The sequence below is a fragment of the Kitasatospora sp. NPDC038210 genome (genome assembly GCF_055600605.1).
The window spans coordinates 338,502-799,874 of record NZ_JBVJYK010000001.1 but is presented as its reverse complement, the minus strand read 5'-3'; the positions used below and the strand labels follow the sequence as shown (position 1 = coordinate 799,874).

The following is a 461,373-nucleotide window of genomic DNA, read 5'->3' as shown; positions in this document are numbered from 1 at the left end:
ACGCGTCGTCGGACTCGTACTGCTTCCGGTGAGCGCTCAACGCTGTAGCGCCTGGTCGTAGCGGACCCGGCCCAGCGGCAGTCCGGCGGCCACCAGCCGGCGGCGGACGGAGTCGACCATGCCGACCGGTCCGCTGACGCAGGCCAGGTGGTCGCGCCAGTCGCCCGCCGCCGCGACGGCGTCGGCGAGGCGGCCGGCGGTCACCGGGGTGAGGGTCAACCACGGCTTGCGCAGGCCGAGTTCGGCGAGCGCCTGCCAGTCGTAGAGGTCGGCGCGGTTACGGGCGCCGACGAACAGGTGGACCCGGCGGCCGGGGGGCCGGTGGGCGGCCTGCTGCTCGACGATCGCCTTCATCGGCGCGAGGCCGGTGCCTCCCGCGACGAGCAGCAGGTCGCGGGCGTCGCCGTCGGGCAGCAGGCTGCCGCGCGGCGGGCCGAGGCGCAGCCGGTCGCCGACGGCGGTGTGCTCGACCAGGGCGGCGCTGACCCCGTCGGGGCCGGTGCGGCGGACGTGGAACTCCAACTCGTTGTCGGCGCGCGGGGCGCAGCCCATCGAGTACTGCCGCCAGGTGTGCGCCAGCGCCGGGTGTTCGACGGTGCCGTACTGTCCGGCGCGGTACGGGTACGGTTCGCCGGTGCGCACCCGCAGCACGGCGAGGTCGGGGCGGCGGCGCTCGTGGCCGGTCACCACGGCGTGCCAGTACGGGGGTTCGGTGAGCGCGGAGTCGGCGCCGGCGACCATCGCGCCGACGGCGAAGCGGAGCATCCGTACCCAGGCGGCTTCCAGCTCCTCCGTCCGGTAGTCGCCGGCGCGGTGGCGGATCGCCGCGCACAGGGCTTCCTCGAAGGCCTCGTAGTGGACCGGCCGGACACCCAACTTCCGGTGGTCGCGTCCGAGTTGGCGGAGCGTGTGGCCGAGTTCGGCGGGCTGGTGGAGGTGCTCGATCAGGTGGTGGAAGATCCGTTCCAGGTGGGTCTGCTGGAACTCCATCGAGTCGGGGAAGAGCGGGCGCAGGTAGGGGCGGCGGCGGAACATGACCGCGTAGAGGTGGTCGATCAGCTCGGAGAGCGGGGCGACCAGGTGGAGGTCACGCCGGATCAGGTGCTGGTCGGCGGCGCCGTCGTACCCGCCGCTCCCGCCGTCAACGCCGTACCCGTCGTCACCGGACCCGTGGTCGGCGTAGCCGAAGTCGCCGCCGGAGGAGGCGGACGGCGCGAGGAGTCGGCGGCGTAGGCGCATCGCGTGGTGACGGGCGATCAGCCGGTCGTACTCGGCGGTGGCGGTGCCGCTGGCAAGGTGCGTGCTGCTGCTGTTGTCCATGTCCTGTCCAGTCAACTGCGCGGCCGCCGAACGCGAGAAGGGCCGATCGCCCCGGACGGACCCGGGACCATCGACCCCTTGCCAAGCGCCTCCCGGGTGGCCACGCAGTAGCCGATCCCCCCACCTCCCGATCCCCCACCTCCCGGCGCCCCCGCCGGGCCGGTGCCGCTACCGGGACGCCTCGGTGGCGGAGTCGGCCGTGTCCGACGCCGTCCCGGCCTGGAACTCGGTCGCCGCCCAACTCGCCAGCAGCCGCAGCGACTCGGCCGAGGCCGAGCCGGGTTCGGCGTGGTAGGCGACCAGCACCTGGTCGGCGTCACCGGTCGGGCGCAGGGTCTCGTACTGCAGGCTGAGGGCGCCGACCACCGCGTGGTGCAGCCGCTTGGTGCCGTGGCCCTTGTCCCGGATGTCGTAGGTGGCCCACAGGCGCCGGAAGTCCTCGCTCTTGACGGAGAGTTCGCCGATCAGCGAGGCGAGGTGGGGGTCGTCCGGGTCGCGCCCGGCGTCCAGCCGCAGCATGCCCACGATGTCGCTGGCCTTGCCCTCCCAGTCCACGTACAGGCGGCGGGCGTCCGGGTCGAGGAAGACCTGCCAGGCCATGTTGCGCTGCTCCGGCGGCAGCACGGCGAAGTCGCCCAGCAGGGCGCTGCCGAGCCGGTTCCAGGCGATGACGTCCAGGCGGCGGCCCAGCACGTACGCGGGCACGCCCTCCATCGCGTCCAGCAGTTGCTGCAACGCGGGACGCACCCGCTGCACCCGGGCGGCGGCCCGGCCGGAGCGGCGCCGGGCGGGCTTGGTGAGCCGGCCGAGGTGGTCGCGTTCGGCCGGGCTGAGCCGCAGCACCCGGGCGATGGCGTCCAGCACGGCGACCGAGACGTTCTCACCGTGGCCCTGTTCGAGCCGGGTGTAGTAGGCGGTGCTCACTCCGGCGAGCTGGGCCAGCTCCTCGCGGCGCAGCCCGGGCACCCGGCGACGGGTGGTGGTGTGCGGCAGCCCCACGTCCTCGGGCCGCAGCCGGGCGCGGCGGGATCGGAGGAACTCGCTGAGTTCGGTGCGCTGGTCCATGTCTGCAGTATGCGGGCGATCCGGCGCCCCGGGGCGGGCGAGGGTGACACTGCCGTGCGTACCCTCCGCAGACGTAGGCCCGGCCGACCTAGGCACGGCCCGCGTAGGTCCGGCCCGCCTACGTTCGGCCCGCCTACGTCCCGGCTTCGTACGAAGACCTCGGGTCTGGTTGGCCCGATCGCGGCGCCGCAGTCTGTGGGCATGACGAACGAGACGACGAAGACCACCACGAACACCCCCGGCACCACCCGCACCGTCGCCGCCTACGCGGCGCAGCAGCCCGACGCCCCGCTGGCGAAGACCACCGTCACCCGCCGGGCCGTCGGCGAGCACGACATCGTGATCGACATCCGGTTCTCCGGCATCTGCCACTCCGACATCCACCAGGTCGGCGAGGACTGGGGCACCGGCATCTTCCCGATGGTCCCGGGCCACGAGATCGCCGGCGTGGTCGCCGAGGTCGGCCCCGGCGTGACCCGCTGGAAGGTCGGCGACCGGGTCGGCGTCGGCTGCTTCGTCGACTCCTGCCGCGAGTGCGACAACTGCCGGGCCGGTCTCCAGCAGTACTGCACCGGGGAGGGCGGCGCCGTCTTCACCTACAACGGCACGGGCAAGGACGGCCTGCCGACCTACGGCGGCTACTCCGCGGAGCTGGTGGTGGACGAGGCGTACGCGCTGAGCATCCCCGACAACCTGCCGCTGGACGCCGCGGCGCCGCTGCTGTGCGCGGGCATCACGCTGTACTCGCCGCTCGCCCACTGGGGTGCGGGCCCGGGCAAGAAGGTCGCGATCGTCGGCCTCGGCGGCCTCGGCCACATGGGCGTGAAGCTCGCCCACGCGATGGGCGCGGAGGTCACCGTGCTCAGCCAGTCGCTGCGCAAGCGCGAGGACGGTCTCAAGCTCGGCGCCGACCACTACCGGGCCACCTCCGACCCGGCGACCTTCGGCGAGCTGGCGGGCAGCTTCGACCTGATCGTCAACACCGTCTCCGCCGACCTCGACCTCAGCGCCTACCTGGGCCTGCTGCGCACCGGCGGCACGATGGTGCAGGTCGGCGCGCCGGAGAAGCCGGTGTCGGTCAACGCCCACGCGCTGCTCGGCGGGCGCCGCTCGCTGGCCGGGTCGATGATCGGCGGCCTGCCGGAGACCCAGGAGATGCTGGACTTCTGCGGTGAGCACGGCATCACCGCCGAGATCGAGCTGATCCGGGCCGAGCAGATCAACGAGGCCTACCGGCGGGTGCTGGCCGGCGACGTCCGGTTCCGCTTCGTGATCGACGCCTCGACCATCTGATCCGGGGTCCGGGGGCCGGGGTCCGGGGCCGTCCGGTCCGCGGCCACCTCCCCACGCGAAGGCGCCTGCGCGAAGGCGGCCTGCGCGAAGGTGCCCCGCGCCCCCGGTGCTCTCCCGTCACCGGGGCGCGGGGCCCCCGCGTCAGACCGAGGCGGTCTTGGCCGCGTGCCGTTCCTCGCGGCGGTCCAGCCGCCGCTGCCGGCCCCGGCGCAGCGGTTGGTCGGGCAGCCAGCCGAAGGTGAGGCAGGCGCCGACCACCCCGAGCAGCATCCCGATCAGGAAGCCGCCCAGGTTGGACGTGACCCAGCTGCCCAGCGAGGCCAGCACGGCGAGGATGGAGTAGAACAGCCGCTGCGCCGGGTTGAAGAGGATCAGCAAGCCGCACAGCACCATCACCGCCGGCACCAGGTACCCGGCCAGTCCCTGCATCCCGATGTGCAGGACGACGGGCAGCGGGGCCCGCAGGGTGAACAGGATCTCGGCACCGCCGAGCAGCACCAGCAGCCCGCCCCAGAACGGCCGCCTGCCCCGCCAGTCGCGCTTGGCCGGGCGGGCGGGGGGCCCGGCGGCGGGAGCGGCGGCGGCGGTGCCGGGCGCGGCGGCCGTCCCCTCGGCCACCGCCTCCTCGGCCCGCGCCGCGGTGCCCTCGCCGGTCCCGGCCGGCTCCGGTACGGACTCCGTCATGCTCAGCAGCCCTGGGAGCCGAAGCTCAGCCGCAGGTTCGGCAGTTTGAACCCGACGGCGGTGCTCGCGTAGTTGTGCTGCTTGAGGTTGGTCAGCTGGACGGTGTCGGCCTGCTGGCCGAAGACGCCCGGGTTGCCCTTGCCGACCGGGCCGGCCTTGGTGAAGGTGCTGGCGTCGCCGCCGATCTCGATGTTGGTGAACTCCGCGTCGCCGGACAGCAGATCGGAGTCGGTGGTGAGGTTGGTGGCGGAGACGGGGGTGCCGCCGTCGCCCGCGTGGATCACCAGGTTGACGCCGCCGAGGTCGACGCTCTGGCACAGGTTGGTGATCTGCGCGGTCTTGATCGCCGACACCGCGACCAGGACCTGGCCGCCGGTGGAGCCCGCGTTGGGGCTGTCGGGGATCATCGAGTCCAGCGAGCCGAACTGGGCGAAGCCCTGTCCGTCGAGCTTGTCGGCGGTGATGGTGAACGGCATTCCGGAGATGGAGAATTGGGCGGCGAGCACGCCCTGGGCGGTGAGCGCCATCAGGACGCCCCCGGCCGCGATGGCCGGCACGGCCATCAGAGCGGTGCGCTTGAGCCGGACCCGGCCTCTTCTCGGGCCGGCCGGCTGGGGGGTCTCGGCCGCGGCGGCGGCGTCCTCGGACATGGCCATGTGTGCTCCCTCTGGGTGGATTGGGTGTGCAGGCACTGGCACGTTGCCCTGGCGCGGACAGCGTTGCGCGGCCCGACCGGGCCACCCGCCCCTCGGCAGCGGGGCGGGTCCGGTTCGGAGCGCGGTAAGTAACTGGGAAGCTACTGCCCGGTATTGGCCGGGTCAATACGGGTGCACGAAGGATCTTCACCAATCCCGGCCCCGAGCCGTTCGGCCGTCTCCGCCGGGACCGTTCGTACCGGCGCCTCCGCCGCCCCGGGCCGTGCGGCCGCCTCCGCCGGGCCCAGCCGTACGGCCGCCTCCGCCGGGCCGAGGAACGGCGCCAGGCAGAACATGCTCAACACCGGCAACAGCTCCGGCAGTCGATCGGTCCGGCCGGAGGCGATCCCGCGGTAGAGCGCGCTGTAGACACCGCCCACCACGGCGTCCACCATCTCGTCCACCCCTACACCGCCCGGCAGTTGGGGCACCTCGGCGAAGAACGCTCGGAACCTGGTGAGGAGTTGTTCGCGCTCACGCCGCCCCTCCGCGCCGACCGCCTCGATCTCGATCACCGCGATCGTCGCGAACGCCGGTGTCCCGGCGAGCAGTTGGAGCATCGCGCCGAGCGCCTGCCGGATCCCGTGGCACCAGTCGGATTCGGCCGCGAAGGCTCCCGCCATCCGCCGCAGCACCACCCCGGTGCCGTACCGGTGCGCCGCCAGGAAGGCGTCCTCCTTGCCGCTGAACAGCTCGTAGAAGACCGGCCTGGTCACACCCGCCGCGCGGCAGATGTCGCTCACCGTCGCGTGCTGGTAGCCGCGTTCGGCGACGGTCTGGACCAGCCCGTCCAGCAGCCGCTCGCGCTGCGTCGCGGCGACCACGCCGGCGGGCTGCCGGCGCGGGCCCGGCTTGATCGACCGGGCGGGATCGCGGCCGGTCCGCGCACCGGGCAGCAGGACCACGTCGGCACTCCGGAGGTAGTTCCGATCCATCACCAACTCCTGTGTCCTGTATTGACATTGACGCAACAGCGGGTTTACAACACTGACAGGTTTCCAACCGGTGGGCGAGCAGGCCCCCACCGGCCGACCTCCAGGGGCTCCCACGATCCGGGCGAACCTCCCGGACCACGGGACCACGGCGGGCGCAGGCCCGCGGCGGTGGCAGCCGCCGACGTGCACCCCCACAGCACCGCACGTCCGCAACGAATCGACGCAGTACCACTGCGCAGCGCCTCTGCCCAGTGCCGCTCCGACATGACGCTCCGCCGTGGCGCTTCGCGGAGCGGATGCGCAGAGCCACTTCGCAGGGCCACCTCGCAGGACCACTTCGCCGAGCCGCGTCGCAGGGCTGCTCCTCAGCACCGCTGTGTCGTGCACCGCCGTCCGGACACACCTCCGCACCGCACGAGCGGGCCCGTGGCGCCGGGCCCGCCCGCACCGCGGCCCCGCCGGAGCCCCCGGTACGCCATGCACCTCCCCCGTCGTGCACACCACCACACCCGCACGCCGGGAATCCCCCCACCCGTCCCCGGGACGGAGAGAGGTACCCTCATGCGCATCCGCCGCACCCTCGCCACCGCCGCCCTCGCCGCACTCGCCCTCACCGGCGCGGCCGTGGCACCCGCCGAGGCCGCCACCGCCGTACTCACCACCGGAAGCCCGGCCGGCCCGGCCGTCGCCGTCGGCGACGTCCTGAGCGCCAACCTGGTCTCCGGCAGCTTCGCCACCTTCTACAACAGCGCCACCGGGACGAGCGGCATCAAGTGCGCCGCCTCCTCCTTCTCGGCGACCGTCACCTCCAACCCGGCCGCCCCGGGCAGTGCCGTCGAGCAGCTCAACACCCAGACCTTCGGCTCCTGCACCTCCAACGTCCTCGGCGTCACGGGCGTCAAGAGCATCACCGTCACCAACCTGCCGTTCACCAACACGGTCAGCGACGCCCCCGGCAACCCGGTCAAGCTCACCCCCGGCGCAGCCGGCCCGATGGGCACCACCGTGGTGCTCAGCACCATCCTGGGCAGCATCAGCTGCAACTACCAGAACGCCACCGGGATCAACGGCACCACCTCGAACACCGGCAACACCATCGGCTTCTCCGCCCAGCCGTTCACCCTGGTCTCCGGCCCCGGCCTGTGCTTCTCGACGGGCTACTTCAGCGCCACCTACGGCCCGGTCACCGACACCTCCGTCGCCGGCAGCCCGGTCATCTTCGTCAACTGACGCAGCGGGCCCACCGGTTCGACCCGCGGCGTACGGCCCCGGCAGGCCGTACGCCGCTCCGCCACGCGTTCGCTCACGCACGTCCCCCTCCTCCGCACCCCGGACCTGCGCCCACCACGCGGGCCCCCGGCCCCGCGACAAGGAAGTGACCGGCCGGTAGGGTGGCGCCGCACGGAGACGGCGAACCGGAACGGGGCAGGCGGATGACCAGCGGCAGCAGCGGGAACGGCGACGGCACGGGCTTCTTCACCTCGGTCGCGGACGCCGCCGAACAGCTCGCCGCCACCGGCTACCTCGCCTCCACCCCCGTCGCCACCACCGTCTTCCTCGCCGACCGGCTCGGCAAGCCACTGCTCGTCGAGGGCCCCGCCGGGGTCGGCAAGACCGAACTCGCCAAGGCCGTCGCCGCGATCGGCCGGGCCAGGCTGGTCCGGCTCCAGTGCTACGAGGGCATCGACGAGGCCCGCGCGCTCTACGAGTGGAACCACGCCAAGCAGCTGCTGCGGATCACCGCCGGCCGCGACGAGGGCTGGGACGAGGCCCGCGGCGACATCTTCGGCGAGGAGTTCCTGCTCACCCGCCCGCTGCTCACCGCCATCCGCGGCGAGGAGCCGACGGTGCTGCTGATCGACGAGATGGACAAGGCCGACGTGGAGGTCGAGGCGCTGCTGCTGGAGGTGCTCAGCGACTTCCAGGTCACCGTCCCCGAGCTCGGCACCATCACCGCGAGCCGCCGCCCCTTCGTCCTGCTCACCTCCAACGCCACCCGCGAGCTCTCCGAGGCCCTGCGCCGCCGCTGCCTCTTCCTCCACCTCGACTACCCGGACGCCGAGCTGGAGCGCCGGATCGTCCGCCTCAAGGTGCCCGGACTGGACGACACGCTGGCCGAATCGCTGGTCCGGATCGTCGGCGCGCTGCGGGCGATGGAGCTGCGCAAGGCGCCGTCCGTCGCCGAGACCATCGACTGGGCCCGCACCCTGCTCGCACTCGGCGCGGACACCCTCGACGAGGCGGCCGTCCGCGACACCCTCGGGGTGATCCTCAAGCACCAGGACGACATCCGGAAGGCCACCCGGAAGCTCACCCCGGCATGACCGGCGCACCGCAGCCCGCCGAAGCAGGCACCACGGCAGCAGGTGCGACGGCGCCAGGCACGGCGGCCGCGACCGGAGCAGCCGGCCCCGCCGACACCGCCGCCCGCCTGACCGGCCTGGTCCGCGCCCTGCGCGGCCACGGACTGCGGACCGGCCCCGCCGAGACCGTCGACGCCGCCGCCGTCCTCGACGTCCTCGGCTTCGCCGACCGTGAGCAGATGCGGGCCGGTCTGGCCGCCGCCCTGCTGCGCTCCGACGGCCAGCGGACCGTCTTCGACGCCACCTTCGACCTCTTCTTCCCCCTCGGCGTCGGCACCCCCGAAGCCTTCCGCGCCGACCCGCCGCCGGTGCCCGAGGACCCCGAGCCGCCGCGCTACGGCCGCCCCGACCCGCTCCGCGACGACCTGCGCGAACGCCTCGCCGCCGCCCTGGCCGCCGACGACCGAGCCGCCCAGGCCCGGCTCGCCGGCGAGGTCGTGGAGGCCTTCGGCCGGTACGGAGCCGGCGGCGTGCCCGGCTCCGACGGCTGGTCCGCCCAGCAGGCGCTCGGCCGGATCAACCCGGACACCCTGCTCGCCCGGATCCTCGCCGCCCTGCGCAGCGGGCCCGGCTCGCCGGACCTCTCCGACCTCGTCCTCACCGACGAGGTCCGCCGCCGGATCCGCGACTTCCGCGCCCTGGTCGCCGGCGAGGCCCGCCGGCGGGTCGCCGAGCTGCGCGGCCCCGAGCGGATCGCCGAGCGCGCCGTCGCCCCCACCGCCGACCGGATCGACTTCCTCTACGCCGGCCGCGACCAGCTCGCCGAACTACGCCGCACCGTCCACCCGTTGGCCCGCAAGCTCGCCACCCGCCTGGCCGCCCGGCGCCGCCGCGCCGCCCGCGGCCACATCGACCTGCGCCGCACCCTGCGCCGCTCCCTCGGCACCGGCGGCGTGCCGCTGCGCCTCGCCCACCGGCTGCGCCGCCCGGCCCGGCCGGAGCTGGTGCTGCTGTGCGACGTCTCCGGCTCGGTGGCGGGCTTCGCCGACTTCACCATGCTGCTGGTGCAGGCGATGAGCGAACAGTTCAGCAAGGTCCGGGTGTTCGCCTTCGTCAACCGCACCGCCGAGGTCACCGACCTGCTCCGGGACGGCGACGACCCGGCCCGTCTGGCCGCCCGGATCCTCGGCCAGGCCCAGGTCACCGGCTACCACGGCAACAGCGACTACGGCTCCGCCCTCGGCGGCTTCGCGGACCACCACCTCGACGCCGTCGGCCCGCGCACCTGCGTCCTGGTCCTCGGCGACGCCCGCACCAACCACCGCGACCCCAACCTCGACGCCCTGCGCCGGATCGCCGGCCGGGCGCGGCGGGTCATCTGGCTCAACCCCGAGCAGGCCTCCCTGTGGTCCACCGGCGACTCCGCCGCCCACGCCTACGCGGACGTCGTCGACATGCACCCGTGCCGCAACGCCCGCCGCCTCGGCGAACTCATCGCCCGCCTCCTGCCGGTCTGAGCCGCGCCCCGGCTCCCGGCCCTCCGGACGTCCGTGCCCGGGGGCCATCTCCTCGCTGGGGGAACCGACCGGGCCCGGGGAACCGACCGGGCCCGGGCGACCGCGCTCCGGCCGCCCGGGAGCGGGCCGTCAGTCCAGCGAGCCGAGGAAGTCCAGCAGCGCCTCGTTGACCTCGGCCGGGCGCTCCTGCTGCGTCCAGTGCCCGGTGTCCGGGAGCCGGAGGTGCCGGTGCAGCCGCGGCGTCACCTGCTGCAGCAGGTACGCCATCACCTCGCGCGGGACCATCGCGTTGACCAGGTCCTGCTCACCGGTCACGTACAGCGCGGGCGCCTCGATCCGGCGGCCGGTGAACGCCGCCATCAGCTCGTTGTTCCGGTCGATGTTGCGGTACCAGTTGAGCCCCCCGGTGAAGGCGCGCTCGCCGTGCCGGGCGTAGTCGGCCGCGAAGGCGTCGATGTCCGCCTCGGTGAGCCAGCCCGGCAGCCGCGCCGGCTCCGGGACGGTGTCCAGCAGCTTCATGCCCTCGGGGACGACCCACGCCCTCGGTACCCCGTCGGGGGAGATCCCGCCGAGGATGCGGCGGAAGGAGGACTTGGGGTCGGCCGCCAGCTCGGCGTCGGCGCGGCCAGGCTCCTGGAAGTAGATCTGGTAGAAGCCCTCGCCGAAGCGCTCCCGGGACAGCGCCAGCGGCGTCGGCCCGGACGGCAGGGGCGGCACGCTGAGCCCGGCGACGCCGCGCACCAGGTCGGGCCGCAGGGCCGCGGTGGCCCAGGCGACGGGGGCGCCCCAGTCGTGCCCGACCACCACCGCCCGTTCCTCCCCGAGCGCGCCGATCAGCGCCGTCACGTCGCCGACCAGGTGCAGCAGGGTGTACGCGTCGACACTCGCGGGCTGCTCGCTGCGGGCGTAGCCGCGCTGGTCGGGCGCCACCACCCGGTAGCCGGCCTCGGCGAGCGGCGCGAACTGGTGACGCCAGGAGTACCAGCTCTCCGGGAAGCCGTGCAGCAGCAGGACCAGCGGCCCCTCCCCCTGCTCGGCCAGGTGCAGCCGCACCCCGTTCACCTCGACGTCGCTGTGCTTGACGGCCTCGTACGACACGTGGTTCCCCATTCCTCAAGAACGTCCGTCCGTTCCCGAACCTGCCCAGCCGCCCGGCCCCGGAACCCCGCGTCCGTCCTCCGGCCGGAAGCAGCCGAGGCCGCCCCGGGAATCCGGGACGGCCTCGGCCTTCGGTTTCGTGACGGAGCGTCAGTTCACCGTGTAGCTGTACGGAATCGCCGCGAGCACCGCACCGGTGGTGTTCAGGACGTTGTTGGTGGTGGCCACCCCGGTCGGGCCGGACACCAGGTACAGCACACCCTTGACCGTGCTGCCCTTCGGGCCGGCCGGGGTCAGCGTCACCTGCAGCGAGCCGGTGGCGCCGGGGGCGACGGTCACCGGGTTGGCGGCCTGGGCCGAGGCGTTCACCGAGGCGGCGTACGGGTCACCGGTGCTGGAGGCCAGCGCCGGGTCGAAGGCCTGGGTGTGCGCGGTGGCCGTGATGGTGGACGTGCCGGTCGGCGCGCCGCCGGTGCCGAACGGGCCGATCTGCTGGACGAAGGTGCTCCAGTTGCCCGGGACGACCGGCTGCTCGGCGGTGCCGTTGTCGGTCACGACCGAGATGGTGGAGCCGTTCTGGGCCTTCTTCAGGTCGCCGAACAGGTCCGGCGAGCCGGTGGTGGCGCTCAGCTCGATCTGCGCCGGCGTCGAGGACGCCGCCACGGCCTTGAGCTGGTCGGTGCCCGGCGGCACCAGGAAGGACGGCACCGTGGAGCTGAGGCTCAGCGGCAGGTTGACGTTCGCCGAGGCGCCCTGCGGCACCAGCGGCACGTCCACCCGGCGGTCCAGGCGACCGTCGGCCGCGATCTTCTGGGTGGCGACGGTGTTGTTGGTGTAGTTCACCTGGACGGTGACCGGCTTGCCGGCCGCCAGCTTGGTGTGCGCGTCGTTCGGCAGACCGGCCGCGGTGGCCTGGTCCTGGTCGAACGCGACGGTGCCGGTGAAGTCCTGGGCGAGCTGCTGGCCGCTGACCGGGCCGAGCACGTTCAGGACGAACCGCCAGCGGCCGGCGGCCGGGTTGACGGTGGTGGCCGAGACGCCGGCCGCGGTGCCGGTCAGGTTGCCCTGGGCGTCGAACAGGCCGTTGCCCTCGATGTCGATCGGGGTGCCGTTCGGGCTGATCAGCGCACCCTGCATGAGCAGGTTGGAGTCCTTGCCGACGGTGACGCCGACCCGCAGGTCCTTCTGGCCCTTCGGGACGTCGAAGCCGTAGGTGAAGCCCTGCGTCGGCGAGGCGCTGCGGCCGTTGCCACCGGTGATGGTGCCGGTGAAGGTGCCCTTGCCCTGGTTGACCGGGACGAGGCTGCGCAGCGTGACCGGCACGCTGGTGGTGTTGCCGTTGGAGCTGGAGACGGTGATCGCCTCGCTGGAGTCACCGCTGGTCGCCGGGGTGGTCAGCTGGACCTTGAGGGTCTTGGTCTGACCGGGCTTCAGCTCGGCGGTGCTCGGGCTCACCGCGCCGGCCGGGACGGCCCGCTGGGTGGCGGTGCCGAACTGGACCGGACCGGTGAAGCCGGCCTTGCCCGCCGGGGTGTAGAGGATCGCGGTCCACTCGCCGGCGACCGGGTGCGGGACGTCCACCAGGCCGAAGTTCGCCGGGGTGGCGCCGCCCTGCGGACGGGTGTTGGTCTCGAAGCGGCCCGACGGGTCGAGCAGCGTCATGCGGACCACCGGGCCGTTGGTGACCGGGTTGGGCGCGCCGTGCCAGGCGATCGACGCCGCGAGGCGGTCGGCACCGGCCGGGACGGTGAACTTGACCTGCTTCTGCACCCAGTCCGCACCGTTGGTGGCGTACTTGAAGGTGTCCGTCGAGGCCGAGTCCAGCTGGACGGTCTGCTGGTTGCTCGCCTGCGGGGCGAAGCTGCGGGTCGCGGCGCTCACCGTCTGGGGCTCGTCACTGGTGTTGGTGACGGACACGTCGGCGGTGTGGGCCGAGCCGGGGGTGCCGGCGATGTCGACCTGGCCGGTGTTGACCACGACGGTGTTGGCGCCGTCGGTGCCGTCCCCGTCGTCGTAGCCGCGGGCGGCCTCGACGGCGGCGCGGACGTTCAGCAGGCCGGCGCCCTGCTCCTCGGCCGGGACGCCGAGGTCGGTGGCGGTGCCGGTGAGGAACTTCTTCACCAGCGCCGGGGCCGGCGAGTCGCCGCCGTGGGTGTCGCGGTAGGCCTGGATGACCAGGGCCGCGGCGCCGGTGACGAACGGAGCGGCCTGGCTGGTGCCGCCGAAGGGCTGGATCGGCGAGGGCTTGCCGTTGAAGCCCGTGCAGTCCTCGTACTTGGCGGTGTCCGGGGTGCACAGCGCCCAGTCCGACTCGCCCGGGGCGACCAGGTCGACGGTGCGGCCGGCCTGGGTGAAGCCGCCCGAGGAGAGCGCGGAGATGCGGCTGTTGCTCCAGGTCTTGTTGGAGAACTGGGCGGCCGCGTAGCCGGTCTGCTGGTAGTTCTGGTTGTCGGTGGAGGCGCCGACCGAGATCACGGACGGGTCGGTCGACGGCGTGCCGACGGTGCCGCTGATGCCGGCGTCACCGGAGGAGACGGCGACGGTGACACCGGCCTTGACGGCCTGCTCGTTGAAGAGCGAGATGGTGTCGTGCGCGCCGCTGTCCGGGGTGACGTTGCCGCCGAAGGACTCGTTCAGCACGTCGACGTGGGCGACCCGCACCGCGTAGTCGATCGACTGCAGGATCGACGAGTTGGACATCAGCTCGCCGCCGGCCTTCAGGGCGACCAGGTCGGCGTCCGGGGCGAGGCCGCGGATGCGGATGTTGCAGCCCGCCGGGAGCGGGTGCGAGGGGTTGACGAACTGCGAGACGTCGTAGACCTGGCGGCCCTGGGCGATGACCGCCGAGGCGTCGCCGAAGGCCTCGGCGGCACCGGTCGGCGCGTCCCAGCCGTCGCCCGCGAAGTCCTTGTAGTCGACGACGGCGTGCGAGCCGTCGGCCCGGATGAAGTCCGGGTTGTTCGGGTCGAGGCCGTCCGCGATGTAGGCGACCTTGACGCCCTTGCCGGTGGCCAGGTTCTCCACGCCGGGCTTGCCGTTGCCGGTGTAGGCCCGGACCGAGTACAGGCCCTCGGGCTCCAGCAGGGGCTTGCTCGGGTCGGAGGGGCACGCCGTGTTGGTCGCGTTCTCCTCCGCGCCCTGGCCGTTGCTGCCCGAGACGGCCTGCGGAGCGGCGGCGGCCTTGGGCGCCTTCGCGCCGGCGGCGTTCGCGGGGTCGGCGGCGTCCTTGGCCTGCTTCGCCTTGCCGGCGGACGCCGGGGCGACCTGGACCTGGGCGTCGGCCACCACGGCGGCGACGGCCGGGTCGGCCTGCAGTTGGGCGCGCAGAGCGGGGCTGACGGTCGCCGAGAAGGCGTTGCCGACCACGAAGGTCTTGATGTCGGTGCCGCCGCCCGCCTTGACCTTGTTCAGCAGCGGCGCCTGCGCGGAGGCGGTCTTCTGCTGACGGGCGCCGATGTGGCCGTGGTCGGCCGGGGCGTCCGCGATCTGGTCCTTCAGGATCACGATCACCGGTGCCGGGGCCCCGTCCGCGGACGCCGCCCGGGCGTTCTGCGGATCCGGGTTCGGCGCTGCGTCGGCGATGGTCCCGAGGCTCAGGACCATGGACGCGGCGGTGACCGTGACGGCAGCTGTTAGCTGGGCTTTCCGCCAGCCGATCATGGACATCCTTTCGTCTGATGAATGGCTGACGCAATCCAACTCAGCTGAGCGCGATCACGACAAGGGGGTAAATACCCATCAGAAAGTAAAGTTGACCATCACTCAGTAAAATTCGCGGCGGAAATCGGGCCGAATCCGCATCTTTCAGCCGATCGGCCCTGCGCGGAACGGGATGCCGCGGCGCCGGGGATTCCCGTGGCGAACTCCGGACACTGGCGAAACCCCGCCACCGGGTTGACCATTTGTCGACACCACGACGTTCCCTTCCCGCTACGCCCCGGCCGAAACCCGGGCCGACCGCGGCGGCCTCCGGGGACGGCCCGGGGAGCCGCCGCGCCGCCCGGGCCCGCCCGCTCCGGATCAGTACCCGGCCAGCCGCTCCTGAGCGTCCGCCAGGTCCTCGGCGGTGGGCGCGTCGTCCTGGGTCAGCCGGTGGCGCCAGTACCCGGTGAAGTCGACCGAGGCCTTGGGCACGCCGCGCTCCTCGACCAGGTGCCGGCGCAGCGCCCGCACCGCCCCGGCCTCCCCCGCCAGCCAGGCGAACGGCGTGCCGGCCGGCAGTTCGGCGGCCCGGACCGCCGCGGCCAGCACCGCGCCCGGGGCGGCGGCGCCCCGGTGCAGCCAGTGCACGGCGAGGTCGGCGCGGCTCTCCAGCGGCTGCTGCTCGGCCGCGTCCGCGACCTCGACGTACGCGAGCGCCCGCACCCCGGCCGGCAGCGCCTCGACCAGCGTCGCGAGCGCCGGCAGCGCCGTTTCGTCCCCGGCCAGCAGCACCCAGTCGGCCGCCGCGGCGGCCTCGGCGTACGGGACCGGCGGGGCGTACTCCGCCGAGGGGCCGACCATCCCGAGTCGCGCCCCCGGCTCGGCCCGCAGCGCCCAGGCGGCGGCCGGGCCGGTGTCGCCGTGCAGCACGAAGTCGATCTCGACCAGCCGGGTGCCGGGCCGGCGGCGACGCAGGGTGAAGCTGCGCATCAGGGGGCGCTCGGCCTCGGGGATCGCCAGGTAGGCCCGGTACCAGCCCATCGGGTCGTCCTGCCGCGCGGGCAGCACGGGCTCGGTCTGCCCCGGGCGCGGGAAGCAGAGCTTGAGCTGCTGGTCCGGGGCGGTGCCGACGGTGTCGGCGAGTTCCTCGGCGGCGAAGGTGATCCGGGCGGTGCGCGGCGTGGTCCGGCGGACCTCGACGACCTCGACGAACGTGACGGGCAGTGTCATCGGGAAACCCCTTCGATTGGTAACCTTACGGCATAAAGAGTTGCCACGGGAGCGATACTTTACGCCATAAGGAGATGTCGGGATGACCGTCTACGCCGGGCAGGGCGACGCCCACCGGTCGCTCGCCCTGCTGTGGGGAGCGCCCGCGGAAACGCGCACCGGGCGCAGCGGCCCCAAACCGGGCCTCAGTGTGGACGCGATCGTGTCCGCCGGAATCGCGGTGGCCGACGCCGAGGGCATGGCCGCGCTGTCGATGCGCGCCGTGGGCGAACGACTCGGCCGCACCGCGATGGCGCTCTACACGTACGTCCCGGGAAAGGCCGAACTGCTCGACCTGATGCACGACCGGGCGCTCGCCGAACTCCCGGCCGGTCCGCCGCCCACGGACGATTGGCGGGAGGCCGTCACCGCCTGGGCCGGGGACCTGTACGACTGCTACCTGCGCCACCCCTGGGTGCTCCAGGTCTCGCAGGCCCGACCGGTGCTCGGCCCGGCCGAACTCGCCGCGATGGAGAGCCTGTTGCGCGCCCTGCGACCGGCCGACCTGCCCCCGCGGACGCTGCGCGGAGCCGTCGCCGCCCTCTGGCAGTTCGTCCGCGGCCTCGCCGCCGCCACCGCCGACGCCCGCGCCGCCGCGGCCGCCACCGGTGTCGCCGACGAGGACTGGTGGACCGAGCGTTCCACCCAACTGGCCGTACTGGCACCGGACTTCGCTGAGCGTTTCCCGCTGCTCACCGGCCTGCAGAGCACTGCCGGCGGCCCGCCGGAGGAGAGCCACCGGGAGGCCTTCCACAGCGGGCTCACCGTCCTGCTCGTCGGCATCGCCTCCTCGGGGCCGCCCGCCGACGCGACGGCCGCCGCGGGCTAGGGCCCTAGACGGCCCGCTCGTCGGACGAGCGCCCCGGCGCCGCGCGTCGCGCGCGGATGCGGTGCGCGGTGCGCAGCCCCTGTTTGGCGGCGGTGGCCACCAGGCCGCCGAGGCTGGTTCTGGCGAGGTCGTGGGCGACGAGGCGTTCCAGCACCGGCAGGGCACGGTCGTCGGCCGTGGCGCCGAGGGCGCGGGCGACCAGCGCCCGCAGGTCCGGGTCGGGGTCGGCGGTGAGGGTGATCAGGTCGTCCACCACCGCCGGGCCGAAGGCGGCCACCGCCGAGGCGAGATGACCGGCCTTCGGGTTCCGGCGCTCCGTCATGACGCGCCAGAGCGCGGCGAGTGCCCGGTCCCCGCCGAGCTCGCCGAGGGCCCGGGCGGCGCTGCTTCGCACCCAGTGGATCTCGTCGTCCAGCCGGGCCGCCAGGGAGGGTACGGCGGCTCGGTCCCCGAGGAGGCCGAGTGCCTCGCAGGCGCCCTCGCGGACCATCGGGTCCGGGTGCTCCAGCAGGGCCGTCACCAGGGGAACGGCCCGGTGGAAGCCGAGTTCGGCACAGGCGAGCGCCGACCACCGCACCCCGGCGTGCCCGGTGTCGGCGAGCGCGCGCAGCAGGCCGGGTTCCAGGCTCTCGTCACCGAACAGGTCGATCCGGTTGAGTGCCTTGGTCCAGACCGTGACGTCCTGGGTCCGGTGGTCGGCGGCGACCTCGGACAGAGCCGTCAGCGCCCGCGGATGGCCCAGTTGGGCCCACTCCAGCAGCGCGTCGATCGCCCGCAGCCTCGTCGCGCGGGCCCCGCGCAGCTCGGCGGCGAGGACCGTGACCAGGGACGCCGGCCCGTCCGGCGGGTGGCCCAGCGCCCTCCCGAGCGGTCCGGCGAGGCCGGGCTCGGACGCGGCCAGCCGCAGGGCCAGCGGGCCGATCCGGGTGCCGACGTCCGCGTCGTAGCGGCCGTCGCCGCGCAGGTTGGCGGCCAGCTTGGCGACCGTGCGGAACAGGAGCCGCGCATCGCCTGACGGGTCGTCGGCGATGGCGTCGAGGCGGCCGGACATCGCCGCCGCGACGGCGGCCGGTGGACGGCCGGTGGCCCCCAGCACCGCCTCCGCCCACGCCGGCGGAGTGTCCTGGCGCTCGTACAGTTGGCGGCCCCAGAGGCGGAGGACGGCGTCACGGTGGTCAGTCATCCCGGGATCGTCCCAGCAGGGATGCCGACGGCCAACGAGTTTTCCGTCCGGCCCGGGTTCCGCACCCCACGACATCAAAACGTAACGTTTCCGTGAAAAGTCGTCAGGCGTAAAGTCTTCCCCAAGTCCTTCCCCATCTGGCATGTTTCCTTCAAATCCCGTGCGATCCCCTCACACCCACGGGTCGAATCGGAGGACACGTGTCACCCCTGATATCCCGGCGGCTCGGCCGCCCGGCCGCCGCCCTCGCCGTTCTCTCGGCCATGGCGCTCGCCACCCCCACGGCACTCGCGACCGCCGCCCCCGCGAACACCGCGCCCGTCGCCCCGGTGGCGGCGCAGGCCCAGGCCGCAGCCCCCGCCGCAGCCACGGCCAGCGCCGCCGGCTGGGCCGCCGGCACCCGGGCCTACCTGGTGATCAGCGCGCCCGCCGACATCGCCGCCGCCAAGGCCGCCGTCGCCGCGAAGGGCGGTACGGTCTTCGCGAGTTACGACGCGATCGGCGTCATCGTCGCGCACTCCACCTCCACCGGCTTCGCCGCCGCGCTGCGGACCGTCAGCGGCATCCAGCAGGTCGGCGCGACCCGCACCTCCGACGTGCCGGCCGACGCCTACAACCCGGCCCTGCCCGCCAACCCCGCCCAGTCGGCCACCACGCTCACCGAGTCCAACCGCTGGGACATGACCCAGATCAAGGCCGACCAGGCCTGGAACGTCACCACCGGCTCCCCGTCCGTCAAGGTGGGCGTGCTCGACACCGGTGTGGACGACCAGCACCAGGACCTCGCGCCGAACTTCGACGCCGCCGACTCGGCCTCGTGCGCGTACGGCAAGGCCGACACCCGCACCGGCGCCTGGCGCGACGTCGACACCCACGGCACCCACGTCGCCGGCACCATCGCCGCCGCGAAGAACGGCAAGGGCGTCGTCGGCGTCGCACCGGGCGTGAAGATCGCCTCCGTCCGGATCGCCGAGCCCACCAGCACCCTGTTCTACGCCGAGAACACGGTCTGCGGCTTCGTCTGGGCCGGCGACCACGGCTTCAAGGTGACCAACAACAGCTACTACACCGACCCGTGGCAGTTCAACTGCCCGGACGACCTCGACCAGGCGGCCATCATCGAGGGCGTCAAGCGCGCCCAGGAGTACGCCGAGGGCAAGGGATCGCTGCAGGTCGCGGCCGCCGGCAACGCGAACTACGACCTGGCGAACAAGACCACCGACACCGAGAGCCCGAACGACTCCACGAAGGTCACCCGGACCATCAGCAACGCCTGCCTCGACATCCCCACCGAACTCCCCGGTGTGGTGACCGTCGCTGCCACGGGCAGCGGCAGCGGCAAGGCCTCCTACTCCAACTTCGGCCGGGGCGTCATCGACGTCGCGGCGCCCGGCGGCGACGGCGCGACCGGCGTCTACTCGACTCTGCCCGGCGGCAAGTACGGCACCAAGAGCGGCACTTCGATGGCCTCCCCGCACGTCACCGGGGTGGCCGCGCTGATCGCGAGCACCGACCCGACGCTCACCCCGGCCGACATCCGGGCGCGGCTGGCGAGCCAGGCCAACGACCTGGCCTGCCCCGCGTCGGACAGCCGCTGCACCGGCACCACCGCCGTCAACTCCTTCTTCGGCGAGGGCCAGGTCGACGCGCTGAAGGCGGTCAGCGGCACCACCCCGCCCACCGGCACGTACTTCGAGAACACCACCGACGTGGCGATCCCGGACAACACCACGGTGGAGAGCCCGGTCACCGTCACCGGCGTCACCGGCAACGCCCCCGCGACGCTCAAGGTCGGCGTGGACATCAAGCACACCTACCGCGGTGACCTCGTCCTCTCCCTCGTCGCCCCCAACGGCACGGTCTACCTGCTGGAGGACTTCCCGAACAACGACAGCACCGACGACGTCGCCAAGACCTACACCGTCAACGCCGCCGCGAGCGCGGCGAACGGCACCTGGAAGCTCCGGGTGAAGGACGGCGCGGCCGGCGACACCGGCACGATCGACGCCTGGAACCTCACCTTCTGATCCGGCGCACGGGGGCGGTCCGCTGCGGGACCGCCCCCTCGATCGTGTGCGGCCGACGCCGATGGCTGCGGCGGTGGACGACGGAACGTCAACCCCCGTGGCGGGAGGGTCGGCGCGTGGCCCTAACCTGTGGTGCTTTCCGGGAACCATGGAAGGCGGACGCGGTGCGGAGCGGCACGATCGTGGCGGGGCGGTACCTGATGGACCGCCCGATGGGCGCGGGCGGCATGGGCGAGGTCTGGGCGGCCCAGGACCAGCTGCTCGACCGACGGGTCGCGGTGAAGCTGCTGCACGAGACCCACCGGGACTCCCGGGACCGCTTCCTGCGGGAGGCACGGGCCGCGGCCGGACTGCAGCACCCGGGGATCGTCGTGGTCCACGACTTCGGCGAGTTCGAGAACGCGCCCTTCCTGGTCATGGAGCTGCTGGAGGGCCGCTCGCTGGAGGCCCACCAGGACGACGGCCCGGTCGCGGTGGGCTGGGTGGCCGAGGTGGGCGCCCGGGTGGCCGAGGCGCTGGCGACGGCCCACGCGTCCGGGCTCGTCCACCGGGACGTCAAGCCGAGCAACCTCTTCCTCACCGCGGACGGCGGCGTCAAGCTGCTGGACTTCGGCCTTGTCCACGAGCGCCCGCAGGCCGCCCCGGACGGTCCGCAGCAGGGCGACCGCACCATCGCCGCCGGCACCCTCGGCTACATGGCCCCCGAACAGTTCCTCGGCCGGAGCGTCGACGCCCGGGCCGACCTGTACGCACTCGGCGGCACCCTGTACGCCCTGCTGGTCGGGCACCCGCCGGTCCGCGGCCGGGCGGACCGGGAGCAACCCGTCCCCCTCCCGCAGCTCCGGGACGAGCGACCGGACGTGCCCAAGGACCTCGAACGGCTGATCCACTCCCTGCTGGAGCGGGAGCCGGCGCGCCGCCCCGCAGGAGCCGCACCGGTCGCCGCGCAGTTGTGGAAGCTGGCCGAGCGCCACGGCCGCCGCAAGCCCCCGCAGACCACGGGGCCGCTCCCCCGGCAGAAGAAGCGGGCCAGGAACGCCGTGCTGATCAGCGCGGGCGTACTGGTGGTCGCGATGCTCGCCATGCGGCTGATCTCCGACCCGCCCTTCGGCTGGTCCGACGACTCCGCGGCCCCGGCATGGACCCCGAACCACCCGACGGCCTCGGCGCGCCCGGCGCAGCTGCAACCCGGCGACTGCGTCGACTACACCGCGCCGGTCGGCCCGGCGGAGGTGAGCCTGGACACCCCGGTCGGCTGGCAGGCGGTCGACTGCGGGAAGCCGCACCAGGCGCAGGTCGGCAAGGTCCTCACGATGACGGCGCCGACCAGCGGGTCGCAGTGGAACACCGCCCTGGCCGTGCTCGGCGCCGCCTGCACCAGCGTCTCCCTGGACGCCGAGTCCGCCCACCCCGGGCAGCCCCTCGCACGGGCGGTGCTCGGCCCGTCCAAGGGCGACTGGCTCTCGGGGGCTGAACGCTTCGCCTACTGCACGCTGCACCCTCGGGACGGCGGCCCGCTCACCGTGGACGTCCGGCCCAAGGCGGGGAGCTGACAGCCCGGGGGCTTCAGCCGCGGCGCGCCGCGGGGATCGCCAGCAGGACGCCGAGCGCCAGCAGGACGGCGTACCCGGCGGTCTCGTGGCCGTGCGGCACCAGGAGGCGGACGAAGCCGAACAGCCGGAAACCCCCGAGCCAACCGGACAGCAGGCCGGAGGCGCCGCCGAGGATCAGCACGAAACCGAGGTAGCCGAGCAGGGTCTTCATACCCCCGAGCCTAGGAATCCGCCACCGCCCGGTCATCCGACTTTCGGCGCGGACCGGCCCCACCAAAGTCGCACACGGCGGGCACCGGGTGAGGGCACCGGGTGAAGGCACCGGACGGAGCAGCGGGCACGGCGGCCGGACGGCGGCCCGGGTACGTTCGCGGTGTGCAGCCCAAGTGTGTGCAGCAGAAGCCCCCGTACGTCACCCGGGCCGCGGCCGGCGCCGCCGCCACGGTGCTGGTGCTCGCCGTCGGCACGCCGATGGCCCTCGCGGCCCTCATACGCGGCGGCGGCGGCACCGGCGTCGTCGGCGTCGTCGGCGGGGAGCGGCTCGGCAGCCCGGACGTCCAGGTCGCACCGCTCGCCGGAGCGCCCGCGCTGCCGTCCGAGCTGAGCGGCCGGTCCTGGCTGGTCGCCGACGCCGGGACGGGCGAGGTGCTCGCCGCCCGCAACGCCCATCTGCAACTGCCCCCGGCCAGCACGCTCAAGATGCTGTTCGCGGACACCGTGATGCCCAAGCTCGACCGCGCGCTGGAGCACCGGGTCACCCCGGCCGAACTGGCCGACGTCGGCGCCGGCAGCAGCCTGGTCGGCGTCAAGGAGAACCTGTCGTACCGGGTCGAGGACCTCTGGCGAGGCGTCTTCCTCGCCTCCGGCAACGACGCCGTGCACGTCCTCGCCCACATGAACGGCGGCGTCAAGCAGACCGTCGCCGAGATGCAGGCCCGCGCCGGGACACTGCAGGCCGGGGACACCAAGGTGGTCTCCCCCGACGGCTACGACATGGACGGCCAGGTCTCCTCCGCCTACGACCTCACCCTCTTCGCCCGCGCCGGGCTGCGCAACGCCGACTTCCGCTCCTACTGCGCCACCCGCACCGCGCGCTTCCCCGGCGGGCTGGACACGCTCACCGGCCAGCGCACCAGCTTCGACATCGCCAACACCGACAAGCTGCTCGGCAAGTACCCGGGCCTGATCGGCGTCAAGAACGGCTACACCACCAACGCGGGCGCCACCTTCACCGGCGCCGCCGAACGGGGCGGCCGCACCCTGCTGGTGACGGTGATGCACCCCGAGGCGAACGGCAAGGTCTACGACGAGGCCGCCGCCCTGCTCGACTGGGGGTTCGGGGCGCTCGGGAAGGTCCAGCCGGTCGGGCAGCTCGTCGAGGACACCGGCGCACCGGCCGCGGCGGCGGGCCCGTCGGCAGGAGCCTCGGCGGGTCCGTCGGAGGCCCCCGGGGCCCCGGAGGCCGCAGCCGCCTCCCAGCTGCCGCCCTGGGCCCAGCCGCCCGTCATCGGCGGCGACGGTCCCGGTGCCGCGCCCGCCGTCTGGACGGCCGCCGTCCTCGGCACCGCCCTCGCCGTCTGGACCGGCGTCCGCACCGCCGCGCTCCGCCGCACCGCACCCGGCCACGCCCCGGCCGGCGCCGGCGCGGCGTACCGCGGCGGCGGCGCGACCGCCGTGGGCGGCGCCACCGGCGTCGGCGGCCGCGGCCACCGGCGGCTGACCCGCCGCGCCCGGACACTGCTGCACACCGGCCGCACCCGCCGGACACACAGGACGCGCTGAGGACGCTGACCTGCGGCCCGATCGACGTCCGGCCCCCTCTAGACTTCCGGCCATGACCACGCCCGACCCCTCCGCCCCGGACCGGCTCGCCCGGATCGTCCAGCTCTCCTCCGGGAGCTACCTGCTCGTCACCACGTACAAGAAGGACGGCACGACCGTGCCGACCCCGGTGTGGGTGGTCCGTGACGGGGAGGCGCTCGGCATCTGGACCGTCGCGGACTCCTGGAAGGTCAAGCGGATCCGCAACCGCGCCGACGTGCTGGTCGGCCCGTGCGACGTCAAGGGCCGGCCGACCGGTGACCAGTACCCGGCGACCGCCGAGATCCTCGGCCCCGAGCGCACCGCCGCCTACCGCACCCTGCTGCGTCAGAAGTACGGCCTGCTCGGCGTGCTCACCCTGCTCGGCAGCCGGCTGCGCCGCGGCGAGCGCGGCACCGTGGGCATCCGGATCACCCTGGCCTGACGACACCGGCCTCGTCACCGCGGCCCGACCGCTCCCCCGTCGCACCGATCCGACCGACCCGGCGGATCGGTGCTCTGCCATGCCCGCGGGCGGATCGTCGCCGACAGGGTCTCCTGCGGCGTGGATCGCCGCCACGGTGCGGGTTCGGCCGGGGGCGGTGCGGGGTGGCAGGCTTGGCGGCCATGGGACACGAGAGCAGGCCGACGCTGCTGGTGGTGGACGGCGCGAACGTGGTCGGGTCGGTGCCCGACGGCTGGTGGCGGGACCGGCGGGGCGCCGCCGAACGGCTGCGGGACGCGCTGGTCGCCGTCGCCGAGCGGGGCCTGCCGGACCGGCCGGGCCCGTTGGAGGTGGTGCTGGTCGTGGAGGGCGCGGCCCGGGGTGTCGCCGGGCTGCCCGCGGTGCGGGTGGTCGAGGCGAGCGGCAGCGGGGACGACCGGATCGTGGAGCTGGTCCGGACGGCCCGCGCCGAGCACCCCGAGCGGGACTGCCTGGTGGCCACCGCCGACCGCGAGCTGCGCGCCCGCGTCGGCGCGCTGGGCGCCGCGGTGACCGGGCCGCGCAGCGTACGGCCCTGATCCGCCCCGGGGCCGGACGATCCGCCCCGGGGCCGGGCGGTCAGTCCCAGGGCCAGGCGGCGCTGTCGCCGCGCTCCAGCAGGGGGATCAGCGCGAAGGACGCGTCGCTGAGGCCGCCGAAGGTGTAGCGATGCGGGCCCGGGGCGCTGTGGCCGGCGGCGTAGCCCGCCAGGTTCCAGGTGTAGACCGGGACGTCCTCGGGGACCGGGGCGAAGACGTTCTGCGACGGCCAGTGGGTCTGCTCGTCGGTCACCACGACCACCCGGTCGTGGTCCCGGTAGTGGGCCCGGACCGCGGCGGCCGTGGAGGTGCCGCCCAGGTTGCGGAAGCGCCGCAGGGTCTCCAGCACCGACGCCTCCGGCTGGACGACCCCGCTGCCGGTGCCGAACTGCACCAGGTCGGCCCGCTCGGCCCGCACGGCCAGCGCGGTGCCGAAGACGGCGGCGGTGTCGGCCCGGTTGAGTCGGCTCCGGGCCGACGGCTGGTCGAACATCGAGCCCGAGCGGTCCACCAGCACCAGGGTGCGGCCCGGCAGCGCGGGCACTCCGGCCAGCGAGTGGCCGAGGGCGGTCTCCAGCGCTTCCGACCAACGCGAGGCGTTCGAGGGGCGCGTGGCCCGGTGGGCGGCCAGGAAGCGGAACGGGAACTGCCGGGAGCGCCGCACCTCCTCCGGGTCGGCGATCCGGCGGGCCACCGCCGCGGCCACCTCGTCGGCCACACCCGCCTGGTCGAAGTTGCGCAGGTTGCGGACCAGCGCCATCGGCCTCATCGAGGGGATGACGGCCTCCCAGGCGGCGGCGTCCAGCGGGCCCTGCAGCCAGCCGGCCAGCGCCTCCCAGGTCATCCCGGCCTCCGCCAGGCGCTCCACCCCACCGGGTTCGGTGACCAGCGCCCGGCGGTCGGCCGGCGGGACGGCGAGCAGGGCGTGGTGGGCGGTCAGCAGGCGCTCGTCGGCGGGGGGCAGGGCGTGCTCCGGGCGGTGGCGGCGGTCCAGCGCGTACCGGAAGAGTGCGCCCTGCCAGGGCTTCGCCGGGTCGGGCGCGGGGTGGGTGAGCTCCAGGACGTCGCCGAAGCGGAAGGCGTGCGAGGGGGTGTCGTACTTCAGCAGCGCGCGACCGGTGTAGAGCCGGCGGACGGCGTCGCCGATGCCTCGGCGCAGCGGCTGGGGCAGCCGGCGGCCGTACCGACCGGTCCAGTACGCGAGCAGTTCGCCGGGTTCGTCGGGCCGTTGGAGCACGGCGTCGACGGCCTGCCGGGAGTGTCCGGCGGCGCCGGCCGCGGCCCGGGCGTGGACGAACTCGGCCGCCCCGACCACCGCGGCGGTCCGGATCCGGGCCTCGGCGCGCAGCCAGCGCAGCAGGCCGAGGGTCCACTGCGGGTCGCTCACGGCGTGCTCGCGGATCAGCCGGACGTAGCGTTCGTCGCGCTCGGCGGCCGCCTCGTAGAAGCTCCCCTGGCCGAACAGGTGGGCGACGGCGAGGAGGAACAGCTCGGACTTCGGCTCGCGGACGTACCCGGTTCCGCCCTGGTGGTTGGTGACCGCCGTGCCCGGAGCCCTGCTCGGGGCGGCCGGCTTGCGGGAGAGGAAGGGCGGCGGCGCCGACCGCAGGTGCGCGACCTCGGGGACCGGCCACAGGCCGTCGGTGGCGAGCGGGGAGGAGACCCCGCGCCTGGTGAGTCCCGGTAGTTCTCGCCGGATCTCGGCCCTGGTGTCGGCCTTGGTCCGTTCGCGGCTGAACCGGGTCATGCAGATGTCCCCCTGGTGGGTGGTCAGGCTGGGGAAGGGAGGGTGCGGGCGCACGCCGAGGCGGGCGCCTCCCGGGATCGAAGTGGCACCGGGGGCACTTGTTTTTGTCAGATGAAGTAACCGGGGCCGAGCGCATCGGGAGGCGCCGTCCCGGACGCTACTCCGTCGGGCCCGGCCCGTCATCCGATTATTTCCGACGCCTGCGCGCGGGATTCTCGGAGCGTACGGGAACCGATCGCGGGGTGCGTCCGACTGCTGTGGGGTGAGTGCGAAATCGCCGGGTGTCCGGCCGTCGAGTGTGCTGGCGGGGTTCGCCCTGCTGCTGGTGGTGGTGTTCGTGGTGGCCTACGGGGTGGGCCGGCAGGTGGGGCCGGTGGCGCCCGGGCTGCGGCCGGGCAGCGGCGGTGCGTCGCCGGGGACGGGCGGGCACGGCATGGACGGGCACGGCATGGGCGGGACGCGGTGAGCGCGGTCGCGGGCGCCGACGCCCTGGTGTCCACCGACCTCGCGGTGGGCGGGATGACCTGCGCGGCGTGCGTGGGCCGGGTGGAGAAGCGGCTGGGCCGGATCGACGGGGTGACGGCCGGTGTGAACCTGGCGACCGGGCGGGCCCGGGTGCTGCACCCGGCCGGGGTGCCGGTCGAGGATCTCGTGGCGGCGGTCGAACGGGCCGGCTACACCGCCGAGTTGGCGCCGATGGGAGCGCCGGCCGGGGGGCCGGCGGAGGAGCCGGACGAGCGGTGGCGGCTGCTGGTCACCGCCCTGGCGGCCGTCCCGGTCCTGGTGCTGTCGATGGTGCCCCTGCTGCAGTTCACCGCCTGGCAGTGGGTGTGCTTCGCACTCGCCGTCCCGGTGGTGACCTGGGGCTCGGCCCCGTTCCACCGGCGGGCGTGGCAGGGGCTGCGGCACGCGGCGGCGACCATGGACACCCTGGTCAGCCTCGGCGTGGTGGCCTCCTTCGGCTGGTCGGCGTACGCGCTGGTGTTCGGCGGGGCAGGGGATCCGGGCATGCGGATGCCGTTCTCGCTGACCGCCGACGGCGGCGGCGCGGCGCACGTGTACCTGGAGGCGGCGGTCGGGGTGCCGCTGTTCGTCCTCGCCGGGCGGCTGCTGGAGGGCCGGGTGCGCCGGCGCAGCGGTTCCGCGCTGCGGGCGCTGGCCGAACTGGGCACCAAGCAGGTGTGCCTGCGCGGCGCGGACGGCGAGGAGCGCGCGGTACCGATCGAACTGCTGCTGCCCGGGCAGGAGTTCGTGGTGCGTCCGGGTGAGCGGGTGGCCACCGACGGGGTGGTGGTCGAGGGCGGTTCGGCCCTCGACCTGAGCCTGCTGACCGGGGAGAGCGTGCCGGTGGAGGTCGGCCCCGGTGACCGGGTGGCGGGCGCGACGGTGAACGTCGGCGGCGCGCTGGTGGTCCGGGCCACCGCCGTCGGCGCGGACACCCAACTGGCCCGGATCACCACCCTGGTGGCGGACGCCCAGGCCGGCAAGGCGCGGGCGCAGCGGCTGGCCGACGCGGTGGCCGGGGTGTTCGTGCCCTGCGTGCTGACGATCGCGGCCGCCGTACCGGGCTTCTGGCTGGGCGCGGGCGCCGCCCCGCAGGCGGCGGTGACGGCGGCCGTCGCGGTGCTGGTGGTGGCCTGCCCGTGCGCGCTCGGGCTGGCGACGCCGACGGCGCTGCTGGCGGCGACCGGGCGGGGCGCGGAGCTGGGTGTGCTGGTGCGCGGCCCGGAGGTGCTGGAGAGCCTGCGCCGGGTGGACACCGTGGTGCTGGACAAGACCGGGACGCTGACCACCGGCCGGATGGAGCTGGCCGCCGTGACCGCCGCCGACGGCGTCGCACCGCAGGAGGCGCTGCGGCTCGCGGGCGCGGTCGAGCACCGCTCCGAGCACCCGATCGGCCGGGCCGTCGCGGCCGCCGCCCGGGAGCGGTGCGGCGAGCTGCCCGCCGTGGACGGCTTCGCGGCCGCCGCCGGGCTCGGGGTGTCCGGCACGGTCGAGGGCCGGGCCGTCCGGGTGGTGCGCCCGGACGACACCGCGCTGCCCCCGGAGCTGGCCGGGGCGGTGGCGCAGGCCGGGGAGGCCGGCCGGACGGCCGTCGCGGTCGAGCTGGACGGGCGGCCCGCGGCCGTCCTGGCGGTCGGCGACACGCTGCGCTCGGGCAGCTGGCGGGCGCTGCACCGGCTGCGCGGGATGGGCCTGGAGGCCGTCCTGCTCACCGGGGACGGCGCCGGAGCCGCCCGCGCGGTGGCGCAGGAACTGGGCATCGAGCGGGTGGCGGCCTCGGCCTCGCCCGAGCGCAAGGCCGAGGTGGTGGCCGAACTGCGCGCCGCCGGACGGACGGTGGCGGTGGTCGGCGACGGCGTCAACGACGCGGTCGCGCTGGCCTCGGCCGACCTGGGGGTGGCGCTGGCCTCGGGCAGCGACGCCGCGATCGGCGCGGCCGGACTGACCCTGGTGCGCGGCGACATCGAGGCGGTGGTGGACGCCGTACGGCTGGCGCGACGGACCCTCGCCACGATCCGGGCCAACCTGCTGTGGGCCTTCGGCTACAACCTGGTGCTGATCCCGCTGGCCTCGGTCGGGCTGCTCAACCCGATGCTGGCGGCGGTGGCGATGTCGCTCAGCTCGCTGCTCGTGGTGGGCAACAGCCTGCGGCTGCGGACCTGGGAGCCGGGGCGGGGCGGACCGGCGCGCGGAGGGCGCCAGCGCGGCCGGACGGGGGGCCTCCGGTGAGCGCGCGGGAGACGGCCGGGCGGCGCGGCGGAGGTCTGTCGGTGCGCACGCGGAAGGCCGCCGGGCGGCGCGGCGGAAGTCTGTCGGTGCGCACGCGGCAGCGGCTGGCGGCCGTGGGACCGCCGGTCGGCGCGGCCGCGCTGGCGCTGGTGCTGCTCACCGGGTGGACCGCGGTCGGCGGGGCGGGCCGCACCCGTCCGCTGGAGGCCGGGCCGGGCTGGGTGCTGCTCCCGGCGGCGGGCGCGGCCTCGGCCGCGACGGCAGCCTTCTTCACGGTCCGCAACCCGGGTGACGTTCCGGACGAACTGACCGGCGCCCGCTGGGAGTTCGGCGGTAGGATCACGCCGAAGCGGCACCTCCACCAGGGCGCGGCGGGCCGCTGGGAGCCCGCGCCGTCCCTGGCCGTCCCGGGCGGCGGCGAGCTGGCGATGTCCCCGGAGGACGCCGACCTGATGATCGCCGACCCGCCACCGCTGCGGGCCGGCCAGTGGGTGGAGTTCACCCTGACCTTCCGCCGCAGCCCCGAACTGCGGCTCAGGGCACAGGTGCTGGCGCCGTCCGACCGGCCGCGCGCCGACCGGCAGCGTTCCGAGCAGCCGCATTCCGAGCAGCCGGGTACCGAGTAGCCGCGCACCGAGCGGCCCGCCGGACCGCTCAGGTCCCCGCCGGCCCGTCCAGCGTCTCCGTGACCGGGCGGCGGGGCGTGGCCGCACCCGGCGGGCCGTAGCCGACCCGCAGCACCAACTGGACGTGCCCCGGCCCCTCCGCCGGATCGCGCAACGCCCAGCGGGTGTCCGGCCACTCGACGGCCTGGTGCCAGACCGTCAGCCGGACGCCGTGCACGGTGGCCAGCAGCCAGACCCGTTCCAGGGCCTGGCCGGTGCGCAGCCAGTCCGGCGGGCCGTCGCCGGGGGTGGTGAGGGTGCACAGCTGCGGCAGCGCCTCGAAGCGGTGGGACGGCGGCGCGGGTGCGAGCGGCGGGCGGCCGGCGAACTCGCGCATCGGCACCCTGGCGTCGTGGTCCTGCGAGCCGAGCGCGGACCACGGGATGCCGTCCCCGGCCGCGGCACCGTCCGTCCGCAGCCAGGCGCGGGACTCGGCGGTGCGGGCCGGGTCGGCGGCGTTGCGGTCCTCGGCCTCAGCGGTCAGGGCCAGCACCCGTCGCACGCCGTCCTCCTCCAGGACGGCCAGCGCCACGCCTTCCTCGCGGGCGGCGGTGATCAGCTCGCCGAGCACCGCCTCGGGGACGTCGCGCTGGGTGAACGGCTCGCGGCTGGAGTGCCGGGCGGCGATGGCGGGGTGGAGGTCGCGGCCGAAGGGCGTCCGCTCCCGGGCCGGACCGGAGAGGTCGAGCACGGCGAGCAGACCGGGGTCGGCGGCGTCCGGGAGGAGCCGGACCACCGGCTCGCGGCCGAGCCGCCCGGCGGCCACCCGCAGGTTGAACACGGCCGCGCCGACCGCGATGTGCACCGCGGCGCCGACCGGATCGGCCAGCGGCACCGAGCGGCCGGGGTCGGCGTGCACGGCGAGGCCGTGGCCGTCGGGGGTCGGTGCGAAGCGCCAGGGCTGGCTGTTGTGCAGCGACGGCGCCGCTCCGCCGGCGGCGGCGAGCAGCCGCAGGTCGGCCGGGCCGAGCGCCGCGAGCGGGGCCGGGGTCCGGGCCGGGGTCGGCGCCGCGGGCGGGTTCGGGTTCGGGTTCGGGTTCGGCACCGGGGTCGGTGCTTGGGCGCGCGTCATGACGATCCACTCCTTCGGCCGGAGAGCGGTCCACTGGCGCGACCGCGTGGTCCTCACTGCTACCGAGCCTGCACTCCCGGCCCGGCCGACGACAGAGCCGTACGGCCCCCCGTCCGCCGGGCCCAAGGGCCCGTCCTCGGCGACGCGGCCGGGCCCACCGACGCGGCGGGGCCCGGCGGACGCCACCCGCCAGCCGTCAGGCGTCAGGCGTGCGGGACGACCGCCACCGGGGCCTCGGCGTGGTGCAGGACCGCGTGCGCGACCCGGCCGAGCCGGGGGCCGAAGTCGACCGGGCGGTTGCGCCGGCCGACGACGACCAGCGAGGCCCCGGCCGAGGCCTCGACCAGCGCGCGGGCGTCGCCCAGCCGGACGTCCTCGACCACCTCGACGCCCGGGTACTGCTCGCGCGGGCCGGCCAGGGCGAGCGAGAGCAGCTTCGCCTCCAGCGCCTCCAGCTGCTCGATCTCGCCCGCCGGGACGGCCCCGCCCGCGTAGCCGAACACCGGCGGCAGGTCCCAGCCGTGCACCGCCCTCAGCCTGGCGCCGCGCAGCACGGCCGCACGGAAGGCGAAGTCGAGCACCTCCTCCTCCGTGCCGTGCGCGTCGACGCCGACCACCACCTCGCCCGTGTCCTGCGCCCCCTCGTGGGCGTCGCGCACCACGACCACCGGCACGCCGCTGCGGCCGGCCACCGCCATGCTGACCGAGCCGAGCAGCAGCCCGGTGAAGCCGCCGCGGCCGCGCGAACCGAGCACCAGCAGGTCGGCGTCCGCAGCGGCGGCCACCAGGCCGTCGACCGGCGCGTCCAGCACCGCGTCGGTCTGCACGGCCAGCTCCGGGTGGCGCCCGCGGACGTCCTCGGCCGCCTCGGCCAGGGTCCGCTGGACGACGTCGGGCAGGTCGTCGGGCTCGGCGAACGAGGACACGCCGTCGGTCAGCCACGGCCACGCGTGCACCAACCGCAGCGACGCGCCCCGGCGCACCGCCTCCTCGGCGGCCCAGTGCACGGCGGCGGTGCTCTGCGGCGAGCCGTCGACCCCGGCCAGTACGGTTGACGTCAACTCGTTCCGCTCGTTCATGAGCGTCCTCCACGGTGTCGCGTTCGGCGGTTCCGGCGCAGGATACGGCGCGTGCTGACGCCCCGTCCGCTCCGTCCCCACCCTGTCAGCCGCGCCGTACCGGCGGCAGGGGCCGCAGGGCCCCCGGGCTCGGGACCAAAGACCCGCTCCGGCGGAGCCCGGATCCGACCCCGCCGTACCGCTCACCGCCCCGCGGGCACTACCGTGAACGGGGAGATCCCGCTGGTCGGACGGCACCCGAGCCGGGCCGGGGGCGGACTCGGCCGGTCAGGGCGGAACACGAGGAGGACAGCGGTGGGCGGAGCGGACGGCAGCGCGGCGGGTGGCGGCGCGCGGATGCCCCGGCTGCGCCTGGACGAGCTGCTGGAAGAGCTCCAGTGGCGGATCGACGCGGCGCGCGGGACGCAGAACCGGGTGCACAGCCTGCTGGAGGCGGTGCTCGCGGTCGGCCGTGAGCTGGATCTGGCGCAGGCGCTGCACCGGATCGTCGAGGCGGCGGCGGACCTGGTGGACGCCCGCTACGGCGCACTGGGGGTGATCGGTCCGGACGGGCACTCGCTGTCGCAGTTCCTGACGGTCGGTCTGACCGACGAGGAGATGGCCGCGATCGGCCCGCCGCCGTCCGGTCGGGGCATCCTCGGCGAGCTGATCCGCGAGCCGCAGCCGCTGCGCTGCCCGGTGCTGTCCGACCACCCGGCCTCGGTCGGCTTCCCCGCCGACCACCCGCCGATGCACACCTTCCTGGGGGTGCCGGTCCGGGTGCACGGCGAGGTGTTCGGCAACCTCTACCTGACCGACAAGCGCGGCGGGCTGGACTTCGACGAGGACGACGAGGCGGTGATCTCCACCCTGGCGGTCGCGGCCGGGGTGGCGATCGACAACGCCCGGCTGTACGAGGAGGCGCAGCTGCGCCAGCGCTGGCTGCGGGCCAGCACCGAGATCACCCGCAGCCTGCTGTCGGGCGCGCCGCGCCTGGAGGTGGTCGAGCTGATCGCCCGGCGGGCCCGGGAGATATCCGGCGCCGACCTGGCGGACGTGTCGGTGGCGCTGGCCGGTCCGGAGGAGCGGGCCGAGGAACTGGCCGTGGAGGTGGCCCTGGGCGGCGTGCCGTCGGGGCGGCTGGGGGTGACGGTGCCGGTGGACGGCACGCTGTCCGGCGCCGCGTACGCCTCCGGTTCGCCGGTGACCAGTGACGACCTGGCCTGCGACGCCCGGTTCCCGGCCGGCCCGGCGGGCCGGTTCGACGGGCTGGGCGCGGCGGTGGCGGTGCCGCTGGGCACCGGCTCCGGGTACGGGCGGGGCGTGCTGCTGCTGGCCCGGGCGCAGGGGCAGCCGGCGTTCGGGCCGGAGGAGACCGGCCCGCTGCTGGGCTTCGCCGACCAGGCCGCGCTCGCCCTGGAGCTGGCCGAACGGCGGCGTGACGCCGAGCAGTTGAACCTGCTGGAGGACCGTGACCGGATCGCCCGGGACCTGCACGACCTGGCGATCCAGCGGCTGTTCGCGACCGGGATGACGCTGCAGAGCGCGGGCCGGCTGATCGAGAGCCCGGCCGCCGCGGACCGGGTGGCCCGGGCGGTGGCGGACCTGGACGAGACCATCAAGATCATCCGCTCGACCATCTTCGGCCTGCGCGCCCACAGCGAACCCGACCGGGGCCTGCGCGCCCGGGCGACCCGGGTGGTCACCGACGCGCAGGGGCCGCTCGGCCTTGCGCCCCGGCTGAGCATGGAGGGCCTGCTGGACACCGACGTGCCGCAGGAGCTGGCCGAGCACGTGGTGGCCGTCCTCGGCGAGGCGCTCAGCAACGCCGCCCGGCACGCGCAGGCCTCCCGGGTCGAGGTGACGCTGCGCGCCCTCGCCGGGCGGGTGGTGCTGACCGTCACGGACGACGGTGTCGGCGTCCCCGAGGGCGGGCGGCGCAGTGGGCTGCGCAACCTCGCCGAGCGTGCGGAGCGGGTCGGCGGGTCCTTCACCGTCGGACCGGCGGAGGGCGGCGGCACCCGGCTGGCCTGGGAGGCCCCGATCGGGTCCTGAGGCCCGCACCGCCGGGGCCGGTCGCCCTCCGCCGACCGCCGGGCCGCCCGGCCACCCGAGGGTGACCGGGCTGCTACGGGCGGCGGGCTTCCGCCCCTCCGGGCCGGTCCCGGTCGGGCCGGTCCCGGTCGGCGACAGACCCGATCGGCTTCGGTCCCGGTCGGCGTCAGACCCGGTCGGCTTCGGTCCCGGTGGCGTCGGGGCCGTGGTCGGGGATCCAGGAGCCGTGGATGCCGGCCGTGACCCGGCGCGGCAGGTGCACGGTGGCCACCCGGTCGAGGCCGGAGGCGTCCAGCACGAGCAGCTGGGAGGCGTCCTGCTTGAGGTCGGAGACGACGGTGAGCAGGTAGCCGTCGTCCTCGGCGGTCGCACCCGCGGCGGGCACGAAGACGGCCTCGCTGGGCAGCCGGGCGTCACCGATCCGGCGGATCCGGCGAGCGCCGGTGACCCGGTCGTACTTGACGATGCCGTACTCCCCGTAGCCCTCGTCGTCGGGGAAGGACACGGCGTACTGGTAGCGGTGCTCGGCGCCGAGGTACTCCTCGTTGAGGGTGGGGAACTCCACCGGCAGGTCGTCGATGATCTGCTCGTCGACCGTGCCGGCGGCCGGGTCGACCACCCAGCGGCGGTTGAACGAGCGCGAGAGCGGCTCGCTGCCGCGCCCGGGCGCGCCGACCCACCAGTTCCAGGAGCGGCGGAAGCCCTCCGCGTCCACGGTGGGGCCCTCCAGGACGACGCGGCCCAGGCCGTCCTCGTAGGCGTTGCCGACGTGCAGCAGGTTGCCCGGCTCGATGGAGAACCAGCGGATCCGCCCGGCGCCGTCCCCGGCGCGCGGCATGAGGCCGATCCGGGCGGGCTGCTCGTCCCGCCAGCCGTACGGGATGCCGGAGTGCTCGGCGGGGTCGAAGGTCACGTTGCCCTCGATGAAGACCACGTGGTGGCGGGTCAGGCCGAAGTCGTGCTTCAGGGCGGCGCTCGCCCCGGGGACTTCGACGCTGCGGATGATCTCGCCCTCGGCGTCGGCGACGTGGTACGTCAGGAACGGCGGGACGGGCGAGGACCCGAAGAAGTGCAGCTCGCCGGTGACCGGGTCGACCTTGGGGTGCGCGGTCATCGCCGTGCGCAGCCTGCCGCCGAAGTCGTGGGCGCCGACGGTCTCCAGTTCGGGGGTCAGCTCGAAGGGCAGGTTGGCCTCGCACAGCGCCAGCAGCCGCCCGGCGTGCTCGATGACGTGGGTGCCGGCGACGCTGGCCGTCAGGTCCGGGCCGTGCTCGGTCAGGTACGGCGCGCCGTCCAGGGCGGGGGTGTGCACCCAGCGGTTGCGGTACCACTCGGCACGCCCGTCGCGCAGCCGGATGCCGTGGACCATGCCGCTGCCCTTGAACCAGTGGGTGGGGGTGACGCCGGGCTTGGGGTTGTGGCCGTTGCGGATCAGCCGGCCGCTGAGCTCCGGGGGCAGGGTGCCCTCGACGGTCAGGCCGGTGGCGGTGATCTCGTCGGCGACGGGGGTGTAGTGGCCGGTCAGGTACGGCTTGGCGGTCATGCCGAGAGCCCTTTCGATGGGTGTGACGGTCGGTCGGGTGGTTGGTCGGTAAGTCGGTAAGTCGGTCGGTAAGTCGGTCGGTAAGTCGGTCGGTGGCCCGGTGTCAGCCGGGCAGTTCGGCACGGGCCCGGCCGTGCTCGGGCTCGGGCCCGGGTGCCGGGGGCTCGGGCGCCGTGGGCCCGGCCGTCACGGCCCCCCGCCGGTGCGGCGCACGAGGAGCACGGCCAGCAGCGCAGTGACGGCCGGCACGCCGGCGGAGAGCGCGAAGGCGGCGCGGAAGCCGGCGGCCAGGGCCTCCCGGTGGGGCTGGTGGGCGGCCGCGTGGGCGGTGACGGACCCGGCGAGGGTGGTCAGGACCGCGAGACCGATCGCACCGCCGACCTGGCGGGTGGTGTTGACCAGTCCCCCGGCCAGCCCGGAGTCCCGGGGCGGCACCCCGTCCACCGCGAGCGCGGTGAGCCCGACGAAGGCGGTGCCGAGGCCCAGTCCGACCAGCAGGCTCGGGCCGAGGACGTCGGTGGCGTAGCTGCCGTCGGCGCTGATCCGCGCCAGCCACAGCAGGCCGGCGGCCTCGGTGAGCAGCGCGGCGACCAGCGTCGTGGTCGCCCCGACGCGCCGGGCCAGCCGCGGAGCCAGCGCGGCGCCGAGCATGTTGGCGGCGGCGAGCGGGAGTTGGGCCGCCCCGGTGGCGAGCGGCCCCGATCCCAGGACCTGCTGCAGGTGGAGCGGCAGGAAGAAGAACAGCGCGATCCACACCGAACCCAGCAGCGCCATCAGGAGGTTGCCCACGGCCACCCGTCCGGTGGTGAGCAGCCGCGGCGGGATCAGCGGGTTCGGCCGGCGGCGCTCGATCACGGTGAAGGCCGCGAGCAGGACGACGGCGGCGCCCAGGGATCCGACCACCCGCCGGTCGCCCCAGCCGGCTCCGCGTGCGGTGGTCAGGCCCCAGACCAGGCCGGTCAGGGCGAGGGTGACGACGACGGTGCCGGCCAGGTCGAACCGCCCGGCCCCGCGCCCGGCCGCCCGGGGCGGCTCCGCCGGTACGAGCGCCACCACGGCGGCCAGCACCGGGACCGACCCGAGCGCGACCGCGTGGAAGACCCAGGGCCAGCCCCACGCCTCGGTGAGGACACCGCCCAGCAGGACGCCGCCCGCCCCGCCCGCGCCCGAGACCGCGCCCCAGACCCCCAGAGCCCGGCCGCGCCCGGGGCCGGAGGGGAACTGTTCCACCGCGAGGGCGAGCGCGGCCGGGGCGATCGCCGCCGCGGCCAGGCCCTGGACGGCCCGGGCGGCGATCAGCGGGCCTGCGGAGTCGGCCAGTCCCGCGGCGAGCGATCCGGCCGCGAACAGCGCGAGCCCGGCGGTCAGCAGCCGGCGGCGGCCGAGCAGATCGGCCGCCCGCCCACCGGCCGGCAGCAGCGCGCCGAACGCCAGGCCGTACGCGTTGACCACCCAGGTGACGCCGCCGTCCGAGAGGCCGGTGCCGGCGCGGATCTGCGGCAGCGCGACGTTCACGATCGAGGTGGCGACCATGACCGTGAACTGGGCCGCGGCGAGCGCCCCGAGCGCCGCCCCCGGTCGGGCGGACCGGCGCGGTCCGTCGTGTCCGTACGCAACGTTCATGCCGCACAGACTCGGACCGGGCGCTGTCCACCTGCCAGGCCCGGGCCGGGCGAGGACTGTCCACCGCTGTCCGCACCTGTCCACCCGCTCCCGCCGGCCGTGCCCGCGGGCTCAGCAGGAACAGGGACGGCGGCCTCGCGTGGCCCGGGGCCGCCGGCTCAGCGCGGCCCGAACAGCTCCTGCTGCCACAGCGCCTCGCAGAGCAGGTCCAGGCCCTGGCGCAGGTGGCGCCGGTAGGTGCCGTACGGCAGGCCCAGGCGGCGGGCCGCGGCCTCCTGGGTGGGCGCTCCGGAGAAGTAGCCCGCCGTCAGGGCCTCCCGGGCCCGCGCACCGCGCGGATCGCGGGCGAGCTCGTCCACCTCCCTGCGCAGCAGGGCGCGCAGCTGCTCGACCGGATCGTCGAGGTCCGCCGCCAGCCGGGCCCGCAGCAGCGCGCAGGCAGCGAAGGCACCGGCGTCGCGCCAGTGCGCCAGGGCCTCCCGCACGGCCTGGTCGAACGCGTTGCGCGAGACCCCGGACGGGCCCGCCTGGGCGGGCACGGCCGTGGCCGCTATGAAGTGGCGCAGCCAGGCCTCCACGGGCACCTGGCGCCAGTCGACCCCGAACACGCCGTAGGTGTGCTCGCCGACCCGGGGCCGTGCACCGGTGTCGGTGAGGCTGCCCTGGACGCGCGCGGACCACGCCTCGGCGTCCCGCCAGACGGCGAAGCCGTAGGCGCGGGCGCGGGCCCGGGCGGACTCCGCCTGGGCGCGGGAGCTGCTCAGGTCGATGACGCGCGAGGGCACCTGGTACCGCTCGGGGTAGACGGTGAAGCGGCTGATGCCGATGTGCTCGCCCGGGCGCACCGGTGCGGTGGCCTCGGTGTACGCCCACGCCGCGGCCACGACGGGGTCGGTGGCCACGTCCTGCGGGTCGGCCGGGGCGGGCAGCGCGAGGCGGGCCGTGAACGCCACGACGCGGCCGGTGCTCACCAGGCGGTAGACGCTGAAGGCCTGCGGCTGGCGCTGCGCCCAGTAGCGGACCAGCTCCGCCGAGGCCGGGCCCTCGGTCTGCTCGGCCATCCGCAGCACGACGTCGAGGTCGTCCGGGTGCAGCGGCCGGTCGTGCACCTCCTCCTCCCGGGACCAGGTGCGCGTCCGGGCCACGATCTCGCCGTCCCGGAAGAGGTAGAACAGCTCGTCGGTGACGGTCCAGACCCGCTCCTCCGGGGCCTCGCGCAGCAGGCGCAGGTACTCCTCGGCGAGGCGTCCGCGCATCGTCACGAAGGCGTTGGGGGCGCGCCAGCGCAGGTCGGCGGCGAGCGTCTCGCGGGCGGCGTCGTGCGGGTGGAGACCGCGGTGGGTGGACTCCATGAAGGGCAGGCCCCGGAGCCAGGCGAACAGCACGTGGGCGTCCTCGCCGGGCAGCACCGAGGCGAGGAGTTCCTCGGAGGTGGAGTGGGCCTGCGCGGCGACTTCCAGGGCGCGGCGGTGCGCCGCGCTCGGCACCTCGCCGATCAGGCCCGAGAGCAGGGTGCGCAGCACGTCGGCCGAGGGCGCCCAGACGTCCTCGCGGCTCCAGTCCGACACCCGGGCGGCGGCGGCCAGCGACAGCGCCAGCGGGTTGCCCCCGGCGAACCGCAGGACGCGCTCGCGCAGTTCGGGCAGCACCTGCGCCGTGGTCAGCAGGCTCCGGGCCTGCTCCTCGGAGAACGGCCGCAGTTCACGGACGTGCAGGAGGCCGGCCCAGGCGGGATCGGCGGTCCACTGCGGCTGGGGCGTCTGCCGGCCCGCCAGGACCACCAGGGTGTCGTCGGCGGCGCGGGGCAGGAAGCGCTGCCACAGCCAGCTCTCCAGCCACTGGCAGTGCTCGAAGGAGTCGACGAACAGGACCGTGCCGGGGACGTCCAGGAACGGCGCGGCGACCCGCTCGAAGTCCGCCGGGTCCCGGCTGACGAAGCGGCCGTCCAGTTCCAGGAGCAGCCGTCCGGTCGCCCGGGCGCGGTCCGCCAGGCGGCGCAGCAGCGTGGACTTGCCGATGCCGCCCGGACCGACCACGGAGAACACGAACGGGGACTGCGGATCCCCGGCCAGGGCCCGCGCGAAGCACGCGACCTCCTCCTCCCGGCCGATGAACGCCCGGCCCCGTGCGGTGCTCAGTCTCTCCTTGACGGACGCCATGAGGCTCCTCTCCCTCGTGTCGGTGACGGACCTGCGGTCCCCGCCGGTTACACGCGACGGGACCCGCGTGCGGTTGTCGCGACCCGGACACCGGTGGGCGGTGACGGACTCCGGTGGGCGGTGACGGACAACAAGGGCGGGCAGGTACTGCCCCGCCGGTGCTGATGTGACGTCAGAGTCGTTCGCCGGCACCGTCCTTACCCGAACGGCCGTACCGCCCGGGGGTGGTTCACAGTTCTGCCACGACCCCTTGGAAGAACACCCTCAACATCCATTGTCGCCACGCATGTTCGAAGGTAGAGTCGCCGTTCGCCGAGCACGGATGAGCACTTCTCAGCGCCATTTGGGGCGGGCATGTCAATTAATCGTGGTTCCCTCCGGGTCGTCCCCGACCTGCTCGACGTGTTCAGCGAAATCGCACGTCGAAATCCCCGTCGTCCGGCGATCGTCCACAACGGACACGCCCTGAGTTACGGCCGGCTCCTGGAGTCGGCGAACGCCCTGGCCACCCGCCTGGGCCCGGATCCCGGCACGGTCGCCGTGCCGGCGCTCCACACGCCGGAAGCGGTGGTCGCACTTCTCGGCGTGCTGACCGCCGGGGGCACCTATTGCCCCGTCGATCCGGCATTCCCGACGGCCCGCCGGCACGCCATGGCGGCGGCCGCCCGGTGCCGTACGGCGGTGTCCGGCAGCACCGGCGACATCCTCCGACTCGACCTCCCACCAAGGGGGTTACCCGAACCGACGGAAATCCCCGGGGACCCCCCGGAAACCCTCCCGGCGAACCCCGCCGGGAGCGGTCCGGAACACGACCCGGACCGACCGGCCTACATTCTCTTCACGTCGGGTTCGACCGGGCAGCCGAAACCCGTCGTGACACCGCGCCGCGCGGTCGCGGCGACCGCCCTCGCGCTGGGCGGACTGTTCGACCTCACCCCCGAGGACCGGGTGCTCCAGTTCGCCTCGCTCAACTGGGACACCTGCTTCGAGGAGATCCTCCCGACGCTCACCGCGGGCGCGACCCTGGTCATGGACCGGGACGCGCACAGCGGCTCGTTCCCCCGGTTCCTGCGGGCGGTCGAGCGCGAGCGGATCACCGTGCTGGACCTGCCGACCGCCTTCTGGCACGAACTGGTCCACCACCTGGTCGAGTCGGGCGAGCGACTGCCCTCCTGCCTGCGCCTGCTGGTGATCGGCGGGGAGGCGGCCGGTCCGGCCCGGCTGGCCGACTGGGCCCGGCTGCCCACCGCGGCGATCCGGCTGCTGAACACCTACGGCTGCACCGAGACCACCCAGATCACCCACGCCGTGGACCTCGCCGGCCCGCGCGCACCCGGGCGGACCTGGGCCGGCACCACCCGCGCGCCGATCGGCCACGCCCTGCCGCACGTCGTCGAACGGCTCGACGAGCAGGGCGAGTTGCTGATCGGCGGCCCCGCCGTCGCGCTCGGCTACCTCGGCCTGCCGGAGGCGACCGCGGCACGGTTCACCACCCTGGACGGCGAGCGGTTCTTCCGCACCGGCGACCGGATGAGCCGCGATCCGGACGGACTGCTCACCCACCAGGGCCGCCTGGACGGCGAGTTCAAGGTCCGCGGCATCCGGGTGGACCCGGCCGAGGTCGAGGCGCACCTCACCGGGCATCCCGACGTCACCGCCGCCGCCGTCACCGGCGCCACCGCGGCCGGCCGCACCACCCTGGTCGCGTACGTGGTGGCGCGCCCGCAACCCCCGGCCCGACGGCTGGACCGCGACCTGCTGTCCTACCTGCGGGACCGGGTGCCCGGCCACCTCGTGCCGGGCCGGATCACCGTCGTGCCCCACCTGGTGCACACCCCGAGCGGAAAGATCGACCGGGCCGGCTGCCACCTGCGCTACGCGGCTGCCCCCGACAGGTCGAAGGAGACCTCCCTTGAGCACTGACCTCAGCACGCCCGCCACCGCGGAGGCCCTGGTGGCCGTCTTCCGGCGCGTCCTGGAACGCGAGGACGTCACCGCCGACTCCGACTTCTTCGACCTCGGCGGCGACTCGCTGGTCGCCACCCGGGTGTTGAGCGCCGTCGCCCGCGCCCACGGCGTCGAGCTGGGCTTCGACGACTTCCTGCTCGCCCCCACCCCGACCCGCCTCGCGCGGCGCATCACGGCCGCCGCATGAGCGAGGACCGCAGACGCGACGGCCACGGAGCCGACGGCCGGCGAAGATCGGCGGTCGTGGTCGGTGCCGGACTGGCGGGCCTCACCGCCGCCGACGGGCTGGCGGCCCACGGGCTCGACGTCACCGTCCTGGAGGCCCGGGACCGGGTCGGCGGACGCACCCACGGCATCGAGGCCTCCCCCGGCACCCGGGTGGACGCCGGCGCAGCCTACCTCGGCGACAAGCACACCGAACTGCACGCCTTGATAACGGAGTTGGGGCTGAAGACCGTCCCCACCACGATGCTCGGCGCCAGCCGCTTCGCGCTCGGCCCCGCCGGCGACGACGCCCCGGCCGCCGCTGCGTCGAAGGGCACCACGGCGGCCACCCGGGACGGCCGCTTCCCCCCGCTCGACGCCGTCGCCCTCGGCGACCTGTTCGAGCGGCTGGCCGAACTCACCTCCGCCGTACGGCCGGAAGCCCCCTGGCTCACCCCGGACGCCGAACGGCTGGACGCCCTGACCGCCGCCGACTGGGCCGAGCAGCACCTCACCCATCCGGACGCCAGACTGTTCTTCCCGCTCTTCCTGGGCGAGATGTGCGCCGCCGATCCGGCCGACATCTCCGTCCTGCACCTCGCCTTCTACCTGCGCTCCGGCGGCGGCCTGCGCTACCTCAACGCCTTCGCCGGCGGCGCCCAGCAGGACCGGATCGACGGTGGCGCCCACCAGTTGTGCGAGCGGCTGGCCGAGCGCCTCGGTGACCGGGTCCGGCTGGGCGAGGCCGTCCGGGCGGTCCACCAGGACGACCACGCGGTGACGGTGCACACCGGGCACGGCGCGTACCGGGCGGACGTCGCGGTGCTGGCGCTGCCGCCACTGCTCGCCGACGCGATCGCCCACGAGCCGGCCCCGCCGGCGCCCCGGGCCGGGGAGCGGACCGCCCGCGGCTGCGCCGTCAAGGTCCACCTGGTCTACCCGGCGCCGCTCTGGCGCGACCACGGCCTCTCCGGCTGGTCGGTCAACGCCCGGGGGCCGCTGCTCTCCACCGTGGACGACTCCCCCGGCAGCGGGATCGGCGTCCTGACCGGCTTCGTCACCGGCACCGAGGCCCACCGCTTCGGCGCGCTCACCCCGGATCAGCAGCGCGCCGAAGCCCTCGCCCAGGCGGCGCGGCTGTTCCCGATGCTCCCCGAGCCGATCGGCTTCCACGTCACCGACTGGCTCAACGATCCGTACAGCCAGGGGTGTTACGCCGCCCTGCTGGGGCCGGGCGACTGGGTGCGGCTCGGCCCGACGCTGACCGCGCCGCACCGGCGGGTGCACTGGGCCGGCACCGAGACCAGCACCGCGTTCTTCGGGCTGATGGAGGGCGCGATCCGCTCCGGCCGGCGGGTGGTCGCCGAGATCCTCGACCGCGCCTGACCCCGCCACCGGCCCGGTCCGCGCCACCCGCCACCTGTCACCCGTCCCGCCCCTGCCCCTGCCCCGCGTCACCACCGTGCCGCCGTCCCCGCTCTTCCCCACTGCCCGCACGCCCCGACGGGCCCGCCGGCCACCCCCTCACCCCCTCCCAGGCGCCGTTCCACGAGAACCCGCGCCCGGCACCCCACGCCCGGAGACCGCCATGAGCGACCAGAGTCCCATCGCGCCCCTCGCCGCCCGCGAGCGACTGATGACCGAACCCGACCTCGGGGCGGGCAACTTCCTCGACCACGCGGTCGCGGCGAACCCCCACCGGTCCGTCCCGTTCGTCTTCACCCACCGCACCGACCACCGCGGGGAGGTCGTGCTGCGCGGCCACAGCCTGCTCGACCTGGTCGCCCTGCGCGACCGCTACGCCGCCTGGTACCACGCCAACGGGGTGCGCCCCGGCGAGCCGGTCGCCGTCGTCATCGGCGAGGGCCTGGAGCCGCTGCTGCACTTCCTCGCGCTCACCTCGCTGGGCGCCGTCCCCGCGCTCGTCAACGACGCGATGCGGCACGACGTGATGGTCCGCTACCTGGACCACGTCGGGGTGGTCGGCGTCGTCGCCGACGACACCACCCGGCTGGCCGCCGCCTACCGCGAGGACCCGCAGCGCCGCCCGCGCTTCCTGGCCCTCGCCGCGGAGGTGCGGGCCTTCGACGCCTCCGCCGTCGCCCTGCCCGCCGCCCACCCGTACCGGCACGCCGCCGAGGACGTGGTGGCGCTGATCCACTCCTCCGGCACCACCGGCACGCCCAAGTCCACCATGCTGGCGCACCGCGCCTTCTGGGACGGCAAGCAGCCGCGCATGGTGCGCTTCCCCGCCGAGCCGTACGACCGGCTGATGTCGCTGATGCCGCACACCCACGCCGGCGGCCTCAGCTACTTCCTCACCGCCGTCCTGCTCGGCCTGCCGACCGTGGTGATGTCCGACTGGCGGCGCGCCCTCGTCGAGCCGGTGATGGAGGCCTTCCGGCCGACCATGGTGGCCTCCTTCCCGCGCACCTTCGTCGAACTCGCCACCGGTGAGCTGCCGGTGCGCGGCGCGGCCCGGGTGCACTCCTGGTTCAACACCGGCGACAGCGCGCACCACGGGCACATCCGCCGCCTGGTCACCCTCGGGGAGCGGCCCGCCGGGCTGATCCGCCCCTGGCTGCTGCCGCACGAGAAGGCCGAGCAACCCGCCCTGCCCGGTTCGCAGTTCATCGACGGCCTGGGCTCCTCCGAGATGGGCATGGCACTGTTCGGCCAGGTCACCACCCCGGAGAGCGACCGCGACGACCGCTGCGTCGGCAAGCCGCTGGAGGTCGTCCGCAAGGCCGCCGTCCTGGACCACGACGGCACCGAAGTCCCGGACGGCACCGTCGGGTTGCTCGCCGTGGACGCCCCCTCCCTGACACCGGGGTACTGGAACGACGAGCGGCTGACCGCGAGCTTCGAACTGTCCGGCTACTGGCTCACCGGCGACGTCGCCCGCCGCGACGCCGACGGCCGCTACTACCACCTCGACCGCACGGTGGACGTCATCGACACCGCCACCGGCCCCGTCTACAGCCTGCCGATCGAGGAGGTGCTGCTGGCCGACTGCGCGAACCTGGTCCAGGACTGCTCGGTGGTCGGCGTCCCCGCGGGCTCCGCACCCGGGCAACAGCCCGTCGCCGTGGTCCGGATGCAGGCCGACGCGGCCGGGGCCACGGCCGAGGAGGTCCGCGCCGCGGCCAACGCGGCGCTGGCCGACGCCGGGCTGGCCGCCCTCGCCGCCGTCCGGATCGCCCGCACGGCCGAGGACTTCCCGCTCGGGCCGACCGGCAAGGTGCTCAAACGCGAACTGCGCACCCGTCACGCCGCCCTCCTCACCGACCAGTAGCACGCCGTGGACCACCCCGTGGACCACCCCGTGATCCGCCAGCCGTACCGGTACGTGCGGACGGCGCTGGTCGAACCGGACTGGCGCCGGCTGCCCGGCTGGCGGCAGGTCACCGCGGCGCAGTGGCGCGACGCCCAGTGGCAGCGCGCCCACTCCGTCCGCAACGCCCGCCAGCTGCGGGCCGTCGCCGGCGACCTGCTCACCGACCGCTTCTACGACGAACTCGCCTCCGACCAGGCCGACGTCGCCACCATGCCGATCCTGCTGCCGCCGCAGGTGCTGAACACCATGGCGCCCGGCGCGCCCACCACCCCGGAGGCCTTCACCGAGGCTTTCCTGGCCGACCCGGTGCGCCGCTACATGCTGCCGGTGCGCAGCGACCGCCACCCGCGCTGGCCCAGCCACCCGCTGGCCGAGCGGGACTCCCTGCACGAGACGGACATGTGGGCGGTGGAGGGCCTGACCCACCGCTACCCGACGAAGGTGCTGGCCGAACTGACCGCCACCTGCCCGCAGTACTGCGGGCAGTGCACCCGGATGGACCTGGTCGGGACCTCCACGCCGCAGGTGACCAAGGCCCGACTGCGGCTGCGGCCCGCCGACCGGCAGGAGCAGATGCTCGACTACCTCAAGCGCACGCCCGCGGTGCGCGACGTGGTGGTCTCCGGCGGCGACCTCGCCAACGTGCCCTGGCCGCGCCTGGAGACCTTCCTGCTGCGGCTGCTGGACCTCGGCTCGGTGCGCGACATCCGGCTGGCCAGCAAGGCCGTGGTCGGCCTGCCGCAGCACTGGCTGCAGCCCGGGGTGCTGGAGGGCGTGGCGAGGGTCGCCGCCGTCGCCGCCCGCCGCGCCGTCAACCTCGCGGTGCACACCCACGCCAACCACGTCCGCTCGGTCACCCCGCTGGTCGCCGAGGCGGCCCGGGCGTTGCTGGACGCGGGCGTGCGGGACGTCCGCAACCAGGGCGTGCTGATGCGCGGCGTCAACGACACCCCGGAGGACCTGCTGGACCTCTGCTTCGCACTGCAGGGCGAGGCGAACGTCCTGCCGTACTACTTCTACCTCTGCGACCTCGTCCCGGGCGCGGAGCACTGGCGGACCCCGCTCCACCGGGCGCAGCACCTGCAGGAGGCGATCATGGGCTACCTGCCCGGGTACGCCACCCCGCGGCTGGTCTGCGACGTCCCGCACGTCGGCAAGCGCTGGGTGCACCAGGCGGTGGAGTACGACCGCGAGCGCGGCATCTCGTACTGGACCAAGAACTACCGCACCAGCCTTGAGGCCGGCGGCGGCCCGCAGGCCGCGCTCGACCGGCGCCACCCCTACTACGACCCGGTGGACACCCTCCCCGAGGCCGGCCGCCGCTGGTGGGCCGGGCCCTCCGCCCCGCCCGGAGCGGCACGGACACCCCGCGCCGTACCGGCGCCGCGCGCAGCACACACACCCCCCGCGGCACCGACACCCCCCGCAGCGCTGGAACTCCCCGCGGCACAGGAACCCGCCGCGGCGCAGGCGCCCCGAGCAGCCCGAGGAGCACGATGAGCAGCAGTCCCCCGGCCGACGGCCTGCGCCGGATGTGCTGGATCTTCCCCGACCGGGAGTCCTCCCGGATGGCGGAGATGTGGCACGGCTTCTTCTGGGACCTCTACGCCGAGAGCGCCGCCGCCCTCGGGCTGCGCTGGAGCCGGCACGCCCCGGACGCGGTCACCGTGGACGCCACCGCGCCCGGCCGGCCCCGGGTGTACGTGGACGACGAGCCCGTCACCCCCGAGGACACCCTGTTCATCACCGCGCTCTACTCGCTGCCGTACCAGTCGATGGACGTCTTCAACCAGTACGCGCTGTACGCGGTGCTCGAACAGGCCGGCTTCTACCTGCCGTTCCCGCCGCAGGTGTCGCTGATCGGCAACGACAAGCTGGCCACCCTGCTGTTCCTGGCCGGCTCCCCGGTGCCGGCCATCCCGACCGTGCGGATCGGGACGGGCCGGGACACCGCCAAGCACGGCTACGAGGTCGCGCTCGGGAACATGACCTACCCGGCCATCGTCAAGCCCGCCGGCTGGTGCGGCGGCGGGGGGATCAACCTGGCCCGCAGCCCGGAGGACGTCCGGGGCCTGGCCAGCCTCGCCCAGGGCGGCGACACCACCCTGGTGATCCAGCCGTACCTGGGCGACGGCACCGTCGACTACCGGGTCTACGTGGTCGACGGCCGGCCGTACGCGGTGATGAAGCGCACCCCCGAACCCGGCTCCCCGGTCGCCAACGCCAGCCGCGGCGGTGCCATGGAGTTCCCGCCGGTTCCGCCCGAACTCGCCGCCGCCACGGCCTGGTTCGCCGAACGGCTGCCGATCCCGTTCTTCTGCGTCGACTTCCTGCACGACGGCGAGCGGTACTGGTTCTCCGAGCTGGAGCCGGACGGCGTGATCGCCCCGGACCTCACCGACCCGGACCGCACCCTCCAGCGGGACGTCACCCGGGCCCGGTTCGCCGCCTACCGGGACGGCCACGCCAAGTGGCTGGCCGACGGCGCCCGCCCGCTCACCCTCGACCTCTCCGGCGCCACCGGCGTCCACGCACCCGCCCCCGCCTCGCCCGTCACCTCCACCGACCACCGGACGGACCCCCGATGACCGCCTTCTCGCTCTCCCCCGAGGCCGCCGGGCCCCGGCTGCACGTGGCCCGGCACACCCTGGAGCGGCTGCGGAGCGTCCCCGACCTGGCCGCGCGCTACCCGGACCGCCTCGGTGCCGACACCCTGGACCGGCTCGCCGAACTCCCGCCGCTGGCCAAGGACGACCTCAACACCGCCCTCGCCCACCTGGAGCCGGCCGCCGAGCAGTCCGCCACCTGGCTGTTCCAGAGCGGCGGCAGCACCGGCGCCCCCAAGGTCGGCTACGCCCCCACCGGCTTCTACATGGCCGGCGTGCACGCCCACTGGCAGCCCCTCGACCGCACCGACGTCTTCGTCAACGCCTGGGGCGCCGGGCGGATGTGGGGCGCGCACTTCCTCGCCGCCGCACTCGCCGACCTCTCCGGCTGCCGGATCATCGCGCTCGGCTCGGTCGCCGCGGAGGAGTACGGCGACTGGCTGGACTTCCTGGCCTCCCGCCGGGTGACGGCCATCGGCGGCACGCCCAGCGTGCTGCGGCTCTGGTTCGCCCACGCCCGCGCCGCCGGCCTCGAACTGCCGTCGCTGCGCAAGGTGCTGTGGCTCGGCGAGGCCTGGCAGGACCAGCTGGCGGAGGACCTGTCCGTGGTGGCCCCGCAGGCGCGGCGCTGGGGCATGTTCGGCAGCACCGAGACCTGGGTGGTGGGCACCAACACCCCGGACTGCCCGGCGGACGTCTTCCACCCGCTGCCGACCCAGCTGGTGCACGCCGACGCCGACGGCCTGCTGGACTTCACCTCCCTCGACCCGGCGGTCCTCAACCCGGTCCTGCGCTACCGCACCGGCGACGCAGGCGAGTTGACCGCCTGCCCGTGCGGCCGTCCGGAGCCGGCGATGCGCGTCCTGGGCCGGCGCGACAGCGTCGTCCAGGTCCGCGGCCTCGGGCTGGACGTGGACGAGCTGATCGCCCGGGCGGAGCGCGAACCGGGCGTGGCCCGGGCCCAGGTGGTGCTCACCGAGCGGGGCGGCCGGGCGACGGCCGTGGAGTTGCTGCTACTGGCCACCGACCCGACGGCTGCCCCGGACGTCGAGCGGCTGCGCAAGGAGCTGTTCGCCGCCACCTTCACCCTCAGCACGGCCTTCCAGCACGACCCGGGGTGCTTCCGGGTGCGCCCGGTGGCGGAGCTGGTCAGCAACGGCCGCACCGGCAAGACCGCCGCCCTGGTCGTCCGGGAGGAGTCGTGACGGCGGACGCCGCCCGTGCCGCCACCGCGGACCCGGCCCGCCCGGCGCCGCTCGGCCGGAGCTTCTCGCTCTTCTGGGCCGGGCAGACCGTCAGCCTGGTCGGCGACAAGGTCACGGTCTTCGTCGTCCCCACCCTGATGATCTTCGTGCTGCACGCCTCCGCCCTCCAGGTCGGCGTGGTGGCGATGGCCCAGTACCTCGGCATCCCGCTGCTCGGGCCGATCGCCGGAGTGCTGGTCGACCGCTGGGACAAGCGCCGCACGATGCTCGCCTGCGACCTGGTCCGGCTGGTCGCGGTGGCGGCGATCCCGCTCGCGTACGCCCTGGACGCGCTCTCCACCCCGCTGCTGTTCGGCTGCGTGGCGGTGATCAGCGGCGCGACGATCTTCTTCAACGTCGGTTACCTCGTCGCCGTCCCCGCCGTGGTGCCGGAGGACGGCATGGTCCGCGCCTACTCCCGGCTGGAGGGCAGCGGCTCGGTCTCCGAGGTCGCCGGGCCATCCGTCGCCGCCGCGCTCTACAGCGCGCTCGGCGTGGCCGCCCTGCTGGTCGACGCGGCCAGCTACCTGGTCTCGGCGGTCTGCTTCCGCGCCATGCGCCCGTGGGGCGAACGGACGGTGGAGCAGGGCTCGATCCGGGAGCGGCTGGCCCGCGGCTTCCGGCTCAACCGGGCCGACCCGGTGCTGCGCCGGGTGGTCCTGGCCGCCGTCACCCTCAACTGCGGCGGGCCGGTCTTCGTCACCGTGCTGCCCGTCCTCGCCTACCGCGGCCTGGGCGTGCAGGTCGGCGTCTTCGGTGCGGCCATGTCGGTCGCCGCGATCGGCGCGCTGGCCGGGGCCGTGGTCGCGCCCCGGCTCTCCCGGCGGTTCGGCCTGGGGCGGACGATGGCCTGGTCGCTGCTGCTGCACTGCCTGGTCGGCCTCGGCGTGCTCGCCGCGCCCGCCCTGCCCGCCGGACCGGTGATCGCGGTGACCATGGGCTGTTACGGCTTCTTCATGTCCTGCATCAACGTGTGCAGCGCCCCGTGCCGGCAGTCCCGGATGTCCGCCCACAACCAGGGCGTCATGCACGCCGCCTTCCGGACCGTCACCTGGGGGGTGATCCCGCTCGCCGCACTGGTCGGCGGCCTGGCCGTCTCGCTGCTCACCGGCCCGCTCGGAATCCTGGACGCCGCCCGGGTGGTGATGGCCGGCGGCACCCTGCTCGCCGCCTGCTCCTTCCTCCCGGCCCTCGGCCTCCAGCCGCTGCTGGACGCCGCCGAACCGCGGACGGAGGGCGGCACCGCATGAACGAGCCCGAGGAGAACACGAGCGAGCCCGTGGAGAGCATGGACGTGCCCGAGGGGGAGGACCTCGCCGACCCGGCCGGAAGGGTCCTGCTGATCACCGGCACCTCCTCCGGCATCGGCCTGGCCACCGCCGTCGCCGCGGCCCGCGCGGGGTACACCACGGTCGCGACGATGCGCGAGCCCGACCGGGCAGCGGCGCTGCGCAGCGCGGCCGCGGCCGCCGGGGTCACCGTGGACGTCCGCCGACTGGACGTCACCGACCCCGGCTCGGTCACCGCCTGCCTGGACGCCGTGCACCGCTCGTACGGGCGGCTCGACGCCGTCGTCAACAACGCGGGCGTGTCCAACTCCGACCCCACCCTGGAGATGTCCACCGACGCGGCGCTGCGCGCCAACCTGGAGGTCAACTTCTTCGGCGTCGCCGCGGTCAGCCGGGCCGCGATGCCGCTGCTGCGCGCCGCCGGCGGGCGGCTGGTCACCGTCGGCAGCGTGCACGGAGTGGTCGGCCAGCCGTTCAACGAGGCCTACTGCGCGGCCAAGTTCGCCGTGGAGGGGTTCATGGAGGCGCTCGCCCCGGTCGCGGCGGCGCACGGCGTCCGGGTCTCGGTGGTGGTGCCCGGCTTCGTCCCGGACACCGCGTTCGGCGTCTTCCCCGACATCGACCGGACCACCATCCACGCCGCCTCCGGCCCGTACGCGCCCACCTTCGCCGGCTACCTGGACTGGGTCGGCGGCCAGGGCTGGGAGTCGGCCGGCCGGCCCGCCCGGGAGGTCGCCGACGTCGTGGTCCGCACCCTGCGTGAGCGGCGGCCGCCGTTCCGGGTGCCCACCGACCCGTGGGCCGCCGGGTACCTGGCCGCCAAGCTCGCCGACCCCGACGGCTCCGCCGTCCAGGCCCTCGCCCGGACCTGGCTCGGGCGGCCCGCACCCGCCACCTCCTGACCCGCCTGCTGCCCCGCGACCTGCCTGCGTCTGCCCGCCCGTCCGCCTGCCTGCCTGCCCGCCTGCCTGCCCGCCTGCCTGCCCGCCTGCCTGCCTGCCTGCCTGCCCATCGTCGACCCGCCTTCCGCCCCACGGAGCCCCCATGCCCGCGAAGCCCCTGGCCGAGCTGATCCGGTTCGCCCGCGCCGACTCCCCGTTCTACGCCGAGCTCTACCGCGACCTGCCCGCGGACGCCGACCGGATCGAGCTGCTCCCGGTGATCGACCAGGCCGCGTTCTGGGCCGCCAACACCTGGCCCGACAACCGGGTGCTGACCGGCCCGCTCACCGACGCCGGCGTCTACAAGACCGGCGGCACCACCGGCGTCCCCAAGTTCTCGCCGTGGACCCGCGCCGAACACGCCGACTCGGTGACCGCCTTCGGCGCCGGGCTCGTCCGGGCCGGCCTGCGGCCCGGACACCGGGTGGCCAACCTCTTCACCGCCGGCGAGCTCTACGGCGGCTTCCTCTACATCGAGAACGCCCTGCACCACGCGCCGGTGGACAACGTCCGGCTCGGCGTGGGCGGCGCCGCCCCGAACCCGTACATCGCCGACCTGATCGCCGGCTTCGACGTGCAGGTGCTGGCCGGCGAACCGATGAAGCTCAGCGCCGTCGCCGAGTGCCTGATCGAGCGCGGGCAGCGCGCCGACGGGGTGGAACTCCTGCTGTTCGGCGGCGACCTGCTCTTCGCCGACCTCCGCCCGCTGCTGTCCCGGGCCTTCCCCAAGGCGGCCGTCGCCTCGGTCGGCTACGCCTCCAACGACGCCGGGCTGGTGGGCGCCCCCGTCCCCGGGGACGACGTCCGGGTCCACGAGGCCTTCGCCGACCGCACGGTGGTGGAACTGCTCGACGAGGCCACCGGCGAGGCGATCACCGCCCCCGGCAGGCCCGGCCGGGTCGTCGTCACCAACCTGTTCCGCACCCTGATGCCGATCCTGCGCTACCCCACCGGCGACCGCGCCGAGTGGACGGACGGCGGGTGCCGCCGCTTCCGGCTGCTCGGCCGCTCCGCCGAGGGAGCCAGGGTCGGCACCGTCACCCTGCCCACCGAGGAGGTCCGGGCCGTCCTGATCGCCGCCGACCCGGACCGGCACATCGCCGGGATGCAGCTGGTGCAGCGGCGCTGGGACGGCCGGGACGGCCTGATCCTGCGGCTCGGCCACCTCGGCCTGCCGCCCGCCGACCTCGCCGACCGGCTGGTCGAGGCCGTCTACGCGGCCCTGCCGCTCTACCCCTCGGAGGTCGCCCTCGGCAGCCTGCACGACCTCGCGGTGGAGTGGGTGCCGCGCTCGCAGCTGGTCACCAACCCGCGGACCGGCAAGCTCCAGCAGGTCCTGGACGAGCGCCCGAAGGACTGAGGCCCCGACTCAGGCCGCAGGCTGCGGCCGGCCCCCGATCGTCACGCTCTGTCCCCGGAACTCGGCGATCACCTTGCCGTCCACCCGGCGCACCGTCACGTCGTAGATCCCGCTGCGCCCGGCCCGCGACCGCTCCACCGCCTCGGCGACCAGCTCGTCCCCGACGCCCGCCGGGGCCAGGAAGGCCACCTGCGCGGCCTGGGCGACGGTCACCGGGCCGTGGCTGTTGCAGGCGTACGAGAACGCCGCGTCGGCCAGCAGGAACAGGAAGCCGCCGTGCGCCGTACCGTGCCCGTTGACCATCGTCGCGGCCACCGTCATCCGCATCACCGCCCGCCCGGCGGACACCTCCTCCAGGGCGATGCCCAGCGACCGGCTGGTCTCGTCCCGCTCGTACAGTGCGGCGATCACGGGGTCGAACACGGCGTCGCGGTCCCTCCGTCGGCGATGTCCGGCCCAGCCCGGGGCCGGCGCCCTCGGACGCTACGCCAGGCAGCGGCCGATGACCAGCTCCGGGCGGATGCGGATCCGCAGGGCGCCGGGGGCGGTCGTGGTGGCGCGGCGGACGTGGGCGTGGCCGAGGACGGTGACGAACCAGCCGGAGCCGTCCCGGCCGTCCACCTCCTCGGCCTCGAAGGCGACCACGGCGCCGTCGACCGCCCGGGCCGGTTCGGAGTCGGCGGGCGCGGAGACCAGCACGCCGGCGGGCACCAGCCGGAAGGGCACCGGCAGGAAGGGCACCGGCAGGACGGCCGGGAGGGCTCCGACGGTGTGGACCACCCGGCCGACGGCGGCCCGGGCCAGCAGCTCCAGGGCCCGCTCCGGGTCGGGTTCACGGAGCCCGGGCAGGCTGGGCCGGTCGTACGACGAGGGCCGGGGGGCCGGAACGTGGTCGCGGTTCGTACCGGCGGTGCTCGCCCGGCCCGGGGCCCGCTCACGAGGGCCGATGGTCCCGATGACGCCCGCCGGGGCTCCTCCGCCCCCGCCCGTCAGGCCTGACCGTCAGCCCCTGAGCCCCGGCCCCTCCGCCCCGGCCCGTCGGCCCGGGCCCCCTCCGTCAGCCCCGGTCCGTCAGCCCCGGCCGCCGCGCAGCGGGGACGGCTGAGCAGTGGCCGACGCCTGGCGCAGCTCGGTGGCGATCAGCGCGGCCTGCACCCGTCGCTCCACGCCGAGCTTGGCGAGCAGCCGCGAGACGTGGTTCTTCACCGTCTTCTCGGCGAGGTAGAGCCGCTCGCCGATCTGCCGGTTGGTCAGGCCCTCGCCGATCAGCGCCAGCACCTCCTGCTCGCGCACGGTCAGCCCGGGGCCGGTGGTGACCGGCTGGGCGGGTTCGGCGTCGCTGCGCAGCCGGTTGAGCAGGCGGGTCGCCGCACCGGGGTCGAGCATCGAGCGGCCGGAGGCGACGGTGCGGACGGCGGCGACCAGGTCGGTGCCGCTGATCTGCTTCAGCACGTACCCGGCGGCGCCCGCCATCACGGCGTCCAGCAGTGCTTCCTCGTCGTCGAAGGAGGTGAGCATCAGGCAGGCGAGGTCGGGCATCCGGGAGCGCAGTTCGCGGCAGACCGTGACGCCGTCGCCGTCGCCCAGGCGGACGTCCAGCACCGCGACGTCGGGCCGCAGGGCGGGCACCCGGACCAGCGCCTGCTCGGCGGTCGCCGCCTCGCCGACCACCTCAAGGTCGGGCTCGCCGTCCAGCAGGTCGTGCACCCCGCGGCGCACCACCTCGTGGTCGTCCAGCAGGAACACCCGGACCGGTGCCGGGGCCCCGGCGCCCTCCGTCTTGGTCGCCATCACTCGGCTCCACCTTCGTCACCCCCGCACACTCCCAGCGGGGCCCAGGGCATCATCGCCCACCGTGCGGCCGTCCCCCAGGGCCGAACGGCCCCATTCGCGCCGGCGGCGTGGCGCGCGTCCTCCGTCCTCGCGTTCAGCGGCCCTGTCGCCGCACGTTCCCCAGCCCGACCAGCAGGAACCCCAGGGCGACGGCCGCGCCGCCGACCCCCGCCGGCACCACGCGCGGGCCGATCCCGCCGTCGCCCGACAGCAGGATCGCCACCGCGCCCAGCGAGCCGACGGCGGCGCCGACCACCAGCCAGCCCGCGAGGGCGACGGCGAGCGGCCGGCCGGTGCGCGGGGCTGGGCCGGTGTCCAGCGCGGCCCACCGCGCCGCCGTCTCCCGCACCTCCTGCCGACGGTCCCACTGCGCGCGCACCCGCAGCGTCGCACCGCCGACCAGGCCGGCCAGCGCGATCTGCGCGGCGGGTTGCCAGTCCGGTAGGACGAGCAGCAGTCCGCCCGCCAGCGCGAGCGCCGCCCACCACAGCACGCACGCCGCCGCGGCGGTGCGGGTGGAGCGGGGGCGGTCGGCGCCGGCCTGGAGGTCGGCGATGGCGGGCAGGTACCAGACACAGCCGCTCGCGGTGAGGGCAGCGGTGCCGATGGCGAGAACGGTGTGGTTCACGACCCGGCCTTCCTGGTCACGAAGGGGTGAGAGGGGTGAGGGGAGGGAGCTGACGGGCCGTCCCCGCCCGCCCGGGGGCAGCGACGCGGGCGGGGACGGCGTTCCGGGGGCGGCCTCAGCCGCCGGGGGTGGGCGAACCGGTGGGCGAGTCGGCGGCCGAACCTCCGGCAGGGGCCGGGACGGGGGCGGCCGACGCCACCCGGGCGCGGTCCGCCCGGCTCAGCGGCCGGTCGTACTTGGCCGGTTCCACGTCGCCCAGGTGCGTGGCGGGCTTGCCGCTGTTCTCCAGCACGTCCCGGGCGGCGATGTCCGGGTGGTGCAGGTCGAAGGCCGGGGACTCGGAGCGGATCCGCGGCAGCTTGACGAAGTTGTGCCGCGGCGGCGGGCAGGAGGTGGCCCACTCCAGGGAGCGGCCCCAGCCCCACGGGTCGTCCTCGGTGACCTTCTCGCCGTACTTGGCGGTCTTCCAGACGTTGTAGAGGAACGGCAGGATCGACAGGCCGAGCAGGAACGAGCCGATGGTGGAGACGGTGTTGAGGGTGGTGAAGCCGTCGGACGCCAGGTAGTCGGCGTAGCGGCGGGGCATGCCCTCCGCGCCGAGCCAGTGCTGCACCAGGAACGTCGCGTGGAAGCCGACGGTCAGCGTCCAGAAGGTGATCCGGCCGAGGCGCTCGTCGAGCTTCTTGCCGGTCATCTTGGGCCACCAGAAGTGGAAACCGGCGAACATCGCGTACACCACGGTGCCGAACAGCGTGTAGTGGAAGTGGGCGACGACGAAGTACGAGTCCGAGACGTGGAAGTCGATGGGCGGCGCCGCGAGCAGCACGCCGGTCAGACCGCCGAACAGGAAGGTGACCAGGAAGCCGACCGTCCAGAGCATCGGGGTCTCGAAGCTCAGCGAGCCCTTCCACATGGTGCCGACCCAGTTGAAGAACTTCACGCCCGTCGGCACCGCGATGAGGAAGGTCATGAAGGAGAAGAACGGCAGCAGCACCTGCCCGGTGACGTACATGTGGTGCGCCCAGACCGTCACCGACAGGCCCGCGATGGCGACCGTGGCGGCGATCAGGCCGGCGTAGCCGAACATCGGCTTGCGGCTGAACACCGGGATGATCTCGGAGACGATGCCGAAGAACGGCAGGGCCAGGATGTACACCTCGGGATGGCCGAAGAACCAGAACAGGTGTTGCCAGAGCATCGCCCCGCCGTTGGCGGGGTCGAAGACGTGGGCGCCGAACTTGCGGTCGGCCTCCAGGGCGAGCAGCGCGGCGGCCAGCACGGGGAAGACCAGCAGCACCAGCACCGAGGTGAGCAGCACGTTCCAGCAGAAGATGGACATCCGGAACATGGTCAGTCCGGGGGCGCGCATGCAGATGATGGTGGTGATGAAGTTGACGGCGCCGAAGATGCTGCCGAAGCCGGAGAGCGTCACGCCCATGATCCACATGTCGGAGCCGACACCGGGCGAGTGGACCGCGTCGGACAGCGGCGCGTAGAGGAACCAGCCGAAGTCGGCGGCGCCCTGCGGGGTGGCGAAGCCGGCGGCGGCGATCAGCGAGCCGAACATGAACAGCCAGTAGGACAGCATGTTCAGGCGCGGGAAGGCGACGTCCGGCGCGCCGATCTGCAGCGGCATGATCCAGTTCGCGAAGCCGGTGAACAGCGGCATCGCGAACAGCAGCAGCATCACCGAACCGTGCATGGTGAAGGCCTGGTTGAACTGCTCGTTGGAGAGGATCTGCGTCCCCGGCCGGGCGAGTTCGGCGCGCATGACCAGGGCGAGGATGCCGCCGATCAGGAAGAACGCGAACGACGACACCAGGTACATGGTGCCGATCGTCTTGTGGTCGGTGGTGGTCAGCAGCCTGACCAGGGCCGAACCGGGCCGCCTGGCCCGAACCGCCGTGGCCGGTACGGCCGTCGGCGGTCGTACGGGGTCGCCCTGTGCCTGGGTGGCGCTCAAGGACCCGCTCCTTAGGAACGTCGTGCGAATGATTGGCGCTCCATGATCCGAACAGGCCGGCTCCCCGCCCCAGGGCCCTTGGGCCCGCCCGGCCGGGGCCGCTGGGCCCGAGTTCCCGGGCCCCGACCGGGACCTCCCGACCGGCGGACCGGGACCTCCCGGCCACCCCCGTCCCGCTCGGGCCGCGCTCACCCGGCCGCGGAGGCCCGGTCGAGAACCGCCGGAACGGCGCGTTCCCCACGCCCCCGGGCGGGCGGGCGGCGGGCGACGGCGGGCCGCCCCCGCGCCGGGTGCCGGTCCTGCCGCACAGCCCCTCCGACCTGCCGGAACGCCATCCGTACACAGGTGCGAATCCACCCGCCGATCCCACCCCGGGACGCCCGGATTGTGAGGGCGGCGTGCGCGAACCCGCCCGATCCCGTGCCCTTCAGCGCCGATCGACCGTCAAGTAGCCTGCGCCCAGCGACGACCGCGATCGAACGTCCCGCACCGCCGCCGCACCACCCGGCACCACGCCCGCACGCTTCCGCACCGCCGGCACCGCCCCGGAACCGCCGCAGAACCACCGCAGAACCGCTCTCGCCCCGGAGGTACGCCGATGCCCCTGGCCCAGCCCGCCGCCCCCACCCTGCTGCGCTTCTCCGTCCTCGGCCCGCTCGACGGCGCCGCCGACGGCCGCCCGCTGGCCCTCGGCCCGCTGAAGCAGCGGCTGGTGCTGGCCGTCCTCCTGAGCCGCGCCAACACCGCCGTCCCGGTCGACCTGCTCACCGACGCGGTCTGGCCCGAGGAGCCGCCGCGCACCGCCCGCAAGAACCTCCAGGTCTACATCTGCACCCTGCGCACCCTGCTGGGCCGCGAGTACGGGCCCGACCGGCTGGTCCACTCGGCCGGCGGCTACCTGCTCCGGGCGGCCGAACCCGAGCTGGACCTCCTGCAGTTCCGCGCCCTCGCCCGGGCCGGCCGGGCCGCCGCCGACGGCGGCGCGCTCGCCCCGGCCGCCCGGCTGCTGCGCCAGGCCCTCGACCTGTGGCAGGGCCCGCCGCTCGCCGACCTGCGCTCCTCCCCCGCCGTCGCGGCCGAGGCCCAGCGGCTGGAGACCCGCTGCCTGGGCGTCCACGAGGACTGGGCGGAGACGGAGTTGGAGCTGGGCAACGCCGTCGCCGTCGCCGAGGAGCTGGCCGAGCCCGCCGAGCGCCACCCGCTGCGCGAGCGCCTCCAGGCGGCCCGGATGAACGCCCTGCACCTGTGCGGCCGGCAGGCCGAAGCGCTCGCCGTCTACGACACCCACCGCCAGCTGCTCGCCCGCGAGTTGGGCCTGGAGCCGAGCCCCGCCCTGACCGCCCGCTACCGCGAACTGCTCGCCCGCGGCCGCTCCGGGCCCGCCTCGGCCCGCCCCGAGCGCGGCGCGGCCCCGCACGGTGTCCTGCTGCCCGCCGACACCGCCGACTTCACCGGACGCAGCGCCGAACTGCGCGAGCTGGTGGACGAGTCGGGCACGGGCGGCGGTGTCACGGTGCTCTCCGGCCCGGCCGGCAGCGGCAAGACCGCGCTCGCCGTGCACGCCGGCCACCTGCTCGCCGACCGGTTCCCGGACGGCCGGCTGCTCGTCCGGCTGCGCACCGCCGACGGCGCCCCGCGCCCGCTGCCCGAGGTGCTGTCCGAACTCGCCGCCCTCACCGGCCGACCGGGCATCGCCCCGGCCGACCCCGGCCAGGCCGCCGCCCTGTGGCGGGCCTCCCTCGCCGGACGCCGGATGCTGCTGGTCCTGGACGACGCGCCGGACGAGTCGGTGGTCCGCGAGCTGCTGCCGGGCCACGGCCCGAGCGCCGTCCTGGTCACCTCGCGCAGCCAGCTCGCCGGCCTGGCCTCGGTGCACCGGATCACCGTCCCGCCGCTGACGCCCGCCGAGGCCCTGGAACTGCTCGGCCGCATCGTGGGCACCGGCCGGATCGGCACCGACCGCGCGGCCGCCTCCCGGATCGTGGCCGCCTGCGGGCTGCTGCCGCTCGCCGTCCGGGTCGCCGGCACCCGGCTCGCCGTGCTGCGCCACCTCCCGCTCGCCGAGTACGCGGCCCGGCTGGAGGACCCGGCGGGCGCCCTGGACGAGCTGGTCGCCGGGGACGTCACCGTCCGCGCCCGCCTCGACTCCGGCTGGCGGGACCTCACCGCCCAGGGCCGCCTGGCCCTCGCCCGGCTCGCCGCCCTGCCGCTGTCGCTGCTCTTCACCCTCCCCGAGGCCGCCGCCGCCCTCGGCCGCCCCGAACGCCTGGCCCTGCGCACCCTGGAGGCGTTGACCGACACGGGGGCCGTCACCTCGCCCACCGGCGAGGTCACCGCCCACGCCGCGCTCTACGCGCTCCCCCGGCTGACCCACCTGCACGCCCGCGAACGCGCCGCGGATCCGCTCACCGCCGCCTCCTGACGCCGCGCCGGGCCCCTCCGCCGGGGGCCCTGCGGCCGCCGGACGGGGCCTCACCCCAGGGTCAGCAGGTCCAGCACGTCCCCGCGCTCCTCCTCCAGCCCCCACAGCCCCAGCAGCACGCCCGCCGCCCCGGTGTGCAGGTCCGCCGAGAACCGCCGCAGCCGCATCCCGGGGACGAGCAACCCCTCGGGCCGCGCCACCAGGTGCCACTGCAGTCGCGCCACCTGCCCGGCCACGGCCTCCGGTGCCCCGCCCAGCCGGTCCAGCGCCAGCGTCAGGCCGGCCCGCCCGCGGAACAGCCCCGGCTCCCGGATGAACCCGGGCGCGCAGACCTTCCGCACGTCCGCCAGGAACGCCTCCCCGCCGGGCAGTTCGGCCGTCTCCAGGTACTCCCGCAGCACCAGCGCGATCCCGCTGCTCCCGCGGTCCAGGTACGCCAGCCGCCGTCCGGCCTCCAGCACCTGCAGCGAGCCGTCCGGCACCCGGACGCACTGCGCCGTCGCCCGCTCCAGCGCCAGCCGCGCCGAGTCCAGGAGCCACGGCTCGCCGGTCCGGCGGTACAGCCGCAGCTGCAGCAGCGCGATGCCTGCCAGGCCGTACAGCAGCCCGGCCGCCGCGGGCGCGTCGAGGCCGTCCACCGGCTCGCCGCGGACCACCGCCGCCAGCTCGCAGGCGTCGGCCAGCGCGGCCGCCTCCTCCCGCCGGCCGCCCAGCGCCTCCGCCAGCCGCAGCCGGGCGAGCGCGGCGCCGGCCCGCCCGCCGAACAGGCCGGCCTGACGCGCCGGGCGGGCCGCGCGGGCCCCGGCCAGCAGCTCCTCGGCCGCCTCCGGCCGCCCCAGCCGGGCCAGCACCACGGCGACGCCGAGCGGGCCGTCGTACAGCCCGCCCGTGCCCGGCCGGGCTCCGCGCCGGCGGAGCGCCGCGACCAGCCAGTCCGTGTACTCCTGCGGCCGGTCGGCGCCCGCCCGGTGCAGCGCGTACAGCACCCCGGCCGCGCCGTGCGCGACGCCCGTACCGCCGTCGGCGAACCCGGCGACGTCCCCGGGGAAGAGCCGGTCCGACCGGTCGGGGGTGGCACCCGCGTGGATGCCCGCGACCAGCTCGCGCCGCGCCGCAGCCCAGGACGGGCCCGCCAGCAGCTCCCGGCCCCACCGCTCGCTCACCGAGTCCGTCCGCGCCGTCAACACGCCTGGGCGCACCGGCCCCTCCTCCGGCCCGAGTCCGAACCACTCCCGTGCCCGCCGCTCCAGCGCCGCGAGCTTGCCCGGGTCGCGGTCGGCCAGTTCCAGCACCGGCATCAGCAGCATCAGCCAGGTCGCCCACAGCATGAACCGGTCGGTGTCGGCGCCGTCGAGGCCCGGCGGGATCCGCAGCCCGGCCGGGCCGGCCGTCGGCACCCGCCGGTCGTCCAGCTCCGCCGCGTACTCGAAGTCCACCAGCACCACGGAGCCGTCCGGCCGGAGCACCACGTTGGCCGGGTGGAGGTCGCCGAACCGCACGCCCCGCTCGTGCAGCGCGCCGAGCGCCTTCTCCAGCGCCGCGACCACGCCGGCGACCCACTGCGCGTACTCGGCGCGCTGCTCGGCGGTGCAGTCCTGGTGCACCAGCGGGTAGCGCCGGATCGCCTCGGCGAACAACTGGACGCCCTCGATGTGCTCCTGCACCAGGAAGGTGTGCTCCCACACCGTGCGCACCTCGTGCAGCCGGGGCACGCACTCCAGCCCGGCCAGCCGCTCCAGCGCCCACTGCTCGCGCCGCAGCCGGGTGGTCGCGTCCGCCCCGGCGGAGTCCAGCCCGGCGTACGGGCGGGCCTCGCGCAACACCACCCGCTCCCCGGTGTCCGCCCGCTCGGCCCGGTAGATCCCGCCGGCGCCGGAGAACTGCAGCACCTCGGTGATCCGGTACGGCAGGTGGCCGGCGGCCGCCTCCCGCGCGGCCAGGTGCGGGCGCAGCGCCGCGGGCGGCTCGACCCACTCCGGCAGCCGGAACACCGGCTCGCGCGAGTCCGGGACCAGCGTTCCGGAGGGATCGCGCAGCGCGGGCACCGGCCGGCCGGCCCCGTCCTCGCACCACAGCTCGACGAACGCGCCGTAGCGCGCGTACACCGGGGCGTTGCCGATCCGCAGGTCGGTCAGCACGTACGGCCCGGGGCGCCCGTCCAGCGCGGCCGCCAACTCCTCGGCCAGCTCGACGAACTGCTCCGGCGAGACGGGGTACACGGTGACGAACTTGCCGCTGCTCCCGCGGCCGGTGAACTTGCCGTTCGCCACCCGTAGCGCCGCCGCGCTGCGCTGGAACTTGAACGCCACCCGGCGCGCCGTGCAGATCCCTGCGACGACGGCCAGCGTCTCCTCGGCGCCGTCCTCCACCGCCGACACGTGCAGCTTCCAGCCCTGTTCCGGCAGCACGACGCCGTCGGGCCGCAGGACGGTCCACAGGCCCCGCTGCTCGCGCCGCCAGCCGTCGGGCGGCTCGCCGAGCCCCGGCGCGTAGCGGCTCGCCCGGTCGCGCAGCCGCCCGGGGGTGTCGTAGTACAGCGGGTCGGCGAGGCAGTACAGCTGGGTCTCGTGGGCGCCGGCCATGGCGCGCCTCCTCTTCCGGTCACTCCGGGGCGAGCGGTGCGGGGTGGGTCAGCCGGCGGGCACCGGCGCCGGTCCGCGCCGCACCGGCGGCGCCCAGGTGACCACGGCCGCGCAGAGCGCGATGGCGAGCGCCAGCAGGCCGAAGGTCCGGGTGCCGCCGACCGAGCCGAGCAGGGTGCCGCCCACGAGGGGGCCGAACGGCTGGATCAGGGTGGACAGGAAACCGGCGGCGCTCTGCACCCGGCCGATCCGGTCCGGCGGGGCGGCCAGCAGCATGCCGGAGACGAAGCCGATGCTGGCGATGGTGGACAGGCACATGCAGGCGGCGCAGAGCAGCCCGATCACCATTGGCGCCCTGGTCACCGTCAGCACCCCGGCCGTCAGCGCGGAGGCCCAGCAGGCCAGCGCCACCAGGCTGCCGTCTCGTGCCTTGGCGCCCAGTCTCGGCGCCAACAGCGCACCCGCCAGGGCGCCGGCCGCGGTGCAGGAGACCACCGTGCCGCCGCCGATCCCGGAGTGCCCGCCGTCGGAGGCGACGGCCAGGGTGGCGAACATCAGTGCGCTGAAGGCGAAGTTCATCCCGAGCCCGAAGATCAGCAGCAGGGTCCGCAGGTAGGGCTGCTGCCAGATGAAGGCCAGCCCGGCGGTCAACTCCTGTCTGCTGAACACCGATCCGCTCTTCTCGGCGGGCGTCGAGCGGGTCCGCATCAGGGCCACGCAGACCGTCGACAGCAGCAGTCCGACGCCCTCGGCGAGGAACGGCAGCACCGGGTGCCAGGCGAACAGCGCGCCGCCCCCGAGCGGTCCGACCAGCCGGGCCGCGGCGCCGCGCGCCTGCATCCGGGAGGAGGCCTCCCGGGCCTGCTCCCGCGGCACCACCGCACGCAGCAGGGCGCCGGCGGCGGGTCCGTAGACGCTGGAGATCAGCGCACCGGCGGCGGCCACCAGCAGGACCAGCGGCAGCGGGGTGTGCCCGCGCAGCACGGCGACGACCAGGGCGCTGACCGCCAGCAGGCTGCCGACGTCGCAGATCCGCATCAGCCGGCGGCGCTCGATCCGGTCGGCGAGCACGCCGCCGGGCAGCATGGTGAGCAGCAGCGCACCGACCGAGACGGTGCCGATGGCGCCCGCCCGGGCGGCCGATCCGGTCTCCCGCAGGACCAGCAACGGCAGCGCGATCGAGGCGAGTTGGGAGCCGAGCGAGGCCAGCAGGCCGCCGACCCAGAGCAGCCGGAAGTCCCGGTTGCGGGCGAGCGGGGTGGGCTCCATGGCCGTCCTCCGTGGTGGGTGGTGGCATCGGGCCGGGGCGGCCCCGTCTCGACGGGACCGCCCCGGAAGCCTTGCGCTACGGCCGGCGGCCGGGAACGGTGGTGCGCCCGCCCCCGCGCTCGGCCTGATGACCGGTCCGGAGGCCGGCCCGGTGACAGCCGGTGTCAGGCGGAGGTCTCGGCGCCGGCGACGTAGCTGATCAGGCTGAAGCAGTTGCCGTCCGAGGCCTCGGAGAGCACCTTCATCGACTGCAGGTCCAGGACGTTGGCCGCGTGCGCCTCGACCTCCGGGGTCTCCTCGCCGCTCTCGCCGAGGTTCTGGTCCATGTTCTCAGCCATGGTCGAACTCCCTTCCACAGGTGGGTTGTCGCGGTGGTGACGGCGGCGTCGTGACCGACTGCCGGCCGCCGTGCCGACCATGGTGGGCACGGCCGGCTGCACCCGGCTTCGGAGGCGGTTGGCCACCGGTATGGCCGCAGGCCGGGGCGCCGCGGACACCTCCGGCCGGGCCGGCGGGGCGCCGCGCGACGCCCCCGCACCCGGCCCCACCTGCGGCCATACCGGCCGCCAGGCGTTCCCGAACCGGGCCCGAAGCCACCCCCGCGACCCTGACCCGGAACGCCCGAACGCCCACGCACGCGGCACCGGCCTCGCCCGAGCACCCGCAGCGCCCGCGCCCCGTACGCCCCGCACAGCGGAGGACGACCGAAGGACGGCCCCATGCCCTGCCCACTCTGCGCCCAACTCGTCGCCACGAACGACCAGTTCTGCCCTTCCTGCGGCACCCCGCGGGCCGCCGCCCTCGACCTGGCCGCCGAGGAGCGCAAGCTGGTCACGGTGGTGTTCTGCGACCTGGTCGACTCCACCGCCCTGTCCGGCGCGCTCGACCCGGAGACGCTGCGCGAGGTGATCCTGCGCTACTTCGAGCGGATGCACCGACAGATCGAGGCGCACGGCGGCACCCTGGAGAAGTTCATCGGGGACGCCGTGATGGCCGTCTTCGGCGTCCCGGTGATCCGCGAGGACGACGCCCACCGGGCGCTGGCCGCCGCGCTCGCCATGCTGGATGACCTGGAGGACCTCAACACCGAGCTGGACGCCACCCTCGGGGTCCGTCTGGACGTCCGGATCGGCGTCAACACCGGCCAGGTGGTGGCGGGTTCGGACGCCTCAGCACGCCAGGCGCTGATCTCCGGCGAGACCGTGAACATCGCCGCCCGGCTGCAGACCCGGGCCGCCCCCGGCCAGGTGCTGATCGGCCCGCAGACGCTGCGGGCGGCGGGCCCGGCCGCCCAGGTGGACGAGGTCGGCCCGCTGCAGCTCAAGGGCAAGGCCGAACCGGTCACCGCCTACCGGCTGGTCGGCCTGGACGAGGACGACCCGGAGCTGCTGCGCCGCTTCGACGTCCCGCTGGTCGGCCGCGAGCGCGAACTGGCCGAGCTGGACGCCGCGTTGGCCCGGGTGGCGGGCGGCTCGGGCGCCGAGCTGCTGCTGGTGGCCGGCGAGCCCGGGATCGGCAAGACCCGGCTGGTGCGCGAGTGGCGCGAGCGGGTGGGCCGGCGCACCGCGCGCTGCGGCACCGCCCGCTGCCGCAGCTTCGGCGAGCAGGGCGTGCTGGCGCCGCTCGCGGAGGCCGTCCGCACCCTGCTGGACGAGCCCGAGGGCGCCGCCCCGGCCGAGGCGCTGGCCCGGCTGGACGAGGCGACCGCGCCGGGCGTCGGCGCCGGGCAGTCGCTGGAGCTGCTGGCCGCGATCCTGCGCGGGCGCACCGTGGAGCGCCCCGCCGTCCTCGTCCTGGACGACTGCCAGTGGGCCGGCCCTGCCCTACTGGACGCCGCCGAGCGGCTGACCGAAGCGCTCGGCACGGCCCCCGTGCTGCTGCTCTGCCTGGCCCGCCCCGAGCTCCCGGCCGCCCGCCCGGAGCTTCCGGCGCTCCCGGTCGGCGGCCTGTCCTGGGACGAGTCCGCCCTGCTCGCCGCCCAGTTGACCGAGCTGAGCGCCCACCAGGACACGGTGCCGTCCCGGCTGCTGGAGCGCGCCGAGGGCAACCCGCTGCACCTGGAGGAGCTGCTGGCCGCCCTCACCGAGGCCGAGGGCCCCGCGCACGACGAACTCCCGCCCACCGGCCGGGCGCTGCTCAGCGCCCAGATCGACGGGCTGGAGCGCGACGAGCGCGCCACGCTGGACCTCGCCGCCGTGCTCGGCCGCGCCTTCACCGCCGCCGAGCTGGCCGAACTCGCCCACGGCGGCAGCGATCAGGACACCTTCGCGGACCCGGAGGACGACGTCTTCACCGGCCCGATCGACGGCCTGCCGGCCGGCCCGGCCGCCGACGGCGAAGACACCCCGCCGCGGCTGCACGCCGCGCTGGCCCGGCTGGCCGAGCGCCGCCTGGTCGAACCCACCGGCCCCGGCTACCGGTTCAGCAGCGGCCTGGTCCAGGAGTCGGTCTACCAGTCCATGTCCAAGCGGGCCCGCGCCGAGCGCCACGAACGCGCCGCCGACCTGCCCGCCGTCCGCTCCGCCGGGGACGGCGCCGTCGGCGGCCACCTGGAGCGCGCCCACCGCTACCGGCTGGAACTCGGCCTGCTGGACGCCCGTACCGACACCCTGCGCACCCGCGCGGCCGCCGCCCTCGGCGCCGCCGGGGCCGGCGCCCTGGCCCGCGCCGACCTGCCCGCCGCCGTCGACCTGCTGGAGCGCGCCGTCCGGCTGCACTACCCCAACGAGCGTGCCGCCGGCCCCGTCCTGCGCCGCCTCGGCGAGGCCCGGCTCGCCGTCGGGCGCGCCGACGAGGCCCTGCCCGTCCTCGCCCAGGTGCGGGACGCGGCCGCCGACCCGCTGGACGCCGCGCACGCCCGGCTCGCCCTGGCCTCCCGCGGCCTGCCGCCCGGCCAGGACCAGCCCGCCGCCACTGCCCGCGCCGTCCTGCCCCTGTTCACCGACACCGGGGACGACCTCGGCCAGGCCCGCGCCCGGCTGCGCCTCGCCGAGGAGCGCCTGCTGGCGGGCCGACACACCGAGGCCGAGCAGCTGCTGGAGCAGGCGCTCGACCACGTCTCCCGCACCGACGCCGAGCTGGACCGGGCCGCCGTGCTGGCCGCGCTGGCCGCCTCGCTGCTGGCCGGCCCCGAGCCCGTGCCGAACGCCACCTTCCGGCTGCGGGCCCTGCTTGCCGAGCACGGTGCCGGCCGCCGGACCGTGCGGGTCGCGCTGAACGGCCCGCTGGCCGTCCTGCTGGCCCTGCGGGACCGTCCCGAGGAGGCCGAGCTGCTGCTCGCCGAGGCCAACGGGCTGGCCGGCGAACTGTCCCTGGCGGAGGCGATGGTCGCGCTGCCCGCTCTGACCGCCCAGGCCGCTGCCGCCACCGGCCAGTCCGGCCAGGCACTGGACCTTCTGGCCGATGCCGCCGAGATCGCGCGCCACCAGGGCACCGCCGCCCCGCTGCCGCGCCTCGCCCTCACCACCGCCCGGGTCCTGCTGGACACCGACCGCCCGGCCCAGGCCGCCCGGCACCTGGACGGCGCGGACGCGGTCGCCTCGCTGCCGCCGGTGCTCGCCGTCGAGCTGGACGCGCTGCGCGGCCGGCTCGCCGCCGCCCGGGGCGAGGCCCTGCCGGCGCTGGACCTCACCGCGGCCGCCCTGGACGCGGCCGAGGCCACCGAGTCGCTGCTGCTCCGGGCGCTCACCGCGCTCGACCGCGCGCACGCCCTGCTGCTGCTCGACCGCCCCGCCGAGGCCGCCGTGGCCGCCGCCCTCGCCCGGGACCACTTCGCCGCCAAGGGCCACCTGCCGGGTGTCCGGCGGGCCGAGCGGCTCGGGGGCACCCGGTGAGCGGCCCGGCCGGCCTCACCTGGAGCCTGCGTGACCGCGGCCCCGCCGACCTCCCGGTCCTGGCCGACCGCCTCGCCGACGGCGGCGACGGCACCGGCAAGGGCGTGCGGGTCTGCGTGGTCGACTCCGGGGTCGAGCCGGACCACCCGCTGGTCGGCCCGCTGCAGGGCTCCTGGGCAGTGGTCAAGGACCCGGTCACCCGGGAACTGACCGTCCGCCCCGACACCGCCGGCGACACCTGCGGCCACGGCACCGCCTGCGCCGGCATCATCCGCCGCACCGCCCCGGACTGCGAGCTCTACAGCGTCCGGGTGCTCGGGGAGCGCTTCACCGGCACCGGCGACATGCTGATCGAAGGCCTGCGCTGGGCCGTCCGGCAGGGCTTCGACGTCGTCAACCTCAGCCTCTCCACCACCCGGACCCGCTTCCTGGAGGAGCTGCACGCGATCGCCGACGACGCCTTCTTCGCCCGCACCGCGATCGTCGCCTCCGCCCACAACACCCCGGTGGAGAGCTTCCCGTGGCGGTTCTCCTCGGTCATCTCGGTGGGCAGCCACCAGGAGGACGACCCGGCGCTGCACCTGTACAACCCGGCCCCGCCGGTCGAGTTCTTCGCCCCCGGCCAGAACGTCCGGGTGCCCTGGCTCGGCGGGGCGACCATCCGCACCACCGGGAACAGCTTCGCCACCCCGTACGTGGCCGGGCTCTGCGCCCGCATCCTGTCCCGGCGGCCGAGGCTGACCACCTTCCAGCTGAAGAGCGCGCTCTACCTCACCGCGGCCAACGTCCAGGTCCCGACCACCCCCACCCCGGAGGCGCCCGATGACCCTCAGCACTGACCCCGCCGTCGATCCGCTGGCCCGCGAGCTGCTGCAGTCCGTGGTGGACGTCGCCCGGGCGATCTTCGGCGCCCAGGCCGGCTCGGTCTGCCTGCTCGACGAGACGGCCGGGGAGCTGGTGTTCCAGGCGGTCTCCGGGCGCGGCGAGGAGTCCCTGGTCGGCCGCCGCTTCCCGGCCGGCCGGGGCATCGCCGGCTGGGTCGCCGCCTCGGGCGAGCCGATGGTGGTCGACGACCTGGGCGCGAACCGCACCTTCGACCGGGACTTCGCCGAGTCCACCGCGTACGTCCCCGACGCCCTGATGGCCGCGCCGCTCACTCACGGCAGCCGGGTCCTCGGCGTCCTGGAGGTCCTGGACCCGGCCCCGCAGGCCCGCGCGAGCCTGCCCGAGCTGGACCTGCTGGCCATGTTCGCCCGCCAGGCCGCCGCCGCCCTGCGGGTGATCGCCGACCGCACCCCGGCCCCGGAGCCCGCCCCGGACCGCGCCGCCGCCCTCGGCCTCCTCGCCGACCTGGAGGAGCTGCTGCGGCGTCAGCCCTGACCCGGTGCCAGGCGGGCGATCTGACCGCGTTCCAGCGCCGCGTACACCGTGCCGTCCGGGGCCACCGCGATGCCGTGCGGTTCGGCGCCCTCACCCGGGACGGGGTGCCCGTCGAGCCGCCCGTCCGGGGTGAGCACCCCGATCCGGCCGGCGCCCCACTCGGTGAACCAGAGCCGGCCGTCCGGCCCCGCCGCGATGGCGTGCGGCTTGGCGGCCGGGTCGGCCAGCACGTGCTCCGTCACCTCGCCGTCCACGGTGACCCGCCCGACCAGCCCGGCGCCGATGCCGACGTACCAGAGCGCGCCGTCGGCCCCGGCGGTGATCCCGACCGGCGCGGTGCCGGCGGTGGGCAGCCGGTGGACGGTCACCTCGCCCGCCACGGTGATCCGGGCGACGGCGTCCGCCTGGTTGAGCGTGCACCACAGGGCGCCGTCCGGCCCGGCGGTGATCAGTGACGGGAACGCCCCGGGGACCGGCAGCGGATGCTCCGTCACGTCTCCGTCCACGGTGATCCGCCCGATCCGGTTCGCGGTCATCTCGGTGAACCACACCGCCCCGTCCGGCCCGGCGGCGATCCCGTACGGCCCGGCGCCCTCGCCCGGCAGCGCGAAGGAGCCCGCCGTGCCGTCCGCGTCGATCCGCCCGATCCGGTGATCGCGCATCCGGCTGAACCACATCGCCCCGTCGGGCCCGGCCGCGATCACGGCGGGCCCGCACTCCGGCGCCCCGAGCCCGTACCGCTCCACGGTGCCGTCCGCCGCCAGCCGCCCGACCTCCCCGGCGTGCACCAGGGTGAACCACACCCCGCCGCCGGGGCCCACGGCCACCCCGTACGGCCCGGCTCCCCCGTCGGCCACGTCGAACAGTTCCATCCGCACCCCTCCTGACACTATCGCGACTTGCGTCGCATTAGCGATGGTGCCACGCACCGCCCGCCCACGACAAGCCGGTTACCCACCCCGCTCGGGGAAGCCGCGCAGCACCGAGACGACGCCGGTGACCGCCGCGCAGACCGGGACGGCGAGCAGGGCGCCGATGATGCCCGCGATGCCCGCGCCGGCCACCACGGCGACCATGATGGTGGCCGGGTGCAGTTCGACCGTCCGGCTCTGGATGACCGGCTGCAGCACGTTGCCCTCGATCATCTGGACGGCGAGGACCACCCCGAGCGCCCAGAGCGCCGTGCCCAGGCCGCCGTCGGCGAGGGCCACCAGCACCGCCACCGTGCCGGACAGGAAGGCGCCGACGAAGGGGATGTACGCGCCCATGAAGACCAGCGCACCGAGGCCGGCCGCACCGGGCACGCCGAGCGCGAGCAGGCCGATGGTGATGAAGGTCGCGTCGATCAGGGCGATCAGGGTGGTGCCGCGCATGAAGCCGGCCATCGCGTCGAAGGCCCGTTCGGCGCAGGCGATGACGGTCTCGGCGCTGCGCCCGGGCAGGTAGGAGCGGATGGCGTCGCCGGTGCGGTGGCCGTCGCGGAGGAAGAAGAAGACCAGGGCGAGCGCCAGCACCGCGCCGGTGATCAGCTGGGTGAGCAGGCCGAGCCCGGACAGGACACTGTTCGTCAGGGTCGAGACCAGCGAGTTGGTCTCGCCCTTGGCGTTGTTCAGGGCGTGCTGGATCTTGTGCCCGAGCGGGCCCAGCCAGTCCTCCAGCCGCCGCCCGGCCGCGGGCAGCGCCTCGGCGATCTGCGGGGCGCTGTGCACCAGGGAGTTCACCAGCAGCGCGATCACCCCGCCGCCCGCCACGACCAGGACCGTGCAGGTCAGCCCGGCGGCCAGGCCCCGCCCGACGCCCCGTCGCACCAGCCAGGGCACCACCGGGTAGAGCAGCGAGGCACCGAGCAGCGCCACCACGAAGGGCACGGTCGCGGCCCGCAGCTCGACCAGCGCGAAGACCGCCAGTGAGGCGACGGCGATCAGCAGGATCACCGCGGCCGACCAGGCCGCCGCGTGCCGCAGTGCGGGCGGCAGCATCAGGTACGGCCTGCGGTGGTCGGGCCGCTGCTGGTCGCCGGGCGCGCGCTCCACGGTCACGGGCCACCTCCGCCGGGGGTCGTCGACGAGTCCGGACCGACCCAGCTCAGCAGAGAATCCGACGCTCCGCCCGTCGTGCGCCCCCGCCCCGGCTAACCCACCGCCTCGATGCGGACCGTGCCGCCCCCTTCGCCGCCGGCCGCGAAGTCCAGCACCCGCTGCGCCTCGGCCTCCGCCGCCTGCCGGTCGGCCCGCCGCAGTGCCACGAACGGTTGCACGACGACCTCCTGCTCGGCCGTCAGCCGCCAGGCCCCGGCGACCAGCCCGTCCACCAGCAGCGTGCCGAGCACGATCCCGTTCTGCGTCATGACCCGCCCCCGGTACTCCTCGGGCAGCACCCGGGTGCGGTCCGCGTGCGAGAGCAGCAGGTTGTCGAACGGCGCGACCAGCCGCACCGGCGCCGGGGTGTCCCCGTCCGGCCGGGGCGCCTCCGGCAGGTCGTACAGCAGCCGGCCCTGCTCGTCCCGGAAGGTCAGCAGCCGCGGCGCGAGCCTGCGCAGCACCGGGGTGAGCCCGCTGAGGCCGCACCACTTCTTCACGTCGGCCGCGGTGGCCGGACCGAAGGCGGCGAGGTAGCGCAGGACCAGGTCGTCGAGGGAGGGCGCCGGGTCGAGCGGGCGGCCGAGCCAGGCCTCGGCGGTGGTGTGCGCGGCCGGGCCGCCGCGCCCCCACAGGCCGCGCGGCGGCACCTGCACCAGCGGCAGCAGGCAACGGGCCGCCTGGGCGAGCGCGGCCGGGTCGCGGTCCGGGCGGGTCCCGGCGAGCAGCGCGCCCAGCTGCTGGAAGGTCCGCGGCCGTTCCTCGACCAGCTCCCGGGCCTCGGCGGCGAGCGCGGCCGGGTCGAGCCCGGCGAGCCGCTTGCCGTAGGTGGTGCGCAGCTGCTGGTCCAGGAGGGGCTGGAGCAGGGGGCGCAGCGTCAGGCAGTCCTGGGCGGTGACGAGGTGGATGGTGCCGCGCTGGAGGGCGATCCGGACCGCCGCCCGTTCCTCCAGCAGGCGGCTGAGCTCTTCGGGCGTGAAGCCGTCGAGCCGGGCGAGCAGCCCGAGGTAGGGCGGCTGGGGTGCCGCCTGGGCCTGGAGGCCGCCGAGGTGGTGGACCATCGCGGCGGGCGTCAGGTCGGTGCGGGCGAGCAGGTGCTGACGGGCCAGCAGGGCCCGGCCGAGCGCCCGGGTGCCGAGCACCGGCTGCGGCTCCGTCACCGGGGGCCGTCCAGCACCGAGCGCAGCACGTCGATCCGGTTGGTGGTGATGGAGGCGACCCCGGTGTCCCGCAGGCGGAGCATGGTGCGGCGCCGGTCGGCGGTCCAGGTGGAGACGGCGAGCCCGGCGTCCGCGGCGGCGGCGGTGAAGGCGGGGGTGACCAGGCCGAACGGCGGGTTGAGGTAGCGCGGACGCAGGTCGTCCAGCAGGGCGCGGACGGGCATCCGCGGCTGCTTCCAGGTGAGCGCGATCTCGGCGTCCGGGGTCTGTTCGCGCACGGCGAGCATGGCGGTGACGGGGCCGCAGAAGGCGACCAGCCGTTCGGCGCCGAGCCCGGTGACCACGGACCAGGTGGCGGCGGCCGGGCCGGGCTCGTCCAGGTCGATGAGCAGCCGGCGGCCGTCGGAGCCGCTCACCGCCTTGATCGCCTCGACGAGCGTGGGGACGGCGAGCGGGCCCTGCCGCAGCTCGTCCAGCTGCTCGGTGGTGACCCGGTCGATCGACCGGGGATCTCCCCAGAGCCGTTCGAGGGTGCGGTCGTGCAGCAGGACGGGCACCCGGTCGCGGGTGAGCTGGACGTCCACCTCGACGGCGTCGGCGCCGGCGGCCAGCGCGGACTCGACGGAGGGCAGGGTGTTCTCGCGGTACCGGTAGGGGTCGCCGCGGTGGGCGACGGCCAGCACCCGGGGGCGGCGGTCGGTGCTCGCGCTCGGGGTGGTCGGCAGGTGTGGCATCCGGGCCTCTCGTTGCGGTTCCGGGACTCGTCGGTGCGGCATCGGCGCCGTTCGGTGCGGCGTCAGGCCGTTCGGTCCGGCGTCAGCGCCGTTCGATCATCACGTTGGTGGACTTGATGACCGCCGTGGCGGGTGCGCCGGGGACCAGGTTCAGCTCTTCCGCCGACTCCCGGCTGATCAGCGACACCACCCGGAACGGCCCGGCCTGGATCTCCACCTGGGCGGCCACGTCACCGAGCAGCACGTCGGTGACGATCCCCGGGAAGCGGTTGCGGGCCGAGGACGGGCGGCCCTCGGCCTCGGCGTTCTCCGGCCGGGCCAGCTCGCGGGCGAAGGCGGCGAGCTCGGCGCCGGGGATGATCCGGTGCCCGTGCTCGTCGCGCGCGGCGGCGAGCCGCCCGGCGTCCACCCAGCGCCGCATGGTGTCGGCGCTGACGCCGAGCAGCGCCGCGGCCTCTCCGATGCGGTACGGGTTCGCCGGCACCTCGGGCTGGCCCATGAGCGACTCCTGACGGTGGTTCGAGGGACTTCGGGGGACGGGGGTCCTCGGCGCTGCGCGCCCCCGCGGCCATCCTGCCGTACCGGGTGCGGCATCGGGAAAGCCAGGGCTGCCGGGTCGGGCGCCGGGGCCCTACGGCTCGCCGAAGAGGTCCCGCCGCACCGCGTCCCCGGCGGTCAGCACCGCCCCGGCGAGCACCGCGCCGCCGCCCGCCGTGCCGGCCCGGACCTCGGTGCTGAGCGGCGAGAGCCGGGCGAGCCGCCGCTCCACCCGGCCGGCTAGTTCGGCGCCGCCGGCCCGGCCGATCTCCCCGCCGAGCACCACGCAGCCGGGGTCGAGCACCACGCAGACGCTCGCCGCGCCGATGGCGATCCGTTCGGCCAGCTCGTCCAGGAAGCGCCCGTCGGCCTCGCCGGCCCCGGGCGCGACCGCCGCCCGGACGACGGCCTCGGCCGCGGCGGCGTCCCCGGCCGGGGCGGCGGGCAGCCCGTGCGCGCGGGCGAGGTCGCAGATCGCCGCGCTGCCGACCAGGTCGTGGAAGCCGCCCTCGCAGCTGTCGGCGCTGGGCAGCCCGACGGTCCCGGGGACGGGCAGGAAGCAGATCTCGCCGGTGCCGCCGGAGAAGCCGCGGCGCAGCCGCCCGTCCAGGATGACGGCGGCGCCGACGCTGTGGCCGAGCCACATCAGCACGAAGGTGTCGCGGTCGCGCGCGGCGCCGACCCGGTACTCGGCCCGCCCGGCCAGGTTGACCTCGTTCTCCAGGATCACGTCGGTGCCGGGCAGTTGCTCCAGTGCGGCGAGGAGTTCGGCGTGCCAGGCGGGGAGGTTGCCGGTGCTCTGCAGCCGCCCGGTGGCGGGGTCGACAAGCCCGGGGGCGCCGACCGCGACGGTGTGCAGCCGCTCGACTCCGGCGCCGCGCGCGGTCTCCAGCAGGGTCGTGGTGATCACCGCGGCGGTGCCGGGCCCGCCCGCGCCCTCGACCGGGATCTCGGCGGTGGCGAGGGCCTGCCCGGCGAGGTCGGCGACGACCAGGCTGACGCCGCCGGCGCGGACGTCGAAGGCGGCGATGTGCGCGCGGGAGGCGACGAGTGCGTAGACCCGGGCGTTGGGGCCGCGCCGCTGTTCGCCGCGTTCGCCGACGACGGCCACCAGGCCGGTGCGTTGGAGGCGGTCGAGCAGGTCGGCGACGGTCGGCCGGGACAGGCCGGTGAGGTCGCGCAGCTCGGTCGCGGTCAGGGGGCCCTGTTCGAGCAGGAGGTTGAGCGCCAGCCGGTCGTTGATCGCCCGGGCGGTGCTCGGCGTGGCCGTACGCGCGGTGGTCATGGCCGCTCATCCTTCCAGAGTGTTTCTATCAGGGTCCCTTCCTGATAGTTTATCGAACCGTCGCCGGCCGGTCGCGCCTCCGCCGCGCGGCCCGTCCTGCGCGCACCTGCGCTTGACTACCGACAAGGCCACCCACAGGGCACCGTCGCGCCCCGCACCGCGCGACCGGGAGGGAACGCCGATGAACCGCACCACCGCGCCACCGCCGCAACCGCTGACCGCCCCGCGCCGGGCCCGGGCGAGCATCGCCCTGGTCTTCGGCGTGCACGGCGCCGTCAGCGGCAGCTTCGTCACCCGCATCCCGTGGCTCCAGGACCGCCTGGACCTGTCCACCGGACAGCTCGGCCTGGCCCTGGTCATGCCCGCCATCGGCTCCTCCCTCGCCATGCCACTGGCCGGCCGCTTCGTCCACCGGTACGGCGGCCGGGCCGCGGTGCGCGGCCTGCTCTCGCTCTGGTGCCTGGCCCTCGCCCTGCCCGCGCTCGCCCCCTCCCTGCCACTGCTGTGCGTGGCGCTGCTGGCGTACGGGGCCACCGCCGGGATGGCGGACGTCGCGATGAACGCGCAGGGCGTGGAGATCGAGGAGCGCCTCGGCCGCTCGATCATGTCCGGCCTGCACGGCATGTGGAGCGCCGGCGGCCTGCTGGCCTCCGGCTTCGGCATCCTCGCCGCCCACCTCGCCCTCGACGCCCGGCTGCAGCTGGCCGTCACCGCACTGGTCCTGCTCGCGCTCGCCCAGCCGGTCTGCCGCGGCCTGCCCGACCTGCGGGCGCACGAGGACGCCCAGGAGCCCCCGCGGTTCGCGCTGCCGCCGCGCAGCTCGCTGGTGATCGGGCTGGTGGGCTTCTGCGCGGTCTTCGCCGAGGGCGCCTCGATGGACTGGAGCGGCGTCTACCTGCGGGACGTCACCGGCGCCTCGGCCACCGTCGCCGCCGCCTCGTACACCGCCTTCTCGCTCACCATGGCCGTCAGCCGCCTCGCCGGGGACGCCGCGATCCGCCGCCTCGGCGCCGTCCGGACCACCCGGATCGGCGGCGCCGTCGCCACCGTCGGCGGCCTGCTGGTGGTCGCCGCCGACCGCCCCGCCCTCGCCATCCCCGGCTTCGCACTGATCGGCATCGGCATCGCCGTCATCGTCCCGCTCGCCTTCGCCGCCGCCGGCCGGATCGGCAGCAACCCCAGCCAGGCCATCGCGGGAGTCGCCACCGTCACCTACACCTCCGGCCTGATCGCCCCCGCGGTCATCGGCACCCTCGCCCAGGCCACCTCGCTGACCGCCTCCTTCGGCCTGGTCACCGCCCTCGCCCTCGCCCTGCTCCTGAGCGCCGGGGCGCTGCGCCGGGCCGAGCGGAATCCCGCCGACGAAAACGTGACCGCACCGGAATCGGAAGGGCCTTCCAGAAAAGATCTCTCCACGATATGATGGCAAATTCCGGAAGGAATTCCCCGCTAGCATCACCGACCGTCGGGCGCAGCCGCGCCCGGCGGTTTTTCGCGATCCGCGAGAGGGATTCCCGTGTGCTACGACCCGGACGCCGCCCCGCCCGCCTTCTCCCCCGTCACCCGGCCCCCGGCCGAAGCCGCACCGCTCACCCTGACCTCCGCGGACGGCACCGAGTTCGGTGCCTTCCTGGCCCGCCCGGAGGTCACCACCGGGGTCGGCGTGCTCGTCCTCCCGGACAACAAGGGCCTTTCCGGCTTCTACCGGAAGACCGCCGAACGGCTCGCCGAACAGGGGCACCCGGCGCTCGTCCTCGACTATTACGGCCGAACCGCCGGGGCCTTTCCGGAAAACCGCCCGACGGAATTCGGCGAACTGCCGAACCTGCTCCCCCACCTGCTCGCGCTCACCCCCGAGGGCCTGGACGCCGACCTCACCGCCGCCCTGGAGCGACTGCGCACGGATGGCCCGGCCGAAGTGGTCGCGCTAGGCTTCTGCTTCGGCGGCCGCCAGGCCTTCCGCGCCGCCGCACCGCGCTTCGGACTGACCGGCGCGGTCGGGTACTACGGCTACCCCGACACGATCAACGGGGCCCCGGGGCCCACCCAGCTCGCCGCCGACCTCACCGCCCCGATCCTGGCCTTCTGGGGCGGCGCCGACGAGCACATCCCGTCCGCCGCGGTCGAGGCCTTCGACGCGGCCCTCACCCGAGCGGGCCACCCGCACGAGTTCGTCACCTATCCGGGTGCCCCGCACAACTTCTTCGAAATGTCGGCAGTCGAACACTTCGGCGCTGCCCGGGACTCCTGGCACCGTCTGCTGGAGTTCCTCGCCCGGTCGCGCTGAACCGCACCACCGGAGGTCGACCGATGTTCCGTCGTACGCGGCTCGTCGCCGCAGCCACCGTCCTCGCCACCACCGCCCTCGCCGCCCCCGCGGTGGCCCACGCCGCCCCGGCGGCCCCCGCAGCCGCGGACGACTTCGGCCCCGCCGAGATCCGGCCCCTGGCCGGGCCGCCGAACCTCTGCCTGGAGGTCGCCGACGGGAGCACCGACGACGGCGCCCCGGTCCGGATCGGGACCTGCACCGGCGGCGACTACCAGAAGTGGACCCAGACCGCCGACGGCTGGATCAACCTGCACAGCGGCAAGTGCCTGGAGATCCCCGACGGCAGCACCGCCTGGGGCACCCAGGCCGACCAGCGGACCTGCAACGGCGGCAGCAACCAGAAGTGGAGCGACCCGCCCGTCGGCCACCCCGGCACCCCGCGCGGCATCGTCAACGCCCACAGCGGCCTCGTCCTCGACGTCTACGGCGGCGCCCTGACCCCCGGCACCCCGGTGATCCAGTGGGGGTACCAGGGCACCCCCAACCAGTTCTGGCACTACAACCCCGAGAAGGACCCGTACAGCTGATCCCGTGATCCCGTGATCCGCTGATCCCGTGGTCCCGTGGTCCCGCGTTCCGTCGGCGGCCGGTCGGCCCGGCCGCCGACGGCCTCGCGGCCCGGCGGCAGCACGGCCCGGTGCCCCGGCAGCCGGTCGGCCCGGTTAGGCTCAGGCGGATGTCCGAGCACGGTTCCACCCCCGAGCCCCCGGCCGCCCCGCGTTCCGCCTGGTGGCGGCTGGCGCTGCTGATCACGCTGCTCGGCGCGGCGGCCGGCTCGCTGCTGCTGTGGAACCCCACGGAGCTGCTCTCCGGCGGGCTGGCGGACCGGATGCCCGGGTACTGGTTCGCGCCGCTGTTCGCCCTGGTGTACGCGGTGGGCACGCTCGCCTTCGTGCCCCGGCCGGCGCTGAACGCGGCGGCCGGGCTGCTGCTCGGCATCCAGCAGGGCCTCGCGATGGCGGTGCTCGGCACCACTCTGGGCGCCGCCATGGCCTTCGGGCTCGGCCGGGGCCTCGGCCGGGAGGCGCTGCGCCCCCACCTGCGCGGCAAGGTGCTCGCCGCCCTGGACCGGCGGTTCACCGAACAGGGCTTCCGCAGCGTGCTGGTGCTGCGGCTGCTGCCCGGCGTACCGTTCCAGGCGATCAACTTCGGCGCCGCCTTCTCCGGGACCGGCGCGCTGCCCTTCGTCCTCGCCACCGCGATCGGCGCGGTGCCGACCACCGCCGTGTACGTGACGGCGGCCGCCAGCGCGGGCGAGCCCGGTTCGGCGGCGTTCCTGGTGTCGGCGGGCCTGATCGCCCTGCTGGGCCTCGGCAGCGTGGCGGGGCTCTGGCGGGCGGCCAGGGCCCGCCGCCGGGCGACGGCCGCCTGAGCAGTCGGCGGGCCGGCGGAACAAATCGTTCGCGCCCCTGCCGCGCCGGGCACCAGGATGGCCCGCATGACCGACATCGATCCGCGGGTGGACCCGCCGATGGCCGCCGGCGAGGCCGCCACCCTCACCGCCTTCCTCGACTACCACCGCCACACCCTCGCGCTCAAGTGCGAGGGGCTGACCGACGACCAGCTGCGCCTGCGCGCCGTCCCGCCGTCCGCCCTCTCGCTGCTCGGGCTGGTCCGGCACATGGCCGAGGTCGAGCGGTACTGGTTCCAGGGCATCCTGCTCGGCGAGGAGATCACCGCCGGCCACTACTGGACCAAGGACGATCCGGACGGCGACTTCGACCACGTCGACACCGCCGACGTCGCGGCCGACTTCGCCACCTGGCGCGCCGAGGTCGACGCCTCCCGCCGCGCGGCGGACGGCCTGCCGCTGGACACGGTGGGCAAGCGGCCGCGCCGCGACCGGGAAGTGACGCTCCGCTGGATCCTCGCCCACATGGTCGAGGAGTACGCGCGGCACAACGGACACGCCGATCTTCTGCGCGAATCCGTGGACGGTTCGACCGGCGAGTGATCCGCCGCGTGAAATCGTTTCCGCATTGTTGACAGAAGGTCAATTAAGCGGTGACCGCGACCGATATGGTCTACGCGCGCAACCGTACGGCGCTGCGCCGCGTCCGCTCTATTTGCCCGGGTCCGCCCGGGTTTCCGGCGCGGCACGACTCGTACGGGGGTCGCGAGCGGGCACGGGACCGGTGAACAGTGCGATACTCGGACAGTTCCGACGAGTGGATGACGTGTCAAGGAACGGCACGCAACCCCGGGGGACCAGACGGGACGGGACAGGGAGGCGCGGCATGGGAGCACTTCGCGACGAGCACCACAACGGGTGGCTGATGCCCTCGGGGAACTACCCGGCCGCGGTGTACGACGACGAGTGGGTGGACCAGGAGACGGTGCCGTCCGTCGCCGCGCCCGCGAAGATCGTCTCCCTGCGGCCGACGGGCTTCGAGGCGGCCCGCACGGTCGGTGAGCACATCCGGGCGAGCACCCCGGTGGTCATGGACCTCACCGAGATGGCGGAGGCCGAGGCCAAGCGCATGGTCGACTTCGCCTCCGGTCTGATCTTCGGCACCCGGGGCGGCATCGAGCGGATCGCCCGCCGGGTCTTCCTGCTCACCCCGGCCGACGTCGAGGTGATGGTGATCGACCGCCCGCTCGACGAGACCGGCTTCTACAACCAGAGCTGAGTCGACCAGAGCTGAGCCGCGGCGCCCCGGCGCGGCGGCACCCCCGACCGGGGACGGCACCAGCCGTCCCCGGTTTTTGCTGCCCGGAGCCCGTGCGCCGGCGGGTCGGTCGAGGGTCATCCGAGGCTCGCTTGAGACGCTCCAAACAATTCTGAGACATCCATGTCTCACATGAACTACACTCGACTCATGGCCACCGACCGCGACACCGTCCTCGAAGCCGCCGTCGGCGTGCTCTCCCGCCGCCCGACCGCCCACCTGGACGAGATCGCGCGCGCCGCCGGCATCAGCCGCGCCACGCTGCACCGGATCTTCCCCGGGCGCGAGGCGCTGATCCGCGAGGTCGGCCTGCTCGGCCTGCGCCGGTTCGCCGCCGCGCTGGACACCGCCGGGGTCGAGGAGGGCGACGCCGGGGCCGCGCTGCGCCGCCTGGTGGACGCCTCCGTCCCGGACGCGATGCTCTGCGCCTTCCTGGCCGGCGAGAACCAGCTCTACGACAACGACGAGATCAACGACCTCTGGGAGCTCCAGATCGCCCGGCTGCACGCGCTCTTCCTGCGCGGCCAGCAGCAGGGCGTGTTCCGCATCGAGCTGAGCGCCGCCTGGCTGAGCGAGGCCTTCTTCGACCTCGTCGCCGGCGTCGGCTGGTCCATCCAGGACGGCCGGCTCGCCCCGCGCGACGCCGCCTTCTCGCTCGCCGAGCTCTTCCTCGGGGGCGCACTGCGCAGACCGGACGCCCCCTCCCCCGCTCACACCACCACCGACGCCCCACCGCGCAGCACCTGAAACCGCAGCCCCCCGCACCACAGCTCCTCACTCCGCAGCACCCCACACCCCAGCACCACGGACCGCAGCACCTCCGACTGCAGACCGGACACCGATACGCCATGAGTTCCCTGACCGCCCGCCAGCGCTGGACCGGCCTCGCCGTCCTCGTCCTGGCCGTGACCGTGGTCGCGCTGGACGCGACCGTCCTGTCCCTCGCCATCCCGTCGATCAGCGAGACGCTGCGCCCCAGCGGCACCCAGCTGCTCTGGATCGGCGACTCCTACTCCTTCGTGCTGGCCGGCCTGCTGGTGAGCATGGGCGCGCTGAGCGACCGGATCGGCCGCAAGAAGCTGCTGCTGGCCGGTGCCGCCGCCTTCGGCGCGGCCTCGCTGCTGGCCGCCTACGCACCCGGCCCGGGCTGGCTGATCCTGGCCCGCGCGCTGCTCGGCGTCGCCGGGGCGACGATCATGCCGTCCACCCTGTCGCTGATCCGCAGCCTCTTCCCGGACGACCGGGAGCGGGCCACCGCGATCGGCATCTGGGGTGCGGCCGCCACCGCCGGAGCCGCGCTCGGGCCGGTGGTCGGCGGGGTGCTGCTGGAGCACTTCTGGTGGGGCTCGGTGTTCCTGATGAACATCCCGGTGCTGCTCCTGCTGCTGGGCCTCGGCGCCTGGCTGCTGCCGGAGTCCAAGGACCCGAAGCCGGGCCGCTGGGACGTGCTGAGCGTCGTGCTGTCGATGGCCGGCGTGGTCGGCGTGGTGTACGCGATCAAGGAGGCCGCCGCACACGGCGTGGCCCGCTGGGACGTGCCGGTCGCCTTCGTGCTGGGCGCCGCCGCGCTGACCGGCTTCGTCCGCCGCCAGCTGCGACTGGAGACCCCGCTGCTCGACGTCCGGCTGTTCCGCGACCGCCGGTTCACCGCGGCGGTCTCGGCCTCGCTGATCTCCCTGGTCGGCCTCTCCGGCGTGATCTTCGTGGTCTCGCAGTACCTGCAGCTGGTCCGCGGCTACCAGCCGCTCCAGGCGGGCCTGGCGGAGCTGCCGGCCTTCGCCGGCTCGGTGGTCGGCGGTCTGCTGACCGCCCGGGTGGCCCGCCGCTTCGGCGCCCGCACGGCACTGACGGCCTGTCTGCTGACGATGGGTCTGGGCGTCGGCGCCCTCGGCTGGCTGGAGCAGGACACCACCTACCTGCTGCTGGCCGCCTCCTTCCTGCTGGTCGGGACGGCCGAGGGCGTGGTCTACACGCTCGGCGCCGACCTGGTGCTGCGCGCCGCGCCCGCCGACAAGGCCGGCGCCGCCTCGGCGGTCTCGGAGACGGCGTACGAGCTGGGCACCGCGCTCGGCATCGCCCTGGTCGGCTCGGTGGTCGGCTCGGTCTTCGCGAACGGTCTGGTCGTCCCGGCCGGGACGGACCCGGCGGCCGCCGCCCGGGCGGGCGAGTCGCTCGGCTCGGCGGTCGAGGTCGCGCAGGGCCTGCCGGCGGAGGTGGCGCAGCCGCTGCTGGCGAGTGCGAAGCAGGTCTTCGTCGGCGGCATGAACGGTGCCGGGCTGCTGGCCGCCGCGCTGCTGGTCGGCGCGGCCGTGATGGCCTGGCGCCTGCTGCGCGGGCTCTCCGGGCCGGACGGCGCGGCGGGCCGCCCGGCAGAGACGGCCGACGCGGCCGGAGTGGCCACCGAGGCGGCCGACGCGCCTGCCGCTGCGGTGGAGAAGGTCCACGCCTGACCCGCCCTCCCGAGGACCGGAGCGGGACATCCCCTCCGCAGCTCAGCAGAACGGCCGTTCCCCCCGAGGGGAGCGGCCGTTCCCGCGCGCTCGGGCGCCGCTACTTCGCCCCGAAGGGCAGCTCCAGCTCCGCCCAGACGACCTTGCCGTCCCGGGTGAGCCGGCTGCCCCAGCGCTGGGCGAGCTCGCTGACCAGGAACATCCCGCGCCCGCCCTCGTCCTGCTCGGCGAACGGGCGCAGCTGCGGGGTCTGGCCGCCGGCGTCGGAGACCTCGACGGTGAGCACCCGGTCGCGGAACAGCCGCAGCCGGCGCGGCGCGTCGGCGTGCAGCAGGGCGTTCGTCACCAGCTCGCTGACGAGCAGTTCGGCGTAGTCGGTGAGCGCGGACAGGCCCCAGGACTCCAGGGTGGCGCGGGTGAAGCGGCGGGCCTTGCCGGGCAGCCGGCCGCCGCCGCTGAGCGGGAGGGTGGCGATCCGGTCGGCGGGCAGCGGCAGCACCCGGGCCATGATCATCGCGATGTCGTCCTCGGTGCCGTCGGTGACGAGGGCGGCGAGGACGGCGTCGCAGCTCTCCTCCAGGGTCCGGCCGGGCCCGGAGAGCGTGCGGGCGAACAGGTCGATCCCGTCGTCCAGGTCCTGGCCGCGCCGCTCGACCAGGCCGTCGGTGTAGAGCGCGACCATGCCGCCCTCGGGGATGGTGAACTCGATCGACTCGAAGGCGACGCCGCCCACGCCCAGCGGTACGCCCGGCGGCACCTCGACCCGCTCGGCGGTGCCGTCGGGGGCGACCCGCACCGGTGGCAGGTGCCCGGCCGAGGCGACCTGGACGGTGCGCTCCAGCGGGTCGTACACCGCGCAGATGCAGGTGGCGAACTGGCCCTCGCCGATTCCGGAGGCGGTCTCGTCCAGCCGGGTGAGGACCTGCTCGGGCGGCATGTCCAGGGTGGCGAGGGTCCGGGCGACGGTGCGCAGCTGGCCCATCGTGGCGGCGGCCCGGATGCCGTGGCCCATCACGTCGCCGACCACCAGGGCGACCCGCCCGCAGGACAGCGGGACGACGTCGAACCAGTCGCCGCCGACCTCGCTGACCACGCTGCTGGGCAGGTAGCGGTAGGCGATCTCCAGGCCGAGGGTGCGGTGCACCTCCTGCGGCAGCAGACTGCGCTGCAGGGTGAGGGCGGTCTCCCGTTCGCGCCGGTAGAGCCGGGCGTTGTCGAGCGCCAGCGCGGTGCGAGCGACCAGCTCCTCGGCGAGTGCGACGTCGGCGGCCGTGAAGGGCTCGGGGTTGCGCATCCGGATGAACTCGGATCCGCCGAGCACCATGCCCCGGGCGGTGATCGGCACCATCAGGTACGAGTGGATGCCCGCCGCCATCCCGGGGGCCACCCGGTCCTCGCTGGAGACCAGCCCGCGCAGCACCTCCTCGTCCACCTGGGCCCGCAGCAGCGGCTTCCCGCTGCGCAGACACTGGGTGTAGCTGCGGTCGGGGGCGTACTCGGAGGTCTCGCCGACGACGTCGACGGCGTGCGCGAGCCCGGTCTCGTAGTTCTCCCCGACGGCGACGGCGCGCAGGGTGACGGTCCGGTCGGTGGGGATCGGGGTGGGCTCGGCGCCGCGCAGCACCGGCTCCAGCAGGTCGACGGTGGCGAAGTCGGCGAACCGGGGGACGACGGCCTCGATCAGTTCCTCGGCGGTGCGCTGGAGGTCGAGGGTGGTGCCGATCCGCGCGGTGGCCTCGGCGATGGTGCTGAGCCGTTCCTGGGCCCGGGAGGCGCGGGCCTCGGCCTGGAAGCGCTCGGTGACGTCGATGATCGAGGAGCAGACGCCGAAGACCCGGCCGGTGGAGTCTTCGAGGCGGAAGTAGGAGGCGGACCAGGCGCGGTCCCGCTTCGGGTCGCCGGGGACGCGGCCGTGCGAGCGGGCGTCCACGACGGGCTTGCCGGTCCGCAGCACCTGGCGCATGATCTGCTCGATCTCGGCGGTGTTGATGCCGGGGAGCACCGCGGATATCCGCCGGCCGAGGTGCGCGGCGACCGGTACGCCGTTCATCCGGGCGAGCGCCTCGTTGATCCGGGCGTAGCGCAGGTCGGTGTCGTAGACGGCCATCCCTATCGGGGAGCGACCGAAGATGCCGTCCAGCACCGCGAGGTCGGCCTCGACGGCGTGCAGGGCGCGGGTGTCGGAGGCGGTGGCGAGGAGCAGCAGGGTGCCGGCCGGGCCGGCGATGGGGTAGGTGCGGAACTCCAGGTCGACCTTGTGGCCGTCGCGGTGGCGGACCGGGAAGACGCCGGACCAGCCGCTGCCGGTCATGATCCGTTCGAAGAGGTCCAGCACCTCGGCGCGGTCGCCGCCGTCGGTGAGCAGTTGGGCGGCGTAGCTGCCGACGGCTTCCTCGCTGGTGTAGCCGAGCAGGGCCTCGGCGTCCTCGCTCCAGTGCAGGATCAGGCCGTCGTCCTGGAGCAGGGCCGTCGCGAGCGGGACGAGCCGGTGGCCTTCGGGGAGTGCGCCTTCGGGGAGTCCGCCTTCGGGGCGCTCACTCCCGTGGTGATCACCCCCGCGGTGCTCACCTCCGGGGTGTTCGCCCTCGTGGCGTTCGCCCTCGTGGCCGTCGCCCTCGGGACGTGCCGGAGTGCCGCCCGGTGCCGTGCGCGCGGCGTCGGTCGCGTCCCACTCGTGTCCGTGCATGATCAGGCAGCACCCCGGTTCGGCTCGTGCCCGGCCGGGTGGGCCTCGCGGTCCGTGTCGGCCGGGGTTCTTCTCCAGACTGCACGGACATCAGCCGCCCGGCGACCCCTTGGTCAGGGGTTGTCCGGCCGCTCCGGATGTACGGGCGTCATGGGCGTACCGGGCGCAGCGTACTCTCAAGAACGCCCGCCCACTGCCGGATCACCCCGGAACGTCGGAGGCTGTCGTCGGTGAGCAGGTTGGCCAGGCCCAGCCCGCGGGCGAGGTCCAGGGTGGCCTGCACCGATTCGCGCACGCCGGGGCGGCCCTCGTCGGCGTCCAGGAACTCCACGGCGGCCCGGTGGGCCTCTCTTCCCACGTGCCCCTCCAGGGCGATGATCCGCTCGCGCAGCGCCTCCTCGGTGGCGGCGGCGGTCCACAGGTGCAGGGCGGCGCGGAACAGCGGGCCGGTGTAGAGGCGGACGATCATGTCGACCACGGCGCGGGTGCGGTCGGGGCCGGCGGCGGGCAGCTCGTCCGCGTGCGCGCGGACGGCCGCCAGCCGCTCGGCGGTGACGTGCTCGACGGCCGCGGTGAAGAGGTCCTCGCGGGTCGGGAAGTGGTGCTGGGCGGCGCCCCGGGAGACGCCGGCGCGCTCGGCGACGACGGTGACGGTGGAGCCGTTCCAGCCGAGTTCGGCCAGGCAGTCCACGGCCGCCGCGAGCAGCCGGGCCCTGGTCGCGCGGCTGCGGTCCTGCTGGGGCGTGCGGGCGGCGGCGTGGCTGGCCATGGCTGCGGGCGGCTCCTGTTCCGGTGGGGACGCGGTGGGTCGATCCTCACAGACGGGCACCGGTCTTCGTCCGCGGGGGCCCGCCCGCTCAGTTGACGGCGGCGCGCTCGGCCTCGCGGGCGCGCAGTTCGCGGCGGAGGATCTTGCCGGCCGCGGACTTGGGGACGGCGTCCACGAACTCCACCGCGCGGACCTTCTTGTACGGGGCGACCAGCCCGGCGACGTATCCGGTGACCTCCTCGGCGGTCAGGGCGCTGCCCGGGGTGCGGACCACGAAGGCCTTGGGGCACTCGGTGCCGTCGGCGTCCGGCACGCCGATCACGGCGGCGTCGGCGATCTCGGGGTGGCCGAGCAGCACGGCCTCCAGTTCGGCGGGGGCGACCTGGTAGCCCTTGTACTTGATCAGTTCCTTGACCCGGTCGACGATGTACAGGTAGCCGAGCTCGTCCACGTAGCCGACGTCGCCGGTGTGCAGCCAGCCGTCGGCGTCGATCACGGCGGCGGTCGCGGAGGGGCGGCCGAGGTAGCCCTTCATCACCTGGGGGCCGCGGATCAGCAGTTCTCCGCGCTCCCCCGCGCCGAGGTCCCCGGCGGAGCCGTCCAGGGCGGTGACCCGCAGTTCGGTGGAGGGGACGATCCGGCCGACCGAGCCGCGCGGGGGGTCGCCCTCCCGGGGGGAGACCACGTGGGTGACCGGGGAGAGCTCGGTCATGCCGTAGCCCTGGAGCAGGTGCGGCAGGCCGAGGCGCCGGGCGCAGGCGTCGGCGAGTTCGCGGTCGAGCGGGGCGGCGGCGCACAGCAGGTACTCGACGGAGGAGAGGTCGTACCGGTCCACGGCCGGGTGCTTGGCCAGCGCCAGGGCGATCGGCGGCGCCACCACCAGGGCCTGTACCCGGTGCTCCTCGACGGCCCGGCAGAACTGCTCCAGGTCGAAGCGGGGCAGCACGACCACGGTGGCGCCGCAGCGCAGCGGCTGGTTGAGCAGCGCCGCGAGGCCGTAGATGTGGAAGAAGGGGAGGACGGCGAGCACCCGCTCGCCCTCGGCGGGGCGGTAGAGGGCGTCGCACTGGGCGAGGTTGGTGGCGATCGAGCGGTGGGTGAGCATGACGCCCTTGGGCAGGCCGGTGGTACCGCTGCTGTAGGGGAGCACGGCGACGTCCTCGCCCGGGTCGATGGCGACCTCGGGGGCGGGGCCGGGCGCGGCGAGCAGGTCGGCGAGCGAGCGGTGGCCGTCGGCGCCGTCCAGGACGACGATCTCGGTCAGCGGGCGGCCCTGCCCGGCCGCCAGTTCGGCGGCCGCACGGGCGGTGGGCAGGAACGGGGACACGGTGACCAGCCAGCGGGCGCCGCTGTCGCACAGCTGGCCGGCCAGTTCGGCGGGCGTGGCCAGGGAGGACACCGTGGTGACGGTGGCGCCGGCCCGGGTGGCGCCGTAGTAGGCCATCGGGTAGACGGTCGAGTTGGGGCTGAACAGGGCGAGGACGTCGCCCCGGCGCACGCCCAGCTCGGCCAGGCCGGCGGCGACCCGATCGACGGCGGCGGCGAGCTGCGCGTAGCTGACGTGCTCCCCGGTGAGGCCGTCGATCAGGGCCGGCCGGTCGCCGTACCGGGCCGCGGCGCCGAGGACCGCGTCATGGACCGGCAGGTCGACGACGGGGACGTCCGGGAACTCGCTTCGGAACACCAAGGCATGCCTCCAGTAAGGAAGTTGACGCGGCAACTAAACCTGCGTGCGGTGCGCGTTCAGGAGCATACGGACAGTCAGGGGGCAGGCTGGGCCATTGTGGGGAACCGGGGACGGAACTCGCGTGGCACGTGTGTTCCCGGGGGCGCCCGCCCGGACGCCGCCGCACCACGCCCGCCCGCCCCCTGGCGCGGTCCCGGCCCCGGAGCGCCCCCGTCCCTCCCCCGCCGCCGGCCCGGCGAGACCACTCCGGTGGCCGTCACCCACACCGGGCCGTCACCCGCCGCGGGCCGGCCGTCCCGCACCGGCCCGGGCGCCGCGTACGGGCGGCAGCGCGGTGTTCGCACGGCCGTCCCCGGCCGGTGACTCAGTACGACTTGGGCAGGCCGAGGGTGTGCTGGGCGACGTAGTTGAGCACCATCTCGCGGCTGACCGGGGCGACCCGGCCGACCCGGGTGGCGGCCAGCAGGGCGCCCAGCCCGTACTCCTGAGTGAGGCCGTTGCCGCCGAGGGTCTGCACCGCCTGGTCGACGGTCCGGGCGGCGGCCTCGCCGGCGGCGTACTTGGCCATGTTCGCGGCCTCCCCGGCGGCGAGGTCCTCGCCCTCGTCGTAGAGCAGCCCGGCCTTCTGGGTCATCAGCCGGGCCAGCTCGATCTCCACCGCGCACTGCGCGAGCGGGTGTGCCAGGCCCTGGTGGGCGCCGATCGGGGTGGACCAGACGGTGCGCGTCTTCGCGTACTCGACGGCCTTGCCGAGAGCCTGGCGGGCCAGGCCGAGCGAGAACGCGGCGGTGAGGACGCGCTCCGGGTTCAGACCCGCGAACAGCTGCAGCAGGCCGGCGTTCTCGTCGCCGACCAGGGCGTCGGCGGGCAGCCGGACGTCGTCCAGGAAGACCTGGAACTGCTTCTCGGGGGCGACGAGTTCCATCGGTATCGCCCGGTACTCGAACCCCGTGGTCTCGCGCGGGACGACGAACAGGCACGGCTTGAGCTTGCCGGTCCGCGCGTCCTCGGTGCGGGCCACGAACAGGACGGCGTCGCAGTGGTCGATGCCGGAGACGAACACCTTGCGGCCGGTGAGCAGCCAGTCCTCGCCGTCGCGGCGGGCGACGGTGGAGATCCGGTGCGAGTTGGAGCCCGCGTCGGGCTCGGTGATGCCGAAGGCCATCCGGCGGCTGCCGTCGGCGAGGCCGGGCAGCCAGCGCCGCTTCTGCTCCTCGGTGCCGTAGCGGGCGATCACCGTGCCGCAGATCGCCGGGGAGACGATGAGCAGCAGCAACGGGCAGCCGGCGGTGCCGAGTTCCTCCAGGACGATGGCGAGGTCGGTGATGCCGCCGCCTCCGCCGCCGTACTCGGCGGGCAGGTTGACGCCGAGGTAGCCGGCCTTGCCGGCCTCCGCCCACAGCTCGTCGGCGGGCTCGCCGGCGCGGGCCTTGGCGAGGTAGTAGGCGGAGCCGTAGCGGCGGCCGAGGTCGCCGACGGCCTGGCGCAGGGCGCGGCGTTCGGGGGTTTCGAGGAGCTGACTGCCGATGGCGGACATGCGGGGGTCCTTCCTCAGACCTCTTGGGTGGACTTGACGACGGCCAGCAGGGTGCCGAGTTCGACCTGTCGGCCGGGGGTTGCGCGGAGTTCCACGAGGACGCCGTCGGCCGGGGCGGTGACGCGGTGCTCCATCTTCATCGCCTCCAGCACGAGCAGCGGCTGGCCGGCGGTGACGGCGTCCCCGACCTCGGCGGTGACACGGACGACGGTGCCGGGCATCGGGGCGAGCAGGGCGCCGGGGTCGGTCTCGACGGTGGGCTCGGGGAAGCGCGGGAGCGCGGTGAGCGCGGTGCCGCCGGCCGGGGTGTCGACGTACACCCGGTCGCCGTGGCGGGCGACGCGGTAGGTGCGGCGCAGCCCGCCCTCGCGCAGCACGACCCGGTCGGGGCCGGCCTCGACCAGCTCGACGTCCGGCTGGTCCTCGGCCTGCAGGCCGGTGCGGGTGAGGCGGTAGCGGACCTCGCACTCGGCGCCGTCGTCCGCCCGGTAGCGCTTGAGCTGCGGCTGGGAGGGCAGGTTGCGCCAGCCGGACGGGAGCGCGGTGCGCCGGGCGGCGGCGTCGGCGAGGGCGGCGGCCAGGGCCGCGCGTTCGACGCCCCCGGTGTCCGGCGCGGTGAGTTCGGCGCCGTGCTCGGCGAGGAAGCCGGTGTGCAGGCGCCCGTCCAGGAAGGCCGGGTGCCGCAGCGCGCGGACCAGCAGCTCCCGGTTGGTGGCGGGCCCGTGGATCCGGGCGCGGGCCAGGGCGTCGGCCAGCCGGCGGGCGGCGGCCGCGCGGGTCGGCGCCCAGGCGATCACCTTGGCGAGCATCGCGTCGTAGTGCGGGGTGATCTCGCTGCCGGCCTCGACGCCGCAGTCCAGTCGCAGACCGGCGTCCGGTCCGGCCCCGGCGTCCGTTCGAGCCCCGGCGTCCGTTCGGGGCCCGGCGTCCGTTCGGCCCCCTGATCCGGTGAACTCCTGGTGCGGCACGGTGAGTTCGAGGCAGTGCAGGGTGCCGGTGGCGGGCTGCCAGTCCTTGGCCGGGTCCTCCGCGTACAGGCGGGCCTCGATCGCGTGACCGCGCAGCGCCGGGGGCTCCGGCGGCAGCTGCCGCCCTTCGGCGACGGCGAGTTGGAGGGCCACCAGGTCCAGCCCGGTGACCGCCTCGGTGACCGGGTGCTCGACCTGGAGGCGGGTGTTCATCTCCAGGAACCAGAACCGGCCGTCCTCGGCGAGCAGGAACTCGGCGGTGCCGGCGCCGACGTAGCCGATCGCCCGGGCGGCGCTCACCGCGGCCGCGTGCAGCTCGGCGCGGACGTCTGCCGGGAGGCCGGGGGCCGGGGCCTCCTCGATCACCTTCTGGTGCCGTCGCTGCAGCGAGCAGTCGCGGTCGCCGACCGCCCAGGCCGTGCCGTGCGCGTCGGCCAGCAGCTGGACCTCGACGTGCCGCCCGGCGGGCAGGTAGCGCTCGCAGAACACCTCGTCCGAGCCGAAGGCCTTGGCCGCCTCGGTCCGGGCGGCCGCCAGCTCGCCGGGCAGGTCCGCGAGGCTCCGGACGACCCGCATGCCGCGGCCGCCACCGCCCGCCGCGGCCTTCACCAGGAGCGGCAGGTCGGCCTCGCCGGGCGAGGTGAGCGCGCCCAGGACGGGCACCCCGGCCTCGGCCATCAGCCGTTTGGCGGCCGTCTTGGAGCCCATCGCGGCGATCGCGGCCGGCGGCGGGCCGACCCAGAGCAGGCCGGCGTCCAGCACCGCCTGCGCGAACCCGGCGTCCTCGGAGAGGAACCCGTAGCCGGGGTGAACGGCGTCGGCCCCGGCGGCGAGCGCGGCGCGGACGATCGCCTCGGCCCGCAGATAGGTGTCGGCGGGCGCCGCACCGGGCAGGCGGACGGCCGCGTCGGCCTCGCGCACGTGCGGCGCGTCGGCGTCCGGGTCGGAGTGGACGGCGGTGGTCGCGATGCCGAGTTCCCGGCAGGTGCGGAAGACCCGGCGGGCGATCTCGCCCCGGTTGGCGACCAGCAGGTTGCCGATCAGTGTCGTGGAAGTCATGGGTGGCTCCGTCACAGGGTCTGGCTCACAGGGGTCCGGCTCACATGCGGAAGACGCCGTAGCCACGCGCGCCCTCGACCGGCGCGTTGTGGATCGCGGACAGGCACAGGCCCAGCACCGTACGGGTGTCGCGCGGGTCGATCACACCGTCGTCGTAGAGGCGGCCGGACAGGAACACCGGCAGCGACTCGGCCTCGATCTGCTGCTCGACCATCGCCCGGATCGCCGCGTCCGCGTCCTCGTCGTACGGCTGGCCCTTCGCCGCGGCCGACTGCCGGGCGACGATCGACAGCACCCCGGCGAGCTGCTGCGGGCCCATCACGGCGGACTTGGCGCTCGGCCACGAGAACAGGAAGCGCGGCTCGTACGCCCGGCCGCACATGCCGTAGTGGCCGGCGCCGTAGGAGGCGCCCATCAGGACGGACAGGTGGGGCACCGTGGAGTTGGAGACGGCGTTGATCATCATCGCGCCGTGCTTGATGATGCCGCCCTGCTCGTAGTCCTTGCCGACCATGTACCCGGTGGTGTTGTGCAGGAACAGCAGCGGGGTGTTCCGCTGGTTGGCCAACTGGATGAACTGGGCGGCCTTCTGCGACTCGGCGCTGAACAGCACGCCCTGCGCGTTGGCCAGGACGCCGACCGGGTAGCCGTGCAGCCGGGCCCAGCCGGTGGCCAGGCTGGTGCCGTAGAGCGGCTTGAACTCGTCGAAGTCCGAGCCGTCGACCAGCCGGGCGATCACCTCGCGCGGGTCGAAGGGCACCTTGAGGTCGCCGGGGACGATGCCCAGCAGCTCCTCCTCGGCGTACTTCGGCGGCTCGGCGAGCGGGGCGGGGCCCGGGCCGGGCTTGCGGTGGTCGAGCCGGGCGACGATCCGGCGGGCCAGCCGCAGCGCGTCCGCCTCGTCCGCCGCGAAGTGGTCCGCGAGGCCGGAGGTGCGGGCGTGCATCTCGGCGCCGCCGAGCGACTCGTCGTCGGCCTCCTCGCCGGTGGCCATCTTGACCAGCGGCGGTCCGCCGAGGAACACCTTGGCCCGCTCCTTCACCAGCACGGTGTGGTCGGACATCCCGGGGACGTACGCGCCGCCGGCCGTGGAGTTGCCGAACACCACGGCCACGGTGGGGATTCCGGCGGCGGACAGCCGGGTGAGGTCCCGGAACAGGGCGCCCCCGGGGATGAAGATCTCCTTCTGGCTGGGCAGGTCCGCGCCACCGGACTCGACCAGGTTCACCAGCGGCAGGCGGTTCTGCAGCGCGATCTCGTTGGCCCGCAGGGCCTTGCGCAGCGTCCAGGGGTTGCTGGCGCCGCCGCGCACGGTGGGGTCGTTGGCGGTGATCACGCACTCGACGCCCTCGATCACGCCGATGCCGGTGACCAGCGCGGCGCCGACCGGGTGGTCGCTGCCCCAGGCTGCCAGCGGGGACAGCTCCAGGAACGGCGAGTCCGGGTCGATCAGCAGCTCGATCCGCTCGCGGGCCAGCAGCTTGCCGCGCTTGCGGTGGCGTTCCACGTACTTGGGGCCGCCGCCGGCCAGGGCCTTGGCGTGCTCGGCGTCCAGCTCGGCGAGCTTGGCGAGCATCGCGGCACGGTGGTCGGCGTACTCGGGCCCGGCCGGGTCGACGCGGGTGGGCAGGACGGTCACAGCGGCGTCTCCGGGCTGTCGGCGAGCGGTTCCGGGGTCGGGGGCGTGGTCGTGGTAGCGGCCAGGAGCGTGGTCGCGGTCGGCAGCGTGGTCACGGTCGGGAGCGTGGTCGCGGTCGGGAGCGGACCGGGGAGCTCGGTCGGGCTCAGGAGCGAGGTCGGGATGTCCAGGTGACGGGAGCGCAGCCACTCGCCCAGCGCCTTGGCCTGGGGATCGAAGCGGTGGCGGGCGGCGACGCCCTGGCCGAGCAGACCGGTGAGGGTGAAGTTGACCGCGCGCAGGTTCGGCAGCACATGCCGGGTGATGTCCGACTCGGCGGTCTCGGGCAGGAGTTCGCGCAGCCGCGACACGGTGAGGGTGTGCACGAGCCAGCGCCAGCCGTCCTCGGTACGGGCCCAGACGCCCAGGTTGGCATCACCGCCCTTGTCACCGCTGCGGGCGCCGGCCACCAGGCCGAGGGGAGCCCGCCGGGTGGGCCCGTCGGGCAGCGGCTCGGGCAACTCCGGCTCGGGCAGCGGAAGTCCGGCCGACACCGGATGGCCGGTGACCGGCGCGGGCGGGACGGCGATCCGGCGACCGTCCGGCAGTACGGCGGTGTGCTCGACGGCCTTGGCGTCGACGTACGCGGCGGTGAACACCCCGTACGGCGCGCCCGGTCCCGGCGGGGCGGTGAGGTGGAAGCCGGGGTACCCGGCCAGTCCCAACTCCACCGCGGCCTTGCCGAGTTCACGGCCCACCTTGGCCGGGTCGGGGTCTCGGGCGGTCAGCCGCAGCAGGGCCGAGGCGGTCTCCTCGGTCGGGGCGTCGGGGTGGTCGGTGCGGGCCAGCGTCCAGCGCAGTTCGGCGGGGCGGGCCGCGGGCGGCAGCGCCTCGGCGAACTGCCGTTGCACCAGTGCCGCCTTGGCCTCGATGTCCAGGCCGGTGAGGACGAACACCACCTCGTTGTGGTGGCCGCCGAGGGCGTTGAGGCCCACCTTGAGCGTGGCCGGCGGCGCCTCGCCCCGGACCGGGTCGATCCGGACCCGGTCCGGGCCCTGCCCGGTGAGCCGGACGGTGTCCAGCCGGGCGGTGACGTCCGGGCCGAGGTAGTGGGATCCGCCGGTCTCGTACAGGAGTTGGGCGGTGACGGTGCCGGTGGTGACGGCGCCGCCGGTGCCCGGGTGCTTGGTGATCACACTGGAGCCGTCGGCGTGCAGTTCGGCGATCGGGAAGCCGGGGTGGGTCACGTCGTGCTCGCGGAAGAACGCGTAGTTGCCGCCGGTCGCCTGGGCGCCGCACTCCAGGACGTGTCCGGCGACCACCGCCCCGGCGAGGGCGTCGAGGTCGTCCGGGGTCCAGCCGAACTGGGCGATGCCGGGGCCGACGACCAGCGCGGCGTCGGTGACCCGGCCGGTGACCACCACGTCCGCGCCCTCCCGCAGGCAGGCCGCGATGCCGAAGCCGCCGAGGTAGGCATGGGCGGCCAACAGTCCTTCCGGCAGGCCGAGTTCCTCCCGGCGCGGCAGCAGGTCGTCGCCCTCGACGTGCGCGACGGCCGCCTCGACACCCAGGCGCCGCGCCAGTGCGCGCAGGTCGTCGGCGAGCCGCGCCGGGTTGAGGCCACCCGCGTTCACCACGATCCGCACGCCGCGCTCGCGGGCCAGCCCGAGGCACTCCTCCATCTGCCGCAGGAAGGTCCGGGCGTAGCCGCGCGCCGGGTCCTTCAACCGGTCGCGCGCCAGGATGAGCATGGTCAGCTCGGCCAGGTAGTCCCCGGTGAGCACGTCCAGCGGCCCGCCGGTGAGCATCTCCCGGACCGCGTCGAAGCGGTCCCCGTAGAACCCCGAGGCGTTGCCGATCCGCAGTACCGTGCGTTCGCGCACCAAGGCGCCTCCCCTGACGGTGAGTTGGCGCCGACCCCGGACGGGCGCCGCCGGCAGCAGCGTGGCACCGCCCGGAGAAAAAAGCAATCATGCCTGCTTGTTTTCAGGCACCCGATTCCGCCGGCCGCCGCGCTCGGGACGGGCGGTTCACCGCGCGAGCAGGTTCTGCACCAGGCCGGTCATCTTGGCCGAGGGCGCGACGTTGAGTTCCCGCTGCAGGAACGAGCGGTAGTGCTGGTAGGCGCGCAGCGCACTCGCCATGTTGCCCTCGGCGAGGTGCACCTCCATCACGATCCGGTGCGCCGTCTCCCGGATCGGGTCGATGGCGATGGCGGCCAATGCCGCCTGGAGGGCCGCGAGGTAGCGCTCGGCGCCGCAGAGTTGGCGGGCCAGGCCCTCCAGCGCGTACAGCCTCAGCTGGCCCCACCGTTCGCGCGGCAGCGCCAGCCACTCGTCCTCCCAGTCGGGCAGCAGGTCGGCGGCGAGGTCGTCCACGAGTCGGTCGATGTCGGCGGGCAACTGGGCTCCTCCCGCCGCGACTTGCCGGGCGCTGCCCCAGGCGCGCCACAGGTCGATCCGGACGTCCTCGCAGAGCATCAGTCGGCGGCCGTCGCTCTCGACGACCAGGGTCAGGCCGAACCGCCGCACCTGGTACAGGGCCGACCGCAGGTTGGCGGCCGCCCGGCAACGGGTGCAGTCCGGCCAGAGCTGCTCGGCGACCGTGCCGCGCGAAGCGCCCTCGCTGTGCAGGGCCAGGAACGCCAACAGGCGCTGTGCGCCCACCGGGAGGGGAACGCGCTCTCCCGCGCTGGTGGCTTCGAAGCCCCGTAGTAGTTTGATGCCCGGAGCAATCCATGACACACCACCACTGTGCAGTCCCCGGCGGATTCTCGCACCCCGTCAGGAGCACCGCCCGTCCGACCGTCGGCGCCGCACTGCCCCGTCGCGGCGCGATCACCGCCTCGTCGCGACCCGATCCCGACACCGTCCCCCGTCCGTCCACGCAGGTGTCGGCGGACGTCGCCCGGCCGTTGCGCCGGCGTCACCCGAACATCGCACCGGTGTGGCACGGCCGACCCCGCCCTGCCCCGCCCGCACGCCGGGCGACCAGCTCGCCCCGGCCGTCCGAGCGTTGGGCCCGGGAGCGGACCGTCACCCCGGACGACCACCGCGCCACGGCCGCGCGACGCCCCGGGGACGCCCGGACCCACGCACCCGCGACGGACCGCCGTACACCCGCCCGACGGGCGGTGCGGACGCTGGCTTCACCCGGTGCGGGCCACCGCACCGGAGCGACCGGCCGGCACGCGCCGAAGGCGGCGTCGCCGTACGGAAGCGGCACGGAGCACCCCTCGGCGGGGCGCACCCCGACGCACCGGACGCCCTCGACGCACCCGAAGCGCCCGAAGCGCCCGAAGCGCCCCGACCCGACCCGAACCACCGAGAAGGCGGTGCCGCATGGAGGCCAGATCGGTCCTGCGGGGCCTGCAGCCGCCGACGGGCGCCGACCCGCCCGGCGGGCTCCTGCCGGGCGACGACCTGCTGGGCGACAGCGAGGTGTGCATCGCCGTCCTGGACGGTCCGGTCGACCTCGCCCATCCCTGCTTCGCGGGTGCGGACCTGACCCGGCTGGACACCCTGGTCGGGGAGCCGGCCGGGCCCGGCCCGATGTCGCTGCACGGCACCCACGTCGCGAGCCTCCTGTTCGGCCAGCCCGGCAGCGGAGTGGTCGGGATCGTTCCGCGCTGCCGGGGCCTGATCCTCCCGGTCTTCACGGACGAGGGGGCCGGCCGGGTCCCGCAGTTGGATCTGGCCCGGGCCGTCGAACGGGCGGTGCAGGAGGGTGCGCACATCGTCAACATCAGCGGTGGCGAACGCAGCCAGGACGCCCAGGCGGACGGCATGCTGGAGCGCGCGTTGCGGCTGTGCGACGAGAGCGGGGTCCTGGTCGTCGCGGCCGTCGGCAACGACGGCTGCGACTGCCAACAGGTGCCGGCCGCCGTGGCGTCGGTGCTCGCCGTGGGCGCCGCCGCGGCCGACGGTTCGCCGCTGGAGATCAACAACTGGAGCTCCGCCTACGCCGCCACCGGCGTCCTCGCCCCGGGCCAGGACATCGAGGGGGCCGCTCCGGGCGGTGGGCGGATCGCCCTCACGGGCAGCAGCTTCGCCACGCCCCTGGTGTCCGGGGTCGCCGCCCTGCTGGTCGGTGCGCAGCTGCGCACCGGGCACGGCGCCGATCCGCAGGCCGCCGGCCGGGCCGTGCTGCACGGTGCGGACGCCGTCCCCTGCGAACCCGTCGACGCCCCCGACTGCCGGCGCCGGCTGGCCGGGCGGCTCGACGCCGCCCGGGCGTACCGGCTCGTCGTCCGGGGTGATGTGACCGGTCATCAGGAGCCGGTCACGGCCGGCGTCGAGGCCGCCGCGCCCGTCGTCCGGCCCTCCCCCGGGTCCGAGGCCCGCGCTGCCGACGCAGCCCCGGCCGGAGCCCTCCCCTCCGGCTCGTCCGACCAGTACGAGGAAGTCACCACCATGGATACCGAGAGCGCCTCCGTCGTCACCGCACAGCAGCGGGCCTCCGTCCCGGCCGCCGCGCCCGTCCCCGCGGGTGCGGGCGGCCCGGTCGGCGAACCGGCCGGCTCCGTCCTCCCCACGCCGCCGGTACCGGAACCGGCCGGACTCGCGCCCGCCGGTGCGACCGCGGTCGGTGCCACTCCGCCGGCGCCCCCGGCCCCCGGTGCCTGCCGCTGTCAGGGCGGCGGCCCCGAGTCGGCCGGGCCGGGCACCGGCGCCCCCGCCTCCGCCCCGGCCGCCCAGTCGGCCGCCCAGCCGCTCCCGCCGCCGGTCCAGGCCTCCGCCCCGCCCCTCGCGGAACCCGCCCGGCCGGCGCCCGCGGTCGGCGGCGGCGTGCGCCCCTCGTGCGCGTCCACCAACGACCGCCCGCTCGTCTACGCGATCGGACAGGTCGGCGTCGACTTCCTCACCGAAGCCCGCCGGGACAGCTTCCGCCAACTGATGAGCCCGGTCGCCGGCGCGCCCACCCCGGACGGCCGTCCGACCGAGGCGCCCGCCAACCCCTACGACGCCCGGCAGCTGTACGGCTACCTGGTCCAGAACCCCTGGGCGTCCGACAAGGTCACCTGGACGCTGACCATGGACGGCACCCCGCTCTACGCGCTGGAGGCGGAGCCCGCTGCGGGGATGGACTGGAGCGCGCCGATCCTCGACCCGTCCTTCGACTCCGCCCGGCTGCAGCAGCTGGCCGGCCGACCCGACGAGCTCGTCCAGGTCCTGCTCCGGATCGCCTCCCCGCCGGTCTCCACGGTGTACCGCACGCTCCGGGACGCCCTGCTCGGCCAGGCCCAGGGCACGAGCGACCCGACGTACGTCTCCAGGGTCTCGATACCCGGTCGGCTGACCGACCGCAGCGTCCGGCTGTTCTCGGGCCAGGTCGTGCCGGTCGTCGAGGTCAAGAGCCGCGGTCTCTACACCTGGACGGAGGCGCTGCTGACCCAGGAGGTGCTGAAGGCCGTGGAGGACGACACCAAGGCACGCAAGATCACGGTCGACGAGACGGCGATCCGCACGACCGTCCGCGCGTTCCTCGACAAGATCTACTACCAGTTCCGCAACCTCGGCCAGAGCTCCGCCGACCGGGCCCTCAACTACGCCGGAACCAACGCGTTCCTGTTCGGCAGCCAGATCAGCGCGGGCATGCTCGCCGCCAAGCACGTGCCCGGACCGGGCGACCGGCTGTACACGCTCGAATCCATCAGCGTCACGAAGAGCCCGTACTGCCGGATGGGATCGGACTGCCAGGACGTCACGGTCCGGTTCTTCGACCCGGAGAACGACCGCAGGGCCCGGGTGACCTGGCTCTTCACCATCGACGTCAGCGACGAGATGCCGGTCAGCCTGGCGCCGACCCACCAGTTCCTCGACTGAGCCGGACACGGTCGCGTCCGCGACGCGGGCCCCGAACGGGGTCCGGGACGACCGCACGGCAGCCCCCCACGAGGAGGAGGACCACGATGAACGCCCCCGACGGGCTCCCCAAGCCCGCCCCCGCGCTCCCCGCCCAGGCCCGGCCCGTCCGCCGGGACGACCCCGGGGAGCCCGCCCACCAACGGACCGGCCCGGGGGTCCGAGCGGCCCTCTCCCCGTGCGCCGGCATGCCGGGCCTGGCCCGGCAGATGTGCTACGCGGCGCAGTACGGCACCTGACCGGTCCGACACCTGAGGAAGGAGACCGTGATGACCGACCAGCCCCTGGCAGCCCCCACGGCGTTCCAGCCGCCGGCTCCACGGATCCCCCGGCTGGCCCCGCCCGTCCTGCGGGCCGGGCACGGGCCGGGCGGCGCCGCCGGTGGCGGCGTGGCGCCGAGCATCGGGGCACTGGAGTACCTCGGCAAGACGCTCGACCCCTACGTCGGCCTGCCCGACCTGCCCTACGACCAGATCGGCGACACGATCAGCAGCATCGGCAGCACCATCGCGGGCTGGTTCAGCTGACGCCCGCGCTCCCGGCGGCCGCCGCCTCCTGCACGTGAACGGCGGTGGGAGGCGGCGGGAACCACCCGGAAGGAGAAGGATGATGATCAACGAAGGCATGCACGAAGCGACCGGGCTGCCCACGCCCGGGCCGCAGCTCCCGCGGCTGGCCCCGCCGGTCGACCGCACCGGCACCGGCGGCGGAGCGCTCGGCGCCGCCCCCGGCGTCGAGGCCGACTTCAGCCTGGGCGACCTCGTCAGCGGGCTGGGCAAGGTGGCCAAGACCGTGGTCCCGGGCCTCGGAGGCATCCTCGGAGGCATCTTCTGAACGGCGTTCCCCACACCGGCGGCAGGGCCCGGAGCCCTGTCGCCGACCGGAACGCGGATGAATCCAGAGAGGCGGAACCATGCGTCACGACCCGCCACAACTACCGCCGATCGACCGCAGGATCCCCTACCAGCCCGACCTCAAGCCGTTCGGCGACCGGACCCCCGCCGAGGGGGACGCCATCGTCGCCGTGCAGCACGGGCCGGCGAAGCCCCTGCCGGCCGCCCTCGGCGGCCCGGGCGGCTCCACGGCGGGGACGACGGCGCTCCCCGTCCTGCTGGACGGCCCCGGCGGACTGTTCGGTGCCCCACCCGGCGATCCGGCCCCGTGGACGTGCGGTGGACGGCCCACCCCGGGCTGCCTGCCGCCCCCACCGCCGGTGATCGGCGGGCGCCGCTGATCCCTCGCCACCCGGCACCCCGCCCGGGCCCCCGGCTCCTGCCCGGGGGCCCGGGCAGGAGCCCGTGCCGCGACCGGGCGATCGGACCGATCAGTTTCGGAGAAGCACCCGGCGCGGGCCCGCGCCTAGCGTTGCGGTCATGAGCGACATCACCATTCACTGGACCTTCCTCCCGCACACCGACCCCGAGGCCTCCCTCGCGTTCTACCGCGACCTGCTCGGCTTCGAGGTCCGCAAGGACGTCGGCGGCGGTGCGATGCGCTGGATCACCGTCGGCCCCGCGGACCAGCCCGGCGTCTCCCTCGTCCTGGAGCCGCCGGCGATCGACCCGGGCGTCACCGAGGACGAGCGCAGGACCATCACCGAGATGATGGCGAAGGGCACCTACGCCCGGCTCGTCCTCGGCACCGCCGACCTGGACGGCGTCTTCGACCGGCTGAAGTCCGGCGGCGCCGAGCTGGTGCAGGAGCCGGCCGAGCAGCAGTGGGGGGCGCGCGACTGCGCCTTCCGCGACCCGGCGGGCAACCTGATCCGGTTCAACGAGGTGCGCTGAGCCACCGCCGGCGAACCGCCGCACCGCACGGCCGCCGCACCGCCGACCCGCACGGCCGCCGCACCGCCGACCCGCCGGCTCGCCGGCCCGCCGGGTCGGCACCCGCCACAGCCCGCCGGGCCCGCTCCCGCGCCATCGGCCGGACCGGACCCCCTCGACTCTGGTTGGATCGAGGGGACCGCCGACCGTGGCCGCGGGGACGGGCCCGCCCGATCGACAGGGAGAGACGACACGATGCCCAAGAGGACGGACGCGCACCCCGCGCCGCACGCCGCCGACAGCCATGACCTGATCCGCGTCCACGGCGCACGCGAGAACAACCTCAAGGACGTCAGCGTCGACATCCCCAAGCGCCGGCTGACGGTGTTCACCGGCGTGTCCGGCTCGGGCAAGAGCTCGCTGGTGTTCGACACCATCGCCGCCGAGTCCCAGCGGCTGATCAACGAGACCTACAGCGCCTTCGTCCAGGGCTTCATGCCCTCCCTGGCCCGCCCCGAGGTGGACGTCCTGGAGGGCCTGACCACCGCGATCATCGTCGACCAGCAGCGGATGGGCGCCGACCCGCGCTCCACCGTGGGCACCGCCACCGACGCCAACGCGATGCTGCGCATCCTCTTCAGCCGACTCGGCACGCCGCACATCGGCTCGCCCAAGGCCTTCTCCTTCAACGTCCCCTCGATCAGCGGGGCGGGCGCCGTCACCGTCGAGCGCGCCGGCAAGACCGTCAAGGAGCGCCGCAGCTTCAGCATCACCGGCGGCATGTGCCCGCGCTGCGACGGCCGGGGCAGCGTCTCCGACATCGACCTGACGCAGCTGTACGACGACAGCAAGTCGATCGCCGAGGGCGCGATCACCATCCCCGGCTGGAAGACCGACAGCTGGTGGACGGTCGGCGTGTACGCCAACTCCGGCTTCCTCGACCCGGACAAGCCGATCCGCGAGTACACCGGTAAGGAACTGGAGGACTTCCTCCACCGGGAGCCGACCAAGGTCAAGGTCAAGGGCGTCAACCTCACCTACGAGGGCCTGATCCCCAAGATCCAGAAGTCGATGCTGTCCAAGGACAAGGACGCCCTGCAGCCGCACATCCGGGCCTTCGTGGAGCGAGCCGTCACCTTCACCGCCTGCCCCGACTGCGGGGGCACCCGGCTCAGCGAGGCCGCCCGCTCCTCCAGGATCGCGGGCATCAGCATCGCCGACGCCTGCGCGATGCAGATCACCGACCTCGCCGACTGGGTGCGCAAACTCGACGAGCCCTCGGTGACGCCGCTGCTCACCACCCTGCGGCAGACCCTCGACTCCTTCGTGGAGATCGGCCTCGGCTACCTCTCGCTGGACCGCCCGGCGGGCACGCTCTCCGGCGGCGAGGCGCAGCGGGTCAAGATGATCCGCCACCTCGGCTCCTCGCTCACCGACACCACGTACGTCTTCGACGAGCCCACCACCGGCCTGCACCCGCACGACATCGACCGGATGAACAAGCTGCTGCTGCGCCTGCGCGACAAGGGCAACACGGTGCTGGTGGTCGAGCACAAGCCGCAGACCATCGCGATCGCCGACCACGTGGTCGACCTCGGCCCCGGTGCCGGGACGGCCGGCGGCTCGGTCTGTTACGAGGGCGGCGTCGAGGGGCTGCGGACCAGCGGCACCGTCACCGGCCGCCACCTGGCCGACCGGGCGCCGCTGCGGGAGAACGTGCGCAGGCCCACCGGGAAGCTGGAGATCCGGGGCGCGGACACCCACAACCTGCGGGACGTGGACGTGGACGTCCCGCTCGGGGTGCTCACCGTGGTGACGGGAGTGGCCGGCTCCGGCAAGAGCTCGCTGATCCACGGCTCGCTGGGTCGACGGTCGGGGGCGGCCGGCGAGGGCGTGGTCTCGGTCGACCAGGGCGCGATCAAGGGGTCGCGGCGAAGCAACCCGGCCACCTACACCGGGCTGCTGGAGCCGATCCGGAAGGCCTTCGCCAAGTCCAACGGCGTCAAGCCGGCCCTGTTCAGCGCCAACTCCGAGGGTGCCTGCCCGACCTGCAACGGCGCCGGGGTGGTCTTCACCGACCTGGCGATGATGGCCGGGGTGGCCAGCACCTGCGAGGACTGCGAGGGCAAGCGGTACCAGCCGGCCGTGCTGGAGTACCGGCTGGGCGGCCGGGACATCGCCGAGGTGCTGGCGATGTCGGTGACCGAGGCCGAGGAGTTCTTCGGTTCGGGCGAGGCCGCGCTCCCGGCCGCCCACCGGATCCTGGAGCGGCTGGCGGACGTCGGGCTGGGCTACGTCAGCCTCGGCCAGCCGCTCACCACGCTCTCCGGCGGTGAGCGACAGCGGCTCAAGCTGGCCACCCACATGGCGGACAAGGGCGGCGTCTACGTCCTGGACGAGCCGACCACCGGCCTGCACCTGGCCGACGTCGAGCAGCTGCTCGGGCTGCTGGACCGGCTGGTCGAGTCCGGCAAGTCGGTGATCGTGATCGAGCACCACCCGGCGGTCATGGCGCACGCCGACTGGATCATCGACCTCGGCCCAGGCGCCGGGCACGACGGCGGGCGGGTGGTCTTCGAGGGCACCCCGGCCGACCTGGTCGCCGCCCGCTCCACGCCGACCGGCGAGGCCCTGGCGGCGTACGTCGGTTAGCCGGCGGCGTACGTCGGTCAGCCGACGGCGTACGTCGGTCAGCCGACGGCGTACGTCGGTCAGGGCGTGTCGGACGGCTCCAGCGGCAGGGCCATCTCCAGGATCCGCGCCGACGTGTCCAGCACGTAGGGCGTCTCGCCGCCGGTGTACGCGAACCCGCGCCGCAGGTAGAAGGCCGCGGCGCGGGGGTTCGCCTCGTGCACGCCGAGCAGCACGACGTCGGCGCCCCGGCCGCGCGCCCAGGCGAGGACCGCGTCCAGCATGGCGTCGGCGACGCCGCGCTCGCGGCCGCGGTGCGCCGGGTCCACCCAGACGCCGATCAGGTCGACGGCGTCGGCCCGGTCCTTGCTGGCGGTCGACAGCATGGTGCCGACCCACTCCCCCTCCGGGTCGACCGCGACCAGGCCGACCTTGTCGGGCTCGTTGACCCAGTCCGTCCGGGCCCGCCAGTTGCCCTCGCCCTGGTAGCTCGCGTACTCGTGGGTCTCGCCGAACGCCATGGGAGTGTCGAGGAGTTGGGCGAGGCGTACCTTCCGCAGCTGCTGCCAGTCCTCGCGGCCGATCCGCTCGATCCGGTACTGCACGTTCTCCCCCGTCAGCCCGACGCGTCACACGACGCTGCCTCCGCCACCGGTGGTCACCGGTGGCGGAGGCAGGATAGCCGTCTCGCGGACTACGGCTTGATGCGGACCACCTGCGGGTCGTGGTCGCTCGCCTGCTGGGCGAACTCGGAGTTGATGTGCACCACGTCGTACTTGGCGTAGCCGACCTCGGGGCTGACCAGGATGTGGTCCAGCACCTGCGAGTTGCCCTGGTAGACGTAGGAGTACTGCTCGGTCTCCGGCAGCTCGTTCACCAGGTCGCGCAGCACGCCGCCCTTGGTGAGCGCGGCCAGCGCGGGCGAGAACTGGTAGTCGTTGAAGTCGCCGAGGGAGACGACCTTGGCCTCCTTGTCGGCGGCCAGCAGCTGGGCGACGAAGGCCTGCTCGACGGTGGCCTGCTTGAGCCGCTGCACCTCGGAGCTGCGGGTCGGCTGCTGGAACCGGCTGTCGATGCCCTGGTCGCCGCCCTTGCTGTTGAAGTGGTTGGCGATCACGAAGACCTTCTGGCCGCGGAAGACGAACTGGCCGACCAGCGGCTTGCGGCTGTTGGCCCACGCGTCGTCGTTCGGCTCGATGCGGCCGGGGGAGGCGGTCAGCGCGGTGGCGTCGCCGGTGCCGGTGACGCCGACGGCGGTGGTGGTGCCGCCGCCCGCGATGTCGGTGAAGGAGACCCGCTGCGGGTTGAACAGGAAGACCTGGCGGATGTTGCCGCCGGGCTCGCCGCCGTCCTTGCCGTCCTGCGGGTCGATCGAGCGCCAGTCGTAGGCCGGGCCGCCGGCCGCCTTGATCGCGGCGATGAACTTGGCGACGGTCTGGCTCGCGTCGACGGTGCCGTCGTTCTTGGAGCCGTTGTCGTCCTGGATCTCCTCCAGGGCGACGACGTCGGGCGAGCGCAGGTTGGTGACGATGCCCTGGGCCAGCTCGGCGAACTTGGAGTCCGGGTTGTTCGGGGCAAGGTTCTCCACGTTGTACGTGGCGAGGGTGAGTTCGCGGTCGCTCGCCTGGGCGGTGACCTCGCGCTGGAGGTGGTTGTCCTTCAGGGTGCCCATGGTGCCGGCGACGAGGGTGTAGCCGCCGAAGTTGTTGTAGTCCAGCGGGCCGGTGGTGGTGCCGGTCAGCTCGTCGCCGACGTTGGCCACCGGGAAGGGCTGCTGGGAGACCGGGGCGAGCTGCTGGATCATCAGGCGGCCGACGTTGGGCTCGCGGTAGGACTCGTACAGGACGCCGCCGCGCTTGCTGCGCTGGTCCTGGCGGTCGGCGGCGACCCACAGCTCGTTGTACTTGTCGGTCGCCTGGATCACCCGGACGTCCTTGACCTGGACGAGCATGCCCTCCAGGGACTCGTAGAAGTCCAGGGTGTACTTCTCCGGGTCGAGCTTGCCGCCCTCGATGGTGCCGTCGGCGCCGGCCGCCGGGGAGTACGTGCCGGGGATGTTGCGGGTGTCGACGACGACCGGGGCGGGCAGCGGGTTGCCGGAGGAGACGACGGTGATGCCGGGGGCGGAGATCTCGGTGACGGACTGCGAGCCGCCGGAGAGGCTCGGGTAGTACTCGGTGATCTTGCCGCTCACCAGCACCGAGTCGCCGACCTTGACGGTCGGGTTGCCGCCGGTGAAGACGAAGATGCCCTCGCTGGTGGCCGGGTCGGCGTCCGGGTTCGGGTCCTGGATCCAGAAGCCCTTGGAACTGCCGTACGCGCGCACGCCGGTGACGGTGCCGGGCACGCCGGTGACGGGCTTGCCGGCCTGCGGGGATATCCGGGTGGTGCCCTGGATGTCGTGGATCCGCAGCGGGCCGGCCTCGGTCGGGGCGGGGGTGGCCGCGCCGGCGGCGTTGGCCACCGGGAGCGGGACGAGCACCAGCGACGCGGCCAGCGAGGCCGGGACGAGCGCGGCGCGCAGCAGGGTCCGACGCGGGCGGGGTGCGGGGGCAGTGGTCACCTGGGCAGGGCTCCTAGCTCCGCCGTGCGGCACGGTCGGTGGCACGGCGGTCCGGGCGGAGGCGCGCTCGAAGCGCGCGCTACTCGCGTAGAGACAGAGCAGGGGACGGACGGCCGCCCCCCGCGGCGCCCCTCAAGATACGCGCGTAGAAAATGCCCCGACAAGACCTCGTCGGTGAACTGTCGGTTCTGCCCGGGTGACTTGACCGCCGGTCAGTCCAGCGTGCTCACAGCCCGCTCCCAGCGGACTCCCAGGAAGACTCGATGCGCTCGACGACCAGCTCGCACAGCTCGTGGGTGCGCAGCGCGTCGTGGGCGTCGAGGGTCCTGCCGGTGCGGACGGCGTCGAGGAACGCGAGCACGCACTGCTCGATGCCGCGCTGCCGGGCGACCGGCACCCAGTCCCCGCGGCGGCGGACGGTGGGCTGGCCGCGGTGGTCGATCACCTCGGCGAGGTTGTGCACCTCGCGCTTGGAGTCGCCGCCGGAGACCTCCAGCACCTCCTCGGTCGAGCCGGAGAGCCGGTTCATGATCCCCAGCGCGGTGAAGCCCTGCCCGGCGAGGGTGAGCACCACGTGCTCCACCAGGCCGTCCCGCACCCGCGAGCGGACGTCCACGTGCTCGATCTCGCCGGGGGCGAGGAAGCGGAGCACGTCCACCACGTGGATGAAGTCGTCGTAGACGAGGGTGCGGGCCTCCTCGGGCAGGCCCTCCCGGTTCTTCTGCAGCACGATGAGGTCGCGCGGGCGCTCCTTGGCCTGGACGTAGCCGGGCGCGTGGCGCCGGTTGAAGCCGACCATCAGCGAGCGGCCCGTACGGTCGGCGAGGTCGACCAGCCGGCGCGAGCCGTCCACGGTGTAGTCCAGCGGCTTGTCCACGTACACGTCCACACCGGCCGTCAGCAACTGCTCCACGATCGGCACGTGCTGGCTGGTCGCGGCATGGACGAACGCCGCCCGGATCCCGCTCCCGATCAGCTCCCCCAGATCGGTGAAGCGCTTCTCCGGGGCGATCCGGTGCGCGTCCCCGATCCGGTCCAGCTTCGCCGCGTCCCGGGTCATCAGGCGCAGGTCCAGCCCCGGCAGGGCGGTCAGGACCGGAAGGTAGGCCTTCTGCGCGATGTCACCGAGCCCGATGACCCCCACCGGAAGCAGGCCGTCAGGAACAGAGGTCGTACTCATCGGATTCTCCACACACGCGCGCCGACACCGTCACCCACCACCCTATGCACCCGCTCCCGTGCTCCACCAACCCGTCAGCGGGGCGGGATGATGCCGGTCAGCCAGGTGAAGGTCGGGACGACCAGCGGCTTCCAGGTCGAGGTCAGGTGCGCCCCGGTGGTCTCGAAGGGGGTGACGGTGGTCGGGCTCTTCGCCGCGTGCTGGAGGGCGGTCGCGTCCTCCAGCCCGTCGCCCCGCTTGCCGGTCACGTAGAGCGCGACGTTCGGCGGGGTCGCGGCGTGGGTGAGGATGTTGAGCGGGTTGGCGCTCTCGCGCAGCTTCGGGTCCTTGGCGGTCAGCGAATTCGGCTCGGCCGCCGGGTCGTTGTAGCCGGACATGCTGATCGCGGCGCGGTAGCGGTTGGGGTGGGAGAGCGCGAGGCGCAGGGCGCAGTGGGCACCGGCCGAGTAGCCGGACAGGGCCCAGCGGTCCGCGGTGGTGTCGGCCCGGAAGTTGTCGACGATCATCTGCGGGACGTCCCGCGAGAGCCAGGTGTCGGCGTTGACCTTGCCCGGGACGTCGGCGCACCCGGTGTCGGCCTTGCCGAGCGTGACGCGCGGCGCGACCAGGATGAACGGCGTCACCTGACCGGACTTCATCAGCGGTTCGAGCTGCTTCGTCGCCTCCATGGCGTCGCCGAACCAGGCGCTGGAGGACCCGGGGAACCCGACGAGCAGTTCGACCACCGGGAAGGTCTTGTCCTTGAAGGCCGGGTCGTCGTACTGCGGCGGCGTCCAGACCAGCACCTCGCCGTCGACTCCGGAGAGCCTGCCCTTGAGGTCGGCCTGCTTCACGTTCCTGGGCACCGCGTCCGAGTCGGGCGCGTGGAAGGCCTGCGGCACCTTCGCCGCGGGGCTGCCGGACGGGCCACCGGGGGCGCCGGCCAGGCCCTCGTCCTTCGGGGGCACCGGCACGGACCGGACGTGGCTGGAGGTGCCCAGCAGGTCGCCCCAGCTGTCGTAGAGCTGGTTCTCGTCGTTGACGACCATGAAGACCAAGGCCACGGCGGTGAACTGACAGAGCAGCACCGTGCCGAGGTACGAGAGCGCGCGCAGCGGCGTGCGCCGCCCCTCCACCGTTCGGGCCGGCCCGAAGATGCGTCCTCTGCCCAGCCACTGTGCCATGGCCAGCGCCAGGGAGGCGCCGAACAAGGCGATGGTGAGGACGAGGACGGGAGTGCCAGTCAGGTTCATTGCGTACGTGCCCGGTTTCTGTGCCGTCCGGGCCCGTGTGCCCGGTCGCACGGGAGACGGCTCGGAACGGCTGTTCGGTTGCCCCTTCCTGGAAGGTTCCTGGGAGCAGCCGTCCGTCACGGTCGGCCCCGGGGTCGAGGCCGCGGCCGAACCCGGGGGCGAGCGCGGTCGCCGCGACGGCTCAGGCGGCCAGCAGGGACTCCGCGATGCCGCGGGCGCGCCAGGCGGCGTCCGGGGTGCCCTCACGCAGGGCGGTGACGATGGCGCCGTCCATCAGCAGCGCGAACTCCCGGGCGCGGGAGGCCGGTTCGGGGATGTCGGCGTTCCGCATGAGCTGCTCCACCAGTTCGACGACGCGCCGCTTGTGCAGCGCCGCCATCTCGCGGGCCGGGCTGGCGGGGTCGGCGATCTCGGTCATCGTGTTGATCGCGACGCAGCCGCGGTAGTCCTGCGCCGCGAACCGTTCGGCGAGCGCGTCGAAGACGTGCAGCGGGTGGCCGCCGTGGGCCGCGACCCGCTCGGCGAGCCAGGCCCGGAACCGTTCGTCACGGCCCTCCAGGACCGCCGTCACCAGGGCCTCCTTGCCGGCGAAGTGCCGGTAGAAGGACGCCCGGCCGACACCGGACTCGGACAGGATGCGCTCCACCCCGACCGCGTGGATCCCGTTGGCGTAGAAGAGGGACTCTGCCGTGTTCAGCAGGCGCGCCCGTGCATTGACTGCCATGCCACCGATCCTAACCAGCCTTGACGCCAAACGGCACCGATCGGTACCGTTTTCGGCGTCAGAACGGAACCGATCGGTACCGTTTCACCGGGACAGTCGTACAGCGGGGGGACGCATGAACGAGGACTGGGCCGAGGCCGGTGTCGAACTGGTCGACGGCTACACGGTGATGAACGGCGACGGCCGGGTGGTCTCCTCGGTGCCCCGGGCGCTGGTGTCGTTCCAGGGCGGGTTCGTCAAGCTGCGGATCCCCGGCACCGGGACGGTGCAGGTGGTCTCCGCCCCCGCCGTCCGGCTGATCACCCTCACCACCTGGTGACCCCGGCGGTCGGACACCCGACCGCCCCCACGGACCGGCGGCTGCACGGCCGCCCGCGCCGGGACGCCACGCCACCTGCACACGGCGCGGCCGCCCGACCCGGGACGCCGAGCAGCCGCACAGGCCTTTCCCGACCCCCGCGTCGTCCCACCAGCCCGCGGGCCCGGCGCTACGCGCCCGCGGCGGCCGCCTCGGCGAGGGCGTCGAGGACCGGGCGGATCAGCGGGTGCCCGTCGGCGCCGGCCCGGACGGCGGCGAAGACCCTGCGGGTGGCGAGCTCGCTGTCCACCGGGCGGACCGCCACCCGGGAGAGGTCCACCCCGCGCAGCGCCGAGCGCGGGACGAGGGCGACCCCGGCGCCCGCCGAGGCCAGCGCCACCACGGCACGGAAGTCGTCGGAGGAGTGCAGCAGCCGGGGCTGGAACCCGGCGTTCTCGCAGGCCAGCAGGACCACGTCGTGGCAGGGGTTGCCCGGGTAGGGGCCGATCCAGGGCTCGTCGGCGAGCTCGGCGACGACGAGCGGGCCGGACTCGCCGGCCAGCCGGTGGCCGAGCGGCAGGACGGCCTCGAAGGGCTCGGCGTACAGCGGCACCCGGGTCAGCCGGGCGTCGTCGGCGCGCGGTGCGCCGCGGTACTCGACGGCCACCGCGAGGTCGGCCCGGCCGTCCAGGACCATCGGCAGGCTGGCGTCGCCCTCCGCGTCCAGCACCTTGAGCCGCACGCCCGGCGCGCGCTCGCCGAGCAGCCCGATGGCGGGGGCGAGCACCAGCCCGATGCCGGTGGCGAAGGAGGCGACGGTGACCTCCCCGGAGACGCCCGCGCTGTAGGCGGCGAGGTCGGCCTCGGCCCGCTCCAGCTGGGCGAGCACGACGTCGGCGTGGCCGAGCAGGATCTCCCCGGCGGCGGTCAGCCGCACGCCGCGGCCCTCGCGGGCGAGCAGGTGGTGCCCGGTCTCCTGCTCCAGGGCGGCCAGCTGCTGGGAGACCGCGGAGGGGGTCAGGTAGAGGGCGGCCGCCGCGGCGGTCACGGTGCGGTGGTCCGCCACGGCCCGCAGGGTCCGCAGCCGTCGTGCGTCGATCACAGGCCAATTCTGCCAGCGCGGCGGAGTGGACCGGGCGCCCCGGACCGAACCCGGCACATCGGACCGACCCGGGCGCAGCGGCCGCGCGCAGCGAGCAGCCTCCCCGAACCACCGCAGCGGACCGGCACCGCCCAGCGCAGCGGACCGGCACCGCCCGCACGGCCCGCTTCCGGCCGGAGGTACAGCCGGTGGCGTATTTCCGGACGAGATCGCTTCCGTTCGTTGACCACCGGCGCCGCCCGGCGCTTGGCTCGTGCCGGACCGGGCCGCGGGGGTCGAGCGGGCCCGGCGCCGACATCTGGGGAGGATGATCGATGACCACCGCACGCACCCGTCTCCGACTGGCCCGCACCGCCTGTGTCCTGGCCGTCGTGACCGCGGTCGGCGCCGCGATGCCCGCCGCCGAGGCCCGGCCGCCCAAGGGCGACACCGCCCGGGTCAGCGAGGGGCCCGAGGGCGAGGGGCTCGACCGCGAGTCCCTCGCGCTCGGTCTGAGCGGCGACGGCCGTCTCGCCCTGTTCTCGTCCTCGGCGAGCAACCTGCTGCCCGGCGGCGCGGGCGCCGGCGGCGACGTCTACGTCCGCGACCTGCGCAACGGGCACCTCCAGCGGGTCAGCGTCACCGACGACGGCGCCTCGCTGGACGCGGGCACCGGCGAGGCGGCGATCAGCGGCGACGGCCGGTACGTGGCGTTCGCCACCGCCGCGACCAACCTGCTGCCCGGGCTGCCGAAGCACGCCGGCGACGTCTACCTCCGGGACCTGTGGACCGGCCGCACCGAGCTGGTCACCGCCGCCGACGGCACCTCCGGCACCGGCGACGACCAGAGCACCCGCAGCGCCCACGACCCGGCGGTCAGCTGGGACGGGCGCTACGTGACCTACTCCTCCGACCGCACCGACCTCGCCCCCGGCGTGCGCCGCGGCAAGTCCAACGTCTTCGTCACCGACCGCTGGACCCACACCACCGAGGTGGTCTCCACCGGCGCCGACGGCAGCCCGGCCGACAACAGCTCCTACAGCCCGACGATCAGCGCCGACGGCAGCCGGATCGCGTTCAACTCCCGGGCGGGCAACCTGCTCCCGTCGGCCGAGACGCCACCGGCCGCCGACGCCACGACCGCCGACGCCGCGGCGGCCGGCACCCCCGAGGAACCCGACGCCACCCGCACGCCCGCCCGCACAGCCACCGCAGGCGCGAGCCCCCGGCTCGCCGGGCTGCGCGCCTACCCGGACTACGTGTGGGACGCCCGCACCGGCAGGATCACCGGCGCCAGCCTCGACGAGAGCGGGGCCTTGCAGGGCGGCGGCGCGGACGGGCAGATCAGCCCCTCCGGCCGGTACGTCGTCTACAACCTCTTCCAGCCGGGCGGCCGCCCCGGCTCGCACGGCCGGCACTCGGACGTCTTCCTGCACGAGCTGGCCACCGGCAAGGTCACCAAGGTCAGCACCCCGCCGCCCGGCACCACCGACCTCAGGGACTCCTTCAACGCCACGATGACCCTCGACGACCGGGTCTTCTTCGCCTCCGACGCCGATGGCCTGGTGCCGGGCGACACCAACGAGCAGACCGACATCTTCCGCTACGACCCGCGGACCGGGCGCACCGACCGCGTCTCCCTCACCCGGGACGACACGCAGAGCACCGCCTCGTCCTACTTCCCGAGGGTCGACGCCTTCGGCACGACGCTGCTGTTCACCGCCGACGACGGCAACCTCGTCCCGGGCGACGACAACCAGAACGCGGACGTCTTCCGGCGCCTGCTCTGAGATGGCCTGATCCGTTGCCCCCGATGGCCTGACTGCCGTGCGGTTTACGTCCGTTGACGTACTTTTCCGCCGAGATCACCCGGGGGCGTTGACCGCCGTTCCCTCCCGGCGATTGGCTCTCCCCGAGCCCGTCGCCGGGAGGGAGCCCGGCGCAGCGCCGCATCCCAGGGGAGGGCAACGCCCATGTCCGGCACCACCCGCACCACCCGCACCGCCTCCGGCACCCGCACCACCCGCACCCGCCGGTCGGCCGGCGCCGCCGGCCTCCTGGCGGCCGCCGCCGTGCTGGCCGCGACCGCCGCCCCGGCCCAGGCCGCGCCCGCGCCGCTCGGCACCGTCCAGGTCAGCGTCGGGGTGAACGGCGCGGCGCCGGACAACCAGTCCCAGAGCAAGGGGATCAGCGCCGACGGCCGCTACGCCCTGTTCACCTCGTGGGCCACGAACCTGGTGGAGCAGCCCGCGAAGAGCGCCCGCGACGCCTACGTCCGCGACCTGCGTACCGGCCGCACCGAGCGGGTCAACCTGGCCGACGACGGCTCGGCACTGAACGGCTTCACCGACTACGCCGCGATCAACGCCGACGGCCGCTACGTCGCCTTCGAGAGCGACGCCGAGAACGTGCTGCCGGGCATGCAGGTCCAGGGGCGCACCGAGGTGTACGTCCGTGACCGCAGGACCGGCCGCACCGAGCTGGTCAGCGGCGGGCTCACCAGCGGCGACACCGACCGGTTCCACGCCTCGTACGCGCCCTCGATCAGTGCGGACGGCCGCTACGTCGCCTTCGTGTCCGCCCGGACCGACCTCGTCCCCGGCCTCGTTCCCGACCGCGTCCCCGACCGCGTCCCCGGCCTGGGGGCCGACGCCCCCTCGCTCGCCCGGCCGTACACCTGGGACCACAACATCTACGTCACCGACCGCTGGACGGGCAGGACCCGCCTGGTCTCCCTCGGCGTGGACGGCAAGCCGGGCGACAGCATGTCCCTCAACCCGACGATCAGCGCGGACGGCCGCACCGTCGGCTTCACCTCCTTCGCGTCCAACCTGGTTCCCGCCGGACAGTCCCCCGCGGCCCGGGCCGCCACCGCACCGGCGGCCACCGCCGACGTCGGGCCGGCCCCGGGCACCGCCCCGGCCCTGCCCCGCAGCGCCCGCGAGGGCCTGACCGCCCCGAACCTGGCCCTGCCGACCACCGGCGCCTACTACGCGTACGACGTGGACTCCGGCCGCATCTCCGCCGCCAGCCTCGACCTCGACGGCAAGCTCGGCTTCGCGAGCTTCGACGCGACGATCAGCCCGGACGGGCGGCGCGCGGTCTACGCCCTGCCCGAGCCCGGCGGGTCGACCAACGGCCACCGGTACCACCTGGTGCTGTACGTCCGGGACCTCCGGAAGGGCACCGTGACGAAGGTCAGCGGCGGCCTGCCCGGCACCACCTCGGTCGGCACCTCCGACCACGGCAGCATCACCGCCGACAACCGCTGGATCTACTTCTCCTCCGCCGCCGACAACCTGGTGGCCGGCCCGCAGCACCCGGGCCGGGAGGTCTACCGCCAGGACCTGCGCACCGGCCGCACCGAGCGGGTCGCCACCGCTCCGGACGGCTCGTTCGGCAACGGCTCCTCGACGGACCCCTTCGTGGACGCCGCGGGCGACGCCGTGGTCTTCGGCTCGACCAGCGGCAACCTGGTCACCGGCACCGCCGGCCCGGCGACCGCGGACGCTCAGGTCTTCGCCCGCACCTCCGGCCACCACGGCGACGACGACGACCGGGGGCAGGACCGGGGCCAGGGCCAGGACGACGACTGACCCCCGCGGAGCACGGAGCCTCCCGGGCCGGGCCCGGGAACCGCGAACGGGGGCGGGACGGCGGCCTGGCCGGCGTCCCGCCCCCGTCACGGGAGGGTGGGGCAGGTGGTTGGGGGCCGTGCGGCGGAGAGGCATCGACGCGCCTCCGCCGCACGGCTGTCATGAGCCCGCGGGCCGGTCCGGTTCCGAGCGGACCGGCCCGCGGGCAGTCTGTGCGGGCCCCTGCCGGGCCCACAGGGGTGCGGCTCCCGGGGTGCCGCACGCACCCGGGCACCGCCCCGGGGTGCTACTCGCCCATCGCGGCGCGCGCGTCCACGAAGGCCGCGACGGCGCGCTCGACGTCCTCGGTGGAGTGCGCCGCGGACAGCTGGACCCGGATCCGGGCCTGGCCGTGCGGGACGACCGGGTAGGAGAACCCGATCACGTACACGCCGCGCTCCAGCAGCAGCTCGGCGAGCTTGCCGGCCTTTGCCGCGTCGCCGATCATCACCGGGGCGATCGGGTGGTCGCCGGGCAGGATCTCGAAGCCGGCCTCGGTCATCTTCGTGCGGAACAGCGCGGTGTTGGCCGCCAGCCGCTCGCGCAGCTCGTTGGACTGCTCGACGAGGTCGAGCACCTTCAGCGAGGCGGCCGCGATCACCGGGGCGAGCGAGTTGGAGAACAGGTACGGGCGGGAGCGCTGGCGCAGCAGGGCGACGATCTCCCGGCGGGCGGCGACGTAGCCGCCGGACGCGCCGCCGAGGGCCTTGCCGAGGGTGCCGGTGATGATGTCCACGCGGTCCATCACGCCGTGCAGTTCGGGGGTGCCGCGGCCGCCCGCGCCGACGAAACCGACGGCGTGCGAGTCGTCCACCATGACCATGGCGCCGTAGCGGTCGGCCAGGTCGCAGATCTCCCGCAGCGGAGCGACGTAGCCGTCCATCGAGAAGACGCCGTCGGTGACGATCAGGCGGCGGCGGGCGTCCTGGGTGTCCTGGAGCTGCTTCTCCAGGTCGGCCATGTCGCGGTTGGCGTAGCGGTGGCGGCGGGCCTTGCTGAGCCGGATGCCGTCGATGATGCTCGCGTGGTTCAGCGCGTCGGAGATGACGGCGTCGTTCGCGTCGAGCAGGGTCTCGAAGACACCGCCGTTGGCGTCGAAGCACGAGGAGTAGAGGATCGTGTCCTCCTGGCCGAGGAACGCCGAGAGGCGGTCCTCCAGCTCCTTGTGGACGTCCTGGGTGCCGCAGATGAAGCGGACCGAGGCCATGCCGTAGCCCCAGCGGTCCAGGGCGTCCTTGGCGGCGGCCAGCACCTCGGGGTGGTCGGCCAGGCCGAGGTAGTTGTTGGCGCAGAAGTTCAGCACCTCGCCCGGCTTGCCGCCGCCGGTGACGGTGACCGCGGCGCTCTGCGGGGTGCCGATCACCCGCTCGGGCTTGAACAGGCCGGCCTCGCGGATCTCGTCGAGGGTGGCGGCGACGTCGGCGCGCACGTTGTCGAACACAACAGGCTCCTTTTGCGTGGGCGGGGTGGCTCAGGCGGTCCAGTCGAGGATGATCTTGCCGCAGTTGCCGCTCGCGGCGTCGTCGAACGCGGCCTCGAAGTCGGTGGCGGCGTAACGACCGGTGATCACCGGGCTGAGGTCCAGGCCGCCCTCCAGCAGCACGGACATCGCGTACCAGGTCTCGAACATCTCGCGGCCGTAGATGCCCTTGATGGTGATCATCGAGGTGACGACCGAGGCCCAGTCCACCGGGAACTGCTCGGCGGGCAGGCCGAGCATGGCGATCTTCCCGCCGTGGGTCATGTTGGCGATCATCGACTGCATCGCCTCGGGGCGGCCGGACATCTCCAGGCCGACGTCGAAGCCCTCGCGCAGGCCGAGCTTCTGCTGGCCCTCCTCGATGGTGTGCTCGGCGACGTTGAGCGCCAGCGTCACACCGACCTCGCGGGCCAGGTCGAGGCGGTACGGGGAGACGTCGGTGATCATCACGTTGCGGGCGCCGGCGTGCTTGGCGACGGCGGCGGCCATGATGCCGATCGGGCCGGCGCCGGTGACCAGCACGTCCTCGCCGACCAGCGGGAAGGACAGCGCGGTGTGCACGGCGTTGCCGAACGGGTCGAAGATCGCGGCCACGTCCAGGTCGACCGGCACCCGGTGCACCCAGACGTTGGAGGCTGGCAGCGCCACGTACTCGGCGAAGGCGCCGTCGCGGTTGACGCCCAGGCCGACGGTGTTGCGGCACAGGTGACGACGGCCGGCCAGGCAGTTGCGGCACTTGCCGCAGACCAGGTGGCCCTCGCCGCTGACCAGGTCGCCGATCGCGATGTCCGCGACGCCGGCGCCGAGCTCGGCGACCTCGCCGACGAACTCGTGGCCGAGCACCAGGGGGGTCCGGATGGTCTGCTGCGCCCAGCCGTCCCACTTGCGGATGTGCAGGTCGGTGCCGCAGATGCCGGTCCGCAGCACCTTGATCAGCACCTCGCCGGGGCCGATCTCGGGCTTCGGGACATCGATCATCCAGAGGCCGGGCTCGGCCTGCTGCTTGACGAGTGCCTTCACGGGCGGCGGCTCCTGACGTGCGGGGGGACGGCCTTCGGGGGTCGGGCAGGCCGGGGCGGCCCGGTTCGGCCGGTCCTGACGGACGCACTCCGGGCAGGCAGAAATCTGCCTGGTGGGAGGGGGTGCGGTCCATCGAGGAATTCTTAACGGCGGCCACAGCTGGGCTGAACGATCGTGCCCGAGCAGCGGCCGACGGCGGGTGCGGCGTGCCGGTGCTCACCCTTCCGGCCGAGCGCGGAGCTCCCCGCACGACACCAACCGACGCGTGGGTCGCGGTACTTGACAGCGCCTGAGCGCCGGCGAAACCACCGCCCCGCCACTCGGGTGGGGTTTGGTCCGTTCGGGCCAGCCCGGCCGCAGCCGACGCGCGGGCGTTCGAGTGCGGTGCTTACGGTGGCGACGCTTCCCCGCGGCCCCGTGGAGCAGCGCTCCGGGCCCGGGCCCCGTCGCCGCGGAGGACCGCCCGGAGGACCACCCAGAGAATCGCCCCAGAGAGGCGCGTCGACACATGACCGAGACCCGACGGCCGCGCCCGGCCGCTCCCCGCTCCGCCGGCCGCGCGACCGCCGCCCTGGCCCTCGCCGGGCTGCTGGCCGTCTCCGCCTGCTCCGGGGACCCCGGGCCCGCCCGGCAGGCCGGCGATCCCGCCGTCACCGCCGAACCGGCCGCGCTCAGCCCGACCGCGACCGGCACCGGCGGAGCGCGCGGCACCGCCGCCGCGACCGCCTCCGGAGGCGTGGTGCCGATCACCCCCGCCGTCGCCGCCCAGCTCGACGCCGCGATCAAACAGGTGATGAACGAGGTCAACATCCCTGGGGTGATCGTCGGCTACACCACCCCCGACGACAGCTACCTGCGCTCGTTCGGCACCGCCGACAAGGTCGCCGACACCCCGATGTCGCCGGACCTGTACATGCGGATCGGCAGCGTCACCAAGACCTTCACGACCACGGGCGTCCTGCGGCTGGTGGACCAGGGCAAGGTGGGCCTGGACGACCCGATCTCCAAGTACATCCCGGGCGTGCCCGGCGGCGACGGCATCACCATCCGCGAGCTCGGCGACATGCGCAGCGGCCTGTACAACTACACGCTGGACCCGGACTTCCAGCAGGCGTTCTTCAACAACCCGGACCGCCCCTTCACCCCGGAGGAGCTGCTCGCGTACTCGTTCAAGCACCCGGCGAACTTCGCGCCGAACGCCAAGTTCGAGTACTCCAACACCAACCTGATCCTGCTCGGTCTGGTCGTCGAGAAGGTCGGCGGGCAGCCGCTCCAGGACTTCCTGGAGCAGCAGGTGTTCACCCCGGCCGGGCTCGACCGGACGAGCCTGCCGACCGACGCGGCCTTCCCGACCCCGCACGCCCACGGCTACACCAACCAGACGCTCAGCGGCGCGGTCGAGGACTCCACCGACTGGAACCCGTCCTGGGCCTGGGCGGCCGGCGCCGTGATCTCCAACCTCCCCGACCTGCAGACCTGGTCGAAGGTGCTGGCCACCGGCGTGCCGCTGATCAGCGCCGCCACCCAGGCGGAGCGGCTGAAGACCGTGAGCGTCGGCACCCCCGACCTCGGCTACGGCTTCGGGGTGTTCACCACGCACGGGTGGGTCGGCCACAACGGCTCGCTGCCCGGGTACGAGAGCGTGGTGATCTACCTGCCGCCCGCGCAGGCCAGCCTGGTCCTCCTGCTCAACACCGACATCCTGCACGACGGTTCGGAGCCGTCGACGTTCCTCGCGCGGGCGATCACGCAGATCGTCTCGCCGAACAACGTCTACACCCTGCCCACCCCGCCCTCGTCGGGATCGCCGTCGGCGTCCGCCCCGACCACCGGCAGCGCGGGCTCCCCCACCTCGCCCGCCGGTACGACGCCGGCCACGCCCGGCAGCGGCGCCACGCTGCACATCTCCTGAGCCGAGCCGGAACACCTGCCGCAGGTCCGACCCGAACGACCGGGTCGGACCTGCGGCGTTCCGGCCGGGATCGGTCAGATCCCCAGCACCTGGCCGAGGTCGTACGACACCGGCTCCTCCAGCTGCGCGTAGGTGCAGCTCTCCGGGGTGCGGTCCGGCCGCCAGCGGCGGAACTGCGCGGTGTGCCGGAACCGCGTGCCCTCCATGTGGTCGTACGCGACCTCGACCACCCGCTCCGGGCGCAGCGCGATCCAGGACAGGTCCTTGCCGCCGGTCCAGCGGCTGACGGCGCCGGGCAGCCGGCCCTCGGCGTGCGCGGCCTCCTCCGCCCAGGCGCCCCACGGGTGCCGGGAGAGGTCGTCCATCCGCAACGGGGCCAGTTCATCGGCGAGTTCGCGGCGGCGGGCCATCGAGAAGGCGGCGCAGACGCCGACGTGCTGGAGCTTGCGGTCGGCGTCGAAGATGCCGAGCAGGAGGGAGCCGACCACCGGGCCGCTCTTGTGCTCGCGGTAGCCGGCGACCACGCAGTCGGCGGTGCGCTCGTGCTTGATCTTGTACATGGTCCGCTCCCCCGGCCGGTACGGCTGGTCCAGCGGCTTGGCGACCACCCCGTCCAGCCCGGCGCCCTCGTACTCGGCGAACCAGGTCCGCGCGAGGTCCCGGTCGGTGGCGGCGGGGGCGGTGAACACCGGGTCGGCGGCGTCGGCGAGCGCCGCCTCCAGGGCCGGGCGGCGCACCGACAGCGGCTCGTCCAGCAGGGAGTCGTCCCCGAGGGCGAGCAGGTCGAAGGCGACGAAGGAGGCCGGGGTCCGCTCCGCGAGGAGCTTCACCCGGCTCGCGGCGGGGTGGATGCGCTCCAGCAGCTCCTCGAAGCGCAGCCGGCCGTCGCGGGCGATGACCACCTCGCCGTCCAGCACGCAGCGCGGCGGCAGCTCACGCCGCAGGGCCTCGACCAGTTCGGGGAAGTACCTGGTCAGCGGCTTGCCGGTGCGGCTGCCGAGCTCCACCTCCGCGCCGTCGCGGAACACGATGGTGCGGAAGCCGTCCCACTTGGCCTCGTACTGCATCCCGGGCGGGATCTCGGCCACCGACTTGGCGAGCATCGGCGACACCGGCGGCATCACGGGCAGGTCCATGCGTCCGATCCTCGCCCCGATGGTCTCGGGGCGCGCGCCGGGCCCCGCACGCTTAGCGTGAGGGGCATGGGCTCAGCCGTGGAACTGGAAGTCGCCGGGCGCACCGTCCGGCTGTCGAACCCGGACAAGGTGTACTACCCGGAGCGCGGCTTCACCAAGCTGGACGTCGCGCAGTACTACCTCGCCGTCGCCGACGGGGTGCTGCGCGGCCTGCGCGACCGCCCGACCACCCTGCAGCGCTTCCCGGACGGCGTCGACGGCGAGTTCTTCTACCAGAAGCGCGCCCCCAAGGGCCTGCCGGACTGGCTGCCCACCGCCCGGATCGAGTTCCCCAGCGGCCGCTCCGCCGACGAGATCTGCCCCACCGAGCCCGCCGCCGTCCTGTGGGCCGCCAACCTGGGCTGCCTCACCTTCCACCCCTGGCCGGTCCGGCGCTCCGACACCGACCACGTCGACGAACTTCGCATCGACCTCGACCCGCAGCCCGGCACCGACTTCCACGACGCCGTCCGCGTCGCCCACGAGCTGCGCGCCCTGCTGGAGGAGCACGGGCTGCGCGGCTGGCCCAAGTCCTCCGGCGGGCGCGGCCTGCACGTGTACGTGCCGCTGGTGCCGGAGTGGACCTTCACCGACGGACGGCACGCGGTGATCGCCCTCGGCCGGGTCCTGGAGCAGCGGATGCCGGGGCAGGTCACCACCGCGTGGTGGAAGGAGGAGCGCGGCGAGCGGATCTTCGTCGACTACAACCAGATGGCCCGCGACCGCACCATCGCCTCCGCCTACTCGCTGCGCGCCCGCCCCCGCGCCACCGCCTCCACCCCGCTGCGCTGGGACGAGGTCGACGACGCCTCGCCCGAGGACTTCGACCTGCGCACCGTCCCCGCCCGCTTCGCCGAACTCGGCGACCTCAACGCGGAGATGGAGGGCCAGGCGTTCCGCCTGGAGGGCCTGCTGGAGCTCTACGACAAGCAGCTGCACGACGAGGGCCTCGGCGAACTCCCCTACCCGCCCGACCACCCCAAGGCCGCGGGCGAGCCCACCCGCGTCCAGCCGAGCCGGGCCCGCAAGAAGTAGGGACGGCGTACGCTGACGGTCTTCGAGGGGTTGGGGGCACCGGTGGGTGTGCGGGGACTGGCGGAGATCCTGACGGACGCGGCGGGCGGGGTGTTCCCGCCGCCGGACGGATCGGTCACGGTGCTGCCGCAGCCGTCGCCGCGCGAGGCCGGGGTGATCGCCTTCGCCGCGCACACGGTCGTCTTCACGGACGAGGACCCGGCCTGGGTGCGCGCCGCGGTCGCCGCCGCCCCGGGCGACCCGCTGTCCGCGCCGCTCTGCCCGCCCTTCCTGACCGCCTTCGCCGGGCGCACCGGGCGCACCGTCAACAACATCGACCTGCTGACGGCCGCCGACCGTCTGCCGGGCGAGCCGCCGCTGCCGCTGGCGGAGGTGCGCGACCGCGAGCACCCCCGGGTGGTGCGGGCCCTGCGCTACCGCGAGGACGTCCGGGTGTTCACGGCCGACGGCGGCGTCCTGATCCTCGGCCGCGGCGTGGCCGGCCGCTGGGAGTGCGCCGTCGAGGTCGACCCGCACACCCGGGGCCGCGGCCTCGGCCGCGCCCTCGCCACCGCCGCCCGCCACCTCGTCCCCGGGGGCGGCACCGTCTGGGCCCAGCAGGCCCCCGGCAACGCCCCCAGCGTCCGCGCCTTCCAGGCCGCCGGCTACCGCCCGGTCGGCGCGGAGGCCCTGCTGGTGACGGGACTGCCGTAGGGCCCGTTCACCCGGCCACCGCCGCCCACAGCACGCGGACGCAGTCGGCAGCCGGGCGACGCCGTCCCACAGCAGATCCGGCATGCCGCTGTCCTGCCCGTCGGCGGGCACCCCGCCGAACGGCTATTCGCGCCGGGCGCCCGCCGGTGCCAGGTCTGCGATGATCCGGACCGCCTCGGCGATCTGCCCGTCGGTCAGGTCACCGCGGGCGGTCAGGCGCAGGCGGGAGATGCCGTCCGGGACGGACGGGGGGCGGAAGCAGCCGACGGCAAGGCCTGCGCGGCGGCAGTCGGCGGCCCAGGCGACGGCGGCCTCGGGGCCCGGGGCGCGGACCGAGACCACGGCGGCGTCCGGCTCGCAGGCGTGCAGGCCGGCGGCGGTGAGCTGCCGGGCGAGGGTGCGGGCCACCTCGCGGGCGCGCTCGGCCCGGGCGGGTTCGGCGCGCAGCAGCCGCAGGGCGGCGAGGGCGGCGCCGGCGGCGGCCGGGGCGAGGCCGGTGTCGAAGATGAAGGTGCGGGCGGTCTCGGTGAGGTGGCGGATCACCCGGCGCGGCCCGAGGACGGCGCCGCCCTGGGAGCCGAGGGACTTGGAGAGCGTCACGGTGGCGACGGTGTCCGGCCGCCCGGCGAGCCCGGCGGCGGCGAGGGCGCCGGTGCCACCGGGGCCGAGCACGCCCAGCCCGTGCGCGTCGTCCACCAGCAGGGCGGCCCCGTGTGCGCGGACGGCCTCGGACAGCGCGGCCAGCGGGGCGGCGTCGCCGTCCACCGAGAACACCGAGTCGGTGACCACCAGCGCCCTGCGCTGCGCCCGCGCGGCGAGCACCTCGGCCACGGCGGCCGGGTCACTGTGCGGGGCGCGGTGGACGTCGGAGCGGGAGAGGCGGCAGCCGTCGATCAGCGAGGCGTGGTTGTAGGCGTCGGACACGATCAGGGTGTCCGGGTCGGTGAGCGCGGTGAGCGCGGCCAGGTTGGCGGTGTAGCCGGAGGAGAACACCAGCGCCGCCTCGGCCCCGTAGAACTCGGCCAGCTCCTCCTCCAGTTCGGTGTGCAGCGCGGTCGTCCCGGTCACCAGCCGCGAGCCCGTCGACCCGCCGCCCCAGCGCAGCGCCGCCTCCGCGGCCGTCTGCGTCACCACCGGGTGCCTGGTCAGCCCGAGGTAGTCGTTCCCCGCGAGGTCCAGCACCGGGTCCTCCGCCGGCCGGCTGCGCAGCGTCCGGGTCAGCCCGGCGTCGGCCCGCAGCGCGGCGGCCTCGTCGAGCCAGTCGAAGACGGCCTCGGGGGCGAGAACGGAGGAACGCGGTTCGGAGGCGAGGGGCTGGCTCATGCCCGGCACTGTCGCACGCCGTCCGAAGCGGGATCAATGTGCCGCTCGGCACATGATCGGCACGTGTTCGGCTCGCCGGGCCGGGCGGTCGCCGCGCGAGGGGGCCGCCCCCGGGCGGGCGGGCTTTGCCCGGGGTGGCGGCGAGCAGGCAAGATAGCCGGGTGACCCTCCTTGATCTGATGCCGAAGCCCGCCACGCCCGACGCGCTGTACGAGACGTTCGCCGCCTGGGCGGAGGAGCGCGGGATCACGCTGTACCCGGCGCAGGAGGAGGCGCTGATCGAGCTGGTCTCGGGGAACAACGTGATCCTGGCGACGCCGACCGGGTCGGGCAAGAGCCTGGTGGCGGCCGGGGCGCACTTCGCGGCGCTGGCGGAGGGGCAGCGGACCTTCTACACCGCGCCGATCAAGGCGTTGGTCTCGGAGAAGTTCTTCGACCTGGTGAAGATGTTCGGCACCGAGCAGGTCGGCATGATGACCGGCGACGCGAGCGTGAACCCGACCGCGCCGATCATCTGCTGCACCGCCGAGGTGCTCGCCCAGATCGCGCTGCGTGACGGCGCCCGGGCGGACATCGGCCAGGTGGTCATGGACGAGTTCCACTTCTACGCCGAGCCGGACCGCGGCTGGGCCTGGCAGATCCCGCTGCTGGAGCTGCCGCAGGCGCAGTTCCTGCTGATGTCGGCGACGCTGGGCGACGTCCGCCGCTTCGAGGAGGACCTGACCCGCCGGACCGGCCGCCCGACGACGGTGGTCCGCAACGCGACCCGCCCGGTCCCGCTGTTCTACGAATACCGCCGCACCAGCATGCACGACACGCTGGAGGAGCTGCTGCAGACCGGCCAGGCGCCGGTCTACGTCGTGCACTTCACGCAGAAGGAGGCGGTGGAGCGGGCGCAGTCGCTGATGAGCATCAACATGTGCTCGAAGGCGGAGAAGGAGGCCATCGCCGACCTGATCGGCAACTTCCGCTTCACCACCAAGTTCGGCCGCAACCTGTCCCGGTTCGTGCGCCACGGCATCGGCGTGCACCACGCGGGCATGCTGCCGAAGTACCGCCGGCTGGTCGAACGCCTCGCCCAGGCGGGCCTGTTGAAGGTGATCTGCGGGACGGACACGCTCGGCGTCGGCGTCAACGTGCCGATCCGCACGGTGCTGTTCACGGCCCTGTCCAAGTACGACGGACAGCGCGTGCGCATCCTGCGCGCCCGTGAGTTCCACCAGATCGCCGGGCGCGCGGGCCGGGCCGGCTTCGACACCGTCGGCCAGGTGGTGGCGCAGGCGCCGGAGCACGTGATCGAGAACGACAAGGCGATCGCGAAGGCCGGGGACGACCCGAAGAAGAAGCGCAAGGTGGTGCGCAAGAAGGCGCCGGAGGGCTTCGTCGGCTGGACCGAGGAGACCTTCGAGAAGCTGATCGGCGCCGACCCGGAGCCGCTGGTCTCCCGGTTCAAGGTGAGCCACGCGATGCTGCTGTCGGTGATCGGCCGCCCCGGCAACGCCTTCGAGGCGATGCGCAAGCTGCTCACCGACAACCACGAGGACAAGGCCGCGCAGCGCCGGCACATCCGCACCGCGATCGCCATCTACCGTTCGCTGCTGGAGGGCGGCGTGGTGGAGCGGCTGCCGGAGCCGGACGCCGAGGGCCGGATCGTCCGCCTCACGCTGGACCTCCAGGAGAACTTCGCGCTCAACCAGCCGCTGTCCACCTTCGCGCTGGCCGCCTTCGAGCTCCTCGACCCGACCTCGCCCTCGTACGCGATGGACGTGATCTCGGTCGTCGAGGCGACCCTCGACGACCCGCGCCAGATCCTCGCCGCGCAGCAGAACAAGGCGCGCGGCGAGGCCGTCGGCGAGATGAAGCGGGACGGCATCGAGTACGAGGAGCGGATGGAGCGGCTCCAGGAGATCACCTACCCGAAGCCGCTGGAGGAGCTGCTCACCCACGCCTACGAGGTGTACCGCCGGGCGCACCCGTGGATCGGCGACCACCAGCTGCAGCCGAAGTCCGTGGTCCGCGACCTGTACGAGCGGGCGATGACCTTCTCGGACTACGTCGGCTTCTACGAGCTGGCCCGCACCGAGGGCATCGTGCTGCGCTACCTGGCGGGCGCCTTCAAGGCTCTGGAGCAGACCGTCCCCGAGGACGTGAAGACCGACGACCTGAAGGACGTCATCGCCTGGCTCGGCGAGCTGGTCCGCCAGGTCGACTCCAGCCTGCTGGACGAGTGGGAGCAGCTGGCCAACCCGACGGAGCCGCAGGCCGCCGAGGTGCGGCTGGACGACAAGCCGGCGCCGGTCACGGCCAACGCGCGGGCCTTCCGGGTGCTGGTGCGCAACGAGATGTTCCGCCGGGTCGAGCTGTGTGCGCTGGAGCACTACGAGGAGCTCGCCGAGCTGGACGGCGAGTACGGCTGGGACGCGGACCGCTGGGCGGACGCCATGGACGGGTACTGGGAGGAGTACGACGACCTCGGTACCGGCCCGGACGCGCGCGGCCCGAAGATGCTCATCATCGAGGAGGAGGACTCCGCCTGGCGGGTCCGGCAGATCTTCGACGACCCCGAGGGCGATCACGACTGGGGCATCAGCGCCGAGGTGGACCTGTACGGCTCGGACGAGGAGGGCCGGGCGGTGGTGCGGGTGACCGCGGTGGACCGGCTCGGCGGCTGACGGATCGTCAGGCAGCCTGAAGGGGCCCGGCATTGCCGGGCCCCTTCAGGCTGTCACGCTCGGGCATTCACCGTCGGGCTTTCACCTTGGGGCCCTGTCACATCCACATGAACGGCGAGCCCGCCGCGTACGAGATCGCGCGGGTGGCCTCGTCCAGGGTCTGCTCGGTGCTGGGCGTCGGCGACCCGGTCGACGTCGGGGCTCCGCCGGTGGGCGCGCCCGCCGGTGGTACGGGCGCGCTCGGGGTGCCCGTACCGCTCGTGGCGCCGGTGCTGCTCGGGGTGGCCGCCGGGCGGCCGTCCCCGGTCCGCGAGCTGGTGACCGTCACGTAGTGCCCGACGGTCTCGACCCGCGGCTCGCCGCCCGTCTTGGCGCCGGCGGGCTGCGCCGGGGCGTTGTTGGCGTCGGGGAGGATGAAGGCGACCGATCCGGGCTTGGCCCGCAGGGCGTCGGCGGCCTTGGCGGCGGAGGCCTGGTCGGGGAAGCGCAGCAGGGTGACGCTGCTGAGCACCGGGCGGTCCTGGCCGCTGAAGCTGACGATCAGGTAGGACTGGCAGCCGCTGTCCTTCAGCGGGTCCTGGGCGCGGTCCTGGAGCACCTCGGCGCAGTTCTCGCCCTGCCGGGCGCCGTTGCGCCGCGCCTTGTAGGCGCCGACCTCGATCGGTCGCTGGGCGGGGAAGTAGTTGTCGACGCTGAGGCTCTCGGAGTCGGTGCGCGGCGGCGGGGCGCCGACCACCGGAGGGGTCTTGGAGGAGTCCTTGGTGGACGGGCCGAGTCCGGGTATGTAGTCGCCGGGCATCGGGCGGGTGATGATCCACCCGCCGGCCACGACCACGCCGGCCACGACGACCCAGCCCGCCGCCCGACGGCCGCTCAGCCGCCGGCCCCGCCTGCGGTCGGCGCCCTGGCCGATGCCGTCGTCGGCGCCCCCGCCGGTCCGCTGTCCTGCCCGGCCGTCCTGGCCCTCTCCCGGAGTCGGGGTGCGCTCCCCCTGCGTGGTCATGGCGCAGATTCTAAGCACCCCGGGGGTGGCCTGGATCACGGGGTCGGGGGTTGTGGATCATCGTCCGCGCGGGGGAGCTCGCACCACGGGCACCGCCAGCGACCTACCCGCCAGTAACCTTCACCTCGGGTTCACGTCAAGCTCGTGACCAGCGGCGGAGCCGTGAGCTTCGACACTGTGGCAATCGGCACATCCTCACACCGATCTTCTGGCGGGTTTGCTCTGGCGCCGCTCGATCACGAACAGGCAGGATCGCCCCATGGATCTGCTCGATACCCTCACCGCCAAGGGCCTGCGCGGCGAAGTCCCGACCCGCGAGGAGGCCCTGGCCGTCCTCGCCACCACCGACGACGAGCTGCTCGACGTGGTCGCCGCGGCCGGCAAGGTGCGCCGCCGCTGGTTCGGCCGCCGGGTCAAGCTCAACTACCTGGTGAACCTCAAGAGCGGGCTCTGCCCGGAGGACTGCTCGTACTGCTCGCAGCGGCTCGGGTCCAAGGCCGAGATCCTCAAGTACACCTGGCTCAAGCCGGACCAGGCCGCCGACGCCGCCCGGGCCGGCGTGGCCGGCGGCGCCAAGCGGGTCTGCCTGGTCGCCAGCGGCCGCGGCCCGACGGACCGCGACATCGACCGGGTCACCGACACCATGGCCGCCATCAAGGAGGCCGACCCCGCGGTCGAGATCTGCGTCTGCCTCGGCCTGCTCTCCGACAACCAGGCCGAGCGCCTCAAGGCGGCCGGCGCCGACGCCTACAACCACAACCTCAACACCTCCGAGAGCACCTACGGGGCCATCACCAAGACCCACACCTACGCGGACCGGGTCGACACCGTGCAGAAGGCGCACGGCGCGGGCCTGTCCGCCTGCTCCGGCCTGATCGCGGGCATGGGCGAGACCGACGAGGACCTGGTCGACGTGGTGTTCGCGCTGCGCGAGCTCGGCTCGGACTCCGTCCCGGTCAACTTCCTGATCCCCTTCGAGGGCACCCCGCTCGCCAAGGAGTGGAACCTCACCCCGCAGCGCTGCCTGCGCATCCTCGCGATGGTCCGCTTCGTCAACCCGGACACCGAGGTGCGGATCGCCGGCGGCCGCGAGGTGCACCTGCGCACCATGCAGCCGCTCGGCCTGCACATCGCCAACTCCATCTTCCTCGGCGACTACCTGACCAGTGAGGGCCAGGCCGGCCAGGCCGACCTCGACATGATCAAGGACGCCGGCTTCGAGGTCGAGGGCGCCGGCGAGGCCACCCTGCCGCGCCACCGCGCCGACATCGCCGAGGCCGCCCAGGCCGGCGGCGGCTGCGGCACCGCGGCCTCGGCCTGCGGCAGCGGCGGCGGCTGCGGCCCGTGCGGCGGGCACTCCCACGCCCCGGCGCAGGCCTCCACGGACGCCCCGGACGCCGAGGGAGCGGACGACGAGCTCCGCAGCGACCTCGTCAAGGTCCGCCGCCGCGGCGCCGGCACCGAACTCGCGCCCAACGCCTGACCCTCCGGAGACCCCTCATGCCCCCGCTGTCCGCGGACACGCTGCTCACCCTCGACCGCGCCCACGTCTGGCACCCGTACGGGCCCATGCCCGGCACCGTCACCCCGTACGTGGTCGAGTCCGCGTCGGGCGTACGGCTGCGCCTGGCCGAACCCGTCGCGGGCGGCCGGCGCGAGCTGGTCGACGGGATGTCGTCCTGGTGGGCGGCGATCCACGGCTACCGGCACCCGGTGCTGGACGAGGCCGTGCGCGAGCAGCTGGGGCGGATGAGTCACGTGATGTTCGGCGGGCTCACCCACGAGCCCGCCGTCCGGCTGGCAGCCAGGCTGGTCGAGATCACCCCGGAGCCGCTGCAGCACGTCTTCCTCGCCGACTCGGGCTCGGTCTCGGTCGAGGTCGCGATGAAGATGTGCCTGCAGTACTGGCAGTCCGTCGGGCGGCCGGGCAAGCGCCGGCTGCTCACCTGGCGCGGCGGCTACCACGGCGACACCTTCCACCCGATGTCGGTCTGCGACCCGGACGGCGGGATGCACCACCTGTGGGGCGGGGTGCTGCCCGGGCAGCTCTTCGCACCGCAGCCGCCGGCCGGCTTCGACGCCCCGCTCGACGCCGGATACGCCGCGCAGTTCGAGGAGTTGCTGGCGACTCACGCCGACGAGCTGGCTGCCGTCATCGTCGAGCCGGTCGTCCAGGGCGCGGGCGGCATGCAGTTCCACTCCCCCGCGTACCTGCGGATGCTGCGCGAACTCTGCGACCGGTACGGGGTGTTGCTCGTCTTCGACGAGATCGCCACCGGATTCGGCCGCAGCGGCGCCCTGTTCGCCGCCGACCACGCGGGCGTCTCGCCGGACGTGATGTGCCTCGGCAAGGCGCTCACCGGTGGGTACCTGACGCTCGCCGCCGCGCTGTGCACCGGCGAGATCGCGGACGGGATCAGCCGCGGCGAGATGCCGGTGCTCGCCCACGGCCCGACCTTCATGGGCAACCCGCTGGCCTGCGCGGCCGCCAACGCCTCGCTCGACCTGCTGCTCGGGCAGGACTGGGCGCTGGAGGTCAAGCGGATCGAGGACGGGCTGCGGGACGGCCTCGCGGCCGCCGCGGACGTGCCCGGCGTGCACGACGTACGGGTCCGAGGCGCCATCGGCGTCGTGCAGTTGGACCACCCGGTGGACGTCGCCGCGGCGACCGAGGCGGCCGCGCGGGAAGGCGTCTGGCTGCGCCCCTTCCGGGACCTGATCTACACGATGCCCCCCTATGTGACGGAGGACGAGGACGTGGCACGCATCGCGGCCGCCGTGACCGCCGCGGCGGTGGCGGGATGAGCGCGCAGGACGGCGGCACGGGAACGCAGGACGGCGGGACGGGAACGCAGGACCGCGGGGCGAGCACGCGCGTCCTCTTCGTGACCGGCACGAACACGGACGTCGGCAAGACCGTCGCCACCGCGGCCGTCGCCTCGGCGGCGCTGCAGGCCGGCCTGAAGGTCGCCGTGCTCAAGCCCGGCCAGACCGGCGTGACCGGCGACGAGCCGGGCGACGCCGCCGAAGTCCGTCGCCTGGCAGGCGAACTGACGTACCGTGAGCTCGTCCGCTACCCCGAGCCGCTGGCCCCCGACACCGCCGCCCGGCGGGCCGGGATGCCCTACCTCTCCCCCGCCGAAGTGGTGGCCGAGGTTGCCGACCTCGCCGCCACCCACGACCTGGTGCTGGTCGAGGGCGCGGGCGGCCTGCTGGTCCGCTACGACGACGAGGGCCGGACCCTCGCCGACCAGGCCCGCGCCGTCCTCGACGCCGGACTGCCGGCCGAGGTGCTGCTGGTGGCCTCCGCCGGCCTCGGCACGCTCAACATCGTCTCTCTCACGGCGGAGGCCCTGGCGGCGCGCGAACTCCCGCTCGCGGGCGTGCTCATCGGCTCCTGGCCCGCGGACGCCGGCCTCGCCGAACGCTGCAACCTCGCCGACCTGCCGCGCTCGGCCGGTGCCCCGCTGCTCGGCGCCCTGCCCGAACGCGCGGGCACCGCCGACGACTTCACAGGCCTCGCGCTCGCCTCCCTGGCCCCTGAGCTGGGCGGAACCTGGGACGCGGAGCACTTCGCGGACGCCCATCGCGCGGAACGGGCCCGGCTTCGCTCGAAGGTGTGATCTCCGCGCCCGAACCATGGGAACGGGCGCTACGGGCTGCATACCGTTCCTTCCATGACAGACGGGCTCACCGTAGACGAGGCCCTGCGGGCCTTGGCCGCCCTGGAGGCGGCGTGGAAGGACGACGAGGAGGCGCTGTCCGCCCTGGCGGCGGGCAGCGCCGGTGAACAGCCGCTCCCGGCGCTGGTCGCCGCGTACGGCGAGCACGCGATGGACACGCTCATGGCGTTGGCCTTCGGCCTGCGCTCGACCATGAGCGACGAGGAGCTCGCCGAGATCTCGGACGCGGTCAGCTCCAACATCGGCGCCCGGATGAGCGCGCTGCTCACGCAGACGCTCAAGGCCTGGGGCACCCTCGCCGCACCCGACGACCTCTCCGCCACCAAGATCATCGCCCACACCGTGATCGACGCGATGAGGGCCGTCACCGAGGACCCCACCAAGACCGAAGTCCTGCCGCTGCTGGCCACTTTCCGCACCTACGCCCTCAGCGACACCTGAGGACCGTAGGATTCGGCGCGGGCTCCGAGCCACTGCTCGGAGCCCGCGCCCTCTCCGCGCCGGTCCGGCCGGTCTAGCCGGTCCGCTCGGGCCCGCCGCTTCGGCCGAGGAGGCGTTCGACCCGGTCCGCGACGATCCCCGGCTGCTCGGCCTGGATGAGGTGGCCGGAATCCACGGTCTCGAACCGGCCGTCCGGCAGGGACTCCGCCCAACGCCGCCGGTGCTCGGACAGGGCCGCGTGGTGCCGGCCCCGGCCCTTCTGCGGCCGGGCGGCCGAGAGGAGGACCGTCGGGCAGGCCGGCGGGGCCGGCGGCTCGGCGCGGAAGCGCGGGACGGCCTCGGCCACGGCCGCGACCTCCTTCCGCGTCTGCGCGATGCCCGCCGGGACGAAGTCCTCGGCGAGCATCGCCGCATAGGTGTCCGCCGGGTAGAGACGCCGGAGGTCCCCGGTGGCCAGGCGGGCCAGCAGGCGGGACCGGAAGAGTGCCTGCGTCACGCTCAGGGACCGGTCGACCATCGCCGCGGTCCGGTCGAAGGTGTCGTAGACGGGCGCGCCCTCCGCCGCCGGGTCGAGCAGCAGCAGCCCCCGCAGCCGCGGCCCCAGCGCCGCCACGGCGCGGCGGGCGACCAGCCCGCCCATGCTGTGCGCGACGAGCACGAAGCCGCCGGGGACGACCGCCTCGACCAGCGCGACGAGGTCTGCGGCCAGGTCGTCGATGCCCTGCCGGGCCGCCGTCCGCCCGCTGCGACCGGAGCCGGCACGGTCGTAGGTGACCAATCGCGTCCGGTCCGCCAACAGGGCGACCACCGGGTCCCAGCAGGTGCGCCCCATTCCCCCTCCCGCTTCGAAGACCACCTGGTCCGGTCCGCTGCCGGACTCCTCCACATGGACGGTCCGACCGTTCACCTGCACCGCCCGCCCCGCTGCCTGACGCATGCCCCCTCCAAGGCTCACCGTTTCCACTTTCGATAATAGTATCGAGTATGGAATTGTGAAGCCCATGGACACCACCGACGTTCTCCTCCACTCGGTGCGCCTGCGCGTGGTGCACGCGCTCGCCGGCGGCCGGGAGCTGACCACCACACAGTTGTGCGAGCGCATGCCCGACGTGGCGAAGGTGACCATGTACCGGCACGTCGCCCTGCTGGCCGAGGCGGGCTTCCTGGAGGTGGCCGGCGAGCAGCGGGTGCGCGGCGCCGTCGAGCGGCACTACCGGCTGCGCCAGGACCGTCCGGTCGTCGACGCCGACGACGCCGCCGCGATGACGCCGGACGACCACCGCCGGGGCTTCGCGGCCGCCATGGCCGTGCTCATCGCGGAGTTCAACGCCTACCTCGACCGCGACGGCGCCGACCCGGTCGCCGACGCGGTGTCCTACCGCCAGGGAACGCTCTGGCTCAGCCCGGACGAACTCACCGAGCTGACCGCCCAGTTGCTCGCGGTGCTGGGCCCCCGACTGGCCAACCGGCCGGCCCCGGGCCGCACCCCCTACCTGCTCAGCCCCATCCGCTTCCCGATCGGCCCGCCGGCCCCCGACGAGGCCCGCCCGTGAGGCAACGGCATCGTCCCTGCTCCGCACCGCGATGCCCGTCCACGGCCCCGTCCGGTTCCCGCGGCCGACGAGGCGGTAGTCTCCGCCGGTGACCAACCGGACGTGCAGATGCGCGCGGTCCGGCACCACCGCCCGACGCTCTTCGCCGCCGTCCGCCCCCACCTGGGCCGCCACGACTCCGGAGTGGGCGACGCGGCCCTGGTCGCGGCCATTCCTCTCGTGGAACACCCGGAACTCACCGCCCACCGGGGCGAACTGACGGACCACGCCCGCCGGTTGCTGGACACCAGCACCGACCGCCACCACCGGGACCGCGCGAACGCTACGCCCGACTCAGGGCCGCGCGCGAGTCCTGGGCGGGCGGGTACTCCGAGGAACCACCGTTCTGATGCCCGGCACCGGCCTCCGGCCGCCCGCCGCGCCGCCTCAGCTCGCCGGCCCGATCCCCTCCGGGAGGGCGGCCACCACGAGGGCGACGGCTTCCTCCGGCATCTCGGTGCGCGCGACCAACTCGCCGTGGTGCCACACCCCGTACAGGCCCTCGTCGTTCGGGCAGATGGAGTAGCCGACGCTCCCGCCCCGCTCGACGCTGGTGGAGAACCAGAGGTCGAAGTGGCTGTTGACCGGCATCAGCCGACGGAGCACCGGCTGGGCGTACGCCGCCGCCAGCAGCGCGTGGGCACGCGGGTGCCGGCTGTACGGCGGTGTGTGGACGCGGTCCAGCTTGAGGCACCAGGCCAACTCGACGGCACCGAGCGGCTCCCGCTCGTGGACGAGGGCCCACGGGCTGAACCGGACGAACGAGGCGCGCGCCCTGGTGCCTTCGAGCCCCGCACCGCCCGTCCACGCCGCCACCGCTCCGGCCACCTTGGCCGGGTCCGAGGTCCGGCCCCAGGCCAGGCGGGTGCCGTCGTCCTTGAGGTCCACCTGGAAGGTCCGCCGCCCCCTGTCGGGCGGGTACACCACCGCGCGCCGGGCGCCTTCCGCGTCGACGTACTCCGCCAGGCGGCGCCACTTGCCGTCCGTCTCGGGCAGGTCGAGCCCGAGTTCCCCGGCCGCGTGCCTCAGGACGGCCCGCAGGGCCCCGTCCTCGTCCCAACCGCCTTCGCCAAGCCCCGCCCCGGAGTTCATGAGCCCAGTGTGCCGCTGTCCGGCCCGTCGGTACACGGCCGGGGCACGTGGGAAAGGGCCCCGGCCGACAGACCGGGCCTGGGTGCTCACGCGCGCGGCGCCGTCACGGCGACCGGCGCGCGGCCCCAGAATGAGCGGTAGAGCAGCATGCCCGCCGTGCCGACCACGCCGACCGGCAGCCCCAGCGCCCACGGGATCAGCACGGCCTTCCACCCCACCTGTGCCGGGAAGGCCACCGTGGCGGGCTTCTGCGGGTTGACGAGCACGGTCCGCACCGCGCCCGTGGCGAGCCCGGTCGGCACGCCGCCGGCCAGGTCGTGGTCGGGCGTGACCTCCCGGCCGTCGGCCAGCGCGAGCACGATCCTGCCCGGCCGCTCCCCCATCGGGCCGTGGTACTCCGCCGTCACCACCGTGGCCTGCACCCGTTCGGCATCGGCGTAGCGGTAGTGGTAGCGCGCCTGGGCCCCGATCGCCGCCAGGCTCAGCAGGATGAAGCCGCCGAAGACGACGAGCCCGATGACCAACGCCGTTCTGTTGTAGAGCGGCATTCCGGACGCTTTCCGCGCCATGATCCCCCCAGTTGCTCGGCCAGAGCATAGACCTCCCGTCCGGCAGGTCGTCCAGGGGTGGGCTCACATCCACCCGGCGACGAACGCGAATCCGCCGGTCGAGGCGGCGAGGAAGGCGAGGGCGAACACCAGGCCGCGCGCCGGTGCGGGGACGTCCTCCGGGATCAGCAGGAGAGCGAAGCCGGCGATCACGAGGGGGCCGACGGTGATGAGACCGGCGGCGACTACGGGCGCATACCTCTGCGGAGGACGACGACCAGCTGCTCGATGACGTCCGGCCGGGCGGCCCCGAGGTCGATCAGGATGACGCCGGTGGCCTTGGCCGAGCGCCAGTCGATGCCGAGGGACGGGAGTTTGACGGCGGCGGCGCTCAGGACGGCCTGGAGGTCGTCGAGAATGTCGGCCGCGGCGCGACGGTCCTCGGCCGTGATCTTGTCGATCATGCTGCTCATGGGGCATCTCACTGTTCGGTGTTCGTGATCCAACGCGCTTCGGTGTCCCACTCGGTGCCGCCGCCGAGGGGACGGAGGAAGGCGAGGCCGTGCTGCCAGCCCATGAAGGCGGCCCACCGGCCGGAGCGGACGTCGAAGACCCGCTCGCCGACGGAGGAGGGGCGGTAGGGGGAGGAGGGCGGCGCCACCCGTCGAACGGGCGGCGCCGCCGGGGCGATGGAGCTGGAGGACATGCGGGCCTCGGGGACGGAATCGCCGCACTGCGAGCAGAGGCAGGGCGGGAAGTTCCGCCGAAGAATCAGGCTTTCGCCAGATTGAGTGTTCGTCATATCCACCGACCAGTTCCTCTCTGTTGCCAACTCCTCACCAAGAGTGGCTGCCTGTGGCTAGCATCGGAAGAGCTTTTCTTTGACAGCGCATGTTGTGGAATCGAGTGATCACCATGCCCGAGCTGGAACTTGACTCAAGCGCTTCCCCGAACAAGGCCATCGGCGTCCAGCTGCGCCGCTTCCGCAAGGCGAGGGGGCTCACCCAGGTCGAACTCGGGGAGCTCATCAACTACAGCGACTCCCTGATCTCCCTGATCGAGACCGGTGCGCGTCCCGCTCCGCTGAACCTCCTCCGGAGAGCCGACAAGGTACTCGACACCTGCGGAGCGCTTGAACTCCTGTACTGGAGCACGAAGAGCAGCACTCTGATCGGTGGATTCCTCGCCTACATCGAGCACGAGACCAAGGCGAGTGCCCTCAAGATCTACGAACTGAGCGTCATTCCCGGGCTGCTCCAGACCCGGAGCTATGCCTCGGCACTCATCAACGCTGCAGCCCGAAGAGGCGAGATCCCCAAGGACAGGGCCATCGAACGCCTAAATGTCCGCATGGCGCGGCAGGCCCTGCTGTACCGCGAACCATCACCCTCCGTCCACATCGTCATGGACGAAAGCTGTCTGCGGCCCGTTGGCGGCCCGTTCGTCATGGCTGAGCAGCTTCGCCGGCTGGAGAGCGTGGCCGACCTTCCACATGTCACGCTGCAGATCGCGCCGTTCAGCCTCGGCGAACACGTCCCGACAACCATGCAGTTCACACTGCTGACCAGCCCGGACGAGAAGTGGATGGCCTATCTCGAAACCATCCAACGAGGCTACGTCGAACGCGACGACGAGGAGCAGATCCGCTCCCTCGCAAGGACATACGATTGGTTGCAGGCTCAAGCCCTGTCCTGTGAGGACTCGTTGTCCCTCATCCGTAGCCGTCTCAAGGAGTTCGACGCCATGTTCCCCATCGCGGCCGCCAAGCCCACCTCCTGGCTCAAGTCCTCCTACAGCAACGGCGGTGGACAGTGCGTCGAGGTCGCGCCCGGCTTCCCAGGTGTTCTCCCGGTCCGCGACAGCAAGGACCCGCACGGCCCGCAGCTCGCCTTCGGCACGGACGCCTGGCAGTCGTTCATCGCCGGTGTCAAGGCGGGCGACTTCGGCACCGTCTGATCCGCTCACCTGTCCCTCGGGGGGAATGCCTTGCCGTTAGTCGGTGATCCGAATCCGCTCAGCTTCGCGCTGCTCGGGCCGCTGCGGGTGCAGCGGGCCGCCACGGCCCTCGAACCGGGTGCGCCCCGGCAGCGGTCCGTCCTGGTCGCCCTCCTCCTCCGGCCCGACTCCGTCGTCACCGTCGACGAACTGGTCCACGACCTGTGGGGCGACCATCCGCCCGGTTCACCCGTCGTCGCCCTGCGCTCCTACGTCTCCCAGCTGCGGAAGCTCCTGGAGCCGTCCCGCGGCACCCCCACCGTCCTCCTTTCCCAGGCAGGCGGATACCGGCTGGCGATCGACGCGGACCAGATCGACCTCTGGCGGGCCAAACACCTCCACGAGCTGGCCGGCCGGTGCTCCCCAGACCAGCCCGACCGCGCCCGCGCCCACCTCGCCGAGGCTCTCTCGCTCTGGCGCGGCGACCCGCTCGCCGGCCTGCCGGGCCCCTTCATCGACCGCGAGCGGGATCGTCTCGCCGAGCTCCGCCTCACCCTCCTGGAAGAGCGCCTCGCCTTCGACGTCACCCTGGCCGCCGACCCCTCCGACTATCTCCCGGAGTTGGAGGCGCTGGCCGCCGACCACCCGTTCCGCGAGCGCCTGCAGGGGCTCCTCATACGAGCGCTGCACCGCCGGGGCCGTACGCCGGAGGCCCGCGCCGTCTACGACGCCCTGCACGCGCGACTCGTCGAACACCTGGGGATCGAGCCGGGCCCCGAGCTCGCCTCCCTGCGCGGCGAACTGACCGACCCGGACCAACTCCCCCCGGCCCTCCCGCACTTCACCGGCCGACGGCACCACGTCACCGACATCACCCGAGCGCTCACCGACCACTCCGGCCCCGGCCTGCGCCTGGTGACGGTCACCGGCATGGCCGGCGTCGGGAAGACGGCCCTCGCCGTCCGTGCCGCCCACGCCCTCCGCCCCGGCTTCCCCGACGGCCGCCTCCACGCGGACCTGCGGGGCGCCGACCTGGTGCCCGCCAGCGCGTCCGACATCCTGGCCGACTTCCTGACGACCCTGGGTGTCCGGCCCGCCGCCGTCCCCAAGGACCTTCCCGGCAGGTCGGCGCTCTTCCGCACGGCCAGCGCCGGCAAGCGCCTGCTCATCCTCCTCGACAACGCCCGCGATGACGCCCAGATCCAGCCGCTCCTGCCCGGTTCGCCCGACTGTGCGGTGATCGTCACCAGCCGCACGGTGCTCTACAGCGTGCCGTCGGTCCTGCACGTCGCACTGGACGTGTTCAGCGAGGACGAGGCGATCGGGCTGCTGGACTCCGTCATCGGCACGGCCCGCCGGTCCGCCCAGCGCGCCGACGCCGGGCTGCTGGTCGAGGCCTGCGGCCGCCTCCCGCTCGCCGTACGGATCGCGGCCGCCCGGCTCGCCGCGACCCCGGACCAGCCGATCGCCGATCTCGTCGCCCGCCTGGCCGACGACCGCGAGGGCATCACCGCGCTCCGCACCCGCGACGTCGCCATCGAGCAGGTCTTCGAGCTCAGCTACCGGCTGCTCGAACCACCGCTCGCGACGGCGTTCCGGATGCTGTCCTGGATCGAGCCGGACATCGGACTGGCGTCGGCCGCCGCCGTCCTGGGCCTCACCGAGGACCGGGCGGAGCACCTCGCGGAAGCGCTGGTGGACCAGGCGCTGCTGGAGTCGATCGGCGCCGGACGCTACCGGTACCACGACCTGGTGCGCGCCTTCGCCCGCCGGACGTCCCTGCGCCTCGACACTGCCGAACGACCCACCGCGCACCGGCGGCTGCTGGCCCTGCTGCTCGGTGCAGCCCGTACGGCCTTCGCGCTCGCCGTCCCCGGCGACCCGGTGGCCGACGTCTTCGGCGAGCCGCTACCGCTGCCCGCCGCACCGGGCCCAGTCTTCGCCGACCTGGCGCACGCCCGCCGGTGGGCGCGCGCCGAGACTCCGAGCGCGGTGGCACTCGCCGCGGCCGTCGCGACGGGCGACCCCGCAGCCGCCGACAAGCTCCGCTCCGCCTCCGAACTCCGCTTCGCCATCGACCTGTTGATCGCCCTCAGCCCGCTCGGCCTCGGTGCCTTCGGCGGACGGGCGGAGGAGGCGGCCCGGCTCCTCGTCAGCGCCGCCGTGGACTGCGGCGACCGTGCCGCGGAGGGCCGTTCCCGCTTCCTGCTCGGCACGATCCTGCTGGCCCGGGCCCGGCTCGACGAGGCCGGCGTCGAGGCCCGGCTGGCGGCCCGGGCCTGCCACGACGCGGCCGATCCGGCGGTGCTCCGGCAGGCCCTGAACGACCTGGGCCTCATCGCGCAGGCCGAGGGCCGGCACGACGAGGCGATCACCGCCTTCGACGAGGCGGCGGCACTCGCCCGGCGCCTCGGGCACCGCTCCGGCGAGGTGGCGAGCACCGCGAACGCGGCGCTGTCCCGGATCCGCAGCGGTCACGCGGCCGCGGCGGTGGAGACCTGCCACCGGCTCCTCGCCGAGCCGGCCGACGGGGCCGCCGATGCGGCGATGGCCGCCTACGTGCACTACGTCCTCGGGCTGGCCCAGCAGGTGCTGGGCCGGCTGGACGACGCCGCCGCGCAGCTGCGGTGCTGCATCGACCGTGCGAACCCCGCCGGGGATCTGGACCGCGAGTCGGCGGCCCGCAGCCGGCTGGCCGACGTCCTGCGCCTGCTCGGACGGGTCGACGAGGCCGTGCACGAGGCGCAGCGGGCGCTGGGCCTCGCAACGCAGGGTGGGCGACAGCGCGAACGCGCTCTCGCCCACCTGGTGCTGGCCCATGCGATGACGGCCCGCGGCGACCACCTCGACGCGCGGACTCACGAGGAGCAGGCGCACCTGCTGCTCAGCCGGCTGAGCGCGCCGGAGTCCGCCGACGCCACGTCGCTGCTGACCGGGCTGGCCACCGCCGACGGCGCCCTCACGGCTTCGGAGTGACGGTCGGGGCGACGGTCGGGGCGACGGTCGGAGTGACGGTCGGGGCGACGACGAGACCGGTCCCGTTCCAGGCGACCTTGCTCGCCAGGCACTGCACGTCGTCGTCCGGCCCGCCGCAGAGCTGCGCGGCCGGGGCGGTCGACCCGGCCGGTGAACCGTGCCGAACCGGACCTCCCGCACCGACGGCGAGGGCACCCACGACCGACACCAGGACCGCCGCACCGGCAACGGCCGCGCGGACGACAATCTTTCCAGGCACTGCTGACGCTCCCTACTCGCGTGTGATCAAGCGTCCACACACTCGCAGGGTCCGGTAGACAGCCGATCAACGCAGCGGCCCCCGCCCGGCCTCAGCCGGCCCCCGCGACCCGGAACGGGCCGGAGTTCCAGTGGAGGCTGGCCGGGCCGCCGGTGGGCCAGTCGTGGTCCAGGTGGCGGCGGTCGCGGCCGAGCGCGCCGAGGTCGAGGGGGCGCAGCGTGCCGGCGGTCAGGCCGGTGGCCTCGGCGGCGGTCAGCGGCATGACCGTCACGTGCCGGGAGTCGTCTCCGCCCATCCAGTCGACGGACTCGGTGAAGATCCAGACGAACCGCTGCGAGCAGCCGCGGCAGCGCCGGACGTCCACGGCGAAGCGTGAGCCGTCCACCACGTCGGTCTCGTGCTCGAACCCCTCCCGCTGCCCGCGCCACACCGCCTGCGCGTCCCCGCCGTAGCACTTCACGCAGCCGAACTCCACCATCGGCCTTCTCATCGGTCGACTCCTGTTCCGCTGTTCCGCCCGTTCCACGAGGTCCCGTCGCGGCCCATGATGCCCGCCCCGGCGGCGGGCGGCAGGGGTATCCGGGCAACGCCCGGCACCGGTCGCCGGGTTCCGACGGGGGCCGATCGGGGCGGGTCGGCCCTCGGTGACGGCCGGGGAGCTGCGCGGCGAACGGCGGCGTTCACGGCCCGTACGCAGGGCCGATGCCCCCGTCGGGCCCGCCGGGCGGCTCCACCGGCGCGGTCACCGCCCACGGCCGCGCACCCGCCGTCGACCGGCTCGACGGGGCCGCCCGAACGACAGCCCTGGGGGGGAACAATTCACGGGCCGTTTCCACACCGTTCGTACACCCGGGCGGAGAGTGGGACGCCTCGGTTGACGCGCCGCCCCTCTGACACTCGGGCGCTCAGCTCTGACACTCGGGCGCTCGGCCCTGACACTCGGGCACTCGGCCCTGGCATCCGGGCACTCAGCGCGCCATGCTCCGGAGCAGCTCCGGCACCCGCTCGCGCAGCCGCGGGTCGGACACCTCCTCGCCCCAGGCGGTGCCCGCGCGGTCGGCCAGGGCCAGGACCGCCACCACGAATCCCTCGGAGAGGGCGCGCAGCACGGGGTGCTGCAGCCTCTGGTACCAGGCCGACAGGGCCTTGACGAAGGCGCCGAACGCGACCGCGTCGAGCTCGGCCTCGTCCCCGGTCATCGGCCCGATGCCCGAGGGCAGGCCCAGCTCGGCCTCGAAGTCGGCCACTTGGCGCAGGAACAGCCGGGACACCCCGGTGGCCGGGTTCCACAGCGTCTCGCCGTCCATCTCGTAGTACTGGCTCATGCGGTCCCCCGCTCTCCCCGCCACTCGAATCGGCCCGCGTCGACACCCTCACAGGTGGACGGGCCGTCGCCCACGCGCCCCGGTCGGGGCGGGATCGTCACATCGCCGCCCGGGCGAGGCGGAGCAGACCGGTGCGCATCCGCCGTTCGCCGATCTCCGGCAGGAGCGCCGCGACGTGATCGGCCGCCAGGGGGGCGAGCAGGGCGTGGGCGGTGTGGTCGGGGTCCGGCGTGGCGGCGAGCAGGATCTCCACATGGCGATGCCAGAACCGGTAGGCCCCGATCCGGTACCGGGCCCCCGGAGTGGCGGTCTCGGACATGCGGACGAGCGCCAGGTGTTCCAGCAGGTAGTCGAGATAGGCGTCGAGGAACGCCGCCAGCCGCTCGTCGGCCGGGGCCCCCGGGCCGAGTGGGGGCGGCCCGGACAGGACCGCCTCCTGCAGCACCCGCTCCCGGGCGTCCAACAGGGCGGCGGCCAACCCCGACTTGTCACCGAACCGGCGGAACAGCGTGCCCTTGCCGACGCCCGCGGCTGCGGCCACCTGATCCATGGACACGGCCTCGACACCGTGCTCGGCGAAGAGCCGGGCGGCCGCCTCCAGCACCGCGGCCCGGTTCCGGGCCGCGTCCGCGCGCTCCTTGGGCGGCGGCGTCCGCAGCAGCTCCAGGGGCATTGCCGAAGCGGACTGCAGTCCGCTACTGTCTTGAGTCATAACAGGACTGTAGTCCGATTCCCTGGAAGGACGTGGCATGACCGCACTCATCACCCGCGACGAACTGGCGACGGCGATCGAGGCCGGCACCGTGACCGTCGTCGACACGCTCGGCGGCGAGTACTACGCCCGGCAGCACCTGCCCGGCGCTCTGGCGCTGACCCCGGCCGACGTCGACGTCCGGGCGGCCGCCCTGCTCCCCGACCGCGACACCGCGATCGTCACCTACTGCTCCAACCCGGCGTGCCCCAACAGCGGACAGGTCGCCGACCGACTCACCCACCTCGGCTACACCAACGTCCGCAAGTACCGGGAGGGCATCCAGGACTGGGTCGAGGCCGGCCTCCCCACCGAAACCGCCTGACCTACCGGCACAGGGCGAGGACTCCCCACGGAGCCCTCGCCCTGCCGCACCGACGGACCACCGCATCGGCCACCGACACGAACGCAGCACCGCACGGCCGCCGCCGAGCCGCGCCGCCACGGCTCATGCGCCGGGTGCCGGGGGCGCCGGGTTGTCGAGCAGGAGGTCGTGGCCGACGTCGGTGAGGGTGTGGCGGACCTGCTTGCCCTCGCGCCGGGTGACGATCAGGCCGGCTCCGCGCAGGGCGGTGGCGTGGGCGGAGGCGGAGGGCGGGGTGACGCCGAGCAGGCGGGCGAGTTCGGTGGTCGAGCAGGGGCTGCCCGCGATGGCGCGCAGCACGCGGGCCCGGGCGGGGCCGAGGACGGCGGCGAGGCCGTCGGCGGCCGGCGGCCGGGCCGGGGGCCCGGCCGGCGGGGAGCCGACCGGGTGGAGCAGCAGGCTCGGTCGGTCCTGTCCGGCGAGCAGCCCGAGGCCTTGCTGGAGGAAGTAGTTGGGCCGCAGCTCCAGACCCCGGCCGTCCAGGTCGAAGGTGCCCTCCAGGTCGGCGAGGGTGCACTCCAGGACGCCCTCGTCCCGCCAGACCGCGTTCGGGTGCAGCGAGCCGAGCACCGCGCCGATGCCGGAGCGGGCGGCGGTGCGGGCACGGGCGGCGATGTCGGCCTCCAGGACGCGGCGGATCTCGGGCCAGTCCGGCGCCAGGCAGGAGCGGAACAGCGCCCAGGCGCCGTCGCTGACCTCACGCATTCCTCGGGAGCCGTCGTCGCGCAACCGGGCCAGGGCGGAGGGGAGTTCGGTCTCGCCGGCGAACACCGCAAGGTCGTCGTCGACGGCCTGTTGCGGCAGGGCGAGGATCGCGTCGAGCTCGTCGGTCAGCTGCCGACGCACGGCGTCGAGGTCCGCCGCCATGAAGCTGGGGACGCCGACCGCGCTCGCGTTGACGAGGTCGAGGAAGCGCCCGGACCGGTGCGGCACATGGCGGCGGACGTCACGCCACCAGCGCTCGCTGCGCGGCCCGACGCACTGGCGCACGCCCAACTGAGCGGTGCCCGCCATCAGGTGGTCGAGCGGCGAGATGACGAACCGGGTCCGCGCGAGGTCCGCGACCCCGAACCGCAGTGTGATCACGAACCGCCCCCCGGCTCCCCGCCACCGCCGTGACCTGGCGCTTTCCCGACCAGCTCGACCGTCTTGACCATTAGGCCCAGAGGCTAATGCATGGCGACGGCCCGGCCGCGCTTGGCATGCTCTCCCGGGTCGGCGCGGCACGGGCTCGCTCCGGCCCCCACCACGAGGGGAGTGGGGGCCGGAGCGCCATCCGGGGGTTCGGTAAACCGAACGGTCGGGACCGCCCGGCGAACCGGCTCCGCAGCTCCGCCAGTGCTCGCCGGCTCGGCCAGTGGCCGTCAGTTCTGTCGGTGTCGCCGGCCCCGTCAGTGGTCGTCGCCCAGCGAGCATCCCAGCGCCGGTCGTGCGACGGCCGGCAGTGCCGAGTCACCCGCCGGACCGCCCACCGGCTCACCCACCGGCTCCTCGGCGTCGGCAAGGTGCAGCCGCTGCTCCGCGCGGTACTGCAGCAGGAGCACCGAGCGCACCGGCTCGCCGCCCACCGCGGTGTAGGAGTGCGGCAGCGAGGCGTCGAAGCCGACGTAGTCGCCGGGGCCGAGCTCGACCTCCCGGCGGCCCGCCCGCACCCGCAGCCGGCCGGCCTGGACGATGGTGTGCTCGGTGCCGATGTGGCCGCCGGAGATCTGGGTGCCGTCGGTGCGCACCTGCTGGTCGTAGACCTCGAACACCACGTCCCCGGACTCGATCCGGCGCAGCGGGCGCAGGTCGACGCCCCGGCCGCTCAGCACCTCGACGTCGGCCGCCCGCACCACCGTCACCTCGTCGGCGGGCCGCGCCTCCACCAGGTCGGAGATCGGCACGCCGAGCACCCGGGAGAGTCCGAGCACGGTCTCCAGGGTCGGGTTGCCGGCGCCGGCCTCCAGCTGGGAGAGCGTCGCCTTGCCGATCCCGGCCCGCCGGGACAGCTCGGACAGCGAGAGCCCGTGCTGCGCCCGCACCCGCTTCAGGTTGGCGGCGAGCACGCCCCGGACGGACTCCCCGGCGGCCTCCCCGCCGTGGACGGACCGCCCGCCCCGGACGGATTCCCCGGCGTCGTTCACGCTCGACCTCTTCTCTCCCGGCACCGTTCGATATACCGTACGGGACGCATGCCGACGGACGGGGCAGCGTAGCGGAGCACACCGCATCCACCACCCTCACCAGGAGACCGTAGTGACCGAGCCCGCCGACACCATCAAGTACCGGAAGAACGGCCTGACCCGTGGCGTCACGGACGAACTCGCCGAGAACATGAAGCAGGGCTGGGCCGACACCGAGCGCACCGCGCTGGAGCCGGTCCCGCAGGCCGCGCACACCGCCCGCCGCCGCGCCGAGCTGTCCGCCGCCTTCCCCGGCGAGCTGCTGGTGGTCCCGTCCGGCAACCCCAAGGTGCGGGCCAACGACACCGACTACCCGTTCCGCCCGTCCTCCGACTACGCCTACCTGACCGGCGACCAGTCCCAGGACGCCGTGCTGGTGCTGGAGCCGGCCGGCGCGAGCGGGCACACCGCCGTGCTGTACCTGCGCGACCGCTCGGAGATCGACAACGGCGAGTTCTGGCTGGACACCCACGGCGAGCTGTGGGACGGCCGGCGCAACAGCCTGACCGAGAGCGAGCGGCTGCTCGGCCTGCCCTGCCGGGACGTCCGCACCGTGCACGCCGACCTGCACGCGGCCACCGGCCCGGTGCGGGTGCTGCGCCGCCACGACGCGGGCGTGGAGGCGGCGCTGGACGGCCGGGCGGTCGCCGAGCGGGACGAGGAGTTCGAGACCTTCCTGTCCGGACTGCGCCTGGTGAAGGACGAGTTCGAGATCGCCGAGCTGCGCTTCGCCTGCGCGGCCACCGCCCGCGGCTTCGAGGACGTGGTGCGCGTGCTCGGCACCGACACCGCGACGGCGGAGCGGCTGATCGAGGGCACCTTCTTCGTCCGGGCCCGGGTCGAGGGCAACGACGTCGGGTACGGCACCATCGCCGCGGCCGGGCCGCACGCCACCACCATGCACTGGGTGCGCAACGACGGCCACGCCAGGCCCGGCGACCTCCTGCTGCTCGACGCGGGCGTGGAGACCAACCACCTCTACACCGCCGACATCACCCGCACCCTGCCGGTCAGCGGTCGCTTCACCGACCTGCAGCGCAAGGTCTACGACGCCGTGTTCGCGGCGCAGGAGGCCGGCATCGCCGCGGTGAGGCCGGGCGCGGACTTCCGCGACTTCCACCGCGCCGCCCAGCGCGAGCTCGCCGAACACCTCACCTCCTGGGGCCTGTTCGGCGACCTGACCGCCGACAAGGTGTACGAGCTGGGCCTGCACCGCCGCTTCACGCTGGCCGGCACCGGCCACATGCTTGGCATCGACGTCCACGACTGCGCCCACTCCCTCACCGGGATCCACGTGGACGGCCCGCTGAAGCCGGGCATGGTGCTCACCGTCGAGCCGGGCATCTACTTCCAGCTGAACGACCTGACCGTGCCCGAGGAGTACCGCGGCATCGGCGTGCGGATCGAGGACGACATCCTGGTCACCGAGGACGGCAACGAGAACCTCTCCGCCGCCCTCCCCCGCCGTTCCGACGAGGTCGAGGCCTGGCTGGCGGCCCTGCGCGGCTGACGCCGCCGGCCGGCGTCCCGGCGCGGCCGGGTCCCGGGTCCGGGCCCCGGGGCTGGTGCCCGAGTCCGGGCCCGGCCGCGCCGGGTCGGCGTCAGCCCGCCAGCGGCTTGACCCAGCGGCTCCACTGCGGCTCCGGCCGGTAGCCGGCGGCCTGCCAGGTGCGGTGGCCGAGGGGGTTGTCGTCCAGCACCATGGCGTCGACGCGGCGGCCGCCGAGCTCGGCGAAGCGCTCCTCGGCGGCGGCGATCAGCGCGGCACCGATGCCCCGGCGGCGGTGTTCGGGGTCGACGGCGAGGCGGTAGAGGTGGCAGCGCCAGCCGTCCCAGCCGGCGATCACGGTGCCCAGGAGGGTCGCCGGGTCGTCGGCCGGGGTGGCGACGATCAGGCACTCGGGGTCCCGGGCGAGCAGCGCGGCCACGCCCGCCGCGTCGTCCGTGATGCTGGTGCCCTTGGCCGCCCGGGCCCAGAGGGCGAGCAGGGCGGGGATCTCGTCGGGGCTGGCGGGGCGCAGGGTTATCCGATCGGTCATGGGGGTCTGTCTAGCAGTCACTCCCGTCCCGTCACCGGGATTTCCACTCCCCGGACGGCCCATGCCCCCATGCCCCATGTCCCCACCGTCCCCCGACGGCCCGTGTCCCCGCGGCGGAACGACGGCGCCGCCCGCCCCGGCCCGACGAGCGGGCGGGGCGGGCGGCGTCGACCGGCGAGCGTGCCTCAGAAGTGGTGCGTGGTCTCGCGGTCGGCCTTCTCGATCTGGTCGATCCGGCGCTGCAGCGCATCGGCCTGGGCGCGGGCCTTGCGGGCCGCGGCGTGCTCGCCCTCGTGGTCCAGGCGGTTGGCCTTCGCGCGCAGGTCGGCGACCTGCTGGCGCATCTTGTTGAGGTCAACGGTGATCGAGGCGGCGGCCGCGGGCTGCGCGGTGGCGACCTGGGCGACCGTCGCCAGAGCGCCGCCGGCCAGGGCTGCGGTCAGGACGAGGGCGGAGATGCGTCGACGCATGGTGACTCCTTACGGTGGTGCGGTTTCGCTGGCTGGACATCATCGGACTACCAGCCGGTAACCATGGTCGCATGACTGTTCGTCACCGATCGCACCGGAGGCCCTCGGACACCACACCCGCACCGCACCCGCACCGGAACCCCATCGCTCCGACGCGGGTTGAACGCCCGTCAGCCGAGCCGCCACACCGTGGTGGTCTTGACCGCGGTGTCCTCCAGGTCCGCCACGACCGGCACCTGGTACGCGGCCACCGCCGTGAACCGCTCCCGCGGCAGGTAGGCCCGGCCGGGGTCGCCGACGACGACGGTGGCGCCGCGCGCGGCGGCCCGTTCCAGGAACGGCAGGAAGCGGGCGGCCATGGCCCGTTCGTAGAAGACGTCGCCCGCGAGCACCACCTCGGCCGGGGCGCCGTCCCCGTCCACCAGGTCCACCAGGGCGCCCTCCACCCGCACCCCGTTGGCCTCGGCGTTCAGGCCGATCGCGGCCACCGCGTAGGCGTCGATCTCGGCGGCGCGCACGGAGGTCGCGCCGCGCAGCGCGGCGGCCACCCCGACCAGCCCGGATCCGGCCGCGACGTCCAGCACCGTACGGCCCGCCACCAGTTCGGGGTGGTCCAGCACGTAGCGGCTGACGGCCACGCCGCCGGCCCAGGCGAAGGCCCAGAACGGCGGCGGCAGCCCGGCCTCCCCGCGCGCCCGCTCGGTGGTCTCCCACAGGGCGATGGCGTCATCGGCCATGTGCAGACTGATCTCGGGCACGAAGGGGACGGGCTTCAGCTCGGTCTCGCGCCGGATGAAGGCGAGGTCCTCGGCCGGCTGAAGAGTACGCAGCTCATTCGGCATGTGCGCAGCATAGAGCCCCCGGGCAGGCACCCACGCCCCCCACGGACGCCCACCACGGACGCCCCGCACACACGCCCGCGCAGGCGCCCACGCCCACCACGGACGCCCGCGCGCAGGCGCCCGTGCCAACCACGGGCGCCCGCGCGCGGGTGACCGGGCCCGCCGTGGGGCCCGGGTGCGGATGCTCAGGCCCGACCGGCGGCCTTCTGGGTGCGACGGGCCAGGGAGTCGACCACGACGGCCGCCAGCAGCACCAGGCCGGTGATCATGAACTGGATGGCGTTGCTCAGGCCCTCGATGTTCATCCCGGACTGGATCGAGCCGATCACCAGCGCACCGAGCAGCGCCGACCAGGTCTTGCCGCGCCCGCCGAAGAGGCTGGTGCCGCCGATTACGGCCGCCGCGATGGCGTTCATCAGCAGGTTGCCGCCGCCGGAGGTCTGGCTGGCCGACTGGATCTGCGCGGCCAGGAAGAGGCCGCCGACGGCCGCCATCGTGGAACAGATGGTGAAGACGCTGATCCGGATCCAGGCCACGTTGATGCCCGCGCGCCGGGCGCCCTCGATGTTGCCGCCGAGCGCGAACACCTGGCGGCCGTAGGAGGTGCGGCGCAGCACGAAGTCCAGCACCACGATGAAGATCAGGAAGATCAGCAGCGCGAGGGGCAGCCCCTTGTACTGGTTGAGCGTGTAGGCGGCGAGGAAGGCGACGATCGCCAGCAGGACGGTGCGCAGCACGATGTCGGTCGGCGGGCGGGACGGCACGCCCGCGGCCTGCCGCCGCCGGGCGTCGACCAGCGAGGCGAACAGGAACAGCAGGACACCGATCGCCGCCGCGCCGTAGGCGGCGGCCTGCTGGCCGTAGATGGTGCTGTAGAGCCTGGAGACGATGTCGTTGCCCGGGAGGTTGACGGTGCCGGTGGCGCCGAGGATCTGCAGCATCAGGCCGTTCCAGCCGAGGTTACCGGCGAGGGTGACGACGAAGGCCGGGACGCCGACCTTGGCGAAGAAGACGCCCTGGATGCAGCCGACCACGGCGCCTCCGACGAGGGCCGTGAGCAGCGCCAGCCACTGGTTGACGCCGTTGGTCACGCTCAGGACGGCGTAGATCGCGGCGCACAGGCCGCTGACCGAGCCGACCGAGAGGTCGATCTCGCCGAGCAGCAGCACGAAGACCACACCGATCGCGATCATGCCGGTGCCGACGATCTGCTGGGACAGGTTGGAGAGGTTCTGGGCGGACAGGAAGCTGCTGTTCAGGCTGCCGAACACGGCCCAGATCACGATCAGCGCCAGGACGACGGGCAGCGAGCCGAGTTCACCGCTGCTCAGGCGGCGGCGGAACTCCCCCACGTAGCCCTTGACGCCCTCCTGGCGGACGATCAGCCGGGGGTCGACGGCGGGGGTCGCCCCGGGGGCGACCGGCTCGGGGGCGTTGACGCCGCCGACGGACATGCTGTCCTCGGGCAGCGGGACGTGATGGCGTTCGGGCTCGCCGCCCGGGGGGCTCCCGGGGATGTTCTCGCTCACTCGGAACCCTCCTGGCCCCGGGCCTTCCGGCGGGTCACGGCGTTGTCCGTGGCACCGGTGATGGCCGAGATGATCTCTTCCTGGTTGGTGTAGCGCTTGTCGAAGACGCCGTTGTTGCGGCCGAGGCGCAGCACCGCGACGGTGTCCGCGACGGCCATCACGTCCGCCATGTTGTGGCTGATCAGGATCACGCCGTGGTCCTGCTCGCGCAGCCGCTCGACCAGGTCGAGCACCTGGGCGGTCTGCTCGACGCCGAGGGCCGCGGTGGGTTCGTCCAGCATCACGACCTTGGGCGAGCCGATCAGCGCGCGGGCGATCGCGACGACCTGGCGCTGACCGCCGGAGAGCGAGGCGACGGGGATCCGCACGCTGGGGATGCGGATGGAGAGGGTGTCCAGAAGTGCCCGGGAGCGCTTCTCCATCGCGACCTCGTCGAGGATGGTGAAGCGCCGGATCTCGCGGCCGAGGAAGAGGTTCCCGACCACGTCGAGGTTGTCGCAGAGCGCGAGGTCCTGGTAGACCGTCGCGATGCCCAACTGCTGGGCGTCCTGGGGCCGGTGGATGGTCACCGGTCTGCCCTGCCACTCGATGACGCCCTCGTCGGGCTGGTGCACCCCGGCGATGGCCTTGACCAGGGTGGACTTGCCGGCGCCGTTGTCGCCGACCAGGGCCACCACCTCGCCGGCGTGCACCTCCAGTTCGATGTCGGTGAGCGCCTGGACGGCGCCGAACCGTTTGGAGACCCCACGCAGGGCCAGTACGGTCTCACCTGCCACAGTGACCAACTCCCTTGCCCCGCCTCCGTCGTGGAGGCGGGGCCTGATCGGGTTCGAGGGGGGACGTCGGGAGCGCGACGCCGAAGGGGCGACGTCGGACGGGCGACGCCGGACGGGCGACGCCGGTTACGTGAGGCCGGCGGACTGGCAGGCGGCGGCGTAGTCCGGCGTGCAGATCTGGGCCACGGTGTAGAGGCCGTCCTGGACCACGGTGGTCTTGACGTTGTCCTTGTTGACGACGATCGGCGTGAGCAGGTTGGCGATCGCCTTGTGATTGCTGCCGTTGGTGGCCGTCGTCGGCGCGATGGAGGCGGCGGGGGTCTGGCCGGCGGCCAGGGCGACGGCCATCTGGGCCGCGGCGTCCGCCTCCGGCTTGAACGGCTTGTAGACGGTCATGGTCTGGGTGCCGATCAGGATCCGCTGGATGGCGTCGAGCTGGGCGTCCTGGCCGGTGAGCGGGGTGTTGATCCCGGCCGCCTTCTGCGCGGTGGCGATACCGGCGGCCATGCCGTCGTTGGCGGAGTAGATCCCGACCACGTTGGCCGGGCCGATCGCGGTGATGCCCGCCGCGGCCTCCTGGTTGGCCAGGTTCGGGTCCCACTGCGGGGTGTCGTACTCCTTGCCGATCTTCAGCTTGCCGTCGATCGCGCTGTGCGCGCCGGCCTTGAAGTCGGCCGCGTTGGGGTCGGTGGGCGAGCCGTTGATCATGATGATCTGGCCGGCGTTGGCCTTGTCGCCCACCGCAGCCACCAGGGCCTGGCCCTGCAGCTGGCCGACCTTGTTGTTGTTGAAGGAGACGTACGCGTCGATCGGGCCCTGGGCGAGGCGGTCGTAGGCGAGCACCTTGACGTTGGCGTCGTGGGCCTTCTGGACGGAGGACTGGATCGACTTGGAGTCCACCGGGTCCAGGATCAGCACCTTGCTGCCCTTGGTGAGGGCGGTGTCCACCTGGGTCTGCTGGAGCGTCGCGTCCTGGTTGGCGTTGTAGTAGTCGATCTGGGCGTCCGGCGCGAGCTCCTTGATCTTCTGCTCGATCAGCGGGCGGTCGAACTGCTCGTAGCGGGTGGTCTTGGTCTCCGGCAGCAGCAGGGCGATCCGGACGGCCCCCACGGACGCGCTGCCGCTCCCGGCTGCCGCGGTGCCCGGGGAGCCACCGCCTCCGGACGACTGCTTGGCGCTGCCACAGGACGCCATGCCGAGGCCGAGGGAAACCACGGCGGTGACCGCGAGGACGCGGCGAAGACCGATGCTCATGAAGATGCCTCTCCGGTTGGGTCCACCCCCTTCTCCTCTCCGAGTCTGGGAAGCATGTGCCGAGCCCACGAATCCGGTGGTCCGAACGGGTAGCCGGGGAGGCGGCTGGACTCGCACCCGATCGACCGTCTACATTTCTGTAGACGTCGGAGGCGCACGGCATCACCCCCCGGACAGCCGTGCGCCTCCGACCTCTCCGCGTCCAGGCGGCCGGGCGGCTCCGCGGCCCGGCGGGTCACCCTCCTGCCGGGTCAGCCCCGGCGGGTCGCCCTCCTGCCGGGTCAGCCCCGCTCGTCCACCACCCGCTTGATCTTCCCGACCGAGCGCTCCAGGGTGTACGGCTCGACCACCTCGACCGCGACCGTCACGCCGATCCCGTCCTTCACCGCGCGGACGATCGCCTCCCGCGCCGCGTCCCGCTGCTCGGCGGGCGCGTCCGGCCGCGCCTCGACCCGGACGGTCATCCGGTCCAGCCGCCCCTCCCGGGTGAGCCGCAGCTGGAAGTGCGGCGCGACGGCCGGGGTGCGCAGCAGGATCTCCTCGATCTGGGTCGGGAAGAGGTTCACCCCGCGCAGGATGATCATGTCGTCGCTGCGGCCGGTGACCTTCTCCATCCGCCGGAAGGCCGGACGCGCGGTGCCGGGCAGCAGACGGCTGAGGTCGCGGGTGCGGTAGCGGATGACGGGCAGCGCCTCCTTGGTGAGCGAGGTGAAGACCAGCTCACCGACCTCGCCCCCGGGCAGCACCTCGTCGGTGAACGGGTCGACGACCTCCGGGTAGAAGTGGTCCTCCCAGACGTGCAGCCCGTCCTTGGTCTCCACGCACTCCTGCGCGACGCCCGGGCCGACCACCTCGGACAGGCCGTAGATGTCGACGGCGTGCAGGTCGAGCCGCTCCTCGATCTCGCGCCGCATCTCCTCCGTCCAGGGCTCGGCGCCGAAGATGCCCACCCTGAGCGAGGTGCCGCGCGGGTCGATGCCCTGCTTCTCGAACTCGTCCAGCAGGGTGAGCAGGTAGGACGGGGTGACCATGATGATCTCGGGCTCGAAGTCCTGGATCAGCTGCACCTGCCGCGCCGTCATGCCGCCGGAGGCGGGGATGACGGTGCAGCCGGCCCGCTCGGCACCGTAGTGCGCGCCGAGGCCGCCGGTGAACAGGCCGTAGCCGTAGGCGATGTGCACCTTCTGGCCGGGCCGGCCACCGGCCGCGCGGATCGAGCGGGCGACCACGTCGGCCCACATGGAGAGGTCGTTCTCGGTGTAGCCGACCACGGTCGGCCGGCCGGTGGTGCCGCTGGAGGCGTGGATCCGGCGGACCTCCTCCATCGGGACGGCGAACATGCCGAACGGGTAGCCCTCGCGCAGGTCGGCCTTGGTGGTGAAGGGGAAGCGGGCGAGGTCCGCCAGCGTGCGGCAGTCCTCGGGGTGCACCCCGGCCGCGTCGAACTTGCGGCGGTAGAGCTCGACGTTGTCGTACGCGTGCCGCAGGGTGGCCCGCAGCCGGGTGAGCTGGTGGGCGCGCAGCTCGTCCACGCCCATCCGCTCACCGGCGTCCAGGAGCCCGGGCGGGATCGGCTCGCCGAGGTGTCGGCGCGGGACGGGTGCGGTGCCGCTCATCGTCGCTCCTTCGCTGATCGGCAGCCCCGGAGCCGTCGCCCGACCGGTCCGGGATCGCCCGACCCGGGGATGCCTACCGGTCGTTCGGCCAGGCGTCGCAGTCAGGGCCAGTAATCCAGTACCCGAACCGACTGTCAAGGGATCACGCGACACTTCCGGAATGCGAAGTTCCGACACCTTCGCGCCGACTTCGCCCCGCCCCCTTGGCTGGCCGATATGAAAATCATTACCGAAGTTTGACCCATGGGCGCCCTCCCCCGACCCGGCCGCATGGTTCAGTAGTTCGGTTTCTCCCCCGCACCCCGAAAGTGATCACCGTGCCCACCACTCCTGCCCTGGTCAGCGCCCTGCGCGAGCTCGGCGACCGGCCCGCCGTCGTCGCCGACGGGCGCGCGATCAGCGGCATCGGCCTGCTGCTCGGCGTCTCCCCGCCGGGCGGCCTGCCACGGGCGCTCGCCCAGCGCGTCGCCGAGCACGCCGCCCTGGCACCCTCCGCCGCCCGCGCCGCCGAACAGCGGCTGCGCTACTGGGCCGGCGTCCTCGGCCCACCGCCCATCCGCCACACCCTGCTGCACCCCGTCACCGACCTCGCCGTCGACCTCGCCCTCGCCACCCTGCTCGCCGGCGGCACCGTCCACTGCGGCGACCCCGAGCAGCCGCCGGAGGACCAGCTCGCCGCCGTCGCCGCCAACCGCACCACCCACCTCAGCCTGCCCTCCGCCCTGCTCTGGCGCCTCAGCCGACTGCCCGGCCCCGCCGCCCGGGCCGTGAACCTCGACGCACTGCGCCTCGTCCTGCACGTCGGCCCCGAACCCCGCCAGGAGGACGTGTACGCCGCCGTCGACGCGCTCGGCGCCGTCCTCGCCCACGTCCGCGCCCCGGACAGCAACGCCGAAGCCGCCGACCGCCGGCTGCGCGCCGCCACCGACGCGGCCACCGCCGCCGCCTGGAAGCACAGCATCGGCATCACCGCCGAGCAGGTCCGCGAGTTCGGCACCCACCTCGACCGGGCCGTCCTCCACGCCCTGCTGCTCACCCTCCAGCAGGCCGGCGTCCTCACCGACCCCGAACGCGGCCACCCCGAGGCCGAACTGCTGGCCACCGCGATGGTCACCCCCGCCCAACGCCCCCGGGTCTCCCGCTGGCTCGCCGCGCTCGCCCGGCACGGCCTGATCACCCGTCACGACGGCGGCGCCCAGGGCGCGGTCTACCGCGGCGGCCCCGGACTCACCGCCGCCGAGGTCCGGGAGTCCTGGCGACCGGTCGTCGAGACGTGGGCCGACGGGCTCGGCCCCGCCGCCGCCCTGGACCGGGTACGGCGCGGCGCCCTGCGACTGCCCCGGCTGATCAACGGCGAGGAACCACCCCGCCCGGCCACCGCCCCGGTCCGCCGGGCCGCCGCCCGCGGCTACCTCGCCACCGCCCTCGGCACTCTGGTCCGCGGCACCGCCGAAGCCCACGCCGGCCCGGCACCACTGCGCGTCCTCGAACTCGACCTCGACCTGGACGGCTCCGAGACGGCCGTCGCCCGCGCCCTCGCCGCCCGGCCCCGGCCCGACGCCGAACACCACGTCACCCCCGACGGCGGCCGCTACGACGTCGTCGTCGCCGGCGCGACCCGGCCGCCGGAGGACGAAGTCCCGGCGCTGGTCCGCCTGCTCGCGCCCGGCGGCCGGCTCCTGCTGCTCGCGCCCACCGCCGAACACCTCGACCTGCTGATCACCGGCGACCCGCAGGCCGCCACCGCCCGACCGGCGGAGCACTGGCAGACGGCCCTCACGGCGGTCGGCTGCCCGACCGTCCGCGCGCTGCCGGAGGACGGGCACCCGATGGCTCTGCTGGGGCAGCGGCTGTTCGTGGCCCGGGTGGACTGAGCGCCTGTGGGCCGGGCGTCTGTGGGCCGGGCCCGCCGGAGCGGGAGGGGCGGGAGGACGGGTGCGTGGACGAGTGGGTGGACGGTTGGGCAACGGCGGGGCGCGCTCGCGGTGTCGCGGCTACAGTCAGGACTCATGACGGCTTCCGCTCGCCCGACCCGGCCCGCCCGCGACCCGCTCGGGTCCGTTGATCCGGTCCGGTCCGTCGGCTCGATCGGTTCCCTCGGATCGGCCGGATCCGTCGGCTCGATCGGTTCCCTCGGATCGATCGGATCGATCGGATCGATCGGATCGATCGGTTCCCTCGGCTCCCTCGGCTCCATCGGGTCCCTCGGCTCGATCGGGTCCCTCGGCTCGATCGGGTCGGTGTTGTCGATCGGCTCCGTCGGATCGGTCCTCTCCATCGGCTCCATCGGCTCGGTGCTGTCGATCGGCGCCATCGGGTCCGTCCTCGGCTCGGTCCTCGGTTCGCGGCTCCCGACGCGTTCCCGCTGGTCGGCGCGGTCCCGGCGGGCCGGGCGCGGGCCGTCCTCGGCGGGCCGCTGAACCCGGCGTCACACACCGCCACCCGATCCGTACCATTTCGATACCGAAGCCTGGGTGAGCTGCGAGGATCCTCGCCGCCCGGGCCGCTCCCCCGGTAGGCTCCGCTTGTCCTCCGGCCCCCGCGCAGGCGGCCCCGTGCCGCCGTGCCGCGTTCCGGGGACACACCCCGCGGGCCATTCGGTGGGCACCGCGCACTCGACACCGCGCGCCAGGGCAGTCGCGCGAACGGCGAAGGGCATCGCATTGGCGGATCGGCTCACCGGAGGAGACTCCTCGCTGCTGCGGCGGATCAACGCGGCGGTCACGCTCCGGGCGCTGCGGAACGGCCACTCCGTGACCCTCACTCAGCTCGTCGGCGAGACCGGGCTGTCCCGGCCGACCGTCGAGGGCGTGATCGAGGGTCTGGTCGAGACCGGACTGGTCGCCGAGGTCGAGCAGCCCAGGGAGGACGGCCAGCCCGGCACCGGCCGCCGCGGCCGCCCGGCCCGCTGGTTCCGTTTCCGCGCCGAGGCCGGGCACATCCTCGGCATCGAGATCGGCGTGCACGACGTCCGGGTCATCCTGGCCGACCTCACCGGCGAGGTGGTGGGCAGTCACTTCAAGCCGGTCGACGAGACCCTGGAGGCCGAGGACCGGCTCACCGCCGTCCGCACCGCCGTCGCCGAGGTACTGCGCAAGGCCGGCATCTCCCGCGACAACCTCTGGGCCGTCGGCATCGGCACCCCCGGCATCGTGGACCGCGAGGGCACCGTCCGGCTCGGGACCGCCATGCCCGGCTGGACCGGCCTCGACCTCGGCGCGCGGCTGCGGCGCTCCTTCCGCTGCCCGGTCCTGATCGAGAACGACGCCAATCTCGCCGCCATCGCCGAGCACTGGCAGGGCGCGGCGCTCGGCGCCGACGACGTCGTCTTCGTCATGGCCGGCCTGAGCCCGGGCGCCGGATCCCTCATCAACGGCCGGCTGCACCGCGGCTTCGGCGGCGCGGCCGGCGAGATCGGCGCCCTGCACCTGCTCGGCCAGGAGGTCACTCCCGAGCGCCTGCTGTCCACCACCGGCAAGCCCCTCAACCCGCTGGACGAGGCCGCCGTCGCCCGCGTCCTGCGGCTGGCCCGGGAGGGCGACGAGGTCGCGAAGGTCGCCATGGACCGCTTCCTCACCCGCCTCGTCCAGGGCGTCGCCGCGCTCGTCCTGGCCATCGACCCGCAGCTGGTGGTCATCGGCGGCTGGGCGGCCGGCCTCGACGGCGTCCTGGACCCCCTGCGCGAGCGGCTCGCCCAGTTCACGCTGCGCGCCCCCGAGGTCGCCCTGGCCGCCCTCGGCTCGGAGGTCGTGGCGATGGGCGCCCTGCGCGTCGCCCTCGACCACGTCGAGGAGCAGCTCTTCGCCGTGGATCCGCCCCGGGCCTGAGCTCCACCGGGGCCCGGGCCCGCCTCCCTCCCTCCGGCTCCCGGGCCCGCCTCCCGGCTCCGGGCCGACCCCGACGGCAAAGGCCCGGACGCCGATCGGCGTCCGGGCCTCGACCTGAGGGTTTCCGGCAGGTGGTTCAGGGGGGTGGTTCAGGGGGCGGAGCTTCAGGAAGCCGTGCCTCCGGCACCTCAGGAACCTCAGGAGGCGCTACGGACCCCGGTGGTCGCGGCGGCCGGGGAGACCGGGGTGACCTCGACCAGTCCGGCCTCGCCGAAGGTCAGCTTGCAGGTGTCCGCCCGGTAGGTGGAGACGGCCACCGCGACGAGGCGGCCGGCCGAGCCGTACTGGGTGGTCATGACCAGGACCGGGGAGCCGGGCGGACGCTCCAGCAGCGCGGCCTCCTCAGCCTCGGCGACGCCGAGCTCGACCGAGCGGGACTCGCCGTCGACCTCCAGGCGCTCCAGCTGGCGCAGCACCGAACGGGCGCGGTCGCTCTCGGCACGGAAGCCGGGCAGGTGCGGCAGGGCGGCGGCCGGGACGTGCAGCGACTCGGTGGCCATCGCGCGGCCCTCCACCATGCGGACCCGGCGGACGGTGTGCACGGTGGCGCCCTCGGCGATGCCGAGGCTCTTGGCCAGCTGCGGGGTGGCGGGGGCGGTGGTGCAGTCGATCGTCCGCCAGGACTGGCTGCGGGCGGCGCCGGGCCAGCCCTCGTCCTGCCGGCTGACCGGGACGCCGACCCGGGGTGCGGCGATCAGGGTGCCGATGCCCCGGCGGCGCACCAGACGGCCCTCCAGCTCCAGCTGGTCGAGCGCCTGGCGCAGCGTGGCCCGCGCCACGCCGAAGCGGGCGGAGAGCTCGCGCTCGTTGGGCAGGATCTGCCCGGTGGAGAACTCCGAGTCGATGGCCCGCAGCAGCACCGTACGCAGGTGCCAGTACTTCGGCTCCGGCACCGCCGAGAGCTGTCCGGTAGTCCCCACCGCGTCCTCCACCTGTTTGTTCTGACCGCCCTGCGACAAGAAGGCCGCATCCGGGCCCGCTGCCCGCTGTTGCGGCAGGTGGGAGAGCGAGCCTTTATCCGTCCTTCTTTATTAAAGGTCCTTGCAGTAAGCGACCCTAGGGGCTCGTTCCGGAGATGGTCAAGACCAATGGCGCGGCTTGATGCGACTGTCGCACATATTCATGCCGCGTTCACGACAGCTCATGTCAGCCACTGCCACAGCCATCCCGCGCCGCGGACCACCGCGCACCCCCGACCGCCGCGCGTCACGATTCGGGTCGGGTACACCCAGTCGGTAGGCTGCCCGGGTGATCGTGGTGACGAGTGTGAACGTGAACGGAATCCGGGCGGCGGCCAAGAAGGGTTTCGTCGAATGGCTGGCCGGCACCGAGGCGGACGTCATCTGCCTGCAGGAGGTGCGCTCCGAACCCGAGCAGCTGCCCGTGGAGCTGCGCGACCTCGACGGCTGGCACGCCGTCTGGGCCCCCTCCGTCGCCAAGGGCCGCGCCGGCGTCGCCGTCCTTTCCCGGACGGAGCCGCAGCGCACCGCGATCGGATTCGGATCGGCCGAATTCGACAATTCGGGCAGGTACCTCGAAATCGACCTCCCCGGCCTCACCGTCGCCAGCCTCTACCTCCCCTCCGGAGAAGCCGGCACCGAGCGCCAGGACGAGAAGGAACGCTTCATGGCGGAATTCCTCGTCCACCTCACCGCCCTGCGCACCCGCGCCGCCGCCGACGGCCGCGAGGTCGTCGTCTGCGGCGACTGGAACATCGCGCACCGCCCCGAGGACCTCAAGAACTGGAAGGCCAACCAGAAGTCCGCCGGCTTCCTCCCCGAGGAACGAGCGTGGCTCTCCCGCGTCTACGACGAAGCCGGCTACGTCGACGTCGTCCGCGCCCTCCACCCGGACCGCACCGGCCCCTACTCCTGGTGGTCCTACCGCGGCCGCGCCTTCGACAACGACTCCGGCTGGCGCATCGACCTGCATTGCACAACGCCCGGCATCGCCGCCAAGGCGGTCGAGGCCCACGTCGAGCGCGCCGCCTCCCATGCCGAACGTTGGAGTGACCACGCCCCCGTCACCGTGGTGTACGACCGCGAAGTATGACGCGATGCCGCATCGGCCGAGCTGCCACGCATGGCCGTCAGCTCGGCCGACATACGCGCGCTGCCAGCGCTCAACGTCACCCCGTTCATGAAGCAGATGGTCGACCACCCCTGAAGCACCACCACAAAGGCAGAGCGCGACGGTGGGAGCGTGTCAGGAAGTTCGTGTAAGTCCGTGATCTGGGAGGTTGGCCGGGCCCCCGATTGAGGGCTCTGGCTGGCCGGAACGGACAGGACATGGGCGAGAAGGAAAGACCGGTCGTCGAGCCGGTCGATGAGCGGTTGGTGGACGAGGTCGTCGAGCGGCTGATGAACCGCGCCGACGCCTCGGGAGCGGCCCTGCTGGGCGAGGGCGGCCTGCTGACCCAGGTCACCAAGGCTGTGCTGGAGCGGGCCCTGGACGCGGAGATGACCGAGCACCTGGGCTACGAGAAGCACGATCCGGCCGGCCGCGGCTCGGGCAACAGCCGCAACGGGACCTCGCCGAAGACCGTGCTGACCGATGTCGGGGCGGTGACGGTCGCGGTCCCCAGGGACCGCAACGGCGACTTCGAGCCGCGGCTGGTCCCGAAGAACGCCCGGCGCCTGGCGGGGTTCAACGAGCCTGCGGCGAGTTCACGCCCTACCTCGCGTTCCCGCCCGCGATAAGGACGGTCGTCTACTCCACGAACATGGTCGAGTCGATCAACTCCCGACTGCGGAAGGCCACCCGAAACCGTGGCCACTTCCCTTCCGAGCAGGCCGCGTTGAAGGTTCTCTACCTCGCGGTGCGTGAGCAGATCACCCCCAGGGCACGCGACATCAACCACGTCGCCGCACACTGGAAGGAAGCGCTGAACCAGTTCTCACTCTTCTTCGAGGACCGGCTCAGCATCCAATAATCCCACGGCACTTACACGAGATCGCTTACACGCCCTCTCGTAATTGATCTTGCAGGGCCAAATATCGTTGAGCTCATGGTGGGCAGCCCGGAAGACTGGCGCCATGAGCCCTCGACGCTTCGTCTTCCTCGATCCTGACGGCATGAGTGCCGGCGGCTGGCTGTATGTGGTGGTCGAGGCGAAGACCGGGGTCTTCTATCAGCAGCAGTACGGCGGAACGGCTTGTCGGCAGGGGCAGGTCGAAGGCTTTCTGGTGCCGTTGTTCGGCCCTGATGAGCTGGACGCGTTGCGCGAGCTGTTCGAGAAGCATTTCCGTGGTGCCGGCACCTGGAACTACGGGTGGCCGGATGACGAGCGGGACAGTCTCCGAGAGATCGTCGGAGCCCTCCGCTACTGGGCATCTGACGGGACGACCGAGGAGCCGCACGCTCTGCGGCTGGACGAGAGCCGGATCCGTGAGGCCGATGAGGCGTGGGTGCCGGTGATCACGCCGGACGGTCCCGGCGTGCTGGTGTGGTTCAACTCGGACTGAACACGATGATCAGCCGTCGGCCCTGAGCCGGAGGATCAGTGCCGCGATGACCACTCCGGCGCGGTAGCGGGCCGCCAGCTTGTCGAACCGGGTTGCCACGGCACGGAACTGCTTCAACCGCGCGAAGCACCGCTCGACGACTTTCCGCCCTCGGTCGGCGACCTGGAGCTGCGGGCGCTGCTCTTCAGCGTCGAGGTGACTGCGGCGCACATTCCGGACGCCCCTGCCACCGTGCTGGAAGCGGCCGGGAAGAACGCCTCGATGCTGGTGCTCGGCTCACGCGGGCTCAGCACGCTGCGGGGCTTCCTCGTCGGTTCGGTGAGCCAGGAGGTCCTCGGTCGAGCCGCCTGCCCTGTGGTACTCGTCCGGGCGACACTCCGGAGGATGAGCACCTGACGGCGGACTCCGGGCGCCACACGACCGACACCCCCTACCGCGAGGTCGCCCTCGGGCTGGACCTCCGGCACCGCTGCGAGGAGTTGCTCTCCTTCGCTTTCGAGGCCGCCGCACTGCGCGAGGCGCCGTTGCGGGTGGTGCATGCCTTCGGACTTCCGAACGGCGGCGGCGAGTACCTCGCGTTCGCGGCGTCGCCGGGCCTGGAGGAGCAGCTGACCGCCGAGGCGGGGCAGCGGCTCGCTGGACTGCTGGTGGTCGGCCGCCGCTCCCGCCGGGCACCGGCGGGGCCGCGTCTCGGACCGGTCGCCCACGCCGCGACCCACCACGCTCTGTGCCCGACGCGATGGTCCCCCACCGCCAGTGACGTGCCCGGCTGCGGTCAGGTGCGTTCGACCAGCAGCGCGGCACCGCCGCCGAGAGTGTCGAGCCTCGGGTAGTCGTCCTCGTCGATCCGGCAGCCCGCTCGCTCGGACAGGCGCTCCACCAGGTTCAGGAAGTCCAGCGAGTCGAGTTCGAGCGCCTCCCGGATGCTGCGGTCGGGGCCGATCGCGGCGAAGTCGGCGTCCGGGACGATCTCGCCGAGCACGTCCTCGATGAGGGCCAGGGCCTGGTCGTGGTTCACAGTTCCTCCGGTCTCTGCAGCAGCCGGTCGAGCGCCGCCAGGTAGCGGGCGCCGGTGGCGCCGTCGCTGGCGCGGTGGTCGGCGGAGAGGGTGGCGGTGACCACCGGGCGTACTCCGAGCATGCCGTCGGCGGCCCACGGGCGCTCGACCACCCTGCCGAGGCCGACCAGAGCGACCTGTGGCGGATAGATCACCCCGAACACCGCCTCCACACCCTGGTCGCCCAGGCTGGTCACGGTGATCGTGGGGTCCGTGGTTTCCGAGCCGCGCAGCCGCCCGGCCCGGGCCCGGGCGACCAGGTCGCGCAGCTTCGCCATGAGCGCGGGCACCGGCAGGTCGGCCGCGTCGTGGATGGCAGGGGCGACCAGTCCGCCGCCGCGCAGCGCGACCGCGACGCCGAGGTGGACGGCCGGAGCCGAGGTGAACCGGTCCTCGGCCCAGAAGCCGTTGAGCTGCGGTACCTCACGCGCGGCCACCGCCGCAGCCTTGAGCAGCAGTGCGGCGGGCACCAGCCGTTCGGGGACCGGCAGTCGGCGGTTGGTCTCCCGGAGCCAGCCGACCACCGCCGCGAGATCCACCGTCGTGGACAGGTAGTAATGGGGGATCTCCCGCTTCGACCGGGCCATCAGGTCGCCGATGGCGCGGCGCATCGCGTCTCGGCGGTCGGCTGTTCCTGCCGCGGCCGGTCGCGCCGCCTCCAGCACGGCCCGGACGTCGGCCACCCGGATCGCCCCGCCCTCACCGGTTCCGGTGACCGAGGCCAGGTCGATTCCCGCCTCCGCCGCCGCCCGTTTCGCCAGAGGCGTCGCCCGCGCCCGCCCCGCCGCCGGTCTTGCCCTGGCGGTTCTCCTGGCGACCCGTTCCGCGCTTGGCGGAGCTGCGCCGGAGCGCGTCGTGGCGGCCCGTCCCGGCTCAGCGGGCGCGGCGCCGCCGGCACCAGCTGGCCTGGTGACGGCGGGTTCGGCCTCTGGGCGCGTCTGAGGTGATGGCGGCTGTCCCGCTGGCAGCGGCTCAGTAGCGCGCGGCGGTTCGGACGGCAGCTCCGCCGAGACGTCGGCGCGGGTGATGCGACCGCCGGGGCCCGTTCCGTGGACGGCGGCGAGGTCCACGCTGCTCTCCTGCGCCAAGTGCCGCACCAGTGGGGAGGTTATCGGCGCGGGTTCCGGCTCCGCCGTCGCGATGACCGCCAGCGGTACCCCGACCGCCACCGTTGTCCCCGGCTCCACCAGCAGACGCTCGACCACTCCGCTGTCGAAGCACTCCACCTCGATCGCCGCCTTGGCGGTGTCGACGACCGCGACGATGTCGCCCTTGCTCACCTGATCGCCAGGGCGAACCAGCCACTCGACCAGCGTGCCCTCCGTCATGTCCGCCCCCAGCGACGGCATCCGGAACTCGGCCATCTCAACCGACCGCCCGACGTGCCGCCGTGACGATGTCCTCGGCCTGTGGCAGGGCCGCCGCCTCCAGCTGCCGGGCGTACGGCACCGGCACCTCGGCGCCGCACACCCGCTCCACGGGCGCGTCCAGCTCGTAGAAGGCCTGCTCGGCGATCCGCGCCGAGATCTCGGCCGACAGCCCCCCGGTCCGCCACCCCTCGTCGACCACCACTGCGCGGTGAGTGCGACCGACCGAACCGAGGACCGTGTCGTCGTCCAGCGGCCGGAGCGTGCGGAGGTCGACGACCTCCGCGTCGATGCCGTCGGCGGTGGCGAGCTGTTCGGCTGCCTCCAGGGCCTTGCCGAGTGAGCCGCCGTAGGTGATCAGGCTGACGTCCGCGCCGGGTCGGCGGATCGCGGCGCTGTCCAGGTCGACCGGTCCGGCATCGGGCGGCAATTCCCCCGAGACGTTGTACAGCGAGCCGTGCTCGAAGATGACCACCGGGTCAGGGTCGGCCAGCGCCGGCGCGAGCAGATACCGGGCGTCGGCCAGGGTCGCGGGTGCCAGGACCCGAATGCCAGGGATGTGGGCGTAGAAGCCCTCCAGGCTGTGCGAGTGCTGCGCGGCGAGCTGGCGGCCGGCACCGGTGGTCATCCGGATCACCAGCGGCACGGCGACCTGACCTCCGGACATGTGCAGCAGGGTGGCCGCGTTGTTCAGGATCTGGTCGAGCGCGAGCAGGCTGAAGTTGACGGTCATGATCTCGACGATCGGGCGCAGCCCGGCGATGGCCGCGCCGATCCCGGCGCCGACGAAGGCCGACTCGGACAGCGGGGTGTCACGGATGCGGTCCGGCCCGAAGTCGTCGAGCAAGCCGAGGCTGACGCCGAAGGCGCCGCCGTAGCGGCCGACGTCTTCGCCCATCAGGAAGACCCGGTCGTCCGCCGCCAGCGCCTCGCGCATCGCCTCCCGGAGGGCCTCGCGGTAGGTGACCGGTTCGGCAGCGGCCGGGGTCATGGCGTCTCCCCCGCCGGGCTGTGGACGAACCGCAGGAGCTCCTCGGGCGGTTCCAGGCCGCCCTTGCGGGCCTGCTCGACGGCCCGGTCGAGATCCTCGGCGACCTGTTTCTCGACCAGTTCCAGGCCTGCGTCGTCGAGGCCGTCCTCGGCGCGCATCCGGTCGACCAGCAGGCCGATCGGGTCGCGCTCCTTCCAGCGTTCGACCTCGGCCTTGTCCCGGTAGAGGTCCGGGTCGTACATGGAGTGGGCGCGGAAGCGGTAGGTGCGCAGTTCGAGGAAGTACGGACCGCCGCCCTCCCGCACAGCCTGCGCGGCGCGGCGGGCGGCGTGTTCGACGGCGAGCACGTCCATGCCGTCCACGGCCCAGGCGACCAGGCCGTAGGAGGCGGCGCGGGCGGCGAGGTCGATCTGGGCGTGCTCCCGGGCCAGCGGGGTGCCCATGGCGTACAGGTTGTTCTCGCAGACCAGCAGCAGCGGCAGGTCCCACAGCGCGGCAAGATTGGCGGTCTCGTGGAACTCGCCCTCGGCCATGGCGCCGTCCCCGAAGAAGCAGCACGCCAACCGCTCCTGGCCACGCATCCGGTCGGCCAGCGCCAACCCGGCCGCGACCGGCAGACCGCCGGCGACGATCCCGTGGCCGCCGTAGAAGCGGCGTTCCGTGTCGAACAGGTGCATCGAGCCACCCCGGCCCTGGCTGCACCCGGTGACTCGGCCGAGCATCTCGGCGAACACCGCCTCGGCGGGGATACCGCGGGCGAGCGCATGGCCGTGCTCGCGGTAGGTGGTGACCACGGCGTCTTCGGGAGTGAGCGCCTGGTGGACACCGACCGACACGGCCTCCTCGCCGATGCACAGGTGCACGAAGCCGCGGATCTCGCCCGCGCTGTAGAGCTCGACGCAGCGCTCCTCGAAGCGGCGGATGCGCAGCATCTCGCGCAGCAGGCCGAACCGGTGGTCGCCACGGGTGTCGGGCTTCGCCTTCGCGCGGCGCGGGTTGGCAGTCCGGGGCCCGGTGGTGCGGCGGGTCATCGTGCCTCCTCCAGGGTCGACAGGTCCCCTTCCGGCAGTCCGAGTTCGCGGGCGCGCAGCAGCCGTCGCATCACCTTGCCGCTGCGGGTCTTGGGCAGGTGCTGGTCGAAGGCGATCTCGCGGGGTGCGATGGCGGGCCCGAGCCGCCTCCGGGCGAAGGCGGTGATCTCCCGGGCCAGCGCGGTGTCCGGGTCGAAGCCGGGCTTGAGCGAGACGAAGGCCTTGACGACTTCGCCGACCACCGGATCGGGTCGGCCGATCACCCCGGCCTCGGCGACCGCCGGGTGCTCCATCAGCGTGCTCTCGACCTCGAACGGGCCGATGAGGTGCCCGGCGGACTTGATCACGTCATCGGCCCGGCCGACGAACCAGTAGTAGCCGTCCGCATCCCGTCGGGTGATGTCACCGGTGAGGTACCAGCCGTCGGCGAAGCAGGCCCGGTAGCGCTCCTCGGCGCCCAGGTATCCGCGGAACATCGACGGCCAGCCCGGTCGCATCGCCAGCTCCCCCTCGGCGTCCGGCTCCTCCAGCACCCGGACGCGGCCGTCCTCGACCAGGGCCCGTCCGCTCGGACCGCGTTCCAGCACCGCGGCTTCCACGCCGGGCAGCGGGCGGCCCATCGAGCCCGGCCGGATCTCCTCCCCCGCACAGTTGGCGATCATGATGCAGCCGGTCTCGGTCTGCCACCAGTTGTCGTGGACGGGCAGGCCCAGGATCTCCTCCCCCCAGCGCACCGCCTCGGGGTTGAGCGGTTCACCGACGCTGGCGATGAACCGCAGCGCCGACAGGTCGAAGGAGCGCGGCAGGTCTGGCGGGCGGCCGCGGGGGCTCGCCCGCATCAGCATCCGGATCGCCGTGGGCGCGGTGTACCAGACCGTCACCCGCTGCTCGGCGAGGATCCCGTACCAGCGGCGGGCCTCGTACTCCCCCGCGTCGACCACCATGGTCACGCCGTGTGTGAGCGGCGCGATGATCCCGTACGAGGTGCCAGTGACCCACCCCGGGTCCGCGGTGCACCAGAACACGTCGTCCGGGCGCAGGTCGAGGGCGGAAGCGGCGGTGGCGTGGTGGGCGACCACCGCCTCGTGCACGTGGATCGCGCCCTTCGGGGTGCCGGTGGTGCCACTGGTGAAGTGCAGCAGCGCCATGTCCTGCGGGTCGGTGTCCGGGATGCCGAACTCCTCCGAAGCCCTCGCCATCAGAGCGTCGAACGAGACGGTCCCGCCGGTCTCCTCGGGGTACGGGCCGACGATGAGCACCTGTTTCAGCCCCGGCAGGCCGTCACGTCGCCCGGCGACCTTGCGCCGGTACAACTCGTCGGTGGTCACCAGCACCCGCACGTCGCCGAGCCGCAGCCGCTCCTCCACCGGCGCCGGGCCGAAGGCCGGGAACAGCGGGCAGAACACCGAGGCGTTCTTCAACGTCCCCAGCACCGACACGTACAGCTCGGGGCAGCGGCCGAGCAGCGAGGCCACCCGCTCACCCCGGCCCACCCCGAGCGTGCGCAGCGCGTTCGCGAACCGGTTGCTGCGGCGGGCCAGTTCCGCGTAGGACAGGGTGGTGACCGTGCGGTCGGCCGCCACACACCTCAGCGCCGTCTTCCCGCCCCGCCCCGCCGCCACGTGCCGGTCCACCGCCTCATGCGCGATGTTCAGCCCCCGGCCCCCGGGCAGGCCGTCGAGCCGTTCCCGGGCCTGCCGCCATGAGAGGCCGCGCCGGTCCTGCGCACGGTCGGCCGCGAAGGCCGACGCATCACGCGTTCTGGGCGTGAGTCGATCGTCGTCCACGACGGCTCCCTTCCGACGGCGGTTCGCTCCGCCTCCAGCCTGCCGCTCGGCTCGTCGCGGTGCCCTGGGCCGAACGGGCCCCTCGGCGGGCCCGACCGGTCCCTGCCACCATCGTCGGCGGCCGGTCGGACAGCCGACCTGCTCCGGCCCTTTGCACACGCGACGTGGACATCCGTCTACTCGTCCGTTTCGGCGAGGATCATGCTCCCTGTCGTCGCTCCGCCGTCGACCACGAACTCGCAGCCCGTGGAGTAGGTGGCCTCGGTGGCCACGAACAGGACCATCCGGGCCACCTCCTCCGGCGCGCCGAAACGGGCGATCGGCTGACGCGCCGCGATGGACTCGTCCATGCCCTCGGTCATCGGCGTCCTGATCGGGCCCGGATGGACCGAGCACACGCGGACACCGTCGGCGGCCAGTTCCAGCGCGGCCGTCTTCGTCAGCCCGCGCAGGCCCCACTTGCTCGCCACGTAGGCGCCGAGATTGGCGTACCCCATCAGGCCGGCGGTCGAGGAGATGTTGATCACGACCCCGGCGCCCGCCCGGCGCAGCGAAGGGGCGAGCGCGCGCAGACCGAGCCACGCGCCGTAGAGGTTGACGTCGAGCACCCGGCGGAACGACTCCGGTGTCTGCTCCTCGATCGTGCCGAACTCCACCACGCCCGCGTTGTTGACCAGCAGGGACACCGGCCCGTAGGCGTCCTCGGTCCCGACGACGGCGGCGGCCCAGGCGTCCGGGCTGGTGACGTCCAGGTGCTGGTACCGCGTGTGGTTCCCGAGCTCGGCCGCCAGCGCCCGGCCCTCCTCGGCGAGGACGTCCGCGACCGCCACGGCAGCACCCTCCGCCACGAAGCTCCGCGCGACGGCGGCTCCGATTCCCCTCGCGCCGCCGGTGACGATCGCGGTACGCCCGCTCAGACGGTCCATGACGCTCTCCCGTCCTTTCCACCAAGACGCGCCGACCCACGCACGGCGCCCTTCCAGCCTGGACCGGCCGCACCCGTCCGGCACCCCGGAACCGGCCCACCCTGCCCGGCGGGCGGTGCCGGACCGGGCCCGTCGCCCCTGGTCTCGGGGCCGGTCGGCCCAGGCCCGGAACGGCGGGGCTGAGCCACTCTGGACACACCACCGGCGGGAGGAGCCCGTGCGCACCCTCACGCCATCGCGTCGACTGCCCGTCCCCAGGCGGGCAGAGGAAGCGGTCCGCCATGAGCGATCAGGCCCTCACCTTGGAGCAGCTGCAGCTACTGGCCGGTGCCGCCGGCGCGGCCCCCTCGATCCACAACAGCCAGCCGTGGCGTTTCCGCCCGACCCCCGACGCGGACGGGCTCATGGTCTACGGAGACCCGCAGCGCGCCGTGCGGCTCACCGACCCGTACGGCAGGGCCCTGCACGTCTCGGTGGGCGCCGCTGTGTTCAACCTGCGGGTAGCGGCCGGCCACCTGGGCCGCGACCCGCAGGTGCGGCTGCTTCCCGACCGGGCCGACCCGCACCTGCTCGCTGTGGCCAGCCTCTCCCGCCCCGCCCCGAGCCCCGATCCCTTCGGCCGGGACCTCTACCCGGCGATCCGCCGCCGGCACTCCAGCCGCCAGCCCTTCACCAACCGTGACGTGCCGGAGGCGGTACTCGGCGAGCTCATCACCGCATGCGTCGACGAAGGAGTCCTGCTGTCGCTCTTGGAGGAGGCCGGGGTGCGCCGGGTCCTCGCGATCACCGCCGAGGCCGAACAGCGCACCGCCGCCGACCTGGCCCGCATGGCCGAGACCCGCAGCTGGCTGCGCGTGGAGAAACCGGCGACCGACGGCATCCCGGCGGCCGCCCTGGGCCCCCTGGACCGCGACCTGCGGGTTCCGGTGCGTGACTTCTCCGGCGCACCGCTCCCGCCCCAGCGCTTCGAGGCACTGCCCCAGCTGGCGACGCTCAACACCCGCACCGATCAGCCGGAGGACTGGCTGCGCACCGGCCAGGCCTTGGAACGAATCTGGCTGCTCGCCACAGTCCACGGCCTACGAGCCTCCGTCCTGCATCAGGCGGTCGAGTGGCCCGACACCCGCTGGCACCTGCGCGACCCAGCCGAGGGGCCCAGCCACGTCCAACTGGTGATGCGCCTCGGCTACGGTCCGCCGGGGGTGCCGACACCCCGCCGCCCCGTCGAGGAGATCCTCGACCTCACCGACTACCAGGGCACCATCGGCTACGGCGAGTCCTCGTGTTGAATCACCGCTGCACACCCCGAGGAGGCTGAAGCCACCGATGACCAGCAGCAGGGCGAGGGAGATGTCGCCCTGTGCGGCGGAGTTGCCGATGGCCAGGCCCTCCGCCGGATGTGTAGGCCGATGCCCGCGCCCGACCAGGCCCGCGTGGCAGTTGAGGACCGGCCACCCCACCGGATCGCCGAACTCGGAGTAGGCGAGCCGGCGGCCGTCCACGAGAGTCACGAACCTTCCCGAACTCCTCCGTATCGCTCCTCTTCATGACACCCTGCAGCGATCCGATCTCCCCTCGGCGGGCGGCCGAGGCGGTGCCGGTCCTCCGGCGTCGTCCGGCTCGCCCGGGCCGCCGCGAGCTCGCGCAGCGGCCCTGGCGACCACATCAATAGCCGTTCACGCAGTAGGTGTCGGCGCCGGGTCTGATCAGGTTGGTGGTGTCGAGCTGCACCATCGGGCTCGGGTACTTCGGCGCGCCGAGCGGCGAACGCACGTTCTGCGGTGCCGCGTAAGGCGTAGTCCGAGACCTTCCCCATCAGCTGGTCGATCTCGGAGTAGTCGTTGTTGAAGAGGCCGCCCTCGCGGGCGTGCTCGAACTCAAGGAGTTCGGCTTCGCCCTGGCGGTCTCGGCCCTCCTCGACGCGACAATCGTCCGGCTGCTCCTCGTACCAGCCTTCATGAGGGTCGCGGGGAGCGCCAACTGGTGGGTGCCCGGATTCCTGGACCGGCGCCTGCCCCGGATCAGGCTGACCGAGTGGGGGATCAGCTTCGCTCTCCGCCCGGCGCTGCCGGGTCTGTCCAATGAACGGTTCGTTTTGCAGACCCCACCCTGGCGGTGCTCCCTCCACGTCACGGCGCAGCCCCTTCCGGCTGGCATGGTGGCGGCGGATAGCCGATGGTGGCGGTGGAGACGACACAACTCTCGGAGGCGTGTAATGAGCGAGGAAACCCTCCGCTCAGCTCGGATCGTCGTGGGAGTGGACGGTTCCCCGACGTCCAGGGCCGCACTGGCGTGGGCGGCCCGGCAGGCCGGGCTGACCGGCGGCAGCGTGGACGCTGTGATCGCCTGGCAGTACCCGGTCGGCTACGGGTGGCCCGCACCGGTCGTACCGTCCTTCGACTTCGCGGGCAACGCGCGCCAGGCGCTGGCCGAGGCCGTCGCGGCGGCCACAGCGGAGTCCCCGCAGGTCGAGATCCGGCAGCACGTCGTCCAGGGCCACCCCGCTGCGGCGCTCCTCGATGCCGCCGACGGCGCCCAGCTACTCGTCGTGGGCAACCGCGGGTACGGCGGATTCACCGAAGCCCTCCTCGGATCGGTCAGCCAGCACTGCGTCCATCACGCACGCTGCCCGGTCGTCGTCGTGCGCGCCGCCGAGCCCGAACTGCGGCCGGAGCCGTGACCGACCAGGCGATCGACTACCGGGCGGTGTTCCGCGCCCTGCCCGGCATGGTCGCCCTGCTCACCCTGGACCTGGTGTACGCCGACGCCAACGAGGACTTCCTCAGCCTGTCCGGACGTACCCGCGAGCAGCTCATCGGCCGGTACCTCTTCGATGTCTTCCCCGACAACCCGAACGACCCCACCGCCACTGGGGCCCGCAACCTGGGGGCGTCCCTGCGCCGGGTCGTGGCGTCCGGCGAGCGCGACACCATGGCCCTGCAGCGCTACGACGTCGAGTCGGTCACCCGGCCGGGCGAGTGGGAGGAGCGGTACTGGAGCCCGGTCAACGCCCCGGTCCTCGACAACGAGGGCCGCACGGTTCTGCTGGTCCACCGGGTCGAGGAGATCACCCAGCTCATCCGCGCCCACGGTCTGCCCGAGGGCAATCGCGCCCGTGTCCTGGAGGCTGAGCTCTACACCCGCGCCCGTGAGCTCCAGGAGGTCAACGATCGCCTGCGTGAGGCCCACGCCCGCGAACGCGAGGTCGCACTCGCGCTCCAGGAAGCCATGCTGCCCGCCCCCAGACCGCTTGAGCGCCACCACGCCGCCGTCCGCTACCGACCCGCCGTCGGCGCGCTCAACGTCTGCGGCGATTGGTACGACCTCGTCGAACTGCCGGACGACCGCGTCGCGGTCGCCGTCGGCGATGTCGTCGGCCACGGCCTGGTCGCCGCCGGCGTCATGGGCCAGCTCCGCAGCGCCCTCAGCGCCGCCTCCCGGGTCGCCACCGGCCCCGCCCAGGCCCTCGAAGTGCTCGGACTGTATGCCCGTTCCGTCGAGGGCGCCGAATCGACCACCGCCGCGACCGCCTTCATCGACTCCGGCTCCCGCACCATCACCTACAGCAGCGCCGGCCATCCCCCACCCGCCCTGCTGCGCTGCGACGGCACCGTCGAATTCCTCGACCAGGCCACCGACCCTCCGCTCGGCGCCCGTCCCGAGCACGAGACACGGCCCGAGGCCGTCACCCGATTCGCCCGGGGCGACATGCTCGCCCTCTACACCGACGGCCTGGTCGAACGCCGCAGCGAGGACATCGACACCGGCCTGGATCGACTCGCGCACGTCCTCACCACGCACCGCTCCGCGGGCCCCGACACCCTCGCCGATACCGTCCTCACTGAACTGCTCCCGCCCGGCGGCGCCACCGACGACACCGCACTCGTCGTCATCCGGCTCTGACGGCGGCTCCGACCTGCTGACGGGCCGGGGGCCGCTGCCGCGGGCGCGCGGGGCTGAGAGCGGACCCGCCGTCCGAAGCCTCTCGGAGGACACCATGAACGGTCTGATCACCGTCGGAGAGGTCGTCCTCGGGCTCGACCTCGACCACCGGTGCGACGCGGTGCCCCGCTTCGCGTTCGAGTCCGCTGCCCTTCGCACGGTGCCGTTGCGGGTGGTCCACGCCTGGCAGCCGCCGATGGGCAGCGACCTGGCCCCGGCGGTGACCGCGAGCCTCGGCAGGGTGGTGGCGACCGAGGCGATACAGCGCTTCACCGGCACGCTCGCCCCCTGGCGGGAGAAGTACCCGACGTGGAGGTGGTGGACTCCCTGCTCCGCGGCAGCACGGCCGCAACGCTCGTCGAGGCCGCGGGCCGGCCGGATCTCCTGGTCGTCGGCCGTCGCAACCGCACCGCGGTTCTCGGCACGCACCTGGGGCCGGTCGCCCAGGCAGCGGTCCACCACGTCCACAGCCCGCTCGCGGTGGTCCCCTACGGCTGACGCCCTCCGTCGATCGCCCTGCTCGCCTTCGCCTCCGCTCAGTGCGCCCTCTCCTCGCGGCCGGGCCGGCCAGGCGGCGCCGGCGACTTCCGTCACGAGGCAGGTCCGACTCGCCTGCCTCTGCGGGGCGCAGATGACCGTCCGCCAGTGGCGTCCCGTCTCCGTGGTAGTCGTCACCACCACGCTGTACCCGGACGTGCCGAGCTGCGCCGGCCTTGCGGAACGAAGGGAGGCAGCGCGGCCTGGCCGGCGTCCTTCCCGGGAGCAGCTCCTGCACATTTCCGGGTGCGGCCACCGTGACGGGTGCGGGTCGTGTGCCGGCGCATACGCAGAGGTGCCCCGCACGCGGGTACGTGCGGGGCGCCCGATCGTGTGCCGGGGGTCAGGCGGGGCGGATGTGCTCCGCCTGCGGGCCCTTCTGACCCTGCCCGACGTCGAAGGTCACCTTCTGGCCCTCCAGGAGTTCACGGAAGCCCTGGGCGTCGATGTTCGAGAAGTGGGCGAACACGTCGGGGCCGCCACCGTCCTGCTCGATGAAGCCGAAGCCCTTCTCGGCGTTGAACCACTTCACAGTGCCGGTAGCCATGCGCTTCTCCTTCGTGGGAACCGATCGGGGCCCACTGGTGCGGGCCCGGAGGTGATCGCCCTGGTCCGGAGAGGCGTTGAACAGCAAGAACGCCCACGGCATGTCACCGCGGGCGAGAACTTCGGAACCACGACTGCTTGATCAAAACGTTACACCGCAGGGGGCCCCGCAGTCAGGGAGCCGAACCGGAAACGAAACGGCTCGACTGTGGCGCCCGTACGCGCTTCGGTCGGGTCGAGCCGCCGGAGTCCGCGCACACAGGCGGACTCCCAAGTCCTGGCACGGCGGGGGACTACGTCTCACCCGCCGATCAGGTGGTCCGCACCCGCTGGCAGGTGGACACGTCGGCGCCGGTCGAAGAAGCCGCCGCGCGGCCAGATGCCCGCGCCAATGCCAATGCCGACCCGGTGAAAGTGGAACTCAGCGGCCGAGCCGATGCCGTCGTCAAGGTCGATGCGCTGATCCGCGCCCGTTTCCGCGCCGGACCGCCAGCGGGGATCTCGCAGGCTTTCGAGGTGTGGCCGGGGAGTCCGCCGCTCCTCACTGACCGGCCATGACCGAAGCGGCATGCGCCGCTCGTGCTCGGTGAGGCCATCGGACGCTCCGCCGTCCCTGTCGCCATCCCGTCGCTGACCGCGTCCCGCAGCAGTGTCGTGCGGGCAGGCGGAAACCTGCAAGGTGGGCTCCCTTCGCCGGCATTGTCCGGATCAGGTGGTGGAGGTCGCCTTCCGGTCTCACAGACCTTCCAGCCTCTCAGCCCGACCGCCGACAAACACCCCGTCGCGGAGCCTCCGCCCATCGCCCGGGGCCATCCGGTCGAACTCCCTCGCTCGCCCTGCAGGCCAACTCCCACGGTACTCTCGCCCCCACCCGGCACAAGGGCCGAACGGCCTCATCAGTGCCCCGGTGACCAGGCTGAAGGCGCCCGGGTGAATCCGCCTTGTCCCCGACTGCCCACTCGCGGTGGCCCCTGTGGCTGAGGTCCCGCCGTCCCTGCGCGAGTGGGCGGATCGGGACCGGGAGCGTCACCGCCGGCCCGTAGCGGAGGGCGACGGCCGACTCGGCAGCGCCCACGGAATGCGTCCGACCGCCACCTCGCCTTGGGCCGTGCGGCCCATGTTCCGACGTCGCGGCCCGGTTCACGCTGGAGGTGCGGGCTCCGGACGAAGTGGGTGGTTCCCGTGGCGAATCTGCGCCTGCGATCGTGCGGCACTACGAGCGCGGGGTGGTGTTCCGGTTGGGGCGGCTGCGCGGGGTGCGTGGCCCCGGGATCGGCTGAACGCGAGAAGCGCGCCAAGATCATCGCTGCCGAGGGTGAAGCCCTAGCGCAGGCCGCCTCGCCGAGGCCGCCGACGTCATCGCCGGCCATCCGATCGCCCTGCAGTTGCGGAACCTGCAGATCCTCGCCGAGATCGCCGCCGAGAAGAACTCCACCATCGTCTTCCCCGCCCAGTTCCTCGAGAGCGCCCGGGCGCTCACCCGCTTCGTCGACCAGGAGCGCCGGTCCGCGGCCACCGCACCGGCGGTCACCACGCCGACCCGCCCCTACAGCGGGCAGGTCCACAGACCCGACTGGCCGGTCCCCCAGGACGAAACCCATACCAATCCCCCGAAAGGACAGGTCTGGACATGAACGAGCAGACAACGAACGCACTGATGCGCACCAAGACGTGGACCCTGCGCCTGGACCTCTTCGAGGAAGGCGATCTCACTTGGGTGCACGCCGTCCTCGACACCGGTGACAACCGGCTCGAGAGCCGCACCGACGCCCGCCGCAACCCGCACGACCCCCCGGTGCCGGAGATCGGCGACGAGTACGCGGCCGGACGCGCACTGGTCGACCTCGGCAACCAGTTGCTCCGTGCCGGCACAACCGATGCCGACGCCAATGAGCCTCCGGTGCACGGCTGATCGCCACGGGAATGGTGTTCATGAAACGCGCAGGCGACGGGACTGCCGATCCCGGCCGAGCCCAACTCGGAGATATCGGCCGACGAGTGGCCCGGCGCAGGCAAATGCTCGGTCTCACTCGCAGGGACCTGGCCGACCGGGCGGGCACGGCGCCGGGGTACGTGGACTACGTGGAGTCGTCGTCCGGCGCCGTCGACACCGTGACTCTCATCCGCCTGGCTGCGGCACTCGGCACGTCCGCCGGAGAACTGCTGGGCGGCGAGCCGGAGGTGCCACCCAGCCGTGCCCCCTCGGCGGTACATCCCGTCTTGGCGGATCTTCCGGAGGAGGAGTGCTGGGCGAAGCTGGCGCCCGGCGGGATCGGCCGCATCGCTCTGTCGACCGGCAGCGGGCCCGTCGTGATGCCGGTCAACTATCGGCTCCACGACGGCACAGTGGTCTACCGCACCGGCATCGGGAGCACCCCCGCGAGCGCGGCAGGTCACCGGGTCGCCTTCGAAGTGGACCACACCGACGAGGCGAGACGTGGCGGATGGAGCGTCATGGTCTCGGGCCTGGCGGTGCGTGTCGACGATCCGGAGGCCGTCGAGCAGCTGCTGCGCCGGGGCGACCCGGACCCGTGGGCCGGGGGTGAACGCAACGTATGGATCGGCATCGTGCCTTCCGCCGTCACCGGCCGGACCATCAGTTCGCCATCAGCGACGCCGCCCGAGGGGCCCGAACATCGAGGAGTGGGAGATGACGACCAGAATCGGAGACCACATCATCATCGAGGGCACCCGCCCCGGGACAACGCGTCACGAGGGTGAGATCGTCACACTGCACCACGCAGACGGCGGCCCACCGTACGACGTCACTGGTCCTCGTGCGCGCCGTGCGCGGCCAGGACAGTGCAGCACTGCTCAGCACGCGGGGTGTCCGGCTGCGCACACCGCTGGGCGTCCACAGGTGAACGTCCTTCCAGGGCCTCGGTGAGCATCACCGCAGTCGCCTCCGGCCGATCCGTCAGCCGGTCATCGGCGACCAGGGCACGCACCGTCGCCTGGTCAGTCGCCGTGGACGGCCGCGCGGACAGCCGCACCGCAGGATCCGCATCACTGGCCACCATGCCGCTCCGCTTCCGAACACTCCACGCCAGGCATACACGCTTCCTGTCCCGAGCATCGGAAACGCTCGCCGAACACGCACCGCGCAACCCGTCAGAAACATCCGCGCACGGAAAGACTGATGTTGCATCAGTGGCAGACCGGCCTGAGAGTGCAAGTGCCCGTCTGTCACCGGTGCGTGGAAGGACAGGGCGAGGCTGGAATGATGCGGTGGGCCGCCGGTCCTCACCCGGCCGGTGCGTGTCCGGATGTCAGGCCGCCGGATGCGGGGCGGGGAGCAGGTGGCTGGTGAAGCACTGGGTGGCGGGGTACGCCACTACCTCCAGGGCGCCGGGTTCCTCGAACAGTTGGGTGCACCAGGGATAGGCCTGCGCCTGGCGGTTGGGGTCGATGACCACGTCGTCGTTTCCTCCGACGATCAGCAGGGTGGGTGCGATCACCGCCAGCAGGCGTGGGCCGGCGACATCGGGAGCCCCGGAATACGACCTCCCTGCCAGGGAGTCCGGTTCGGCGGCTGCCCAGCTGCTCCGGTGCTGGCGCCAAAGTAGCCGACCACCAGGTTGCGGGCTTGGTCCTGGTCGAGGAGCCAGTGGGTGGCGTCGGTCAGGCGGCGGGCGAGCGGGCAAGCCGGTGTCGAAGGCGTTCGCCCGGTCGTGCTCCTCCTCTGTGAGCAGGCGAAGAGCAGGGTGGCGAAGCCGACTCGGTTCAGGGCCCCGCGACGGGGCTGCCCGTTTTCCGTCGTGTGTGACGAGGTGACGCTGTGTCCGGTGAGCCGACGACAGCATTCATCGCCGCGCGTTCCCGCCAGGAGGTCGCGACCGGAGCCGCAGAACTCGCCCGGCACGCCGGCTCCCCGTCCGCGCAGCAGGAGGGAGGACTCGCCGCCTACCGGTGGGCCGCCCTCGACCCGGACGTCCCGGCTCCCGTGACCGGCCACACCAGCAACTACCCACCGGCCGACCGCGATCTCGCGGCGGAGGAGCGCGCGGCCATCAAGGCCTCCGCGACACGACGCGCCCCGCCCCGGAACGGGAACGCGCACTCGGCGCCGCCCGTGCCCTGGGCTGGATCCTCAGCTTCACCCCGTTCGGCCGCTGACCGTGAACGCTCCCGCCCGCCCCGTGCCCACCGACCCAGGCTACCTGCTGCGGCTACGGGGCCCCACCGGCGTACACGACCGGCGAACGGCTGGAACTCCTCGCCGCCGTCCACCGGAACGGCGGGATGCGTGGCCGTTCGCGGGCCGCCTATCGTGGAAAGAGACCGCGTATGCCCTCTGGACGGACTGGCCGGCTCAGCCTCGTCGGCGCAGCCGGCGGCGGAGGTGTGATCGCGATGGGCATGACTTCTCATCATGGGCACAACGACCGGCCGCAGGGGTTCGGCCGTCTTGAGCTGTGGCTGCAGCGCAACCCGTGGATGGCGTTGGTCTGCGGCCCCTTAACGGTCGGTGGAGTAGGTCTGCTGGTGTGGCACACCGTAACCACCAGCGCGTTATTGAAAGCTGAACTGGGCGGGCCCTCTGCACTCAGGAGCGCTTTCGAGCGTGGGACGCCGGACGCGGCCAGCGGCCTCGGTGCCTGGATGGTCTACCCGGGCTGCTTACTCGTTGCGACGGGGAGCGTGATCGGGGCCGCGGTGACCGTGACGGACTGTTCGCGGCGCGTGTGCCGCGCGGTAACGGTCGCACTCGTACTCCTCGCAGCAGTGCACGGCGTCCAGTCATGGATACTCTCGCTCATCCGGTGCCGGTCGATCCCGCCGCGCTGCGACCTCGGCCCCTCGCCGCTGTGGATCGAGTTCACCTCCTTCCTGCTCTACTCGCTGGTACCAGTGGCGATCACGGTCTCGCTCGGAGGTGCGAGTACCGCTGTAAGCCGTGTCCTGAGTGCGCGAGCGAGACAGGGCAGGAGCGCCTGGACGTGGCGCAGCGTTGACGAAAGGGAGGAGCCGACCTCGCCGAAGGCCGGGCCTGCTCCGCTGGCGTCGACCTTCGCGCTCCCGGCGAGCACGGAGAATGCGCACTGGGTACACAACGCGGAGGTGCCCGGAGACTCCCCGAACAGGGACGGTCAGTGCACGACTGGAATCAGCCTGTCCGGCGGCGGGATACGGTCGGCCACCTTCGCGCTCGGAGCTCTGCAGGCTCTGCAGAGCAAGGATGAGCTGAGGAAGGCCCGGTACCTCACGGCGGTGTCGGGCGGGGCGTACACAGCCGGAGCGCTGCTGTTCGCCCGCCATGCCCGCGTTCCCGACGACGCCGAGGACACGAAGGCGGAGCCGCACCCGCAGAGTGTGCCGATCGCCCACGCCGCTGGAGTGCCCGGCGCTCCCGACGACGTCTTCGGGCCCGGCTCGCCCGAGTTCGACTACCTGCGCTGCCACGCCAGCTATCTGGCCCGAACGCCGCGGGAGTGGCTGATGGCCATCCTCGTCGTGCTTCGGGGCGCGACGATTTCCGCGGTCTTCCTCGGTGCGCTGGCCTACGTCTCGGGCCGCTGGATCGGCCACTTCTACTACGAGACGGGTCGCCACGGCGACTTCGACCATCCTTGGTCTCCGGTATGGGGGTTCATCGCCCCGGCCGCCCTGCTGGCTGCGGTGGCCGGATTGCTCTGGGTGCTCGCTACCTGGGTACGCGGCGAAAGACCCCCGTTCAGTGACAAACGCAAGCGATGGGGATCACTGCTGAGCAACACGGCAGAGGGGTTCATGTGGGCCACCGCAGTGCTGGTAGCCACCGGTGCAGTCGTGCCCGTCGTCGTCTGGGGGAGCGAGTGGATCGTCCACCTCCACCTTCCGGGGAGGGAAGGCAACCCCGGACCCGCGACGGCCGTCAGGGGCGGAATCGTGGGGACCGTGGGGCTTGTGGTTTCGGCGATCGGTCTGTGGACAAGCCGTCTGACCGAGATCCGGAACTCTCTGCGTCAGACGGACGAGGACCTGAAGCTCTCACGACGGCTCGGAGAGTCCGGCCGACGGATGGCGCAGTGGCTCGCCGTGTACGGCGGTCTGGTCCTGATCGTAGGCGTCTATCTCACCGTGTTCGGCATCAGCGCGTACGCTACAGCGCCGATTCCGCCGTCACGTCAGATCGCCAACACGCGTGGGTCCCCCGTCTTCACCACTCCGGTGTCCAACGTCGTCTTCACCCTGGTCCTCACCGGTGTCCTGCTCCTCCTCTACTGGCTGGTCGACGAGACCGATCTGGGCCTCCATCCCTTCTACCGCAAGCAGTTGGGTCGGGCATTCGCCGTCCGGCCGCCCGCGCGCAAGGCATCCCACGAAGGCGAGAACTGGCACTCCGACGGGTATGAATCGAGCGATGCAGCCTGGTCCGGTCTGGATGCCTACCAGAGCTCCGAGGACCGTCCGCAAGTCATCTTCTGCGCCTCCGCGCACTCCAGCGACGCAGCAGACATCCACCCCGGCCGGCGCGCCCTCCCGTTCACCTTCTCGCGCGACTACGTCGGTGGTTCCGGTGGATGCTGGGTCAGGGTCGGCAAGCTGCGGAGTTATCTCAAGCTCCACTGCAAGGACCGAGGCACCCACCTCTCCCGCGACCTGACCGTGGAGACGGCGATGGCGGTGTCCGGCGCGGCGTTCTCGTCCGCAATGGGGAAGTACAGTCGCCCCGCCGAGGTCCTGCTGGCCCTGGCCAACGCACGCCTCGGCACCTGGATCGTGAATCCTTCCTACCTCACGGTGGGCCACTTCTGGTGGTGTCCCCCGGTGCCGAAGCGGCGCCGCATGTCCTACCTGCTGCGGGAGATCTTCGGCGTGTACTCCCGCGAGCGGCCCCTCATCTTCGTGACCGACGGCGGCCACTACGAGTTCCTCGGGCTGATCGAACTGTTCCGCCGCCGGTGTGACGAGATCTACTGCTTCGACGCCAGCAGCGATCGGCGCGCGTTCGCCGCGTCTGTGGCGGAGTCGATCGCGCTGGCCTACGAAGAGCTTGGCGTCACGATCGAGCTGGACCACCCCGACCATGCCGCGCCGCACGGTCCAGACGGGAATCCGACGCGGGACACCGTTCTCGCGCGTACCGCCGACACCCCTGTAATCACCGGTACCTTCCGCTACCCCGGCGAGGGCGGTCACGGCCGGATCGTCATCGGCAGGACAACTCTCGATCCCCTGACGCCATGGTGGATCAAGCGCTACGCGGCCGAGCACGACCTGTTCCCGTACGACGCCACCGGTGACCAGTTCTTCGACACGGACAAGTTCAACGCCTACACGAGCCTCGGGTCGCACGTGGGCGAGGAGGCCATCGCGGCCATGAACGCCTTGCGTAGGACGGCCAGGATCCATCCGCCGTCGTGGCCAAGACCACACCGGGCCCACTGGCGGTCCGGCAGAGGACAGTGATCACTTGCCGGTGATCCGGCCTGCCAACTGCCACGCGGGCCCGGCCGCGGCCGGGCGTCAGGTCATAGCCGTCTTCCGTGACCAGGACCAGGTCGCAGCGAATCGCGCCCCGCTTCCGCACCTCCCCGCCGCGGCGCAGCACGACGTCGTAGAGCCACTCGCGAAACGGCGTCTGCAGGGCGGCGGGGACGTCCCTGCGCAGGGGAGCGGCGCCGGCATTGCGGTAGGGAGGCAGGGCGTCCACGTAATCGGCACCGCGCCGCCACAGACGGACGGGTATCTGATCGCTGGTCAGGCGTCTTCGGAGACCTCGCCGCAGCCGGCCCAAGGGATGGCCCGTTCAACACCGCACCTCTCGCAACGGGCCGTCGTAGTCGCCCGGTGCGACACCACGTTCAACGCGATGGCCTGGCTGTTCCACCCCGACGACGTCTCGGCCGTACCGCTGATCAACGAGCGCTCTCATGATCCTTTCACGCCGCGCGTCGCCGAGCGGGGCCGGATGACCGCGACCGGGCATGCCGCGTCCTGAAGGAGGGCGTGACTGACGGACCCGATGGCGAGTCCGTGGAAGCCGCCCTTGCCGCGCGAGCCCACCACAGCGAGGTCCGCGCGCCCCGAGGCGCGGATCAGTGCGACGCTCGGTCGCGCCCGCACCAGCTCCACCAACACGTCGACGCCCGGATGGCGGGCGCGCAGCTCGCCCAGATCGCGCTCCGTATCTTGCCGAAACTCCTCGGCGATCCGCTCGGGGTCGGGCACGGTGCGGTCGTCGGGTGGCGTCGGCAGCCCCCACGCCCGCAGGACGTGCACTGCGGCACGGCGGAGCGAGGCCTCCTCGAAAGCATAGGTGAGCGCGTCGAGCGAGACCGGGGACCCATCGGTGCCGACGAGGACACGGTCGTTCCCACCACTGACGTAGCCGACGACGACGACCGGTGCCGCAGCGTGCCCGGCGACCTGCAGGCTCACCGAGCCCATCAGGGTGTTGCTCACCCCGCCCTCGCCGCGGGCGCCGAGCACGACCACGCTCGCCCGCTTGGACTGTTCGACGAAGACGGCCGCAGGGTGTCCGATGATGAGTTCCGGCGACACGTCGACACCGGGCTGGCTCTCCCTCGCAATGGTCGCGGCCTCGGCCACGATGTCGGCGGCACGGTCCCGGACGTTGAGCCACGTGCCGGGCGGGTGGAACGGGATATCGTGCTCCCAGGTTGGCAGCACGTGGACGACGCGCAATGCCGCCCCGCGCAGGGCCGCCTCGTGGGTGGCCCACGCCAGGGCGCGTAGGCTCCGCCCGGAGCCGTCGACACCGACGATGACTGGTTCGATCATGACTGGGCCTCCGAATCAGGCCGTTTCGGTTCCTTCCGACCGGCGATCGTGCCGTTCGGGTCTGCTGAACCCCGCTCCCTCCGGGGGCGCCTCCACTCTCAGGGTCCGCCCGCCCCGGCACGTCCCGTAGGGCCGGACGGGCCCCGGTGTCCGGGCCGTACGGCAACCCCCCTGCTGGCGTGCGCGGCATTCCGCGCGGTCCCGCGGGTTCGTCCTGCTGTCGGCCGTCGGCCGGCGGAGCGGCGGAGCGGCTGAACGGGGCGGCTTCCGGGTTCTGGCTCGTCCTCATCGGCCTGTTCATGTGGTCCGCGGCCGCGGCCGCACTGGTGGGCGCGCTGCGGGGCCTGCGGGTGTCCAACGTGGTGTCGGCACCCGTGGTCACCGGACCCGACTGGACCACCGTGGAGCGCTTCCTCGCCGACGTCACCGCGCGGACCCACCACACTGCGATTCCGCTGGTTGACTTCGAGGGCCGCCCGAGTGGGCTGGTCGACCTGCGCCGCCTCACTCTGAGCCCGCCGCCCGACAGAGCGCAACTCCGCGCCCGGGACGTGGCCACCCCCCTTTCCCGACGTGCTCTCGCCGCCCCCGGCGACGATCTCGTCGAGGTCCTCGACCGGATCGCCACCCCAGCGCCGATCCTCGTCCTCGACGCCGGCCGGCTGGTCGGCATCATCACCATGGACGACATCGAGCGGACCGCTCGCCGCCGCCTGGCCGCGGCAAGTCGCAGCAACTGAGGCGCGGAACGGACGGTCGAAGCCTGCCGCAGACCGGCCGAAAGCGCCGGCCAGCTGGTTGAGGGGGCACTGGCGCGCGACCGCACCTCAGCGGTGCCCTCCTCGCCACCGGTTGGCTAGGAGCCGCCGGTGATCTCGATCTTCCGGGCCGCCTTCTCCACAGCGCCGATCGGTGCCTTCACCGTCAGCACGCCCTGGTCATAGGTCGCGGTGATGTCCTCCTCGTGCACGCCTTCGGGCAGCCGGATGCTGCGGGTGAAGGAGCCGTAGCGGAACTCGCTGCGGTGCTTCTCCTTCTTCTCCTCGCTGCGCTCCGCGTGAACGGTCAGCACACCGCCCTCGACGGTGATCACGACGTCCTTGGCGGGGTCGATACCCGGCAGTTCGGCCTTGACCACGTAGGCCCCTTCCTCCTCGGACTCCTCCACCCGGATCATGTGCTCACCCATCGGCATGCGCAGTTCCATGGGGAAGTCCTCGAACCAGTCCGCGAACGGGGGCAACCAGTGCGCACGCCTGTGGAGCATCTCGCCGGCCATGTCCGGTCCTCCTCACTCGTTCGAACACCTCCTCCCATCGTGCTGCGTCCGCCACCGGGCCGCGATCGGACACCGGCGCAGCACGCCGACGGGTCCGGCCCGGAAGGGGCGATTCACGGAATCGCTCCCTAACGTCGGCGTTCATCCGGCCGACGCCGTACGGCACGCGCCAGACTGACCGCGGCCACCGGAGGTTCCCCCTATGGACGGTCGGTTGGGGTGCGACCGGGCCTTGGCAGGGCGGGCCCAGGGGCGGCACGGTGGCCTATCGCGGCCGGGAGTAGACCGAACTAGCGTCGATTGCATGGCGGTTCGCCGATGGCCTCGCGACGCGCCGACCCGGCACGTCGCGAGCGCGGCCGACCCAAAGGGCTCTGTGCCTGGGCCGGCCCTGCGCTGTCGCTTCCGACTCCGAGGCCCGGGGAGCCTTCGTCCCGCCCGAGGAGGACACCTATGACAACCGGAACCGAGATCGGCACCGAGGTCCTGCGCGAGCTGCTCGCCGCGCCGGGTCCCTTCCTGTCGGTCTACTTCGATCTCGACGTGCGCCCGGAGATGGGCCTGGACGTGGAGGAGGCTGGCCGCTGCGGCCCCCGCTCGTACCCGGGCCCGGCTGACCGGCGGCAGCCGGCCCTTCGCGCTCCAGGCCGGCGGCCCTTGTCGCCCGCCCGGTCGGCGGCACCGAGCGGGCGGACGGCAAGGATCGCCGGCCGCCGGTGGCCGTCACCCCCGCTGGGTGACGGCCACCGAACAGGGCTCACACCGTGGTCACTGTCACTGTCACTAGCACGACCACGGCGTGGTGACGTGGCCCGTCACGGTGTCCACCGCCACCGTCCTGCCCTCGCTGGGAATGCAGAAGTAGTAGGTGGGATGCGGGTTCTGCACGACGGGCTCATTGAGGTACAGGGGCTTGAACGCGCCGGTGTGCCCGGCCTTGACGGCCAGATCGTGGGCCTGGACCTCCGTCATGGTGAACGGGGAGATGGCCTGGATCCCGATCGGGACGCTCCACGGCTGCGTGCTCTGGTACTGACCGGTGGTCGAGTACCTGTACTCGAAGGACGGCTCCGAGCCCTTGGCCCGGAAGCGGATCCACCAGGCCTGGACGTCATCGGGGTTGGTCGTGGGTGTCAGCAGGACGGCGTACGCGTCGTAGAACTGCGAGCCGGGGTGCTCCTGCTGCGCCTTCACCTTGGCCTCCCGCACGATCTGTGTGAGCGGGAGGTGGGGTGCCGCGCTGGCGGTGGACGGGGCGATCGGCAGCAGCGACAGGGCCGTGGCGGTCGCGGCGAGCCCGATCCGTGCCCGAAGGCGGCGGCGTGGTGTCCGGCACCCGTTCAGTGCGGGTGTCGCGGGCGTGGGGGCGGTGCGCGTGGTGTTCATGTCCTTCATCTCCTTCGACCCGGACCCTGCGTGGTCACGGTGGAAGTCGACTGCCGGGTTCGGCGCGAGCGGTGGCCGACGGGCGAGTGGTCCTCGGCCGGGCTCCGCGGGGATGCAGCCTCCCGGGGTCCAACGGTAGGAAGGTCTCCGGGCGCCGTCTCCTGGCCGTCGTCCTCGCTGAGCCGAACAGGCGAACCTCTCACCCGGAGCGATGCCCGTCCGGGGTTCCGCCGCGCGGTCCCGGCCGGGTGGGCCCGATCCTGTGCCGCTCCTTGATCATCGCTGACTGTTACACGATGGTGACACGATCTTCTCGAAGCAGGCGTCCCAGCCGACGGGCCGACGAGCCTGTCGATCGTCCCATTCGCGTGCTGGCCAGGACCAGGGAGGGACTTTCCTCCCGTCAAGCGAGCGGTGCCGAGCGAGGCCCGGTCGGTGGCGTGCAGCACTCCGTGGGGATCAGGGAGTTCAGTGGCGCCGTGGTGGTCGGAGGGCCGGTCGCTGATCGTCACCGGCCGAGGCTGCGGGACCTTTCGAGGGTGTTCTTGTAGATGCGGCCGTCCTTAGATGCGGCCGTCCTTGGTGATCACGGCCAGGTTCTGGTCCGGGTCGCCCAGGACGGTGAGCTCCTGGGTCCGGCCGCCCTCGCCGAGGAGGACGTCGGCCCGCGGGCGGCCGGAAGAGCGTGATGGTCCGGTTCCCGGGCGGCTACGTCGCGGAGACCCACACCGACCGGTGACCGCCGCGCAGGCCACCCCCGTACCCGGAGCTGCACCCGCCCGCCCTCACCAGGACCGGCGGTGCAGCGCCATGTGCACGGCATCGACGACCTGCAGCAGCGCTGCCCGGGCTGTGCCGGTGGGGCAGCGTGCGCCGAGCAACAGAAAGCCGTGCGGCACCCCCTGGTAGCGGGTCGCCACCACCGGGACGCCCGCCAACCTGAGCCGGGCGGCGTAGGCCTCGCCCTCGTCCCGCAGCACGTCGGCCTCGGCGGTGACCACCAGCGCCGGGGGGAGCCCGGCGAGCTGTTCGAGGGTCGCCCGCAGCGGCGCGGCGACGGCCTCCCGCCGCCGGTGCGGCTCCGGCACGTAGTCGTCCCAGAACCGGCGCATGTGGTCGCGGTGCAGGAAGTACCCGGTCGCGAACCGGTGGTAGGAGGCGGTGTCGAAGTCCGCGTCGGTCACCGGGCACAGCAGCACCTGGTGCACCAGCCGTACGTCTCCGCGCTCCCGGGCGAGCAACGTCAGGGCCGCCACCAGATTGGCCCCCGCGGAGTCGCCGACGGCGGCGATCCTGTCCCCTTCCAGCCCGACCTCCTGGCCGTGCGCATGGATCCAGCGAGCCACGGCGTAGCACTGCTCGACGGCCATCGGGTAGCGCGCGGCGGGCGTCCGGTCGTACTCCACGTACACGACGGCGGCGTCGGTGCCCAGGGCGAAGTCCCGGATCAACGGGCCGTAGCAGGCGGCGTCCCCGATCGACCAGCCCAGACCGGGCAGGAACAGCACCACCGGGCTCGGCTCGGCGCCGCCGACGGGCCTGGTCACCTGGACCCGCACCCGCCCGGTCGGTCCGCACGGCAGGGCGAGCCACTCCGACGTGGTGCCGTACGGATCGTCCTCGTACTCCTCCGGCCCGCTATCAAAGCGGCCGTCGGAGGTGAGGACGGCGAGGTCCGGCAGTTCCGTCGCGGACCGGCCGGCTTCGCCGTCCAGGAACTCCGCGAGTACCCGCTCCAGCACCGGTCGCCGACCGCACGCACCGCTTCCGACCTGCCCGGACCGGCAGCACTCGGGGTGCGTGTCCCCGACCGCCCCCGCGACGACCGTTTCGTCGCTCATCGGGTGCGCTCTGTTCGCCCGGGAGATACGCCGGCCCGGCCTCGCCCGACGCCGGCGCGCTGTGCCGTTGAGCGTTGGATCGGCGGGAGCAGCACCCGGCCGGCGCCCGTCACCCGGCCCCAGGGGGGCTTGGCGCCCCAGTCCGCCACAGTCGGTGAGCCGGTGAACGGCTCTTCCGCGACGAACCGTTGGAGCACGGCGAGCACCTGCGCCACCCGGTTCGCGAGGGCCGGGGAGTCAGGCCGCGTCGGTGGCGTTCGGCGAAGACACCGAACCAGCCGGTCGCGTTGGAACAGCCGCCGTGGACGAGCACGGCGGTGGGCCTGGTGTGGGGGCATGGCAGCCTTTCGGATGGCACCGGGTGGAGGGATCAGGAGGCAGGCTTGTGGTCCTCGGTCCGGGTGGCGTAGGCCTGCCACTCGCGGGGCGAGACGCCGAAGGCGTCGCGGAACGCCCGGCTGAAGTGGGAGTGGCTGACGAAGCCCCAGCGGTGCGCGACGGCGGACACACTGGTCTGCTGACGGGACAGGCGCTCCAGCTCCCGGCGACAGGCGTCCAGCCGGCGCTGCCGCACCCACTGGCCCACAGTCATCCCGTCCTGCTGGAAGAGCTTGTGGAGGTAGCGCACCGAAATGTGCTGGGAGCGGGCGATCGATTCGGGCGAGAGGTCCGGATCGGCGAGGTTCTGCTCGATGTGGGCGCGGATCCGGGACAGCATCTCGGCCGCACCGGTGAGGTGTTCCGGGTTCTCCCGGTCGAGCAGCTCGGTCACCAGGATGGCGACGACGTCGGAGACGCTGCGCGCGAGGTGGTTGCCCGGCCGGGCCCGGTGGGCCGGCGCCTGGGCGGCGAGGGTACGGAGGAACTGGGAGGCGAGCGAGCCGATCCCCTCGCTCCCCCGCGCCATCAGCCCGCCCGCGCGCCGGACGTCGCTCTGCCGGACCCCCAGGTAGAAGCAGGGGACGCGGAAGAGGACCATCCGGCACTCGGAGTCCTGCAACAGGCCCGCCGGGTGCGGGGTGGTGTCGATCAGCAGGTCTCCCGGGGCCAGCACGGTGCTGGCCCCGCCGCGCCGGACGGAAGCCGCGCCGTGGACGTGCAGGGCGACGTAGAGGCAGTCCCCGGGAGCGGTTCCGGGCGGCGGGGAGAGGATGTCGATACAGCCGTTGCCGCCCTCGCGGACGGCCTGGTCAAGCGGGTGGACCGTGCCTTCAAGCGGGGAGGTTTCGGACATGGGTGAGGGACCCGACTGGCTCACGGGAGGCTCCGACCGGTTGGAAGTGGTGCTGTGCGGATGCTGGCGAGGGTGGCTCGCCGCACGGCTGAGCGGCGGCGCCACCGGCAACGGGGCGTTCAGGAGGGGAAGTCCTTCGTCCTTCCGGCGCCATTCATACAAGGAGTGGAATGGCTGGACAAACATTCAACAAACCGAGGATCCGGCGGCTTCGCCCGACCCGGACGGTGCTCAGCCCGAGTGGCATCCACTCCTCGGAGAAGACCCCGCCGGCACGTTTCCCGGGAGCTCAAAAAGCACGCAGGACAATGAAGTTCGGGATACCGGCTCCGAAGCAACGCTGATCGGCGAAGCCACCTGACCACACCGCTTCCCGACCACGGCCACGGCCGGGAGGGCCCGCTTCCCGGCCGAACCGACGGCCGGGAAGGTGCACGGGCCGTCACGTCGCCGTGCACCACCGGAACATCCCCGCCGCCCCCTCCCCAGCGTGAACGGCGGATCCGCCGTCCCCGGTCCACGGCTCTCCCGGGGCCCGGGGCGGGACCGCCTCGCCGCCCGCACGGCCCCACTCCGCGCGCACCGGCGCCGACACCCGCTCCGACACCGACCCAGGAGACCCCGCGCCCACCCACCCGCTGCCCGATTCCTCGCAGCCCACGCGGAGGTCACCGTCACCGGGATCCTCCTCGCCCCCGGCTGACGGCCGGACCGCCGCCACCTGCGGTGCAGCAGCCGACCACCCACCGCGTACCCTCTGGAACCGGGAACAGCGGCACGGACGGAGCCCGGCTTCGGCAGGCGTGGGCGGACGGGAAGAAGCTCGAATGGCAGGGTCAGGCGGTCCACTGTCCCATCGTGGCCTGCGCGGCCGGGAGGCCGAGCTCGTAGAGCTCCAGGCGCTGATCGCCTCGGTGGCCCGCACCGGGAGCGGGGGGCTGGCCCTGATCCAGGGGGAACCGGGCATCGGCAAGACCACCCTGCTCGCCGAGGCCGTCTCCCGGGCCGGCACGGCGGGGTTCTCCGTGGGCCTCGGCAAGGCCGATGAGCTGCACCACCTCGTGCCGTTCTCGTCGTTGGCCGCCAGCATCCTGCGCGGCGACCGGCCGCTGCTGTCCGACGACGACCTCGCCGATCTCGCTCGCAACCACGACCAGCGGATCTGGCTGGTGGAGCGACTGGCGGAGGCGATAGAGGCCAGGGCTGCCGAGGCGCCGGTGCTGATCGGTCTGGACGACGTGCAGTGGGCCGACGCGCTGAGCCGGTTCGCCCTGCAGCAGCTGCCGACCCGATTGCGGACCTCGCCGGTCCTGTGGCTGCTGACCGGGCGCCGGGAGCCCGCGGGCCCGGCGGAGGAGATCGTGGCCGCCGCCACCGGCAACCTTCCGACGGTCACGGTGTCCCTGGGCCCGCTGTCCGGCGCGGCCATCGGACAACTGGCCGACGACACAATCGGATCGGCGGTCGACGCGTGGGTGCGGGACCTTCTCGACGGCGCCGGCGGGAACCCGTTCCTGGCGGTCGAGATGCTGGCCGGACTGCGGACCGTCGACGCCTCGCAGGACATCGTGCCCTTCCGGCTCGTGGTCGGCGTGCGCGGCAGGCTCCGATCGCTGCAGCCCGGCACGCTGCGCTTCCTCCAGATGGGAGCGGTGCTGGGGCGCCGGTTCGGCTTCGAGGACGCCGCGGCGCTCTGCGACCGCCCGGCCGCCGCTCTGTTCCCCGCGCTTGAGGAAGCGGTTCGTGCGGGGCTCCTGGACGACGACGGCGACCATCTGGTCTTCCGGCACGACCTACTGCGCCAGGCGGTCTACGCCGACATCCCGCCGTCTGCCCGAAAGGTCCTGCACCGGGAGGCCGCCCGCCGCCTGGTCGCCGCGGGCCGGCATCCGATCGACGCGGTGCCGCACATCCTCCGGGGCGCCGTGCCCGGGGACGAGGAGGCCGTGGCACTGCTGCGGCGAGCCGCCGACGAGGTGCTGGCCGTCACCCCGGGCCCGGCGGCCGACCTGATGCTACGCGCCCTCGAACTTTCCCCGCCGGCGGGCAAGTTGAAGTTCGAGGTGGGCGAGCAGACGATCCTCTGCCTGACCCGGGCCGGCCGGAACCGCGAGGCGCTGGCGACCGGTGACCGGCTGTTGGCCGACCGGCCGCCGCTGGAGACCTTCGGCCGGTTGCAGTCCGCCCTGGGCGGCGCGCTGTGGACCCTGGACCTCGCCGACGAACTGCGCCGCCGGGCCGAGGCCGCGCTCGCCGCGGGCGGCTCCGCCCCGGAGATCTGCGCACGGCTGGCCGCCCTGCGCGCCCTTGCCCTGTCCCGGGGTCGTGACCTGGCCACGGCGCGGGGGGTCGGCGAGACCGCGCTCCGGACCGCCACCGCGATCGGCGACCGGGAGGCCCATGTACTGGCCCTGTCCGGGTTGGGCGAGATCGCACAGAACGCGGGGGAGAACGCGGTCGCGCTGGAGCGCTTCGCCGCGCTCAGCGCCATCGACTCCGCCTTCCTCCCCGAGGAGGTCGTCGCACACCTGCACATGGACGACTTCGCCTCCGGTGAGCGCCTGCTCCTCAGGGCCGCGGACCGGGGCGGTGCGGTGCGTCTGGCGATGCTGCTGTGGGCCCAGGGCCAGCACGACCTGGGGCTCGGCCGGCTCGACGACGCCGAGGCCGACTTCGTGACCATGGAACGCCTGGAGGACGAGGTGCGAGCGCCCGTCCAGCAGGTGAACGGGCGGGTGATCCGCTCCCGGATCGCCCTGCTGCGCGGCGACCGGGAGGCGGCCCGGGAGCACCTGCTCGCCGCCCGGGAGGGACTGGCCGTCAAACCCAACCCGGGCACCACGGCCGCGGTGCGCTTCCTGGAGGCCGTCCACGCCGAGGCAGACGGGGACTCCGGACTCGCCGTCGACCGGATCCGCCAGGTGCAGCAGCAAGGACCCTTCATGCGGTGGCGGCTGCTGCGCGACTGGGTCGACGCCGCGGTCCGGATGTCCCTGCGCGGCGGGGAGCAGCAACTCGCCGAGGACCTGGCCGCGCAGGCCGAGGCCCACGCCGAACGCAACCCGTCCGTGCCGACCGCCGTCGGCATCGCGGCGCAGACCCGCGGGCTCGTACGCAACGACCCCGCCGCGCTCGGACACGCCGTGGAACTGCTGGGGGCAAGCCCCCGCCCGCTGACCCGGGCCGCCGCCCACGCCGATCTCGGCCTGGCACTGCTGGCCGCGGGGCGGCGCGGCGCGGCGGTGACCGCGCTGACGCACGCTCGGGGCGCGTTCGCCGCGGCGGGCGGCCACGCTGCGGCGGCACGTGTCCAGCGCGCCCTGGAGCGCGCCGGAGCCCACGGCCGCCGGGTGGCGACCGTGCAGCGCCCCGTCCAGGGCTGGGGCGCCCTCACGGCCTCGGAGGAGAAGGTCGCGCGCCTCATCGCCCAGGGCCACACCAACCGGTCGGCCGCCGATGTGCTCGTGGTGTCCCCGCACACCGTCAACACCCACCTGACATCCGTCTTCCGCAAGCTGTCGATCGGCTCCCGGGTCCAGCTCGCCAACCTGGTCGCCTCCCTGCCCGGGGGTTGAGCGGGGCGCGTTGGTACGTTCACGCGATGCCCCGCGGCGGCCGGACACGCTTGGCTGGGTCATCGCTGTCCCCGTCTCCCCCGCCCAGTCGAAGGTCACCGGCATGCACAGCCCCACCCCCGTTCCGCCGACCGTCGTCCTGGTGCACGGGGCGTTCACCGACGCCTCGTCCTGGGCGGGGGTCATCGGCCTGCTGCACGCTGCCGAAGTGACGGTGCACGCCCCGGCGAACCCGCTGCGCGGCCTGGAGCATGACGCCGCGTGCGTCAGGAGCCTGGTGCGGGACCTCGGCACCCCCGTCGTCCTGGTCGGCCACGGCTACGGCGGCGCGGTGATCACCCACGCGGCCGGCGACGCCGACCAGGTGGTGGCCCTGTGCTACGTCGCCGCGTTCGGCCTCGACGCCGGCGAGTGCGTGCTGGACATCACCGACCGCTTCGCCCCTTCCCCGCTGGCCGCCGCCACCATCACCACGGCCCTCTCCGGCCCCGACAGCGAGGTGTACATCCGTGCGGAACGGTTCCGCGAGGTGTACGCCGACGACCTGCCACCGGCGGTCGAGCAGGCGCTGTCCGCGGCGCAACGCCCGATCGCCTGCGGCGCGCTGACCGACAGGTCGGGCTCGCCGGCCTGGGCGTCCAAGCCGTCCTGGTACGCCATCGCGACCGCCGACCGAATGCTCAACCCCGCCGCCCAGCGCTTCATGGCCCAACGCATGGCGGCCACCGAGTACGTGCTGGACGCTTCGCACGCCGTTCCGCTGTCGCGGCCCGACGCCGTGGTGGCGATGATCCGGGAGGCCACCGGGCACGCCATGGGTACTCCCGGGGGTGTTTAATATGCGTTCGAACGGAAGAGTCCGGTTGGTCCGGTGAACGGCACCCTGGAGTCCACCCCCTTCGCACGACCCGCCCCAGTCACCCAGTCACCCCACAAAGGCACCAGCATGACCTCACCGGCCAGATCGTCGGCTCGGCGGACCGCCGCCCTCCTGACCGGGATCCTCCTCCTGGTGCCGGCCGCCACCGGGTGCGGTCACAGCACCGGTTCCGGGCCGGCCGAGGGCGAGGTCACCACCATCACCGCGCTCGACTACTACACCGACGAATCCGAGCACACCCAGTGGGGCGACCTGCTCACCGCGTGCGGCCGGACGGTCGGGGTTCGGGTCGAGCAGACGAGCGTCCCGGGGGCGTCCCTCGTCCCCAAGGTCCTGCAGCAGGCGTCCTCTCGAACCCTCCCCGACCTGCTGATGCTCGACAATCCCGACCTGCAGCAGATCGCCCGGACCGGCGCGCTGACCCCGCTGGACGGCTTCGGCATCGACGCCGACGGCTTCGCCCAGGGCATCCTGTCGGCGGGCACCTACCAGGGCAAGGTGTACGGACTGGCCCCCAACGTCAGCACCGTCGCCCTGATCTACAACAAGGACATGCTCGCCGAGGCCGGCGTCGCCGTCCCGAGGACCTGGGACGAACTGAAGTCGACCGCAGCCGCGTTGACCCGTCCCGGGCGCTACGGCATGGCGGTCGACGCGAACGCCACCTTCGAAGGCACCTGGCAGTTCCTGCCCTTCCTGTGGTCCAACGGCGGCGACGAGCGGCAGTTGGACACCCCCCAGGCCGCACAGGCGCTCCGGCTCTGGGTCGACCTGGTCAAGAGCGGATCCATGTCGAAGTCGGTGCTGAACTGGACGCAGGCCGACGTCCACGACCAGTTCGTCGCCGGACGGACAGCCATGATGATCAACGGCCCGTGGCGCATCCCAGCCCTGAACCAGGACGCGAACCTGCACTGGGGAGTGGCCCCCGTGCCCGTCCCCCGGCTGGGACAGAGCCCGGTCACCCCGCTCGGCGGCGAGGTGTGGGCGGTCCCGCAGAACCCTTCCAAGGCCCGGCAGGAGAAGGCCGCCCGGGTTCTCGCCTGCCTGAACTCCCCCTCGAACATGCTCACCCTGGCCCAGGAGCACCACACCGTGCCCTCCCGCACCTCGGTGGCCGCCCAGCACGCCGAGGAGGACCCTTCGATGGCTGCCTTCGCCCAGAGCGTGGCGGCGGCGCGCGCCCGTACCAGCGAGCTCGGCGTCGAGTGGCCCACGGCGGCGACGGGGATCTACACCGCGATCCAGTCCGCGCTGACGGGTGAGCAGACACCGGAGGAAGCCCTCAGCCATGCACAGCAGACCGCGACCGGCCGCTGACCCGTTGCCGGATCGGCGCGGGGAGCGATGGGCGCGGTGGCTGTTCGTCGCGCCCGCCGCCGCGTACCTGCTGCTGTTCTTCGGCTACCCGATCGTCGAGAACGTCGTGATGAGTTTCCAGCGGTACACCGTCACGACCTTCTACACCGGTGACTCCCCGTTCGTGGGGCTGCGGAACTACGCGGCGGTCCTCTCGTCGAGCCGCTTCCCCCGGACCCTGCTGACCACGGCCGTGTTCACGGCCGGCTCGGTCCTGGGGCAGTTCGCCGTCGGCCTGGCCTTCGCCCTGTTCTTCCGCCGCCGCTTCCCGCTGAACGGCGTGCTGCGCTCGCTCCTGCTGCTGCCGTGGCTACTGCCGCTGGTCGCCTCCGGAACCACCTGGAAGTGGATGCTCGACCCCGACACCGGGGTCGTCAACGCGGTGCTGCGCGGCCTCCACCTCGGGTGGTCCGGTGTCCCCTGGCTCACCGGCACCTCCCAGGCGCTGCTGTCGGTGGTCCTGGTCAACATCTGGGTCGGCGTCCCCTTCAACACCGCGATCCTGTACGGCGGTCTGCAGGACATCCCCCCGAACCTGTACGAGGCGGCGAAGCTGGACGGCGCCGGCCCGCTGGCCTCGTTCCGCCACATCACCTGGCCACTGCTGCGGCCGGTGGTGAGCGTCGTGCTCGTGCTGGGCGTGGTCTACACCCTCAAGGTGCTGGACGTCATCCTGGTGGTCACGGGCGGAGGACCCGCCGACGCCACCGAGACCATCGCCACCCAGTCCTACGAACTGTCCTTCCGGCAGTTCGACTTCGGGCGCGGCGCCGCGATGAGCAACCTGCTCATCGTCTTGTCGCTGGCGTTCGCCGTCCTCCATCTGCGCGCCGACCGACGCGCCCGGACCGTCTGAAAGGCGATCCCGTGAAGCGCCCACCCGGCCGCGGCGGCCTGATGTCCACCCTCGTCGGGACCGTCCTGCTCGCACTGATGCTGTTCCCCGTCTACTGGATGGTGAACGCCTCCCTCCAGCCGGCCGGCAACACCCTGCGCGGAGAGTGGTTCCCGCTCCATCCGGACCTCAGCGGGTACGCCACCGCGCTGCGCGACCAGGGGCGCAACCTCGTCACCAGCCTCGTGGTGGCCCTCGGCAGCGCGGTGCTCAGCCTGGCACTCGCCGCGCCGGCGGCACACGCGCTGGCCCGGTTCCGCCTGCGCGGCACCAACGTCGTGCTCCTCGGCATCCTGACCACCCAGATGGTGCCGGGCATCGTAGTGGCCAACGCGCTCTACGGTGCCTACAACGACCTGGGACTCCTGAACTCCCACCTCGGGCTGATCCTCGCCGACTCCACCGCCGGCATCCCCTTCGCGATCGTCATCCTGCACTCGTTCATGCGGAGCATCCCCGAGGAGATCATCGAGGCCGCGCGGGTGGACGGCGCGGGCCGGCTGCGCGTCTTCCGCTCCGTGGTGCTCCCGTTGAGCCGGAACGCGTTGGTCACGGCCGGTGTCTTCTCCTTCCTCTTCGCCTGGAGCGACTTCCTCTTCGCCCTCACCCTGACCACCACGGACACCGTCCGGCCGATCACCCTGGGCGTCTACCAGTACCTCGGCGCCCACACCAACCAGTGGAACGCCTTGATGGCCACGGCCGTCCTGGCGTCGCTGCCCGCCGCCGTCCTGCTCGTCGTCGCCCAGCGCCACGTCACCAGCGCCGCCACCGGTGCGGCCGTCAGGTGAGGGTCACGTCGCGATCTAGTAGGTTCACGCGATGCCCCGCCCCGGGCCCGCTGGCATGGTCGTCCGGAAGGCACGGCGGTGGACGGGACCACCGTCGGCCGACCGACCCGAGGGGAACCCGGTGCCCGCATCTCTCTCCACCGCGCGACTGTCCGCCTCCGACCGGGCCGAGAGCTGGTACGAGGCGGTGTCCCACGCCTACGTGCCGATGGCAGTGGACTTCCTGGAGGAGGTGCCGTCGCCCGGGGCTATCGTCTGCCAGCAACTCGGCCCGGTGCGGATATCGAGGGTCCAGGCGGGGCCCCAGGTGGCGACGCGCAGCCGGCGCATGATCGCCGAGGACGGCCCGCCGTCGCTGATCCTCACCCTGCAGGAGCGTGGCACCTCGCTCAAGGAGCAGGACGGCAGGGAGTCGGCCATCCGGCCGGGCGAGTTCTCCATCACCGACACCTCCCGGGTCTTCCGGAAGAGGATGGACGAGGGGTTCGTCTTCACTTCCTTCCTTTTCCCCCGCGCGGAGTTGGACGTCCCGGAGCGGGACCTTCGGGCGCTGACCGCGACCTCGTTCAGCGGGGCCGAGGGCAGCGCCGCACTGGTGGCGACCTACCTCTCGCAGATGGCGCGCGAGGCGGACGGGCTGGACGAGGCCGTCGGCCGTCGGGCCGCGGCCACCGCGCTCGACCTGCTGGCGCTGCTGGTCGACGACCGGTCCGGGCGCTCCCGGCCGCAGGCCTCCCGGAGCGCAGCCTCGCTGGAGCGGGTCAAGGAGCACATCCTGCGCAACCTCCGCGATCCGGACCTGTCGCCGTCCACGATCGCGGAGGCGAACTTCATGTCGGTCCGCTTCCTCCACAAGCTCTTCCAGCTCGATGGCACCACGGTGGGCGGGTGGATCCGGACCCAGCGGCTGGAACGGTGCAGCCGAGACCTCCTCCGCCCGATGGCCGCGGAACTCGGGGTGGCGGGAATCGCCCGCCGCTGGGGCTTCGCCAACTCCAGCCACTTCAGCCGGGCCTTCCGTGCGGCCTACGGCATGACGCCGAGGGACTGGCAGGTCGGCGGCAGTCCCACGCGATGACCCTCCGCCCGCCCTCGGCACCTCCGCCCCGGGCGGGCCCGGCCATGCCGAAGTCAGTGCCAGTACCCATGTCGACGTCGTCGGCATCGCCACCGACCACTGCGTCAAGGCCACCGCCCTCGATGGCGCACGAGCCGGCTTCACCGTCCGCGTCCTACTCGACCACACCGCCGGCGTCGCCACTGACACCACCACCGCGGCCCTCCACGAACTACGCCAGGCCGGCGTCCACCTCACCGGCCACCCCGTCGTCCTCGGCTGAACCGCACCACGACGGCTTCGTGGTCTTGTGGTGGTCCGTCGCCGCGCCGATCGCGGGCACGTGCGAGGTGAAGACGCCTCCCCGTGCGTGTCCGGCACACGCGAACCAACCACTGCCCGAACCGGCGCCACAACGTCAGACAGCCTGCTCGGTGGTGGGGCCGCCCGAGGGCGGGCCCACCACCTGACTCGGACAATGACGCTGTCTCAGGTCTCAGATGACGATGCTCGCGACGGTGCTTGTGTTCGGATCCGCCTGGCCCAGTGCGACCACGGCAGCCGCGCCGACGGTCAGGCCGGCGAGGATCGCCACCCGCAGCCGGGCCTGGCGGGCCGCGTGGTCAGCCGCCGTGCGACGCTCGTCGGTCTCCTGCAGCTCGTTGTCCACTCTGTCGAGCAGTTCGCCGTCCATCATGGTGATGCCCTCCCTCTTGTTCGACGGGCCCCGGTCCTGCTGCTGGTCGCAACAGCAGCACCGAGGGGATCCTGGGGCCGAAGCCGAGCCGCAGCAGGCCGTAGCCGATGCCGGCCAGTCCGGCCAGCAGGCCGGGTGTGGGCACCTCACCGGGGGTGCCGCAACGGGCGCCTTGCTGTTCGACGGACCGCATCAGTCGAGCGGCCGTACGGCGCCGGCCGGCAGAGGTCGGCACCGGCTCCACCAGTGGTTCCAGCAGACCGAGTTCACCGTGGCGGAGCGAGTGGCCCGGCGTCGGCACGCGGTCGGCGAGCAGAGCGAGGTGCTGGTCCGCCGTGCGGGCGCGCAGCACCCGGCCGACCCGGTCCGGGCACCGGCCGGGGCCGTCGGCGTCCGCCAGGTCCACCGCCGCTCGCTCCCTCAGGGCCCACGCGACGCCCTCGTGGCCGTAGAGGAATCCGGGCCGCTCGGGACGGGGCCGATGGCCCGCCAAGGTCCTGACGGTTCGGGCGAGTTCGGCAGCCGCCGGCAGCCGCGTCTGAGTGTGCACGGCCTCGGCCGCGAGCAGGGCACCGGCCAGGCCGTCGGCGATGTCCATGGGGGCTGCCGGGTCGACGGCGGCCGTGTGAAGTGCGGCGAGGCCGGCGGGCAGGGCGGCGCTCAGCTCCGCGGAGTCCAGCAGGGTGGCGAGCCGGGCGGTGGCGTAGCTGATGCCGCCGAGCCCGGAGAAGCCGCCCGGCCCCACGGCACGCGCGAGTTCGGGGTGCTCCGCCAAGAGCCTCAGGAGCCGGGGGAGGACGCGGACGGCCTGGTCGGCGGCCTCCTGATAGCGGACCGCCCCGGTGAGCCGGCCCAGCTCGGCGAGGAACAGCGCCGGGCCGGTGTAGCCGTCGCCGAGCGCCATGCCCATCGGCAACACCGCCCACTGTCCCGGCCCGGCCTCCTGCAGCCCGAGCCAGTTCACCCGGCCCTCGCCCCGACAAACCCGGGCGAGCAGGTCCTCCCCGATCCCTCGTGCGAGCTCCAGCGCCCGGGCACCCAGGTCACCGTCGTAGGCGTCCCGGGATTCGGCAGCAGGGCGCCCCGGACCATGGCGGCCCGGACCATGGCGGCCCGGAGACCGCCGTCCGGCGGCCGCCAGGGAGGCGCGGATCAGCCATGCCTGCCGGTCGAGGTCGCCCTCCGACATCCCCCGGATCGTCCTGGTGGCGGCCGTCAGCCCGGATTCATCGAGCAGCAACGGGAGTTCGCGACCGTCCCAGGTCCGCGGGGTGCGGTCCGCGGGGGTCATGGTGAAGAACGGGATGTCGCCGGCGAGCAGGTCGGTGAGTTCGTGGGGCGCCAGCCCGTGCAGGTGCGGGTAGCCGGTCTCGTCGTGCAGTGCGGCGAAGGCCCGCTCCCGACCGGAGCGGTCGCGCAGCAGCTCCGGCTCGGTCGCCTCGGCGAGCAGCGTCGCATAGCTCTGACTGGGCCGCGCGACCAGACGCATCGCCTCACCCGCAAAACGAGACAACAGCCCCTGTTCACCGAGCAGTTCATGGGAATGTGCGGCAATCATCCGGTAGCCGGCGCGGAATCCGCACAGCAGCCGGTCGAGGTGGTCGGCCGGATCGGCGGGTCTCCCGGCCAGCACCGGACGGTTGTCGGCACCCGGCCAGCGGACCGGGCGGCGGACCAGCCGCATCAGGTCGGTGCCCGCGTCCGCCCACCCGGGCATCGGGTCCGGCGTCCACTGGTCGGCCTGGCCACCGAGTGCCGAGAGGTCGAGTGAACCGCTGTCGCCGAAGCACGGGTTCGGCAGCACCATGGTCCGCTGCACGGACGCGGCGAGCGCCCGGGCGGCCGGATCGGCGCCGCCGTCGGTGACGGGCACCCAGCACGGATGGAACAGCGTCTCCACGTCCACCACGACCGGCTGGTCGCGCGCGGCGATGAGGTTCTCGGCATGGATGTCGACCGCGTTCACCGCGTGCAGCAGCGCGAGCTGGGCGCCGAGCCGCTCGTAGAACCGCCCGACTTCGGCTTGGGACCGGCATGGGCTCGGCGCGACGTACTCGGCCCAGCCGTACCCCGCCTGCGGCAGCACCCGAACGGCTCGCGCCGCCAGTCGGGGCCGGCGTCGGCCGAACCAGGCGAGCAGTTCGTTCCACCGGGCGTGCAGACCGAGCGGGCGCGGCTTGTACACCAGGCGCCGCCCGCCGTCGAACTCCAGCACGGCGACGGACCGGCCCGCCGAATGCGGGTCCCCCAGTCCGAAGCGGACCCGGGTCAGCCGACCGGGCTCGCCGTCGAGCAGGCCGGCGGTGAGCTGCTCCCGGTCCGCGTGGAGCCGCTCCAGCAGTTCGGTGGCCGTGGCCACGGTGCGCATGCACCGTTCGGCCAGCAGCCGGGCCAGCACGGGATGACGGTGCAGCACCGCGCCCAGGGCCGGCCCGGCGGCGACCTCGCTCAGGAACGTGTCGAACCGCTCCCGCCCGTCCTGCCCGGTCAGGGTTCCCGCCCGGCGCGCGTGTCCCAACTCCTGTACCAGTGTGCGTCCGGCCAGCCGGACCAAGCCGCCGGCCAGGTGGCGCCGTGCACCGGCCCACACCACTCGCCGCTCCACCGCGGCGGGGTTCGCCGCCGCGAAGTGGCCGGAGGTGGTCCGCAGGAACGGCCGCAGCGGATGCAGCAGTCGGCCCTCGGGACCCGCCCCGGGGAGCGGGCGGATCCGCCCGCCGGGCGCCGGGTCGGCGCACCGCAGCGCCTGTTCCACCAACGCGGCCCAGCGCGGCGTCCGTCCGGGCGGCAGGGCATCGCGCTCGGCCGACGACAGTGCGGGCAGCCACCAGGCGCCGGACGCCGCAGGCAGCGGAACCGACCGAGTCGCCTGCACTGTCACTCCACTACTCTGACACACCATCACCATCTCTGACAGAGTGGCGGGCCGGATTCCCGGCGGGCCTACCGTGCGGCGAGGAAGTCCGCCACGAAATCGCACAGCTGGGCGCGGGTGGCGGAGTTCGTCTTGCCGATCAGACTGGCGACGTGTTTCTCGACCGTCCGGGGAGAGATCTGCAGCCGGGCGGCCACGGCCTTGTTGCCGACGCGTTCGACCAGCAGGCAGAAGACGTCGTACTCGCGCATGGTGACGCCGAGCGCGACGAGTTCGGCCGGAATCCGATCCGTGCCGGTGCGGCGCTGCCCGACCGGAGCGCCCAGCGAACGCAGCCGGGAGCGGCACGCGACGGCGATGGCGTCGGCACCCGCGTGGTGGAAGTACGTCTCGGCCTCGGTCAACCAGTCGCGGACTTCCCCCCATCCGTCGACGACTGCGGCGTCAGCGACCAGACGCAGGCCGAGGTGACGAGCCGTCGGGAAGACCACCGCGTCGGCCTGCGCACCGCGACACGCCGCCACCGCCTCGGCCGGGCGACCTTCCCGACCGTACAGGACCGCCCGGGCCAAGCCGACGAACTGCCGGTTCCACCGCATCCGGCCCGCCTGACTCGCGGCGATCCGTTCGACCTCCGCCCAGTCGGATCGCCCGGCCAGCACGGACAGCAGCAGGACCAGCCCGTGGCTGCCGGCGAGGTGGAAGTAGTTCTCCTCGTCCGGCGGGACGGCGACGGCCAGTCGCGCGGCCAGCTCCGCCGCCTGCTCGTGGTCCTCCTCCAGCAGCGCGCAGAACAGCTCGGCCAGGCCGAGCACGAGCGGTGCCTCCCGCGACTCGTTCCCACCGCTGTTCCGGAACCGGGCGAGTGCCGCCCGCAGTTGGGGCCTGCGGGCCCGGTGGGCGGCGGCCACCGCACCCACCATCAGGGCGTACCGGGTCACCGAGTGCAGCTTCAGTCGCTCGGTCTCGGCCCTGGAGCCGTCCAGCAGGGCCGTGGCCCGGTCGAAGTCGGCTCGCAGCACCGCGTCGAGCGCCAGCATCGCCCCGACGTTGTGCGCCAGGCTCACGCAACCGGTGCGCATCGCCTCCTGGTGGGCGTGGTGCAGCCCGTCCAGGTCGGCCTCGGCGAGCCAGGCGTTGCTGCCCAGGCCGATCAGCCCGTGGTTGTGCCAGCTCACCTGGCGGCTCTCGGCGGCCATCCGCAGCGTGCGGCGGAAGCACTGGTCGGATTCGGCCAGGGAGCGCCCACGGGTCGCGAAACCCATCGCGTACCACGCCTGGCAGGCCAGTGCGTGGTCACCGCGCTGTTCCGCGCCCTCGATCGCCCGGCGGGCCAGTTGCTCGCTGCGGCCGATCCGCCCCTGCTCCGCTGTCGACACCACCAGGTAGGCCTCGACCACATCGATGCCCGCGGTGTCTCGCGCACTCGCCCCCTCGGGCAGCAGCTCCCGGGCCGCGCGGACCTGTTCCAGTCCCACGTCCCATTGCCCGGCCACCTGCGCCGCCCAGGCCAGCCGCACGTGCAGCTCGACCCGGCGTCCCGGATCGGCCTCGACATCGGCCCGGCGCAGTTGCTGCGCCACCTCGGTGGCCCGGTCGAGCCTGCCGTCGTCCGCCAGGGCGAGCAGCAGGGTCTCCAGCAACTCCCGTCGCACGCCGGCCGGTACGGCGTCGTCGGGCAGATGGATGTCCGATCCGTCGACGGGCCCCAAGGCCGACCGGGCTTCGTGCAGCACGGCGATCGCCGTTCCGGGCCCGTGGCCGGCCAGGGCACGGCGGGCCACCTCCAGGTAGCGGACGGCGGCGGTGCGGCGGTCCCCCGCCTGCCCGTGCAGCCGCGCGGCCAGCAGGCACCAGGTGCCGGGCAGGCTCGGGTCGAGCTCGTTCATGGCCGCCACGGCCCGGGCGGCGAGCTCGGCCCGGTCGGCCGGCGTGAGCCGGTCGAGCAACGCCTCCTGGGTCAGCGGATGTTCGAAGGCGTACCAGTCGGGCCCACGCTCGTCGTCCGGCACCAGCAGGCCGTCGACGACGGCGGAGCGCAGCGAGGCGGCGGGCTCGTGGTCGTCCGGTGCGGCGCAGCGCCGCGCCACCGACAGCGGGAAGCTGCGGCCCAGCACTGCGGCGGCCGACAGCAGCTGGAGCGTCTGCGGTCCGAGCCGCTCCGCCCGCTGCTCGACCGCCCGGACCAGGGTGAACGGGATGGCCGCGCGGCTGGTGCCGACCAGCTGCCAGCAGTCCTCGGTGCGGACGAGCCGGCCCTCGGCGCGCATGCCGCGGATCAACTCGACGGCGGTGAAAGGGATTCCGCTGCTGTCGGCGAGCACCCGGTCGGACACCGCCACCGGCAGCTCGTCCGGCGGGCAGCCGAGACAGCTCGCGGTCAGCGCGTGCACCTGCGCTGCACCGAGCCGGCCGAGTCTCACCAGGCCGGCTTCCCCCCGCTGGGCCAGCGTGTCCGCGAGCGCGTGGGCGGCGCCGGGCGTGTCCCGCAGGGTGGCGACGACGGCGACCGGCAGCAGGGCCAGGTTGGCCGCCAGGTACTCCAGGACCGCCAGCGTCTCGACGTCCGCTTCGTGCAGGTCGTCGATGACGAGCAGGCAGCCGCGCTCCCGGCCGCAGGCGGCGGCCAGCCGGAGCACGGCCTCGGCCAGCACGATCGGCGACCGGTCGCAGGCGTCCCCGATCGCCCACTCGGGTACCAGACGGCCGAGCACGGGCAGGTACGGTCCGAGCGCGTCGGTGGGCGGCGCGCCACCGGCCCGGGCGAGTGACAGCAGTGCCTCGGTGAGCGACCGGTACGGCACGGCCGGGCCGGTGGCGATGCAGCGGCCCTTGAGCACGGTCATCCCGGCCTCCCGGGCCAGCGTGATCGCCTCGCCGGCCAGCCTGGTCTTCCCGATCCCCGGCTCTCCGGTCACGCACACCGTGCCACCCACCGACTTCCGCGCGTCCTGCAGTGCGCGGTCCAGCAGGGCGAGTTCGTCCTCGCGTCCGACGAGTCCGCTGAACCGGTCCACGCGCGGTTCCGTCATCGTGCCCCCTCCGGTCTGCCGATCCGATCAAGGGGGACCCTATGCCGACTCGTCGTCGCCCTTGAGGGCCTCCTCCAGCCACTTCACGACCGTCTCGGCGGCCTCGTCGGGGCCCTGCATGGCAGGCCCGACGCCGTTTTCCTGCTGCCACAGCACGAACATCTCGCGCTCGGTCGGCTCGACGACGGTGTGGCCGTCGGCGCGCAGCGTGCTGACGTGACGCCGGGTCGCGGGCTTGCGCCACATCGAGCCGTTCATGTTCGGGAAGAAGAGTGCGGGCCGCTCGTGGGCCAGCAGGACCGTCTGGGCCGGCGTGGCGGCCAGCCCGAGGGCCGCCGCGGCCAGGGTGTTGGCGGTGGCGGGCAGCACCACCACGCCGAGCGAGCGGTGTGCGAACTCGGTGGGGTTGAGGGCCGGGTCGTCGGCGACGTACACCTCGTCCGCGTGCCAGGCCAGTACCTGGGGCTGGACGAAGCGCGCGGCGCTCGCGGTCAGCAGGACCCGGAGCGGCAGGTCGATCTCCTGGCGGAGGAAGACGAGGTAGTTCGGCAGGTCCTTGGCCACGATCGAGCCACAGGCGATCACGGAGAGGGCGTCATTTCGCATGGCATGGATGGTGTCCGAGCCCGGCCGCCCCGGTATGGGGATCGGGCCCCCGTTTTCCGTCCCGGCCGCCGACCGGAAGACGGGGACCGACTACCCATGTCCGCCCACCCGGCGCCGTGCCATCGTCTGACTCGCCGATCCGCCAGCAGGGCGGGACGGCGCCAACCCGCCTCTTCGTCAAGGGAGTCGAACCATGAAGAAGATCACTGTGCGCAAGACCGGTTCCATCAAGCTCACCTCGCCGGCGTCCTACGTCCTGGTGGTCTGCTGACCCGGTGATATCCCCGGGCCTGCGTGCAGCACAGCACGCAGGCCCGGGTTCGTCCCGCCGCCCCCGCCCGGAAGCCCGCACCCCTCCGAGCGGCCCGCAACCCTCCGAGGGAGAGATCATGGCGACCGCCGACCTCGCCTTCCATCCGCTCACCTTCGTCACCGAACGCGACGGCACGATGGTGGGCCGGCCCGACACCGGGTCCTTCGCGCTGCTCCCGGAGGACGGCGCGGCGCTGCTGCGACGCCTGGCCGACGGCATGCCGCTCGCCGAGGCCGCCGCCTGGTACCACGCGACCTACGGAGAGCCGGTCGACCTGGCCGACTTCGTCGAGACCATGCGCGATCTCGGCTTCGTCCACGAGTCCGGCGCCGCCGCCGAGCCCACGCCCGTGCCGGTGCCCGTACGCTTCCAGGCCTGGGGACGTGCCATGTTCTCGCCGCTCGGCTGGAGCTGTTACGCGCTGATCACCGCGCTGGCGATCGCGGCGATGATCTACGAGCCCCGACTGCAACCGCACACCCGGAACGTGTTCTTCGTCCCGTCCCTGGTCGCGGTGGAGGTGGCCCTCGCCGTGCTGCAGATGCCGCTCATGCTCTGGCACGAGGGGTGGCACGTCCTGGCCGGCCGCAGGCTCGGCCTGCCCACCAGTCTGGGCATCGGACGACGGCTCTACTTCGTGGTCTTCGAGACCCGGCTCGACGCGCTGTTCGGTGTGCGACCCGCGCAGCGCCACCTGCCATTCCTGGCCGGGATGCTCGGCGAGGTCGTGCTCTTCGGCGTGCTCACCCTCGCGGCGGCGGCCGACCTCGCGACCGGACCGTCCTGGGCCGGGCGGTTCGCCCTCGCCGTGGCGTACCTGATCCTGCCCCGGCTGGCCTGGCAGTTCCTGATCTTCCTGCGCACCGACCTCTACTACGTCCTCGCCACGGCCCTGGGCTGCGCCAACCTGCACGAGGTGGGTTCGGCCTACCTGCGCCACCGTCTGGGCCGGGGCCGGGGCGGCTGGGCGGAGGACCGCTGGTCGGCGCGGGAGCGGGCGCTGGCGCCCTGGTTCGCCCTGCTGACCGCGATCGGCACCGCCGTCCTGCTGATCGCCGCCGTGTTCACCGTCGTCCTGCCGACCGTGACGTTCGCCCAGCGACTCGCCGACGGCATCGCGCACCGCTCGCTGGGCGACAGCCGGCTCTGGGACGCCGCCGTCGCCCTGCTCGTCATCGTCGTCCAGGTCGTCGTGCTGCCCCTGCTGGTCGGCCGCAGGCAACGCCGCGCCGCCGCGTGACCGGCCCGCGCACTCACGAAAGGAAAACCCGTGACCTCCCACACCTGGCGCCTCCAGCCCGAAGGCACCGCGCACGACGACCGGTACGACGCCCGAGCCGACTGCCACCGGCGGCTGCGCGGACCGTACACCGGTCTGGGCACACTGCTGCGCTCACTGGTACCGGATGCGCACCGGGCCCGCCCGGAGCTCGTGGCGCGCCACGCCGTCGAAATCCTGTCCGCCGCTCCGGAGCTCAAGGACCTGATCGGCGCCGGACCGCAGACCCTCACCTCGCTGGCCGTGCCCAACGAGCGCACCCGCCTCTACCCGGCGAAGCGCACCCGCCGTCTCGCCCACGGCATCGTCGAGTTCCTGCACGGCCACGCCCGCGAGCTCGGCCACGCGCTGGCCCTGCGCTTCGACCGGGTCGACGAAGCCGATCACACCGACCAGGAGTTCCTCGCCATCCTGCTGCGCCGGGCCCTGCCGGACCTGCTGATGGTCACCGTGCACACCGGGGGCGCCGACCTGATCCCCGAACTCACCACGGCCCTCGCCACCCGTACCGCCCGTGCCGCCGATACGGACGCCCAACATTCGGACGCTCGAACTGATCTGACGGACCATCACAAGCCGGCCCAGTCCTACGTCGAGTCCGACGGCACCTCCCACGACCCCGTCGAAGAAGCCGCCTACCACCGCCTCGACGCCGCCGAGCGGGCCCGACTGCACGACCAGCGGGCGGCCGAGCTGCGCCGCCGCGGAGAGTGGAGCCTGTCCCTCGGGGCGATCCCCTATCACCTGGAGCACGGCGGCGACCGGGAAGCGGCCGCCGACGCGTTCTTCGAAGCCGCCGAGTACCTGGTCTCGATGGGCTTCTACCACGCGCTGCTCGACGTTGCCGGCCGTGGCACGGCCCTGGTGGACCCGGCCGAGGAGCCCCGGAAGTACTGGATGCTGGCCACCAAGGTCACCACCGCACTGGCGATCCTCGGCCGGCCGGAGGAGGCCGAACGGCGCTACATCGAGCTGCGCGCCATGTTCCAACAGCCGATGCTGCACATCTTCTCCGGCTACGCCCTCGCCATGCTCTACACGCGCTACCACCCGGCCGAGCACAAGGACCACCAGCTGGCCAAGGCCCACCTGCACAACGTGCTCGCGATGGCTTCCCTGTTGCCGGACCACGACCAGCGCGTCTTCCAGTCGGTCTTCAACCGCAACGGCCTGGCCCTGGTGGAGCTCCAGCTCGGCAACCCGGCCGAGGCGCTGCGCCTGGTCAGCACCGGTCTGGCCGACATCGACCGCGAACTCCCCGCCGAGAAACACCGCTTGCACCGCTCCGTGCTGGTGCACAACCGGGGCCGGGTGTACACGGCACTCGGCCGCCTGGAGGAGGCGCTGGCCGACATCGACACCGTCATCGAGCTGGATCCCAACTACCCGGACTACTACTTCGACCGGGCCGACCTGCGGCGCCGGATGGGCGACCTGCCCGGTGCGCTGGCCGACTACAGCGAGTCGATCACCTTCGCCGCGCCGTTCTGGGAGATGCACTACAACCGGGCCGACCTGCTCCTGGAACTGGGCGACCTGGCAGGCGCGATCGCGGACCTGACGTACGTACTCGATCTGGAACCAGACGAGTTGGACGCCCGGATCAACCTCGCCAGCCTGCTGCGGGAGCAGGGCGATGCGGCGGGATCACTGACCCAGGTCGAGGAGGGGCTGCGCCACCACCCGGGCGACGCCCGCCTGTTGTCCGCCCGGGGGCTGCTGGCGCTGGACGCGGGCGACGACCGGGCGGCGCTGCGCGACTTCGACCTGGCGCTCACCGCCGAGCCGGACCTGGTGAGCGCGCTGGCCAACCGCGCGACCCTGGCCCTGGAGACGGGCGACCACGGCACCGCGGTCGCGGATCTCACCCGGGCGCTGGCGATCGAGACCGACAATCCGGACCTGCTCTACAACCGTGGTTACGTCCACCAGAGCGCCGGTGACTGGGAGTCGGCCCGCCAGGACTACACCGCCGCACTGCTGCTGCCCGGCGCCGACCGCGCCGACCTGCTGCGGCAGCGCGCCGAATGCCACCTCGCACTGGGCGATCCGGCGGCTCATCAGGCCGACCTGGTGGCAGCCGAGTCGGCCGCGAGCTCGCCGGACGCGGCCGCGGATCCGGTGAGGGTGTCGTGACGGCCGGGCCGGATCCCGGCACCGTGACCGGTCCGGTGACGCCCCGGCCGGAGACCCCGGCCGTCACCGGACCGGCCCTGCGGAGCGTCATGCGCCGCTGGGCCACGGGGGTCGCCCTGGTCACCGCCACGACCCAGGGCCGGCCGACCGGTTGCACGGCCAGTTCCTTCACCTCGGTCTCGCTCAGCCCGCCGCTCGTGCTGGTGTCGCTCCGCCGGAGCAGCCGCACCCTGGCCGCGATCACCAGCCAGGGTGCCTTCGGCATCAACCTGCTCGGCCGCCACCACCAGGACCTGGCCGACCGGTTCGCCACCGCACCGGCCGAACAGCGGTTCGCCGGGATCGGCCACCGGCTGGTCCGGGGCGTCCCGGTGATCGACGAGGCGATGGCGGCGCTGGTGTGCCGGGTCGAGCGCACCGTCGCCGCCGCCGACCACCTGCTCGTGCTGGGGCAGCCCCTGTGGTGCGACCAGGACGGCGCCGCCGACCCCCTGGTGCACTTCGGAAGCCACTACCAGTGTCTGGCCGTAGGATCAGCACCTGCGTGATCCGGTTGCTCGCCCGAGGGGGGACGAGAGGGAGGGCTGCCGGTGATCATCGGCGCCGACCTGGCGGGTACGGCCTCGGCGCCGCTGCTCGCCGAGCGGAGTGAGCAGGTGCGCACGGTAGCCCACCCCGGGCGTCGGCGGCTGCTCACCGCCGCCGCGAGCTGACCGGGCCGGCCGGGGTCCAGCCCGGCCCGCGGGAGGCCCCGTTCGGTTCGCGGGACACCTGCCCGGGGCCGACGCCCCCGGTGCGCGGGCGGCCGCCCGGCTCGCCGCTCAGGCGCCGGTCACCAGCGGCCAGAGCCGATCGCTGCCGTCCTCGACCACCCGGCGGCCGATCCGGCGGGCCCAGGCCTGCTCGGTGCCGTCCTCGTCGCGCCACGACCACAGCCGGGTGGTGGAGAGGTGGAGCCGGCTGAGTTCGGTGAAGCCGATCGCGCCGTGCAGCTGGTGGGCGATCCGGGTGATCTCGGCGACCGAGGCGCAGGCCTGCGCGGCGGCGACCCAGGCGGCGAACTCGGCGGTGTCCGGATCGGCCAGGGCGGCGGCCGCCGCCTCGACGGCCGCGCCGACCAGGGCCGCCTCCTCGATCAGCCTGGCCTCCTCCTGCTTGACCGCCTGGAAGTGGCTCAGCGGGCGGCCGAACTGCACGCGGGAGCCGGTGTGGGCGATGGTCAGGTCGACGCAGCGGCGGGCCGCGCCGGCGATCAGCGCGGCCCGGGCCAGACCGGAGCGCCACCGCGCCTGACGGGCCAGCGCGGCCGGGATCCGGCGCACCCGCTCGGCGGGAACGGCCACGTCGATCAGCACCAGGTCGTCCCGCGGCTCGCCCGCCAGGTTGGTGCCCTCGACCCGCAGCAGGTCGACGGCGTCGAGGAGCAGCAGTACGGGCCCGGTGGACGGCCCCGCGGTCAGTACCACCACCGCGTCGGCCGCCCCGGCCCACGCCACCCGGCGCAATGTGCCGCTGACCCGCAGGGCGTCGTCGGTCCCGCCCGCGCCCAGGGGGCCGACCCGGCCGGCGGTGTCCACGTTCGCGAACCGCACGTCCAGCGGGCCGGCGGCGACCGCGAGCGGCCCGTCCGGTGCGGTGAGCCCGGCCGCGGACAGCAGCGGGCGGGCGACCAGCAGGGTCTCGGCGAGCGGCCCCGGGGTGCTGTGGTAGCCGGCCTCGCGGGCCAGCGCCACCAGGACGGCCGGGTCCGCGTCGGGCGGCGGCAGGGCGCCGGCGGCGCGCAGCCCGTCCCACACCGCCCGCGCGGACTCGGCGGGCCACTCGCCGGCGCCGGCCAGGACGGCGCGGGCGCGTTCGACCGGCTGCTCGGTGACGGGTTCGGTGCGCGCCTGGGGCCGGGTGCCCGCCGGGCAGTCACCGCCCATCGGGTTCCCGCTGCCCATCGGGTCCTCGCTGCTCACCGAGTTCTCGTTGCTCATCGAGTTCTCGCTGCTCATCGGCTTTTCGTTGGTCATCGCGACGCCTCCAGGCCTCGGGTGATGATTCCGCGCAGGATCTCGTTGGTGCCGCCGCGCAGGGTGTAGCCCGGGGAGTGCAGGATCGCGGTGGCGAGCAGTTCGGGGTAGCTGCCGCGGGTGGCGTCGAACCGGGCGGCGACCGGCAGGATCTCGCGGGCCTCGTTGACGAGTTCGCCCTCGAACCGGGTGCCGAGGTCCTTGACCAGTGCGGCCTGCACGTCGGCCGGGTGGCCCGCCTCCAGCGCGGCGGCCACGCCCAGCGACAGCTGCCGGATCGAGGCCAGCCGCGCGGTGAGCCGGCCGACCCGGGCGTGCTGCTCCGGCGTGCACGCGGTCTGCCGCAGCTCGCCGACCAGGGCGAGCAGCAGCGGCAGCGTGGACAGGAACCGCTCGGGCCCGCTCCGCTCCAGGGCCAGCTCTCCGGTGACCTGCCGCCAGCCGTCGCCTGGCCGGCCGAGCATCGCGTCGTCGGCGAGCTCGACGCCGTCCAGGTGGACGCGGTTGAAGGTGTGCTCTCCGCTGAGCAGCCGGATCGGCTCGACCCGGATACGCGGGTCGCGCAGGTCGACGATGAACTGGCTCAGCCCGGCGTGCCGGTCGGCGGATTCGCCGGCGGACTCCCCGGTGCGGGCGAGCACGATCGCGTAGTCGTTGACGTGCGCGCCGCCGGTCCACATCTTGGTGCCGGTCAACCGCCAGCCGTCACCGGTCCGTTCGGCCCGGGTGCGCACCGAGGCGAGGTCCGAGCCACTGTCCTGCTCGCTCATGCCGATGGAGAAGAAGCACTGTCCGGCGGCGATCCGGGGCAGGAAGCGGCGCCGCTGCTCCTCGGTGCCGTGGCGCAGGATGGACGGCCCGGCCTGCCGGTCGGCGACCCAGTGGGCCGAGACCGGGGCGCCGGCCGCCAGCAACTCCTCGATGACGACGTAGCGTTCGAGGTTGCCACGGCCGCTGCCGCCGTAGTCGCGCGGCAGTGCCATGCCGACCCAGCCACGCTCGGCCAGTCGGCGGCTGAAGGCCGGGTCCCAGCCGGTCAGCCAGGAGTCGGGCCGGCCCATGATGGTGCCGGCGGCCCGTTCGGCGTTCAGGAAGTCGCGCACCTCCCTGCGCAGTTCTGCTGCTATGTCGGGGAGTGGAACGGAAGAGTGATGACTGGTCATATCGGCTGCTCCTCGTGGCGGGGCGGGTCAGGCGCCGGTGAAGTGCGGGGGGCGGTGGTCCCGGCGGGCCCGGACGCCCTCGCGGAAGTCGTCGGTGGTGAGCGTCACCGGCTGGGCGAGCGCCTCCCAGGCCAGCGCCTGCTCGACGGTGAGCGGGCCCCGGGCCAGGCCGCTCCTGGTCAGCCGGACGGCCAGCGGCGCGGCGGCGGCGATCTCGTCGGCGGTCTCCAGCGCGGTGCGCAGCACCTGGCGGGCCGGCAGGGCCTGCTGCACCAGGCCGATCGCGGCGGCCTCGGCGCCGCCCAACAGTCGTCCCGTCAGCAGCAGTTCGCGAGCCCGCGGCAGACCGACCGCTTCGGCGAGCAGCGCGGTGGTGGCCATGCCGGGGTGCAGGCCGAGCCGGACGAACGGTGCACCGAGCTTCGCCTCCGTGGCGGCGTAGCGCAGGTCGCAGGCCAGTGCCAGGGCCAGTCCGGCGCCCACCGCGTGGCCGTTGACGGCTGCGATGGTGGGGACGGGCAGCTCGCGGACGGCCAGCCAGCTCCGGTAGAAGGCGGTCAGCCGTGTCCGGGCGGTGGTCAGGTCCTGGCCGTGCCCGTCGGCGAGGTCGCCGAGGTCGGCTCCGGAGCAGAACGCGGGGCCGGTGCCGGTGACCACGACGGCCCGGAGCCCGGGGTCGGCGTGCAGAGACCGCATCGCATGCTGCCACTGCTCGGTGAGCCGGGCGGTCATCGGATTGCGTTTGTCGGGGTGGTCGAAGGTGAGCACGGCGACACCGTTCGGCCGGTGTTCGACGCGCAGCGGTTCCTGCTCGCTCATCGGGTCTCCAACGGGGTTCGGGTGGTGGGGTGGTGGCCGATCTCGGCGAGGACCTCCTCGGTGTGCTCGCCGATCCGCGGGCAGTGCCGCCGCAGGCCGGCCGGGGTGGCGCCGAACCGGACCGGTTCGCCGATCAGGCGGTAGCGGCCCTCGGTGGGGTGCTCGACCGTCCTCAGCAGGCCGCCCTCGGTGGCGTAGGCGCTGTCCGCGGCCTCGTCCAGGCTCAGCACCGGGGCGGCCGGGATGCTCGCCGCGTCGCAGAAGGCGCGCCATTCGGCGGTGGTGTGCCGGCCGGCGAACTCGTCCATCAGCGCGTAGAGTTCGTCGGCATTGCGGGCGCGGTCGGGCAGCGTGCCGAAGCGCGGGTCGTCGGCCAGGTCGGGGCGGCCGACGAAGGTGAAGAAGTCGCGCCAGTTGCGGTCGCTGTAGGGCAGGATGCACATCCAGCCGTCCGCCGTGCGGGCCGCCCGGCGGACGGAGCTGAGCGCCCGCGCGTAGCCGATCGGGCCCTCGGGCGGGTCGAGGGTGGCCGCCGCCAGGTGCTCGACCAGGTTGAAGGCCAGCATGGTGTCGGCCATCGGCACCTCGACGTGCTGGCCCCGGCCGGTGCGGTCGCGGTGGTGGAGCGCGGCCAGCACCGACTGCGCGATCACCAGGCCGCAGATCTTGTCGGCGAGCACCGTGGGGACGAAGTAGGGCACGCCGCTGACCTGTTCGTTCAGCCAGACCAGGCCGGAGGCGGCCTGGACGATGTCGTCGTAGGCCGGCCGGGTGCCGAGCTCGGAGTCGCTGCGGAACCCCTGGGCGTTCAGGTAGACCAGGCCGGAGTTGACGGCGGCCAGCTCGGCGTAGCCCAGGCCGAGGCGTTGCAGGGCCTGCGGGCGGATGTTGGTGATGAACACGTCCGCGGTCGCGATCAGCGCGAGCAGCGCGTCGCGGCCGCCCGGGGCCTTGAGGTCGATCGCGACGCTGCGCTTGTTGCGGTTGAGGTTGAGCGCCAGCACGCCCATGCCCGGGTTGCGGGTGGGCGGGTAGTGGCGGGTCATGTCACCGCCGGGCGGCTCGACCTTGATCACGTCCGCGCCGAGGTCCCCGAGCTGCTGCGCCGCGTACGGCGCCATGATCACACTGGCCAGCTCGACCACCCGCACGCCGTCCAACGGCCCGGTCGCACCGGCCTGTTGCGGTTCTGCCGACATGACACACCTCCGATCGCCATCGGGATCGACGTGGCTCGCCGATCCGCTGACCATCAGTCAAATCCCGGCCGCCCCATACCGTCCAATACTTCTTACGGCCGTCTTTCATATGCTGGACGATATGGAACTGACCCAGCGCGTCCTCCAGCAGTTCGTGGTACTGGCCGAGGAGCAGCACTTCGGCCGGGCCGCCGAGCGGCTCTCGATGAGCCAGCCGCCGCTCAGCCAGGCCATCCAGCGGCTGGAGCGCGGCCTCAAGGTGGTCCTGTTCGACCGGGGGTCGCGCGGCGTCCGGCTCACCCCGGCCGGCCGCGCGTTCGCCGAGGACGCCCGACGGCTGCTGGACGCCCAGACGGCCGCCGTCGAGCGGGTCCGGCGGATCGCGGCCGGCCAGGAGGGCGAGCTGCGGCTGGGGTTCATCGGCAGCCTGGGCTACCAGCTGGTGCCGCGCCTGCTGCGCCGCAGCCACACCGAACTGCCGGGCCTGCGGCTGCACCTGAGCGTGCACCCGTCCACCGAGCTGGTCGGGATGCTGCAGGCCGGGGCGCTCGACCTGGCTCTGGTCCGCCTCCCGGTCGCCGGCACCGAGCGCCTGACCGTGCGGCGGCTCAGCACGGAACGGCTGGTCGCCGCGCTGCCCGAGCAGCACCCGCGCGCCGCCGAGCCGTCGCTGGACCTGCACGACCTCGCCGCGGAAGCGTTCGCGCTCCCCAGGCCGGGCACCCTGCCCGGGCTCGCCGAGCAGGTGGCGCTCGCCTGCGCCCGGGCCGGATTCAGCCCGCGCCCGCTGGGCCAGGCGGACGACCTGCCGGGGCTGCTCGGCTTCGTCGCCGCCGGCCTCTGCGTGGCGCTCGTCCCCGAGCAGGTGCGCTCGCTGGGCGTCCCCGGGGTGGTCCACCGCCCGCTGCTCGGGGGCTCGCCCTACCTGGACAGCACGATCGCGGCCGTCCACCGCCCGGACGACCCGGACGCCGCCGTGCACCGACTGCTGGAGATCCTCGCCGCCCTGGAGCTGGCGGCGGACTGAGGCGGGCGGGCCCCCCGGTGGGGGATCGGTCCTTCTCCGTAGCGGGAGGTGGCGGAGGTCCGCCGCAGGGACGGAGGACCTCCACCACTTCCCGCTACGTCCACACGGGCCGAGTGCTACCAGTGGTCGGGGCCGTCGCAGTGGTCATGATGCCCGTCGTGGCCGTCATGCCCGTCGTGGCCGCCGTGCCCGTCGTCGTCGTGCCCGTGGCGCTTGATCGTGGTGGGGTCGGTGGCGGTGCGGGTGGTGCTGTCACCTCCTCCGGTGACGGTAGCGGTGTTGGTGACCTGCTCACGGGCGTGGCAGGAGACGTCGACGGTCAGGGTGATGGGCGGGTAGCTGCCACCGGCAGGCAGGATGTCGCTGCGCGTACAGGTGAGGGTGGCCAGAACGCAGGTCCATCCCGCGCCGGTGATCCCTTCGGCCCGAAGACCTTCGGGGAGGCGGTCGTGGACGGTGACCGGGGTGCCATTGGTCGGGCTGGCCGTCGCGAGGTTACCCACAGTGATGGTGTAGACGCCGTCCTCGCCCTTGACGAAGGGGTCCGTGTGACTCTTGGCGATGGTCAGGCTGACTGGGACGACCGTGAACGCGAGGCCGGTGGTGCCGACACTGCCGGCCCTGACAGTGCCGCCGGGGCCAGTGGTGGTGCCACCGGGTCCGGTGAGGCCGATGGCGGCGAAAGGCTCGACCACCGGCGTCGTCGCCCCGCCGACCTGGGCGACGTAGGCGGGTTGAACCGTCGCGGTCCAGGCTGTGGCCAGGACGATCGCCAGGACGGCCAGCCCGGTCAGCGTGACCGCCCCCGCCCTCCGGGCCCGAGCCCTCAGCCAGGATCGGACCATGCCGCCCGCACCTCCCGTGCCGCGGCTTGCTCCGGCCCACCCTCTCCCGTGTCCGAACACCGACATCTCCGCTTCCAACCGTCGAGAACAAGCTGTGGATACTCATAGTGAAGTGACCATTACTCAAAGCATCCGCGCACGGCCGGGGGCGGACGAGAGGTGTGCCGACGTCGGCACGCCGGCGAGGACGACGTCGGCGAAGAAGGAGCGGTGACGCGCTCGACGAGGGCCGTCATGCGTCACTCACGGAGCAGATCAGCCGACTGCAGGCGCAGGGGCAGGTCATGGTCGGAGTCGTCATCGACGGCGCCGGAGGAACCTGGAGAGCAGCAGGCAGAGAGCGGCGAGGGCGAGGGCTGACAGCCAGGCGACCACCGAGGTGGGGAAGTCCCCCTGCAGGGCGACCGACGCGGCGTCCGCTCCGACGCCGCCGGGAGTCGACGGGAAGGTGAGGGTGGCGCGGGCGTTGTGCTGGACCAGGCCGCTTCCGAGCGTGAGCTCCCCGGTCCACGGGCCGTTCGGCAGCGTTGCGTCCACTGGGACGACCACCTCCCCGCGGTCGCCCGGAGCCAGTGTGGCGCCCGTCCTGGCGGTCGAGAACGGTCCGGCGTGCTGTCCGGCCGGCCCGGAGAGGAGGGACAGTGTCCCGCCGATGTCCAGGGCGCGACCCCCCGTGTTGTGGATCCGGGCGTGAACCTCTCCACGCCCGTCACCGGCGCGGGTCGGATAGAGCCGTTCGATCGTGAAGTCCGAGGGTGACTCGGTACCGCGGCCGACGTCGACGTACATGCGGACGCCTACCCGGCCCAGCACCGTCAGGGTGTGCGAGCGATCCGTGGGAGCGCTCGTCTGCGCCCAGATGACGCCGTATCGCTCCCCGGCGGCGGCGTCCTCGGGCACGCGGATGGTGGTGCGCACCCGCGCCGTTTCGGAGGCTCCCAGCTCAAGGTCCGTCGCGTCGAACGACGTCCAGCCGGTCAGCTCGCTGGGAGTGCGCTCCGGCGCGAAGGTGAACTCACCCTTCGCGATGGTGGCTGCCGCGGCGTAGACGTCGACGTGCATCGGCGTGGACGACTCGTTGGTGATCTCCACCCGCCGTTCGATGGTCGAGCCGGGTGCGAGGTGGTCGACGACGTAGGCATGCGCTCTGGGATCGGCACGGCGGTTCTCCGGAGCGTCGAGAAGCTTGATGGCGATGCTCCTGCCCGCAGCCGGATCCCGGGGGGAGGGCGCCCCGGCTGCCCGCCCCGCCGCCGGCATCACCCCGGCGGCCTGCACGAGGGCCAGCATCAGCAGGAGAGTCCAGAACCGGCGCACACCCTTCGTTCCGTCAGGCAACGGACTGGGTCAGCGTTCCGGTGTAGGTTCCGCCGACGGCACTGGCGGGCACGTTCACGGCGACTGTCGGGTTCCAGCTCGCGGTGTTGTCCCCGACACCGGCGGTCCCGGTGAGCACCGTCTGCGCGGAGTTGCTCAGCGTCACGTTCGTCGTGGTGACGGTGATGGTGCCGGTCGTCGTCACCGTCCCGGGCGTGTAGGTGGCATCGGTGGCGGGAATGGTCGACGATCCGTTCACGAAGTCCGTCTCCGCCGCGGTCACCGTCCAGGAGGCCGAGAGGAGGGCGCGGTCGTCGGTGACGGTACAGGGGCCGATCGGTGCGCTGATCGTGGTGCCGGGCGCTCCCGAGCCGAGGGTGGCGCTGGCCGGCACCGACAGTGTCAGTGCGCCGGACGTGACGGTGAACGTGACCGTGGTGCTGGGGTCGCTGTCCGCGGTGGCGATGCCCGGCTGGACCAGGGCGAGAATGGCGGCTGCGGCTGCAGCCGCGGCCGCGACAGACAGGCTTCGTGTACGCATGATGGCTCCTGGAATCCCGCCAGAGGACGTTCTGGCTGACGGCGGACATGCCGATTGACGCGCCCCAGACAATCCGGCGCGACCTTTTCGCACAAGCCGACGCGCGCCGCGTTGGGCCACACGAATGGCGATATCTCAGCCGGAGAGAAGCCCGGCCGAACCACATGTCCTCGCGGGCCGCTGCCGCCGCACCGCGGCGCAGCACCTGCGGGTGGACACGGGTCGGGCCGTGCCGGGAATCCCGGCACGGCCCGATCGCATGGCGCCCGCCCGCCGGCTCAACGGCGGCCGAAAAGCCTCGCCAGGAAGCCGCCGCCCTTGGCCGCGCTCCGGTCGCAGCTGCAGCGGTCGGCCTTGCGAACCCCGGCGAGCACCTGGTCGACGTGCATGCCGCACCCCGCATAGGTGGCCTTGCCGCAAGTGCGGCACGTGGTACGTCGACACATGGATGAACTCCTCGCGATCACTCAGGAGAAGGGTGTCCCCTTCGCTTCCAATATACCTGGAGGGGTATTTCGCGGCCGGATGTGCGCGCCCCACATCGCTCGGCGCTGCAGCCCGCACACGTCCCGCGCCCGGCGCCGAGCGCCGTCCGGGTGACGCCGCCCACGGTCAGCTCCTCCGCCGGAGTGGACCCTCATGGATCGCCGTGTGGACCGATGGGCCCTGTCGGCTACGGGGGTCGTGTGGTGGGGTGGAGGTCCGGGCTGCCTTCGGCACCGCTGCGGCGGCACCGAGAAGACTGGAGGTTGTCATGGCTCGAACGGATGCCCTGGCGACCGGCCGCACCGAAGGACGGCCGTCGGCGGCCCGTGTCCGCCGATGGCTCGCGCCCGGCCTGCTGACGGCAACCGCCGCGGCGCTGGCCGCGGGCGGGATCGCCTGGCTCGCCGGGAGCCCGGCCGCCGCGGACCTGTGCTGGGCGGTCGGCACCGTGCTGGCCGTCGTCCCGGCCGTGGCCTGGGTCGTGGCCGCGCTGCGCAAGGGGCGGGCCGGCGTCGACCTGATCGCGGTCCTGGCCCTGGTCGGCACCCTGGCCGTGGGCGAGTACCTGGCGGGTGCCCTGATCGCCCTGATGCTGGCCACCGGCCGCGCCCTGGACGCCGCCGCCGAGCGCCGCGCCTCGCACGACCTGCGCGCCCTCCTGGAACACGCGCCGCGCTCGGCCCGCCGCCGCAGGGGCCCGGACGTGGCCGTCGTCCCCCTGACCGAAGTCCTCGTCGGCGACGTGCTGGTCGTCGGGCCCGGCGACGTGGTCCCGGTGGACGGCCTGGTCAGCGACGGCACGGCCGTACTCGACGAGTCCGTACTCACCGGCGAGTCCGAACAGCTGGAACGCGGCATCCAGGACGCCGTGCGCAGCGGCGTCGTCAACGCCGGCGGCGTCTTCGAGATCACGGCGACCGCCACCGCCGAGGACAGCACCTACGCGGAGATCGTCCGCCTCGCCGAACAGGCCGGCGCGCAGCGGGCACCCACCGTGCGCCTCGCCGAGCGCTACGCCGCCTGGTTCCTGCCGCTGTCCCTCGTGCTCGCCGCCCTGGCCTGGGTGCTGAGCGGCTCCGCCACGCGCGCCGTGGCCGTCCTGGTTGTGGCGACACCCTGCCCGCTGCTGCTGGCCGCACCGGTCGCCATCGTCTCCGGCCTGTCGCGCGCCGCACGACGAGGAGTCATCGTCCGCGACGGCGTGGCACTGGAGAACCTGGGCCGGGCCCGCACACTCGTGATCGACAAGACCGGCACCCTCACCGCCGGCCGCCCCCGCGTCCTCGAAGTCGCCGCCGCCCCCGGCCGCACCCCGGCCGAGGTGCTCCGCCTGGCGGCCTCCCTCGACCAGGTCTCCACCCACATCCTCGCCCAGGCCATCCTCCACGAGGCACGCACCCGCGACCTGGCACTCTCCCTCCCCCGTGACACCACGGAAGAACCCGGGCGCGGCCCCGCCGGCACCGTCGACGACCACCGGCTCACCGTCGGAAAGACCGACCTCGCACCGGCAGCCCTCCCCGCCTGGGCACGGGCCGTCGACAACCGCGCGATCCTCGACGGGGCCGCCTGCGCCTGGCTCACCGTCGACGGCACCCTCGCCGGAGCCGTCCTGCTGCGCGACCCGCTGCGGCTCGACGCCCCGCACACCGTGCAACGCCTGCGCGAGGCCGGACTGACCCGACTGGTCATGCTCACCGGGGACCGCCCCGAGCCCGCCCGGGAAGTCGGCGTCGTCCTGGGCCTGGACGAGGTCAGATCCGGCCAGTCACCCGCCGACAAGGTCGCCGCCGTCCGCGCCGAATCCGCCCGGGCGATCACCCTCATGGTCGGCGACGGCGTCAACGACGCGCCGGCTCTGGCCGCCGCCGACGTCGGCGTGGCGATGGGCGCACGAGGCTCCAGCGCCTCCTCCGAAGCCGCCGACATCGTCCTCACCACCGACCGCGTCGACCGCCTCTCCGAGGCCATGGAGATCGCCGTCCGGGCGCGCCGCATCGCCGTCCAGAGCGCCGCAGGAGGCATGGCCCTGTCGCTGCTCGCCATGGTCGCCGCCCTGTTCGGCCTGCTGCCGCCGGCCGTCGGCGCCCTCCTCCAGGAGGCCATCGACGTCGTGGTGATCCTCAACGCACTGCGCGCCCTGCTGCCCGCCCGCGGCACCCGGCCGCCGCTCGAACCCGACACCGAAGACCTCATCCACCGCTTCGCCGCCGAACACGACGACCTCCGCGACACCCTCGACCTCATCCGTGACGCGGCCGGCCTGCTCACCACCGAACACGGCCCACGGGCCCTCGCCGCCGTCCGGGAGGTCAACCGACTCCTCACCGAGCGCCTGCTCCCGCACGAACACGCCGAGGAGCACCAGCTCTACCCCGCCCTGACCCGCCGCCTCGGCGGCCCCGAAGCCACCGAGACCATGAGCCGCGCCCACACCGAGATCGACCGCCTCGCCCGCCGCATCACCACCCACCTCGACCTCGCCGCCGAACAGGGCTCGCTGCAGCCCGAACAGATCGACGACCTCACCGCCTGCCTGTACGGCCTCCACGCCGTCCTGCGCCTGCACTTCCGGCAGGAAGAGGAGAGCTACTTCTCCCTCGTTCCGTGAAAGGTGGTCGCAGCGGCAGACGGTGGCGGCCGGACCGGCGGTCCCATCGGGTACCCGTGGATTCCCTGGCGGGCCCAAGGCGGGTTCGGCCAGGGACCGCTGGGCCGGCGCCGCGCCCTGCGCCACGGTCGACGCCCCTCCTGGTCGCGCCCGACACCACCGGACCCGCCCGGAAGCCCCGGCGCCCCCACGACCCGGAGGTCTTCGAGGTGATCGAGCCCGACCGCCGTCAACGACGCTCATGGTCACTACACCTGGTGCACCGTGACCCCGGTGGGCAGCTGGAAGCGCGGGTCACGCTGGCCCCCGCTCAGGAACTGCCGGAAGGCGGTACCGGGTTGGGCCCACAGGACGGCGGTGACGTGCGGGTTCGCCATGAGCGTCGGGCATTCCACGCGCTGCCAGGTGTTCCCCCGCCGTACGGCGTCGCCGAAGACGATCCGGATCTCGCCGCGGGCCGCTTCGGAGAATCCCACCGAAGCGTTCCGCCAGAAGGCGGCGGCCCGCTCGGAGTAGTCGGAGTAGTACGGGGTCGGCAGGCCGAGGTCCTCGATCAGCATCATCATCGTCCGGCCGCCGTGCCGTTCGGCCGTGGCCTTCGCCGACGCCTCGACCGGCCTCCCCAGGTAGGTGCCGCAGTAGTACCACAGGGCGGTGGGGCCGGTCCTCCTGGTGGCGTCGCGCATCTGCGCCCTCGTCACCCATCGGGAGACGTCGTCCGTCTGGCCGGGCAGGACGACGCCGCCGCCGTTGGTCGGTGCCCGGTCCTCGTAGGGCACCCACTCCCCGAGCGGTTCGGCCCTGATGCTCCCGGCGAGGGCGGGATCACGTGTCGGGGGCGGGCCGAGCAACATCCGGGGTCCTCTCTGTGGGGCTGCGCGCCGAAGGCCGGACCACCCGCACCGCGGGGCCCGTCGGACCGGGAGCCTAGACCGGAACGGCACGACCGGTGCCGCACCGGGCCCCGACGCCACCACACCGGGCCGCCGCCGCTGCAACGCTTGCACGGATGCGTGCCACCGCTGCGCCGGCGCAGGACGCCGATCAGCCCGCGGCACCGCCGGCATCGCCCTGCACCAGCAGGGCCCGGGCGGCGCCGACGGTGTCGGACAGCGAGTGGTGGATCGTCAACTCCGGCCGAGCTAGCGAGAGTTGGATTTCCACATCGCGCCGGCGCAGATAGTTCCGGTCGACACCCACCGCGATCGGGGCACCTCGTCCGGCGTGCATCCCGAGCTCGTACAGCGCGATCGGCTGCACGCTGTCGACGCTCCGGGGGAACCAGAACAGCACGACCGCGGCCCGGTGCAGGTGCCGGTACTCCCAGGCGATCTGGTCGGCCACCGGGATCGGCGAAGTCGCCGAACTCCGGCGGGGATTGAGCACCGCGACCTCGTCGTCGCCGAACATCCGGACCGCGGTGGCCTGCCAGTCGGGGCACCCGGTGATGCCCCCCGCCAGGAACACCGCGGGCCGGCCGCCGGGGTGGTACTCGGCCGGGGCCTCGAAGTATTCCATCAGTTGCTCCCACACCGGTCGGCCGGGCCGGAAGCGGCCCGGGCGGCCCATTGTCCGGCCGAGGAGAGGGGGCGTCCAGGTCGGCGGGACGGTCCGCCGCCGACCACGGAGCGGATCGGTGGAACCGTCCCGGCCCCGTCGTGCACGCTTCGGGGAAACCGTCGGGAGTTCCTTGTGCCCTCCTGACCGGGGCCCATAGCTTCGAGACGTCTCAGCGAGAGACGAAGCATCCCGGTGGAGGCCGGTCGTTTTCCCCCCGACCGATCTCCTCCGGATCCCGCCCGGAATCCCGGGAACCCGGCATCTTGGAGGAATCATGAGCGACACCCAGAACACCACCCCGGAGACCGCCGCCGACGACTTCGCGGCCGAGATCGGCGACGAGGACCTGGAGGCCATCTCGGGTGGCCTTGAGCGCATCTGACGTCCACTCCTCGGCCGGGGGCCGGCGATCCTCGCCGGCCCCCGGCCGGTCGTCCGTACGGAGGCCCGCGTTGAACCTGCCCAGCGACCTTGCGCACGCAGCCGAGCGGCTTCGCGAGCGCATCACGCGCAAGGCGTCGTCCCGCTGGTTCCTGGAGAAGCGCCAGGAGATCGAGGACCTGGCGCCGTACGACCCGGACCGGGGGCGCGAACGTCTTGACCACCTGCTGGCCGTCGCCGTGGAACGGGCGCCGTACTACGCCGCCCTTCGCTCCCGCGAGCGGCCGTGCCTGCGCGACTTCCCGCGGGTCCACAAGAGCGACCTGCGCGAGCGCTTCCTCGACTTCGTCACCCGCGACGCGACCGGCCGGATGGCCCCCGGTGCGTTCTTCCTGTCCCAGACCAGCGGCAGCACCGGACAGCCCGTCACCCTGTTGTCCACCGCGGAGACCGGCGGGCTGCTGACCAACGTCGTCCGCGAGCGGTTCAGCGCCTTCCTCGGCCTGCCCGACACCGGCACCGTGCTCAACCTGGGGCTGCTGTTCCCCGGCACCCGCCTGCTGGAACCGGTGATGCTGCCCCGGCCCTACGTCAAGTGCAACCTGCGCGGGTACGACCCCGACGACCCCGGCATCGTCGCCGACTACGAGGCCGTGGTCGGCCGTCTCCCCGTCGACCAGATCACCGGTTCCTCCAGCCGGGTCATCGCCCTGGCCCGGTACTGCCTGGACCGCGGCATCGCCCTGCGCCCGCGGGGAGTCGTCGCCACCTACGAGCAGATGCCCGACAGCGGCCGTCGGCTGGCCGAGGAGGCCTTCGGCTGCCCGGTGACCATGCTGTACGCGACCGCGGAGACCGGCTACGCGGCCTTCGAGTGCGGGCGGCGGCGCCTGCACTTCCAGGACGACTTCGTGCTGCCCGAGATCGAGCTTGCCGACGGCCGGGAGGTCGGCGAGATCGTCCTGACCTCCCTGGTGTCCACGCCCATGCCGGTCATCCGCTACGTCACCGGTGACCTCGCGCCCCGCCCGACCAGCTGCGGCTGCGGCCTGCCCGGCACCGTCACCGAAGGGCTCGTGGGCCGCGCCCGCTGCAGCCTGGTCGGCCGGGACGAAACCGTCTACTCGCCGTACGCGCTGCTCGCCTCGCTCGCCGCCGCCGGACTCCCCGACTACCAGGTCGTCCAGGACGAACCGGGCACGCTCGACCTCGTCACCGCCGGCCCCGCGGAACCGGCCGCCGCCTGCGTCCGTGACCTCAACACCCGGCTCGCCGCGACCTTCGGGCCGCACCAGGGCTTCCGACTGCGTCACCGCCCGGATCAGGCGTTCCACTTCACCCCGGGCGGCAAACGCAACCCGGTGGTCCAGCTCCTGCCGCTCCCGGACGGCCCCGAACGCTCGGGCTACCTGTGACGGTCCGCGACCAGCTCGACCGCCACGACCACTTCGACCACCTCGGCCCCAGGGCCGAGGTGGTCGAAACTCGGTGCCCCGCGAGACCGGGTGGCTGCCCAAGAACGACGGGATCGTCCTGCCCGGTCAGACGAACGATGCCGCCCGCTGGGTGACGCGGGAACAGGTCCGGAGCGCCGCCGAGGGCCGTGGCCCCGCCGCGCTCTGGTACTACAGCGGCACCTGCCGGGGACGGTCGGTCAAGGAGGCCACCTGGGCCACCGCCGGGAAGTACGGCGGGGAGACCATGATGATGCTGATCGAGGGCCTCGGCATGCCCACCCCGTTCTACTCCGGCTGCTCGCACCGGGCCGAGGCCTTCCGGCGGGACGCCTCGGCCGGCTTCTCCGATGCCGCCCGGGGCGAGGTGCGCGTCGTCTTCGGCGACACCGTCCGGAGGATGGGCAACCGGCACCGCGTGGAATGCCCGAAACCCGCACCGACGCCGCGCCCCGGCGTCACCCTCCACCGATGCCGAGTGCCCGCGACCCCGGTGCCGGGGTCGCGGGCACAGGGGCTCACACGTACGGCGGGTAGGTCGGCTGACCCCCGTCGCCGCCGCCGATGGCGTCCAGGTCCCCGTCGCTGATCTCCTCGTCGACCTCCGTGCCCGCCGCGGCGGCGTCCTCGGCGTCGGTGTTCCGGAAGGTGTCGTCCTTCATGGTGTACTCCTCTGGTGGTGTTTCGCGGGTGTGCCTGGCAGTGGTCAACTGACAGCTGTGGGGACCTCGTTGTAGCCGATGACCTGGGCCTTCGACCCCGAGGCCGCGGTCGGGACGTACGTCAGGAAGGTCTGCAGCCGACTGATGGTGAACCGGCTCGCCGTCGCGCCGCCGGGTTTGCCCAACTGCGCGGCGTCGCTGCTCTTCGGGCCCAGGGAGACGGTGCCGTCGGCCTGGACCGGGGTCAGTGTGTCGGTGACGACGTCGGCGGTGAACACGAGCACGCCGCCGTCCTCGGTCCGCAGGGCGTAGCTCTCGGGGAGCGTCCGGGTCAGCGCCCGGGACAGGGTCGTACCGCGGCCGCTGAGGGCCTTCGTCCCCGCGGCGAACCCACTGGAGAGGTTGTCGTCCAGCGGCGCGCTGTAGGCGAACCCGTCCTTGCCCACGAGGTTCTGCTGGTAGTGGGCGAGGATCTCGGTGCCCAGGGTCCCCGGGGGGATCAGCAGACCGTCCGGGCTCGTGACGGCGGTGGCGGTGCCCGCGGCGTCGACGGCGACCTTCGGCACCGGCCCGCCGGCCGTGAGCGAGTACGCGGCGAGGTAGGGCGCTCCGGGCCCCGCCTGCACGAAGACGCGGTACGTCGGGCCGGGGAACGGCATGCCGCCCTGCGCCCGGCTGGACACGGCCAGGAACCAGCGGGGGTAGGCCGAACCCGCCGGGGCGTGGACGGTGATTCCCTGGTCGCTGATCGGGGCGACCGACTGGTTCAGCTCCTTGCTGATGCGCATCCAGGCGACGTCCGCGCTGAGCAGCGGTTCGGTCTCGATGCCGGGCAGGCCCGCGCTGTCGAGGGCCCCGTTGACCCGGTTGTTCTCGTCGTCATAGCGGCTGACCGCCGCCACCGCGTCCGCCCGGGAGACGCCCGTCTCCGGGGCCGTCGCTTGTGCGCCGGTGGCGCCGCCCCGCACCGAGCCGCAGCCGGCCGTCCCTCCGAGCGCCAGCAGGACGGTGGCCGCGGCGGCCCGCAGCCGGAGTCCCCTCCTCCTGAGGTTCATGTCATCGCTCCTTCTGATTCGTGCATCTGCCTGCGCACCAACTGGTGGAAGAGGCTCGTGGGGTCGCCGAGGAGATCGGAGGGCGGAGCGCACTCGGCGACCCGGCCCTCGGCGAGGACGACGACCTTGTCGGCGTCGAGGACGGTGGAGAGCCGGTGCGCGATGACGACCCGGGTCGCGTTCAGCCGCTGGGTGCTCTCGGTGACGATCCGCTGGGTCTCGTTGTCCAGCGCGCTGGTGGCCTCGTCGAAGAACAGGATCCTGGGGCGGCGGATCATGGCGTGCGCGATGGCGAGGCGCTGCCGCTGGCCGCCGGAGAAGGTGCCGCTGTCGCTCACCATCGTGTGCATCCCCATGGGCATGGCGCGGATGTCCGCGGCGATGCCCGCCAGTTCGGCGGCCGCCCACGCGTCGTCGTGGCTGTAGTTCAGGGTTCCGGTGATGGCCTGGAAGACGGTGCCGGCGAACGGCTTCGTCTGCTGCAGGACGACGCCGCACTGCCGGCGCACCGCGGCGCTGTCCAGGGTGGCCAGGTCCTGGCCGTCGTACAGGACGTTGCCGCTGAAGGGGGTCTCGAAGCCGAGCAGCAGTCGCAGCAGGGTGGACTTGCCGCACCCGCTGGGGCCGACGATCGCCACGAACTCGCCCGGCCGCATGCTCAGGGACACGTTGTCGAGCACCGGCGGGCTGTTCTCGTCGTAGCGGAACGTCACCCGGTTCACCTCGATCTCCCCGGTCAGGTCGCCCGGGACCGTGTGCGTCTCCGAGACCTCCGGAAGCTCGGCGAGCAGCGGCTTCATCCGCTTGAACATGGGGATCACGGCGAAGGCCGAGGAGAGGGAGTTGGTGACCTGCATGACGGCCGCGAGGACGATGCCCAGGGCCGCGTTGAAGGACAGGAACCTGGTCATCGACAGCTCCCCCCGTGCCGGCCCGCTGATGACCGCGAAGGTGAGCAGCACGCAGATGAGCGGGTAGACGGCGTTGAACGTGGCTGCCGCGTTCTGGTACCGGCCGATGCGCTTCTGGAGCTCCTTCTGCTGCGCGAACTCGTTGGCCCAGGCTGCGAAGGCACGGTTCTCGGCACCCGCCACCCGCAGCTTGGGGAGTCCCCGCAGCCGCTGGTACACCCGGTTCGCGAGTTTGTGCTCCAGGTCCAGCGACTGGGTCTGCCAGGTCATCTGCCGCGCACCCAGCACGAGGAAGAACACCACGGCGACCAGGACGTACAGCCCGGCCAGCAGGGCCAGCGGCACGCTGAACCAGAACATCACGGCGAGGTTCACCACCGCGACCACACTGGAGTAGAGCACCACGTAGCTCACGTTCATCAGCACCGTGCGGATGTTCTTCACCCCCAGGGCCGCGCCGGCCAGCTCACCCGTGGAGTACCGGCGGAAGAACGGGGCCGGCAGGCGCAGCAGCCGGTCCCAGACGGCGGCCTGCAGGGTGGCCTCGAAACGGCCCCCGACGCGCAGCAGCGCCAGGTTCTCCAGCACCGCGAAGACGGCCGACGCGAGGGCGGCCACCAGCGTCAGGACGCACACCTGCACGATGAGGTCCGTCTCGGCATAGGGGACGAAGGTCCCCAGGACCAGCCCGGTGCTGACGGGCACCACGGCGCCGACGGCCACCGCGACCAGGGTGAAGGCGATCAGGTTGCGGATGTCCCGCCCGCTGCCCTTCAGGCCGAAGAGGATGAGCCGTCCCGTGCCGACCGGCCGCTCGGGCAGGGGAGGGTAGAACAGCACCCCCGTGTCGTCGAACTCCCCCGCCGTCCGGTCCCGCACCGGGTCCTGCTCGCCGGTGACCGGGTCCCACGCCACGTACCGTCCGCGCCTCCAGACGAAGGCCACCGGCTCGCCGGAGGCGGCGCGGCGCCCGACGAACGGGCCGATGTTGGTACGCCACCAGCGTGCGCCCAGGTCCACTGCGCGGATGCGGAAGCGCGAGCGCACCGCGATCGCCTCGATCGGGCCGGTCTTGCCGCCGGCCGCCGAGCCGCGCGCGGGCGGAATGGCGATGCCCAGTTCGTCGGCCACGATCCGGCAGACCGCCTCGGTGGGGTCCTCGGCGTGGACGGGGCCGCTGCGCGAGACGTGCTCGGCCGGCTGGAGCACGGCGGTCAGGACCCGGTTGGCCTTGTCGGCGAGCGCGTCCTCCATCTCGCGCACGGCCCGGATCCGGGACTCGGCCTGCTCCCCGTCGGCGGCGATGACCCGGTCGGCCATCCGCATCAGGCGCCCGCTCACCTCGGCCAGGCGGTCCCGCCACCGGCTGCCGGCCAGCAGGTCGCCGGTCGCGCAGGTGGTGAACGAGGCCGTCGGATCGCCCTGGACGGTGCTGCCCCCGGTGACCACGAAGGTGTCACCGCGGGAGAGCCGTTCGCCGCTGTCGGGCGTTCCGACCCGGAGGCGGCCGGCCAGGACCTCGATCCAGAGCAAGTCCCCGGCCGCACGGCCGCGTTCCCCGTCGGCCAGTTCGCCCCGGCCTCCGGCGCCCAGGAGCCGGTGCTCACGGGAGTCCGGCGGCTCGGTGACGAAGCCGAGGAGACCGTCGAGCCCGGCGTCGATCCCCCGGGCGAGGGCGGCACGCCGGGCTGCGGGCTCGCAGGCGTGCCCGCAGCCGGAGCGGGCGTGCCCGGAGCCGGTGCAGGCGGACAGGAGGCCGGCCAGGTCCGCCGCGTCGAGGCGCAGGACGCGGGCGCCCAGGACGGGCCGCAGGACCGGCACGCCGGTGGCGCCCGCCGGTGGCGCGGCGAGGACGGCACCCGCGGTGAAGCGGTTGACGTAGTGCCACGGACCGCCCTCGACGGCCTCCACGACGAAGAGGTCGACGGCTCCCTCGGTCACCACCCACAGCGTGTCCCCGTCCGTCAGCCGGACGTGTCCCTCACCGAAGTCGACCTCGGTCCCGGTCCCGGCCGGCGGTCGCCAGGCCGGGACCGCCTCGGTTGCCGGGGCAGTCGCCGCAGCCGGGGCGACCGGGGCGACCGGGGCGACCGGCCCGGAGGATGTCGTGCTCATGCGTCAGTGCTCCCTGATGAGCTGGGCGTAGGCGCCGCCGGCCGCGGACAGGGCCTCGTGCGTCCCCCGCTCGACCACGTCGCCCCGGCTCAGCACCACGATCTCGTCGCTGTCGCGGATGGTGCTCAGCCGGTGGGCCACGACGACCGTGGCGCAGCCGTGGCGGCGGATGTTGTTCATGATCAGGAGTTCCGTCTCGGCGTCCAGGGCGCTGGTCGCCTCGTCCAGGACGAGCAGCCGCGGCTTGCGGACGAGCGCCCGGGCGATCTCCAGCCGCTGGCGCTGTCCGCCCGAGAAGTTGCGGCCGTCCTCCTCCACGTGGGCGTGGATGCCGCCCGGGCGCGAGGACACCACGTCGTACACCGCGGCGTCGCGGAGCGCGGCGATGACCTGGTCGTCCGGGATGGAGGAGTCCCAGAGCGTGATGTTGTCCCGCACCGTCCCCTCGAACAGGAACACGTCCTGGTCGACGAAGCCCACCGAGGCGCTGAGCACCTCCGGCGCGATGCTCTCGCGCGGGCGGCCGTCGATGTCCACCGAGCCCTCCCAGGGCCGGTAGAGGCCGGAGATCAGGCGCACCGCGGTGGACTTGCCGCTCCCCGAGCCGCCGACCAGCGCGACCTGGCGTCCGGGGCCCACCGCGAAGGAGAACTCGCTGACCAGCGGGGCGTCCAGCGGGCTGTAGCCGAAGGTGACCCGGTCGAAGGTCAGGTTGCCCGCGAGACGCCCGGCCGGGCCGTCCGAGGCCTCCGGCCCTTCCTCCGGGCGGTAGTTCTCCACGTCGCGCAGCCGGGACACCTGGACGGCGAAGTCCTGGACGCGCTGAGCCACCGCGATCAGCTGCGCGATGGGACTGACGAACGCCGACACCAGGGCCTGGAAGGCGACGAGCAGACCGACGGTCAGGTCTCCCCGCACGGCCTCCAGGCCGCCGATCAGCAGCAGCAGCGAGGTGGTGACGGACGCCAGCGTGGGCGCGACCACCGCCATGACGGCACTCGGCACGCCGACCTTCTGCTGCCCGGTGACGACGACGGACTGTTCCTTGGCCCAGCGCCGGAAGAAGGTGTTCTCGCCGCCGGTGGCCTTCATCGTCTCGATGAGCTGCAGGCCGCTGTACGAGGTGTTCAACAGCTGCGCCTCGTCCGTGGCCAGCCGGCTGACCCCGCCGGCCCTGATCCGGGCCACCGTGCGCAGGGCCACGATGTTGAGCAGGGACAGCGACACGCTCAGCACCGTCAGCCAGGGGTCGTAGGCCCACAGCAGGCAGGCGTACAGCACCACGACCAGCGCGTTGACCAGCATGCTCGACAGGTCGCCGGACAGGGTCACGGCGACCTGGTCGTTGGACTGCACGCGGCTGCTGATGTCCGCCGGACTCCGCTGGACGAAGAAGTTGATGGGCAGTCTGAACACGTGCCGCAGGAAACGGCTGCTGTTGATCGTCGCGTTGGAGATCCGCAGCCGCAGCAGGAAGGTCTGGCGCAGGAAGGTGAGCACGCCCGTCACCAGGACGGTCGCCGCCATCAGGCCGAAGAACGACGTCAGGAACGAGCGGTCGCCGCCGAGCAGGATGGAGTTGACGAACGCCCGGGTGAGCGCCGGGTACGCCACGCCGACCACCGCGAGCAGCACGCTGACGTAGGTGCTCAGGGCGAGCAGCCCCCAGCTCCCGCGCAGCCGGGTGGGCATGCTCGCGAGGAAGCCGGGCCGCCGGCCTCCGGGGCGGAACCCCTCGCCCGGCGACATGGTGAGCACCACGCCGGTGAAGCTCTCGTTGAAGTCCGCGAGGTTGACGACCCGCGGACCGCTGCCGGGGTCGTTGAGGTGGACCACGTCCTGACCCAGGCGCCGGCCGAAGCCGTTGAGGACCACGAAGTGGTTGAACTCCCAGAACAGGATCGCCGGGGGCGCCAGCTTCGCCAGCGCCTCGGTGTCCATCCGCCGCCCGGTCGCCGTCAGGCCGTAACTGCGGGCCGCCTTCAGGACGTTGGAGGCCTTCGAGCCGTCCCGAGAGACGCCGCAGGCTACCCGCAGCTCCTCCAGCGGCACGTAGCGCTTGTAGTGGGCGAGGATCATGGCGAGGCTCGCGGCCCCGCACTCCAGCGCCTCCATCTGGAACACCATCGGGGGCTTGGCGCGACGGGCCGGACGGCGCCTCGGCCGGGTCCTCGTCCGCGGAGTTCCGTCGGTGGTGGTGAGTTCGGACATCTACGACAACACCCAGCTAATCGGTCTGACCGATGGCAAGTGCACGGAAGCGCTCACCAGCGTGCGGGAATCAATCAGGTACGGCGGGCCGGATCGGGTGGACCACTGGAACCCGCTCGTGGTGCCGGGTTCCGTCAGCAGCCGCACGACCACTTGCATCGGCTGGCCCTGGCCGGAGAACTGGCCGGCCAGCTGGGCGTCGCCCAGGAAGGCGGCGATCTGCTTCTGGGTCTGCGAGAACTGGCTGACCGACTGGACGACGCCGCGCAGCACCCCGTACTCCTGGGCCGGGGCGGACCGCAGGTCGAGGTCCACGGTGCTGCCCTCGGTGATGAGCCCGGCACTGCTCGTCGGTGCGTACAGCACCGCGATCAGGGGATCGGTCGGCCCGCTGACGCGCTCGACCACGGCGAGATTGGTGCCGGCCGTGACCACCTGGCCGACCTGCGCCAGGATCGCCGTGGTGCGTCCGCCGCTGAAGGCGCGGACGGTCTGCTGGGTCGAGTCGACCTGGACGGTGAACAGCGGGGCCTGCGCCGGGAAGGTGGTGCCCTGCTGGGCGAAGACGCCGGTGATCTGCCCGGAGACGGGACTGTCCAGGGTGTAGCTGCCCTGCCCGTAGGTGAGGATGCCGGGCACGGTCACCTGGCGCGGTATCGCCCCGGTGAACGCCCAGAGCGACCCGAGGGCGACGAGCACCGTGACCATGAGCAGCGCGACCAGGCTGCGCGGCTTGGCCAGCGTCGCCGCTGTGCCGAGGTCGGTGGTGGACTGGAGCTTGGCGAGTGCCTGCTCACGGAACTGCACGGTTGAGCTTCCTTCCTGCGGTCGGGGCGCCGCCCGCCGGTCAGACGGCCTGGAGGACGGCGGCCGCCGAGTACGCCCCGCCAAGCGCCTTCTCCGTGCGCAGGAGCGCCTGGACGACGTCGCCCACCGTGGCGGCCAGGTCCTCGCGCACCGGGAGGCCCGGCCGGATCAGCCGCAGCTGGGCCCGCAGATCCTCGCGGCGCACGTAGCCGGGCTCGGCGCCGACCGCGATGGTCTTGAACGTCCCAGCGGCGACGCCGAGTTCGTAGAGCGCGATCGGCTGCTCGGGCGCCTTCTCGTTGCCCCGGGGGAACCAGAAGAGGACCACGTCGCAGGAGCGGAGGGCGTCGTGCTCCCAGCGCACCAGCTCCTGGCTGAACGCGCGGCCGGGGACGACCCGGCTCGGACTGAACACCGTGACCGGGCGGTCGGCCCCCGCCCGGCGCCACTGGCCGGCGAGCGACTCGATCGCCTCCTGCCGCCAGTCGGGGCAGTTGCGCATGCCGCCGGCCAGGAACACCGTCAGCTCCTCGGGTGCGGAGGGGAACTCCTCCAGCGATCCCACGACCCGGAGGGTCGGTCCGTTCACGGCACATTCTCCTCTTCGGGACGGAAGGGCGGTCGGTGGCCGTCGCGCTGCTTCGCCGTCGCAGCACCTCGCTGCCGCCCCGTCACGTCGTCGTGACATGACGAACCGTCACAGGTGATACGGGGAAGTGATTCGGACGGAACCCGCGGCTCCGCTCGGTGGTGGTGCAGACGCTATTTCCGGACTCCGGCACCCGGCAAGCCTTCCGCGGAAGTGCCACCAAGGCGCGCAGGGCAGCGCTCCACCGTGACAGCGATCCGTGTCATCGAGCGCTCTCCACCGGCGTCCGGCGGTGTTCCGTGAGGCCCAGGCGGTCCCGGAACGTGCCGGGCCCGTACTCCTCGGGGAGGACCCCGCGGGACCGGAGCTCGGGAACCACGTGCTCCACGAAGTCGTCCAGCCCGCCGGGTGCCCGGTCCGGGACGATGATGTACCCGTCGCAACCGCCGGCCCCGACGTGCTCGATCATCTCGGTCGCGATGTCGGACGGCGTGCCCGCCAGCGGCTTCGTGTAAGTGATCAGCGCGACGAGCTGCCGGATCGACAGCTTCCTGGACTCCGCGACCTGCCGCAGGAACGCCACCCGCTCCGCCCTCCGCCGTGCGTCCATGCCGCTCGGCCGTCCGCTGACGAACGCCCCTCCGTCCGGGTCCGGGTCGACGCCGGGCAGCGGTCCGTCCGGGTCATGGGCGGACAGGTCGCGCCCCCAGAGCCCCTCCAGGTGGTGGATGGCCAACTGCGGCGTCACGATGTCCAGCTGCCGTGCCCGCGCCCGCTCCTCGGCGTCCGCCCGGGACCGCCCGACCGCGTAGGTGATCGCCGGCATGATCCTCAACTGCCCCGGGGCGCGCCCGTGGCGCGCCAGCCTTCCCTTGAGGTCGGCGTAGAACTCACGGCCCGCGCGGCCCCGCTTCCTGCTGTAGACGATCTCGGCGTGGGCGGCTGCGAACTCCCTCCCCTGCTCGGAGTCCCCCGCCTGCACCAGGACCGGCTCGACGCCCTCGTAGGCGGTGTCGGCCACTCCCCCGGCCCGGAAGTGGTTTCCCTCGTGGGCCACCGGCCCGGTACCGAAGGGCCCGCCGGAGCGCCAGAACGCCCGGCACAGCGCGACGAACTCCGCGGCCCGCTCGTAGCGTTCGGCGTGCGGGAGGAAGCCACCGCGCCGGAAGTTCTCGCCGACCCAGGCGTCCGGCGTGGTCACCACGTTCCAGCCCAGCCTCCCGCCCGAGAGGTGGTTGACGGTGGCGAGCTGACGGGCCAGGTCGTAGGGCTCGTTGAAGGTGGTGTTGACGGTGGCGACCAGGCCCAGGTCCTCGGTGACGGCCGCGACAGCCGAGAGGATCGTCAGCAGGTCGTGCCGGCCGGCCACTCCGACCTCTGTCACCTCGCCGTCGCGCTCGGGCAGACGGAGGTCGTCGGCGAGCAACAGGTAGTCGAACCCGCCGCGCTCGGCGGTCCGGGCCAGCCGGGCGATCGCGGCGAAGTCGATCTGGCTGCCGGGGCGGCCGCCCTGCCACACCGTCGTACTGGGGTTGACCGGGAAGAGAACGCCCAGGTGGAGTCGGCGCGGTTCAGGGTTCACTGAGGGCTTCCTAGGATGGTGACGGGCCCGGCGGACCCGGTCGTTCCGTGCTCGGGGCCGGTCCGTGCGGACGGAGTGACGTGGTTCCCCTACGGGACCATGCTGTTGGGCGCCCGGTGCGGCAGCCCCAGGTGCTCGCGGAAGGTGCGGCACTCCTCGCGCCAGGGGGTGACGAGCCCGCGCCTGCGCAGTTCGGGGACGGCTTCGTCGACGAAGCCGGCCAGTTCCGCGCCCACCTCGGCGAACACCAGACGGAACCCGTCCACCGGGCCCGTCCCCGCGTGCCGCTGGAGGAAGTCCGCGAACTCGCCGACGCCGCCGGTCTCGAACGCGCCTCCGGTCCCCCACGCCCACCGGCCGGCCGGCAGCCCGCGGCGGTCCACGAACAGGTCCGCGATCGTCCTGGTTCCGCTCCTGAGCCGTGGACGGGCGTCGGCGAGCCGTTCGAGGCGGCCGAAGACCAGGTCGGCGCGGGCGGCGAGCGCCAGCTCCTGCTCCGAGGTGATCCGCACGGCAGTCACCGGGTGCCCCTGCGGCGGTCGCGGGACGATTCCCGGGCCCTTCACCCGGAAGTACCGGCCCTTGTGGTTCACGGCACGGATCTTGGTGCGGTCCAGGAAGCGCCCGGTAGCGGCGTCCCGGATCTCCGCCCCGTCCTCCCAGCTGTCCCAGAGCAGCGCGACCACCTCGGTGAACTCGGCGGCCTCCTCGCACAGTTCGGAGAGGTCCCGGTCCGGGCGCTCGCCGAGGAGCCGGGCCTCCTCCGAACCCCCGGCCACCCGCACGCACCAGCCCGCCCGTCCGCCGCTGACGTGGTCCAGCGTCGCCAGGGCCTTCGACACGTGGAAGGGTTCGAGACCGGTCACGGTCGCCGTGGCGACGAGCCCGATCGAGGTCGTCCGCGGGGCGACGTGGGCGAGCGCGGTCACCGGGTTCAACCGGCTCTGGGCCGCCCCCCGGACGGGCGCGGAGACCGCCGGGGGCGTGAGGGCCTCGTCCAGCGTCAAGAAGTCCAGGGATCCCCGCTCGGCCAGTCCCGCGGCACGCACGCAGCCGGACACGGCGGACCGCGCGGATTCCGGCTCGCCGATCTCCACACCCAGGAACACGCGCAACTCCAACTTTCACGTACGTCCGCCGACGAACCGGGCGGCGCTCACCCGATGAATGCGGAACGCGGCGTGAAGAATCCCGGGCCGGCCGCCTTTTCGCGCCACCCTAGTGCGACCGTCCGGAGGCCCACAAGAAATCGGACCGGCCGCACGCATTCATGCCGGACTTCCCCCGGGGATTGCATCGATCGGTGCCGGGGAGACCTCCCCGGCCAGCACGGCCGCCACCTGGTCCGGGTGTCCGGACCACCACGAGAGCAGCAGTCCGTCCATGACGAACAGGTGGTCCCGCGTGCGGTCCCCGCGTCCGTAGTGCCGCTCCAGGTGGCGCAGGTCGCAGGCCCGCTCCCACCAGAGGAGCTCCGCTGCCCCGGCCAGCTGCCGCTCGGACAGCGGTGACACGGCGAGGTATCCGGCGACGAAGGCCGCCGCCTGCGCGGTGGCCAGCCCCCTGCGGTCGCGGGAGGGGAAGAACAGCATCAGCGACCGCACCACCTCCTGGGCGTAGACCCGGACGGTGAGGGCGTCGAAGTCCAGGACGGCGGCGATCCGGCCGCCGTGCCACAGCACGTTCGCCATGTGGAAGTCCCCGTGCGTCCAGCCCGAGCCCCCCGGCTCCGGAGACGGCCGGAGCGGGCGGGCCGCCTCCAGCAGGGCCCGGCGGCACGGCAGGTGCGCGCGGACGAACCGGTCGAAGGCGTCACAGTCGGACCTGCGGGTGACCCGGAGGAGGAAGACGTCTATGGCACGCAGGGCCGCCTCCCGGTCCGTCGGGGCAGCGGGTCCGGGGCTTCCCGGAGGCAGGAGCTGCGCCAGCTCCCGGTGGAGGAGGGCCAGTTGACGGCCGAGGAGGGACGCCTGCTCGCGGCTCATCCGCCAGCCTGGCAGATGCCGCCCCTCCACCCAGGGGTAGAGCGCGAACAGGCCGCCCGCCGCCTCGGTCAGGGTGTGCCCCTCCGGCGTCACCAGGGGTGCGGCGACCGCCAGGCCGCGCTCCCGGAGGGCCAGGACCGTCCGGTGCTGGTCCCTCAGCCGGTCCGGCTCCGCGCCCAGGAACTGCTTGACGAACAGGCGCCCGTCCCGGTCCGTCTCGACCTGCCAGCAGCGGTTCGTCAGGCCCACCGTGACGGGCCGCACCTCGCGGACGCCGCGCAGGCCGAGCCGGCGCAGCACCGCGTCCGGGAGCCCGCCGTCCGGCGGGGGGACGGCCGGCAGGGGCACGGCCGGAAGCGACAGGGGCATCGCCTGCTCCAGTACTCGTCGAGTCGGTGCCGGAACGATTCCGGGGCCGTCATTCTCCGGGGCCCGCCGGGCGGAGGTCCAAAAGGCGAAGCAGCCGGAAAAGGGGCGTGACACGATTCGGTGGAACGGTCCGGAATGACCCGTGCCGTTACCCGCGCAAGTGTCGGGGAATTCTTGCGCCGCCCGTCGGCGGACCCTAGATTCGGCGCCCGTGAGCTCGTCCCGCTTCGGAAGGCCACTCCCCCGAATGGAAATTCTCCGCTCCCTGGTGGGCGACCCCGCAGCGTTCCTGGAGACGGTGTGGCGCCGCCGGGCCCGTCTGCTGCACCCGCCCGCACCGCTCGCCGCGCCGGTCACCCTGGCGGACGTCGACGACGTCCTGGCCTCGGGCATGCTGCGCGTCCCGTACCTCGAACTCGTCAGCCGGGGCAAGGCACTGGACCAGGGGGAGTACACCAGCGCCCACCACCTGGTCGACCGCAGCTTCCGCGGCTACGCCGACGCCGCCAAGGTGATGCGTCACGTCGGTGACGGCGCCACCTTGCTGATGCGCAACGTCGAGCACTGGCACTCCGGGGTGGCGGCGCTCGCCGGCCGCCTCGGTGCCGAGCTGAACCGGGAGGTCGAGGCCTTCCTCTTCGTGACCCCGCCCGGCCGGAACGGGTTCGGCTCCCACCGGGACGACGCGGACGTCTTCGTGCTCCAACTGCACGGCAGCAAACGGTGGCAGGTCCACCCGGTCCCCGAGGACGGGCACTGGCGGACCGGCTTCGAACCGGCGCCCGGGCCCGCACAGCTGGAGACCACGGTGCACGCGGGCGAGGTCCTCTACGTCCCGCGCGGCGCACCGCACTCGGCCGTCGGTCACACCGACGGCCTGTCCTTCCACCTGTCACTGACCGTCCGGCAGCCCGGCACCGCCGACCTGCGCACAGCCCTCACCCGCCGCTTCGAGGAAGGTCTCGACCTGCCTCCGCTACCGGTGGGCCCGGCAGAACTGCGCCGGACCGCAGCGGAGTTGCTCGACCACTACCGGAAGCGGCTGGCCGAACTCACCCCGGAGGAGTTGTGCGCCGTCGTGGAGACCGTCCCGTCCCCGAAGGTCGGTGCCGCCTCGACCGAACCGCACCGCACCCTGGCGGACCTGGCGGCGACGCCGGGCGACTGAGGCCCGTGGCGGTGAGCGCCGGGGCCGGGTCCGCAACGGTCCGTCCCCGGGCGCTCGCCGCCCGTCCCCCGTCCCCCGTCTGATCAGTAGGGCATCTCCGGAAAGCCCTGAACGCCCACGCCGGCCACCAGCGCGTCCAGTTCTTCCTCCGAGAGGTCCCGCTCCTCGTACCGGTCGGGGCGGGGCACGAAGAGCGTGAGCCGCCCGCTGACGGCCGCCTCCTCCCAGGACCGGATCTGCGCGTCCAGTACGTCCGGTGCCGCGGGCCGGTCACGGTCGACGACCACGGTCGTTCCCGCCGGCACGCGAATTCCGTGCTCGGCCAGCAGGACTCGCGGGTTCTGGGCAAGGAGCCGTTCCTGGCCCGGATCGGACCAGACGGCGGCCACCGCCGCGCTGTAGCCGGAGGCGAAAGCGGTGCGTTCGGTGGAGTGCATGGCGCGGTCCTCTGCTCTCGGGTGCGATGGTGTGCGTGCTTCTACCGGGTCGGGACTTCTCGTACGCGGAAGCTCATGCCGACTCCCGGCTGTCGGGCAGGCAGGAGCCGAGGGCGAACTCGGCGACGGCCGGCTCGGCCAGCGCGTCCAGGCCCGCCAGCGCGGAGAAGGAGGCCGTGTCCCCCGCACCGAGGGCACAGGGGGCGAGGCCCATGTCGGTGGCGACCAGGTACATCCAGGCGGTCAGGATTCCGGCGTCCTTGAGCGCCAGCGTGTACGGGATCCCCTCGTACTTGCGCATCAGCGGTCCGACCCGGGCCGTGATCACGAACAGGACCTGCGGCGGGCCCGGCATGGTGGCCGTCCCCCGGGCGAAGGACAACATCCGTTCGGTCTCCGGGCCGGGCGAGGCCACCGGCGCGAGCCGGTGGTGCACCGAGTCGTAGTGGTAGAGGCCGCCGGGCAGGCCCGCGCACCGCGAGACCAGCGGGTAGACCTCCAGCTCACCGAGGCCGCCCGCGCCCGGATAGGGCCGGACTCCGGTCGTCTCGCCGTCGCGGTCGCGGCGTTCGAGGCGCTGCACCCGGTGGAGGAACTCGCCGAGCTGGGCCAGGGTCACAGGCCGGCTGTCATCGTGTCCTCGCACGCTGCGGCGCCGCGCCATGACCGTCGACAACGAACCGGACTCGCGAGTCTCGTACGGGGGCCCGGGCAGGGCGATCGAGGAGCGGTCCTCAGCGGCGGCCGTCCGCCCGAGGTCCGCCGCCGGCAGACCGCGGAAGCGGTCGGTGGCACCGATCGGGGCCGCGTGGCGCTCCGGGCGGGAGCGGTCGTGCAGCCAGAGTTCCTCCGCCGACCAGAAGGCCATCGGTGCCGCACCGGCCTCGGCCTCGGCTTCCTCGGGGGTCAGCAGGAGGCGAGCGGAGAGCAACTCGTCCAGCATGAACCCCGCTGCCGACTCGTCGACCCCCGCCTCCCCTGCCACCTCGCCGAGGCCGATCTCCTCCGCACAGGCGCGGGCCAGGACGGCGGCCAGCCGGAACCGGGAGCAGCTGATCCCGACGGTGCTGAGCGGAGAGTACGCCACCATCCGGCCCCGCTCGGCACGCAGAACCGCGAACCTGGACATCCGGTAGACCGCTCCGGGTCGGTGGCGGCGCTGCGGGGGTACGCTCTGGGCGCCGATGCGGCGGGGCACGACGTCCAGCAGGACTCCGGCTCCGGTGGAGACCCGGCGTTCCAGCCAGGAGTGCAGCAGCAGTCGGCGCACCAGCAACTGGGTCGGCAGCAGCCGCGAGTCTCCCTCCAACCCGGCGACGAGTTGAGCGACCTGGAGGTCACTCAGCCAGTTCTCCACCATCCGCAGCAGCACCGCGCGGCGCCCTGCCTCCAGCCCGGGCAGGCGCAGCCGGTAGCGGGACTGTTCGAGGACGAGCGAGCCGCCCGCCTCCTCGGTCAGCCGAGCGTCGCCGCGGAGTCGGTAGCTCTCGGTCTTCACCGTGCCCGGCAGGGGACTTGTTCGGTTCACTGGCTCTTCGTGCTTCCGGTACTGGGACGGCCGTACGGCACGTCGGCAGGGCTTGTGGTGATCGAGGCCTCGCGGCCGTCACACCGCAACTCCGCGGGTGACGAGACACCCTGACGGCGTGCCTGCGATTCGACCGTTCACGGAGAAGAACAGGATTCGGCCCGTCATCGGCTCACGATTGCACGAAACCCTGCCGCCGACCGGACGCTGTGCCCCGGCCGAGGCCGCGTTCACCCGTTCTCGACCACCAGGTGCTCCTCGACCCAACTGTCCGAACCACCGGCCTCCATGAGCAACTCGGTGACGAGTTCCCGGCCCCGGTCCTCCGCGGCGGCCCGGAACGTGCTGACCAGCAGCTCCACCAGTCCCTCGGTCAGTCGCGCGGTGTGCGGCCCGCCTGCCGGTCCCGGCGCCGCCACGGGTGCCGACCCGCCCTGCTCCTCGGCGGCGCGGACAAGGAGTTCCGCACTCGACGAGGCGACCAACTCGTCGGCGGCGCTGGCGATCCGGTCCAGCGAGCGGGCCAGGCACCGCAGGGCGGCCTTCGGCGGGACGCCCGTCCGGACGAGCTCCATCGTCGCCCGGTGCACCGCCGGCCGTGCAACGGTCACGGTGCCGTCGGCCTCCCATCCGAGCATGCCGTGCCGGTTCAGGGAGTAGAACACCGCAGGCTGGTCGCGCACGGCGCGGTTGACCGCGGAAGCCAGCCGGGCCTCCTCGTCGTCGCGGTCCCCCACCCCGAGGAAGGCCGCGATGGACACCAGGTTGAAGCCCTGGCGCTGCAGGTGGACGATGTGCCGCAGCCGACGGACGTGGGTCTCGTCGTAGTACCCGACCCGCCCCCGGCGGACCGGCGGCGGGAGCAGCTTGCGGGACTGGTGGGCCCGGATGTTGCGCGGCGACATACCGAGCAGCCGGGAGACCTCCTCGACCGTGTAGGACGCGTCCGGACGATCCGATCGGGGCACGCCCTGCGGCGGAGTCGGTTCCATCTATGTCTCCTCGGTGGTTCCATGGCGCGACGGGGCTGCGTCGAGATCCGCGAAGATCACGCCCCGGTAGTGTGTTTGACGGCCCGCAACGCCCCCGGGTTCACCCGCCCGGGCACGGCAGCGACCCCGTGGAGGTACGCGAACACCGGCAGCGCCGGTAGGGCTTCGTCGGGTCGGAGCCGGTCTCGACCTGGACGGCTGTTGCTGTCGGAGGGTCAAGCCGCCAGCGGGAACTCGCACCAGACGTTCTTGCCGCTGCCGAGCGGCTCCACGCCCCAGCTCCCGGTGAGGGCGTCCACCAGCAGCAGGCCGCGGCCGGAGGTGGCGGTCTCGCCGGGGGCGCGGCGGCGCGGCAGGACGCTGGAGCGGTCCCGGATCTCCAGCCGGATGCAGGGAGCGGTCCCGGCCCGCAGTTCGATGGTGAGCAGTGCGCCGCCGTCGGTGTGGACCAGGGCGTTGGTGATCAGTTCGTCCGCGGTGAGTTCGACGTCGGACAGCAGGTCGGTCGCACCCCACGCGGCCAGGGCCTGGCGGAGCATGGCCCGGGTCTCCGCCAGCCCTTCCGGGTCGGCCTGGTGGACGTGCTGGGTCATCTGCCGGGTGGCGTGGGCGCCGGGTACGGCTGCGCGGTGCAGCAGCAGGAGTGCCACGTCGTCGCTGCTGCCGAGGCGGCTCGGATGGCCGCCGCAGAGGTGGTCGGCGAGCGCCTCGGTGTCCCACGGACCGTCGCGCAGGGCGTCGGCGAGGGCTTCGATACCGTCCGTGATGTCCCGGCCGGGGTGTTCGACCAGTCCGTCGGTGCACAGCAGCAGGGTGTCCGCGGGGTTGAGGTCGAGGCGGGTCTCCGGGTAGCCGTCCTGGCCGAACACCGTGGCCACGCCCAGCGGCAGGCCGCCCCGGACGGCGGGCCGGCCGGTAGGGCCGGCGCTGTGCCGCACGAGTGGTTCGAGGTGGCCGGCCCGCACCAGGCGCAGTGTTCCGGTCTCCAGGTCGGCGTCGACGTAGATGCAGGTCGCGGACCGTTCGGTGTCGAGATCGGCGAGGAACCTGGACGCGCGGGCCATGACCGTCGCCGGGGTGTGCCCCTCCGTGGCGTAGGCCCGCAGGGCGATCCTCAACTGACCCATGATGGCGGCCGCGTGGCTGTCGTGCCCCTCCACGTCGCCGACCACCAGGCCCACCCGCCGGCCCGGCAGGGGGATGACGTCGTACCAGTCCCCGCCCACCTCGCGTCCGCTGCGGCCGGCCCGGTAGCGGACGGCCACCTCGCCGCCGTTGATCTCGGGGATGCGGCGCGGCAGCATGGTGGTCTGGAGCGTGGTCGCGAACTCGCGCTCCTGGTCGAAGAGCATGGCGCGTTGCAGGGACTGCGCGACCGCGCTGCTGAGCGCGATGCAGATGTTGCGGTCCTCGGTGCTGAACTGGTGCCTGTCCCGGTAGAAGAGGCCGAGCGCGCCGATGGAGCGGGCCTGGGCGGCCAGCGGCAGGAAGGCCGCCGCCTCGATCCCCATCTCCTCGGCGTAGGGCAGCAGGCGGGGGTAGCGGGTGGTGAGCTCCTCCCTGGTGCCGAGGAACCGTGCGCGTCGGGTGAGCACGGCCTCGGACAGGGGCAGGCCGTCCCCCAGGTGGGTGAGCGACAGGTCGTCCCGGGCCCTGAGTTCCGCCGACGGCTGCTCGGTCGCGGCGACGACGCGCATGACGTCCCCGTCCACCAGCCCGAGGGCCAGCCCGTCCGCCCCGAATCGCCGCAGGCCTTCGCTGTCGGTCAGCACGTTGGTCACGTCGTGGACGGTGACGGCGCGGGCGAGGGCGTCGGTGGTGGCGCGCACGGAGTCGGTCTGGCGGCGCCGGTCGGCGGCGAGCGTCCGCATCCCCTCGGCGTGGGCCAGCTCCTCCTCGGCGTTGCGGACGATGCCGACGATGCGGTACGGACGCGCATGTGCGTCGCGCAGGATGCGCCCCTGGGTGTGGGCCCAGCGCAGGGTCCCGTCGCGGCAGACCAGGCGGAAGTAGGACGCGAAGGTCAGGTGGCCCTCCTGCAGCGCGAGCGACACGGCCTCGTCGAGCCGCTCGCTGTCCGTCGGCAGGACCCTCGCGGAGAGTGACGCGGGCTCTCCGTCGAACTCGTCGGCCCGCAGGTCGAACACGTCCAGGCCGACGTCGTCGAGGTGGTAGGTGCCCTTGTCGAGGTCCCAGTCGAAGCTGCCCATGCCGTTGAGCGCCAGCCGGTCGTTGGCCGCGGTCGGCTCGGTGTCGTCCCGGGGGGCCGGGGGCGACGACGGGGCGCGGGCGGACACGGGACGGGTGGCCTCGGGGTGGTCGCCGCCCGGAGACCTGGACGTGTTCGCCATGGCAGGGCTCCCGTCCGATCGATGGCCCCGCTGCCGGATCGTCCGCGACCGGCTCGCCCCCTGCCACTGCGGTCACGGAGGGTGGCGCACGCACGACCACGGGGCACATCGGGTGCTCCGTCGCCGGCGCCGGGTCCGTTCCTGGAACGCCTGGTCAGTCTATCCAGGGGGCGACGGCTCGGCATCGACGCAGGTGAGCGGTGGGACCGGCCCATGCGACCGCAGCCGACGCGGGGCGGGGGCAGGGGCAGGGGCAGGGGCGGGGGCCGGAGCGGGGCGGGTCCGAAGGGCCGAGGCCCGCGCCGGGAGCCGCGCGGGCCTCTTGGTGCTCCGGAACCACTCGTGCACGTCAGGGCAGAAGCCGTCCTTCTCGGAAGCCGTCCTTCTCGGAAGCTGCCCTTCTCAGGAGTCGGCCTTCTCAGAAGTTGGCCTTCGCGAACGCCAGGGCCGCGCCCACGTTGGCGAGTCCCGGCCCGGTGGCCTTGTCCGGGCCCGGCCCGGCCGGATTGTTGAACCGGGGGTGGTTGTGGCCGGCGGTCACGTCGGTGGCGGTCTTCACGAGCGCCTCCGTCACCTGCTCGACCGTCATGTTCGGCCGGCCATTCTGGCCGAGCAGGACGGCGGCGGCGCCGGCGATCTGCGGGGCGGCCGCCGAGGTGCCCGAGAAGAGCGCCCAGGCGTCGTCGAAGGTCGTGCCGTCGGGGGTGTCCGGCATCTGCCCGTCGCTCGCCTGGCTCTGCTCGACGTCGAGCTCGCAGCCCGGCTGCACGGGGAGCATCAGGTACTGGGCCCGCGGCAGCATCCCCACCAGCCCGCAGACCGTGGGGACGACCTCACCGGGGAACCAGGGGCTGGCGTACCCGCTCGCGTAGTCGGACGCCTGGAGGCCGAGACCGCGGTCGACGAACACGCCGCCGGCCGCGATGACCCCGGGGACCTGCGGCTCGACCGAGAAGTGGCCGTTGCCGGCCGAGAACACCACCACGATGCCCTTCTCCACCGCGTCCTTGATCTCCAGGATCCAGACCCGGGACGCCGCGGGCGGCTGCGCGGACAACGGCGGGAAGTCGAGGTCGCCGCCCCACGAGTTGGTGAGCACCTTCGGGTGGGCGGCCTTCGCCTTGAGGAAGCCGGCCACGGCGCTGGTCAGGTTGCCACTGGCGTCGCTGGCCCGGAAGAACTTCAACTTGGCACCGGGGGCCACGGCGAAGATGTTGGCCGACTCGCCCGTCCCGTGTCCGATCGGGTCCTTGGCGGGGCTGGTCCCCGGCACCACGGTGACGACGGGATCGACGTCGTAGCCCTGGAGGGTGAAGAAGGGGTGCCGGTAGTGCCCGGTGTCGACCATGGCGACGTCCACGCCCGCGCCCACCGCGCCCTGTCCGTGCGCAGCGGTGGCGCCGAGCAGCATGGCCACGTCGCCGGGGAGCCGCAGGTGGAACTTGGTCACGTTCGGTGGCTGCGGGCTCGGCGACAACCGGTAGCAGGAACGCGGCTGTTCGAGCACGACGGCCTCGATGTCGTCGGCGTCCGGCGCGGCCCCCACGCCCCGGGCCTCCGGCTGGCCCGGACCCTCCAGGTCGAGGTGCGTCACGTAGCGGCGGCGCCCGATCGACACGTGCTGGAGGGCCTCGTACGAGGTGACCCGGCCGCCGGTCAACTGCTCGTAGGCCGCCGGCGATCCGTAGACCGTGAAGCCCAGCCGGCTCTCGGCGGTGACCGTGAGCCCGGCTTCCTCCGCCCGTTCCCTGGCCCGGGCGCGGATGGACTCACTGGCCCGGAAGGGTGCGGCCGAGGTCAGGTCGACCGCCTCGGTCATCGGCGTCCCGCCCTCCGACCGCGCCGACACGTAGCCGAACACCAGGTCGGGAGGAAGTTGCCCGTTCTGCGTTGTCTTGGGAAGCATCATGTCTCCTCAGTGGATGAACCGGGCCTCGGCACCCGGGAGAACCGTCGTCGGTCATGAGTCGTCGGTCATGAGTCGTCGGTCGTGAGTCGTCGGTCGTCAGTCGTCAGTCGCCAGTCGTCGGTCGTCGGGGGAATGGGGTTCGGGCACCGGCAGCACGGTGACGGACCGCACGGCCTTCCGGAGTCCGTCCGGGACGGGCAGCGCCTCCGCACCCGAGGGGTCGACCTGACCGTGCCCGAACGCCTCCCGGAACCGCGCCGCCGGGCCGGTGACCAGCGCACCGGCCGCCATCGGCAGGACCGAGATCCCGCGCCCGGCGCACCAGTCCCGCAGGGCGTCGAGCCGCGTCCCGCCGCCGGCCCGCAGTTCGACCACGGCCTCGACGGCGCCCGGTCCGGCGCCCGGTCCGCGGCCGTGTGCCGTGTCCATGGCTCTAGGCGGCCGCCCGGGGCGGCGCCGCCGTACCCGGGACCGCCACACCCGGCGCCGCCGCGCTCGGGTCCGGCCGGCCGTACTGCTGCGCGAAGGCCGTCAGGGCCATCGGATGGTCCGCCCCCAGCAACAGCACGTCCCCGTTGGCGCGCGCCCGCTCCAGCTCGGGGTGCAGCGCGGACTCCTGCGCCGCGAAGAGCACTTGCACCCGCCCGTCACCGGAACCGCGCTTCGCCACCGGGGCCACCGCGACGGCCTGTCCGGCCGCGTCGACGACCCACAACTCGAAGTCGTCCCGTTTGAAGAAGACGATCTCGGTCACCGGGCTCGGGTAGTGGTGCACGCCGCCGCCCTGCGGCAGCGCCGCGGAGTGCACCTCGTGGGGGAGCGGCACGCTGGCGTTGCAGATCGAGTCGGTCCACCGCTGCACCCCGGCGGCATCCGTGATCGGGGTGTCGAGCAGCTCCCTGATGCCGAGCTCCTCGACCGCCCCCGGACAGAGCGCGTACAGCCGCTTCGCGTTCTGCCGCAGCAGGTCGACCTTCGCGGGGTCGGCACAGAACTGCGCGGACCACTCGATCCCGACCAGGTTGCGGACCAGGTACCAGCCGTCGGAGTCCTTGAGCCACAGACCGCCGCCGTGGTGGTCCTCCACCGGCTCGGCCCCGTAGAAGGGCCTGTCGAGCGTGTCGGTCAGCCGGTGCATCGCGGCCCGCGCGACCCGGTACTCCGCAGAATCGGCACGCGGCGGGTGACCGGGGATGTTGATCGTCCAGCCGAGGTCCTCGGACTCGGTGTGGGCCTTGGTCGGATCGCTGTTCGCTTCGGCAGTCATGGAAACCTCCCATGAGCTGAGCCTGTACACGTCGGGGCAACATTTACCTGCCACATTTACGTTGTATCTCCAGACTGCGCGCTGCGCCGTGACGGGTCAAGACCGTGCGGGCACGTACCGGCAACGGCCGGGCACTGCGGCGGGTGTTCAGCCACGATCTCGGGGGCATCAGCCCCGCGACCCCGTTCCCGTGTACGTTGTCAGCTTCCCCTGCCTACCCCGGCCGGCGCTGGGCAGCGACAGCGGCGAGCGCCGGAGGCAGCAGCAGGACTTCCTCCTCAACACCCTCTTCATCCCGGTGACCCGGGTGTCGGACCGCCACGGCGTCCCGCGCCCCAGCACCTGGCCCACACCACCCGACCGCCCCGCCCTGCGCCACCGCTTCACCGCCCTCCTCGACCCCGCGACCGGCCGGTGCACCAGCGGGCCGCACGGCCTCACGTACACCCGGAGGAGGGTCTCCGCCGGTAGCCGCGGACGGGTCGGCGGCAGGTCGGGGCGGGACCGCTGCAGAGAGGCCCGCCGGTCCGCGGATCAGTGGGCGGACAGCACCAGACGACGGGCGGTGTTGCGGTAGCCGAGGCGCTCGAAGGCGGTGGTCATCGGTGTGTTCGTCAGGTCGGTGTCGGCGCGGACCTGCTCCGGGTCGATCTCGGACGCCAGTATCCGGGTGATCTCGGACAGGATGTCGTCCGCGTATCCGCGGCCCCGGTGTTCGGGCAGCACCCCGAGGTAGCCGACCACGGGGGACGCGTGGTTGCGCGAGGGGATGCCGAAGCCGACCACCTCTCCGTCCGACCGCCGGGCGGTCCGCCACCAGGAGCGCTCCCCGAGCATCGTCTCGCGGTAGAACGCGACGTCGTCGCGTGCCTGCGCGTCGGCGCCGATCCGGTTGGCCTCCCTGCGCGACGCGGTGTCGAGGGTGCCGGTCAGGACCCGGCGGAACAGGTCGACGAAGACCTCGTCGTCGGGCTCGGCACGGAAGGACAGCCGCCCCGACGGCTCCGGGCGTCCCGCCTGCGGCGTCCACTCGTAGCGCAGTCGCTCGCGACTCTCGGGGAGCCCGGCGCGCCGCGCCGCCGCCTGCCGCCAGGCCACGGCCGCCACCGTGTCGGGCCGGTCGTGCCAGTCGCCCGGGAGAAGGAGGTGGTACTCGGGGGCGACGCTCACTCCGGCGTCGGCGTACGCCGCGTGTGCGGCGGCGAGCAACTCGGCGGCCAGGGTGGTGCGGTCGGCGCTCGACCGCACCGAGTGGTGGGCGAACACGCCGTCCAGCGCGGAGGGCCGGTCGGCGCCCGGGTCACCCCACCAGACGGCGAGCGCGAGCGGAGCGGCACCGGATGGGTCGTCGACGATCCACGTCCAGTCGGGCCGGTACTCGCCGTCGGCCAGCCGGGCCCGGTAGGTGTCGGCCGTCAGGCCGCCGACCGGGTCGGTGCCGAGGAGCGGGAGAATGCGGCCGAGGTCGGTACCGACGGTGGGGCGGAAGATCACGGTGCCTCCGGGGCGGTGAAGCTGGAGGCGCAGCCCGGTCCGGAGCGGTCGGCGACTCCGACGCCCGTGGGAGCACCGGCATGAGTGTACGTCGCCCTTCCGCTTCCGGAACGGGGGCGGCGTCCCGGATCGAATCACACGCCGAACCTCTTGATCACGTGGTGGGGCCGGGCCCTAGGCTGATCATCAACAGCCGGAGGGGGACCGGCCCGCCACAGCCTTCACCTCGTGCGACGCGCAGCCACACACTGCTGCGCGTCGCGGCCGGCCATGTCCCGTCCCGCCACCGCGAACCGGGTGGCCGTGCCAAGAGAGCGAGACCAGGATGGACCCTGCGACCGATTCGGTCCCACCGCCGGAGCACCCGGAGCCCCCGACCGCCGCCGTCGCGACCGGTGCGGCGGAGCCCGACACGACGGAGCGCGACACGACGGAGGACGGTGCGGAAGCGCCGGAGTCCGCCGGGTACGGGACCGCCGGGGCCGCCGGGAACGCGAAGACCGGCACCCGCCGGCCAGGACGCCTTCGGCGGCGCCTCCTGCGGACCGCCGTGGTGCTGCTGGCACTCGTCCTGGTCGTATCCGGCGGCGCCGCCGGATACGCGTACTGGGCGGTCCGCGCGTCCCTCCCCCAGTTGTCCGGGCAGGCCAAGGTCCCCGGGCTGTCCGGTGACGTCCGGATCGTGCGTGACGCCGCGGGCATTCCCCAGATCTACGCCGGCACCGCACACGACCTGTTCGCCGCCGAGGGCTACGCACAGGCGCAGGACCGTTTCTGGCAGATGGACACCCAACGGCACATCACCGCGGGCCGGCTGGCCGAGATGTTCGGCCCCGACGAGGTGAAGACGGACAAGACCGCCCGGACCATGGGGTGGTACCACGTCGCCGAACAGGAGGTGACGATGCTGTCCCCGCAGAGCCGCGAGTACTTGCAGGCGTTCTCCGACGGTGTCAACGCCTACCTCTCCGGGCACAGCGGCGCCGACCTCTCGGTCGAGTACGCCGTCCTCGGCTTCGTCGCCGATGACTACAAGCCCGACCCGTGGACGCCGGCCGATTCGGTCTCCTGGCTCAAGGCCATGGCCTGGAACCTGAACACCAGCATGATCGACCAGTTCCAGCACGCGATGCTCGCCGCCAAGCTTCCGCCGGACGCGGTCGCCGAGCTCTTCCCGGGCTACGACTACGGCCGATGGGCGCCGATCGTCCACGACTCCGCGGGCGCGCAACAGGCACCCGCCACCGCGCCCACCGCGCCCATGCCCGCCGCACCCGCGGCGCCCGCCCTGCCGGCCGAAGCCGCCCCCGCGCTGGCCGGCACCGCATCCGTGCGCGCCTCGCTGACCGCCGTGCTGGGCCAGACCGGCACCGGCATCGGCTCCAACTCGTGGGTGGTCGCGGGCAGTCGGACCACCACCGGAAAGCCGATGCTGGAGAACGACCCGCATCTGGCCCCGTCGCTCCCCGGCATCTGGTACCAGGTCGGACTGCACTGCACCAAGCCGAGCACCGACTGCCCCTTCGACGTCACCGGCTTCACCTTCGCCGGCATGCCGGGCGTGGTGATCGGCCACAACGCCGACATCGCCTGGGGCTTCACCGACCTGGGCGCAGCCGACTCGGACGTGTTCGTCGAGCGGGTGAAGGGCGACTCCTACGAGTATCAGGGACGCCGAGTTCCGCTGACAACGCGCCAGGAGGAGATCAAGGTCGCCGGCGGCAGGACCGTCTCCTTGGCGGTGCGGTCGACGATCCACGGGCCGCTGATCTCGGACACCCTGCCGTCCGCCCAGCAGGTGTCCACGGACGGCAAGGAGCCGGACGTCCCCGAGCACGGTGACGGCTACGCCGTGGCCATGCGCTGGACCGCCCTCGACCCCGCCCCCACCATGAACGCGCTGTTCGCCCTGGACGAGGCCTCCGACTGGGCGTCCTTCCGGGCTGCCGCCGAAGCCTTCGCCTCACCCGTGCAGAACATGGTCTACGCCGACCGGGCCGGGAACATCGGCTACCAGACGCCCGGCCGGATCCCGGTCCGCAAGGCGGGCGACGGCACCTACCCGGTGCCGGGCTGGACCGGCGACTACGACTGGACGGGCTACGTGCCCTTCGACGAACTGCCCACCGCCTTCAACCCGCCGGAGGGGTACGTCGTCACCGCCAACAACGCGGTCACCGGCCCCGACTACCCCCACCTGATCAGCAAGGACTGGGGCACCGGCTACCGGAGCCAGCGCATCGCCGACCTGATCGAGAAGGGCGGCAAGCTCGACGAGGCCGCCATGGAGCGGATCACCCAGGACAGCTACAGCGGCAACGCGGCCACGCTCGTGCCCTACCTGCTGCGGACCGAGGTCGGCCCGCAGGCCAAGGCGGCCCAGGACCTCTTGCGCGGCTGGGACTTCCAGCAGCCGGCGGACTCGGCGCCCGCCGCGTACTTCAACGCCGTGTGGCGCGAACTGCAGCAGAGCGCCTTCACCGACCGGCTCTCCCGCGCGGGTCTGAAGACCTACGCGTATCCGGATGCCGGCGGCCGCTGGTGGGACATCGTGCGCGGCCTGCTGGACCGGCCCGACGACACGTGGTGGACCAGCGCCGCCGACCCGTCGGTCCACGGCCGCGACGCCATGCTGCGCCAGGCGATGGAACGGGCTGCCGCCACGCTGAAGGACCGGCTGGGCGGTGACCCGAAGTCGTGGCGCTGGGGCGCGCTGCACACGCTGACGCTGGAGAACCAGACCCTGGGCACCGCGGGCCCCGCCCCCGTGCAGTGGCTGCTCAACAGTGACGCCTACGAGGTGGGCGGCGGCCCGGACAGCGTGAACGCCAACAGCTGGGACCCGCAGAAGGGCTTCCAGGTGATCTGGGTGCCGTCGATGCGCATGGTCGTCGACCTCGCGGACCTGGAACGCTCCCGCTGGATCAACCTCACGGGCGCGTCGGGGCACACCACGGCCGCCACCTACACCGACCAGACCGTCCGCTGGCTCAAGGGCGAGACCCTGCCGTGGGCCTTCGGGCCGGCCGCTGTCGAGGCGGGCCGGAAGGACGAGCTCAGGCTGGTCCCCTGATCCCCTGAGTACGGCCCGAACGAAGAGGTGCGTGGGTCCGGCGGTTCGCCGGACCCACGCACCTCTCGCCTTCCCCGACCGCGGCCGGAGCCGCCGGACCGGATCGGTTCAATCCGTCGACGAGCACCGGACCGGCTCGTCGCCGAGCATCAGAGCAGCCGGTCGGCGAGCACCGGACCGATCACGGCGAGCGCCTCGGGGCCGGTCAGCCGGTGGTGCGGGACGTCCAGCGGACGGTCCGTCACCTCGCCCTCCACGAAGGGCTCCCACCACCGGGACAGGGCCACGTCGTCCCGTCGGCCGGGCAGCGCCTCGAACAGCAGGACGTCGCCGTCGAACCGGCCGGGGACCTCCCGGTCGGTCAGCGCGAGGTTGTTGGCAGTCACCCGCAGCAAGCGTGCCAGCGTGTCGGTGTCGAGTCCGGCCAGCACGCTGCCCTGGTCCCGGAGGGCCTGCGACACCTGCGCGGCCGAGGGCAGGCCGGCGCCCAGTTCGCTCACCGCTCCGTCCGGCTCCGGCAGGTCCAGTCCGTCCAGTGCGAGCGAGAGGAGCTCCGTCGCGGTGAGCGGCTCCTCGTCCCGTCCCGGGCCGGTGGGACGGGAGTCGAGCATCGCCAGCAGGGCCACCTTCTCCCCCTCCTCCTGCAGCCGGCACGCGATCGCGTGGGCCACCGCGCCCCCGAACGACCAGCCCAGCAGCTGGTAGGGGCCGTGCGGCTGCACCGAGCGGATCCGCCGTACGTAGTCGTCCACCATCTCGCCGACCCCGGCGGGGAGTTCCGCGTCCTCGGCCAGGCCTCCCGCCTGGAGCGCGTACACCGGCCGGTCCTGTCCGACGTACCGGACCAGGCCCGAGTAGCACCAGCCGAGGCCCCCGACCGGGTGCACGGCGAACAACGGCACACCCGCACCGCCCGTGCGCAGGGCCAACAGGGGCTCCAGGCCCTCCGATCCGGTGCCGTCGCCCCCGGTGGCCGACCGCTCGGCCAGGGCCGCCACCGTCGGGTGCCGGAACACATCGCGAACCGTCACGTCCCGCCCGAGGACGGCCCGGATCCGGCCGACCAGGGCGACGGCCAGCAGGGAGTGGCCGCCCAGGTCGAAGAAATTGCTCTCGGCGCCGACCGCGGGAAGGCCCAGCACCTCGGCGAACAGGCCGGCCAGCACCTCCTCGCCGGGGCCGCGCGCCGCCCGGCCGCCGCTGGGCGTCAGGAAGTCGGGTGCCGGCAGCGCCGAGCGGTCCAGCTTGCCGTTCGGTGTCAGCGGCAGGGCCTCCAGCGCCACCACGGCCACCGGCACCATGTACTCGGGCAGGAAGGCGGCAGCCCTGCGGCGCACCTCGGCGGGGTCCACCGGCCCGCCCGCCGGCACGACGTAGCCGACCAGTCCGGCGCCGCCCGGCAGGTCCTGCCGAAGCACCGCCACCGCCTGCCGCACCCCGGGGTGGCGGGCCAGTACGGCCTCGACCTCGCCCGGTTCGATCCGGTGCCCGCGGATCTTGACCTGGTCGTCGGCTCGGCCCAGGAAGTCCAGCTCCCCCGCCGCCGTCCAGCGCGCCACGTCCCCGGTCCGGTACATCCGGGACCCGGCGGCCCCGAACGGGTCCGGCACGAAGCGCTCCGCCGTCAGTCCCGGCCGGCCGAGGTAGCCGCGGGCGAGCCCGGCGCCCGCGAGGTACAGCTCGCCCGGAACGCCGACGGGTACGGGCCGCTGGGCGGCGTCCAGGACGTAGGCCCGGGTGTTCGCGACCGGGCGGCCGATCGTGGGCCGGGTGCCGTCGGACGGGTCGTCGAGCCGCACGGCCGTCGAGTAGACCGTGGCCTCCGTGGGTCCGTACAGGTTGGTCACCGTGCCCAGGCGCCGCAGCGATGCGGCCACTTCGGAGCCGAGCGCCTCGCCCGCCACGAGGATCCGCAGGTAAGGGAGGCTGTCTGCGGTGAACGCCCGGTCCGCCAGCAGCGCCCGCCACAGCGACGGGGTGGCCTGAACGGCCGTGGCCCCGGTCCTCCGGATCAGGGCCGCGAGCCCGGCCGGGTCCTGTGCCGTCCCCTGGGGGGCCAGGACCACCGCGGCTCCCGTGACGAGGGGCAGGTGGAGCTCCACCGCGGCCACGTCGAAGGCGACGGTGCTCAGTGCCAGCAGCCGGTCCCGCGCGTCCGTCGGGACGTGCTCCCGGACTGCGGCGAGCAGGTTCGCGAACGCCGCGTGGGTGACCACCGTGCCCTTGGGCGCCCCGGTCGACCCCGAGGTGTAGATCACGTACACGGGGTGGGCCGGCAGCAGGGCCCCGGTGCGTTCCTCCGTCTCGACCGCCTCGCCCGGCAGGAGGGCCAGCGCGGCGGCCGTCTCCGCCGAGTCGACCACCACTCGGGGCAGCTCGGAGCCGGCCGGCAGACGGTCCGCGGTCGCCTCGTCGGTGACGACCAGCACGGGCACGCAGTCCGCGAGGACGTAGGCGATGCGCTCGGCGGGGTGCTCCGGATCCACCGGCAGGTAGGCGCCGCCGGCCTGGACGACCGCCAGCATCGCGACCACCAGCTCCACGGACCTGCCCTGGCACAGGGCCACGACGGTCTCCGGGCCGACGCCCCGCGCGATCAGCAGCCGGGCGAGGCGGTTCACCCGCCGGCCCAGCTCCCGGTAGGACAGTTCGGCTCCGTCGGCCACCAGGGCGACCGCGTCGGGCGAGTCGGCGGCCTGCTGCCGGAAGAGCTCGGGGAGCAGCGTGTCCGGAACCTCCAGAGGAGTGCCGTTGCACGTCGTCAGCAGCCACGCCGACTCCGCCGGGTCGAGCAGGTCGAGCCGCCCCACCGGCTGGTCCGGGCCGGCCGCCGCGGCCGTCAGCAGCCGCACCCAGCGGGCCACCAGGGCCTCCACCGTGCCCCGGTCGAACAGCTCGGCGGCGTACTCGACGCCGCCGTTGAGCCCGGCGGGGGCGCCGTCCTCGTCCGTGGCCTCGGCGACGCCCACCAGCAGGTCGAACTTCGCGGTCGCCGTCCCCAGCGGCCTCGGCGTGACCGTGACGCCGGGCAGGTCGACGGTGGCGGCGGCGTTGTTCTGGAGGATCAGCAGCACCTGGAACAGCGGGTGCCGGGCCAGGGCCCGCGGCGGGTTCAGCGTCTCCACCAGGTACTCGAACGGGACGTCCTGGTTGGCGAACGCCGCCAGGTCCGTCTCCCGCACCCGGGAGAGGAGTTCGACGAAGCTCGGGTCGCCGGAGACGTCGGTGCGCAGCACCAGGCTGTTCACGAAGAAGCCGACGAGCTCGGAGAGCGCCTCGTCGGTGCGGCCGGCAGACATGGTGCCGATCGGGATGTCGGTGCCGGCACCGGAGCGGGCCAGCAACGCGGCCAGGCCCGCCTGGAGCACCATGAACAGCGTCACCCCGTGGGCCCGGGCCAGTTCGACGAGCCGCCCGTGCAGCTCCGCCGGGATCGTGACCGGGACGGTCCCGCCGAGATGGCTCGGCAGCGCCGGACGGTGGCGGTCCGTGGGCAGGGTGAGCTCCTCCGGCAGCCCGGCCAGCGCGCCGCGCCAGAACTCCACCTGCCGGGCCAGCAGACTGTCGCCGTCCTCGGCACTGCCCAGCAGCTCCCGCTGCCAGAGCGCGTAGTCCGCGTACTGCACGGGCAGCGGCCGCCAGGACGGCGCGGTGCCGCGGCGGCGGGCCGCGTAGGCGGCCGAGACGTCGTCCGCGAGCGGGGCCAGTGACCAGCCGTCGCCGGCGATGTGGTGCAGCACCAGCAGCAGGACGGACTCCTCCGGCCCCAGGACGAACAGCCGTGCCCGCAGTGGCGGCTCGGCCGCCAGGTCGAAGCCGTGGTCGAGTTCCGCCTCCAGGGCGGCCGTCAGCCGGTCCTCGTCGGTCTCGGTGACCGCGAGCGCCGGGGGCAGCTCGGCGACGTCCAGCAGGCGCTGGTACGGGAGGCCGTCCGCTCCCTCGACGAACACCGTGCGCAGCGCCTCGTGGCGGATCGTCACGTCGTGCAGCGCGGCTTGCAGCGTGGGCACGTCCACGGCGCCGGAGAGGTGCACGGCGAACGGCATCAGGTAGGTCGCTCCCGGTCCCTCCAGCCGCTCCAGGAACCAGAGCCGGCGCTGCGCGTACGAGGCGGGCACGAGGGACGGCCTGGGCACGGGCCGCAGCGCCGGCCGAGCGGCCGCCGCGCCGTCCAGCAGCCGGGCCAGGCCGGCGACGGTCGGCGCCTCGAACAGGTCACGGACGGACAGCTCCGCACCGAGCACCGCACGGACCCGGCTGACCAGCCGCATCGCGATCAGCGAGTGCCCGCCGAGCGCGAAGAAGTCGTCGTCGGCCCCCACGTCGGAGAGCCCGAGCAGGTCGGCGAACACACCGGCGAGCGCTTCCTCGCGGGGACCGCTCGGCGGTCGGCGTGGCCCGGACACCACCGGGCCGGGCACGGGCAGGGCGCGCCGGTCGAGCTTGTTGTGCGCCGTCAGCGGCAGTTCGTCCAGCACCACCAGCGCGGTGGGGACCATGTAGGCCGGCAGGGCGGCGGCGAGCCGGTCCTGCACTCGGGCCGGGTCCGGTGCGGTGCCCGCCGCGCCGACCAGGTAGCCGACCAGCCGGCGGTCGCCGGGCCGGTCCTCGCGGACCACCACGGCGGCGGCCGACACCTCGTCCTGCGCCAGCAGCGCTGCCTCGATCTCGGCGAGCTCGATCCGGAAGCCGCGGATCTTCACCTGGTCGTCCAGCCGGCCGAGGAACTCGACGGCGCCGTCCGGCAGGTGCCGGACGAGGTCGCCGGTGCGGTACAGCCGCGCGCCCGGGACGGTCGCGAACGGGTCCGGGACGAACCGCTCGGCGGTGAGCGCGGGCAGGCCCAGGTAGCCGCGCGTGACGTTGGCGCCGCCGATGAACAGCTCGCCCGGGACGCCGGGCGGGACTGGCTGCATCCGGCCGTCCAGCACGTAGGTGCGGGTGTTGCCGAGCGGCTTGCCGATCGGCACGATCGCGGTGGTCGGTGGTTCGACGGCGCTGAGCGGGTGCGTCGTGACGCCGACGGTGGTCTCGGTGGGGCCGTAGTGGTTGGCGACGGTGCAGCCGGCCCGGGCCAGCAGACCGCGCACCCATTCGCCGGCCGATCCCTCGCCGCCGATCACCAGCCCACGGCGCGGCAGGACGTCGTACTCGGCGCCGGGGCCCTCCAGCGCGGCCAGGTGCGAGGGGCTGATCTTGAGGTAGTCGATCCGGTGCTCGGCGAAGTACGCCGCCAGGACGCGGCCGTCGGCGGCCGTGTCGGGGTGCACCATGTGCAGGGTGCCGCCACCGAGCAGGGCCGCGCAGAGGAAGGTGACGCAGGAGTCGAAGGTGAACGGCTGCACCATCGCGTAGCTCGCACCCGCGGCCAGGTCCAGGGCGTCGATGACGGCGGCGGCGTAGTTGAGCACCTGGCGGTGCTCGACCACCACGCCCTTGGGGCGCCCGGTCGAGCCCGAGGTGAACAGGACGTAGGCGGCCCGGTCCGGGGTCACCGTCGTCGGCGGGGCGGTGTCCGGCAGCTGCGGCTCCGGCTCGTCCAGCAGCACCTTCGCCGGCGCGTCCGGAAGGCGGTCGGCCAGCCCGGTGCGACTGACCACCACGGGTGCGCCGGTGTCGCCGAGGATGAGCGCCAGCCGTTCGCGCGGCTGTGCCGGGTCGACGGGGACGTAGCAGCCGCCCGCCTTGAGCACGCCGAGCAGGGCGACCACCGTTCGGGCGCTGCGCTCCAGGCAGATGCCGACCGGGGTCTCCGGGCCGACGCCGAGCCCGATCAGCCGGTGGGCGAGCCGGTTGGCCCGTGCGTCCAGTTCCGCGTAGGTGTACCGGCCGTCGACGCCGACCACGGCGACGGCGTCCGGGGTCCGCGCTGCCTGGTCGGCGAAGCGGCCGTGGAAGGTGCCGGCGGGCCCGGTGTCGAGGTCGGTGGCGTTCCACTCGTCGAGCACCAGGCGGCGCTCCTGCTCGGTGAGCAGCGGCAGGAGGCCGATCGGGCGGTCCGGGTCGGCGACCGCCGCGGCCAGCAGGTTGACGTAGTGGTCGAGCATGCGCTCGGCGGCGGCGTCCTCGTAGCGGTCGGTGCGGTGGCTCAGGGTGACGCTGAGGCCGTCCGTCTCCTCCGAGAGGGTGAAGGTGAGGTCGCGCTTGACGTCCAGGGAGCTCGGGCCGTCGAGCGGGCTCAGCGCGGGCCCGTCGGCCGGGCCGGGGGCCGGGGCGCTGCCCTCGTCGAACACCAGCATGGTGCGGAACAGCGGGGCGGTGCGGTCGTCCTGGTCGGCCCGGACGGCGCGGACGACGGCGTCGAAGGGCACCTCCTGGTACTGGAGGTCGCGGCGGCTCGCCTCCTGGACCCGGTCGAGGAGCTCGCCGAAGCCCGGGTCGCCGGACACGTCCCCGCGCAGCACCAGGGTGTTCACGAAGCAGCCGATCAGGCCTTCCAGTTCGAACCGCTCCCGGCCGGCGACGGGCGTGCCGACGACCGGCCCGGTGGAGCCCGTGTAGCGGTGCAGCAGCGTCTGCAGTCCGGCGAGGGCGACGGTGAACAGGGTGGTGCGGTGCCGTGCGGCGAGCGCCCGCAGGCCCGCGGTGAGGCCGTCCGGCAGACGGCGGACGGTGCTCTTCCCACTGCCGCCGCCGAGGACGGGCGGGCCGGTGCGTTCGGGCAGCGGCGCGGCGTCCTCGATCCCCTGCAGGCGCTCGCGCCAGTGGTCGAGCCCCTCCTGGAAGGCCGGGCCGGACATCCTGTCGCGCTGCCAGAGCGCGTAGTCGCCGTACTGCACCGGGAGGTCCGGCAGTCGGGCCGGCCGGCCCAGCAACGCGGCCCGGTAGGCCTCGTTCACCTCCTCCAGCAGGACGTTCATCGACCAGCCGTCGCAGACGATGTGGTGCAGGGTCACGGCCAGGACGTGGTCCAGGTCCCCCGTGCGCAACAGCCGCGCCCGCAGCAGCGGGCCGTCGACGAGGTCGAAGGGCTCGGCCGCCTCGGCGGCCAGCCGGGCCCGGACCTCCGCCTCGGCGGCGTGCGGTTCGAGCCGGCGCAGGTCGACGACCGGCAGCTCGAACGGGATCCGGGCCCGTACCTCCTGGTGCGGCACGCCGTCGTCCGAGACGGTGAACGTGGTCCGCAGCACCTCGTGCCGGGCGATCACCGTACGGAAGGCCTCCAGCAGCAGAGCCGGGTCGAGTTCGCCCTCGAACCGCGCGGCCACCGGGACGTGGTAGGCGGCCGACGCCCGGTCGAACTGCTGTGCCAGCCAGATCTGTTCCTGGCCGGCCGACAGCGGCACGCGGGCCCCCGGGGTGCGCGGCCGCACCCCGGCGGCACCCTGCGGGGCCCGCCCGACCAGGCGCTCGCGCAGCTTGGCCTCCAGCAGGGCGCGCTGCTGGGGCGGCAGGGCGGCGATCATCCGGGCGACCTCGGCCTCCCGGTCGGACGGCTGTGCGGCGCCGGTGCCGCTGGTCGGGATGCTCACGATGTTCTCTCCGGAGGGGTGGAGGCGTTGCTGGACGGCGCGGTGCGGGGCGCCGGTCAGAACAGGACGCGGGACTCGGCGTTGAAGCGGGCGTCGCGCGACTTGCGCAGGTCGCGGACCACGTTGACCCGCTTCAGCCAGCGGTCGGTGCCGTCGAACCTGGCCTTGAACGGACTGCGGCCGTGCACGGCGCGGTAGTTGTCGACGAACACGATGTCACCGGGGTTGAGGCTGACGCCCCCGAGTCTGCGGTCGATCTCGGCGGAGAGCCGTTCCAGCGCCGCGCGGGGCTCCGGGTCGAGCCGGCCCAGGTCCATGAAGTACGGGTCCAGGCAGATGTACGGGTCGGTCGGCGAGCCGAACAGCACGGGGACCGGTTCGGCGGCGTCGCGCATCCGCTTCAGCCGCCCGTGGGCGGCGTCCAGCAGTTCGGGCGCGCCCTCCAGCGGACGGCCGGGCCCGCTGTCCAGCATCTGCAGGTGGGAGTTGTCGGGCAGCATGAAGTAGCGGGACTCGGCGAGGACCCGGCGGTCCTCGGGGGCGATCTCCAGGTCGGTCACCGAGGCGAAGGTGGTCGGCACCCGGTCGGGGTTGCGCAGGCACATCAGGCCGACGTAGTCGCCCCGGTACGGGTGGAAGGCGTCCTCGACGTGCCACCAGATGGTCTGCTCGCTGCCGGTGCCGATCTGCTCGTGCTCGTGTCCCCTGACCGGCAGGACGTCGTGCACGAGGTAGCCGTCCTGCTGGGTGGACCAGGCGACGGGCTCGCCCAGCAGGGCCGAGCAGAGCAGCAGGAAGAGTTCTTCGCGCAGCGCCGGGGAGACGCCGTCGCGGTCGCGCCAGTGCGCCGGCGTCGGGCCGATCCGCTCCTCCCGGAGCCGGTAGCCCGAGACCACGCAGGCACCGGCCGGCTCGCGCAGCTTGAAGTCGGTCAGGAAGCGGCGCAGCGCGATCGGCAGTCGGTGCGACTGCACGGCGATCTCGCGCTGGAACTCGGCGTCCTCGACGTCCTGGTGGAGTTCCGTCAGTTCGTCCAACAGGGCCTCGACGGCGAGGGCGTCGAGGTGGTCGAGGGTCAGGGCGTGCATCGATGTCACCTCGGGTGGTCGGGCAGGTCGTGGCGTACCGGGGATCAGCTGGGGTCCGGCAGCAGGTCACCGAGCCGGGTGAGGCCTGCGGTGAGTTCGTCGGCGGGGCCGCCGAAGCCGACCCGGACGTGTTCCGGGCGGCCGAAGCAGTTCCCGGGGACGACCAGGACGCCGTGCTCGCGGTCGAGCCGGTCGGCGAAGGCGGTCACGTCCGGCACGGTGGTCAGGGCCGGGAACGCGGTGACCCCGCCGGCGGGCAGGTCGCCGGCGACCCGGTCGGCGTGCGCGGCCAGCCAGTCGGCCAGCAGCTTCCGGTTGGCGGTGGCCTGGGCGAGGCGCGGGCGCAGCAGTTCGTCCGCGTGCTCCACGGCGTGCGTGGCGACCGCCTCGACCAGCGGCGACAGCGCGAGGCTCAGGTAGTCGCGGCGGCGGACGCAGCCGGCCAGCACCTCGGGTGCGGCGAACGCCCAGCCCACCCGCAGACCGGGCAGGCCGTACGCCTTCGAGAGCGTGCCGAAGGAGACGGCCCGCTCGTAGCGCAGCACCGGGTCCGGCAACGGCTCCCGGTCGTAGACGAGTTCGCGGAACGCGCCGTCCCAGGCAAGCCGGGTGCCGTGTGCGGCGCAGGCCTCGATGATGGCGTCCTGTTGGCCGGGGGTGACGGTGGCCCCGGTCGGATTGTGCGGGAAGTTGACGACGACCAGCTTGGTGCGCGGCCCGATCAGGGCGATCAGCTCGTCCTCGTTGGTGACGATCCCGTCCTCGGTGCGCATCGCCCAGGGGACGATCCGGGCTCCGATCGAGGCGGCCACCTCGACCAGCGCGTGGTAGGCGGGGGCCTGGACGACGACCTCGTCGCCGGCCTCCAACAAGGCGTGCATGACCAGGTAGATGGCCTCGCTCGAACCCTGGGTGGCGATGATCGACCCCGGGTCGACGCCGTAGCGCCGGGCGAGGGCGGCGCGCAGCGGCTCACCGCCCAGGGAGTGGCTGTCGCGGAACACGATGCCGCCGAGCGAGGCGGCGCTGGTGCCGGCCAGCGCGAGCACCTCGTCCACGGTGTAGTTCTCGACACCGCTGCTGCTGATGTCGAAGGTGGTGGTGAAGTACCGCTCGCGGAGCCAGTCCTCAAGCAGTGCGGGCGTGATGGTCATCGGTGCGTCCCGAGGTCGGAGGGGTGGGTGGGGGGAGGTCTGGGTCCGGCACGCCGGGAAGGCTGAGGGTCCCCGCGGAGAACCGGGACCAGGTGACGGCGGTGAAGACGGTCATGGCCGCGCAGGCGCACCAGAGCGGACCGGTGACGCCGAGCCCGCGGGCGCACAGGCCGCCGAGCAGCGCGCCTGCGGCGGAGCCACCCACGCCCAGGGCCATGTGCACGCTGTTCGCCCGGCCGTACAGGGCGTCCGGCAGGGCCCGCTGGCGCAGCGTCGTCGCCACGACGGCCCACACGACGGTGTGCGCACCGAACAGGGCCATGACGCAGGCGGCGAGCCAGGGCTGCCGGACGGCCGCGAGGGCCGCCGGCGCGCAGCACTCCACGAGCAGCCCGAGCCGCAGGACGGCCGCGTCGCCGAGCCGTCGCTGGACCGCGGGCGCCGCGACGGCGCCGGCCACGCCGCCGACCGCGCCGACCGACAGCAGCAGGCCGTACCCGGAGTCGGAGAGCCCGAGCCGCTGCCGGGTGTAGAGCACGAAGATCGCCGCGATGGCGGCGAAGGTGGCGTTCATCAGGCAGAGCGAGAAGGTCAGCAGTCGCAGCGCCGGGTGTCCCAGGATCGTTCGCACGCCCGTCCGGACGTCCGCCCCGAGGCTGCGCCGCGCCCGCGCGACGCCCGGCCGCGGCCGTAGCCGCAGGACGAGCGCGACCGCCACGAGGAAGGTGGCGGCGTCGAAGGCGAACGGCAGCCCGGCGCCCTGGAGGAAGAGCCAGACCCCCAGGGACGGTGCGACGAGCTGGCTGCCCACCACCGCCGCCCCGGAGACCCGGGAGTTGGCCCGGGTCAGGTCGTCCGGCGCCACCGATCCCACGACGAGCGCCCTGGCCGCGCCATCGGCCAGGGTCTCGGCCGTCCCGAGCAGGAACAGTGCCGTGTACACGGTCAGGACGCCGGCGGACCCGGTCCAGACCGCGGCTGCGAGCGCCCCGATGAGCACCGCGCGCGCCAGGTTGACCAGGACGACCAGCTTCCGCCGGTCGAGCCGGTCCACGTACACGCCGCTGATCAGGGAGAACAGCAGCCACGGCACCTGCTGGGCGAACACCGCGCCGGCGACGACCAGCGGGTCGGAGGTCAGCCGCACCATCAGCAGCGGTGCGGCGGCGAGGGTGACGCCGTCCCCGGCGGCCGACAGCGCGCCGGCCGCCCAGAGCCGGTGGAACTCCGCCCCCAGCCCCTGCGCCCGGGCCGCGCCGCCGGTCACTTGATGGCCTTGACGACGACCATCGAGTCGGCCCACCAGTAGTGGCAGTCGGCCGGCGGCTCCAGGTCCCGGACCACCTCGACGGAGAACGAGCTGAAGTGCTCCAGCAGCGCCCGCTGGTGGCCGCGGCCGAGGGAGTCGATCTCGTTGCTGTAGTACGTGAAGACGCCGCCGGGGCGCAGGTGGGCCGCCGCGTGCGGGAAGAAGTGCGCGGCGAAGGTCACGTCGTCGACGACGTACGCGAGGTACTCCTCCTCGTCCGCGGGGTAGGTGTCGAAGAAGATGCCGTCGAACTCTCCCAGTCCGTCCAGGACGTCCTGCCACCGGCCGGGCACCAGCCGGACGTCCTGGCCGGGGCGGGCGGCCGCCCAGTCGGCGAAGCGCTCCTGCACGTCGGCGTTGGCCTCGATCACGGTGTACGAGCGCACCCCCTCCCGGAGGATGCGGGTGGCGGAGATGCCCATGCCGAAACCCAGTTCGAGCACGTCCCCGCCGCCGCCGGTGACGCAGCGGGCCATCGCCGCCATCAGCGGGGTCTCCCAGTCCTGCATCACCTGCTGGTCCTCGATGATCAGCTGGGAGTCGTCGTACTCCGCCCGGCTGTCGGACCAGGTGTTGCGGATGGCCGGCCGGTCGGTACCGGTCACCAGACGGCGGGCAACGGTGTCGAGGTGGGTGAGGTCGGCGGCCAGCTCCTCCGTCGCCCGGCCGACGAGCCAGTTGTGCTGCTCCTCGCGCGGGGTCCGGAGGAACCCGTCGTTGGTGAGGTCCACGGTGATGGTGAAGTCCGCTGTCCTGGTCTTCATCGGTCGTTCCTCCTCGGCCGGTGGGGCCGTGCGTTCGGTCGGTGCGGTGGGCGGGCGGCGGGCGGCGGGCCGCCGCGGGAGGGCCGTCACGGCTGTTCGGCGCCCGGCTCGGGGACGCCCAGTTCGGCCATCAGGGCGGTCAGTTCGTCGAGGTCGAAAGCCGCAGCCTGGAGTGCGACGACGTTCACTGCGAGTTCGCCGAGGGTCGGTGCCTCGAAGAAGGCCCGCAGCGGGACGTCGACCGCGAACTCGGCCCGGACCCTCGTGATGAACCGGGTCGCGAGCAGGGAGTGGCCGCCGAGTTCGAAGAAGTCGTCGTCCATCCCGACCGGACCGGTGCCGAGGAGTTCGGCGCACAGCTCGGCCAGCCGCTCCTCCACCGGCGTCTGCGGGGCCCGGCCGGGCCCGGTGGCGTCGACCCCGGCCCCGGGGTGCGGGAGCGCCGCCTTGTCGATCTTCCCGTTGGCGGTCAGCGGGAGGGCGTCCAGCACCACGACGGCCGACGGCACCATGTAGCCGGGAAGCCGGTCCCGGAGGAACGCCCGCAGCTCGGCCGCGCCCACGGGTCCGGTCGACGACGTACGGGCCACCGTCACGTACCCGGCCAGTCGCCGGTCGGCGGGCCGGTCGCCGTACAGCACCGCCACCGCCGCGGTGACCGCGGGGTGGGCGGTCATCGCCGCTTCCACCTCGCCGAGTTCGATCCGGAACCCGCGCAGTTTCACCTGGTTGTCGGCGCGGCCGATGAAGCCGATCGTGCCGTCCGGCCGCAGCCGGGCCATGTCGCCGGTGCGGTACATCCGCGCACCCGGCACGGCGCTGAACGGGTCGGGCGTGAAGCGGTCCGCCGTCCGGGCCGGGTCGTGCAGGTAGCCGCGGGCCAGTCCCAGACCGCCGATGCACAGTTCGCCGGGCACCCCGGGCGGCACCGGCCGCAGGTCGCGGTCGAGCAGGTAGATCCGGGTGTTGTCCACGGGCCGGCCGATGGGCAGCCCGGCGGACGGCACGTCGTCGTCGTCCGCGGCCGGGCCCTCGACCAGGTGGACGGTAGAGGTGCAGGTGACCTCCGTCAGCCCGTAGACGTGCAGCAGCGGCACCCCGAAGCCGCGCCAGGTGGCGAGGCGGTCGGGCAGGACGCGCTCCCCGCCCATCGCGATCAGCCGCAGGCACTGCGGCGGACGGCGGCCGGAGACCTCCAACTCCTCGACCCAGGCGTGCCAGTAGGCGGTGGTGAGCTCCAGGCAGGTGACCCGCCGGGCCTCCACGTGCTCGGCCAGGTCGGCGCCGCGGGCGAGCAGGGGCTCGCCCGGCATCACCACGGTCGCCCCGGCGGCGAGCGCGGGGAAGACCTCCTCCAGCAGCACGTCGAAGCCGATGGAGGCCAGCTGCAGGAACCGGTCGTCGGCGGTGAGCCGCATCGCGTCGACCATGGTGCGGGTGTAGTTGGCGAGGGCTCCGTGGGTCACCGCCACGCCCTTCGGCACGCCCGTCGTACCGGAGGTGTAGAACACGCAGGCCAGGTCCTCGCCGTCGACGTCGACGGCGGGCTCCTGTGCCCGGTCGGCCCGGGCGTCGGTGACCTCGATCGGGCGGATCATCCCCGGATCGGGCACCGCGTCCGCGAGGGCGGGCGCAGAGCCGGCATCGGCCAGGACGAGCCGGGCTCGCGAGTGCTCCAGGATGCGCCGCATCCGCTGCGCCGGGTACGCCGGGTCCAACGGCAGGAAGGCGGCGCCGGCCTTGAGGACGGCGAGGATCGCCACCACCAGGTCGGCCGTGGGCGCCGACACCAGCGCCACCACCGAGCCGCGGCCGACGCCCGCTGCAGCCAGGCTCCGGGCGAGCGCCCCGGCGCGCTCGTCGAGCTGCGCCCGGCTGAGGACGGTGCTCCCGCCGTCGACGGCCTCCGACTGCGGCGAGCGGTGGGCCAGTTCGGCGATCAGCCGGTGCACGGGGAGCTCCGGGACGGACCGGTCCGTGTCGTTGAGCTCCACCAGGACCCGGCGCCTCTCCTGCGCGTCGAGCAGGCCGACGCCCGACAGGCGGATCTCCGGGTCCGCGCTGACCTGGTCCAGGACGTGGCGGTAGCACCGGGCGAAGCCGGCGACCGTCGACGCGTCGAACAGGTCGGCGTCGTACTCGAAGGTGACGGCCAGCTCGTCCCCCTGCTCCACCACGGTGCAGACCAGGTCGGTGAGCGAGGTCGAGGTACCGGCCGCCAGCGGGGCGATCCGGACCGCGCCCATGGCCAGCTCGGGCATCGGGGCGTTCTGCAGCGCGAACATCGCCTGGAACACCGGGGTTCGGGTGGTGTGCCGGTCGGCGGCCACCAGGTCCGCCACCCGCTCGAAGGGCACGTCCTGGTGGGCGAACGCGGCCAGCGCGTCCGCCCCTGCCGCGGCCAGGACGTCGCGGAAGCGCGGGTCCGCGGCGAGGTCGGCGCGCAGCACCACGGTGTTGACGAAGCAGCCGACCAGCCCCTCCAGTTCGGACCGGGAACGGCCGGCCACCGGGGTGCCGACGGCAACGTCCGTCCGGCCGGTCAGCTTCCCCAGCAGGACCTGGAAGGCGGCCGACGCCGCCGTGAACAGCGTGGTGCGGCCCGACGCCGCCAGTGCGCGGACGCGGGCGGCCAGTTCGGCGCCGATCACGAGATCGACCTGGCCCCCGCGGAAGGAGGTGCCGGCCGTCCGCGGCCGGTCGGTGGGCAGGTCGAGCTCGGTGACCCCGGACAGCCGGTCCTGCCAGTACCGCAGTTGCTCGTCCAGGGCTCCGGAGTCCGCCAGCTCGTGCTGCCAGAGCGCGTAGTCGGCGTACTGGAGGGGCGGTTCGGGCAGCGTGCCGGGGCGGCCCGCTGCGGGGTAGAGCTCGGCCAGCTCCCGCAGCAGGACACCGGTCGACCAGCCGTCCACGGCGATGTGGTGCAGCACCGCCAGCAGGGCGTGGTCCTGCTCCCCGAGCCTGACCAGCTCCCACCGCACGGGCGGCTCGGCGGCCAGGTCGAACGGCCGGGTCGCGGCGGCCGCGACCCGGTCCCGCAGGGCCTGCTCGCGCTCCGCGTCCGATCCGGCGGAGGTCAGGTCGATCGGCGTCAGGGCCACGCCGGCGGCCGGCAGGACCTGCTGCACGGGCTGGTCGCCGTCCAGGCGGTAGACCGTGCGCAGGATCTCGTGGCGTGCCACCAGGGCGCCGAGCGCCGCGCGCAGCGCGTCGGCGTCCAGCGGACCGGCCAGCCGGACCGGCAGGGGGACATGGTAGACGGCGCTGCCCGGTTCGAGCTGGTCGGCGAACCACATCCGCTGCTGGGCGAAGGACAGCGGCGCCCGCTCGCCCCGCTCGACGCGGCGCGGCGCGGGCCACGCCGGGCCGGCCTGGGCACCCGTCAGCAGCTCCTGGACGGCGCTCTCCTGGGCGGCCAGCGTCCGCGCCTCGAAGAGCATCCGCAACGGGACGTCGACGCCGACGGCGTCCCTGATCCGCGCCGCGAGCCGGCTGGCGGACAGCGAGTGCCCGCCCAGTTCGAAGAAGTCGTCGTCCATCCCGACGGCGGCCACGTCGAGGACCTGCGTCCACGCCCCGGCGAGCCGGACCGCCAGCTCGGTGGTCGGCGGGTCGGCCGGCGCCGGCCGGTCCGCACCGACCGGCTCCGGCGCCGGCAGCGCGGCGCGGTCCACCTTGTCGTTGGGCGACAACGGCAGTTCGTCGAGCCGCACCAACACGCCGGGGACCATGTACTCGGGCAGCGCCGCCGCCACGTGGCCGCGCAGCTGCGCCGCGTCGAACAGCGCGCCGGGCGCCGGAACCACGTAGCCCACCAGCCGCTTGTCGCCCGGCCGGTCCTCGCGGACCACGACCACCGCCTGGGCGACCGCCGGGTGTCCGGCCAGCACGGCCTCGATCCCGGCCGGCTCGATCCGGAAGCCCCGGATCTTCACCTGCGCGTCCGCCCGCCCGACGAAGGCGAGCGCACCGTCCTCCAGCCACCGCACCAGGTCACCGGTGCGGTACATCCGCGAGCCGGGCGGACCGTACGGGTCCGGCAGGAAGCGCTCGGCGGTGGGTCCGGGCCGGTCCAGGTAGCCCCGGGCCGTCCCGACCCCGGCGACGTACAGTTCGCCGACGACGCCGACCGGCACCGGCTGCAGAGCGGCGTCCAGCACGTGGACCCGGGTGTTGTCGAGCGGTCGGCCGATCGGCAGGGCACCGTGCCGGGCCTCGTCGCCCTCGACCGCGTGCGTGGTGGCGAGCATGGTGACCTCGGTCGGGCCGTAGCCGACGACGACCCGGGCATCGGGGCAGACCTCCCGGACCCGGGCGACGGCGACCGGGGAGACGACGTCACCGCCGGTCAGGATCTCCCGTACACCGCGGAAGCAGGCCGGGTTCTCCTCGGCGATCAGCGCGAACAGACCGGCCGTCACGAACACGCCCGTCACGGCGTGCTCGGCGAGCAGGCGGTCCATCTCCCGGGCGCCGAGCACGCCGTCGGGGGCGACCACGACCTGTCCGCCGCCCAGCAACGGCACCCAGAGCTCCGCCGTGGAGGCGTCGAAGGAGTACGGCGCGTGCAGCAGCACGCGCTCGTACCCGCCGCCGGTGAAACGACGGTCGGTGGCCAGCGCGACGACACCCCGGTGGGTGGCCGCCACGCCCTTGGGCCGACCGGTCGAGCCGGAGGTGTACATCACGTACGCGAGGGCGTCCGGGTCGTGGGCGAGACCGAGGTCCGACGGGTCGAGGGCGAGCAGGTCGTGCTCGCCGTCCGCGAACAGCGCCGGAACGGTGTTGTCCCGGACCAGCTCCGCGGCCTCCTCGGCCGACCCGCGGTCGGTCACCAGCACCCTGGCCGCGGTCTCCTGCAGGATCAGCCTGCGGTGGGCGGCCGGGTAACGGGAGTCGAGCGGCACGTAGAACCCGCCCGCCTTGACGACGGCCAGGATCGCCACCACCAGGTCGACGGAGCGGCGCATCAGCAGCGCGACGCCCGTCTCCGGCCCGACCCCGAGGCCGACCAGCCGCCGCGCCAGGCGGTTGGCGCGCGAGTTCAACTCGCCGTAGGACACCTCGCCGCCGTCGTGGACCAGCGCGACCGCGTCCGGGGCCCCCGCGACCCGCTGCTCGAACAGGCCGGGCAGGGTGGTCACGGCGGGCAGCTCGACTGCGGTGTCGTTCCAGTCCTCCAGCAGCCGGCGCCGCTCGCCCTCGGGCAGCGGTGAGAGCCGCGCCAGCGGGGCGTCGGGGTTCGCCACCGCCGCCGCCAGCAGGGTCTGCCAGTGCGTCACCACCCGCTGCGCGACGGTGGCGTCGCACAGGTCGCGGTCGTACTCCAGGCGACCGGAGAAACCGTCCCCGTCCTCCCAGAGTTCGAGGTTGAGGTCCATGTGCGCCCACTCGTACGGCAGGGCGACCGGCTCCACCTCCAGGCCGTCGAGCTCCAGCGCGGGCAGCGGGGCGTTCTGCACCACCAGGCCGGCCTGGAGCGGCGGGTTGCCCTGGCGCTCCGGGGACGCCACCGCGGCCCAGACCCGCTCGAACGGCAGGTCCTGGTGCTCGAACGCCTCCAGCGTCACCTGGCGGACCTGTCCGAGCAGCCGGCGGTAGGTCGGGTCGCCGGCCAGCGAGGTGCGCATGAGCAGCGTGTTGATCAGGCAGCCGACCAGGTCCTCGGTGCCCGCCGGTCGGGTGGCGCGGCTGGTGTTGACGACGATGTCGTCGGAACCGGTGTAGCGGCCCAGCAGTGCCTGGAAGGCGGCGAGGAACGCCATGTACGGCGTCACGCCCTCCTGCCGGCAGAGCTCCCGCACGGCCCGCGACAGCGCCGCCGGCAGATCGAAGGACACCTCGGCCCCGCGGTACGAGCGTGCGGCCGGGCGGGTGCGCTCGAAGGGCAGTTGCAGCTCGCCCGGCAGCGCCTCCAGCTGCTTGCGCCAGTACGCGGTCAGCCGCTCCCCGTCGGGGCCCGCACAGCGCTCCTGCTCCCAGGCCACGTAGTCCGCGACGCCGACCGACGGCGCGGCGGGCTGCGCACCGGTGGCCCCGGGCCCGCCGGTGCGCGCCAGGTACCCGTCGGTGAGGTCCCGCATCAGCACGCCGAGCGACCAGCGGTCCGCGACGACGTGGTGGACGGCGAGCACCAGCAGGTGCTCTTCCGAGCCCAGCCGCAGCAGTTCGGCCCGCAGCAGCGGCCCACGGCCGAGGTCGAACGGCTGGTCGATCACCTGCCGGGCGTGCCGGACCCAGCGCTCCTCCCCCGGGCCGACGTCGACGAGCGGCAGCTCGACGGCGCGCCGGGGCAGCACGAGCTGGACCGGCTCGCCGCCGCGCGACGGGAAGACGGTCCGCAGGGCCTCGTGGCGGTCGACCAGCGCCTGCAGGCTCGCGCGCATGGCGTCGACCTGGAGCCTGCCGCGCAGCCGCAGGCCCACCGCGATGTTCGACACCGCGGACTCCGGCGAGATCCGCTGGAGGAGCCAGAAGCGTTCCTGGGCCGACGACAGCGGGATCATGCGGACCTGCGGCGCCCCGGCGCCGGTCGCCCCGGCCGGGGTCTGGGTCGGGGTCGTGCCCGAGGGCTCGGTCGGGCTGCTGCCAGCGATCATGGTTCGATCCCGTCCATCAGTGCAGTGAGTTCTTCCGCGGTGAGGTCGTCGAAGCCGCCGACGACCTGGTCGAGCGGTACCGCCGTGTGCTCCCGGCGGGTCACCGCGGCACCGGCCGCGGGAACGGCCGGCCCACCGCCGTCGGCGGCCGCCCGGCGCGCGGCCGCCGCGAGCCCCGCCGCGGTCCTGGCCTCGAACAGCGCCCGGAGCGGCAGGTCCGTGCCGAGCGACGCGTTGACCTGGCCCATGACCTGAACGGCCAGCAGCGAGTGGCCGCCCAGGACGAAGAAGTCGTCGGTCATGCTGACCCGGGGCACGCCGAGGACCGTCGACCAGACGTCGGCCACGGCCTTCTCGGCCGGGTCCGCCGGCGGGACGTAGCCGACCCCGGCGGAGAGCCGCACTCCGTGCGGCGCGGGCAGGGCGCGGTGGTCCAGCTTCCCGTTCGACGTCAGCGGCAGCCGGTCCAGCAGGACGAACGCGTCGGGCACGAGGTACTCGGGCAGCCGTGCGCTCAGGTCCGAGCGCAGCTCGGGGACCAGACGGCGCAGTCGGCGGCCGGTGCCCGGGTCGTTGGCGAGTGCCCGCGGTTCGGAGTCGTCCTCGGTGGGTGCGGGGAACACCGGCGTCGGCCCGGGCCGGCCGTCGGCCGGCCGGGGCACGAACGCGACGTCGAAGGCACCGTCCGGGTGACCGGCGGCCCAGCTCAGCTCGACCGAGCAGGACAGCGCGTCCGCGAGCGCCAGGAGCTCTCCCGGGTCGACCGCCGACGGGGCGGCGACGTCCGGATCACGAGTGTCCCCCGGAGCCCGGTCCCCGAGGATCCGGGCCGCGGTCCGGACGGCGCCGTCCACCCGGGCGTTGCGGACGCCGGTGTAGCCGACCGCGGTCGGGGACGCGCCGCCCAGCAGCCCCGCCACCCGCCTGCCGATCGCGGCAGCGTCCGGCCGGTGCCGGTCCCAGCCTTCCCAGGACACGTCCGGTTCCGCCGCGGCGGAGGGGCCGACGGTCAGCACCACGTCGTAGCGGAACATGACCATCTCGTTGCGGTCGCGGCCCGGCTTGGGCCGCACCTCGACGCCGGCCACGGCGGGGACCGCGGCGCCCAGGGCCGTGAAGAAGGCCGGGTCGAGCAGCAGTTCCTCCTCCTGCGCCATGGCCTGCAGCGTCCGGTGCCGGAGCTCGGCCGGCGTGCCCTCCGCGTCGAGGAGCGCGGCCTGCACCGACGCGTGGAAGGCCTCCAGCAGACCCAGGTGGCGCACGTCCCCCACGAAGATCCGCCCGCCGGGGGCCACGACCCGGGCGGCCTCGCGGAGCACCCCGGCGAGGTAGTCGGCGTCCGGCAGGTACTGCGCGACCGAGTTGAGGACGACCAGGTCGAACTCGTCGTCCGCGAAGCCGTCCAGCTCGTGCGCGGCCCGGCGTGCCAGCGAGACGTGCGCCCAGTCGGCCGGCAGGTGTCCGGCGACGTGCTCCAGCGCCTCGTCCGAGATGTCCGTCCCGACGAACCGCTCGCAGTCCGGGGCGAGCCGGAACAGCAGCAGGCCGGTGCCGCAGCCGATCTCCAGCACGCGCTTCGACCGGGCGTCGCCGATCGCGGTGAGCGTGTCGTCGACCCAACGGCCCATCTCCTCCTGCGGGATGGGCTCGCCCGTGTAGCTGCTGTTCCAGCCGGCGGTCTCGAAGACCGGCGTGGCGGAGCGGTCCTGCGCCCCGGACGGCTCCGCCCGGCCGGCGTAGGCGGCGTCGAAGACCTCGCGCCACTGGGCCACCCGCTCCTCGACCGCGGCGGGTTCACCGTCCGTCCCGGTGACCGCGTCGCCGTCGGTCTCAGGTACGACGTACGCCACCAGGCGACGGTCACCGGGCGTGTCCTCACGGCCGATGACCGCGGCGTGCCGGACCGCCGGGTGCCTCCGCAGGGCCTCCTCGACCTCCGCCGGTTCCACCCGGAAGCCGCGGATCTTGACCTGGTGGTCGATCCGGCCGAGGTATTCGAGGCTGCCGTCGGGCAGGTACCGTGCCAGGTCGCCGCTGCGGTACAGGCGGTCGCCCGGCTCGGTGGCGAACGGGTTCGGCACGAACCGCTCGGCGGTCAGGCCCGGCCGGCCGAGGTAGCCCCGTGCGAGCCCCGGTCCGCCCACGTGGATCTCGCCCGGGACACCGACCGGGACGGGGTTCAGGCGGTCGTCGAGCAGGTGGACGGTGAGGTCCGGCATGGCCCGGCCGACCAGGTTGCGGGAGCCGTCCAGGTCCTCGGGAACGACCTCGTGGCAGGTCACGTGGACGGTGGTCTCGGTGATGCCGTACATGTTGGTCAGCCGGGTCCGGTCCGCCCCGTTCCGCTCGAACCAGGGCCTGAGCAGCTGCTGCTGGAGCGCCTCGCCCGCCAGCACGACGTGCCGCACGCTCAGGCGGCCCGCGCCGTCGTAGCGGCTGTCGGCGTGCACGAGGTTCTGGAACGCGGACGGAGTCTGGTTCAGCACGGTGACGCCCTCGGCCCGGAGCAGGGCGTGCAGTTCGTCCGGCGCCCGGTTCACGGCGTGCGGGACGACCACCAGCGCGGCACCGTGCAGCAGCGCGCCCCAGATCTCCCACACGGAGACGTCGAAGGCCGTGGAGTGGCAGAGCGCCCAGACGTCCCGCTCGGTGAAGCCGTACCAGTCGGCGGTGGCGGCGAACAGGCGCAGCACGCTCCGGTGCGTGACCAGGGTGCCCTTCGGCGTTCCGGTCGAGCCCGAGGTGTAGATGACGTAGGCGAGGTTGTCCGCCGAGGCGGCGGCGGCCGGCAGGGGCGGATCCCGGTGCTCGTCGCACCACGTGCCGTCCAGGTCGAGCACCTCGGCGTCGGCGTCGGCCAGGGCGGCGGCCTGCTCCCGGCCGGCGAGCACCAGCCGGCAGCCGCTGTCCGCCAGGACGAAGTCGCGCCGGGTGTCGGGGTACCGGGGATCGATCGGCACGTACGCGGATCCGGCGGCGAGGACGGCGAGGATCCCCGCGATCAGGTCGACCGACGGTTCCGCGTACAGGGCGACGGGTACCTCTGGGCCCGCGCCCTTGGCCCGCAGGCCGCGGGCGAGCCGCACGGCCCGGTCGTGCAGTTCGGCGTAGCTGACGCCACGCCCCTCGAAGCGCAGCGCGACCGCGTCCGGGGACCGCCGCGCCCGGGCCGCGAACGCCTCGAACAGGCTCGCGGCCTGCGGCTCCACCACCCGGCGCGTGGCCCAGTCGCCCAGGATCGCGGAACGCTCCTCAGCGGTGAGCAGCGGCAGGGCGTCGACCGGAGCGTCCGGGTCGGCGACGGCGCCGCCGAGCAGCTCCTCGAAGTGCCGGAGCATCCGCAGCACGGTCGGCTCGTCGAACAGCTCCGTGCTGAAGTCGGCCATGCCGCGCAGCCCGTGGTCCGTCTCCCACATCTGCAGGTGCAGGTCGAACTTCGCGGTGCCGCTGTCGACCGGCTCGATCTCCATCGCCAGGTCCGGGAGTTCGGCCTGGCCGCGCGCGGTGTTCTGGAGCACCAGCATGACGTTGAACAGGGGGGTGTGGCCGGAGGCGGCCCGCTCGGGCGCGATCTCCTCGACGATGCGCTCGAACGGGACGGTCTGGTGCTCGAACGCGGCGAGGGTGGTTGCGCGCACCCTGCGCAGGAGCGTGCGGAAACTCGGGCGTCCGCTCAGATCGGTGCGGATCGGCAGGGTGTTGACGAAGAACCCGACCAGGTTCTCCAGGTCCGGGTGGCTCCGGTTGGCGACCGGGGAGCCGACCACGATGTCGGTCTGACCGCTGTACCGGTGAAGCAGGGCGTTGAAGCCCGCCATGAGGACCATGAACAGCGAGGCGTCCTCGGCCCGGCCGAGTTCCTTGAGCCGCTCCAGCAGGTCGGCGGGGAGCTCCCAGGTGCGCATGGCGCCGCGGAAGGTGCGCCGGTGCGCGTGCGGACGGTCGGTCGGCAGGCTGACGTACGGCGACGCCCCGTCGAGCTCGGCGCGCCAGTGGGCGAGTTCGGCCTCGAACCGCTCCCCCTGCATTCCGGCCCGCTGCCACAGCGCGAAGTCCCGGTAGCGGACGGGTGGTTCCGGGAGGTCGAGGGGCAGGCCGCGGACCAGCCGGTGGTAGGCCCGGGCCAGTTCGGGCAGCAGGACGTCGAACGACCAGCCGTCGGCCACGATGTGGTGGACGACGAAGACCAGGACGTGCTCCTCGGCGGCGAGCCGCAGCAGCCGCATGTGCAGCAGCGGCGCCTCGGCGAGGTCGAAGGAGGTGTGCGCGCCCGCCCGGGCGATCCGGGCGACCTCCCGATCGCGCTCGTCGGCCGGCACCTGCGAGAGGTCCGTCAGCGGCAGCGCGACGTCCACCCGGTCGGCGACGGTCTGCCGCGGCAGGCCGTCCTCACCGACGGTGAAGGCGGTGCGCAGCGCGTCGTGCCGGGCGACCATCTCGCCCAGGGCCGCCTGCAGCGCCCCGGTGTCCAGGACGCCGCGCAGCCGGACCACCGCCGGGATGTTGTACAGCGCGCCGCCCTCGATCTGCTGGAGGAACCAGAGCCGCTGCTGGGCGAAGGACAGCTGGACGGGGCCCTCGTCCGGGTGCCTCGGAATGGGCGTCGGCCCCTGCGCCGCCACTCCCCGCTCCTTGAGGAGTTCGGCCAGCAGCCGGACCTTGTCCGCCGAGAAAGCCTGCTTCACGCTCGGTTCGCCTCCCGCGCGGCCAGTTCGGCGCGCACCTCGTCCTCGTCCATCAACAGCAGTCGCATCGCGGTCTCGGCGATCAGATCGACGTCGGTCCCGGTCTCCCGCGCCTGCCGCCGGATCTCCGCGGCCAGGTCGGCGACGGTCACCGCCTCGAACAGGGTGCGGAGTTCGACCGCGACCTGGAGCACCTCGCGGATCTGCGCGATCATGCGCGCCGCGAGGATGGAGTTGCCTCCCGACTCGAAGAAGTTCTGGTCCCGGCCCACGTCGTCGAGGCCGAGCAGGGCCTGCCACAGCGCCGCCAGCGTGGTCTCGACGGGGCCGACCGGCGGTGCGGAGGCGGGCCGGACGCCGGCGCCACCTCCGCCCTCGCCCTCGCCCGACAGGTGCGCCCCGAGCACGGCAGCGGGCCTGGTCAGCCGGGACAGCGGCAGCGTGGGGTCGGCCACCACCGAGGCCAGCAGGGCGAGCCAGTCCTCCAGCAGGCCGGAGACCGTTGCTGCGTCGAGAACGTCCGAACTGAACTCGACCGTACCGACGAAGCGGCCGTCCTCCTCCCACAGGTGGAAGCTCAGCGGGAGCTGGGCGGCCCGGCGGGCGACGTCCACCCGGCTGACCGTCAGACCCGGCAGCGCCGGGACCTTCAGCGAGGCGTTCTGCACGAGCGCGACCTCGGTGAGCGGAGCACGGTACGGGTCCCGCCCCGGCAGCGCCCGGGCCACCGCCTCGTCGAGCCGGACCGCCTGGTGGTCCATCGCCCCCAGCATCACCGTCCGCACCCGGCGGAGCAGTTCGGCGACGGACGGGTCGTCGGCCAGCGAGGTGCGCAGCAGCAGTTCGTTCACCAGGCACCCGACCACCGCCTCGGTGCCGGCCGGCCGGTCGGCGACCGCGGTGCTGATCGCCACGTCCTCGGTGTTCCCGTACCCGCCGACCAGCACCTGGAGCGAGGCCAGCAGGACGACGAACGGCGTGACGCCGTACCGGCCGGCGGTGCCGGTCACACCCTGGCTCAGCTCGGGCGACAGTCGCACCGGGACCGATCCGCCGGTCAGCGAGGGGACCGTCGGCCGGGGCCGGTCCAGCGGCAGCGCAGGCGCGGGTGGCAGGCCGTGCAGGCGGTCCTGCCAGTAGCCGAGCGAGCGTTCGCCCGCCTCGCCGTCCAGGGCCTCGTGGGAGGCGATCGTGTAGTCGGCGAGCTGCAGGTCCGCTCCGGCCTCCAGGGCCTCCCGTCCTGCGGCGTCCGCGGCGTAGAACCCGGCCAGCTCGTGCAGGAGCACGCCGGCCGACCAGCTGTCGAAGACCAGGTGGTGGGCGGTCACTGCGAGCACGCGCTCCTGCGGCCCCAGCCGCAGCAGCGCGAACCGGATCAGCGGGCCGTTCCGGAGGTCGAAGGGGCGGGCGGCGTCCTCGCTGAGCCGGTCGGCGAGGGCCGCCTCGTCGGCGCCGGTGAGGTCGTGCACCGGCACGTCCACGGTGGCCCACGGCGCGACCAGCTGCACGACCTCGCCGTCCACCTCGTCGAAGGCGGTGCGCAGCGCCTCGTGCCGCCGGACGGCGGCCCGGAGACCGGCGATCAGCGCCGCCTCGTCGGCCGGGCCGACGAGGCGGACCGCGAACGGCAGGTGGAAGGCGGAGGTGTTCGGGGTGATTCGCTCGGCGAACCACATCTGCCGCTGGGTGTGCGTGGCAGGGAAGACGTAGTGATCGGCAGCCATGGTCACCGCTCGGCTCGGAGGGCAGGGACGTTCACGCTCGGCGCCAGGTCGGCGCACAGCTCCAGGACCTGATCGGTCACGTGGGGGGACTCCAGGTCGCCGTGGGCCACCCGCAGGTGGGGTTCCACGACGACGGACGCGCACGCGCGCCCGAGTGCTGCCCGGCCGCCGCCACTGACGTGCAGCAGCGTGACGGCGTCGGACGGGACGAGACCGTCGGCCACCGCCCGGCGGAGCGCGGCGAGCGCCACACCAGCGGGAAGTTCGACGTCGATCCCCTCGACCGAGCGGAACAGCTCGCAGGCCTCCCGGGCCTCCTCGTTGTCCGCCACGAGCACGTCGCCCCCGGTGGCGGTCAGCACGTCGTGGAGTCCGCCGCGGATCGAGTACGCCGGTCGGCGGTTGGTCAGTTCGCCCGCCGCGGTCGCCCGGACGGCCCGCACCGCGTCCATCGGGTCCCGTTCGCGCACCACGGCGGACCGGGCCTGCCAGGCCTCGTGCACCGGCGCGAACGGGAGGTTCTGGCAGGCGAGCATCCGCGGCAGCCGCTCGCCGGTGGCGGCGGCGATGCGGGCCGCGCCCTCGTGCGCGGCGAGGACGCCGGCGCCGCTGCCGATCGCCTGTACGTAGCAGTCGGGCAGGGCGCCGATGGTGTCGGCCGCCAGCAGCATCGCGGTCGCGAGCCCGTCCCGGCGGGCGACGTTGCGGGTTCCGCCCTCGGCCACGAAGCCGGGCAGCCGGGAGATCCGGTCGGCCAGGGCGATCGCGTCGGCGTAGTCCGCCGGATCGTCGAGGACCACGACGCGCACGCACGGGTCGAGTTCGCCGGCGAACCGCAGGCTGGGCAGTGCGGCCTGCGGCACGATGATCAGGCACGGCCGGCGGTGCCGGGAGCATGCGCGCGCGACCGCCGCGGCGGTGTTGCCGGCCGAGGCGAGCACCAGGGTCGGGGCCCGCTCGGGCAGCCGCCCGAGCAGGGTGAACGCCTCCAGGTCCTTGAAGGTGCCCGTGGGCAGGTCCGCCCCCCGCTCCGGCCAGTAGCCGCTGAAGGCGACCCACAGGTCGTCCAGGCCCAGCGCACGGCCGAGGCCGGTGCTGCGGTAGACGGCCGGCCGGCCGGCGCCGGGCACCGAACGGGCCACCGGCAGCCACTGGCGGTACCGGTAGATCCCGTCGTCGGGCTGGACGGTCATCGTCTTGGCGGTGTAGTCGGTGCGCAGCAGCGCCGGTGCGTGGGGCTCGGAGCAGTCGAGCCTCAGCCCGTCGTCGGGGTGGCGCGCTCCGCACAGGGTGCAGACCAGGTCGTAGTGGGTACCGCTCATGCCTCGTCCTCGTTCTTCTGCCGGGTGCCGGGGATCGGCGCTGCGCCGCTGCGGCCGCGGTCGGCCCGGTACTGGGAGCGGTCGGCCCGCCGGACGACCGGGGCCGCCACGGACGGCCGGGCGGCGGAACCGCGGTCGCGGTCGACGAGTTCGGCGATCCCGGCGACGGTGGGTGCGGTGAAGAGCCGGCTCAGCGGCAGCTCCGTCCCGAAGTCCTCCCGGATCCTCGCGACCAGCCGGGACATCAGCAGCGAGTGCGCGCCGAGGGCGAACAGGTCCTCGTCTCGGCCGACGCCCGGGATCTCCAGCATCCCGGCCACCAGTTCGGCCAGCGCACGTTCGGTGGCGGACGCCGGGGGTTCGGCGTCCCGGTCGGCCACCCGGTCGGTCGCCTCGCCGTACGGTTCGGGGAGCGCGCTCCGGTCGATCTTGCCGCGCGCCGTCATCGGCATCCGGTCGACGACCTGGATGACGGACGGGACCATGTAGGACGGCAGCCGCTCGCCCAGGGCCCGCCGGAGCTGCTCCGTCGTGCGGGGCACCGGCTCCCCGTCCGGTTCCACGTAGGCGACCAGGCGGGCCAGCAGTCCGGTGCCGAACACCTTGACGGCGGCGCGGCCGACGCCGTCGAGGTCGCGGAGCACCGCCTCGATCTCGCCGGGCTCGATCCGGTATCCGCGGAGCTTGACCTGGTTGTCGGCCCGGCCGGCGAACTCCAGGGTGCCGTCGGGCCGGTGGCGGCCGAGGTCGCCACTGCGGTAGAGCCTCCGTCCGGGCACCGGGGAGAACGGGTCGGGCACGAAGCGCTCGGCGGTCAGGCCGGGCCGGCCGAAGTACCCGCGGGTGACGCCGTCGCCGCCGATGTGGATCTCGCCGATCGCCCCGGGGGCGACCGGCCGGCCGTCCTGGTCGAGCAGGTAGACGGTCTGGTTCGCCATCGGCCGGCCCAGCGGCAGGATCGTCCGGGGTGTCCCGGCTCCCGGGTCCACCGGGCCGCCGGTCGAGTAGACGGTGGTCTCGGTGGGCCCGTACATGTTCCAGAGGCTGCCGCCGGTGTCCAGCAGCCTTCGGGCCACGGCAGCCCGCAGTGCGTCACCGCCGGTGATCATGGTGAGCCCCGGTGCCCGCTCCCAGCCGGCGTCGAGCAGCAGCTGCCAGGTCGCCGGGGTCCCCTGGAGGTGCGTCACACCGTCGTCCTCCAGTGCCTCCCGCAGCGCCCGGCCGTCGACGGCGAGCTCCCGGCCGGCGACCAGCACGGTCGCTCCGCTGGTGAGCGGTGCCAGCAGTTCGAAGACGGCCAGGTCGAACGAGAGCGTCGCGACGGCGAGCCACCGGTCGCCGGGCTTGAGGGCGAAGAACTCCCGTGCGCCCGCCAGGAAGTTGACCACGTTGCGGTGCGTGAGCACGGCGCCCTTGGGTCGACCGGTGGAGCCCGAGGTGTAGATCAGGTAGGCGGCGCGGTCGGCGTCCGTCCCCGGGTCGGGGAGTTCGGCACTCTCGGGGCCGTCGGTGTCGGCGCCCGGGTCGGGCCGGTCCACGTCCACGGCGCGGAGGTCGGTGGGCAGGTACGGGCGGTGCGCCCGGTCGGTGACCGCGACCGTGACACCGGCGTCCGCGAGCATGAGCTCGATGCGCCGAGCGGGCAGGCCGTCGCCGAGCGGGAGCACCACGCCACCCGCCTTGAGCACGCCCAGGACGGCCGCGGCCATCCCGGGCGAACGGGACACGTGGACGGCGACGACCGTCTCCGCCTCCACGCCCAGGGCCACCAGCCGGTGGGCGACCCGGGTCGACCGCCGGTCGAGCTCCGCGTAGTCGAGCTCGCCGCCGCCGTCCTGGGAGCGGACGGCGCAGGCGTCCGGTGTGCGGCGCGCCTGGGCCTCGAACAGCCGGTGCGCGAACCCGTTGCGGTCGTAGGCCAGTTCGGTGGCGTTCCACCGGTCGAGCACGGTGGTCCACTCGTCGGCCACGAGCGGCGACAGCTCGGCGACCGGCCGGTCCGCCGCGTCGGCCACCGCGCCCAGCAGGGTGGTCAGCTGGCGGCCCAGCCGGGCTGCGCCCGCCGGAGTGAACAGCTCTTCTCCGTAACGCAGTTCACCCGTCAGCTCATCGCCGTACTCGACCAGGTGGAGGTGCAGGTCGAACTGCGCGGCGCGGGTGGGCAGCGGCAGGGGCCGGAGCGTCATCGGCCCGACGGCCAGGGCGGCGTCGGCCCGCCCGGCGAAGAAGGCCGCCAGTCCGGTGCCCGACTCCCCGGGAGGCTGGTGGAAGGTGAACATCGCCTGGGCCAGAGGCGAGCGGGTCGCGTCCCGGTCGGGCTGGAGCAGTTCGACCAGCCGGGTGAAGGGGAAGTCCGCGTGCCGGAAGGCGGAGTCACTGCTCTCCCGGACCCGGGCGACCAGGCCCGGGAAGTCCTCGGCCGGCTCGATCCGGGTGCGCAGGGCGACGGTGTTCACGAAACAGCCGATGCTGCGGGCCAGATCGGCGCGCTGCCTGCCGTGCACCGGGCTGGCGACGACGACGTCGCGCTGCCCGCTCTGCCGCCAGAGCACCAGCTGGAACGCGGCCAGGACGACCTGGTAGAGGGTGGCCTGCCGCTCGGCCGCGATCGCCTTGAGTCGCGCGGTGACCTCGGGGCCGACGGTGACCGGTACGCCGGCCCCGCACAGGCTCCGCGCCGCCGGGCGCGTCAGGTCGGTCGGCAGTTCGAGTTCCTTGGGGGCGTCCGCGAGCCGCCCCTGCCAGAACGTCCAGTCCCGCTGACCGTCGGGGCCGTCGATCAGGTCGGACTGCCGCCGGGCGAACTCCGGGTACGGCAGGGCCGGCGGCAGGGCGATTTGTGCGGCCTCGCCGTCACCGGCCAGTTCGGCGGTGTACAGCACGTCCAGCTCCGAGGTCAGGACCGAGAGCGACCACATGTCCGCCACCAGGTGGTGGACCGACAGGACGAGTCGGTGGTCGTCCGGACCGCAGCTGAACAGCGTCAGCCGGAGCAGCGGCTCGCCGGCGGTGTCGAAGGTCTCGACAGCCGCCGCCTCGACGCGCGCCTGCAGGACGTCGTCCGCCCAGCCGGTGGCGTCCTCGCAGGTCAGCACCGGGCTCAGGCACCCGTGCACGCGCTGCACCGGCGTGCCGTCCACCACCGGGAAGGTGGTGCGAAGCGCCGCGTGCCGGTCCGCCAGGCGGTCCAGGGCCCGCCGCAGTGCGGCCGGGTCGACCGGCCCGTGGACCCGGGCTGCGGCGGAGATGAGGTAGGCCGGGCTTCCGGGTGCCAGCTGTTCGCTGAGCCAGATCCCCCGCTGATTGTAGGAGAGCGGGAAGTCCCCGCTCTGCGCCGCGCGGTCCGCGGCGGGCCGGTTCGACGCCGCGTCCGCCGGTGCGGTCGCGGCGGCGAGTTCGGTCAGCTCGGCGATGCTGCGGGAGAACAGGTCGACGCTCTGCAGCGTCATCCCCAGCGCCTTCTCCAGACGGTGGGACAGCTCGACCGCGGACAGCGAGTCGAGCCCGAGCTGGATCAGCGGCACGTCGACGGGCAGGTCGTGCCGGCCCGTGACGAGCGCCAGCTGGGCGCGGACCGGATCGGTCGCCGGGTCGACCGGCGCCGCGTCCGCCGACTGCACCCCGGAGAGCGGCAGGACCCCGAGGTCGTGGGCGAGCAGAGCCAGTTCACCCGAGCGGTACCCGTCCCGGCAGGCGAAGCGCTGCACCTTGCCGCTGGAGGTCCGAGGCAGCAGGCCGGCCCGGATGAGGGCGACCGCATGCACCGCCAGCTCGTGCTCGCGCACGACGGCGGCCCGGATCTCCCCGGCCAGCGCGGCCAGTTCCGCGGCCGGGTGGTGGCGCGGCACCTCGTGGACGACCACCAGGCGCTGCCCGCCGTCCTGGTCGACGGCGAAGGCGGCACCGCCGAGCCCGTCGAGGGCCGGGTGCGCGGACTGCGCCGTGCGCTCGATGTCCTGCGGATAGTGGTTGGCTCCGCGGACGATGATGACGTCCTTGGCCCGTCCGGTGACGAAGAGCTGGTCACCCCTCAGGTATCCGAGGTCGCCGGTCCGCAGGAAGCGCGTCGTCGGCTCGCCGGAGAGGGCAGCGTCGAAGGTCCGGGCACTCTCCTCGGGCCGGCCCCAGTAGCCCTGCGCCACGCTCGGCCCGGTCAGCCAGATCTCGCCGACCTCGCCGTCGGCCTTCGGCGTGCCGGTCGCCGGATCGACGATCTCCAGGCGCTGCCCGGCGCACACCCGCCCCGCGCCGACCACGGCCTGCGCGTTCGGGCCGTCCGCCGGTTCGGGACGTCCGCGGGCGAGTGACGCCGGGTCGACCTGCTCGACGACCGGGGATTCGTCGTGCGAGGTGGAGGCGACCATGAGCGATGCCTCGGCGAGGCCGTAGCACGGCGTCCACGCCTCGGCACGGAAGCCGTACGGCGCGAAGGCCCGGGTGAATCGCCGCATGGTGTCGGCGTTCACCGGCTCGGCACCGGTGAACGCGACCTTCCAGCTGCTCAGATCGAGTGACGCCAGGTCGGTCGCCTCCGCGGCGCGGTTGGCGCAGAGATCGAATGCGGAGTTCGGTCCGCCGCTCACCGTCGACCGCGTCCGGGATATCTCGCGGATCCACTCCAATGGATCGCGCGCGAACGCCGAAGGGGCCATCAGCGTGCAGGTCGCGCCACTGAAGATCGTCTGCAGGGCACCGCCGATGAGTCCCATGTCGTGGTAAAGCGGAAGCCATGACACCGCCCGGGTCTCGCCCGAGGTCCCGAACGCCCGGCGGATGAGACGGGAGTTGTGCAGCAGGTTCCCGTTGGTCACGACCACGCCGCGGGGCTCGGCCGTCGACCCGGAGGTGTACTGCAGGAACGCGGTCGTCCCGGGCCCCACCGACGGGCGCTCCCAGCCCGCGGCGTCGGCCGTCGGGAACTCGTCGGCCGGGACCAGGGGCAGGCCCGCCAGCTCTCCCGCACCGGCGGTCAGCGTGGCCAACCGCGCCAGGACCCGACGCGTCGTCAGGACGGCGACCGCCCCGCTGTCCCGGGCCATGCCGGCCAGGCGGTCGACGCCGCGCCGGGGGCCGGACGGCACACTGGCCGGCGCGGCGATCACCCGTGCGTAGAGGCACCCCAGGAAGGTCGTCAGGAAGTCGAGGCCCGGCGGCTGGACGAGCAGGACGGGCTTGTCCGTGTACCCCAGCCGTTGGAGGTTGGCGGCGATCGCGCGGGCCCGCCGGTCGAGCTCTGCGTAGGTGAGGCGGTCCGCTTGCTCGCCGCCGTACTCGAACGCCGGCTTGTCGGGACATCGCGCCGCCGCCCCGGCGACGACATCGATCCAGTTCTCGGTCACTGCTGCGACGACACCTTCGCACGTTGGGGAAACACACGCGGGCCGGCCCGGCCGCGCCGGTCAACCCCTGGACAAACTTCTCCGGGAAATGCCCCCTAGACGGCGCCGTCCACCTTCGACCGAAGGCTCAGCGGCCGCATGTCCGTCCACACCCGGTCAATGTGCGCGAGGCATTCGTCTTTGGTTCCGGAAACGCCTTCGTCGTGCCAGCCAAGCGGATTCGACTGGTCCGCCAAGATGATGGAGTACTGCTCCTCGTCGTTGATCACGACACGGTAACGACGGGAATCGTCAGAATTGCTCAAAGTCCGCTCCGAATGAGAGGGATTTCAGAATCAGAAGGAGATCGACCGGCTCAGGGCCTCGATCGCGCGGGGCTCGGAGAGAATTCCGACCCCGGTACCGCCGAGCTGTCGCGGAACACCCCAGGAGGAACCCGGCGCACCCGCGATCAGGTCGTCGCTGGCGAATACGTGAATGTCCACGCCGGCCGGCACGGCCACCGGCTCGGTTGCGGACAGGGAATATCCGATCCACGCGGCGTAGCGCGTCAGGAGCTGCGCGCGGGTGTCCTCGGGCAGGTCCCCGAGGGCGGCGTCGAGCACCGCGCCCACGAAGGACAGCAGGCTCGGGACGGCGGTCTCACGGTTCGCCGGCAGCGGGCACAGCTCGGCGTCGCCCGTCGGGTCCAGAGCTGCGGCAATCTCTACCGCAACCTCTCTGACCTGGGACAACGTAAAGGTGATCGGGTCGAACAGGCCAATCGCCGACACCTCGCGACCCGCCGCACGAAGAGCGGAGGCCAGGGCCAACGCCAGGTTCGCGCCGGAGCAGTAGCCGAGCACCACGAACGGGCCGTCCTCGGCCGCGAGCCGGTCGGTCCAGTACTCGGCCTGCGCCCGGCAACCCGGCCCGGCCGCGACGCCGGGAGCCCGCAGTGGATCCAGCACGACCTCGCCACCGTGCGGAAGCCCGGCCACCAGGTCGCCGAAGGAGCGCACCGGGGTTTCACCGGAAAATTCGATGCGGACCACCGTCGGCAAAGGGCACGACGCACCGCTGAAGTCTTGCACAACTATCCCCCGTCTCGCGGGGTTGATCTTGCACGGCACTGGAGTACACGTCAAGCACTGCCGGGAAACCGGTCCGCATTCTCATGATCATCCATCTATGGTCCGTTTCGCCCCGCTTTGGCCGCGCCGCATTCTGCAATGCCGGAAAATACGATCGGATAGGGCCGGTCTCCTCGCCCGGCTTATGCTCCTTGTTCCGCACCGTCGAATTGCATACGGTGATCGCCTGCCTGCCGGTGCGGGTCAAGTGCCGATGGTTACCAACGATTACTAAGGGGCGCCCCGGAGTGGCCATATCCAAGGATCCCGTCGACCTCATCCGAGCACGCGCAGCCGCCGATCCGGCACGCGTGGCCGTCGAGATGGACGGCGTCGCCTGGACGTACGACCGATTGCTCGACCGGGCACGGCGGTTCAGCGCCCTGCTCGACACGACGGGAGTCGGCGACGGCGACGTGGTGCTCGTCCGGATGGCCCGCTCGCCCGAGGCGGTCGCCGTGATGCTAGGCACCCTGATGTCCGGCGCCGCCTACCTCCCGGTCGAGCCCGGGGTGCCGCACGAGCGCCTCCGGACCATCGTCGAACAGGCCCGCCCCCGCCTCGCCGTGGGAACGGAGCCGAGCGAGCTGCCGCGGTCCGCACCGGTGTGGGTGCCGCCGAGCGAGGCGTTCACCGCGCCGCCCGCCGACCCGCCGGCCGCGGCACCGTCCGGCCCGGGCTCCGCTTACCTGATCTTCACCTCCGGAAGTACCGGAACCCCCAAGGGAGTCGTGGTCAGTCGGGCCGCCCTGAGCTGGCACGCGGAGACCACGGCCCGTGCGTACGACCTCCGGCCGGACGACCGGGTGCTCCACGCCACGTCCCTGGGCTTCGACGTGGCGGCGGAGGAGATCTGGCCCACCCTCGCGGCCGGAGCGACCCTGGTGGTCCTCCCGACCGAGCTCGGTGCGATCGGCTTCGAGGAGTTCACGGAGCGGCTCGCCGGCTCTGACGTGACCGTCTGCAACCTGCCCGCGTCCTACTTCGCCGGCTGGGCACCGAGCCGGTCGGACCTCCCGGCCCGCCTTCCCCGCCTGCGACTCGTCGTCGTCGGCAGCGAGCAGCTCCCCGCGGCACCCGCACGCCAGTGGCTCGCCGACCCGCGCAGCTCCCGGCTGGTCAACGCCTACGGCCTGTCGGAGGCCACCGTCACCTCGATCACCTGCGAGCTCACGCCCGGGATCCTGTCGAGCGGTCAGGTACCGCTGGGCACCCCGCTGGACGGCATGCGGGCCGAGGTCGTGGACCCGGACATGCGCCCGGTCCGGGCGGGTGAGCCCGGCGAACTGCTGCTCAGCGGCCCGGGACTGGCGGAGGGCTACCTCGGGGACCGGGAGCTGACCGACGCCCGGTTCATCACGCGGCCGGACGGTCAGGACGCCGAGCGGTGGCTGCGCACCGGCGACATCGTCCGGGAGACCGACGGCCTGCTGGTCTTCCACGGCCGGTCCGACGACCAGCTGAACATCGCGGGCCGCCGCATCGAACCGGGTGAGGTCGTCCACGCACTGCTCTCCGCAACCGGCGCCCGGGACGCGCGGGTCGTCGAACTCGAAGGTCAGCTCGTGGCCTGTCTGGTCGGCCTCGCGGAGATCGACGAGGCCGGACTCCGCACCCGGCTGGCGGCCTCGCTCCCCGCGCACATGATCCCCGGGCGGTTCCTGCACTTCGACGCGCTCCCCACGGCGGCAGGCGGGAAGGTCGACCTCGCCGCGCTGCGCGCCGTGGTCGCCGAGTCGGACCGGCCGGAGCCGGCCGAACCGTCGGCGCCCGACGCGACCCCGGCGGAACTCGCCGAGCTCTGGGCGCAGGTCCTGGTGACCGACGAGCCGATCGGCGAGGACGCCAACTTCCTCGCCCTGGGAGGGACTTCGCTGCTCGCGGCCCGGCTGCTCCTGGCCGTCCGCCGGCGCTGGGGCCTGGCACTCGCCCTGGACGACGTCTTCGCGGCGCCCCGACTCGCCGACATGTGCGCCGCACTGCGACGGGCCGCTCCGGTCACGCCGACCGCCGCCACCGCAGCGGCGACGCGGCGCCCGACGGCGCCGGTCCGCGGGATCCGGGCGACCACATCCGACGAACTCGGCCTCGCCTACGTGGAGTTGTACGTCGACGACCTCGCCGCCGACAGCCGGGAATGGGTCGACCAGTACGGGTTCCAGGAGACCGGGCGCCGGGGATCCGCCGCCGAGGGCTTCCTGAGCTCGGCTCTCCGGCAGGGTGACATCCTCCTGGTGCTCACCCAGGGCACCTCGCCCGAGCACCCCGCCTCCCGGTACGTCCGCGCCCACGGGCGCGGCATCGCCGACATCGCGCTCCGCACGCCCGACGTGCGCGCGTTCTTCGACGGGGCGGTACGCCGCGGCGCCCGTCCGGTCACCGGGCCGGCGACCGGCGACGGCGGCGCGGTGACGGCCACCATCGGCGCGTTCGGCGACCTCGTGCACACGCTGGTGCAGGCCGACGGCTCCGGCGGCTCCGACCTGCCGCCGGGCTTCGCTCCGGTGGCCGCCGCCGAGGGCACCTCGGCCGGGCCGGCCGGCCGGGCGGGCCTGGAGCGGGTCGACCACTTCGCGGTCTGCGTCCCGGCCGGGGAACTGGACGCCACGATCGCGTTCTACCGGCAGGTCCTCGGATTCCGCGAGACGTTCCGGGAACGCATCGTCGTCGGTTCCCAGGCCATGCTCTCCAAGGTCGTCCAGAGCACGTCCGGCGCCGTCACGTTCACCGTGATCGAACCCGACACCGGCGCCGACCCCGGCCAGATCGACGGATTCCTCACCGCGCACGCGGGCGCCGGAGTCCAGCACGTGGCCTTCGCCACGGGTGACATCGTCGAGTCCGTCGCCACCCTGCGCGGCCGCGGCGTCGCCTTCCTCACGACCCCCGGGGCGTACTACGACCTGCTGGCCCGGCGCATCGATCCCAAGCGGCACAGCCCTGCCGAGCTTCGCGAGCACCACGTCCTCCTCGACGAGGACCACGCCGGTCAGCTGTTCCAGATCTTCACCCGGTCGTCCCACCCGCGCCGGACGCTGTTCTTCGAGGTCATCGAGCGGATCGGCGCGGAGACCTTCGGGAGCGCCAACATCAAGGCGCTGTACGAGGCGGTCGAGGTCGAGCGGTCGCGCACCGACGGACCGGCCCGATGAGCCTTCCGGAGCAGCCCGTCTGCCTCGACGACGTGGAACGCCTGGCGGCCGCGGTGCTGCCCGCCGCCGTCCGGGACTTCATCGCCGGCGGCAGCGGGAACGAACTCACCATGGACGCCAACCGGGCCGCGCTGGACGGCGTCCACCTCGTGCCCCGTGTCCTGCGCGACGTCTCGGACTGCACGGCCGAGACGACGCTGCTCGGCCGGCCCGCGGCCCTGCCGGTGGCCGTGGCTCCGATGGCCTACCACCGGCTGGTCCATCCGGAGGGCGAGCTCGCCACCGCACGGGCCGCCCGACGGGCCGGCATCCCCGTCACGGTGGGAACCCTGAGCAGCCTCCCGCTGGCACGGATCGCGGCCGAGGGCGCCCGGACCTGGTTCCAGCTCTACTGGCTGCGCGACCGGCAGAAGGTGTCCGACCTGGTCAAGGAGGCCGAGGAGGTCGGCTGCGAAGCCGTGATGCTCACCGTCGACGTGCCCTGGATGGGCAACCGGCTGCGGGACGTGCGCAACGGCTTCGTGCTCCCCGAGGGTGTGGTCGCCGCCAACCTCTCCGGCGGTGCGTCCGCGACCGCGCGCACCACCCGCGCCGCCGGCTCCGCCGTGGCGGCCCACACCCGTGAGGCGCTGGACTCCGCGCTGAGCTGGCGGGACGTCGAGGAGATCCGGTCCCGCACCGACCTGCCGCTCGTCCTCAAGGGGATCCTCGACCCTCGGGACGCCCGGCGGGCCGCCGACTGCGGCGTCGACGCCCTGGTGGTCTCCAACCACGGCGGCCGCCAGTTGGACGGCGCCGTTCCCGCGATCGCCGTGTTGCCCGGGATCCGGGACGCGGTCGGCGGGCACTGCGAGGTCCTCTTCGACAGCGGTGTCCGCAGCGGCACGGACGTCCTCAAGGCCCTGGCCCTGGGAGCCTCGGGCGTCCTGCTGGGGCGGCCGGTGCTGTGGGGGCTGGCCGTCGGCGGCGAGAGCGGGGCGACCACCGTCCTGCGGCTGCTCGCCGAAGAGCTCCACACCGCCCTCGGCCTCGCCGGTTGCCGTCGCGTGACCGACGCGCAGGACCTCAGGGCCTTCGGCTCCGCGGCGTTCACCGCCCTGTCCCCCCAGCCCGCAATCCCGTAACCCGAACCTAGGAGCAGCCGTCATGACGGGCGTCCCGGAGCAGTCCTCACCCCATCGGATCCCCGCGGGGTCCCTGCACTCCTCCCTCGGTGACCCGGCCCTGGAGTCGATGAACTTCCTGAACGAGATCGCCGGCCGCTATCCCGACGCCGTCTCGTTCGCACCGGGACGCCCCGTCGAGGAGTTCTTCGACCTGGAGCAGATCCACACCTACCTCCGCCGCTACGAGCACCACCTCGTCACCGACAAGGGCTACTCGCCCGCGCAGGTCCGCCGGGAACTCTTCCAGTACGGCCGCACGAAGGGCGTCATCCACGAGCTGATCGCCCGCAACCTGGAGGCCGACGAGGGCTTCCGCCCCGACCCGGACGCCATCGTGGTCACCTCCGGCTGCCAGGAGGCGATGTTCCTGGTCCTGCGGGCCCTGCGGCAGGACGAGCGCGACGTCGTCCTCGCGGTGGCGCCGACCTACGTCGGCCTCACCGGCGCCGCCCGGCTCCTGGACATGCCGGTCCTCCCGGTGCACAGCGGAACCACGGGCGTGGACCTCGAACACCTCCGCGCGCGCATCCGCCGGGCCCGCACCGAAGGCCTGCGGCCGCGCGCCTGCTACCTCGTCCCCAACTTCGCCAACCCCTCGGGGCTCAACCTCGATCCGGAGAGCAGGCGAAGCCTCCTCGAACTCGCCGAGCAGGAGGACATCCTGCTGCTGGAGGACAACCCGTACGGCCTGTTCCACGCCGGGGGCGAGCGGCTTCCCTCCCTCAAGTCGACGGACACCCGGCGCCGGGTGGTCTACCTCGGCTCGTTCTCCAAGACCGCCATGCCCGGGGCCCGCGTCGGCTTCGCCGTGGCCGACCAGCAGGTGGAGGAGGAATCGGGCGAGATCGGCCTGTTCGCCGACCGACTGTCCAAGCTCAAGAGCATGGTGACCGTCAACACCTCGCCGATCGCGCAGGCGGTCGTCGCCGGGAAACTGCTGGAGCACGGCGGCAGCCTGGTCGAGGCCAACCGCCGGGAAACCGAGCTCTACCGGACCAACCTCCGCCACCTCCTGGCCGGCCTGGAGCGGCACCTCGCCGGCACCGGAGTCACCTGGAACACCCCGGCCGGCGGGTTCTTCCTGGTCCTGACGGTCCCCTTCCCGGTGCACGACGACCTGCTCGAACTGTCGGCCGACCGGTACGGGGTCCTGTGGACGCCCATGCGCCACTTCTACGACGACCCTTCCGCCGACCGGCAGATCCGCCTCTCCTACAGTTCCCTGACTCCGGACCGGATCGAGGAGGGGCTGACCCGGCTCGCCTCCTTCATCCGGGAGCAGTGCAGCTGACCACGGCAGCCGGCCGACGGGCGTGGACGGACCTTGCCGGAGCGGTGGCGCCGTCCGTCGCCGGCGGACGACTGTAACGAGTGGTAGGTACACTCGGCGCATGAGCAAGAAAGAGGCACTGACCCGGGCTGCGGCGGAGCTGTTGTGGGAGCGCGGGTACACCGGCACCAGCCCGGCCAAGGTCCTGGAGCGGGCGCACGCGGGGCAGGGCAGCATGTACCACCACTTCTCCGGCAAGGCGGAGCTGGCGGTGGAGGCCATGACGCGGATGAGCGAGGAGCTCCGGGCCCGGGCCGAGGGGGCGCTGGGCGGTGAAGGCGGGGCCGTCGCCCGCATCGACGCGTTCCTCGACCTGGAACGTGACCCGCTGGCGGGCTGCCGGCTGGGGCGTCTGACCCAGGACTACGACGTCGTGACGGACGATCGGCTGCGCGCGCCGCTGGCCGAGTTCTTCGACTGGCTCGACGAACGGCTGACGGCGGTCCTCGCCGAGGGGGTGCGCACGGGGGAACTGCGGCCCGGCACCGACCCCGTGGCGATCGCCGCACTGATCATGGCGACGGTGCAGGGCGGGTACGTCCTGGCACGGGCCTGGCAGCAGCCCGAGGCGTTCCAGCGGGCCGTCGAGGGGGTCCGACGGGTCCTGGCCGACCTCCGGGTCCACCCCGGCCAGGACTGACCCCGAGCCGGGGCTGACCCCAGGTCAGGGGCGGCCCCAAGGTCAGGGCCGGCCGGGGTCGCCGACCCCGTGACCCGGCGGCGGGACGGCGTGCGGCTGCCGCGGTGCCCGACCGGCCACCGCGGCGGTGAGGACACAGACCGCGCCGGCGGCGGCCGCCGCCGCCAGGGCCCACCAGAGGGCGTCCGGGCGCAGGCCGAACAGCACACCGCACAGCAGCGGCCCGGCCGCGGCCCCGAGCGAGACTCCCATCTGGCTGCAGGCCGTGGCCCGTTGCTCCCGTCCGGGGTACGGCAGACCGATGACGTAGTGCAGCAGGCCCGCCCAGCCCCAGCCGCCGCCGTACGCGAGCAGGGCGCCGAGGAGGGTCGGCGCCGTCCCCCGGTGGGTCAGCAGCACGGCGCCCACCGCCCCGGTCGCGAACAGGCCGACGAGGGCGGGCCAGGCGAGCCGGGGCAGACGGCCGACCAGCCAGCCCGCGGCGAGCCGGACGGCGATGTTCAGTGCGGCGCCGGCGGTCGCCACCGCTCCGGCGACCGACAGCGAGGCGCCCCGGGCGGTCAGTGCCAGCACCAGGAAGCCGCCCAGCCCGTTGCCGACCATCGCGCCGAAGAATCCGGCGCAGCTGAGGGCGGTCAGGTGGACGTCGGCCGGCAGCGGCGCACCGCCGCCCGCGGCCGCCGGTCGCCGCCCGTCCGCGGCGCTGCGCCGTACCACCAGGGCGGCGCCGAGGCCGCACGGGACCGCGGTGGCGGCGAGGACGCCGCGCCAGCCGACCGGGTCGGCGAGCAGCGGCATCGCCGCGCTGGCGAGCAGGGTCGCCGCCGGCACCGCGGCCTGCTTGAGTCCGAACGCGAAGGCCCGCAGCCGGGGGGCGCACCGGCGCATCAGGAGGGCGTTGGTGTGCGGCTGGGTGTACCCGTAGGCGAAGCCCCCGAGCGCCGAGCTGATCCAGAGGCCGGCGACCGGTGCGCCGGCTGCGCAGAGCAGCCCGACGCAGGTGGCGCCGAGAGCGACCGCCAGGGTCCGTTCCACTCCGGCGGGGAGTTCGGAGCGCCTGCTGACGAAGGCACCCGCCAGGGAGGCCAGCCAGTAGACGGCGAGGACGGCGCCCGTCCGCGTCGTGCTCCAGCCCAGCTCCGCGCAGATCAGGCCGTTCGCGGCGCCGGGGAGGAAGACCGGCAGCGAGGTGAGGACGGTGACCGCCGCCACCCCCAGGGCCGTGGACAGTCCCGACGCGCCGGAGCCCGCCGGGTCGGGCCGCGCAGCCCGTGCGGTCCGTGCGGTCCGTGCGGTCCGTGCGGTCCGTGCGGTCCGGACGAGGGTGCTCACCGGGCCAACGCCTCCATCCGGTCGGCGTGGTGGCGTGCGGCGCTGTCCAGCAGGGCCCGGGCGACCGCGTCCGCGTCCCCGAGCGTCACGGAGTCCACGCCGGGCCGGACCCCGGCGGCGGTGGCCCAGTGCACCCCCTCGGTGGGGACGCCGAGGGCGTACCGCTGCGGGTGCACGCGGCCGCGCGCGTCCACGAGGCGGCTCGGCCGCTCGGTCACCGCGAGCGCCCCGGTCTCGTGGTGACCGCCGTCCGGGTCGGGGATCCGGTACGGCGCCGCCTGGCCGGTCTCCAGGAGCCCCCGCAGCAGCCGGTCCGCGGTGGTGCGCACGTCCGGGTCCTGGATGCGCGCCTCGATGAGGGTGGTGACCGCGATCGCCGGCCCCGGCACCGTGGCCGAGGAGACCAGGAACCCGTCGTGCCGCGGTGCCGGCGCCACCCGCATCCCCGGGCCCAGCGGGGTCACCACGCCGGCGCGGACCAGCGCGGCCAGCTCCGCGATCCGGCGCCCGGGCGGGCCGATCGACAGGCCGGCGTTGAACGGCGAGAACCAGCCGGTCAGTTCCTCCCGGTAGGAGCGGCCGGTGATCCCCGCGTGGTCGACGACCTGGCGGATCTCGTTGCGCAGGTCGCGCAGCGCGTCGAGGGCCGCCTTGACCGGGTCGTCGATGTTGCCGCCCCGGGCGGCGGCCGCGTCGCGGTCCAGGTGCTCGGCCAGCCACCGGCCGAACTCCGGCCGCCCGCGCAGCGCCCGTTCGTCGTACGGGGTCTCGACCAGCCGCCAGTTCCACTGCGTGTCGACGGTGATGCCGTGCCGCCGCAGCAGCGGCTCCGGCAGCGGCAGGTGCGCCGGCGAGTACAGGCAGGCCCGCAGGAAGCCGTTCACCGCCTCGGCCGGGGCGGCGCGGCCGTTCAGCAGCGTCCGGTAGTAGACGATCTCGACCTCGCGCGCGATCAGCGGCCAGACGTCCCGGCGGAACCGCACGTCGCCGCGGGCGGCGGCGCGCTCGCGCAGCGCGCGGATGGTCGGCCCGGTGAGCAGCAGCGGTCGGTGCCGTTCGCCCAGTTCTTTCTGGTTCTCGCCGCGCGCCCGGTACGGGAGGCCGCGACGGGAGCCCGCGTAGAGCCGCGGTTCCCGGCCGGACGGGCGGTAGTCGAGGCGCCCGTCGGCGCGCTGCTCGAACACGCCGCCGCGCCCCTGGGTGAGCAGGGTCAGGTAGTCGAAGAAGGCGAGCCCGAGGCCGCGCACGGCCACCGATTCGCCCGGGGCTATCGCCTCGGTGTCGACCTCCGCCGGGTTGCCCGGCGGCAGGTGTCGGCCGCCGGCCGGGGTCGGGGCCGGGGTGGCGTGGGTCGTTGCAGGGCCGGTCGCTGCGGGGGCGCGGCCGGTCGCTGCGGAGCCTGCGGGGGCGCGGCCGGGGGCGGTGGGCAGATGGCCCTGGGCGAGCACGACGGCGTCGAGCAGGATCCGGTCGCCGCCGGCGAGGCGCAACAGCTGCTGCTCGCCGAAGTCCTCCAGTGCGACGGCGCTGTCCCGGTGGACGCGCACCGTCACGTGCGGGGGCGCGGTCCGCACCGCGCGGCGGAAGGCCCAGCGCAGGTAGTGGCCGTAGAAGGGCCGGGTGGGGTAGGAGTTCGGGCCCAACGCGCCCGCCTCGCGGAGGATGTCGTCCGGGTACGCGTCGTCCGGGCCGAAGTCGTCCCGGCCGCAGTCGTCCCCGCTGAAGTCGGCGTGCCCGTCGGCCCCACCGAGGTCGTCCGGTCTCGGGGCGCCCGGTCTCGCCCCGGTGAGCGCCCGCGCCCACTCGTACAGGTTGGGGCCGGGCACCACCGGTCCCGCGCAGACCACGCTCGCATCGGTGAACACGGTGATCTGCTCCGCGACCGTGTTCATCAGCAGCTGCGGGGACTGGTCCGTCCGCCAGACCCGGCCCGCCCCGGGCGGGGTCGGGTCGATCGCGTGCACCGTCACCGGGCCGCAGTCGGGTTCGGCCGCCGCATTGGCGCACAGGCGCTCCAGCAGAATGAGTCCGCGGGGGCCCACCCCCACGATTCCGACACTGAATCGATTCCTCAAAGCCCGTCCCCGGTGTCTGGCGCCGCCCGATCGTTCGCTCACGCCGATCCTAGTCAGCACGCCCCGCCATTCATGCGGCCCGCGCATCATTCATGCACCGGCGCCATGGAACGCCATTCATGCAGCCGGCGAATGGATGGTCGGGGCGATCTATTTCCCATCCCCCCGGCCCCCCGGTTAGCTTTTCGGCACGGCGTGCGGCGGCCGTCCGGGGCCGACCCCGTCCGACCGGTGCGGCTGGCACGACCAGCGGACTTCCCGCACACCGGGCGTTCCCGGCCGGCCCGATCCGACGGCCGGACCGCGGGCCCCGGAAACCGGCGCACCGCCCGATTCCGCCGCCGCGCGACACTCGCAGCCTCCCGTTTCCGTCATTCGAGCGGAGAAATACACATGGCCGACCTCAGCCCTGCCAAGTACAAGCCGTACAACCGGTCGTCGATAACGCGGTCCCCGCAATGGGAGCGGATTCCGCAGGACCTCCGCGAAGCCGTCGAGGTGGTTGCCCACGTCCTGCCGTTCCGGACGAACCAGTACGTACTCGACGAACTCATCAACTGGGACAAAATTCCCGACGACCCGATATTCCGGCTCAACTTCCCGCACCGCACGATGCTGGAACCCGACGACTACACCGCACTGCGCGACCTGGTCCGCTCGGGTGACAAGCAGCAGCTGGCCAAGCAGATCTTCGAGGTCCGCACCCGGATGAACCCGCACCCGGCCGGCCAGCTGAGCCACAACGTGCCGGAGCTGGACGGCCAGGTCGTCCCCGGGATCCAGCACAAGTACGACCAGACCGTGCTGTTCTTCCCGAGCGCGGGCCAGACCTGCCACGCCTACTGCACGTTCTGCTTCCGCTGGCCCCAGTTCGTCGGCGAGGAGGACCTGCACTTCGCGGCCCGCGACGCCGAGGGCCTGGCCGCCTACCTCAGGCGGCACCCCGAGGTCACGGACGTGCTGATCACCGGCGGCGACCCCATGATCATGCGGACCGGCGCGCTGGAGCGGTACCTCGAACCGCTGCTGGCGCCCGACCTGGCGCACATCCAGAACATCCGGATCGGCACCAAGGCCGTCGGCTACTGGCCGCAGCGCTTCGTCAGCGACGTGGACGCGGACGACCTGCTGCGCCTGTTCGAGCGCATCGTCGGCGCCGGCAAGCACCTCGCCCTGATGGCCCACTACAACCACCCGGCCGAGCTGCGCCCCGCCATCGCCCAGCAGGCGCTGCGGCGCATCACCGGCACCGGCGCGGTCGTCCGGATGCAGTCCCCCGTGCTGCGGCACATCAACGACGACGCGGCGGCCTGGAAGGAGCTGTGGACCCTGGGGGTCAAGCTCGGTGCCGTGCCGTACTACATGTTCGTCGAACGCGACACGGGTGCCCGGTCCTACTTCGAGCTGCCGCTGGCCGAGGCGTACGACATCTTCCGGACCGCCTACAGCTCGGTCTCCGGGCTGTCCCGCACCGTGCGCGGCCCGTCGATGAGCGCCTTCCCCGGCAAGGTGCTCATCGACGGCACGCCGACGATCCGCGGCGAGAAGGTGTTCGCGCTGCAGTTCCTGCAGGCGCGTCAGGACGGCGTCGTCCGCCGCCCCTTCTACGCGAAGTTCGACCCCGCCGCGACCTGGTTCGACCAGCTCGTCCCGGCCTTCGGGGAGCGCTCCTTCTTCTTCGAGGAGGAGCCCGCCGGGGACCGCCCCGGGACCGGCCGACCGCTCGACCTGGTGGGGGTGTGACCCGGATGGCCGGTCGACCGCTGCCGACCTACGAGGTCCTCGCGCTCCGGTTCGGCACCCACGCCGACCGCCCCGCGCGGGACAACTTCCTGCACGACGAAGGCCAGTTCACCCCGGGCAGCGCCGGCCCGATGGACTTCTACCTCTGGGTGATCCGCGACGACCGGCACTTCCTGCTGGTGGACACCGGCTTCCCCGAGGAGATGGCCCTCCGCCGCGGTCGCACCCTGTTCCGCTGCCCGGTCGACGCGCTGGCCGACCTCGGGGTCACGGCCGAGCAGGTGTCGGACGTCGTGATCACCCACATGCACTACGACCACGCGGGCAACCTGGACCGCTTCCCCACCGCCCGCATCCACCTGCAGGAGGAGGAGCTGCGGTTCTGCGCCGGGCCGGCCATGCGCCACCGGGCCGTACGCCGGCCGTTCGAGCCGGTCAACGTGCAGACCGCCGTGCAGGGGCTGTTCGAGGAGCGGCTGGTGCTGCACCGCGGGGAGGCGGAGATCCTGCCCGGGGTGACGGTGCACCCGGTGCCGGGCCACACGCCGGGCACCCAGGTGGTCCGGGTCCACACCGCGCGCGGCTGGGTCGTACTGGCCAGCGACGCGACCCACCTGTGGGCCAACATCCGGCTGCGCAGCCCGTTCCCGATCCTCGACCAGCTCACGCCGATGCTCGAAGGCTACGACGTGATCGAGTCCCTCGCGGACGGCCCCGACCACGTCATCCCCGGCCACGACCCCCGGGTGGCCCGGCGGTTCCCCCCGCTGGCGGCGGCGCCCGACTGGGTGCGCCTGCACGAGGCCCCACTGGCCGACACCCCGGACACCCAGGGCACGCAGGACATCGCGAGCGGGACCGACGGCGCCGCGGCCCGCGCGGAGCGGATCGGGGCGGCCCGATGACGCTCCACCAGGTCTCGATCATCGGCGTCGGGCCGCGCGGCCTGAGCGTCCTGCAGCGGATCGGCGAACTGGCCGACCGGCTGCCCGCCGACCGCCGGCTGGAGGTGCACCTGATCGACCCCGGCGAGCCCGGCCAGGGCGCGCACCCCGCCGGCCAGCCCGCCCACCTGCTGACCAACACCGTGGCCAGCCAGGTGACGATGTTCACCGACGGCCGGGGCCCCTCGTTCACCGAGTGGGCGGCGGCCGTCGGGTACCGCGAGTTCGACACCGGGTTCCACCCCACCGGCGGCGAGGGCGGCCGCCCGATCGGTGAACACGCCTACCTTCCCCGCAAGCTGCTCGGCGAGTACCTCACCTGGGTGTTCGACCGGACGGTGCGCGCGCTGCCGGAGCGGATCAGGGTGGTGCACCACCGCGACCGGGCGTGCGACGTCGAGGCGCACCCGGGCGGCGGCTACACCGTCCACCTGGCGAACGGCCACCGCCTGCCGAGCGACTACGTCCTCCTCACCACCGGGCACTGCGAGCGGATCCCCACCGACGAGGACCGGGCCCACACGGAGTTCGCCCGGGAGCACGCCGACCGCAACCCCTGGCTGGCGTACTGCGCCTCGCCGTACCCGGTGCAGCGGCTCGGCGGGATCGCCCCCGGTTCCACCGTCGCCGTCCAGGGCTTCGGGCTGACCGCGCACGACGTGATCTCCGAGCTCACCGTCGGCCGCGGCGGACGGTTCGACGACTCCGGCGCGGAGCTCGTCTACCGGCCCTCCGGGCGGGAGCCCGCGATCCGGCTGTTCTCCCGCCAGTGCCTGCCGTTCGCCGCCCGCGGTGTGAACCAGAAGGGCACCACCGGGCAGCACCGGGCGCGGTTCTTCACCCCGGAGGCGGTGCGCCTCCTCAAGGAACGCGCGCTGGAGCGGCGCAACGACCCGCGCCTCGACTTCGAGGAGGAGGTGCTGCCGCTCCTGAAGCGGGAGATGGCCTACGCCCACCGTGCCGCGCAGCAGGGCGGCGCCGTCCCCGCGGAGGGGTTCGAGCCGAGCCCGGCCGAGCTGGCGGCCGTCGAGGCGATCCTCGACCCGTTGCACGAGCGGGAGTTCGACAGCCAGAAGGCCTTCACCGAGTTCTTCCTCGACCACGTCGCCGAGGACCTGGCGCAGGCGGAACTGGGGAACACGACGAGCCCGGTCAAGGCCGCCACCGACGTCATCCGGGACACCCGGGCGAGCCTGCGGGAGGCGGTGGAGTTCTCCGGGCTCACCCCGCGGTCGCACCGGGTGTTCAACCGGACCTACGGCCCGATCATGAACCGGGTCTCGTTCGGTCCGCCGCTGGTCCGCAACCGGCAGCTGCTCGCGCTGTTCCGGGCGGGAGTGGTGGACCTGGCCGGCGGGCCGGGCTGCACCGTGGTCCACGACCGGGAGACCGGACGGTTCGTGGTGCGCACCCCGTACCCGCAGGGGGCGGAGTCGGTGGCCGCCGACGCCCTGGTGATCGCCCGGCTCGACGCCTTCCACCCGGAACTCGACGGCTCGCCGCTGATCGGCAACCTGCTCGGGCGCGGGCTGGTCCGCCCGTACGCCAACGGCCCGTTCCGGCCCGGCGGCATCGAGATCGACGAGTGCGGCCGGCCCGTCACCGCGACCGGCGAAACGCTCACCACCGCCTGGGCGATCGGCTACCCGGTCGAGGGGCCGCGGTTCTACACCCACGCGCTGCCCCGGCACGCGATGGCCTCGCAGTTCTCGGCCGACGCGGACACCGCCGTACGGGACCTGATCACGCACATCCACCAGCGCACCGACGTCACCCCGGAGGCAGAACGTGGCGATACAGCCCGGACAGCAGTTTCCGTACCCTGAGTTCCGCCGGCGCCATGCGCGGCCGCAGCCGGAGCCGGTCCTGTGGCAGTGGGAAACCCTCGCCGAGGAGCTCCGGGTGACCGAGCACACCGAGTACGGCACGATCACCCTGGCCCGACCGGACGGCGGCCACGAGGTCGTCCCCGGCACCTCGATGACCTTCCAGGCCGTCCGGCCCGGAGAGCGCACCACCCCTCACTCGCACACCTGGTGGCACCTCTACTTCGTGCGCTCCGGGACGGGCACGGTGGTCTTCCACGAGAGCGGCGACACCACCGGGTTGAACGAGGGCGACATCCTGCTCATCCCGGCGTGGACCGTGCACCACTTCGAGAACGGGGCGGGGGACGCCGACCTGCTGCTCCTCAACATGTCGAACCTTCCCCAACTGGCGGCCCTGCACAACAACTTCTCCAAGTAGCCGGCCGGACGAGCAGCACGAGACGTACGAGCAGCACCTGACAACGAGAGGCACGAGAGGCAGACCATGTTCAAGCGGATCGACCACATCGGCGTGGTGGTGGACGACATCATCGAGGCCCGAGCCCTGCTGGAGAGTCTGGGCATGCAGCTGGAACGGGCTCAGGACATCCCCGAGCGCAACGTCCGGATCGCGTTCTACCGGTGCGGGGACGGCCGGATCGAGCTCATCGAGCCGACCGGTGCGGAGGCGCGCAGCCGCAGGCTCGGCGAGGGGGCGCAGGCCCGGATCGAGCACATCGGCGTGGAGGTCGACGACGTGCCGCAGATCATGAAGGCGGTGCAACAGCTGGGCATCGAACTCACCACGAGCGAGCCTGTGTTGGTGGGGCCGAACCTCAATGCCTGGACGCAGCCCGGGACTTCCGACGGGATCCAGTTCCAGCTGGTCCAGCGGGACGTGGTCTGAGGCCGCGCCCGTGACGGCCGGGGGCGGGACCGTCCAGTCGGTGCCCCACCCGCCCCCGGCCGCCCGTCGGCCGCCGTCCGTCCAGCGCCGTCCCGCCGGCCGCCGGCCGTCCGCCGTCCGAGCCCGGACCGCCCTTCGCCGGCGCCGGATTGCGACTGTACATACTAGTAGTTACACTCCGGGATGTGGATTCCTTGAAGATCTCTGCGGCAACCGAGGCGGTGCCGGTCGAGGCACCGCACACCCCCGGGGACCGACGCGGCGGACGGCCGTTCTGGATGCTGGCGTCCCTGCTCGGCGGCATGTTCCTGGGCAACGTCGACATCGCGGTGGTCAACGTCGCGATCCCCTCGATCCGCGATCGGCTGCACGCCTCCAGCGGCGCCCTGGAGCTCATCGTCTCCGGGTACACGCTCGCCTTCGCGATGCTGCTGATCACCGGCGCCCGACTGGGCGAGATCCACGGTCGGCGGCGCGTCTACCTCGCCGGGCTGACCGTCTTCACCCTGTCCTCGCTCGGCTGCGGCCTCGCACCCGACGCCGTCGTCCTGGTGTGCGCCCGGGTGGTGCAGGGATTCGGCGCCGCCCTGATGATCTCCCAGGTGCTGACCACCATCCAGGTGGAGTTCGAGGGCCGGGCCAGGCGCCGGGCGCTGGGCGCGTACACCGGCATCCTCGGCGTCAGTTCGGTGGTCGGCCAGGCACTGGGCGGCATCCTGGTGTCGGCCGACATCCTGGGCACCGGCTGGCGGCCGGTCTTCCTGATCAACGTGCCGATCGGCGTCGTCCTGCTGTTCACCTCGCTGGCCTTCCTGCCGGACGACCGCCCCTCGCAGCAGGGCGCGTTGGACCTGCCCGGCGTGGCACTGCTCTCGCTCGGACTGTTCCTGCTGGTGACACCGCTGGTCCTGGGGCGCGACGCGGGCTGGCCGCTGTGGACCTGGCTCTGCCTGGGATCCTCGCTGCCGGTGTTCGCCCTCTTCGGCTGGACCGAGCGGAGGGTGGTACGACGCTCGGGCGCCCCCCTGATGAACGTCGAACTGCTGACCCGCCGTCATGTCGCCCTCGCACTCGCCTCGCAGGCCGCCACCCGGGCCGGCTACTTCGCCGTGCTGTTCGTCCTGGCGCTCTACCTGCAACAGGGACTCGGCAAGAGCGCGGTCTACTCCGGCCTGGTCCCGGTCGCCTGGGTGGCGACCTTCGCCCTGATCGGGCCGATCCTCGGGCGACTGGGAACGCGCGCCCGCCGGCTGGCCGCCCCGGTCGGGGGCGGGCTGATGGCCGTCAGCTTCGCGCTCATCGCGCTCGGCGCCCAGGGCACCGCCGCCCTGGTCGTCCTGCTGGGGATCGGCGGCGTCGGCTACGGCGCGGCGTTCAGCGGCACCCTGGCGCACATGACCGAGACCGTCGAGGCCCGGTACGCGCCGGACGTCAGCGGCCTGTTCAACACCACGCTCCAGGTCGGCGGCACCCTGGGCGTGGCCGTGTTCGGCACCCTCTACCTGGATCTCGTCGGCGGCAGCGGGACACCGCAGCACGCGTTCGCCACCACCACCGCCGTCCTGGCGGTGATGTCGCTCGCCGCCTCCGCCCTGATCCTGCTCGCCGGGCGGTCCTCGTCGACCGGCTCGGTGCTCGGCGAGCAATAGCCACCCGCCGCCGGTCGCCCACCGATGACCGACGACCAGCGGCCGATGGCCGATGCCAAATGACCAATGACCGATGACCACGAAGGAGTTCACACGATGGATGTCATCCACCACCCCGGAGACTCGACCAAGGGCCCCGAGGACCGCTTCACCGGCGACGTCTGGCTGTGGCCGCGGATCGGCGCGACCGCCAACGCCGAGGTGCGCAACGTCCTGTTCACGCCCGGCTCCCGCAGCCACTGGCACACCCACCCGGCCGGACAGGTCCTGCACGTGACCGAGGGCGTGGGCGTGGTCCAGGCCCGCGGCGGCGAGCGGCAGGAGATCAGGGCCGGCGACACGGTGGTCTGCCACCCCGGCGAGGAGCACTGGCACGGCGCCGGCGAGGGCACGTTCATGACCCACATCGCCGTCACCGACGGGCCCACCGACTGGCACGAGCACGTGACCGACGAGGAGTACTCGGGCTGAACCCTCCGCTCCCGGGCCGGACCGGTCGGCCTGCTCGACGCCGCCCACGGGCCCGGGAGCGGTCGGCGGCCCGTGGCCTCCGGCCCGGGAGATTCCGCAGCGGCGGTGACGGAGACTCAGGTGAATGCCGGTCAACTGTGTGGTGGAACGGGCGGAAACAGCCCGGGCCCGGGAGTGGGGCCGGCCGCCGGAAAGCCTGCCGAGGCACCGGGGAAGGGCCCATTGCGTCCGACATCTCACAGCTCCCGACGGCCCGGGACATCTGATGACGCATATGCCTCCCTGCATATGCTGCTGTCCATGAGTATCGAGCTGCACCACCTGCGCGGGTTCCTGGCCCTGTCGGAAGAGAGACACTTCACCCGCGCCGCCAAGCGGATGAACGTTTCCCAGCCGACGCTCAGCAGAAACATCAAGCGCCTGGAGGAACTGCTCGGCCGGAAGCTACTGGAACGAACCACCCGTCAGGTGACGCTCACCCCGGAAGGCGAGCGACTTTACGATCAACTTTCCTTTCTCATAACTCGGTTGGAAGACGCATTGCGTTTTGAACCGAAGGACGTGCTCAGGCTCGGATTCGCCTGGGGTTTCCCTTCCGGGTGGCCGCAGGAGGTGATCGCCGAGTTCGAGGCCGAGACCGGCGTCACCGTTCAGGTGCAGCGGCACGACGCCAAGCTCGCCGGGGTCGACCGCGGGAAAAGCGACCTGGCGATCCTGCGCGGTCGGATCAAGGCCCCGGACGTGAAGGTCACGACCCTGCTGCACGAACGGAGGATCGCCGCCGTCTCCACACGATCCGAGCTGGCCGGAAAGGAGGAGATGAGCTGGGCCGAAATCGCCGAACTGGGCCTCGTGCTGAACGAAGTGAGCGGAACGACGGACCTGACCGACTGGCCGGCCGACCGCCAGCCGAGCGTCTCCGCGATCTGCAGCAATTTCGACGAATGGCTGGAAGCCGTCGCCGCGAACCGGGGCGTGGGCGTGGTCCCCGAATTCGTCGGCCGCCAGCACGTGCACTCGTTCGTGTCGTTCATCGCCATCCCGGACGCCCCGCAGGTGCCGCTGAACCTGGTCCATCCCCAACGCGGTGCCCATCCACTCATCCCGCGCTTCATCGCCATGGCGCGGGCCGCCGTCGGCGCTCCGTCCTGAACCCCGTGGAGAACGGGAGGAGCGGGCGGACAACGTGGTCCGGCCCGCCCCTCCCCCTGCTCCTCCCGCAGCTCCTCCCGCAGCTGCTCCCCCGCGCTACCGGGCGGCGACCGCGTCGCCGCGGCTGGTCCGGGTGCCGGGCACCGGCTCGGCCGGGTCGTCGGTGTGGGCGAGCGGGCGGTTGTCCGCGTCGACCATCAGGACCTTGGGGACGAGGGCCTTGGCCTCGGCGTCGCTGACCGTGGTGTAGCTGATGATGATGACCAGGTCACCGGTGTGGATCAGCCGGGCGGCGGCGCCGTTGATCCCGATGATCCCGCTGCCGCGCGGGCCGGCGATCACGTAGGTCTCCAGGCGGGCGCCGTTGTCGATGTCGACGATGTGGACGAGTTCGCCGGGCAGCAGGTCGGCGCCGTCCATCAGGTCCTGGTCGATCGTCAGCGATCCCACGTAGTGCAGGTCCGCCTGGGTCACGGTGGCGCGGTGGATCTTGGACTTGAGCATGGTGCGGTTCACGGCTTGGCTCCGTCTTCGTCGTGGTGGGGTGACCGGATGTCAGGGGGCGGACCGTCGCCGGAACCGGCGGCCGGCGACCAGCCGGGGCGTCTCCCGGGTCGGGCGCTCGGCGTACTGGGGCAGCGCGGCGGCCAGCGCGGCGACGGTGGAGCGGTCGAACAGGGCGCGGACCGGTACGTCCAGCCCGGTCGCGTCGCGCAGCCGCAGCGCGATGCGGGTGGCCAGCAGGGAGTGGCCGCCGAGGTCGAAGAAGTTGTCGTGCACTCCGACGCGCTCGACGCCGAGCACCTCGCACCACGCGCCGGCGACGGTCCGTTCCTGCTCGGTCCGCGGCGCCAGGTACTCGCCGGTGCGGGCGGCCGGGGCCGGGGCGGGGAGCCTGCCCCGGTCGACCTTGCCGCTCGGGGTGAGCGGCAGCGCGTCCAGCACGACGAAGGCCGCCGGGATCATGTAGTCCGGGACCAGCCGGCCCACCAGGTCGCGCAGCTCGCCGCCGTCCGGCGGCGTGGCGCCGGGGAACGGCTCCAGGTAGGCGACCAGTTCCGCCTCCCCGGTGCCCGACGCGACCGGGTGCACGACCACGGCCCGCACCTCCGGGCAGCCCAGCAGCACCGCCTCGATCTCACCGGGCTCGATCCGGTGGCCGCGGATCTTCACCTGGTGGTCCGCCCGGCCGAGCAGCTCGACCCGGCCGTCGGGGTGGCGGCGGCCGAGGTCGCCGGTGCGGTAGAGCCTGGCCCCGGGCTCCCGGCCGTGCGGGTCGGGCACGAAGGCCTGCGCCGTGACGCCGGGTCGGTTGAGGTAGCCCCTGGCCAGGCCGGCGCCGCCGAGGCAGATCTCCCCCGGGACCCCGACCGGCACCGGCTCCAGCCCGCCGTCCAGGACGTACAGGACGGTGCCGGGCACCGGCGACCACTGCTCCGGGGTGCCGTCCGCGTGCAGCCGGGTCACGGTGGTCCACACCGTGGTCTCGGTGGGGCCGTACAGGTCCAGCACCCGGGCGCCGTCGGCGGCGAGCCGGCGGGCCAGCTCGACGGGCAGCCGCTCGCCGCCGCACAGCACCACCAGCCCGGCGGGGGCCGACCAGCCGCTGTCCAGCAGCATCCGCAGGGTGACCGGGGTGGACTGGACGATCGCGGGGGCGGTGGCGGTGATGAGCGCGGCCATCCGCAGCGGGTCCCTGACCTCCTCCGCGGTCGCGAGCACCACCGGGGCACCGACCAGCAGCGGCAGGTAGAGCTCCAGGACGGAGGGGTCGAAGGACACCGTGGTCAGCGCGGCCACCGGCGCGCCGGGGCGCAGTCCGGGCAGGTCGAGCATCGCGGTCAGGAAGTCGGCCAGGCCGCCGTGCGTGATCATCACGCCCTTGGGCCGGCCGGTGGAGCCGGAGGTGTAGATGACGTACGCGAGGGCGTCCCGGTCGAGCTGCGGCCCGGCGAACACCGGGCTCTGCCGGGCGATCGCCTCCCGGTCCGCGTCGAGCAGCACGGTGACGGGGCCGCCGGCTGCCGACGGCGGGGCGGTGAGCCGCTCCGCCGGGCCGGTCCGGGTGACGATCACCGAGGCGGCGGTGTCGGCGAGCACGAAGGCGTTCCGCTCGGCCGGGTGGTCCGGGTCCAGCGGCACGTAGGCGGCGCCCGTGGCGAGCACGGCCAGCAGGGCGACCAGCAGCTCCGGACCGCGCTCCAGGAAGACCGCCGCCGTCGCGCCCGGGCCCAGCCCGCGCTCCCGCAGGTGTCCGGCCAGCCGGGCGACCTGCTCGGCCAGTTGCCGGTAGGTCAGCCGGTCGCCGGAGGAGATCACGGCCACGGCGTCCGGGGTGCGGGCCGCCTGCTCCTCGAACAGCGCGACGAGGCTGCGGCCGACAGCGGCCGGCGGCTCGGTGTTCCAGCGCTCCAGCAGCGTGCGGCGGTCCGGCTCGGGCAGCGCCGTGCGGCGCGGGTCGGACTGCGGGTCGGCGGCCAGGCCGACCAGGACGTGCCGGTACGTCCGGGCCAGCAGGTCGAGTTCGGCCCGGCCGACCCGCTCCGCGCCGGCCTCCAGCACGAAGCCGTCCGCGACGGTGGAGACCGAGAGGCCGAACTCGTTCGCCGTGCGCTCGCCGACCTCGTCCAGTCCGATGGACTCGCCGTCGACCACCGTCAGGTCCGTGTGGTTGAAGAAGACGTCCACCAGCGGCGTCCCCTGGCTCCAGGCCCGCTGCATGGCGGGCAGCGGGTAGTGCCGGTGCGGCCACAGGGCGGTCTCCTCGGCGAACACCGCGCGGGCCAGCTCGGGCCAGCTCGGGGCGTCCAGCGTCAGCCCGAAGGGCACGGTGTTGAGGAACATGCCGCGCGCCTGGTCGCCGTCGACCGTCTCCGGCCGCACGTTGCAGACCAGGCCGGTCCGGAAGGCGATCGGGCTCCCGGTGCCGCCCCTGATCATGCCCAGCACGGTGAGGTGCGCGGCCAGCAGGACGCTCTTCAGCGGCACCCCGGCGTCCTGCGCCACCGCGCGCAGCCGCGGCAGCAGGTCGCGGAAGTCGACCCGGGCCACCTCGTCCGTCCCGGGGCCCGTCTTCGAACCCTCGTCGTCCGCCGCGCCGGGCGGGCTCGCCCAGGCCTGCGGGAGCGCCAGCGGGGTGTACCGGGCGACCCGCTCACGCCAGAACTCCTGGTCCGCCGCGGACGCCAGGGCCCGCTTCTCCAGGGCGATCGCGTCGGCGAACCGGGCCGCGGGCGGGGCGGCCGGCGCCGGATCCCGGCCGTCCCGGAGGGCCCGGTAGTAGCCGAGCAGTTCGCCGACCAGCGAGCTCTGGCTCCAGCCGTCCAGCAGGGCGTGGCCGTTGCTGGCCGACAGCTGCCAGTGCCGCTCGTCCAGCTGGTAGGCCACCACCCGCAGTTGGCCCGGCACGGCCAAGTCGAACGGCGCCAGCCGGTCGCGGGCGACGGCCGCGGCGAGCTCGGCCCGCTGCTCCGCCGCGCCCAGCTGCCGCAGGTCGACGTGGGAGACCGGGATCGTCGCGGTGGGGTGCACCAACTGCAGCGGCTCGGAGAACGAGGACAGGTCGACGGAGGTGCGCAGGATCTCGTGGCGCTCCACCAGGAGCGCCGCGGCGGCGCGCAGCGCGTCCGGCGAGAACGCGCCGTCGTCGCGGACCGGGTGGCTCAGGTTGGTCAGGTAGACGCCCCGGTCGGCGCCCGCGAGCATCTCGTAGACCATGCCGGCCTGGGCGAGCGACAGCGGGTAGGCGTCCGCCAACCCGGCCGGGAGGCGATCGAGGTCGGCCTCGGCGAGCAGCTCGAAGGGAGCCGTCCCGGCCTGCTCCGCGCCGGCGCCGCGCGGGGCGACGGCCTCGGCGAGCCGGGCGACCGTCTGGTGCCGGAACACGTCCTGGACGGCGATGTCGAGCCCGGCGCCGCGCAGGCGGCCGACCGCGCCGATGGCGCGGATCGAGTCGCCGCCGAGCGCGAAGAAGCCGGAGTGGACGCCGATCAGGTGCGGCTCGATGCCGAGGGCCTCGGCCCAGCTGCGGACGATCAGGTGCTGGAGCGGGGTGCTCGGCGGGGTGTGGTTCGCCGCGTCGACCGGTGCCGGGTCCGGTGCCGGGAGGGCGTTGCGGTCGATCTTGCCGCTCGGGGTGAGCGGGAGGGCGTCGAGGGCGCGGTAGTGGGTGGGGAGCATGTGGGCGGGCAGGGTGGCGGCGAGGTGGTCGCGCAGCCGGGCCGGGGCGGGCGGGGCGCTCTCGGGGACGGTGACGGTGTACGCGGTGAGGTGGTCCTGGTGGACGGTGACGACGGCCTGGCTGACGGCGGGGTGGCTGCGCAGGGCGGTCTCGATCTCGCCGAGCTCGATGCGGTGGCCGTGGAGTTTCACCTGGTGGTCGGTGCGGCCGTGGTAGGTGAGGGTGCCGTCGGGGTTGTGGTGGGCCTGGTCGCCGGTGAGGTAGAGGCGGGTGCCGGGGTGGCGCGGGTCGGGGTCGGGGACGAAGCGTTCGGCGGTGAGGGCGGGGCGGCCCAGGTAGCCGCGGGCGAGTTGCACGCCGGCGAGGGCGAGTTGGCCGGCGAGGTGGAGGGGTTGGGGGGTGAGGTCCTGGTCGAGGACGTGGGTGCGGGTGTTGGCGATGGGACGGCCGATGGTGACCGGCTGCCCCGGCGGGCAGGGGGTGGCGGTGACGTCGACGGACGCCTCGGTGGGGCCGTAGAGGTTGTGGAGTTCGGCGTGCCGGATCGCCGGGTGGTGGTGGAAGGCGTCGGCGAGGTCGTCGGGCAGGGCTTCGCCGCTGCACAGGACCCGGCGCAGCGGGGTGAGCGCGCCGCCGGTCGGCAGGGTGTCGAGGAGGAGCCGCAGCATGGCGGGGACGAAGTGGGTGGTGGTGATCCGCTCACCGGTGATGGTCTCGGCGAGGTAGCCGGGGTCGCGGTGCCCGTCCGGGCGGGCGAGCACCAGCGTCGCCCCGGTGGCCAGTGGCCAGAAGAACTCCCACACCGAGACGTCGAAGCTGTAGGGCGTCTTCTGCAGGACCCGGTCGTCCCGGTCGAGCCGGTAGGCGTCCTGCATCCAGCGCAGCCGGTTGACGATGCCGCGGTGGGTGACGACCACGCCCTTGGGCAGGCCGGTGGAGCCGGAGGTGTAGATCACGTAGGCCGGGTTGTCCGGGTCCACCGGCACGGCCGGGGACGGCCGGTCCGCGGCCGTGCCGGCCTCGCCCTGCTCGGCCCGGGGTTCGTCGCCCCGGGCCTCGGCGACGAGCACGGTCCGGGCATCGTGCCCGGGCAGGCCGGCCGCCAGGTCGGCGGTGGTGATCACGACCGGGGTGCCGGAGTCGGCGAGCATGTGGGCCAGCCGCTGCGCCGGGTACCCCGGGTCCAGGGGCAGGTACGCCCCGCCGGCCTTGAGCACGCCCAGCAGCGCCACCGGCAGCTCCAGGCTGCGGTGCAGGCACACCCCGACGACCGACTCCGGTCCGACGCCGGTCGCCCGCAGCCGCCGGGCCACCCGCGCGGCCGCCGCGTCCAGCTGCGCGTACGTCAGCTCACGGCCCTCGAAGCGCACCGCCACCGCGTCCGGGGAGCGCTCCGCCTGCTCCTCGACCAGCCCGTGCAGCAGCCCGTCCTGCGGGTACTCCACCGCCGTGTCGTTGAACCCGGCCAGCAGCTCCAGCTCCCCGGCCGACGCCAGCGGCGCCTCGTGCAGCGTCGTCTCCGGGTCGTCGGCGAGACCTTCGAGCAGGGTGCCGAAGTGCCGCGTGAGCGCCGCCATGCGCTCCGGGCCGAACAGCGCCGTCGCGTACTCGACGACTCCGCGCAGCGAGCCGTCGGGCTGCTCGGTCAGGTGCAGCGTCAGGTCGAACCTGGATCCGTGCCAGGGTGTCGCGAGTTCGGTGGCCCGCAGGTCCGGGCCGTCGAACTCCGCGGGGTCGGTGTTGTTCAGCGCGAACATGATCTGGAACAGCGGGTTGCGGGAGGGGTCCCGCTCCGGCGCCAGCTCGTCCACCAGCCGCTCGAACGGGACCTCCTGGTGGGCGAAGGCGTCCAGCGCCGTCTCCCGCACGCGGTCCACGGCGGCCAGGAAGGACGGGTCGCCGGACAGGTCGGTGCGCATCACCAGGGTGTTGACGAAGAAGCCGACCAGGCCCTGCACCTCGGCCCTGGTGCGCCCGGCCACCGGCGTGCCCGCCACGATGTCCGTCCGGCCGGTGTGCCGGGCCAGCAGGACCTGGAACGCGGCCAGCAGCACCATGAACGGCGTCGCGCCGCGCGAGCGCCCGAGCTCCGCCAGGGCCCGCGCCGTGCGGGCCGGTACGGTGAACGGCAGGGTGGCGCCGGCCGGGTCGAAGACCGGGGGGCGGCGCCGGTCGGTGGTCAGGGCGGTCGCCGTCGCACCCGCGAGCCGGGACCGCCAGTACGGCAGCTGCCCGGTCGCCGGGCCGCCCTGTTCGCCGCGCTGCCAGGCCGCGAAGTCGGCGTACTGCACCGGCAGCGGCTCCAGCGGGACGGCCGAGCCGGTGGCGAACGCCGAGTACAGCACGCCGAGTTCACGGGCGAGCACGCCGACCGACCAGCCGTCGACGGCGATGTGGTGCAGGGCCAGGGCCAGCACGTGGTGGTCCGGGGCGAGCCGCACCAGCCGGGCCCGCAGCGGCCAGCGCGCGGCCAGGTCGAACGGCGTCCTGGCCTCGCGCTCGATCGCCTCCGCCGTCCGCGCCGGGCGTTCGTCGGGGCTCAGGCCGCTGAGGTCCAGCTCGGCGAAGTCCGGCTCGGCGGCCGGGTCCACCACCTGGACCGGCCGGTGGTCGTCCTCCCGGTAGCGGGTGCGCAGCACCTCGTGCCGCTCGACCAGCTCGCGCAGGGCACGGCGCAGCGCCGGGACGTCCAGCGGCCCGTGCAGCTCCCAGCCGAGGGGCACCACGTACTCGGCAGTGCCGGGGCGCAGCTGCTCCAGGGTCCAGAGCCGCTGCTGGGCGAAGGAGAGGGACAGCTGCCGGTCGCGCGGTGCGGGACCGATCGCCGCGGAGGCGCGCGCGGGGCCGGCGGCGCCGCGCAGGAGGCTGTCCAGCAGTGCCTGCCGCTGGTCCCCGGAACTCCCCGGCGCACGCCGGTTCGGCACTGTGCTCATCCCTCACGCACCTGCGACAACATCAACTCCACCTCGGAATCGGTCAGTTGCTCGACATGATCGGTGATCGCCCGGTGCACCAGGGCGGCCAGCCGCTCGACCGTGGGCGCGTCGAACACGGCACGCACGGGCAGCGCGACCGGGAACCGCTCCTGCAGTCGGGCGACGACCTGGGTGGCCAGCAGCGACTGGCCGCCCAGGGTGAAGAAGTCGTCGTGCACGTCGATCGGGTCCACGCCGAGCAGCTCGGTCCAGATCTCGGCCACGGACTCCTCCAGCGGCGTCCTGGCCGCCGTCACCGGTCCGCGCCCGCCCGAGGCCGGGTCCGGCAGGGCCGCCCGGTCCACCTTGCCGTTCGGTGTGAGCGGCAGGGCGGCGAGCGTGACCCAGGCGGTCGGCACCAGGTAGTCCGGCAGCCGTTCGCCCAGGTGGGCCCGCAGCTGCGCGCCGGTGGGCGCCGCGTCGCCGGCGGGGACGACGTAGCCGACCAGTTGCTTGCCGCCGGCGGCGGTCGGCCGCACGGCGACCGCCGCCGCGGCGAGTTCGGGGTGGTTGCTCAGCGCCGCCTCGATCTCGCCGGGTTCCACCCGGTGCCCGAGGATCTTCACCTGCTGGTCGCGTCGGCCCAGGAACCTGAACAGGCCGTCGTCCTGACGGACCACCAGGTCGCCGGTCCGGTACAGTCGGCCGCCCCGCGTGGTGCCGAACGGGTCCGGCACGAAGCGCTCGGCGGTGAGGGCGGGCCGCCCGAGGTAGCCGAGGCCCACGCCCGGGCCGCCGATCAGCAGTTCGCCCTCGGTGCCGGGCGGGGTGCGCCGGCCCCGGTCGTCGACGACGTACGCCGTGGTGTTGGTGATGGCGGCGCCGATCGGGATGCTGCCGGCCGTCTCGGCCGGGGTGATGCCGCGCCGCACGCAGCTGAACGTCGTGCACTCGGTGGGCCCGTAGCCGTTGCTGACCTCGACACCGAGTTCGATCAGGGCCCGCACCTCGGCGGGCGGTGCCACGTCGCCGACCACGAGGACGTGGCGGACCGGGGCCAGGGCGTCGGGGCGGGTGCGCACCACGTGCTGGAACAGCCCGCTGGTGAGCATCAGCAGGGTCACGCCGTGGTCGCGGACGGCCCGCTCGATCGTCTCGCCGGTGGGGATGCCCTGCGGCAGGACGGCCAGCCTGGCGCCGTTGGCCAGCGGGCCCCAGATCTCGAAGGTCGAAGCGTCGAAGGAGAGCGAAGCGAGCATCAGCACCACCTGCCCGGCGTCGAGGTCGACGTAGTCGACCCCGTGCACCAGCCGCAGCACGTTCCGGTGCGTGATCCCGACCCCCTTGGGCCGGCCCGTCGAACCGGAGGTGTACATCAGGTACGCGAGGTCGTCCGGGTGGGTGGCGACCGGCGGCGGGGTGGTCGGGCGGCCGGGCGCCACCGGGCCCTTCGCCATCGGGACGGCGTGCAGGCCCGGGACGGCGTCGAAGCGGTGCGCCGACTCCGGCTGGACCAGCAGGATCCGGGCCCCGGAGTCGGCGGCCATGAACGCCAGCCGCTCGGCCGGGTACTCCGGGTCCAGCGGCACGTAGTAGCCGCCGGCCTTGAGCACGCCGAGCAGTGCGACCACCACCTCGGTGTCGCGCCCCGCGCAGACCGCCACCGGGTCACCGCGGCCGACGCCGTGTTCGCCCAGCAAGTGGGCCACCTGGTTCGCCCGGGCGTCCAGTTCGGCGTAGGTCAGCCGCTCGCCGGCGCACTCCACCGCGACGGCCTGCGGCGCGGCGGCCGCGTGCTGCGCGACCCGCTGGTGCAACGAGAGGTCGGGCAGCGGCACGTGCTCGCTTCGCTCGCCCATCAGGCCTGGCTCGCCTGCTCCATGCGGCGGCGCAGGCTCAGCGGGCGCATGTCCGTCCACACCTCGTCGATGTGGTCCAGGCAGGCCTGCCGGGGGCCCTCGAAGCCCTCCCGGTACCAGCCGAGCGGAAGCTCCCGGTCCGCGAGCCAGATCGAGTACTGCTCCTCGTCGTTGCGGACCACGCAGTAGGTGCGCTCGTCGGTGTTCTCGTCAGCCATCCCGCTGTCCTCCCGCACTGCTCGACCGGCCCTCGGTGTCCGGCTCTGTCGCAGCACAGCGTGCCGCAGGCCGGCTCGGCGGCCACAGAGAAGAACCGACGGCGGAGTGCGCAGTCGTGCGGCGCGCAGGTCTGCCGGTCCCTCTCTACCGGGCACCGCCGGATCCTCGGCAGGCTGACCGCACGCCGACGTGGCGCTCTGTGGGAGGTGGCAGGTGAACGGTGGTTTCGGCCCGGAGGCCGACGTGGCGGACGGGGCTGCGCAGGGGCAGCCGGTGCACTGCCCGACGTCCTTCGCCCAGGAACGGCTTTGGTTCATCGACCAGTTGCGACCGGGGGCGGCGGACTACCTGCTGCCGCTCGTGCTGCGGATCACCGGGCCGCTGGACACCGGCGCGCTGACCCGGGCGGCGCAGGCGGTGCTGGACCGGCACGAGGTGCTGCGGACCCGGTACCCGGCGGCCCAGGGCGTACCCGTACAGGAGATCGCCGAGCACGCCGAAGTGCCGTTGTCGCGGCTCGATCTGACGTACGTCCGGCCGGAGGAGCGGGAGGCCGAGGCCCGCGCGGTCGTCGAGCGGGGAATCCGCCGTCCGTTCGACCTGGCCACCGAGCTGCCGCTGCGCCTGACCCTGCTCCGGCTGTCCGACGAGGAGCACCTGCTGCTGCTGGTGGTGCACCACATCGCCTTCGACGGCTGGTCCTGGGGCGTCCTGGCCCGGGAGCTGGACGCCTTCTACGGCGCGTTCACCGGCGGCGGGGCACCGGTCCCGGAGCCGCTCCCGGTGCAGTACGCGGACTTCGCCGACTGGCAGCGCGAGTACCTGTCCGGCGACCGGCTGGCCGAGGACCTGGCGTACTGGCACGACCGGCTCGCCGGGCTGGCGCCGCTGGACCTGCCGACGGACCGGCCGCGGCCGGCGGTCTGGGACGCGGCGGGCGACAGCGTGGACTTCGCGCTCGCCCCCGAGCTGGTCGCGGCGGTCGAGCGGCTGGCGCGGGCCCACGGCGCGACGCCGTTCATGGTGCTGCTCGCGGCCTTCCAGGCCCTGCTGGCCCGGCACACCGGCCGGACGGACGTCGCCGTGGGCACGCCGGTGGCGGGCCGGTCCCTGGTGGAGGTGGAGGAGCTGGTCGGCTTCTTCACCAACACCCTGGTGATGCGGGCCGACCTGTCCGGCGACCCGTCCTTCCTCGACCTGCTGGCCCGGGTGCGGGAGTCGGCACTGGACGCCTTCACCCACCAGGAGGTCCCGTTCGAGCGCCTGGTCGACGAACTGGCGCCGGACCGGGACCTCTCCCGCAACCCCCTCTTCCAGGTCTCCTTCGCGCTGCAGAACGCCGCCGCCCGGCCGTTCACGCTGCCCGGCCTCCAGGTGAGGGTCGTCCCCACGCCGGGGGCGGGCGCGGCCTTCGACCTGACCCTGCACGTGCTGGAACACGAGGACGGCACCCTCTCCGGCTCCCTCCAGTACGCCACCGCCCTGTTCGAACGCGAGAGCGTGCAGCGGCTGGCGGACCACTACGGCCGGCTGCTGGCGGGCCTCGCCGCCGACCCGGGGCGCCCGCTCGCCCGCTTCGACCTGCTGGACGCCGCCGAGCGCGACCGCCTCGACGAGGCCGGCCTCGGCCCGGTGGTCCCGCGTCCCGACCGCTGCCTGCACGAGCTCTTCGCCGAGCAGGCCGCCGCCACTCCGGAGGCGACCGCGGTGGTCTTCGGCACCGAGGAGGTGACGTACGGCGCGCTCGACCGGCGGGCCGACCGCCTGGCCCGCCGGCTGGTCGAGCTGGGCGCCGGCCCCGAGGTGCCGGTGGCGGTGTCCCTGCGCCGCGGCCCGGACCTGGTCACCGCGCTGCTCGCGGTCCTCAAGGCCGGCTCGGTCTACGTCCCGGTCGACCCCGAGCACCCGGCGGCCCGCCGCGAGCACCTGCTGCGGGACAGCGCGGCCGCGCTGCTGATCGCCGACGCCTCGCACGACCTGCCGCAGTTCCCGGCCGACGTCATCCTCGACGGCGGGGAGCCGGCCTTCCCCGACGGGTCCGACACCGTCGACCTGCCGCGGGTCGACCCGGCCGGCGCCGCGTACGCCGTCTACACCTCCGGTTCGACCGGCCTGCCCAAGGGCGTGCTGGTGCCCCACGAGGGGATCCGCAACCGCGTGCTGTGGACCGTCGAGCGGCACGGCCTCTCGGCCGGCGACCGGATCCTGCAGAAGACCACGATCGGCTTCGACGCGGCGATGTGGGAGTTCCTGGCACCGCTGGTGTGCGGCGCCACCATCGTGCTGGCACCCGACGGCGCCCACCGCGACCCGGCCGCGATGCTCCGGGCGGTGGCCGAGCACGGCGTCACCGTGCTGCAGCTCGTGCCGTCGGTCCTGAGCACCCTGGTGGACCAGCCCGGCCTCGCCGAGTGCACCAGCCTGCGCCTGGTGTTCTGCGCCGGCGAACCGCTGCCGGCCCGCCTCTGCGAGAAGCTGCTCAGCCGGGTGAAGGTGGAGCTGTACAACACCTACGGGCCCACCGAGTGCTCGATCGACGTGACCGCCTGGCGCTACCGGGCCGACGACCGCGCCCGGACCGTCTCCATCGGCCGGCCGCTGGACAACCTGCGGATCCTGGTCCTCGACCGGGACGACAACCTCTGCCCGGTCGGCGTCCCCGGCGAACTGTGCGTGGTCGGCGTCGGACTCGCCCGCGGTTACCTGGGCCGCCCCGGGCTGACCGCCGAGCGGTTCGCCCCCAGCCCCTTCCCGCAGCAGCCGGGCGAGCGGCTCTACCGGACCGGGGACCGCGCGCGGTGGCACGCCGACGGCCGGCTGGAGTACCTGGGCCGGATCGACGGCCAGCTCAAGGTCCGCGGTGTGCGGATCGAACCGGGCGAGGTGGAGGGCGTCCTGTGCACCCACCCGGGCGTCGCCGCGGCCGTGGTGGGCGTCCAGCGCCGCGACGACGGGGACTCCCGGCTGATTGCGCACGTCGTGCCCGAGGCGGCGGCGGTGCTCGACCCGCAGCGGCTGCGCTCGCACCTGGCGGGCCGCCTGCCGGAGGCGATGGTCCCCTCCGCCTTCGTCCTGCTGGACGCGCTCCCGCTGACCGCCAGCGGCAAGGTCGACCGCGCGGCACTGCCCGCGCCCGACCCCGCACGCTCCGAGGCCGCGGGCGCGTACGTCGCCCCGCGCTCCCCCGTCGAGCAGACCCTGGCCGCGGTCTTCGCCGAGGTCCTGGGGCTGGAACGGGTCGGCGCCCGGGACGACTTCTTCGCACTCGGCGGGCACTCGCTGCTCGCCACCCGGGTCGCCTTCCGGCTGCGCGACGCGCTGGGCGTCGAGCTGCCGCTCGCCCAGGTCTTCGCCCTGCGCACACCGGCCCGGCTGGCCGAGCTGATCGAGACCGGCTACCGGGGCGTCGAGCTGCCGCCGATCACCCCCGCCCCCAGGACCGGCCCGCTGCCGCTCTCCTCGGCGCAGCAGCGCCTCTGGTTCCTCGACCGGCTGGAGCCCGGCAGCGCCGAGTACCTGGTGCCGGCCGTGCTGCGGCTCACCGGCCGGCTGGACGAGCAGGCGCTGGCCCGGGCCCTGGACCAGGTGGTGGCCCGGCACGAGGTGCTGCGCACCCGGTACACCGAGGTGGACGGGGTGCCCGTGCAGGTGGTCGACCCGCCGCGCCCGCTCGGCCTGGCCGCGCGGGACCTGCGCGGCCAGGCCGAGCGGGAGGTGCACGAGCTGCTCGCCCGGGAGACCGGCCGGCCGTTCGAGCTCGACCGCGAGCCGCCGGTGCGGGCCGCGCTGCTGCGGACCGCCGCCGAGGAGTGGATCCTCGCCCTGACCTTCCACCACATCGCCACCGACGCCTGGTCGATGGAGGTGGTCACCGGCGAGATCGGGCGGTTCTACCGCTGCTTCACGGCCGGCCTGCCGCTGCCGGAAGCCGCGCCCGCCGTGCAGTACGCCGACTTCGCCGCCTGGCAGCGCGACCGGCTGGCCGAGCCGGTGGTCGCCGCACAACTGGACTACTGGAAGGAGCACCTGGCCGGCCTCCAGCCGCTGGAGCTGCCGACCGACCGGCCGCGCCCCGCGGTGCGCGACCCGCGCGGCGAACTGCTCCACGTCGAGGTGCCCGCCGACCTCGGAGCGGCGGTCGCCGCCGTGGGCCGGGCCCGCTCGGCGACCTCCTTCATGGTCCTGCTGGCCGCGTTCCACGTACTGCTGGCCCGCTACAGCGGTCAGAGCGACCTCGCGGTCGGCACCCCGGTGGCCGGCCGTACCCGCGCCGAGACGGAGGACCTGGCCGGCCTGTTCGTCAACACCGTCGTCCTGCGGGCCGACCTCTCGGGGGCGCCGACCTTCGCCGAACTGCTCGACCGGGTACGGGCCGACGCCGTCCAGGCCTACGCCCACCAGGACCTGCCCTTCGAGCGGCTGGTCGACGAGCTGCGCCCCGACCGCGACCTGTCCCGCAACCCGCTCTTCCAGGTGATGTTCGAGCTGCTGCACACCCGGCAGAGCCCCCTGGAGATCGACGGCCTCGACGTCGAGGAGCTGCCGGCCGACTGGCGGGTCGCCAAGTTCGACCTCACCGTCACCTTCGAGGAGCAGCCCGACGGCACGCTCTCGTGCGCCTTCGAGTACTCCACCGCGCTCTTCGACCGGTCCACCGTGGAACGGATGGCCCAGCACTACCTGCAGCTGGTGCGCAGCGCCGTCGGCGCGCCGGAGGTCCGGATCGGCGAGCTGGAGATGCTGACCGGGCCGGAGCGGCGGCAGCTGCTCACCGACTGGCGCGGCACCCCGGCCGGGCAGCCCCGGGCCTGCGTTCCCGAGCTCTTCTCGGCGCGGGCCGCCGCGCAGCCCGACGCGCTCGCGGTGGTCTACGCCGGCCGGCCCGAGCGTCGCCTGACCTACGGCGAACTCGACGCCCGGGCCAACCAGTTGGCGCACCACCTGCGGGCGTCCGGGGTCGGCCCGGAGAGCGTGGTCGGGGTCTGCCTGGAGCGCGGACCGGATGTCGTGGTCGCCCTGCTCGGCGTGCTGAAGGCCGGCGGCTGCTACGTGCCGTTCGACCCCGAGCACCCCGCCGAGCGGCTCGCCTTCATGCTGGAGGACGCCGGGGCCTCGACGGTGCTGACGCACAGCCGCTTCGCCGACCGCCTGGCCGGCGGGCGGGCGACGGTGATCAGCCTGGACGGCGACGCCGACCTGCTGGCACAACGGCCCACCACGGCCCCGGCGGTGACCGTCGACCCGGACCAACTCGCGTACGTCATCTACACGTCGGGGTCCACCGGGCAGCCCAAGGGCGTGCTGATCCAGCACGGCTCCTACGCCCACCACTGCGAGGTCATCGCCGAGGCGTACGACATCGGCGCCGACGACCGCGTGGTGCTGCTGTCGGCGCTCACCTTCGACGTGGCGATGGACCAGATGGCGGCCACCCTGCTGGCCGGTGCGACCGTGGTGGTGAGCGATCCGCTGTTCTGGAGCCCGGCCGAGCTTGCGGACCGGCTGGCCGAGTACCGGGTCACGATCATGGAGATCACGCCGGCCTACTACCGCGAGCTGGTCGCCGGCCTCGCGCCGGGCGACCGACGGCTGGAGCGGCTGCGGCTGATGAACGTCGGCAGCGACGTGGTCACGGTGGACGACGCCCGGCACTGGGCCGCCACCGGCCTGCCCGCCCGCTTCCTGTGCAACTACGGCCCCACCGAGGCCACCGTGACCTGTGTCCTGCACCCCGTCGCCGGCGCACTCCCGGGCGCCCGCGGGGAGTCCACGCTGCCGATCGGCCGGCCGGTGCCCGGCACCACGGCGTACGTCCTCGACCCCGACCTCAACCCGGTGCCGGTCGGGGTGCCGGGCGAGCTCTACCTCGGCGGGGTCCGGGTCGCCCGCGGCTACCACCGCAGGCCCGCGCTGACCGCCGAGCGTTTCGTGCCCGACCCGTTCTCGCCGGCGCCCGGCCGCCTGTACCGCACCGGCGACCTGGTCCGCTACGCGGCCGACGGGGTCATCGAGTTCCTCGGCCGGATCGACCAGCAGGTCAAGGTCCGCGGGTTCCGGATCGAGCTCGGCGAGATCGAGGCGGTGCTCGCCCAGCACCCCCTGGTCCGCGCGGTCGCCGTGGTGGCCCGGGACGTGCGGCCCGGCGACCGCCGGCTGGTGGCCTACCTCGTCACCGGTGACGGCACGGCCCCGGACATCGCGGCCCTGCGCGCCTACCTGGGCGACCGGCTCCCCGAGTACATGATCCCCTCGCTCTGGGTGGAACTGCCCGAACTGCCGCTCACCAGCAGCAAGAAGGTGGACCGCAAGGCCCTCCCGGCCCCCGAGGCGGGCCGCCCGCAGCTGGAGCACGGCTACCTCGCCCCCGGCACCCCCGCGGAGGAGGTCGTCGCGCGGATCTGGGGCGAGGTCCTGGGCCTCGACCGGATCGGCGTGCACGACGGGTTCTTCGACCTCGGCGGGCACTCGCTGCTCGCCACCAGGGTGCTGGCCCAGCTGCGCCGGGCGTTCGCGGTCGAGCTGCCGCTGCGCCTGCTCTTCGAGGCGCCGACCGTCGCCCTCCAGGCGGAGGCCGTCGAACGGGCGGTCGAAGCCGAGATCGCGGGGCTCTCCGACGAGGAGGTCGAGGCACTGCTCGCCGAGGAGGCGTAGGGCACCGCCCGCAACCACCCTGACGCGGCCGGCGGGCCGGCCGGGCCCCGAGCCCGGCCGGCCTCGCCGGCTTCCCCGTCCGCGGCTTCCCGCACCCCTCGGGGGGCCCGCGTCCTCGGGGACCCGGCCGTCGGGTGACCGAACGTTCGGTCACCGGACGGTCGTGCTCCGGTGGGCGGACGCCACCGCTCCGGCCGCGTCGGCCCCACGACCGGCGGCCTGGACCGTCGCGGCCCTTCATGGGGGCATCGCCCCCATGTTTCTCCGTCCGGCCTGGCCACCGCCCGACGGTTCGCGCCACGACCGTCCGACGGCGGACGATCCGCGGGCCGGGCGCGGCCGGGCCGGGCGGCGCGGGACGTGGCGCGGAGCCCCGCGCAGGTCGGAGTCGTCCGGCGCCGGTCCGGCCCGCGGGCCGCTCGGGAAATCTGGGGGCCGTCACCCGATGCCGCGCGGGCGCCCACCGGTCGATGCTCTCTACCTGTCGGGCACGGGCACACACCCCAGGAGGAGCCGATGGGCGAACCGGTGAGAGTCAGCGTCGTCGCACAGGACCCGGTGCTGGAGGCCGGTGCGCGGACCAGCCTGCAGTGCCACGGTGACATCGCGGTGGCACTGCCCGGGGAACGGGCGCAGGTCGCGGTCATCATGGTGGACCGGGTGACCCCCGAGGTGATGGAGACGGTGCGCTCCGCCCGCGAGGCGGACCAGCGCCGGGAGATCGTGCTGGTCGCCACGGAGCTGGCGGCCGGCGACGCCGCCCAGGCCTTCGCGGCCGGCACCCGGGGACTCCTGCGCCGCTCCGAGGCCACCGCCGAGCGGCTGGCCTGGACGGTCGTGGCGGCCGCCGCGGGCGACTGCACCCTGCCGCCGGACCTGCTGGACGGGCTCCTCGACGGCGGGGACGGCACCCGCCGTGCGGGCGCCGTGGCGGCCCCGGCGGGCTGGGAGCTGTCGGAGCGGGAACAGGCCGTGCTGCGGCTGGTCGCCGACGGCCGGGAGACGGAGGAGATCGCGCGTGAACTGTGCTACTCCTCCCGCACCGTGACCACCGTGGTGCACGACGTCACCCGGCGGTTCCGGCTCCGCAACCGCGCGCACGCGGTGGCCTTCGCCCTGCGGGCGGGTCTGCTGTGATCGCGACGACGGCGGCCCCGGCCGCGAGGAGCACGGCCCCCGCTGCGGCCGTGGCGACGGCCACCCGCCCCACCGCGGGGCCCAGGGTGCGGGTGCGGTCGAGCGACGCGGTGGCGCGTGCGGGCGTGGAGGCCAAGCTGGTGGTGGCGGGGCTCCGGCCGGTCCACGTGCCGGATCCGCAGTCGCGGGACGTGCTGGTGGCCGTCGGCGACACCGTGGAGGGCGCCATCGAGGCCTGCCGGCCGGCCCTGCCGGGCAGCGGCGAGCGGCTGTTGGTGGTGGTGGCCGACGTGCTGTCCCGGCACGGTGTGCTGCGGGCCCTGAAGGCGGGCGCCCGGGCCGTGCTGCTGTCCGCCGAGGCGACGCCGGCGCGGCTGGCCGCGGCCGTCCACTCGGCGCACCGCGGCGAGGGCCGGCTGTCCCACCCGGTGCTCGCCTGCCTGCTCAACGGCTCCTCGGAGCCGACCGGCCGCGAACGGCGTTCGGGCAGCTCGCCGTTGACGGACCGGCAGATCGAGGTACTGCGGCTGATGGCGGACGGCCACGGCAACGAGGCCATCGCCCGGACGCTGAGCTGCTCCAAGCACACCGTCAAGAACGTGATCTACGAGCTGATGGGCCAGCTCCAGGTGCACAACAGGGCCCACGCGGTGGCGCACGCCGTACGGACCGGGCTGATCTGATCCGCCGGCCGGGGCACGGCCACCGGCCGGGACAAACGCGCAGCGGCCCGGCGCCGAGGCTGCCGCTCGTTCCCTGGCACCGTGCCGCGCTCCGGCGGCACGCTGCTCCTGCCCGTGTCCACCAGGCGGACACGGCGAACCCTCCCTCCACCCGCGGGCGCGCCGCCCCGAGCGGCCCGCCGCGGGTTCGATCCCTCCCGAGAGGACCCGATGGACATCGCCGAGGACACCCCGACCACCGGCCAGGATCCCCTGCCGGAGCACGAGTTCAAGACCTTCGAGGAGCTGGAGTCCGAGGTCCGGCTGTACTGCCGCAAGTTCCCGGCCGTCTTCGAGCGGGCCAAGGGCGTCGAACTGCACGCCGAGGACGGCCGGACGTTCATCGACTTCTTCTGCGGCGCGGGAACGCTCAACTACGGCCACAACAACGACTTCATCAAGGCCCGGGTGGCCGAGTACCTCGCCGCCGACGGCATCGCGCACGGCCTGGACATGTACACCGTGGCCAAGCGGGAGTTCCTGACCGCCTTCGCCGACACCGTGCTGCGCCCCCGCGGGCTGGACTACAAGGCGCAGTTCACCGGCCCGACCGGCACCGACGCCGTCGAGGCCGCGCTCAAGCTGGCCCGCAAGCAGACCGGCCGCAGCGGCCTGGTCGCGTTCACCGGCGCGTACCACGGCATGTCGCGCGGCTCGCTCGCGGTGACCGGCAGCCGCCGGGCCCGCCGGGCGGGCGGGGTCAGCGGCCAGGACGTCACGTTCGTCCCCTACGAGGACGGCCCGCAGGGCGCGTTCGACTCGATCGGCTACCTGGAGCGGCTGCTCGCCGACCCCTCCTCGGGCGTCGACCTGCCCGCCGCGGTCATCCTGGAGCCGATGCAGATGGAGGGCGGGGTCTACCCGGCGAGCGCCGAGTGGCTGCGCGCCCTGCGTGAACTCACCGAGCGGCACGGGATCCTGCTGATCCTCGACGAGATCCAGGCGGGCTGCGGCCGCTCCGGCCGGTTCTTCTGCTTCGAGCACGCCGGGATCACCCCGGACGTGGTGACGCTGTCCAAGTCGCTCAGCGGCTACGGGCTCCCGCTGTCGATGGTGCTCTTCAAGCGGGAGTTGGACGCCTGGGAGCCGGGCGAGCACACCGGGACGTTCCGCGGCAACCAGCTGGCCTTCGTCGCCGCCACCGCGGCCTGCGAGCTGTGGCGCCAGGACTCCTTCCACACCCACCTCGCCGCCGCGACCGACCGCCTGGAGGGCTTCCGCGGCGAACTGGACGCGCTGGGGCAGGACCTGGTGATGCGCGGACGCGGGATGGCGCTCGGCATCGACCTCGGCGCCTCCGGCGGCGCACTGCGCGCCGACCGGCTGCAGCGGTACGCCTTCGAGCGGGGGCTGATCGTCGAACTCTGCGGCCGTGATGATGAAGTGGTCAAGCTGCTGCCGCCGTTGACCGTCGACCTCGCACTGCTCGACCGGGGACTCGACGTGCTGCGGCAGGGCCTGCAGACGATCTGACACACCATCACGTGAGGAGCGCGCAATGTCCCGACCGATACGCCGCCACCTGATCTCGATCGACGACCTCGACTTCGAGTCCATGCACCGCATCGTGCAGCGCGGCGCCGACTTCGCGGCCGGCCGCTGCGAGGACGCCCGTCCCCTGCACGACGCGGTGGTGGGCGTCCTGTTCCGCAAGACCTCCACCCGCACCCGCACCGCCTTCTCCGCCGGAACGCTGCGCCTGGGCGGCCGGCTGATCACCTACGGCCCCGGCGACCTGCAGGAGAACACCGGGGAGACGGTCGAGGACACCGCCGCCGTGCTGTCCCGGATGCTCGACGTCCTGGTGGCCAGGACCGTGGGCACCGAGGCCGAGCTGCGGGCGTTCGCCGCCCAGCAGCGGATGGCCGTCGTCAACGCGATGAGCGCCGTCGAGCACCCCACCCAGGCGCTCACCGACCTGACCACGCTGCTCGGCCGGTTCGGTCGGATCGAGGGCCTGCGGGTGCTCTACGTCGGCGAGGGCAACAACACCGCCTCGGCACTGACGCTGGCCCTCTCCCGCTACCCCGGGACGGCGCTGCACCTGCGCACGCCGGCCGGCTACGGCGTCGAGCAGCGCTACCTCGACCGGGCCGCCGAGTACGCGGCGGGCAGCGGCGCGCTGGTGGAGCAGCGGCACGACATGGCCGACCTGCCCGAGGTCGACGTGGTCTACACCACACGCTGGCAGACCACCGGTACGACCAAGCCCGACCCCGACTGGCGGCGCCTCTTCGAGCCGTTCCGGGTCGACAAGGCCGTCATGGACGCCGTCCCCGGCGCGCTGTTCATGCACGACCTGCCCGCGCACCGCGGCGACGAGGTGACCGCCGAGGTGCTCGACGGGCCCGACTCGATCGCCTTCGAGCAGGCCGAGAACAAGTACCACAGTGCCCGCGCGGTGCTGGAGTGGTGCGTCGGCGGCGGCCCGGCGGGAGCCGGCGACGAGTGAGCCCGGCCGAAGGGGCCGCCTCCCGGGAGGCGGCCCCTTCGGCGTGTCCGGCGGGCGCGGGCCCGCAGGGGCGGGGACGGAGTGACGGGGACGCCGAGGCCGACACGCAGAGGCCGGCCCCCCGCGGTTGTGCCGCGGGGGGCCGGCCTCGACTGCCGCCGACCGTCAGTCCTGCTCCGCCATCAGCCCGTCGAGCACCCCGGCGAGCCCGGCGACGTGCGGCGGCTGCAGCACGCCGAGGTGGTCGCCGCCGACCCGGTGGACCTCCAGGCCCCCGGGGGTCAGCTCGGTCCAGCGCGTCACGTAGTCCCGGAAGGACTGACCGGAGGCCACGTCGTGCGCGCCTCCCGCGAGTTCGTCGCCGATCAGCAGGTGCATCCGCCCCGGGTAGGGCCGGTGCCGGTAGCCGAGGGTGGCCTGGGCCAGCTCGCGCCAGACCTTCAGCCGGCCCGCCCAGAAGGTGTCACCGGGCCGCGGCGCCAACTTGGGGCCCTCGTCGATGACGTAGTCGAGCACCTTGAGGAACTCCGCCTGCAGCAGTTCGATCTCCTCCTCCCCCTCCGCCAGGTCGAGCTCGCCGAGCAGGCTCTCGCCGCGGGCGAGCATCGCCGCCTCGTCCCACAGGTTCCGGCGGGTGTGGCTGTCCAGGGCGGGGTCGAGCAGGGCGAAGGTGACCTGTTCGCCGTCGTGGTGCAGCCGGTGCGCCAGTTCACTGGTGACCGGTCCGGCCCCGCACCAGCCGAGCAGGTGGTACGGGCCGCTGGGCCGGATGGCCCGGATCCGGGCGAGGAACTGCTCGGCGACGCGGCCGATGCTCTGCGGGGAGGCGACGTCGCGGTGCAGGCCCGGCCACTCCAGGCCGACCACCCGGCGGTCCTCGGCGAGGTGTTCGGCCAGGTGGACGTACCACTGGGCGCCGCCCGGGTAGACGCAGAACAGCGGTGCCCGCCCGCCCTCGCGCCGCAGCCACAGCACGGAGTCCGCGAGGTCGTCCGCAGTGTTCGCCGGGTCGGCGACGAGCGCGGGCGCGAGGTCGGCGGCGACGGCGGGGTCGATCGCCCGGGCCAGCTCGGCGACCGTACGGTGCTGGTAGAAGTCGCGGAAGGCGACCGCCGTCCCGTGCTCCTCCCGGAGTTTGACGATCACCCGCATCGCGATCAGCGAGTGCAGGCCGAGGTCGGTGAAGGAGTCGTCCATGCCGATCCGGGGCAGGCCCAGCACCTCGGCGAGCGCCGTCGCCAGGATGCCCTCGATCGCGGTGCGCGGCGCCAGGTACGGCGTGGCGGGGAGGCTGTCGGCCTCGGGCTCGGGCAGGGCGTGCGGGTCGACCTTGCCGCTGCGGGTCAGCGGCAGGGCGTCCAGCAGGACGAAGGCGGACGGGACGAGGTACTCGGGCAGGTGCCCGAGCAGCCAGTCCCGCAGCTCCACGGGCTGGATGTCCGCGCCCTCGCGCCGCACGACGTAGGCGACCAGGCTGCGGTCGCCGCCGGCCGCGGCGCGCACCCGGACGGCGACCTCCCGGACCGCCCCGTGGCGACGGAGCATGCCCTCCACCTCGCCGGGCTCGACCCGGTAGCCGCGGATCTTCACCTGGTTGTCCGCCCGGCCGCCGAACTCCAGCAGCCCGTCCTCCCGGTAGCGGGCCAGGTCCCCGGTGCGGTAGAGCCGGGCGCCGGGCGCGGCCGCGTACGGGTCGGGGACGAAGCGCTCGGCGGTCAGCGCGGGCCGCTCGGCGTAGCCGCGGGCCAGCTGGGCGCCGCCGATGTACAGCTCGCCCATGACGCCGACCGGGACGAGCCGCTGGTCGCGGTCGAGGATCCGCATCACCGTGTTGGCCACCGGCCGGCCGATCGGCACCGGGCCTTCGGGCAGGCTGTCGGCGCGGAACTTCAGGATGCAGCAGCCGACGGTCGCCTCGGTCGGACCGTAGTGGTTGACCACCGCCGTGTCCGGGGCGTGTTCGGTCCAGGCGCTGAGCGCCTCGCGGGTGAGCTCCTCGCCGCCGACCACCAACCGGTCGGTGGCGGAGGCGAGCGCGGAGGGCGGCAGGGTCTGGTTGAGCAGCGCCAGGTGGGTGGGGGTCAGCTTGACCAGGCCGAATCCGCCGCGCTCCAGGACGGTGACCAGGCCGTCCAGGCCGGGGGTGCCGTCGTCCTCGGTGAGGGTGACCGGCCGCCCGGAGAGCAGCGCGGGGAAGAGCGAGGTGACCGGCAGGTCGAAGGCCATCGCGGAGTACAGCGGGGAGCCGGTGCCGTGCACGTCCGGGAACTCGGCGCCCGCCCAGGTCGCGTAGTTGACCAGGGACCGGTGCTCGATCATCACCCCCTTGGGGGTGCCGGTGGAGCCGGAGGTGTAGACGATGTACGCCAGGTTGGCGGGCGTGGCGACCGGGCCGAGGTCGTGCCCGTCCTGCGCGTCGGTCTCCGTGTCGCGGTCGAGCAGCACGGCCTCGGCGGGCAGGCCCGCGACCAGCGGGGCCAGCTCCGCCTGGGTGAGGACGGCCGCGGCGCCGGTCTCGGTGAGCACGCCGGCCAGCCGCCGGGCCGGGTGCGCGGGGTCGAGCGGCAGGTAGGCGGCACCGGACTTGAGGACCGCGAGCAGCGCCGCGACCAGGTCCGGGCCCCGCCGCAGCAGCACCCCGACCTTCGACTCGGGGCCGACGCCGAGCCCGCGCAGCCGCCGGGCGATCCGGTTGGCGCGGGCGTTGAGTGAGGCGTAGTCGACGGTGCTGCCGTCGGCGCAGTGCAGCGCGGCCGCGTGCGGGGTGCGGGCGGCCTGCTGCTCGAACAGCTCGTGCACGCAGGCGTCCGGAGCGCCCGTGCGGGGGCCGGTCGCGAAGCGGTCGAGCAGTTCGCGCTCCTCGGCGGCGAGTGCGTCGGCGCCGGAGTCGCCCAGCGGGTCGGCGGCCATCGCCTCCAGGATCCGCCGGTACAGCCCGGCCAGCCGTTCCCCGTTGGCCCGGCTGATCCGCTCGGGGCGGCCGTAGAGGACGAACACGCCGGGGAAGGTCGAGGCGTCCAGCGCGAACTCGTTCGGGCTGACGTCGACGACCTTGCCGGATTCGATCTGCCGGTCGTCCAGGACGTGGAAGTCCAGGTAGGTGAAGGACACCTCGACCAGCGGGCTGCCGTCGCCCCAGGCGCGCTGCATCTCCGGCAGCGGGAAGCGGCGGTGCGGCCAGGCGTCCACCTCGGCGGCGAAGACCTGCCCCACCAGGTCGCGCCAGGTGCCGCCGGTCAGTTCGACGCCGAGCGGCACGGTGTTGAGGTGCATGCCGCGCACCAGCTCGCCGCCCTCCGTCTCCAGGCGCCCGTTGAAGACCAGTCCGCTGTGGAAGCGGCGGCTGCCGCTGATCACGGCCATCGCCTTCAGGTGCGCGGCGAACAGCACGCTCTTGAGCGGCACCCCGCCGGCCGCGGCCAGCGCGCGCAGCCCCGGCTCCAGGTCGTGGAACGGAACGGTGACCTGGTACGGCCGCTCGCCGGCCGCCGGGTCGGCGGCCCAGGACGGCGGCAGGACCACGCGCTCGAAGTCGCCGACCCGCTGCTGCCAGAACGCGCGGTCCTCGGCGCCGGCGAGGGAGCGCCGCTCCAGCGCGATGTGGTCGGCGTAGCGGACGGTGTGCCGCTGCCCGGTGTCGGCCGGGGCCCGCCCGTCGCGGATCGCCCGGTAGTCGCGCATCACCTCGTCGATCAGCGAGTGGTGGCTCCAGCCGTCGAGGATCGCGTGGCACTCGATGAAGGAGAACGTCCAGCGGTCGTCGGCGGTCTGGTGGACGTGGAAGCGCAGCATCGGCGCCCGGCCGATGTCGAAGGGCCTTCGGCGGGTCCGGGTGGTGAACTCCGTGAGCTCGGCCTGGATCCGCTCCTCGTCGAGCCCGCGCAGGTCGTCGTAGCCGACCTCCACCGTCCCGTCGGCGTGGACGAGCTGGAGCGGCTCGGAGTACCCGGTGAGGTCGAAGCTGGTGCGCACGATCTCGTGCCGCCGGGCGAGCCCGGCCGCGGCCTCCCGCATCGCGCGCAGCGAGAACGGCGCGTCGTCGACGAACGGGAACAGTGTGATGTTGTGGTACGGGCTCTCGTCCCGGTCCGCGAGCATCTGGTAGACCATCGCGGCCTGCACCATGGCGAGCGGGTAGGCGTCCACCAGGCCGGGCGGCAGGGCGGCGCGGTCGGCCGCCGCGAGCAGCTCGAACGGCGCCACCCGCTGCTCCTCCACGCCGGCCGGTCCGCCGGGCGCGGCCTGGTCGGCGAACCGGGCCAGGCCCTCGACGCTCTGGTGCACCAGCAGGTTCTGCACCGTCAGGTCGATCCCGCGCCGCCGCAGCGCGCCGACGACCTTGATCGCCCGGATGGAGTCGCCGCCCAGGTGGAAGAAGTTGTCGAGGGCGCCGACCCGGGGCAGGCGCAGGACCTCGGCCCAGGTCTCGGCGACGACCCGCTCGGTACCGGTGCGCGGGGCGACGTGTTCGGGGCCGCCGAGCGCGCGGTGGGCCTCGGGGGCGGGCAGGGCGCGGCGGTCGATCTTGCCGTTGGCCGTCATCGGGAAGGCCGCCAGCGGGACGAAGACCGCCGGCACCATGTAGCCGGGAAGCGTCCGGCCGAGGGCCGCGCGCAGCTCCGCCACGTCGAGGGTGCGGCCGGCCCGGGGGGCGACGTACGCGACCAGGCGGGCCTCCCGCTCCTCGGCGCCGCGGTGCGCGATCACCAGGCTCTTGTCCACGTCGGGGAGGGCGCCGATGGCCGCCTCGATCTCGCCGGGCTCGATCCGGTGGCCGCGGATCTTCACCTGGCTGTCGGCCCGGCCGAGGAACTCCAGTTCGCCGTCGGCGCCGTAGCGGGCGAGGTCCCCGGTGCGGTACATCCTGGCGCCCGGTGTGCCGGCGTACGGGTCGGGCAGGAAGCGCTCGGCGGTCAGCCCCGGGCGGTTCAGGTAGCCGCGGGCCAGGCCGGGCCCGGAGACGTGGAGCTGGCCCGGGACGCCGATCGGCACCGGGTTGAGGTCCGCGTCGAGGAGGTGGAGCCGCAGGTCGCCGAGCGGGCGGCCGATCGGGCTGCGCCGGACACCGGCGGTCTCCTCGGCCCGCACCGGGCGGTGGGTGACGTGGACGGTGGTCTCGGTGATGCCGTACATGTTGACCAGGACGGGCCGCCGGTCACCGAACCGCTCGAACCAGGGCCCCAGTTCGGCCACGTCCAGGGCCTCGCCGCCGAAGACCACGGTCCGCAGCGACAGGGCCTCGGGGCGCAGGTCGGCCAGCGCGACGGCCTCCTGCAGGCCGCGGAAGGCCGAGGGGGTCTGGTTGAGCACGGTGACGCGCTCGGCGACCAGCAGGTCGAGGAAGTCCTGCGGGGAGCGCGAGACGGCGAACGGCACCACCACGACGCGGCCGCCGTTCAGCAGCGCGCCCCACAGCTCCCAGACCGAGAAGTCGAAGGCGTAGGAGTGGAACAGCGTCCACACGTCGTCCGGGCCGAAGCCGAAGTCCTCCTGGCAGGAGCGCAGCAGGCGCAGCACGTTGGCGTGCGTGACGGGGACGCCCTTGGGGGCCCCGGTGGAGCCGGAGGTGTGGATGACGTAGGCGGTGTTGCCGGACGTCGCCAGCGGGGCGGGGTCGGTGTCGGGCCAGTCCCGGTCGCCCGCGTCGGCCTGGCCGGCCTGCTGGTCGGCTCGGTCGGCTCGGCCGGCCTCGTCGAGCAGCACGGTGGTGACGTTCTCCTCGCCGGCGCTCCGGTCGGCGACCAGGACGGTCGCCCCGGCATCGGCGAGGATGTAGGCGAGCCGGTCGGCCGGCTGGCCCGGGTCCAGCGGGAGGTAGCCCGCACCGGACTTGAGCACACCGAGCAGCGCCACCACCAGGCCGAGCCCGCGCTCGCAGCGCACGCCGACCAGCTTCTCCGGGCCGGCGCCGAGCGCACGCAGCCGGTGGGCCAGCCGGTTGGCCCGGGCGTTCAGTTCCGCGTACGTCAGCGAGACGCCGTCGCTGGTCACGGCGAGGGCGTCGGGTGTGCGCTCCACCCACTGCCGGAACACCTCGGGCAGGGTCTCATCGGCGGGGTAGCTGCGGCCGGCTCCGCTCCAGGACGCGAGGAGTTCGCGCTCGGCGTCGGGCAGCAGGTCGAGCCGGTTGACCGGCCGGCCGGGGTCAGCGGCTATCCCGGCCAGCAGCCGCAGGTAGTGCGCGACGGTCCGCTCGATCGTCTCCGGGTCGAACAGCGCGGTGGCGTACTCCAGTTCGCCGCTGATGGAGCCGCCGGCGGTGGTGGTGAGCGCGAGCGAGAGGTCGAACTTGGCGGGGTGCCAGTCCACCGCCTGCAGCTCGGCGCGCAGCGCACCCGGCTCGGCCGGGGTGTGCGCGGCGAGCTGGAAGACCACCTGGAAGATCGGGTTGCGGGAGGGGTCGCGTTCGGGCGCCAGCTCGTCGACCAGCCGCTCGAACGGGGTCTCCTGGTGGGTGAACGCGCCGAGCGCGGACTCCCGCACGCGGCCGAGCAGTTCCAGGAACGACGGCTCGCCGGCGAGGTCGGCGCGCAGTGCGACGGTGTTGGCGAACAGGCCCACCATGGCCTGGACGTCGGCCTGCTCGCGGCCCGCGACGGGGGTGCCCACCACCACGTCGGTCTGCCCGCAACTGCGGCCCAGCAGGAGCTGGAAGGCGGCCAGGAAGACCATGAACGGGGTGGCGCCCCGGCTGCGGCCCAACTCCTCCAGCGGCGCGACGAGTTCGGCCGGAACGGTGAACATCGCGACGGCGCCGGAAGCGTCCCGGACCGGACCGCGGGGCCGGTCGGTGGGCAGCGCGAGCGGGGTGAGGTCGGCCAGTGTGTCGCGCCAGTAGGCGAGTTGGGAGGCCAGCCGGTCGCCGGACAGCTGCTCGCGCTGCCAGGCGGCGAAGTCCGCGTACTGCACGGCGGGCGGGCCGAGCGGGTCCGGCAGGCCGGCCGCGAACGCCTCGTAGAGCCTTCCGAGTTCGCCGAGCAGGACGTCCTCCGACCAGCCGTCCGAGGCGATGTGATGAATCGTCAGCAGCAGCGCGTACGCGTCGCCGGGGAGCTTGGCGAGCAGCACCCGGACGGGGTGCCCGGCGGCCAGGTCGAACGGCTGCCGGCCGTCCTCGGCCACCAGCTCGGCGAGCCGGCGCTCGGCCTGCTCCGGCCCGTCGGACGCCAGGTCGACGGTGGTCAGGGCGATCGGCCCCGGTGCGTCGATCACCAGCACCGGCTCGTCGTCCACGGCCGGGTAGCGGGTGCGCAGCACCTCGTGCCGGGCGACCAGCGCGTCCAGCGCGCGCCGCAGCGCCACCGGATCCACCGGTCCCGGCAGGCGCAGCAGCAGCGGCATCAGGTACTCGACGCCGCCCGGCCGGAGCCGGTCGAGCACCCACATCCGGCGCTGCGCGAACGACAGCGGGAGCGCGCCGTCCCGCGGCACGGGGGCGATCCCCTCCTGCCGCTTCTTCGTCAAGCCGCTGAGGCGCCGCTGCAGCAGCTCCGTGCGGGAGCTCGGGCTCGTGCTCATCCTTCGCCTTCCTGTGCGTGCGACCGGGTCAGCGGTCCGGTGACGCTCCACCGGCCCGGCGTCAGCCTGCCGACTGCGGGAAAGGGGCGGCAGGGTCAGCACGGCCGAGGTTCCGGCGACGAACTGCGCGCGTGACTGCCGGTCCTTCTCTGGGCCCGGGGCGGCCGGCCTCCCAGCATCGGACCATGACCGACACCGTGCGCGAGGAAGTCCCCCGGAACGTCCCGCCGCTGCTGCGCAACCGGGACTTCCTGCTGCTCTGGCAGGGAGCGGCGGTCTCCGGGCTCGGATCCAACGCCTCCAGTGTGGCCTACCCGCTGCTGGTCCTCGCGCTGACCGGGTCCCCGGCCGACGCGGGAGCCGCCGGCTTCGTCGCACTGGTGCCGCAACTCCTGTTCCAGCTCCCGGCGGGAGCCCTGGTCGACCGCTGGAACCGCCGACGGACGATGATCTGGTGCGACGTGCTGCGCATCCTGGCCATCGGCAGCGTCGCGGCGGCCCTGCTGCTGGACCGGCTGTCGCTGCCGCACATCCTCGCGGTGGGCTTCACCGAGGGCACGCTGACGGTGTGCTTCCAGATCGCCGCCTCGGCGGCCGTCCCCAACGTGGTGCACCCGTCCCAGCTCGCCGCCGCGCTCTCCCGCAACGAGGCGCGGGCCCGCGGCGCCACGATGCTCGGCAAACCGCTGGGCGGCGCCCTGTTCGGCTTCGGCCGAGCACTGCCGTTCCTCTTCGACGCCGTCAGCTACCTGTGGTCGCTGGTCTCCCTGCTGCTGATCCGCACCGAGTTCCAGGCCGAACGGCGCCCCCGCAGCGGCCCGCTGCACCGCGAACTCACCGAAGGCGTCCGCTGGTTGTGGCGCCAGCCGTTCATCCGCACCACGACCTTCCTGATCGCGGGCAGCAACCTGCTGTTCCAGGCCGTGTTCCTGACGGTCATCCTGATGGCGCGCGACCAGGGCGGCTCACCGGCACAGATCGGCGTGATGTTCGGCCTGGGAGCGGTCGGCGGGGTGCTGGGCTCCCTGCTGGCGCCCGAGCTGGAAAGGCGGCTGTCGATGCGGACCGTGGTGATCGGCGCCAACTGGGCCTGGGCGCTGCTGGTCCCGGTGCTCCTGGTGGTCCACGGCCCGTACCTGATCGGCGCGGTGTACGCCCTGATGTGCTTCGTCGGGCCGGTGTGGAACGTGGTGACCTCCGCCTACCAGCTCGCCGTCACCCCGGACGCCATCCAGGGCCGGGTGATCGGCGCGGTCGGCCTGATCGCCTTCGGTGCCGTCCCGCTGGGTTCGCTGATCGGCGGCGAGTTGCTCGCCCGGTTCGGGGCGCACTCCACCGTGGTGGTCCTGGCCGCCTGGATGGTCCTCCTCGGCGCGACCGCCACCCTCAGCCCCTCGGTGCGCTCCGCACCGTCCCTGGCCGCTGCCGCCCCCGGGCAGCCGGCCGGCGACGACGGCGCCACCGCTGCCGAGGCCGAGGACGTCGCCGGCATCACCGACGCCACCGCCACCGAGTCCGCTCCGAGCGCGTGACGCGTGACCCGCGACGCGTGGCGCGTGGATGCCGCGGCGCGTGGATGCCGCGTCGCGTCCGCCGGCCCGCGTACGCCGTCCGGCGGCCGTCCGGCACGGGTGCGCCGCCCACCGGGGTGACCGGCCGGTCCGCCGTGCGCTGCGTGCTTCGCGGCCCGGGACACAGCGGCACCGCGCGCATGCTCGTCCCGCTGCCCGTTTGTCTCTTGCCGCCGTTCCCCACGGCCCGGCAGGCTCGCCCCGTCGCAGTGTCAAACCTCAAGGCTAGGAGAGTAGTTGTGGCCGAGGAAGCCACCGAAACCTGCACGTCCCGGATCGTCGTCGACGATGTGGAGCCGCACACCGGGCCCGCGTGGACCGGGACGCGGCCGACGAGCCCGCGCCGCCGCACCACCGGCGACCCCATCGACGGGGCTCGTGCGCATGTCTGACACCGTGCCGGCCGGTGTACTCCGGACCGTGGGCCGAACGCCGCTGGTCGAGCTGACCAGAATCGACCCGACCAGCCACTTCCGCCTCTTCGCCAAGCTGGAGGCGCACAACCCGGGCGGCTCCATCAAGGACCGCTCCGCACTGGAGCTGTTGAGCGAGGGCATCCGCTCGGGCCGGCTGATCCCCGGGCTGTCGGTCGTCGTCGAGTCCAGCTCCGGCAACCTGGGCATCGGACTCGCCCAGGTCTGCGGGTACTTCGGGATCCGCCTCATCTGCGTGGTGGACCCCCGCGCCAACCGGCAGAACATCGCGATCATGCGGGCGCTGGGCGCCGAGGTCGAGGTGGTCACCCGAACCGACCCGGCCACCGGCGAGTACCTGCCGGTGCGGATCCGGCGGGTGCGCGAGATCCTCGCCAGGACCGAGCACGCCTACTGGCCGGACCAGTACTCGAACCCGCTCAACCCGCGCTCGCACCACGCGACCATGCGGGAGATCCGGGAGGCCCTGCCCGGCGGCCCGGACTACCTGTTCTGCGCGACCAGTTCCTGCGGAACGCTGCGCGGCTGCGCCGAGTACGCGCGGGAGCAGCAGCTCCCGGTGACCATCGTGGCCGTCGACGCCGAGGGCAGCGTCATCTTCGGGCGCCGGCCCGCGCCCCGGCTCATCCCCGGCCACGGCGCCGCCGTCCGGCCGGCACTCCACCAGGACGGCCTGGCGGACGAGGTGGTGCACGTCAGCGATCTGGACTGCGTGGTCAACTGCCGGCGCCTGGCGCACCGCGAGGCCATCCTCGCCGGCGGCTCGTCGGGCGCAGTGCTCGCCGCGGTCCGGCAGATGGGCGACCGGATCCCGCCCGGCGCGACCTGCGCGGTGATCCTCCCCGACCGGGGTGAGCGCTACCTCGACACGATCTACGACGACGACTGGGTCACGTCGCACTTCGGCGACGTCACCCACCTGTGGAGGGAGAACGGCCCGATGGCCGAGGTGACACCATGCTGATCCTGACAGCCCGCGAGGTCCGGCAGGTCCTGGACGGTGCGGAGCACCAGGTGGTCGAGGCGGTGAGCCGGGCGTACCGCCTGCACGCCGCCGGCCGGACCGCGCTCCCCCACTCGCTCTTCCTGCGCTTCCCCGAGGAGGCCCGCAACCGGATCATCGCCCTGCCCGGCTACCTCGGGAACACCGGAGCCGCCGACGACCGGGAGCCGGTCGCCGGCATCAAGTGGATCTCGTCCTTCCCGGGCAACCTGGCCTCCGGACTGGAGCGCGCCTCGGCCGCGATCATCCTCAACTCGATGCGCACCGGCCACCCCGAGGTGCTGCTGGAGGGCTCGGTGATCTCCGCCCGGCGCACCGCCGCCAGCGCCGCGCTCGCCGCCGCCACGCTCGCCCCGCAGGAGCCGCAGACCGGCGCCACCCTGATCGGCTGCGGCGTGATCAACTTCGAGGTGCTCACCTTCCTGCGCGCCCTGCTGCCCGACCTGGCCGAGGTCACCCTGTTCGACCTCGACCCGGCCCGCGCCCAGGCGTTCGCCGAACGGTGCGCGGCCCGGTTCCCCGGGCTCAAGACCACCACGGCCGACCGGATCGAGGACGCCCTGGCGGCCCACCGCCTGGTCTCCCTGGCCACCACCGCCTCCACCCCGCACCTGGACCCCTCCCCCTGCCGACCGGGGACGCTGCTGCTCCACCTGTCCCTGCGCGACCTCGCCCCGGAGACCATCTTGTCCAGCGTCAACATCGTCGACGACGGCGACCACGTCTGCCGCGAGTCCACCTCCCTGCACCTCGCCGAACAGCAGACCGGCCACCGCGACTTCATCGCCGACTCGATCGGCGCCGTCCTCACCGGCGGCCGCCACCACCGCGACCCCGAGGCGCTGACGGTCTTCTCGCCCTTCGGCCTGGGCGTCCTCGACCTCGCCGTCGCCGACCTGGTCCACCACCGGGCGCAGGAGCAGGGCCTCGGCACCGACGTCCCGGACTTCCTCAGCCCGGAAGCGTAGGAGCCCGGACGCGTCGGGACGCGATGCCGGGCGGGGCGGGGACCGAGGCGTCCCCGCCCCGTCCGGCATCGCCCGGAGCCCCCGGTGCCGTGGGCCCGTCGGACTTCCGGGCCGACGTCCGTCCAGTCCCCCGGTCAGGCCCCCCGGTCACGTCCCCCGGTCACGTCCCCGGGTCAGTCCCCGCACAGCGCCCGGGCGAGGCGGCACAGCTCCGCGCGGTCCGCGCTGCCCGTCTTCTGGAGCAGGCTGGCGATGTGCTTCTCCACCGTCCGGGGCGAGATGGACAGCCGCTGGGCGACGTCCTGGTTCCCGAGGCGCTCCACCAGCAGGGCGAACACGTCGTACTCACGCGGCGTCACCCCGCTCGCCCGCAGCGCCTCGGGGATCAGCTCCCGCCCGCTGCGCCGCTGGGCGACCGACACGCCCGCCTGCCGGATCAGCGACCGGCAGGCGCCGGCGACGGAGCGTACGCCGGCCTCGTGGAAGTACTCCTCCGCGGTCCGCAGCCAGGCGACCGGCTCTCCCCAGCCGTCGGCGAGGGCGGCCTCGGCGACCAGGCGCAGTCCGAGGTGCCGGGCGGTCGGGAACCCCCGGGACGCCTGCAGCGACTGCTCCACCCGGCCGGCGGCCTCCCCGCCGCGGCCCTCGCGTCCGAGCAGGACGGCGTCGGCCAGCAGCATGAACTGCCGGTTCCACGCCAGGGCGGCGGCCGGCGCCGCCAGGACGGTCGCGTACGCCGTGCGGTCGGCGGTGCCCGCGAGGACGCCGAGCAGCGCACCGAGGCCGTACCGTCCGCTGAGGTAGAACACGTTGGGGTGCCGGTCCTCCCAGGCGGCCGCGGCGGCGAGGTCGGCCACCGCCCGGGCGCGGTTCTCCTCCAGGAGCGCGCAGAACGCCCGGCACAGGCCGTGCAGGACCGGCGTGAGGAAGGAGTCCGAGTCGTCGGCCTGCTCGAAGCGGAGCAGTTCCCGCTCCATCTGCCGCCGCCGGCCCTGGTGGGCGGCGAGGGTGGCGGCCACCAGCAGCAGGTAGCGGTGGCTGCCGAGGTTGCGCATCCGGGCGCTCGGCTCCAGGCAGCGGTCGATGATCTCCCGGGCGGCCGTGAAGTCGGCGCGCTGCAGGGCGTCCATGGCCAGCAGGCCTTCCGCGTGCTGGGCGAGGACGAGGGCGCCCAGGTCGCGCGCGGCGTCCCTGGCCTCCCGGATCCGACGCGCGTCACCGGTGCGCATGAAGGCGTTCCCGCCGAGCCGCAGCAGCGCCTCCACCCGCCAGACCGGCAGGGTGTGCGTCTCCGCGACGGCGAGCATCCGCTCCAGGCAGGCGTCCGCGTCGTCGAAGCCGCGTTCGCGGGCCAGCAGGGCGAGCAGCTGCCACGCCTGGCAGGCCACCACCGGGAGCTTCTCGCGCTCGGCGACCTCGGCCGCCTCGCGGGCCAGCCGCTCGGTCTCCGCCGTCGCCCCGCCGTGGCCGGGCAGCAGCGCCAGGTGGCCCTCGACCACGGCCAGGGCGGCGGTCTGGCGGGGATCGCCGGAGCCGCCGAGCTGCGCACGGGCCGCGGCGATCTGCGTCCGGGTGTCGGCGGCGCGCTCGGCGATCACCGCCGCCCAGGCGAGCCTGGTGTGCAGGGCGATGCGACGCTCGATGTCCAGCGCGTCGGCCCCGGCCGCCGGCAGCGACTCGGCCAGCGCGAACACCCGGTCCAGCTGACCGGCCTCGGCCAGCGCATAGACCAGCGACTCGATGACGTCGGTGCGGTCGGCCGCCGCGGCCGACTCGTGGGCCCGCTCCAGCAGCTTCACCGCGGTGGCGGAGGCCCCCGCGGCGAGCGCCCGGCGGCCCGCCTCGGCGTAGAGCAGCGCCGCCCCCGCCCGGTCACCGCCCAGCTCCCGCAGGCGCGCCACCAGCTGGCAGCGTCCGTCGGCGAGCGCCGGGTCGGCCGCCAGGATCGCCTCGGCCGCCCGGCGGGCGATCACGGCCCGCTCGGCCGGCGGCAGCCCGGCGAGCAGGGCCTCCGCGGTGAGCGCGTGCCGGAAGGCGTACTGGTCGACGGCGGTGGAGTCCGGGACGACGAAGCCCGAGGCGGCCGCCGCCGCCAGGTGGTCGAGCAGCAGCCGCATGCCGTGGCCGGTGATCAGCTGGAGCGTGCCGAGCGAGAAGCCGGTGCCCAGGGTGGCGGCGAGCAGCAGCAGGTCGCGCACCTGGGGATCGAGCTGCTCCAGTCGGTGCCGCAGGCCGCTGACCACGCTGGCCGGCACGGCGGCCGCCAGGTCGCCGACGACCACCCAGCCGTCGCCGTCCTGGCGCAGCGCCCCGGAGCCGACCATCTCGGTCAGCAACTCCTCGACGAGGTAGGGGTTCCCGTTGCTGATGGTGCTCAGCCGGTCGACCACCGCAGCGGGCACCTGCCCGGAGCCCAGCTCCAGACAGCCGGCGGCGAGCGCGCCGATCTGCGTCGGCCCGAGCGGCTCCAGGGCGGCCAGCGAGGCGACCCGGCGCCGCTCACCGCCGCGGGCCAGCTCCAGGGCGGCCCCCGGCTCGGGCCGCAGGGTGGCCACCAGGAGGACGGGCAGTCCGGCCAGGTTGTCCACCAGGTAGTCCACCACGGCGATGGTGTCCGAGTCGGCCTCGTGCAGGTCCTCCAGGACGAGCAGGCAACCACCGTCCCGGCCGAGCACGGCCAGCAGCCGCAGCACGGCCTCGGCCAGCTCGACGGCACTCTCCGGGTAGCCGGGCACGGCCGTGTGCCGCCACTGCGGGATCACCAGGCCCAGCGCCGGACGGTAGGGCTCCAGCTCCGGGTCGCCGGGGACACCGACGACCCGGAAGCGGGAGTTCAACGCCTCGATGAGCGGGCGGTACGGGATCCCGGCACTGGTCGGGCTGCCGCGTCCGCGCAGCACCGGAAGGCCCAGCGCCTCGGCCCGGCCGGCACAGTCCCCCGCCAGCCGGGACTTGCCTATCCCCGCCTCCCCCACCAGGAAGACCGCGCGGCCCGCATGGGACTGAAGACCGCTCAGGCTGCTCTCAAGCAGCCCGAGTTCGGTCTCACGGCCAATGATCGTCGGGGAAGTGTTGCGCACATTCGCAGGCTACTGTGCCGAAGTTGTGATGAATAGTGATCTCCACAGGAAGGTGGTCGTGCTGCCGCGGGGTGCGCGGCCCGGGCCCACCTGCCTGTTCCGGCCGGTCCGCCCGGCGGTGCGGCCGGATCCGGCCTGCCCGGCGGTGCGTTCGGATCCGGTGATCCGGCGGTGCGATCGGATCCGGCCCGCCCGGCGGTGCGGTCAGTGACGCTCGTCACCCACCACCTTGCTGATGGTGGTCCACGCGCTGGTGGAGCGGAACGCCGTGGGCCCGCTCAGCAGCCGGGACCGGCGGCCGAGCCCGCCGCCGGTCCGCAGCCGGATCTCACCCGCCGGGTGATCGACGGTTGCGGCGCGGTGCGCGCCGGCGGGCTGCATCGGGCGCTGCGCGAGGGCGGTGGTGTTCATGAACGGTGTTCCCTTCCGGCAGATGATCTCGAAGGCCGACGTCCGACGGTCTCGGAGGCGACCGCGTGCTGTGACCGCGGTTCGGGCACGGTGGCCCGACCGGGCACGGTGGTTCGGCTGCGCACGGTGGTTCGGTTTGGCGGGGTGGTTCGGTCGGGCGCGGTGGTTCGGTGAGCACGGTCGATCGGCGGCGCACGGTGGTTCGGTGGGCACGGTGGTTCGGTCGGACGGGCTGGCGGCGGCGCTCAGGGGTTCGGTGCCCGCAGCAGCAGCGCCGACGGGACGCGGTCGGCGAAGCCGAGCCGCAGCAGGCCGTGGCCGAGGCCGGCCAGACCGGTGAGCAGTCCGGGCCGCGTGATCCCGCCGGGGGCCGAGCAGCGCGGGCCGCGCCGGACCGTACCGGCGGCGCGGACCCGGAGTGCCGAACGGTCGGGCACCCGGTGCAGCAGCTCCAGGACGCCCCACTCGCCGTGGCACAGACCGTGATCGGGCAGCGGTCCGGCGCCGGCGAGGCGCCCGACGACCTCGGCGACGGCCTCGGCCGACCCCGGGTCCCCCATCGCCTCGGCCCGGTCCGCGACCGCCAGCGCCACCCCGGCCCGGCCGGTGCACCAGGAGAGGTCGGCCCCGACGGACGGCACCGCGGCCACGGCCGAGCGCAACGCGGCCAGCCCCGACCGGCGGTAGCGCTCCCCGCCCCCGCCGGAGGCGAAACCGAGCAGCGCCCAGCCGACCCCGGCCGCACCGGTCGCGAAGCCCGGTTCCACCGGGACGGGCGCGGCGGCGAGCCGGTCGGCGCAGGCACCCGCGCCGCGCCGGAGCCCGGCCGACGGGAACACCCGGTGCGCGGCGAGCAGCGCGACCAGACCGCCCGCGGCGCCGTCGAGCACACCGAGCGACTGCTCGGCCCCGGCGGCCCGGACGGTGAGATCGGCCGCCGGCTCGACCAGGGCCCGCAGCCCGGCGTCGTCCAGGGCGACCGCCGTCTGCGTGAGGGCGTACAGGATGCCGCCGAGCCCGGTGAAGCCACCCGAGCCGACCGCGCCCAGGTCCTCGTCCGGGAGCGCGGCGAGGCGCTCCAGCAGTTCCGGCACCGGGCGCAGCGCGGCGAGCGCCGTGTCCGCGTAGCGGTCCGCACCGGTGACCGCGGCGAGTTGGGCGAGGAACAGGGCGACCCCGGTGTATCCGTGTCCCAGGTCGGCACCGCAGGGCGCGAGCCTGCGGTACCGCTCCCCGAGCAGCTCCATGGCCAGCCAGTTCGCCCGCCCCGGCCCCCGGTGCGCCTGCTCGACCAGCAGGTCGCCGATGTCCCGGGCCGCGGCGAGCAGCCGCTCGGGAGCGGGCAGTTCAGCGTCCTGTTCGGGGGTGCGCGGGCCGGGCACCGCGTCGGGATGGGCCGGTTCCGCGGCACGGCAGGCCAGCGACGCCCGGATGATCCGCTCCTGCCCGGCGAGGTCGGCCTCGTCCATCGCCGCCAGGCGCTCCATCACCCGGGCCAGGCCGGGCCGGTCGAGGGCGCCGGGGATGCGAGCACCGGTGCCGCTCCACAGGTCGACGCCACCCGGACGGGCGGTGAACACCGGCACGTCGCCGTCCCACAGCTCGGCGACCTCGTGATCGAGCAGTCCCGGCCAGCCCTGGTCGTCCACGGCGTCCGTACCGAGCAGCCGCAGCAGCCCCTCCCGGTCGCCCGGCTCCCGCAGCACGTCGGGGTGGGTCGCCTCGGCGAGGACCGTCGCGTAGACCTGCGTGGCCCGGGTCACCACCCGGACCTCGTCAGCGGCGAAGCGCCGCAGCAGTTCGGCCAACTCCCGCCGGCCCGTCAGGATCGCACGGTAGCCCGAGCGGAAACCGGCCACCAGCGCCCCCGCGTGAGCCGCGGGCTCGGCCTCGACACCGCCCAGCTGCGGGCGGTTGACCCCGCCGTCGACGACGCCGGGCCGGCGGACCAGCCGCATCTCGTCGGTGCCGGCGGCCTCCCAGCCGACCGTCTCCATCGGCGAGCCGTGACCGGCGCCGCCCCCCAGGCCGGAAAGGTCGAGCGCGGCCTCGTCCCCGAGCACCAGGTGCGGCAGCAGACCGGTCCGTTGGACGGACGCATCCAGCGCGCGGCCCGCCGGGTCGTCGTCGGTGCGGTCCTCGCCCTCGTACCCGGGCGGGTGGAACAACGTCTCGACGTCCACCGGTACCGGGTGGTCGGCGCAGGCGATCAGGTTCTCGTGGTGCAGGTCGGTGAGGTCGAGGACGTGCGCGATGGCGAGCAGCGCCCCCTGCCGCCGGTAGAACCGGTCCAGCTCCGACGCGGAGGCGCAGGGCCGGGCCTGGACGAACTCTGTCCAACCGTAGTCCGTCCGGCTCACCAGGGCGGGCGTGCACAACCCGGGAGTCCCCGGGCGGGCGTTGAACCAGTCCACCAGTTCGCCGAAGTGGCGGTCGACCGCGAGCGAACGGGGCTTGTAGACCACCCGACTGCCGTCGGCGAAGCACAGTACCGCCACCCGACGGCCACCCCGGTGCGCGTCACCGACGGCCCGGTCCACGGCGACCAACGGCCCCGGGTCGCGCCCGCCCAACAGCCGGGCGACCACCTCGGAGCGGTCGGCGGCGTAGCGGGTGAGCACCTCGGCCGTCGCCGCAACGGCATCCACACAGGTACGGCCGACCAGCATCGCCAACACCGGGTACTCGGCGAACAACCGCACCAACCCGGAACGGGTACCGGCAGCGGCGACGAAGTCCCGGAACCTGTCCTGCGGACTCGCCCCCGCCAGCCGCCCCTCACCCCGGGCCACCCGCAACTCCAGCACCAGCGCCCGCGCCGCCAGGCTGCCGAGCGCGGCAGCCGTGGTCGCGGTGAACTCCTCGACGATCCGGGGCAGTTCGACCACCTGCCCGACCACCGGATCGAACCTGCCGACCAGCTGCCGCGCAGCCAGCCCCGCGAACGGCGCCATCACGACGGCGAAGCCGGCCGTCCCGGGCAGCGGCCCGGCCGGCAGGACGGGCCTGCCGGGGGCTGTGGCGAGAGCGGCCTCGACGAACTCGGCCGATTCGAGGTGTCGCAGGCCCACGGCCCCCACCGGCGCGAAGGTCGGCGACCACCGCGGCGAGGCGACCGCCTCCGCAACTGCGAGCGCGTTGTCACCGATCACAGCGCAGAGACTGTCAGCCCGCGCAACAGCAGCGCAAGAGGTGGAGAACTGCCTGAATTACCCTACCGAGAAGCGGCCTTGAACCCATCCACCGCGGGCGCGTCGCTGCCCGCCGGCCAGGGCCTGGCCGGGTCCGCCGACTCTACGCCACGACGCCCGGGCCCCTCGAAGAAGTCGACCGTCTCTCCACTCGCCCTCAAGCGTCGTCTCGATCGCCCACGTGCGAGTACGCTTCGAGAGCGCGGGACAGTGGTCACCGACAACTCACGTCGACACGAGGAGAGATGAAGGCACGACATCGACTTCTCGCCGGAATGCCATCCCGTCGAACTGAGTCAACCAGCACCCTCTGACGCCGATCTCCGCTGGTCAGCAAGTGTCGGCCCCACACTCGCGGGGATGGTCCCTTCGGCGGCGACATGGCCCGACAGGTGATCCGGTTGCCCCGCGTTGACGAAGAACTCCATGCCCGTAGGGTCGCTGAAGCGGGCGGTCCGGTCGAGCGGCCTCGATCGCGCCGCGCCGATCGTCGAAGTCGGGTTCCAGCGCGTCGGCCTCGGCGCACGCCCCGTCGATCATGGCCCGGGACTCCTCGACATCCATCACGGCCCGAACATGCCAGGCGCTTCGCATCCCCACGCCTGCGGCAAGACCGGCGCCGGACCGGCTCCGGCGGGGCCGAAGGCGCCTCCCCGTACGGCCCTTGGGAGCTCCGCCTCAGCCGACCTGCCCCGTCGGCCGCACCGTGATGTGGTTGACGTCCACGCCCGCGGGCTGGTTGATGGCGAACACGATGGTGTCCGCGATCTGCTCGCCGGTCATCGTGGCGGCTGCCTCGGGGGTGCCGCCGCGGCCGTGCCAGAAGGGGGTGTCCACGATGCCGGGGGCGACAACGGTGACGCCGACGCCGTCCTGGCCGACCAGGAGGCGGGTGTTCTCGGCGAGGGCGTGGGCGGCCCACTTGGTGACGGAGTAGAGGTTGCCGGGGGTGTGGCGGACGCCGGCGACCGAGCCGATGATCACGATTCGGCCCTTGGACGTCCTCAGGTGGGGCAGGGTCTCCTGGATCAGCAGGGCGGGGCCCAGGACGTTGGTGAGGATCATGGCGCGCATGTCCTCGGGGGCGTGGGTCTCCAGGTTGCCGGGCAGGGAGAAACCGGCGTTGGCTATGACGTTGTCGAGCCGGCCCCAGGTGTCCAGCACGTGGCGGACGGCGGCGGCGACGTCATCCGCTTCGCCCGCGTCGCCGGTGATCGTCAGCAGCCGCTCGCCCGCTCCCGCGGTGGTGGCGAAGGCGGCCAGCTTGCCCGCGTCGCGTCCGGTGACGGCCACGCGGTGGCCCTGCTTGAGCAGGGCGCGGGCGGTGGCGGCGCCGATTCCGGTCGAGCCACCGGTGATCAGCGTGACGGGTTCCATGGGACGGCCTCCTCGGCGACGGGATCATCGGGGCAGAGCGCCTGCACTATACCCAGCGATCTTGGACGCTCGCTCCCGGCTCTTCCCGACGGGGGATGGTGTCAAATCCTGTGGACTGACTGACCGCCCGAATGACAGATCGGTCAAGCAAGCGGCTTGCGGTAACGGACGTACTCGTTCTGCCGCCGGAACCCCACACTCTCGTACAGATCGTAGGACCGGTGCGGATTTGACGTGCCCGTGAACAGCCGGGCGGTCGTTGCACCCTGCCCGCGGAGGCTGCGCAGCCCGTCCAGCAACAGGGCCCGTCCGATTCCGAGGCGCTGATGGTCCGTCCGGACACACAGTTCTTCGACCTCGCCCACGGTGTGGTCGTGACGGCGGATGGAGCAGAGGGCGACGCCGACCATGTCCTGCCCGTTCCATGCAGCACTCCAGCATGCCGGGTCGGCGGTGTCGACGAAGTCCTGGAATGGCCATTTCCGAGTGAAACCGGTGTCCGCGTACGCGTCGACGACGGTCCTCCAGGCCGCGCGGTAGTGGCTTGACCCGATCGGTCCCGTCCGTGTCCCGGCCGGCAGTTCGCTGCCCCGCTCGGGCAACTGCTGCAGATCGCGCAGCTCCAGCTCGACCAGGCTGAAGACACGTCGGTAGCCGGCTGCGAGCAGAAGCGCCGTGGCGTCCTGCTCGGTGGCCGTGGCGTTCGCGCCGATCACTGCCGTCCGCGCCGTTCCATGCTGTTCGACGAGCCGGCGGATCCGTTCTTCGGCCCAGCCCAGCATGGCTGAGCCGATGCCCTGGCGGCGATGCTCGGGCAGGAGGTGGCCGCGGTGCAGGTACAGCCACGTGTCGTCCTGCTCCTGCCACCACCGGATCGTCGAGTAGCCGACGACGCTCCGGTCGTGCACCACCAGGACCTGGTTCTCGGACGGCTCCTCCAGCTTGGCAGAGGCTTCGGCGATCTCGGTCGCTGTCGGGAGCCCTTCCACAACCGAACGGGCGTCGACCTGGTCCCGTTCAGCACAACCCAGCCGCACCGCGGCCATCGGGCCGTGGTCTTCGTCGCCGCGATACGGCTGGAACCCGAAGCCGACCGGAAGGTCCTGTCCCGGCGCACCATTCGACATGGTCGGATGGTCTCGAACTTCGAGGCAGGTCTGCCACCCTATTCATGCTGCGGTCGTCTGCGGCCGTTCGACGAGTTGGCCGCGTTCGAAGCGGGCCCCGGCATCTGCCCCGTTGCGGCGCAGATGGCCGGTGAGCGGGCCAGCCGTGGCCCGCGCTGGACACACCGACGACGTGGCCGACCTCGTGCCGGGCAACACGGCCCGCGGTTCGTGACGGCCTGTCAGACTTGTTTCCGGTCCGGGTGACGGCGGCTCTCTGTGGCGCGGGGCGGGGTGGGTGGGTGAGCGGGCGGTTGGTGTCTGCGGCGGGCCGGGGGTGGCTCGGGTTGGTCGCTGCCCTGGCTGCGGTGGTGGTCGCCGTGTTCGGGGTTCGGTACGCGGGTGCGGGTGGGCCCGGGGTGGTCGACGCTCGGGTGCAGTCGGCGGTGTACGGGGCGGGGCCGCCGTGGCGGGGTGTCGCGCTGGTCCTGGACTTCCTGGGGGAGCCCGTGGGGTCGACGCTGCTGGTCGTGGCCGTGGTGGTCGGCTGTCTGCTGGGCCGGCGTCCTCGGGGGGCGGTGCTCGTCGTGGCCGGGGTCGGCCTGACGGTCGGGACGGCGACGGTGCTCAAGCACGTGGTGGGACGCACCATCCACGGCGACGGCAACCTGTCCTACCCGAGCGGGCACACGGCGTTCTTCACCGCACTCGCCCTCGCGGTGGTGCTGGCCGCGCCTCGCCACCGCGGCCCCCTCGTGCTCGGTGGGGCGGCGGTGGCGGCGGGCGCCGCCATGGGGTGGGCGCAGGTCGCGCTGGGCGCGCACTACCCGACCGACGTCCTCGGCGGCTGGTGCACGGCGCTGGTGGTGGTTCCGGTGACCGCGTGGCTGATCGACCGGACCGCCGATCGGGCAGCCGGGGCCTGATGTTACGTCACACGAAGCGCCGGAACACCGGTTTCACCGGCCGGCCGCCCAGCCAGGGGGTGGGGTCACCGGCGTCCAGTGCCTTCCGGTAGACGGCGCACGCCCCGGCCACCGCCTCCACGGTGCGCTCGATGTCGTCCTCCCCCAGTGCGCTGCTCACCACGAAGGACGGGGCCAGCACGCCGCCGGCGAGCAGTCCACGCAGGAACAGGGTGCGGTACGGCTGCGACGGCTGTCCCTTCTCGTCGAGGGTGGCGAAGACCAGGTTGCTGGCCCGGCCCCGGACGAGGACGCGGTCGCCGACGCCCGCACCGGCTGCGGCCTCGCGGACGCCCGCGGCGAGGCGCTCGCCGAGGGCGTGCAGTCGCGCGGTGACGCCCTCCTCCACGTACGTGGTGAGGACGGCCATGGCCGCGGCCAGCGCGTGCGTCTCGGCACCGTGCGTGGTGGACAGCAGGAAGACCCGGTCGCCGGAGTGCCGCAGCCCGCCGCGTTCCATCAGCTCGCGGCGCCCGGCCAGCGCGGAGACGGCGAAGCCGTTGCCGAGGGCCTTGCCGAAGGTGGAGAGGTCGGGGACGACACCGTAGAGGCCCTGCGCGCCGGCCTCGGACCAGCGGAGGCCGGTGATCATCTCGTCGAAGATCAGCACGCAGCCGTGCCGGTCGGCCAGCTCGCGCAGGCCGGCGAGGTACCCGGGCGGCGGCTCGGTGTGGCCGGCGGGTTCGAGGATCAGGCAGGCGACCTCGTCCTGGTGGCGGGTGAGCAGTTCTTCCGTGGCGGCCAGGTCCCCGTACGGGAACGCCACGGTGAGTTCGGTGGTCGACGTCGGGACTCCGGCGGACATCGGCGTGGTGCCGATGAACCAGTCGTCGACGGAGAAGAACGGGTGGTCGGCGCAGATGGCCACCCGCGACCGCCCGGTGACGGCGCGGGCGAGGCGCACCGCGGCCGTGGTGACGTCTGAGCCGTTCTTCGCGAACTTCACCATCTCGGCGGTCGGCACCGTGGCCAGGAAGCGCTCCGCGGCCTCGATCTCCAGGACGGACGGCCGGACGAAGTTGCAGCCGCGGTCGAGTTCGTGCCGCACCGCCTCCAGCACGCGGGGGTGGGCGTGGCCGAGGCTGACGGACCGCAGGCCGGATCCGTACTCGACGTAGCGGTTGCCGTCGACGTCCCACACGTGGGCACCGCGGCCGTGGCTGATGACCGGGGCCAGGTCCTCGGGGTACTGGTCGTCGCCCTTGGCGTAGGTGTGCGCGCCCCCGGGGATCAGGGCGTGCAGCCGCTCGTTCGCCGCCCGCGACCGGGGCAGGGCGAACTCCTCGTTCGCGCCCGCCCCTTCGACGCCCACGGCGCGAACGGCGCGCACGGCTTCTGCAGTTCCCACAGTGCCTTCGGTGCCTACGGTGTGTTCGGTGCTCACGTCGGCCTCTCCTCCTCCTTGTGCTTCAGGGCCTCGGCGAGGCTCGGTGCCTCCCGGTCCCGCTTGGACATCGACACGGCCGGCAGCGGCCAGGGGACGGCGAGCTCCGGGTCGTCGAAGGCGATCGTCACGTCCTCGGCCGGGTCGTGCGGGCGGTCGATCCGGTACGAGACGTCGGCGGTCCCGGTCAGCGCCTGGAAGCCGTGCGCGCACCCCGCCGGGATGTACACGCTCGCCTGGGTCTCGCCGGACAGTTCGAAGTGGGCCTGGTTGCGGTAGGTCGGCGAGTCGGGCCGCAGGTCCACGACGACGTCGAAGACCTTCCCGTACGAGCACCGCACCAGCTTGGCCTCTCCGGCGCCGGAGCGCAGGTGCAGGCCGCGCAGCACGCCCTGCACCGAGCGGGACAGGCTGTGCTGGACGAAGGCGTCCGGGTCGAGGCCCACCGAGCGGATCACGTCGGCGTCGAAGGTGCGGCAGAAGAAGCCGCGTTCGTCGGCGTGGGGCGTCGGCTCGAACAGGAACGCGCCGCTGATCGCCGGGACTCTGGTCACCTTCACTGTGTCTCCCGCAGGTCGTGGCCGTGGGTGTGGGTACGAGTGTGGTCGTGGGCGGCTGCGCGGTCGAGGGCGTCGGCACGGCCGCGGCCGGCCGCCGGGAAGAGGGCCGCGGTCAGGGCGTCGAACTGGTGCTGCACGCGCCGCGCGGCGGTCACGTTCCGCTCGACGAGGGTCCGCCGCAGCTCCGCCGATCGCTGTTCCAGCGCCCGGAACTGTTCGAGCAGCCGGTCGGCGTCGACCTCGCGCGCCGGGTGGCAGTACGCGCCGAGGCCCATGTCCGTCATCAGCGCCTCGCTCTTCGTCGCGTAGCAGAGGGCGAGCACCGGCGTACCGGTCTTCAGTGCGCAGATCAGGTTGTGGTAGCGGACCGCCACCACGGTGTCGGCGACCGCCATCTCCTTCATCAGGTCGGCCAGGGAGGCCGGCTCGGCGGCGGTGACCAGCGGCGAGTCCACCGCGTCGAGGATCGCGGCGACCACCGACGCGTCGCACCGGTCGCCGGTGAGCAGGCGGACCGGCCGGCCCTCCTCGACGAGCGTCCGGACGAACCGGATCGTCCCGTCGAGGTAGCGCCGGTGGATCTCGTCGGCCCGGGCGCGGTCGTCGTTGCCCCCGTGGAAGTCCATGACGCCGAGACAGACCACCCCTGACAGACCCGGCGGCTCCTTCCCCGGCGGCTCGGGAGGCGGCACGCTCGCCGTCGGCGCCGGCAGGGAGAACGCGAGGTCCGGGTAGACCTCGTCGCGCGAGGTGTCCACGCCCATCGCCCGCATCGCGTCGCGCGAGGGGCCGTCCCGGTACGACCGGTACGCGGCCAGCCGCGCCGACCAGCGCACCAGGGCCCGGGTCGGCCGGTTGCCGATCTCGGCGGCGCCGACGCTGACCAGCGCGACCCTGGTGCCCAGCAGCCGGCCGCTCGCGCAGAGCAGGAACAGCGCGTACGGGAAGCCCCACGGCCGCAGCGGCAGCGTGGCCTCCAGGACGCCCATGCCGGGCACGATCACCACGTCGTGCCGGCGCACCCAGGCCGCGGTGCGGACGACGTCGACGAGTTTGCCGAGGCCCTTCGCCGCGATCGAGCCCGCCCGGGACGCGGTCCGGTACTCCGCGCGGTTCCAGTGCAGCCGCGTGGCGGGGATCCCGAACCGGGTCGTCACGGCTTCGGGGCCGCCGCACAGCGCGTCCACGACCGCCTCCGGGTGCTCGGCGCGGAGGTAGCCGAGCACGGCTTCCAGCGAGCCGTCGTTGCCGAGGTTGCCGGAGCCGAGCAGCCCGAACAGCCCGACGCGCGCCGGAGCCCCGGACGCCCCGCCCCGCACCGGGGTACCGCCCCCGCCCCGCACGGCCGTCATGCCCGCCTCCCCTCACGGCCGGCCACGAGGGCGTCGACGGACACGGTGAGGAGGGCCGGGTCGACCGGGGCGCGGTCCTCGACCCGCTCGCCGGCGCCGGGCCGCAGCCGGCTGGTCATCCACGCGGCCAGGTGGCGGTAGCACTCGCGCCGGTCGGCCGGGCTCAGCGGCGCCCGCCGGATCGCCGACGCGAACCCCCAGACGTACTCGGCGAGCAGCCGGGGCGTCGGGTGCAGCGGGCCGGCCCGGCGCGGGTCCAGGTTGACGCACCGGGAGCGCTTGGACGGGTTCGCCCGCTCGGCGCGGGTGGGGTGGTCGCGGCGGAAGTACAGCAGCTCCGGCACCTGGTGGAAGGGCCCGTGCAGGGTGATCTCGGCGACGTAGGTGCGGTCGGCGTGGTGGTAGCTGTCCATCGGCTTCACCCGGCGCAGGACATCGGTCCGCATCACCCCGTAGAAGTCGTCGCCGCCGGGCTCGAACAGCAGGCTGCGGAAGCGCTCGGGCGCGCGCGGGGAGTCGGTGGCGAGCCCGTACTCGTACGGGACGGTCACCTGGCCGTCGCCGTCGATGACCGCCTGGCCGGTGTGCGCGAGGATGATGTCCGGCCGCTCGTCCAGGGCCTCCACGCAGCGCAGCAGGAGGTCCCGGCCGTACAGGTCGTCGTGCGAGGCCCACTTGAACAGCTCGCCGCGGGCCTCGTCGAGCACGCGGTTGTGGTTCGGCGTGGCGCCGATGTTGCGGGGCAGCCGGAGGTAGCGGATGCGCGGGTCCTTCGCGGCGTACGCGCGGCAGATCTCCTCGGTCCCGTCGGTCGAGGCGTTGTCGGAGACGAGGAGTTCGTAGTCCTCGTAGGTCTGGCCGAGCAGGGCGTCGAGCGACTCGGCGAGGTACTCCTCGCCGTTGTACACGGGCAGGCCGATGCTGAGCCTGGGTCGGGTGGTCATGAGGTCCTCCCTTCGGGGACGGGTGTGCGGTGGTGCTCGCGCAGGGCGGACCGCAGTTGCAGCCACCAGACGGCGGAGCCGCTCAGGGTCGCGGCGGCGACGCCCCAGGCCGAGCCGACGGTGCCGCCGGCGGCGGCCCCGCCGAGCCCGCCGCCGACGTAGCAGGCGGAGGCGAAGAGTTGGCAGCGCAGGCTGCGCCGGGCCGCGCCGAGCGCGCGCAGCCCGGCCGCCGCGCCGGTGCCGAGGCCGGCGCCCGCGACGCCGAGGGTGATCGGCACGATGAGCTGCGAGGAGGAGTGCCAGACGTCGCCGAGCGCCAGCTCGCCGAGCCGGCCGGGCATCAGCAGCAGCGCCGCGCCCCAGAGCAGCGCGCCGACGGCCTGGCCGCCGCCCAGCAGGAGGCAGAACCCGCCGAGCCGGTGCGAGGCCTGCCGCAGGACGCGTGCCGCCTCCGGGACGGTGACCAGCGAGAGCCCCATGAGCACGGCCAGGAACGGGCCGAGCAGGAGTTCGGCGCCGCGCACCGCGCCCACCGCGCCGACCCCGGCGATCGCGCCGAGCCCGTACGCCCGCAGCTGGCTGGCGCCGCTGAGGCTGACGTTCTCGACCAGGTACCGGTAGCCGAGGTCGCGCTGTTCGCGGAGCCAGCCGCCTGCCTCGGCGATCCGGGGCCGGATGCCGGACTGGAGGTAGCCGTAGCCGGCCGCCACGGTGGCGGACGCGCCCCAGGCGAGCACGAAGGCGGCCACGCTGCCGACCCGGGCGGCCACCACCATGGCCGGGACGAGCGCGACGCCCCACACGACGTCGTTGACGAACGCCTTCCGCCCGGCGCCGGCGGCGAAGAACGAGAACCGCCAGGCGTCCTGGAGCAGCAGCCCCGGCATCATGACGGCGAGGGCGGCGAACGCGGCGCCCACCCGGCCGCCGAGGCCGAGCCCGGCGACCAGGCACACCGCGCCGATGGCGGTGCCGACGCCGAGGGCGGTGCCCGTCGACCGGGCCACCGCCCCGCGCCAGGACGCCTCCGGCACGCCGCTGAAGCGCACCACGAGCGGGTCGGTGGCCAGCCCGCGGGAGACGTTGAGCACCACGCCGTACGTCACCCAGGCGAGGCTGAACACGCCGAACGCGGTCACCCCCAGCGAGCGTGCCACGTAGATGCCCACGGCGAAGTTGCTGACGCTGGAGGCCGCCTGGTCGGCCAGCCCCCAGGACAGCCGGCCGACGAGGGCCCGCCGGGCGGTCCGCCGGCCGTCGCCGCCCGGGGCCGCCGACCCAGCCGTCGTCGACGCAGCCGCCGCCTCCCCCGTGCCGGTCGTCGCCACCGGCCCCTTCGCCCCCGCCGCCCCCGTCATGTCTTGATCAGCCCGGCGCCGTGCAGGGCGTCGGCCGCGACGGCGACGGTGTCGAACGGCAGCCCGGAGCGCTCGGCCACGTCCAGCAGGCTGTGCTCGCCGTCGGAGAGGCTGAGCACCCAGAGCATGGCCATCTGGGCCTGCTTGGCGTCGCTGCGGCCGCCGAGCGACTCGTACAACCCGCGCCGCCCCAGCTGCGGTTCGCCGTACGGGCTGAGGTTGAGGTACCGCCGGTTGCGGTCGAGGACGTCGAACGCCTCGCGGCAGACGGCGAGCGTGTCCGCCATCGCCTCCGGCGAGACGAAGTCCGGGTTGTCCGCCGAGGTGTGGTACTCGGGGTACCCGGCGTACGGGGTCCGGCTCAGCGAGCCCACGCCGAGGTCGAACCCGGGCGAGCAGAACTGCCGCTCGTCGTAGCCGTACGGGGTGAACTCGGTGATGCGGTGCGGGCGTTCGGAGGCGAGCAGCACGTGCTGCAGCACCCGGTCGATCTCCGCGTCGCCGCGCCTGCTCTGCTTGTACGTCAGCGAGCCCCGGTCCCCGGCGCAGGCCAGGACCAGCCCGTGCTTGACCCGCTCGACCCGTTCCGCGTTGCGGGCCAGCCAGGTGATCGCCCCGATGGTGCCGGGCGCGAACAGGAACCGGTAGGTGTACCAGGGCGTCCGCCGGGCCAGCTCCCTGGCGAGGAACGTCGCCACCGCGATGCCCGCCAGGTTGTCGTTGGCCAGCGACGGGTGGCAGACGTGGCAGGAGACGATCACCTCGTCGGGGACCTGCCCGGGGACGACGTGCTCGGCGTAGGTGAGGTGGCCGTCCGCGAGCGTGGAGTCGATGCGGACCTCGTACTCGCCGTCCGGCAGCGCGTCCAGGGTCTCCTGGGCCAGGCAGAACCCCCACTCCGGCGTGTAGTAGCTGGTGCGGTACGGCACCCAGGCCGGCTGTTCCGGCAGGGTGTGCAGGTGTCCGCGCAGCTCGGCCAGCGGCATGGTGGCGGACACCGGCACGCTGTAGCCGAGCACGTGCAGGCTGGACGCGGCGAAGTCGACGACCCGGTTGCCGGCCGGGTCGGCGACGTAGGCGTCCCGGATGTTCCACTCCTGCGGCACCGTCCAGTCGAGCACCTGCGTCCCGGTCGGCACCTCGTGCACCTGCAGCGGGAGGTACTCGCCGACGATGTCCAGGGTGGCGCGCACACCGTCGCCGGTGATGCTCCGGCAGATCGGGTACAGCCGCTCCACCAGCGCGTGCATCTCCTCGCCGGGCGTGCTCACCGGCGCCACCGCAGGGTGTCGTCGACGGTGCCGGCCGCGGACGCCTCGCGCAGCACGGCCAGCCGGGTGAAGCGCTGCTCGAAGGCCTCCTTGGTGAGGCCGAACTCGCGGTAGGCCTCGGCGAGTTCGAGCGCGCCCCGCTGGACGGTCCACTCGCACGCGAAGTCCGGGACGGCGGCCCGGAAGCGGGAGAAGTCCACCCGGTAGGAGCGCGGGTCGGCGCCCGCCTCCCCGGTGATCCGCACCTTGGAGCCCTCCACCGCCTCGGCGACCTGCTCGGCGATCTCGGCGACGGTGACGTTGTTGGTCTCGCTGCCGATGTTGAACGCCTCGTCGTGCACCGCCTCCCGCGGCGCGACCAGCGCGGCCGCGAAGGCCCGGGCGATGTCCGCGGCGTGCACCAGCGGGCGCCAGGGGGTGCCGTCGGAGAGCACCAGCACCTCGCCGGTCAGCAGCGCGTGGCCCACCAGGTTGTTCAGCACGATGTCGGCGCGCAGCCGGGGCGAGTAGCCGAAGGCGGTGGCGTTGCGCATGAACACCGGGCTGAAGTCGCCGTCGGCCAGGTCGTGCAGGTCGTCCTCCACCCGCACCTTGGACTCCGCGTACGGCGTCACCGGGCGCAGCGGGGCGTTCTCGGCGACCAGCTCGTCGCCGCCCGCGGCGCCGTAGACCGAGCAGGTGGACGCGTACAGGAAGCGCCGCACCCCGGCGTCCCGGGCCAGTTCGGCCAGCCGGACGGAGGCGTGGTGGTTGATGTCGTAGGTGAGGTCGGGGGCCAGCGAGCCCAGCGGGTCGTTGGACAGCGCGGCCAGGTGGATCACGGCGTCCACCCCGGCGACGTGCTCGGCCGTGACGTCGCGCAGGTCCACCCGGTGCCCGGCCGGGTCGGCGGGCGCCGGGCCCAGCACGCAGTCGGCGAACAGGCCGGCGTCGAGCCCGACGACCTCGTGCCCGGCGGCCGCGAGGACCGGGGCCATCACGGTGCCCAGGTACCCCTGGTGTCCGGTCAGCAGTACGCGCATTGGGTCATCCCCCCAGGTTCAGAGTCAGTTTGGTGACGGCGAACGCCTCGGCGTAGCGGGCGTGGCACTCGATGCCGCGGATCCGTGCCAGCCCGAGGAAGGCCTCCCGGTCGTACCAGGGGCGGTGGCGCTGCGAGGGGTAGTACTCCTGCAGCAGCCGGACCTTCTCCTCGGCGGTCTCCGGGGTCAGCGGCTGGTAGGCCACCGGGCGGCCGAGGTCGCCGTCCCACTTGACGATCTCGTAGCCGAGCACGAGGTGGTCGCGGAAGGCGGTGGTCATCAGTTGCGCCAGGCCCCGGTGGTCCTGGTGGGCGTCCTCGGTGCGCGGGGCGAGGACCACGTCGGGCTCGCTGCGCCCGCGCAGTTCCTCGACGGCGGCCTTGGCCTCGTCCCAGTGCGCGGGCAGCCGCCCGTCGGGCAGCTTGAGCACGGTCAGCCGCAGGTCGGCGTCCGGGCAGAAGGCGGTGAGCGCGGCCCGTTCCTCCTCCTCGCGTTCGCCCCCGCCGCCGGAGAGCACCAGGGCGTCGACCCGCAGGCCGGGCCGGGCCCGGCACATCGTCAGCAGGGAGCCGCCCGCGCCGATGGCGATGTCGTCGCAGTGCGCGCCCACGGCGACGACCGCGTCCGGGCGCCCGGCCCCGAGGCGGATCACGCGGTGCCCGCCGCGGTGCCCGCCGGACGGCCGGCCGCGGCGTCCCGCTCCCACACGGCCCACGGGCGGTCGCCCCGGGCGTAGGCGGCGTCCAGCGCGGCCCGTTCCTTCACGGTGTCGGTCGGCTTCCAGAAGCCGCGGTGCTGGTGCGCCACCAGCCGTCCGCGCTTCGCCAGTTGGGTGCACCCGTCGGCGACCAGGTCGCCGTTCTCCGGGATGTGGTCGAAGACCTCCTGGCGGAGCACGAAGTAGCCGCCGTTCTCCCACAGCGGCAGTTCGCTCACCGCCGTGATGCCGCCCACCAGGCCGTCCTCACCCAGCTCCACGCAGTGGAAGGAGGACTGCGGCGGCACCACCATCATCGACGCACCGGCGTCGCGCCGGGCGAACGCGTCGATCATCTCCGGCAGCGGGGCGTCGGTGAGCACGTCGGCGTAGTTGGCGAGGAACATCTCCTCGCCGTCGAGGTGGTGGCGCACCCGGCGCAGCCGCTCCCCGATCGGCGACTCGATGCCGGTCTGCGCGAAGGTGATCGTCCAGGAGGCGATGTCGGTGGACAGCAGCTCGGTCCTCCCGCCCCGCAGCACGAAGTCGTTGGACGTCGTCTCCTCGTAGTTGAGGAAGAACTCCTTGATGTGGTGGGCCCCGTACCCGAGGCAGAGGATGAACTCCGTGTGCCCGTAGTACGCGTAGTAGCGCATGACGTGCCAGATCAGCGGCCGCGGGCCGACCATCGCCATCGGCTTGGGCACGTCGTCGGACGCTCCGCTGCGCATGCGCAGCCCGTAACCGCCGCAGAACAGGACGACCTTCATGCCTTCACCTCGACGATGCTCAGTTCCGGGACGGGGAAGACCAGCCGGCCGCCCCACTCGTGCACGAAGGAGAGCTGCTCGGTCAGCTCGGCCCGCAGGTTCCACGGGAGGACGAGGACGTAGTCGGGTTTGTCGGCGGCGATCCGCTCGGGCGGCAGGATCGGGATCCGGGTGCCCGGGGTGAACCTGCCGTGCTTGTACGGGTTGCGGTCGACCGTGTACGGGAGCAGGTCGGGCCGGATGCCGCAGTGGTTGAGCAGGGTGTTGCCCTTGCCCGGGGCGCCGTAGCCGACGACCGTCTCGCCGCGCTCGGCCGCCTCGACGAGGAACTTCAGGAGGTCCCGGCGCACCTTGGCCACCCGGGCGGAGAACTCGGTGTACCCGGACAGGTCCTGCAGCCCGGCGGCCTTCTCCCGGTCCAGCACCTCGGCGACCCGGCCGGTCGGCTCGCCGGCCGCCCCGTCCGGGCGGGCCCACAGCCGGATGGAGCCGCCGTGCGTCGGCAGCAGTTCGACGTCCACGAGCGTGAGTCCGCCGCTGGCCAGCGCCCGGGCCGCGGAGGCGACCGTGTAGTACTGGAAGTGCTCGTGGTAGATCGTGTCGTACTGGTTCTCCTCGATCAGGGTCAGCAGGTGCTGCACCTCGATGGAGACCCAGCCGTCGTCGGCGACCAGGGCGCGCAGCCCCCGGGTGAACCCGACCACGTCGGGGATGTGCGCGTACACGTTGTTGGCCACGACCAGGTCCGCCGGGCCGTGTTCGGCGCGGACGGCCGAGCCGGTGACCGGGTCCAGGAACGCCGTGAGCGTGGGCACGCCGGCCTCGCGCGCCGCGGCGCCGACGTTCACCGACGGTTCGATGCCGAGGCAGCGGATCCCCCGGTCCACCACGTGCCGGAGCAGGTACCCGTCGTTGCTCGCGACCTCGACCACGAAGGCGTCGGGGCCCAGGCCCAGCCGCTGCACGGCACCGGTGACGAAGCTGCGGGCGTGCTCCACCCAGGAGGTCGAGTAGGAGGAGAAGTACGCGTACTGCGTGAACGTCTCCTCGGGCGTGATCAGCGGCGGGATCTGCGCCAGCCAGCAGTCGGTGCAGACCCGCAGGTGCAGCGGGTACGCCGGCTCCGGCCGGTCCAGTTCGTCCGCGGCGAGGAAGCTCTCGCACGGCGGGGTCGCCCCCAGGTCGACGACGCTCCCCAACGCCGTCGATCCGCAGAGTCGGCATCGTGTCATGTCCTGCCCCCATCCCTGCCCGCGCGGGTGCCCCGGCGCGAGCCCGTGTTTCCGTTCCCGACCGGCGGCGCGCCGTCCGCGCCGCCGGACCGCACCGCGATCGCGGTGCGGTACCCCTCCACCAGGCGCTCCAGCCCGACGGCCGGGCTGAAGCCCTGCTCGTACCGGCGCCGGGCCGCCCGGCCCATCTCCTGGTTGCGGTCCGCCCCGGCCGTGATCCGGCGGATGCAGGACGCGAGCGAGGCCACCTCCCCGGGCCGGTGCAGCAGCCCGGTCACCCCGTCCTCGACGAGTTCGGCGAAGGCACCGTGACCGGCGGCGACGGCCGGGACGCCGGCCGCCATCGCCTCCACGACCACCAGGCCGAACGCCTCCAGCCACGTCGAGGGCGCCACCACGGCGACCGACCGCGCGAGGGCCTGCCGGCACTGGTCCCGGTCGAACAGGCCGACGTACCGCACGTCGTCCCTGCCCGCCGCCCAGGCGGTCACCTCCCGCTCCAGCGGGCCCGTGCCGGCGACCACGAGCGGCACGCCCACCCCGCCGGCCGCGGCGAGTTCGTCCCACGCGGCCATGAGCAGCCGCACGCCCTTGGCCTCCGCGAGGCGGCCGAGGTAGAGCAGGTGCTCGCCGGCGCCGGTGCGGCACGTGCCCGGGTCGGGCACGAAGTTGTGCTTGACCGCCAGCCGCTCGGCCGGCAGGCCGGCCCGCACCAGGACGTCGCGCTGCGCCGCGGAGATGCAGAAGAACCGCTCCACGCCGGACCACCACCGCCGCCGGTTGACCGACAGGCTGACCGCGAGCGGCACCGTCGCCAACCGGGAGTTGCGGTAGCAGCCGTGCCGGACGGCGGGCAGCGGCGAGCCGCCGACGCACTCGGTGCACGGCCGGCCGTCCCGCTGCAGCGTGCCCGGCGGGCAGACCTGGGTGTAGTTGTGCAGCGTGGCGACGGCCGGCACGCCGGCGTCGGCGCAGGCGGCCAGCACCGCGGGCGACAGCAGCGGGAAGACGTTGTGGACGTGCACCACGTCCGGCCGCTCGGTGCGCAGCCGGGCCGCGAGCTCCGCGCGGACCGCCGGGTTCCACGGCACCAGCAGCGGCACCGCGATCTTGCCCGGCAGGGACCGGGCGGCGATGTCGTCGCTGCGCCGCTCGAACACCTCGACCTGGTGTCCGGCCTCGCGCAGCAGCCCGACCTCCTGGTCGACGACCATGTTCTCCCCGCTCGGCTGAGCCGAGGCGTAGCGGTTGTGCACCACGAGGACGCGCATGCTCACCCTCCCTCCGGTCCGTGGGTCCATGGCGGTGTGCGTCGTCGGAGGGCTCCGGGCACCGCGGCTCGGGACACCGTGTCTCCGAACGCCGCGACTCGGGGCGACCCGCCTCCGGACACCGCGACTCCGGGAGCCGTCTCTCCGAGCACCGGTCCGTGGGCGGCCGCGGCGGGTGTCACCAGCAGCGAGGCGGCCACCGTCAGGTGCAGCAGGTACGGCGAGGCGTCGCCCAGCCCGGCCTCGGTGTACGACGCGATCGCGCAGTAGCTGATCAGGAAGATCGCGCAGGCCCTCGCCAGCGACGGCGGCCGCAGCAGCGCGACGCCGCCCAGCACGACGAGGATCGCCGCCACGACGGTGACGCCGGCCAGGCCCTGCTCGTTGTAGACGGCCAGCCAGCTGTTGTCGATCGGCAGCCCGCCGAACGACTTGTCGCCCAGCCCCACGCCGAACAGCTGCTCCGTGGTCGTCCGGGGCGCCGCCAGCAGCGCGTCCCAGACCTTGGCCCGGCCGGTGAGGTTGGAGAAGTTCTCCTGGCTCTGTCCGCGCAGGAACCACGCCTGCAGCAGGGAGCTCAGCCCGACCGCGGCCACGGTGGCGCACAGCACCGCCCAGGTGAAGAACCGGCGGGCGGCGGCGCTGGTCAGGACGAGCGAGCCGACGGCCAGCACCAGTCCGATGAGCATGGCGACCGTCGCCGTCCGGGTGTGGGTCAGCGCGAGCAGGACGAAGGACGGCACGATGACGGTGGCGGCGCTCGCCCCGGTGGTCCGGCGGTCCAGCAGGAGCAGCACGGTGAGCCCGATGATCACCGCGGCGTACTGGCCGATCTGCGGCGGGGTGAGCGGCCACAGCGCACCGACCAGCCGCCCGCCGTAGAGGTCGGGCATGGCCGCGCCCGGCGAGACGACCAGGCCGGCGGCCACCGACGCGAGCACCGCGAAGTACATCCGGATGTGGTGCCGGACGAGCAGCGGGCCGCCGTCCCACCAGCGGCTGAGCAGCCACAGCGTGCCGACGAAGAGGGTCAGCCGGAAGCAGCGGAACAGCGCCCCGAACCCGGACTCCAGGTGCGCGCTGGAGATCACGCTCAGCACCAGCATCAGGGTGAGCAGGAACAGGAAGGCGCTGGCGCGGATGCGCAGCCGGAGGTTGAGGGCGAGCGCCAGCGCGAACGCGGTGACCAGCGCGCCCATGGTGGCCATCTGGATGAGGGAGCGGGGCAGCGGGACGATGGTCTTCGCCCCGGCGGAGCCGAGGGTGTTGAGGATGAGCAGCCCCCAGACCGTCCCGACGGCCTTCGGGGTGCCGGCCTGGCGCGGCCGGGTGCCGGGCCGCGCGCCCGCGGTGTCCGGTCCGGCGGGCGGCCCGGCGCACATCTGGTTCCGGCCCATCTCAACCACCCGCCCGCGGCCGGAAGGTGCTGCCCCGGTCCTGCTGGTACGGCGCGCCCTGCCACTGCGCGGAGTCGAGCGTCCGGCTCGGGTCGTGGGCGACGAAGCTCCACGGTCCGAGGTAGGTGTTGTCGTGCCAGCGGTTCTGCTGCTTGCCGGTGATCGCCTCGGCCACCGGTTCGCCCTTGTACGGCGACCAGTCCGGGTAGGTGCCGTAGTTGGCGAGCACGGCCATCCGGCCGCAGCCGGTCGTGCAGCCGGGGACGGTCGGGTCCAGGACGAAGCGGTTGTCGTGGATGTCGACGCGCTGGGTCTTCCACCGGCAGTCGGCGTAGAGCGGTGCGCCGGCGATGCCCGGCTGTGCGCAGCTGGCGGTGTTCTTCACCAGCAGGGTGCAGTCACCGGACGAGGTGTTGGCCGGGCTGTTGCAGAACCGGTCGGCGTTCTCCCACAGGGTGATCCCGGACCAGTTGTCCTCCAGCACGTTCCCGTCGATCTCGATCTTGTCCGTGCGGGCGGGGATCCGCGGTTCGCCGCCGGACTCGGACAGGTAGACGGTCGCGACCGGGAAGTTGTCGCCGCGGTCGGCGTACCTGCGGCCCTCGACCCAGTCGTTGCGCCGGATCGTGTTGTGCCGGATGACCGCGTTGTAGCTGGTCTCGTAGATCAGCGCGGCGCCGTCGTTGGACTCCAACACGTTGTCCTCGATGCGGAAGTCGTTGTTGTTGGTGTCCGCCCACAGCCCGGTGCCGCGGTTGTCGTGCACCCAGTTGCCGCGCACGTCGGCGCCGTTGACGGCCCAGAACTTGACGCCTCCGGTGCAGCCGCAGCCCGGCTGGCGCCGCTCCCACTCGTCGGTGTCGTTCCCGGTGATCTCGTTGCCCTCCACCACGAGGTCGCTGACGGGGCCGCCGGTCTTGTACGCGTTCATGCCGTACTGCCCGTTGCCGCGCAGGCAGCTGGCGCGGACCCGCTGGTGGGCGCCGGCCATCAGCCCGGCGCCGGAGTTGTTCTGGATCGTCGCGTGCTCGATCACCCACCCATCGGCCGAGTCGTGGTTGACCACGCCCTCGTTCTGCGGCGCGACGAAGCCCTGCACGGTCAGGTAGCGGATGGTGACGCCGCCGGCGGCGCCGCCGAACGCGTACTCGTTGGTCTTCCCGCCGTCGAGCACCGCGCCCGGCGCGCCGAGGTAGCTGTCCCCCTCCTTGGGGACGACCTGGGCGTACCGGTCCGACGCGAGCCGGTGCGTGCCCGGTCCGAGCCAGAACGTGGTGTTCGGCGGGCTGCTCCTCGTCTTCGCGGACAGGTCGCCGGCCACCGCCGGGTCGACCGTCACCGCGCCCGCCGGCGCCGCGGCCGGACCGGCCGCGGGCTCGGCGCACACCCGGGCGACGGCCACGGCCGCGGACGCGGTCGGCGCCCCGGTCGGCTTCGCCGGGGCGTCCGACGTGCTGGTGCAGCCGGTCGCCGCCAACAGGGCGAGCGTCAGCGCCGCCGCAGCCGACGCCGTGCGCCGCGGCGTCGACGCCCCCCGGTGCGGCCGCCTCGTGATCCCCACGCGCCCCCCTAGCCGTGGAACCTGAGTACGGTGGTGAACCCCTGCGCGCCGTCGGCGAAGCCGGTGCCGACCAGCGTGGTGGCGGGCTCCTTGCGGCCGAAGCCGGCGGAGTACCAGCCGAGCGGCGGGTCGCTCTCACCGCGGTGCGCGCGCCAGGACAGCTGCCCGGCGAGGTCGAGCTCCGCGGAGCGGTCCTCGCCGTCACGGGTCCAGGTGAGCAGCGCCCGGTTCCCCGTCAGGTCCGCGGTGACGGCGGGGCCGAGGTGGAAGGCCAGCCGTACCGGCCGGCGCGGGCCGCTCACCTCGTCGACCACCCGCAACTTCCGGCTCCCGACGGTCAGTTCCACCCGGCGGCGGTGCACGGAGGGCCGGTAGCCGTCGTGTTCGGCGCACCAGCGGGCCACTCCCCCACCGGCCGCGTCCTTGTCTGCCACGTCCGCGACCAGGACGCGGCTGCGGGCCTGCCGGGTCCACAGGAACGGGCCGCCGGAGGCGGACTGGTCGGCGCCGTCCAGTTCCAGCGTGTTGTGGCCGAGGGTCGAGCGGAAGTACTGCCGCCACTCCGGCTGCCCGTGGTAGCAGAACGTCCCCGGGTCCGCGAGCACGTCGACCCCGTCCTGGCGGACCTCCAGGGACAGCGCGTCGGCGTGGGCGTGCGCGGCGATGGACAGGAACCCGTGCGGACCGCCGTCGCAGCGGCACCAGATCCGGTCCTCCTCGTCGCGCAGGATGGTCATCCCGGCGTCGGCCAGGTGGACGGGCCGGCTCGCCGGGCGGGCCACGCCCGCCCCGTACGGCTTCAGCAGCGCGGCCAGCAGCGGGGTGCGGACGTCGCCGGCCGCCACCTCCGGCCACCAGGGCAGGCGGCCGAACACGGCCTCCCCGGTGGCGAGCAGCGAGGCCCAGCGGTCGGTGCCCGCGCCGTCCACGACCAGGCCGTGCCCGTCGTCCGCGTCGCCCTGGCGCGGGGGCCGCAGCCGGTTGTCGACCACGGCGGCCAGGGCGTCGGTCATGCGCAGCAGCACCAGACGGACCGTCGCGGGGACGGGCACCCCGGCGGCGTCCGCCTCGGCGACCGCGGCCAGGCCGAGCTCCAGGACGAGCCCGTGGTACTCGCTGGCCAGCTCCCGGTTGAGGCCGGACAGGAAGGTGTTGGCGCGCAGGTGCCGGTCCAGCGAGCGCAGTGCCTCCGCGCGCCATCGCTCCGACTCGGGGAACCAGCCGAAGGCGCAGGAGGCGGCGAACTGCCCGGCGGCCTCGGCGATGACGTGGTTGTTGGCGGAGGAGCCCCGGCTGGGGAAGGCCGCCAGCCAGCGCTGGTGGTGCCAGATCTGGTGCAGCGCCGTCGGGTTGGCCTCGAACAGTGCGGCCGCGCCCGACCAGCCGTCCAGCAGCCGGCGCACCCACACCCAGGACAGCAGCCGGATGCCCAGCTCGATGCCGCTGACCCAGTGCACGCCCTCCAGCGGCGGGTTGACCTTCCACCAGGAGCGCAGGTGGTCGGCGACGCGCTCGGCGTAGCGCTCGTTGCCGGTGACGGCGTACGCGGCGGCGAGCACCGTCAGGTACTGGTGCCGGGAGGGCTCCCAGATCTGCTTGATGTCGCCGACGGCGCCCTCGTCCCGGTAGGGCACGTCGAAGGCGTAGCCGGCGGTGGCCCGGCGGCCGGTCTTCGGGTCGAACCACCAGTCCGGGTCGGCCATGTCCTCGCGCTCCACGCCGAAGAACTCGGCGCGGCCGTCCATCAGCCGGTCCGCCTCGGCGACCAGCCGCTTGGCAGCCTCGGCGGGCACCGCCTCGACCGCCCCGGCGGGCAGCACGGCGGTGAACCGGGCGCCGCTGACGGCCGGGCCCGCCGGCGGGGTCTCGTTGCCCCACCGGCGCCGGCGCAGCGTGTCGCCCACCCGGCCGGCGACCTCCTGCGGCCCCATCGCGGACAGGCGCCGCAGGTACCAGCCCGCGCTCATGGTCACAGCGACCTCGCCAGGGCCACCGGGGCGCCGGCGCCCAGGCTGGCCTGCACCGCGAGGGTGGCCGCCGTGGTGGCGACCAGGGACTCCAGCGGCACCGGCATCGGCCCGCCGGTGCGCACGGCCTTGACGAACGAGGCCAGCTCGTTGGACTGGCCCTTGTCCCGGGCCTTGGGCAGCCGCGAGCTGACCCACCGCTTGCGGCCGTACACCGAGGCGCGGACGAAGTCGTCGAGCTTGAGCACCTTGCCGTCGGCGAGCAGGTCCAGCGTCTCCTTGGGGAAGCCGGGCGCCCCGGAGGTGACGTAGCTGATGGTGGCGGTGGAGCCGTCGGGGTAGCCCAGCACGATCTGGAGGTCCTCGTTGCCGGACGGGGCGACGGCGTACACCGAGACCGGGTCCGCGCCGAGCAGCCAGCTCGCGGTGTCGATGAAGTGGCCGCCCTCGCCCTCGAAGCGCGAGCCCTCGGTGCCCTGCTGGAGGTACCAGCTGCCGTGCTGGAGGCGGCCCGCGTTGACGAGGTAGCGCAGGCTGGCCGGGCCCGTACGGGCGCCGAGGCGGGCCCTGGCCTCGCGCAGCAGCGGGGCGAAGCGGCGGTTGAACCCGACTTGGAGGCGGTCGTTGCCGGACTCCTCCACCGTGGCGAGCACGGAGGCGAGTTCGTCCTCGGTCAGGGCGAGCGGCTTCTCCACGAAGACGGCCTTGCCGGCCAGCAGCGCCTTGCGGGTCAGGGAGGCGTGCGAGCTGTGCCGGGTGACCACGAAGACGGCGTCGATCGAGGAGTCCCCGAGGACGGCGTCCAGGTCGGTGGTCGCCCGGGCGAAGCCGAACTTGCGCTGGGCGTTGGCCGCGGACAGGGACGTGGTGGTGACGACGGCGGACAGTGCCACGCCCTCGCGCTGGGCCAGGTGCGGCAGCAGCATGGAGGACGCGTAGTTACCCGCGCCGACGAACGCCAGCCGCACCGGGGCGTCGGCCGGGCGGGCCGCGGCCGTCCGCGCGGCGGGGAGCCTGACGGCGGGGATCTCCAGCTTCGGGGCCTCGGCCTTCGCCGGCGGCTCCGATTCCGCCGGGGCGTAGCGGAACAGCGCGGTGACGGCCCTCAGTTCGCCGTCCTTGAGGCGCCGGTACGTCTCCACGGCGTCCGAGAAGTCGGCGACGTGGGAGATCAGCGGGTCGACGTCGACGCGGCCGCGGGCCATCAGGTCGATGAAGCAGGCCAGGTTGCGCCGCTCCGTCCAGCGCACGTACCCGATCGGGTAGTCGCGCCCCTCCAGCTCGTACTCCGGGTCGTAGCGCCCGGGGCCGTAGGAGCGCGAGAAGCGGACGTCCAGCTCCTTCTCGTAGTACGCGTTCCACGGCAGGTCCAGGCGGCACTTGCCGATGTCGACGACCCGGCCGCGGTCCCGGGCCAGGTGCGCGGCCAGCTCCACGGGCTGGTTGCTGCCGCCGCCGGCCGCCAGGTACACCTGGTCCACGCCGTGGCCGTCCGTCAGCTCCGCGACGGCGTTCTCCACGGCCGCCGAGCCCGGGTCGCCGCAGGCCGCCGCGCCCAGGCGCTCGGCCAGCTCGCAGCGCGAGGGGTCCGGGTCGGCGCCGACCACGCGCACGCCCGCCGCGGTGAGCAGCTGCACCACCAGCTGCCCGATCAGCCCGAGGCCGATCACCAGCGCCACCTCGCCGAGCTGCGGCTCGCCCTGGCGGACGCCCTGCAGCGCGATCGACCCGACGGTGCCGAAGGCCGCGTGCCGCGGTGCCAGGCCGTCCGGCACCGGGGTGTAGAGGTTCTTCGGCACCCAGTTCAGCTCGGCGTGCAGCGCGTGCTCGTTGCCGGCGCAGGCCACCAGGTCGCCGACCTTCACGTCGTCGATCCCGGCGCCGACCTGCTCGACCACCCCGCACAGCGAGTAGCCCAGCGGCGTGTACGAGTCCAGCTTGCCCATCACCTTGCGGTAGGTGGCGGGCAGTCCGTTGGTGGCCACGCTCTGCATGACCTTGGCCACCTGGTCCGGCCGGGAGCGGGCCTTGCCCAGCATCGACATGCCGGCCTCGGAGACCTTCATCAGTTCGGTTCCGGTGGAGATCAGCGAGTAGGCGGTGCGGACCAGCACCCCGCCCGGCTTGCACCCCGGCGCCGGCACGTCGAGCACCGCCAGCTCGCCGCTCTTGTAGTTCTGCACGACCTGTTTCACTCGGAGTCCCCTAGTTTCTCAGCCGTCACGTGTGCGCTACGCCGGCGAACCGGCGCTGTGGTCGGCCCCGGAGGTCGCACTGCGGTACCAGTACTCCAGGGTCAGCACGTGCCACAGGTGTTTGGAGAAGTCCCGCTGCCCGGAGGCGTCCTCGGCGACGAGCCGCGCCAGCGCGTCGCGCCGCAGGAACCCGGAGCGGACGAGCACGCCGTCGTGCACCACCTCGCGCACCAGCGGGGCGAGGTCCCGGCTCATCCAGGCGCGCAGCGGGGCGCTGAACAGGCCCTTGGGCCGGTACACGATCTCCCGGGGCAGGACCGAGGTGGCCGCCTCCTTGAGGACGGCCTTGCCCTGCCGTCCGACGATCTTCCGGTCGCCGGGAACGGCGAACGCCGCCCTGACCACCTCGACGTCCACGTACGGCACCCGCACCTCGGTCGACGCGGCCATGCTGGAGCGGTCGGTGTACGCGAGGTTCAGGCCCGGCAGGAACATCCGGGCGTCGCCCAGGCACATCCGGTTGACGAAGTCGTCGAGCTCGTTGTCCCGGTAGACGTCCGCGTGCTCGGTCAGGACGTCGTCGACGGTCCCGGCGAGGTCCGGATCGACCAGGGCGAGAAGTTCCGCCCGGTCGTACATGGTGTAGCTGCGCCGGAACGCCGTCTCCTCCGGCAGGTCGGCGAAGGAGAGGAACCGCTTGGCGAACCGCACCGACCGGTACCCTCGGCGGGCCGAGGCCACCGGCAGCCGGTCCACCGCCGCGGACAGGCCGCGCCGCAGGGGCCGCGGGACGCGCTGGTAGCGCAGCGCGATCAGGTTGGCCAGGTGCTTGCGGTAGCCGGCGAACAGCTCGTCGGCGCCCATCCCCGAGAGCAGCACCTTGACGCCGGCCTCCCGGGCGGCCGAGCAGATCAGGAAGGTGTTGATCGCGGCGGGGTCGCCGATCGGCTCGTCCAGGTGGTACGTCATCCGCGGCAGCAGGTCGAGCACGTCCGGGGCGATCTCGATCTCGTGCAGGTCGACGCCGAACCGCTCGGCCACCTGACGGGCGTAGCGGAGGTCGTCCGGCATCGCCTCGAACCTGGCGTCCTCGGCGCGGAACCCGATCGTGTAGGCGGAGATCCCGGGGTGGTCGCGGGCCGCCAGCGCGGTCAGGTAGCTGGAGTCCAGCCCGCCGGAGAGGAAGGTCGCCACGGGGACGTCGGAGAGCAGGTGGCGCCGGGTCGACTCCTCGACGATCGCGGCGATGTCGGGCAGTTCGCCGCTGCGGGCCCGCTCCCGGCCCTCGGCGGCGACGTCCCGCAGGTGCCAGAACCGGCCGCGCTCCGTCCGGCCGTCGGGCCGGCACCGCAGCCAGCTGCCCGGCGGCAGCTTCTCCGCCTCGCGGAACGCGCACCGCGAGTCCGGCACCCAGTAGTACAGCAGTGAGGCCACCAGCGCCGCGTGGTCCACCTGCAGCGACCCCCCGGTGGCGGCGGCCAGCGCCTTGAGCTCGGAGGCGAACACCAGGCCCTCGCCGCGCCGGAGCAGGAAGAGCGGCTTGATGCCGAGCTGGTCGCGGGCGAGCACCAGCTCGCCGGTCCGCTCGTCGAAGATCCCGAACGCGAACATGCCGCGCAGCCGGGGCAGGCACTCCGTGCCCCAGCGCCGCCAGGCCTCCAGCAGCACCTCGGTGTCGGAGGTCCCGCGGAAGCGCACCCCGGCGGCCGACAGTTCGGCCCGCAGCTCGGGCGCGTTGTACAGCTCGCCGTTGTACGTCAGGACGAGGCCGTTCGAGACCATCGGCTGGGCGCCGGTCTCCGACAGGTCGATGATGGCCAGTCGGCGGTGCCCGAGGTGCACCTCGCCGTCACCGACGGGGTGGCTGTACCGGCCCGCCCCGTCCGGCCCCCGGTGCGCGAGGGTCTCGGTGAGCAGGTCGGTCACGGCCTTCCCGTCCGGCCATCGGTACGTTCCTGCGATGCCGCACATGTCCTACCTCGCCTCCTGGTCGCTGTCCGGGACCATGGCGGTCCACATCGGTAGCCGCTCGGTCCGCCGCCGCCCCGTGCCGATCGGCCGGGGCGGCCGGTCGTTGCGGCCGCGCGGCGACGCGGGCGGCCCGTCCCAGAGCGTGCCGTCCGTCCGGTCCCGCGGATCGGGGTCGATCAGCACCACACCGATCACCGGTATGCGCTGGTCCGCGAGTTGCCGCGCCACGGTGTGCAGCCATGCGGCGCTGCCGTGGCCGGCCTGCACGACGAGCACGGTCCGGGTGCCGAGGTGGCGCAGGTCGGTCCACGCCGTGCCGGGCGCCACCGAGCCGACGCCGACCCGTCGTTCCTGCGCCGACCCGGCCTCGGCCGTCCCGTCGGCGACCACGGTCGGGGCCCCGGGCCCGGGGCGGCGGTCGGCGAGCTTCGAGCCGGGCAGGCCGTCGACCACGACGACCGGCCCCTCCTCGCCCAGTGCCGCGGCGAGGTCCAGTGCGATCGCGCCCGTGCTGCGCGCACAGCCCAGTTCCAGCAGCGACACCGGCTCCGCGGAGTCGCGCACGCTGCGGAGCAGGGTCGCGGTGAGCCGGCTGCGGGCCCTCCTGGCCCGGCGTCCCTGCCACCGCCGCCCCCGCCGGCGGGGCACCCGGCGCAGTTCCGCGATGACGGAGGCGCCGAGGTTCGCCGCGATCTCCCGGCGCAGCACGGGCCGGTCCGCCACCACCACGCCGACCGCCGACACCGCGAGCCCGAGGACGAGCCCGAGGACGAGCCCGACCACGGCGTCGGTGGCGGCGGTCCTGGCCAGGGAGTGCCGCTCCGCGCGCGGGACGTCCACGATCTGGGTCCCGGCGACGAGCCGGGGCGTACCGACGCTCGCCTCGGCGGCCCGCTGGCCGAAGTCGGTGATCCGCGAGGTGAGTTCGGCCCGGCTGGCGAAGAGCGACTCCAGGTTCGCCGAGGCCTTCGGACCGCTCTGCGGCGTCGCGTCGCCGATCGCCTTGTTGACCTGGGCGAGCTGCTCCTGCAGCCGGTCGCGCTGGTCGAGCAGGCTCTTGGCCTCGGCGGCCGCGGCCTCCTGGATCCGCCGGACGTGGTCGGCGACGAACGCGTCGGCCAGCGCCTTGGCCCGGGCCACCGCCTCCGCGTCGCTGCGGCCCTTCACGGTGATCTGCAGCAGGTTGTTGGTCAGGCCGATGCCCCCGTAGTCCTGCATGAAGTCCTCCGGCTTGTCCGGGGAGCCGAGGGCCTGCAGGGCCTTGCCGGCGATCCCCGTGGTCTGCAGCAGGGCGACGTCGGTGCGGATCAGCGTCCCGGGGTCGTTCGGCTGGTCCGCCTCGTGCGCGACCAGCACCTTGGCCACCGCACTCGGCGGCGCCGGCATCAGCACCGCCGCCGCCGCGCCGAGCAGCAGCCCGATCAGCGCCATGGCGCACCAGAGGCGGCGGCGCCTGCGCACCGCGACCACCAGCGCCTGCAGGTCCAGCAGCGGCGTGGCGGCCGGCGACTCCGACGTCGTACTCGTCGTCACCCCGAACCTCGCCTCGCCTCGTCGCCGACGGCGGCCGGGATCTCGGTCCCGGGCTCGGGCACGGTCTCCGGCTCGGGCGCAGCCGCGGTCTCGGGCTCGGCGCCCTGCGGCGGACGGCCGGCCGGCCGCGCCGGCGCCCGGACCGCGCCGGCGACGACCGCGCCGACGACCTTGTGCCGGGCGTCCGCGCACGCCTCGGCGATGCCGGTGAGCTCGCCCGCGGTCCAGCTGCCCGCGCTGAGCACGACCAGGGCACCGGACTCGTCGTCACGGTCCGGCACCAGCGGCCGGGACACCGACACCCCCACCACCCGCAGCAGCGGATCGCCGCCGGCCTCGGTGACGAGCTGCCCGGCGGCCAGGCGGGCCGTCTCGTCGCCGTCCGGCACGAGGACCAGCAGCCGCTGGGCGGCGGGCAGCCGGTCCCGGAGGCGGGCGCACACCCGCCGGTAGCGGACCTGCCGTCCGGCCTCGTCGCCGGAGGCCTGCGGGGCCGGGACGTCCCACCGGGTGTCGACGCCCAGCAGCCGGCGGAGCCGGGCCAGCGGGCCCCGGCCCTGCGGCCGGTGGACGGGCCGTTCACCGGGGACGTCGACGGTGCCGAGGACGATCGAGCCCAGCGCCGCGGCGATCTCGGGCTCGGTACGCGGGCGGCGGCTCATCCGTGCGGCGGTGAGGTGGCCGATGACGGCGAGGACGAGGAACAGCAGCGCCCCGGCGACGACGAGCTGCATCCGCGTCGGCGGTGCCTCGCCGGTCGGCCGGGCGGCCGGCCCCATGACGACCATGTTGGCCCGGTTCGCGGCCGGGTCGACCTGGTCCAGCTTCTTGACGGCGTCCTGCAGCGCGGTGCGCAGCTTGGCGAGTTCGGTGCGGGTCTGCACGCTCTCCACGGTCTGCCCCGGATCGGCCGCGTCGGCCAGGTCGGTGATGCGCCGGCTGGCCTGCACCACCATCTGCCGCAGCGCCTCGGGCTGGGACGCCGCGGGGTCGGTGCTGTCGCCGGCGATCCGCGCGGCGAAGGTGACGAACTGCTGGGCGACCTGGTCGGAGAGCTGCTGGGCGCGCTCCGGGGTCTCGGCCGTGCCCGAGATCTTGATGATGTTCCCGTCGGCGGCCGTGGCGCTCACCCGGTCCTGCAGCGCGGCGCCGGTGACGCCGCTCCAGCCGAGCGCGGCGGCCGCGCGGTCGACCACCACCGAACTGCTCGCGATCTCCGCCTGGGTCAGCAGCTCGCGCTCCTGCCACGCCCCGGGCAGCAGGACGGACGCCGACGCCGTGAAGCGCGGCGGGAACAGGAAGGACGTGCCGTAGCCGACGAGCGCACCCAGCACGGCGAGGACGGCGAGGAGCCGCCAGCGCCGGCGCAGGATCCGACCGATCGTGACCAGACGTATCGTTTCATCGCTCAACGGCGGGGCCTTCTCCCTGCCCGGTTCGGGCCGCCCGCCGACACCGGCGCCCGACCACGGCAGGCGGCGGCGTACGCGGCGAGCAGCGATCGCTGGGAGTTCCGCCAGGCGAGCGGCCCGTTGATCCGCTCCTGGCCGGTCTTGCCCATCCGGCTGCGCTCCTCCGGATCGTCCAGCAGCCGCGCGATGAGCGCGGCGAACTCGGCCTCGTCGTTCGCGGGCGCGTAGACGGCGGCGTCACCGGCGGAGACCCGCGCCTCCCGGAGGTCGAACGAGACGATCGGCCGCCCCATCACCATGTACTCCAGGACCTTGTTCATGGTCGACACGTCGTTGAGCGGGTTGCGCGGGTCGGGCGAGAGGCAGACGTCGGCGCTGGACAGGTAGCGCACCAGGTCGGCGTCCGGCACCCGCCCGGTGAACTCCACCTGTTCCGAGAGCCCGAGCCGCCGGGACAGCTCCACCATCGCGTCGAAGGTGTCGCCGCCGCCCACGAACACCGCGTGCCAGTCGGTCCGCCCCTGCTCGTCGCGCAGCTTCGCGAGGGCCCGCAAGGCGTAGTCGACGCCGTCCTGCGGGCCCATCACCCCGAGGTAGCACAGCAGATGGGGCTTGCCGCGCTTCAACTCCGGTTCGGGCGGTACCGGTTGGAACCGGTCGGTGTCGGGCGCGCTGCGCACCACGAAGACGTCCTCCGGGCGCCGGCCGCCGCGGCGCAGCGCGACGTCCCGGTAGCTCTCGTTCGTGGCCAGCACGACGTCCGCGGACCGGTAGGTCCACCGTTCCAGCGCGCACACGGCGCGGTGGAGCAGGTCCGCGCCGCGGTCGAACCGGGAGAGGTAGAGCTCGGGCACCAGGTCGTGCTGGTCGAAGACGATCCGCGCCCCGCGCCGCTTCAGCAACAGGGCCGGCAGGAACAGCAGGTCCGGCGGGTTGCAGATGTGGACCACGTCGACCGGGCCGACCCTTCGGGCCAGCCGGGCGGTGTGCCACAGCGCCGATCCGTACTCCTGCAGGTAGCCGGCCGGCCCGCCGGTGGCCGCGCGCAACGGGTAGCGGTGGATGCGCACGCCGTCGATCACCGCTTCCGGCTCGGTGTCCCGCTTGGTGCCCCGCGGGCAGACGACGTGCACCTCCCAGCCCGCGTCGCGCAGTGTCGTGCACTCCTGCCACACCCGCCGGTCGAAGGGCACCGACAGGTTCTCCACCAGGACCAGCGCGCGGCGGCCCGCGCCGTCGCCGCCCGGCCCGCTGAACGACGCGTCACCAAGCAAGGCCCGTGTACCCCGGTTCGGTCCGGCGCACGTCGGCGTCGGGAAGGCGGATGAGGTCGATGATCTCCGGGCCGCCGGCACGGGGCAGCGCCGACAGGACGGCCGGCTCCCTGGTCCCGACCACGCACACCTCGGCGTGTTCGAGCACCTCGTCGACGGACTCCGCGAGCAGCTGCGCGAGGTGCGGCAGCCGGGTCTCGATGTACTCGCGGTTCGCACCGAGCAGTCGGGAGAGGTTCACGTTGGGGTCGTAGATCCGCAGGTCGTAGCCCTTGCCGAAGAGCCGCTCCGCCAGCTCGACGAGCGGGCTCTCGCGCAGGTCGTCGGTGCCGGGCTTGAAGGAGAGGCCGAACAGGCCCACCCGGCGCTTGCCGGTGCGCTCGACCAACTCCACCGCGCGCTGCAGGTGTTCGGCGTTGGAGGGCAGCACGTGGGCGAGGATGGGCACCGCGACGTCGGCCCGCTGCGCCGCGTGCACCAGGCTGCGCAGGTCCTTGGGCAGGCAGGAGCCGCCGAAGGCGAAGCCGGGCCGCAGGTAGGCGGGGCTGACGTTCAGCTTGCGGTCGGCCAGGAAGACGTCGATCACCTGGTGCGAGTCCACCCCGAGCGCCCGGCACACCGCGCCCAGCTCGTTCGCGAAGCCGATCTTGAGGCCGTGGAACGCGTTGTCCGCGTACTTGATCGCCTCGGCCGTCGGGACCGGCACCCGGAACACCTCGCCGGGCAGGCCCTCGTACAGCGCCGCGACCACGTCGCCGCTGGCCGGGTCGAGCTCGCCGATGACGGTCTTGGGCGGGTCGAAGAAGTCCCGCACGCTCGTGCCCTCGCGCAGGAACTCCGGGTTGACGGCGACTCCGAAGTCCACCCCGGCGGTGCCGCCGGCGTACTTCTCCAGGATCGGGACCAGCAGGTTCAGACAGGTGCCCGGGAGCATGGTGCTGCGGAACACGACGGTCTGCCGCCCGCCCCGCTCGGCCACCGCGGCACCGATCTGCTCGGTGACCCGCTCCAGGTAGGTGGTGCACAGGCTGCCGTTGGGCTCCGACGGCGTGCCCACGCAGACCAGCGACACGTCGCTGCCCGTGATCGCCTCGCGGACGTCGGCGGTCGCGCGCAGCGCCCCGGTCCGCACGACCTCGGCGATGAGCTCGCCGATCCGCTCCTCGACCACCGGGGCCTTGCCCTCGTTGACCAGGTCGACCTTCACCTGGTTCACGTCCACCCCGATGACCTCGTGCCCCAGGCTGGCCAGGCACGCGGCCGACACGCAGCCCACGTAGCCGAGCCCCAGGACGCTCACCCTCATGACCCGTTCCTCCCCTCGGGCAGGCCCCTGCGGCCTGCCGTCCGCGCGTCGTCCGGACGACGCCCCCCACCCATCAGTAGGCCCCCTGCCCCTGGAGCACGGCCCGCAGCGTCTTCCACAAGATCACCGTGTCCAGGGCGAGCGACCAGTCCTCCACGTACCGCAGGTCCAGCCGCACCGCCTCCTCCCACGGCAGGTCGCTGCGTCCGCTGATCTGCCACAGGCCGGTGAGCCCGGGCTTGACGAGCAGCCGCCGCCGGATCTCCGGGCCGTACGCCGCGGACTCCTCCGGCAGCGGCGGCCGCGGGCCGACGAGCGACATCGAGCCGGTGAGCACGTTGACGAGCTGCGGGAGCTCGTCCAGCGAGTACCGGCGCAGCACTCCTCCCACCCTGGTCACCCGAGGGTCCCGGCGGAGCTTGAACAGCAGGCCGGCGCCCTCGTTGCGGTCGGCCAGCCCGGCCCGCGCCCGGTCGGCGCCGACGACCATGGTGCGGAACTTGACGATGGTGAACTCGCGGCCGTCCTTGCCGACCCGGTGCTGGCGGTAGAACGCCCCGCCCCGGCTGTCCGCCAGCACCAGCAGCCCGACGAACAGCATCAGCGGCGCGAGGAGGACCAGCAGGACCGCGGCGCCCAGCCGGTCCACGACCTCCTTGACCACCCGGCGCCCGCCGGTGAAGGTCGGCATGCTCACCCGCAGCATCGGGATCCCGAGCACCGCGTCGACGTGCAGCCGCGGGCCGGCCACCTCCATCAGCACGGGCGCCACGACCATCTCGGCGTCGCTGCCTTCGAGGTTCCAGGCCAGCCGCTGCAGCCGGTCCGGCGACCAGTGCGGGTCCGGTGTGATCGCGACGACCCGGTAGCCGTCGCGGCGGACGTGGTTGGCGACGTCCGTCAGCCGCCCGACGACCGGCACGCCGTCCAGCCGGTCGCCGTCGGGCCCGAGACCGTCCGGCGTGCACACCGCCTCCACCCGCCAGCCGAGGTGCGGGAACTTGCGGGTCCGGGCGATCAGGTCGCGCACGGTGGCGACGCTCCCGGCGGCGAGCACCGGGCGCAGGCACAGTCCCTCGTTGCGCTGCTTGTGCAGCCGAAGGCGCAGCAGGTACCGCTCGGTCATGGTGACGAGCGTGATCGCCGGGATGGCGACGAAGATCCAGAGCCTGATGTTGTGCGAGCTGAGGGCGATCCCGCCGAGGGCCAGGACGACGGCCGCCGTGAACAGCGAGCGTCCGAGCCGGCGGAACTCCTCGGCACCCTGCCCGAGCACGGCCGGCGCCCAGGAGCGGGTCACCGTCAGCGCGCCCAGCACCAGCAGTTCGGTGCCGAAGGCCAGGATCCCCCACTTCTCGTGCCAGTTGGCCGCGTCGCGGACCCCGAAGAAGCCCCCGATCGCCGCCACGACGAAGGCGGTGGCCACGGTGTCACTGACGATCACGGTCCGGCGGTACCGCTGCTCCCAGTGGCGCGCGGGCCGCTTGATCGCCCCGTTCCCCGGGCGCCCCCGGGCCGACCGGAACGAGTCGGCTAACTCCCCCTCCTCCACAGCGTTTTCCAGGTCACCAGTGGGTTCGACGTGTTCGCTCCACACGGTTCCTCCCCCCGGGAGGCGCACGCGCCTCCCGCACTGTTCCTCCCCCGGGAGGCACCGCCTCCCGCGCCGCGCTGTTCCTTCCGCAAGGACGCCCCCGCCTCCCCGCGACATGGCAAACCGGTTGTTGCAGCGCTACGTGAACATCCCACCCCGGCGGCAGCGGACCCGTACGTCCCGCCCGCCTCCCGATGCGCGCGGGGACCCGTCGACGGTTGCTCCCGGCACGCCAAGCGCCCTCTCGGGCTCCAAGAATCGATCACCCCCACGTCCGGCGCCGGGGCACGGCGGCTGGCCGTCCGCAGGGCCGGACCCGTAGATCACCATTTGTCCACTCGTGCCCAAACTCGCGAAGCACGGTCAATCTAGAGCATCAGGGCCGCCCGAAGAAGGGGATGTGTGCATCTTGTGCTGAGGCTTCGGAGCTGCATCGGCCGGGCGGCAAGCGACCACGGACGTCCCGACCACCAGGACGTACCCTGTGACCTGTGATGACGGGAGCACTCCGGGTCAGCTCGTCGTGAGCATGGTGACGCCGCGGAAAGGTGGCGCTCAGTTGTCCGGCCGGTGGACCAGGGTGATCCTGCGACGCCGTCGCACGGCCGGTACGCTCGCGCTCTCCCGCAACCCCGGCAGTGCGCCGGCGGCCCGCCGGTACCACCCGCCGTATCGGCCCGCGGCCCACACCGCGGACACGCCGTGGAGCAGCACGCTCAGGCCGACGGTGACCGCGACCACCCGCCCGATCGTCGCCACCGCGGTGATGTGCTCCTCGGCGACGAGGAGGCCGAGCACGATCGAGGCGAGGCCGCGCGGCCCGAACCAGCCGATGTAGAGCACCGTGGGCGGCCGCAGCCCGCTGCCGAGGAGGGCGATGGCCACCGGCACCACCCGCACCACGGTGAGGCTGAGCACGGCGTAGCCGACGATCCGCCAGCTGAGGTGCTCCAACGCCGGGCCGAGCAGCACCGCGCCGAAGAACAGCAGGCTCAGCACGGCCAGCAGGCCGCCCAGGTACTCCGCCAGGTCGGTCGTGTGCCCGTCGTCCGCGGCAGGCTGGCCGGCTGCGGCGGGCGCTTCGGCCCCGGCGGGCCGGCCCGTCCCCAGCCCCTGCGCGAACGCGAAACCGGCCACCCACGCGGCGATGAAACCGCTCCCGTGCGTGACCACGGAGAGCGAGTACGGGGCGAAGGCCACCGCGAGGACGTAGATCTGGCGCCACTCGCCCGTGACCCAGCCGCGCGCCGCCGCCCACCGCAGGAGCCGACCTCCGCCCCAGCCGAGGGCCAGGCCGAACGCGGTGCTGAGCAGGAGCGCGCGCCAGAACGTCCCGCCCACGCCCTCCTCCGCGTAGGAGGTGCCCGGGACGCCGGCCAGGAAGAGGACGAAGAAGGGCAGCACCATGCCGTCGTTCAGTCCGCTCTCCACGTTCAGCGTCTGACGGACCAGTCGCGGCACCCGGGGGTCGGAGATGGCGCTCGCGCCGAGCGCGGCGTCCGTGGGCGCGAGGATCGCACCGACGAGCGCCAGCTCCCAGGCCGTCAGCCCCGGCAGGAGTGGCCAGGCCAGCAGCCAGCCCGCCCCGATGCTGAGCGGCAGGCCGATCCCGAGGAGCCGGCCCGGCAGCGCTCCGCCGGTGCGCAGGTCCCCGAGGCGCACCGACGTGGCGTCGGTGAACAGCACCAGGGTGAGGGCGGCCTCCAGGAGCGCGAGCAGCGGCCCGGCGTCGTGCGCCAGGCTCACCAGGTCGAGGCCGACCGGTCCGATCAGGATCCCGCAGCCGACGAACACCATCGCGGCGGACACCGGCGACCGCGCCAGCCGCGCCGACCCGAGCGCGTACACGGCCACGACACCGGCGACCGCCGCGCCGGTCCAGGCGGTGTCACTCATGACACCGCGTGCTTCCGCCGCATCCGACCCGGATTCCCATCGCTGCTCGCTGTCCCTCGGCGCCGTCGTTGCCCCCACTGTGCTGCACCCCGGCGCACGCGCCCCCGAGCGACACGTACCCGGGCGCCGCGCGGTCCGGAGTCCCCGGCTCCTCGCCGACTGCTCCGTCCGGATGCTGTCCGCTCGACCACCGCCCGAGCTGGCCGTCTACCGATCAGTACGCCTGTGCAATGGCCCTGCCGCGCGCCCGTCCCCCGCGTCGGTCGCCGACGTCCCCCGTCCACACCACCCACTGGAGCCCACCCGTGCGTTCGCCCAGGCTCGTTCTCCTTCCCGTGGCCGTCGCGCTGCCGCTCACCGTGCTGGCCGCGACCGGTACCGCGGTCGCCGCCGCACCGGCGTCGGCGTCCCACCGGGTCCCCGCCGCCTCCGACTGTCCGGACCTCCTCCCGCCGGACGACCCGACCGTCTACTACTGCGGCCGCATGGAACTCGGGCCGGCCGTCCTGCCGACGAACGGGCCGGTCGCGACGATGCTGACGGACTACCGCCGCCTCGGCGGCCTGCAGCCGACCCAGTTCCTCGACTGGTACCGCGACGGCGCCCTGTGGAAGTACCCCGACAACCGGGGCTTCGCGGAACTCAACGGCATCCTCGACATGCAGGACCGGACGATGGAACCGGGCCGGGCCCTGGACCGTTTCGGCGCCGACACCGGCAAGTACCTCGCGGACGGCGGGACTCCGTACGCCAAGCGCGCCCTGCCGCCGGACTCGCTCAACGGCGCCGGCAACAACTACCACTGCTACGAGGTGAACCGGGCCTTCCACGTCCAGGAGGGCCGGATCGCCGCCGCCTTCGCCCAGCCGGGGTTCGGCGAGCAGCAGTGGCTCGATCCCCAGTTCAAGCCGTCGGACTTCGCGGCCTCCGACACGTACAACGTCGCCAACCTCGTCAAGCACGACTACCTGAAGGAGACCGAGCCCCAGCGGTGCGTCTCCGGCCACCATTCCTGAACACGACGCGGCCGGAAGCCGCCCCTGCCGTGAGTCGGACCCGGGGGACGCCCGCCCCGGGGTCCTGACGGCGGCTTCATGGACCGCCCCGCTCCGTTCGCCTCCACCTTCGCCTCCGCGCACACCGCCTCACGTACCCGTGCCACGCCCCGGCCGGGTCGACCCCGGACTCCTGGAAGGCAGGACCATGCAGAAGACCACTCGGCTCGCCGTCGCCCTCGCGACCGCGCTCGCGGCGGCGGCCGTGGGCGCCCCGTCCGTATCCGCCGCGACGCACGGCGGCGGAGGTTACCCGGGCGGCGGGCATCACGCGGTGTTCGTCCAGACGGACAACCCTGCGGGCAACCAGGTCGTCGCCTACCGGCGGGCGGAGGACGGGCAGCTCACGCCGGCCGGGACCTACGACACGCACGGCCTCGGCGGTGTGCTGGACGGCTCGGTCGCCGACCGCCTGGCCTCGCAGGGCTCCCTGACCTACGACCCGCGTCACGCGCTGCTGTTCGCGGTGAACGCCGGGAGCGACACCGTCTCCGTGTTCTCGGTGGACGGTGACCGCCTCGCCCTGCGTCAGGTGATCGGCTCGGGCGGCCGGTTCCCGGTGAGCGTGGCGGTGCACGAGGACGCCGTCTACGTCCTCAACGCCCTGGACGGGGGCTCGATCCAGGGATACACCGTCCGCGACCGCCGCCTGGAAGCGCGGGCCGACCGGAACCGCCCGCTGGGGCTCGACCCGAACGCCACGCCCCAGTTCACCAACACCCCGGGGCAGGTGGGCTTCACCGGTGAGGGCTCCCAGCTCGTGGTCACCACCAAGGCGAACGGCAGCAGCCTGCTGGTCTTCAACCTGGACCGCTCCGGCACCCCCGCCGACACCCCCGTCACCACCACCCTGCCCGGGGCCGTGCCCTTCTCGTTCGTCCCGAACGGCCGGCACGGCCTGTTCCTGACCGAGGCCGGCACCAACGCGGTGGCGACGTTCACGGTCCACCGGGACGGCACCGCGACGCAGGAGGCGTTCGCGGCCACGAACCAGTCCGCCACCTGCTGGATCGTCGCCGTCCGCGACCTCCTGTACGCCTCCAACGCGGGCAGCTCGACCCTCACGGGCGTGCGCACGGCCGACCGGGGCCGCCGGCTGACCGTGCTGGGCAACACGCCCACCGACCCCGGCACCGTCGACGCCGCGGTCTCCTCGAACGGGCACTTCCTCTACGTCCAGACCGGCGTCCACGGCATCCTCGACGAGTTCGCGATCAACGACGACGGCTCCCTCACCGCGCTCGGCTCCCAGACCGTCCCCGGCGCCGTCGGCGGCGAGGGCATCGTCGCGTTCTGACCGGCCCCGCACCGCCGCCCGGCCCGCGGGACCGCTCCCACGGGCCGGGCGGCATGGTTCACGGCTGGACGGTCAGCGCGAACACGTGGATCGCGGGAGCGTCGGGCAACCTGACGGAGCGGATCGTCTTTCCGGGCGCCGCACCCGCCACCTGATCGGCGATCACCCGGTGACGAATGTTGATTCTTCAACTATAGTCTTCTTCGTCGGCCCGCCCGGGCCGCCACCCAGGAGGAGGAACCATGGAGCAGTCCGTCGTCGACAACGCCGAGAAGTCGCGGTTCGAGATCCACGACGACGGTGAACTCGCCGGTTTCGCCGAGTACCACCGCTCCGGCGACGAGATCGCCTTCATCCACACCGAGATCGACCCCCGCTTCGAGGGCCGGGGCCTGGGCGGCAAGCTGGCCCGTACCGCCCTGGACACGGCACGCGAGCAGAAGCTCTCCGTCCTGCCCTACTGCCCCTTCATCCGCGGCTGGATCACCAAGCACCCCGAGTACGCCGACCTCGTCCCTGCCACCCACCGCGCCCGGTTCGGCCTCCCCGCCTGAGCCTCCGGGCGCCGCGGCCGGCCGCCCGGTGTGGCGAGGTCCGCGCAGGACCCCGCCGCACCGGGACGCGGCGTCAGCCGACGGTCAGCCGGAAGGGGCCGGCCAGCACCGAGTAGCCGTCGTTGGCCAGGAAGTACGCGTCGTACGCGCCGGCACCGCCCAGCTTGCCCGTGGAGAAGGTGACCGCGCCGCTCTGGTTCGGCGCGTAGGCCCAGGTCAGCGAGGACCGCGAACCGGGGGTCACGCCCGCCGGGTAGAAGCCGATCCAGTTCTTCGCACCGGCCTGGGAGGCGTTCGGCAGGGTGTAGCGCAGGGTGACGTTGCCGCCGCCGGCCACCGCGTCGAGGTCACCGGTCAGCGTCGGCGTGGTCGAACGGGACGGCGCGAAGGCGGCGTTGAGCGGCGTGGCGTAGGTGTCGTTGGCGGTCAGGCCCGGCAGGCCGAGGGCCGCGTCGATGGTGCGGCCGACGCTGTAGTGGTCGTAGTGCAGCGGGCTGCTGGTGCCGGCCGGGACGGTGCCCTGGGAGCCGACGACGACGGTGGCGAGGTGGTTGTAGGCCTCGGAGTTGCTCTCGTCCCAGGTCAGCAGCAGCAGCGAGCGCTGCTCGGTCCAGGCCGGGGAGGCGAGCACCGGAGCGAGGGTCTGCTGCAGCCAGCCGTCCTGCACCTTCAGGCTGGTGGCGCTGCCGTTGCCGGAGGCCTCGCCGTCGTAGTAGTCGTCGGCGGCGATCCAGGAGAAGTTCGGCGTGGTGGCCGCGGACCGCAGGTCGGTGGTGAGCTGGGTGGTGTCGACGAGGTGCGCGGCGCAGCGGGCCGGGTTGCCGCTGATGTCCGTGTAGTTGATGAACGGCGCGTCGTCGGGCTCGTAGTAGCTGTCGGCGCTCTTGCCGGTGTTGCAGGGGGTGCCCATGCCCTGCTCGTAGGCCTTCCAGGTCTTGCCGGCGTCCTCGATGGTGTCGCCGAGGTTGCGCTGCGGGGAGTTGATGTTGGGGAAGTAGACGGCGCCCTTGGCGTAGGTGTCGCCGCCGGCGATGGCCAGGTAGTTCTCGTCGCTCGGGTGGTAGGTGCCGTGGGAGTCGGTGAGGGTGGCGCCCTGGGACATCAGGCTGTGGATGAACGGCGTGTCCGCCGGGTCGTTCATGATCTGGGTGTAGTCGGTGTTCTCCATCATGACGACGAACACGTGGTCGTAGCCGGGGACGGCGGACGCGGGTGGGGTGAGCGGCGCGGGCGGGGTGACCGGGGTGTCGAGGGTGAGCGAGAGGTTGTCCAGGTAGCCGCTCTCGCTGGAGGTGGACAGGAACTGCGCCTCGACCTGGATCGACCGGGTGCCGGCCGGCACCGCTCCGGTGGCGCTGCGGGAGAGGAACTTGGTGGACAGGCCGCGGTCCGTCGCGGAGACGGTCGGCAGCTTGGCGGTGGCGCCGAGCGGGCGGCCGGCGGCGTCCTGGAAGTGCAGGCTGACGGCGACGTAGCCGCTGTTGACGGTCCAGCCGCCCAGCCAGCCGCCGAGGTTGAAGTGCACGCCGCCGCCGTCGATCGCGGTGGCGGCCGAGGAGACGTCGACGGTCTGCGCCATCGAGCCGTCGCCGAAGTTGCCCGGCCCGAAGAAGGCCTTGCCGGGCGTCCGGCCGTCGTTCGGCAGGCCGAAGGAGGCGACCGAGTGGCACATGGCGTCGATGGCGCCGGCCTGGACGGTCCAGCCGGGGACGGTACTGGCCGCGCTCCAGTCGCCGGTGCAGTAGCCGCCGGCCTCCGCGTCGCCGTTGACGATCAGGTTGCCGCTGCTGCCCGTCGCTCCGGCGGCGGCGGGAGTGGCGACGACCAGTGCGCCGACCAGGGGGAGGGCGGCGAGCAGCCCGCCGATGGTGCTCTTGCGCAGTCGCATGGGGGGTACCTCGTCCCGTGTGAGGGTGGGGGCCATGGCCGTTCGCCATGAGCGGGACATGAGTACCGTTCGCCACTGTCCAGCGGAAGAACGCCGACCAAACTTGACCAGACAACTTCGAGCGCGCGACGCGATCCGGCCGCGTCGGCGGGCGACGGGCCTGACCGGCAGGGTACGACCGAACTGCCCGGCCCCGGGCGGGTTTTCGCTCGGGACCGGGCAGTTCGTCGGGTCAGGACCGGCCGGAGGTTACGGCAGGGTCCAGCGCTGGTTGGCGCCGCCGTTGCAGTCCCAGATCTCCAGCGGGGTGCCGTCGGCGGTGTCCGCCGCCGGGTCGTCGAGGCAGCGGCCGGACTGGGCGCTCCTCAGGGTGCCGTCCGGCTGGGGCGTCCACTGCTGGTTGGCGCCGCCGTTGCAGTCCCACAGCTCGACCGGGCTGCCGTTGGCGGTGGCGGCACCGGTCACGTCGAGGCACTTGCCGTTGTGGGTGAGGGTGTCGTTGGTGCGGGTCCACACCTGCTCGGCGCTGCCGTCGCAGGCCCAGAGCTGCACGGCGGCGCCGCTGGTGCCGGCGGCGGGGCGGGCGCAGGTGCCGGGCAGGGCGGAGGCGATCGGGCCGGTGCGGGTGGTCGGGGCGCCGGGGGTGAGGGCGAAGTTGTCGAACTGGTCGGTCTGGTAGCCCGTCACGCCGAGGCCGGCCCGGCCGTTGGTGAAGGTCGCGTCGGTCGCGGAGCCCACGGCGGTGCCGTCGATGCGCGCGGTGAGCGTCGCGTTGTCCAGGGTGAGCGCGACGGTGTGCCAGCGGCCGGTGCCGAGGGCGGTGGTGGTGCCGCTCGCGAGGGTGGTGAAGTTCCAGCGGGTGTCGCTCTTGTCGATGGACCAGGCGCCGGTGTCGCTCACCCGCAGGTGGTAGGCGTTCAGGCCGTTGTTGTTGCGGCCCTGCTGGTTGACCCGGCCGAGGAGCTCGACGGCGCCCGACTGCTCGAACATCGTGTCGGCGGTGACGGTGTAGTTGGACCAGCTGCCGTCGCCCATCATCGTGTACGGGGCGTTGTACGGCTCGTCCGTCCAGCGGATCGGCGTGGTCGGCGCCATCTGACGCAGGCAGGTGCCGGTGCGGCCGCCGCCGCAGGCCACGGTCTGGAAGGCGCCGTTCATGTCGGTGAAGTACTTCGGCGAGGTGGTCGTGGCCGGGGTGTCGAAGCCGTCCGCGTAGGGCAGCTTCATCGGCGCGGCGGCCGGCGGGGTGGCGGTGCCCTTGCCCTGGCCGGTGGTGGTGGTCACGGTGTAGACCCGGCCGGGCTGCAGGGTGAGGGTGTACGTGCCCTTGGCCGGGGTGACGTCCTGCTGGTGGACGAACCAGTTCGCGGAGTCGGTGGAGCCGAGGTCGGTGGACCAGACGTGGACCTTGCCGGTGGACAGGCCGCCGGTGACGGTGAAGCTCGCGATCTGGGCGGCGGTGGCGTCCAGGGTCTCGATCACGGTGCTGTAGTCGCGGTTGTTCGCCCCCTTCAGCGTGACGTAGCTGCCGTTGGCGCGGGCGCCGCCGAGGTAGCCGCTCGCGGAGTCGATGTAGTGCCAGCCCGGCTTGGCGAACTGGGTGGTGTGCGCGGTGACCCAGGTCGTCTTGCCGATGCTGTAGTTGCCGGACCAGGGCTGGTTGGCGATCGACATGCCGTCGGTGGAGAAGAACAGGTCGGGGTAGAGCGCGGCGATGACCGGCCAGTTGAGGAACGAGGTCATCCTCCCGTCGAGGTAGCCGCGGTTGATGCCGCGCGCCACCGCCGGGGCGCCGCCGTCGGCGTCCTGGGAGCCGTTCTCGCTCGCCCACAGCGGCTTGCCGAGCGCCTGGGCGTTCGCCGTGCTGGGGCACTCGGCGAAGGAGCTCATGTACCCGCAGGGGTAGTGCACGCCGACGATGTCGACGGCGTTCTTGAACGCCGGGTCTCCGGCCATCGCGTCGGCGACGCCCCAGGTGTCGTCGGCGGAGACGACCTTGGTGGCGCCGTAACCGCGGGCGACCAGCGTGCTCTTGAGGTTCTCGTACCAGGCCTTGTCGAAGCCGCGCTCGTTCCAGCCGCCGAGGTAGGAGACGTTCAGGTGGTGCTGGGTGGCGCAGCCCATCCACGACATCAGGTAGTCGACGGAGTCCTGGGACCAGAAGTTTCCGCCGCTGCCGGTGTTGCCGATCCAGCCGGGGGCGCCCCAGGACAGGCCGTAGAACGTGATGTCGGGATTGCGGGCCTTGGCCTGCTCGGCCAGCCACCACTCGTAGCCCTGGTTGCAGTCGACGGTGCCCCGGGTGTGCTCGATGCTGGTCTCGGCGCCGTCGGTGGAGTTGGTGTCGCCGCCGATCTCCAGCTTCAGCACCTGCAGCGAGGCGCCGTAGCCGGGCTTGAACAGGTAGTCCAGCAGCCGGCTGCGCTGGGGCTCCGGGTAGTCCACCAGCAGCCGGGAGTTGCCGCCGCCGCCGGAGATCGCGCCGACCCCGTCGAAGGTGAGGCCCGACTTGGTGCCGTCGATGGTGACGGCGGTGGGGGTGATGGCGGTGGGGGTGGCGGCCTTGGGGTCGGCGGCCCGGGCGGCCGACGGCGCGGTCAGGCCTCCCAGCGCGCCGGCGAGGACGAGCGCCGCGCTCAGCGCGGTGCGCCAGGTCGATGACAGGTGTGGACGGCCCATGGGCGTCTCCTGGGTGGGGAGGGGTGGGGGGACGGTGCCGCTCCGGGTCGGACACCCGCCCAGGGCGTCCGACCCGGCGTTCGGGGGCAGAGCTGGACCGACCCGGCTAGGAGACGGTCCACTCCTGGTTGGGCCGGCCGGCGGACGGCGCGGCCGCGACGGCGGTGGCGGTGCCGAGTGCGAGGGCCGCCAGGGCGGTGACGCCCCGGCGGAACGGGTGGGGTGGGGTGCTCATTCGACTGCTCCTGCTCGTCGGGCCGGGCCGGCAGGGGATGGGGGCCACAGGACCGGGGTCGCGGACGGACCGCCGGGAGGGGCACTGGCGGGTGCATGCCGACCGCCGGGGAGGACAGTAGACCCAGCTTTCAACAACAATCAACAACTTCGAATGAAATACAACGCAACTGGGCAGCATGGCAGGAAGCCGACGATCGATCCGCGCCGCCGGGCAGGTCCGCCCGCCCACCACCGTCATGACCCTGCCACCTGCCATTGACGCCGATCCGGCTTTGCTCGAAGCTGTCCAGGGCGACAACCTACCAACCGGTAAGTTCCTCGAAAACACCGGCGACCTGCCTCGATCCGGGAGATGACACACGATCCAGCGACTCCGAGCACCCCTTGGCCAAGCCGGGAACACGGCGGCATAACGAGACGGTCTCAATAGCTCCCAAGCAGAAACGTGAGCTTGACCCACCTCAGGGTCAGGCGCTTTCTTTTGATCCATCGCGTTTGATTGCGATGCTTCCTGATCGGTTCTGTTGCTTCTCACCGGTCGGTCCCACACCCTCAGGAGCCCCCACCATGCGCCTCTCCCACCGTGCCCGCCTCGCCTCCATCGCCGCACTCAGCCTGGTCACCTCCTTCGGCCTCGCCGCCTGCTCCACCGGGCAGACGTCCTCCAACAGTGCGGACGCCCCCGTCGCGCCGGTGTCCGGCAAGGTCTCGATCACCTACCTGCAGAAGCAGGGTGACCAGCAGTACTTCGTGGACGAGGCCGCCGGTGCCAAGGCCAAGGCCGCCGAGCTGGGCGCCGACCTGAAGGTGGTGAACCTCGGCAACGACGCGAACAAGACGGTCGGCGAGGTCCAGGCCGCGATCGCGCAGAAGAGCAACGGCCTGATCATCGTGGTGCCGGACCCGGCGGTCGGCCCCCAGGTCGTCCAGACGGCCCGGGACGCCAAGGCCGCGCTGCTCACCTCCGACGACCAGGTCTGCGCGAGCGGCCCGGCCCCGGCGCAGTGCGCGGCGACCGACCTGGTGCCGCGGATCGGGTTCTCCGGGCAGCAGATGGGCCAGCAGGTCGGCCAGCGCGCCGCCGAGGAGTTCACCAAGGCCGGATGGAACGCGGGCGACACCCGGATCATCTCCGCCTGGAAGCAGGACGTCACCGTCTGCGGCGACCGCGTGAAGGCCGCCAAGGCCGCCTTCGACCAGGCCGTCCCTGGCGTGCAGCTGATCGACGTCGCCACCGACAACACCCCGACCGGCGCGCAGGACAAGGTGGCCGCCACCATCACCGCCAACCCCGGCGTCAAGCACTGGGTGACGTGGGGCTGCAACGACGAGAACGTGCAGGGCGCCGTCACCGCGCTGCAGAACGCCGGGATCAGCCCGAACGACATCGACGGCGTCGGCCTGGGTGCCTACCTGGCGTGCAAGGACTGGGCCTCCGGCAAGCCCTCCGGCATGAAGGCCGCCCTGTTCATCAACGGCAAGGACGTCGGCGCCCTGTCGGTGCAGACCATGGTCGACAAGCTCAAGAACGGCAAGGACTTCCCGAAGGAGGCCTTCGCCCCCACCAAGATGGTCGACGCCGCCACCTGGCAGTCCGCGGGCGTGTCCTGCAGCTGACGCCGCGTCGAGCCGCCGGTGCGGCGGGCGGGCACCGACCCGCCGCACCGGCGCCGCTCCCGGAGACCCGTACGCGCGTCCGCCGCGCCGCCCGGAGACCGTACGCCCGGCTCCCCAGACCGTACGCACCGCACTGCCAGCGAGGCCCCGATGACCACACCCGCACCGTCCCCCCTCCCGCCGCCGAGCGGCTCCCCCGGCCTGAGCGCCGAGGGCGTGTCCAAGCGCTTCGGCTCCGTCCAGGCGCTGAAGGACGTCACCCTCACCTTCCCGCCCGGCCGGGTCACCGCCCTGATGGGCGAGAACGGCGCCGGGAAGTCCACCCTGCTGCGCATCCTCACCGGCGACCACCTCCCCACCGAGGGGCGCGTCCTGCTCGACGGCGAGGGCGTGGACCTGCACTCCCCGCAGGACGCCCGCCGCGCCGGGATCCGGATCATCCCGCAGGAACCCGAGATCATCCCGCACGTCCCGGTCGCCGAGAACGTCTACGCCGGCTCGCTTCCCCGCCGGGCCGGCCGTCGCCTGGACCGCGCCGAGCTGCGCCGCCGGATCACCGCGGACCTGGCCCGCCTCGGCTTCGAGAAGGTCCTCGACCCCGACCTTCTCGGCTCCGAACTGACCGCCGCCCAACGCCAGTTGGTCGAGATCATGCGGGCGCTGACCGGCGCCGTCGCCCCGCGGGCGATCGCCTTCGACGAGCCGACCTCCTCGCTCTCCGAGCACGAGGTCGAGGCCCTGTTCGCCCTGATCGGACGGCTGCGCGACGAGGGCATCGCGGTCGTCTACGTCTCGCACCGGATGAAGGAGATCTTCCGGCTCGCCGACCGCATCGCGGTGCTGCGCGACGGCCAGGTCGCCGGGGTCGTGGAGGCCGCCGACACCGACGAGGGCGAGCTGGTCCGCCTGATGGTCGGCCGGGACCTCTCCTCCCTCTTCGTCCGCCAGCAGGTCGCCACCGACCGCGTCGTCCTGGACGTCCGGGACCTCACCACCGACGACGTGCACGGGGTCAGCCTGACGGTCCGGGCCGGCGAGGTCGTCGCCCTGGCCGGCCTGATCGGCGCCGGACGCTCCGAACTCGCCCTCGCCCTGGCCGGCGACGCCCCGATCCGCTCCGGCACGGTCGCCCTCAACGGCGAGATCGTGCGACTGAAGGACCCGCGCGCCGCCATCGCCGCCGGCATCGGCCTGGCCCCCGAGGAGCGCAAGGCCCAGGCCCTGTTCCTGCAGCGCACGATCCGCGACAACACCTCGCTGGTCAGCCTGCGCCGGATCAGCCGCCGGCGCTTCGTGAAGCACCGCCAGGAGAAGGCCCTCGCCCAGGAGTACGCCGACCGGCTGCGGGTGCGCGCCCCCTCCATCGAGGCCGAGGTCCGCACCCTGTCCGGCGGCAACCAGCAGAAGGTCGTGCTCGCCCGCTGGCTCGCCCGCAAGCCCGACCTGCTGATCCTCGACGAACCCACCCGCGGCGTCGACATCGGCGCCAAGGCCGAGATCTACCAGATCGTCGCCGACCTCGCCCGCGAGGGCACCGCCGTCCTGGTCATCTCCTCCGAACTGCCCGAAGTCCTCGGCCTCGCCGACCGGGTCGTGGTGATGCAGAACGGCCGCACGACCGGCGAACTGACCCGTGACCAGGCGACGGAAGAGGCCATCCTCGCCCTCGCCATGGCCGACGACCTCGCCACCACCACCCCCGCCCAGACCGGAGAGACCCGATGACCACCGCCACTCCCCCGACCGCCCCGGCGCCGGACGCCGGGGCCGTGCCCGTCCGGTCCGGCGGCCCGCGCGCCCTGCTCACCGCGGTCGGCGGCCAGAACCTCAGCCTGATCGGCGCCCTCGTCGCCGTCGTCGCCCTGTTCGGCTCGCTCAACTCCAACTTCGTCGGCTGGGACAACATCCAGGTCATCGCCGAGGCCGCCACCATCTCGGGCCTGCTGGCCGTCGTCCAGACCGTCGTGATCATCTGCGGTGGCCTCGACATCTCGGTCGGCTCCCAGGCCGGCCTGGCCTCCGTGACCAGCGCCATGGTCTTCACCTCCACCGGCGCGAACCCGTACCTCGGCATCGGCGCCGCGCTCGCCATCGGCGCCGGCATCGGCCTGTTCAACGGCGTCGTCATCATCTACGGCCGGGTCAACCCGACCATCGCCACCCTCGCCGGCCTCGCCGCCTACAAGGGCGTCGCCCAGCTGGTCTCGGACGGCCGCGCCCAGGGCTACGTGCTCAACGACCCGGTCTTCGTCTTCCTCAGCCGCGGCAAGATCGCCGGCCTGCCCACCATGGTCTGGCTGCTGCTCCTCACCGCCGCCGCCGTGCACGTCCTGCTCACGTACACCGACATCGGCCGCAACATCTACGCGATCGGCGGCAACGACACCGCCGCCCGCCTGGCCGGCATCAACCTCAACAAGTACCTGATCGCCGCCTACGCCCTCTCCGGCACCGTCGCGGCCCTGGCCGGCGTCCTGCTCACCGCCCGCACCGGCAGCGGCCAGCCGGTGTCCGGCAGCGAGGGTCTGGAGCTGCAGTCGATCACCGCCGCGGCGCTCGGCGGCTGCGCCCTCAAGGGCGGCAAGGGCAGCATCGGCGGCACCCTGCTCGCCGTCGCGCTGCTCGGCGCGCTGCAGAACGGCCTCACCGTCCAGGGCATCAACGCCTTCTGGCAGAACGTCGCCCAGGGCACCCTGCTGGTCGCCGCCGTCGTCATCCAGCAGCGCCGCAACCGCGAGCGGGCCGTCGGCCTGCCCGCCTGACCCACGAGCCCCCGTGCGGCGGGGCACCGCACCGCACCGCCGCACGGGAACCAGCCCCCCCCATGACGTCCGCCCAGGCCGTGCCCTGGCCCGACCCGCCGCACAGTGGCAGCGGGTCGGACCCGGCCGACGGCGGAACGAGCGGTCGGCCGCCGAGGGTCGGCCGGACCGCGACCGGAACTGCCGGTGCCACCCCTGCTCGTGGCACCGGCAGTTCCGCGCTTCCCCGGCCGGGGCGGCAGGGCCGCACCGGCCACGGGTCCGCCGACGGGGCGTGGGAAGCACCGGCGCCCTGGGATACTGGATCATGTCGCGACCGGACGCGGCCCGGTCGTCGACGCGGACGCTCCGGCCGACCCGTCCCGCCCCGGGCGGTCACACGCGTTCGTCCACGACCCTGGCAGGGTCGACCCACCGGAAGGAAGCGGGAGCGACCAGGCACCCGTTCGATCGAAAGGGCCTCCGTGGCTGATCAGAGTTTGCTCGCCCCGCAGCGCCAGGCGCTGATCCTGGAGGCCATCCGCAAGGCCGGGGCGGTGCGCGTCGCCGAGCTGGTCGAGCAGTTCGGCGTCTCGGACATGACGATCCGCCGCGACCTGGACGCGCTGGTGCGTCAGGGCGCCGTGCAGAAGGTGCACGGCGGTGCCATCGCGGTGGGCACCGCGAGCACGTACGAGCCCGGCTTCGACGTCAAGTCCGAGCTGGAGGAGAGCACCAAGGCCGCCCTCGCGGACGCGGCGGCGCAGCTCGTGGAACCCGGCAGCGTGGTCGCGCTGTCCGCGGGCACCACCACCTACGCGGTCGCCTCCCGGCTGCTGGAGATCCCGCAGCTGACGGTCGTCACCAACTCCCTGCGGATCGCGGACCTGCTGTGGGCAGCGGAGAGCGACGGGAGGGAGACCGTCCCGTCGCTGCTGGTGACCGGCGGGGCTCCGACCCGCTCCGCGGCCCTGGTGGGGGCGCTCGCGGACCAGACGATCCGCACCCTCCACGTGGACCTGCTCATCCTCGGCGTGCACGGCGTCAGCGAGCACGCCGGGCTCACCACGCCCAACCTGGCCGAGGCCCAGACCAACCGGGCGCTGATCGCCTCCGCCCGCCGCACCGTCGTGGTCGCCGACCACACCAAGTGGGGCGTCGTCGGCCTGAGCAGCTTCGCGGCCCTCACGGAGGTCGACTGCTTCATCACCGACGACGCCCTTCCGGCGGCGGCCCGCAACGCGCTCGCCGACGCCGTCGGGGAGCTCGTCGTGGTGCCGGCCGCCGGCTGACCGGGCGGCCGCGTGCCGCGTCCGGTCAGGCCAGCCGGCGCGCCCCTGCCGAGGGCACCGCGGTGAAGGCCACCGGGTCGGCGTAGCCCGCCGTGCGGAAGGCCGACCGCACGGCCTCCGCGACCGGGTCCGCATCGGCCGCCCCGACCAGGGCGATGACGGAACCGCCGAAGCCGCCGCCGGTCATCCGGGCGCCCAGCGCACCGGCGGCCACGGCGGCCTCGACCGCGAGGTCCGTCTCGTCGCAGGAGACCCGGAAGTCGTCGCGCAGCGAGGCGTGTCCGGCCGTCAGGACCGGCCCCAGCGCGGCGATCCGGCCGCCGTCCAGGTGCTCGATCGTGTCGAGCACCCGCTGGTCCTCGGTGACCACGTGCCGTACCAGACGGGCGAGGTCCTCGGGCAGGCGCTCCAGGGCGGCGCTGAGGCCGGCCGCCGGCAGGTCGCGCAGCGCGTCCAGGCCGAGCAGCTCGGCGGCACGCTCGCAGCCGGCCCGCAGGGCGGCGTAGGCGCCGTCGCCGAGGTCGTGCTTGACCCGGGTGTCGATCACCAGCAGCCGGAGCCCGGCCGCCTCCAGGTCGAGCGGGACGTGCCGCTGCTCCAGCGTCCGGGTGTCCAGGAACAGCGCGGCGCCGTCCGTGCAGCAGGCGGAGGCCATCTGGTCCATCACGCCGCAGGGCACGCCGACGAAGGCGTTCTCGGCCCGCTGGGCGAGCAGGGCGAGCTCCGGCGCGGACAGGCCGAGCCCGTAGAGGTCGTTCAGGGCCGCCGCGGTGGCGCACTCCAGGGCGGCGGAGGAGGAGAGCCCGGCTCCGGTCGGCACGTCGCTGTCGAAGAACAGGTCGGCGCCGCCGACCGCGTGTCCGGCCTCGGCGAGGGCCCAGAACACGCCGGCCGGGTAGGCGGCCCAGCTGGTGACCACGCCGGGGGTCAGGCCGTCCGTCGCGAGATCGGTGACCGTGCCGTCGCCCTGGGCGCTGTACAGCCGCACCCGGCCGTCCTCGCGGCGGCGGGCGGTGACCTCGACGCGGTGCGGGAGGGCGATCGGCAGGACGAACCCGTCGTTGTAGTCGGTGTGCTCGCCGATCAGGTTCACGCGGCCGGGCGCGGCCCACACACCGCTCGGCCGGGAGCCGTGGACGGCCTCGAAGTCGGTGGCGGCCTGGTCGGTCATCTGTGCGGCTCCCGTGCGTCGCGCTGGTGTCGTGCCCGCTCCCGCCGGGGCCTGCATCGGCAGGCGGGAGCTTATTTCGACATAATCAAACACGATTGCCACCTACGGTCAACACCAGCAGCTTTGAAACGGAACAGAGTATGCCCCGAGCGTCGAGTTCCTGACCTGCAGATCCACGTCTGTTGACAAGCGATCGTATATGTTTGATTCTGTTGAAGATCGGCACAGGCTGGCCGACGTCCCCCGCATAAGGAGTACGGCGGTGCACAAGACCGCGACCACGTTGGCCGACGGCCGCGAACTCTTCTACTACGACCGGACGGCCGGCACCGTCCGCGACGCCGTGGACGAACGCCCGCTGGAACCCACCGCGAGCCTCTCCGAGACCCGGCTCGACCCGGTGCTCGGCGAGTGGGTGACCGTCGCCGCCCACCGCCAGCAGCGGACCTACCACCCGCCGGCCGGCGAGTGCCCGCTCTGCCCCTCCCGGGACGGACGGCTCAGCGAGATCCCGGCCGCCGACTACCAGGTCGCGGTCTTCGAGAACCGCTTCCCCTCCCTCGCCCTGGACTCGGCCGCGCACGTCGAGGCCCACGACGACGACCCGCTGCGCACCCTCCGGCCCGGCACCGGCCGCTGCGAGGTGGTCTGCTTCGCCCCCGACCACGACGCCTCCTTCGCCGACCTGGACGAGGCCGGCGCCCGCCTGGTCCTGGACGCCTGGACCGACCGCACGGCCGAACTCTCCGTCCTGCCCGACGTCCGGCAGGTGTACTGCTTCGAGAACCGCGGCGCGGAGATCGGCGTCACCCTGGCCCACCCGCACGGCCAGATCTACGCCTTCCCCTTCGTCCCCTCCCGCACCGCCCGGATGATCCGCCGGGCCGAGGCGCACCGCGCGAGCACCGGCCGGAACCTCTTCGAGGACCTGCTCGCCGCCGAACGGGCCACCCCCGAGCGACTGGTCCTCCAGGGCGAGCACTGGACCGCCTTCGTCCCGTTCGCCGCCCGCTGGCCGTACGAGGTCCACCTCTACCCCCACCGCCGGGTCCGCGACCTCACCGCACTGGACGAAGCCGAGCGCGCCGAGTTCCCCGGCCTGTACCTCGACCTGCTGCGCCGCTTCGACCGGCTGTTCCCCGCACCCGACGGCGCCGCCCCGAACCGGACCCCGTACATCTCGGCCTGGCACCAGGCACCCGAGGACGGCGGCGAGGAACTCGCCCTGCACCTGGAGCTGTTCACCATTCGGCGCGCCCCTGGCAAGCTCAAGTACCTGGCGGGCGTGGAATCCGGACTCGACGCGTTCGTCACCGACGTGAGCCCGGAGGCCGCCGCCGAGCGGCTGCGTGACGCCGTGCCCCACTGAACCGGCACCCAGGAGGAATCCTCATGGCCGTGGATCGAACCGTTCTGACCGGCGCCCGACTCGTCCTGCCCGGCGGCGTCGTCGAGGACGGCCGCCTGACCGTCGAGGGCGACCGCATCACCGGCCTCGACGGCCCCGCCGAACCCGGCGACCTCGACCTGACCGGTCACACCGTCGTCCCCGGCTTCGTGGACCTGCACGTCCACGGCGGCGGCGGCGCCTCCTACGCCTCCGGCATCGCCGAGGAGGCCCTGCTCGCCGCCCGGACCCACCTGCACCACGGCACCACCACCACCGTCGCCTCCACCGTCACCGGCGAGATCGACGAACTCGCCCGCCAGGCCGCCGTCCTCTCCGAACTCGTCGAGGACGACGTGCTGGCCGGCATCCACTTCGAGGGCCCCTTCATCTCGCACAACCGCTGCGGCGCCCACCGCCCCGACCTGCTGCGCGAACCCGACCCGGCCCTCGTCCGCAAGCTCGTCGACGCCGCCCGCGGCCACGCCGCCATGGTCACCCTCGCCCCCGAACTCCCCGGCGGCCTCGACTCGGTGCGCATGCTCGCCGACCTCGGCATCATCGCCGCCGTCGGCCACACCGACTCCGACTACGCCACCACCCTCCAGGCCATCGACGCCGGCGCCACCGTCGCCACCCACCTCTTCAACGCCATGCCGGCCATCGCCCACCGCGCCCCCGGCCCGATCGTCGCCCTGCTGGAGGACGAGCGGGTCACCGTCGAGCTGATCAACGACGGCGTGCACCTGCACCCCTCCGTCCTCGACCTCGCCTACCGCACCGCCGGCCCCCACCGCGTCGCCCTGATCACCGACGCCATGGGCGCCGCCGGCATGGACGACGGCCTCTACCCCCTCGGCCCCCTCCAGGTCCGGGTCAAGGACGGCGTCGCGATGCTGCCGGACGGCAGCTCCATCGCGGGCTCCACCCTCACCCTGGACCGGGTGTTCCGAAGAGCCCTCACCATCGGCAAGCTGACGCTCGGCCAGGCGGTGGAGTCGCTGTCCGCCACCCCGGCCCGGCTGCTCGGCCTCGACGACCGCATCGGCTCGCTGGAGACCGGCAAGCTCGCCGACCTCGTGGTGGTCGACTCCGGGAGCTTCGAGCCGGTCGCCGTCATGCGCCGCGGCCGCTGGGCCCGCGGCGCCGACCGGTTCTCCACCGTGAAGCCGGCCTGACCGAACCCCCCGGGCAACGCCGACGGCCGCCCTCCCCGCTGCGGGGAGGGCGGCCGTGGTGCGTCCGGACGGCGGACGCGCCCGGGTCAGGCGAGCGACCACCGCTGCAGCGGTGAGCCGGTGTCCGGCTGCTGGGTCACCGGGGCGCCGTCGGCGGTCGAGGCGGTGGTGAGCAGCAGTCCGCTGCTCGCCGAGGTGACGGTGTACGAGCCGTCGGCCGTCCGCCGGACCTTCCAGTGCTGGTTGGCACCGCCGCTGCACGGCCACTGGATGATCCGGGCGCCGGCGGCGGTGGAGCCGCCGTTGACGTCGGCGCACATCGACGAGAGGCCGTTGACCAGCTCGTAGCTGCCGTCCGGCTGCCGGCGGAACTGCCAGAGCTGGTTGGTGGCGCCGGACGCGGTCCAGGTGATGAGCCCGTTGCCGGCGGCGGTGCTGCCGTCCGCGTCGTCGAGGGCCTTGCCGCCGGTGGTCAGCGTGTGGTTCCCGCCGAGGTCCGGCTCGACCGTCCAGGTGAAGCCGGCCGAGGCACTCGCGGTGCCGGAGGAGGCGGTGACGGTGACGGTGGAGGTCCCGGGGGCGGTCGGGGTGCCGGTGATCAGGCCGGCGGGGCTGACGGAGAGCCCGGCGGGCAGGCCGGTCGCCGTGAAGGTGAGCGGCTTGCCGGCGCTGTCGGTGGCGCCGAGCTGCACCGAGGCGGCCTGGCCCACGGTGCCGGACTGGTCGCCGGGGCCGGCGAGGACGACCGCCTCGGGGGCCGCACCGGTCGGGGCGAAGGAGAGGGTCTGCTCGGCGGCGGTGCGGCCGGCACCGACCGTGCTGCCGGTGCTGTCGCTCCAGGTGCGGGCGGGCGTGGTCTCGGCGAGCCGGCCGGAGCTGCCGGACATGCCGATCACCAGGCCGCTGTAACGGTTCACCAGCTGGAAGCGGCCCTTGCCGGCCTTGCTGGGGAGGATGAACCACTGCTGGCCGACGGTGGCGTTCCCGCCGACGGCGGCGGTGGCGGTCAGTGCGGCGCCCCAGGCCCGGCCCGCCGTCGAGGCGGAGTCGACGTCCAGCAGCTGCCCGGTGGCGGCGTTGGCGATCCGGTAGGAGCCGTCGCCCTGGGCCAGGAACCGCCACGACTCGCGGGCGGAACCGCCGGGCTTGGCCCCGGAGGTGACCGCGGAGCCGCCGGCGGCCTGGGTGAGGACCCGGCCGTTGCCGCTCTGGATCCGGTAGGTCCGCGTCAGGTCGACCGGTGGGGCGGCCGGCCCGGAGGAGCCGATGGTGATGTCGGCGTACTCGCCGTCGGAGCCGGCGCAGGCGATGGAGCAGTACGAGCGGAAGGTCTTGCCGAGGACGGTGCCGCCGGTGCGGCTCGCGGGGTCGAGCATCCAGCGGTACCAGGAGCCGGAGGTGTAGCCGCTGCCGCTGTCGCCGATCAGGCTCCACTGCTGGGTGGCGAGGTCCTTGGTGGCGTAGAACTGCTGCGGGGCGGTGCCGGAGACCACCTCGGGTTCGCCGATGTACAGGCCCAGGTAGGCGTCGTAGGCGATGTTCATGATGAACAGCGGTGACTTGGCCGGGAGCTGACCGGCCTTGACCTGCTGGTCCACGGAGCCCGGGGTGCTCGGGTGGTAGTCGTTCGCGGGCGGGGTGTACCCGGTCGGCGCGGTCGGGGTGACCGGCACCATGTTGCTCTCCAGGCCGCCCCGGCCGGGCTGGGACCAGCTGCCGTCGTACCACTTCTGCCACGAGCCGGGCGCCATCTTCCCCCCGATCGGGGCGCGCGCGACGTGGGCCAGGCCGCCGTTGGAGCCGCCGACACCGGCCTTGGGGACGATCCGGGAGCCGTAGTAGACGTAGAAGTAGCCCGAGGCGGTGTCGACGAACAGGCGGGGGTCGCCGTCGCCGTAGTCGTAGGTCTGGTTGGGGAAGGCCGCGTCGTCGCCCCGCACGGTGCTGTACGGGGAGGTGATGACGTGGTCCTCGATGGTCCAGGTCCGGCCCTGGTCGGTGGAGACGGCGTAGTCGATGGAGTCGTAGTGCAGGCCGTCGCCGAAGGGCTGCGGGGTGAACTCGTTGTGCACCAGCCCGTACCAGTCACCGGTGTCCGGGTCGACCCAGACCCCGACCAGGTCGCAGAAGTTGCGCTGGGAGTAACCGGAGCCCTGCGGCGCGTCGGTGGACTGCACACCGGTGACGCTGTTGTTGCACCGGGCCGTGGTGTCGTCGTTCCGGTCGGTCGGGTCGGCCGGGTTGACGGCGTCGCTGATCGCGGCCGACCTGGTGGCGCTCTCGAAGTCCGCGCCGGTGTAGAAGCTCCACTCCCGGGGGTCCTTCGCGCCGTACAGCGAGTGGGACTGCTGGAAGTAGAACGTGCCGTCCTTGTCGGTGTAGACGCCGGCCGGCGTGTCGTCGGGGTAGGCGTACGAGCCGGTCCCGCCGATCGAGACCGTGTACGTGGTGGGGGCCGGTTTGCCGGCGGCCGGGTTCTCGGCGGGGGCCGGGGCGGCGGCCAGGGTGCCGGCGCCGAGCGCCGCCAGGGTGGTGACGGTGAGGGCGCGGGCCCATCTGGTGCGTCGTGGTGACACTGGTACTCCTCTTCCGTGGCGGGGCGCACCGTTGCGCCCCTGCGGTGGGGGTGCGGAACGGGAGAGTGGTCTGGGGGGTCGGTCAGCCGGGGATCAGCCGTCGGCCATCCGGAAGTCGTACTGCGGCGGCACCGGCGTGCCGGGGTGGACGGCGAGCCAGAGGGTGTCCAGGGAGAGCTCGCCCTCGCGCATGGTGTCGACCTGGATGCCCTCGGCCAGCAGGCGCCGGACGAGGTCGTCGTCGCCGGAGGCGTGCGCCGCCTCCGCCTCGGCCAGCCTGATCCGTCCGTGCGCGCGGTCGGCCGGGGAGAGTTCCGCGATCAGCGCGAGCGCGTCGGCGGGGCGCTCGGCGCGGCGCAACGACTCCAGCGTCTCGATCGTCAACTCCCGCAGTTCGGGGCGGAGTCGGTGGGCCGCAAGCATCAGGTCGGCGGCCGCCTGCGGCTCCGGGGTGAGGAGGGCGAGCGAGCGCAGTGCCCAGGGCGAGGCCTGTGCGGCGACGGAACGCTCGAACGCCTCGCGGGCGGACTCCCGCTCCCCGGCCGCCAGGCGCAGCAGTCCGAGCTGGTACAGCGCGTGCCAGTCGGTCGCGTTGCCCTCCAGCAGCAGCCGCCAGTGTGCCCCGGTGACCGGCTCGGCCGGCGGGTCGCAGACCGGGAGCGTGCCGGTCCCGAGGAGTTGGCGCCAGGGTTCCTGGGCGGCCGCGGGCTCGCCGAAGGGCAGGAGGGGCGAGGCGGGCAGGGCGCCGGCCTCGATCTCCAGCGCGGCCCAGCCGTCGCCCGGGGACAGCAGCTCCTCGGGCTCGCCGAACTGCTCGGCCAGCGCGTCGGCCAGCTCCAGCTCCAGCGGCGGGACCAGCCGGTCCAGCGCCTCGCCGGCGGCCTTCCGGGCGACCTCCCAACTCCCGTGCACCGCAATCGGATCGACCTGCAGCAGCCCGTACGCCTCGGTCCAGGACCAGGTGGCGCCGGCCGGCATCGGCAGGTGTTCCAGCTGGGTACGGGCCAGGCCCGCCTGGATCTCCAGGTAGCCGGTGCCCGGGCCGGAGAGCCACTCCTGCCAGTGCCTGCCGCCGGTGCCGGTGCCCCAGCAGAACAGCTTGCGGCCGCGCAGCCGGGCGGTGGAGGTCTGGACGAGCCCGGTGCCGGCGCGGTCCAGCGCGGCGATCCAGGGGCGGCGGCCGGCGGGGAGGTCGAGGAAGTAGTCGGCGGCGCGCAGGGCCCGGCCGGGGTAGCTGCAGTCGGCGCCGTCGACCTGCGGGAAGGGCACCCGGCGCAGGTCGCTGACGTAGTCGCAGTGGAAGGCGTGGTCGGCCGGGCCGAGGACGCGGACGTCCCGGTCCTCGGGCACGGCGATGTTGGACCACCAGTAGACCGGCGTCTCGGTCGGCGACGGGTTGTGCACGGCGATGCGGACGTACAGCACCGGGGAGCCGGCGGGCAGCCAGGTGTCCATCCGCAGGACGAGGCGCCGCAGCCGCTCGAAGGCGTACATCCGCAGGCCCGGGGTGCCGTCGGGCGCGGTCACCCGGGCGGCGTGCAGTGGCTCGCAGGTCAGCGGCCAGTGCCCGGTGGCGCCGAGGTTCCACTCCACGCCGCCGGCCAGCCAGGCGTCCCGCAGGGCGAGGTTGGCGGGCTGGAGGATCCGGTTGCGGTGCAGCAGCTCCCGTCCGCTCGGCCGGTGGACCAGGGACCACAGCCGCCCGCCGAGGGAGGGCAGGAAGGCCGCGGTGAGGTGCTCGTTCTCCAGGACGACGCAGGGGAGTTCGCGCTCGGCGCGGACGCGGTCGTACCCGCCCTGCCGGGTGTAGGGCAGCAGGGAGTCGGGCACCCCGTACGCCAGGTTGCGGCGCATCTCGTCGTCGACCCCGGCGCCCGCGCCGGTCTGCCGGGGCAGGCCGTGCAGGATCGGCAGGGTGCCGCCGACCGGGTCGGGGGTGCCGTCGATGCGGAGCAGGTCGGTGCGCAGGGTCGAGGTCACTTGCCGATCCCAACTGTCATGCCCTGGATAATCCGTGAGCCCATCCAGGAGAAGAGCGCGATCATCGGGGCGAGGATGATGCAGACCCCGGCGAACATGGTGCCGAAGTCCAGGCCGTTGAACTGCTGTGCCGCGACGAACGAGGAGAGCGCCACCGGGAGGGTGATCCTCCCCTGGCTGTTCGTCAGGACGAGGGCGAACAGGGTCTCGTTCCAGGCGGTGACGAACTGCAGGAGGAAGGCGGTGACCAGTCCGCCGCGGGCGACCGGCAGCACCACCTGGACGAAGGTGCGCAGCGGGCCGGCGCCGTCCAGCACGGCGGCCTCCTCCAGCACGCCGGGGATGCCGCTGAAGAAGCCGGTCAGCAGGAAGACCGTGAACGGCATGGCCAGGCCGACGTAGACCAGGCCCAGGCCGAGGTCGCTGTCGGTCAGGTCCACCCGGGACAGGCCGACGAACAGCGGCACCACCAGGACCTGTCCGGGCACGCCGAGGCCCATCGCGAAGGCCGTCGTCAGCGCCGAGGAGGTCCGCGAGCGGCGCCGGGCGAGGGCGTACGCGCAGGGGGCGGCCAGCGCGACGGCGACCACGGAGGACAGGCCGGCGGTGAGCACGCTGTTGAGGGCCGCCCGCGCGAAGCCGCCCTCGTCGAGCGCGGTGGTGTAGTTCTCGGTCTTCGGGCTGGTCGGCAGGCCGAAGCCGTGCTGCAGGATGTCGGGGCCGCTGCGCAGCGAGGTCAGCAGGACCCACAGGACCAGCAGCAGGTCGGCGGCGACGACGATCCAGACGGCAGCCGTGCCGATCCTGCTCGCGAGTCCGGTGGGTCGGTTACTGCGTCGCACGGGTGGTGACCTTTCCGGTTGCGGTGTGGGGGCCGGGACGCGGCCGGCCGGGGCACGACGTGCCGGGACGCGAGGGGTCAGTACTCGATCGGATCGCGGCGCAGCAGGCGGCGCAGCACCACGGTGATCAGGGTGACCATGGCCAGGCTGACGATCGCGGCGGCGGTGGCGGTGCCCAGCCGCGGGACGGTGCCCTGCGGGAAGGCCTCGGCGTACACGTACACGGCGGTGTTCCAACTGCGCACCGGCGGATAGGCGTTGGTACTGCCGCCGTAGAGCAGGATCAGCTCGAAGATCTTCACCGAGCTGACGGTCCACAGCACCGCGCAGACCGCGATGACGTCCCAGGCGCACGGCAGGGTGATGTGCCGGAAGCGCTGGAAGGGGCCGGCGCCGTCGAGTTCGGCCGCCTCGTAGAGGTAGTCGGGGATCTGGTCGACCGCCGCCATGATGATCGAGGTGTAGTAGCCGGTCGCCGTCCAGACCAGGGTGCCCAGGACCATCGGGAGCAGGTTGTCCGTCGACAGCCACTTGGGCGGCGTGGTCACCCCGAAGAGCTTCAGCGCCTGGTTCACCGGGCCGGTGGGCGAGAACAGGAACCCGGCGGCGATGCCGAAGACCATGCCGTTGACCAGCGAGGGGAAGAACAGCACCGACCGGGCGAAGAGCCTGGCCCGCATCTCGCGCAGCACCAGGGTCAGCGCGAAGCTGAGCACGAAGGTGATCGTGCCGCCGATGACCATCAGTTCGAGCGTGTTGACCAGGGAGGTGCGGAACCTCGGGTCGCGGAACAGCAGGGTGTAGTTCTGCAGGCCGCGCCAGTCCATCTCGCCCATGCCGTCCCACTTGTACAGGCTGGTCCACAGGGCGTAGCCGACCGGGGCGACGAACAGCACCGCGTACACGAGCAGCGCGGGCGCGGTGAACGGCCAGAACACCCGGCGGCGCTGGCGCTCCAGCGGGCCGACGCCGGGGCGTGCGGCGCGCTGGGACCGGCCTCGGGCGGTGTCCGTCCGGGGCGGGTCGTCGATCGTCGTCGCCACCGTCAGCCCTGCGTCCGCCAGTAGGTGACCTGGTCGGCCTTGCACTTGGCGACGAACTGGGCGGCCGTGGTCTTGCCGTGCCAGAAGTCCAGGTAGTTCTCGTTCAGGACCTCGGGCAGCCAGCTGCCGCCGACGCCGTCGAAGCTGAGGCGCAGGGTCGGGGCGTCCAGGGTCTTCTGGACGTCGGCCAGTTCGGCCGGGGCCGGGATGTCGGTGCGCGGGGTGATGTTCAGCGCGGTGGTGGAGATCCCGGACAGGTGCTTCTTCTGCAGGAAGAAGGCGATGAACTTCTGCGCCGCGGCGGCGTTCTTGGCGCGCTTGGGGATCGCGAAGCCGAACAGGCCGGCGTCCGGGGCCTTCGCGGTGGGCGGCAGGATCGACGCCGTCTTCCAGCCGGCCGGGACCTGCTTGGCGATCTCGGAGGTGACGTAGTTGCCGTCCATGTAGAAGGCGGCCTTGCCGGCCGTCCAGTTGGTCTCCTGCGCCGGGAACTTGGTGGCGTCGTAGCCCTCGATCAGGTGGCCGCCCTTGACCAGCTGCTCCACCTTCTGCGCCGCGCCGAGGACCACCGGGTTGTCCCAGGCCGCGCCGGACCTGTCGGCGGAGAGCTCGGAGACGTTCACCCCGGCGCCGTTGAGCAGGTAGTCGAAGAACAGCCCGTTGGTCCACGGGTCCTCGCCCTCGGAGGCGATGCACGCCTTGCCGGCCGCCTTCAGCGCGTCGCAGACCTTGAGCAGCCCGGCCCAGTCGGTGGGCGGGGTCGGCATGGCCGCGGTGACCGCCGGGTCGGCCGCGTTGTAGAACATCGCGTTGGTGACGACCTCGTACGGGATCACGTAGTGGTTCGAGCCGGACGGGTCCTTCGGCAGCATGTCGAAGTACTTGGCCGGGATGACCTGGGAGACCGGGACGTCCTCCTCCGGCACCTGCAGCTGCAGCACCGGCGAGAGGTCCAGGGCCTGGCCCGCCGCGGCGGTGGTGCCGTAGACCTTGTCGTCGGACTCGTCCCAGAGGTCCGGCGCCTGGTTGGCGGCGATCGCCGGGCCGATCTTCTTGGCGATGTCGCGGCCCGCCCAGGTGACGTTCACCTTGGCGCCGGTGGCGGCGGTGAAGTCGTCGATCGCGGCCTTGATGACCTTGGCCTGCGGCTCGTCCGCGCGCCACATCGACCAGTAGGTGAAGTTGCCGGCGGCCTTCGCGTCGCTCCCCGAGCCGCTGCCGCAGGCGCTCACGCCGAGCACGAGCGCAGCGGCGGTGGCCGCGCCGACGATGCGGGCAGCGGACATCGTTGTTCTACTCATGGGTGGTTCCTCTCGGAGGCGCGAGATGCCGCGCGGACGTTCGTTGCTGCGCGGACGTTTCGTCAGCCGGGGCCCGACGGACGGCGGGGAGCGGCTGGTTGGCTGGGACGATACGGTCGGGTTGACCGGTAAATCAATAGTGCTTGCAGAATCGGCTTCCGGGCCGCTGCACTCCCGGGCGGGCCCTGCCGACAGAACCTCAAGTCATGGTCGGGATTAGGGCAGTGATCAGTATTGACGGGCATTCAGTCGTGCCCTACGTTTCACCGAAAGCAAGTTGACCGGTCAATGCGAGGTATCCATCCATGGTGACGATGCAGGACGTGGCCGAGCGTGCCGGGGTCACGAAGCAGACCGTCTCCAACGTCATCCGGGGGCGGGGGGCCGTGGGCCCGGCGACCGCGGCCCGGGTGCGCGCCGCGATCGAGGAACTGGGGTACACCCCCAATCTGGTCGCGCGATCCCTCGCCACCGGCGCCACCCGGACGGTCGGCCTGTTCGTCCCCACCGTGACGGGCTCCTTCTACGCCGACATCGTCGAGGAGGTCGAGGACGTCCTCGACGAGAACGGCTACCACCTGCTGCTCTGCACCACCCGGCTCGACGGCGAACGCGCCAAGCGCCACCTGGCCGGACTGACCAGCCGCTCGGTGGACGCGCTGCTGATCGCCGGCGACCGCGACCTCATCGACCACCTGCCGCTGCTGGCCGAGGCGTCCTTCCCCGTCGCCCTGTGCGCCTGGGAGACCGACGCCCCCGACCGCTTCCCGGTGGTCACCATCGACTACGAGCGGGCGGGCTTCCTCGCCGGGCGCCACCTGCGCGAACTCGGACACGAACGCGTCGCCGTGCTCGCCAGCCCCGACCACGGCCCACGGGTGGCCGGCTTCCGGCGCGCCTTCGCCGCCGACGGCCTGACCGTCCCCGACGAGGCCGTCCACACGGCGCCCGAGCCCACCCCCGCGGGCGGTTTCGCGGCGGCGACGACGGCGCTGACGGCCGACCCCGGCACCACCGCGTTGTTCGCCACCCACGACGTCCTCGCGCTCGGCGCCCTGGAGGCCGCCCGGGCGGCCGGGCGCTCCGTCCCGCACGACCTGTCGATCGTCGGGCACGACGACAACCCGGAGGTCGGTGTGGCCCGCCCGGCCCTCACCAGCGTTTCCATCCCCAAGCGGGAGATGGCCCGGGAGGCGGTCGAGCTGCTGCTGCGCACCCTCACCCGCTCGGGCAGCCCGGCCAACTCGCTCCAGCTGCTGCGCCCCGAGCTGGTCGTCCGGGCCAGCACCGGCCCCGTCGGCGGGCGCTGACCCGGCCCACCGGCCCACCGGCCCGGCGACCCACCGGCCCGGCGGTGCCGGCTCCCGCTGCGAGCAGTTCCGCGCAAAGATCGTCCCAGGCGCGGGCGGCACTAGACTTCCGTCATGCTCAAAGCTGACCGCACCTCCCGGATCCTCGCGCACCTCACCGAGACGGGCAGCGCCGACGTGCACGAGCTGGCCGAGCTCCTGCAGGTGTCGGCGGCCACCGTCCGCCGTGACCTGCAGGAGCTGCACGACCAGGGACTGCTGCACCGCACCCGCGGCGGGGCGGTCACCGGCGCCGTCAACCTCGAACTGCCGCTGCGCCACAAGCACGGCACGCGGCAGGCGGAGAAGCGGCGGATCGCGCTGGCGGCGGACCGGCTGGTGCCGGACGGCGCGGTGGTGGGCCTCACCGGCGGCACCACGACGAGCGAGCTGGCCCGGGTGCTCGCCGAGCGCGGCGGGATCACCATCGTCACCAACGCCGTGAACATCGCGGCCGACCTGATCGTCCGGCCCGACGTCCGCCTGGTGGTGGTCGGCGGCATCGCCCGCACCACCAGCTACGAACTGGTGGGGCCGGCCGCCGACCGGATGCTCGCCCAGTACCACCTCGACCTCGCCTTCATCGGCGTGGACGGCCTGACCGCCCAGGAGGGCTGCACCACGCACGACGAGATGGAGGCCCAGACCGACCGCGCCTTCCTGCACAGCAGCGCGCGGGCGGTGGTGCTGGCCGACAGCACCAAGATCGGCCGGGTCACCTTCGCCAAGATCTGCCCGCTCGCCAAGGTCCACGACCTGGTCACCGACGACGAGGTGACGGCCGATCAGGAGGAGGCGATCGCCGGCTGCGGAGTGCGGGTCCTGCGCGCCTGACTCCCGTGCACCCGAAGCCCGGCCGGATCCGCCCCGGCCGGGCTTTCTGCTGTCCGACCGGTTGACATGGACTCCTCGACGCAGCAAGCTCGTTCGGAACTGCTCGAAAAAAGCTTCCTTCAAGCATCTCGGATCAACCGATCAAGCGCGTACGAAGGCGGTAACTGCGGTGAAGACACGTGTGCTGGCCCTCTCCACGGCGTGCGCCCTCGGCGCCCTCGCCCTCACCGCCTGCGGAAGCGGCAGTGGCGGCGGCGGGGCGGACGCCGACGGCAAGGTGACGCTCAAACTGGTCGCCGCCGACTACGGCGACAAGGAGTCCAACAGCTCGAAGACCTACTGGAACGACGTCGCCACCGCGTTCACCGCGGCCAATCCGGACATCAAGGTCGACGTCCAGGTGGTGAACTGGAACGACATCGACAAGCAGGTCAAGACGATGATCCAGAGCGGCAACGTGCCGGACGTCCTGCAGACCGGCGGCTACGCCGACAAGGTCGCCGACGACCTCCTCTACAAGGCCGAGGACGTGCTGTCGCCCGCCACCAGGGCCGACCTCATCGACAGCTTCGCCAAGGCCGGCGAGGTCAAGGGCGTGCAGTACGGCATCCCGTTCGTCTCCTCCTCCCGCGCCCTGTTCTACAACAAGGCCGTCCTCCAGCAGGCGGGCATCGACCAACCGCCCACCACCTGGGAGGAGTTGCGCAAGGACGCCGAACAGATCAAGGCCAGGGTGCCCGGCGTCACCCCGTACGCACTGCCGCTCGGCCCGGAGGAGGCGCAGGGCGAGAGCATGCTCTGGGAGCTCGGCAACGGCGGCGGCCCCACCGGCAAGGACGGCGCCTACACCCTGAACAGCCAGGCCGACATCGACACCTTCGGCTGGCTCAAGGCCAACCTGGTCGGCCCCGGCCTCACCTACCCCAACCCGGCCACCACCGACCGCAAGACCGCCTTCGCCGACTTCGCGGCGGGCAAGGCCGCCATGCTCAACGGCCACCCGTCGCTGATCCAGATGGCCAGGGCGGGCAAGGTCGACTACGGCATCGTCCCCGTCCCCGGCAAGGCGGGCCCGCTCGCCTCCACGCTCGGCGTGGCGGACTGGATGATGGCCTTCAAGAAGAACGGCCACCGCGACCAGGTCAGGAAGTTCCTCGACTTCGCGTACACCAAGGACAACCTGCTCAAGTTCGACGAGACCTACAACCTGATGCCGGTCACCCGGAGCGCCCTGGACGACATGACCGCGAGCGGCAGGCACAAGGACCTCGAACCGTTCTTCGCCCTGCTGCCGCACGCCGTCTTCTACCCGCTCGGCGACACCAGCTGGGACGCCGTCTCGGCCGAGCTCAAGAAGGGCATCGGCGCCGCCGTCTCGGGCGACCCGGCCAAGGTCCTCGGCGACCTGCAGAAGAAGGCCCAGGACGCCGTCGCGAACAAGTAGCGGCCCGCGTACGGCCGCGAAGCCGCGAGGCCGTGCACCCGCGAACCCGTGCACCCGTGCACCCGCGAAGCCCTCGAAAGGCACCCCCGTGACCACCGACTCCCCGGCGGCGCCCGCCGACACCGCGCGCCGCCCCGCACCCCCGGGCCCCCGCCCGCCCCGCCCCGCACCCCGGGGCACCCGCCCGGGCCGGCTCGGGCCGCTGCCCTGGATCGCCCCGGCCGTCCTGCTGATCCTCGCCGTCGTGCTGTGGCCCGTCTACGAGATGGTCCGCACCTCCTTCCTGCGCATCAGCACGAGCGGCTTCGTCCGGGGCTCCGCCGGTTCGGACAAGTACCGCAAGCTGTTCGGCGAGACCGACCTCGGCCACGTCCTGATCGCCACGGTGGTCTGGACGGCCGCCGTGGTAGGCCTGACCATGCTGCTCTCGCTCGGCCTCGCCCAGCTGTTCGACCAGCGCTTCCCGGGCCGCCGGTACGCCCGCTGGGCCCTGATCGCCCCCTGGGCCGCGTCCGTGCTGATGACCTCCATCGGCTTCAAGTGGATGCTCGACCGGACCGCCGGCGTGCTCAACACCGCCATGACCGACCTCGGACTGGTCGACGGCCCCCGGGACTGGCTCGGCGACCCCTCGACGGCCTGGCCCTGGATGGTGTTCGTCGCCGTCTTCGTGTCGCTGCCGTTCACCACCTACACCCTGCTCGCCGGCCTGCAGACCGTCCCCGCCGAACTGTACGAGGCGGCCCGGGTGGACGGCGCCTCGCCCTGGCAGACCTACCGGCGGGTCACCCTGCCGCTGCTGCGCCCGGCGTTCCTGGTCGGCGTCGTCATCAACCTGATCAACGTCTTCAACTCCTTCCCCGTCATCTGGGGCATGACCCAGGGCGGCCCGGGCAGCGACACCGCCACCAGCACGGTGTTCACGTACCAGCTGAAGAGCACCGACATCGGCGAGTCCGCGGCCATGTCGGTGGTCAACTTCGCCCTGGTGGTGCTGATGGTCCTGGTCTTCCTGAAGGTCAGCCGCTGGAACGGGGAGGAGAGTTGAGAGCCCGGCGCGGGGGCGGCCGGATCCGGCCGCGCACCGTCGTGCTGGCCGCCGTCGCCTGGCTGCTGGCGGCCGTCTTCCTGCTCCCGTACCTGGAGATGGTCGTCACCGCGCTGCGCCCCGCCGACGAACTGCGCGACGCGGGCTACCTGCCGCGCCACTTCGCCTGGTCGAACTTCGTCGGCGTGTGGCGCGACTCGACCCTCGGCGGGAACCTGCGGGTCACCCTGCTGGTCGCCGGCGGCGCGACCCTGCTGGCCCTGCTGGTCGCCCTGCCCGCCGCGTACTACACCGCCCGGGTCCGGTACCGGGGCCGGCGGCTCTTCCTGCTGCTCGTCCTGGTCACCCAGATGTTCCAGCCGACCTCGCTGCTGGTGGGCCTCTACCGCGAGTTCTACCGGCTCGACATGCTCAACTCGGTCTGGACCCTGATCCTCTGCAACGCCGCCTTCAACCTGGCCTTCGCGGTCTGGATCCTCACCGCCTACATCTCGTCCATCCCGGTGGAGTTGGAGGAGGCCGCGCTGCTCGACGGCCTCGGCCGGCTCGGCGCGCTGCGCCGGGTGGTCCTGCCGCTGGCCGTGCCCGGCGTGGTCACCGCGGTGATCTTCACCTTCATCTCGGCCTGGAACGAGTTCGTGATGGGCCTGACGCTGTCCACCGAGCCGCGGAGCCAGCCGCTCACCGTCGGGATCAACAGCTTCATCGGCAACTACACCGTCGAGTGGAACTACCTGTTCGCCGGATCGGTCGTCGCGATCGTGCCGGTCGTGGTGCTGTTCGCCCTGATCGAGCGGCACGTGGTCTCCGGACTGACCGCCGGATCGGTCAAGTAGCCGGCCACGCCCACGGGTCGAACACCCCCGTCCCTCCGAAGGAGCCCACCGCATGACCTCCGCCACGCCCGCCGGCACCGCCACGCCCTCCCACACCGCCGCCGAGATCGCCTCGCAGCCGGACTGCTGGCGCCGCGCCGTCGACGCCCTGCCCCGGCACGCCGACGCGCTCCCCCGGCGCGGCGAGCGGGTCGCCGTCGTCGGCTGCGGCACCTCCTGGTTCATGGCCCAGGCCTACGCCGCCCTGCGCGAGGGCGGCGGCCACGGGAGCACGGACGCGTTCGCCGCCTCGGAGTTCCCGGCCGGCCGCGCGTACGACCGGATCCTGGCCCTCTCCCGCTCCGGCACCACGACCGAGGTGCTCGACCTGCTCGGCCACGCCCGGACGGCCGGGGTGCCCACCACCGCCGTCACCGCCGACCCCGCCACCCCGGTCATGGCGCTCGCCGACGCCGTCGCCGTGCTGGACTTCGCGGACGAGCGCTCGGTGGTGCAGACCCGCTTCGCCACCAGCGTGCTCGCCCTGCTGCGGGCCCACCTGGAGGCCGAGGGCGCCCGGCCGGACGGCGTCCGCCCGCTGGCCCGGGCCGTCCTGGACGCGGAACGCGCCGTCACGGCGCCGCTGCCCGAAGAGCTCTGCAGCGCCGAGCAGTTCACCTTCCTCGGGCGCGGCTGGACGTACGGGCTGGCGCTGGAGGCCGGGCTGAAGATGCGCGAGGCGGCGGGCGCCTGGACGGAGGCGTACCCGGCGATGGAGTACCGGCACGGCCCGATCAGCATCGCCGCGCCGGGCCGGGTGACCTGGGTGTTCGGCCCGGCACCCGCCGGACTCGCCGAGGACATCACCCGGGCCGGCGCCCTGCTGGTCGCCGAGTCCGGCGACGCCGCGACGGAGTCGGACCCGCTGGCCGACCTCGTCCGGGCGCAGCGGCTGGCCGTCGCGGTGGCCGGGTCGCGCGGCGTCGACCCGGACCGGCCGCGCCACCTCACCCGGTCGGTCGTCCTCGGCGACCGGCACCGGGACTGACCGCCGCCGGCCCGAGCGGCACCCGGCCCGGCCCCCGCCGTGCCCGGTCCCCGTCCTGCCCGATCCCACCCTGCCCGGTCCCGCCCTACCCGGTCCCCGCCGTGCCGACCGGCGCCGCACCGGCCGCCGGAAGCCGCCGCCGTCCCCGTGGAGGAACCCCGTGCCGCTCACCCCGACCGCCGAGATCGTCCGCACGGCCGCCGAACTGGGCGTCGGCGCCGGGGCGTTCGACGTCGTGCAGATCGAGCACGCCCAGGCCATCGTCGCCGGGGCGCAGGCCGCCGGGCGGCCGGTGATCCTGCAGATCAGCCAGACCACCGCCCGCTACCACGGCGGGCTCGAACCGATCGCGCTCGCCGTACTGTCGATCGCCGGCGCGGCGGGCGTCCCGGTCGCCGTCCACCTCGACCGCGCGGAGTCGCCCGAGCTGGTGCGCGAGGCCGTCGGGCTGGGCCTCGGCTCGGTGATGTTCGACGGCTCCGCGCTGCCGTACGAGGAGAACGTCGCCGCGACCCGGAAGGTGGTGGCCCACTGCCACGCGCGGGGCGTCCGGGTGGAGGCCGGGCTGGGCGGGACCGGCGGCACGGACGGCCAGAACGGCCAGGACGGCCAGGACGGCGCCCACGCACCCGGCGTGCGCACCGATCCGGACCGGGCGCGGGGCTTCGTCGCCGCGACCGGGGTCGACGCCCTGGCGGTGACCGTCGGCGGCTCGCCCGCGACGGGCCCCCGGGACGCCGTCCTCGACCTCGCGCTGATCGCCCGGCTGCGCGCGGCCCTGCCCGTCCCGCTGGTCCTGCACGGCTCCTCCGGCGTCGGTGACGCGGGCCTGGCCGCGGCCGTCCGGGCCGGCCTGACGAAGGTCGGCATCGGCCCACGGCTCGACCGGGTGTTCACCGGCGCCGTCCGCGCCCACCTCGACGCCCACCCGGAGGCCGTCGACACCCGCCGCTACCTCTCCCCCGCCCGGGAGGCCGTCGCCGCCGAAGTCGCCCGGCTGCTGCGCCTGCTGGCCCCGTGACCGTGCCCGGCCCGGGCCCCGACCACGCCCGGGCCGGGCACGCTCCCGCACCGCTCCCCCGCCCCAGCCGACGAAGGAGATTCCCGTGCGCCTACTCCGCCCCCACCTCCGAAGGGCCGCCCTCGCAGCGGCCCTGACCAGCCTCGCCGCCGTCGCCGGGCCGGCCCTCCCGGCCCGGGCGGCCGCCCCCGCCGCCGTCCTCGACCAGGGCCACCAGAGCACCACCTGGCAGAGCCCGGCGTACGCCAAGGGGACGCTCGGCGGCGCCGCCAGCTGCCCGTCGGCCGCCCAGGACCCGGGCGGCACCGTCTGCGGCCGCTTCGACCTGACCGTCGACGTGCCGGCCGGCTACTGGGACGACAACCCGGAGGGCGGCGTCCCGATCTCGATCCAGTGGCAGGACCCCACCGAGGACTTCGACCTCTACGTCTACGACGCCGCGGGCAAGGAGGTCGCCGAGAGCGCCGGCACCGCCGACCCCGAGGCGACGGTGATCCCGAAGCCCTCCGGCACCTACCACGTCCTGGTCGTGCCCTACGACACCCACGGCGGCTCCTTCACCGGCCGCGCCTACCTGCCGCAGACCACCGACGCGGGCGACCTGACCTCCTTCGGCGGCGGCCAGGGCAGCTACGACGTCGCCGCCGGCACCCTCAAGGCGAAGGTCGACTTCCTCGCCGACGACCAGCTGCGCCTGCGCGCCGCCCCGGACGGCGTGCTCACCGACCCGGCCGGCGCCACCATCGTCCGCAAGCAGCCCGAACTCCAGCGCGCCACCAGCACCTTCGACGCCGGCGACTACTACGGCATCCGCTCGAAGGGCCTGGTGCTGCGGGTCTACAAGCACCCCCTGCGGTTCGGCCTCTACAAGGCCGACGACCGCACCGTCGTCTGGCAGGAGGACGCCCCGCTGCGCTGGTCCACCGGCGGCCTGCGGCAGAGCCTGGTGCGCGGCGCCGACGAGCAGTTCTTCGGCGGCGGCGAGCAGAACGGCAGCTTCTCGCACCGGGACCGGACCGTCCACGTCTCCAACAGCACCGACTGGAACGAGGGCGGCTACAACAACTCGCAGCCCTTCTACGTCTCCAGCGCCGGCTACGGCGTCTTCCGCAACACCTTCGCCCCGGGGATCTACGACTTCGGCGCGCCGGTGCGCACCGGGCAGCAGGAACGCCGCCTGGACGCCTACTACTTCACCGGGGACGTCAAGTCGGTGATCGGGCGGTACACCGCGCTGGTCGGCAAGCCCTTCATGCCGCCGGTCTACGGCCTGGAGCCCGGCGACTCCGACTGCTACCTGCACAACGCCAACCGCGGCGAGCGCCACACCACGGACGCGGTGAAGGTCGCCGACGGCTACGTGCAGAACGGGATGCCGCTCGGCTGGATGCTGGTCAACGACGGCTACGGCTGCGGCTACGAGAACCTGCCGCAGACCGGCGAGGGCCTGCGCAAGGACCACGCCCAGCTGGGCCTGTGGACCCAGAACGGCCTGCCCAACCAGTCCGAGGAGGTCAGGGCCGGGGTCCGGGTGCGCAAGCTCGACGTGGCCTGGGTCGGCAACGGCTACGACTTCGCGCTGAACGCCTGCGACCGGGCGAAGGCCGGCATCGAGGACAACAGCGACGCCCGCGGCTTCGTCTGGCTGCCCGTCTCCTGGGCCGGCGCCCAGCGCTGCGGCGTGCTGTGGAGCGGCGACCAGAGCCTGTCCTGGGACTACATCCGCTGGCAGATCCCCACGTACGCCGGCGCCACGATGTCCGGGATCGCCTACGACACCGGCGACGTCGGCTCCATCTTCCGGCGCGACCCCGAGATGTACACCCGCGACCTGCAGTGGAAGGCCTTCCTGCCGGCGATCATGACCATGGACGGCTGGGCCCGGGACATGACGGGCAAGGAGCAGCGCGACCAGCAGCCCTGGCTGGACGGCGAGCCCTACACCTCGATCAACCGCAAGTACCTGCAGCTCAAGGAGCGGCTGCTGCCGTACATGTACACCCTGTCCGCCGAGGCCACCCGGACCGGCATCGGCGCCGTGCGCCCGCTCGCCCTGGAGTACCCGCACGACCCGAACGCCCTCGGGCCGAACGCGAAGTACGAGTTCCTGGCCGGGCCGGACTTCCTGGTCGCGCCGGTCTACTCGGACACCTCGGTGCGCAACGGCATCTACCTGCCGGAGGGCACCTGGACCGACTACTGGACCGGGCGCACCTACCAGGGCCCGACCACGATCGACGGCTACTCGGCGCCGCTCGACACCCTGCCGCTGTTCGTCAAGGGCGGTTCGATCGTGCCCATGTGGCCCCAGGGCACGCTCTCCTGGCAGACCCGGGACCGCTCCGAACTCGACTACGACCTCTACCCGGAGGCCCGGGGTGACTCCTCCTACACGCTGTACGAGGACGACGGCGTCACCCGGCAGTTCAGCACCGGCGCCTCGGCCACCCAGCAGGTCGACGTGCACTCCGCCGGCCCGGTGACCGTCGTCAAGGTCGGTGCCAGCGAGGGGAGTTACTCCGACAAGCCGGCCTCCCGGGCGTACCGCTTCACGGTGCACGGCCAGTCGGCGCCGCGCCAGGTGGTCACCCAGGGCGGCCCGCTCCCCCGGCTGGCCTCGGCCGCCGCGCTCGACGCGGCCGCCGCGGGCTGGTACCACGACGCCGCGACCGGGGTGACCACGGTCAGGACGCCGAAGCTGTCCACCGACCACGGCTTCTCCGTCGAACTCATCCACGGCGGCAGCTGACCGGAGGCCCGGCCCGGCTCCCGCGCGCGCACGGTGCGCCGCGGGGGAGCCGGGCCGCGGCGCCGGCGGTTACCCGGCCGGTGCGGTGAGGGGGTCGGCGCGCTGGGCCTCCAGGTACTCCTCCCGGATCTCCTTGGGCCCGAACGGCCAGGCGCCCTCGACCTTCGACCAGACCAGGAAGGCGACGCCGCCGAGGGCGACCCAGGCCAGCGACCACTCGACGGGGTGCACACCCGGGTTGGCCCGGTCCGCGTAACCGTAGATGACCAGCCAGCCGACGGCGGCCACGACGCTCGGCAGCGGGTACAGCAGCATCCGGTAGGGGCGGGCGAGGTCCGGCTGCCGTCTGCGGAGCACCGTGACGGCGGCGATCTGGGCGAGCGCCTGGACGATCACCATGACGCTGGTCAGCAGGGCGATCAGGATGCCCAGCGGCGGGTGCGCGGCGGTGTCGCCGACGTGCCGTGCGAACAGGAAGCCGGCGGCGGTGACCGTGACCATGGCGACCAGGCCGACCACCGGGAAGCCGTGCCGGGGGTGCAGCCTGGCGAAGGAGCGGAAGAACATCCCGTCCCGGGCCGCGTCGTGGGGCACCCGGGAACCGCCGAGCAGGCCCGCGAGGACGGAGGCGAAGGCGGTGACGAGGATCAGCACCGTCACGGTGTCGGCCGCGCCCCTGCCCCAGGTCCGCTCCAGGACGGCGGAGGCGACCGACTTGGCGGCGACGTTGTCCGGGTCCAGCATGTCCCGCCAGTCGACGACGCCGAGGACGCCGATCTGCATCAGCAGGTAGACCGCCATGATGGCGGTGATCGAGTAGATGATCGCGCGGGGCATCACCCGGCCCGGGTTGCGGATCTCGGCGCCCAGGTAGGAGGCGGTGTTGTAGCCGAGGTAGTCGTAGATCCCGATGGTCAGGCCGGCGGCGAAGCCGGTCCAGAAGCCGCCGTGGGTGAGCTCGACGGCGTGGGCGGGCCAGGTGAAGGCCAGCGAGGGGCGGAAGTCGGTGAAGGAGGCCAGGATCACCGCTCCGACCGAGAGGATCATCACGATCCACATCCCGATCGTGATCACGCTGATGTCCTCGACGGTGCGCCACAGCGCCACCAGGACCAGGGCGAGCACGGCGACCCCGACGACGTCCCCCTGGAGCGTCGTCATGTCCGGCCACAGGTAGGCGAGGTACTGCACCAGGCCCTGCACGCCGGTGGACATGATCAGCGGGATGAAGAGCATGGCCGTCCAGACGAACAGGAACGGCATCAGCCGCCCGGTGCGGTACTGGAAGGCCTCGCGCAGGTACACGTAGGTGCCGCCGGCGCCGGGCAGCGAGGCGCCGAGCTCGGCCCAGACCAGGCCGTCGACCAGGGCGAGCAGCGCGCCGGCGATCCAGCCGATCACGGCCTGCGGGCCGCCGAAGGCGGCGACCATCAGCGGGATCGTCACGAACGGCCCGATGCCGCACATCTGGCTCATGTTGATCGCGGTGGCCTGGAAGAGGCCGATTCTCCGGGTGAAGCCTGAGGACACGGATGGCTCCGGGGGGACGGGACGGGACGGACCGGGGCGGGACGGGAGAGGGACGGGAGGGAGCCCGGGGGGGGAGGACGGATCGGGGCGCGGGGCGGCCTCAGCCCTGGTACTGGACGACGATCCTGGTGAACTCGTACGGGGACTGCGGGACGCCGCTGCAGGCGTCGGCGTCCGTGCCGGAGCCGCACGCGCGGTCCCGGTTGACGGACCAGAAGGCGAAGCGGGCGAGGTGGTGCTGCTTCGCGTAGCCGAGGATCGTGCGGAAGTCGGCGGTGGTGACGGTCTCCCCCGCCTCGTCGGTCTTCCCGTTCATCGAGGAGACGCCGATGTGCCGGTACGCCGCGTCGTCGCCGTAGCCGTACGCGCTCTTGACCGCCGCCTTCAGCCCGTCGAGCGCACCGACCGTCGCCTGCCCCATGGTGCCGCTGTGGCCGCCGAAGTCGAACGGCATCACCACCCAGCCGTCGTTCGCCAGGCCCGCGGCGGCGCCCCGCTTGATGAGGTCCTTGCCGTTGGCGTCGGGGCCCGCTCGGCGTGGTGCCCATGGTGACGTAGGTGACGATCCCGGGGTTCCTGGTCTTGACGATCTTCAGGGCGTCGACCACCCGCTGCCGGACCGTCGCGTTGCCGAACTCGGTGTTCTCGATGTCGATGTCGAGCGCCTTCAGCCGGTAGGCGTCGATCACCTTCTGGTACGCGCCGGCCAGGGCGCTCGCGCTGGAGCACTTCTCGCCGAGCTTGTTCCCGCTCCACCCGCCGACGGAGACCACGACGTCGCCCCCGGCCGCCCGGATCGAGTCGATCGCGGCCTGGTCGGTGCCCCCGGTGAGCGCCCGGCTGCCGTCCCACTTCGGGTTGCACCCGCCGTCGGAGAGGACGAACGCCAGCGTGAACCACTTCACCCCGGCGGCCTTCATCACGTCGGTCGGCTTCTGCGGGTTGCCCCAGCCGAGGTACTCGTACGGTGCGGCGGCCATCCCGGGTACGGCCGTCGCAGCGGGGGCGGCCGCGGCGGAGGTCACGGGGGCCAGCAGGAGCGCGGCCGGGCCGAGCGCGACGGCCAGCAGCGGGGCGGTGAGACGGACTCCGGTGGTCTTGCGCATGCCAACTCACTTTCGTCGATTCCGGGGCAACGGTGACGGTAGGTCAGGGGGGCGGGAGCGGCCCACCGGTGCGGACGGCGACGGTCCGCCGGTGGGTGTCTCACAGAATCGGGGCACCGGGCTCCGGGGTCAATGACTTTCGTTAGGAAAGTTTCCCAACTGTGCGTCAGGCCACAGCTGCGGGCCGACGCCCGTTCAGAGCTGCGGCGTGCGGTGCAGGGAGATCAGCAGCCGCCAGACCTGGTGGGCGATCCGCTCCGGGCCGGCCTCGATCCGGCCGTGCAGCCAGTCCCCGAGCACGCCGGTGAAGGTGCCGGCCACGGCGGCGGCCACCAGGTCGGGCTCCGGGGCGCCCGCCAGGGCCCGCTCGGTCCGGCTGCGCTCCCGCAGGTCACGGGTGAGCACCAGACCGAGCGGTCCGCCGCCGCCCGGGGTCAGCAGCGCCCGGTAGAGCGCGGCGTGCGGCACCAGTTCGACGAAGAACCCGGTCAGCGCGGGCGGCGGGACGGCCGGGTCCGGCACACCGCGCCAGGCGTGCAGGGCGTCCACGGCCGCCCGCACCACGTCGGCGCAGGCGTCCACCGCGAGCGCGTCGAGGTCGGCGTAGTGGACGTAGAAGGTGGCCCGGCCGACCCCGGCCCGGCGCACCAGCGCGGCCACGTTGACCTCCGCCAGCGGACGTTCGGCGCACTCCTCCAGCAGCGCCCGGCGCAGCCTGGCCCGGGTGCGCTCCGCCCGGGGGTCCTGGGCGGCGCTCATCCGGCGAGCAGCACGGCGCCGAGTGCGAGCGCCCCGGGCAGCGCCTGCGCCACCAGGATGCGGCGGTTCGCGGTGGCACCGCCGTACAGGCCGGCCACGACCACGCAGACCAGGAAGAAGAGCTGCGCCTGACGCCCGACCTCGCCACCGGCGACCAGGCCCCAGACCAGCCCGGCCGCGAGGAAGCCGTTGTAGAGCCCCTGGTTGGCGGCGAGCGGCGCGGTGGTGCGGGCGAGCGCGGCATCGAAGCCGGACAGCCTGCGCCCCGGCCCCCGCTCCCACAGGAACATCTCCAGCACCAGGATGTACCCGTGCAGGAGGGCCACCAGGGCGACCAGGACATCGGCGGTCACGCGCATCTTCGGCTCCGGAGCTCGATCCGAACTTCATGGACAGGTGTCCACCATATCTGGACAGGTGTCCATGAAGTCCGGTGTCCCGCGGTCCGGCCGCCGGACCGCGGGACGCCGCACCCGCCGGGCCGATAGGGGGCGGCCCCGGAAGCGGAGCCGGGACGGAGCCGGTCCAGGCCCGGCCGGCCCGCCGCTCCCCCGCGGAGTGGGGCCCGGCTTCAAACCCCCGTCGTCCGCCCGCAGGGCGGGCGGGGCGGCGTCGGGGTGCGTGCAACGCAAGGCGGAGGATGGGGGCACCTCCCGGCCGGAGGCTGGGGGAGAGTCCATGCGGTGGGGGCACCTCCCGGCCGAAGGCTGGGGGCCGTCGGCGACCGGCGACAACGCAGCGAGGTGCGTGCCCCAACGCCGCCCCGCAGACGAGGGTTTGAAGACGGGCCCGTAGTCGTCAGCCGCTCCACGAGGTGGTCGTGGTCGTGGTCGTCCGGGTGGCACCTCCCGCCCCGGCGGTCCGGCCCGCCGGGGCGGCCGGCCGCAGGAAGTCGGGCTCGGAGCCCGCGGTGGTCGTCCGCACGCCCGGGGCGGTGGTGCCGCTCGCCGGACCGGTCGAGGTTCGCAGCGCGGCCGGGCCGGCCGGGGCCGCCGGGGCCCGGTGTGCGCTGGTGGTGCGGCGGGCGGCGGGGGCCGCGGTCACCGCCGGGGACTCGTCACCGCCCGGGGTGACCCGCTCGATCCGCAGCACCAGGTTGCGGTCCTGGCGGTCGCCCGCCGCATCACGGTTGCGGCTGTGCACGGCCTGCGTCAGCACACCCCGGATCTCCTGCCAACGACCCTGCACCGCACGGATGTTGGGGCACCACTCGCCCGCGTGGCAGTGCTCCAGGTCGAGCTGCCAGCGCTCCGCCTCGACGAGGTGGACGGCGCCGACCTCGCCGGGAACCTCCACCGGCGCGGCACCGGGGACGGTCACCACCACCCGCTGCGCGAACCGCCCCTCCACCGCCGTCACCGTGATCCGGCTCGCCCCCTGGTACCAGGCCATCGCTGTCCTCTCCTCGTCCGTCCTCGCGCCGACCGCCGACCGCCGACCGCCGATCACCGGCTCCCGGCTCCCGGCTCCCGGCTCCCGGCCGGCCTCAACCGGTTGCACGGACGGCGCCCCCTCCCGGGTTCGATCCGCCCCGATCCGATCTGAACTCCTCGGCGGACGGCTTCCGTTCAACGGGGCGAATCGAGGGGCCGACCCGGCCCGCGCGGTACAGCTCGGCCAGGGTGTCCTGGTCCAGGGTTGCACGGCCCCGGGTGGGGTGGTCGGCGCGCTGCCGGGCGCCCGCGGGTGAGTCGACGGCTTCCTCGGCCACGGCTCTGTCCCTCGCTCCGGTACAACGGCATCGGCGGGCAGCCGCGGGGACGGTGTGTGGTCAGCCCCGGTGCCTCGCCCTGACGGGAAGACCGTCCCAGCCGCCACCAACGTCCGCCCGACGGCCCGGTCGGCTCGCGCGTTGGTGGTCGTCGGCACCCGTGGGATGCCGTTGGGTCCCGCCGGACCCGCCGCCCCGGTGCCCGGGCGCCCGGGACCGGGCGCTCAGGACCGGGCCGCGAGTGCGGCGGTCAGCTGCTGGACGCCGTCCTCGCCGAAGCGCCGCACCAGGACCGCGATCCAGCCGGCCAGTTCGACCCGCTCGCGCTCGGACCACGCCGCGGCCGAGGGGTGCTCGTCGACCACCAGGGCGCGGGCCAGCATCAGGTGCTCGGCTCCGGGGGCCGGCCAGGCCCGGCCCTGCCGTCCGTGCAGGGCCATCCGCCGGGCCACGGCGATGACCTCCCGGGCGGCGGCCGGGGGGACGCACCACCCGGTCGGGACGGCCCCGGCGGGCCGTTCGGCGCCGGCGGCCGGAGCGGGCGCGGGTTCGGCGTCCTCACCGGCCAGCCAGGCGGCGATCAGCCGACGCGCCGTCGCCTCGTCGTCCGGCCCGCTCCCGCCGCGTCCGGTGCCACCCTGCCCGTTACCGTCCCCACCGCCCGTCATGACCGTCAGTCTGTCACCATCACGGTCCACCGCCCTGGTCCTCATCGGAGCCCACCTCACCCATCTGCCCGGCCCTGGACGCGAGCCGCTCGCCCGCCCGTCGTGTTGTTGAACGGAAAACGTGCTCGCGATTGTTCACCTGGGCGGCACTTTGCCGGAGGAAACCTCGCCGCGCCCCGGACCGGGCCGTCAGGGCCGGGCCGACGCCTGGCCCGGGGCGGTCCGGTCGGCTGGCGTCCCCCGTCGCTCCGCCGGCCGCAGGGCGCCGAGCGCAGGGTCCGAACTGGTCCGCACCAGCGGCGCCGAGGCCGGTCCGATCGCCCCGGTCGTCTCCCGCCGCGCAGCCGGGGCCGCGGCGCCGAGCGCGTCGAGGCGCACTACGAGGTTGCGCGGCAGGTCGGTGCCGGGCACGCCCGGCCAGTGGCAGTCCCGGGCGCGGACCTCCCGGCTGCGCACGCCGCCGGTGTCGGCCACCGGGCCGGGCACCACCTGGACGTCCGGGCGCCAACCGCCGCCCGGCCGGAGGTGTTCGAGCCTCAGCTCCCAGGTGTCCGCGTCGACCACGAGCGACTCCCCCACCCGGCCGGCCAGCACCAGGGTGCCGTACGGGGTGATCACCACCGCCCGCTGGTCGAAGTCGGCGTCCTTGCCGGTCACCGTGATCCGCCAGGATCCGTCGACGAACATCTCACTCCCCTTCCGTGGACGGCCCGGCGGCACAGGCCGTCACGGCCGTCACCGTTGCCACAGGCCGTCAAAGGCCGTGGGGCCCCGAGGTCCGGTGTTCCCGGACCCCGGCGCCCCCGATCGCCCCGATCGGTGCTCGGTCAGGCGCGGCGCTTGGCCCCGACCTTGCGGGCGGCGAACACCAGGCCCGCACCGGCGGCCAGCACGGCGCCGCCGGCCAGGGCGAGCGGGGTGTTGTCCCCGCCACCGGTCTCGGCCAGCGCCGGGGCGGTGCCGGTCGCGCTGGGCGTGGCGGACGGGGTGGCCGCCGGGGTGGTCCCCGGCGCGGTCGGGGCCGGGGTGGTGGCCGACGGCGTGGCGCTCGGCGAGGCCGGGACCGACTTGGTCGGGGTCGGGGTGGTGGCCGACGGCGTGGCGCTCGGCGAGGCCGGGACCGACTTGGTCGGGGTCGGGACCGGGGTCGCCGGGACGGAGGGGGTGATGGTCGGGGTGCCGGTCGGCGTCGGGGTGGCGGACGGGCACAGCGGAACGTCCGCGACCTTCTTGTCCACGTGGGTGTCCGCCAGGGTGTAGCGCCAGGTGTCGCCCTTGCCCGAGTAGCTGACGGTCAGCTTGACGGTGGCGTTGGCGTCGATGCGGCCGTGGTGCTCCTCGGAGCCGCCGACCAGCCTCAGGGTGTAGTCGCCGGCGGCGTTGTAGCGGTTGCCGAGGACGAGCTCGACGTGGCCGGCGTCCGCCCGGCAGCCGACATCCAGCGAGGCGTCGCTCGGCTTCCAGGCGAAGGCGGTCCCGGTGCCCGCCAGTGCGAGGGCGGCGACCGCGCCCCCGGTGACCACGGCTGCCCGGCGTACGTGCTTCATCTGTGCTTCTCTCCTGTGGAGTTCGTGGAGCAGGGAACGCCTTGCGCGCTCCCGGGGGAGATCGGGGGAGCACGCGAGGCGGCGAGCCCGGACCGCCGCCGCCCGCCGTGGCGGCGGGTGACGGCGGTGCAACGCGGCCCCCGACCCCTGCACGGATGGCGTGCCGCGTTCGGTTCACCCCGTTCCCGGTGTCGCCGGCCGCCGCCCCCGGCCCGCGCAGGAGGACCGCGCGTCCGGGCAGCGCGAAGCCGGACGGGACGAAGCCGGGCAGCGCGGGCCGGTGAACCGGTCAGGAGTGGCGCAGGGCCTCGGTGAGCCGGTGGGCCGCCTCGACGACCGCCTGGGAGAGCTGGGCTCCGGGGTGCCGGGTGAGCCGCTCGATCGGGCCGGAGACCGACACCGCGGCCACCACCCGGTTGGAGGGGCCGCGGACGGGCGCGGACACGGACGCGACCCCGAGTTCGCGCTCGCCGATGGACTGCGCCCAGCCGCGCCGCCGGACCCCGCTCAGCGCGGTGGCGGTGAAGCGGGCGCCCTGCAGTCCGCGGTGCAGCCGCTCGGGCTCCTCCCAGGCGAGCAGGACCTGGGCGGCCGCACCGACCTTCATCGGGAGGGTGACCCCCACCGGTACGGTGTCGCGCAGGCCGGAGAGGCGCTCCGCGGCGGCCACGCAGATCCGGATCTCGCCCTGGCGGCGGTAGAGCTGGGCGCTCTCGCCGGTCACGTCGCGCAGGTGGGCGAGGACGGAGCCGGCCGCGGCCAGCAGCCGGTCCTCCCCGGCGGCCGCCGAGAGCTCGGTGAGCCGGGGCCCGAGGATGAACCGGCCCTGCATGTCCCGGGTGACCAGCCGGTGGTGTTCGAGTGCCACGGCGAGCCGGTGGGCGGTGGGCCGGGCCAGGCCGGTGGCGGTGACGAGTCCGGCCAGGGTGGCGGGACCTGCCTCCAGGGTGCCGAGGATCGAGGTGACCTTGTCGAGCACGCCGACGCCGCTCGTGTTGTCCATGGATGGGTACTCCGTCTCGAATCCCGTGAGCGGCGGGTGGGCTTCGCTCACGGGGGCTCCCGGACGGGGAGCCGGGGGGGTGGTCAGCGAGGACGGGCCGGAGAAGTCGGCCGATTGCCTGCGCCGGGCACGAGACGGGTACGCGGAAGGGCCGGGGCGGGAAACGCCCGGGCGAAGGACAGCACAGAGAGCACCGTGTCTCCTCATCTTTCCCGCGCCACAGTGGCGACAGGCCGGAGTTGGCACTGCCCCCGCACGGCACGGCGCGTACTTCGGACGCCGGGTCGAACGGGGAGTTGCCGGGGCTTCGTAGGGCCGGTCCCTCCACCCCTCTGGATGATTCGCGAGGAACGATACAAGATGCCCCGGGCCGCCCGCCAAGCCTCCCCCCTCCCTCGGACGCGATCGGGCCGGCCACGCGGTCGTGGCCGGCCCGGGGGGGCGTTCCTACGGGCCGTCGGCCCGTCGGGTGGTCAGCTCGCCTTCTTCGTGGTGCCGACGCACAGCGCCCAGATGACGAAGGCGTCGAGCGCGATCAGGACGATGGCCCAGACCGGGTAGTACGGCAGCCACAGGAAGTTGGCGATCATGCTCAGCCCGGCGACGGCGACACCGACGACCCGGGCCCAGGCTGCGCCGCTGAAGAGCGCGACACCCGCCAGCACCAGGACGACCCCGATGATGACGTGGATCCAGCCCCAGCCTTCGGTGTTCATCGAGTAGACGTAGTGCCGGGTGACGACGATCAGGCTGTCCTTGGTGATGGCGGCGATCCCCTGGAACACCGCCATGATGCCGCCGGCGATCATCATGACCCCGGCGAAGATGGTCCACCCGGTCGCGAAGGGACGGGGTTCGGGGGCGTGGGTGCTGGGGCCGGCCCCGGCAACACTGCTGGTCATGACATTGACTCCTTCGGTGGCAACCGCCTCGCGGGGAGCGGGAGACGGGAGGGGCGGGCAGCCGGGCGCAGGGGCCCGGCTGCTCGCATGACGACCGCCTGGAAGGGAACAGAAGTCCTACGTTCACGGTAGGGCCGGACTCCCGTCCTGTCGTGCGCGGACCGCGACGAGGTCACGGACCGTGACGCCGCGTCCGTGAGGTCGGCCACGACGTCGGCCACCAGGCCGGCCACGAGGTCGGCCACGAGGTCGGCCACGGGTTCACCCGCGGGCCCCGGCGCCGGCGGGCACGGGACGGTCGGTGTCGCCGTGCCAGGTGGGCCAGCCGAGCAGCCGGGGGCGTTCGGTGACCCACGCGCGGGTGTCCGCGCCGACCTCTGCGGTGATGAGGTCCTCCAGCCGGGCGCTGTACCGGGCGACGAGGTCGCGGTGGGCCGGATCGGCCGCGAGGTTGCGCACCTCGCCGGGGTCCTCCTCCCGGTCGTAGAGCACCACGTCGTTCTGCGCGTACAGCGTCTCGGGGCCGGTGGGGCGGTTGGGCCGGAGCGGGGAGAAGTAGCGCCCGAAGCTGTACCGCCGGTCGAGGTAGCCGCGCAGGAAACCGCGCTTGTCCCAGTCCGGGCGCAGCTCCCCCGACTGGATGCGCTGCTGGGCCCGCGGGTCGGCGAACTCGAACCAGAACCCGGCGTCCAGGGCGGTGATCGACTCGACGGCGGTGAGCACGCCCTCCCGGACCTCCCTGCCCTCCAGCACCGGTGCCAGGGAGTGACCGTGCAGGTCGGGGAAGCGGGAGGCGGTGGCCGCCCGGTCCAGGCCCGCGAACTCCAGCAGGGTGGGCGCGATGTCGACCGCGGAGGCGAGCGCGTCGGTGCGGCCGCCGCCGGGCGCGTCCGGGTGGCACAGCACGAACGGGACGTGGAAGTTCTCGTCGTAGAGCAGGTTGCCCTTCTGGCGCAGGCCGTGGGAGCCGGCCATCTCGCCGTGGTCGGAGGTGAACACGACCACCGTCCGGTCGGCCTGGCCGGAGGCCTCCAGCGCGTCGAGCACGACGTCGATGCTGCGGTCGACGTCCCGGATGGCGTTGAGGTAGAAGTTCAGGCCGTCGTACCAGTGCCGGTCGTCGGCCACCGGGCCGAACACCGTGTCGAGCATGCGGGCGAACTCCGCCACCGCCGGCGCCGCGCCGGACAGGTCGTCGTGCAGGCTGGCGGGCAGGTCGAAGTCCCAGCGGCGGCGGTAGAGCGGGACGTCGGCGGGGCCGCGCGCCAGCACGGCGTGCGCGAGGCCGAAGGGCAGCCGCACCCGGGGCTTCCCGCCGTAGTCGAAGCTCATGATGTCGTGCGGGTTGACGAAGTTGACGGCCATGAACCAGGGCTGGTCGTCCGCCACCGCCGGGGCGCGGTCGCGCAGCCACTTCACGGCCTGGCCGGCGATCACGGGGTCGATCTTGAGCCCGGCCCAGACGCCGCCGTCGATGTCTCCCCAGTCGTTGAACCCGCTGAACCCGTAGGGCTCCAGGGCGTCGGTGGTCGGTCCCGGGTTCTGCGGGGTGACGTAGGCGTTCGACAGGTGCCACTTGCCCTGGTAGGTGCAGTAGTAGCCGGCCTGGCGCAGCATCGTGCCGAGGGTGCCCAACGCCGGGTCCAGCGGGCGGATGTAGGGCATGTTGTCGTTGTCGTAGATCTCGGTCAGCGGCAGGTGCCGGCCGGTGTAGATCACGGACCGCGCGGAGCTGCACATGGCCGAGGCGGTGTAGTACCGGTCGAAGGTGGTGCCCCGCTCGGCGAGTCGTTCCCGGGCGGGGAGCGTGAAGCCCTGCGGGCGGGGGATCGCGGCCCGCTCCTCGTCGGTGACGATCAACAGGATGTTCGGACGACTGGTCATGGCCACCTGCGCTGTGTGCGGGGAACGGTCGGGGAGGTCCGCGTCGCGCGGACGGGGTCACTCGTCGGTACGGCTCCCGGCGCCGGCCTCGTCGGTACGGCTGTCGGCGCCGGCCCGTCCGGAGGCGGCGAGCAGCGCCAGGACGGCGAGCACCGCGAGGAGCACCAGGACGAGCAGCAGCACCGTCAGGACGGTCGGGTGGTTCCAGAGGGCGAACACCAGGGCCACGACCAGCACCGCCGCGAGGACGAGCCACCGGCGGTGGGCGTCGGTCCAGGTCCCGACCCGGCCGGTGTGCACGCCGTGCGCGTCGCTCCAGCCGGCGACGGAGTCGGCGACGTGGTCGGCACCGCCGCGGACGGCGCGCGGCATGCGGCCCGCACCGGAGAGGTAGGCGCCGAGCGCCACCACGACGCCCAGGACGATCGCGGTCCGCAGGCTGATCCGCAGGAAGTGCAGCAGCGTGTCGAAGACCGCGGCCGCCGCGGCCGGGGACTGTACGGCGGGGGGCAGGTGGTCCAGGTAGTAGTGGCGGGCGATCACCAGGGCGATCGCCACCAGCAGGCAGCCGAAGGCCGCGCCGAGGGCCGTGGTCACCAGGGCCCGGCGGCGGCGCCGGGCCAGCACGACGCCGATCGCGCCGATCAGCACGGTGATGATCGGCAGCCAGTTGCCGATCACGTCGAGGGCGTGCGCGGCACCGCGGATCTTGGCGAGCTTGTCGGACTGGAACAGCACCAGCTGCTTGTTGACTTCGGGGATCTTCTCGGCCGGAGTGAGCCCGGCGGACACCAGGTCGTCCTTCAGCTTGTCGACGGCCGTCCCGACGTTGAGGGTGACGGTGCCGTTGTTCACCTCGACCGCGCCGCGGCCGTGGCCGGTCAGGGCCTGGACCACGGCCTGGTGGGCGGCGCGGTTGGCCTGCGTCCACGCGGTCGCGAAGGCGTCGCTCTGCACGACCTTGGTGGCGGCCTTGGTGACCACCTGGTCCACCGCGTCGTCGATCTTGGGGCCGAGCGACTTGACCGCCGAGGTGGCCCTCGGCGGCAGGCCCTGCGACTGCAGCCAATCGGCCACGTCGGAAGCGACCGCCGGGCCGTCCACCCTCACGTCCACGGCCTTCGTGATCCGGGCGACCGCGGCGTCCTGGATCGCGGGGTTGGTGGCCAGCGGCGAGACCGTGGAGACGTACCGGTCGGTGTCCAGCACGATGTCGTGCACCCAGACGGTGAGCAGCGACACGGGCACCAGGATGCAGGTCAGCGTGATCAGCACGGCTGACACGGTGCTCATCGCGATCCTCGCCGCCCTGGAGGGGTGCCGAGCCCCCGAGGGCGTCCCCCCGCCCCCGTTCGTCGGCCCGCCGGGCGGAGGCCCGGACGGGGGCGGCCCGGACGGGGGCGGCCCGGACGGGGGCGGCTCACCCGACGCAGGACCGCTCGACGGGCCCGACGGAGCGGGCCCGGACGCCGAGGGCCCGGACGCCGAGGGCTCACCCGAAGGGGGCCCGGACGCCGAGGGCTCACCCGAAGGGGGCCCGGACGCCGAGGACTCACCCGAAGGGGGCTCGGAAGGATGCGGCTCCAGTGGCCCGTTCAACGGCACTCCCGATGTTCGGCACGCGGCCGTACCGCCGCTGTTCACCATTCACGCCGCAAGGTCCCCCGTCCGGCACGCCGGACTGGGCCGCCCGGACGAGGGCTCCGCCGGATCCGTGTTCCCTCACCCGGAACAGGTGATCCGCGGAGGGGGTGGCGGCCCCTAGCGTCGAAGCAGCGACCGGCCCGGCGGGCCGGGCGCCGGATCCCACACGAAGGAAGGAGCACCGCCATGGCCGAGGACGTCCTGGCCGAGAGCGGGCCCATCGACTACCTGGTGGTCGAGTTCCCCGGCAACCGCATGACCGGGGAGGGGCTTCCGCTGTTGATCGACCTGGTGGACCGGGGTGTGATCCGCATCCTGGACTTCGCGTTCGTGCGCAAGGACAGCGACGGCACCGTCACCGGGATGGAGATCGCCGACTTCGACGGCGACGGCCTGCTCGACCTGGCCGTCTTCGAGGGCTCCGGTTCGGGGCTGCTGGACGACGACGACCTGGGAGAGGCCGCCGGGGTCATCGAGCCCGGGAACTCGGCCGGGGTGCTCATCTACGAGAACCTCTGGGCCGCTCCGTTCGCCACGGCCCTGCGCCGGGGCGGCGCCCGGGTGGTCGCCAGCGGCCGGGTGCCCCTGCCGGACCTGCTGCGCTCCCTGGACGAGCTGGACGACGTCGAGGACGCGTCCGACGACGCCGCGACCCGGCCGTCCGCCACCGAGTGACGCCACCGAGAGGAGAGACGAGTCATGCCTGGACTGCTGCGCGGTATGGCGCGCACCGCCGTCGTCGCCGGAACGGCGACCGCCGTGTCCAACCGGGTCTCCCGCCGTCAGGCGGGTCGTTGGGCCCAGCAGGACATGGCGGCCGAACCCGCTCCGCCCCCACCGGCCGCGGCACCCGCCGCTCCCCCGGCGCCTCCGGCGCCCCCTGCGGCGAGCATGGACGACAAGATCTCCCAGCTGCAGCAGCTGGCGCAGCTGAGGGACCAGGGAGTCCTCACCAACGAGGAGTTCGCGGCGCAGAAGCAGCGGCTCCTGGCCGGCTGAACGCCCGCCGAGGCGCTGGTGCCCCGTCCCGGTCCGGGACGGGGCACCAGTCCGTGGGGGGCGTTGACGAAGCGTGCGGGCGGCGGCACCCCCGCACCGGCGGTTCAGTGCCCGACGGCGACCTTGGCCGCCACGATGACCAGCCCGAGGACCAGGTTGACCGCGCCCTCCACGGCGACCTGACGGGACGGGGCGCCCGCCCGGTGGGCGCCCAGCGTCGCCCAGACCACCTGCTGGGCCACCGCGACGCCGAGGGCGAGCCAGGCGCTGTTGCCCGTCCCGAGCCACGGACTGACCAGCACCGCCAGGGCCGGCAGCCCCGACGCCTCGACCAGCGGCCACTCGTGCCGGCCGACCTGGCGCACCTGGGGCCAGGTGACCTGGCGTCCGACCTCCCGCTGCCCGGCCACGTGCGCGTAGACGTGGGCGATCCAGAACACGAGCCCGGTGATCACGAGCAGCAGGATGAGCGACAGCCGCGGGTGCGGTTCGTGGACACTGGCGGCAGCGATCACGGAGGCCGCCAGCATCGAGCCGTAGACCGCGCCGGCGTAGTCCGTCCGGTTCCCGTTCCCCTCCGGGGCCGGCCCGGACGGGGCGGGGGTACGGCTGCGGGACGTTGTCACGGCGTCTCCTCCCGTCACCGTGCCGGGGACGGCCGGTGAACCGTCGCCGCCATTGTCACCGGATCCCCGGGGCCCGGCCTCACCCACGGCAGGTGAGGGGCCGGCAGGCGGGGGACGGGACGTGCGGGGCACGCACGCACGGCCCCGCCCGGGAGGCCCGCGGCGCCCCGGCCACCGGACGTTCACCCACGCCGGGTGATCCGCGGCCGGACCACCCTCCGTAGCGTGTCGGCGAAGGGCCGATTCCTTCTCCACCCGGGGAGTGCAGCACGGACGACCACCCTCCGATCACCGAGTACGGGGTCATCGGCGATCTGCAGACCGCCGGGTCTCCCGTCAGAACCATCGAAGGAGACGAGACCCATGCCAGGCATCCACCACCAGGTCGCACGCCGCGCCATCGCGCCCGCGCCCGACGAACTCGGACGCGTCGGGTGGCTCGTGATCGGTCTGGGGGCCCTCGTCGTCGGCGCGACCCTGCACGCCCTGTCAGGCCTCGTCGCGATCGCCAAGGACATGCTGCGCCCCGCTCCCCGGAGCGTCTCCGTGACCGGCCGCCCGGCCCCCGCCACTCCGATCAGCCTCAACGAGAAGGAGGCCTGGATCCTCATCGGCTCCCTGATGATCCTGAGCGGAGCCGTGGGCCACGCCCTCGCGGAGTTCGTCGCGGGCATCAGGAAGGCCGCACACTCGACGCACCGACGGGCCCGGACCTGACCCCCGCACCCGCCCGCCCGGCCGCCGGGCGGGCCCCGGCGGCGCGATCGCCGACGTGACCTGCGTGTTCGCCCGTGCGGAAGCCGCGCGGCCCGTCAGGCGGACGGGCCCTCGGCCTCCGGCGCCCGCGCGGTCCCGCCCGACATGCGCCGGGCGGGCAGGTGGCCGGTGAAGGCGAAGCAGACGAGCGTGATCCCGGCGGCGGCCAGGAACGACACCTTGAGGCCGTCGAGCTGGGCCGCGCTGTAGGACTCCACGATGGCGTCCGCCTCCTGCGGCGGAACGGCGGTCTGCGCGAGCGCGGCGGAGAGCTGGTCCGCGGGCACGAAGGTGACGCCGGCCTCGATCCTGATGCCGGCCTCCTGCCGCACCGGCTCCGAGATCTGCGGGTGCTCGGCGACGGTGCTGCCGAACGCGGCCGTCAGGGCGCCGATGAGGATGGCGCCGATCAGCGCGGTGCCCAGCGACGACCCCAGGTTCTGCGCGGTGTACTGCAGCCCGCCGACCTCGCTGCGGTCCTCCTCCCCGACGCTCGACTGCACGACGTTGCCCAGCTGGGAGGCGAGCAGCCCCATGCCGATCCCCAGCAGGGCCATCGCCAGCGCGAAGGACAGGTCGTCGAGCTCCGGCCGAACGGTGCCGACCAGCCACAGCGACGAGACGAACAGCACCAGCAGCCCGATCCGCACCACCGTCCTCGGCGAGGCGAACCGGCCGAGGAACGGGCCGGTCATGGAGGTCGCGAGCATCGTGATGGACACCGGCAGCAGCCGGAGGCCCGTCTCGAAGGCGTCGTGGCCCTGCACGACCTGGAGGTAGAGCGGGATGACGAAGAACAACCCGAGGAGGATCAGGTTCTGGCCGAAGAGCATGAGCAGGCCGGACCGCAGCGGCGGGATGCCGAACAGCCCGAACCGGACCAGCGGATCCTCCCGGCGCAGCTCCCACGACCGGAACAGCACCAGGAACACACCGCCGAGCGCGACGGCGAAGAGGGTCGGCGAGAACCCGAGCACCGTGAACGGCGGGTTGCGGGGCTGCAGCCAGCCCCAGGAGCTGCTCTGCAGGACTGCCAGCACCACCAGTCCCAGCCCGGCCACCGACAGCAGCACGCCGACCACGTCGAGCCGCGTGCGCCGCTCCGGTGCCGGTTCCGGTGCGATCCAGCCCATCAGCAGGAGGATGACCACCACCAGGACGACCTCGCCGGCGAAGACCAGACGCCAGGTCAGGTAGGTGGTCAGCCAGCCGCCGAGCAGCGGGCCCACGGCGATGCCCGCCCCGGCCAGGCCGCCGATGACGCCGTAGGCGGTGGCGCGGTCCCGTCCGCGGTAGGCGCCGGCCACCAGCGCGGCCAGCGCCGGGAGGACCAGCGCGGCCCCCAGGCCCTCGATCACCGACCAGCCGAGCGCCAGCACCCACAGGGTGGGGGCGACCGCGGTCAGCCCCGATCCCACGGCGTAGACGACCAGGCCGAGCCGGAACATCCGCCGGCGTCCGAACATGTCGCCGAGCTTGCCGCCGGTGATCATGAACGCCGCCATCACGAGCGTGTAGAGGGTGATCACCGCCTGGATCGCCGTGACGTCGGTGTGGAAGTCCTCGACCAGCTGGCTGATGGACACGTTCATCACGGACGCGTCGAGCACCATCAGGAACTGCGCCGTGCCCAGGACGATCAGCGCTCTCCACCGGTTCACCGTGTCTCCTCGCGCTCACCGATCCGTACGGCCGGGGCGGCCGCGTCCGGGCCCGGCCACGTCCGCGGCCGGACGCCCGCACGGTCAGTGTTCCCGGAACAACGCCGGTCCGCCCGCCCGCGGCCGTGGCTCACCCCGGCTGGGTGATCCCCCTGGGCGACGCGGCGCGCAGCCTGGTCGCACGGGGATCGGCGAGGACCGGCGGAGCATTCCAGGGAAGGACGCTTATGCGTTACGAGTTCCGTATCGCCGGGGCGATGCCAGAAGTGACTGTCCGCGAGGCGTTCCCGGAGTTGGAGAGCGTCTTCGTGCCGGACCAGACCCTCCTGTTCGGCCCCGTCACGGACGAGGCCCACCTCTACGGCCTGCTCGGCCGGTTCCAGGCGCTCGGCTTGCACGTCATGGAGCTCCGCCAACTGCCCGACCAGGACGCCCTCGGACGCCCCCGGAGCCGGACACCGGGCGGTTGAGCCGCGCCGCCCGGGGCCGTCGGGCCCGCCCCGGGCGTTGCGCCGAACGGCGGCCCGGCCGAGATGCCGCCCACCGTCCGGTCGCCCAGTCTTGGACGGAATCCGGCGTGCCCGCGCCAGAGCGAGCCGCGGCGGTGGCCCGACCGCCGACATCGACCCGAGGGAGAGCGGCGTGGCGGAACGGCGGCATCGGCCCGGCCGCGCTGACTGGTTCCGCGCCAGATCCGTCTGGCTGCAGGACCAGACGGCCACGCTGCGCGACGCCCCGTTCCCGCGCCGGCTCGCGGCGCAGCTGATCCACGTCCACGTCCTCGACACCGCCACCCGCCTCGCCGCGCAGACGTTCCTGACCGCCCTCCCGGTGCTGTTCGTGCTGGCGGCCTTCATGCCGCAGGAGGTGCGCAGCAGCGCGGCCGACTCCATCAAGGCCGTCCTGGGGCTCAAGGGCGCCTCGCTGGACGAGGTCACCGGGGTCTTCCACCCCAAGGGGGAGGAGGCCACCACCGACACCTTCGGCGGCATCGGGATCCTGGTGACCCTGCTCTCGGCGACGAGTTGCAGCCGCATCCTGCAGCGGCTGTGCGAGCGGAGCTGGCACCTGCCCCACCTGTCGGGGCGTCTGGCGGCCTGGCGGTGGCTCGCCTGGCTGCTGGTGTGGCTGGCCGCCCTGGTCGTCCAGGGGAAGGTGCGGTCCGGGTTCGGGGCGGGCGACGCCGTCGGGGTCGTCCTGTACCTGATCACGGCCACGCTGCTCTGGTGGTGGACCCAGCACCTGCTGCTCGGCGGCCGCGTCCCCTGGCTCCCGCTGCTGCCGGGGGCCGTGCTGACCAGTGCCGCGCTGACGACGCTCGCCTGGGCCTCGCGGATCTACGTCCCCCACTCGCTGAACCGCAGCGTGACCCAGTTCGGCCCGCTCGGCCTGGTCTTCACCCTGCTCAGCTGGCTCATCGTGGTGTTCACCGCCATCACGCTCGGGATCGGCCTCGGGTACGTGCTGGCGGGCCAGGGCCGGCTGGCCGTGCTGCTGGGCACGCCGGAGTCTCCCCCGGACGAGGACGCGGACGGACCGACCGCCCCGTAGAGCACGTTCACCCGTGCGGCCCAGCCGGCGCCCGTGCCGCGGCGGGGAGCCGGACCCGTTCGGCGGACGGCCGTGGGGGCGTGCGGCCCCGGCGGGCGGGGCCGTGCGCCCCTTTGCCCGGCCGGGCCCGGTCGGAAAGGATGGAGGGGTCAGCGATCCGCGCTTCCCGTGCGCCGCCCACCTGAGGTGAGCACCATGGCCCTCAGCCCAGCCGTCGGCACCCCGGCCCGTCCGGTCGGCGTTCCCGGACGCGCCCCCGACGTACCGGCCCGGATACCCGGCGGCGATCCGGTGCTCGCGGCCCGTTTCGCCGTACCCCTGATCCCGGAGACGTTCGTCCACCGGCAGCGCCTGGTCGGGCGGCTGGACGACGGCCTCCGGACGTCCCTGCTGCTGGTGAGCGGCCCGGCCGGGGCCGGGAAGACCCTGCTCGTCGCCGACTGGCTGGCCGCCGCGCGACTGCCCGGTCCCGCGGTCTGGCTCACCGTGGAGCGCGAGGACAACGCCCCCGGGGTCTTCTGGGCCTACCTGCTGGAGGCCGTCCGCCACCACGGCGTCGCCCTGCCCGACGACATCGGCAGTCCCGCCCGGGCCCAGGAGGTCGACCACTCGCTGCTGGCCCGGCTGGCCGCCCACCTGAGCCGGCGGGAGGAGCCCCTCGTCCTCGTCCTCGACGAGTTCGAGCACGTGTCCTCCGCCGAGGTGGCCTCGGGGCTCCACTTCCTCCTCGGCCACGCGGGCCCCGGCCTGCGGCTGGCCGTGCTCAGCCGGACGGAGCCGCTGCTCCCGCTGCACCGCTACCGCGCCGCCGGCAGTGTCACCGAGGTCCGGGCCGCCGACCTGGCCTTCCGGCCACCGGAGACCGCCGCACTGCTGCACCGGCACGGCCTGGACCTCTCCGCCGAGGGCAGCCGGGCGCTGACCGAGCGGACCGGCGGCTGGGCCGCGGGCCTCAGGCTGTCCGCGCTGGCCGCCCAGGGCGCCGACGACCCCGAGGCCTACCTGGCGGAGTTCGAGGCCGGCGGGAGCACCGTCGCGGACTTCCTGCTCGCCGAGGTCCTCGACACCCAGCCCGCCGAGGCCCAGGACCTCCTGCTGCGCACGAGCGTCCTGGGCCGGGTCCACCCCGACCTGGCCGACGCGCTGACCGGCCGGCGGAACGCCGCCCGGATCCTGGCGGACCTCTCCCGGGCCAACGCCTTCGTCGAGCCCGTCGGGCACGCCTGGTACCGCTGCCACCCGCTGTTCGCCGAGATCCTGCGCGTCCACCTGGCGGCCCGGAGCCCGGGGCTGGAGCGGGAGCTGCACCGCAGGGCGGCCCGCTGGCTCACCGACGCGGGCCACCCGACCGACGCGCTGTCACACGCCGCCGCGGCCGGCGACTGGGAGTTCGCCGCGGCCCGGGTCGTCGACGGGCTGGCCCTCGGCACGCTCTTCACCGGCCGCGACGCGGAACGGCTCGACGCCCTGTTCGCCGGGATGACCCCGGACGCCGGCGGTGCGGCCCCGGAGCTGGTCCGGGCGGCCCGCGACCTCGCCCGGTACGAGGCGGTCAGCGGCCTCGACCACCTCGGCCGCGCCGAGGCGCTGCTGCGGGAACACGACGGCGGGGACGCGTCGGCGGCCCTGCTCGGCGCGGCCCAACTGCGGGTGCTGGCGGCCCGGCTGCTCGGCTCGGCCGACCTGGCGCGGGCCGCCGCCGAAGAGGCCCAACGGCTCGAAGGGCTCGTCCCGCCGGGGCTGTTGGCGGACCACCCCGAACTGCCCGCGCTCCGGCTGAACGACCTCGGCGCCGTCCTGCTCTGGGAGGGCGGCCTCGACGCCGCCAAGGCCGCGCTGACGGCCGCGGCGAAAACGGCCGACGGGCCCACCACGGCCGGTCCGCGCCAGGAGGCACTCGCCCGGCTCGCCCTGATCGACCTGCTCGACGGGCGGCCGGGCCGCGCCGAGGCCCGGCTGCGCAAGGCGGCCGCCGAGGCCGAACGCGCCGGCCTGCCGCCGGCCTCCCGCACCGGGGTGGGCCACCTGGTGCTGGCCGCCCTCGCCGTCGAGCACGACGACCTGACGGCGGCGCGCGCGGCGGCCGACCGGGCGGCCGGATCGTCGGCGGCCCGTCACGACCCGGCCGTCGCCGCCGGACTCGCGATCGTCCGGGCCCGGATCCTGCTGGCCGGCGGCCGTGCCCGGGCGGCCCTCGACGTACTCGACGCACTCGGCCGGGCCGCGGACGACGGCCCCGGCCCGGCCGGCCCGCCACCGCCCTGGGTGCGGGAGGGCGTGGCCGTGGTCGCCTGCGCCGCGCACCTCGCCGAGGGCGATCCGGCCGCGGCGCTGGCGGCGCTGGACCGCGGCGGTGCCGACGGCCCGGGGTGCGCCGTCGCCGCGGCGCATGCACGGCTCGCCGCGGGGGAGGGCCGAGGCGCCCTGCGGATCCTGGCCGCGATCCCCGACCACGACGGCCGTGGTCCCGCCGTCACCGTCCGGGTCCTGCTGGCCCGCGCGCAGGTCGCCGCCGCGCTCGGCGACGAGGCCGACGCCGGGCGGCTGCTCGCCCGCGCCCTCACGCTCGCCCGGCCCGAGCAGCTGCGCCGGCCGTTCCGGGAGGCCGGACCGTGGCTGCGGGGGCTGTTGCGCGCCCGGCCGACCCTGGTGGACGCCCACGACTGGCTCCCCGCCGACCTCCTGCCCGGCCGCCCGGCCTCGGGAGGCGGGGAGACCGCCGTGCCGGACGCCCCGGTCGAGCCGCTGAGCGAGCGCGAACTCGACGTGCTGGAACGGGCCGCGCAGATGCTGTCCACCGAGGAGATCGCCGCCGAGCTCTTCCTCTCGGTGAACACGGTCAAGACGCACCTCAAGAGCATCAACCGCAAGCTCGCCGTCTCCGGGCGCAGCCGAGCCGTCCGGCGGGCGCGCGAACTGCACCTGATCTGACCGCCGTGCCCCACCGCCGCGTGACGGGCGCTCAGCGCTCCCAGCGGTCTCGCTCCCGGCGGGAAGAACGCCAGTAGTGCCATCCGGCCACTGCCGTGCTCGCCCCCAGCAGCAGCAGGAACATCGCGAGCAGGGCGTTGTCGGCGACGCGCACCCCGGTGAGCAGCACGATCAGTACCGCGCCCACCGTCGCCAGGCACGCCACCACCGTCCGCAGCACCACCAGGAGCGCGCCGGGGCGCAGCACCGACCGCTTCCGGGTGCGGGCCGGTGCGTCCCCGGCGCCCGCCGACCCGTACCGCTGGAGGGCGCGGTCGGCGAGCTGGTTGGTGGCGCGGCGGTACATCTCGGCGCAGGCGGGCACCCAGACGAACGGCACCACCATCCCGACGAGCAGCAGCACGCCGATGCCGGCCCAGCCGAGCCACTTGCGGAGCCGGCCGCGGGCCGGGTCATCGGGGGTCACCAGGCCGATCAGGTACGCCTGTCGGCGGACGACGGACCACCAGGAGCCCTTGGGCGCGGTCCCGGCCCCGAACGCCGCCTCGGCGTCCTCCTCCGCCTCGGCCCGGGCCGCCTTCCGCAGGGCCGCCCTCGCCTCCGCGGGCGTCCGGTAGACCCCCTGCACCAGCAGCACCTCGACGGACGCGTCGTCGCCCCGGGGGTCGCGGCCGGCCAGGGCGCCCAGCTCCAGCACCATCTGCAACTGGGCGAGCAGCGCGGCGACGAACGCGATCGGCAGCAGGAGGATGAAGGGGCCGCCGAGGAAGGAACCCTCCACCACCGACCGGTGCACGCCCCGGCCGATGACCTGCTCGGTGACCTCCGCCCGGCTCGTCCCCGCCCGTTCGGACGCGTGTGCCCGCGCCGCCCTGTCAGCCGCCCGGGGGGCCCAGGAACTCCACCGCGAAGACCGCCAGGCGCTCGGGCATGCGGGCGGGGTCCGCCCGGACCGTCCGCAGCAGTTCCACCAGGCCGGGGCGTTGCCGTGCGCCCTCCGTTCCGCCCATCAGCCGCAGAATAACCCCGCCGGTGGGGGGCCGCCCCGGGGCGGACTCACCCGGTCCGGGTGATGCCCGGACGGGCCGCGGGCGCGTACATGGACGGTAAGGAGCGTCACCGGGTTCCCACCCGGGCTCGGGCGTCCGGGTGGGCGCCCGGACGCCTCCGCTCAGCCGAGCACGCGCCCGCCCCCGCTGCCGGGGCGGACCGTCGACGTCAGGAGGCCTGTGGTGGACTACCCGTTGCTCGACATCTTCTTCACGACCATGTGGCTCTTCCTGTGGATCCTGTGGTTCTTCCTGCTGTTCCGCGTCTTCGGGGACCTCTTCCGCGACGACAGCGTGGGCGGCTGGGGCAAGGCGGGCTGGAGCGTGTTCCTCATCTTCCTCCCGTTCCTGGGCGTGTTCGTGTACCTGATCGCCCGGGGCCAGGGCATGGGGCAGCGCGAGGTCCAGCGGGCGACCGAGGCGGAGCAGGACTTCCGCACCTACATCCGGGAGACGGCCTCCGACACCTCGGGGCCGGGCGCCCACGTCGACGAACTGGCGCGGCTGGCCGAGCTCAAGGAGAAGGGCCACATCACCGATGAGGAGTTCCGGCGCGCCAAGGCGAAGGTGCTCGCCTGACGGCCGGGAACGCGTGCTGACGGCCGGTCGCCGGCCCCCGGGTCGGCGACCGGCCGCCGCGCGCCGGGCCGTCCGCAGCCAGGCCGTCCGCAGCCAGGCCGTTCGCAGCCAGGCGGGCCGGGCCGTCCGAAGCCGTCAGCCGGCCGCCGACGCCGACTCGTCCACCAGGGCGCGGACGGCGGCGAGTTCCTCCGCCGCGGCTCGCACGGCCGCCGCGACGTGGTCCAGGCTCCCCGGACCCACCGGGATGCGCACCGGCAGCGGGCCGTCGGCGGCGACGATCCGCAGGACGTCCCGGGCGAACTCCTCGGGGCGCCCCACCGTCGGCAACTGCGCCATCCCGCGCAGCTGTTCGCGCATCGGGCCGGTGGCGTCGCGGTAGAGCGGGGAGCGGTCCGCGGCGTCGGTGAGCGAGGTGCCGTAGCGGGTGGCGTAGCCGGCGGGCTCCAGGGCGGTGACCCGGACGCCGAACGGCGCGGCCTCGGCCGCCAGGGCCTGCGTCATGCCCTCCAGCGCGTGCTTGCCGGTGACGTACGCGGCCAGGCCGGGGAAGGACATCCGGCCGGCCAAGGAGGAGACGTTGAGGATGTGCCCGCCGCCCTGGGCGCGCATCACCGGCAGCGCGAGCCGGGCCAGCCGCCAGGGGCCGGCCACCAGCGTCTCCAGCTGGTCCCGAAGTTCCTCGTCGCCGACCTCCTCGACCGTGCCGAACACGCCGTTGCCGGCGTTGTTCACCAGGACGTCCAGGCCGCCGAGCCGGTCCACCGCGTCGGCGACGGCGGTCCGGCACTGGTCGGCGTCCCGGACGTCCAGGGCCAGCGGCAGGATCCGTCCGCCGTGGCACCGGTGCAGCTCCGCCAGGTCGGCGGGCTTGCGGGCGGTGGCCGCCACGGTGTCCCCGGCCGCGGCCGCGGCGGCGGCCAGCGCCCGCCCCAGCCCGGACGAACAGCCCGTCACCAGCCAGCGCCGTGCCATGCGGTACCCCCTCCGTGCCACCGGACCGTCGGCGTCACGGTCCCAGAGCGGGGGCCGGGTGCCCAGGCCTGCGGACGGCGCCCGCCGGGCGTACGGACGTGTGGTCGGGGGCGCGGCTTGCTGCCTCGCGCCCCCGCAGCACGCCCGTACGGGCGGCGGCGGTGTCACCAGCGGTCGTGCACCTGCGGGCGGATCCGGCGGTCGTACAGCTCCCGGACGGCCGCCAGGGTGGCCGGCGGCAGCGGCGCCTGCTCGGCGGCGGCCGCGTTGGCCCGGGCCTGCGCCACGTTGCGGGCACCGGGGATCACCGTCGTCACCCCCGGCTGCTGGACGATCCAGCGCAGCGCCGTCTGCGCGGCGGTGGCGCCCGCCGGCGCGAGCGCAGCGAACTCCGCCGCCGCCTGGACACCGGTCGCGAAGTCCACGCCGGAGAAGGTCTCGCCCTGGTCGAAGGCCTCGCCGTGGCGGTTGTAGGTGCGGTGGTCGTCGGGCGCGAAGACGGTGCGCTCGCTGTAGCGGCCCGAGAGCAGCCCCGAGGCGAGCGGTACCCGGGCCAGGATCCCCACCCCGGCCGCCTCGGCGGCGGGCAGCACCTGCTCCAACGGCTTGAGCCGGAAGGCGTTGAGGATGATCTGCACGCTCGCCACACCGGGGCGCGCGATCGCGGCCAGCGCCTCCGCGCAGGTCTCCACGCTCACGCCGTACGCGGCGATCCGTTCCTCCGCGACCAGGGTGTCCAGGGCGTCGAAGACCTCGTCCGAGGAGTAGACGGGCGTCGGCGGGCAGTGCAGCTGCACCAGGTCGAGCCGGTCCACGCCCAGGTTGGCCCGTGAACGGTCAGCCCAGGCTCGGAAGTTGGCGAGGTGGTAGTGCTCGGGTCGCTGCTCGACCCGGCGGCCGAACTTGGTGGCGACGAACACGTCCGCGTCCGGGCGGTCCTTCAGGAAGCGGCCGATCAGCCGCTCGCTGCGGCCGTCGCCGTAGACGTCGGCGGTGTCGAAGAGCGTGACGCCGGTCTCCACGGAGGCCTCCAGCACGGCGAGGGCGTCCTCCTCCCGGACGTCACCCCAGTCCGCGCCGAGCTGCCAGGTGCCGAGTCCGACGATCGAGACGGGCCGACCGGTGCGGCCGAGTACGCGCTGTTCCATGCGACGACCCTCTCACGGTGGTCCGGCCCTGTCGCCCGGCGCCGCCGCGGGCCTGCATCCCGCGACTCCGTCGACGAACCACTTGCCAAAGGTACGCATGTGCGCACGAAACGCCCTACGATGAGCGGATGAGCACCGGCACCCACCTGGCAGATGCGCACCGCTCGCAGCAGCGGGCCGAGCAGCGCCTGGACGTCGCCGCGTCCGTCCTGACACTGCTGGCCGACCGGACCAGGCTGGCGCTGCTGGAGCGGCTCGGCCGGGGCGAGGCGGACGTGACCACGCTGACCGAGGCGACCGGCGCCGCCCGGCCGTCCGTCAGCCAGCACCTGGCCAAGCTCCGGCTCGCCGGCCTCGTCGGCACCCGCAAGGAGGGGCGGCGGGTCGTCTACTCGCTGCGCCACGGCCACCTGCGCCGGCTCGTGGACGAGGCGCTGAACGTCGCCGACCACCAGATCGGCCACCTGCCGCCGCACGACTGAGCCGGTCCGCGAGCCGGGCGAGGGCGCGCGGACCGCGGAGTCCGGGCGGACTTCCGATGAATAGGTGCACAGGTACGCACGTGTTCCTATGATGGGAGCACGCACCCACCGACCACCCCCACCGGCGACCGGGACGGGGCAGGAGCGCCCATGCTGTCCGTGCTGCGCAACCGCGCCTACCGCCACCTCTTCACCGCCCAGGTCGTGGCCCTGGTCGGCACCGGACTGGCCACGGTGGCGCTGTCCCTGCTGGCGTACCGGATCGCCGGCGACGACGCCTCGGCCGTCCTCGGCACCGCGCTGGCGATCAAGATGGTCGCCTACGTCGCCGTCGCGCCACTGGCCGGCGCGCTCGCCGGGCGGATACCCAGGCGGGCCCTGATGGTCGCGATGGACCTCACCCGGGCGTGCGTCGCGCTGACCCTGCCGTTCGTCGACCGCGTCTGGCAGGTCTACCTCCTGATCTTCCTGCTCCAGTCCGCCTCGGCCGCCTTCACCCCGACCTTCCAGGCCACCGTTCCGGACGTCCTGCCCGCCGAGCGCGACTACACCAACGCCCTGTCGATGTCCCGGCTCGCGTACGACCTGGAGTCGCTGTTCAGCCCCGCCCTCGCCGCGCTCCTGCTGACGGCGGTCCCCTACGACTGGCTGTTCGCCGGGACGGCGGTCGGCTTCCTCGCCTCCGCAGCCCTGGTGGTCTCCACCGTCCTGCCCAGACCGGCCCCGGTCGAGCCGACGCCGGTCGAGCCGGCCCCGGCTGGGTCGGCGCCGGTCGGGTCGGCGCCGGTCGGACGGGCCGACGGCGTGTACGCCAAGGCCGCCTTCGGCACCCGGCTGTTCCGGGCCACCCCCCGGCTGCGCGCCCTGCTCGCCCTCGACCTCGCGGTCGCGGCCGCCGGCGCGATCGTGTTCGTCGACACGGTCAACGTCGTCCGCGACCACTTCCACCGCCCGGCCGGAGCCGTCTCGCTCGCGCTGGGCGCCTACGGGGCCGGCTCGATGCTCGCCGCGGTCCTGCTGCCCCGTGTCCTGGGCCGGCTCGGCGACCGGGCCGTCATGCTGCCCGCCGCCTTCGCCCTGCCGGCCGTCCTCGCCGCCGTCACCGCGATCACCGCCGCCCCGGCCGGGACCGGGACGTGGCTGGGCCTGCTCGCCGCCTGGGCCCTCGTCGGTGCCGGCAGCTCGGCCGTGCTCACCCCCGGCGGACGCCTCATCCGCCGCTCGGCCACCGACGCCGACCTGCCCGCGGCCTTCGCCGCCCAGTTCTCCCTCTCGCACGCCTGCTGGCTGCTCACCTACCCGCTCGCCGGGTGGCTGGCCGCCGGCGCGGGGCTTCCGGTCACCGCCGTCGTCCTCGGCATGCTCGCCCTGGCCGCCGCAACGGCGGCCACCACCCTGTGGCCGTCCCGCGACCCCGGGGACCTGGAACACCTGCACACCGACCTGCCCGCCGGGCACCCCCATCTCGCCGACGCGCACGCGACCGCCGGCGGTGCCTGGCAGCACGGCCACCACTACGTCATCGACCGGAACCACCACAGCTGGCCCCGCCCGACCGGCTCCCGCACCCGCGCCACCGCCGGCTGAACCCGCCGCCCCGGCGCCCGGCCGAACCCGAGCCGAAGTCCTACTGACCGGTACCTCAGACCGCGGAGCCGATCACGTCGGCGCACCCCGGTAAGGTGGTGCACCGTGGCCAGTCGTAAAACGTCGATCCTGGAAGCCGCGGCACGGGTGATCGCCCGCCGCGGGGTGCGCGGACTGAGGGTGGAGGAGCTCGCCGCGGAGGCGGGCGTCTCGACCGCGCTCATCTACTACCACTTCAAGGACCGCACCGGGATCCTCCGTCAGACGCTGGAGTTCATCAACGACCGGGCGGAGCGCTACACGACCGACCGCGCCCCGGACGCCCCGCCGCTGACGGCGCGCGAGGAGCTGGAGCAGACGCTGCTGCTGGAACTCCAGGACACCGTCGAGGTGCGGGAGAACAGCACGGCCTGGGGCGAGCTGCGGGCGAGCGCGGTGTTCGACGAGACCCTGCGCGAGGACCTGGCGCGGGCCACCCGGGTGTGGGTGCAGGAGATCGCCGAACTGCTCGGGGTCGTCCGGCCGATGGCCTCGGCGGTCGCACTGGCCGGCGCGGCGGAGCGGCTGACGGCGCTGCTGGAGGGGCTGAGCACCCGCTGGCTGAGCGGCAGCCTCCCGCTGGCGCACGCCCGGACGCTGATGGCCGACGCGATCGAGGCCGAAGTGGCCCGGCTCGGCTCCTGATCGACTCGCCGGCTCCTGATCGGCTCCCGATCCAGGGGTTCCGTGCGGATTCCGCACGGAACCGACGGCGGACGTCACGCTCCGCACCGCTCCCGTCAAGGATCCGTCATGGCACGCCCGCGGGTTTGACTGATTTTTCAGTCAATGTAAGCCTGAGTCCGCAGGCAGGGTGCTGCCGCCGGTCCGCGCCGTCCGTGGTGCGCCGGTGCGCCGCGGCGCGAAGAGTGGACCACGCGGCCCGCGCCCTCCCCCGGCACCGTCGCACGATCTGGAGACCCTCATGACCCACTACCGCGATGACCGTTCCACCGAGCAGCCCTACCCCTGGGTGCCGGCGGACGACGTCCCGCACGCGCGGACCTGGATGTCCTGGCCCTCCCGTCGGGGGGTGTGGGGACTGCGCCTGGGCGGCGTCCAGGAGGACATCGCCCTGATCGCCCGTACGATCGCCGAGTTCGAGCCGGTGGTCATGTGCGCTCCCGACGACTGGACGGCCGGCAAGGCCCAGTCCCGGTGCGGCAACGGGGTGGAGGTGATCACCGCCGTCCCCACCGACGACCTGTGGATGCGCGACATCGCGCCGGTGTTCCGCCGGGACGGGTACGGCGGCCTGGACGCCGTGGTCCTCAACTTCAACGGCTGGGGCAACAAGCAGGTGCATCACGACGACGCCCGGGCCGCCGAGCTGATCGCCACCCGCCGCGGCCTGCGCCACACCTACGCGGACTTCGTCGGCGAGGGCGGCGCGATCGAGACCGACGGCGACGGCACCGTGATGGCCACCGAGAGCAGCCTGGTCAACAAGAACCGCAACCGCGGCATGAGCCGGGACGAGATCGAGGAGGCCGTCCTGGAGGCCTACGGCGCGGACACCATGATCTGGCTACCGGGCATCAAGGGCCAGGACATCACCGACGACCACGTGGACGTCACCTCCCGGTTCGTCCGCCCCGGCGTGGTGATGGTGCAGCTGCCGCCGGCGGACCGCAACGACGCCTGGGCCCGGGACGCCCGCGAGCAGTTCGCCATCCTCTCCGCCGCCACCGACGCCCGGGGGCGCCGCCTGCAGGTCATCCCCGTGCACGGTCCGGACACCATCCGCTCCCGCAGCTCCAAGTTCGTCGACTCCTACCTCAACTTCCACCTCGTCAACGGCGGTGTGATCACCGCCCAGTTCGGCGACGCGTACAAGGACGCCGCCGCCCGGGACGCCCTCGCCTCGGCCTTCCCCGGCCGCGAGGTGGTCCAGATCGACGTCGACCGCCTGATGTCCGGGGGCGGCGGCATCCACTGCTCGACCATGCACGAGCCGGTGCCGTAGCCACCGCCGTAGCCACTCCCCCGCCCTGCTCTGCCCTGCCGCACGAACCCGCACGAACCCGCACGAACCCGCACGAGCCCACCCACCCCGACCCAGCTGGAGTTCCCGCATGACCAACGCCGTGTCCCGCCGTACCCTGATCCGCAACCTCGCCGGCGTCGGCGCCGGTGTCGGCGCCCTCGCGCTGGGCCTCACCGCCTGCGACCCCAACGACATCGAGGACCCGACCGGTGCCGTGCCGCCCACCCGGCCCGGCGGCACCCCCGGCGTGCGCCGCTTCGGCGCCGAGTGGGACAAGCACCTGCGCACCGTGATGTCCTGGCCCGCCTCCGAGAACGTCTGGGGCGACCAGCTCGCCGACGTCCGCCGGGACGTGGCCGGCCTGGCCCAGGCCATCGCCGCCCGCGAGCCGGTCGTGCTGATGGCCCGGCCCGAGCAGAAGGACGCCGCGCAGAAGGCCTGCGGCTCGGCGGTCGAGGTGGTGCCGATCGCCGTCGACGACCTGTGGGCCCGGGACACCCTGCCGGTGTTCGTCGAGGAGGGCGGCAAGGTCAAGGGCGTCGACTTCAACTTCAACGGCTGGGGCGGCAAGCAGCAGCGCGGCAACGACTCCAAGGTCGCCCGCACGGTGCTGGAGAAGTACGGCGTCGAGCGGATCGAGACCCGGCTGGTCGCCGAGGGCGGCTCCTTCGAGACCGACGGCCAGGGCACCCTGATGGTGACCGAGAGCTCCGTCGTCAACGACAACCGCAACCCGGGCATGAGCCGGGACCAGATCGAGGCGGAGCTGAAGCGGGTCCTCGGCGTGACCAAGGTGATCTGGCTGGCCGGCGTCAAGGGCAAGGACATCACCGACGCCCACGTCGACTGCCTGACCCGCTTCGCCGCGCCCGGGGTGGTGCTGCTCGACCAGGCCTTCCCCGGCAGCCCTGCGGACGTCTGGTCCCGCTCCGCCGACCAGGCCCGCTCCGTCTTCAAGGACGCCACCGACGCGACCGGCAAGAAGCTGCAGGTGGTCGAGCTCCAGCAGCCCGACCCGGACAAGATCACCGGACGCGGCGACGCCTTCGTCTCCTCGTACATGAACTTCTACATCGGCACCAAGGGCGTGTACCTGCCGAAGTTCGGCGACGCCCGGGCCGACGACCGGGCGCAGCAGATCCTGAAGCAGTACTTCCCGACCCGGGAGATCGTCCCGGTGAAGATCGACGCGATCGCGGCCGGCGGCGGCGGGATCCACTGCGCCACGCACGACATCCCCGCCCTCGGCTGACCGGACGGGCCGGGCCGGGGCCCGGGGACGGGCTCCGGGCCGGCCTCCGACGGGGCCGGGTCCGGTCGGCGGACCGGACCGGGCCCCGTCGGGCTCACGCGACGGGCTGCTGCTGGGTGACGCAGTGGATGCCGCCGCCCCCCGCGCCGAGGTAGTCGATGTTGAGCTGCTCGACGGTTCGGCCCGGGAACAGCCGGGCGAGGGTGGACCTGGCGGCGCTGTCCGCCCTGGTGTCGCCGAACTGGGCGGAGATCACCGCGTCGTTGCACAGGTAGTAGTTGGCGTAGGAGCCGACGAAGTTGGGGTCGGTCGAGCGGATCAGGTTGTAGTCGGGCCCCTGGATCCGGCTGACCGTGAACGGGGTGCCCTGGGCGCTGGTGGACGTGGTGAGCGTCTGGTACTGCTGGCGTTCGTCGTTCGACCAGACGTCGGTGTCGCCCGCCGGCGGCATCTGGACGGCGGCGGTGCCCGCGCCGAGGAAGCGCGACGTGGCGTCCACGTGGTCGTCGGTGATGTCCTGGCCGGCGATGCCGGTGAACCAGATCACCTTGGTGGCACCGTACGCGGTGCACATGGCGCCCTCGATCGCGGCCTGTGACATGCCGGGGTTGCGGTTGGCGTTGATGATGCTGCTCCGGGTGGCCATCAGCGTCCCGGAGCCGTCGGTCTCGACGGCTCCGCCCTCGGCGACCAGCCCGGCGGCGGTGAACGGCAGGCCGAGGTGGGCGGCGAGCCGCTGGGCGACGAGGGCGTCGTTGCCGTGCGGGTTCTGGTGGTTGCCCCAGCCGTTGAAGTTCAGGCCGATCGTGTCCAGGCCGCCCGCGCCGTCGGTGCGGAAGACCGGGCCGGTGTCGCGCATCCAGCAGTCGTCGACGGGGATGTCCCCGATGACGGTGACGGTCGAGCCGCACATCGACCGCGCCTTGGCCACGGAGGCCGGGTTGGCGCACATCGTGACCGGCTCGTACTTGGCGATGGTCTTGGCGATGAGGGCGATGTTCGACTGGACGCCGCTGAGCTTGTTGCGCCAGATGGTGGTGCTGTCCGGCCAGGCCATCCAGGTCCTGGTGTGCCGGACGGTGTCCAACGGCACCCGGTAGCCGGCGGCGACGGCCGGGCCGGCGGTGGTGCGGCGCTGGGCCGCCAGTGCCTGCCCACCGGTCGCGGCGGTCAGCGCGGTACCGGCGACGACGATCCCGGCGGCCGTCAGGAACCGCCGTCGGCCGAGCTGTGCGTGGAGCTCCGCGTGGGGTCTGGAGCTGTCCTCCATCACTGCCTCCTTGTCAAACTCCCCTGCTGGTGCAGCAGTTGACCGAAAAGGTAAAACTGGCCAAGCGCTCGGTCAATACTTTGCGCAGATATCGGTGCCGATGCGCCCCTGCCGCGCTCCCCCAGTCGTTACAGTGGCGGCCATGGCGACACGGGCGACAGACGCAGCTCCGCGGACGGCCGCCGGACCGGGCGGCACCGGCCGGGCGCGCGCGTCCGCCAAGGGTGAGCAGACCCGGGCCCGACTGATCGCCGCGGCGCGCACGCTGCTCGCGGGCGACGGCGCCGGGCGCTTCACCACCCGCAACGTGGCCGCGCTGTGCGGGGTCTCGCACGGGATGTGCCACTACCACTTCGCCGACCGCACCGACCTGATCGTCGCCGTGGTGGCGGACATCCGGCCCGAGTGGATCACGCCGCTGGAGGAGGCGGTGGCCGGCCCGGGCGGCTACGCCGAGCGCGCCGAACGGGTCCTGGCCCTGCTCACCCGGCCCGAGAGCCCCGACCTGGCCCGCCTGCACGCGGCCCTGCACTGGCTCGCCCTGAACGACGAGCGGGTCCGCGCGAGCCTGGAGGCCGAGTACGTGCGGTGGCGGTCCTCCTTCGTCGCCCTGTTCCGCTGCCTGGTGGACGAGCGCGGCGACGGCGCCGATCCCGTTCCGCTCGGCGAGGCCTTCGCCGCCGCCGTGGACGGCCTCGCCGCCATCGGCTCGCTCGACGGGACGGTGGACGCCGGGCGGGTGCTGCGGACCCTGCTGGACTCGCTGTCCGCCGCGGCCTGACCGGCCGGCCCCTCGTCACGGGTCGGCACCGGCGGAGGCCGCGGCCTGCGCCTCGGCCCGCTTGCGGCGCTCGACGCGGCTGCCGGCCACGACGGTGAACGTGAGGCACGCCGCGATGATGCCCTCGGCCCAGAAGAAGGCCACGTAGTCGATGAGCGAACCGATCGGCGGCGAGCCGGGCGCGGCGTTGCGCATGCCGATGAGAGCGAAGAGGGTCGCGGCCATCCACCCGAGCGAGGGCCACACCATCCCCTGCCGTGCCCGGTGGAGCACCTCGGCCCCGGCCATCACCGCCAGGGCCAGCGCCCACATCGCCGCGATCATGAACCAGGCCAGGATGAAGGTGCTGCGCGCCCTGCTGACCGTACCGTGCAGGACGGTCGCCCCGGCGGCGCCCGCGGTGGTGGTCGGGTGGACCAGGAAGAACGGGTCGACGTCCGCGAAGACCACGCCCAGCGGAACGGCCCCCGCGGTGTCCGCGGCCTCGAACGACACCGCGAACCGGTGGCGGTCGAAGGGGTAGTCGGTCACCGTGCCGGTGAAGAAGTTGCCCGTCACCGGTTGGGGGGTCGCGGCCTCCCCCGGCGCCGCCCGCAGCTCCGTGCGGGTCGCCGCCTGGACGGTGATGACGACCTGCCGGCTGAAGGCGGCGGAGCCCGGCTCCGCGGCGAGGCCGCCGTGCGGCACGGGCGCGACGTAGAGGGTGAGTTCGCCGCCCACGGGGTCGATGTCCTGGGCGGTGACGTCCAGTTCGATCCAGTCACCGGACTCCGGGAGGGCCAGTTCGCGGACCTGCTGCCGGGTGTTGCGGTCGTTCAGGTACAGCGCGACGCCGGCCGAGCACAGGACCGCCACGATCAGCAGGGCGACGAGGAAGCGGTTGTCGCGCAGTCGGGAGGAGCCGGTCACGTCGGGCCGACCCCGGACTCGACGGGCTGCTGCTGGGTGGCGCAGTGGATGCCCCCGCCGCCCGAGGCGATGTGGTCGATGGAGACCTGGGCGACCCTGCGGCCCGGGTGGAGGTCGCCGATGATGCCGGCCGCGTGGTCGTCGGCGGCCTGGTCGCCGAAGCGCGGGACGATGACGCCGCCGTTGCAGACGTAGTAGTTGATGTAGGTGGCGAGGAAGTTCTTGCCGGCGCCCCGGATCAGGTCGACGTCCGGCTCGGGCAGGTCGACCACCTTGAGCGCGCGGCCCCTGGCGTCGGTCGCGGAGGCGAGGACCTGGACGGCCTGTTCGGAGGCGGTGGTCCAGACGTCCGGCGGGGTGTCGGCTGCAGGGCGGTGCAGCACGACGGTGGCCGGCTCGGCGAAGCGGGCGAGGGCGTCCACGTGGCAGTCGGTGATGTCCTGCCCGGCCACGCCCTTGAACCAGATCACCTTCTCGACGCCGAGCAGGTCCTTGAAGCTCGCCTCGATCCGGTCGCGCGACATGCCGGGGTTGCGGTTGTCGTTGACCCAGGAGCTCTCGGTGGCCATCAGGGTGCCCTCGCCGTCCACCTCGATGCCGCCGCCCTCGCCGGTGATCGGCGCCTGGACGCGGGTGATGCCGTAGTGGGCGAGGAGGTTGCGGGCGACCTGGCTGTCGTCGGCGTGGGTCTGCTTGCCGCCCCAGCCGTTGAAGTTGAAGTCGACGCCGGCGAGCCCCCGCGGGCCGGTGACGAAGGTCGGGCCGGTGTCCCGGGCCCACAGGTCGTCGACCATCAGCTCCAGCACCTCGACCGAGGAGCCGCAGGCCTGCCGGGCCTGGTCGGCCTGGTCCGGACGCGCCAGCAGCACCACCGGCTCGAAGCCGGCGATCGTCTGCGCCAGCGTCGCGATGTCCTGCCGGACGCCGGGCAGTTGGTCGCCCCACACCTCCTCCAGCGCGGGCCAGGCCATGAAGGTACGGGTGTGCGGGCCCGACTCCGCGGGCATCGCCCGTCCGGCCGCGGCCGGGCTGCCCGACGGGGCCGCCGCCGTGCTGCCGGGGCCGGGCTGCTCCTCGTCGCCACCGCCGCCGGAGGAGCAGCCGGTCAGCGCCAGCGCGGCGAGCACGGCCCCGGACTGCAGGAGCGAACGGCGGGACGGCCGGGGGTGAGCCATGGGGCCTCGTTCCGGTAGGTGTCGGGTCCGGCTCCGCAGGCTACTGACAGGGCGGTCAGGATCCGGCACGGCACGCATCCGCCGTTCGGGGGAAACCGCTCACGGCCCTTCGATGACGGCCTCCTGCTCGCGGAGCTGCCGGTGCTCGGTGCGGATCCCGCACCAGGCGGTCCAGGCCAGGCCGGCGGCGATGATCCCCTCGGCCCGGAAGAACGCCACGTAGTCCATGAGCGATCCGATCGGCGGTGATCCGGGGGCGGCGTTGCGCATCCCGATCAGCGCGAACAGGCTCGCCGCCATCCAGCCCAGGGAGGGCCAGACCAGCCCCTCGCGCTTGTGACCGTGGGGGCGCCGGCGAGGGTGATCTCGACGGGGCGGGCGAACGCCTGGGAGTCCGGTCCGGCGGCGAACCCGCCGTGCGGGACGGGCGTGACGTAGAGCGTCAGCTGCTGGGCCGTCGGGTCCACGTCCTGCGCGGTGACGTTCAGTTCGATCCAGTCGGGCCCCGACGGGATCGCCAGTTCCCTGGTCTGCTCGCGGGTGTTGCGCTCGTTGAGGTACAGCCCGATCCCCGCTGCGCAGAGCGCGAGGACCAGCGCCAGGACGGCGGCGGGCCGGCGTCGGCGGCGGGGGCCCGGTGCGGGGCCGGGGTGGTCACGGGGGTGTCGTCGATGGTGACCTGCGCGGTCGTCCTTCCTGCGGCGGCGCCGGCCAGGGCAGGTTCGCTGCCGGCCGGCGCCGTCCGCCGGTCTTGCTCGGTCGCCCCGGACCGGCAGGTTCCCTCTGCCTGCCGGTCCGGGGCCGTCTTACGGTGCGCGGCGCGCGGCGGCGATCCGGTCGGGATCCCAGCCGGGCCGCGGAACGGAATCCAACAGCAGGCGGGTGTAGGCGTGTTGCGGGGAGTCGAGGACCCGGTCGGTCGGCCCGGATTCGACGACCGCGCCGTGCCGCATCACGATGACCTCGTCGGTGACGCAGCGGACGACACCCAGGTCGTGGGTGATGAAGAGGTACCCGACGCCGGTCTGTTCGCGGATGTCGGCGAGCAGGTTGAGGACCTGCGCCTGGACCGAGACGTCCAGCGCGGCGACCGCCTCGTCCAGCACCAGGACGGCCGGCTGGACGGCCAACGCCCGCGCGATGGCGACGCGTTGGCGCTGTCCGCCGGAGAGCTGCCGGGGCAGCGCCTCGGCCGCCCTGGTGCCGAGGCCGACCTGGTCGAGGAGTTCCCGGATCCGGGCCCCGTGGTCGGTCCCGGGGAAGTGCAGCCGCAGGGTCTCCCGCAGCACGGCCTCCACGCTGGTGCGCGGGTCCAGGGAGAGGTAGGGGTCCTGGAAGACCATCTGGACCTCGCGGGCGCGGGCCAGCCGCTCGGCCCTCCCCCGCACCCGGCCGCCGCGGGCCCGGCCCTGGACGGTGACCCGCCCCTCGTCGGCCTGTTCGAGGCCGACGATGATCCGGGCGGTGGTCGTCTTCCCGGAGCCGGACTCGCCCACGATGCCGAGCGATCCGCCGGCGGCGAGAGTGAAGGAGACGTCGTCCACCGCCCGTACGGTGCCGAAGGTCCGGCACAGCCCGGTGACCTCCAGTACGGCCTCAGACATCGAGGGGGCTCCCTTCGAGCGGGTGGTGGCAGGCGACGGCGTGCTCCCCCTGCGGTTCGGGGGCCTGCTCCCGGCACAGCTCGGTCGCGTACCGGCATCGGGCGGCGAACGCGCAGCCGGTCAACTCCTGCCGCAGGTCAGGCGGTTGGCCGTCGATGGCGGCGAGCCGGCCGTTCCGGGAGTCCAGCCTCGGGGTGGAGGCCAGCAGCGCGGCGGTGTAGGGGTGGCGGGGCCTTTCGAACAGCGCTCCGGCGGGGCCGCCCTCGACGATCCGACCGGCGTACATGACGCAGACGCGGTCACTGATGGCCGCGGCGAGCCCGAGGTCGTGGGTGACGAACAGCAGGCCGGTGCCGAAGCGTTCGCGCAGCCGGCCGAGGAGCGCGATGACCTCGGCCTGGCTGGTGACGTCGAGCGCGGTGGTGGGCTCGTCGGCGAGCAGCAGGACCGGGTCGCCCATCAGCGCGGCGGCGATCATGACGCGTTGGAGCATGCCGCCGGACAGCTGCCCCGGGTAGCGGTGCAGCAGTTCCTTGCCGAGGCCGACGGCGTCCAGGAGTTCGACCGCGCGCCGCTCGGCGTCGGCCGCACCCGTCCGTCCGCCGAACCGCACGCCCTCGGTGAGGAAGTCGCCGACGCGGCGCAGCGGGTTGATGGCCGCCCTGGGGTCCTGGAAGATCATGGCGGCCCGGCCGGTGCGCAGGTCGCGCAGCCGGTCGGGGCCCATGGTCAGGACGTCCTCGCCGTCGACCAGGACGCTGCCTCCGGTGGTGGCGCCGGGCGGCAGCAGGCCGAGGGCGCTGCGCGAGGTGAGGCTCTTGCCGGAGCCGGACTCGCCGACCAGGGCGACGGTCTCCCCGGGGCCCACGGCGAGGTCGACCCCGTCGAGGACGGGCCGGGCGGTGCCGGGCAGGCGGAGCCGCAGGCCCCGGATGTCGAGGGCGTTCACGTGCTGCTCCGATTCATGGGGTCCTCCGGGCGACGCGGTCGGCCCAGCGCTCGCCGACGACGTTGAACGCGACGACGGTGAGCACGATGAGGACGCACGGCAGGATCGCGGAGAGCGGGTAGCCGTGCTGGATAGCGGTCTGGCCGTCGAAGACCATCCGCCCCCAGTCGGGGGTGAGCGCGGGGACGCCGAGGCCGAGGAAGGAGAGGCCGGCGAGGTCCATGAGGGCGTATCCGAAGTTGATGGTGGACTGGGCCAGGACGATCGGGGCGATGTTGGGCAGGACGTGCCGCAGGCAGATCTGCAGGCTGGAGTGGCCCTGGACCTGGTACGCGGAGACGTACGGCCGGGATCGTTCGGCGAGGACGAGCGAGCGGGTGAGCCGCGAGACGTACGGCAGGTAGGCGATCGCGAGGGCGATGACGGGGGCGAGCAGGCCCTCCCCGTAGACCGAGACGATCAGGATGGCGAGCAGCATGCCGGGGAAGGCGAAGACCAGTTCGGTGCTGCGGGAGAGGACGGAGTCGAGCCAGCCGCCCCGCCAGCCGGCCGCGAGGCCGATGACGACGCCGGCGACGGTGGAGAAGACGACCACGCCGAGCGGGCCGAGCAGGGAGGTGCGGGCGCCGAGCAGGAGCCGGGAGAGGGTGTCGCGCCCGGCGGCGTCGACGCCGAGCAGGTGGTCGGGAGAGGGGCCGGCGAGGGCGTTGCCGAGGTCGACGGCGTTCGGGTCCTGCGGCGCGATCCAGGAGGCGAGCAGGGCGGCGATCACCACCAGGACGACGATGCCGAGGCAGGCCAGGTGGAGCGGGCCGCGGGCGGCCTTGAGGCGGCCGAGTCCGGGCCGACGGGTGAGGGCGACACTCATGCGCCGGACCTCCTCGTGCCGAGGGTGACCCGGGGGTCGACCAGGGGGTGGAGCAGGTCGACGACCAGGTTCACCACCATGAAGAGGGCGACGATCAGCAGGGAGATCGCCTGGACGGTCGGGAAGTCCTTGGTGGTGGTGGACAGTTCGAGGAGCTGGCCGATGCCGCCGATGCTGAAGGCCGACTCCACCAGGACGGTGCAGACCAGCAGGGTGGAGACGATCAGGCCGCCGGTGGTCAGCACGGTGCCGAGCGAGTTGCGGAACACGTGGCGGCGGATCACCTCGCGCTCCGGCACGCCGCGGCTGCGGGCCACGGCGACGTGCTCGCCCTCCAGGGCCTCCAGCATCGCCGAGCGGGTGACCCTGGCGAGCATCCCGATCAGGTACAGCGCGAGGGCGGTCGCCGGGAGGGTGAGGTGCCACAGGAGGTCGCCGAAGCCGTCGCCGGTGCCGCTGGTCGGGAACCAGCCCAGCTTGACCGCGAACAGGCCCTGCAGCAGGACCGCCGCGACGAAGGAGGGGGTGCCGACGGCGAGCGTGGTGGAGAGCAGGATCGCGGTGTCCGTCGCCCCGCCGCGCACCGCGCCGATCCAGCCGAGCGCCAGGCCGATGACGACGACCACGAGCAGCGCCATGGCGACCAGCGTCAGGGTGGCGGGAAGCCGGTCGGCGAGCAGCTTGGAGACGTCGGTGCGGTAGGTGATGGAGCGCCCGAAGTCGCCCTGCAGCACCTGGCCCAGCCAGCGGAAGTACCGGACCAGGAAGGGGTCGTCGAGGTGGTACTGGTCGTTGATCGCCTGCAGGGCGGCCGGCGAGGCCGACCGGCCCGACAGGAGGAAACTCGCCGGGTTGCCCGGCGCCAGGTACATCGCGCCGAAGACCACGAAGGACGCGCCGAGCAGGGTGGCGGCCATCTCCACCAGCCGCCGGGCGGCGAATCTCAGGAAGTTCACCGTGCGGCCCCCACGTCGGCCGCCCACGGGTAGTACATGTAGGAGATCGTGGTGGGGGCGCCGGTGATGCGCTTGTTGAGGAAGACGGCGGTGGGCCACTCGGCGACCGGGATCCACAGCAGCTGCTGGGAGGCGGTCTGCTGGAGCTCGGCCTCGATCGCCCCGCGCTTGGCCGGGTCGTACTCGGCGGTGGCCTGGTCGACGAGGTCGTCGTAGGTCTTGTCGCTGTAGCCGGCGAAGTTCTGGTAGGCGCCGGTCTTGAAGTTGACGAGCAGGTCGAGCGGGTCGGTGATGGAGTCGTAGTACGTCTCCGGGAACAGGTCGATGCCCTCGCGTGCCTTGGCGTCGGTGAACAGCGCGGTGAAGGCGTTCGGGGCGATCGTCTTCAGCTGGATGTCGAGCCCGATCTTCGTCCCGGCGGCCTGGACGGCGGTGGCGAGCAGGGAGACGTCCTGGCCGATGGTGCTGGTGGCCATGACGAGCGTCCTGCCGCCCGCGCCGGCCTCCTTGACGAGGGCCTTGGCCTTGTCGATGTCCTGCGCGGTGGGGGTGAGGCCGTCGAAGGCGGTCCTGCGGACGTCGTCGGGGGCGGCGCCCCAGGCGGCCCGGGTGGTGAGGGAGCCGGTGACGGTGCCGGCTCCGGCGAGGCCGGTCCTGACGAAGCCGGAGCGGTCCAGGGCCAGGGACAGTGCCTGGCGGACGCGCAGGTCGCCGAGCGGGCCCTGCATGTTGGTGACGTTGACGTTGACGGTGCTCAGGCCCTCGCCGAAGTAGAGCGTGCCGGGGCCGTTCTTCTTCAGCCGGTCGTAGCTCTCGGTGGGGATGAGGTAGCCGCCGTCGACGTCGCCGGTGAGCATCGCGTTGGTGCGGGCGGACGCGTCGGTGAGGAAGCTGAACACGACCTTCTTGGACTTGGCCTTGGTGCCCCAGTAGTCGTCGAAGCGCTGCAGTTCGATCGACTGGCCCTTGGCCCAGGCGCCCAGCTTGAAGGGGCCGGTGCAGTCGAGGCCGCCGCTGGTGCCGTAGTCCTTGCCCGCGGCCTCCACCCCCGCCTTGGCGGCGACGACGCCCGCGGCGGTGGCCATGTACTGCGGGAACTGGGAGTCGGGCTGCTTGAGCTTGACGGTGACCTGCAGCGGGCCGGTCGCGGTGACGGAGTCGACGTTCTGGAACACCTGGTTCCAGGCGGCCGCGTTGTCCGGGTTCATCTGTCGGCCGAGGCTGTACACCACGTCGTCGGCGGTCATCACCGTGCCGTCGTGGAAGTGCACGCCGGAGCGCAGGTCGTAGACCCAGGTGGCGGGATCGGGGTTCGAGGCCTTCTCGGCCAGGCCGGGAGCCAGGGTGAGCTGGGGGGTCCAGCGCATCAGGCTCTCGCAGACGTTCGCGAGGACGGTGTTCTGCGGGTAGTCGAACGCCTGGAGGTAGTCGAGCGTGGGCGGCTCGGCGTAGGTGGCCCAGGTGAAGGAGTCGAGCTCGCCCTTGGCCGGCGGGGTGTCGGCCGACAGCTGCACCCCCGCCTGGTCGGACCCGGAGTGCGGCGGGCCGGAGCAGGCGGCGACCAGGGCCGCCGCCGAGAGCAGCGCGGTGGCGAGGACGAGCCGGCCGCGGGCGGTGGCCCGTCTCGCGGGCGCGGTGGGAGTCATGAGGGTTCTCTCCGTTCGCTGGCGAGGGGTCAGGCGCGGGCGGCCGGGATCTGCTGGGTGATGCAGTGGACGCCGCCGCCGCCGTAGGCGATCACCCTGGCCCGCACGCCGACGACCTTCCGGTCCGGGCAGGCGGCGGTGAGCACGGCCAGCGCACCCTCGTCCCCGGGGTGGTCGGCGACCGGCACGACGACACCGCCGTTGGCCAGGTAGAAGTTCAGGTACCCCACCTCGACCTCGCGCCCGTCGACCTCGACGAAGGCGGCCTGCGGCAGGTCGACGATCTCGAAGGGCCGGCCCTGGGCGTCCGTGGAGTGCTCCAGCACGGTGCGGTTGGCCCGCATCCGGACGTAGTCCGGGTGCTCCGGGTCGGCGGGGAGCTGCACCACGACCTTGCCGGGGGCGACGAAGGCGCAGACGCCGTCCACGTGCCCGTCGGTCTCGGTGTCCAGGGCGCCGCCGTACGGCAGCCAGATCACCTTGGTGACGCCGAGGCGGGCCTTCAGCTCGGCCTCGATCTCCTCCCGGGTCAGGTCCGGGTTGCGGTTGGGGTGCAGCAGGCACTGCTCGGTGGTGATCAGCGTGCCCTCGCCGTCGACGGTGATCGCGCCGCCTTCGAGGATCATCTCGGAGCGGATCGCGGGGGTGCCGAGGTGCTCCAGCAGCAGGCCGCTGATCCGGTCGTCGGCGTCCCAGGGGCTGTGCTTGCGGCCCCAGGCGTTGAAGCGGAAGTCCACGCCGGCCCGGGCGCCGTTGCCGTCGAGGACGAAGATCGGCGCGGAGTCGCGGAACCAGGAGTCGTCCGTCGGCAGCTCGACGACGGTGATGCCCTCGCCGCCGTCCTCGCCGCCGCCCTCGCCGCACAGGGCGCGCGCCTCGTCGCCGTGGCCGGGCGGCGCCACCATGGTGACCGGCTCGAACTCCGCGATGGCGCGGGCGACCGCCGCGTACTCGCGCTTCACCTCGTCGAGGGTGTCGCCCCACAGGTCGGGGCGGACGGGCCAGGCCATCAGGCAGCCGTCGTGCTCGGTCCACTCCGCGGGCATGCGGTACGTCACGGGATACCTCTTCTGTTCGGCCCCGGCCGGTCCGGCGCGCTGGGCGCGCGGCGGTCGGGGGGAGGGTGGTGGAGCGGGAGACCCCGGCGGCCCGTCTCCGTGGGGGGATCCGGACGGGCCGCCGGGGAGTCTCAGAGCGCCGGCGGGACGGCCGGCTGGGACTGGGTGGCGCAGTGGATGCCGCCACCGCCGGAGGCGATGTTGTCGATGTTCAGCTGGACGACGTCCCGGCCGGGGAACTCGGCCTGGAGGATCGCGTAGGCCTGGGCGTCGGCCGAGGAGTCGCCGAACTGGGGGACGAGGACGGCCCCGTTGGCGACGTAGAAGTTGGTGTAGCTGGACAGGAAGTCCTTGCCGCTGCCGCGGATCAGCGTGCGGTCGGGGCCGGGGAGTTCCACGACGGTCAGCGGGCGCCCCCGGGCGTCGGTGGCGGTCCGCAGGACCTGCTTGGCCTGCTCGTAGACGTCGGTCCAGATCCGGTCGGTGCCGGGGCCGGGCTGGTCGAGGATGACGCGGCCGGGCGAGGTGAAGCGCGCCAGGCAGTCGATGTGGTCGTCGGTGATGTCCTGGCCCGCCAGCCCGGCCAGCCAGATCACCTTGTCCATCCCGAGCGTCGACTTCAGGGCCTGCTCGACCTGGTCCCGGGACATCCCGGGGTTGCGGTTGGGGTTCACCAGCGAGCTGACCGTGGCCAGCAGCGTGCCCTGGCCGTCCGTCTCCAGGGCGCCGCCCTCGCCGACGAAGGGGGCCCGGATCCGGTCGACGCCGTACTGCGCCAGCAGGGCGGCCGCGACCGCGGCGTCCTCGGTGTAGCGCTGGTAGTACGGGGTGCCGCTCTTGCCCCAGCCGTTGAAGTTGGTGTCGACGCCGGCGACGGCGCCCGGCGCGACCACGAAGGTCGGGCCGAAGTCGCGGATCCACAGGTCGTCGTTGGAGATCTCGACCACGGTGATGGCGTGGTAGGCGCCGGGGCCGCAGTAGTACTGCGCGTCGGCGGCCTGGCCGGGGCGGGCGACCACGACGACCGGCTCGTACCGGGAGATCTCGTGGGCGATCCGGGCGATGTCGTCGCGCACCGCCGGGAGCTGGGTCCGCCAGATCGACGGCAGGGCCGGCCAGGCCATGAAGGTGCGGTCGTGCCGGTCGCTCTCGGCAGGCATCCGCAGCTTCGTGGTGGCGCCCGCTGCGGTCGGGTCGGTCGCCGTGGGGGTCGCGGCCCGGGCGGTCGCCGGCAGGACGGTACCGAGTGCGATCAGGGGTACGGCGGCGGCGCCGAGCCGGAGCAGGCCGCGTCTTGCGGGCATGGGGGTGTGCATGTCGCTCCCTGTTCGAGTGGGAGGGGTGGGGGTTGCCCCGCATCCTCTACCGTACTGAAAATTCAGTCAAGCTTTCGGCTCAAAGCTGACGCAACTCACTGAAAGGATCATCAGGAACCTGTCTGACCAGTCAGGAAGCCCGGTAGAGTGGACGACCATGTCGGACCGTCGGACGGAAATACTCAAAGCCGCGACCAGGGTGATCGCCCGCCGTGGCGTACGCGGACTGCGCGTGGGCGAACTGGCGGCCGAGGCCGGGGTCTCCACCTCGCTGATCTACTACCACTTCACCGACCGCGCGGGCATCCTGCGCCGGACCCTGGAGTTCATCAGCGACCGCGCCGACCACTACACCGCCGACGACGAGCCCGAACCGCGGACCGAGGACCCGCGGGCCGACCTGGAGCGGGTTCTGCTCGGGGAGTTCCAGGACAGCACCGAGGTGCGGGAGAACAGCACCGCCTGGGGCGAGCTGCGGGCCAGCGCGGTCTTCGAACCGAGCCTGCGCGAGGACCTGGCGAGGACCACCCACACCTGGGTGCACGACATCGCCGAGCTGCTCGCCCGGGCCGACCCGACCGGCACCGCACCCGCGCACGCGGCCTCCGCCGAGCGGCTCACCACCCTCGTCGAGGGGCTCAGCGTACGGTGGCTGAGCGGCTCGCTGCCCCTGGACCACGCGCGCCGGCTGCTGCGCAGCGCCCTCGACACCGAACTGCACCCCGGCCGGCCGGCCGTCGGCGCCCGACCGGGCCGGTCACAGCTACCCTGACGCTACCTCTAAACTTCGCGATGCCGTCTGCGCCGACCAGCGCCGTGGCCGCCCCGGGACGCCGCTCCGGCTCCCGCACCCTCCTTGTCCGCCGAGAGAGGCCACCGCATGTCCGCCGACCGATCCCCCTTCGCCCTCCAGCCGGTCTTCCAGGAGCTGACCGCGGACGACCCGCGCGAGGTCGGCGGCCACCTGCTGTACGCCCGGCTCGGCGCCGGCGGCATGGGGCGCGTCTACCTCTCCTACACCCCCGGCGGCCGGCCGGTGGCCCTCAAGGTGGTGCGGCCCGAGCTGGCCGAGGACCCGGAGTTCCGGGCCCGCTTCGCCCAGGAGGTGGCCAGCGCCCGGCGCATCCACGGCCTGTTCACCGCACAGGTGGTCGACGCCGGCGTGGACGCCGCCACCCCGTGGCTGGCCACCACCTACGTGCCGGGGCCCTCGCTCCAGCAGGTCGTCCAGCGGTTCGGTCCGCTCCCGGAGCGGACCGTCCTGCTGCTCGTGGCCGGCATCGCCGAGGCCCTGCAGGCGATCCACGCGACCGGGGTGGTCCACCGCGACCTCAAGCCCGGCAACGTGCTGATCGCCTCCGACGGTCCCCGGGTGATCGACTTCGGCATCGCCCGGGCGGCCGACGCCAGCGCGCTGACCGGCACCGGACTGCGCATCGGCTCCCCCGCCTACATGGCCCCCGAACAGGCCACGGGCCGGGCCGCCACCCCGGCCACCGACGTGTACGCCCTCGGCGCCCTGGCCGTCCACGTCGCCGGCGGCACCCCGCCCTTCGGGGACGGCCCCGACCCGGCGGTGCTCTACCGCACCGTCCACGAGGAGCCGGACCTCGACCGGGTGCCGGAGAGCCTGCGCGCGCTGCTGCTGCACTGCCTCGCCAAGCAGCCGGAGGACCGTCCGACCACCGCCGAGGTGATCGCCGCCGCCCGCAGCCACCCGGCGGTGGGCGGCCACCTCCGGTTCGGCGAGGACTGGCTGCCGCACTCGCTGACCAGCCAGATCACCCGGCACGCCGAGCTGCCGCAGGTGCCCGCCGAGGCCGCCGCGCGCCCGGGCTGGGACTCGGCGCAGACGGTCCTCGCCCCGGGGGCCGCACGGACGCCGACGGTGCTCGCCCCGGTGGCGCCGGTGTCCACGCCGGTGTCCGCGCCGGCGGTGGCCTCCGCCGTGCCGTCGGCCCCTTCCGCGTCGACGGCCTCCCGGACGGCTCCGGGCGAGGACGGCTCGGCGGAACGCCGCGGCCGCCGCCGAAGCGGGACCGGCCGCAGACGCGCCCTGGGCCGCACCGCACTGACCGCCGCCGTCGCCCTGACCGTCGGCGCCGCGACGGCGGTCTTCCTGCTCGACGACCCGGACTCCGGGGAGGCCGTGGCCGACGAGGCCCCGGCGTCCGCCTCCGCCGTGCCGGGCAGCCCGGCGCCGGCCACGCCGACGGCCACCGCGAGCCCGACCCCCACCCGAACCGCCTCCCCCACCGCCACCGCGCCGCCCGGGCCCGCCGCCGAGTACGCGCCGGTCTACCGCTCGGTCGAGCTGACCTCGGCGGACGCCGGCTACGAGTTCGACCTCGCCACCGGGACCGTCGTCCCGACCGACAGCGTCTCCTGGTACCTGAGCCGCGGCGACGCCGAGTTCCTCGTCCCGGAGACCTCGGACTCCTTCATCGGCCGGGACGCCGGCCTCGGCGTGGCCGAGTGCCTCAAGGGGCTCGGCAGCCGTCCGGCCGGCCGGATCCCGTTCGCCGCCGTCGGGCCGCGCGGGGCCTTCTGCGTCCGGTCCGCGGACGGCCAGGACCTCGCCGTCGTCCGGGTGCTGTCGACCGCGGGCACGGACGGGCCGGTCAAGGTGTCGCTGGACCACTACCGCCGCAACGGCTGAGAGCCGCCGCCCCCGCCGGGTGGCGGGGGAACGACGGCTCTCGGCTCCGGCCGCGGGCGCTCCCGTGGCCCTCCCGCTCAGACCGGGCGCTTCACCGGCTGGGCCGCCGGGCCCGCGGGTGACTGACCGGCGGGCGTCTGGCCCGCGGGTGACTGACCGGCGGGCGTCTGGCCCGCGGGTGACTGACCGGCCGGGGCGGCCGGTTGCCGTACCGACGGGTCCGCGGGCGGTTCCGCCGGTGCCGCTCCCGGCGCCGACTCCTCCCGCATGGCCGCCGTCTCGGACTTCAGGATCCGCATCGACTTCCCCAGTCCGCGCGCCATCTCGGGCAGCTTCCTGGAGCCGAACAGCAGCACCAGGACGGCCACCATCACCAGTACGTGCCAGGGCTCCAGACCATTGCGCAGCATCGCCGCCTCACCCGGCCTTTCATCGTCGTGACCAAACCGCGCGCTCGGCGGCCGGGTCGTCTCGGGGTGGTTTGGGTACCTTCACCGTAAAGCTTGACTGATTTTTCAGTCAATGCGAGAGTTCAGTTCCGGCGATGCCGGACGACCTCGTCCACGGGACGGTCCCTTCGTCCGCCGCCACCGGCACCCCACGGCCGCTCCTCCGGAGCCCCGCCCGCCCCGCCGGACCGGATCCACCCCCAGCCCCACCGGAGTTCAGCGTGTCCCAGTCCCCCCTCGCCCGCCGCACGGTGCTGCGCTCCCTCGCCGGAGCCGGTGTGATCGCCCTCGGCGCGGGCGCCTGCGCCGCCTCCGACGACGACGCCGCCGAGCCCGCGGGCCCCAGCTCCGCAGCCCCCGGCCAGTCTGCCACCGGGGCGCCCGCACAGCCCCCGGCGCCGGCGCCCGCCCCCGCCCAGGGGCGCCGGCTCGGCGGCGAGTGGGAGAAGCACGAGCGGACCTTCATGGCCTGGCCGGCGTCCGAGAACGTCTGGGGCGAGCAGCTCGGGGCCGTCCGCAAGGACATCGCCACGGTGGCCCGGGCCATCGGCGAACGCGAACCGGTGGTCCTGCTGGTCCGCCCCGGCCAGGAGGCCTCGGCCCGCAACGCCTGCGGCTCCGACGTCGAGCTGCTCTCCGTCCCGGTGGACGACCTCTGGGCCCGCGACACCGTGCCGGTGTTCGTCGAGGAGGGCGGCAAGGTCAAGGGCATCGACTTCAACTTCAGCGGCTGGGGCGGCAAGCAGGAGCACGCCAACGACGCCAAGATCGCCCGCGCGGTCCTGGAGAAGTACGGGATCGAGCGGCTGGAGACGCCGATCACCGCCGAGGGCGGCTCCTTCGAGACCGACGGCCAGGGCACCCTGATGATCACCGAGAGCTCGGTCGTCAACGACAACCGCAACCTCGGCCGCAGCCGTGACTCGGTCGAGGCGGAGCTCAAGAAGGCCCTGGGCGTCACGAAGGTGATCTGGCTCGCCGGCGTCAAGGGCAAGGACATCACCGACGCCCACGTCGACTGCCTCGCCCGCTTCGCCGCCCCCGGCGTCGTCTTCCTGGACCGCGCCTTCCCCGGCACCCCGCCGGACGTCTGGTCCCGCTCCGCCGACCAGGCCCGCGCCGTCCTCGCCGAGGCCACCGACGCGACCGGCAGGAAGCTCAAGGTGATCGAGATCGGCCAGCCCGACCCGGACCGGATCACCGGGCGCGGCGACGCCTTCGTCTCGTCGTACATGAACTTCTACATCGGCAACAAGGGCGTCTACCTGCCGCTGTTCGGCGACGCCAAGGCCGACAGGCAGGCCCAGGCGATCTTCCGGGACCACTTCCCGGACCGCGAGATCGTCCCGCTGCAGATCGACACCATCGCCTCCGGCGGCGGTGGCATCCACTGCTCCACCCACGACCAGCCCGCCGGCTGACCGCCCCGCACCGAGGCAGAAGGGAACCCCCGTGCAGCTGACCCCCACCGAACGCGACCGGCTGCTGATCTTCACGGCAGCCGAGCTGGCCCGCGCCCGCCGCGCCCGCGGCCTGCGGCTCAACGTCCCCGAGGCCACCGCGCTCATCTCGGACACCGTCTGCGAGGCCGCCCGCGACGGCCTGCGGCTGGCCGAGGCCGTCGCGCTCGGCAGCTCCGTCCTCTCCCCCGCCGACGTCCTGCCCGGCGTGCCGGACCTGGTCACCGAGATCCACGTCGAGGCGGTGTTCGAGGACGGCACCCGGCTCGTCGTCATCGCCGACCCGTTCGGCGGCGGCACCCTCGGCGGGGCCGCGCCCGGCGCCGTCGTCCCCGACGGGGCCGCCGCCACCGGGCCGGAGCCGGTGCGCACGCTCGCCGTGCGCAACACCTCCGACGTGCCGGTCTCGGTCACCTCGCACTTCCACTTCTTCGAGGCCAACCCGCGCCTGGCCTTCGACCGCGCCGCCGCCTACGGCCTGCACCTCGCCGTCCCGGCCGGCGCCTCGGTGCGCTTCGACCCGGGCGCCACCGTCGAGGTCGGCCTGGTGCCGATCGGCGGCGAGCGGGTCGCGATCGGCTTCGCCGGGCTGGTCGACGGGCCGCTGGACTCGCCGCGGGTACGGCGCGAAGCCCTGCGCCGCGCGGCCGAGCACGGCTACCTCGGAGCGGGCGACGACGGACAGGAGCAGCAGTCGTGAGCAGCAGCATCGAAGCGACCGAATACGCGGCCGTGCACGGCCCGCGCGCCGGGGACCGGGTCCGGCTCGGCGACAGCGGCCTGGTCGTCCGCGTGGAGTCCGACTCCCAGGCACCGGGCGACGAGTTCCTGGTCGGCTTCGGCAAGACCGCCCGGGACGGCCTGCACCTCAAGGCCGCCGCCGTCCGGGACACCTGCGACGTGGTGATCAGCAACGTGCTGGTCATCGACGCCGTCCAGGGCATCCGCAAGACCTCGATCGGCATCCGCGACGGGCGGATCGCCTCGATCGGGCGGGCCGGAAACCCGGACACCCTGGACGGCGTGGACGTCGTCGTCGGCACCGGGACCACCATCGTCTCCGGCGAAGGACTGATCGCCACCGCCGGCGCCGTCGACACCCACGTCCACCTGATGTCCCCGCGGATCATGGAGGCCTCGCTGGCCTCCGGCGTCACCACGATCATCGGCCAGGAGGTCGGCCCCGCGTGGGGCGTCGGCGTCAACTCGCCCTGGGCGCTGCGCCACGCGTTCAACGCCTTCGACGCCTGGCCGGTCAACATCGGCTTCCTGGGCCGCGGTTCGTCCTCGCACCCGGCCCCGCTCGTGGAGGCGCTGGCCGAGGGCGGCGCCTGCGGGTTCAAGGTGCACGAGGACATGGGCGCGCACACCCGCGCACTGGACACCGCACTGGGCGTCGCCGAAGTCCATGACGTCCAGGTGGCGCTGCACACCGACGGGTTGAACGAGTGCCTGTCGGTCGAGGACACCCTGCGCGTCCTCGACGGCCGGACCGTCCACGCCTTCCACATCGAGGGCTGCGGCGGCGGACACGTCCCCGACGTGCTGAAGATGGCGGGCGTGCCGAACGTCATCGGCTCCTCCACCAACCCCACCCTCCCCTTCGGCCGGGACGCGGTCGCCGAGCACTTCGGCATGATCGTCTCCGTCCACGGCCTGAAGACCGACCTGCCCGGCGACGCCGCCATGGCGCGCGACCGCATCCGGGCCGGCACCATGGGCGCCGAGGACGTCCTGCACGACCTCGGGGCCATCGGCATCACCTCCTCCGACGCCCAGGGCATGGGCCGAGCGGGCGAGACGGTGCGCCGCACCTTCGCCGTGGCGGGCAAGATGAAGGCCGAACTCGGCCCGCTCGACGGCACCGGCTCGTACGGGACGACCGAGAGCGGCGACGACAACGAGCGCGTGCTGCGCTACATCGCCAAGCTCACCGTCAACCCGGCCATCGCACACGGACTCTCGCACGAGGTCGGCTCGATCGAGATCGGCAAGCTCGCCGACATCGTGCTGTGGCGCCCCGCCTCCTTCGGCGCCAAGCCGCAGATGGTCCTGAAGGCCGGCTTCCCCGCGTACGGCGTCACCGGCGATCCCAACGGCTCCACCGACACCTGCCAACCGCTCCTCCTGGGGCCCCTGTTCGGCGCCCACGGCGCCACCCCGGCCGATCTGTCGGTCGCCTTCACCAGCCGGGCCGCCGCCGAGTCCGGCACCCCCGACCGCCCCTACGACGCCATGACGACCCGCCGCCGCCGCGTCGCCGTCCGGGGCACCCGCGGCATCGGGCCGCGCGACCTGGTCCGCAACACCCGCCTCGGCGACGTCCTGGTCGACCCGCGCAACGGCCTGGTCACCCTGGACGGCACCCCGCTGCGCTCGGAGCCCGCCGACAGCGTCCCGCTCAACCGCCTCTACTTCCTGTGAGGCGCGGCGGCTGCCCGACCGCACCGGCCCGGGCGGCCGCACACGCACCGTCCGGGTGGCCGCGGGCGACCCGGTGCACACCTGAGACTCGGCCCAACTCGTCCTTCTCCACGAATACTTGAGCCTCGACGGGTTCGACGGCATCCTTGGCGATCGACACGGCCGGGCGGCCCTCCAGCGGTGCTGGACGGACCCTCCAGCCGCCGCCGGGAGGCTGGCGGCGCATGCCGACGAGTGATCACTGAGGAGGGGGCCAGATGCGGGTTGGTGATGTCTTCATCGAGGGAATCGGGATCTACCTGCCGGAGAAGAAGAACGCGGCCACGGCGGTCGACGAGGGCGTCTACTCGGCCGAGGACTTCGCCGCGAACGAGATCGACGAGGTGCCGATAGCCGGGGACATGGCCCCGGTGGACATGGCGGTGCACGCCGTGCGCCACGCGTTCGACCGCTCCGGGGCGGACCCGGCGGACGTCTCCTTCGTCCTCTACGCGACCGGGTTCCACCAGGGCCCCAACGGCTGGAGCCCGGCCTCGTACATCCAGCGGAACACCATCGGCGGCTCGGCGCCGGCGGTCGAGCTGCGCGGCCACTGCACCGGCCTGTTCAGCGCCGTGCAGCTCGCCGTCGGCCAGCTGCGGGCCGCGCCGGAGAACGCCTCCGTCCTGGTGGTGGGCTCGGACAACTTCTCCGGGCCGCTGGTCGACCGCTGGTCGCACCTCAATGGGATGGTCCTGGGCGACGCCGCGGTCGCCGTGCTGCTGTCCAAGCGGCCCGGGTTCGCCCGGCTGCGGTCGGTGGGCGTGCAGGCCGTTCCGCAGCTGGAGGAACTGCACCGCTCCGGGGTGCCGATCTGGCCGCCGACGGACCTCTCGGCCCAGACCATGGACCTGCGGGCCCGCAGCGTCCACTTCGTCGAACACTCCCCGCTCGCCAAGGAGTTGAAGGACCTGCTGCTCAACGGGCAGCAGGAGCTGAACGACCGGACGGTGGTCGACGCCGGGCTGGGCTCGATGTCGGAGATCTCCTGGATCGGGCACATCAACGCCAGCCGCGCCGTGGTCGCCGAGCGGCTCCTGCCGCTGTTCGGCTTCACCGAGGAGCGCTCCACCTACCGGCTCGGACGCGACCTCGGCCACGTCGGCACCGGCGACCAGGTCATCTGCTTCGACCGGCTGATCGAGCAGCAGCTGATCAAGCCGGGCGAGACCTACCTGATGGCCGGGGTCGGCCCCGGGCTCCAGTTCGGCACCGCGGTGCTGGAGTACCTCTCGGCCCCGCCGTGGTCCGCCTGAGCGGCCGACCGCACCGTCACGACGCGCAGCGCCGCCCGCCCGGGATCCGGGGCGGGCGGCGCTGCGCGTCGTCGGCGCCGGTCAGCCCAGTGCGATCCCCTCCAGGAGGTCGCCCAGCAGGCCGGGCGAGGGCATGGCCGCCATCTCCCGGCGGATCCGGTCGGCCCCCTCCCGGAAACGCTCCTCGGTGAGGATCTCGCCGAGGGCCTTGCCGATCGCCGCCGGGTCGTCCCGCTCCCGCTCGTCGACGATGCCCCGCCCGCCGCCGCTGGCCTCGACCCGCTCGGCGTTCGGCACGAGCAGCGGCCCGTCCTGGGCGAGCACCAGCTGCGGCACTCCGTAGCAGAACGCGGTGAGCGCCGTGCCGGAGCCGCCGTGGTGGATGATCGCGTCGCCGTACGGGAGGCAGAGGTTGACCGGCAGCGGGTCGGCGACCCGGACCGTCCCGGGCAGTGGCCCGAGCGTCTCGCGGAAGCGCTCCTCCAGGAAGAGCACCGCCTCGACGTCGTCGACCTCGTGGACCGCGGCGGCGATGCTGTCCACGATCGAGTCCAGCTTGCCCTGTTCGGCCAGCCGCCCCGTCCCCCAGGCACCCAGGCTGACGAACACCCGGCGCGCCGGGCGCGGGCCGAGCACCCAGTCCGGCAGCGACGCCGTCCCGTTGTACGGCACGAAGCGCACCGGCTCGCCCGGGGTCACGTTCGGGGACTGCACGCTGGGCGGGCACGGGTCCAGGACGAGCACCGGGTCGGGCAGGCCCTCCGGCGCGCCCAGCCGTGCGCACAGCTCGTGCAGCGCCAGCTTGCCGGGCTTCAGCAGCGAGGAACTCATGTTGTCCAGGCCCCAGCGGTGCAGCACCACCGGCACGCCGAGCACGCCGCCGAGCACCAGCCCGCCCCACTCCAGCGGGTCGGTGATGATCAGGTCCGGCTGCCAGACCCGGGCCAGCTCCAGGTACTCGTCGATGTAGGTGTCCAGCCGGGCCAGCCAGCGCTGCCCCATCTGCGCCCACGGGGGCTCCTCGCTCGGCCGGTTGCTGCCCGAACCGGCCACGGCGAACGGGGACTTGGCCACCAGCGGGCGACTCCAGCGCTCGGCGCCGCCGTCCGCCGGGCCGACCCGGCGGCTCGGCAGGCCGGCCCGGCCCGCTGCTCTGGCCACCTCCGCGTCGCCGACCACCAGCACGTCGTGGCCGGCCAGCCGCAGCCCCCAGGCGACCGGCACCATCGGCATCAGATGGGTGAGCACCAGGGCATTCACGATCACACGCACAGCAGCTCCTCGATCGGTACGGTCATTGGTCTGCGGCCCCGGGCCCCCGGCCGTCAGGCGCCCGCCCGCCCGGGGCCGTCCGGGACGGCCAGCACCGGGCTGCGCCGGGAGGTCACGAACTCCCGGACGGAGTCGGCGAGGTAGTCCACCATCTCCGGGGTGAGCCGGGGGTGGACGCCGATCCAGAAGGTGTGCTCGGTGACGGTGTCGCTGTTCTCCAGCGACCCGGCGACCCGGTAGTGGGCGTGGGTGTAGGCCGGCTGGCGGGTGAGGTTGCCGGCGAAGAACCGCCGGGTGCCGATCGCCCGCGCCTCCAGGAAGGCCACCAGTTCGGCCCGGGTGTACGGGGCGTCCGGCAGCACCGTGAGCACGAAACCGAACCAGCTCGGGTCGCTGCCCGGGGTGGGGCTGGGCAGCAGCAGGCCGGGCAGCCCGTCCAGCGCCTCGCGCAGCCGGGCCCAGTTGCGCCGCCGTAGCCGGCCGAACTCGTCCAGCTTGGTCAACTGGGCTTCGCCCAGCGCTGCTTGGAGGTCCGTCGACTTCAGGTTGTACCCGATGTGGGAGAAGATGTACTTGTGGTCGTAGCCGTGCGGCAGCGTCCCCAGCTGGTGGTCGAAGCGCTTCAGGCAGGTGTTGTCCTTGCCGGGGGCGCACCAGCAGTCCCGGCCCCAGTCCCGGTAGGACTCCACCAGCCGTGCCAGGCTGACGCTGCGGGTCAGCACGCAGCCGCCCTCGCCGGTGGTGATGTGGTGCGCCGGGTAGAAGCTGACCGTGCTGAGGTCGCCGAAGGTGCCGGTCAGCCGGCCCCGGTAGGTGGAGCCGAGCGCGTCGCAGTTGTCCTCGACGAAGTGGAGCCCGTGCTCGCGCGCGAGGTCGGCCAACTCCTCGGCCTGGTAGGGGTTTCCCAGCGGGTGGGCGATCATGATGGCCCGGGTGCGCGGCCCGATCGCCGCGGCGACCCGCTCCGGGGTGGTGTTGTACGTGCCCAGTTCGATGTCGACGAAGACCGGCACCAGGCCGTTCTGGATGATCGGGTTCACCGTGGTCGGGAAGCCCGCCGCCACCGTGATCACCTCGTCGCCGGGGCAGAGCCGGCGGTCGCCGAGTTCGTGCGCGGTGAGCGCGGACAGGGCGAGCAGGTTCGCCGAGGAGCCGGAGTTGACCATGTGGGCCTTGCGCAGGCCGAGGTGGCGGGCCAGCTTCCGCTCGAAGCGCACCGAGATCTCGCCGGACGTCATCCGCAGGTCGAGGGCGGCCTCGACCAGCGCGACGCGGTCCTCCTCCGCCAGCACGGCACCGGCCGGCAGCAGCGGCGTGACGCCCGGTACGAACTCCTGCTCCACGCTGATCTCGCGATGGTACTCCCGGACCTGTTCGATCAGTAGATCGCGGCGGTCGTTCACCTTCGTTCCTCCCGGCAGTAGGCGCGGCCGCGGGCTCGCCCGCCTCGCGGGGCCCGTTCGCGGTCGATGGTGCGGACGTTCGGTCGAAGCCCGTTGGAGTCACCGGGGGCCGGCGGCCGCGGCCCGCTGGATCTCCCCGGTCAGGACGGCGTGCCGCAGCGTCGCCTCGGTGTAGCGGTCCAGGTGCCGTTCCCCGCGCACGGCCGCGGCGAACGCCCGCACCAGGTTGGCCCACTGGTCGTCGGCGGGCAGCACGATCTCCTCGGTGCCGCCCTTGCTCTCCACCCGGAGCACCGGCCGGTGGTCCGCCGGCGGGGTGTAGGCCCGGTCCAGGACGATCCGCCCCTCGCTGCCGGCCAGCTCGTAGGCCGCGCGGTAGCCGTGCGCCATCCCGTACGTGAGCTGGGCGCCGACGCCCTCCGGGGAGACCAGCAGCGCGGCCCCCGCGACGTCCACGCCGGAGCCGGGGTCGCGGACGGCCACCGCGCCGGCCACCCGCAGCTCGGGGCCCAGGAAGAGCTGGGCGGTGCGGATCGGGTAGCCGCCGACGTCGAGCAGGCAGCCGCCGCCGAGTTCGGGCCGGTAGCGGATGTCGTCGGGGTGCAGCGCCGGGATGGTGAACGCCGCGCTCAGACCACGCAGTTCACCGATCGCGCCCTGGTCGAGCAGGTCCCGGACGGCCCGGTGCTGGGCGTGGAACTGGAACATGAAGTTCTCCAGCAGCACCAGCCCGCGGGCGGCGGCGAGCTCGACCAGCCGTCGGCTGGCCACCGCGTCGACGGTCAGCGGCTTCTCGCAGAGCACGTGCTTGCCAGCCCGCAGCGCCGTCTCCACCCACGGCTCGTGCAGGGCGGCCGGCACCGGGACGTAGAGGGCGTCGACGTCGGCGCGCTCCACCAGGGCGCGGTAGCCGGTGACCGCCTCGCAGCCGAAGTGCCCGGCGAAGCGGCGGGCCTTGGCCTCGTCCCGGCTGGCCACCGCGACCAGCTCCACCGCGGGGTCCGCGACCAGCGCGGGCAGGGCCCGGCGCCACGCGATGTCGGAGCAGCCGAGCACGCCCGTCCTGAGGACGCGCGGCTCGGTTCGGGTCTGGTCCATCGTCGCCTCCGCTGTACGGCCGGTCGGTGTCGTGGGCCAGCCTGTCGCCGCCCGCTGGAGGCCCCGTCCAGCCGGGCCGCGCACCGGCGGCGTGGGGGCTGCAGGAGGGCTCGGCGACGACGGCGCGAGGGCTGGGCCGGAGCCGCGGCGAGGGCTGGCTTGAACGCCCCTCGAACGCGAGCCCCAAGCATCGTCCCGCCTGGAGCCGTTGTGTGCTCCCGGCGCGGGCCGGTCCCGCGCCGGGTGCACGCCGCGACGGTCCCACGCTTTCCGTATCCGGCCGGGGCGAACCGCTCCGGAGCCTGCCCGGCCTCCGGTGCCGCGGCGGTGAGGAGAAGGCACCTTGAGGGCTCTGTTGTTGTCCGGAGGGACAGGCACCCGCCTGCGCCCGCTCACGTACTCGATACCGAAGCAGCTCGTCCCGGTGGGGAACAAGCCCGTGCTCGGACACTGCCTGGAGAACATCCGCGACTGCGGCATCGAGGAGGTCGGCGTCATCGTCGGTCCGCACGCCGAGCAGATCGCGGGCGTGTTCGGCGACGGCTCCACGCTGGGCCTGCGGCTCACCTACCTGCACCAGGAGCGGCCGCTGGGCCTGGCGCACTGCGTCGCGATCGCGGCGGACTTCCTCGGCGACGAGGACTTCCTGATGTACCTCGGCGACAACCTGCTGACCGAGGGGGTGGCCGAGGCCGCCGCGGTGTTCCGGGAGACCCGGCCGGACGCCCAGGTCCTGGTGACCAAGGTGGCCAACCCGTCCGCGTACGGCGTCGCCTCGCTCGGCGCGGACGGCCGGGTGGACGCCGTGGTGGAGAAGCCCGAGCGGCCGCCGAGCGACCTGGCGCTGATCGGGGTCTACTTCTTCACCCCGGCGGTCCACCGGGCCGTGCGCGACCTGCGCCCCAGCCGTCGCGGCGAGCTGGAGATCACCGACGCCATCGGCGAGTTGATCGCCGAGGGGGGCGACGTCCGGGCCCTGGAGTACGCCGGGTTCTGGCGCGACAGCGGGACCGTCGAGGGGCTGCTGGACTGCAACCGCGCGGTCCTGGACACCCTGCGGCGGGACGTCCGCGGCAGCGTCGACCGGCATTCGGTGCTCACCGGTGACGTGGTGCTGGCGGAGGGCGCCGAGGTGGTCCGCTCGCAGCTGACCGGCCCGGTCACCGTCGCCGCGGGCACCGTGGTCCGGGACAGCCGGCTCGGCCCGTACACGTCGGTCGGGCCGGGCTGCATGCTGGACGCCACCGGCATCGAGAACTCGATCGTGCTGGAGGGCACCACGATCACCGGGGTGCGCGGACTGGACGGCTCGCTGATCGGCCGCCGGGCCGAACTGCACGCCGAACCGGCCGCGGCCCGGCAGCAGTTGATCGTCGGCGACCTGACCCGGGTGCGGGTGGCGCGATGACTCCCGCCCCGCTGACCGCCACCGGCCTGCGGCACGGCTCCGACGTCGCCGACCGCACCGAGCTGATCCGCCGCTTCACCCGCTCGGCGGCCGCCACCGACAGCCCGGTGACGCCCAACCGCGCGATCCTCGCCTGGCTGGAGGAGAACCGGCGGATCTTCCGCCACGAGGTCACCCGCATCCCGTTCGCCGATCTGGCCGGCTGGGGCTTCGACGCCTCCAACGGCGACCTCGGGCACGAGAGCGGGCGGTTCTTCACCATCCAGGGGCTCGACATCCGGACGGACACGGCCCACTGGATGCAGCCCATCATCAACCAGCCGGAGATCGGCATCCTCGGCTTCGTCGCCAAGGAGTTCGACGGCGTCCTGCACTTCCTGATGCAGGCCAAGATGGAGCCGGGGAACATCAACTCGGTGCAGCTGTCCCCCACCGTGCAGGCCACCCGCAGCAACTACACCGGGGTGCACCGGGGCCGGCCGATCACCTTCCTGGAGCACTTCGTGCCGCCCACCGGCGGGAAGGTGCTGCTCGACTCGCTGCAGTCCGAGCAGGGGGCGTGGTTCCTGCGCAAGCGCAACCGCAACATCGTGGTGGAGACCGACGAGGAGCCGCCCGAGGCGCCGGAGTTCCGGTGGCTGACGCTCGGCCAGATCCACCGGCTGATGGGCTTCGACGACGTGGTCAACATGGACGCCCGCACCGTGCTCTCGTCCATCCCGCTCGGCCCCCGGGTGGAGGACCAGGGCGCGTACCAGTCGCTGACCGACGTGCTGAGCTGGCTCACCCGGATCCGGGCGACCAGCGAACTGGCCCAGAGCTACCGGCCGTTGGACCGGATCGAGAGCTGGCAGCGGACCGCCGACCGGATCGGGCACGAGCAGGGGCGCTACTTCCAGGTGATCGCCGCCTCGGTGAGTGCCGCCAACCGCGAGGTGTCCAGCTGGACCCAGCCGCTGTTCGAGCCGATCGGGCTGGGCGTCACCGCCTTCCTGGTACGGCCGGTCGAGGGGGTGCTGCACCTGCTCGCGCACGCCCGGGTGGAGGCGGGCCTGGCCGACGTCGCGGAGATCGCGCCGACCGTGCAGTGCTGCCCGGACAACTACGCGGGCCTGCCTCCCGAGCGACAACCGCGCTTCCTCACCGAGGCGTTGACCACCACCGGGAGTCTGGTGCGATACAACACCGTGCTGTCCGAGGAGGGCGGACGCTTCTTCGAGGCCCGCTCCCGCTACCGGATCGTCGAGGTGCCCGAGGACTTCCCGCTGGACGTCCCCCCGGACTTCGCCTGGATCAGCGTCCACCAGGCGATGACGCTGCTGCGCTACGACGGGTACCTCAACGTCCAGGCCCGGACCCTCATCGCGGCCCTGCTCGCGACGCTCTGAACCCCGCCCGCACCCCCACCCGCCCACGGAGGAGGAGACCCATGCCGTTCACCGAGAAGGAGACCGCCTACCTGCGGTCCCGGCGCATCGGCCGGCTGGCCACGGTCGGCGCCGACGGCC

Annotated in this window: 353 protein-coding genes, 6 pseudogenes and 1 riboswitch (2 of these 360 running past the window's edge); of the genes and pseudogenes, 157 read left to right on the top strand and 202 right to left on the bottom strand. The window is 73.8% G+C overall.

The window, feature by feature from the left end; genetic code table 11:
* Window positions 1-32, top strand: the end of a protein-coding gene (locus ACZ7KX_RS03225) for a selenium-binding protein SBP56-related protein (RefSeq protein WP_470325010.1). The gene continues 1,372 nt to the left of window position 1, outside the view; 32 of the gene's 1,404 nt are visible here — the last part of the coding sequence; its start codon lies beyond the left edge, outside the window; its stop codon occupies window positions 30-32.
* Window positions 33-36: 4 nt separating this feature from the next.
* Here ACZ7KX_RS03225 and ACZ7KX_RS03220 read toward each other — a convergent pair whose 3' ends face one another.
* On the bottom strand, window positions 37-1,320 hold the full coding sequence (locus tag ACZ7KX_RS03220) for a globin domain-containing protein (RefSeq protein WP_470325009.1): 1,284 nt from the start codon (window positions 1,318-1,320) through the stop codon (window positions 37-39).
* A gap of 168 nt (window positions 1,321-1,488) precedes the next feature.
* On the bottom strand, window positions 1,489-2,385 hold the full coding sequence (locus ACZ7KX_RS03215; RefSeq protein ID WP_470325008.1) for a helix-turn-helix domain-containing protein: 897 nt from the start codon (window positions 2,383-2,385) through the stop codon (window positions 1,489-1,491).
* A 201-nt stretch (window positions 2,386-2,586) separates the two neighbouring features.
* Here ACZ7KX_RS03215 and ACZ7KX_RS03210 point away from each other — a divergent pair, with 201 nt between their 5' ends.
* Window positions 2,587-3,678: an NAD(P)-dependent alcohol dehydrogenase gene (locus ACZ7KX_RS03210; RefSeq protein WP_470325007.1), complete on the top strand. Its 1,092-nt coding sequence runs from the start codon at window positions 2,587-2,589 to the stop codon at window positions 3,676-3,678.
* Window positions 3,679-3,819: 141 nt separating this feature from the next.
* On the opposite strand, the gene ACZ7KX_RS03205 is transcribed toward ACZ7KX_RS03210, so the two are convergent.
* The 3 genes from ACZ7KX_RS03205 to ACZ7KX_RS03195 form a co-directional block, all read right to left on the bottom strand.
* Window positions 3,820-4,362: a DUF6114 domain-containing protein gene (locus ACZ7KX_RS03205; RefSeq protein WP_470325006.1), complete on the bottom strand. Its 543-nt coding sequence runs from the start codon at window positions 4,360-4,362 to the stop codon at window positions 3,820-3,822.
* Between the two features lie 2 nt (window positions 4,363-4,364).
* Window positions 4,365-5,018 carry a DUF6230 family protein gene (locus ACZ7KX_RS03200; protein ID WP_470325005.1) on the bottom strand — a complete coding sequence of 218 codons (654 nt, stop codon included), beginning with the start codon at window positions 5,016-5,018 and terminating at the stop codon, window positions 4,365-4,367.
* Between the two features lie 140 nt (window positions 5,019-5,158).
* Window positions 5,159-5,992: a TetR/AcrR family transcriptional regulator gene (locus ACZ7KX_RS03195; RefSeq protein WP_470325004.1), complete on the bottom strand. Its 834-nt coding sequence runs from the start codon at window positions 5,990-5,992 to the stop codon at window positions 5,159-5,161.
* 561 nt (window positions 5,993-6,553) lie between these two features.
* On the opposite strand from ACZ7KX_RS03195, the gene ACZ7KX_RS03190 reads away from it, so the two are divergent.
* The 3 genes from ACZ7KX_RS03190 to ACZ7KX_RS03180 all read left to right on the top strand — a co-directional run bounded on the left by ACZ7KX_RS03190 (window position 6,554) and on the right by ACZ7KX_RS03180 (window position 9,812).
* Window positions 6,554-7,222, top strand: coding sequence for a Tat pathway signal sequence domain protein (locus ACZ7KX_RS03190; RefSeq protein ID WP_470325003.1), 669 nt, complete (start codon window positions 6,554-6,556; stop codon window positions 7,220-7,222).
* Between the two features lie 203 nt (window positions 7,223-7,425).
* Entirely contained in the window at window positions 7,426-8,316 is an 891-nt protein-coding gene (locus tag ACZ7KX_RS03185) for an AAA family ATPase (protein ID WP_470325002.1), read from the top strand.
* Window positions 8,313-9,812 carry a vWA domain-containing protein gene (locus ACZ7KX_RS03180; protein WP_470325001.1) on the top strand — a complete coding sequence of 500 codons (1,500 nt, stop codon included), beginning with the start codon at window positions 8,313-8,315 and terminating at the stop codon, window positions 9,810-9,812. The genes ACZ7KX_RS03185 and ACZ7KX_RS03180 overlap by 4 nt, the downstream gene beginning before the upstream one ends.
* Window positions 9,813-9,941: 129 nt before the next feature.
* On the opposite strand, the gene ACZ7KX_RS03175 is transcribed toward ACZ7KX_RS03180, so the two are convergent.
* The 3 genes from ACZ7KX_RS03175 to ACZ7KX_RS03165 all read right to left on the bottom strand — a co-directional run bounded on the left by ACZ7KX_RS03175 (window position 9,942) and on the right by ACZ7KX_RS03165 (window position 15,782).
* Window positions 9,942-10,922: an alpha/beta fold hydrolase gene (locus ACZ7KX_RS03175; protein WP_396552072.1), complete on the bottom strand. Its 981-nt coding sequence runs from the start codon at window positions 10,920-10,922 to the stop codon at window positions 9,942-9,944.
* Between the two features lie 138 nt (window positions 10,923-11,060).
* Window positions 11,061-14,570: a S8 family serine peptidase gene (locus ACZ7KX_RS03170; RefSeq protein ID WP_470325000.1), complete on the bottom strand. Its 3,510-nt coding sequence runs from the start codon at window positions 14,568-14,570 to the stop codon at window positions 11,061-11,063.
* A gap of 360 nt (window positions 14,571-14,930) precedes the next feature.
* Window positions 14,931-15,782 carry a siderophore-interacting protein gene (locus ACZ7KX_RS03165; RefSeq protein ID WP_470324999.1) on the bottom strand — a complete coding sequence of 284 codons (852 nt, stop codon included), beginning with the start codon at window positions 15,780-15,782 and terminating at the stop codon, window positions 14,931-14,933.
* 82 nt (window positions 15,783-15,864) lie between these two features.
* Between ACZ7KX_RS03165 and ACZ7KX_RS03160 the strand changes: the two genes are divergently transcribed.
* Window positions 15,865-16,650 carry a TetR/AcrR family transcriptional regulator gene (locus ACZ7KX_RS03160; RefSeq protein ID WP_470324998.1) on the top strand — a complete coding sequence of 262 codons (786 nt, stop codon included), beginning with the start codon at window positions 15,865-15,867 and terminating at the stop codon, window positions 16,648-16,650.
* A gap of 4 nt (window positions 16,651-16,654) precedes the next feature.
* On the opposite strand, the gene ACZ7KX_RS03155 is transcribed toward ACZ7KX_RS03160, so the two are convergent.
* Window positions 16,655-17,833 carry a HEAT repeat domain-containing protein gene (locus tag ACZ7KX_RS03155; protein ID WP_470324997.1) on the bottom strand — a complete coding sequence of 393 codons (1,179 nt, stop codon included), beginning with the start codon at window positions 17,831-17,833 and terminating at the stop codon, window positions 16,655-16,657.
* 263 nt (window positions 17,834-18,096) lie between these two features.
* Here ACZ7KX_RS03155 and ACZ7KX_RS03150 point away from each other — a divergent pair, with 263 nt between their 5' ends.
* Window positions 18,097-19,860, top strand: coding sequence for a S8 family peptidase (locus tag ACZ7KX_RS03150; protein WP_470325100.1), 1,764 nt, complete (start codon window positions 18,097-18,099; stop codon window positions 19,858-19,860).
* Window positions 19,861-20,024: 164 nt separating this feature from the next.
* Entirely contained in the window at window positions 20,025-21,413 is a 1,389-nt protein-coding gene (locus ACZ7KX_RS03145) for a serine/threonine-protein kinase (RefSeq protein WP_470324996.1), read from the top strand.
* A gap of 13 nt (window positions 21,414-21,426) precedes the next feature.
* Here the strand turns inward: ACZ7KX_RS03145 and ACZ7KX_RS03140 are convergent, their stop codons facing one another.
* Entirely contained in the window at window positions 21,427-21,624 is a 198-nt protein-coding gene (locus tag ACZ7KX_RS03140; RefSeq protein WP_350526818.1) for a hypothetical protein, read from the bottom strand.
* Window positions 21,625-21,803: 179 nt separating this feature from the next.
* On the opposite strand from ACZ7KX_RS03140, the gene ACZ7KX_RS03135 reads away from it, so the two are divergent.
* From ACZ7KX_RS03135 to ACZ7KX_RS03125, 3 genes are all read left to right on the top strand, one after another.
* Complete coding sequence (locus ACZ7KX_RS03135) at window positions 21,804-23,195, top strand: D-alanyl-D-alanine carboxypeptidase family protein (protein ID WP_470324995.1); 1,392 nt, start codon at window positions 21,804-21,806, stop codon at window positions 23,193-23,195.
* A 52-nt stretch (window positions 23,196-23,247) separates the two neighbouring features.
* A complete protein-coding gene (locus ACZ7KX_RS03130) occupies window positions 23,248-23,658 on the top strand; it encodes a PPOX class F420-dependent oxidoreductase (RefSeq protein ID WP_470324994.1) in 411 nt (136 codons plus the stop codon).
* Between the two features lie 182 nt (window positions 23,659-23,840).
* Window positions 23,841-24,236, top strand: a complete 396-nt coding sequence (locus ACZ7KX_RS03125) for a PIN domain-containing protein (protein ID WP_402800079.1) — start codon at window positions 23,841-23,843, stop codon at window positions 24,234-24,236.
* 40 nt (window positions 24,237-24,276) lie between these two features.
* Here ACZ7KX_RS03125 and ACZ7KX_RS03120 read toward each other — a convergent pair whose 3' ends face one another.
* Window positions 24,277-25,983, bottom strand: a complete 1,707-nt coding sequence (locus ACZ7KX_RS03120; protein WP_470324993.1) for a TROVE domain-containing protein — start codon at window positions 25,981-25,983, stop codon at window positions 24,277-24,279.
* Between the two features lie 262 nt (window positions 25,984-26,245).
* On the opposite strand from ACZ7KX_RS03120, the gene ACZ7KX_RS03115 reads away from it, so the two are divergent.
* From ACZ7KX_RS03115 to ACZ7KX_RS03105, 3 genes are all read left to right on the top strand, one after another.
* Window positions 26,246-26,449 (top strand): hypothetical protein, encoded by a 204-nt coding sequence (locus ACZ7KX_RS03115; protein ID WP_350525237.1) that lies wholly within the window; start codon window positions 26,246-26,248, stop codon window positions 26,447-26,449.
* Window positions 26,446-28,716, top strand: a complete 2,271-nt coding sequence (locus ACZ7KX_RS03110) for a heavy metal translocating P-type ATPase (protein ID WP_470324992.1) — start codon at window positions 26,446-26,448, stop codon at window positions 28,714-28,716. Before ACZ7KX_RS03115 ends, ACZ7KX_RS03110 begins: the two co-directional genes overlap by 4 nt.
* A gap of 86 nt (window positions 28,717-28,802) precedes the next feature.
* Entirely contained in the window at window positions 28,803-29,342 is a 540-nt protein-coding gene (locus tag ACZ7KX_RS03105) for a copper chaperone PCu(A)C (RefSeq protein ID WP_470324991.1), read from the top strand.
* A 28-nt stretch (window positions 29,343-29,370) separates the two neighbouring features.
* On the opposite strand, the gene ACZ7KX_RS03100 is transcribed toward ACZ7KX_RS03105, so the two are convergent.
* Both ACZ7KX_RS03100 and ACZ7KX_RS03095 read right to left on the bottom strand, forming a co-directional pair.
* Window positions 29,371-30,453, bottom strand: coding sequence for an Acg family FMN-binding oxidoreductase (locus tag ACZ7KX_RS03100; protein WP_470324990.1), 1,083 nt, complete (start codon window positions 30,451-30,453; stop codon window positions 29,371-29,373).
* Between the two features lie 203 nt (window positions 30,454-30,656).
* Window positions 30,657-31,532 carry a universal stress protein gene (locus ACZ7KX_RS03095; protein ID WP_470324989.1) on the bottom strand — a complete coding sequence of 292 codons (876 nt, stop codon included), beginning with the start codon at window positions 31,530-31,532 and terminating at the stop codon, window positions 30,657-30,659.
* A gap of 336 nt (window positions 31,533-31,868) precedes the next feature.
* On the opposite strand from ACZ7KX_RS03095, the gene ACZ7KX_RS03090 reads away from it, so the two are divergent.
* On the top strand, window positions 31,869-33,566 hold the full coding sequence (locus ACZ7KX_RS03090; RefSeq protein WP_470325099.1) for a sensor histidine kinase: 1,698 nt from the start codon (window positions 31,869-31,871) through the stop codon (window positions 33,564-33,566).
* A gap of 166 nt (window positions 33,567-33,732) precedes the next feature.
* On the opposite strand, the gene ACZ7KX_RS03085 is transcribed toward ACZ7KX_RS03090, so the two are convergent.
* From ACZ7KX_RS03085 to ACZ7KX_RS03075, 3 genes are all read right to left on the bottom strand, one after another.
* Window positions 33,733-35,109 carry a carotenoid oxygenase family protein gene (locus ACZ7KX_RS03085; RefSeq protein ID WP_470324988.1) on the bottom strand — a complete coding sequence of 459 codons (1,377 nt, stop codon included), beginning with the start codon at window positions 35,107-35,109 and terminating at the stop codon, window positions 33,733-33,735.
* Between the two features lie 186 nt (window positions 35,110-35,295).
* On the bottom strand, window positions 35,296-36,732 hold the full coding sequence (locus ACZ7KX_RS03080; protein ID WP_470324987.1) for an MFS transporter: 1,437 nt from the start codon (window positions 36,730-36,732) through the stop codon (window positions 35,296-35,298).
* A gap of 158 nt (window positions 36,733-36,890) precedes the next feature.
* Window positions 36,891-38,891: an ATP-binding protein gene (locus tag ACZ7KX_RS03075; protein WP_470324986.1), complete on the bottom strand. Its 2,001-nt coding sequence runs from the start codon at window positions 38,889-38,891 to the stop codon at window positions 36,891-36,893.
* A gap of 354 nt (window positions 38,892-39,245) precedes the next feature.
* On the opposite strand from ACZ7KX_RS03075, the gene ACZ7KX_RS03070 reads away from it, so the two are divergent.
* The 10 genes from ACZ7KX_RS03070 (at window position 39,246) to ACZ7KX_RS03025 (ending at window position 51,840) form a co-directional block, all read left to right on the top strand.
* Window positions 39,246-40,814 (top strand): AMP-binding protein, encoded by a 1,569-nt coding sequence (locus ACZ7KX_RS03070; protein WP_470324985.1) that lies wholly within the window; start codon window positions 39,246-39,248, stop codon window positions 40,812-40,814.
* Window positions 40,804-41,046 carry a phosphopantetheine-binding protein gene (locus tag ACZ7KX_RS03065; RefSeq protein WP_470324984.1) on the top strand — a complete coding sequence of 81 codons (243 nt, stop codon included), beginning with the start codon at window positions 40,804-40,806 and terminating at the stop codon, window positions 41,044-41,046. Before ACZ7KX_RS03070 ends, ACZ7KX_RS03065 begins: the two co-directional genes overlap by 11 nt.
* Window positions 41,043-42,449, top strand: a complete 1,407-nt coding sequence (locus ACZ7KX_RS03060) for a flavin monoamine oxidase family protein (RefSeq protein ID WP_470324983.1) — start codon at window positions 41,043-41,045, stop codon at window positions 42,447-42,449. The genes ACZ7KX_RS03065 and ACZ7KX_RS03060 overlap by 4 nt, the downstream gene beginning before the upstream one ends.
* A gap of 202 nt (window positions 42,450-42,651) precedes the next feature.
* A complete protein-coding gene (locus ACZ7KX_RS03055; RefSeq protein WP_470324982.1) occupies window positions 42,652-44,358 on the top strand; it encodes a class I adenylate-forming enzyme family protein in 1,707 nt (568 codons plus the stop codon).
* Window positions 44,359-44,376: 18 nt separating this feature from the next.
* On the top strand, window positions 44,377-45,900 hold the full coding sequence (locus ACZ7KX_RS03050) for a KamA family radical SAM protein (RefSeq protein ID WP_470324981.1): 1,524 nt from the start codon (window positions 44,377-44,379) through the stop codon (window positions 45,898-45,900).
* Window positions 45,897-46,988: an ATP-grasp domain-containing protein gene (locus tag ACZ7KX_RS03045; protein WP_470324980.1), complete on the top strand. Its 1,092-nt coding sequence runs from the start codon at window positions 45,897-45,899 to the stop codon at window positions 46,986-46,988. The genes ACZ7KX_RS03050 and ACZ7KX_RS03045 overlap by 4 nt, the downstream gene beginning before the upstream one ends.
* Entirely contained in the window at window positions 46,985-48,211 is a 1,227-nt protein-coding gene (locus ACZ7KX_RS03040; protein ID WP_470324979.1) for an AMP-binding protein, read from the top strand. Before ACZ7KX_RS03045 ends, ACZ7KX_RS03040 begins: the two co-directional genes overlap by 4 nt.
* Window positions 48,208-49,500 carry an MFS transporter gene (locus ACZ7KX_RS03035; protein WP_470324978.1) on the top strand — a complete coding sequence of 431 codons (1,293 nt, stop codon included), beginning with the start codon at window positions 48,208-48,210 and terminating at the stop codon, window positions 49,498-49,500. Before ACZ7KX_RS03040 ends, ACZ7KX_RS03035 begins: the two co-directional genes overlap by 4 nt.
* Window positions 49,497-50,441, top strand: coding sequence for an SDR family NAD(P)-dependent oxidoreductase (locus ACZ7KX_RS03030; RefSeq protein ID WP_470324977.1), 945 nt, complete (start codon window positions 49,497-49,499; stop codon window positions 50,439-50,441). The genes ACZ7KX_RS03035 and ACZ7KX_RS03030 overlap by 4 nt, the downstream gene beginning before the upstream one ends.
* Window positions 50,442-50,583: 142 nt before the next feature.
* The gene (locus ACZ7KX_RS03025; RefSeq protein WP_470324976.1) at window positions 50,584-51,840 is read left to right on the top strand and encodes a phenylacetate--CoA ligase family protein; all 1,257 of its coding nucleotides are present in this window, start codon (window positions 50,584-50,586) and stop codon (window positions 51,838-51,840) included.
* A gap of 9 nt (window positions 51,841-51,849) precedes the next feature.
* On the opposite strand, the gene paaI is transcribed toward ACZ7KX_RS03025, so the two are convergent.
* The 5 genes from paaI to ctaD all read right to left on the bottom strand — a co-directional run bounded on the left by paaI (window position 51,850) and on the right by ctaD (window position 56,264).
* The gene (gene paaI / locus ACZ7KX_RS03020) at window positions 51,850-52,263 is read right to left on the bottom strand and encodes a hydroxyphenylacetyl-CoA thioesterase PaaI (RefSeq protein WP_470324975.1); all 414 of its coding nucleotides are present in this window, start codon (window positions 52,261-52,263) and stop codon (window positions 51,850-51,852) included.
* 60 nt (window positions 52,264-52,323) lie between these two features.
* Entirely contained in the window at window positions 52,324-52,653 is a 330-nt protein-coding gene (locus ACZ7KX_RS03015) for a pyridoxamine 5'-phosphate oxidase family protein (protein WP_470325098.1), read from the bottom strand.
* A 258-nt stretch (window positions 52,654-52,911) separates the two neighbouring features.
* On the bottom strand, window positions 52,912-53,631 hold the full coding sequence (locus ACZ7KX_RS03010) for a response regulator (protein ID WP_470324974.1): 720 nt from the start codon (window positions 53,629-53,631) through the stop codon (window positions 52,912-52,914).
* Window positions 53,632-53,767: 136 nt separating this feature from the next.
* Window positions 53,768-54,301, bottom strand: a complete 534-nt coding sequence (locus tag ACZ7KX_RS03005) for a hypothetical protein (RefSeq protein WP_470324973.1) — start codon at window positions 54,299-54,301, stop codon at window positions 53,768-53,770.
* A 115-nt stretch (window positions 54,302-54,416) separates the two neighbouring features.
* Window positions 54,417-56,264, bottom strand: coding sequence for an aa3-type cytochrome oxidase subunit I (gene ctaD / locus ACZ7KX_RS03000; RefSeq protein ID WP_470324972.1), 1,848 nt, complete (start codon window positions 56,262-56,264; stop codon window positions 54,417-54,419).
* 598 nt (window positions 56,265-56,862) lie between these two features.
* Between ctaD and ACZ7KX_RS02995 the strand changes: the two genes are divergently transcribed.
* Entirely contained in the window at window positions 56,863-58,686 is a 1,824-nt protein-coding gene (locus ACZ7KX_RS02995; protein ID WP_470324971.1) for an AfsR/SARP family transcriptional regulator, read from the top strand.
* A 50-nt stretch (window positions 58,687-58,736) separates the two neighbouring features.
* On the opposite strand, the gene lanKC is transcribed toward ACZ7KX_RS02995, so the two are convergent.
* The 3 genes from lanKC to ACZ7KX_RS02980 form a co-directional block, all read right to left on the bottom strand.
* Window positions 58,737-61,268, bottom strand: a complete 2,532-nt coding sequence (gene lanKC / locus ACZ7KX_RS02990) for a class III lanthionine synthetase LanKC (protein ID WP_470324970.1) — start codon at window positions 61,266-61,268, stop codon at window positions 58,737-58,739.
* A gap of 48 nt (window positions 61,269-61,316) precedes the next feature.
* Window positions 61,317-62,537: an MFS transporter gene (locus ACZ7KX_RS02985; RefSeq protein WP_470324969.1), complete on the bottom strand. Its 1,221-nt coding sequence runs from the start codon at window positions 62,535-62,537 to the stop codon at window positions 61,317-61,319.
* Window positions 62,538-62,701: 164 nt separating this feature from the next.
* On the bottom strand, window positions 62,702-62,875 hold the full coding sequence (locus ACZ7KX_RS02980) for a hypothetical protein (protein WP_470324968.1): 174 nt from the start codon (window positions 62,873-62,875) through the stop codon (window positions 62,702-62,704).
* A 381-nt stretch (window positions 62,876-63,256) separates the two neighbouring features.
* Here ACZ7KX_RS02980 and ACZ7KX_RS02975 point away from each other — a divergent pair, with 381 nt between their 5' ends.
* The 3 genes from ACZ7KX_RS02975 to ACZ7KX_RS02965 are packed head-to-tail and all read left to right on the top strand — an operon-like array spanning window position 63,257 to window position 67,750.
* On the top strand, window positions 63,257-66,370 hold the full coding sequence (locus ACZ7KX_RS02975; RefSeq protein WP_470324967.1) for an adenylate/guanylate cyclase domain-containing protein: 3,114 nt from the start codon (window positions 63,257-63,259) through the stop codon (window positions 66,368-66,370).
* The gene (locus tag ACZ7KX_RS02970; protein WP_470324966.1) at window positions 66,367-67,209 is read left to right on the top strand and encodes a S8 family peptidase; all 843 of its coding nucleotides are present in this window, start codon (window positions 66,367-66,369) and stop codon (window positions 67,207-67,209) included. Before ACZ7KX_RS02975 ends, ACZ7KX_RS02970 begins: the two co-directional genes overlap by 4 nt.
* On the top strand, window positions 67,193-67,750 hold the full coding sequence (locus ACZ7KX_RS02965; protein ID WP_350525209.1) for a GAF domain-containing protein: 558 nt from the start codon (window positions 67,193-67,195) through the stop codon (window positions 67,748-67,750). The genes ACZ7KX_RS02970 and ACZ7KX_RS02965 overlap by 17 nt, the downstream gene beginning before the upstream one ends.
* Here the strand turns inward: ACZ7KX_RS02965 and ACZ7KX_RS02960 are convergent.
* The 6 genes from ACZ7KX_RS02960 to ACZ7KX_RS02935 all read right to left on the bottom strand — a co-directional run bounded on the left by ACZ7KX_RS02960 (window position 67,741) and on the right by ACZ7KX_RS02935 (window position 73,544).
* A complete protein-coding gene (locus ACZ7KX_RS02960) occupies window positions 67,741-68,622 on the bottom strand; it encodes a Vgb family protein (RefSeq protein ID WP_470324965.1) in 882 nt (293 codons plus the stop codon). The two genes, ACZ7KX_RS02965 and ACZ7KX_RS02960, sit on opposite strands and share 10 nt — an antisense overlap.
* A 78-nt stretch (window positions 68,623-68,700) precedes the next feature.
* Window positions 68,701-69,789 (bottom strand): AI-2E family transporter, encoded by a 1,089-nt coding sequence (locus tag ACZ7KX_RS02955; RefSeq protein ID WP_470324964.1) that lies wholly within the window; start codon window positions 69,787-69,789, stop codon window positions 68,701-68,703.
* 92 nt (window positions 69,790-69,881) lie between these two features.
* Window positions 69,882-70,988: a winged helix DNA-binding domain-containing protein gene (locus ACZ7KX_RS02950; RefSeq protein WP_470324963.1), complete on the bottom strand. Its 1,107-nt coding sequence runs from the start codon at window positions 70,986-70,988 to the stop codon at window positions 69,882-69,884.
* The gene (locus tag ACZ7KX_RS02945; protein WP_470324962.1) at window positions 70,985-71,722 is read right to left on the bottom strand and encodes a glycerophosphodiester phosphodiesterase; all 738 of its coding nucleotides are present in this window, start codon (window positions 71,720-71,722) and stop codon (window positions 70,985-70,987) included. The genes ACZ7KX_RS02950 and ACZ7KX_RS02945 overlap by 4 nt, the downstream gene beginning before the upstream one ends.
* An 82-nt stretch (window positions 71,723-71,804) precedes the next feature.
* Complete coding sequence (locus tag ACZ7KX_RS02940; RefSeq protein WP_470324961.1) at window positions 71,805-72,221, bottom strand: TOBE domain-containing protein; 417 nt, start codon at window positions 72,219-72,221, stop codon at window positions 71,805-71,807.
* A 132-nt stretch (window positions 72,222-72,353) separates the two neighbouring features.
* Window positions 72,354-73,544: an ROK family transcriptional regulator gene (locus ACZ7KX_RS02935; RefSeq protein ID WP_350525203.1), complete on the bottom strand. Its 1,191-nt coding sequence runs from the start codon at window positions 73,542-73,544 to the stop codon at window positions 72,354-72,356.
* Window positions 73,545-73,725: 181 nt separating this feature from the next.
* Here ACZ7KX_RS02935 and ACZ7KX_RS02930 point away from each other — a divergent pair, with 181 nt between their 5' ends.
* The 8 genes from ACZ7KX_RS02930 (at window position 73,726) to ACZ7KX_RS02895 (ending at window position 80,992) form a co-directional block, all read left to right on the top strand.
* Entirely contained in the window at window positions 73,726-74,967 is a 1,242-nt protein-coding gene (locus tag ACZ7KX_RS02930) for an MFS transporter (RefSeq protein ID WP_470324960.1), read from the top strand.
* A 93-nt stretch (window positions 74,968-75,060) separates the two neighbouring features.
* On the top strand, window positions 75,061-75,831 hold the full coding sequence (locus ACZ7KX_RS02925) for a dienelactone hydrolase family protein (protein WP_470324959.1): 771 nt from the start codon (window positions 75,061-75,063) through the stop codon (window positions 75,829-75,831).
* Between the two features lie 23 nt (window positions 75,832-75,854).
* Window positions 75,855-76,400, top strand: coding sequence for an RICIN domain-containing protein (locus ACZ7KX_RS02920; protein WP_470324958.1), 546 nt, complete (start codon window positions 75,855-75,857; stop codon window positions 76,398-76,400).
* Window positions 76,401-76,549: 149 nt separating this feature from the next.
* Window positions 76,550-77,245 (top strand): TVP38/TMEM64 family protein, encoded by a 696-nt coding sequence (locus tag ACZ7KX_RS02915; protein WP_470324957.1) that lies wholly within the window; start codon window positions 76,550-76,552, stop codon window positions 77,243-77,245.
* Between the two features lie 66 nt (window positions 77,246-77,311).
* The gene (locus tag ACZ7KX_RS02910) at window positions 77,312-77,827 is read left to right on the top strand and encodes a DinB family protein (protein ID WP_470324956.1); all 516 of its coding nucleotides are present in this window, start codon (window positions 77,312-77,314) and stop codon (window positions 77,825-77,827) included.
* A 283-nt stretch (window positions 77,828-78,110) separates the two neighbouring features.
* Window positions 78,111-78,503 carry a cell division protein SepF gene (locus tag ACZ7KX_RS02905; protein WP_350525197.1) on the top strand — a complete coding sequence of 131 codons (393 nt, stop codon included), beginning with the start codon at window positions 78,111-78,113 and terminating at the stop codon, window positions 78,501-78,503.
* 189 nt (window positions 78,504-78,692) lie between these two features.
* On the top strand, window positions 78,693-79,289 hold the full coding sequence (locus tag ACZ7KX_RS02900; RefSeq protein ID WP_470324955.1) for a TetR/AcrR family transcriptional regulator: 597 nt from the start codon (window positions 78,693-78,695) through the stop codon (window positions 79,287-79,289).
* Window positions 79,290-79,390: 101 nt separating this feature from the next.
* The gene (locus ACZ7KX_RS02895) at window positions 79,391-80,992 is read left to right on the top strand and encodes an MFS transporter (RefSeq protein WP_470324954.1); all 1,602 of its coding nucleotides are present in this window, start codon (window positions 79,391-79,393) and stop codon (window positions 80,990-80,992) included.
* A 100-nt stretch (window positions 80,993-81,092) separates the two neighbouring features.
* Here the strand turns inward: ACZ7KX_RS02895 and ACZ7KX_RS02890 are convergent, their stop codons facing one another.
* From ACZ7KX_RS02890 to ACZ7KX_RS02855, 8 genes are all read right to left on the bottom strand, one after another.
* Window positions 81,093-83,678 carry a SpoIIE family protein phosphatase gene (locus ACZ7KX_RS02890; protein WP_470324953.1) on the bottom strand — a complete coding sequence of 862 codons (2,586 nt, stop codon included), beginning with the start codon at window positions 83,676-83,678 and terminating at the stop codon, window positions 81,093-81,095.
* Between the two features lie 148 nt (window positions 83,679-83,826).
* The gene (locus ACZ7KX_RS02885; protein WP_470324952.1) at window positions 83,827-84,447 is read right to left on the bottom strand and encodes a TetR/AcrR family transcriptional regulator; all 621 of its coding nucleotides are present in this window, start codon (window positions 84,445-84,447) and stop codon (window positions 83,827-83,829) included.
* A gap of 88 nt (window positions 84,448-84,535) precedes the next feature.
* Complete coding sequence (locus tag ACZ7KX_RS02880; protein ID WP_470324951.1) at window positions 84,536-86,134, bottom strand: 4-coumarate--CoA ligase family protein; 1,599 nt, start codon at window positions 86,132-86,134, stop codon at window positions 84,536-84,538.
* A 364-nt stretch (window positions 86,135-86,498) separates the two neighbouring features.
* Window positions 86,499-87,671 carry an acyl-CoA dehydrogenase family protein gene (locus tag ACZ7KX_RS02875; RefSeq protein WP_470324950.1) on the bottom strand — a complete coding sequence of 391 codons (1,173 nt, stop codon included), beginning with the start codon at window positions 87,669-87,671 and terminating at the stop codon, window positions 86,499-86,501.
* Between the two features lie 14 nt (window positions 87,672-87,685).
* Window positions 87,686-89,698, bottom strand: coding sequence for an acetyl/propionyl/methylcrotonyl-CoA carboxylase subunit alpha (locus tag ACZ7KX_RS02870; protein WP_470324949.1), 2,013 nt, complete (start codon window positions 89,696-89,698; stop codon window positions 87,686-87,688).
* Between the two features lie 40 nt (window positions 89,699-89,738).
* Window positions 89,739-91,337 (bottom strand): acyl-CoA carboxylase subunit beta, encoded by a 1,599-nt coding sequence (locus ACZ7KX_RS02865; protein ID WP_470324948.1) that lies wholly within the window; start codon window positions 91,335-91,337, stop codon window positions 89,739-89,741.
* Window positions 91,334-93,199 carry an acyclic terpene utilization AtuA family protein gene (locus ACZ7KX_RS02860; protein WP_470324947.1) on the bottom strand — a complete coding sequence of 622 codons (1,866 nt, stop codon included), beginning with the start codon at window positions 93,197-93,199 and terminating at the stop codon, window positions 91,334-91,336. The genes ACZ7KX_RS02865 and ACZ7KX_RS02860 overlap by 4 nt, the downstream gene beginning before the upstream one ends.
* A gap of 147 nt (window positions 93,200-93,346) precedes the next feature.
* The gene (locus tag ACZ7KX_RS02855) at window positions 93,347-94,060 is read right to left on the bottom strand and encodes an AfsR/SARP family transcriptional regulator (RefSeq protein ID WP_470324946.1); all 714 of its coding nucleotides are present in this window, start codon (window positions 94,058-94,060) and stop codon (window positions 93,347-93,349) included.
* Window positions 94,061-94,657: 597 nt separating this feature from the next.
* On the opposite strand from ACZ7KX_RS02855, the gene ACZ7KX_RS02850 reads away from it, so the two are divergent.
* The 7 genes from ACZ7KX_RS02850 to ACZ7KX_RS02820 all read left to right on the top strand — a co-directional run bounded on the left by ACZ7KX_RS02850 (window position 94,658) and on the right by ACZ7KX_RS02820 (window position 101,598).
* A complete protein-coding gene (locus tag ACZ7KX_RS02850) occupies window positions 94,658-97,141 on the top strand; it encodes a cyanobactin maturation protease PatG family protein (RefSeq protein WP_470324945.1) in 2,484 nt (827 codons plus the stop codon).
* An 86-nt stretch (window positions 97,142-97,227) separates the two neighbouring features.
* Window positions 97,228-97,419 (top strand): hypothetical protein, encoded by a 192-nt coding sequence (locus ACZ7KX_RS02845; protein WP_470324944.1) that lies wholly within the window; start codon window positions 97,228-97,230, stop codon window positions 97,417-97,419.
* 30 nt (window positions 97,420-97,449) lie between these two features.
* A complete protein-coding gene (locus tag ACZ7KX_RS02840; protein ID WP_470324943.1) occupies window positions 97,450-97,707 on the top strand; it encodes a hypothetical protein in 258 nt (85 codons plus the stop codon).
* A gap of 79 nt (window positions 97,708-97,786) precedes the next feature.
* A complete protein-coding gene (locus ACZ7KX_RS02835; protein ID WP_470324942.1) occupies window positions 97,787-98,014 on the top strand; it encodes a hypothetical protein in 228 nt (75 codons plus the stop codon).
* A 79-nt stretch (window positions 98,015-98,093) separates the two neighbouring features.
* Window positions 98,094-98,414 carry a hypothetical protein gene (locus tag ACZ7KX_RS02830; RefSeq protein ID WP_470324941.1) on the top strand — a complete coding sequence of 107 codons (321 nt, stop codon included), beginning with the start codon at window positions 98,094-98,096 and terminating at the stop codon, window positions 98,412-98,414.
* Window positions 98,415-98,553: 139 nt separating this feature from the next.
* Window positions 98,554-98,967: a VOC family protein gene (locus tag ACZ7KX_RS02825; protein WP_470324940.1), complete on the top strand. Its 414-nt coding sequence runs from the start codon at window positions 98,554-98,556 to the stop codon at window positions 98,965-98,967.
* A 234-nt stretch (window positions 98,968-99,201) separates the two neighbouring features.
* A complete protein-coding gene (locus ACZ7KX_RS02820; protein WP_470324939.1) occupies window positions 99,202-101,598 on the top strand; it encodes an ATP-binding cassette domain-containing protein in 2,397 nt (798 codons plus the stop codon).
* 59 nt (window positions 101,599-101,657) lie between these two features.
* Here the strand turns inward: ACZ7KX_RS02820 and ACZ7KX_RS02815 are convergent, their stop codons facing one another.
* The 5 genes from ACZ7KX_RS02815 to ACZ7KX_RS02795 all read right to left on the bottom strand — a co-directional run bounded on the left by ACZ7KX_RS02815 (window position 101,658) and on the right by ACZ7KX_RS02795 (window position 107,276).
* Window positions 101,658-102,182 (bottom strand): GNAT family N-acetyltransferase, encoded by a 525-nt coding sequence (locus ACZ7KX_RS02815; protein ID WP_470324938.1) that lies wholly within the window; start codon window positions 102,180-102,182, stop codon window positions 101,658-101,660.
* Between the two features lie 89 nt (window positions 102,183-102,271).
* Window positions 102,272-104,140 (bottom strand): endonuclease/exonuclease/phosphatase family protein, encoded by a 1,869-nt coding sequence (locus ACZ7KX_RS02810; protein WP_470324937.1) that lies wholly within the window; start codon window positions 104,138-104,140, stop codon window positions 102,272-102,274.
* Window positions 104,141-104,366: 226 nt separating this feature from the next.
* Window positions 104,367-105,320, bottom strand: a complete 954-nt coding sequence (locus ACZ7KX_RS02805; RefSeq protein WP_396550795.1) for a Gfo/Idh/MocA family protein — start codon at window positions 105,318-105,320, stop codon at window positions 104,367-104,369.
* 74 nt (window positions 105,321-105,394) lie between these two features.
* Window positions 105,395-106,552: an alpha/beta hydrolase gene (locus tag ACZ7KX_RS02800; protein WP_470324936.1), complete on the bottom strand. Its 1,158-nt coding sequence runs from the start codon at window positions 106,550-106,552 to the stop codon at window positions 105,395-105,397.
* Between the two features lie 181 nt (window positions 106,553-106,733).
* Entirely contained in the window at window positions 106,734-107,276 is a 543-nt protein-coding gene (locus tag ACZ7KX_RS02795) for a TetR/AcrR family transcriptional regulator (RefSeq protein WP_350525768.1), read from the bottom strand.
* A 115-nt stretch (window positions 107,277-107,391) separates the two neighbouring features.
* Here ACZ7KX_RS02795 and ACZ7KX_RS02790 point away from each other — a divergent pair, with 115 nt between their 5' ends.
* The gene (locus ACZ7KX_RS02790) at window positions 107,392-107,595 is read left to right on the top strand and encodes a hypothetical protein (RefSeq protein ID WP_470324935.1); all 204 of its coding nucleotides are present in this window, start codon (window positions 107,392-107,394) and stop codon (window positions 107,593-107,595) included.
* Window positions 107,596-107,764: 169 nt separating this feature from the next.
* Here ACZ7KX_RS02790 and ACZ7KX_RS02785 read toward each other — a convergent pair whose 3' ends face one another.
* Window positions 107,765-108,676 carry a LysR family transcriptional regulator gene (locus tag ACZ7KX_RS02785; protein WP_470324934.1) on the bottom strand — a complete coding sequence of 304 codons (912 nt, stop codon included), beginning with the start codon at window positions 108,674-108,676 and terminating at the stop codon, window positions 107,765-107,767.
* A 314-nt stretch (window positions 108,677-108,990) separates the two neighbouring features.
* Here ACZ7KX_RS02785 and ACZ7KX_RS02780 point away from each other — a divergent pair, with 314 nt between their 5' ends.
* Together ACZ7KX_RS02780 and ACZ7KX_RS02775 are read left to right on the top strand one after the other, a co-directional pair.
* Window positions 108,991-110,445, top strand: coding sequence for a TolB family protein (locus ACZ7KX_RS02780; protein WP_470324933.1), 1,455 nt, complete (start codon window positions 108,991-108,993; stop codon window positions 110,443-110,445).
* A gap of 183 nt (window positions 110,446-110,628) precedes the next feature.
* Window positions 110,629-112,251 carry a TolB family protein gene (locus ACZ7KX_RS02775; protein WP_470324932.1) on the top strand — a complete coding sequence of 541 codons (1,623 nt, stop codon included), beginning with the start codon at window positions 110,629-110,631 and terminating at the stop codon, window positions 112,249-112,251.
* Between the two features lie 286 nt (window positions 112,252-112,537).
* Here ACZ7KX_RS02775 and ACZ7KX_RS02770 read toward each other — a convergent pair whose 3' ends face one another.
* Window positions 112,538-113,731: a glycine C-acetyltransferase gene (locus ACZ7KX_RS02770; protein WP_470324931.1), complete on the bottom strand. Its 1,194-nt coding sequence runs from the start codon at window positions 113,729-113,731 to the stop codon at window positions 112,538-112,540.
* Window positions 113,732-113,761: 30 nt separating this feature from the next.
* Complete coding sequence (gene tdh, locus ACZ7KX_RS02765; RefSeq protein ID WP_350525762.1) at window positions 113,762-114,790, bottom strand: L-threonine 3-dehydrogenase; 1,029 nt, start codon at window positions 114,788-114,790, stop codon at window positions 113,762-113,764.
* A gap of 508 nt (window positions 114,791-115,298) precedes the next feature.
* Here tdh and ACZ7KX_RS02760 point away from each other — a divergent pair.
* The gene (locus tag ACZ7KX_RS02760; RefSeq protein WP_470324930.1) at window positions 115,299-116,702 is read left to right on the top strand and encodes a serine hydrolase domain-containing protein; all 1,404 of its coding nucleotides are present in this window, start codon (window positions 115,299-115,301) and stop codon (window positions 116,700-116,702) included.
* A 74-nt stretch (window positions 116,703-116,776) separates the two neighbouring features.
* Here the strand turns inward: ACZ7KX_RS02760 and ACZ7KX_RS02755 are convergent, their stop codons facing one another.
* Window positions 116,777-117,838: an ATP-dependent DNA ligase gene (locus tag ACZ7KX_RS02755; protein ID WP_470324929.1), complete on the bottom strand. Its 1,062-nt coding sequence runs from the start codon at window positions 117,836-117,838 to the stop codon at window positions 116,777-116,779.
* A gap of 66 nt (window positions 117,839-117,904) precedes the next feature.
* Here ACZ7KX_RS02755 and ligD point away from each other — a divergent pair, with 66 nt between their 5' ends.
* Both ligD and ACZ7KX_RS02745 read left to right on the top strand, forming a co-directional pair.
* Window positions 117,905-118,912, top strand: a complete 1,008-nt coding sequence (gene ligD, locus ACZ7KX_RS02750) for a non-homologous end-joining DNA ligase (protein WP_470324928.1) — start codon at window positions 117,905-117,907, stop codon at window positions 118,910-118,912.
* Window positions 118,913-118,954: 42 nt separating this feature from the next.
* The gene (locus tag ACZ7KX_RS02745) at window positions 118,955-119,605 is read left to right on the top strand and encodes a GNAT family N-acetyltransferase (protein WP_470324927.1); all 651 of its coding nucleotides are present in this window, start codon (window positions 118,955-118,957) and stop codon (window positions 119,603-119,605) included.
* 123 nt (window positions 119,606-119,728) lie between these two features.
* Here ACZ7KX_RS02745 and ACZ7KX_RS02740 read toward each other — a convergent pair whose 3' ends face one another.
* On the bottom strand, window positions 119,729-120,928 hold the full coding sequence (locus ACZ7KX_RS02740) for an 8-amino-7-oxononanoate synthase (RefSeq protein ID WP_470324926.1): 1,200 nt from the start codon (window positions 120,926-120,928) through the stop codon (window positions 119,729-119,731).
* Between the two features lie 179 nt (window positions 120,929-121,107).
* On the opposite strand from ACZ7KX_RS02740, the gene ACZ7KX_RS02735 reads away from it, so the two are divergent.
* Window positions 121,108-123,600 carry a DEAD/DEAH box helicase gene (locus ACZ7KX_RS02735; RefSeq protein WP_470325097.1) on the top strand — a complete coding sequence of 831 codons (2,493 nt, stop codon included), beginning with the start codon at window positions 121,108-121,110 and terminating at the stop codon, window positions 123,598-123,600.
* A 97-nt stretch (window positions 123,601-123,697) separates the two neighbouring features.
* Here ACZ7KX_RS02735 and ACZ7KX_RS02730 read toward each other — a convergent pair whose 3' ends face one another.
* On the bottom strand, window positions 123,698-124,603 hold the full coding sequence (locus ACZ7KX_RS02730) for a hypothetical protein (protein ID WP_470324925.1): 906 nt from the start codon (window positions 124,601-124,603) through the stop codon (window positions 123,698-123,700).
* 259 nt (window positions 124,604-124,862) lie between these two features.
* Between ACZ7KX_RS02730 and bioB the strand changes: the two genes are divergently transcribed.
* From bioB to ACZ7KX_RS02710, 4 genes are read left to right on the top strand one after another with little or no spacing between them, the layout of a single operon-like run.
* Window positions 124,863-126,086: a biotin synthase BioB gene (gene bioB / locus ACZ7KX_RS02725; RefSeq protein ID WP_470324924.1), complete on the top strand. Its 1,224-nt coding sequence runs from the start codon at window positions 124,863-124,865 to the stop codon at window positions 126,084-126,086.
* A gap of 17 nt (window positions 126,087-126,103) precedes the next feature.
* Window positions 126,104-127,408 carry an adenosylmethionine--8-amino-7-oxononanoate transaminase gene (locus tag ACZ7KX_RS02720; RefSeq protein WP_470324923.1) on the top strand — a complete coding sequence of 435 codons (1,305 nt, stop codon included), beginning with the start codon at window positions 126,104-126,106 and terminating at the stop codon, window positions 127,406-127,408.
* The gene (gene bioD, locus ACZ7KX_RS02715; RefSeq protein ID WP_470324922.1) at window positions 127,405-128,226 is read left to right on the top strand and encodes a dethiobiotin synthase; all 822 of its coding nucleotides are present in this window, start codon (window positions 127,405-127,407) and stop codon (window positions 128,224-128,226) included. Before ACZ7KX_RS02720 ends, bioD begins: the two co-directional genes overlap by 4 nt.
* A gap of 54 nt (window positions 128,227-128,280) precedes the next feature.
* The gene (locus ACZ7KX_RS02710; RefSeq protein ID WP_470324921.1) at window positions 128,281-128,727 is read left to right on the top strand and encodes a hypothetical protein; all 447 of its coding nucleotides are present in this window, start codon (window positions 128,281-128,283) and stop codon (window positions 128,725-128,727) included.
* A 73-nt stretch (window positions 128,728-128,800) separates the two neighbouring features.
* Here the strand turns inward: ACZ7KX_RS02710 and ACZ7KX_RS02705 are convergent, their stop codons facing one another.
* On the bottom strand, window positions 128,801-129,664 hold the full coding sequence (locus ACZ7KX_RS02705; protein ID WP_470324920.1) for an alpha/beta fold hydrolase: 864 nt from the start codon (window positions 129,662-129,664) through the stop codon (window positions 128,801-128,803).
* A 64-nt stretch (window positions 129,665-129,728) separates the two neighbouring features.
* On the opposite strand from ACZ7KX_RS02705, the gene ACZ7KX_RS02700 reads away from it, so the two are divergent.
* Window positions 129,729-130,280, top strand: a complete 552-nt coding sequence (locus tag ACZ7KX_RS02700) for a helix-turn-helix domain-containing protein (protein ID WP_470324919.1) — start codon at window positions 129,729-129,731, stop codon at window positions 130,278-130,280.
* A gap of 426 nt (window positions 130,281-130,706) precedes the next feature.
* On the opposite strand, the gene ACZ7KX_RS02695 is transcribed toward ACZ7KX_RS02700, so the two are convergent.
* The 5 genes from ACZ7KX_RS02695 to ACZ7KX_RS02675 all read right to left on the bottom strand — a co-directional run bounded on the left by ACZ7KX_RS02695 (window position 130,707) and on the right by ACZ7KX_RS02675 (window position 132,665).
* Entirely contained in the window at window positions 130,707-131,411 is a 705-nt protein-coding gene (locus ACZ7KX_RS02695; protein ID WP_470324918.1) for a DUF6193 family natural product biosynthesis protein, read from the bottom strand.
* A gap of 86 nt (window positions 131,412-131,497) precedes the next feature.
* Complete coding sequence (locus ACZ7KX_RS02690) at window positions 131,498-131,959, bottom strand: DUF3592 domain-containing protein (RefSeq protein ID WP_470324917.1); 462 nt, start codon at window positions 131,957-131,959, stop codon at window positions 131,498-131,500.
* 84 nt (window positions 131,960-132,043) lie between these two features.
* The gene (locus ACZ7KX_RS02685) at window positions 132,044-132,172 is read right to left on the bottom strand and encodes a hypothetical protein (protein ID WP_470324916.1); all 129 of its coding nucleotides are present in this window, start codon (window positions 132,170-132,172) and stop codon (window positions 132,044-132,046) included.
* Window positions 132,173-132,204: 32 nt separating this feature from the next.
* Entirely contained in the window at window positions 132,205-132,432 is a 228-nt protein-coding gene (locus tag ACZ7KX_RS02680; protein WP_350525747.1) for a hypothetical protein, read from the bottom strand.
* Window positions 132,433-132,440: 8 nt separating this feature from the next.
* Complete coding sequence (locus ACZ7KX_RS02675) at window positions 132,441-132,665, bottom strand: hypothetical protein (protein ID WP_470324915.1); 225 nt, start codon at window positions 132,663-132,665, stop codon at window positions 132,441-132,443.
* 209 nt (window positions 132,666-132,874) lie between these two features.
* On the opposite strand from ACZ7KX_RS02675, the gene ACZ7KX_RS02670 reads away from it, so the two are divergent.
* Together ACZ7KX_RS02670 and ACZ7KX_RS02665 are read left to right on the top strand one after the other, a co-directional pair.
* Entirely contained in the window at window positions 132,875-133,915 is a 1,041-nt protein-coding gene (locus ACZ7KX_RS02670) for a Scr1 family TA system antitoxin-like transcriptional regulator (RefSeq protein WP_470324914.1), read from the top strand.
* 30 nt (window positions 133,916-133,945) lie between these two features.
* On the top strand, window positions 133,946-136,870 hold the full coding sequence (locus ACZ7KX_RS02665; protein ID WP_470324913.1) for an AfsR/SARP family transcriptional regulator: 2,925 nt from the start codon (window positions 133,946-133,948) through the stop codon (window positions 136,868-136,870).
* Here the strand turns inward: ACZ7KX_RS02665 and ACZ7KX_RS02660 are convergent.
* The 4 genes from ACZ7KX_RS02660 to ACZ7KX_RS02645 all read right to left on the bottom strand — a co-directional run bounded on the left by ACZ7KX_RS02660 (window position 136,854) and on the right by ACZ7KX_RS02645 (window position 139,166).
* Window positions 136,854-137,129 carry a hypothetical protein gene (locus ACZ7KX_RS02660; protein WP_470324912.1) on the bottom strand — a complete coding sequence of 92 codons (276 nt, stop codon included), beginning with the start codon at window positions 137,127-137,129 and terminating at the stop codon, window positions 136,854-136,856. The genes ACZ7KX_RS02665 and ACZ7KX_RS02660 overlap by 17 nt on opposite strands.
* Before the next feature lie 91 nt (window positions 137,130-137,220).
* Window positions 137,221-137,619: a hypothetical protein gene (locus ACZ7KX_RS02655; protein ID WP_402799937.1), complete on the bottom strand. Its 399-nt coding sequence runs from the start codon at window positions 137,617-137,619 to the stop codon at window positions 137,221-137,223.
* Between the two features lie 478 nt (window positions 137,620-138,097).
* Entirely contained in the window at window positions 138,098-138,454 is a 357-nt protein-coding gene (locus ACZ7KX_RS02650) for a DUF6086 family protein (RefSeq protein WP_470324911.1), read from the bottom strand.
* A gap of 97 nt (window positions 138,455-138,551) precedes the next feature.
* A complete protein-coding gene (locus ACZ7KX_RS02645; RefSeq protein WP_470324910.1) occupies window positions 138,552-139,166 on the bottom strand; it encodes a TetR/AcrR family transcriptional regulator in 615 nt (204 codons plus the stop codon).
* Between the two features lie 37 nt (window positions 139,167-139,203).
* Between ACZ7KX_RS02645 and ACZ7KX_RS02640 the strand changes: the two genes are divergently transcribed.
* Complete coding sequence (locus ACZ7KX_RS02640; RefSeq protein WP_470324909.1) at window positions 139,204-139,530, top strand: rhodanese-like domain-containing protein; 327 nt, start codon at window positions 139,204-139,206, stop codon at window positions 139,528-139,530.
* 123 nt (window positions 139,531-139,653) lie between these two features.
* Here ACZ7KX_RS02640 and ACZ7KX_RS02635 read toward each other — a convergent pair whose 3' ends face one another.
* A complete protein-coding gene (locus ACZ7KX_RS02635) occupies window positions 139,654-140,655 on the bottom strand; it encodes an ArsR/SmtB family transcription factor (protein ID WP_470324908.1) in 1,002 nt (333 codons plus the stop codon).
* 305 nt (window positions 140,656-140,960) lie between these two features.
* On the bottom strand, window positions 140,961-141,695 hold the full coding sequence (locus ACZ7KX_RS02630) for a helix-turn-helix domain-containing protein (RefSeq protein WP_470324907.1): 735 nt from the start codon (window positions 141,693-141,695) through the stop codon (window positions 140,961-140,963).
* Window positions 141,696-141,780: 85 nt separating this feature from the next.
* Between ACZ7KX_RS02630 and ACZ7KX_RS02625 the strand changes: the two genes are divergently transcribed.
* Complete coding sequence (locus ACZ7KX_RS02625) at window positions 141,781-143,244, top strand: aminopeptidase P family protein (RefSeq protein ID WP_470325096.1); 1,464 nt, start codon at window positions 141,781-141,783, stop codon at window positions 143,242-143,244.
* A gap of 91 nt (window positions 143,245-143,335) precedes the next feature.
* Here ACZ7KX_RS02625 and ACZ7KX_RS02620 read toward each other — a convergent pair whose 3' ends face one another.
* From ACZ7KX_RS02620 to paaK, 7 genes are all read right to left on the bottom strand, one after another.
* Window positions 143,336-143,773 carry a GNAT family N-acetyltransferase gene (locus ACZ7KX_RS02620; RefSeq protein WP_470324906.1) on the bottom strand — a complete coding sequence of 146 codons (438 nt, stop codon included), beginning with the start codon at window positions 143,771-143,773 and terminating at the stop codon, window positions 143,336-143,338.
* A gap of 185 nt (window positions 143,774-143,958) precedes the next feature.
* Window positions 143,959-144,243 (bottom strand): hypothetical protein, encoded by a 285-nt coding sequence (locus ACZ7KX_RS02615; RefSeq protein WP_470324905.1) that lies wholly within the window; start codon window positions 144,241-144,243, stop codon window positions 143,959-143,961.
* A gap of 170 nt (window positions 144,244-144,413) precedes the next feature.
* Window positions 144,414-145,085, bottom strand: coding sequence for a class I SAM-dependent methyltransferase (locus tag ACZ7KX_RS02610; RefSeq protein WP_470324904.1), 672 nt, complete (start codon window positions 145,083-145,085; stop codon window positions 144,414-144,416).
* Window positions 145,086-145,270: 185 nt separating this feature from the next.
* Complete coding sequence (locus ACZ7KX_RS02605; RefSeq protein ID WP_470325095.1) at window positions 145,271-146,539, bottom strand: sugar ABC transporter permease; 1,269 nt, start codon at window positions 146,537-146,539, stop codon at window positions 145,271-145,273.
* Window positions 146,540-146,610: 71 nt separating this feature from the next.
* Window positions 146,611-147,390, bottom strand: coding sequence for an ATP-binding cassette domain-containing protein (locus tag ACZ7KX_RS02600; protein ID WP_396550742.1), 780 nt, complete (start codon window positions 147,388-147,390; stop codon window positions 146,611-146,613).
* A gap of 126 nt (window positions 147,391-147,516) precedes the next feature.
* Window positions 147,517-148,644 (bottom strand): substrate-binding domain-containing protein, encoded by a 1,128-nt coding sequence (locus tag ACZ7KX_RS02595; protein WP_470324903.1) that lies wholly within the window; start codon window positions 148,642-148,644, stop codon window positions 147,517-147,519.
* A 281-nt stretch (window positions 148,645-148,925) separates the two neighbouring features.
* Window positions 148,926-150,260, bottom strand: a complete 1,335-nt coding sequence (gene paaK / locus ACZ7KX_RS02590; protein WP_470324902.1) for a phenylacetate--CoA ligase PaaK — start codon at window positions 150,258-150,260, stop codon at window positions 148,926-148,928.
* A 317-nt stretch (window positions 150,261-150,577) separates the two neighbouring features.
* Here paaK and ACZ7KX_RS02585 point away from each other — a divergent pair, with 317 nt between their 5' ends.
* From ACZ7KX_RS02585 to ACZ7KX_RS02575, 3 genes are all read left to right on the top strand, one after another.
* Entirely contained in the window at window positions 150,578-152,134 is a 1,557-nt protein-coding gene (locus tag ACZ7KX_RS02585) for a hypothetical protein (protein ID WP_470324901.1), read from the top strand.
* 135 nt (window positions 152,135-152,269) lie between these two features.
* The gene (locus ACZ7KX_RS02580; protein WP_470324900.1) at window positions 152,270-152,680 is read left to right on the top strand and encodes a hypothetical protein; all 411 of its coding nucleotides are present in this window, start codon (window positions 152,270-152,272) and stop codon (window positions 152,678-152,680) included.
* Between the two features lie 243 nt (window positions 152,681-152,923).
* Entirely contained in the window at window positions 152,924-154,087 is a 1,164-nt protein-coding gene (locus ACZ7KX_RS02575; protein WP_396550735.1) for an ROK family protein, read from the top strand.
* A gap of 197 nt (window positions 154,088-154,284) precedes the next feature.
* Here ACZ7KX_RS02575 and ACZ7KX_RS02570 read toward each other — a convergent pair whose 3' ends face one another.
* Window positions 154,285-155,067, bottom strand: coding sequence for a GntR family transcriptional regulator (locus ACZ7KX_RS02570; RefSeq protein WP_470324899.1), 783 nt, complete (start codon window positions 155,065-155,067; stop codon window positions 154,285-154,287).
* A gap of 328 nt (window positions 155,068-155,395) precedes the next feature.
* On the opposite strand from ACZ7KX_RS02570, the gene ACZ7KX_RS02565 reads away from it, so the two are divergent.
* From ACZ7KX_RS02565 to ACZ7KX_RS02550, 4 genes and pseudogenes are all read left to right on the top strand, one after another.
* Complete coding sequence (locus ACZ7KX_RS02565) at window positions 155,396-156,199, top strand: exodeoxyribonuclease III (RefSeq protein ID WP_470324898.1); 804 nt, start codon at window positions 155,396-155,398, stop codon at window positions 156,197-156,199.
* 308 nt (window positions 156,200-156,507) lie between these two features.
* Window positions 156,508-156,786 (top strand): annotated as a pseudogene (locus tag ACZ7KX_RS02560) (transposase); the annotation flags it as partial.
* 56 nt (window positions 156,787-156,842) lie between these two features.
* Entirely contained in the window at window positions 156,843-157,079 is a 237-nt protein-coding gene (locus ACZ7KX_RS02555) for a transposase (protein ID WP_470325094.1), read from the top strand.
* Window positions 157,080-157,182: 103 nt separating this feature from the next.
* Window positions 157,183-157,611, top strand: coding sequence for a DUF6210 family protein (locus ACZ7KX_RS02550; RefSeq protein ID WP_470324897.1), 429 nt, complete (start codon window positions 157,183-157,185; stop codon window positions 157,609-157,611).
* Between the two features lie 9 nt (window positions 157,612-157,620).
* Here ACZ7KX_RS02550 and ACZ7KX_RS02545 read toward each other — a convergent pair.
* Window positions 157,621-157,764 (bottom strand): annotated as a pseudogene (locus ACZ7KX_RS02545) (IS5/IS1182 family transposase); the annotation flags it as partial.
* A gap of 42 nt (window positions 157,765-157,806) precedes the next feature.
* Between ACZ7KX_RS02545 and ACZ7KX_RS02540 the strand changes: the two are divergent.
* Complete coding sequence (locus ACZ7KX_RS02540; protein WP_470324896.1) at window positions 157,807-158,007, top strand: universal stress protein; 201 nt, start codon at window positions 157,807-157,809, stop codon at window positions 158,005-158,007.
* A gap of 379 nt (window positions 158,008-158,386) precedes the next feature.
* On the opposite strand, the gene ACZ7KX_RS02535 is transcribed toward ACZ7KX_RS02540, so the two are convergent.
* The 6 genes from ACZ7KX_RS02535 to ACZ7KX_RS02510 all read right to left on the bottom strand — a co-directional run bounded on the left by ACZ7KX_RS02535 (window position 158,387) and on the right by ACZ7KX_RS02510 (window position 164,770).
* Entirely contained in the window at window positions 158,387-158,629 is a 243-nt protein-coding gene (locus ACZ7KX_RS02535; protein WP_470324895.1) for an acyl carrier protein, read from the bottom strand.
* On the bottom strand, window positions 158,626-160,032 hold the full coding sequence (locus tag ACZ7KX_RS02530; protein ID WP_470324894.1) for a dihydrolipoamide acetyltransferase family protein: 1,407 nt from the start codon (window positions 160,030-160,032) through the stop codon (window positions 158,626-158,628). Before ACZ7KX_RS02530 ends, ACZ7KX_RS02535 begins: the two co-directional genes overlap by 4 nt.
* Before the next feature lies 1 nt (window position 160,033).
* Window positions 160,034-161,026: an alpha-ketoacid dehydrogenase subunit beta gene (locus tag ACZ7KX_RS02525; protein ID WP_470324893.1), complete on the bottom strand. Its 993-nt coding sequence runs from the start codon at window positions 161,024-161,026 to the stop codon at window positions 160,034-160,036.
* The gene (gene pdhA / locus ACZ7KX_RS02520; RefSeq protein WP_470324892.1) at window positions 161,023-162,057 is read right to left on the bottom strand and encodes a pyruvate dehydrogenase (acetyl-transferring) E1 component subunit alpha; all 1,035 of its coding nucleotides are present in this window, start codon (window positions 162,055-162,057) and stop codon (window positions 161,023-161,025) included. The genes ACZ7KX_RS02525 and pdhA overlap by 4 nt, the downstream gene beginning before the upstream one ends.
* A complete protein-coding gene (gene acsA, locus ACZ7KX_RS02515; protein WP_470324891.1) occupies window positions 162,054-163,844 on the bottom strand; it encodes an acetate--CoA ligase in 1,791 nt (596 codons plus the stop codon). The genes pdhA and acsA overlap by 4 nt, the downstream gene beginning before the upstream one ends.
* A 176-nt stretch (window positions 163,845-164,020) precedes the next feature.
* Window positions 164,021-164,770 carry an SDR family NAD(P)-dependent oxidoreductase gene (locus ACZ7KX_RS02510; RefSeq protein ID WP_470324890.1) on the bottom strand — a complete coding sequence of 250 codons (750 nt, stop codon included), beginning with the start codon at window positions 164,768-164,770 and terminating at the stop codon, window positions 164,021-164,023.
* A 281-nt stretch (window positions 164,771-165,051) separates the two neighbouring features.
* Between ACZ7KX_RS02510 and ACZ7KX_RS02505 the strand changes: the two genes are divergently transcribed.
* From ACZ7KX_RS02505 to ACZ7KX_RS02490, 4 genes are all read left to right on the top strand, one after another.
* Complete coding sequence (locus ACZ7KX_RS02505; RefSeq protein ID WP_470324889.1) at window positions 165,052-166,059, top strand: Acg family FMN-binding oxidoreductase; 1,008 nt, start codon at window positions 165,052-165,054, stop codon at window positions 166,057-166,059.
* A 926-nt stretch (window positions 166,060-166,985) separates the two neighbouring features.
* Window positions 166,986-167,450, top strand: a complete 465-nt coding sequence (locus tag ACZ7KX_RS02500) for a universal stress protein (protein ID WP_470324888.1) — start codon at window positions 166,986-166,988, stop codon at window positions 167,448-167,450.
* The gene (locus tag ACZ7KX_RS02495; protein ID WP_470324887.1) at window positions 167,447-168,673 is read left to right on the top strand and encodes a PP2C family protein-serine/threonine phosphatase; all 1,227 of its coding nucleotides are present in this window, start codon (window positions 167,447-167,449) and stop codon (window positions 168,671-168,673) included. Before ACZ7KX_RS02500 ends, ACZ7KX_RS02495 begins: the two co-directional genes overlap by 4 nt.
* Window positions 168,674-168,823: 150 nt before the next feature.
* The gene (locus ACZ7KX_RS02490) at window positions 168,824-169,210 is read left to right on the top strand and encodes a universal stress protein (RefSeq protein WP_470324886.1); all 387 of its coding nucleotides are present in this window, start codon (window positions 168,824-168,826) and stop codon (window positions 169,208-169,210) included.
* Between the two features lie 382 nt (window positions 169,211-169,592).
* Here ACZ7KX_RS02490 and ACZ7KX_RS02485 read toward each other — a convergent pair whose 3' ends face one another.
* Window positions 169,593-169,796 (bottom strand): cold-shock protein, encoded by a 204-nt coding sequence (locus tag ACZ7KX_RS02485; protein WP_470324885.1) that lies wholly within the window; start codon window positions 169,794-169,796, stop codon window positions 169,593-169,595.
* Window positions 169,797-170,110: 314 nt separating this feature from the next.
* On the opposite strand from ACZ7KX_RS02485, the gene ACZ7KX_RS02480 reads away from it, so the two are divergent.
* The 5 genes and pseudogenes from ACZ7KX_RS02480 to ACZ7KX_RS02460 form a co-directional block, all read left to right on the top strand.
* Window positions 170,111-170,353: a hypothetical protein gene (locus ACZ7KX_RS02480; RefSeq protein WP_470324884.1), complete on the top strand. Its 243-nt coding sequence runs from the start codon at window positions 170,111-170,113 to the stop codon at window positions 170,351-170,353.
* Window positions 170,354-171,180: 827 nt separating this feature from the next.
* Entirely contained in the window at window positions 171,181-171,429 is a 249-nt protein-coding gene (locus ACZ7KX_RS02475; protein WP_470324883.1) for a hypothetical protein, read from the top strand.
* Window positions 171,426-171,707 carry a DUF1876 domain-containing protein gene (locus ACZ7KX_RS02470; protein WP_470324882.1) on the top strand — a complete coding sequence of 94 codons (282 nt, stop codon included), beginning with the start codon at window positions 171,426-171,428 and terminating at the stop codon, window positions 171,705-171,707. The genes ACZ7KX_RS02475 and ACZ7KX_RS02470 overlap by 4 nt, the downstream gene beginning before the upstream one ends.
* 11 nt (window positions 171,708-171,718) lie before the next feature.
* Window positions 171,719-172,375: pseudogene (locus tag ACZ7KX_RS02465) on the top strand (helix-turn-helix domain-containing protein); the annotation flags it as partial.
* Between the two features lie 70 nt (window positions 172,376-172,445).
* Window positions 172,446-172,508, top strand: a pseudogene (locus tag ACZ7KX_RS02460) (hypothetical protein); the annotation flags it as partial.
* 52 nt (window positions 172,509-172,560) lie between these two features.
* Here the strand turns inward: ACZ7KX_RS02460 and ACZ7KX_RS02455 are convergent.
* Window positions 172,561-172,815 carry a hypothetical protein gene (locus ACZ7KX_RS02455; protein WP_470325103.1) on the bottom strand — a complete coding sequence of 85 codons (255 nt, stop codon included), beginning with the start codon at window positions 172,813-172,815 and terminating at the stop codon, window positions 172,561-172,563.
* Between the two features lie 249 nt (window positions 172,816-173,064).
* Window positions 173,065-173,253: a hypothetical protein gene (locus tag ACZ7KX_RS02450; RefSeq protein WP_470324881.1), complete on the bottom strand. Its 189-nt coding sequence runs from the start codon at window positions 173,251-173,253 to the stop codon at window positions 173,065-173,067.
* 895 nt (window positions 173,254-174,148) lie between these two features.
* On the opposite strand from ACZ7KX_RS02450, the gene ACZ7KX_RS02445 reads away from it, so the two are divergent.
* Window positions 174,149-177,187, top strand: a complete 3,039-nt coding sequence (locus tag ACZ7KX_RS02445; protein ID WP_470325093.1) for a patatin-like phospholipase family protein — start codon at window positions 174,149-174,151, stop codon at window positions 177,185-177,187.
* Between the two features lie 462 nt (window positions 177,188-177,649).
* On the opposite strand, the gene ACZ7KX_RS02440 is transcribed toward ACZ7KX_RS02445, so the two are convergent.
* Window positions 177,650-178,522, bottom strand: a complete 873-nt coding sequence (locus ACZ7KX_RS02440) for a universal stress protein (RefSeq protein WP_470324880.1) — start codon at window positions 178,520-178,522, stop codon at window positions 177,650-177,652.
* Between the two features lie 299 nt (window positions 178,523-178,821).
* Between ACZ7KX_RS02440 and ACZ7KX_RS02435 the strand changes: the two genes are divergently transcribed.
* Window positions 178,822-179,262: a CBS domain-containing protein gene (locus ACZ7KX_RS02435; protein WP_470324879.1), complete on the top strand. Its 441-nt coding sequence runs from the start codon at window positions 178,822-178,824 to the stop codon at window positions 179,260-179,262.
* Window positions 179,263-179,378: 116 nt separating this feature from the next.
* On the opposite strand, the gene ACZ7KX_RS02430 is transcribed toward ACZ7KX_RS02435, so the two are convergent.
* The 4 genes from ACZ7KX_RS02430 to ACZ7KX_RS02415 form a co-directional block, all read right to left on the bottom strand.
* The gene (locus ACZ7KX_RS02430; protein WP_470324878.1) at window positions 179,379-179,801 is read right to left on the bottom strand and encodes an Hsp20/alpha crystallin family protein; all 423 of its coding nucleotides are present in this window, start codon (window positions 179,799-179,801) and stop codon (window positions 179,379-179,381) included.
* Between the two features lie 783 nt (window positions 179,802-180,584).
* Complete coding sequence (locus ACZ7KX_RS02425; protein ID WP_470324877.1) at window positions 180,585-181,187, bottom strand: hypothetical protein; 603 nt, start codon at window positions 181,185-181,187, stop codon at window positions 180,585-180,587.
* Between the two features lie 785 nt (window positions 181,188-181,972).
* Window positions 181,973-183,028 carry an alpha/beta hydrolase gene (locus tag ACZ7KX_RS02420; protein WP_470324876.1) on the bottom strand — a complete coding sequence of 352 codons (1,056 nt, stop codon included), beginning with the start codon at window positions 183,026-183,028 and terminating at the stop codon, window positions 181,973-181,975.
* Between the two features lie 370 nt (window positions 183,029-183,398).
* A complete protein-coding gene (locus ACZ7KX_RS02415; protein WP_470324875.1) occupies window positions 183,399-184,262 on the bottom strand; it encodes a helix-turn-helix domain-containing protein in 864 nt (287 codons plus the stop codon).
* On the opposite strand from ACZ7KX_RS02415, the gene ACZ7KX_RS02410 reads away from it, so the two are divergent.
* The 8 genes and pseudogenes from ACZ7KX_RS02410 to ACZ7KX_RS02375 all read left to right on the top strand — a co-directional run.
* Complete coding sequence (locus ACZ7KX_RS02410; protein ID WP_470324874.1) at window positions 184,261-184,623, top strand: hypothetical protein; 363 nt, start codon at window positions 184,261-184,263, stop codon at window positions 184,621-184,623. The genes ACZ7KX_RS02415 and ACZ7KX_RS02410 overlap by 2 nt on opposite strands.
* Window positions 184,624-185,089: 466 nt before the next feature.
* On the top strand, window positions 185,090-187,837 hold the full coding sequence (locus ACZ7KX_RS02405; RefSeq protein WP_470324873.1) for a helix-turn-helix transcriptional regulator: 2,748 nt from the start codon (window positions 185,090-185,092) through the stop codon (window positions 187,835-187,837).
* Between the two features lie 103 nt (window positions 187,838-187,940).
* A complete protein-coding gene (locus ACZ7KX_RS02400) occupies window positions 187,941-188,675 on the top strand; it encodes an alpha/beta fold hydrolase (RefSeq protein ID WP_470324872.1) in 735 nt (244 codons plus the stop codon).
* Between the two features lie 108 nt (window positions 188,676-188,783).
* Window positions 188,784-190,037, top strand: a complete 1,254-nt coding sequence (locus tag ACZ7KX_RS02395) for an ABC transporter substrate-binding protein (protein ID WP_470324871.1) — start codon at window positions 188,784-188,786, stop codon at window positions 190,035-190,037.
* On the top strand, window positions 190,009-190,932 hold the full coding sequence (locus ACZ7KX_RS02390) for a carbohydrate ABC transporter permease (protein WP_470324870.1): 924 nt from the start codon (window positions 190,009-190,011) through the stop codon (window positions 190,930-190,932). The genes ACZ7KX_RS02395 and ACZ7KX_RS02390 overlap by 29 nt, the downstream gene beginning before the upstream one ends.
* 11 nt (window positions 190,933-190,943) lie before the next feature.
* Window positions 190,944-191,762 (top strand): carbohydrate ABC transporter permease, encoded by an 819-nt coding sequence (locus ACZ7KX_RS02385; RefSeq protein ID WP_470324869.1) that lies wholly within the window; start codon window positions 190,944-190,946, stop codon window positions 191,760-191,762.
* A gap of 121 nt (window positions 191,763-191,883) precedes the next feature.
* Window positions 191,884-192,840 (top strand): AraC-like ligand-binding domain-containing protein, encoded by a 957-nt coding sequence (locus ACZ7KX_RS02380; RefSeq protein WP_470324868.1) that lies wholly within the window; start codon window positions 191,884-191,886, stop codon window positions 192,838-192,840.
* 64 nt (window positions 192,841-192,904) lie between these two features.
* Window positions 192,905-193,102, top strand: a pseudogene (locus ACZ7KX_RS02375) (isochorismatase family protein); the annotation flags it as partial.
* Window positions 193,103-193,315: 213 nt separating this feature from the next.
* Here the strand turns inward: ACZ7KX_RS02375 and ACZ7KX_RS02370 are convergent.
* From ACZ7KX_RS02370 to ACZ7KX_RS02355, 4 genes are all read right to left on the bottom strand, one after another.
* Window positions 193,316-193,516: a hypothetical protein gene (locus tag ACZ7KX_RS02370; protein ID WP_470324867.1), complete on the bottom strand. Its 201-nt coding sequence runs from the start codon at window positions 193,514-193,516 to the stop codon at window positions 193,316-193,318.
* Window positions 193,443-196,397, bottom strand: a complete 2,955-nt coding sequence (locus ACZ7KX_RS02365) for a type 2 lanthipeptide synthetase LanM family protein (protein ID WP_470324866.1) — start codon at window positions 196,395-196,397, stop codon at window positions 193,443-193,445. The genes ACZ7KX_RS02370 and ACZ7KX_RS02365 overlap by 74 nt, the downstream gene beginning before the upstream one ends.
* Before the next feature lie 62 nt (window positions 196,398-196,459).
* Window positions 196,460-199,423: an ATP-binding protein gene (locus tag ACZ7KX_RS02360; protein ID WP_470324865.1), complete on the bottom strand. Its 2,964-nt coding sequence runs from the start codon at window positions 199,421-199,423 to the stop codon at window positions 196,460-196,462.
* 39 nt (window positions 199,424-199,462) lie between these two features.
* Window positions 199,463-200,029 carry a flavoprotein gene (locus ACZ7KX_RS02355; RefSeq protein WP_470324864.1) on the bottom strand — a complete coding sequence of 189 codons (567 nt, stop codon included), beginning with the start codon at window positions 200,027-200,029 and terminating at the stop codon, window positions 199,463-199,465.
* A 389-nt stretch (window positions 200,030-200,418) separates the two neighbouring features.
* Here ACZ7KX_RS02355 and ACZ7KX_RS02350 point away from each other — a divergent pair, with 389 nt between their 5' ends.
* From ACZ7KX_RS02350 to ACZ7KX_RS02335, 4 genes are read left to right on the top strand one after another with little or no spacing between them, the layout of a single operon-like run.
* Window positions 200,419-201,582 (top strand): hypothetical protein, encoded by a 1,164-nt coding sequence (locus ACZ7KX_RS02350; protein WP_470324863.1) that lies wholly within the window; start codon window positions 200,419-200,421, stop codon window positions 201,580-201,582.
* A 30-nt stretch (window positions 201,583-201,612) separates the two neighbouring features.
* On the top strand, window positions 201,613-203,757 hold the full coding sequence (locus ACZ7KX_RS02345; protein ID WP_470324862.1) for a tetratricopeptide repeat protein: 2,145 nt from the start codon (window positions 201,613-201,615) through the stop codon (window positions 203,755-203,757).
* 23 nt (window positions 203,758-203,780) lie between these two features.
* Window positions 203,781-204,305: a flavin reductase family protein gene (locus tag ACZ7KX_RS02340; RefSeq protein WP_470324861.1), complete on the top strand. Its 525-nt coding sequence runs from the start codon at window positions 203,781-203,783 to the stop codon at window positions 204,303-204,305.
* A gap of 42 nt (window positions 204,306-204,347) precedes the next feature.
* The gene (locus tag ACZ7KX_RS02335) at window positions 204,348-204,470 is read left to right on the top strand and encodes a hypothetical protein (protein WP_470324860.1); all 123 of its coding nucleotides are present in this window, start codon (window positions 204,348-204,350) and stop codon (window positions 204,468-204,470) included.
* A 108-nt stretch (window positions 204,471-204,578) separates the two neighbouring features.
* Here the strand turns inward: ACZ7KX_RS02335 and ACZ7KX_RS02330 are convergent, their stop codons facing one another.
* Genes ACZ7KX_RS02330 through ACZ7KX_RS02315 form a run of 4 tightly spaced genes read right to left on the bottom strand, consistent with a single transcriptional unit; the run spans window position 204,579 to window position 208,953 of the window.
* Window positions 204,579-205,772 carry an acyl-CoA dehydrogenase family protein gene (locus tag ACZ7KX_RS02330; protein ID WP_470324859.1) on the bottom strand — a complete coding sequence of 398 codons (1,194 nt, stop codon included), beginning with the start codon at window positions 205,770-205,772 and terminating at the stop codon, window positions 204,579-204,581.
* Entirely contained in the window at window positions 205,769-206,935 is a 1,167-nt protein-coding gene (locus ACZ7KX_RS02325; RefSeq protein WP_470324858.1) for an acyl-CoA dehydrogenase family protein, read from the bottom strand. Before ACZ7KX_RS02325 ends, ACZ7KX_RS02330 begins: the two co-directional genes overlap by 4 nt.
* A gap of 27 nt (window positions 206,936-206,962) precedes the next feature.
* Window positions 206,963-207,754 carry an enoyl-CoA hydratase/isomerase family protein gene (locus ACZ7KX_RS02320; protein WP_470324857.1) on the bottom strand — a complete coding sequence of 264 codons (792 nt, stop codon included), beginning with the start codon at window positions 207,752-207,754 and terminating at the stop codon, window positions 206,963-206,965.
* The gene (locus ACZ7KX_RS02315; protein ID WP_470324856.1) at window positions 207,751-208,953 is read right to left on the bottom strand and encodes a CaiB/BaiF CoA transferase family protein; all 1,203 of its coding nucleotides are present in this window, start codon (window positions 208,951-208,953) and stop codon (window positions 207,751-207,753) included. Before ACZ7KX_RS02315 ends, ACZ7KX_RS02320 begins: the two co-directional genes overlap by 4 nt.
* Window positions 208,954-209,074: 121 nt before the next feature.
* On the opposite strand from ACZ7KX_RS02315, the gene ACZ7KX_RS02310 reads away from it, so the two are divergent.
* On the top strand, window positions 209,075-209,980 hold the full coding sequence (locus tag ACZ7KX_RS02310; RefSeq protein ID WP_470324855.1) for a LysR family transcriptional regulator: 906 nt from the start codon (window positions 209,075-209,077) through the stop codon (window positions 209,978-209,980).
* A gap of 116 nt (window positions 209,981-210,096) precedes the next feature.
* Here ACZ7KX_RS02310 and ACZ7KX_RS02305 read toward each other — a convergent pair whose 3' ends face one another.
* The 3 genes from ACZ7KX_RS02305 to ACZ7KX_RS02295 form a co-directional block, all read right to left on the bottom strand.
* The gene (locus tag ACZ7KX_RS02305; protein ID WP_470324854.1) at window positions 210,097-210,825 is read right to left on the bottom strand and encodes a hypothetical protein; all 729 of its coding nucleotides are present in this window, start codon (window positions 210,823-210,825) and stop codon (window positions 210,097-210,099) included.
* 297 nt (window positions 210,826-211,122) lie between these two features.
* On the bottom strand, window positions 211,123-212,115 hold the full coding sequence (locus tag ACZ7KX_RS02300) for a COG1361 family protein (protein ID WP_470324853.1): 993 nt from the start codon (window positions 212,113-212,115) through the stop codon (window positions 211,123-211,125).
* Window positions 212,116-212,155: 40 nt separating this feature from the next.
* Window positions 212,156-212,683, bottom strand: coding sequence for a hypothetical protein (locus ACZ7KX_RS02295; RefSeq protein WP_470324852.1), 528 nt, complete (start codon window positions 212,681-212,683; stop codon window positions 212,156-212,158).
* Between the two features lie 754 nt (window positions 212,684-213,437).
* Here ACZ7KX_RS02295 and ACZ7KX_RS02290 point away from each other — a divergent pair.
* Window positions 213,438-215,780: a heavy metal translocating P-type ATPase gene (locus ACZ7KX_RS02290; protein WP_470324851.1), complete on the top strand. Its 2,343-nt coding sequence runs from the start codon at window positions 213,438-213,440 to the stop codon at window positions 215,778-215,780.
* Window positions 215,781-216,028: 248 nt separating this feature from the next.
* On the opposite strand, the gene ACZ7KX_RS02285 is transcribed toward ACZ7KX_RS02290, so the two are convergent.
* Together ACZ7KX_RS02285 and ACZ7KX_RS02280 are read right to left on the bottom strand one after the other, a co-directional pair.
* The gene (locus ACZ7KX_RS02285; protein WP_470324850.1) at window positions 216,029-216,634 is read right to left on the bottom strand and encodes a hypothetical protein; all 606 of its coding nucleotides are present in this window, start codon (window positions 216,632-216,634) and stop codon (window positions 216,029-216,031) included.
* A 190-nt stretch (window positions 216,635-216,824) separates the two neighbouring features.
* Window positions 216,825-217,298, bottom strand: coding sequence for a nucleoside 2-deoxyribosyltransferase domain-containing protein (locus tag ACZ7KX_RS02280; RefSeq protein WP_470324849.1), 474 nt, complete (start codon window positions 217,296-217,298; stop codon window positions 216,825-216,827).
* 494 nt (window positions 217,299-217,792) lie between these two features.
* Here ACZ7KX_RS02280 and ACZ7KX_RS02275 point away from each other — a divergent pair, with 494 nt between their 5' ends.
* Window positions 217,793-219,136 (top strand): phenylacetate--CoA ligase family protein, encoded by a 1,344-nt coding sequence (locus ACZ7KX_RS02275; protein ID WP_470324848.1) that lies wholly within the window; start codon window positions 217,793-217,795, stop codon window positions 219,134-219,136.
* 557 nt (window positions 219,137-219,693) lie between these two features.
* Here the strand turns inward: ACZ7KX_RS02275 and ACZ7KX_RS02270 are convergent.
* The 9 genes from ACZ7KX_RS02270 to ACZ7KX_RS02230 form a co-directional block, all read right to left on the bottom strand.
* The gene (locus tag ACZ7KX_RS02270; RefSeq protein WP_396550633.1) at window positions 219,694-219,837 is read right to left on the bottom strand and encodes a hypothetical protein; all 144 of its coding nucleotides are present in this window, start codon (window positions 219,835-219,837) and stop codon (window positions 219,694-219,696) included.
* Between the two features lie 44 nt (window positions 219,838-219,881).
* On the bottom strand, window positions 219,882-220,892 hold the full coding sequence (locus tag ACZ7KX_RS02265; protein WP_470324847.1) for a DUF8094 domain-containing protein: 1,011 nt from the start codon (window positions 220,890-220,892) through the stop codon (window positions 219,882-219,884).
* Window positions 220,889-223,918 carry an NHLP bacteriocin export ABC transporter permease/ATPase subunit gene (locus ACZ7KX_RS02260; RefSeq protein ID WP_470324846.1) on the bottom strand — a complete coding sequence of 1,010 codons (3,030 nt, stop codon included), beginning with the start codon at window positions 223,916-223,918 and terminating at the stop codon, window positions 220,889-220,891. Before ACZ7KX_RS02260 ends, ACZ7KX_RS02265 begins: the two co-directional genes overlap by 4 nt.
* A 3-nt stretch (window positions 223,919-223,921) precedes the next feature.
* Entirely contained in the window at window positions 223,922-226,045 is a 2,124-nt protein-coding gene (locus tag ACZ7KX_RS02255; protein ID WP_470324845.1) for an NHLP family bacteriocin export ABC transporter peptidase/permease/ATPase subunit, read from the bottom strand.
* Between the two features lie 84 nt (window positions 226,046-226,129).
* The gene (locus ACZ7KX_RS02250; RefSeq protein ID WP_470324844.1) at window positions 226,130-226,936 is read right to left on the bottom strand and encodes a biotin/lipoyl-containing protein; all 807 of its coding nucleotides are present in this window, start codon (window positions 226,934-226,936) and stop codon (window positions 226,130-226,132) included.
* Window positions 226,937-226,976: 40 nt separating this feature from the next.
* Entirely contained in the window at window positions 226,977-227,525 is a 549-nt protein-coding gene (locus ACZ7KX_RS02245; protein ID WP_470324843.1) for a nucleoside 2-deoxyribosyltransferase domain-containing protein, read from the bottom strand.
* A 262-nt stretch (window positions 227,526-227,787) separates the two neighbouring features.
* The gene (locus ACZ7KX_RS02240; RefSeq protein ID WP_470324842.1) at window positions 227,788-229,107 is read right to left on the bottom strand and encodes an LLM class flavin-dependent oxidoreductase; all 1,320 of its coding nucleotides are present in this window, start codon (window positions 229,105-229,107) and stop codon (window positions 227,788-227,790) included.
* 89 nt (window positions 229,108-229,196) lie between these two features.
* Window positions 229,197-230,216 (bottom strand): LLM class flavin-dependent oxidoreductase, encoded by a 1,020-nt coding sequence (locus ACZ7KX_RS02235; RefSeq protein WP_470324841.1) that lies wholly within the window; start codon window positions 230,214-230,216, stop codon window positions 229,197-229,199.
* A 159-nt stretch (window positions 230,217-230,375) separates the two neighbouring features.
* Window positions 230,376-231,461, bottom strand: coding sequence for a phosphotransferase enzyme family protein (locus ACZ7KX_RS02230; protein ID WP_470324840.1), 1,086 nt, complete (start codon window positions 231,459-231,461; stop codon window positions 230,376-230,378).
* A gap of 247 nt (window positions 231,462-231,708) precedes the next feature.
* Between ACZ7KX_RS02230 and ACZ7KX_RS02225 the strand changes: the two genes are divergently transcribed.
* Complete coding sequence (locus ACZ7KX_RS02225; RefSeq protein ID WP_470324839.1) at window positions 231,709-232,629, top strand: JmjC domain-containing protein; 921 nt, start codon at window positions 231,709-231,711, stop codon at window positions 232,627-232,629.
* 83 nt (window positions 232,630-232,712) lie between these two features.
* Here the strand turns inward: ACZ7KX_RS02225 and ACZ7KX_RS02220 are convergent, their stop codons facing one another.
* The 8 genes from ACZ7KX_RS02220 to ACZ7KX_RS02185 form a co-directional block, all read right to left on the bottom strand.
* Complete coding sequence (locus ACZ7KX_RS02220; protein ID WP_470324838.1) at window positions 232,713-233,066, bottom strand: hypothetical protein; 354 nt, start codon at window positions 233,064-233,066, stop codon at window positions 232,713-232,715.
* A 73-nt stretch (window positions 233,067-233,139) separates the two neighbouring features.
* The gene (locus ACZ7KX_RS02215; RefSeq protein ID WP_470324837.1) at window positions 233,140-234,594 is read right to left on the bottom strand and encodes a SagB family peptide dehydrogenase; all 1,455 of its coding nucleotides are present in this window, start codon (window positions 234,592-234,594) and stop codon (window positions 233,140-233,142) included.
* A gap of 230 nt (window positions 234,595-234,824) precedes the next feature.
* Window positions 234,825-235,586, bottom strand: a complete 762-nt coding sequence (locus ACZ7KX_RS02210; RefSeq protein ID WP_470324836.1) for a MerR family transcriptional regulator — start codon at window positions 235,584-235,586, stop codon at window positions 234,825-234,827.
* Window positions 235,587-235,801: 215 nt separating this feature from the next.
* Window positions 235,802-237,937 (bottom strand): SpoIIE family protein phosphatase, encoded by a 2,136-nt coding sequence (locus ACZ7KX_RS02205; RefSeq protein WP_470324835.1) that lies wholly within the window; start codon window positions 237,935-237,937, stop codon window positions 235,802-235,804.
* A gap of 418 nt (window positions 237,938-238,355) precedes the next feature.
* Window positions 238,356-239,846 (bottom strand): S8 family serine peptidase, encoded by a 1,491-nt coding sequence (locus ACZ7KX_RS02200; protein WP_470324834.1) that lies wholly within the window; start codon window positions 239,844-239,846, stop codon window positions 238,356-238,358.
* A gap of 96 nt (window positions 239,847-239,942) precedes the next feature.
* Window positions 239,943-240,275 (bottom strand): hypothetical protein, encoded by a 333-nt coding sequence (locus ACZ7KX_RS02195; protein ID WP_470324833.1) that lies wholly within the window; start codon window positions 240,273-240,275, stop codon window positions 239,943-239,945.
* 4 nt (window positions 240,276-240,279) lie between these two features.
* Window positions 240,280-241,113 (bottom strand): DUF6424 family protein, encoded by an 834-nt coding sequence (locus tag ACZ7KX_RS02190; protein WP_470324832.1) that lies wholly within the window; start codon window positions 241,111-241,113, stop codon window positions 240,280-240,282.
* Between the two features lie 534 nt (window positions 241,114-241,647).
* Window positions 241,648-242,607, bottom strand: a complete 960-nt coding sequence (locus ACZ7KX_RS02185) for a GNAT family N-acetyltransferase (protein ID WP_470324831.1) — start codon at window positions 242,605-242,607, stop codon at window positions 241,648-241,650.
* Window positions 242,608-242,932: 325 nt separating this feature from the next.
* Between ACZ7KX_RS02185 and ACZ7KX_RS02180 the strand changes: the two genes are divergently transcribed.
* Window positions 242,933-245,680, top strand: a complete 2,748-nt coding sequence (locus ACZ7KX_RS02180; protein ID WP_470324830.1) for a penicillin acylase family protein — start codon at window positions 242,933-242,935, stop codon at window positions 245,678-245,680.
* Window positions 245,681-245,829: 149 nt separating this feature from the next.
* Here ACZ7KX_RS02180 and ACZ7KX_RS02175 read toward each other — a convergent pair whose 3' ends face one another.
* The 12 genes from ACZ7KX_RS02175 to ACZ7KX_RS02120 form a co-directional block, all read right to left on the bottom strand.
* Entirely contained in the window at window positions 245,830-253,152 is a 7,323-nt protein-coding gene (locus tag ACZ7KX_RS02175) for an amino acid adenylation domain-containing protein (RefSeq protein WP_470324829.1), read from the bottom strand.
* Window positions 253,153-253,208: 56 nt separating this feature from the next.
* Window positions 253,209-254,240 (bottom strand): guanitoxin biosynthesis L-enduracididine beta-hydroxylase GntD, encoded by a 1,032-nt coding sequence (gene gntD / locus ACZ7KX_RS02170; protein ID WP_470324828.1) that lies wholly within the window; start codon window positions 254,238-254,240, stop codon window positions 253,209-253,211.
* Between the two features lie 44 nt (window positions 254,241-254,284).
* Window positions 254,285-255,394 carry a capreomycidine synthase gene (gene vioD, locus ACZ7KX_RS02165; RefSeq protein WP_470324827.1) on the bottom strand — a complete coding sequence of 370 codons (1,110 nt, stop codon included), beginning with the start codon at window positions 255,392-255,394 and terminating at the stop codon, window positions 254,285-254,287.
* Window positions 255,369-256,661, bottom strand: coding sequence for an MFS transporter (locus tag ACZ7KX_RS02160; protein ID WP_470324826.1), 1,293 nt, complete (start codon window positions 256,659-256,661; stop codon window positions 255,369-255,371). Before ACZ7KX_RS02160 ends, vioD begins: the two co-directional genes overlap by 26 nt.
* Window positions 256,658-257,467, bottom strand: coding sequence for an O-methyltransferase (locus ACZ7KX_RS02155; protein ID WP_470324825.1), 810 nt, complete (start codon window positions 257,465-257,467; stop codon window positions 256,658-256,660). The genes ACZ7KX_RS02160 and ACZ7KX_RS02155 overlap by 4 nt, the downstream gene beginning before the upstream one ends.
* An 86-nt stretch (window positions 257,468-257,553) precedes the next feature.
* Window positions 257,554-264,066: an amino acid adenylation domain-containing protein gene (locus ACZ7KX_RS02150; RefSeq protein ID WP_470324824.1), complete on the bottom strand. Its 6,513-nt coding sequence runs from the start codon at window positions 264,064-264,066 to the stop codon at window positions 257,554-257,556.
* The gene (locus ACZ7KX_RS02145) at window positions 264,063-268,751 is read right to left on the bottom strand and encodes a non-ribosomal peptide synthetase (RefSeq protein WP_470324823.1); all 4,689 of its coding nucleotides are present in this window, start codon (window positions 268,749-268,751) and stop codon (window positions 264,063-264,065) included. The genes ACZ7KX_RS02150 and ACZ7KX_RS02145 overlap by 4 nt, the downstream gene beginning before the upstream one ends.
* A complete protein-coding gene (locus ACZ7KX_RS02140) occupies window positions 268,748-270,475 on the bottom strand; it encodes a condensation domain-containing protein (RefSeq protein WP_470324822.1) in 1,728 nt (575 codons plus the stop codon). The genes ACZ7KX_RS02145 and ACZ7KX_RS02140 overlap by 4 nt, the downstream gene beginning before the upstream one ends.
* A gap of 2 nt (window positions 270,476-270,477) precedes the next feature.
* Window positions 270,478-271,797 carry a cysteate synthase gene (locus ACZ7KX_RS02135; protein WP_470324821.1) on the bottom strand — a complete coding sequence of 440 codons (1,320 nt, stop codon included), beginning with the start codon at window positions 271,795-271,797 and terminating at the stop codon, window positions 270,478-270,480.
* Window positions 271,794-277,136: an amino acid adenylation domain-containing protein gene (locus ACZ7KX_RS02130; protein ID WP_470324820.1), complete on the bottom strand. Its 5,343-nt coding sequence runs from the start codon at window positions 277,134-277,136 to the stop codon at window positions 271,794-271,796. The genes ACZ7KX_RS02135 and ACZ7KX_RS02130 overlap by 4 nt, the downstream gene beginning before the upstream one ends.
* Before the next feature lie 95 nt (window positions 277,137-277,231).
* Window positions 277,232-277,441 carry an MbtH family protein gene (locus ACZ7KX_RS02125; RefSeq protein ID WP_470324819.1) on the bottom strand — a complete coding sequence of 70 codons (210 nt, stop codon included), beginning with the start codon at window positions 277,439-277,441 and terminating at the stop codon, window positions 277,232-277,234.
* 30 nt (window positions 277,442-277,471) lie between these two features.
* Window positions 277,472-278,209, bottom strand: coding sequence for a thioesterase domain-containing protein (locus ACZ7KX_RS02120; RefSeq protein ID WP_470324818.1), 738 nt, complete (start codon window positions 278,207-278,209; stop codon window positions 277,472-277,474).
* A gap of 83 nt (window positions 278,210-278,292) precedes the next feature.
* Between ACZ7KX_RS02120 and hppD the strand changes: the two genes are divergently transcribed.
* From hppD to ACZ7KX_RS02100, 4 genes are all read left to right on the top strand, one after another.
* Entirely contained in the window at window positions 278,293-281,400 is a 3,108-nt protein-coding gene (gene hppD / locus ACZ7KX_RS02115; RefSeq protein WP_470324817.1) for a 4-hydroxyphenylpyruvate dioxygenase, read from the top strand.
* Window positions 281,397-282,524 carry an alpha-hydroxy acid oxidase gene (locus ACZ7KX_RS02110; RefSeq protein WP_470324816.1) on the top strand — a complete coding sequence of 376 codons (1,128 nt, stop codon included), beginning with the start codon at window positions 281,397-281,399 and terminating at the stop codon, window positions 282,522-282,524. Before hppD ends, ACZ7KX_RS02110 begins: the two co-directional genes overlap by 4 nt.
* Before the next feature lie 22 nt (window positions 282,525-282,546).
* Window positions 282,547-283,857, top strand: coding sequence for an aminotransferase-like domain-containing protein (locus tag ACZ7KX_RS02105; RefSeq protein ID WP_470324815.1), 1,311 nt, complete (start codon window positions 282,547-282,549; stop codon window positions 283,855-283,857).
* A 100-nt stretch (window positions 283,858-283,957) separates the two neighbouring features.
* A complete protein-coding gene (locus ACZ7KX_RS02100) occupies window positions 283,958-284,536 on the top strand; it encodes a TetR family transcriptional regulator C-terminal domain-containing protein (protein WP_470324814.1) in 579 nt (192 codons plus the stop codon).
* A 42-nt stretch (window positions 284,537-284,578) separates the two neighbouring features.
* Here the strand turns inward: ACZ7KX_RS02100 and ACZ7KX_RS02095 are convergent, their stop codons facing one another.
* Both ACZ7KX_RS02095 and ACZ7KX_RS02090 read right to left on the bottom strand, forming a co-directional pair.
* Window positions 284,579-285,868, bottom strand: a complete 1,290-nt coding sequence (locus ACZ7KX_RS02095) for an MFS transporter (RefSeq protein WP_470324813.1) — start codon at window positions 285,866-285,868, stop codon at window positions 284,579-284,581.
* A complete protein-coding gene (locus tag ACZ7KX_RS02090; RefSeq protein ID WP_470324812.1) occupies window positions 285,865-287,916 on the bottom strand; it encodes an FAD/NAD(P)-binding protein in 2,052 nt (683 codons plus the stop codon). Before ACZ7KX_RS02090 ends, ACZ7KX_RS02095 begins: the two co-directional genes overlap by 4 nt.
* 420 nt (window positions 287,917-288,336) lie before the next feature.
* Between ACZ7KX_RS02090 and ACZ7KX_RS02085 the strand changes: the two genes are divergently transcribed.
* The 8 genes from ACZ7KX_RS02085 (at window position 288,337) to ACZ7KX_RS02050 (ending at window position 296,617) form a co-directional block, all read left to right on the top strand.
* Complete coding sequence (locus tag ACZ7KX_RS02085) at window positions 288,337-289,686, top strand: KamA family radical SAM protein (protein ID WP_470324811.1); 1,350 nt, start codon at window positions 288,337-288,339, stop codon at window positions 289,684-289,686.
* A 5-nt stretch (window positions 289,687-289,691) separates the two neighbouring features.
* The gene (locus ACZ7KX_RS02080) at window positions 289,692-290,591 is read left to right on the top strand and encodes an N-acyl homoserine lactonase family protein (RefSeq protein WP_470324810.1); all 900 of its coding nucleotides are present in this window, start codon (window positions 289,692-289,694) and stop codon (window positions 290,589-290,591) included.
* On the top strand, window positions 290,588-292,456 hold the full coding sequence (locus ACZ7KX_RS02075) for an FAD/NAD(P)-binding protein (protein WP_470324809.1): 1,869 nt from the start codon (window positions 290,588-290,590) through the stop codon (window positions 292,454-292,456). The genes ACZ7KX_RS02080 and ACZ7KX_RS02075 overlap by 4 nt, the downstream gene beginning before the upstream one ends.
* Window positions 292,457-292,532: 76 nt before the next feature.
* Window positions 292,533-292,877 (top strand): cupin domain-containing protein, encoded by a 345-nt coding sequence (locus tag ACZ7KX_RS02070; protein ID WP_470324808.1) that lies wholly within the window; start codon window positions 292,533-292,535, stop codon window positions 292,875-292,877.
* 66 nt (window positions 292,878-292,943) lie between these two features.
* Window positions 292,944-293,345 carry a VOC family protein gene (locus ACZ7KX_RS02065; protein ID WP_470324807.1) on the top strand — a complete coding sequence of 134 codons (402 nt, stop codon included), beginning with the start codon at window positions 292,944-292,946 and terminating at the stop codon, window positions 293,343-293,345.
* Window positions 293,346-293,530: 185 nt separating this feature from the next.
* The gene (locus ACZ7KX_RS02060; RefSeq protein ID WP_470324806.1) at window positions 293,531-294,994 is read left to right on the top strand and encodes an MFS transporter; all 1,464 of its coding nucleotides are present in this window, start codon (window positions 293,531-293,533) and stop codon (window positions 294,992-294,994) included.
* Between the two features lie 96 nt (window positions 294,995-295,090).
* A complete protein-coding gene (locus ACZ7KX_RS02055; RefSeq protein ID WP_350523998.1) occupies window positions 295,091-295,465 on the top strand; it encodes a (R)-mandelonitrile lyase in 375 nt (124 codons plus the stop codon).
* A 300-nt stretch (window positions 295,466-295,765) separates the two neighbouring features.
* Entirely contained in the window at window positions 295,766-296,617 is an 852-nt protein-coding gene (locus tag ACZ7KX_RS02050; protein WP_470324805.1) for a LysR family transcriptional regulator, read from the top strand.
* 96 nt (window positions 296,618-296,713) lie between these two features.
* Here the strand turns inward: ACZ7KX_RS02050 and panD are convergent, their stop codons facing one another.
* The 4 genes from panD to ACZ7KX_RS02030 are packed head-to-tail and all read right to left on the bottom strand — an operon-like array spanning window position 296,714 to window position 305,789.
* A complete protein-coding gene (panD, locus tag ACZ7KX_RS02045) occupies window positions 296,714-297,133 on the bottom strand; it encodes an aspartate 1-decarboxylase (RefSeq protein WP_470324804.1) in 420 nt (139 codons plus the stop codon).
* Window positions 297,134-297,172: 39 nt separating this feature from the next.
* A complete protein-coding gene (locus ACZ7KX_RS02040; protein WP_470324803.1) occupies window positions 297,173-303,730 on the bottom strand; it encodes an amino acid adenylation domain-containing protein in 6,558 nt (2,185 codons plus the stop codon).
* A complete protein-coding gene (locus ACZ7KX_RS02035) occupies window positions 303,727-305,571 on the bottom strand; it encodes an amino acid adenylation domain-containing protein (RefSeq protein WP_470324802.1) in 1,845 nt (614 codons plus the stop codon). Before ACZ7KX_RS02035 ends, ACZ7KX_RS02040 begins: the two co-directional genes overlap by 4 nt.
* Window positions 305,571-305,789: an MbtH family protein gene (locus ACZ7KX_RS02030; RefSeq protein WP_350523993.1), complete on the bottom strand. Its 219-nt coding sequence runs from the start codon at window positions 305,787-305,789 to the stop codon at window positions 305,571-305,573. Before ACZ7KX_RS02030 ends, ACZ7KX_RS02035 begins: the two co-directional genes overlap by 1 nt.
* A 214-nt stretch (window positions 305,790-306,003) precedes the next feature.
* On the opposite strand from ACZ7KX_RS02030, the gene ACZ7KX_RS02025 reads away from it, so the two are divergent.
* The 5 genes from ACZ7KX_RS02025 to ACZ7KX_RS02005 all read left to right on the top strand — a co-directional run bounded on the left by ACZ7KX_RS02025 (window position 306,004) and on the right by ACZ7KX_RS02005 (window position 316,752).
* The gene (locus tag ACZ7KX_RS02025; RefSeq protein ID WP_470324801.1) at window positions 306,004-312,441 is read left to right on the top strand and encodes an amino acid adenylation domain-containing protein; all 6,438 of its coding nucleotides are present in this window, start codon (window positions 306,004-306,006) and stop codon (window positions 312,439-312,441) included.
* 516 nt (window positions 312,442-312,957) lie between these two features.
* Window positions 312,958-313,578 carry a helix-turn-helix transcriptional regulator gene (locus tag ACZ7KX_RS02020; protein WP_350525603.1) on the top strand — a complete coding sequence of 207 codons (621 nt, stop codon included), beginning with the start codon at window positions 312,958-312,960 and terminating at the stop codon, window positions 313,576-313,578.
* A 50-nt stretch (window positions 313,579-313,628) separates the two neighbouring features.
* Window positions 313,629-314,261 carry a response regulator transcription factor gene (locus ACZ7KX_RS02015; RefSeq protein ID WP_396550186.1) on the top strand — a complete coding sequence of 211 codons (633 nt, stop codon included), beginning with the start codon at window positions 313,629-313,631 and terminating at the stop codon, window positions 314,259-314,261.
* A gap of 210 nt (window positions 314,262-314,471) precedes the next feature.
* On the top strand, window positions 314,472-315,773 hold the full coding sequence (ectB, locus tag ACZ7KX_RS02010; RefSeq protein ID WP_470324800.1) for a diaminobutyrate--2-oxoglutarate transaminase: 1,302 nt from the start codon (window positions 314,472-314,474) through the stop codon (window positions 315,771-315,773).
* Between the two features lie 25 nt (window positions 315,774-315,798).
* On the top strand, window positions 315,799-316,752 hold the full coding sequence (locus tag ACZ7KX_RS02005) for an ornithine carbamoyltransferase (RefSeq protein WP_470324799.1): 954 nt from the start codon (window positions 315,799-315,801) through the stop codon (window positions 316,750-316,752).
* A 165-nt stretch (window positions 316,753-316,917) separates the two neighbouring features.
* Here ACZ7KX_RS02005 and ACZ7KX_RS02000 read toward each other — a convergent pair whose 3' ends face one another.
* Window positions 316,918-324,270, bottom strand: a complete 7,353-nt coding sequence (locus ACZ7KX_RS02000) for an amino acid adenylation domain-containing protein (RefSeq protein WP_470324798.1) — start codon at window positions 324,268-324,270, stop codon at window positions 316,918-316,920.
* A gap of 185 nt (window positions 324,271-324,455) precedes the next feature.
* On the opposite strand from ACZ7KX_RS02000, the gene ACZ7KX_RS01995 reads away from it, so the two are divergent.
* From ACZ7KX_RS01995 to sbnB, 4 genes are all read left to right on the top strand, one after another.
* A complete protein-coding gene (locus tag ACZ7KX_RS01995; RefSeq protein WP_470324797.1) occupies window positions 324,456-325,802 on the top strand; it encodes an MFS transporter in 1,347 nt (448 codons plus the stop codon).
* Between the two features lie 278 nt (window positions 325,803-326,080).
* Entirely contained in the window at window positions 326,081-326,233 is a 153-nt protein-coding gene (locus ACZ7KX_RS01990) for a hypothetical protein (RefSeq protein ID WP_470324796.1), read from the top strand.
* Window positions 326,226-327,239: a 2,3-diaminopropionate biosynthesis protein SbnA gene (gene sbnA, locus ACZ7KX_RS01985; protein ID WP_350525596.1), complete on the top strand. Its 1,014-nt coding sequence runs from the start codon at window positions 326,226-326,228 to the stop codon at window positions 327,237-327,239. Before ACZ7KX_RS01990 ends, sbnA begins: the two co-directional genes overlap by 8 nt.
* Window positions 327,233-328,246, top strand: coding sequence for a 2,3-diaminopropionate biosynthesis protein SbnB (gene sbnB / locus ACZ7KX_RS01980; RefSeq protein WP_470324795.1), 1,014 nt, complete (start codon window positions 327,233-327,235; stop codon window positions 328,244-328,246). The genes sbnA and sbnB overlap by 7 nt, the downstream gene beginning before the upstream one ends.
* Window positions 328,247-328,419: 173 nt before the next feature.
* On the opposite strand, the gene ACZ7KX_RS01975 is transcribed toward sbnB, so the two are convergent.
* The 5 genes from ACZ7KX_RS01975 to ACZ7KX_RS01955 form a co-directional block, all read right to left on the bottom strand.
* Complete coding sequence (locus ACZ7KX_RS01975) at window positions 328,420-331,326, bottom strand: helix-turn-helix transcriptional regulator (protein ID WP_470324794.1); 2,907 nt, start codon at window positions 331,324-331,326, stop codon at window positions 328,420-328,422.
* Window positions 331,327-331,530: 204 nt separating this feature from the next.
* The gene (locus tag ACZ7KX_RS01970; protein ID WP_396550198.1) at window positions 331,531-331,737 is read right to left on the bottom strand and encodes a hypothetical protein; all 207 of its coding nucleotides are present in this window, start codon (window positions 331,735-331,737) and stop codon (window positions 331,531-331,533) included.
* Between the two features lie 245 nt (window positions 331,738-331,982).
* On the bottom strand, window positions 331,983-334,889 hold the full coding sequence (locus tag ACZ7KX_RS01965; RefSeq protein WP_470324793.1) for a type 2 lanthipeptide synthetase LanM family protein: 2,907 nt from the start codon (window positions 334,887-334,889) through the stop codon (window positions 331,983-331,985).
* Between the two features lie 717 nt (window positions 334,890-335,606).
* On the bottom strand, window positions 335,607-336,305 hold the full coding sequence (locus ACZ7KX_RS01960) for an SDR family oxidoreductase (RefSeq protein WP_470324792.1): 699 nt from the start codon (window positions 336,303-336,305) through the stop codon (window positions 335,607-335,609).
* A 143-nt stretch (window positions 336,306-336,448) separates the two neighbouring features.
* On the bottom strand, window positions 336,449-337,432 hold the full coding sequence (locus ACZ7KX_RS01955) for a GNAT family N-acetyltransferase (protein WP_470324791.1): 984 nt from the start codon (window positions 337,430-337,432) through the stop codon (window positions 336,449-336,451).
* A 281-nt stretch (window positions 337,433-337,713) separates the two neighbouring features.
* On the opposite strand from ACZ7KX_RS01955, the gene ACZ7KX_RS01950 reads away from it, so the two are divergent.
* A complete protein-coding gene (locus ACZ7KX_RS01950; protein WP_470324790.1) occupies window positions 337,714-338,337 on the top strand; it encodes a phosphatase PAP2 family protein in 624 nt (207 codons plus the stop codon).
* A 7-nt stretch (window positions 338,338-338,344) separates the two neighbouring features.
* On the opposite strand, the gene ACZ7KX_RS01945 is transcribed toward ACZ7KX_RS01950, so the two are convergent.
* The 22 genes from ACZ7KX_RS01945 to ACZ7KX_RS01840 all read right to left on the bottom strand — a co-directional run bounded on the left by ACZ7KX_RS01945 (window position 338,345) and on the right by ACZ7KX_RS01840 (window position 368,343).
* On the bottom strand, window positions 338,345-339,688 hold the full coding sequence (locus tag ACZ7KX_RS01945) for a glutamate-1-semialdehyde 2,1-aminomutase (RefSeq protein WP_470325092.1): 1,344 nt from the start codon (window positions 339,686-339,688) through the stop codon (window positions 338,345-338,347).
* Window positions 339,689-339,756: 68 nt separating this feature from the next.
* Window positions 339,757-340,320: a dTDP-4-dehydrorhamnose 3,5-epimerase family protein gene (locus tag ACZ7KX_RS01940; RefSeq protein ID WP_470324789.1), complete on the bottom strand. Its 564-nt coding sequence runs from the start codon at window positions 340,318-340,320 to the stop codon at window positions 339,757-339,759.
* A complete protein-coding gene (locus tag ACZ7KX_RS01935) occupies window positions 340,317-341,672 on the bottom strand; it encodes a polysaccharide pyruvyl transferase family protein (RefSeq protein ID WP_470324788.1) in 1,356 nt (451 codons plus the stop codon). The genes ACZ7KX_RS01940 and ACZ7KX_RS01935 overlap by 4 nt, the downstream gene beginning before the upstream one ends.
* The gene (locus tag ACZ7KX_RS01930; protein WP_470324787.1) at window positions 341,669-342,616 is read right to left on the bottom strand and encodes a glycosyltransferase family 2 protein; all 948 of its coding nucleotides are present in this window, start codon (window positions 342,614-342,616) and stop codon (window positions 341,669-341,671) included. The genes ACZ7KX_RS01935 and ACZ7KX_RS01930 overlap by 4 nt, the downstream gene beginning before the upstream one ends.
* The gene (locus ACZ7KX_RS01925) at window positions 342,613-343,944 is read right to left on the bottom strand and encodes a hypothetical protein (protein ID WP_470324786.1); all 1,332 of its coding nucleotides are present in this window, start codon (window positions 343,942-343,944) and stop codon (window positions 342,613-342,615) included. Before ACZ7KX_RS01925 ends, ACZ7KX_RS01930 begins: the two co-directional genes overlap by 4 nt.
* Window positions 343,945-343,970: 26 nt before the next feature.
* Window positions 343,971-345,254 (bottom strand): DUF4910 domain-containing protein, encoded by a 1,284-nt coding sequence (locus tag ACZ7KX_RS01920; protein WP_470324785.1) that lies wholly within the window; start codon window positions 345,252-345,254, stop codon window positions 343,971-343,973.
* Window positions 345,242-346,267, bottom strand: coding sequence for an NAD-dependent epimerase/dehydratase family protein (locus ACZ7KX_RS01915; RefSeq protein WP_350525572.1), 1,026 nt, complete (start codon window positions 346,265-346,267; stop codon window positions 345,242-345,244). Before ACZ7KX_RS01915 ends, ACZ7KX_RS01920 begins: the two co-directional genes overlap by 13 nt.
* A gap of 4 nt (window positions 346,268-346,271) precedes the next feature.
* A complete protein-coding gene (locus ACZ7KX_RS01910; RefSeq protein WP_470324784.1) occupies window positions 346,272-346,919 on the bottom strand; it encodes a PIG-L deacetylase family protein in 648 nt (215 codons plus the stop codon).
* Window positions 346,916-347,734: a sugar phosphate nucleotidyltransferase gene (locus ACZ7KX_RS01905; protein WP_470324783.1), complete on the bottom strand. Its 819-nt coding sequence runs from the start codon at window positions 347,732-347,734 to the stop codon at window positions 346,916-346,918. The genes ACZ7KX_RS01910 and ACZ7KX_RS01905 overlap by 4 nt, the downstream gene beginning before the upstream one ends.
* Window positions 347,731-348,966, bottom strand: a complete 1,236-nt coding sequence (locus tag ACZ7KX_RS01900) for a class I SAM-dependent methyltransferase (protein WP_470324782.1) — start codon at window positions 348,964-348,966, stop codon at window positions 347,731-347,733. The genes ACZ7KX_RS01905 and ACZ7KX_RS01900 overlap by 4 nt, the downstream gene beginning before the upstream one ends.
* Window positions 348,963-350,237, bottom strand: coding sequence for a glycosyltransferase (locus ACZ7KX_RS01895; RefSeq protein ID WP_470324781.1), 1,275 nt, complete (start codon window positions 350,235-350,237; stop codon window positions 348,963-348,965). The genes ACZ7KX_RS01900 and ACZ7KX_RS01895 overlap by 4 nt, the downstream gene beginning before the upstream one ends.
* 2 nt (window positions 350,238-350,239) lie before the next feature.
* Window positions 350,240-351,634, bottom strand: a complete 1,395-nt coding sequence (locus tag ACZ7KX_RS01890; protein ID WP_470324780.1) for an O-antigen ligase domain-containing protein — start codon at window positions 351,632-351,634, stop codon at window positions 350,240-350,242.
* Between the two features lies 1 nt (window position 351,635).
* Window positions 351,636-353,189 carry a right-handed parallel beta-helix repeat-containing protein gene (locus ACZ7KX_RS01885; RefSeq protein WP_470325091.1) on the bottom strand — a complete coding sequence of 518 codons (1,554 nt, stop codon included), beginning with the start codon at window positions 353,187-353,189 and terminating at the stop codon, window positions 351,636-351,638.
* Between the two features lie 14 nt (window positions 353,190-353,203).
* A complete protein-coding gene (locus tag ACZ7KX_RS01880; protein WP_470324779.1) occupies window positions 353,204-355,168 on the bottom strand; it encodes a heparinase II/III family protein in 1,965 nt (654 codons plus the stop codon).
* Window positions 355,165-357,357 (bottom strand): bi-domain-containing oxidoreductase, encoded by a 2,193-nt coding sequence (locus ACZ7KX_RS01875; protein WP_470324778.1) that lies wholly within the window; start codon window positions 357,355-357,357, stop codon window positions 355,165-355,167. Before ACZ7KX_RS01875 ends, ACZ7KX_RS01880 begins: the two co-directional genes overlap by 4 nt.
* Before the next feature lie 36 nt (window positions 357,358-357,393).
* On the bottom strand, window positions 357,394-359,328 hold the full coding sequence (asnB, locus tag ACZ7KX_RS01870; RefSeq protein ID WP_470324777.1) for an asparagine synthase (glutamine-hydrolyzing): 1,935 nt from the start codon (window positions 359,326-359,328) through the stop codon (window positions 357,394-357,396).
* Window positions 359,329-359,331: 3 nt separating this feature from the next.
* Window positions 359,332-360,861, bottom strand: a complete 1,530-nt coding sequence (locus ACZ7KX_RS01865; RefSeq protein WP_470324776.1) for a Wzz/FepE/Etk N-terminal domain-containing protein — start codon at window positions 360,859-360,861, stop codon at window positions 359,332-359,334.
* Entirely contained in the window at window positions 360,858-362,273 is a 1,416-nt protein-coding gene (locus tag ACZ7KX_RS01860; protein WP_470324775.1) for a Wzz/FepE/Etk N-terminal domain-containing protein, read from the bottom strand. The genes ACZ7KX_RS01865 and ACZ7KX_RS01860 overlap by 4 nt, the downstream gene beginning before the upstream one ends.
* Window positions 362,270-363,547, bottom strand: a complete 1,278-nt coding sequence (locus ACZ7KX_RS01855; protein WP_470324774.1) for a glycosyltransferase family 4 protein — start codon at window positions 363,545-363,547, stop codon at window positions 362,270-362,272. The genes ACZ7KX_RS01860 and ACZ7KX_RS01855 overlap by 4 nt, the downstream gene beginning before the upstream one ends.
* Window positions 363,537-364,853, bottom strand: coding sequence for a nucleotide sugar dehydrogenase (locus ACZ7KX_RS01850; RefSeq protein ID WP_470324773.1), 1,317 nt, complete (start codon window positions 364,851-364,853; stop codon window positions 363,537-363,539). The genes ACZ7KX_RS01855 and ACZ7KX_RS01850 overlap by 11 nt, the downstream gene beginning before the upstream one ends.
* A 73-nt stretch (window positions 364,854-364,926) precedes the next feature.
* Window positions 364,927-366,405 (bottom strand): sugar transferase, encoded by a 1,479-nt coding sequence (locus ACZ7KX_RS01845; protein WP_396550309.1) that lies wholly within the window; start codon window positions 366,403-366,405, stop codon window positions 364,927-364,929.
* Between the two features lie 597 nt (window positions 366,406-367,002).
* Window positions 367,003-368,343, bottom strand: a complete 1,341-nt coding sequence (locus ACZ7KX_RS01840; protein WP_470324772.1) for a cation:proton antiporter — start codon at window positions 368,341-368,343, stop codon at window positions 367,003-367,005.
* Window positions 368,344-368,648: 305 nt separating this feature from the next.
* Between ACZ7KX_RS01840 and ACZ7KX_RS01835 the strand changes: the two genes are divergently transcribed.
* From ACZ7KX_RS01835 to ACZ7KX_RS01825, 3 genes are all read left to right on the top strand, one after another.
* Window positions 368,649-369,359 (top strand): TNT domain-containing protein, encoded by a 711-nt coding sequence (locus tag ACZ7KX_RS01835; protein ID WP_470324771.1) that lies wholly within the window; start codon window positions 368,649-368,651, stop codon window positions 369,357-369,359.
* A 187-nt stretch (window positions 369,360-369,546) separates the two neighbouring features.
* The gene (locus tag ACZ7KX_RS01830; RefSeq protein ID WP_470324770.1) at window positions 369,547-370,695 is read left to right on the top strand and encodes a lactonase family protein; all 1,149 of its coding nucleotides are present in this window, start codon (window positions 369,547-369,549) and stop codon (window positions 370,693-370,695) included.
* Window positions 370,696-370,937: 242 nt separating this feature from the next.
* Window positions 370,938-371,249, top strand: a complete 312-nt coding sequence (locus ACZ7KX_RS01825; RefSeq protein ID WP_470324769.1) for a GNAT family N-acetyltransferase — start codon at window positions 370,938-370,940, stop codon at window positions 371,247-371,249.
* 73 nt (window positions 371,250-371,322) lie between these two features.
* Here the strand turns inward: ACZ7KX_RS01825 and ACZ7KX_RS01820 are convergent, their stop codons facing one another.
* From ACZ7KX_RS01820 to ACZ7KX_RS01810, 3 genes are all read right to left on the bottom strand, one after another.
* Window positions 371,323-373,137: an alkaline phosphatase family protein gene (locus ACZ7KX_RS01820; RefSeq protein ID WP_470324768.1), complete on the bottom strand. Its 1,815-nt coding sequence runs from the start codon at window positions 373,135-373,137 to the stop codon at window positions 371,323-371,325.
* Window positions 373,138-373,386: 249 nt separating this feature from the next.
* Window positions 373,387-375,816: a ricin-type beta-trefoil lectin domain protein gene (locus ACZ7KX_RS01815; RefSeq protein WP_470324767.1), complete on the bottom strand. Its 2,430-nt coding sequence runs from the start codon at window positions 375,814-375,816 to the stop codon at window positions 373,387-373,389.
* A gap of 106 nt (window positions 375,817-375,922) precedes the next feature.
* Entirely contained in the window at window positions 375,923-376,051 is a 129-nt protein-coding gene (locus ACZ7KX_RS01810) for a hypothetical protein (RefSeq protein ID WP_470324766.1), read from the bottom strand.
* Window positions 376,052-376,620: 569 nt separating this feature from the next.
* Here ACZ7KX_RS01810 and ACZ7KX_RS01805 point away from each other — a divergent pair.
* The 4 genes from ACZ7KX_RS01805 to ACZ7KX_RS01790 all read left to right on the top strand — a co-directional run bounded on the left by ACZ7KX_RS01805 (window position 376,621) and on the right by ACZ7KX_RS01790 (window position 381,703).
* Complete coding sequence (locus ACZ7KX_RS01805) at window positions 376,621-377,670, top strand: substrate-binding domain-containing protein (RefSeq protein WP_470324765.1); 1,050 nt, start codon at window positions 376,621-376,623, stop codon at window positions 377,668-377,670.
* 150 nt (window positions 377,671-377,820) lie between these two features.
* Window positions 377,821-379,395: a sugar ABC transporter ATP-binding protein gene (locus ACZ7KX_RS01800; protein ID WP_470324764.1), complete on the top strand. Its 1,575-nt coding sequence runs from the start codon at window positions 377,821-377,823 to the stop codon at window positions 379,393-379,395.
* Window positions 379,392-380,432 carry an ABC transporter permease gene (locus tag ACZ7KX_RS01795; protein ID WP_470324763.1) on the top strand — a complete coding sequence of 347 codons (1,041 nt, stop codon included), beginning with the start codon at window positions 379,392-379,394 and terminating at the stop codon, window positions 380,430-380,432. The genes ACZ7KX_RS01800 and ACZ7KX_RS01795 overlap by 4 nt, the downstream gene beginning before the upstream one ends.
* A 464-nt stretch (window positions 380,433-380,896) precedes the next feature.
* Window positions 380,897-381,703, top strand: coding sequence for a DeoR/GlpR family DNA-binding transcription regulator (locus tag ACZ7KX_RS01790; protein WP_470324762.1), 807 nt, complete (start codon window positions 380,897-380,899; stop codon window positions 381,701-381,703).
* Between the two features lie 25 nt (window positions 381,704-381,728).
* Here ACZ7KX_RS01790 and galK read toward each other — a convergent pair whose 3' ends face one another.
* Window positions 381,729-382,874, bottom strand: a complete 1,146-nt coding sequence (gene galK / locus ACZ7KX_RS01785) for a galactokinase (RefSeq protein WP_470324761.1) — start codon at window positions 382,872-382,874, stop codon at window positions 381,729-381,731.
* 262 nt (window positions 382,875-383,136) lie between these two features.
* Between galK and galT the strand changes: the two genes are divergently transcribed.
* Together galT and nagA are read left to right on the top strand one after the other, a co-directional pair.
* Window positions 383,137-384,243, top strand: a complete 1,107-nt coding sequence (galT, locus tag ACZ7KX_RS01780; protein WP_470324760.1) for a galactose-1-phosphate uridylyltransferase — start codon at window positions 383,137-383,139, stop codon at window positions 384,241-384,243.
* Between the two features lie 23 nt (window positions 384,244-384,266).
* Window positions 384,267-385,439, top strand: a complete 1,173-nt coding sequence (nagA, locus tag ACZ7KX_RS01775) for an N-acetylglucosamine-6-phosphate deacetylase (protein WP_470324759.1) — start codon at window positions 384,267-384,269, stop codon at window positions 385,437-385,439.
* A gap of 86 nt (window positions 385,440-385,525) precedes the next feature.
* Here the strand turns inward: nagA and ACZ7KX_RS01770 are convergent, their stop codons facing one another.
* The 5 genes from ACZ7KX_RS01770 to ACZ7KX_RS01750 all read right to left on the bottom strand — a co-directional run bounded on the left by ACZ7KX_RS01770 (window position 385,526) and on the right by ACZ7KX_RS01750 (window position 393,181).
* Window positions 385,526-388,015 carry an RICIN domain-containing protein gene (locus ACZ7KX_RS01770; RefSeq protein WP_470324758.1) on the bottom strand — a complete coding sequence of 830 codons (2,490 nt, stop codon included), beginning with the start codon at window positions 388,013-388,015 and terminating at the stop codon, window positions 385,526-385,528.
* Window positions 388,016-388,108: 93 nt separating this feature from the next.
* Window positions 388,109-389,995, bottom strand: a complete 1,887-nt coding sequence (locus tag ACZ7KX_RS01765; protein ID WP_470324757.1) for a DUF5107 domain-containing protein — start codon at window positions 389,993-389,995, stop codon at window positions 388,109-388,111.
* The gene (locus tag ACZ7KX_RS01760) at window positions 389,992-390,837 is read right to left on the bottom strand and encodes a carbohydrate ABC transporter permease (protein ID WP_470324756.1); all 846 of its coding nucleotides are present in this window, start codon (window positions 390,835-390,837) and stop codon (window positions 389,992-389,994) included. Before ACZ7KX_RS01760 ends, ACZ7KX_RS01765 begins: the two co-directional genes overlap by 4 nt.
* 77 nt (window positions 390,838-390,914) lie before the next feature.
* Window positions 390,915-391,880, bottom strand: a complete 966-nt coding sequence (locus tag ACZ7KX_RS01755) for a carbohydrate ABC transporter permease (protein ID WP_470324755.1) — start codon at window positions 391,878-391,880, stop codon at window positions 390,915-390,917.
* A gap of 2 nt (window positions 391,881-391,882) precedes the next feature.
* Entirely contained in the window at window positions 391,883-393,181 is a 1,299-nt protein-coding gene (locus tag ACZ7KX_RS01750; RefSeq protein WP_470324754.1) for an ABC transporter substrate-binding protein, read from the bottom strand.
* Window positions 393,182-393,486: 305 nt separating this feature from the next.
* Here ACZ7KX_RS01750 and ACZ7KX_RS01745 point away from each other — a divergent pair, with 305 nt between their 5' ends.
* From ACZ7KX_RS01745 to ACZ7KX_RS01710, 8 genes are all read left to right on the top strand, one after another.
* Window positions 393,487-394,491, top strand: coding sequence for a LacI family DNA-binding transcriptional regulator (locus ACZ7KX_RS01745; RefSeq protein ID WP_470324753.1), 1,005 nt, complete (start codon window positions 393,487-393,489; stop codon window positions 394,489-394,491).
* Window positions 394,492-394,605: 114 nt separating this feature from the next.
* A complete protein-coding gene (locus ACZ7KX_RS01740) occupies window positions 394,606-395,364 on the top strand; it encodes a DeoR/GlpR family DNA-binding transcription regulator (RefSeq protein ID WP_470324752.1) in 759 nt (252 codons plus the stop codon).
* Window positions 395,365-395,533: 169 nt separating this feature from the next.
* The gene (locus ACZ7KX_RS01735; RefSeq protein WP_470324751.1) at window positions 395,534-396,808 is read left to right on the top strand and encodes an extracellular solute-binding protein; all 1,275 of its coding nucleotides are present in this window, start codon (window positions 395,534-395,536) and stop codon (window positions 396,806-396,808) included.
* 88 nt (window positions 396,809-396,896) lie between these two features.
* Window positions 396,897-397,856 carry a carbohydrate ABC transporter permease gene (locus ACZ7KX_RS01730; RefSeq protein WP_470324750.1) on the top strand — a complete coding sequence of 320 codons (960 nt, stop codon included), beginning with the start codon at window positions 396,897-396,899 and terminating at the stop codon, window positions 397,854-397,856.
* A complete protein-coding gene (locus ACZ7KX_RS01725; RefSeq protein WP_470324749.1) occupies window positions 397,853-398,692 on the top strand; it encodes a carbohydrate ABC transporter permease in 840 nt (279 codons plus the stop codon). The genes ACZ7KX_RS01730 and ACZ7KX_RS01725 overlap by 4 nt, the downstream gene beginning before the upstream one ends.
* Window positions 398,693-398,744: 52 nt before the next feature.
* Window positions 398,745-399,719: an SIS domain-containing protein gene (locus tag ACZ7KX_RS01720; protein ID WP_470324748.1), complete on the top strand. Its 975-nt coding sequence runs from the start codon at window positions 398,745-398,747 to the stop codon at window positions 399,717-399,719.
* A 160-nt stretch (window positions 399,720-399,879) separates the two neighbouring features.
* Entirely contained in the window at window positions 399,880-400,740 is an 861-nt protein-coding gene (locus tag ACZ7KX_RS01715) for a class II fructose-bisphosphate aldolase (RefSeq protein ID WP_470324747.1), read from the top strand.
* An 85-nt stretch (window positions 400,741-400,825) separates the two neighbouring features.
* Window positions 400,826-403,489, top strand: coding sequence for a glycoside hydrolase family 31 protein (locus ACZ7KX_RS01710; protein ID WP_470324746.1), 2,664 nt, complete (start codon window positions 400,826-400,828; stop codon window positions 403,487-403,489).
* A 69-nt stretch (window positions 403,490-403,558) separates the two neighbouring features.
* Here the strand turns inward: ACZ7KX_RS01710 and ACZ7KX_RS01705 are convergent, their stop codons facing one another.
* The 12 genes and pseudogenes from ACZ7KX_RS01705 to ACZ7KX_RS01650 all read right to left on the bottom strand — a co-directional run bounded on the left by ACZ7KX_RS01705 (window position 403,559) and on the right by ACZ7KX_RS01650 (window position 415,892).
* On the bottom strand, window positions 403,559-405,019 hold the full coding sequence (locus tag ACZ7KX_RS01705; RefSeq protein ID WP_470324745.1) for an APC family permease: 1,461 nt from the start codon (window positions 405,017-405,019) through the stop codon (window positions 403,559-403,561).
* Window positions 405,020-405,119: 100 nt separating this feature from the next.
* Window positions 405,120-406,038: pseudogene (locus ACZ7KX_RS01700) on the bottom strand (chitinase); the annotation flags it as partial.
* A gap of 282 nt (window positions 406,039-406,320) precedes the next feature.
* Window positions 406,321-406,884 carry a TetR family transcriptional regulator gene (locus ACZ7KX_RS01695; RefSeq protein WP_470324744.1) on the bottom strand — a complete coding sequence of 188 codons (564 nt, stop codon included), beginning with the start codon at window positions 406,882-406,884 and terminating at the stop codon, window positions 406,321-406,323.
* Complete coding sequence (locus ACZ7KX_RS01690; protein WP_470324743.1) at window positions 406,881-407,243, bottom strand: DUF1304 domain-containing protein; 363 nt, start codon at window positions 407,241-407,243, stop codon at window positions 406,881-406,883. The genes ACZ7KX_RS01695 and ACZ7KX_RS01690 overlap by 4 nt, the downstream gene beginning before the upstream one ends.
* Window positions 407,244-407,682: 439 nt before the next feature.
* Window positions 407,683-408,276 (bottom strand): hypothetical protein, encoded by a 594-nt coding sequence (locus ACZ7KX_RS01685; protein ID WP_470324742.1) that lies wholly within the window; start codon window positions 408,274-408,276, stop codon window positions 407,683-407,685.
* 543 nt (window positions 408,277-408,819) lie between these two features.
* On the bottom strand, window positions 408,820-409,263 hold the full coding sequence (locus ACZ7KX_RS01680) for a hypothetical protein (RefSeq protein ID WP_470324741.1): 444 nt from the start codon (window positions 409,261-409,263) through the stop codon (window positions 408,820-408,822).
* Window positions 409,264-409,452: 189 nt separating this feature from the next.
* On the bottom strand, window positions 409,453-409,950 hold the full coding sequence (locus ACZ7KX_RS01675) for a hypothetical protein (RefSeq protein WP_470324740.1): 498 nt from the start codon (window positions 409,948-409,950) through the stop codon (window positions 409,453-409,455).
* A 140-nt stretch (window positions 409,951-410,090) separates the two neighbouring features.
* Window positions 410,091-410,810 (bottom strand): LPXTG cell wall anchor domain-containing protein, encoded by a 720-nt coding sequence (locus ACZ7KX_RS01670; RefSeq protein ID WP_470324739.1) that lies wholly within the window; start codon window positions 410,808-410,810, stop codon window positions 410,091-410,093.
* Between the two features lie 289 nt (window positions 410,811-411,099).
* The gene (locus ACZ7KX_RS01665; protein WP_470324738.1) at window positions 411,100-411,813 is read right to left on the bottom strand and encodes an IclR family transcriptional regulator; all 714 of its coding nucleotides are present in this window, start codon (window positions 411,811-411,813) and stop codon (window positions 411,100-411,102) included.
* Window positions 411,814-412,013: 200 nt separating this feature from the next.
* Window positions 412,014-412,156, bottom strand: a riboswitch (SAM riboswitch).
* A gap of 130 nt (window positions 412,157-412,286) precedes the next feature.
* Window positions 412,287-412,715 carry a DUF7144 family membrane protein gene (locus ACZ7KX_RS01660; protein WP_470324737.1) on the bottom strand — a complete coding sequence of 143 codons (429 nt, stop codon included), beginning with the start codon at window positions 412,713-412,715 and terminating at the stop codon, window positions 412,287-412,289.
* Between the two features lie 261 nt (window positions 412,716-412,976).
* Window positions 412,977-414,599, bottom strand: coding sequence for a sulfatase-like hydrolase/transferase (locus tag ACZ7KX_RS01655; RefSeq protein WP_470324736.1), 1,623 nt, complete (start codon window positions 414,597-414,599; stop codon window positions 412,977-412,979).
* A 57-nt stretch (window positions 414,600-414,656) separates the two neighbouring features.
* A complete protein-coding gene (locus ACZ7KX_RS01650; RefSeq protein WP_470324735.1) occupies window positions 414,657-415,892 on the bottom strand; it encodes a hypothetical protein in 1,236 nt (411 codons plus the stop codon).
* Between the two features lie 537 nt (window positions 415,893-416,429).
* Between ACZ7KX_RS01650 and ACZ7KX_RS01645 the strand changes: the two genes are divergently transcribed.
* Both ACZ7KX_RS01645 and ACZ7KX_RS01640 read left to right on the top strand, forming a co-directional pair.
* Window positions 416,430-416,918, top strand: coding sequence for a DUF6325 family protein (locus ACZ7KX_RS01645; protein WP_470324734.1), 489 nt, complete (start codon window positions 416,430-416,432; stop codon window positions 416,916-416,918).
* Between the two features lie 24 nt (window positions 416,919-416,942).
* Window positions 416,943-417,242 (top strand): SHOCT domain-containing protein, encoded by a 300-nt coding sequence (locus tag ACZ7KX_RS01640; protein WP_470324733.1) that lies wholly within the window; start codon window positions 416,943-416,945, stop codon window positions 417,240-417,242.
* Window positions 417,243-417,346: 104 nt separating this feature from the next.
* Here the strand turns inward: ACZ7KX_RS01640 and ACZ7KX_RS01635 are convergent, their stop codons facing one another.
* Window positions 417,347-417,868, bottom strand: a complete 522-nt coding sequence (locus tag ACZ7KX_RS01635) for a hypothetical protein (protein WP_470324732.1) — start codon at window positions 417,866-417,868, stop codon at window positions 417,347-417,349.
* 363 nt (window positions 417,869-418,231) lie between these two features.
* On the opposite strand from ACZ7KX_RS01635, the gene ACZ7KX_RS01630 reads away from it, so the two are divergent.
* Window positions 418,232-418,585, top strand: a complete 354-nt coding sequence (locus ACZ7KX_RS01630) for a hypothetical protein (RefSeq protein WP_470324731.1) — start codon at window positions 418,232-418,234, stop codon at window positions 418,583-418,585.
* 95 nt (window positions 418,586-418,680) lie between these two features.
* On the opposite strand, the gene ACZ7KX_RS01625 is transcribed toward ACZ7KX_RS01630, so the two are convergent.
* Window positions 418,681-420,285: an MFS transporter gene (locus ACZ7KX_RS01625; protein ID WP_470324730.1), complete on the bottom strand. Its 1,605-nt coding sequence runs from the start codon at window positions 420,283-420,285 to the stop codon at window positions 418,681-418,683.
* Between the two features lie 227 nt (window positions 420,286-420,512).
* On the opposite strand from ACZ7KX_RS01625, the gene ACZ7KX_RS01620 reads away from it, so the two are divergent.
* From ACZ7KX_RS01620 to ACZ7KX_RS01610, 3 genes are all read left to right on the top strand, one after another.
* The gene (locus ACZ7KX_RS01620) at window positions 420,513-420,755 is read left to right on the top strand and encodes a hypothetical protein (protein WP_396552705.1); all 243 of its coding nucleotides are present in this window, start codon (window positions 420,513-420,515) and stop codon (window positions 420,753-420,755) included.
* 172 nt (window positions 420,756-420,927) lie between these two features.
* The gene (locus ACZ7KX_RS01615; RefSeq protein ID WP_470324729.1) at window positions 420,928-421,836 is read left to right on the top strand and encodes a YhjD/YihY/BrkB family envelope integrity protein; all 909 of its coding nucleotides are present in this window, start codon (window positions 420,928-420,930) and stop codon (window positions 421,834-421,836) included.
* A gap of 195 nt (window positions 421,837-422,031) precedes the next feature.
* A complete protein-coding gene (locus tag ACZ7KX_RS01610; protein WP_470324728.1) occupies window positions 422,032-424,767 on the top strand; it encodes a winged helix-turn-helix domain-containing protein in 2,736 nt (911 codons plus the stop codon).
* Window positions 424,768-424,798: 31 nt separating this feature from the next.
* On the opposite strand, the gene ACZ7KX_RS01605 is transcribed toward ACZ7KX_RS01610, so the two are convergent.
* Window positions 424,799-425,548: a hypothetical protein gene (locus ACZ7KX_RS01605; protein ID WP_470324727.1), complete on the bottom strand. Its 750-nt coding sequence runs from the start codon at window positions 425,546-425,548 to the stop codon at window positions 424,799-424,801.
* A 94-nt stretch (window positions 425,549-425,642) separates the two neighbouring features.
* Window positions 425,643-425,777: a hypothetical protein gene (locus tag ACZ7KX_RS01600; RefSeq protein WP_470324726.1), complete on the bottom strand. Its 135-nt coding sequence runs from the start codon at window positions 425,775-425,777 to the stop codon at window positions 425,643-425,645.
* 222 nt (window positions 425,778-425,999) lie between these two features.
* Between ACZ7KX_RS01600 and ACZ7KX_RS01595 the strand changes: the two genes are divergently transcribed.
* Window positions 426,000-426,395 carry an SHOCT domain-containing protein gene (locus ACZ7KX_RS01595; protein ID WP_470324725.1) on the top strand — a complete coding sequence of 132 codons (396 nt, stop codon included), beginning with the start codon at window positions 426,000-426,002 and terminating at the stop codon, window positions 426,393-426,395.
* Between the two features lie 135 nt (window positions 426,396-426,530).
* Here the strand turns inward: ACZ7KX_RS01595 and ACZ7KX_RS01590 are convergent, their stop codons facing one another.
* Together ACZ7KX_RS01590 and ACZ7KX_RS01585 are read right to left on the bottom strand one after the other, a co-directional pair.
* Window positions 426,531-427,370: an SDR family NAD(P)-dependent oxidoreductase gene (locus tag ACZ7KX_RS01590; RefSeq protein WP_470324724.1), complete on the bottom strand. Its 840-nt coding sequence runs from the start codon at window positions 427,368-427,370 to the stop codon at window positions 426,531-426,533.
* A 164-nt stretch (window positions 427,371-427,534) separates the two neighbouring features.
* Complete coding sequence (locus ACZ7KX_RS01585) at window positions 427,535-428,518, bottom strand: aldo/keto reductase (RefSeq protein WP_470324723.1); 984 nt, start codon at window positions 428,516-428,518, stop codon at window positions 427,535-427,537.
* Between the two features lie 128 nt (window positions 428,519-428,646).
* On the opposite strand from ACZ7KX_RS01585, the gene ACZ7KX_RS01580 reads away from it, so the two are divergent.
* From ACZ7KX_RS01580 to ACZ7KX_RS01560, 5 genes are all read left to right on the top strand, one after another.
* Window positions 428,647-429,000 (top strand): ArsR/SmtB family transcription factor, encoded by a 354-nt coding sequence (locus ACZ7KX_RS01580; RefSeq protein WP_350526043.1) that lies wholly within the window; start codon window positions 428,647-428,649, stop codon window positions 428,998-429,000.
* 150 nt (window positions 429,001-429,150) lie between these two features.
* Window positions 429,151-430,587 carry an MFS transporter gene (locus ACZ7KX_RS01575; RefSeq protein WP_470324722.1) on the top strand — a complete coding sequence of 479 codons (1,437 nt, stop codon included), beginning with the start codon at window positions 429,151-429,153 and terminating at the stop codon, window positions 430,585-430,587.
* 105 nt (window positions 430,588-430,692) lie between these two features.
* Window positions 430,693-431,271, top strand: a complete 579-nt coding sequence (locus ACZ7KX_RS01570; protein WP_350526045.1) for a TetR/AcrR family transcriptional regulator — start codon at window positions 430,693-430,695, stop codon at window positions 431,269-431,271.
* A 280-nt stretch (window positions 431,272-431,551) separates the two neighbouring features.
* Window positions 431,552-432,592: an agmatine deiminase family protein gene (locus ACZ7KX_RS01565; protein ID WP_470324721.1), complete on the top strand. Its 1,041-nt coding sequence runs from the start codon at window positions 431,552-431,554 to the stop codon at window positions 432,590-432,592.
* Between the two features lie 109 nt (window positions 432,593-432,701).
* Window positions 432,702-433,865 (top strand): agmatine deiminase family protein, encoded by a 1,164-nt coding sequence (locus ACZ7KX_RS01560; RefSeq protein ID WP_470324720.1) that lies wholly within the window; start codon window positions 432,702-432,704, stop codon window positions 433,863-433,865.
* Between the two features lie 94 nt (window positions 433,866-433,959).
* On the opposite strand, the gene ACZ7KX_RS01555 is transcribed toward ACZ7KX_RS01560, so the two are convergent.
* Complete coding sequence (locus ACZ7KX_RS01555) at window positions 433,960-435,135, bottom strand: agmatine deiminase family protein (protein ID WP_470324719.1); 1,176 nt, start codon at window positions 435,133-435,135, stop codon at window positions 433,960-433,962.
* A gap of 142 nt (window positions 435,136-435,277) precedes the next feature.
* Here ACZ7KX_RS01555 and ACZ7KX_RS01550 point away from each other — a divergent pair, with 142 nt between their 5' ends.
* A complete protein-coding gene (locus tag ACZ7KX_RS01550) occupies window positions 435,278-435,916 on the top strand; it encodes a TetR/AcrR family transcriptional regulator (RefSeq protein ID WP_470324718.1) in 639 nt (212 codons plus the stop codon).
* A gap of 15 nt (window positions 435,917-435,931) precedes the next feature.
* Here ACZ7KX_RS01550 and ACZ7KX_RS01545 read toward each other — a convergent pair whose 3' ends face one another.
* The 10 genes from ACZ7KX_RS01545 to ACZ7KX_RS01500 all read right to left on the bottom strand — a co-directional run bounded on the left by ACZ7KX_RS01545 (window position 435,932) and on the right by ACZ7KX_RS01500 (window position 446,397).
* Window positions 435,932-436,825, bottom strand: a complete 894-nt coding sequence (locus tag ACZ7KX_RS01545; RefSeq protein WP_470324717.1) for a DUF4436 family protein — start codon at window positions 436,823-436,825, stop codon at window positions 435,932-435,934.
* On the bottom strand, window positions 436,822-438,000 hold the full coding sequence (locus tag ACZ7KX_RS01540; protein WP_470324716.1) for an agmatine deiminase family protein: 1,179 nt from the start codon (window positions 437,998-438,000) through the stop codon (window positions 436,822-436,824). Before ACZ7KX_RS01540 ends, ACZ7KX_RS01545 begins: the two co-directional genes overlap by 4 nt.
* Window positions 438,001-438,099: 99 nt before the next feature.
* Window positions 438,100-438,324 (bottom strand): DUF4436 family protein, encoded by a 225-nt coding sequence (locus ACZ7KX_RS01535; RefSeq protein WP_470325090.1) that lies wholly within the window; start codon window positions 438,322-438,324, stop codon window positions 438,100-438,102.
* 482 nt (window positions 438,325-438,806) lie between these two features.
* Entirely contained in the window at window positions 438,807-439,604 is a 798-nt protein-coding gene (locus ACZ7KX_RS01530) for an ABC transporter ATP-binding protein (protein WP_470324715.1), read from the bottom strand.
* The gene (locus tag ACZ7KX_RS01525; protein ID WP_470324714.1) at window positions 439,597-440,553 is read right to left on the bottom strand and encodes an ABC transporter ATP-binding protein; all 957 of its coding nucleotides are present in this window, start codon (window positions 440,551-440,553) and stop codon (window positions 439,597-439,599) included. Before ACZ7KX_RS01525 ends, ACZ7KX_RS01530 begins: the two co-directional genes overlap by 8 nt.
* Before the next feature lie 13 nt (window positions 440,554-440,566).
* Window positions 440,567-441,421 carry an ABC transporter permease gene (locus ACZ7KX_RS01520; protein ID WP_470324713.1) on the bottom strand — a complete coding sequence of 285 codons (855 nt, stop codon included), beginning with the start codon at window positions 441,419-441,421 and terminating at the stop codon, window positions 440,567-440,569.
* Window positions 441,418-442,377 carry an ABC transporter permease gene (locus ACZ7KX_RS01515; protein WP_470324712.1) on the bottom strand — a complete coding sequence of 320 codons (960 nt, stop codon included), beginning with the start codon at window positions 442,375-442,377 and terminating at the stop codon, window positions 441,418-441,420. The genes ACZ7KX_RS01520 and ACZ7KX_RS01515 overlap by 4 nt, the downstream gene beginning before the upstream one ends.
* On the bottom strand, window positions 442,374-444,023 hold the full coding sequence (locus tag ACZ7KX_RS01510; protein ID WP_470324711.1) for an ABC transporter substrate-binding protein: 1,650 nt from the start codon (window positions 444,021-444,023) through the stop codon (window positions 442,374-442,376). The genes ACZ7KX_RS01515 and ACZ7KX_RS01510 overlap by 4 nt, the downstream gene beginning before the upstream one ends.
* A 29-nt stretch (window positions 444,024-444,052) precedes the next feature.
* Window positions 444,053-445,081: an agmatine deiminase family protein gene (locus tag ACZ7KX_RS01505; protein ID WP_470324710.1), complete on the bottom strand. Its 1,029-nt coding sequence runs from the start codon at window positions 445,079-445,081 to the stop codon at window positions 444,053-444,055.
* A 131-nt stretch (window positions 445,082-445,212) separates the two neighbouring features.
* Window positions 445,213-446,397, bottom strand: a complete 1,185-nt coding sequence (locus ACZ7KX_RS01500; RefSeq protein WP_470324709.1) for an agmatine deiminase family protein — start codon at window positions 446,395-446,397, stop codon at window positions 445,213-445,215.
* Window positions 446,398-446,554: 157 nt separating this feature from the next.
* On the opposite strand from ACZ7KX_RS01500, the gene ACZ7KX_RS01495 reads away from it, so the two are divergent.
* On the top strand, window positions 446,555-447,169 hold the full coding sequence (locus ACZ7KX_RS01495) for a TetR/AcrR family transcriptional regulator (RefSeq protein ID WP_470324708.1): 615 nt from the start codon (window positions 446,555-446,557) through the stop codon (window positions 447,167-447,169).
* A gap of 108 nt (window positions 447,170-447,277) precedes the next feature.
* The gene (locus ACZ7KX_RS01490) at window positions 447,278-449,056 is read left to right on the top strand and encodes a serine/threonine-protein kinase (protein WP_470324707.1); all 1,779 of its coding nucleotides are present in this window, start codon (window positions 447,278-447,280) and stop codon (window positions 449,054-449,056) included.
* A 77-nt stretch (window positions 449,057-449,133) separates the two neighbouring features.
* Here the strand turns inward: ACZ7KX_RS01490 and tatA are convergent, their stop codons facing one another.
* Window positions 449,134-449,466 (bottom strand): Sec-independent protein translocase subunit TatA, encoded by a 333-nt coding sequence (gene tatA, locus ACZ7KX_RS01485; protein ID WP_470324706.1) that lies wholly within the window; start codon window positions 449,464-449,466, stop codon window positions 449,134-449,136.
* Window positions 449,467-449,726: 260 nt separating this feature from the next.
* Between tatA and ACZ7KX_RS01480 the strand changes: the two genes are divergently transcribed.
* The 4 genes from ACZ7KX_RS01480 (at window position 449,727) to ACZ7KX_RS01465 (ending at window position 454,684) form a co-directional block, all read left to right on the top strand.
* A complete protein-coding gene (locus tag ACZ7KX_RS01480) occupies window positions 449,727-450,926 on the top strand; it encodes an agmatine deiminase family protein (protein ID WP_470324705.1) in 1,200 nt (399 codons plus the stop codon).
* A 31-nt stretch (window positions 450,927-450,957) separates the two neighbouring features.
* Window positions 450,958-451,665: an urease subunit gamma gene (ureA, locus tag ACZ7KX_RS01475; RefSeq protein ID WP_470324704.1), complete on the top strand. Its 708-nt coding sequence runs from the start codon at window positions 450,958-450,960 to the stop codon at window positions 451,663-451,665.
* Window positions 451,662-453,389 carry an urease subunit alpha gene (locus ACZ7KX_RS01470; RefSeq protein ID WP_470324703.1) on the top strand — a complete coding sequence of 576 codons (1,728 nt, stop codon included), beginning with the start codon at window positions 451,662-451,664 and terminating at the stop codon, window positions 453,387-453,389. Before ureA ends, ACZ7KX_RS01470 begins: the two co-directional genes overlap by 4 nt.
* Before the next feature lie 257 nt (window positions 453,390-453,646).
* The gene (locus tag ACZ7KX_RS01465) at window positions 453,647-454,684 is read left to right on the top strand and encodes a ketoacyl-ACP synthase III family protein (protein WP_470324702.1); all 1,038 of its coding nucleotides are present in this window, start codon (window positions 453,647-453,649) and stop codon (window positions 454,682-454,684) included.
* An 81-nt stretch (window positions 454,685-454,765) separates the two neighbouring features.
* Here ACZ7KX_RS01465 and ACZ7KX_RS01460 read toward each other — a convergent pair whose 3' ends face one another.
* The 3 genes from ACZ7KX_RS01460 to ACZ7KX_RS01450 form a co-directional block, all read right to left on the bottom strand.
* A complete protein-coding gene (locus tag ACZ7KX_RS01460) occupies window positions 454,766-455,956 on the bottom strand; it encodes a nucleotide disphospho-sugar-binding domain-containing protein (RefSeq protein ID WP_470324701.1) in 1,191 nt (396 codons plus the stop codon).
* 53 nt (window positions 455,957-456,009) lie between these two features.
* Window positions 456,010-457,359, bottom strand: a complete 1,350-nt coding sequence (rfbH, locus tag ACZ7KX_RS01455; RefSeq protein ID WP_470324700.1) for a lipopolysaccharide biosynthesis protein RfbH — start codon at window positions 457,357-457,359, stop codon at window positions 456,010-456,012.
* 99 nt (window positions 457,360-457,458) lie between these two features.
* Complete coding sequence (locus ACZ7KX_RS01450) at window positions 457,459-458,457, bottom strand: Gfo/Idh/MocA family protein (RefSeq protein ID WP_470324699.1); 999 nt, start codon at window positions 458,455-458,457, stop codon at window positions 457,459-457,461.
* Between the two features lie 343 nt (window positions 458,458-458,800).
* Here ACZ7KX_RS01450 and ACZ7KX_RS01445 point away from each other — a divergent pair, with 343 nt between their 5' ends.
* The 3 genes in view from ACZ7KX_RS01445 to ACZ7KX_RS01435 are tightly spaced (at most 41 nt apart) and all read left to right on the top strand, a layout consistent with a single transcriptional unit that may run on beyond the window.
* The gene (locus ACZ7KX_RS01445) at window positions 458,801-459,865 is read left to right on the top strand and encodes a glucose-1-phosphate thymidylyltransferase (RefSeq protein ID WP_470324698.1); all 1,065 of its coding nucleotides are present in this window, start codon (window positions 458,801-458,803) and stop codon (window positions 459,863-459,865) included.
* Complete coding sequence (locus ACZ7KX_RS01440; protein WP_470324697.1) at window positions 459,862-461,253, top strand: NDP-hexose 2,3-dehydratase family protein; 1,392 nt, start codon at window positions 459,862-459,864, stop codon at window positions 461,251-461,253. Before ACZ7KX_RS01445 ends, ACZ7KX_RS01440 begins: the two co-directional genes overlap by 4 nt.
* A 41-nt stretch (window positions 461,254-461,294) precedes the next feature.
* Window positions 461,295-461,373, top strand: partial view of a PPOX class F420-dependent oxidoreductase gene (locus tag ACZ7KX_RS01435; RefSeq protein WP_470324696.1) — the 5' end (the start) only. It continues 326 nt past the right edge of the window; only the first 79 of its 405 coding nucleotides appear in the window; its start codon is at window positions 461,295-461,297; the stop codon falls past the right edge of the window.

Bases quoted from the DNA above. Each gene is read 5' to 3' on its own strand.
- ACZ7KX_RS03220 (WP_470325009.1), bottom strand. From the start codon at position 1,320: ATGGACAACAGCAGCAGCACGCACCTTGCCAGCGGCACCGCCACCGCC.
- ACZ7KX_RS03215 (WP_470325008.1), bottom strand. From the start codon at position 2,385: ATGGACCAGCGCACCGAACTCAGCGAGTTCCTCCGATCCCGCCGCGCC.
- ACZ7KX_RS03210 (WP_470325007.1), top strand. From the start codon at position 2,587: ATGACGAACGAGACGACGAAGACCACCACGAACACCCCCGGCACCACC.
- ACZ7KX_RS03205 (WP_470325006.1), bottom strand. From the start codon at position 4,362: ATGACGGAGTCCGTACCGGAGCCGGCCGGGACCGGCGAGGGCACCGCG.
- ACZ7KX_RS03200 (WP_470325005.1), bottom strand. From the start codon at position 5,018: ATGGCCATGTCCGAGGACGCCGCCGCCGCGGCCGAGACCCCCCAGCCG.
- ACZ7KX_RS03195 (WP_470325004.1), bottom strand. From the start codon at position 5,992: ATGGATCGGAACTACCTCCGGAGTGCCGACGTGGTCCTGCTGCCCGGT.
- ACZ7KX_RS03190 (WP_470325003.1), top strand. From the start codon at position 6,554: ATGCGCATCCGCCGCACCCTCGCCACCGCCGCCCTCGCCGCACTCGCC.
- ACZ7KX_RS03185 (WP_470325002.1), top strand. From the start codon at position 7,426: ATGACCAGCGGCAGCAGCGGGAACGGCGACGGCACGGGCTTCTTCACC.
- ACZ7KX_RS03180 (WP_470325001.1), top strand. From the start codon at position 8,313: ATGACCGGCGCACCGCAGCCCGCCGAAGCAGGCACCACGGCAGCAGGT.
- ACZ7KX_RS03175 (WP_396552072.1), bottom strand. From the start codon at position 10,922: ATGGGGAACCACGTGTCGTACGAGGCCGTCAAGCACAGCGACGTCGAG.
- ACZ7KX_RS03170 (WP_470325000.1), bottom strand. From the start codon at position 14,570: ATGATCGGCTGGCGGAAAGCCCAGCTAACAGCTGCCGTCACGGTCACC.
- ACZ7KX_RS03165 (WP_470324999.1), bottom strand. From the start codon at position 15,782: ATGACACTGCCCGTCACGTTCGTCGAGGTCGTCGAGGTCCGCCGGACC.
- ACZ7KX_RS03160 (WP_470324998.1), top strand. From the start codon at position 15,865: ATGACCGTCTACGCCGGGCAGGGCGACGCCCACCGGTCGCTCGCCCTG.
- ACZ7KX_RS03155 (WP_470324997.1), bottom strand. From the start codon at position 17,833: ATGACTGACCACCGTGACGCCGTCCTCCGCCTCTGGGGCCGCCAACTG.
- ACZ7KX_RS03150 (WP_470325100.1), top strand. From the start codon at position 18,097: ATGGCGCTCGCCACCCCCACGGCACTCGCGACCGCCGCCCCCGCGAAC.
- ACZ7KX_RS03140 (WP_350526818.1), bottom strand. From the start codon at position 21,624: ATGAAGACCCTGCTCGGCTACCTCGGTTTCGTGCTGATCCTCGGCGGC.
- ACZ7KX_RS03130 (WP_470324994.1), top strand. From the start codon at position 23,248: ATGACCACGCCCGACCCCTCCGCCCCGGACCGGCTCGCCCGGATCGTC.
- ACZ7KX_RS03125 (WP_402800079.1), top strand. From the start codon at position 23,841: ATGGGACACGAGAGCAGGCCGACGCTGCTGGTGGTGGACGGCGCGAAC.
- ACZ7KX_RS03120 (WP_470324993.1), bottom strand. From the start codon at position 25,983: ATGACCCGGTTCAGCCGCGAACGGACCAAGGCCGACACCAGGGCCGAG.
- ACZ7KX_RS03100 (WP_470324990.1), bottom strand. From the start codon at position 30,453: ATGACGCGCGCCCAAGCACCGACCCCGGTGCCGAACCCGAACCCGAAC.
- ACZ7KX_RS03095 (WP_470324989.1), bottom strand. From the start codon at position 31,532: ATGAACGAGCGGAACGAGTTGACGTCAACCGTACTGGCCGGGGTCGAC.
- ACZ7KX_RS03090 (WP_470325099.1), top strand. From the start codon at position 31,869: ATGCCCCGGCTGCGCCTGGACGAGCTGCTGGAAGAGCTCCAGTGGCGG.
- ACZ7KX_RS03085 (WP_470324988.1), bottom strand. From the start codon at position 35,109: ATGACCGCCAAGCCGTACCTGACCGGCCACTACACCCCCGTCGCCGAC.
- ACZ7KX_RS03080 (WP_470324987.1), bottom strand. From the start codon at position 36,732: ATGAACGTTGCGTACGGACACGACGGACCGCGCCGGTCCGCCCGACCG.
- ACZ7KX_RS03075 (WP_470324986.1), bottom strand. From the start codon at position 38,891: ATGGCGTCCGTCAAGGAGAGACTGAGCACCGCACGGGGCCGGGCGTTC.
- ACZ7KX_RS03070 (WP_470324985.1), top strand. From the start codon at position 39,246: ATGTCAATTAATCGTGGTTCCCTCCGGGTCGTCCCCGACCTGCTCGAC.
- ACZ7KX_RS03060 (WP_470324983.1), top strand. From the start codon at position 41,043: ATGAGCGAGGACCGCAGACGCGACGGCCACGGAGCCGACGGCCGGCGA.
- ACZ7KX_RS03055 (WP_470324982.1), top strand. From the start codon at position 42,652: ATGAGCGACCAGAGTCCCATCGCGCCCCTCGCCGCCCGCGAGCGACTG.
- ACZ7KX_RS03045 (WP_470324980.1), top strand. From the start codon at position 45,897: ATGAGCAGCAGTCCCCCGGCCGACGGCCTGCGCCGGATGTGCTGGATC.
- ACZ7KX_RS03040 (WP_470324979.1), top strand. From the start codon at position 46,985: ATGACCGCCTTCTCGCTCTCCCCCGAGGCCGCCGGGCCCCGGCTGCAC.
- ACZ7KX_RS03030 (WP_470324977.1), top strand. From the start codon at position 49,497: ATGAACGAGCCCGAGGAGAACACGAGCGAGCCCGTGGAGAGCATGGAC.
- ACZ7KX_RS03025 (WP_470324976.1), top strand. From the start codon at position 50,584: ATGCCCGCGAAGCCCCTGGCCGAGCTGATCCGGTTCGCCCGCGCCGAC.
- ACZ7KX_RS03010 (WP_470324974.1), bottom strand. From the start codon at position 53,631: ATGGCGACCAAGACGGAGGGCGCCGGGGCCCCGGCACCGGTCCGGGTG.
- ACZ7KX_RS02995 (WP_470324971.1), top strand. From the start codon at position 56,863: ATGCCCCTGGCCCAGCCCGCCGCCCCCACCCTGCTGCGCTTCTCCGTC.
- lanKC (WP_470324970.1), bottom strand. From the start codon at position 61,268: ATGGCCGGCGCCCACGAGACCCAGCTGTACTGCCTCGCCGACCCGCTG.
- ACZ7KX_RS02985 (WP_470324969.1), bottom strand. From the start codon at position 62,537: ATGGAGCCCACCCCGCTCGCCCGCAACCGGGACTTCCGGCTGCTCTGG.
- ACZ7KX_RS02980 (WP_470324968.1), bottom strand. From the start codon at position 62,875: ATGGCTGAGAACATGGACCAGAACCTCGGCGAGAGCGGCGAGGAGACC.
- ACZ7KX_RS02975 (WP_470324967.1), top strand. From the start codon at position 63,257: ATGCCCTGCCCACTCTGCGCCCAACTCGTCGCCACGAACGACCAGTTC.
- ACZ7KX_RS02965 (WP_350525209.1), top strand. From the start codon at position 67,193: ATGACCCTCAGCACTGACCCCGCCGTCGATCCGCTGGCCCGCGAGCTG.
- ACZ7KX_RS02960 (WP_470324965.1), bottom strand. From the start codon at position 68,622: ATGGAACTGTTCGACGTGGCCGACGGGGGAGCCGGGCCGTACGGGGTG.
- ACZ7KX_RS02945 (WP_470324962.1), bottom strand. From the start codon at position 71,722: ATGCCACACCTGCCGACCACCCCGAGCGCGAGCACCGACCGCCGCCCC.
- ACZ7KX_RS02940 (WP_470324961.1), bottom strand. From the start codon at position 72,221: ATGGGCCAGCCCGAGGTGCCGGCGAACCCGTACCGCATCGGAGAGGCC.
- ACZ7KX_RS02935 (WP_350525203.1), bottom strand. From the start codon at position 73,544: ATGACCACCGCGCGTACGGCCACGCCGAGCACCGCCCGGGCGATCAAC.
- ACZ7KX_RS02930 (WP_470324960.1), top strand. From the start codon at position 73,726: ATGAACCGCACCACCGCGCCACCGCCGCAACCGCTGACCGCCCCGCGC.
- ACZ7KX_RS02920 (WP_470324958.1), top strand. From the start codon at position 75,855: ATGTTCCGTCGTACGCGGCTCGTCGCCGCAGCCACCGTCCTCGCCACC.
- ACZ7KX_RS02915 (WP_470324957.1), top strand. From the start codon at position 76,550: ATGTCCGAGCACGGTTCCACCCCCGAGCCCCCGGCCGCCCCGCGTTCC.
- ACZ7KX_RS02910 (WP_470324956.1), top strand. From the start codon at position 77,312: ATGACCGACATCGATCCGCGGGTGGACCCGCCGATGGCCGCCGGCGAG.
- ACZ7KX_RS02905 (WP_350525197.1), top strand. From the start codon at position 78,111: ATGGGAGCACTTCGCGACGAGCACCACAACGGGTGGCTGATGCCCTCG.
- ACZ7KX_RS02900 (WP_470324955.1), top strand. From the start codon at position 78,693: ATGGCCACCGACCGCGACACCGTCCTCGAAGCCGCCGTCGGCGTGCTC.
- ACZ7KX_RS02895 (WP_470324954.1), top strand. From the start codon at position 79,391: ATGAGTTCCCTGACCGCCCGCCAGCGCTGGACCGGCCTCGCCGTCCTC.
- ACZ7KX_RS02890 (WP_470324953.1), bottom strand. From the start codon at position 83,678: ATGCACGGACACGAGTGGGACGCGACCGACGCCGCGCGCACGGCACCG.
- ACZ7KX_RS02885 (WP_470324952.1), bottom strand. From the start codon at position 84,447: ATGGCCAGCCACGCCGCCGCCCGCACGCCCCAGCAGGACCGCAGCCGC.
- ACZ7KX_RS02875 (WP_470324950.1), bottom strand. From the start codon at position 87,671: ATGTCCGCCATCGGCAGTCAGCTCCTCGAAACCCCCGAACGCCGCGCC.
- ACZ7KX_RS02870 (WP_470324949.1), bottom strand. From the start codon at position 89,698: ATGACTTCCACGACACTGATCGGCAACCTGCTGGTCGCCAACCGGGGC.
- ACZ7KX_RS02850 (WP_470324945.1), top strand. From the start codon at position 94,658: ATGGAGGCCAGATCGGTCCTGCGGGGCCTGCAGCCGCCGACGGGCGCC.
- ACZ7KX_RS02845 (WP_470324944.1), top strand. From the start codon at position 97,228: ATGAACGCCCCCGACGGGCTCCCCAAGCCCGCCCCCGCGCTCCCCGCC.
- ACZ7KX_RS02840 (WP_470324943.1), top strand. From the start codon at position 97,450: ATGACCGACCAGCCCCTGGCAGCCCCCACGGCGTTCCAGCCGCCGGCT.
- ACZ7KX_RS02835 (WP_470324942.1), top strand. From the start codon at position 97,787: ATGATGATCAACGAAGGCATGCACGAAGCGACCGGGCTGCCCACGCCC.
- ACZ7KX_RS02830 (WP_470324941.1), top strand. From the start codon at position 98,094: ATGCGTCACGACCCGCCACAACTACCGCCGATCGACCGCAGGATCCCC.
- ACZ7KX_RS02825 (WP_470324940.1), top strand. From the start codon at position 98,554: ATGAGCGACATCACCATTCACTGGACCTTCCTCCCGCACACCGACCCC.
- ACZ7KX_RS02820 (WP_470324939.1), top strand. From the start codon at position 99,202: ATGCCCAAGAGGACGGACGCGCACCCCGCGCCGCACGCCGCCGACAGC.
- ACZ7KX_RS02805 (WP_396550795.1), bottom strand. From the start codon at position 105,320: ATGAGTACGACCTCTGTTCCTGACGGCCTGCTTCCGGTGGGGGTCATC.
- ACZ7KX_RS02800 (WP_470324936.1), bottom strand. From the start codon at position 106,552: ATGAACCTGACTGGCACTCCCGTCCTCGTCCTCACCATCGCCTTGTTC.
- ACZ7KX_RS02795 (WP_350525768.1), bottom strand. From the start codon at position 107,276: ATGGCAGTCAATGCACGGGCGCGCCTGCTGAACACGGCAGAGTCCCTC.
- ACZ7KX_RS02790 (WP_470324935.1), top strand. From the start codon at position 107,392: ATGAACGAGGACTGGGCCGAGGCCGGTGTCGAACTGGTCGACGGCTAC.
- ACZ7KX_RS02780 (WP_470324933.1), top strand. From the start codon at position 108,991: ATGACCACCGCACGCACCCGTCTCCGACTGGCCCGCACCGCCTGTGTC.
- ACZ7KX_RS02775 (WP_470324932.1), top strand. From the start codon at position 110,629: ATGTCCGGCACCACCCGCACCACCCGCACCGCCTCCGGCACCCGCACC.
- ACZ7KX_RS02760 (WP_470324930.1), top strand. From the start codon at position 115,299: ATGACCGAGACCCGACGGCCGCGCCCGGCCGCTCCCCGCTCCGCCGGC.
- ACZ7KX_RS02755 (WP_470324929.1), bottom strand. From the start codon at position 117,838: ATGGACCTGCCCGTGATGCCGCCGGTGTCGCCGATGCTCGCCAAGTCG.
- ligD (WP_470324928.1), top strand. From the start codon at position 117,905: ATGGGCTCAGCCGTGGAACTGGAAGTCGCCGGGCGCACCGTCCGGCTG.
- ACZ7KX_RS02740 (WP_470324926.1), bottom strand. From the start codon at position 120,928: ATGAGCCAGCCCCTCGCCTCCGAACCGCGTTCCTCCGTTCTCGCCCCC.
- ACZ7KX_RS02735 (WP_470325097.1), top strand. From the start codon at position 121,108: ATGCCGAAGCCCGCCACGCCCGACGCGCTGTACGAGACGTTCGCCGCC.
- ACZ7KX_RS02730 (WP_470324925.1), bottom strand. From the start codon at position 124,603: ATGACCACGCAGGGGGAGCGCACCCCGACTCCGGGAGAGGGCCAGGAC.
- bioB (WP_470324924.1), top strand. From the start codon at position 124,863: ATGGATCTGCTCGATACCCTCACCGCCAAGGGCCTGCGCGGCGAAGTC.
- ACZ7KX_RS02720 (WP_470324923.1), top strand. From the start codon at position 126,104: ATGCCCCCGCTGTCCGCGGACACGCTGCTCACCCTCGACCGCGCCCAC.
- bioD (WP_470324922.1), top strand. From the start codon at position 127,405: ATGAGCGCGCAGGACGGCGGCACGGGAACGCAGGACGGCGGGACGGGA.
- ACZ7KX_RS02710 (WP_470324921.1), top strand. From the start codon at position 128,281: ATGACAGACGGGCTCACCGTAGACGAGGCCCTGCGGGCCTTGGCCGCC.
- ACZ7KX_RS02705 (WP_470324920.1), bottom strand. From the start codon at position 129,664: ATGCGTCAGGCAGCGGGGCGGGCGGTGCAGGTGAACGGTCGGACCGTC.
- ACZ7KX_RS02700 (WP_470324919.1), top strand. From the start codon at position 129,729: ATGGACACCACCGACGTTCTCCTCCACTCGGTGCGCCTGCGCGTGGTG.
- ACZ7KX_RS02695 (WP_470324918.1), bottom strand. From the start codon at position 131,411: ATGAACTCCGGGGCGGGGCTTGGCGAAGGCGGTTGGGACGAGGACGGG.
- ACZ7KX_RS02690 (WP_470324917.1), bottom strand. From the start codon at position 131,959: ATGCCGCTCTACAACAGAACGGCGTTGGTCATCGGGCTCGTCGTCTTC.
- ACZ7KX_RS02680 (WP_350525747.1), bottom strand. From the start codon at position 132,432: ATGAGCAGCATGATCGACAAGATCACGGCCGAGGACCGTCGCGCCGCG.
- ACZ7KX_RS02675 (WP_470324915.1), bottom strand. From the start codon at position 132,665: ATGTCCTCCAGCTCCATCGCCCCGGCGGCGCCGCCCGTTCGACGGGTG.
- ACZ7KX_RS02670 (WP_470324914.1), top strand. From the start codon at position 132,875: ATGCCCGAGCTGGAACTTGACTCAAGCGCTTCCCCGAACAAGGCCATC.
- ACZ7KX_RS02655 (WP_402799937.1), bottom strand. From the start codon at position 137,619: ATGAGAAGGCCGATGGTGGAGTTCGGCTGCGTGAAGTGCTACGGCGGG.
- ACZ7KX_RS02650 (WP_470324911.1), bottom strand. From the start codon at position 138,454: ATGAGCCAGTACTACGAGATGGACGGCGAGACGCTGTGGAACCCGGCC.
- ACZ7KX_RS02645 (WP_470324910.1), bottom strand. From the start codon at position 139,166: ATGACTCAAGACAGTAGCGGACTGCAGTCCGCTTCGGCAATGCCCCTG.
- ACZ7KX_RS02640 (WP_470324909.1), top strand. From the start codon at position 139,204: ATGACCGCACTCATCACCCGCGACGAACTGGCGACGGCGATCGAGGCC.
- ACZ7KX_RS02620 (WP_470324906.1), bottom strand. From the start codon at position 143,773: ATGACCGATCGGATAACCCTGCGCCCCGCCAGCCCCGACGAGATCCCC.
- ACZ7KX_RS02615 (WP_470324905.1), bottom strand. From the start codon at position 144,243: ATGCGTCGACGCATCTCCGCCCTCGTCCTGACCGCAGCCCTGGCCGGC.
- ACZ7KX_RS02610 (WP_470324904.1), bottom strand. From the start codon at position 145,085: ATGCCGAATGAGCTGCGTACTCTTCAGCCGGCCGAGGACCTCGCCTTC.
- ACZ7KX_RS02605 (WP_470325095.1), bottom strand. From the start codon at position 146,539: ATGTCCGTCGGCGGCGTCAACGCCCCCGAGCCGGTCGCCCCCGGGGCG.
- ACZ7KX_RS02595 (WP_470324903.1), bottom strand. From the start codon at position 148,644: ATGAGCATCGGTCTTCGCCGCGTCCTCGCGGTCACCGCCGTGGTTTCC.
- paaK (WP_470324902.1), bottom strand. From the start codon at position 150,260: ATGAGCGGCACCGCACCCGTCCCGCGCCGACACCTCGGCGAGCCGATC.
- ACZ7KX_RS02580 (WP_470324900.1), top strand. From the start codon at position 152,270: ATGACGGCTTCCGCTCGCCCGACCCGGCCCGCCCGCGACCCGCTCGGG.
- ACZ7KX_RS02550 (WP_470324897.1), top strand. From the start codon at position 157,183: ATGAGCCCTCGACGCTTCGTCTTCCTCGATCCTGACGGCATGAGTGCC.
- ACZ7KX_RS02530 (WP_470324894.1), bottom strand. From the start codon at position 160,032: ATGGCCGAGTTCCGGATGCCGTCGCTGGGGGCGGACATGACGGAGGGC.
- ACZ7KX_RS02525 (WP_470324893.1), bottom strand. From the start codon at position 161,026: ATGACCCCGGCCGCTGCCGAACCGGTCACCTACCGCGAGGCCCTCCGG.
- pdhA (WP_470324892.1), bottom strand. From the start codon at position 162,057: ATGACCCGCCGCACCACCGGGCCCCGGACTGCCAACCCGCGCCGCGCG.
- ACZ7KX_RS02510 (WP_470324890.1), bottom strand. From the start codon at position 164,770: ATGGACCGTCTGAGCGGGCGTACCGCGATCGTCACCGGCGGCGCGAGG.
- ACZ7KX_RS02505 (WP_470324889.1), top strand. From the start codon at position 165,052: ATGAGCGATCAGGCCCTCACCTTGGAGCAGCTGCAGCTACTGGCCGGT.
- ACZ7KX_RS02500 (WP_470324888.1), top strand. From the start codon at position 166,986: ATGAGCGAGGAAACCCTCCGCTCAGCTCGGATCGTCGTGGGAGTGGAC.
- ACZ7KX_RS02485 (WP_470324885.1), bottom strand. From the start codon at position 169,796: ATGGCTACCGGCACTGTGAAGTGGTTCAACGCCGAGAAGGGCTTCGGC.
- ACZ7KX_RS02470 (WP_470324882.1), top strand. From the start codon at position 171,426: ATGAACGAGCAGACAACGAACGCACTGATGCGCACCAAGACGTGGACC.
- ACZ7KX_RS02455 (WP_470325103.1), bottom strand. From the start codon at position 172,815: ATGGTGGCCAGTGATGCGGATCCTGCGGTGCGGCTGTCCGCGCGGCCG.
- ACZ7KX_RS02445 (WP_470325093.1), top strand. From the start codon at position 174,149: ATGGGCATGACTTCTCATCATGGGCACAACGACCGGCCGCAGGGGTTC.
- ACZ7KX_RS02440 (WP_470324880.1), bottom strand. From the start codon at position 178,522: ATGATCGAACCAGTCATCGTCGGTGTCGACGGCTCCGGGCGGAGCCTA.
- ACZ7KX_RS02435 (WP_470324879.1), top strand. From the start codon at position 178,822: ATGTGGTCCGCGGCCGCGGCCGCACTGGTGGGCGCGCTGCGGGGCCTG.
- ACZ7KX_RS02430 (WP_470324878.1), bottom strand. From the start codon at position 179,801: ATGGCCGGCGAGATGCTCCACAGGCGTGCGCACTGGTTGCCCCCGTTC.
- ACZ7KX_RS02425 (WP_470324877.1), bottom strand. From the start codon at position 181,187: ATGAACACCACGCGCACCGCCCCCACGCCCGCGACACCCGCACTGAAC.
- ACZ7KX_RS02420 (WP_470324876.1), bottom strand. From the start codon at position 183,028: ATGAGCGACGAAACGGTCGTCGCGGGGGCGGTCGGGGACACGCACCCC.
- ACZ7KX_RS02410 (WP_470324874.1), top strand. From the start codon at position 184,261: ATGGGTGAGGGACCCGACTGGCTCACGGGAGGCTCCGACCGGTTGGAA.
- ACZ7KX_RS02415 (WP_470324875.1), bottom strand. From the start codon at position 184,262: ATGTCCGAAACCTCCCCGCTTGAAGGCACGGTCCACCCGCTTGACCAG.
- ACZ7KX_RS02405 (WP_470324873.1), top strand. From the start codon at position 185,090: ATGGCAGGGTCAGGCGGTCCACTGTCCCATCGTGGCCTGCGCGGCCGG.
- ACZ7KX_RS02400 (WP_470324872.1), top strand. From the start codon at position 187,941: ATGCACAGCCCCACCCCCGTTCCGCCGACCGTCGTCCTGGTGCACGGG.
- ACZ7KX_RS02395 (WP_470324871.1), top strand. From the start codon at position 188,784: ATGACCTCACCGGCCAGATCGTCGGCTCGGCGGACCGCCGCCCTCCTG.
- ACZ7KX_RS02390 (WP_470324870.1), top strand. From the start codon at position 190,009: ATGCACAGCAGACCGCGACCGGCCGCTGACCCGTTGCCGGATCGGCGC.
- ACZ7KX_RS02370 (WP_470324867.1), bottom strand. From the start codon at position 193,516: ATGATGGACGGCGAACTGCTCGACAGAGTGGACAACGAGCTGCAGGAG.
- ACZ7KX_RS02360 (WP_470324865.1), bottom strand. From the start codon at position 199,423: ATGACGGAACCGCGCGTGGACCGGTTCAGCGGACTCGTCGGACGCGAG.
- ACZ7KX_RS02355 (WP_470324864.1), bottom strand. From the start codon at position 200,029: ATGCGAAATGACGCCCTCTCCGTGATCGCCTGTGGCTCGATCGTGGCC.
- ACZ7KX_RS02350 (WP_470324863.1), top strand. From the start codon at position 200,419: ATGGCGACCGCCGACCTCGCCTTCCATCCGCTCACCTTCGTCACCGAA.
- ACZ7KX_RS02330 (WP_470324859.1), bottom strand. From the start codon at position 205,772: ATGACCAACGAAAAGCCGATGAGCAGCGAGAACTCGATGAGCAACGAG.
- ACZ7KX_RS02325 (WP_470324858.1), bottom strand. From the start codon at position 206,935: ATGACCAGTCATCACTCTTCCGTTCCACTCCCCGACATAGCAGCAGAA.
- ACZ7KX_RS02320 (WP_470324857.1), bottom strand. From the start codon at position 207,754: ATGAGCGAGCAGGAACCGCTGCGCGTCGAACACCGGCCGAACGGTGTC.
- ACZ7KX_RS02315 (WP_470324856.1), bottom strand. From the start codon at position 208,953: ATGTCGGCAGAACCGCAACAGGCCGGTGCGACCGGGCCGTTGGACGGC.
- ACZ7KX_RS02310 (WP_470324855.1), top strand. From the start codon at position 209,075: ATGGAACTGACCCAGCGCGTCCTCCAGCAGTTCGTGGTACTGGCCGAG.
- ACZ7KX_RS02305 (WP_470324854.1), bottom strand. From the start codon at position 210,825: ATGGTCCGATCCTGGCTGAGGGCTCGGGCCCGGAGGGCGGGGGCGGTC.
- ACZ7KX_RS02300 (WP_470324853.1), bottom strand. From the start codon at position 212,115: ATGCTGGCCCTCGTGCAGGCCGCCGGGGTGATGCCGGCGGCGGGGCGG.
- ACZ7KX_RS02295 (WP_470324852.1), bottom strand. From the start codon at position 212,683: ATGCGTACACGAAGCCTGTCTGTCGCGGCCGCGGCTGCAGCCGCAGCC.
- ACZ7KX_RS02290 (WP_470324851.1), top strand. From the start codon at position 213,438: ATGGCTCGAACGGATGCCCTGGCGACCGGCCGCACCGAAGGACGGCCG.
- ACZ7KX_RS02285 (WP_470324850.1), bottom strand. From the start codon at position 216,634: ATGTTGCTCGGCCCGCCCCCGACACGTGATCCCGCCCTCGCCGGGAGC.
- ACZ7KX_RS02280 (WP_470324849.1), bottom strand. From the start codon at position 217,298: ATGGAATACTTCGAGGCCCCGGCCGAGTACCACCCCGGCGGCCGGCCC.
- ACZ7KX_RS02270 (WP_396550633.1), bottom strand. From the start codon at position 219,837: ATGAAGGACGACACCTTCCGGAACACCGACGCCGAGGACGCCGCCGCG.
- ACZ7KX_RS02265 (WP_470324847.1), bottom strand. From the start codon at position 220,892: ATGAACCTCAGGAGGAGGGGACTCCGGCTGCGGGCCGCCGCGGCCACC.
- ACZ7KX_RS02260 (WP_470324846.1), bottom strand. From the start codon at position 223,918: ATGAGCACGACATCCTCCGGGCCGGTCGCCCCGGTCGCCCCGGTCGCC.
- ACZ7KX_RS02255 (WP_470324845.1), bottom strand. From the start codon at position 226,045: ATGGTGTTCCAGATGGAGGCGCTGGAGTGCGGGGCCGCGAGCCTCGCC.
- ACZ7KX_RS02230 (WP_470324840.1), bottom strand. From the start codon at position 231,461: ATGCCCCTGTCGCTTCCGGCCGTGCCCCTGCCGGCCGTCCCCCCGCCG.
- ACZ7KX_RS02225 (WP_470324839.1), top strand. From the start codon at position 231,709: ATGGAAATTCTCCGCTCCCTGGTGGGCGACCCCGCAGCGTTCCTGGAG.
- ACZ7KX_RS02220 (WP_470324838.1), bottom strand. From the start codon at position 233,066: ATGCACTCCACCGAACGCACCGCTTTCGCCTCCGGCTACAGCGCGGCG.
- ACZ7KX_RS02210 (WP_470324836.1), bottom strand. From the start codon at position 235,586: ATGGAACCGACTCCGCCGCAGGGCGTGCCCCGATCGGATCGTCCGGAC.
- ACZ7KX_RS02205 (WP_470324835.1), bottom strand. From the start codon at position 237,937: ATGGCGAACACGTCCAGGTCTCCGGGCGGCGACCACCCCGAGGCCACC.
- ACZ7KX_RS02200 (WP_470324834.1), bottom strand. From the start codon at position 239,846: ATGATGCTTCCCAAGACAACGCAGAACGGGCAACTTCCTCCCGACCTG.
- ACZ7KX_RS02195 (WP_470324833.1), bottom strand. From the start codon at position 240,275: ATGGACACGGCACACGGCCGCGGACCGGGCGCCGGACCGGGCGCCGTC.
- ACZ7KX_RS02190 (WP_470324832.1), bottom strand. From the start codon at position 241,113: ATGACTGCCGAAGCGAACAGCGATCCGACCAAGGCCCACACCGAGTCC.
- ACZ7KX_RS02180 (WP_470324830.1), top strand. From the start codon at position 242,933: ATGGACCCTGCGACCGATTCGGTCCCACCGCCGGAGCACCCGGAGCCC.
- gntD (WP_470324828.1), bottom strand. From the start codon at position 254,240: ATGCACGCCCTGACCCTCGACCACCTCGACGCCCTCGCCGTCGAGGCC.
- vioD (WP_470324827.1), bottom strand. From the start codon at position 255,394: ATGACCATCACGCCCGCACTGCTTGAGGACTGGCTCCGCGAGCGGTAC.
- ACZ7KX_RS02155 (WP_470324825.1), bottom strand. From the start codon at position 257,467: ATGAAGACCAGGACAGCGGACTTCACCATCACCGTGGACCTCACCAAC.
- ACZ7KX_RS02150 (WP_470324824.1), bottom strand. From the start codon at position 264,066: ATGATCGCTGGCAGCAGCCCGACCGAGCCCTCGGGCACGACCCCGACC.
- ACZ7KX_RS02140 (WP_470324822.1), bottom strand. From the start codon at position 270,475: ATGGCTGCCGATCACTACGTCTTCCCTGCCACGCACACCCAGCGGCAG.
- ACZ7KX_RS02135 (WP_470324821.1), bottom strand. From the start codon at position 271,797: ATGAGCGGTACCCACTACGACCTGGTCTGCACCCTGTGCGGAGCGCGC.
- hppD (WP_470324817.1), top strand. From the start codon at position 278,293: ATGATCATCCATCTATGGTCCGTTTCGCCCCGCTTTGGCCGCGCCGCA.
- ACZ7KX_RS02110 (WP_470324816.1), top strand. From the start codon at position 281,397: ATGAGCCTTCCGGAGCAGCCCGTCTGCCTCGACGACGTGGAACGCCTG.
- ACZ7KX_RS02105 (WP_470324815.1), top strand. From the start codon at position 282,547: ATGACGGGCGTCCCGGAGCAGTCCTCACCCCATCGGATCCCCGCGGGG.
- ACZ7KX_RS02100 (WP_470324814.1), top strand. From the start codon at position 283,958: ATGAGCAAGAAAGAGGCACTGACCCGGGCTGCGGCGGAGCTGTTGTGG.
- ACZ7KX_RS02085 (WP_470324811.1), top strand. From the start codon at position 288,337: ATGGCCGACCTCAGCCCTGCCAAGTACAAGCCGTACAACCGGTCGTCG.
- ACZ7KX_RS02080 (WP_470324810.1), top strand. From the start codon at position 289,692: ATGGCCGGTCGACCGCTGCCGACCTACGAGGTCCTCGCGCTCCGGTTC.
- ACZ7KX_RS02075 (WP_470324809.1), top strand. From the start codon at position 290,588: ATGACGCTCCACCAGGTCTCGATCATCGGCGTCGGGCCGCGCGGCCTG.
- ACZ7KX_RS02065 (WP_470324807.1), top strand. From the start codon at position 292,944: ATGTTCAAGCGGATCGACCACATCGGCGTGGTGGTGGACGACATCATC.
- ACZ7KX_RS02055 (WP_350523998.1), top strand. From the start codon at position 295,091: ATGGATGTCATCCACCACCCCGGAGACTCGACCAAGGGCCCCGAGGAC.
- ACZ7KX_RS02050 (WP_470324805.1), top strand. From the start codon at position 295,766: ATGAGTATCGAGCTGCACCACCTGCGCGGGTTCCTGGCCCTGTCGGAA.
- ACZ7KX_RS02040 (WP_470324803.1), bottom strand. From the start codon at position 303,730: ATGAGCACAGTGCCGAACCGGCGTGCGCCGGGGAGTTCCGGGGACCAG.
- ACZ7KX_RS02035 (WP_470324802.1), bottom strand. From the start codon at position 305,571: ATGGGCGAGCGAAGCGAGCACGTGCCGCTGCCCGACCTCTCGTTGCAC.
- ACZ7KX_RS02030 (WP_350523993.1), bottom strand. From the start codon at position 305,789: ATGGCTGACGAGAACACCGACGAGCGCACCTACTGCGTGGTCCGCAAC.
- ACZ7KX_RS02020 (WP_350525603.1), top strand. From the start codon at position 312,958: ATGGGCGAACCGGTGAGAGTCAGCGTCGTCGCACAGGACCCGGTGCTG.
- ectB (WP_470324800.1), top strand. From the start codon at position 314,472: ATGGACATCGCCGAGGACACCCCGACCACCGGCCAGGATCCCCTGCCG.
- ACZ7KX_RS02005 (WP_470324799.1), top strand. From the start codon at position 315,799: ATGTCCCGACCGATACGCCGCCACCTGATCTCGATCGACGACCTCGAC.
- ACZ7KX_RS02000 (WP_470324798.1), bottom strand. From the start codon at position 324,270: ATGAGCACGAGCCCGAGCTCCCGCACGGAGCTGCTGCAGCGGCGCCTC.
- ACZ7KX_RS01995 (WP_470324797.1), top strand. From the start codon at position 324,456: ATGACCGACACCGTGCGCGAGGAAGTCCCCCGGAACGTCCCGCCGCTG.
- sbnA (WP_350525596.1), top strand. From the start codon at position 326,226: ATGTCTGACACCGTGCCGGCCGGTGTACTCCGGACCGTGGGCCGAACG.
- sbnB (WP_470324795.1), top strand. From the start codon at position 327,233: ATGCTGATCCTGACAGCCCGCGAGGTCCGGCAGGTCCTGGACGGTGCG.
- ACZ7KX_RS01970 (WP_396550198.1), bottom strand. From the start codon at position 331,737: ATGAACACCACCGCCCTCGCGCAGCGCCCGATGCAGCCCGCCGGCGCG.
- ACZ7KX_RS01960 (WP_470324792.1), bottom strand. From the start codon at position 336,305: ATGGAACCCGTCACGCTGATCACCGGTGGCTCGACCGGAATCGGCGCC.
- ACZ7KX_RS01955 (WP_470324791.1), bottom strand. From the start codon at position 337,432: ATGTCGAATGGTGCGCCGGGACAGGACCTTCCGGTCGGCTTCGGGTTC.
- ACZ7KX_RS01935 (WP_470324788.1), bottom strand. From the start codon at position 341,672: ATGACGGCCGTGCGGGGCGGGGGCGGTACCCCGGTGCGGGGCGGGGCG.
- ACZ7KX_RS01930 (WP_470324787.1), bottom strand. From the start codon at position 342,616: ATGACCACCCGACCCAGGCTCAGCATCGGCCTGCCCGTGTACAACGGC.
- ACZ7KX_RS01915 (WP_350525572.1), bottom strand. From the start codon at position 346,267: ATGCGCGTACTGCTGACCGGACACCAGGGGTACCTGGGCACCGTGATG.
- ACZ7KX_RS01905 (WP_470324783.1), bottom strand. From the start codon at position 347,734: ATGAAGGTCGTCCTGTTCTGCGGCGGTTACGGGCTGCGCATGCGCAGC.
- ACZ7KX_RS01900 (WP_470324782.1), bottom strand. From the start codon at position 348,966: ATGACACGATGCCGACTCTGCGGATCGACGGCGTTGGGGAGCGTCGTC.
- ACZ7KX_RS01895 (WP_470324781.1), bottom strand. From the start codon at position 350,237: ATGCGCGTCCTCGTGGTGCACAACCGCTACGCCTCGGCTCAGCCGAGC.
- ACZ7KX_RS01890 (WP_470324780.1), bottom strand. From the start codon at position 351,634: ATGGGCCGGAACCAGATGTGCGCCGGGCCGCCCGCCGGACCGGACACC.
- asnB (WP_470324777.1), bottom strand. From the start codon at position 359,328: ATGTGCGGCATCGCAGGAACGTACCGATGGCCGGACGGGAAGGCCGTG.
- ACZ7KX_RS01850 (WP_470324773.1), bottom strand. From the start codon at position 364,853: ATGAGGGTGAGCGTCCTGGGGCTCGGCTACGTGGGCTGCGTGTCGGCC.
- ACZ7KX_RS01840 (WP_470324772.1), bottom strand. From the start codon at position 368,343: ATGAGTGACACCGCCTGGACCGGCGCGGCGGTCGCCGGTGTCGTGGCC.
- ACZ7KX_RS01830 (WP_470324770.1), top strand. From the start codon at position 369,547: ATGCAGAAGACCACTCGGCTCGCCGTCGCCCTCGCGACCGCGCTCGCG.
- ACZ7KX_RS01825 (WP_470324769.1), top strand. From the start codon at position 370,938: ATGGAGCAGTCCGTCGTCGACAACGCCGAGAAGTCGCGGTTCGAGATC.
- ACZ7KX_RS01820 (WP_470324768.1), bottom strand. From the start codon at position 373,137: ATGCGACTGCGCAAGAGCACCATCGGCGGGCTGCTCGCCGCCCTCCCC.
- ACZ7KX_RS01815 (WP_470324767.1), bottom strand. From the start codon at position 375,816: ATGGGCCGTCCACACCTGTCATCGACCTGGCGCACCGCGCTGAGCGCG.
- ACZ7KX_RS01810 (WP_470324766.1), bottom strand. From the start codon at position 376,051: ATGAGCACCCCACCCCACCCGTTCCGCCGGGGCGTCACCGCCCTGGCG.
- ACZ7KX_RS01805 (WP_470324765.1), top strand. From the start codon at position 376,621: ATGCGCCTCTCCCACCGTGCCCGCCTCGCCTCCATCGCCGCACTCAGC.
- ACZ7KX_RS01800 (WP_470324764.1), top strand. From the start codon at position 377,821: ATGACCACACCCGCACCGTCCCCCCTCCCGCCGCCGAGCGGCTCCCCC.
- ACZ7KX_RS01795 (WP_470324763.1), top strand. From the start codon at position 379,392: ATGACCACCGCCACTCCCCCGACCGCCCCGGCGCCGGACGCCGGGGCC.
- galK (WP_470324761.1), bottom strand. From the start codon at position 382,874: ATGACCGACCAGGCCGCCACCGACTTCGAGGCCGTCCACGGCTCCCGG.
- nagA (WP_470324759.1), top strand. From the start codon at position 384,267: ATGGCCGTGGATCGAACCGTTCTGACCGGCGCCCGACTCGTCCTGCCC.
- ACZ7KX_RS01750 (WP_470324754.1), bottom strand. From the start codon at position 393,181: ATGAGTAGAACAACGATGTCCGCTGCCCGCATCGTCGGCGCGGCCACC.
- ACZ7KX_RS01745 (WP_470324753.1), top strand. From the start codon at position 393,487: ATGGTGACGATGCAGGACGTGGCCGAGCGTGCCGGGGTCACGAAGCAG.
- ACZ7KX_RS01740 (WP_470324752.1), top strand. From the start codon at position 394,606: ATGCTCAAAGCTGACCGCACCTCCCGGATCCTCGCGCACCTCACCGAG.
- ACZ7KX_RS01720 (WP_470324748.1), top strand. From the start codon at position 398,745: ATGACCTCCGCCACGCCCGCCGGCACCGCCACGCCCTCCCACACCGCC.
- ACZ7KX_RS01695 (WP_470324744.1), bottom strand. From the start codon at position 406,884: ATGAGCGCCGCCCAGGACCCCCGGGCGGAGCGCACCCGGGCCAGGCTG.
- ACZ7KX_RS01690 (WP_470324743.1), bottom strand. From the start codon at position 407,243: ATGCGCGTGACCGCCGATGTCCTGGTCGCCCTGGTGGCCCTCCTGCAC.
- ACZ7KX_RS01685 (WP_470324742.1), bottom strand. From the start codon at position 408,276: ATGGCCTGGTACCAGGGGGCGAGCCGGATCACGGTGACGGCGGTGGAG.
- ACZ7KX_RS01680 (WP_470324741.1), bottom strand. From the start codon at position 409,263: ATGACGGGCGGTGGGGACGGTAACGGGCAGGGTGGCACCGGACGCGGC.
- ACZ7KX_RS01675 (WP_470324740.1), bottom strand. From the start codon at position 409,950: ATGTTCGTCGACGGATCCTGGCGGATCACGGTGACCGGCAAGGACGCC.
- ACZ7KX_RS01670 (WP_470324739.1), bottom strand. From the start codon at position 410,810: ATGAAGCACGTACGCCGGGCAGCCGTGGTCACCGGGGGCGCGGTCGCC.
- ACZ7KX_RS01665 (WP_470324738.1), bottom strand. From the start codon at position 411,813: ATGGACAACACGAGCGGCGTCGGCGTGCTCGACAAGGTCACCTCGATC.
- ACZ7KX_RS01660 (WP_470324737.1), bottom strand. From the start codon at position 412,715: ATGACCAGCAGTGTTGCCGGGGCCGGCCCCAGCACCCACGCCCCCGAA.
- ACZ7KX_RS01655 (WP_470324736.1), bottom strand. From the start codon at position 414,599: ATGACCAGTCGTCCGAACATCCTGTTGATCGTCACCGACGAGGAGCGG.
- ACZ7KX_RS01650 (WP_470324735.1), bottom strand. From the start codon at position 415,892: ATGAGCACCGTGTCAGCCGTGCTGATCACGCTGACCTGCATCCTGGTG.
- ACZ7KX_RS01645 (WP_470324734.1), top strand. From the start codon at position 416,430: ATGGCCGAGGACGTCCTGGCCGAGAGCGGGCCCATCGACTACCTGGTG.
- ACZ7KX_RS01640 (WP_470324733.1), top strand. From the start codon at position 416,943: ATGCCTGGACTGCTGCGCGGTATGGCGCGCACCGCCGTCGTCGCCGGA.
- ACZ7KX_RS01630 (WP_470324731.1), top strand. From the start codon at position 418,232: ATGCCAGGCATCCACCACCAGGTCGCACGCCGCGCCATCGCGCCCGCG.
- ACZ7KX_RS01620 (WP_396552705.1), top strand. From the start codon at position 420,513: ATGCGTTACGAGTTCCGTATCGCCGGGGCGATGCCAGAAGTGACTGTC.
- ACZ7KX_RS01610 (WP_470324728.1), top strand. From the start codon at position 422,032: ATGGCCCTCAGCCCAGCCGTCGGCACCCCGGCCCGTCCGGTCGGCGTT.
- ACZ7KX_RS01600 (WP_470324726.1), bottom strand. From the start codon at position 425,777: ATGGGCGGAACGGAGGGCGCACGGCAACGCCCCGGCCTGGTGGAACTG.
- ACZ7KX_RS01590 (WP_470324724.1), bottom strand. From the start codon at position 427,370: ATGGCACGGCGCTGGCTGGTGACGGGCTGTTCGTCCGGGCTGGGGCGG.
- ACZ7KX_RS01585 (WP_470324723.1), bottom strand. From the start codon at position 428,518: ATGGAACAGCGCGTACTCGGCCGCACCGGTCGGCCCGTCTCGATCGTC.
- ACZ7KX_RS01580 (WP_350526043.1), top strand. From the start codon at position 428,647: ATGAGCACCGGCACCCACCTGGCAGATGCGCACCGCTCGCAGCAGCGG.
- ACZ7KX_RS01575 (WP_470324722.1), top strand. From the start codon at position 429,151: ATGCTGTCCGTGCTGCGCAACCGCGCCTACCGCCACCTCTTCACCGCC.
- ACZ7KX_RS01565 (WP_470324721.1), top strand. From the start codon at position 431,552: ATGACCCACTACCGCGATGACCGTTCCACCGAGCAGCCCTACCCCTGG.
- ACZ7KX_RS01560 (WP_470324720.1), top strand. From the start codon at position 432,702: ATGACCAACGCCGTGTCCCGCCGTACCCTGATCCGCAACCTCGCCGGC.
- ACZ7KX_RS01555 (WP_470324719.1), bottom strand. From the start codon at position 435,135: ATGGAGGACAGCTCCAGACCCCACGCGGAGCTCCACGCACAGCTCGGC.
- ACZ7KX_RS01550 (WP_470324718.1), top strand. From the start codon at position 435,278: ATGGCGACACGGGCGACAGACGCAGCTCCGCGGACGGCCGCCGGACCG.
- ACZ7KX_RS01540 (WP_470324716.1), bottom strand. From the start codon at position 438,000: ATGGCTCACCCCCGGCCGTCCCGCCGTTCGCTCCTGCAGTCCGGGGCC.
- ACZ7KX_RS01530 (WP_470324715.1), bottom strand. From the start codon at position 439,604: ATGTCTGAGGCCGTACTGGAGGTCACCGGGCTGTGCCGGACCTTCGGC.
- ACZ7KX_RS01520 (WP_470324713.1), bottom strand. From the start codon at position 441,421: ATGAGTGTCGCCCTCACCCGTCGGCCCGGACTCGGCCGCCTCAAGGCC.
- ACZ7KX_RS01510 (WP_470324711.1), bottom strand. From the start codon at position 444,023: ATGACTCCCACCGCGCCCGCGAGACGGGCCACCGCCCGCGGCCGGCTC.
- ACZ7KX_RS01500 (WP_470324709.1), bottom strand. From the start codon at position 446,397: ATGCACACCCCCATGCCCGCAAGACGCGGCCTGCTCCGGCTCGGCGCC.
- ACZ7KX_RS01495 (WP_470324708.1), top strand. From the start codon at position 446,555: ATGTCGGACCGTCGGACGGAAATACTCAAAGCCGCGACCAGGGTGATC.
- ACZ7KX_RS01490 (WP_470324707.1), top strand. From the start codon at position 447,278: ATGTCCGCCGACCGATCCCCCTTCGCCCTCCAGCCGGTCTTCCAGGAG.
- tatA (WP_470324706.1), bottom strand. From the start codon at position 449,466: ATGCTGCGCAATGGTCTGGAGCCCTGGCACGTACTGGTGATGGTGGCC.
- ACZ7KX_RS01465 (WP_470324702.1), top strand. From the start codon at position 453,647: ATGCGGGTTGGTGATGTCTTCATCGAGGGAATCGGGATCTACCTGCCG.
- ACZ7KX_RS01450 (WP_470324699.1), bottom strand. From the start codon at position 458,457: ATGGACCAGACCCGAACCGAGCCGCGCGTCCTCAGGACGGGCGTGCTC.
- ACZ7KX_RS01440 (WP_470324697.1), top strand. From the start codon at position 459,862: ATGACTCCCGCCCCGCTGACCGCCACCGGCCTGCGGCACGGCTCCGAC.